The sequence below is a fragment of the Streptomyces sp. BK340 genome, assembly GCF_007827595.1.
Taxonomy (GTDB): domain Bacteria; phylum Actinomycetota; class Actinomycetes; order Streptomycetales; family Streptomycetaceae; genus Streptomyces.
Map to the genome: position 1 here is coordinate 55,289 of NZ_VISR01000003.1, position 453,529 is coordinate 508,817.

General features: G+C 71.5%; 436 protein-coding genes, 3 tRNA genes, 9 pseudogenes and 3 riboswitches (1 of these 451 only partly in view). Of the genes and pseudogenes, 232 read left to right on the forward strand and 216 right to left on the reverse strand.

Annotated elements, in window-relative coordinates; all coding sequences use genetic code 11:
- From FB157_RS06655 to FB157_RS06670, 4 genes are all read right to left on the reverse strand, one after another.
- Positions 1-623: the 5' portion of an ABC transporter substrate-binding protein gene (locus tag FB157_RS06655; RefSeq protein WP_145876956.1), read on the reverse strand. Its footprint begins 319 nt before the window's first position; only the first 623 of its 942 coding nucleotides appear in the window; its start codon is at positions 621-623; its stop codon lies off the left edge, out of view.
- Positions 620-1,291, reverse strand: a complete 672-nt coding sequence (locus tag FB157_RS06660) for an ABC transporter permease (protein ID WP_145876958.1) — start codon at positions 1,289-1,291, stop codon at positions 620-622. Before FB157_RS06660 ends, FB157_RS06655 begins: the two co-directional genes overlap by 4 nt.
- Positions 1,288-1,968 (reverse strand): ABC transporter permease, encoded by a 681-nt coding sequence (locus FB157_RS06665; protein ID WP_145876960.1) that lies wholly within the window; start codon positions 1,966-1,968, stop codon positions 1,288-1,290. Before FB157_RS06665 ends, FB157_RS06660 begins: the two co-directional genes overlap by 4 nt.
- A gap of 76 nt (positions 1,969-2,044) precedes the next feature.
- Positions 2,045-2,617, reverse strand: coding sequence for a TetR/AcrR family transcriptional regulator (locus FB157_RS06670; protein ID WP_145876962.1), 573 nt, complete (start codon positions 2,615-2,617; stop codon positions 2,045-2,047).
- 153 nt (positions 2,618-2,770) lie between these two features.
- Here FB157_RS06670 and FB157_RS06675 point away from each other — a divergent pair, with 153 nt between their 5' ends.
- From FB157_RS06675 to FB157_RS06690, 4 genes are all read left to right on the forward strand, one after another.
- The gene (locus FB157_RS06675; RefSeq protein ID WP_145876964.1) at positions 2,771-3,628 is read left to right on the forward strand and encodes a MoxR family ATPase; all 858 of its coding nucleotides are present in this window, start codon (positions 2,771-2,773) and stop codon (positions 3,626-3,628) included.
- Entirely contained in the window at positions 3,625-4,974 is a 1,350-nt protein-coding gene (locus tag FB157_RS06680; protein WP_145876966.1) for a VWA domain-containing protein, read from the forward strand. The genes FB157_RS06675 and FB157_RS06680 overlap by 4 nt, the downstream gene beginning before the upstream one ends.
- Positions 4,975-5,109: 135 nt before the next feature.
- Positions 5,110-6,084 carry a pyridoxal-phosphate dependent enzyme gene (locus FB157_RS06685; RefSeq protein WP_145876968.1) on the forward strand — a complete coding sequence of 325 codons (975 nt, stop codon included), beginning with the start codon at positions 5,110-5,112 and terminating at the stop codon, positions 6,082-6,084.
- Between the two features lie 116 nt (positions 6,085-6,200).
- Positions 6,201-7,172: an NAD(P)-dependent alcohol dehydrogenase gene (locus FB157_RS06690; RefSeq protein ID WP_145876969.1), complete on the forward strand. Its 972-nt coding sequence runs from the start codon at positions 6,201-6,203 to the stop codon at positions 7,170-7,172.
- Positions 7,173-7,254: 82 nt separating this feature from the next.
- On the opposite strand, the gene FB157_RS06695 is transcribed toward FB157_RS06690, so the two are convergent.
- Both FB157_RS06695 and FB157_RS06700 read right to left on the reverse strand, forming a co-directional pair.
- Positions 7,255-7,620, reverse strand: a complete 366-nt coding sequence (locus FB157_RS06695; RefSeq protein ID WP_145876971.1) for a cupin domain-containing protein — start codon at positions 7,618-7,620, stop codon at positions 7,255-7,257.
- Between the two features lie 207 nt (positions 7,621-7,827).
- A complete protein-coding gene (locus FB157_RS06700) occupies positions 7,828-8,502 on the reverse strand; it encodes a hypothetical protein (protein WP_186581381.1) in 675 nt (224 codons plus the stop codon).
- A 114-nt stretch (positions 8,503-8,616) separates the two neighbouring features.
- Here FB157_RS06700 and FB157_RS06705 point away from each other — a divergent pair.
- Positions 8,617-9,209, forward strand: a pseudogene (locus FB157_RS06705) (GNAT family N-acetyltransferase); the annotation flags it as partial.
- Between the two features lies 1 nt (position 9,210).
- On the opposite strand, the gene FB157_RS06710 reads toward FB157_RS06705, so the two are convergent.
- Positions 9,211-10,116: a LysR family transcriptional regulator gene (locus FB157_RS06710; RefSeq protein ID WP_261386192.1), complete on the reverse strand. Its 906-nt coding sequence runs from the start codon at positions 10,114-10,116 to the stop codon at positions 9,211-9,213.
- A gap of 155 nt (positions 10,117-10,271) precedes the next feature.
- Between FB157_RS06710 and FB157_RS06715 the strand changes: the two genes are divergently transcribed.
- The 5 genes from FB157_RS06715 to FB157_RS06740 all read left to right on the forward strand — a co-directional run bounded on the left by FB157_RS06715 (position 10,272) and on the right by FB157_RS06740 (position 14,497).
- Positions 10,272-10,967 (forward strand): type 1 glutamine amidotransferase domain-containing protein, encoded by a 696-nt coding sequence (locus FB157_RS06715; RefSeq protein ID WP_145876976.1) that lies wholly within the window; start codon positions 10,272-10,274, stop codon positions 10,965-10,967.
- A 705-nt stretch (positions 10,968-11,672) separates the two neighbouring features.
- Complete coding sequence (locus FB157_RS06725; RefSeq protein WP_145876979.1) at positions 11,673-12,359, forward strand: RNA polymerase sigma factor; 687 nt, start codon at positions 11,673-11,675, stop codon at positions 12,357-12,359.
- Positions 12,356-12,697: a hypothetical protein gene (locus tag FB157_RS06730; protein WP_145876982.1), complete on the forward strand. Its 342-nt coding sequence runs from the start codon at positions 12,356-12,358 to the stop codon at positions 12,695-12,697. The genes FB157_RS06725 and FB157_RS06730 overlap by 4 nt, the downstream gene beginning before the upstream one ends.
- A gap of 117 nt (positions 12,698-12,814) precedes the next feature.
- Positions 12,815-13,780 (forward strand): pirin family protein, encoded by a 966-nt coding sequence (locus FB157_RS06735; protein ID WP_145876984.1) that lies wholly within the window; start codon positions 12,815-12,817, stop codon positions 13,778-13,780.
- Between the two features lie 201 nt (positions 13,781-13,981).
- Positions 13,982-14,497, forward strand: coding sequence for a GNAT family N-acetyltransferase (locus FB157_RS06740; protein WP_145876985.1), 516 nt, complete (start codon positions 13,982-13,984; stop codon positions 14,495-14,497).
- A 138-nt stretch (positions 14,498-14,635) separates the two neighbouring features.
- Here FB157_RS06740 and FB157_RS06745 read toward each other — a convergent pair whose 3' ends face one another.
- Complete coding sequence (locus FB157_RS06745) at positions 14,636-15,472, reverse strand: Rieske (2Fe-2S) protein (RefSeq protein WP_145876987.1); 837 nt, start codon at positions 15,470-15,472, stop codon at positions 14,636-14,638.
- A gap of 468 nt (positions 15,473-15,940) precedes the next feature.
- On the opposite strand from FB157_RS06745, the gene FB157_RS06750 reads away from it, so the two are divergent.
- Positions 15,941-17,434, forward strand: coding sequence for a catalase (locus tag FB157_RS06750; RefSeq protein WP_145876989.1), 1,494 nt, complete (start codon positions 15,941-15,943; stop codon positions 17,432-17,434).
- A 498-nt stretch (positions 17,435-17,932) separates the two neighbouring features.
- Here the strand turns inward: FB157_RS06750 and FB157_RS06760 are convergent, their stop codons facing one another.
- The 10 genes from FB157_RS06760 to FB157_RS06805 all read right to left on the reverse strand — a co-directional run bounded on the left by FB157_RS06760 (position 17,933) and on the right by FB157_RS06805 (position 28,479).
- Positions 17,933-18,544, reverse strand: coding sequence for a cysteine hydrolase family protein (locus tag FB157_RS06760; RefSeq protein WP_145876993.1), 612 nt, complete (start codon positions 18,542-18,544; stop codon positions 17,933-17,935).
- 21 nt (positions 18,545-18,565) lie between these two features.
- The gene (locus tag FB157_RS06765; RefSeq protein WP_145876995.1) at positions 18,566-19,522 is read right to left on the reverse strand and encodes an LLM class F420-dependent oxidoreductase; all 957 of its coding nucleotides are present in this window, start codon (positions 19,520-19,522) and stop codon (positions 18,566-18,568) included.
- Positions 19,523-19,654: 132 nt separating this feature from the next.
- Positions 19,655-21,073 (reverse strand): glucose-6-phosphate dehydrogenase, encoded by a 1,419-nt coding sequence (zwf, locus tag FB157_RS06770; protein WP_145876997.1) that lies wholly within the window; start codon positions 21,071-21,073, stop codon positions 19,655-19,657.
- 42 nt (positions 21,074-21,115) lie between these two features.
- Positions 21,116-21,817 carry a 6-phosphogluconolactonase gene (locus FB157_RS06775; protein ID WP_186581382.1) on the reverse strand — a complete coding sequence of 234 codons (702 nt, stop codon included), beginning with the start codon at positions 21,815-21,817 and terminating at the stop codon, positions 21,116-21,118.
- A gap of 5 nt (positions 21,818-21,822) precedes the next feature.
- Positions 21,823-22,854 carry a phosphogluconate dehydrogenase (NAD(+)-dependent, decarboxylating) gene (gene gnd / locus FB157_RS06780; RefSeq protein WP_145877001.1) on the reverse strand — a complete coding sequence of 344 codons (1,032 nt, stop codon included), beginning with the start codon at positions 22,852-22,854 and terminating at the stop codon, positions 21,823-21,825.
- Positions 22,855-22,864: 10 nt separating this feature from the next.
- A complete protein-coding gene (tkt, locus tag FB157_RS06785; protein ID WP_261386193.1) occupies positions 22,865-24,943 on the reverse strand; it encodes a transketolase in 2,079 nt (692 codons plus the stop codon).
- Positions 24,944-24,995: 52 nt separating this feature from the next.
- Positions 24,996-25,769, reverse strand: coding sequence for a polyphosphate--glucose phosphotransferase (ppgK, locus tag FB157_RS06790; protein WP_261386194.1), 774 nt, complete (start codon positions 25,767-25,769; stop codon positions 24,996-24,998).
- 289 nt (positions 25,770-26,058) lie between these two features.
- A complete protein-coding gene (locus FB157_RS06795; protein WP_145877005.1) occupies positions 26,059-26,355 on the reverse strand; it encodes a zf-HC2 domain-containing protein in 297 nt (98 codons plus the stop codon).
- A gap of 250 nt (positions 26,356-26,605) precedes the next feature.
- Positions 26,606-27,301 carry a response regulator transcription factor gene (locus FB157_RS06800; protein ID WP_145877006.1) on the reverse strand — a complete coding sequence of 232 codons (696 nt, stop codon included), beginning with the start codon at positions 27,299-27,301 and terminating at the stop codon, positions 26,606-26,608.
- Positions 27,298-28,479, reverse strand: coding sequence for a sensor histidine kinase (locus FB157_RS06805; RefSeq protein WP_261386195.1), 1,182 nt, complete (start codon positions 28,477-28,479; stop codon positions 27,298-27,300). The genes FB157_RS06800 and FB157_RS06805 overlap by 4 nt, the downstream gene beginning before the upstream one ends.
- Positions 28,480-28,837: 358 nt before the next feature.
- Here FB157_RS06805 and FB157_RS06810 point away from each other — a divergent pair, with 358 nt between their 5' ends.
- The 5 genes and pseudogenes from FB157_RS06810 to FB157_RS06830 all read left to right on the forward strand — a co-directional run bounded on the left by FB157_RS06810 (position 28,838) and on the right by FB157_RS06830 (position 33,287).
- Positions 28,838-29,443, forward strand: coding sequence for a hypothetical protein (locus FB157_RS06810; protein WP_145877010.1), 606 nt, complete (start codon positions 28,838-28,840; stop codon positions 29,441-29,443).
- Positions 29,444-29,502: 59 nt separating this feature from the next.
- A pseudogene (locus tag FB157_RS06815) lies at positions 29,503-30,060 on the forward strand (SMI1/KNR4 family protein); the annotation flags it as partial.
- A gap of 244 nt (positions 30,061-30,304) precedes the next feature.
- A complete protein-coding gene (ppk2, locus tag FB157_RS06820) occupies positions 30,305-31,108 on the forward strand; it encodes a polyphosphate kinase 2 (RefSeq protein ID WP_145877014.1) in 804 nt (267 codons plus the stop codon).
- A 193-nt stretch (positions 31,109-31,301) separates the two neighbouring features.
- Positions 31,302-31,505 carry a cold-shock protein gene (locus FB157_RS06825; protein ID WP_020943502.1) on the forward strand — a complete coding sequence of 68 codons (204 nt, stop codon included), beginning with the start codon at positions 31,302-31,304 and terminating at the stop codon, positions 31,503-31,505.
- Positions 31,506-31,592: 87 nt separating this feature from the next.
- The gene (locus FB157_RS06830) at positions 31,593-33,287 is read left to right on the forward strand and encodes a DEAD/DEAH box helicase (protein ID WP_145877016.1); all 1,695 of its coding nucleotides are present in this window, start codon (positions 31,593-31,595) and stop codon (positions 33,285-33,287) included.
- 62 nt (positions 33,288-33,349) lie between these two features.
- Here the strand turns inward: FB157_RS06830 and FB157_RS06835 are convergent, their stop codons facing one another.
- From FB157_RS06835 to FB157_RS06865, 6 genes and pseudogenes are all read right to left on the reverse strand, one after another.
- A complete protein-coding gene (locus tag FB157_RS06835; RefSeq protein WP_145877018.1) occupies positions 33,350-34,024 on the reverse strand; it encodes a hypothetical protein in 675 nt (224 codons plus the stop codon).
- A gap of 189 nt (positions 34,025-34,213) precedes the next feature.
- A pseudogene (narI, locus tag FB157_RS06840) lies at positions 34,214-34,807 on the reverse strand (respiratory nitrate reductase subunit gamma); the annotation flags it as partial.
- A 259-nt stretch (positions 34,808-35,066) separates the two neighbouring features.
- Positions 35,067-36,362 (reverse strand): phosphatase PAP2 family protein, encoded by a 1,296-nt coding sequence (locus tag FB157_RS06850; RefSeq protein ID WP_145877020.1) that lies wholly within the window; start codon positions 36,360-36,362, stop codon positions 35,067-35,069.
- Positions 36,363-36,673: 311 nt separating this feature from the next.
- Complete coding sequence (locus FB157_RS06855; RefSeq protein ID WP_145877022.1) at positions 36,674-37,504, reverse strand: TIGR04222 domain-containing membrane protein; 831 nt, start codon at positions 37,502-37,504, stop codon at positions 36,674-36,676.
- Positions 37,505-37,766: 262 nt separating this feature from the next.
- Positions 37,767-39,368 (reverse strand): M4 family metallopeptidase, encoded by a 1,602-nt coding sequence (locus FB157_RS06860; protein WP_145877024.1) that lies wholly within the window; start codon positions 39,366-39,368, stop codon positions 37,767-37,769.
- 180 nt (positions 39,369-39,548) lie between these two features.
- Positions 39,549-40,529 carry a LysR family transcriptional regulator gene (locus FB157_RS06865; RefSeq protein ID WP_186581383.1) on the reverse strand — a complete coding sequence of 327 codons (981 nt, stop codon included), beginning with the start codon at positions 40,527-40,529 and terminating at the stop codon, positions 39,549-39,551.
- A gap of 1,298 nt (positions 40,530-41,827) precedes the next feature.
- Here FB157_RS06865 and FB157_RS06875 point away from each other — a divergent pair.
- Positions 41,828-42,676 (forward strand): class I SAM-dependent methyltransferase, encoded by an 849-nt coding sequence (locus tag FB157_RS06875; RefSeq protein WP_222440916.1) that lies wholly within the window; start codon positions 41,828-41,830, stop codon positions 42,674-42,676.
- 198 nt (positions 42,677-42,874) lie between these two features.
- On the opposite strand, the gene FB157_RS06880 is transcribed toward FB157_RS06875, so the two are convergent.
- The 3 genes from FB157_RS06880 to FB157_RS06890 all read right to left on the reverse strand — a co-directional run bounded on the left by FB157_RS06880 (position 42,875) and on the right by FB157_RS06890 (position 45,845).
- Positions 42,875-43,438: a hypothetical protein gene (locus tag FB157_RS06880; RefSeq protein WP_186581384.1), complete on the reverse strand. Its 564-nt coding sequence runs from the start codon at positions 43,436-43,438 to the stop codon at positions 42,875-42,877.
- Positions 43,439-43,441: 3 nt separating this feature from the next.
- The gene (ctaD, locus tag FB157_RS06885; RefSeq protein ID WP_145877029.1) at positions 43,442-45,151 is read right to left on the reverse strand and encodes a cytochrome c oxidase subunit I; all 1,710 of its coding nucleotides are present in this window, start codon (positions 45,149-45,151) and stop codon (positions 43,442-43,444) included.
- A gap of 229 nt (positions 45,152-45,380) precedes the next feature.
- Positions 45,381-45,845, reverse strand: coding sequence for a pyridoxamine 5'-phosphate oxidase family protein (locus FB157_RS06890; RefSeq protein ID WP_145877031.1), 465 nt, complete (start codon positions 45,843-45,845; stop codon positions 45,381-45,383).
- A gap of 347 nt (positions 45,846-46,192) precedes the next feature.
- Here FB157_RS06890 and FB157_RS06895 point away from each other — a divergent pair, with 347 nt between their 5' ends.
- Positions 46,193-47,773: an alpha/beta hydrolase gene (locus FB157_RS06895; RefSeq protein WP_145877033.1), complete on the forward strand. Its 1,581-nt coding sequence runs from the start codon at positions 46,193-46,195 to the stop codon at positions 47,771-47,773.
- Between the two features lie 26 nt (positions 47,774-47,799).
- Here FB157_RS06895 and FB157_RS06900 read toward each other — a convergent pair whose 3' ends face one another.
- Positions 47,800-48,018, reverse strand: coding sequence for a hypothetical protein (locus FB157_RS06900; protein WP_145877034.1), 219 nt, complete (start codon positions 48,016-48,018; stop codon positions 47,800-47,802).
- Between the two features lie 903 nt (positions 48,019-48,921).
- Between FB157_RS06900 and iolC the strand changes: the two genes are divergently transcribed.
- The 7 genes and pseudogenes from iolC (at position 48,922) to FB157_RS06935 (ending at position 54,636) form a co-directional block, all read left to right on the forward strand.
- Positions 48,922-49,896 (forward strand): 5-dehydro-2-deoxygluconokinase, encoded by a 975-nt coding sequence (gene iolC / locus FB157_RS06905; protein ID WP_145877036.1) that lies wholly within the window; start codon positions 48,922-48,924, stop codon positions 49,894-49,896.
- Between the two features lie 4 nt (positions 49,897-49,900).
- The gene (locus FB157_RS06910; protein WP_145877038.1) at positions 49,901-50,773 is read left to right on the forward strand and encodes an aldolase; all 873 of its coding nucleotides are present in this window, start codon (positions 49,901-49,903) and stop codon (positions 50,771-50,773) included.
- Positions 50,770-51,003 carry a hypothetical protein gene (locus tag FB157_RS06915; RefSeq protein ID WP_385172354.1) on the forward strand — a complete coding sequence of 78 codons (234 nt, stop codon included), beginning with the start codon at positions 50,770-50,772 and terminating at the stop codon, positions 51,001-51,003. Before FB157_RS06910 ends, FB157_RS06915 begins: the two co-directional genes overlap by 4 nt.
- Positions 51,000-52,883 carry a 3D-(3,5/4)-trihydroxycyclohexane-1,2-dione acylhydrolase (decyclizing) gene (iolD, locus tag FB157_RS06920; protein WP_145877039.1) on the forward strand — a complete coding sequence of 628 codons (1,884 nt, stop codon included), beginning with the start codon at positions 51,000-51,002 and terminating at the stop codon, positions 52,881-52,883. The genes FB157_RS06915 and iolD (FB157_RS06920) overlap by 4 nt, the downstream gene beginning before the upstream one ends.
- A 13-nt stretch (positions 52,884-52,896) precedes the next feature.
- Positions 52,897-53,384 (forward strand): annotated as a pseudogene (locus FB157_RS06925) (aldehyde dehydrogenase family protein); the annotation flags it as partial.
- A 368-nt stretch (positions 53,385-53,752) separates the two neighbouring features.
- Entirely contained in the window at positions 53,753-54,226 is a 474-nt protein-coding gene (locus FB157_RS06930) for a MarR family winged helix-turn-helix transcriptional regulator (RefSeq protein ID WP_145877041.1), read from the forward strand.
- Between the two features lie 62 nt (positions 54,227-54,288).
- On the forward strand, positions 54,289-54,636 hold the full coding sequence (locus FB157_RS06935) for a tetratricopeptide repeat protein (RefSeq protein WP_145877864.1): 348 nt from the start codon (positions 54,289-54,291) through the stop codon (positions 54,634-54,636).
- Between the two features lie 97 nt (positions 54,637-54,733).
- Here FB157_RS06935 and FB157_RS06940 read toward each other — a convergent pair whose 3' ends face one another.
- The 3 genes from FB157_RS06940 to FB157_RS06950 all read right to left on the reverse strand — a co-directional run bounded on the left by FB157_RS06940 (position 54,734) and on the right by FB157_RS06950 (position 57,623).
- Positions 54,734-55,663 (reverse strand): M56 family metallopeptidase, encoded by a 930-nt coding sequence (locus tag FB157_RS06940; RefSeq protein ID WP_145877043.1) that lies wholly within the window; start codon positions 55,661-55,663, stop codon positions 54,734-54,736.
- Between the two features lie 6 nt (positions 55,664-55,669).
- Positions 55,670-56,101 (reverse strand): BlaI/MecI/CopY family transcriptional regulator, encoded by a 432-nt coding sequence (locus FB157_RS06945; RefSeq protein ID WP_145877045.1) that lies wholly within the window; start codon positions 56,099-56,101, stop codon positions 55,670-55,672.
- A 115-nt stretch (positions 56,102-56,216) separates the two neighbouring features.
- A complete protein-coding gene (locus tag FB157_RS06950; RefSeq protein WP_145877047.1) occupies positions 56,217-57,623 on the reverse strand; it encodes a PepSY domain-containing protein in 1,407 nt (468 codons plus the stop codon).
- Positions 57,624-57,756: 133 nt separating this feature from the next.
- Here FB157_RS06950 and FB157_RS06955 point away from each other — a divergent pair, with 133 nt between their 5' ends.
- Positions 57,757-58,401: a peptide deformylase gene (locus FB157_RS06955; protein ID WP_145877049.1), complete on the forward strand. Its 645-nt coding sequence runs from the start codon at positions 57,757-57,759 to the stop codon at positions 58,399-58,401.
- A gap of 8 nt (positions 58,402-58,409) precedes the next feature.
- Here FB157_RS06955 and FB157_RS06960 read toward each other — a convergent pair whose 3' ends face one another.
- On the reverse strand, positions 58,410-59,840 hold the full coding sequence (locus FB157_RS06960) for an NAD(P)/FAD-dependent oxidoreductase (RefSeq protein WP_145877051.1): 1,431 nt from the start codon (positions 59,838-59,840) through the stop codon (positions 58,410-58,412).
- A 197-nt stretch (positions 59,841-60,037) separates the two neighbouring features.
- Between FB157_RS06960 and trxA the strand changes: the two genes are divergently transcribed.
- Positions 60,038-60,412, forward strand: coding sequence for a thioredoxin (gene trxA / locus FB157_RS06965; protein ID WP_145877053.1), 375 nt, complete (start codon positions 60,038-60,040; stop codon positions 60,410-60,412).
- Positions 60,413-60,497: 85 nt separating this feature from the next.
- On the opposite strand, the gene FB157_RS06970 is transcribed toward trxA, so the two are convergent.
- On the reverse strand, positions 60,498-61,544 hold the full coding sequence (locus FB157_RS06970) for a LacI family DNA-binding transcriptional regulator (RefSeq protein WP_145877055.1): 1,047 nt from the start codon (positions 61,542-61,544) through the stop codon (positions 60,498-60,500).
- Between the two features lie 170 nt (positions 61,545-61,714).
- Between FB157_RS06970 and FB157_RS06975 the strand changes: the two genes are divergently transcribed.
- Both FB157_RS06975 and FB157_RS06980 read left to right on the forward strand, forming a co-directional pair.
- Positions 61,715-62,377 (forward strand): TetR/AcrR family transcriptional regulator, encoded by a 663-nt coding sequence (locus FB157_RS06975; protein WP_145877056.1) that lies wholly within the window; start codon positions 61,715-61,717, stop codon positions 62,375-62,377.
- Between the two features lie 43 nt (positions 62,378-62,420).
- On the forward strand, positions 62,421-63,575 hold the full coding sequence (locus FB157_RS06980; RefSeq protein ID WP_145877058.1) for an NAD(P)/FAD-dependent oxidoreductase: 1,155 nt from the start codon (positions 62,421-62,423) through the stop codon (positions 63,573-63,575).
- Between the two features lie 7 nt (positions 63,576-63,582).
- Here the strand turns inward: FB157_RS06980 and FB157_RS06985 are convergent, their stop codons facing one another.
- Positions 63,583-64,263 (reverse strand): TetR/AcrR family transcriptional regulator, encoded by a 681-nt coding sequence (locus FB157_RS06985; RefSeq protein WP_186581385.1) that lies wholly within the window; start codon positions 64,261-64,263, stop codon positions 63,583-63,585.
- Between the two features lie 101 nt (positions 64,264-64,364).
- Between FB157_RS06985 and FB157_RS06990 the strand changes: the two genes are divergently transcribed.
- A complete protein-coding gene (locus FB157_RS06990) occupies positions 64,365-64,922 on the forward strand; it encodes an NAD(P)H-dependent oxidoreductase (RefSeq protein WP_145877060.1) in 558 nt (185 codons plus the stop codon).
- Positions 64,923-64,982: 60 nt separating this feature from the next.
- On the opposite strand, the gene FB157_RS06995 is transcribed toward FB157_RS06990, so the two are convergent.
- Positions 64,983-65,987: a metalloregulator ArsR/SmtB family transcription factor gene (locus tag FB157_RS06995; RefSeq protein WP_398946298.1), complete on the reverse strand. Its 1,005-nt coding sequence runs from the start codon at positions 65,985-65,987 to the stop codon at positions 64,983-64,985.
- Between the two features lie 29 nt (positions 65,988-66,016).
- On the opposite strand from FB157_RS06995, the gene FB157_RS07000 reads away from it, so the two are divergent.
- Together FB157_RS07000 and FB157_RS07005 are read left to right on the forward strand one after the other, a co-directional pair.
- A complete protein-coding gene (locus FB157_RS07000) occupies positions 66,017-67,420 on the forward strand; it encodes an MFS transporter (RefSeq protein ID WP_145877062.1) in 1,404 nt (467 codons plus the stop codon).
- Positions 67,360-68,340: an alpha/beta hydrolase gene (locus FB157_RS07005; protein WP_145877064.1), complete on the forward strand. Its 981-nt coding sequence runs from the start codon at positions 67,360-67,362 to the stop codon at positions 68,338-68,340. Before FB157_RS07000 ends, FB157_RS07005 begins: the two co-directional genes overlap by 61 nt.
- 3 nt (positions 68,341-68,343) lie before the next feature.
- On the opposite strand, the gene FB157_RS07010 is transcribed toward FB157_RS07005, so the two are convergent.
- Both FB157_RS07010 and FB157_RS07015 read right to left on the reverse strand, forming a co-directional pair.
- Entirely contained in the window at positions 68,344-68,802 is a 459-nt protein-coding gene (locus FB157_RS07010; RefSeq protein ID WP_145877066.1) for a (2Fe-2S)-binding protein, read from the reverse strand.
- 26 nt (positions 68,803-68,828) lie between these two features.
- Positions 68,829-70,907, reverse strand: a complete 2,079-nt coding sequence (locus FB157_RS07015; RefSeq protein ID WP_145877870.1) for a xanthine dehydrogenase family protein molybdopterin-binding subunit — start codon at positions 70,905-70,907, stop codon at positions 68,829-68,831.
- 349 nt (positions 70,908-71,256) lie between these two features.
- Here FB157_RS07015 and FB157_RS07020 point away from each other — a divergent pair, with 349 nt between their 5' ends.
- The 7 genes from FB157_RS07020 to FB157_RS07050 all read left to right on the forward strand — a co-directional run bounded on the left by FB157_RS07020 (position 71,257) and on the right by FB157_RS07050 (position 77,953).
- Positions 71,257-72,678 (forward strand): amidase, encoded by a 1,422-nt coding sequence (locus tag FB157_RS07020; protein ID WP_145877069.1) that lies wholly within the window; start codon positions 71,257-71,259, stop codon positions 72,676-72,678.
- Positions 72,679-72,704: 26 nt separating this feature from the next.
- Complete coding sequence (locus tag FB157_RS07025) at positions 72,705-72,923, forward strand: hypothetical protein (RefSeq protein WP_186581386.1); 219 nt, start codon at positions 72,705-72,707, stop codon at positions 72,921-72,923.
- 133 nt (positions 72,924-73,056) lie between these two features.
- Complete coding sequence (locus FB157_RS07030; protein ID WP_145877071.1) at positions 73,057-74,547, forward strand: flotillin family protein; 1,491 nt, start codon at positions 73,057-73,059, stop codon at positions 74,545-74,547.
- A gap of 215 nt (positions 74,548-74,762) precedes the next feature.
- On the forward strand, positions 74,763-75,647 hold the full coding sequence (locus FB157_RS07035; protein WP_145877073.1) for a polysaccharide deacetylase family protein: 885 nt from the start codon (positions 74,763-74,765) through the stop codon (positions 75,645-75,647).
- A 64-nt stretch (positions 75,648-75,711) separates the two neighbouring features.
- The gene (locus FB157_RS07040; protein WP_145877075.1) at positions 75,712-76,200 is read left to right on the forward strand and encodes a hypothetical protein; all 489 of its coding nucleotides are present in this window, start codon (positions 75,712-75,714) and stop codon (positions 76,198-76,200) included.
- Positions 76,197-77,426 carry a hypothetical protein gene (locus FB157_RS07045; RefSeq protein WP_145877077.1) on the forward strand — a complete coding sequence of 410 codons (1,230 nt, stop codon included), beginning with the start codon at positions 76,197-76,199 and terminating at the stop codon, positions 77,424-77,426. Before FB157_RS07040 ends, FB157_RS07045 begins: the two co-directional genes overlap by 4 nt.
- 80 nt (positions 77,427-77,506) lie before the next feature.
- Positions 77,507-77,953, forward strand: coding sequence for a type II toxin-antitoxin system PemK/MazF family toxin (locus tag FB157_RS07050; RefSeq protein ID WP_145877079.1), 447 nt, complete (start codon positions 77,507-77,509; stop codon positions 77,951-77,953).
- 181 nt (positions 77,954-78,134) lie between these two features.
- Here the strand turns inward: FB157_RS07050 and FB157_RS07055 are convergent, their stop codons facing one another.
- Positions 78,135-78,962 carry a TIGR02452 family protein gene (locus FB157_RS07055; protein ID WP_186581387.1) on the reverse strand — a complete coding sequence of 276 codons (828 nt, stop codon included), beginning with the start codon at positions 78,960-78,962 and terminating at the stop codon, positions 78,135-78,137.
- 275 nt (positions 78,963-79,237) lie between these two features.
- Between FB157_RS07055 and egtA the strand changes: the two genes are divergently transcribed.
- From egtA to egtD, 4 genes are read left to right on the forward strand one after another with little or no spacing between them, the layout of a single operon-like run.
- Positions 79,238-80,554, forward strand: coding sequence for an ergothioneine biosynthesis glutamate--cysteine ligase EgtA (gene egtA, locus FB157_RS07060; protein WP_145877081.1), 1,317 nt, complete (start codon positions 79,238-79,240; stop codon positions 80,552-80,554).
- Positions 80,551-81,888 carry an ergothioneine biosynthesis protein EgtB gene (egtB, locus tag FB157_RS07065; RefSeq protein WP_145877083.1) on the forward strand — a complete coding sequence of 446 codons (1,338 nt, stop codon included), beginning with the start codon at positions 80,551-80,553 and terminating at the stop codon, positions 81,886-81,888. The genes egtA and egtB overlap by 4 nt, the downstream gene beginning before the upstream one ends.
- Positions 81,888-82,667, forward strand: coding sequence for an ergothioneine biosynthesis protein EgtC (egtC, locus tag FB157_RS07070; RefSeq protein WP_145877085.1), 780 nt, complete (start codon positions 81,888-81,890; stop codon positions 82,665-82,667). The genes egtB and egtC overlap by 1 nt, the downstream gene beginning before the upstream one ends.
- Complete coding sequence (gene egtD / locus FB157_RS07075; RefSeq protein ID WP_145877087.1) at positions 82,664-83,626, forward strand: L-histidine N(alpha)-methyltransferase; 963 nt, start codon at positions 82,664-82,666, stop codon at positions 83,624-83,626. The genes egtC and egtD overlap by 4 nt, the downstream gene beginning before the upstream one ends.
- A 1-nt stretch (position 83,627) precedes the next feature.
- On the opposite strand, the gene FB157_RS07080 is transcribed toward egtD, so the two are convergent.
- Positions 83,628-84,884, reverse strand: a complete 1,257-nt coding sequence (locus FB157_RS07080) for an extracellular solute-binding protein (RefSeq protein WP_145877090.1) — start codon at positions 84,882-84,884, stop codon at positions 83,628-83,630.
- A gap of 215 nt (positions 84,885-85,099) precedes the next feature.
- Between FB157_RS07080 and FB157_RS07085 the strand changes: the two genes are divergently transcribed.
- Positions 85,100-85,315: a dodecin gene (locus tag FB157_RS07085; protein ID WP_145877092.1), complete on the forward strand. Its 216-nt coding sequence runs from the start codon at positions 85,100-85,102 to the stop codon at positions 85,313-85,315.
- A 4-nt stretch (positions 85,316-85,319) separates the two neighbouring features.
- On the opposite strand, the gene FB157_RS07090 is transcribed toward FB157_RS07085, so the two are convergent.
- Positions 85,320-85,811, reverse strand: a complete 492-nt coding sequence (locus FB157_RS07090) for a hypothetical protein (RefSeq protein ID WP_145877094.1) — start codon at positions 85,809-85,811, stop codon at positions 85,320-85,322.
- A gap of 117 nt (positions 85,812-85,928) precedes the next feature.
- Between FB157_RS07090 and FB157_RS07095 the strand changes: the two genes are divergently transcribed.
- Positions 85,929-86,933 (forward strand): MsnO8 family LLM class oxidoreductase, encoded by a 1,005-nt coding sequence (locus FB157_RS07095; RefSeq protein WP_145877096.1) that lies wholly within the window; start codon positions 85,929-85,931, stop codon positions 86,931-86,933.
- A 5-nt stretch (positions 86,934-86,938) separates the two neighbouring features.
- Here FB157_RS07095 and FB157_RS07100 read toward each other — a convergent pair whose 3' ends face one another.
- Positions 86,939-89,416: an ATP-dependent Clp protease ATP-binding subunit gene (locus FB157_RS07100; RefSeq protein WP_145877098.1), complete on the reverse strand. Its 2,478-nt coding sequence runs from the start codon at positions 89,414-89,416 to the stop codon at positions 86,939-86,941.
- A gap of 195 nt (positions 89,417-89,611) precedes the next feature.
- Here FB157_RS07100 and FB157_RS47145 point away from each other — a divergent pair, with 195 nt between their 5' ends.
- Positions 89,612-89,803, forward strand: coding sequence for an antitoxin (locus FB157_RS47145; protein ID WP_186581388.1), 192 nt, complete (start codon positions 89,612-89,614; stop codon positions 89,801-89,803).
- Between the two features lie 70 nt (positions 89,804-89,873).
- Positions 89,874-92,213 carry an excinuclease ABC subunit UvrA gene (locus FB157_RS07110; protein WP_145877102.1) on the forward strand — a complete coding sequence of 780 codons (2,340 nt, stop codon included), beginning with the start codon at positions 89,874-89,876 and terminating at the stop codon, positions 92,211-92,213.
- Here the strand turns inward: FB157_RS07110 and FB157_RS07115 are convergent.
- From FB157_RS07115 to FB157_RS07135, 5 genes are all read right to left on the reverse strand, one after another.
- Positions 92,189-93,037: a 1-acyl-sn-glycerol-3-phosphate acyltransferase gene (locus FB157_RS07115; RefSeq protein ID WP_145877104.1), complete on the reverse strand. Its 849-nt coding sequence runs from the start codon at positions 93,035-93,037 to the stop codon at positions 92,189-92,191. The genes FB157_RS07110 and FB157_RS07115 overlap by 25 nt on opposite strands.
- Positions 93,037-93,807 carry a GNAT family N-acetyltransferase gene (locus FB157_RS07120; protein WP_145877106.1) on the reverse strand — a complete coding sequence of 257 codons (771 nt, stop codon included), beginning with the start codon at positions 93,805-93,807 and terminating at the stop codon, positions 93,037-93,039. Before FB157_RS07120 ends, FB157_RS07115 begins: the two co-directional genes overlap by 1 nt.
- A 236-nt stretch (positions 93,808-94,043) precedes the next feature.
- A complete protein-coding gene (locus FB157_RS07125; protein ID WP_145877108.1) occupies positions 94,044-94,793 on the reverse strand; it encodes a succinate dehydrogenase/fumarate reductase iron-sulfur subunit in 750 nt (249 codons plus the stop codon).
- A complete protein-coding gene (locus FB157_RS07130) occupies positions 94,790-96,736 on the reverse strand; it encodes a fumarate reductase/succinate dehydrogenase flavoprotein subunit (protein WP_145877110.1) in 1,947 nt (648 codons plus the stop codon). Before FB157_RS07130 ends, FB157_RS07125 begins: the two co-directional genes overlap by 4 nt.
- 1 nt (position 96,737) lies before the next feature.
- Positions 96,738-97,409, reverse strand: a complete 672-nt coding sequence (locus tag FB157_RS07135; RefSeq protein ID WP_145877876.1) for a succinate dehydrogenase — start codon at positions 97,407-97,409, stop codon at positions 96,738-96,740.
- A gap of 120 nt (positions 97,410-97,529) precedes the next feature.
- Between FB157_RS07135 and FB157_RS07140 the strand changes: the two genes are divergently transcribed.
- Positions 97,530-98,423: a LysR family transcriptional regulator gene (locus FB157_RS07140; RefSeq protein WP_145877111.1), complete on the forward strand. Its 894-nt coding sequence runs from the start codon at positions 97,530-97,532 to the stop codon at positions 98,421-98,423.
- Between the two features lie 36 nt (positions 98,424-98,459).
- On the opposite strand, the gene FB157_RS07145 is transcribed toward FB157_RS07140, so the two are convergent.
- Both FB157_RS07145 and FB157_RS07150 read right to left on the reverse strand, forming a co-directional pair.
- A complete protein-coding gene (locus tag FB157_RS07145) occupies positions 98,460-99,932 on the reverse strand; it encodes an APC family permease (RefSeq protein WP_145877113.1) in 1,473 nt (490 codons plus the stop codon).
- 87 nt (positions 99,933-100,019) lie between these two features.
- Positions 100,020-100,754: a FadR/GntR family transcriptional regulator gene (locus FB157_RS07150; protein WP_145877115.1), complete on the reverse strand. Its 735-nt coding sequence runs from the start codon at positions 100,752-100,754 to the stop codon at positions 100,020-100,022.
- A gap of 215 nt (positions 100,755-100,969) precedes the next feature.
- Here FB157_RS07150 and FB157_RS07155 point away from each other — a divergent pair, with 215 nt between their 5' ends.
- Positions 100,970-102,388 (forward strand): amino acid permease, encoded by a 1,419-nt coding sequence (locus tag FB157_RS07155; protein WP_145877117.1) that lies wholly within the window; start codon positions 100,970-100,972, stop codon positions 102,386-102,388.
- Between the two features lie 406 nt (positions 102,389-102,794).
- On the opposite strand, the gene FB157_RS07160 is transcribed toward FB157_RS07155, so the two are convergent.
- From FB157_RS07160 to FB157_RS47150, 4 genes are all read right to left on the reverse strand, one after another.
- Positions 102,795-104,939, reverse strand: coding sequence for a bifunctional diguanylate cyclase/phosphodiesterase (locus FB157_RS07160; protein WP_145877119.1), 2,145 nt, complete (start codon positions 104,937-104,939; stop codon positions 102,795-102,797).
- Positions 104,936-105,748 carry an SAM-dependent methyltransferase gene (locus FB157_RS07165; protein WP_145877121.1) on the reverse strand — a complete coding sequence of 271 codons (813 nt, stop codon included), beginning with the start codon at positions 105,746-105,748 and terminating at the stop codon, positions 104,936-104,938. Before FB157_RS07165 ends, FB157_RS07160 begins: the two co-directional genes overlap by 4 nt.
- 255 nt (positions 105,749-106,003) lie before the next feature.
- Positions 106,004-106,975: an SCO0930 family lipoprotein gene (locus FB157_RS07170; RefSeq protein WP_145877122.1), complete on the reverse strand. Its 972-nt coding sequence runs from the start codon at positions 106,973-106,975 to the stop codon at positions 106,004-106,006.
- Positions 106,976-107,196: 221 nt separating this feature from the next.
- Complete coding sequence (locus tag FB157_RS47150; protein WP_186581389.1) at positions 107,197-107,697, reverse strand: hypothetical protein; 501 nt, start codon at positions 107,695-107,697, stop codon at positions 107,197-107,199.
- Between the two features lie 28 nt (positions 107,698-107,725).
- Between FB157_RS47150 and FB157_RS48240 the strand changes: the two genes are divergently transcribed.
- Positions 107,726-107,854 (forward strand): hypothetical protein, encoded by a 129-nt coding sequence (locus FB157_RS48240; protein WP_261386197.1) that lies wholly within the window; start codon positions 107,726-107,728, stop codon positions 107,852-107,854.
- A gap of 31 nt (positions 107,855-107,885) precedes the next feature.
- Positions 107,886-108,650 carry a DUF4239 domain-containing protein gene (locus tag FB157_RS07180; protein ID WP_145877126.1) on the forward strand — a complete coding sequence of 255 codons (765 nt, stop codon included), beginning with the start codon at positions 107,886-107,888 and terminating at the stop codon, positions 108,648-108,650.
- A 90-nt stretch (positions 108,651-108,740) separates the two neighbouring features.
- Here the strand turns inward: FB157_RS07180 and FB157_RS48245 are convergent.
- Positions 108,741-109,133: pseudogene (locus tag FB157_RS48245) on the reverse strand (hypothetical protein); the annotation flags it as partial.
- Positions 109,134-109,802: 669 nt separating this feature from the next.
- On the opposite strand from FB157_RS48245, the gene FB157_RS07190 reads away from it, so the two are divergent.
- Positions 109,803-110,480 (forward strand): class F sortase, encoded by a 678-nt coding sequence (locus FB157_RS07190; RefSeq protein WP_145877879.1) that lies wholly within the window; start codon positions 109,803-109,805, stop codon positions 110,478-110,480.
- A 30-nt stretch (positions 110,481-110,510) separates the two neighbouring features.
- Here FB157_RS07190 and FB157_RS07195 read toward each other — a convergent pair whose 3' ends face one another.
- Positions 110,511-111,347: a polysaccharide deacetylase family protein gene (locus FB157_RS07195; protein ID WP_145877128.1), complete on the reverse strand. Its 837-nt coding sequence runs from the start codon at positions 111,345-111,347 to the stop codon at positions 110,511-110,513.
- 200 nt (positions 111,348-111,547) lie between these two features.
- Between FB157_RS07195 and FB157_RS07200 the strand changes: the two genes are divergently transcribed.
- Positions 111,548-113,005, forward strand: coding sequence for an MFS transporter (locus FB157_RS07200; RefSeq protein WP_145877129.1), 1,458 nt, complete (start codon positions 111,548-111,550; stop codon positions 113,003-113,005).
- Here FB157_RS07200 and lysX read toward each other — a convergent pair.
- Positions 112,950-116,228, reverse strand: a complete 3,279-nt coding sequence (gene lysX, locus FB157_RS07205; RefSeq protein WP_145877132.1) for a bifunctional lysylphosphatidylglycerol synthetase/lysine--tRNA ligase LysX — start codon at positions 116,226-116,228, stop codon at positions 112,950-112,952. The two genes, FB157_RS07200 and lysX, sit on opposite strands and share 56 nt — an antisense overlap.
- An 89-nt stretch (positions 116,229-116,317) precedes the next feature.
- Between lysX and FB157_RS07210 the strand changes: the two genes are divergently transcribed.
- Entirely contained in the window at positions 116,318-116,788 is a 471-nt protein-coding gene (locus FB157_RS07210) for a universal stress protein (protein ID WP_145877134.1), read from the forward strand.
- Here the strand turns inward: FB157_RS07210 and FB157_RS07215 are convergent.
- Positions 116,724-117,971: an MFS transporter gene (locus FB157_RS07215; protein ID WP_145877136.1), complete on the reverse strand. Its 1,248-nt coding sequence runs from the start codon at positions 117,969-117,971 to the stop codon at positions 116,724-116,726. The genes FB157_RS07210 and FB157_RS07215 overlap by 65 nt on opposite strands.
- Before the next feature lie 103 nt (positions 117,972-118,074).
- Between FB157_RS07215 and FB157_RS07220 the strand changes: the two genes are divergently transcribed.
- The gene (locus FB157_RS07220) at positions 118,075-119,043 is read left to right on the forward strand and encodes a LysR family transcriptional regulator (protein ID WP_145877138.1); all 969 of its coding nucleotides are present in this window, start codon (positions 118,075-118,077) and stop codon (positions 119,041-119,043) included.
- 51 nt (positions 119,044-119,094) lie between these two features.
- On the forward strand, positions 119,095-120,519 hold the full coding sequence (locus FB157_RS07225) for an APC family permease (RefSeq protein WP_145877140.1): 1,425 nt from the start codon (positions 119,095-119,097) through the stop codon (positions 120,517-120,519).
- On the opposite strand, the gene FB157_RS07230 is transcribed toward FB157_RS07225, so the two are convergent.
- Positions 120,520-121,671 (reverse strand): CapA family protein, encoded by a 1,152-nt coding sequence (locus FB157_RS07230; RefSeq protein ID WP_145877142.1) that lies wholly within the window; start codon positions 121,669-121,671, stop codon positions 120,520-120,522.
- 258 nt (positions 121,672-121,929) lie between these two features.
- Between FB157_RS07230 and FB157_RS07235 the strand changes: the two genes are divergently transcribed.
- The 5 genes from FB157_RS07235 (at position 121,930) to FB157_RS07255 (ending at position 126,202) form a co-directional block, all read left to right on the forward strand.
- Complete coding sequence (locus FB157_RS07235) at positions 121,930-122,478, forward strand: sigma-70 family RNA polymerase sigma factor (protein WP_145877144.1); 549 nt, start codon at positions 121,930-121,932, stop codon at positions 122,476-122,478.
- 151 nt (positions 122,479-122,629) lie between these two features.
- Positions 122,630-123,145 carry a hypothetical protein gene (locus FB157_RS07240; RefSeq protein WP_145877145.1) on the forward strand — a complete coding sequence of 172 codons (516 nt, stop codon included), beginning with the start codon at positions 122,630-122,632 and terminating at the stop codon, positions 123,143-123,145.
- A 151-nt stretch (positions 123,146-123,296) separates the two neighbouring features.
- The gene (locus FB157_RS07245; protein ID WP_145877147.1) at positions 123,297-123,950 is read left to right on the forward strand and encodes a zf-HC2 domain-containing protein; all 654 of its coding nucleotides are present in this window, start codon (positions 123,297-123,299) and stop codon (positions 123,948-123,950) included.
- A gap of 144 nt (positions 123,951-124,094) precedes the next feature.
- Positions 124,095-124,484: a hypothetical protein gene (locus FB157_RS07250; protein ID WP_145877149.1), complete on the forward strand. Its 390-nt coding sequence runs from the start codon at positions 124,095-124,097 to the stop codon at positions 124,482-124,484.
- A 2-nt stretch (positions 124,485-124,486) separates the two neighbouring features.
- Entirely contained in the window at positions 124,487-126,202 is a 1,716-nt protein-coding gene (locus FB157_RS07255) for a caspase family protein (RefSeq protein WP_145877151.1), read from the forward strand.
- Positions 126,203-126,211: 9 nt separating this feature from the next.
- Here the strand turns inward: FB157_RS07255 and FB157_RS07260 are convergent, their stop codons facing one another.
- The gene (locus tag FB157_RS07260; protein ID WP_145877153.1) at positions 126,212-127,075 is read right to left on the reverse strand and encodes an Fpg/Nei family DNA glycosylase; all 864 of its coding nucleotides are present in this window, start codon (positions 127,073-127,075) and stop codon (positions 126,212-126,214) included.
- Positions 127,076-127,106: 31 nt separating this feature from the next.
- A complete protein-coding gene (locus FB157_RS07265; RefSeq protein WP_145877155.1) occupies positions 127,107-129,194 on the reverse strand; it encodes a SpoIIE family protein phosphatase in 2,088 nt (695 codons plus the stop codon).
- A gap of 151 nt (positions 129,195-129,345) precedes the next feature.
- On the opposite strand from FB157_RS07265, the gene FB157_RS07270 reads away from it, so the two are divergent.
- On the forward strand, positions 129,346-130,767 hold the full coding sequence (locus tag FB157_RS07270; RefSeq protein ID WP_145877156.1) for a lipase maturation factor family protein: 1,422 nt from the start codon (positions 129,346-129,348) through the stop codon (positions 130,765-130,767).
- On the opposite strand, the gene FB157_RS07275 is transcribed toward FB157_RS07270, so the two are convergent.
- From FB157_RS07275 to FB157_RS07310, 8 genes are read right to left on the reverse strand one after another with little or no spacing between them, the layout of a single operon-like run.
- Positions 130,755-131,594 (reverse strand): amidohydrolase, encoded by an 840-nt coding sequence (locus FB157_RS07275; protein ID WP_145877158.1) that lies wholly within the window; start codon positions 131,592-131,594, stop codon positions 130,755-130,757. The genes FB157_RS07270 and FB157_RS07275 overlap by 13 nt on opposite strands.
- Positions 131,591-131,905, reverse strand: coding sequence for an L-rhamnose mutarotase (locus FB157_RS07280; RefSeq protein WP_145877160.1), 315 nt, complete (start codon positions 131,903-131,905; stop codon positions 131,591-131,593). The genes FB157_RS07275 and FB157_RS07280 overlap by 4 nt, the downstream gene beginning before the upstream one ends.
- Positions 131,902-132,870 carry an aldo/keto reductase gene (locus tag FB157_RS07285; protein ID WP_145877161.1) on the reverse strand — a complete coding sequence of 323 codons (969 nt, stop codon included), beginning with the start codon at positions 132,868-132,870 and terminating at the stop codon, positions 131,902-131,904. Before FB157_RS07285 ends, FB157_RS07280 begins: the two co-directional genes overlap by 4 nt.
- Complete coding sequence (locus FB157_RS07290) at positions 132,867-133,622, reverse strand: SDR family NAD(P)-dependent oxidoreductase (protein WP_145877163.1); 756 nt, start codon at positions 133,620-133,622, stop codon at positions 132,867-132,869. The genes FB157_RS07285 and FB157_RS07290 overlap by 4 nt, the downstream gene beginning before the upstream one ends.
- Entirely contained in the window at positions 133,619-134,959 is a 1,341-nt protein-coding gene (locus FB157_RS07295; RefSeq protein WP_145877165.1) for an L-fuconate dehydratase, read from the reverse strand. The genes FB157_RS07290 and FB157_RS07295 overlap by 4 nt, the downstream gene beginning before the upstream one ends.
- Before the next feature lie 36 nt (positions 134,960-134,995).
- Positions 134,996-136,021, reverse strand: coding sequence for an ABC transporter permease (locus tag FB157_RS07300; RefSeq protein WP_145877167.1), 1,026 nt, complete (start codon positions 136,019-136,021; stop codon positions 134,996-134,998).
- The gene (locus FB157_RS07305) at positions 136,014-137,594 is read right to left on the reverse strand and encodes a sugar ABC transporter ATP-binding protein (RefSeq protein ID WP_145877169.1); all 1,581 of its coding nucleotides are present in this window, start codon (positions 137,592-137,594) and stop codon (positions 136,014-136,016) included. Before FB157_RS07305 ends, FB157_RS07300 begins: the two co-directional genes overlap by 8 nt.
- Positions 137,591-138,664, reverse strand: a complete 1,074-nt coding sequence (locus FB157_RS07310) for a sugar ABC transporter substrate-binding protein (RefSeq protein WP_145877171.1) — start codon at positions 138,662-138,664, stop codon at positions 137,591-137,593. The genes FB157_RS07305 and FB157_RS07310 overlap by 4 nt, the downstream gene beginning before the upstream one ends.
- A 164-nt stretch (positions 138,665-138,828) precedes the next feature.
- Between FB157_RS07310 and FB157_RS07315 the strand changes: the two genes are divergently transcribed.
- Positions 138,829-139,530: a FadR/GntR family transcriptional regulator gene (locus FB157_RS07315; protein ID WP_145877173.1), complete on the forward strand. Its 702-nt coding sequence runs from the start codon at positions 138,829-138,831 to the stop codon at positions 139,528-139,530.
- On the opposite strand, the gene FB157_RS07320 is transcribed toward FB157_RS07315, so the two are convergent.
- Complete coding sequence (locus tag FB157_RS07320; RefSeq protein WP_145877175.1) at positions 139,520-143,149, reverse strand: tetratricopeptide repeat protein; 3,630 nt, start codon at positions 143,147-143,149, stop codon at positions 139,520-139,522. The genes FB157_RS07315 and FB157_RS07320 overlap by 11 nt on opposite strands.
- Positions 143,150-143,314: 165 nt before the next feature.
- Between FB157_RS07320 and FB157_RS07325 the strand changes: the two genes are divergently transcribed.
- Complete coding sequence (locus tag FB157_RS07325; protein WP_145877177.1) at positions 143,315-143,497, forward strand: hypothetical protein; 183 nt, start codon at positions 143,315-143,317, stop codon at positions 143,495-143,497.
- Between the two features lie 66 nt (positions 143,498-143,563).
- On the opposite strand, the gene FB157_RS07330 is transcribed toward FB157_RS07325, so the two are convergent.
- From FB157_RS07330 to FB157_RS07355, 6 genes are all read right to left on the reverse strand, one after another.
- Positions 143,564-146,584, reverse strand: coding sequence for a glycoside hydrolase family 38 C-terminal domain-containing protein (locus FB157_RS07330; protein ID WP_145877179.1), 3,021 nt, complete (start codon positions 146,582-146,584; stop codon positions 143,564-143,566).
- 30 nt (positions 146,585-146,614) lie between these two features.
- Positions 146,615-148,675, reverse strand: a complete 2,061-nt coding sequence (locus FB157_RS07335; RefSeq protein ID WP_145877181.1) for an endo-beta-N-acetylglucosaminidase — start codon at positions 148,673-148,675, stop codon at positions 146,615-146,617.
- Positions 148,672-149,928: a glycosyl hydrolase gene (locus FB157_RS07340; RefSeq protein ID WP_145877183.1), complete on the reverse strand. Its 1,257-nt coding sequence runs from the start codon at positions 149,926-149,928 to the stop codon at positions 148,672-148,674. The genes FB157_RS07335 and FB157_RS07340 overlap by 4 nt, the downstream gene beginning before the upstream one ends.
- A gap of 63 nt (positions 149,929-149,991) precedes the next feature.
- A complete protein-coding gene (locus FB157_RS07345) occupies positions 149,992-150,897 on the reverse strand; it encodes a carbohydrate ABC transporter permease (protein ID WP_145877185.1) in 906 nt (301 codons plus the stop codon).
- Positions 150,894-151,790, reverse strand: a complete 897-nt coding sequence (locus FB157_RS07350; protein WP_145877187.1) for a carbohydrate ABC transporter permease — start codon at positions 151,788-151,790, stop codon at positions 150,894-150,896. Before FB157_RS07350 ends, FB157_RS07345 begins: the two co-directional genes overlap by 4 nt.
- Before the next feature lie 6 nt (positions 151,791-151,796).
- A complete protein-coding gene (locus tag FB157_RS07355; protein ID WP_145877189.1) occupies positions 151,797-153,086 on the reverse strand; it encodes an ABC transporter substrate-binding protein in 1,290 nt (429 codons plus the stop codon).
- A gap of 265 nt (positions 153,087-153,351) precedes the next feature.
- On the opposite strand from FB157_RS07355, the gene FB157_RS07360 reads away from it, so the two are divergent.
- Positions 153,352-154,398: a LacI family DNA-binding transcriptional regulator gene (locus tag FB157_RS07360; protein WP_145877191.1), complete on the forward strand. Its 1,047-nt coding sequence runs from the start codon at positions 153,352-153,354 to the stop codon at positions 154,396-154,398.
- Positions 154,399-154,641: 243 nt separating this feature from the next.
- On the forward strand, positions 154,642-155,700 hold the full coding sequence (locus FB157_RS07365) for a M12 family metallopeptidase (protein ID WP_145877192.1): 1,059 nt from the start codon (positions 154,642-154,644) through the stop codon (positions 155,698-155,700).
- Between the two features lie 12 nt (positions 155,701-155,712).
- On the opposite strand, the gene FB157_RS07370 is transcribed toward FB157_RS07365, so the two are convergent.
- A complete protein-coding gene (locus FB157_RS07370) occupies positions 155,713-156,636 on the reverse strand; it encodes an SMP-30/gluconolactonase/LRE family protein (protein WP_145877194.1) in 924 nt (307 codons plus the stop codon).
- 97 nt (positions 156,637-156,733) lie between these two features.
- Between FB157_RS07370 and FB157_RS07375 the strand changes: the two genes are divergently transcribed.
- Positions 156,734-157,168, forward strand: a complete 435-nt coding sequence (locus tag FB157_RS07375) for an Lrp/AsnC family transcriptional regulator (RefSeq protein WP_145877196.1) — start codon at positions 156,734-156,736, stop codon at positions 157,166-157,168.
- Positions 157,169-157,427: 259 nt separating this feature from the next.
- Positions 157,428-158,780 (forward strand): amidase, encoded by a 1,353-nt coding sequence (locus FB157_RS07380; protein ID WP_145877198.1) that lies wholly within the window; start codon positions 157,428-157,430, stop codon positions 158,778-158,780.
- A gap of 106 nt (positions 158,781-158,886) precedes the next feature.
- Here the strand turns inward: FB157_RS07380 and FB157_RS07385 are convergent, their stop codons facing one another.
- Genes FB157_RS07385 through FB157_RS07395 form a run of 3 tightly spaced genes read right to left on the reverse strand, consistent with a single transcriptional unit; the run spans position 158,887 to position 160,121 of the window.
- A complete protein-coding gene (locus FB157_RS07385) occupies positions 158,887-159,387 on the reverse strand; it encodes a hypothetical protein (RefSeq protein WP_145877200.1) in 501 nt (166 codons plus the stop codon).
- A 5-nt stretch (positions 159,388-159,392) separates the two neighbouring features.
- Positions 159,393-159,890 carry a GNAT family N-acetyltransferase gene (locus FB157_RS07390; protein ID WP_145877202.1) on the reverse strand — a complete coding sequence of 166 codons (498 nt, stop codon included), beginning with the start codon at positions 159,888-159,890 and terminating at the stop codon, positions 159,393-159,395.
- Between the two features lie 57 nt (positions 159,891-159,947).
- Positions 159,948-160,121: a hypothetical protein gene (locus FB157_RS07395; protein ID WP_107407368.1), complete on the reverse strand. Its 174-nt coding sequence runs from the start codon at positions 160,119-160,121 to the stop codon at positions 159,948-159,950.
- A 407-nt stretch (positions 160,122-160,528) separates the two neighbouring features.
- Here FB157_RS07395 and FB157_RS07400 point away from each other — a divergent pair, with 407 nt between their 5' ends.
- Both FB157_RS07400 and FB157_RS07405 read left to right on the forward strand, forming a co-directional pair.
- Positions 160,529-160,927, forward strand: a complete 399-nt coding sequence (locus tag FB157_RS07400; RefSeq protein ID WP_145877203.1) for a hypothetical protein — start codon at positions 160,529-160,531, stop codon at positions 160,925-160,927.
- Positions 160,928-161,080: 153 nt separating this feature from the next.
- Positions 161,081-161,881, forward strand: a complete 801-nt coding sequence (locus tag FB157_RS07405; protein WP_145877205.1) for an SDR family oxidoreductase — start codon at positions 161,081-161,083, stop codon at positions 161,879-161,881.
- 162 nt (positions 161,882-162,043) lie between these two features.
- Here FB157_RS07405 and FB157_RS07410 read toward each other — a convergent pair whose 3' ends face one another.
- From FB157_RS07410 to FB157_RS07435, 6 genes are all read right to left on the reverse strand, one after another.
- Complete coding sequence (locus FB157_RS07410; protein ID WP_145877207.1) at positions 162,044-163,537, reverse strand: SDR family NAD(P)-dependent oxidoreductase; 1,494 nt, start codon at positions 163,535-163,537, stop codon at positions 162,044-162,046.
- Positions 163,538-163,850: 313 nt separating this feature from the next.
- Positions 163,851-165,182 (reverse strand): wax ester/triacylglycerol synthase family O-acyltransferase, encoded by a 1,332-nt coding sequence (locus FB157_RS07415; protein WP_145877209.1) that lies wholly within the window; start codon positions 165,180-165,182, stop codon positions 163,851-163,853.
- 148 nt (positions 165,183-165,330) lie between these two features.
- Entirely contained in the window at positions 165,331-167,652 is a 2,322-nt protein-coding gene (locus FB157_RS07420; protein WP_145877211.1) for a GH92 family glycosyl hydrolase, read from the reverse strand.
- 157 nt (positions 167,653-167,809) lie between these two features.
- Positions 167,810-169,066, reverse strand: coding sequence for a glucose-1-phosphate adenylyltransferase (gene glgC, locus FB157_RS07425; protein WP_145877212.1), 1,257 nt, complete (start codon positions 169,064-169,066; stop codon positions 167,810-167,812).
- Positions 169,067-169,116: 50 nt separating this feature from the next.
- Positions 169,117-170,268, reverse strand: a complete 1,152-nt coding sequence (glgA, locus tag FB157_RS07430; protein ID WP_145877214.1) for a glycogen synthase — start codon at positions 170,266-170,268, stop codon at positions 169,117-169,119.
- A gap of 40 nt (positions 170,269-170,308) precedes the next feature.
- Positions 170,309-171,064, reverse strand: a complete 756-nt coding sequence (locus FB157_RS07435) for a (2Fe-2S)-binding protein (protein ID WP_145877881.1) — start codon at positions 171,062-171,064, stop codon at positions 170,309-170,311.
- A gap of 229 nt (positions 171,065-171,293) precedes the next feature.
- Here FB157_RS07435 and FB157_RS07440 point away from each other — a divergent pair, with 229 nt between their 5' ends.
- Entirely contained in the window at positions 171,294-172,472 is a 1,179-nt protein-coding gene (locus tag FB157_RS07440) for a DMT family transporter (RefSeq protein WP_186581390.1), read from the forward strand.
- On the opposite strand, the gene FB157_RS07445 is transcribed toward FB157_RS07440, so the two are convergent.
- Positions 172,462-173,628, reverse strand: coding sequence for a transglycosylase family protein (locus FB157_RS07445; RefSeq protein WP_145877216.1), 1,167 nt, complete (start codon positions 173,626-173,628; stop codon positions 172,462-172,464). The genes FB157_RS07440 and FB157_RS07445 overlap by 11 nt on opposite strands.
- Positions 173,629-173,910: 282 nt before the next feature.
- Between FB157_RS07445 and gndA the strand changes: the two genes are divergently transcribed.
- The gene (gene gndA, locus FB157_RS07450; protein ID WP_145877218.1) at positions 173,911-175,350 is read left to right on the forward strand and encodes an NADP-dependent phosphogluconate dehydrogenase; all 1,440 of its coding nucleotides are present in this window, start codon (positions 173,911-173,913) and stop codon (positions 175,348-175,350) included.
- 537 nt (positions 175,351-175,887) lie between these two features.
- Here the strand turns inward: gndA and FB157_RS07455 are convergent.
- Both FB157_RS07455 and panD read right to left on the reverse strand, forming a co-directional pair.
- Positions 175,888-176,232 (reverse strand): GNAT family N-acetyltransferase, encoded by a 345-nt coding sequence (locus FB157_RS07455; protein ID WP_145877219.1) that lies wholly within the window; start codon positions 176,230-176,232, stop codon positions 175,888-175,890.
- Positions 176,233-176,263: 31 nt separating this feature from the next.
- Positions 176,264-176,683: an aspartate 1-decarboxylase gene (gene panD, locus FB157_RS07460; RefSeq protein ID WP_145877221.1), complete on the reverse strand. Its 420-nt coding sequence runs from the start codon at positions 176,681-176,683 to the stop codon at positions 176,264-176,266.
- 272 nt (positions 176,684-176,955) lie between these two features.
- Between panD and FB157_RS07465 the strand changes: the two genes are divergently transcribed.
- The gene (locus tag FB157_RS07465) at positions 176,956-177,393 is read left to right on the forward strand and encodes a glutaredoxin domain-containing protein (protein ID WP_145877223.1); all 438 of its coding nucleotides are present in this window, start codon (positions 176,956-176,958) and stop codon (positions 177,391-177,393) included.
- Positions 177,394-177,506: 113 nt separating this feature from the next.
- On the opposite strand, the gene FB157_RS07470 is transcribed toward FB157_RS07465, so the two are convergent.
- Positions 177,507-178,100, reverse strand: coding sequence for a hypothetical protein (locus tag FB157_RS07470; protein ID WP_145877224.1), 594 nt, complete (start codon positions 178,098-178,100; stop codon positions 177,507-177,509).
- A 301-nt stretch (positions 178,101-178,401) separates the two neighbouring features.
- Here FB157_RS07470 and FB157_RS07475 point away from each other — a divergent pair, with 301 nt between their 5' ends.
- Complete coding sequence (locus tag FB157_RS07475; RefSeq protein ID WP_145877226.1) at positions 178,402-179,115, forward strand: DUF2993 domain-containing protein; 714 nt, start codon at positions 178,402-178,404, stop codon at positions 179,113-179,115.
- Between the two features lie 182 nt (positions 179,116-179,297).
- On the opposite strand, the gene putP is transcribed toward FB157_RS07475, so the two are convergent.
- Together putP and FB157_RS07485 are read right to left on the reverse strand one after the other, a co-directional pair.
- The gene (gene putP, locus FB157_RS07480; RefSeq protein WP_145877227.1) at positions 179,298-182,882 is read right to left on the reverse strand and encodes a sodium/proline symporter PutP; all 3,585 of its coding nucleotides are present in this window, start codon (positions 182,880-182,882) and stop codon (positions 179,298-179,300) included.
- 177 nt (positions 182,883-183,059) lie between these two features.
- Positions 183,060-185,522: a SpoIIE family protein phosphatase gene (locus FB157_RS07485; protein WP_186581391.1), complete on the reverse strand. Its 2,463-nt coding sequence runs from the start codon at positions 185,520-185,522 to the stop codon at positions 183,060-183,062.
- Between the two features lie 395 nt (positions 185,523-185,917).
- Here FB157_RS07485 and FB157_RS07490 point away from each other — a divergent pair, with 395 nt between their 5' ends.
- Together FB157_RS07490 and FB157_RS48250 are read left to right on the forward strand one after the other, a co-directional pair.
- On the forward strand, positions 185,918-186,331 hold the full coding sequence (locus FB157_RS07490; protein WP_145877231.1) for an FKBP-type peptidyl-prolyl cis-trans isomerase: 414 nt from the start codon (positions 185,918-185,920) through the stop codon (positions 186,329-186,331).
- 121 nt (positions 186,332-186,452) lie between these two features.
- Positions 186,453-186,692 (forward strand): annotated as a pseudogene (locus FB157_RS48250) (PaaI family thioesterase); the annotation flags it as partial.
- A 73-nt stretch (positions 186,693-186,765) separates the two neighbouring features.
- On the opposite strand, the gene FB157_RS07500 reads toward FB157_RS48250, so the two are convergent.
- Complete coding sequence (locus FB157_RS07500) at positions 186,766-187,485, reverse strand: hypothetical protein (RefSeq protein WP_145877232.1); 720 nt, start codon at positions 187,483-187,485, stop codon at positions 186,766-186,768.
- 266 nt (positions 187,486-187,751) lie between these two features.
- On the opposite strand from FB157_RS07500, the gene nthB reads away from it, so the two are divergent.
- The 5 genes from nthB (at position 187,752) to FB157_RS07530 (ending at position 191,220) form a co-directional block, all read left to right on the forward strand.
- Positions 187,752-188,423, forward strand: a complete 672-nt coding sequence (gene nthB, locus FB157_RS07510; RefSeq protein ID WP_145877234.1) for a nitrile hydratase subunit beta — start codon at positions 187,752-187,754, stop codon at positions 188,421-188,423.
- Complete coding sequence (gene nthA, locus FB157_RS07515; protein WP_145877236.1) at positions 188,420-189,019, forward strand: nitrile hydratase subunit alpha; 600 nt, start codon at positions 188,420-188,422, stop codon at positions 189,017-189,019. The genes nthB and nthA overlap by 4 nt, the downstream gene beginning before the upstream one ends.
- Before the next feature lie 2 nt (positions 189,020-189,021).
- Complete coding sequence (locus FB157_RS07520; protein ID WP_261386219.1) at positions 189,022-189,363, forward strand: nitrile hydratase accessory protein; 342 nt, start codon at positions 189,022-189,024, stop codon at positions 189,361-189,363.
- Between the two features lie 144 nt (positions 189,364-189,507).
- Entirely contained in the window at positions 189,508-190,038 is a 531-nt protein-coding gene (locus FB157_RS07525) for a carbonic anhydrase (RefSeq protein ID WP_186581392.1), read from the forward strand.
- 111 nt (positions 190,039-190,149) lie between these two features.
- Positions 190,150-191,220, forward strand: a complete 1,071-nt coding sequence (locus FB157_RS07530; protein ID WP_145877240.1) for an MBL fold metallo-hydrolase — start codon at positions 190,150-190,152, stop codon at positions 191,218-191,220.
- Here FB157_RS07530 and FB157_RS07535 read toward each other — a convergent pair whose 3' ends face one another.
- Genes FB157_RS07535 through FB157_RS07545 form a run of 3 tightly spaced genes read right to left on the reverse strand, consistent with a single transcriptional unit; the run spans position 191,221 to position 193,610 of the window.
- On the reverse strand, positions 191,221-191,898 hold the full coding sequence (locus tag FB157_RS07535) for a lysoplasmalogenase family protein (protein ID WP_145877242.1): 678 nt from the start codon (positions 191,896-191,898) through the stop codon (positions 191,221-191,223).
- A 1-nt stretch (position 191,899) separates the two neighbouring features.
- A complete protein-coding gene (locus FB157_RS07540) occupies positions 191,900-192,733 on the reverse strand; it encodes a sterol desaturase family protein (RefSeq protein ID WP_145877244.1) in 834 nt (277 codons plus the stop codon).
- Position 192,734: 1 nt separating this feature from the next.
- The gene (locus FB157_RS07545) at positions 192,735-193,610 is read right to left on the reverse strand and encodes a FadR/GntR family transcriptional regulator (protein ID WP_222440917.1); all 876 of its coding nucleotides are present in this window, start codon (positions 193,608-193,610) and stop codon (positions 192,735-192,737) included.
- A gap of 70 nt (positions 193,611-193,680) precedes the next feature.
- Here FB157_RS07545 and FB157_RS07550 point away from each other — a divergent pair, with 70 nt between their 5' ends.
- The 3 genes and pseudogenes from FB157_RS07550 to FB157_RS07565 all read left to right on the forward strand — a co-directional run.
- Positions 193,681-196,461 (forward strand): SpoIIE family protein phosphatase, encoded by a 2,781-nt coding sequence (locus FB157_RS07550; protein WP_398946329.1) that lies wholly within the window; start codon positions 193,681-193,683, stop codon positions 196,459-196,461.
- A 297-nt stretch (positions 196,462-196,758) separates the two neighbouring features.
- Positions 196,759-197,907: an ABC transporter substrate-binding protein gene (locus FB157_RS07555; RefSeq protein WP_398946330.1), complete on the forward strand. Its 1,149-nt coding sequence runs from the start codon at positions 196,759-196,761 to the stop codon at positions 197,905-197,907.
- Between the two features lie 353 nt (positions 197,908-198,260).
- Positions 198,261-198,477: pseudogene (locus tag FB157_RS07565) on the forward strand (hypothetical protein); the annotation flags it as partial.
- Here the strand turns inward: FB157_RS07565 and FB157_RS07570 are convergent.
- A complete protein-coding gene (locus tag FB157_RS07570) occupies positions 198,472-198,849 on the reverse strand; it encodes a (2Fe-2S) ferredoxin domain-containing protein (RefSeq protein ID WP_145877887.1) in 378 nt (125 codons plus the stop codon). The pseudogene FB157_RS07565 and the gene FB157_RS07570 sit on opposite strands and share 6 nt — an antisense overlap.
- Positions 198,850-198,947: 98 nt before the next feature.
- A riboswitch (cobalamin riboswitch) is annotated at positions 198,948-199,064 on the reverse strand.
- 267 nt (positions 199,065-199,331) lie between these two features.
- Here FB157_RS07570 and FB157_RS07575 point away from each other — a divergent pair.
- Positions 199,332-202,391 (forward strand): BTAD domain-containing putative transcriptional regulator, encoded by a 3,060-nt coding sequence (locus FB157_RS07575; RefSeq protein ID WP_261386198.1) that lies wholly within the window; start codon positions 199,332-199,334, stop codon positions 202,389-202,391.
- A gap of 78 nt (positions 202,392-202,469) precedes the next feature.
- Here FB157_RS07575 and FB157_RS07580 read toward each other — a convergent pair whose 3' ends face one another.
- Complete coding sequence (locus FB157_RS07580) at positions 202,470-202,661, reverse strand: hypothetical protein (RefSeq protein ID WP_145877249.1); 192 nt, start codon at positions 202,659-202,661, stop codon at positions 202,470-202,472.
- Positions 202,662-203,070: 409 nt separating this feature from the next.
- On the opposite strand from FB157_RS07580, the gene FB157_RS07585 reads away from it, so the two are divergent.
- The 11 genes from FB157_RS07585 (at position 203,071) to FB157_RS07635 (ending at position 215,210) form a co-directional block, all read left to right on the forward strand.
- Entirely contained in the window at positions 203,071-204,312 is a 1,242-nt protein-coding gene (locus FB157_RS07585) for a pitrilysin family protein (RefSeq protein WP_186581393.1), read from the forward strand.
- Entirely contained in the window at positions 204,309-205,133 is an 825-nt protein-coding gene (locus tag FB157_RS07590) for a hypothetical protein (RefSeq protein WP_145877253.1), read from the forward strand. The genes FB157_RS07585 and FB157_RS07590 overlap by 4 nt, the downstream gene beginning before the upstream one ends.
- Positions 205,130-206,197, forward strand: a complete 1,068-nt coding sequence (locus FB157_RS07595) for a nucleotidyltransferase family protein (protein ID WP_145877254.1) — start codon at positions 205,130-205,132, stop codon at positions 206,195-206,197. Before FB157_RS07590 ends, FB157_RS07595 begins: the two co-directional genes overlap by 4 nt.
- On the forward strand, positions 206,194-207,165 hold the full coding sequence (locus FB157_RS07600; RefSeq protein WP_145877256.1) for an ABC transporter ATP-binding protein: 972 nt from the start codon (positions 206,194-206,196) through the stop codon (positions 207,163-207,165). The genes FB157_RS07595 and FB157_RS07600 overlap by 4 nt, the downstream gene beginning before the upstream one ends.
- The gene (locus FB157_RS07605) at positions 207,162-207,935 is read left to right on the forward strand and encodes an ABC transporter permease (protein WP_145877258.1); all 774 of its coding nucleotides are present in this window, start codon (positions 207,162-207,164) and stop codon (positions 207,933-207,935) included. Before FB157_RS07600 ends, FB157_RS07605 begins: the two co-directional genes overlap by 4 nt.
- A gap of 6 nt (positions 207,936-207,941) precedes the next feature.
- Positions 207,942-208,757: an ABC transporter permease gene (locus tag FB157_RS07610; RefSeq protein ID WP_145877260.1), complete on the forward strand. Its 816-nt coding sequence runs from the start codon at positions 207,942-207,944 to the stop codon at positions 208,755-208,757.
- Positions 208,758-208,789: 32 nt separating this feature from the next.
- Positions 208,790-209,611, forward strand: a complete 822-nt coding sequence (locus tag FB157_RS07615; protein ID WP_145877262.1) for a hypothetical protein — start codon at positions 208,790-208,792, stop codon at positions 209,609-209,611.
- 80 nt (positions 209,612-209,691) lie between these two features.
- Positions 209,692-211,020: an aspartate aminotransferase family protein gene (locus FB157_RS07620; RefSeq protein ID WP_261386199.1), complete on the forward strand. Its 1,329-nt coding sequence runs from the start codon at positions 209,692-209,694 to the stop codon at positions 211,018-211,020.
- Positions 211,020-212,279 (forward strand): lysine N(6)-hydroxylase/L-ornithine N(5)-oxygenase family protein, encoded by a 1,260-nt coding sequence (locus FB157_RS07625; protein WP_145877264.1) that lies wholly within the window; start codon positions 211,020-211,022, stop codon positions 212,277-212,279. The genes FB157_RS07620 and FB157_RS07625 overlap by 1 nt, the downstream gene beginning before the upstream one ends.
- Positions 212,276-213,607 (forward strand): HAD-IA family hydrolase, encoded by a 1,332-nt coding sequence (locus FB157_RS07630; protein WP_145877266.1) that lies wholly within the window; start codon positions 212,276-212,278, stop codon positions 213,605-213,607. Before FB157_RS07625 ends, FB157_RS07630 begins: the two co-directional genes overlap by 4 nt.
- A 10-nt stretch (positions 213,608-213,617) precedes the next feature.
- Complete coding sequence (locus tag FB157_RS07635) at positions 213,618-215,210, forward strand: class I tRNA ligase family protein (RefSeq protein WP_145877268.1); 1,593 nt, start codon at positions 213,618-213,620, stop codon at positions 215,208-215,210.
- A gap of 33 nt (positions 215,211-215,243) precedes the next feature.
- Here the strand turns inward: FB157_RS07635 and FB157_RS07640 are convergent, their stop codons facing one another.
- The 6 genes from FB157_RS07640 to FB157_RS07665 are packed head-to-tail and all read right to left on the reverse strand — an operon-like array spanning position 215,244 to position 222,008.
- Positions 215,244-216,392 carry a VWA domain-containing protein gene (locus FB157_RS07640; RefSeq protein WP_145877270.1) on the reverse strand — a complete coding sequence of 383 codons (1,149 nt, stop codon included), beginning with the start codon at positions 216,390-216,392 and terminating at the stop codon, positions 215,244-215,246.
- A complete protein-coding gene (locus FB157_RS07645) occupies positions 216,385-217,293 on the reverse strand; it encodes a MoxR family ATPase (protein WP_145877271.1) in 909 nt (302 codons plus the stop codon). Before FB157_RS07645 ends, FB157_RS07640 begins: the two co-directional genes overlap by 8 nt.
- On the reverse strand, positions 217,286-218,212 hold the full coding sequence (locus FB157_RS07650) for an XdhC family protein (RefSeq protein ID WP_145877273.1): 927 nt from the start codon (positions 218,210-218,212) through the stop codon (positions 217,286-217,288). Before FB157_RS07650 ends, FB157_RS07645 begins: the two co-directional genes overlap by 8 nt.
- 10 nt (positions 218,213-218,222) lie before the next feature.
- Positions 218,223-220,595 carry an aerobic carbon-monoxide dehydrogenase large subunit gene (locus FB157_RS07655; protein WP_145877275.1) on the reverse strand — a complete coding sequence of 791 codons (2,373 nt, stop codon included), beginning with the start codon at positions 220,593-220,595 and terminating at the stop codon, positions 218,223-218,225.
- Positions 220,592-221,134 carry a (2Fe-2S)-binding protein gene (locus FB157_RS07660; protein ID WP_145877277.1) on the reverse strand — a complete coding sequence of 181 codons (543 nt, stop codon included), beginning with the start codon at positions 221,132-221,134 and terminating at the stop codon, positions 220,592-220,594. The genes FB157_RS07655 and FB157_RS07660 overlap by 4 nt, the downstream gene beginning before the upstream one ends.
- 1 nt (position 221,135) lies before the next feature.
- Entirely contained in the window at positions 221,136-222,008 is an 873-nt protein-coding gene (locus FB157_RS07665) for a xanthine dehydrogenase family protein subunit M (RefSeq protein WP_145877279.1), read from the reverse strand.
- A 113-nt stretch (positions 222,009-222,121) separates the two neighbouring features.
- Between FB157_RS07665 and FB157_RS07670 the strand changes: the two genes are divergently transcribed.
- Together FB157_RS07670 and FB157_RS07675 are read left to right on the forward strand one after the other, a co-directional pair.
- Positions 222,122-223,081: a LysR family transcriptional regulator gene (locus tag FB157_RS07670; RefSeq protein WP_222440918.1), complete on the forward strand. Its 960-nt coding sequence runs from the start codon at positions 222,122-222,124 to the stop codon at positions 223,079-223,081.
- Positions 223,082-223,197: 116 nt separating this feature from the next.
- Positions 223,198-224,160 carry an alpha/beta fold hydrolase gene (locus FB157_RS07675; protein ID WP_145877281.1) on the forward strand — a complete coding sequence of 321 codons (963 nt, stop codon included), beginning with the start codon at positions 223,198-223,200 and terminating at the stop codon, positions 224,158-224,160.
- Here FB157_RS07675 and FB157_RS07680 read toward each other — a convergent pair.
- The 12 genes and pseudogenes from FB157_RS07680 to FB157_RS07735 form a co-directional block, all read right to left on the reverse strand.
- Positions 224,144-224,498: pseudogene (locus tag FB157_RS07680) on the reverse strand (NAD(P)-dependent oxidoreductase); the annotation flags it as partial. The gene FB157_RS07675 and the pseudogene FB157_RS07680 overlap by 17 nt on opposite strands.
- A 98-nt stretch (positions 224,499-224,596) precedes the next feature.
- A complete protein-coding gene (locus FB157_RS07685; protein ID WP_145877283.1) occupies positions 224,597-225,637 on the reverse strand; it encodes a cytochrome d ubiquinol oxidase subunit II in 1,041 nt (346 codons plus the stop codon).
- Positions 225,634-227,118 carry a cytochrome ubiquinol oxidase subunit I gene (locus FB157_RS07690; protein WP_145877285.1) on the reverse strand — a complete coding sequence of 495 codons (1,485 nt, stop codon included), beginning with the start codon at positions 227,116-227,118 and terminating at the stop codon, positions 225,634-225,636. The genes FB157_RS07685 and FB157_RS07690 overlap by 4 nt, the downstream gene beginning before the upstream one ends.
- 35 nt (positions 227,119-227,153) lie before the next feature.
- Positions 227,154-227,993, reverse strand: a complete 840-nt coding sequence (locus FB157_RS07695) for an SDR family oxidoreductase (RefSeq protein WP_261386200.1) — start codon at positions 227,991-227,993, stop codon at positions 227,154-227,156.
- Positions 227,994-228,215: 222 nt separating this feature from the next.
- A complete protein-coding gene (locus FB157_RS07700) occupies positions 228,216-230,042 on the reverse strand; it encodes a glycoside hydrolase family 15 protein (protein ID WP_145877286.1) in 1,827 nt (608 codons plus the stop codon).
- A 22-nt stretch (positions 230,043-230,064) separates the two neighbouring features.
- Complete coding sequence (locus FB157_RS07705) at positions 230,065-231,651, reverse strand: GMC oxidoreductase (protein WP_145877288.1); 1,587 nt, start codon at positions 231,649-231,651, stop codon at positions 230,065-230,067.
- A 168-nt stretch (positions 231,652-231,819) separates the two neighbouring features.
- Positions 231,820-232,752 carry a cyclase family protein gene (locus FB157_RS07710; RefSeq protein ID WP_186581394.1) on the reverse strand — a complete coding sequence of 311 codons (933 nt, stop codon included), beginning with the start codon at positions 232,750-232,752 and terminating at the stop codon, positions 231,820-231,822.
- A 412-nt stretch (positions 232,753-233,164) separates the two neighbouring features.
- A complete protein-coding gene (locus FB157_RS07715) occupies positions 233,165-236,377 on the reverse strand; it encodes a DEAD/DEAH box helicase (RefSeq protein WP_315903809.1) in 3,213 nt (1,070 codons plus the stop codon).
- Positions 236,378-236,423: 46 nt separating this feature from the next.
- Complete coding sequence (locus FB157_RS07720) at positions 236,424-239,261, reverse strand: tetratricopeptide repeat protein (RefSeq protein ID WP_145877292.1); 2,838 nt, start codon at positions 239,259-239,261, stop codon at positions 236,424-236,426.
- Entirely contained in the window at positions 239,258-239,698 is a 441-nt protein-coding gene (locus tag FB157_RS07725) for a hypothetical protein (protein WP_145877293.1), read from the reverse strand. Before FB157_RS07725 ends, FB157_RS07720 begins: the two co-directional genes overlap by 4 nt.
- Positions 239,699-240,096: 398 nt before the next feature.
- Complete coding sequence (gene glpK / locus FB157_RS07730; RefSeq protein ID WP_145877295.1) at positions 240,097-241,611, reverse strand: glycerol kinase GlpK; 1,515 nt, start codon at positions 241,609-241,611, stop codon at positions 240,097-240,099.
- Between the two features lie 45 nt (positions 241,612-241,656).
- Positions 241,657-242,424 (reverse strand): IclR family transcriptional regulator, encoded by a 768-nt coding sequence (locus tag FB157_RS07735; RefSeq protein WP_145877297.1) that lies wholly within the window; start codon positions 242,422-242,424, stop codon positions 241,657-241,659.
- Between the two features lie 198 nt (positions 242,425-242,622).
- Between FB157_RS07735 and FB157_RS07740 the strand changes: the two genes are divergently transcribed.
- The gene (locus FB157_RS07740; RefSeq protein ID WP_145877299.1) at positions 242,623-243,048 is read left to right on the forward strand and encodes an ATP-binding protein; all 426 of its coding nucleotides are present in this window, start codon (positions 242,623-242,625) and stop codon (positions 243,046-243,048) included.
- On the opposite strand, the gene FB157_RS07745 is transcribed toward FB157_RS07740, so the two are convergent.
- From FB157_RS07745 to FB157_RS07810, 14 genes are all read right to left on the reverse strand, one after another.
- Positions 242,988-244,184 carry a PP2C family protein-serine/threonine phosphatase gene (locus tag FB157_RS07745; protein ID WP_186581395.1) on the reverse strand — a complete coding sequence of 399 codons (1,197 nt, stop codon included), beginning with the start codon at positions 244,182-244,184 and terminating at the stop codon, positions 242,988-242,990. The two genes, FB157_RS07740 and FB157_RS07745, sit on opposite strands and share 61 nt — an antisense overlap.
- 126 nt (positions 244,185-244,310) lie before the next feature.
- The gene (locus FB157_RS07750) at positions 244,311-245,069 is read right to left on the reverse strand and encodes an IclR family transcriptional regulator (RefSeq protein WP_145877301.1); all 759 of its coding nucleotides are present in this window, start codon (positions 245,067-245,069) and stop codon (positions 244,311-244,313) included.
- A gap of 43 nt (positions 245,070-245,112) precedes the next feature.
- Positions 245,113-245,682 carry a DUF6817 domain-containing protein gene (locus FB157_RS07755; protein ID WP_145877900.1) on the reverse strand — a complete coding sequence of 190 codons (570 nt, stop codon included), beginning with the start codon at positions 245,680-245,682 and terminating at the stop codon, positions 245,113-245,115.
- Between the two features lie 81 nt (positions 245,683-245,763).
- Positions 245,764-246,972, reverse strand: coding sequence for a sensor histidine kinase (locus FB157_RS07760; RefSeq protein WP_186581396.1), 1,209 nt, complete (start codon positions 246,970-246,972; stop codon positions 245,764-245,766).
- A complete protein-coding gene (locus tag FB157_RS07765; protein WP_145877303.1) occupies positions 246,969-248,714 on the reverse strand; it encodes a cation acetate symporter in 1,746 nt (581 codons plus the stop codon). The genes FB157_RS07760 and FB157_RS07765 overlap by 4 nt, the downstream gene beginning before the upstream one ends.
- Positions 248,711-249,046, reverse strand: a complete 336-nt coding sequence (locus FB157_RS07770) for a hypothetical protein (RefSeq protein ID WP_145877306.1) — start codon at positions 249,044-249,046, stop codon at positions 248,711-248,713. The genes FB157_RS07765 and FB157_RS07770 overlap by 4 nt, the downstream gene beginning before the upstream one ends.
- A gap of 113 nt (positions 249,047-249,159) precedes the next feature.
- Positions 249,160-249,927 (reverse strand): LytTR family DNA-binding domain-containing protein, encoded by a 768-nt coding sequence (locus tag FB157_RS07775; protein WP_145877307.1) that lies wholly within the window; start codon positions 249,925-249,927, stop codon positions 249,160-249,162.
- Positions 249,928-249,971: 44 nt separating this feature from the next.
- Complete coding sequence (locus FB157_RS07780) at positions 249,972-252,347, reverse strand: glycoside hydrolase family 65 protein (protein WP_145877309.1); 2,376 nt, start codon at positions 252,345-252,347, stop codon at positions 249,972-249,974.
- Positions 252,348-252,384: 37 nt separating this feature from the next.
- The gene (locus FB157_RS07785; protein WP_261386201.1) at positions 252,385-254,694 is read right to left on the reverse strand and encodes a xanthine dehydrogenase family protein molybdopterin-binding subunit; all 2,310 of its coding nucleotides are present in this window, start codon (positions 254,692-254,694) and stop codon (positions 252,385-252,387) included.
- Positions 254,695-254,731: 37 nt separating this feature from the next.
- Complete coding sequence (locus tag FB157_RS07790; RefSeq protein WP_145877311.1) at positions 254,732-255,727, reverse strand: xanthine dehydrogenase family protein subunit M; 996 nt, start codon at positions 255,725-255,727, stop codon at positions 254,732-254,734.
- Complete coding sequence (locus tag FB157_RS07795) at positions 255,724-256,263, reverse strand: (2Fe-2S)-binding protein (RefSeq protein ID WP_145877313.1); 540 nt, start codon at positions 256,261-256,263, stop codon at positions 255,724-255,726. The genes FB157_RS07790 and FB157_RS07795 overlap by 4 nt, the downstream gene beginning before the upstream one ends.
- 140 nt (positions 256,264-256,403) lie before the next feature.
- Entirely contained in the window at positions 256,404-258,596 is a 2,193-nt protein-coding gene (locus tag FB157_RS07800) for an RICIN domain-containing protein (protein ID WP_145877316.1), read from the reverse strand.
- Between the two features lie 22 nt (positions 258,597-258,618).
- Complete coding sequence (locus tag FB157_RS07805) at positions 258,619-259,977, reverse strand: ricin-type beta-trefoil lectin domain protein (RefSeq protein WP_145877317.1); 1,359 nt, start codon at positions 259,975-259,977, stop codon at positions 258,619-258,621.
- A gap of 203 nt (positions 259,978-260,180) precedes the next feature.
- On the reverse strand, positions 260,181-262,058 hold the full coding sequence (locus FB157_RS07810; RefSeq protein ID WP_145877905.1) for an ABC transporter ATP-binding protein: 1,878 nt from the start codon (positions 262,056-262,058) through the stop codon (positions 260,181-260,183).
- A gap of 204 nt (positions 262,059-262,262) precedes the next feature.
- On the opposite strand from FB157_RS07810, the gene FB157_RS07815 reads away from it, so the two are divergent.
- Both FB157_RS07815 and FB157_RS07820 read left to right on the forward strand, forming a co-directional pair.
- On the forward strand, positions 262,263-263,246 hold the full coding sequence (locus FB157_RS07815) for a lysylphosphatidylglycerol synthase domain-containing protein (RefSeq protein WP_391333822.1): 984 nt from the start codon (positions 262,263-262,265) through the stop codon (positions 263,244-263,246).
- Positions 263,247-263,291: 45 nt separating this feature from the next.
- The gene (locus tag FB157_RS07820; RefSeq protein WP_145877321.1) at positions 263,292-264,056 is read left to right on the forward strand and encodes a crotonase/enoyl-CoA hydratase family protein; all 765 of its coding nucleotides are present in this window, start codon (positions 263,292-263,294) and stop codon (positions 264,054-264,056) included.
- A 421-nt stretch (positions 264,057-264,477) separates the two neighbouring features.
- On the opposite strand, the pseudogene FB157_RS07825 reads toward FB157_RS07820, so the two are convergent.
- The 3 genes and pseudogenes from FB157_RS07825 to FB157_RS07835 all read right to left on the reverse strand — a co-directional run.
- Positions 264,478-265,416 (reverse strand): annotated as a pseudogene (locus FB157_RS07825) (FAD-dependent oxidoreductase); the annotation flags it as partial.
- A complete protein-coding gene (locus tag FB157_RS07830) occupies positions 265,413-266,819 on the reverse strand; it encodes an FAD-dependent oxidoreductase (RefSeq protein ID WP_145877325.1) in 1,407 nt (468 codons plus the stop codon). The gene FB157_RS07830 and the pseudogene FB157_RS07825, both read right to left, overlap by 4 nt.
- Positions 266,816-268,246: an FGGY family carbohydrate kinase gene (locus FB157_RS07835; RefSeq protein WP_145877327.1), complete on the reverse strand. Its 1,431-nt coding sequence runs from the start codon at positions 268,244-268,246 to the stop codon at positions 266,816-266,818. The genes FB157_RS07830 and FB157_RS07835 overlap by 4 nt, the downstream gene beginning before the upstream one ends.
- Before the next feature lie 254 nt (positions 268,247-268,500).
- On the opposite strand from FB157_RS07835, the gene FB157_RS07840 reads away from it, so the two are divergent.
- The 3 genes from FB157_RS07840 (at position 268,501) to FB157_RS07850 (ending at position 272,328) form a co-directional block, all read left to right on the forward strand.
- Positions 268,501-269,481, forward strand: coding sequence for a hypothetical protein (locus tag FB157_RS07840; RefSeq protein WP_145877328.1), 981 nt, complete (start codon positions 268,501-268,503; stop codon positions 269,479-269,481).
- Positions 269,482-269,517: 36 nt separating this feature from the next.
- Entirely contained in the window at positions 269,518-271,044 is a 1,527-nt protein-coding gene (locus tag FB157_RS07845; RefSeq protein WP_145877330.1) for an amino acid permease, read from the forward strand.
- A 186-nt stretch (positions 271,045-271,230) separates the two neighbouring features.
- Entirely contained in the window at positions 271,231-272,328 is a 1,098-nt protein-coding gene (locus FB157_RS07850) for a mechanosensitive ion channel family protein (protein ID WP_145877332.1), read from the forward strand.
- 61 nt (positions 272,329-272,389) lie between these two features.
- On the opposite strand, the gene FB157_RS07855 is transcribed toward FB157_RS07850, so the two are convergent.
- Positions 272,390-273,934 carry a M1 family metallopeptidase gene (locus FB157_RS07855; protein WP_145877333.1) on the reverse strand — a complete coding sequence of 515 codons (1,545 nt, stop codon included), beginning with the start codon at positions 273,932-273,934 and terminating at the stop codon, positions 272,390-272,392.
- A gap of 217 nt (positions 273,935-274,151) precedes the next feature.
- Between FB157_RS07855 and FB157_RS07860 the strand changes: the two genes are divergently transcribed.
- The 3 genes from FB157_RS07860 to FB157_RS07870 all read left to right on the forward strand — a co-directional run bounded on the left by FB157_RS07860 (position 274,152) and on the right by FB157_RS07870 (position 278,385).
- On the forward strand, positions 274,152-276,371 hold the full coding sequence (locus FB157_RS07860; RefSeq protein ID WP_145877335.1) for an NADP-dependent isocitrate dehydrogenase: 2,220 nt from the start codon (positions 274,152-274,154) through the stop codon (positions 276,369-276,371).
- A 185-nt stretch (positions 276,372-276,556) separates the two neighbouring features.
- Complete coding sequence (locus FB157_RS07865) at positions 276,557-277,462, forward strand: LLM class flavin-dependent oxidoreductase (protein WP_145877337.1); 906 nt, start codon at positions 276,557-276,559, stop codon at positions 277,460-277,462.
- A gap of 131 nt (positions 277,463-277,593) precedes the next feature.
- A complete protein-coding gene (locus FB157_RS07870; protein WP_145877339.1) occupies positions 277,594-278,385 on the forward strand; it encodes an N-formylglutamate amidohydrolase in 792 nt (263 codons plus the stop codon).
- 67 nt (positions 278,386-278,452) lie between these two features.
- Here FB157_RS07870 and FB157_RS07875 read toward each other — a convergent pair whose 3' ends face one another.
- The 3 genes from FB157_RS07875 to FB157_RS07885 are packed head-to-tail and all read right to left on the reverse strand — an operon-like array spanning position 278,453 to position 280,997.
- Complete coding sequence (locus FB157_RS07875; protein WP_186581397.1) at positions 278,453-278,938, reverse strand: hypothetical protein; 486 nt, start codon at positions 278,936-278,938, stop codon at positions 278,453-278,455.
- On the reverse strand, positions 278,935-279,573 hold the full coding sequence (locus FB157_RS07880) for an RNA polymerase sigma factor (protein ID WP_186581398.1): 639 nt from the start codon (positions 279,571-279,573) through the stop codon (positions 278,935-278,937). Before FB157_RS07880 ends, FB157_RS07875 begins: the two co-directional genes overlap by 4 nt.
- The gene (locus FB157_RS07885) at positions 279,570-280,997 is read right to left on the reverse strand and encodes a S8/S53 family peptidase (protein WP_145877343.1); all 1,428 of its coding nucleotides are present in this window, start codon (positions 280,995-280,997) and stop codon (positions 279,570-279,572) included. The genes FB157_RS07880 and FB157_RS07885 overlap by 4 nt, the downstream gene beginning before the upstream one ends.
- A 137-nt stretch (positions 280,998-281,134) precedes the next feature.
- Here FB157_RS07885 and FB157_RS07890 point away from each other — a divergent pair, with 137 nt between their 5' ends.
- Positions 281,135-283,747 (forward strand): CHAT domain-containing protein, encoded by a 2,613-nt coding sequence (locus FB157_RS07890; RefSeq protein WP_145877344.1) that lies wholly within the window; start codon positions 281,135-281,137, stop codon positions 283,745-283,747.
- A gap of 137 nt (positions 283,748-283,884) precedes the next feature.
- Here FB157_RS07890 and FB157_RS07895 read toward each other — a convergent pair whose 3' ends face one another.
- The gene (locus tag FB157_RS07895) at positions 283,885-285,669 is read right to left on the reverse strand and encodes a LuxR C-terminal-related transcriptional regulator (protein ID WP_145877346.1); all 1,785 of its coding nucleotides are present in this window, start codon (positions 285,667-285,669) and stop codon (positions 283,885-283,887) included.
- Positions 285,670-285,921: 252 nt separating this feature from the next.
- Between FB157_RS07895 and FB157_RS07900 the strand changes: the two genes are divergently transcribed.
- Entirely contained in the window at positions 285,922-286,530 is a 609-nt protein-coding gene (locus FB157_RS07900) for a hypothetical protein (RefSeq protein ID WP_145877348.1), read from the forward strand.
- Positions 286,531-286,536: 6 nt separating this feature from the next.
- Here the strand turns inward: FB157_RS07900 and FB157_RS07905 are convergent, their stop codons facing one another.
- From FB157_RS07905 to FB157_RS49385, 8 genes are all read right to left on the reverse strand, one after another.
- Positions 286,537-287,913 carry an NtaA/DmoA family FMN-dependent monooxygenase gene (locus FB157_RS07905; RefSeq protein WP_145877350.1) on the reverse strand — a complete coding sequence of 459 codons (1,377 nt, stop codon included), beginning with the start codon at positions 287,911-287,913 and terminating at the stop codon, positions 286,537-286,539.
- Positions 287,914-287,932: 19 nt separating this feature from the next.
- Positions 287,933-289,135, reverse strand: coding sequence for an LLM class flavin-dependent oxidoreductase (locus FB157_RS07910; protein ID WP_145877352.1), 1,203 nt, complete (start codon positions 289,133-289,135; stop codon positions 287,933-287,935).
- 142 nt (positions 289,136-289,277) lie between these two features.
- Complete coding sequence (locus tag FB157_RS49595; protein ID WP_385169394.1) at positions 289,278-289,445, reverse strand: putative leader peptide; 168 nt, start codon at positions 289,443-289,445, stop codon at positions 289,278-289,280.
- Between the two features lie 51 nt (positions 289,446-289,496).
- A complete protein-coding gene (locus tag FB157_RS07915) occupies positions 289,497-290,516 on the reverse strand; it encodes a transporter substrate-binding domain-containing protein (protein WP_145877354.1) in 1,020 nt (339 codons plus the stop codon).
- A gap of 55 nt (positions 290,517-290,571) precedes the next feature.
- Positions 290,572-291,363, reverse strand: a complete 792-nt coding sequence (locus FB157_RS07920; RefSeq protein WP_145877356.1) for an amino acid ABC transporter ATP-binding protein — start codon at positions 291,361-291,363, stop codon at positions 290,572-290,574.
- The gene (locus tag FB157_RS07925; protein ID WP_145877357.1) at positions 291,360-292,340 is read right to left on the reverse strand and encodes an amino acid ABC transporter permease; all 981 of its coding nucleotides are present in this window, start codon (positions 292,338-292,340) and stop codon (positions 291,360-291,362) included. Before FB157_RS07925 ends, FB157_RS07920 begins: the two co-directional genes overlap by 4 nt.
- Before the next feature lie 389 nt (positions 292,341-292,729).
- Positions 292,730-292,840: riboswitch (SAM riboswitch) on the reverse strand.
- A gap of 78 nt (positions 292,841-292,918) precedes the next feature.
- On the reverse strand, positions 292,919-293,836 hold the full coding sequence (locus FB157_RS07930; protein WP_145877359.1) for a glutathione S-transferase C-terminal domain-containing protein: 918 nt from the start codon (positions 293,834-293,836) through the stop codon (positions 292,919-292,921).
- Between the two features lie 179 nt (positions 293,837-294,015).
- Positions 294,016-294,138, reverse strand: a complete 123-nt coding sequence (locus FB157_RS49385) for a putative leader peptide (protein WP_315903810.1) — start codon at positions 294,136-294,138, stop codon at positions 294,016-294,018.
- 153 nt (positions 294,139-294,291) lie between these two features.
- On the opposite strand from FB157_RS49385, the gene FB157_RS07935 reads away from it, so the two are divergent.
- From FB157_RS07935 to FB157_RS07960, 6 genes are all read left to right on the forward strand, one after another.
- Positions 294,292-295,470: an FAD-binding oxidoreductase gene (locus FB157_RS07935; protein WP_145877361.1), complete on the forward strand. Its 1,179-nt coding sequence runs from the start codon at positions 294,292-294,294 to the stop codon at positions 295,468-295,470.
- A complete protein-coding gene (locus tag FB157_RS07940) occupies positions 295,467-295,769 on the forward strand; it encodes a (2Fe-2S)-binding protein (RefSeq protein ID WP_145877362.1) in 303 nt (100 codons plus the stop codon). The genes FB157_RS07935 and FB157_RS07940 overlap by 4 nt, the downstream gene beginning before the upstream one ends.
- The gene (locus tag FB157_RS07945; protein ID WP_145877364.1) at positions 295,762-297,159 is read left to right on the forward strand and encodes an NAD(P)/FAD-dependent oxidoreductase; all 1,398 of its coding nucleotides are present in this window, start codon (positions 295,762-295,764) and stop codon (positions 297,157-297,159) included. The genes FB157_RS07940 and FB157_RS07945 overlap by 8 nt, the downstream gene beginning before the upstream one ends.
- Before the next feature lie 88 nt (positions 297,160-297,247).
- Positions 297,248-298,144 carry a dihydrodipicolinate synthase family protein gene (locus tag FB157_RS07950; RefSeq protein WP_145877366.1) on the forward strand — a complete coding sequence of 299 codons (897 nt, stop codon included), beginning with the start codon at positions 297,248-297,250 and terminating at the stop codon, positions 298,142-298,144.
- Between the two features lie 51 nt (positions 298,145-298,195).
- Positions 298,196-299,197, forward strand: coding sequence for a proline racemase family protein (locus FB157_RS07955; protein WP_145877368.1), 1,002 nt, complete (start codon positions 298,196-298,198; stop codon positions 299,195-299,197).
- 17 nt (positions 299,198-299,214) lie between these two features.
- Positions 299,215-299,913: a GntR family transcriptional regulator gene (locus FB157_RS07960; protein WP_385168687.1), complete on the forward strand. Its 699-nt coding sequence runs from the start codon at positions 299,215-299,217 to the stop codon at positions 299,911-299,913.
- A 79-nt stretch (positions 299,914-299,992) separates the two neighbouring features.
- Here the strand turns inward: FB157_RS07960 and FB157_RS07965 are convergent, their stop codons facing one another.
- Genes FB157_RS07965 through FB157_RS07975 form a run of 3 tightly spaced genes read right to left on the reverse strand, consistent with a single transcriptional unit; the run spans position 299,993 to position 301,273 of the window.
- Complete coding sequence (locus FB157_RS07965) at positions 299,993-300,412, reverse strand: peptidoglycan-binding protein (protein WP_222440919.1); 420 nt, start codon at positions 300,410-300,412, stop codon at positions 299,993-299,995.
- Positions 300,413-300,431: 19 nt separating this feature from the next.
- Positions 300,432-300,860, reverse strand: coding sequence for a peptidoglycan-binding protein (locus tag FB157_RS07970; RefSeq protein WP_145877373.1), 429 nt, complete (start codon positions 300,858-300,860; stop codon positions 300,432-300,434).
- Positions 300,861-300,874: 14 nt separating this feature from the next.
- Positions 300,875-301,273: a peptidoglycan-binding domain-containing protein gene (locus FB157_RS07975; protein ID WP_186581399.1), complete on the reverse strand. Its 399-nt coding sequence runs from the start codon at positions 301,271-301,273 to the stop codon at positions 300,875-300,877.
- Between the two features lie 202 nt (positions 301,274-301,475).
- On the opposite strand from FB157_RS07975, the gene FB157_RS07980 reads away from it, so the two are divergent.
- The 3 genes from FB157_RS07980 to FB157_RS07985 all read left to right on the forward strand — a co-directional run bounded on the left by FB157_RS07980 (position 301,476) and on the right by FB157_RS07985 (position 303,967).
- Positions 301,476-302,471: a helix-turn-helix transcriptional regulator gene (locus tag FB157_RS07980; RefSeq protein ID WP_145877376.1), complete on the forward strand. Its 996-nt coding sequence runs from the start codon at positions 301,476-301,478 to the stop codon at positions 302,469-302,471.
- A gap of 270 nt (positions 302,472-302,741) precedes the next feature.
- Positions 302,742-303,005, forward strand: a complete 264-nt coding sequence (locus FB157_RS47155; protein WP_186581400.1) for a hypothetical protein — start codon at positions 302,742-302,744, stop codon at positions 303,003-303,005.
- Positions 303,002-303,967, forward strand: a complete 966-nt coding sequence (locus FB157_RS07985) for a radical SAM/SPASM domain-containing protein (RefSeq protein ID WP_186581401.1) — start codon at positions 303,002-303,004, stop codon at positions 303,965-303,967. Before FB157_RS47155 ends, FB157_RS07985 begins: the two co-directional genes overlap by 4 nt.
- Positions 303,968-304,041: 74 nt before the next feature.
- Here FB157_RS07985 and FB157_RS07990 read toward each other — a convergent pair.
- Positions 304,042-304,115, reverse strand: a tRNA-Pro gene (locus FB157_RS07990).
- A 45-nt stretch (positions 304,116-304,160) separates the two neighbouring features.
- On the reverse strand, positions 304,161-305,588 hold the full coding sequence (locus tag FB157_RS07995) for an MFS transporter (RefSeq protein WP_145877380.1): 1,428 nt from the start codon (positions 305,586-305,588) through the stop codon (positions 304,161-304,163).
- Positions 305,589-305,804: 216 nt separating this feature from the next.
- Here FB157_RS07995 and FB157_RS08000 point away from each other — a divergent pair, with 216 nt between their 5' ends.
- The gene (locus tag FB157_RS08000) at positions 305,805-306,383 is read left to right on the forward strand and encodes a TetR/AcrR family transcriptional regulator (protein ID WP_145877382.1); all 579 of its coding nucleotides are present in this window, start codon (positions 305,805-305,807) and stop codon (positions 306,381-306,383) included.
- Positions 306,384-306,385: 2 nt separating this feature from the next.
- On the opposite strand, the gene FB157_RS08005 is transcribed toward FB157_RS08000, so the two are convergent.
- Genes FB157_RS08005 through FB157_RS08015 form a run of 3 tightly spaced genes read right to left on the reverse strand, consistent with a single transcriptional unit; the run spans position 306,386 to position 309,183 of the window.
- Complete coding sequence (locus FB157_RS08005) at positions 306,386-307,663, reverse strand: serine hydrolase (protein WP_145877384.1); 1,278 nt, start codon at positions 307,661-307,663, stop codon at positions 306,386-306,388.
- Positions 307,664-307,708: 45 nt separating this feature from the next.
- Complete coding sequence (locus FB157_RS08010; RefSeq protein ID WP_145877386.1) at positions 307,709-308,635, reverse strand: dioxygenase; 927 nt, start codon at positions 308,633-308,635, stop codon at positions 307,709-307,711.
- A gap of 32 nt (positions 308,636-308,667) precedes the next feature.
- Positions 308,668-309,183: a hypothetical protein gene (locus FB157_RS08015; protein ID WP_145877387.1), complete on the reverse strand. Its 516-nt coding sequence runs from the start codon at positions 309,181-309,183 to the stop codon at positions 308,668-308,670.
- A gap of 143 nt (positions 309,184-309,326) precedes the next feature.
- Here FB157_RS08015 and FB157_RS08020 point away from each other — a divergent pair, with 143 nt between their 5' ends.
- A complete protein-coding gene (locus FB157_RS08020; RefSeq protein WP_145877389.1) occupies positions 309,327-309,671 on the forward strand; it encodes a cupin domain-containing protein in 345 nt (114 codons plus the stop codon).
- On the opposite strand, the gene FB157_RS08025 is transcribed toward FB157_RS08020, so the two are convergent.
- On the reverse strand, positions 309,661-310,665 hold the full coding sequence (locus tag FB157_RS08025; RefSeq protein ID WP_145877391.1) for a LacI family DNA-binding transcriptional regulator: 1,005 nt from the start codon (positions 310,663-310,665) through the stop codon (positions 309,661-309,663). The two genes, FB157_RS08020 and FB157_RS08025, sit on opposite strands and share 11 nt — an antisense overlap.
- 143 nt (positions 310,666-310,808) lie before the next feature.
- Between FB157_RS08025 and FB157_RS08030 the strand changes: the two genes are divergently transcribed.
- Positions 310,809-311,969: a Gfo/Idh/MocA family protein gene (locus FB157_RS08030; RefSeq protein ID WP_145877393.1), complete on the forward strand. Its 1,161-nt coding sequence runs from the start codon at positions 310,809-310,811 to the stop codon at positions 311,967-311,969.
- Here the strand turns inward: FB157_RS08030 and FB157_RS08035 are convergent.
- The gene (locus tag FB157_RS08035) at positions 311,950-312,981 is read right to left on the reverse strand and encodes a LacI family DNA-binding transcriptional regulator (protein WP_145877395.1); all 1,032 of its coding nucleotides are present in this window, start codon (positions 312,979-312,981) and stop codon (positions 311,950-311,952) included. The two genes, FB157_RS08030 and FB157_RS08035, sit on opposite strands and share 20 nt — an antisense overlap.
- 109 nt (positions 312,982-313,090) lie before the next feature.
- Between FB157_RS08035 and FB157_RS08040 the strand changes: the two genes are divergently transcribed.
- The 5 genes from FB157_RS08040 to FB157_RS08060 all read left to right on the forward strand — a co-directional run bounded on the left by FB157_RS08040 (position 313,091) and on the right by FB157_RS08060 (position 319,286).
- The gene (locus FB157_RS08040; RefSeq protein WP_145877397.1) at positions 313,091-314,254 is read left to right on the forward strand and encodes a phytanoyl-CoA dioxygenase family protein; all 1,164 of its coding nucleotides are present in this window, start codon (positions 313,091-313,093) and stop codon (positions 314,252-314,254) included.
- A gap of 15 nt (positions 314,255-314,269) precedes the next feature.
- The gene (locus FB157_RS08045; RefSeq protein WP_145877398.1) at positions 314,270-315,046 is read left to right on the forward strand and encodes an SDR family oxidoreductase; all 777 of its coding nucleotides are present in this window, start codon (positions 314,270-314,272) and stop codon (positions 315,044-315,046) included.
- A 42-nt stretch (positions 315,047-315,088) separates the two neighbouring features.
- Positions 315,089-316,093 carry a Gfo/Idh/MocA family oxidoreductase gene (locus FB157_RS08050; protein ID WP_145877400.1) on the forward strand — a complete coding sequence of 335 codons (1,005 nt, stop codon included), beginning with the start codon at positions 315,089-315,091 and terminating at the stop codon, positions 316,091-316,093.
- A gap of 159 nt (positions 316,094-316,252) precedes the next feature.
- Positions 316,253-317,158, forward strand: a complete 906-nt coding sequence (gene sigJ, locus FB157_RS08055) for an RNA polymerase sigma factor SigJ (RefSeq protein ID WP_145877401.1) — start codon at positions 316,253-316,255, stop codon at positions 317,156-317,158.
- A gap of 16 nt (positions 317,159-317,174) precedes the next feature.
- Positions 317,175-319,286 carry an MMPL family transporter gene (locus FB157_RS08060; RefSeq protein ID WP_145877403.1) on the forward strand — a complete coding sequence of 704 codons (2,112 nt, stop codon included), beginning with the start codon at positions 317,175-317,177 and terminating at the stop codon, positions 319,284-319,286.
- A gap of 77 nt (positions 319,287-319,363) precedes the next feature.
- Here FB157_RS08060 and FB157_RS08065 read toward each other — a convergent pair whose 3' ends face one another.
- From FB157_RS08065 to FB157_RS08085, 5 genes are all read right to left on the reverse strand, one after another.
- On the reverse strand, positions 319,364-319,555 hold the full coding sequence (locus FB157_RS08065; protein ID WP_145877404.1) for a hypothetical protein: 192 nt from the start codon (positions 319,553-319,555) through the stop codon (positions 319,364-319,366).
- A gap of 96 nt (positions 319,556-319,651) precedes the next feature.
- Complete coding sequence (locus FB157_RS08070; RefSeq protein ID WP_145877406.1) at positions 319,652-320,560, reverse strand: sugar phosphate isomerase/epimerase; 909 nt, start codon at positions 320,558-320,560, stop codon at positions 319,652-319,654.
- 1 nt (position 320,561) lies between these two features.
- The gene (locus tag FB157_RS08075; RefSeq protein WP_145877407.1) at positions 320,562-321,473 is read right to left on the reverse strand and encodes an ATP-binding cassette domain-containing protein; all 912 of its coding nucleotides are present in this window, start codon (positions 321,471-321,473) and stop codon (positions 320,562-320,564) included.
- A gap of 5 nt (positions 321,474-321,478) precedes the next feature.
- Entirely contained in the window at positions 321,479-322,555 is a 1,077-nt protein-coding gene (locus tag FB157_RS08080) for an ABC transporter permease (RefSeq protein ID WP_186581402.1), read from the reverse strand.
- Positions 322,555-323,574 (reverse strand): sugar ABC transporter substrate-binding protein, encoded by a 1,020-nt coding sequence (locus tag FB157_RS08085; protein ID WP_145877411.1) that lies wholly within the window; start codon positions 323,572-323,574, stop codon positions 322,555-322,557. The genes FB157_RS08080 and FB157_RS08085 overlap by 1 nt, the downstream gene beginning before the upstream one ends.
- 174 nt (positions 323,575-323,748) lie before the next feature.
- On the opposite strand from FB157_RS08085, the gene iolD (FB157_RS08090) reads away from it, so the two are divergent.
- The 7 genes from iolD (FB157_RS08090) (at position 323,749) to FB157_RS08120 (ending at position 332,840) form a co-directional block, all read left to right on the forward strand.
- Positions 323,749-325,641 carry a 3D-(3,5/4)-trihydroxycyclohexane-1,2-dione acylhydrolase (decyclizing) gene (gene iolD, locus FB157_RS08090; protein ID WP_145877413.1) on the forward strand — a complete coding sequence of 631 codons (1,893 nt, stop codon included), beginning with the start codon at positions 323,749-323,751 and terminating at the stop codon, positions 325,639-325,641.
- Between the two features lie 39 nt (positions 325,642-325,680).
- Positions 325,681-326,466, forward strand: coding sequence for a GntR family transcriptional regulator (locus FB157_RS08095; RefSeq protein WP_145877415.1), 786 nt, complete (start codon positions 325,681-325,683; stop codon positions 326,464-326,466).
- Positions 326,467-326,756: 290 nt separating this feature from the next.
- Positions 326,757-328,070, forward strand: a complete 1,314-nt coding sequence (locus FB157_RS08100; RefSeq protein ID WP_145877417.1) for an ABC transporter substrate-binding protein — start codon at positions 326,757-326,759, stop codon at positions 328,068-328,070.
- Between the two features lie 8 nt (positions 328,071-328,078).
- Positions 328,079-329,059 carry a carbohydrate ABC transporter permease gene (locus tag FB157_RS08105; protein ID WP_145877419.1) on the forward strand — a complete coding sequence of 327 codons (981 nt, stop codon included), beginning with the start codon at positions 328,079-328,081 and terminating at the stop codon, positions 329,057-329,059.
- Complete coding sequence (locus tag FB157_RS08110) at positions 329,056-329,940, forward strand: carbohydrate ABC transporter permease (RefSeq protein WP_145877421.1); 885 nt, start codon at positions 329,056-329,058, stop codon at positions 329,938-329,940. The genes FB157_RS08105 and FB157_RS08110 overlap by 4 nt, the downstream gene beginning before the upstream one ends.
- 35 nt (positions 329,941-329,975) lie before the next feature.
- On the forward strand, positions 329,976-331,994 hold the full coding sequence (locus FB157_RS08115) for a beta-galactosidase (protein WP_145877423.1): 2,019 nt from the start codon (positions 329,976-329,978) through the stop codon (positions 331,992-331,994).
- 213 nt (positions 331,995-332,207) lie between these two features.
- The gene (locus tag FB157_RS08120) at positions 332,208-332,840 is read left to right on the forward strand and encodes a polysaccharide pyruvyl transferase family protein (RefSeq protein WP_145877424.1); all 633 of its coding nucleotides are present in this window, start codon (positions 332,208-332,210) and stop codon (positions 332,838-332,840) included.
- 68 nt (positions 332,841-332,908) lie between these two features.
- Here FB157_RS08120 and FB157_RS08125 read toward each other — a convergent pair whose 3' ends face one another.
- Positions 332,909-333,691, reverse strand: coding sequence for a hypothetical protein (locus FB157_RS08125; RefSeq protein WP_145877426.1), 783 nt, complete (start codon positions 333,689-333,691; stop codon positions 332,909-332,911).
- A 91-nt stretch (positions 333,692-333,782) separates the two neighbouring features.
- Here FB157_RS08125 and FB157_RS08130 point away from each other — a divergent pair, with 91 nt between their 5' ends.
- Positions 333,783-334,793 carry a DUF2278 family protein gene (locus FB157_RS08130; protein ID WP_145877427.1) on the forward strand — a complete coding sequence of 337 codons (1,011 nt, stop codon included), beginning with the start codon at positions 333,783-333,785 and terminating at the stop codon, positions 334,791-334,793.
- A 104-nt stretch (positions 334,794-334,897) separates the two neighbouring features.
- Here FB157_RS08130 and FB157_RS08135 read toward each other — a convergent pair.
- Positions 334,898-334,971 (reverse strand) — tRNA-Pro (locus tag FB157_RS08135).
- A gap of 105 nt (positions 334,972-335,076) precedes the next feature.
- Here FB157_RS08135 and FB157_RS08140 point away from each other — a divergent pair.
- Together FB157_RS08140 and cobF are read left to right on the forward strand one after the other, a co-directional pair.
- The gene (locus tag FB157_RS08140) at positions 335,077-335,598 is read left to right on the forward strand and encodes a DUF309 domain-containing protein (protein WP_145877429.1); all 522 of its coding nucleotides are present in this window, start codon (positions 335,077-335,079) and stop codon (positions 335,596-335,598) included.
- 67 nt (positions 335,599-335,665) lie between these two features.
- On the forward strand, positions 335,666-336,445 hold the full coding sequence (gene cobF, locus FB157_RS08145; RefSeq protein ID WP_186581403.1) for a precorrin-6A synthase (deacetylating): 780 nt from the start codon (positions 335,666-335,668) through the stop codon (positions 336,443-336,445).
- A 38-nt stretch (positions 336,446-336,483) separates the two neighbouring features.
- On the opposite strand, the gene FB157_RS08150 is transcribed toward cobF, so the two are convergent.
- Positions 336,484-337,230 (reverse strand): cobalt-precorrin-6A reductase, encoded by a 747-nt coding sequence (locus tag FB157_RS08150; protein WP_145877433.1) that lies wholly within the window; start codon positions 337,228-337,230, stop codon positions 336,484-336,486.
- A 60-nt stretch (positions 337,231-337,290) separates the two neighbouring features.
- Here FB157_RS08150 and FB157_RS08155 point away from each other — a divergent pair, with 60 nt between their 5' ends.
- Entirely contained in the window at positions 337,291-338,070 is a 780-nt protein-coding gene (locus FB157_RS08155) for an HAD-IIA family hydrolase (protein ID WP_186581404.1), read from the forward strand.
- On the opposite strand, the gene FB157_RS08160 is transcribed toward FB157_RS08155, so the two are convergent.
- Entirely contained in the window at positions 338,059-338,832 is a 774-nt protein-coding gene (locus tag FB157_RS08160; RefSeq protein WP_145877435.1) for a sulfite exporter TauE/SafE family protein, read from the reverse strand. The genes FB157_RS08155 and FB157_RS08160 overlap by 12 nt on opposite strands.
- 82 nt (positions 338,833-338,914) lie before the next feature.
- Positions 338,915-340,102, reverse strand: coding sequence for a thiolase family protein (locus FB157_RS08165; protein WP_145877436.1), 1,188 nt, complete (start codon positions 340,100-340,102; stop codon positions 338,915-338,917).
- 156 nt (positions 340,103-340,258) lie between these two features.
- Here FB157_RS08165 and FB157_RS08170 point away from each other — a divergent pair, with 156 nt between their 5' ends.
- Together FB157_RS08170 and FB157_RS08175 are read left to right on the forward strand one after the other, a co-directional pair.
- A complete protein-coding gene (locus tag FB157_RS08170) occupies positions 340,259-341,128 on the forward strand; it encodes an alpha/beta hydrolase (protein WP_145877438.1) in 870 nt (289 codons plus the stop codon).
- 153 nt (positions 341,129-341,281) lie between these two features.
- The gene (locus FB157_RS08175) at positions 341,282-342,079 is read left to right on the forward strand and encodes an SAM-dependent methyltransferase (RefSeq protein ID WP_145877440.1); all 798 of its coding nucleotides are present in this window, start codon (positions 341,282-341,284) and stop codon (positions 342,077-342,079) included.
- Between the two features lie 16 nt (positions 342,080-342,095).
- On the opposite strand, the gene FB157_RS08180 is transcribed toward FB157_RS08175, so the two are convergent.
- The gene (locus FB157_RS08180) at positions 342,096-342,905 is read right to left on the reverse strand and encodes a Cof-type HAD-IIB family hydrolase (RefSeq protein WP_261386203.1); all 810 of its coding nucleotides are present in this window, start codon (positions 342,903-342,905) and stop codon (positions 342,096-342,098) included.
- Here FB157_RS08180 and FB157_RS08185 point away from each other — a divergent pair.
- Complete coding sequence (locus tag FB157_RS08185) at positions 342,893-344,524, forward strand: recombinase family protein (protein WP_145877442.1); 1,632 nt, start codon at positions 342,893-342,895, stop codon at positions 344,522-344,524. The two genes, FB157_RS08180 and FB157_RS08185, sit on opposite strands and share 13 nt — an antisense overlap.
- On the opposite strand, the gene FB157_RS08190 is transcribed toward FB157_RS08185, so the two are convergent.
- Entirely contained in the window at positions 344,445-345,002 is a 558-nt protein-coding gene (locus tag FB157_RS08190; RefSeq protein ID WP_145877443.1) for a hypothetical protein, read from the reverse strand. The genes FB157_RS08185 and FB157_RS08190 overlap by 80 nt on opposite strands.
- A gap of 15 nt (positions 345,003-345,017) precedes the next feature.
- On the reverse strand, positions 345,018-345,476 hold the full coding sequence (locus tag FB157_RS08195; RefSeq protein WP_145877445.1) for a helix-turn-helix transcriptional regulator: 459 nt from the start codon (positions 345,474-345,476) through the stop codon (positions 345,018-345,020).
- Between the two features lie 236 nt (positions 345,477-345,712).
- Between FB157_RS08195 and FB157_RS08200 the strand changes: the two genes are divergently transcribed.
- The 19 genes from FB157_RS08200 to FB157_RS08285 all read left to right on the forward strand — a co-directional run bounded on the left by FB157_RS08200 (position 345,713) and on the right by FB157_RS08285 (position 353,962).
- A complete protein-coding gene (locus tag FB157_RS08200; RefSeq protein WP_145877447.1) occupies positions 345,713-345,955 on the forward strand; it encodes a helix-turn-helix domain-containing protein in 243 nt (80 codons plus the stop codon).
- On the forward strand, positions 345,952-346,128 hold the full coding sequence (locus tag FB157_RS47160) for a hypothetical protein (protein ID WP_186581405.1): 177 nt from the start codon (positions 345,952-345,954) through the stop codon (positions 346,126-346,128). Before FB157_RS08200 ends, FB157_RS47160 begins: the two co-directional genes overlap by 4 nt.
- Before the next feature lie 91 nt (positions 346,129-346,219).
- Positions 346,220-346,654 carry a hypothetical protein gene (locus FB157_RS08205; protein ID WP_145877449.1) on the forward strand — a complete coding sequence of 145 codons (435 nt, stop codon included), beginning with the start codon at positions 346,220-346,222 and terminating at the stop codon, positions 346,652-346,654.
- Positions 346,651-346,998, forward strand: coding sequence for a hypothetical protein (locus FB157_RS08210; protein WP_145877451.1), 348 nt, complete (start codon positions 346,651-346,653; stop codon positions 346,996-346,998). The genes FB157_RS08205 and FB157_RS08210 overlap by 4 nt, the downstream gene beginning before the upstream one ends.
- A complete protein-coding gene (locus FB157_RS08215) occupies positions 346,995-347,285 on the forward strand; it encodes a hypothetical protein (RefSeq protein ID WP_145877453.1) in 291 nt (96 codons plus the stop codon). The genes FB157_RS08210 and FB157_RS08215 overlap by 4 nt, the downstream gene beginning before the upstream one ends.
- Positions 347,282-347,662 carry a hypothetical protein gene (locus FB157_RS08220; protein ID WP_145877455.1) on the forward strand — a complete coding sequence of 127 codons (381 nt, stop codon included), beginning with the start codon at positions 347,282-347,284 and terminating at the stop codon, positions 347,660-347,662. Before FB157_RS08215 ends, FB157_RS08220 begins: the two co-directional genes overlap by 4 nt.
- On the forward strand, positions 347,662-348,138 hold the full coding sequence (locus FB157_RS08225) for a hypothetical protein (protein ID WP_145877457.1): 477 nt from the start codon (positions 347,662-347,664) through the stop codon (positions 348,136-348,138). Before FB157_RS08220 ends, FB157_RS08225 begins: the two co-directional genes overlap by 1 nt.
- On the forward strand, positions 348,135-348,350 hold the full coding sequence (locus FB157_RS08230; protein ID WP_145877458.1) for a hypothetical protein: 216 nt from the start codon (positions 348,135-348,137) through the stop codon (positions 348,348-348,350). Before FB157_RS08225 ends, FB157_RS08230 begins: the two co-directional genes overlap by 4 nt.
- Positions 348,347-349,411, forward strand: coding sequence for a hypothetical protein (locus FB157_RS08235; RefSeq protein ID WP_145877459.1), 1,065 nt, complete (start codon positions 348,347-348,349; stop codon positions 349,409-349,411). Before FB157_RS08230 ends, FB157_RS08235 begins: the two co-directional genes overlap by 4 nt.
- A gap of 68 nt (positions 349,412-349,479) precedes the next feature.
- Positions 349,480-350,010, forward strand: coding sequence for a hypothetical protein (locus FB157_RS08240; protein ID WP_145877461.1), 531 nt, complete (start codon positions 349,480-349,482; stop codon positions 350,008-350,010).
- A complete protein-coding gene (locus FB157_RS08245; RefSeq protein ID WP_145877463.1) occupies positions 350,007-350,723 on the forward strand; it encodes an exonuclease domain-containing protein in 717 nt (238 codons plus the stop codon). Before FB157_RS08240 ends, FB157_RS08245 begins: the two co-directional genes overlap by 4 nt.
- Positions 350,720-351,049: a hypothetical protein gene (locus FB157_RS08250; protein ID WP_145877465.1), complete on the forward strand. Its 330-nt coding sequence runs from the start codon at positions 350,720-350,722 to the stop codon at positions 351,047-351,049. Before FB157_RS08245 ends, FB157_RS08250 begins: the two co-directional genes overlap by 4 nt.
- Entirely contained in the window at positions 351,046-351,258 is a 213-nt protein-coding gene (locus FB157_RS08255; RefSeq protein WP_145877466.1) for a hypothetical protein, read from the forward strand. The genes FB157_RS08250 and FB157_RS08255 overlap by 4 nt, the downstream gene beginning before the upstream one ends.
- Positions 351,255-351,539 (forward strand): hypothetical protein, encoded by a 285-nt coding sequence (locus FB157_RS08260; RefSeq protein WP_145877468.1) that lies wholly within the window; start codon positions 351,255-351,257, stop codon positions 351,537-351,539. Before FB157_RS08255 ends, FB157_RS08260 begins: the two co-directional genes overlap by 4 nt.
- Complete coding sequence (locus FB157_RS08265; protein WP_145877469.1) at positions 351,536-352,420, forward strand: hypothetical protein; 885 nt, start codon at positions 351,536-351,538, stop codon at positions 352,418-352,420. Before FB157_RS08260 ends, FB157_RS08265 begins: the two co-directional genes overlap by 4 nt.
- Positions 352,417-352,974, forward strand: coding sequence for a WhiB family transcriptional regulator (locus FB157_RS08270; protein WP_145877471.1), 558 nt, complete (start codon positions 352,417-352,419; stop codon positions 352,972-352,974). The genes FB157_RS08265 and FB157_RS08270 overlap by 4 nt, the downstream gene beginning before the upstream one ends.
- Positions 352,974-353,165: a transcription factor WhiB gene (locus FB157_RS08275; protein ID WP_145877473.1), complete on the forward strand. Its 192-nt coding sequence runs from the start codon at positions 352,974-352,976 to the stop codon at positions 353,163-353,165. The genes FB157_RS08270 and FB157_RS08275 overlap by 1 nt, the downstream gene beginning before the upstream one ends.
- Positions 353,162-353,491, forward strand: a complete 330-nt coding sequence (locus FB157_RS08280) for a hypothetical protein (RefSeq protein WP_145877475.1) — start codon at positions 353,162-353,164, stop codon at positions 353,489-353,491. The genes FB157_RS08275 and FB157_RS08280 overlap by 4 nt, the downstream gene beginning before the upstream one ends.
- A gap of 132 nt (positions 353,492-353,623) precedes the next feature.
- A complete protein-coding gene (locus FB157_RS08285; protein WP_145877477.1) occupies positions 353,624-353,962 on the forward strand; it encodes a hypothetical protein in 339 nt (112 codons plus the stop codon).
- Between the two features lie 62 nt (positions 353,963-354,024).
- On the opposite strand, the gene FB157_RS08290 is transcribed toward FB157_RS08285, so the two are convergent.
- The gene (locus FB157_RS08290) at positions 354,025-354,216 is read right to left on the reverse strand and encodes a hypothetical protein (RefSeq protein ID WP_145877479.1); all 192 of its coding nucleotides are present in this window, start codon (positions 354,214-354,216) and stop codon (positions 354,025-354,027) included.
- A 158-nt stretch (positions 354,217-354,374) separates the two neighbouring features.
- Here FB157_RS08290 and FB157_RS08295 point away from each other — a divergent pair, with 158 nt between their 5' ends.
- The 18 genes from FB157_RS08295 (at position 354,375) to FB157_RS08375 (ending at position 364,324) form a co-directional block, all read left to right on the forward strand.
- Entirely contained in the window at positions 354,375-355,154 is a 780-nt protein-coding gene (locus FB157_RS08295; RefSeq protein WP_145877481.1) for a hypothetical protein, read from the forward strand.
- Positions 355,151-355,975 (forward strand): hypothetical protein, encoded by an 825-nt coding sequence (locus FB157_RS08300; RefSeq protein WP_145877483.1) that lies wholly within the window; start codon positions 355,151-355,153, stop codon positions 355,973-355,975. The genes FB157_RS08295 and FB157_RS08300 overlap by 4 nt, the downstream gene beginning before the upstream one ends.
- A 74-nt stretch (positions 355,976-356,049) precedes the next feature.
- The gene (locus FB157_RS08305) at positions 356,050-356,961 is read left to right on the forward strand and encodes a hypothetical protein (RefSeq protein WP_145877485.1); all 912 of its coding nucleotides are present in this window, start codon (positions 356,050-356,052) and stop codon (positions 356,959-356,961) included.
- A 9-nt stretch (positions 356,962-356,970) separates the two neighbouring features.
- Positions 356,971-357,705, forward strand: coding sequence for an ATP-binding protein (locus tag FB157_RS08310; protein WP_261386206.1), 735 nt, complete (start codon positions 356,971-356,973; stop codon positions 357,703-357,705).
- The gene (locus FB157_RS08315) at positions 357,705-358,070 is read left to right on the forward strand and encodes a hypothetical protein (protein WP_145877487.1); all 366 of its coding nucleotides are present in this window, start codon (positions 357,705-357,707) and stop codon (positions 358,068-358,070) included. The genes FB157_RS08310 and FB157_RS08315 overlap by 1 nt, the downstream gene beginning before the upstream one ends.
- Entirely contained in the window at positions 358,067-358,333 is a 267-nt protein-coding gene (locus tag FB157_RS08320; protein ID WP_145877488.1) for a hypothetical protein, read from the forward strand. Before FB157_RS08315 ends, FB157_RS08320 begins: the two co-directional genes overlap by 4 nt.
- A 136-nt stretch (positions 358,334-358,469) precedes the next feature.
- Positions 358,470-358,631: a hypothetical protein gene (locus FB157_RS47165; protein ID WP_186581406.1), complete on the forward strand. Its 162-nt coding sequence runs from the start codon at positions 358,470-358,472 to the stop codon at positions 358,629-358,631.
- Positions 358,632-358,676: 45 nt separating this feature from the next.
- The gene (locus FB157_RS08325) at positions 358,677-359,216 is read left to right on the forward strand and encodes a hypothetical protein (RefSeq protein ID WP_145877490.1); all 540 of its coding nucleotides are present in this window, start codon (positions 358,677-358,679) and stop codon (positions 359,214-359,216) included.
- Positions 359,217-359,292: 76 nt separating this feature from the next.
- On the forward strand, positions 359,293-359,787 hold the full coding sequence (locus FB157_RS08330) for a hypothetical protein (protein ID WP_145877492.1): 495 nt from the start codon (positions 359,293-359,295) through the stop codon (positions 359,785-359,787).
- Positions 359,788-359,815: 28 nt separating this feature from the next.
- Positions 359,816-360,901, forward strand: a complete 1,086-nt coding sequence (locus tag FB157_RS08335; protein WP_145877494.1) for a DNA cytosine methyltransferase — start codon at positions 359,816-359,818, stop codon at positions 360,899-360,901.
- Between the two features lie 104 nt (positions 360,902-361,005).
- Positions 361,006-362,076, forward strand: a complete 1,071-nt coding sequence (locus tag FB157_RS08340; protein WP_145877496.1) for a hypothetical protein — start codon at positions 361,006-361,008, stop codon at positions 362,074-362,076.
- A gap of 2 nt (positions 362,077-362,078) precedes the next feature.
- Complete coding sequence (locus FB157_RS08345) at positions 362,079-362,300, forward strand: hypothetical protein (protein WP_145877498.1); 222 nt, start codon at positions 362,079-362,081, stop codon at positions 362,298-362,300.
- A 178-nt stretch (positions 362,301-362,478) separates the two neighbouring features.
- On the forward strand, positions 362,479-362,850 hold the full coding sequence (locus tag FB157_RS08350) for a DUF2493 domain-containing protein (RefSeq protein ID WP_145877500.1): 372 nt from the start codon (positions 362,479-362,481) through the stop codon (positions 362,848-362,850).
- Between the two features lie 59 nt (positions 362,851-362,909).
- A complete protein-coding gene (locus FB157_RS08355) occupies positions 362,910-363,092 on the forward strand; it encodes a hypothetical protein (RefSeq protein WP_145877502.1) in 183 nt (60 codons plus the stop codon).
- Positions 363,089-363,298, forward strand: a complete 210-nt coding sequence (locus FB157_RS08360; RefSeq protein ID WP_145877504.1) for a hypothetical protein — start codon at positions 363,089-363,091, stop codon at positions 363,296-363,298. Before FB157_RS08355 ends, FB157_RS08360 begins: the two co-directional genes overlap by 4 nt.
- Positions 363,295-363,594 (forward strand): hypothetical protein, encoded by a 300-nt coding sequence (locus FB157_RS47170; protein WP_186581407.1) that lies wholly within the window; start codon positions 363,295-363,297, stop codon positions 363,592-363,594. The genes FB157_RS08360 and FB157_RS47170 overlap by 4 nt, the downstream gene beginning before the upstream one ends.
- Positions 363,591-364,127, forward strand: coding sequence for a hypothetical protein (locus tag FB157_RS47175; RefSeq protein WP_186581408.1), 537 nt, complete (start codon positions 363,591-363,593; stop codon positions 364,125-364,127). Before FB157_RS47170 ends, FB157_RS47175 begins: the two co-directional genes overlap by 4 nt.
- Positions 364,124-364,324, forward strand: coding sequence for a hypothetical protein (locus FB157_RS08375; RefSeq protein WP_145877509.1), 201 nt, complete (start codon positions 364,124-364,126; stop codon positions 364,322-364,324). Before FB157_RS47175 ends, FB157_RS08375 begins: the two co-directional genes overlap by 4 nt.
- A gap of 316 nt (positions 364,325-364,640) precedes the next feature.
- Here FB157_RS08375 and FB157_RS08380 read toward each other — a convergent pair whose 3' ends face one another.
- Together FB157_RS08380 and FB157_RS08385 are read right to left on the reverse strand one after the other, a co-directional pair.
- Positions 364,641-364,901: a hypothetical protein gene (locus FB157_RS08380; protein ID WP_145877511.1), complete on the reverse strand. Its 261-nt coding sequence runs from the start codon at positions 364,899-364,901 to the stop codon at positions 364,641-364,643.
- Positions 364,898-365,395, reverse strand: coding sequence for an AlpA family transcriptional regulator (locus tag FB157_RS08385; protein ID WP_261386207.1), 498 nt, complete (start codon positions 365,393-365,395; stop codon positions 364,898-364,900). Before FB157_RS08385 ends, FB157_RS08380 begins: the two co-directional genes overlap by 4 nt.
- A gap of 236 nt (positions 365,396-365,631) precedes the next feature.
- Between FB157_RS08385 and FB157_RS08390 the strand changes: the two genes are divergently transcribed.
- The 7 genes from FB157_RS08390 to FB157_RS08415 all read left to right on the forward strand — a co-directional run bounded on the left by FB157_RS08390 (position 365,632) and on the right by FB157_RS08415 (position 368,884).
- Complete coding sequence (locus FB157_RS08390; RefSeq protein ID WP_145877513.1) at positions 365,632-365,814, forward strand: hypothetical protein; 183 nt, start codon at positions 365,632-365,634, stop codon at positions 365,812-365,814.
- Between the two features lie 134 nt (positions 365,815-365,948).
- Positions 365,949-366,698 carry a hypothetical protein gene (locus FB157_RS48255; RefSeq protein WP_261386208.1) on the forward strand — a complete coding sequence of 250 codons (750 nt, stop codon included), beginning with the start codon at positions 365,949-365,951 and terminating at the stop codon, positions 366,696-366,698.
- 23 nt (positions 366,699-366,721) lie between these two features.
- On the forward strand, positions 366,722-366,862 hold the full coding sequence (locus FB157_RS47910) for a hypothetical protein (protein ID WP_222440920.1): 141 nt from the start codon (positions 366,722-366,724) through the stop codon (positions 366,860-366,862).
- Positions 366,863-366,876: 14 nt separating this feature from the next.
- The gene (locus FB157_RS08400; protein WP_145877515.1) at positions 366,877-367,374 is read left to right on the forward strand and encodes a hypothetical protein; all 498 of its coding nucleotides are present in this window, start codon (positions 366,877-366,879) and stop codon (positions 367,372-367,374) included.
- Positions 367,375-367,436: 62 nt separating this feature from the next.
- Positions 367,437-368,003, forward strand: coding sequence for a hypothetical protein (locus tag FB157_RS08405; RefSeq protein ID WP_145877516.1), 567 nt, complete (start codon positions 367,437-367,439; stop codon positions 368,001-368,003).
- A gap of 69 nt (positions 368,004-368,072) precedes the next feature.
- Positions 368,073-368,252: a hypothetical protein gene (locus FB157_RS08410; RefSeq protein ID WP_145877518.1), complete on the forward strand. Its 180-nt coding sequence runs from the start codon at positions 368,073-368,075 to the stop codon at positions 368,250-368,252.
- A gap of 167 nt (positions 368,253-368,419) precedes the next feature.
- Positions 368,420-368,884: a hypothetical protein gene (locus FB157_RS08415; RefSeq protein ID WP_145877519.1), complete on the forward strand. Its 465-nt coding sequence runs from the start codon at positions 368,420-368,422 to the stop codon at positions 368,882-368,884.
- Positions 368,885-368,933: 49 nt separating this feature from the next.
- On the opposite strand, the gene FB157_RS08420 is transcribed toward FB157_RS08415, so the two are convergent.
- From FB157_RS08420 to FB157_RS08430, 3 genes are read right to left on the reverse strand one after another with little or no spacing between them, the layout of a single operon-like run.
- Complete coding sequence (locus FB157_RS08420) at positions 368,934-369,134, reverse strand: hypothetical protein (protein ID WP_145877520.1); 201 nt, start codon at positions 369,132-369,134, stop codon at positions 368,934-368,936.
- Positions 369,131-369,427, reverse strand: a complete 297-nt coding sequence (locus tag FB157_RS08425; RefSeq protein WP_145877521.1) for a hypothetical protein — start codon at positions 369,425-369,427, stop codon at positions 369,131-369,133. Before FB157_RS08425 ends, FB157_RS08420 begins: the two co-directional genes overlap by 4 nt.
- Positions 369,424-369,654, reverse strand: a complete 231-nt coding sequence (locus FB157_RS08430; RefSeq protein WP_145877523.1) for a hypothetical protein — start codon at positions 369,652-369,654, stop codon at positions 369,424-369,426. Before FB157_RS08430 ends, FB157_RS08425 begins: the two co-directional genes overlap by 4 nt.
- Positions 369,655-369,756: 102 nt before the next feature.
- Between FB157_RS08430 and FB157_RS08435 the strand changes: the two genes are divergently transcribed.
- From FB157_RS08435 to FB157_RS08580, 32 genes are all read left to right on the forward strand, one after another.
- Positions 369,757-370,173, forward strand: coding sequence for a WYL domain-containing protein (locus tag FB157_RS08435; RefSeq protein ID WP_145877524.1), 417 nt, complete (start codon positions 369,757-369,759; stop codon positions 370,171-370,173).
- A 9-nt stretch (positions 370,174-370,182) separates the two neighbouring features.
- The gene (locus FB157_RS08440) at positions 370,183-370,512 is read left to right on the forward strand and encodes a hypothetical protein (protein ID WP_145877526.1); all 330 of its coding nucleotides are present in this window, start codon (positions 370,183-370,185) and stop codon (positions 370,510-370,512) included.
- A 56-nt stretch (positions 370,513-370,568) separates the two neighbouring features.
- Entirely contained in the window at positions 370,569-370,745 is a 177-nt protein-coding gene (locus FB157_RS47180) for a hypothetical protein (RefSeq protein ID WP_186581409.1), read from the forward strand.
- The gene (locus tag FB157_RS47185) at positions 370,742-370,897 is read left to right on the forward strand and encodes a hypothetical protein (protein ID WP_186581410.1); all 156 of its coding nucleotides are present in this window, start codon (positions 370,742-370,744) and stop codon (positions 370,895-370,897) included. The genes FB157_RS47180 and FB157_RS47185 overlap by 4 nt, the downstream gene beginning before the upstream one ends.
- A 38-nt stretch (positions 370,898-370,935) precedes the next feature.
- On the forward strand, positions 370,936-371,187 hold the full coding sequence (locus FB157_RS08450; RefSeq protein ID WP_145877527.1) for a hypothetical protein: 252 nt from the start codon (positions 370,936-370,938) through the stop codon (positions 371,185-371,187).
- 37 nt (positions 371,188-371,224) lie between these two features.
- Complete coding sequence (locus FB157_RS08455) at positions 371,225-371,437, forward strand: hypothetical protein (RefSeq protein WP_145877529.1); 213 nt, start codon at positions 371,225-371,227, stop codon at positions 371,435-371,437.
- A 39-nt stretch (positions 371,438-371,476) separates the two neighbouring features.
- Positions 371,477-371,599 carry a hypothetical protein gene (locus FB157_RS48260; protein WP_261386209.1) on the forward strand — a complete coding sequence of 41 codons (123 nt, stop codon included), beginning with the start codon at positions 371,477-371,479 and terminating at the stop codon, positions 371,597-371,599.
- Between the two features lie 139 nt (positions 371,600-371,738).
- Positions 371,739-372,248, forward strand: coding sequence for a hypothetical protein (locus tag FB157_RS08460; protein WP_145877531.1), 510 nt, complete (start codon positions 371,739-371,741; stop codon positions 372,246-372,248).
- Positions 372,249-372,319: 71 nt separating this feature from the next.
- Entirely contained in the window at positions 372,320-373,558 is a 1,239-nt protein-coding gene (locus FB157_RS08465) for a phage terminase large subunit (RefSeq protein ID WP_261386210.1), read from the forward strand.
- A gap of 156 nt (positions 373,559-373,714) precedes the next feature.
- Positions 373,715-373,996 carry a hypothetical protein gene (locus FB157_RS08470; protein WP_145877534.1) on the forward strand — a complete coding sequence of 94 codons (282 nt, stop codon included), beginning with the start codon at positions 373,715-373,717 and terminating at the stop codon, positions 373,994-373,996.
- The gene (locus FB157_RS08475) at positions 373,993-375,600 is read left to right on the forward strand and encodes a phage portal protein (RefSeq protein WP_145877536.1); all 1,608 of its coding nucleotides are present in this window, start codon (positions 373,993-373,995) and stop codon (positions 375,598-375,600) included. Before FB157_RS08470 ends, FB157_RS08475 begins: the two co-directional genes overlap by 4 nt.
- Before the next feature lie 11 nt (positions 375,601-375,611).
- Entirely contained in the window at positions 375,612-376,958 is a 1,347-nt protein-coding gene (locus FB157_RS08480) for a head maturation protease, ClpP-related (RefSeq protein ID WP_145877538.1), read from the forward strand.
- Entirely contained in the window at positions 376,955-378,358 is a 1,404-nt protein-coding gene (locus FB157_RS08485) for a phage major capsid protein (protein ID WP_145877540.1), read from the forward strand. The genes FB157_RS08480 and FB157_RS08485 overlap by 4 nt, the downstream gene beginning before the upstream one ends.
- Before the next feature lie 96 nt (positions 378,359-378,454).
- A complete protein-coding gene (locus FB157_RS08490) occupies positions 378,455-378,874 on the forward strand; it encodes a hypothetical protein (RefSeq protein WP_145877541.1) in 420 nt (139 codons plus the stop codon).
- Between the two features lie 5 nt (positions 378,875-378,879).
- On the forward strand, positions 378,880-379,347 hold the full coding sequence (locus FB157_RS08495; protein ID WP_145877543.1) for a hypothetical protein: 468 nt from the start codon (positions 378,880-378,882) through the stop codon (positions 379,345-379,347).
- A gap of 505 nt (positions 379,348-379,852) precedes the next feature.
- Positions 379,853-380,581, forward strand: a complete 729-nt coding sequence (locus FB157_RS08500) for a hypothetical protein (RefSeq protein WP_145877545.1) — start codon at positions 379,853-379,855, stop codon at positions 380,579-380,581.
- Positions 380,578-381,954 (forward strand): hypothetical protein, encoded by a 1,377-nt coding sequence (locus tag FB157_RS08505; protein ID WP_145877547.1) that lies wholly within the window; start codon positions 380,578-380,580, stop codon positions 381,952-381,954. Before FB157_RS08500 ends, FB157_RS08505 begins: the two co-directional genes overlap by 4 nt.
- Positions 381,955-381,956: 2 nt before the next feature.
- Complete coding sequence (locus FB157_RS08510) at positions 381,957-382,355, forward strand: hypothetical protein (RefSeq protein ID WP_145877549.1); 399 nt, start codon at positions 381,957-381,959, stop codon at positions 382,353-382,355.
- A 1-nt stretch (position 382,356) separates the two neighbouring features.
- Entirely contained in the window at positions 382,357-382,815 is a 459-nt protein-coding gene (locus tag FB157_RS08515; protein ID WP_145877551.1) for a hypothetical protein, read from the forward strand.
- Complete coding sequence (locus tag FB157_RS08520) at positions 382,816-383,556, forward strand: hypothetical protein (RefSeq protein ID WP_145877553.1); 741 nt, start codon at positions 382,816-382,818, stop codon at positions 383,554-383,556.
- A complete protein-coding gene (locus FB157_RS08525) occupies positions 383,556-383,990 on the forward strand; it encodes a hypothetical protein (protein WP_145877554.1) in 435 nt (144 codons plus the stop codon). Before FB157_RS08520 ends, FB157_RS08525 begins: the two co-directional genes overlap by 1 nt.
- A gap of 3 nt (positions 383,991-383,993) precedes the next feature.
- Positions 383,994-384,401 carry a hypothetical protein gene (locus FB157_RS08530; protein WP_261386211.1) on the forward strand — a complete coding sequence of 136 codons (408 nt, stop codon included), beginning with the start codon at positions 383,994-383,996 and terminating at the stop codon, positions 384,399-384,401.
- An 88-nt stretch (positions 384,402-384,489) separates the two neighbouring features.
- Complete coding sequence (locus FB157_RS08535) at positions 384,490-384,885, forward strand: hypothetical protein (RefSeq protein ID WP_145877556.1); 396 nt, start codon at positions 384,490-384,492, stop codon at positions 384,883-384,885.
- 120 nt (positions 384,886-385,005) lie between these two features.
- Positions 385,006-389,067 (forward strand): phage tail tape measure protein, encoded by a 4,062-nt coding sequence (locus tag FB157_RS08540; protein ID WP_145877558.1) that lies wholly within the window; start codon positions 385,006-385,008, stop codon positions 389,065-389,067.
- 15 nt (positions 389,068-389,082) lie between these two features.
- Positions 389,083-389,595: a hypothetical protein gene (locus tag FB157_RS08545; RefSeq protein ID WP_145877560.1), complete on the forward strand. Its 513-nt coding sequence runs from the start codon at positions 389,083-389,085 to the stop codon at positions 389,593-389,595.
- A gap of 3 nt (positions 389,596-389,598) precedes the next feature.
- Positions 389,599-392,463, forward strand: coding sequence for a hypothetical protein (locus FB157_RS08550; protein ID WP_145877562.1), 2,865 nt, complete (start codon positions 389,599-389,601; stop codon positions 392,461-392,463).
- An 11-nt stretch (positions 392,464-392,474) separates the two neighbouring features.
- Positions 392,475-393,029 carry a hypothetical protein gene (locus FB157_RS08555; protein ID WP_145877564.1) on the forward strand — a complete coding sequence of 185 codons (555 nt, stop codon included), beginning with the start codon at positions 392,475-392,477 and terminating at the stop codon, positions 393,027-393,029.
- Positions 393,030-393,040: 11 nt separating this feature from the next.
- Complete coding sequence (locus tag FB157_RS08560; RefSeq protein WP_145877566.1) at positions 393,041-393,238, forward strand: hypothetical protein; 198 nt, start codon at positions 393,041-393,043, stop codon at positions 393,236-393,238.
- A 9-nt stretch (positions 393,239-393,247) separates the two neighbouring features.
- The gene (locus FB157_RS08565) at positions 393,248-394,051 is read left to right on the forward strand and encodes a hypothetical protein (protein WP_145877567.1); all 804 of its coding nucleotides are present in this window, start codon (positions 393,248-393,250) and stop codon (positions 394,049-394,051) included.
- Positions 394,052-394,053: 2 nt separating this feature from the next.
- Complete coding sequence (locus FB157_RS08570; protein WP_145877920.1) at positions 394,054-394,956, forward strand: endolysin; 903 nt, start codon at positions 394,054-394,056, stop codon at positions 394,954-394,956.
- 17 nt (positions 394,957-394,973) lie between these two features.
- Entirely contained in the window at positions 394,974-395,300 is a 327-nt protein-coding gene (locus FB157_RS08575; protein WP_145877569.1) for a hypothetical protein, read from the forward strand.
- 17 nt (positions 395,301-395,317) lie between these two features.
- Entirely contained in the window at positions 395,318-395,614 is a 297-nt protein-coding gene (locus tag FB157_RS08580) for a hypothetical protein (protein WP_145877571.1), read from the forward strand.
- Positions 395,615-396,281: 667 nt separating this feature from the next.
- Here FB157_RS08580 and FB157_RS08590 read toward each other — a convergent pair.
- Positions 396,282-396,461: a hypothetical protein gene (locus tag FB157_RS08590; RefSeq protein ID WP_145877575.1), complete on the reverse strand. Its 180-nt coding sequence runs from the start codon at positions 396,459-396,461 to the stop codon at positions 396,282-396,284.
- 102 nt (positions 396,462-396,563) lie between these two features.
- On the opposite strand from FB157_RS08590, the gene FB157_RS08595 reads away from it, so the two are divergent.
- The 3 genes from FB157_RS08595 to FB157_RS47190 all read left to right on the forward strand — a co-directional run bounded on the left by FB157_RS08595 (position 396,564) and on the right by FB157_RS47190 (position 398,944).
- Entirely contained in the window at positions 396,564-397,769 is a 1,206-nt protein-coding gene (locus tag FB157_RS08595) for a helix-turn-helix domain-containing protein (protein WP_145877577.1), read from the forward strand.
- 172 nt (positions 397,770-397,941) lie between these two features.
- Positions 397,942-398,250 carry a hypothetical protein gene (locus tag FB157_RS08600; RefSeq protein WP_145877578.1) on the forward strand — a complete coding sequence of 103 codons (309 nt, stop codon included), beginning with the start codon at positions 397,942-397,944 and terminating at the stop codon, positions 398,248-398,250.
- Between the two features lie 556 nt (positions 398,251-398,806).
- Positions 398,807-398,944, forward strand: a complete 138-nt coding sequence (locus FB157_RS47190) for a hypothetical protein (protein ID WP_186581411.1) — start codon at positions 398,807-398,809, stop codon at positions 398,942-398,944.
- 164 nt (positions 398,945-399,108) lie between these two features.
- Here the strand turns inward: FB157_RS47190 and FB157_RS08605 are convergent, their stop codons facing one another.
- Entirely contained in the window at positions 399,109-399,342 is a 234-nt protein-coding gene (locus FB157_RS08605; RefSeq protein WP_145877580.1) for a helix-turn-helix domain-containing protein, read from the reverse strand.
- Between the two features lie 220 nt (positions 399,343-399,562).
- Here FB157_RS08605 and FB157_RS08610 point away from each other — a divergent pair, with 220 nt between their 5' ends.
- Positions 399,563-399,784: a hypothetical protein gene (locus FB157_RS08610; protein ID WP_145877582.1), complete on the forward strand. Its 222-nt coding sequence runs from the start codon at positions 399,563-399,565 to the stop codon at positions 399,782-399,784.
- Here FB157_RS08610 and FB157_RS08615 read toward each other — a convergent pair.
- Positions 399,781-399,912 (reverse strand): hypothetical protein, encoded by a 132-nt coding sequence (locus tag FB157_RS08615; protein ID WP_261386212.1) that lies wholly within the window; start codon positions 399,910-399,912, stop codon positions 399,781-399,783. The two genes, FB157_RS08610 and FB157_RS08615, sit on opposite strands and share 4 nt — an antisense overlap.
- Before the next feature lie 150 nt (positions 399,913-400,062).
- On the opposite strand from FB157_RS08615, the gene FB157_RS08620 reads away from it, so the two are divergent.
- From FB157_RS08620 to FB157_RS08650, 7 genes are all read left to right on the forward strand, one after another.
- The gene (locus FB157_RS08620) at positions 400,063-400,908 is read left to right on the forward strand and encodes an SAM-dependent methyltransferase (protein WP_385172669.1); all 846 of its coding nucleotides are present in this window, start codon (positions 400,063-400,065) and stop codon (positions 400,906-400,908) included.
- 46 nt (positions 400,909-400,954) lie between these two features.
- Positions 400,955-402,358 carry a glutamine synthetase family protein gene (locus FB157_RS08625; RefSeq protein ID WP_145877583.1) on the forward strand — a complete coding sequence of 468 codons (1,404 nt, stop codon included), beginning with the start codon at positions 400,955-400,957 and terminating at the stop codon, positions 402,356-402,358.
- Between the two features lie 2 nt (positions 402,359-402,360).
- Positions 402,361-403,512 carry an amidohydrolase family protein gene (locus FB157_RS08630; protein ID WP_145877585.1) on the forward strand — a complete coding sequence of 384 codons (1,152 nt, stop codon included), beginning with the start codon at positions 402,361-402,363 and terminating at the stop codon, positions 403,510-403,512.
- Positions 403,513-403,554: 42 nt separating this feature from the next.
- Positions 403,555-404,082 carry an NUDIX hydrolase family protein gene (locus FB157_RS08635; protein ID WP_186581424.1) on the forward strand — a complete coding sequence of 176 codons (528 nt, stop codon included), beginning with the start codon at positions 403,555-403,557 and terminating at the stop codon, positions 404,080-404,082.
- 183 nt (positions 404,083-404,265) lie between these two features.
- The gene (locus FB157_RS08640; protein ID WP_145877589.1) at positions 404,266-405,060 is read left to right on the forward strand and encodes a hypothetical protein; all 795 of its coding nucleotides are present in this window, start codon (positions 404,266-404,268) and stop codon (positions 405,058-405,060) included.
- Between the two features lie 91 nt (positions 405,061-405,151).
- Entirely contained in the window at positions 405,152-406,483 is a 1,332-nt protein-coding gene (locus FB157_RS08645; protein WP_145877591.1) for a PP2C family protein-serine/threonine phosphatase, read from the forward strand.
- 71 nt (positions 406,484-406,554) lie between these two features.
- The gene (locus tag FB157_RS08650; RefSeq protein WP_145877592.1) at positions 406,555-407,724 is read left to right on the forward strand and encodes an MASE1 domain-containing protein; all 1,170 of its coding nucleotides are present in this window, start codon (positions 406,555-406,557) and stop codon (positions 407,722-407,724) included.
- Here the strand turns inward: FB157_RS08650 and FB157_RS08655 are convergent.
- Positions 407,703-407,779: transfer RNA gene (locus FB157_RS08655), tRNA-Pro, on the reverse strand. The two genes, FB157_RS08650 and FB157_RS08655, sit on opposite strands and share 22 nt — an antisense overlap.
- Before the next feature lie 124 nt (positions 407,780-407,903).
- On the opposite strand from FB157_RS08655, the gene FB157_RS08660 reads away from it, so the two are divergent.
- Complete coding sequence (locus tag FB157_RS08660) at positions 407,904-408,611, forward strand: transketolase (protein WP_145877594.1); 708 nt, start codon at positions 407,904-407,906, stop codon at positions 408,609-408,611.
- A gap of 84 nt (positions 408,612-408,695) precedes the next feature.
- Positions 408,696-409,616, forward strand: a complete 921-nt coding sequence (locus FB157_RS08665) for a transketolase family protein (protein ID WP_145877595.1) — start codon at positions 408,696-408,698, stop codon at positions 409,614-409,616.
- A gap of 464 nt (positions 409,617-410,080) precedes the next feature.
- Here FB157_RS08665 and FB157_RS08670 read toward each other — a convergent pair whose 3' ends face one another.
- From FB157_RS08670 to FB157_RS08750, 16 genes are all read right to left on the reverse strand, one after another.
- Entirely contained in the window at positions 410,081-411,349 is a 1,269-nt protein-coding gene (locus FB157_RS08670) for an MFS transporter (RefSeq protein WP_261386225.1), read from the reverse strand.
- Between the two features lie 109 nt (positions 411,350-411,458).
- Positions 411,459-411,818, reverse strand: coding sequence for an MmcQ/YjbR family DNA-binding protein (locus FB157_RS08675; protein WP_186581412.1), 360 nt, complete (start codon positions 411,816-411,818; stop codon positions 411,459-411,461).
- A 30-nt stretch (positions 411,819-411,848) separates the two neighbouring features.
- Complete coding sequence (locus tag FB157_RS08680) at positions 411,849-412,379, reverse strand: GNAT family N-acetyltransferase (RefSeq protein WP_186581413.1); 531 nt, start codon at positions 412,377-412,379, stop codon at positions 411,849-411,851.
- Positions 412,376-412,948, reverse strand: a complete 573-nt coding sequence (locus FB157_RS08685; protein ID WP_145877600.1) for a helix-turn-helix domain-containing protein — start codon at positions 412,946-412,948, stop codon at positions 412,376-412,378. Before FB157_RS08685 ends, FB157_RS08680 begins: the two co-directional genes overlap by 4 nt.
- Positions 412,949-412,994: 46 nt before the next feature.
- Entirely contained in the window at positions 412,995-413,897 is a 903-nt protein-coding gene (locus FB157_RS08690; protein WP_145877602.1) for a LysR family transcriptional regulator, read from the reverse strand.
- Positions 413,898-413,928: 31 nt separating this feature from the next.
- The gene (locus FB157_RS08695) at positions 413,929-415,128 is read right to left on the reverse strand and encodes a glycine C-acetyltransferase (protein WP_145877604.1); all 1,200 of its coding nucleotides are present in this window, start codon (positions 415,126-415,128) and stop codon (positions 413,929-413,931) included.
- 37 nt (positions 415,129-415,165) lie between these two features.
- Positions 415,166-416,194: an L-threonine 3-dehydrogenase gene (gene tdh, locus FB157_RS08700; protein ID WP_145877606.1), complete on the reverse strand. Its 1,029-nt coding sequence runs from the start codon at positions 416,192-416,194 to the stop codon at positions 415,166-415,168.
- A gap of 192 nt (positions 416,195-416,386) precedes the next feature.
- Positions 416,387-416,962, reverse strand: coding sequence for a GAF domain-containing protein (locus FB157_RS08705; RefSeq protein ID WP_145877608.1), 576 nt, complete (start codon positions 416,960-416,962; stop codon positions 416,387-416,389).
- 61 nt (positions 416,963-417,023) lie between these two features.
- Positions 417,024-417,623: an ATP/GTP-binding protein gene (locus FB157_RS08710; protein WP_145877610.1), complete on the reverse strand. Its 600-nt coding sequence runs from the start codon at positions 417,621-417,623 to the stop codon at positions 417,024-417,026.
- Positions 417,601-417,972, reverse strand: coding sequence for a DUF742 domain-containing protein (locus FB157_RS08715; protein WP_145877611.1), 372 nt, complete (start codon positions 417,970-417,972; stop codon positions 417,601-417,603). The genes FB157_RS08710 and FB157_RS08715 overlap by 23 nt, the downstream gene beginning before the upstream one ends.
- A gap of 2 nt (positions 417,973-417,974) precedes the next feature.
- Entirely contained in the window at positions 417,975-418,409 is a 435-nt protein-coding gene (locus FB157_RS08720) for a roadblock/LC7 domain-containing protein (RefSeq protein ID WP_145877613.1), read from the reverse strand.
- Between the two features lie 77 nt (positions 418,410-418,486).
- Positions 418,487-420,583, reverse strand: coding sequence for an ATP-binding protein (locus FB157_RS08725; protein ID WP_261386213.1), 2,097 nt, complete (start codon positions 420,581-420,583; stop codon positions 418,487-418,489).
- 385 nt (positions 420,584-420,968) lie between these two features.
- A complete protein-coding gene (locus tag FB157_RS08735) occupies positions 420,969-422,042 on the reverse strand; it encodes a M14 family metallopeptidase (RefSeq protein ID WP_145877618.1) in 1,074 nt (357 codons plus the stop codon).
- Between the two features lie 17 nt (positions 422,043-422,059).
- On the reverse strand, positions 422,060-422,368 hold the full coding sequence (locus FB157_RS08740) for a hypothetical protein (RefSeq protein ID WP_145877620.1): 309 nt from the start codon (positions 422,366-422,368) through the stop codon (positions 422,060-422,062).
- Positions 422,369-422,606: 238 nt separating this feature from the next.
- Positions 422,607-423,332: a TetR/AcrR family transcriptional regulator gene (locus tag FB157_RS08745; RefSeq protein ID WP_145877622.1), complete on the reverse strand. Its 726-nt coding sequence runs from the start codon at positions 423,330-423,332 to the stop codon at positions 422,607-422,609.
- Positions 423,333-423,406: 74 nt separating this feature from the next.
- Positions 423,407-424,588 carry an MBL fold metallo-hydrolase gene (locus tag FB157_RS08750; RefSeq protein ID WP_385173866.1) on the reverse strand — a complete coding sequence of 394 codons (1,182 nt, stop codon included), beginning with the start codon at positions 424,586-424,588 and terminating at the stop codon, positions 423,407-423,409.
- A gap of 181 nt (positions 424,589-424,769) precedes the next feature.
- Here FB157_RS08750 and FB157_RS08755 point away from each other — a divergent pair, with 181 nt between their 5' ends.
- Both FB157_RS08755 and FB157_RS08760 read left to right on the forward strand, forming a co-directional pair.
- Positions 424,770-425,948, forward strand: a complete 1,179-nt coding sequence (locus tag FB157_RS08755; RefSeq protein WP_145877624.1) for a glutamate dehydrogenase — start codon at positions 424,770-424,772, stop codon at positions 425,946-425,948.
- A 95-nt stretch (positions 425,949-426,043) separates the two neighbouring features.
- Positions 426,044-426,664 (forward strand): TetR/AcrR family transcriptional regulator, encoded by a 621-nt coding sequence (locus FB157_RS08760; RefSeq protein ID WP_145877625.1) that lies wholly within the window; start codon positions 426,044-426,046, stop codon positions 426,662-426,664.
- A gap of 74 nt (positions 426,665-426,738) precedes the next feature.
- On the opposite strand, the gene FB157_RS08765 is transcribed toward FB157_RS08760, so the two are convergent.
- The 3 genes from FB157_RS08765 to FB157_RS08775 form a co-directional block, all read right to left on the reverse strand.
- Positions 426,739-427,524: an SGNH/GDSL hydrolase family protein gene (locus FB157_RS08765; protein WP_145877926.1), complete on the reverse strand. Its 786-nt coding sequence runs from the start codon at positions 427,522-427,524 to the stop codon at positions 426,739-426,741.
- 262 nt (positions 427,525-427,786) lie between these two features.
- Positions 427,787-428,698 carry a LysM peptidoglycan-binding domain-containing M23 family metallopeptidase gene (locus tag FB157_RS08770; protein WP_145877627.1) on the reverse strand — a complete coding sequence of 304 codons (912 nt, stop codon included), beginning with the start codon at positions 428,696-428,698 and terminating at the stop codon, positions 427,787-427,789.
- 4 nt (positions 428,699-428,702) lie between these two features.
- A riboswitch (cyclic di-AMP (ydaO/yuaA leader) is annotated at positions 428,703-428,865 on the reverse strand.
- Positions 428,866-429,168: 303 nt separating this feature from the next.
- A complete protein-coding gene (locus tag FB157_RS08775; RefSeq protein WP_145877929.1) occupies positions 429,169-431,253 on the reverse strand; it encodes an alpha-galactosidase in 2,085 nt (694 codons plus the stop codon).
- Positions 431,254-431,424: 171 nt separating this feature from the next.
- On the opposite strand from FB157_RS08775, the gene FB157_RS08780 reads away from it, so the two are divergent.
- Positions 431,425-432,222, forward strand: coding sequence for a tyrosine-protein phosphatase (locus FB157_RS08780; protein ID WP_145877629.1), 798 nt, complete (start codon positions 431,425-431,427; stop codon positions 432,220-432,222).
- A 6-nt stretch (positions 432,223-432,228) separates the two neighbouring features.
- Here the strand turns inward: FB157_RS08780 and FB157_RS08785 are convergent, their stop codons facing one another.
- The 20 genes from FB157_RS08785 to FB157_RS08875 form a co-directional block, all read right to left on the reverse strand.
- On the reverse strand, positions 432,229-432,351 hold the full coding sequence (locus tag FB157_RS08785) for a DUF6126 family protein (RefSeq protein ID WP_145877631.1): 123 nt from the start codon (positions 432,349-432,351) through the stop codon (positions 432,229-432,231).
- On the reverse strand, positions 432,348-432,971 hold the full coding sequence (locus tag FB157_RS08790; protein ID WP_145877633.1) for a helix-turn-helix domain-containing protein: 624 nt from the start codon (positions 432,969-432,971) through the stop codon (positions 432,348-432,350). The genes FB157_RS08785 and FB157_RS08790 overlap by 4 nt, the downstream gene beginning before the upstream one ends.
- 65 nt (positions 432,972-433,036) lie before the next feature.
- Positions 433,037-434,422: an aspartate aminotransferase family protein gene (locus tag FB157_RS08795; protein ID WP_145877635.1), complete on the reverse strand. Its 1,386-nt coding sequence runs from the start codon at positions 434,420-434,422 to the stop codon at positions 433,037-433,039.
- Positions 434,419-436,362, reverse strand: coding sequence for a 1-deoxy-D-xylulose-5-phosphate synthase (gene dxs / locus FB157_RS08800; protein WP_145877637.1), 1,944 nt, complete (start codon positions 436,360-436,362; stop codon positions 434,419-434,421). Before dxs ends, FB157_RS08795 begins: the two co-directional genes overlap by 4 nt.
- A 41-nt stretch (positions 436,363-436,403) precedes the next feature.
- Positions 436,404-437,519 carry a flavodoxin-dependent (E)-4-hydroxy-3-methylbut-2-enyl-diphosphate synthase gene (ispG, locus tag FB157_RS08805; protein WP_145877639.1) on the reverse strand — a complete coding sequence of 372 codons (1,116 nt, stop codon included), beginning with the start codon at positions 437,517-437,519 and terminating at the stop codon, positions 436,404-436,406.
- Between the two features lie 4 nt (positions 437,520-437,523).
- Positions 437,524-438,546 (reverse strand): adenosyl-hopene transferase HpnH, encoded by a 1,023-nt coding sequence (gene hpnH / locus FB157_RS08810; protein ID WP_145877640.1) that lies wholly within the window; start codon positions 438,544-438,546, stop codon positions 437,524-437,526.
- Between the two features lie 5 nt (positions 438,547-438,551).
- A complete protein-coding gene (locus FB157_RS08815) occupies positions 438,552-439,193 on the reverse strand; it encodes a 1-hydroxy-2-methyl-2-butenyl 4-diphosphate reductase (RefSeq protein ID WP_145877642.1) in 642 nt (213 codons plus the stop codon).
- Positions 439,194-441,245, reverse strand: a complete 2,052-nt coding sequence (shc, locus tag FB157_RS08820; RefSeq protein ID WP_145877644.1) for a squalene--hopene cyclase — start codon at positions 441,243-441,245, stop codon at positions 439,194-439,196.
- A 116-nt stretch (positions 441,246-441,361) separates the two neighbouring features.
- Entirely contained in the window at positions 441,362-442,426 is a 1,065-nt protein-coding gene (locus FB157_RS08825; RefSeq protein ID WP_186581425.1) for a polyprenyl synthetase family protein, read from the reverse strand.
- Positions 442,427-442,494: 68 nt separating this feature from the next.
- A complete protein-coding gene (gene hpnE / locus FB157_RS08830) occupies positions 442,495-443,922 on the reverse strand; it encodes a hydroxysqualene dehydroxylase HpnE (protein WP_145877648.1) in 1,428 nt (475 codons plus the stop codon).
- A complete protein-coding gene (locus FB157_RS49600; protein ID WP_222440921.1) occupies positions 443,919-444,095 on the reverse strand; it encodes a DUF6380 family protein in 177 nt (58 codons plus the stop codon). Before FB157_RS49600 ends, hpnE begins: the two co-directional genes overlap by 4 nt.
- Positions 444,095-445,045 carry a presqualene diphosphate synthase HpnD gene (hpnD, locus tag FB157_RS08835; RefSeq protein WP_186581415.1) on the reverse strand — a complete coding sequence of 317 codons (951 nt, stop codon included), beginning with the start codon at positions 445,043-445,045 and terminating at the stop codon, positions 444,095-444,097. Before hpnD ends, FB157_RS49600 begins: the two co-directional genes overlap by 1 nt.
- On the reverse strand, positions 445,042-445,968 hold the full coding sequence (gene hpnC / locus FB157_RS08840; protein ID WP_385167738.1) for a squalene synthase HpnC: 927 nt from the start codon (positions 445,966-445,968) through the stop codon (positions 445,042-445,044). Before hpnC ends, hpnD begins: the two co-directional genes overlap by 4 nt.
- 336 nt (positions 445,969-446,304) lie before the next feature.
- Positions 446,305-447,093, reverse strand: a complete 789-nt coding sequence (locus tag FB157_RS08845) for an ABC transporter ATP-binding protein (protein WP_145877653.1) — start codon at positions 447,091-447,093, stop codon at positions 446,305-446,307.
- Positions 447,086-448,015: an ABC transporter permease gene (locus FB157_RS08850; protein ID WP_145877654.1), complete on the reverse strand. Its 930-nt coding sequence runs from the start codon at positions 448,013-448,015 to the stop codon at positions 447,086-447,088. Before FB157_RS08850 ends, FB157_RS08845 begins: the two co-directional genes overlap by 8 nt.
- Positions 448,016-448,155: 140 nt before the next feature.
- Positions 448,156-449,028, reverse strand: coding sequence for a glycosyltransferase family 2 protein (locus FB157_RS08855; RefSeq protein WP_145877656.1), 873 nt, complete (start codon positions 449,026-449,028; stop codon positions 448,156-448,158).
- A 5-nt stretch (positions 449,029-449,033) separates the two neighbouring features.
- Positions 449,034-449,813 (reverse strand): CDP-alcohol phosphatidyltransferase family protein, encoded by a 780-nt coding sequence (locus tag FB157_RS08860; RefSeq protein WP_145877658.1) that lies wholly within the window; start codon positions 449,811-449,813, stop codon positions 449,034-449,036.
- A complete protein-coding gene (locus tag FB157_RS08865) occupies positions 449,791-450,852 on the reverse strand; it encodes an iron-containing alcohol dehydrogenase family protein (RefSeq protein ID WP_145877660.1) in 1,062 nt (353 codons plus the stop codon). The genes FB157_RS08860 and FB157_RS08865 overlap by 23 nt, the downstream gene beginning before the upstream one ends.
- Positions 450,840-451,592, reverse strand: a complete 753-nt coding sequence (locus FB157_RS08870; RefSeq protein ID WP_145877662.1) for a sugar phosphate nucleotidyltransferase — start codon at positions 451,590-451,592, stop codon at positions 450,840-450,842. The genes FB157_RS08865 and FB157_RS08870 overlap by 13 nt, the downstream gene beginning before the upstream one ends.
- Entirely contained in the window at positions 451,589-453,403 is a 1,815-nt protein-coding gene (locus FB157_RS08875; protein ID WP_145877663.1) for a DUF5941 domain-containing protein, read from the reverse strand. Before FB157_RS08875 ends, FB157_RS08870 begins: the two co-directional genes overlap by 4 nt.
- Positions 453,404-453,529: the final 126 nt, after the last annotated feature.

Here is a 453,529-nt window from a genome sequence, read left to right on the forward strand (position 1 = left end):
ACGCCCTTCGGGTCGACCCCGGTGATGTCGATGCCGTAGACCTTCTTCAGCCCCGGCTCGCAGTAAGGACGTTGGACGCACTCGTCACCGGCGGCGAGCCGTACCTTCAGCTTCGAGGCGCCGAGGTCGCTGAGGGTCTTGAGGTGGTGCCGGCGGGCGTAGTCGGCGGTCACCGCGAAGGCGTTCTGGTCCACCGCGCGACCGGGCGGAAGGACGGTGAGTCCGCGGGGTGCGGCGAGGTTCCGCAGGGCCTTCATCGTGGCGTCGAGGTCGGGTGAGCCGACGGGTTTCGCGTCGGCGCCGTGGGTCTTGGCGTTCAGCCAGTCGGCGAGGGTGGCCGCGTACTCGGGCACGACGTCGATCTGACCGGCCTCCAGGGCCGGTTCGTACAGCTCCCGGTTGGCGACCGTGATGATCGAGGTCTTGTAACCGGCCTGGTTCAGCAGCTGGGCGTACAGCTGGGCGAGCAGGTCGCTCTCGGTGAAGCCGGCCGTGCCGATGGTCAGGTGGTGGCTGTCACCGGGCGATGCGGTGACCGCGCCGCGGTTCTCCAGGGAGGGGCCGGTGGAGCAGGCGGTCAGGGCGAGGAGCCCGGCCGCCGTGATCGCGGTGCGGCCTCTCATCGGCCGCCCCTGGCCCAGGCCGGTGCCAGGCGTTCGGAGACCTCGAAGACGGCCTCGACGACCAGCGCGAACACGGCGACGAGGAGGGCCCCGGCGACCACCATGGGCGTGCTGGCCAGGTTGAAGCCGGCCGTGATGATCCGGCCCAGTCCGCCGCCGCCCGCGAGTGCGGCGATGGTGACGGTGGCGACGAGCTGGACGGCGGCGATCCGCACCCCGTTGAGGACCATCGGGAGCGAAAGGGGCAGCTCCACGTGAAACAGCGTCTGCCGCCCGGTCATCCCCATGCCCCGCGCCGCCTGTACGACGCTCCGGTCGACCTCGCGCATGCCGACGTAGGCGTTGGTGAGCAGGGGCGGCACGGCGAACAGCACCAGGGCGACCACGGTCGGCCCCTCGCCCCACTTCCCGACCGGGGTCAGCAGGAGCAGGACCAGCACCGCGAAGGTGGGGACGGCCCGGCCGACGTTGGAGATGTTGACGGCGAGCGCGCCGCCCCTGCCCAGGTGGCCGAGGACCAGCGCGACGGGCAGCGCGATCAGGCAGCTGATGACCAGGCAGACGACGGTGAGCACCAGATGCTGGAGCAGCCGGTGCCGGACGCCGTCGTCGCCGGACCAGTGGGCGGGGTCGGCCAGCCAGTCCCAGGCGGCACCGAGGGTGTTCATCCGCGGGCCGCCCTCGCCCAGGGGGTGATCAGCCACTGCACGCCGAGCAGGAGGAGGTCGGCGGTGACGGCGATCAGTACGCACAGCACGGACGCGGTGAGCACCTGGGCCTTGAAGTAGGTGTTCATGCCCGAGTAGATCAGGTTGCCGAGGCCGCCGAAGCCGACGATCGCGCCGACCGTGACCAGGGAGACCGCCGAGACGGTCGCGATGCGCAGCCCGGCCATCGCGGCGGGCAGGGCCAGGGGCAGCTCGACGGTGAGCAGCAGCCGGATCGGACCGTAGCCGAGGCCGCGCGCCGCCTGCCGGGTCTCCTCGGGGACCGCGCGCAGCCCGGCCAGGATGTTGCGCACCAGCAGGGTGAGCGAGTAGAGCACAAGTCCCGCGACGACCAGGGTGGCCGAGAGGCCGTAGAGGGGCAGGAGCAGGGAGAACATCGCCAGGGACGGGATGGTGTAGAGGATCGTGGTCACGCCGAGGACCGGACCGGCCGCCAAGGCCCAGCGGCGGGCCAGTACCGCGAGCGGCAGGGCGATGACGAGCCCGATGAGGACCGACACCGACGTCAGCCGGAGGTGCTGGACGACCGCGTCGAGGAGGATCTGGCGGCGGGTGGTCAGATAGGCGCCGCAGATCCACTCGTTGCGCGCGAGGCAGTCGTCCGGGGGCGCGGTCACGCATCCATTGCACCGGGCGGGCGAGCGGGGCGGCGCGTTGTGGTGGCCCGTACGGGGTGGGGCCGTCCGGTGCGGGCTACCGCATCGCGGCGGCGTCCATGAGCGCGGTCACCGTCGCGGTGACGAGTCCGTCGTCCAGTCGTTCCACGCGGGCTCCGGCGCGGGCGCTGGCCCCGTCGAAGATCAGCATCAGCTGGCGGGCGAGCAGCTCGGGGTCCCGGGCGCCGCCTTCCTCCGCCTGCGTGCGGAACATCTCCGCGAGATGCTCCTTGGCCGCGCGGGCGACCTGGCTCGCCGGGTGCTCCGGGTCCTTCAGCTCGACCAGTACGGCCAGGTAGGGGCAGCCGCAGTAGTCGGGTTCGGCGGAGGCCTTCTCGACCTGTTCGAAGACGTACAGGATGCGCTCGCGCGGTGTCCCGGCCACCGGGTCGGGGGGCATCAGCAGGGCCTGGTAGCGGGGCAGGCGTCGCTCGAGGCTGGCGGCCAGCATCTCGTCCTTGCTCTCGAAGAGCTGGTACATCGACCGCTTCGAGACGCCGGCCGTACGGCACAGCGCCTCGACGCCGACGGAGACACCGTCGCGGTAGAAGAGCCGGTCGGCCGCGTCGAGCAGCCGGTCTCGGGAGGACGCCTTGTCCGTGGTGGGCATACGGCGAGGTTACCGCGTCCGGGACGAAAGGAAACCGATCGGTATACATCCCGCCGGACGCCCGAGGAATTCCGTGACAAGGTAGGTGAACAAGCGCTTAGATAGTTCCCTGACGCAGACCGGACGCAGATACCGAACCAGCCGGAGGCCCCGTTGTTCTCATCCGTCGACGATGTCTCCGCGCGACTCGCCGAGACCGGGTACCTCGCCTCGCCCGCCGTCGCCACGACCGTCTTCCTCGCCGCCCGGCTGGGCAAGCCGCTGCTGGTGGAGGGCCCCGCAGGCGTCGGCAAGACCGAGCTGGCCAAGGCCGTCGCCCAGGTCACGGAGGCCCGGCTGGTACGGCTGCAGTGCTACGAGGGCGTGGACGAGTCCCGGGCGCTGTACGAGTGGAACCACGCCAAGCAGCTGCTGCGCATCAGCGCGGGCCGCGACGAGAGCTGGGACGAGACCCGCACCGACATCTTCAGCGAGGAGTTCCTCCTCCCCCGCCCGCTGCTCACCGCGATCCGCGGCGACGAGCCGACCGTGCTGCTGATCGACGAGACCGACAAGGCCGACGTGGAGATGGAAGGCCTGCTGCTGGAAGTGCTCAGCGACTTCCAGGTCACGGTCCCCGAGCTGGGCACCATCGCCGCGACCCGCCGCCCCTTCGTCGTACTCACCTCCAACGCGGGCCGCGAACTGTCCGAGGCGCTGCGCCGCCGCTGTCTGTTCCTGCACATCGGGTTCCCCGAGGAGGAGCTGGAGCGGCGGATCGTCCGGCTGAAGGTGCCCGGGCTCGACGCGGCGCTGGCCGAGTCGGTGGTGCGGGTGGTCGGGGCGCTGCGCGCGATGGACCTGCGCAAGGTGCCGTCGGTCGCGGAGACCATCGACTGGGCGCGCACCCTCCTGGCCCTGGGCGCCGGCACCCTGGACGAGACCGTCGTGCGCGACACCCTGGGTGTGATCCTCAAGCACCAGGACGACGTGCAGAAGGCCGCGGCCAAGCTGGACCTGGAAGCGCTGTGAGCGGTGTCGAGGAGCGGGTCACCGGTCTGGTCGGGGCCCTGCGCGCGCACGGCGTCCGGATCGGCACCGGCGAGACCGTCGACGCGGCCCTCGCCGTGGAGGCCCTCGGGTTCGCCGACCGGGACCTGCTGCGGGAGGGCCTGGCCGCGACCCTGCTGCACGGTCCGGGGCAGCGGGCGGTGTTCGATCCGGTCTTCGACCTGTACTTCCCGCGCGGCGTCGGCGGTCCGGGCACGGAACAGGCGGGCCGGGACGAGCTGCGCGACCGGCTCGCCGAGGCGCTGGCCGCCGACGACCGGTCGCTGATGGCCGGGCTGGCGGCCGAGGCGGTGGACGGCATGGGCGGGTACGGGAACGCGCCCGGGTCGGACGGCTGGTCGGCGTACCAGACCCTGGACCGGCTCCGCCCGCAGACCCTGCTGGCCCGGGTGCGGGCCGACATCAGGGGCCGGGACGGGGGCGCGGGGTTCGCGGACCGGCTGCTGGACGACGAGATCCGGCGCCGTATCGAGGCGTTCCGGCAGCTGGTCGCGGTGGAGGCGCGGCGCCGGGTCGCCGAGCTGCGCGGACGGGACGAGATCGCCCGGCGGGCCGTGGCGCCGACCGCCGACCGTCTGGACTTCCTGTACGCCGGCCGGGACCAACTGGCCGAGCTGCGCCGGACGGTGCAGCCGCTGGCACGCAAGCTCGCGACCCGGCTGGCCGCACGCCGGCGCCGTGCCGCGCGCGGCACGATCGACCTGCGCCGCACCGTGCGCTCCTCGCTGTCCACGGGCGGGGTGCCGATGCGGCCGGTGCTGCGCCGACGCCGTCCGGCCCGGCCAGAACTGGTGCTGCTGTGCGATGTGTCGGGGTCGGTGTCCGGGTTCTCGGACTTCACGATGCTGCTGGTGCAGGCGCTGCACGACCAGTTCAGCAAGGTACGGGTGTTCGCCTTCGTCAACCGCCTCGACGAGGTGACCGGTCTGCTCGACCACGGCCGCGCCGACCCGGAAGGGCTCGGCGCCCGGATCCGTGCGGAGGCCACACTCACCGGCTGGCACGGCAGCAGTGACTACGGCGTCGCCCTGGGCGAGTTCACCGAGCGGTACGGCGCCGCCGTCGGCCCGCGCACCACCGTCTTCGTCCTCGGTGACGCGCGCACCAACATGAGCGACCCGAACCTGCCCGCCGTCCGCGAACTCGCCCGGAGCGCCCGGCGCGTCTACTGGCTGAACCCCGAGCCGCGCGCCCAGTGGGGTACCGGCGACTCGGCGGCGCCCGCCTACGCCGAGCTGGTGGAGATGCACGAGTGCCGCACGGCCCGGCAGCTCGGCGCGCTGATCGGGCGGCTGCTGCCGGTGTGACGCGGACCGGCCGGGCATGATCGACTGGGCCTCGCCGCCCGCCGTACGCTCGGCAGCCGCTCGCCATCGGCCGGCGATCGGTCCACCAGCTCCCAGCACCGTCCGGCATCCGCCCGGCAGACGAGGACGTACGACATGAGCCACCAGCCCGTGCAGCTCGGCACCTTCCCGACGCCCGTCGAACCGGCGCCCCGGCTCGCCGCCGCACTCGGGCTCGGTCCGGACGACCTGTGGGTCAAGCGGGACGACCTGACCGGCCTGGGCGGTGGCGGGAACAAGATCCGCAAGCTGGAGTGGCTCGCGGGCGCGGCCCTGGCCGAGGGCGCGGACACGCTCGTGACCACGGGCGCCGCGCAGAGCAACCACGCCCGGCTGACGGCCGCCGCTGCCGCCCGGCTGGGCCTGGACGCCGTCCTCGTACTGCGCGGCTCGCCGGGGCCGTCCCGGTCCGGGAACCTCGCCCTGGACGGCCTGTTGGGAGCCCGGCTCGCCTGGGCGGGCGACGTGGACCAGGCCGGACTGAACGCCGCGGCGGCCGAGGTGTGCGCGCGGCTGCGGGCCGGCGGTGCCCGCCCCGCGCTGATCCCGTTCGGCGGGTCCAGCACGCTGGGCGCACGGGGCTACGTGCGGTGCGGCGAGGAGCTGCACGCGCAGGTGCCCGGCCTGCGGACGGCGGTGGTCGCGCTCGGCTCGGGCGGCACGATGGCGGGGCTGGTCGCCGCCCTCGGCACGGAGTCGGTGCTCGGTGTCGACGTGGGCGCGCTGGCGGACCCGGCCGCCGCGGTCGAGGAGTTCGCGGCCCCGCTGACCGCGCAGAAGGTCGTGGCGGACCGGCTGCGGGTGCGCCGGGACCAGGTGGGCAGCGGGTACGCGGCGCTGACCGGTCCGGTGGCTCAGGCGCTCCGGCTCGCCGCCCGCACCGAGGGGATCGTCCTCGACCCGACCTACACCGGCCGGGCCCTGGCCGGGCTGGCGGCCGCCGTGCGGGACGGTGACGTACGGCCGGGCGAGAAGACCGTGTTCGTGCACACCGGCGGGCTGCCCGGCCTGTTCGGGCACGCGGACGCCGTCGCGTACGCCGAGGAGGGGGCCGTCACCCACCCCCGCTGAGACACCGGTCCCCTACACGCACCCGCGCTCGTCCTTCCCCCGGACTACGGCGCTTCCCCGATGTCCGGCCGGCGTGCCTCGCTCTAGCCTGCGGGTACGGAACGAGGGGGGAGAACATGAAGGCAGTGGTCCAGGACCGGTACGGCTCACCGGACGTGCTGGAACTGCGGGACGTGGACAAGCCGGTGCCCGGTGACGACGAGGTGCTGGTGCGGGTGCGGGCCGCCGGGTTGAACGCGTACGACTGGCACCTCATGCGCGGTGACCCGTACGTCGCCCGGCTGGCGCTCGGACCGCGGGCGCCCCGGGCCCGGATCCGGGGCCGGGACTTCGCGGGCGAGGTGGCGGCGGTCGGCCGGAACGTACGGGATCTCGGTCTGGGCGACGAGGTGTTCGGCGAGGTCGACGGCACGTTCGCGGAGTACGTGTGCGTCCCGGACGCCTGGGTGGAGCGCAAACCCGCCGCCCTGACCTTCGCACAGGCGGCGACCCTGCCGCTGGCCGGGAACACCGCCCTGCGTGGTCTGCGGGACGTGGCGGGGCTGCGGTCGGGGCAGCATGTGCTGATCAACGGCGCCTCCGGCGGGGTCGGCACGTTCGCCGTGCAGATCGCCAAGGCGTTCGGCGCGGAGGTGACCGGCGTGTGCAGCACGCGCAACGCCGAGCTGGTCCGCTCGCTGGGCGCGGACCACGTCGTCGACTACACGCGGGAGGACTTCACGCGCAGCGGGCGGCGGTACGACGTCGTCCTCGACCTCGCGGCCAGCCAGGGGATCGCCGGCCTCCGGCGCGCCCTCACGCCCACCGGGACGCTCGTGCTCGGCAGCGGGGGCAGCCCGGGGCAGTTCCTCGGGGCTCCCGTCCTCATCCTCCAGGGGCTCGCGCTCTCCCCGTTCGTCCGTCAGCGGCTGCGCCCGCTCGTCGGCCCGGCACCGAGCAAGGCGGTGCTGGCGGAGCTGCGCGAGCTGGCCGACTCCGGCAGGCTCGCCCCGGTGATCGACCGGACGTACCCGCTGGGCGAGGCGCCCGAGGCCGTCCGGTACCTGGAGGAGGAGCACGCGCGCGGGAAGGTCGTCGTCACGGTCTGACGGGGCGGCCTCGACGCACGGGTGCCACGGCACACGGATGCCCCGCGGTGACGGGCCCACCGCGGGGCACGTGCGGGACGGGTCAGGTCCCCTTCGCCCTCGCGTAGTCCGTCGCCGTGGGTCCCGCGAAGTCGTACACCACGACCTGCTCGTCGCCCACGACCCACGCGTCGTGCCCGGGCGGGCACATGAAGACGTCACCGGGGCCCACCTCACCCTCACCGCCGTCGTCCATGCGGATGTGCAGGCGGCCCTGAACGACATAGGCGCTGTGGGGGAACTGACAGCTTTCGGTGCCCGCGATCGGTGCCACGGACTCGGACCAGCGCCAGCCCGGTTCGAACGTGCCGACGGCGAAGTCGAGCCCGGTCAGGTGGACGGCTTCGAGATGGCCCCGGGGAAAGTCACGCCGTTCGTCGGGCTTGTCTACCGTCTTCACTTCCAACATGACGGTGTCCTCCCTTCCTGCCGCTCACCACGGCCGGGGCGGGTCGCCGTCCCCGGCGGCACCGGCGTTCCGGCGGCGGCCGCACCCCACGACACCATCGTGTGCCCGTCAACTGGGAGCCGCCATTCGGGCGGAGGGCGGAGCGCGGGAAGACAACGTTGTCTCCCTCGGGTCGGCACTTCCGCCCCCACCGTCTCCCCATACGCGTCAGCCCCGCACGGCGCCCTGCGCAGGCACCCCGCCCCCGTCGCCGGTCCGCTCGACGCGCCCCACGGTGAACACCGCGCAGACGTAGGCGAGATCGAGGACGAGGCAGCCGATGTAGAGGTAGTACATGAGGGCGTTGTCGTAGCGTGGATCCCCGTCGGGGTCGGTGAGCATCGAGAGCGAGGCGCAGGCGGTGCCCAGCAGCTTGGTCACGGCGATTCCCACCGACTGGCCGCGCGTGCCCAGGCGTGCGGCCGCCATCGCCAGGAACATCCCGGACATGGCCAGGTTGCTGCCGAACGCGGTGAGCGCACCGACCCCCTCGTCGAACTGCTCGGACGCGTAGTTCATGCCCGGGTAGGCGAGGGCGAGCAGGACGGCCAGCGCGGGCAGGAACAACCGGTCCGGCAGGTAGGGGAATTCGGACCGACCGAAGCGTACGACGGTGTAGCCGATGGCGAGGTCGAAGCAGAACCAGACGATGTTGATCACGTGCATGACCCCGGACGGCGGCCGCACGAACGCGAACATGAACTCCCAGCTGATGTTCGTCGCGAACGCGACGACAGGCATCCCGAACGTGCGCTCCCGCAGCCCCGTGCGGATCAGCAGCACGTACGCGACACTCCAGAAGAGCCCGGTTCCGAGCAGAAATCCCGTGTGCACGAGCTGCATCAGCATCCTCCGCCGACGGACCGTCATGCCTGCCGGTGCCCACTCTGACACGGTGACAGCCACCGGCGCAGGACGGCCGGTCGCAGTCCGGCGTCGAAGACGTCCCGGTCCGGGGAGTTCCTCGCCCATGTGGACCGGGGGCGGAAGTTCATCGGGCGGTACAACGGGCTGCCGGACGTGGTCCCGGATGCCGTGTCGGCCCGGGCGTTCCTTCAGGCGTGCGCCGAGAAGGAGGCGGCCGACGCCGTCCGTATCCGCGGGATCCGGTACGGCGGCACGCTCGTCGGGCGGTGATCCTGCGCCGGATGGACGTGCCGCAGGGCACCGCCGGGGCGGGCTGTCGGCTGGAGCCGGCGGCCGTGGGCCGGGGCCTGGTGACCCGGGCGGCCCGGGTGCTCATCGACCGGGCGGTCCGGGAGCGGGGCATCCACCGCGTCGAGTGGTGGGTGTCGCCGGAGAACGCGCCCGGCAACGCGGTGACCCGGGCGGCCCGGGTGCTCATCGACCGGGCGGTCCGGGAGCGGGGCATCCACCGCGTCGAGTGGTGGGTGTCGCCGGAGAACGCGCCCGGCAACGCGGTGGCCCGGCGGCTCGGCATGCACAAGGACGCCGTCCTCAGGGAGAGTTACCTCTACCGGGGTGAGCGGCACGACGTGGAGATCCGGTCACTGCCGGCACCGGGGCGGCCGTCCGGTGCCGGCGAGTGAGCTACCAGGTCCGTCCCGACCGCAGCAGCAGCTCGCGGACGCGGACCACGTCGGGGTTGTCCGAGGCGCCGGGACGCTGGACGAGGAAGCCCGTGTTGATCGGCGGGTCCTCCGGTGCCAGCAGTTCCACGAGCGCGCCCGACGCCAGCTCGTCGGCGCACAGATAGCGGGGCAGCACGCTGAACCCCGCTCCCGCGAGCACCGCCGCCAGCACCCCGCGCAGGTCGGGCACGGTCACGGCGGCGGTGCAGGAGAGGCGTCGGCCGAACACGTGCCGCCAGTAGCGGCGGGCGATCGGCAGATCCTCGGCGTAGGTGATCAGGGGTACGGAGTGCAGGGCGGCCGGTCCTTCGGCAGGCAGCCGGTCCGTCAGCCGCTCGGCCCAGACGGGCGCGGCGACCAGGACGAACTCCTCGTCGGCCAGCGGCACGGCGTGGAGCGTGCGGCCGCGCGGGCGGGCGGTGGCGATGACCAGGTCGTGGCGGCCCGCGCGCAGCTCGTCCAGCAGCGGTTCGGTCAGCCCGGTGGCCACCCGCAGCCGTACGCCCTCGGCGACGAGGGGGGCCAGCGCGGGCAGGACGGTCGTGCACAGGAACTCGGCGGGCCCGGCGAGGTGAACGGGCTCCGGACGTGCTCCCTCGCGCGGCTCGGGACCGGCGACGGCGGCCAGCTCGTCCAGTGGTGCGGCGATCCGGGCGGCCAGTTCCTCGGCCACCTGAGTCGGCGCCACCCCGCGCGGCAGCCGTTCGAACAGTTCCCGGCCGGTCTGCCGTTCCAGTGTGCGCATCTGCGTCGTCACCGTCGGCTGTGACAGGCCCAGCAGACGGGCGGCGCCGGTGAAGGAGCCGGAGCGGTAGACCGCGAGGAAGGTGCGCAGCAGGTTCAGGTCGAGAGCGGGGATGTCCACGAGGCCGAGTATTCACCGGATCGCGGCCCGCCTGACCCATAGGGGATCCTATGTCTGCCATTCGCCGCTTCATTGGTTTCCTATGGGTGGTGTCGCCTACGTTTGCGGCACGAGCGCACGTTCCACAAGCGCACTGTTCAGGGAGCACAACACCCATGTCGAAGATCCTTTTCGTACTGACCGGCGCCACCCACTGGACGCTCGCCGACGGCACCCGGCACCCGACCGGCTTCTGGGCCGAGGAGGTCGTGGTCCCGTACCTCGCCCTCAGGGCCGCCGGCCACGAGGTCGTCGTCGCGACGCCGGGCGCGGTGGTGCCCACGGTCGACCGGGCGAGCCTCGCGCCCGAGTTCAACGGCGGTCCGGAAGGGGCCGACAGGGTGGCGCGCGCCCTGGAGGAGATGACCGAGCTGCGGGCACCGGTGAAGCTGGCGGAGGTCGGTCTCGACGACTTCGCCGCCGTGTTCTACCCCGGTGGGCACGGGCCCATGGAGGACCTGTCCGCGGACGCCGACTCGGGCCGCCTGCTGACCGCGGCCCTCGATTCGGGCAAGCCGCTGGCGGTGGTCTGCCACGGTCCGGCCGCGCTGCTCGCGGCGGTGCGGGCGGACGGCTCGAACGCCTTCGCCGGCTACCGGGTGGCGGCCTTCACCAATGCGGAGGAGACGCAGGGCGGGCTCGCCGAGCGGGCCGCCTGGCTGCTCCAGGACCGGCTGACCGAGGCGGGTGTCGAGGTCCAGGTGGCCGAGCCGTGGGCACCGCACGTGGTCGTCGACCGCAACCTGGTCACCGGTCAGAACCCGGCCTCCTCGGCGCCGGTCGCCGAGGAGCTGCTGAAGAAGCTGGGCTGAGACAGCCGGCTGACGCAGCCGGGCCGATGCCGCGGCACTGCCGAGCGGCGGCCGACCACATGTGCGGAAAATTGGTCGGCCGTCGCCTGCAACCTCGCCCGGGGTCGGACGTCTGTCGGGGTGGAGGCCTCCACTTCGACCAATGTCCGAGCGACCCGAGCAACCGAAGGAACACATGTCCGCACACCGTGTCCCCCGCCCTCGCCGCATCCGCAGGCTGCGTACCGCCCTGGGGGTCTCCGCCGTGGGCGCGGCCCTGGCCGTAGGCGGCACCGTGACCGCCCAGGCGGTCCAGGCCGGCGCCGCTGCCGGATCCCACGTCTCGACGGGCCGTGCCACGCCGTCACCCGTGCCGTCCCCGGTCCGTACGGCGACGCCCACGCCGGTGCCGTCGGCCCCCCGCACGGGCACTCCGACCCCGGTTCCGTCCGCCCCCCGCACAGGCACTCCCACTCCGGTGCCGTCCACCACGCACCCGGGGACGCCGCACCCCGTGCCGGCCACCCCCTCACCGGTCCCGTCCACGGCGGCCCCGGCGCCGGTGCCCCGCCCCGCCGACGCCCACGGCCACCGGACCGCGTCGCCGAGTCCGGTCCCCGCGACAGGGCACGCGGCGCCTGCGCCGGTTCCGCAGCACCACTGAGGCAGGCCGGGTGTGCGGGGAGGCGCCCGGTGCGGCTCCCCGCACACCCGGTCGGGAGATCCATGACGACAGCGACACCACCGGCGGCGGCCCTGCCCTGGGACCGGGCCGGCACTGCGGAGTCCGCACCGGCCTGGCGCAGGTTCACGCATGCGCTGCGGGCCCGCGTCCTCACGCGCGTACGCGCCGGTACGACGGCGGCCCCGCAACCCCGCGACAGCGGTGACGGCACCGGGGCACAGGGAGTGCCCCTCCCCGAACGGCCTCCCGGGATCGAGGAGTTGTACCACCATCGCCGGCTGTCCCTGGTGCGCCTGGCGGTGCTGCTGGTGGACGACCTGCCGACGGCAGAGGACGTCGTACAGGACGCCTTCACGGCGCTGTTCCGCCGCCACGGACACCGGCTCGGCTCGCTGGACGACCCGGAGGCCTATCTGCGGACCAGTGTCGTCAACGCGGCCCGGTCGGTGCTGCGGCGGCGCAGGACCGTACGGGCGCACGCCCCCGAACCGGAGCAGCATGCCCCCGCGCCGGAGGAGGACGTCCTGCTCCACGAGGACCACCGTGAGGTGCTGGCGGCCCTGCGGACGCTGACCCCGCGTCAGCGTGAGGTGCTGGTCCTGCGCTACTGGTCGCACCTGTCCGAGGCCGAGATCGCGGCGACGCTCGGTCTGTCGCGCGGCACCGTCAAGTCCACCGCCAGCAGGGCCCTGGTCGCCCTCGGCCGACGTCTGGAGGGTCTGCGATGAACGAGTCAGGCACCGGGACCGCGCCGACGCCGGTCGAGGAGCTGCTGCGGGCCGCCCTGGCCGCCCGGGCACAGTCCGTCGGCCCGGCCGATCTGCGGCCGCTGCGCCCGCCGACCGGAGCGGCCCGCTCCCGCCGGGTGCCCGTTCGCCGGGTCACGGTGGCCCTGCTGGCCCTGGCCGCGGTGGCGGCCCTGGTGTTCTTCACCGTCCGCGGCGGCCCGGCCCACCCGGCCGAACCGGCCCGCTCCCCCCGGCCGACGATCGGCACCCCCTCCCCGGAGCCCAGCCCCGTCCGCCCGTCCACGGCCGTTCCGACCCCCGCCTCCCCGACGCCGTAGTCCGTCGCTCGATCGACTTGACCAAGCCGGCCCGGGTTTCCCCGCCCCCTGCACCCCTCGCGCCTCACCCGTCCACACGCTCGGCAACGAAGACGACCTGACGCTAAGTTGGGCGGCATGAGCAACCTTGACCGCGCTCCCGTGCCGAGCGTGTGCGGCGGCCGCGGATTCGTCGTCGCCGAACCCGTCCGCGAGCTGCTGAGCCCCCGCCTGGTGAAACTCGGGGAGTCGACCGAGGTCCGCCGACTGCTGCCGAACCTCGGCCGACGCATGATCGGCGCATGGGCCTTCGTCGACCACTACGGCCCCGACGACATCGCCGACGAGCCCGGCATGCAGGTCCCGCCGCATCCGCACATCGGGTTGCAGACGGTCAGCTGGCTGCACGAGGGCGAAGTGCTGCACCGGGACTCCACCGGCAGCCTCCAGACGATCCGGCCCAAGCAGCTGGGCCTGATGACCTCGGGCCGGGCCATCAGCCACTCCGAGGAGAGCCCCAGGTCGCACGCCCGCTTCCTGCACGGCGCCCAGTTGTGGGTCGCGCTCCCGGACGAGCACCGCCACACCGACCCCAGGTTCGAGTACCACTCGGAACTGCCCACGGTCACCGCGCCCGGTCTGACCGCGACCGTGATCCTCGGCGACCTCGACGGATCGTCCTCGCCCGGTACGACGTTCACCCCGATCGTCGGCGCCGACCTCGCCCTCAGCCGGGGCGCCGACCTCCGCCTCCCCCTCGTACCGGACTTCGAGTACGGCGTGCTGGCCATGTCCGGCGAGGTGCACGTGGACGGGGTGCCGGTACTGCCCGGCTCACTGCTCTACCTCGGCTGCGGCCGCACCGAACTCCCGCTGCGCGCCGAGTCGGACGCCGGGATCATGCTGCTGGGCGGCGAGCCGTTCGCCGAGGAGCTGATCATGTGGTGGAACTTCGTCGGGCGTACGCAGGAGGAGATCGAGCAGGCCCGTGAGGAATGGATGAGCGGGTCGGGATTCGGTGAGGTCAAGGGCTATGACGGGGACCCGCTGCCGGCGCCGGAGCTGCCGCCGGTGCCGCTGAAGGCGCGGGGTCGAGTGCGCTGAACAGCGTCCGGAGCCAGAAGGGTGGCTCGCTCGAATTTCGACTTCTCGACGTGACCGAGCATGAGCGCAGCGCAATCGATGTGACGTGAAGTCCTCTTGAGTCGGCCCGCAGCCGGCAAAAGACTGCTGCGGTAGCGAGGCCGCGTGCGTCCCGGGAACCCGCGGCGCAGCAGACACGATCACCATGTGAGGAGAACGTCGATGTCCGACGCCGGCCGTCGAGACGACGGCCACTCGATCACGCTGACCGATGGAACCGCCACCCGAACCCGGGAGGCGGCCTCCGTCGATCTGGTGCCGGTCCAGGATTTGCACCGCCGCTGCTCACTGGGCAGCCGAGCCCTGCGATACCACGCGGGCAAGTCCGGACTCTCACCCACCGAATGGCGTCAGCTGTCCAGCCCGGAGCGCGGCACCACACTGGTGACCGCTCCGGCCGAGCGCGCGGACCACATCATCGCCATGACGAACGTCATGCGCACCGATCAGCGAGGGGTGGGGGAACTCGCGATCCTGGTCGAGGACGCGTGGCAGGCCAGGGGCCTTGGCACCGCGTTGGCCGAACATGCGGCGACCGTCGCCCGCCGCGAGGGACACCACTCGCTGGCCGCCACGGTGGCGGCGAGCAACGAGCCGATGCTCCACGTCCTGGAGAAACTGGACGCGAGGCCGGTCGGAGCCACCGGTTCCGTGCTCGATCTCCGCATCCCGCTCTAGGCCCAATGCCGCTGTTCTACGCTGTGGCCTCGGGTTTTCGCACGGTCGGGGCGATCTTGGATGCGGGAACGACGGTGACCGCGTCGGCCGGCGAGGCGGGGCTGACCTCCCGACGCGTGGCGACCTCCCTCGGTCCTCTCAGGGGCTCGCGAGACGGACCTCTACAGTGCCGTCAGGAGCGACCCGGCAGTCGAATCGCGGTTGGGGTGCCGTCGCCGGACCCTGGATGTTGGCACCGTCCGAGAGCCGGAACCGGCTTCCGTGCCACGGGCATTCGATGCAGCCCTCCAGGATCTTGCCCTCGTGGAGCGGCCCGTCCATGTGGCTGCACCGGTCGGCCAGCGCGTTCAGCACCCCGTCTTCGCCCCGTACAACGACCACCGCCACCTCGTCGGCCGTCCGCCGTACGGGCTCACCCACGGGAAAGTCGTCCAGCTTCCCGACGCGGTGCCAGCCGGGCTCGACGAGCACGGGCACGGCTTCTGCGTGGTTGACGCCCGCGGCCTGCCGATAGGCGAGGTGACCGCCCAGTACGCCTCCGGCCGTGGCGATGGTCAGCCCCCCGAAGCCGAGCAGGCGGCCGAGCGCATGGCGCCCCTTCGTCCGCGCCGCCAGTGAGGCGGCGTACGCGGTGACCGCGGCGATGTTCGCCGCTGCGTGCACCAGGCCCACACGAGCCTGCCGGGGGCGCTGCTCCGCCCAGTCGACCCAGCCGGCCAGAGCCGCGGGTCCCGCGGCGACGAGGCCGACCGTCACCAGACGGCGTGCCGCACGACTCTCACCCGGGAACAGGTCCAGGATCGCGGCGGAGCTCCATGAGCCGATGGGCAGTTGCACCAGAACGGGGTGGAGCGGGTGGCCGAGCCAGAGACCTCGCAGCACATCCCTGCCCTGGCCCAGGGGAAGTCCACGGACGGCCTCGCGTACGGTCCCGGCGATGCCGTCGAGCGATTCCTGGCCTTCGAGGGCGTCCATGACTGTCGTGAGCGCAACGCCTCGCGCTCGCCGTGTTCCGGTCGTCGGTTTCGTGAACCTCATGCACCCCGACTTTCCCCTCTCATTGAGGACAAACCGGATCATCGCTGAGACGACTGCAGCTCGGCAGTCAGGACCGGAGACCGATCATGAGCGAGCATGCCGGCGAGGAGTGCACGTGCACGTTCCGGGCCACTGACGGATGCCGGGCCGTCCTTCGCTCGAGGTTCGACGCCGTAGCCGTCCGCCCAGGGCAGGTGCGCGGCATGGTGAACCTGCTGGTGCGCGATCCACCGGGTGATCCAGAAGAGGCCCAGGGTCGCAGGGGATCCGTTGTCCGGAAGAAGTTTGGCGCGGCCGCTCGGGGTCACGCGTCCTGTGGGTCCCGAATCACGGCGGAGACAGACGCCCGCTTTTCTGCGTTCGTCCCGCGCAACGACTGCGAAGCCCGACGAAAAGGGGAGTGTCATGACGGAGATCCACGCCACCACCACCGACTCGGGCGCTCCAGTGGAGAGCGACGAACACTCACTGACCCTGGGACCCGGGGGGCCGATCCTCCTGCAGGACGCCTATCTGATCGAGCAGATGGCGCAGTTCAACCGAGAGCGGATTCCCGAGCGCCAGCCACATGCGAAAGGGAGCGGCGCCTTCGGCCGCTTCGAGGTGACCCACGACGTCAGCGCCTACACCAAGGCGGCCCTCTTCCAGCCGGGCGCCCGCACCGACCTGCTGGTGCGCTTCTCAACCGTGGCCGGCGAACGCGGCAGCCCGGACACCTGGCGCGACCCGCGCGGCTTCGCTGTGAAGTTCTACACCCGCGAAGGCAACTACGACATGGTCGGCAACAACACGCCGGTGTTCTTCGTGAAGGACCCGATGAAGTTCCAGCACTTCATCCGCTCGCAGAAGCGCCGCGCCGACAACAACCTGCGCGACCATGACATGCAGTGGGACTTCTGGACGCTCTCTCCGGAGTCCGCGCACCAGGTCACCTGGCTGATGGGCGACCGCGGTATCCCGCGCAGCTGGCGCCACATGAACGGCTACACCTCCCACACCTACATGTGGATCAACGCCTCCGGCGAGCGGTTCTGGGTGAAGTACCACTTCAAGACCGACCAGGGCATCGAGTGCTTCACTCAGCACGAGGCCGACCAGATGGCCGCGATCGACACGGATTACCACACCCGGGATCTCTTCGAGCACATTCGTGACGGCGCCTTCCCCAGCTGGACCCTGCATGTGCAGGTCATGCCGTACGAGGAGGCGGCGGGCTACCGGTTCAACCCCTTCGACCTCACCAAGGTGTGGCCGCACGGGGACTACCCGCTCATCCCGGTCGGCCGGATGACGCTCGACCGCAACCCCACCGACAACCACGCCGAGATCGAGCAGGCGGCCTTCCAACCGAACAACATGGTCCCCGGCATCGGGCCGAGCCCGGACCGGATGCTGCTCGCCCGTCTCTTCTCGTACGCGGACGCGCACCGCCACCGCATCGGCGCGAACTACCAGCAGCTCCCGGTGAACGCCCCGGTCGCCGACGTCCGTTCCTACTCCAAGGACGGGGCGATGGCGTACCGGAAGACCGCCGATCCGGTCTACGCCCCGAACTCCAAGGGCGGCCCGGCGGCCGACTCCGCCCGGTACTCCCCGCCGAGCTGGGAAGCGGACGGCGAGATCGTCCGCGCGGCCTACGTCAGCCACCCCGAGGACGACGACTGGGGGCAGCCCGGCACGCTGGTGCGCGAAGTCATGGACGACGCGGCCCGTGACCGACTGGTCGACAACGTCGTGGGACACCTCCTCAACGGGGTCAGTGAGCCCGTCCTCGGACGTGCCTTCAAGTACTGGTCGAACATCGACGAAACCATCGGCAAACGCGTCGCCGACGGCGTGCGAGCGGAGTCCCACGAAAAGGACCCGAAGGCGGCGGAACAGGGTAATCCCCGAGAGTGAGAGCGAGAATCTCATGAAGACCCCCGGTGAAAACGACACACCTCCAGTCGACGACGAGACGCGGCAACGGTCTGCGGAGCAGCGGAACATCACCGCACCCACGCCGCGAGACGTCCGGGAAAAGGCCGAGGCCGAGGGTGATGACGAGCCCGAATCCCCTACCGGAGACGGAATCTGACCGCGGTCGCAGTGCCGGCGACCTTTCCTATGCGCGACTCGCCCCGAAGTGCCGGGCGGTGTCGAAGTCCGTGGGCCGGTCCCTCCGTGGGCCGGTCCGGTGGGACCAGCAGATGGAGGCCGCGCGACCCCGTCGTCATCAGCGCGGGCCACAGGCCGAGCTCGGTGAGCAGGTCCCCCGGGTCGCCGCGCGTCCTCGAAGCCGTCGCGCGAGTCGTCGGACGGGCATGACCAGCCGTCGGTCCCCGAGGTGGCTCGGCATCAGAGGCGCGATATCGCGGTAGGTCGGTGAACGGGCGGTCCCGTCTTGCGGGGACGGGCTCATGACGGACCTCCGGGATGGTGCGTCGTTTCCTCCGGGGCGGGCCGCCGGCCACCACGGAAATTCACTTCCATCGCCTGGACAATCCGGGCACCCATGTTGCACTCCATCATTTCCAGCGCGGCGGCCTCCAGATGCGGGTGGATCGAGGCGACGGCATCGCGCGGCACCGTGACGTCCAGATGGCGGATGTGCGCGTCGAGGGCGGAGTACAGGACGCACTGCTCGGTGACCTGCCCGGCCAGTACCACCGTTCCGACGTCCAGTTGCCACAGCAGGTACGACATGGGCGTGTCGTGGAAGACCGAGTGCCGGGTCTTGACCACGAAGAGGGAGTCGTCGTCCGGCCGGATCGGCTCGACCAGGCCGGCGTGCGGGCGGGACAGCGCCGCCTCGACCAGTTCGCCGTGATGGGAGCGCCAGAGGCCGAAGTTGTCGTTCGCGTAGATCACCGGTACGCACGCGTCCCGGGCCCGGCCGATCAGCTCCGCCAGGACCGGTACCACCCGCTCGGCCGCGGGCAGCAGCAGCTCGGCGTCCTCATGCTCGTACGTGTTGATCATGTCGATCACGACGAGCGCGCTGCCGCCGGTCTCTCCCGGTCCGGACACGGTGTCCACCACCTCGTGCGGTCAGTCCCGCAGCCGCGGCAGGACCTTGGTGCGGTAGAAGTCGAAGAAGCCCTGCTGATCCTTGCCGATCTGGTTTACGTACACGGTGTCGAACCCCGCGTCGACGAACGCCGACAGCGCCCCGACATGGGCATCCGGATCGTCGCCGCAGGTCACGGCCTGCGCCACCTGCTCCTCGGTGACCAGCTGGGACGCCTGGGCGAAGTGGGCCGGGGTGGGCAGGACCTGCAGGAGTTCGCCGGGCAGCTGCTCGGTGGCCCACAGCCGGTGCGCGGTGCGGACCGCCGCCCGTTCGTCCGTGCCCCAGCACACCTTGAGGCCGCCGTACACCGGCTTGGTGCCCCCGCAACCGCGCCGGAACCGCTCCACCAGGGGCTCGTCCGGCATCATCGTGATCAGCCCGTCGCCGATGCGCGCGGCGACCTCGGCGGCCTGCGGGCCGAAGGCCGAGACGTCGATCGGCACCGGTTCGTCGGGCAGCGTGTACAGACGGGCGTTCTCCACGGTGTAGTGCCTGCCGTGGTGGCTGGTCTGCTCCCCGGTGAACAGCTGCCGGATGATCTGGAGCGCCTCCTCCAGCATCTCCAGGCGTACCGGCGCCTCGGGCCAGACGGTCCCGAGGATGTGTTCATTGAGCGCCTCGCCGGTGCCCACGCCCAGGCGGAAGCGCCCGCCCAGCTGTACCGCGCTGGTCGCGGCCGCCTGGGCGATCACTGCCGGGTGCGTGCGCACCAGCGGACTGGTCACCGCTGTCTCCACCGGCAGCGACACCGCCTGGGACAGCGCGCCGATCACCGACCACACGAACGGGCTCTGGCCTTGGCCGTCGTGCCAGGGATGGTAGTGATCGGATATCCACAGCGACTCGAAACCGGCTTGCTCGGCCATCCGCGCCTGGTCGACGAGTTCCGCCGGGGTGTGCTCCTCGCACGACAGGAAGTATCCGAAGCCCGCCATCGTCTCTCCTGAACCGCGTCTGTGAAGGGGGTCCGCTGTCGAGTACCCAGTGGCCACCGGTCTGTGCACGGCGTGTCGCCCGGATCAGGAGGAGTACCGGGCGGGCGGGTCCTCGGCCCTGGGGCCGAGGGCTCAGATGCCGTTGCCGGAGGACCTCGCCGGCAGCCATGGTTCGTACCAGCCCGGATATCCGGCGACGATCTTGCTCGCTGCCGCCGGTCCCCAGGTCCCCTGCCGGTAGCGCTCGGGGTCGCCGGGCGCCTCCAGCAGTGGCTGGACGATTCGCCAGGTCTCCTCCACCGAGTCCTCACGGGTGAACAGGCTCGCGTTGCCCTGCATCGCATCACTGAGCAGACGTTCGTACGGCTGGGGTGCCTCCCCGAGCGCGGACTCGAAGAGGAGGTCGAGGTCCACCAGCTGCGTGTCCTGCTTGCCGGGCTGCTTGGCCTGGATGCGGAAGTTCACGCCGGGGCTCGGATCGATCCGCAGGATCCACTGGCCGGGCTCGGGTGCGAACTGCTCCGCGAACGCAAGCCGCGGCGGGCGCTTGAAGACGATCCGGATCTCGGTCACTCGCTCGGGGAGCGACTTGCCGGCGCGGATGAAGAACGGCACCCCGGACCAGCGCCAGTTCTCGACCTCCAGTCGCAACCCGACGAAGGTCTCGGTGCGCGAGTGCGGCTGCACGCCGGGGACCTCCAGGTACCCCTCGTACTGCCCGCGGACGTAGTGGGCCGGGTCGGCGTCGGGGATCGCCCGGAACACATCGACCCGGCGGTCCCGGAGCGCGTCCGCATCGGCGGCTGACGGCGGCTCGGACGCCACCAGGGCGAGCAGCTGCAGGAGATGGTTCTGCACGACGTCGCGGAGCGCGCCGACGGGGTCGTAGAAATGGCCGCGGTCCTCGACCCCGAAGTCCTCGGCCATGGTGATCTGCACGCAGGCGATGTGGTCGCGGTTCCACACCGGCTCGAACACGGAGTTGGCGAACCGCAGGAACTGGATGTCCATCGCCGGCTCCTTGCCGAGGAAGTGGTCGATCCTCAGCAGCTGGTCCTCGTCGAGGAGCTGACGCAGCTCGGCGTTGAGCGCGCGCGCCGACGCGAGGTCGTGCCCGAACGGTTTCTCCACGACGACCCGGGCGCCCTTGGTCAGCCCGACGCCTGCCAGCCCCTCGGCCACCCGGGCGAACAGCGACGGCGGGATCTCCAGATAGAACACCGGGTGCCGCTTGCCGTCGACCGCCCGGGCAAGGCGATGGTAGGTCTCCGGGTCGGCGTAATCGCCCTGCACATAGCTGAGTCGGGCGGCGAACCGGGCCAGGACGCTCTCGTCCAGCGGCTCGCCCGCTGCCTTGATCGCCGCGCGGGCGTGGTCACGCAGCGCGTCGTCCGACCAGCCGTCGCGCGCCACTCCGACGATCGGGCAGGTCAGCAGCTTGCGTCGCTCGAGCCGATAGAGCGAGCGGAACGTCATCTTACGAGCGAGGTCGCCACTGATCCCGAAAATGACCAGCACGTCGGCGGGAACGTTCGACGAGTTCGAAGCCACCTCATCCTCCTTACGGAGCCGACACCGCAATGGGGTCGGTCATCATGGTCCTGCCGGCGGCCGGGCGCCGGCGCGAGCAGGACCCCGGCCGGCCGCCGCCGCGTCCGCGAGGACGAGCGAAGCCGCCGCCTCGACCCGGGCGGCGGGAATCGACCGGTCTCCCGCGACGAGCCTCGAGAGCGGTTCGCGGTTGTCCGCACCGGTGACGAACCAGAGCACCTGCTGGGCGCGAGCCGGCGCGGGACGGGTGAGTGTCATGCGCCGGTGGCCCATGTACGGCGCCGTCAGGGCCGCCGGCCGGTCCGGGACTTCGAGCACCGGGTCCCGCGGCACCCGCGAGACGGTGTGCCCGTCCGGACCGAGGCCCAGGTGGACGAGGTCGAATCGCTCGGGCAGCGACCCCCCGTAGGCGGCGGCCGCCGCGTCGAGGCCGGCGTCGTTCACGGGCATCACGATGACCTCGGCCGGGGCCGTACCGAGGCTCTCCCGCCGGTGGGTGAGGTTACGGTCCGGGTCGCCGTCGGGCGCGACCCGCTCGTCGACCCGGAACACCCCCGCCTGTTCCCAGGGGCGGTCCTCATGGGCGAGCCGCGCGAACATCGCCCAGGGTGTGTGCCCCCCGCTGACGGCGAAGGTGAATCGGCCGCGGGCCCGCACGCAGGCCCGGGCCGGCCGCGCCACGAACGCCGCCGCGGTGCCGGCGACCGCATCGGGGTCGGCGACGACCTCGAGCTCGTGATGCACAGCGGTCAGCCCTTCTTTTCGGCGTGCCCGCCGAACTCGGAGCGCATCGCCGAGAGGATCTTGTCGGTGAACTCCCCGGCCTGCCTGGACTCGAAGCGCTCGTAGAGCGAGGTGGTGATGACCGGTACCGGGACGCCCTCGTCCACCGCGGCGAGGACGGTCCAGCGGCCTTCCCCGGAGTCGGAGACCCGCCCGGCGAAGTCGTCGAGGGAGGGTGAACTGGCGAAGGCGTCGGCGATCAGGTCGACCAGCCACGAGCCGACGACCGAGCCGCGCCGCCAGACCTCGGCCACCTCACCGACGTCGATGTCGTACTGGTAGGCCCACGGATCGCGCAGCGGCGTCGTCTCCGCGTCGACCTCCTGCCGGCTCTTGCCCGCGTTCGCGCGCTTGATGACGCTGAGACCCTCGGCGATCGCGGCCATCATCCCGTACTCGACCCCGTTGTGGACCATCTTCACGAAGTGTCCGGCGCCGTTCGGCCCGCAGTGCAGGTACCCGTGCGGGGCGGTGCCGTCGGTCCGGGTGCGGCTCGGCGTCGGCTCGGCGCTGCCCTCGCCGGGAGCGATCGTCTTGAAGATCGGGTCGAGATGGGCCACGACCTCGTCCTCGCCGCCGATCATCAGGCAGTAGCCGCGCTCCAGCCCCCAGACCCCACCGCTGGTCCCGCAGTCGACATAGTGCAGTGACTTGTCGGCAAGACGCCTGGCGCGCGTGATGTCGTCGCGGTAGTAGGAATTGCCGCCGTCGATGAGGATGTCGCCGGGCTCCAGCAACGGCTCGAGCTGGTCGAGGATGGAGTCGACGATCGCAGCGGGAACCATGAGCCACAGGGCCCGTGGCTTGTCGAGTTTCGCAACGAGATCCCCGAGTGAGTCCGCGCCCGTCGCGCCCTCGCCGGCCAGTTCGGCGACGGCGGCCGCGTTGACGTCGGACACGACGCAGTGGTGGCCGTCCCGCATCAGCCGGCGCACCAGGTTCGCCCCCATCCGGCCGAGCCCGATCATCCCGAGTTGCATGGGCTTGTCTGTCGCCATGTGGTGCCTCCTAGTCCTTGAGCGTGCGGTGCTCCCTTTCGGCGGCCACGCACTCGCGGGCGACCTGGGTGACCTTCTCGGGAGTGAAGCCGAATTTGGTCAGCAGCATCTTGAGCGGCGCCGATGCCCCGAACGTGTGCATGCCGACGACGGCGCCGCCGTCGCCGACGTAACGGTCCCAGCCGAGCGTCGCCGCCTGCTCGACGGCGACCCGGGCCCTGACCCCGGGCGGGATGACCGAGTCGCGGTACTCCTTGGGCTGGCGGTCGAACAATTCCCAGCAGGGCATGCTGACCACGCGAGCCGACAGGCCTTCGGCGGCGAGCTCGTCAAGGGCCGCGAGCGCGAGTTGCACCTCCGACCCGGTGGCCAGCAGGACGACGTCGGGCTTGCCGTCCCCCGCGTCGACCAGAACATAGGCTCCCCTGGCCACCCCGGATGCGGCCCCCATCTCGGAGCGGTCGAGGGTCGGCAGTGCCTGACGGGAAAGGACCAGCACCGCCGGCTCGTGCTTCAGCGCGGCGACGACCCGCCAGGTCTCGACGACCTCGTTCGCGTCGGCCGGGCGGAACACCAGCAGCCCCGGCATCGCGCGCAGCGACGCGAGTTGCTCGACCGGCTGGTGGGTGGGACCGTCCTCGCCGACCCCGATCGAGTCGTGGGTGAAGATGTGCACGACCGGGATCTCCATCAGCGCCGAAAGCCGGATCGCGCCGCGTGCGTAGTCCGAGAAGATCAGGAACCCCGACCAGTACGGGCGCAGCTTGGTCAGCGCCATCCCGTTCGTGATCGCGGTGGCGGCGTGCTCGCGGATCCCGTAGTGGAGGTTGCGCCCCGAGCGGTCATCGGCCTGGAAGTCGCCGGCGCCGGGGAACTTGAGGTCGGTCTTGGTCGACGGCGACAGGTCCGCCGACCCGCCGAGCACCCACGGCACGGCTTGGGCAAGCGCGTTGAGCACCTGGCCGCTGGAGTCACGGCCGGCGAGTCCCTTCGGGTCGGCCGGGAAGGTCGGCAGCGCCGACTCCCAGCCCTCCGGCAGGTCACGCCGCTGGATACGGTCCAGCTCGTCGGCGAGTTCGGGATGGGTGGTTCGGTAGGCCTCGATCCGAGCCTCCCAGCTCGTCCGGGCTGCGCGACCGCGCGCGCCGATCCCTGCGGCGAAGTGCTCGTGGACGCCGTCGGGAACGAAGAAGTCCTTGTCCTCCGGCATCCCGAGGAATCGCTTGGTCGACTTGACGCCCTCCACGCCGAACGGCGCGCCGTGCGCCTTCGGGGTGTCCTCGACCGGTGACCCGTAGCCGATGTGACTGTGCACCACGATGAGCGTCGGGCGCTCGTGCTCGGACTTGAAGGTGTGCAGCGCGCGGGCCACGGCCTCCAGGTCGTTGGCGTCGGCCACGGTGGTGACGTTCCAGCCGTAGCCGATGAACCGGGCCGCCACATCCTCGGTGAACGCGATGTCGGTGTGTCCCTCGATCGTCACCCGGTTGGAGTCGTAGATCCAGCAGAGGTTCGACAGCCGCTGGTGGGCCGCGAGCGAGGCAGCCTCCGAGGAGACCCCCTCCATCATGCAGCCGTCGCCCCCCATCGCGTACACGTCGAAGTCGAAGACGGTGAAGTCGTCGCGGTTGTACCGGGCGGCGAGCCACTGCCCGGCGATCGCCATCCCGACCGAGGTCGCAACACCCTGGCCGAGCGGGCCGGTCGTGGTCTCCACGCCGCTGGTCCACCGGTACTCCGGGTGCCCGGGGCAGTGCGAGCCGAGCTGGCGGAACGTCCTGAGGTCGTCGAGACTCACGGCGGGCCGGCCGAGGACCTCGTAGTCGGGGTCGACGGCCTGCACGCCGGTGAGGTGGAGCAGCGACCAGAGCAGCGCGGAAGCGTGTCCTTCCGACAGCACGAAGCGGTCGCGGTTGGGCCAGATCGGGTTGGCCGGGTCGAAGCGCAGGAAGCGTTGCCAGAGCGTGTACGCGACCGGGGCGATGCCCATCGGTGTCCCCGGATGGCCGGAGTCGGCCGCCTGGATGGCGTCCATGCACAGTGTGCGGATCGTGTTGACGGAGAGGGTGTCCAGGTCGTTGCTGCTCAATGCGAGCCTCCCTGAAGGTGCTTCCCCTGCGCTCGCACCCGAGCACGGCAGACTAGGGGTGAGCTTTCCCGGCCGGGGCGAAGAGCGCCGCGCCGACAATGCCCGCATCGTTCAACAGCTGCGCCGGCACGATCTCGGTCCTGAGCTGGATGTGCGGCAGGAACTTGTCGGCCTTCTTGCTGACGCCGCCGCCGATGACGATCAGGTCGGGCCACAGCAGCCGCTGCACGAGATCGAGATACGTCTCCAGGCGGTGCGCCCATTTCTTCCAGGACAGGTCGTCGTGCTCGCGCACCGACTCGGCGGCCCAGTCCTCGGCATCCCCGTGGTGCAGCGGCAGGTGTCCCAACTCGCTGTTGGGCACGAGGTATCCGTCGGAGAAGACGGCGCTGCCGATACCGGTGCCGAGCGTCACCATCACGACGACGCCCTTGCGTCCCTTGCCGGCGCCGAAACGCATCTCGGCGATCCCGGCCGCGTCGGCGTCGTTCACCACCCTCACGTCGCGGCCGGTCGCTCGCGCGAAGAGCTGGGCCGCGTCCGTCTCCATCCAGGCCGGATCGATATTGGCCGTCGTCTGGACTTTGCCGCCCCGGATGACGGCCGGGAGCGTCAGCCCGACCGGTCCTGGGACGCCGATCTGGGAGATCACCTGCACGACCACGTCCGCGACTGCCTCCGGGGTCGCCGGATGCGGGGTCGGTATCCGGACCCGCTCACCGATGAGGCTGCCGAGCTCGAGGTCGACCGGCGCTCCCTTGATACCGGTTCCGCCGATGTCGATCCCCAGCACCTGGGCCGTCCTGTCCAGACTTTCCTGCGCCACTGCCCGCTCCCCTCAGGGGCCGGCCCAAAAAGTGTTGCGCGAATTTTGGACACCAAACCCCGCAAGGATTACCCAACACAATTCTCGAGAATATCACATATATATCATATTCGCCACATCGCCAATATCGGATTACATCAAAACTTGAGGGGTATATCCATGAATTGCGCGCCCGCAAGGGCACGGGTTCCGGGTGTATTCGACGAGCGCGCACACCGCGTCCGAGTGACCCGCGCAGCGGCTTGCGCGGGTCGCTCGGCGATGGAGCAGGGGTGCGCGGTTCTCAGGGTCACCTGACGTACGCCATGCGGTCGACCCACTGGGACAGGGTGAGGGGGGTGGTGCGGACGGCACCGGGCGGGTGCGAGCGGCGCTCCGGGCACAGCCGAGGGGCCAGGGCCTCGCGCAGCGAGGACAGGTGCGCGGCTACCGCGGCGTGACAGTGGTACTCGTCCCTGCAAGCGGTGCAGATGCCCAGGTGCTCGACGACCGCGGCGGCCCGCTCGGAGGGGAGGAGTTCGAGCGCGTGCTCGGCCAGCGCGTCACGGAATGCGCGGCACTCGTCGGTGGAACTGGCGGTGGCCATGTCGGATCCTCTCCGTACTGCCACGCCCGGCCGCCGAGGCATTCCACAAGGTCCAGACAGTTCAGGGGGCCGCGCGAAGCATCGATACAGCCCTTGTGGCGCAGATCCACGATGACTGAAGACCACCCTCGGGCGCGTCGTCCCCCCGCAGTGATTTCCGGGTACGGCCGCCGCAGTACCCGGCGGGCAGGGCTGCTCCGTACGGCCGGAAGGGGGCGCTTGACCGGGTCCTTGTCACACAGGGAGGGACTCACACGGAGAGCGACGACGGGCTGCGATCCGTCGTCGCGTTGACCAGGCCGCACTGATAGGCGATGACGACGAGCTGGGCCCGGTCGCGAACGGCGAGCTTGCTCATGGCGCGGTTGACGTGCGTTTTGACAGTCAACGGGCTGACGAACAGGTGTTCGGAAATCTCGTCGTTCGACAATCCGAGCGCGACGAGCCCTGTCACGTCCCGCTCCCGCGGGGTGAGGCAGGCCAACTGCTCGTGCGGCACGCCCGCGCAGGGCTCGGGCTGCGCCAGGAAGCGTGTGATCAAAGCACGCGTGGCAGCCGGTGACAGCAGCGACTCACCGGCTGCCACCGTACGGACGGCGTCGAGGAGCTCGTCCGGTCGCGCCCCCTTGCCCAGAAAGCCGCTCGCCCCGCCCCGCAGGGCCTCTGCGACGTACGCGTCGTTCTCGAAGGTGGTCAGGATGAGCACCTTCACGGCAGCGAGGTCTTCGGCCTCGCTGATGGCCCGTGTCGCGTCCAGGCCGTCCATGCCGGGCATCCTGATGTCCATCAGGACCACGTCCGGGCGCTGCGCACGCGCCAGCTCCACGGCTTCGTGGCCGTCGGACGCCTCGCCCACGACCTCCATGTCCTCCGTGGAGTCAAAAAGGATCTTGAAGGTGCCCCGCAGCAACGCCTGGTCATCGGCGAGCAGAACGCGGATCGTCATGTCCGGCCTTCCGGTAGTGCAGGTGATGCCACGCTGCCCGTTGCCGCGGCAGAGCGCAGGGGCAGTTCGGCGATCACGGTGAATCCGCCCTCGGGCCGCGCTTGTGCGGTGAGTGTCCCGTCCACGCTGGCCGCCCGTTCCCGCATGCCGATCAGCCCATGGCCGGTACCCTGCCGCGGTCCCTGCGGGAACGCGCGACCGTCGTCCTCGATGGTGATGGTCAGCCACCGAGGGGTGTAGCTCAGGCACAACCGGGCCTTGTCCGCACTGCCGTGCTTGCGCACATTGGTCAGCGCCTCCTGGACGATGCGGTAGGCGGCCAGATCGACCGCTGGAGTCAGTGGCCGGGGCGTCCCCTGGCGGGTGCACAGGACGTCGAGGCCGACGCGCTCGAATGAGGCGAGCAGGGCTGGTATCCGGGCCAGGCCCGGGACGGGATCGCGCGGTACGTCGCAGTCGTCGGACTGCCGCAGCAGGCCCACCGTGACACGCAGCTCGTCCAGCGCCGACCGGCTGGTCTCCCGGATGTCCTTGAGGGCGGCGAGGACCTGTTCGGGTCGATGCCTCCCCACATGGGCCGCCACACCGGCCTGGGCGTTGATCAGCGCGATGTGATGGGCGACGACGTCGTGCAGCTCACGGGCGATCCGGACGCGCTCGGCGGCCACTCGCTGCCGCGCCTCCTGTTCCCGGGTCCGCTCCGCGTGCTCCGCCCGCTCCTCCACGGCCGTGACATAGGCGCGACGCGAACGCACTCCGTCCCCGATCGCCGCCGGCAGGGCCGTCCAGGCCAGCATCGCGGCGTTGTCCGGTTGCAGCCAGGAACGTGGTGAGTGCACGACGGCGGCGCCGACCAGTACGGCGGCCGAAGCCGATGCCACGCTCAGGGCCGTGCGGCGGTCCGTCGACGCGGCCACCGAGTACACGGACACGATGACCGGGCTCGTCACCAGCGGGCTCTCCCGGAACCCGAGCAGCTGGAACGCCGCCCCGCATCCGACCGCACAGGCCACCACGGCGAAGGGGTAGCGGCGGCGCCACAGCAGCGCGAAGCAGCCGACAGCGGCCAGCATGACAGCGGGCCACCGCAGTGCGAAGCGGTGCTCGTGCGGGTTGATCGAGGCGGCCATGACGGACAGCACGAACAGCCCCGACGCCGCCAGCACGTCACGGGTCACACTTCGGGGTCCACGAGCGCGGCCGCTGATCACTGCCATGGCATCACCGTAGGGATGCCGCTCGCGCGACGCCGAGCCGGCGAACGAGGTCCGCACCCTGAATCCCGGTCCCCAGCAGCCCAGTCAGCCCCTCGAAGGAACTGATCTCTTCGAGTGACGAGCCGTCGTCCGGTCCCGCACCCCGCCGCACCACTACGCCAACCCGGCACCTTGTCGAGGACGTGCGCCGAGGAGTCCTGCGGGAGAGCCGGGTCCCGCGTACCGTCGAGCGACCGGCCGAGCCCCGCGCCACGACATCGGGCCCGACCTGGCTGGAGCCGGCCATCTCCGATGCTGTCGCCGGAGCAGGAGCACGCCCATGCGCCTTTACGCCCAGACCCCGGCACGTCTGAGCCGTCAGGTGCTCGCGGATCTGATCGCCGTGGCTCTGATCGCGGCAGCGGTGAAGTTCGCCCTGACCGTCCACGACGCGATCAGCCGGCTGGCCGGGCCGGGGCTGGAGGCGCAGAGGGCAGGTGACAACCTCGCCACCGGCCTCGACGACGCCGCCGAAGCGGCCTCGAGAGTGCCGTTCGTCGGGGGCGCCCTGAAGAAGCCTCTCCAGTCCGCCGCCGGCGCCGGCACCGGTCTCTCCGACGCCGGACGGTCACTGCAGCACGTCGTGGGCCAGGTGGCCGACCTGACCGCACTCGCCCTGATCGTCCTGCCTGTGGCGTTCGTACTGGTGCTGTGGCTTCCCCCGCGCCTGCTCTGGATCCGGCGCAGCGCCGCCACCCGCCGCCTCCTCGACAGCCCCGGAGGCGCTGACCTGCTCGCCCTGCGCGCCCTCACCGGACCGCAGAGCCACCTCGCCGCGGTCCCCACCCCACCGGGCGGCCTCGCCGACGCCTGGCGCCGCGGTGACCGGCAAGCCATCTCCGACTTGTCCGAGGCCGCCCTCAGGCGGGCGGGCCTGCGGCCCTGACAGGCGGAGCGGGGAAGAGCCGGGGCGCCGTTGTCAGTGCCGGCTGACACCATCCGACCATGAGTGGCGAGTCTTTCGACTGGTATGAGTTCCGCGGACGTTGGCAGGCGGAGTGGGTCCCGCGTGCGGACGCGGACGAGGACGACGTGCAGACCCGCGCCCCCCTGGGCAGGCCCGGGGCGGACGAGGCGGTGATCGCCGCGACCGAGGAGCGGCTGGGGCGAAGGCTGCCGCCCTCGTACCGGGATTTCCTGGCCGTGAGCGACGGGTGGCACGTGGACGAGACGGCCGGGGTCTATCAGCTCGGCGGCGCCGCGGACATCGACTGGTTCCGGGACCCCTACGACATGACCCCGCTGTACGAGCAGAACCTGGGCGACAACCCGCGCGACGAGGACGTCCTGCTGGCCGGCATGTGGCAACGGGCGCTACGGCTGGAGACGGACTCCGACATGTCGTCCGCCCTGCTGGACCCGGGCGACAGCGACCAGAACGGCGAATGGGCGCTCTACGTCCACAAGGGCTGGAGCGGTGAATTTCCGGACCGCTATCCGTCGTTCCGCGCGTACATGCAGGCCAGGTACCGCGGCTTCCACTCCGATCGGGCGCAGGTGCCGTCCGAACCCTCACCACACGGTCCTGGACCCGCGCGCCACGCGCGGGCGAGGGGTTCGCCTACGCCGGCTTCGTGCGGCACCGGCACTGAACGGGGGCGGGCCCGTCCCCGCCGGTGGAAGGCGGGCCGGCCGCCTCTCGCGGGCCCTGTGGCGCGGGTGCGTGCTGCCGGTGGGCGAGGGCGTCGATGCCGACACGTTCGGTCATGGTGTTGAGTTCCGCCGCGCCGAGGGGTACGCAGGCGGCATGGCCGGTAACAAAGTGGCGAAGCTGCCGCGCGAGATGTACGAGAAGGAACTGCTGCGCCTGCAGACGGAGCTGGTCAAGCTCCAGGAGTGGGTGCGGACGGAGGGCGCCCGCCTGGTCGTGGTCTTCGAGGGGCGGGACGCGGCGGGCAAGGGCAGCACCATCAAACGGGTCACCGAGTACCTCAATCCGCGGGTGGCACGGATCGCGGCTCTGCCCAAGCCCACCGAGCGCGAGCGCACCCAGTGGTACTTCCAGCGGTACGTCGAGTACCTTCCCGCAGCCGGGGAGATCGTGCTGTTCGACCGCAGCTGGTACAACCGGGCCGGGGTCGAGCACGTGATGGGTTTCTGCACCAAGGAGGAGCACCAGCTCTTCCTGCGCCAGTGCCCGATCTTCGAGCGGATGCTGGTGGAGGACGGGATCCTGCTGCGCAAGTACTGGTTCTCGGTGAGCGACACCGAGCAGCAGGAGCGTTTCCGGCGCCGGCTGGACGATCCCCTGCGGCGCTGGAAGCTGTCGCCGATGGACCTGGAATCGATCACCCGCTGGGAGGCGTACTCTCGGGCCAAGGACGACATGCTGGTGCACACCGACATCCGCGAGGCGCCGTGGCACGTCGTGGAGAGCGACGACAAGCGGCGGGCGCGGCTGAACATGATCGCCCATCTGCTGGGCTCCCTGCCGTACCAGGAGGTCCCGCCGCCGGTACTGGAGCTCCCGGACCGGCCGCCGTCCACCGGCTACGAGCGACCGCCGCGCGATCTTCAGACCTACGTCCCCGACCACGCGGCAAGCCTCTGAGCGGCCGCTCGCACGGCCTGCGGCGGCGCGCGTCGGTGATGCAACACGGGCCGCCGAGCTGTGCTACGCTTTTCGAGTTGCAGTTGTGGTACCCATGAACCTATGTGCGCCTGACGGGAATGTTCTGTTCAGGCGCTTATTTGTTTTTTCCGGCATCTCCGGATGGGGCCTCTGCCTACTGAAGGAGAAGGTCATGGCACAGGGAACCGTGAAGTGGTTCAACTCTGAAAAGGGTTTCGGATTCATCGCCCAGGACGGCGGCGGTCCGGACGTTTTCGCCCACTACTCGAACATCGCGACCCAGGGCTTCCGTGAGCTCCAGGAGGGCCAGCGGGTCTCGTTCGACGTCACGCAGGGCCAGAAGGGCCCGCAGGCGGAGAACATCGTCCCCGCCTGATCGCCGGACGCGTATCCGCTCACCGCGGTCCGCACCGTCATGGTGCGGACCGCGGTTTGTGCTGTTTCCAGGAAGGCAGATAACCGCATGTCCCGCAGGTCCCAGAAGCCGAACCGACGCGACTCGTCGCCCCGGCCGTCCGCGTCGTCGCCGAAGGAATTCCGGCTGCCGGAAAGCACCACACCCGCGCTTCCCGCAGTCGAGGACTTCGCCGGTCTGGACATGCCCGCGGCGCTGCTGAAGACCCTCACCGCGCAGGGCGTGACCGCCCCTTTCCCCATCCAGGCCGCCACGCTGCCCAACTCGCTCGCCGGCCGTGACCTGCTGGGACGGGGGCGCACCGGCTCCGGCAAGACCCTCGCGTTCGGCCTGGCCCTCCTGGCCCGCACGGCCGGACTGCGTGCGGAGCCCAAGGCGCCTCTCGCCCTCGTGCTGGTGCCCACCCGTGAACTCGCCCAGCAGGTGGCGGACGCGCTGACGCCCTACGCGACGGCGGTGAACCTGCGGCTGGCCACCGTGGTCGGCGGGCTGTCCATCACCAAGCAGGCCGCTGCGCTCCGGCGCGGTGCCGAGGTGCTCGTGGCGACGCCGGGCAGGCTCAACGACCTCGTGGAACGCGGGGACTGTGTGCTCGGCCACGTACGCATCACGGTGCTGGACGAAGCCGACCAGATGACCGACATGGGCTTCCTGCCGCAGATCACCAAGCTGATCCAGCAGGTGCGGCCCGACGGACAGCGCATGCTGTTCTCGGCCACCCTGGACCGCAACATCGACCGCCTGGTGCAGCGGTTCCTGACCGACCCCGTGGTGCATTCCGTGGACCCGTCCGCGGGAGCGGTGACGACCATGGAGCACCACGTGCTCCACGTCCAGGACGAGACCGACAAGAAGGCCGTCACCACGCGCATCGCGGCCCGTGACGGCCGGGTCATCCTCTTCCTCGACACCAAGAGGTCCGCCGACCGGCTCGCCAAGCGGCTGCTGGCCGTCGGTGTCCGCGCGGCGGCACTGCACGGCGGCCGCTCCCAGCCGCAGCGCAACCGCACCCTGGAACAGTTCAAGAACGGCCAGGTCACCGCCCTGGTGGCGACGAACGTCGCGGCCCGGGGCATACACGTCGACGACCTCGATCTCGTCGTGAACGTCGATCCCCCGACCGACCACAAGGACTACCTCCACCGGGGCGGCCGCACGGCCCGCGCCGGCGGTTCCGGAAGCGTGGTCACGCTGGTGCTGCCCGACCAGAAGCGGGACGTCACCCGGCTCATGTCGGACGCGGGCATCCGTCCCCGGACGGCCCGCGTCACGTCGAGCGACACGGCGCTGACGACCATCACCGGCGCCCGTGAGCCGTCCGGCGTGGCCGTCACCATCGAGGTTCCCCAGCCGGCGACGCCTACGGCGTCCCGCCCGGACCGCGGGGCCGACACCAAGCCGGGCGCGCGATCCGGCCGCCGACGCCGAAGCGGCGGCGGGGCCAAGGCCGCGACGGGTGCTGCCGCCGGGGCCGGGGGCCGGGGCTCCGAGCGCCGGGCGGGATCGGGCGGTGCCGCCGGCGCGGGCGGGCGCGGCTCCGACCGCCGGTCCGCGGCCGGTGCGGCGACCGGCGCCGCCTCCGGCAAGGCCGTCCGCGGATCCGGCCGGCGTGCGGCGGGCGGCGGAGCCGCGGGCGGCACGGCCGGGACCGGAGGCCGCAGCTCGGACCGCCGAGGCGGCCGCCGCACCTCTGCCACGCGTGCCGCGTCGGGCAACGCCGGCTCGGGTGACGACTTTTCGTAAGCGTTCGTGAGCTGCCTCGCGAGTCCGCGGACCGCGAGGCAGCCACGTGCACGACCGGTGGATCAGCCCTGGACGACGAACGTCCTGGCCTTACCGGAGCGGCTGGCGCAGGACTGCTTCTCCTTCGCGGTCATCTTCCGGGACTTGACGACCACCGCGTTGCTCTGGCCGTCCGTTCCGTTCGGGGCGGGCCCGGTGACGACGTCGGGCACGAACCAGAAGTAATGGCCCCACTTCCGGTCGTCGTAGTGGGTCTGCCATGTGCCGGAGACGGTCTGCATCACCTGTGCGCGGGAGATCCAGCCGACTTCACCGGGCTTCACCGTCATGTTGACGGAGCTGGCCTCCGAGTGGGTGCTCGACCAGGTGTGGCTGTAGGTCGCCGTCACGCTGAGGTCGATGATTCCCGCTATCTTGCCGCCGGCGGTCACGGACACGCCCGCCGAGTCCGTGGAACCGACCGTGTCGGACCACGTCATCGACTGGGTGGCGGCCGAGGTGCTGCAGTTGTAGAGCGAGTCGGAGACCCGGTGGAAGTCTCCGAGATACGCGTCGCCCAACTGCGGTTCGTTGAAGGTGCACTTCCCCTCCCCCGAGTCGCAGTCGGCTATGAGCTGTGCCCGGGTGGGCTGGTCGTCGGCCGAGGCAGGGGCGGCCATCGCCGCGACCATGCCCAGGGCAGCCGCCGAGAGCGCCAGCAGGTGTCCGCCGTGGCGCATCCTGCGGTTGTTCGCCATACATGTGCCTTTCTTCGTGCATGGGGGGGGTCGGCAATCGCACGCAGAGCGACCGAAGTTGCCGCGATCACCGCCTGTCGCGATCCAGAGGGGCGCGACAACTGACTTGTCTACAGCACCAGTTGCCCGTTAGGAAAATTCGTCGTCCCGATCGGACGGCTGACGGGCCGAAGCTGCCAGGAGCCGCGGTCAGCGGCGGGCAGTGGCACGGCCGCGGGAGCGGTGGACGACGTAGGGCCGGGCCGCTTGGCCGAGGGGCAGCGCGAAGGCGTGGACGAGGCGACCGAACGGCCACAGCGCGAAGAGGGCCAGGGCGAGCAGCGCGTGCACCTGGTGGACGAACGGTGCGTGCGCCATTGCGGTGAGTCGGGGTCGAGGGTGAACAGGCTGCGGAACCAGACGGCGACCCCGAGCCGGTAGTCGTAGGGGTTGGTCGCGGACGAGACGGTGGCGGTGAGCCCGGCGAGCAGGACGAGGGCCAGGAGCGGGTGGGTCAAGCCGTCGCTGCGGCTGGTCGCGCGGCGCACGGCGGGCACGCGCAGTCGGCGGTCCAGCAGCACGCCGAGGCCGGTGACGGCGGCGACGCCTGCCGTGCCGCCCATGGTCAGGGCCACGGCGTGGTACTGCTCCTCGCCGATCCCGAGGAGCCGGGTGAGTGCCTAAGGGGACGAGCAGGCCGATGACGTGGCCGCCGATGACGAGGAACAGCGCGTAGTGGAAGAGCGGGCCACCGATGCTCAGCAGCCGGGACTCGTGCAGCTGGCTGGAGCGGGTGGTGAAGCCACCCGGACAACCGCCGCGGGGTCGTGCTGTGCCTCACCGACGCGGGCCAGGAACTCGTGGAGAGCGTCCTCGGCCACCGTCGAACCGAAATCCGCTCGCTGGTCGAACGTCTGCCCGCGCAGGAGCACGCCGGTCTCGTACCTGCGCTCAGGGCGCTGACCGCAGCCGCAGCCGAACTGGACCTCGCAGTGGACCCGGTCGGCGAAGCCGGGCGCCTGGGCGGTGTGGTCGACGATCCGATCAACCCCGCCCCATGGATTCAGACCAGTTCGGGTTGTGGATCCGGTTGCGGCACCGGCGCGGCTTCCGGTTCCCACGCCCTGGTGGTTCGTACGTAGCCGTAGATCACCGAGCCCATCGCCAGAACGAGAAGCGGTCCGGACAGGTACGGGTGCTCGGCCATGTCCGTCGGCAGGAATCGATAGGACAGCAGGAGCACGGCGAAGACGGTTGTGCCGTACACGACCAGCCGGATTCCCGACCGGTCCCGGCCCTGGTCGAGCATGCGCAGAGCCGCCTCGATCGTGAGCGTGAACACCACACCGGCGATGAGGTCGGCGCCGTAGTGGTAGCCGAAGCCCAGCGTCGCGGTGAGCGTGGCGATCAGCCAGAACGCGCCTGCGAAGCGCAGAATCCGAGGGCCCTTGCGGGAATGGATGAAGATCGCGGTGGCCCACGCCGTGTGCAGGCTGGGCATGCAGTTGCGGGGGGTGATCGAGTCGTACGGCACCGGGTGCGGGGTACCGATCGCCGGTGGCGTGTTCGGCCACAGGTCGGCCACCGCCCACTGCACGCCGCCGGTGCCGGAGGCGCCCGGGCCGTAGGCGAAGACCGGTCCGACCACGGGAAAGAGCATGTAGACGGCCGGGCCGAGGAGGCCGATCACCAGAAAGGTGCGCAGCAGATGGTGACTCGGAAAGCGGCGCTCGGTCGCCACGTTGCGCAGCTGGTACAGCGCGACGACGACCGCGGCCACCGCGAGCTGGGCGTAGACCCACTCGAGGAGATGGGTGCCGACCGGGTCGGTGGCCCTGACCATCCGGCCCACCAGCCATGACGGGTTGCCCAGCGCGTGGTCGGCGGTCGCCACGTACGGGTCGAGCACCAGGGGGCGGGTCTTCGCCGTGATGAGCAGCCAGGTGTCGCCGGTCTTGCGGGCGGCCACCAGCAGCAGGCCCAGCCCGACACCCTTCAGCAGCAGGGCACGCTCCCGGCCGGTGCGGCGCGTGACAGCGACGACCGCGCAGCCCAACATCACCCACAACGCGCCACTGCCGAACGACTGGCCGTCGGGCGTCCTGGCGTCGACCGCCCACCGCACCAGTACGAAGACGACGTCGATGCCGATCGCGGCACCGGCCGCGATGAACCGCTGCCGCCAGGTGAGCACCACCATCATCAACGCGAGACCGGCGTACAGCGGCCCCGACTTGGGGGCTGTCACGACCCCTTTGACCTGGTTGGTGATCGGCCCCGGCAGGCCGTAGTGACGCGCGGCGATCTCCAGCGCGACCAGGAGTCCGAGGGCCGCCACACCCGCCGCCGCCCACAGCATCGCCCGCGGTTGACGCCACCCGGCGAACAGGGTTCTGCCGTCTATTCGCGAGAGGACCCGCGAGGATCTAGGTATCAATTGTTCGGCCGATTGTTAGATGTTGGTCATAGAGGTCGAGAGCCGATCATGCCATCGGAGCGGTGCCGGTGGCTGCGCCGGTTCCGGGCAGGGCGAAGGTCAGCCGAAACGTTGCCCTCGTCGGCCGACGGCCGACGGGCATGGGGGCGTGAGCGGTTTCACAGGTGGTCCGAAGGCCGAGGGCGAGGCGGCACTTCCGAGGCGCGGGGTCGGGCCGGGATCGTACGCCGAGGTCAGATGCCGCCGCCGAGGCCCGGGGCCTCCCTGATGTCCTCGGTCATGCGGTGGGACACGGGCCGGTCGACGGCCCTGTCCAGGGGAACGAGCCTGTCCCGGAAGGGGCCGCGGCGGGCGACGATTCCGAGCAGGACGGCGTCCTCGTCTGACAGGTCGTCGTGGGAGCGGGGAGCCCAGCAGGGGTGGCGGGCTTCGTGGTCCTTCAGGGCGGCCGGTCCCGCGTCGGTCAGCGAGCTGGAGCGGTACGGCTCCGGGTTCAGCCGCCACATGCCGACCACCAGGAGCAGCAGAGTGGCCCCGATCGGGACCAGACAGCTCCCGGGTTCCGGTACGGCGAGGCCGGTGGCGACTGCGCCGAGGATCCAGGCGAGGTTCAGGATGCCGACGAGGTGACCACGGGCCCGCTCGGCCGCGCCGTGCAGGGTGGGGCTGCCGATCAGGCCTTGGCCGGCCAGGCGGTCGCCGACGGCATTGATGACGGCGCTTTTGTCGAACCGGTGCATCCGCTCCCAGGACTCGCGGCGCGGCGCGAGGCCCATCACCTTGACGACCTCGGCCTCGATGTCGTCGCGCGGAACGGGGTCGGTGATGGTGAGGACCTCGTCCTTCGCCTCCAGACGGCCGGACAGCGCCATGGCGGCCAGCGCCGTCCGGGCGACCTGCCTGTGCCGGAAGCCGAGGTATGCCACCTCGTAGAGGGTCAGTTCCTCATCGGGCGGGCGGAGCGTGACCGGCGCGTTCACGATGCGTCGGTACCTGCGGCGGAAGCGTACGGAGAAGGCGGCGACGAGGGCGTACGCGGCAGTCAGCGGGACGATCCACCACACGGGGCCTCCAGCACGCGTCGCCGGCCCCCGGCCGGGCTCCGGCGCCTGTCCGGACGGGCGTGGTCCTTACATGCCCGCGCGCCGCACTCCTCATCCCGGCCGCGGGCTCCCGAACGTTCCGGGACTCCTCAGGATCCACTCGGCCCCGAGCGCCGGTGACGCGGCGCTCCGCGAGCCCGGACGACCGTGCATGCTCGGTCAGCATGCACCAGGTCCTCGTCGCCCGGGCCGGCTCCCGCGGATCGGGTGGTGAGCTTCGGTGTCAGCCGACGTTGACCGCGCTCCAGGCGGCGGCCACGGTGGCGTACTCGGGGCTGGTGGCGCCGTAGAGGTCCTTCGCCGCGTTCAGGGTCGCGGTGCGGGCGCCCTTGTAGTCCGTGGTGGAGGTCATGTAGACGGTCAGCGCCCGGTACCAGATGGCGGAGGCCTTCTTGTTGCCGATGCCGGTGACGGTGGAGCCGTTGTACGTCGGGCTGTTGTAGGTGATGCCGTTGATCGTCTTCGTGCCGCTGCCCTCACTGGCGAGGTAGAACCAGTGGTTGCCGACGCCCGAGGAGTTGTGCACGTCGAGCCGGCCGACCGACTTCGACCAGTAGTCGGCGGAGCGGCCGTCCAGGGACGGCTTGTCGAAGCGGCGCAGCCACGGCGGGGTGGACTGGTCGCTGAAGAGGTAGTCGGGGGTGTCGACCGGGTTGTTGGCGTACCACTCGACCATGGTGCCGAGGATGTCGCTGGTGGCCTCGTTCAGGCCGCCGGACTCACCGCTGTAGCGCAGGTTGGCGGTGGCCGAGGTGACGCCGTGGGTCATCTCGTGGCCCATGGTGTCGAGGTCGACCTGCTCGGGGTCGGTGGTGCCGTCGCCGTCGCCGGTCATCATGCAGAAGCAGGCGTCCGACCACTGGGCGTTGTCCCAGTTGGTGCCGACGTGGACGAAGACGGTGGCACCGCGACCGTCGTTCTTGATGCCGTTGCGGCCGAAGGTCGACTTGTAGTAGTCGAAGGTCTCCGCGGTGTTGACGTGCGCGTCGACGGCGGCGGTGGCGCGGTCGGCGGAGAACTTCCTGCCGTCGCCCCAGATGTTGTCGGCGTCGGTGAACAGGGTGCCGGAGGTGCTCTTCAGGGACGAGGACGCGATGTTGTGCGCGTCCTTGGTGATGTGCCCGCGCACCGGGTCGATCAGGGCGAAGGTGCCGTCGGCCTGCTGGGTGGTGTCGATGCCGACGTCGCCGGTGTACTCGGAGTGGCCGGTGCCGGTGGCCTCGTGCTCGACGTCGTAGTTCTCGATCGCCGCGCCGGTGGCGGCGTCGGTGACGAAGACCTCTCCGTGCGGCTGGCCCTTGTCGCCCAGGCCCTGCACGGTGGTGCGCCAGGCCAGGCGGGGGGTGCCGTCGGCGGCCCACACGATCAGTTCGGGGGTCGTCCTGGCGTTGCGCACCAGCCCGTGCGAACGCTTCAGGGCGCGGGCCGCGGTGCCCCTGGCGTCGACGGCGGGAGTGAGGGACTTGAGCGCCACCTTGTGGGCCTTGGCGCGACTGGACCCCTTGAGCGAGCCGTCGGCCTTCTGGTGGACGACGAAGTCGCCGCCGACGACGGGGAGGCCGTGGTAGGTCCGTTCGAAGCGGACGTGCTGGGTGCCGTCGGCGTCGATCACGACGTCCTTGACGTGGAGTCTCTGGCCCGCGCCGAAACCAAAGGTGTCGGCGTGCCGGGTCACGTTCGCCTTGGCCTGGGATATCGCCGTGTCGCGGACGGATATTCCGCCCCGCACGGCGTCGGTCTGCGAGTACGCAGGTACGGCCGTCGCGCCGGTGGTGATGACGCCGGCTGCGACCATCGCGGAAAGGGCAAGCAGAGGACGGGGCATGACGGGGTGATTCCTTCGCTCGTCGTGGGGTGACGACGTCTTCGGACGTTGGCTCGTCGTGGGGTGACGACGTCCTGGGACGTTGACGCGAAGTGTTCACCAGGTGACATGTTCCTGACGTGACTCCATCTGGGATATAGCCCCGGCGCTATAGGGCACGGGGAACCGTGGCCCGGCCGGTCAGGCGCCCTCGCCGAGGGCGAACTCCTCGCCCCCGTCCTGCCACCAGGCCAGGTACTGGGGCCGCTGCCGCACCAGCGACAGATAGGCGGCCAGGACACGCTCGCCGGCCGCGTCGGCGAGTTCGGGCGGAACCGACTCCGTGTTCCAGGCCAGCAGCAGCCGCCGGTGGAACGGGACGTCCACGAGCGGCCGCTGCACGGTGCCCTGGGCCGGGACGTCGGCGGTCGGCCACACCCCGCAGACGGCACGGCGGCCGGCGACCAGGATCTGCGCCACGGACAGATCCGGCGTCACATGGGCGATGCGCGGCGTGAATCCCGCCGACCGGCAGGTGAGATGAAGGTACGCGTGCACACCGCTCTCGTCGGCCTCCGGCATGACCCACTCCTCGCCCGCCAGCTCATGGAGACTCACCCTCTCCTGGCGTGCCAGCGGGTGGTCCTCGGCGAGCAGGACGAAGACCGGCTCGCGCAGCAGCGTGCGCGTCGCCACCGACTCGCCGACCGGCAGGGGGAAACCCGGGAACTCGCCGAACACCGCGAGGTCGCATTTCGACTGGCTCAGCGACTTCACCAGGGTGTGCACGGAGCGGCGGGCATCTATGGTGAGCCGGCGTTCCGGTACGAGTTCGAAGAGGGCGGAGACCAGCAGGGACACCAGAGGGCCGGCGGTTCCGCCGGCCCTCAGCGGCGCGGCGGCCTTTCGGTCCGCCTCGGCAGCCGATCGCGCGTACTCACGCAGCCGGTCGAAACCGACGACGAGGTCCCGGGCACAGCGCAGGACGTACTGTCCGTTCTCGGTCGGTTTCACGCCGTCGGCGCTGCGGATGAAGAGCGGGCCCCCCAGCTCCTGTTCGATCCGTTTCAGCTGAGCGCTCGTGGCCGGCTGGGAGAGCTGCAGCCGCGCGGCGGCCCTGCGGATGCTGCCGGCCTCGGCGACGGTGAGCAGGATACGGAGGTGCCGGAACTCGAGGTGCATGAACATTCCCCGCTCAGCGCGGGGGACCCATGCACCCCCCTTGACCAGCAGAACCAGCTGCCCGACGGCATGGTGACCAAGAGTCCGACGGACCGGCGAGGGCGGCAACCATGGGTTGGTAAAACATCCGTGCGAACGTCATGGCGCTGCACCGGCATTCACCATGCCGGTCCCATATGTCGGCGTGATTCACCGAGTTGCCCTCGGACGAAGGCGTCGGGTCAGGCGGAGCGCTGCGGCAGGCAGGTGCCGACCCGGGCGCGCACCGCCTCGACCTCCTCCCACTGTTCGGGTGTTCAGGAGCGCCGGCGCGGCGGGGAAGACGCCTGTCGGCTTCGAGAGCCTCGGCGTCATCGGCGTCATCGGTGTCATCGGGGGCCGAGACGGCAGGGGCGGTTCGTCCGCCACGTCCCCGAAGTGACCGACGCGCCGGGCGGCCAGGCACAGAGACGCACGCCGGGACGGGGGCGCGGCGGACGATCGTCCGGCCGTGGCCCTGACAGAGGCAGCGGGCCGGACGGTGACCGGACCGGGAGCGAGCCGCGCCTGCCCCGGCCTGTACACGAGGAGACGTGGCCGCGGACAGCGGGACCCGATGGTCCGTGGCCGCTCCTGGCCGGTCACAGGACAGCATCCCGGTGCCGCAGTCGGCGACGCCTGGGCCGATCGGTCCTACGATCACAGCCGACCGGCCCCTGACGGCGGCTCCGTACAGGGCCGAACGGCCCCTCGACGCAGGGGACTTCAGTCCGGGCGTGCGTCGCTCCGCCCCGGTGTCCGGCGGCCTCCGCATCGAGGCCGGCGGACGATCCGAGCGGGCCCGGTCGCTCCGTCGGGACCCGAGTCCCCGCGCTGCGGCGGAGGACGGGCCGGAAGGTGGCCGGGACAGCACCGTTCGGCCCCGGGACCGGGCCGGTGACGGCGCCCAGCGTGCGTGCCCAGGGAGAACGACAGGACCGCACGCCCATCGCAGCGGCGCGCAGGCGAGGGCCGGCCGCTGGCCGCCCGCAGGCTGTTGACCCGCCGACGCACGGCGTGCGGTCCCCGGAGCCGCGTACCTGGCGTGCCGCATGAGGCCGGCCGCCCCGCCCGGCGTGCCGCATGAGCCCGCCCCGCCCGGTGCGGCGTGATCGCCGTCCTCGCCCTGACCCGGTTCCGGCCGTACCGGAACGGCCTGCCGCGACCTGGCCGCCAGGTCGCACAGAATCGGGACGTTCGACTCAGTAAAACCGGAAACGCCAGAATTAGGATTCTCTGAGAAGCACGGAAAGGGCAGGCAGAGAGCGAGGCTTCACACCATGGCGACGACAGACCGGGGCCGGCCGCTCCCCAAGGACATGCCGAGACCCGGCGAAGGTCTCGACGCCTCCCGCGTGCCCGGCCACTTGCTCCTCGCGGGCCTGGGCAAACGCGTCCTGCGCCCCGGCGGCCTGGAGATGACCCGCTCGATGCTCGACGCGCTCGCCATCGGTCCCGACGACCGCGTGGTGGAGCTCGCCGCGGGCCTGGGAGCGACCGCCCGGCTCACGCTCGCTCGCGCTCCCGCCGCCTTCACCGCCGTCGACCGCGACGCGGCCGCCGTGACGTGCCTGGGTGCCCTCACGGCTGCCGGACCCACCGTGGTCCGCGTGGTGCGGGCGGATGCGGCGGACACCGGCCTGCCGAGCGCAAGCGCCACCGTGGTGTACGGCGAGGCCATGCTGACCATGCAGCCCGAACCCGCCAAGCGACGCGTCGTACGGGAAGCGCGCCGTCTCCTTGTCGACCCGTCCGGTCGATACGCCCTCCACGAGATGTGCCTCCTGCCCGACGACATCGATCCGGGGCTCGCCCGGCAGATCGCCGCCGAGCTGCGCGAGGCCGTCCATGTCGGTGCCCGGCCGCTCACCCCGGCCGGCTGGACCGATCTGCTCGCCGCCGAGGGTTTCACCGTCACTGCCCGCACAACGGCACCGATGGCCCTGCTCGAACCGCGCCGAGTCCTCGCCGACGAAGGACTGATCCGTGCCCTGGGCATCGCCGGCCGCGCCCTGCGGCACCCGGCGGCGCGGCGGCGTGTGTTGTACATGCGCAGCGTCCTGAACCGTCACCGGGACCACCTGGGCGCGATCAGCCTGGTCGCCGTGCCTGCCTCTTCCGCTCAGTGAGCAGCAAGGAGAAGCCCGGGACCGCCGCCACCCTGAACCAGGACCTGGCCGCCGAGCTGCCCCTGTCCGCGGACGGCACGCTCAGCCGCGTCCTGTACCGCGACGACGGGCTGCGCGTGGTCGGCTTCGCGTTCGCCGCCCGTCACAGGCGTGTGGACCGGTGCACCCGACGGCGGAACGGCGACCGTCGGCGCCGTGTCACCGACGGCGTCCGCTCGCGTCGGCACGATGGCGACGAAGCACCCGCCCGGACGCTGCCGCGACGGCGAGAAACAGCACGACGATCGTGGTCGGCACGCCGGCGACCACCCATCCGGCCGCGCCCTGCCCAGGCCTCACGACCACCATGGCTGCCGCCGCGGCCACGGCGGCCGCCGGCCCGAAGCCGACGAGCACGGCAACGACGGCCGTTCGGACGGGTTCGGTGTCAGCCGGTTGCCGATCGTCGCCCAACTCCGCCCACTGGTACGCGGCCTCGCGCGACTCGCGGCTGCGCTGCCAGGACGCCCGGACCCGAAGGCCCAGCGTGACGACGGCGCCGGCCACGGCCGCGCCGGAGGGTATCCACCATGCTTCCGAGACGAGCAGCAGCACGGCGACGACCCCGACCGTGGCCCAGCCGCCGAGGCAGGCCGCAGCCGCCCTGCGGCAGGACAGCGGCCGGTCGGCTCCCGCCCTCAGGTCGGCCAGCGCCGGCAGATACCAGACGCAGCCTGCCGCGGCCACCGTGGCGGCCCCCAGTGCGAGTACGGCTTGGGCCATGGTCTACTTCGCCACCTCGAGCGCGGCGATCTCAGGGTGGTGCAGGTCGAACGCGGGAGACTCGCTGCGGATCTGCGGGAGGGAGACGAAGTTGTGGCGGGGCGGCGGGCAGGAGGTCGCCCACTCCAGCGAACGGCCGTAACCCCACGGGTCGTCGGCCTCCACCCGCTCACCGTACTTGGCCGTCTTCCAGACGTTGTAGAAGAACGGCAGGATGGACAGGCCGAGCAGGAACGACCCGATCGTCGAGACGGTGTTGAGCACCGTGAAGCCGTCGGCGGCCAGATAGTCGGCGTACCGGCGGGGCATGCCCTCGGCGCCCAGCCAGTGCTGGACCAGGAACGTGGTGTGGAAGCCGGCCGTGAGGGTCCAGAACGTGATCTTCCCGAGGCGTTCGTCGAGCATCTTGCCGGTGAACTTGGGCCACCAGAAGTGGAATCCGGCGAACATCGCGTACACGACGGTTCCGAAGACGGTGTAGTGGAAGTGCGCCACGACGAAGTACGAGTCGGAGAGGTGGAAGTCCATCGGCGGGGAGGCGAGTATCACCCCGGTCAGGCCGCCGAAGAGGAACGTGATCAGGAAGCCGGTGGTCCACAGCATCGGAGTCTCGAAGGACAGCGAGCCCTTCCACATCGTGCCGATCCAGTTGAAGAACTTCACCCCGGTCGGCACGGCGATCAAGAACGTCATGAAGGAGAAGAAGGGCAGCAGCACGCCGCCCGTGACGTACATGTGGTGCGCCCAGACCGTGACCGACAGACCGGCGATGGAGATCGTCGCGGCGATCAGTCCCATGTAACCGAACATCGGCTTGCGGGCGAAGACGGGGACGACCTCGGAGACGATGCCGAAGAACGGCAGTGCCAGGATGTAGACCTCGGGATGGCCGAAGAACCAGAACAGGTGCTGCCACAGCAGCGCCCCGCCGTTGGCCGCGTCGAAGACGTGGGAGCCGAACTTGCGGTCCATCTCGAGCGCGAACAGCGCGGCCGCCAGGACCGGGAAGACGATCAGGACCAGCAGAGCGGTCAGCAGCACGTTCCAGGTGAAGATCGGCATCCGGAACATGGTCATGCCCGGGGCACGCATGCAGATGATCGTGGTGATGAAGTTGACCGCGCCGAGGATCGATCCGAAGCCCGACAGCGCCACACCCATGATCCACAGGTCGGCGCCGAGCCCCGGTGAGTGGACGGCGTCCGAGAGCGGGGCGTAGAGGAACCAGCCGAAGTCGGCGGCGCCTCCAGGAGTCAGGAAGCCGAAGGCCGCGATCGCGGAGCCGAACAGGAAGAGCCAGTAGGCGAGCATGTTCAGCCGTGGGAAGGCGACATCCGGGGCGCCGATCTGAAGCGGCATGATCCAGTTGGCGAAGCCGGTGAACAGCGGCATCGCGAACATCAGCAGCATGATCGAGCCGTGCATGGTGAATGCCTGGTTGAACTGCTCACCGGACATGATCTGCAGGCCGGGCCTGGCCAGTTCCGCGCGCATCAGCAGCGCCATCACGCCACCCACCATGAAGAAGGCGAACGCGGTGACCAGGTACATGGTCCCGATCCTCTTGTGGTCGGTGGTCGTCAGCCACTCCGCCCACGACGGCCGTCCGGCCGAGGCCCGCTCCGTTCGCCCGGTGGTCCCTGCGGCTGTCGAGAACACCGATGTGTCTCTCGGCCGCGCGGCCGTCATCTGCTGTTCCTGCGTCTCGTCCACCGGACGGTGCCCTTCCCTCGTGTCATGGAGACAGCGAGCCGGGAAGTGCCGTGGATGCGGGTGTGGACCTGGCTCCTCTCCCGGCCGCCGCATCATGATCGCCGGAGGGGCACCTGGCCCGGATAGGGCCGAACAGTCCCCGATCGTCCGCCCGACGGGGTCCAAGGGTCCCCCCCTCGCTCCCCTCGCTCCCGTCGCTCCCGTCGCCCAGGGCGTCGAGCGGCGAGAGTCACGGTCCGGCGTGTCCTGGCGAGCGGCTGGAGAGATGCGAGCCGTACAGCGTGCGGCCGCCGATGAGTTCACGTCCGGAGACCAGTTCAGGCTCGATCCGTACGAAGACTTCCTCGGGCGAGGGAACCCAGGAACGTGGGCCGGTCCGTTCCAGGCGGTCGATCTCGGCCCGGTCCGTGACGATTTCCGCGCGGCCCGTCACGACGACGCTCCAGCCGGAGTGCGTGTCCGCGTCGGCCGCGTCCGCCTCGAAGGCGACGACCACACCGTCGACCGCGTGGGCCAGGTCCGAGACCGCCGACGTACGCAGCAGCACCGCTCCGTCGTGGTCCAGGCTGAAGTTGACGGGCAGGACCGCGGGCAGCGCCTGCCGCGTGTGGACGACGCGGCCGATCGGTGCAGTCGCCAGCAGCCACAGGCACTCGTCACGATCAAGTTCGCGGAAGCCATCGTTCGGGTACATGAGTCAGCCCGTCTTTCGCCCGGTGGAGGGGGGATTACCAGCCATGCTGAGTCCGGGGGCGGCCATGCGGTGAGGGTCCACCGGCCCCGTCGTGACCGGAGACCGGCCCGATGACGCGGCGGTGCGGCGGTGCGGCGGCACGCACCGGTGTCGTCGACGAGGGTGCAGCAGCGCGGCCGACCCTGCGCGGGGCGGACGGTGATCAGGCCGTTCGGGTTCTCCTCCGCACGTCTTGTTCCGTGTACTCCGCGAGTCGTAGCAAGACGGCCCCGCAGATGGATTCGCCGGTCTCCATGGATACGAAATGGTCGTACCTTCCCGGAAGTTGACGGAAAGGAACGACCATCGTGCGGATAGGACGCATTGCGCCCTTGCTCGCCGTGGGGGTCACGGCAACGCTGGTCCCCGCCCTCGCCCCGGCTCAGGCATCCGCGGCGGAACCGCTGAAGAGATTCGAGAGCCAGAGGCCCGCGTGGCACAGATGCGACACGTCGCTTCCTGCCGCGTACCAGTGCGCGACGATCAAGGTCCCGCTGGACTACAGCCGCCCCGGCGGCGAGACGATCAAGCTGGCCGTCTCACGCCTGAGGACCAGCGTCCCGGGCAAGCGGCACGGCGCGCTCCTCCTCAACCCCGGTGGACCGGGCGGCGAGGGCCTGGACATGCCGGTCATGATGAAGGACGTGATGCCGAGGAAGGTCCGCGAGCAGTACGACCTCATCGGGTTCGACCCGCGTGGCGTGGGCCACAGCAGCCCGGTCACCTGCGGCCTCACGGACAAGGAGCAGAACACCGAACATCCCTACCATCCGCAGACGTTCAGCAATGACGTCAAGTGGGCCCGGACCGTCGCCGACAAGTGCCGTGCCAGGAACGGCGACCGGCTTCCGTACATCACCACCCGCAACACCGCCCGCGACATGGACGTCATCCGCGGCGTTCTGGGCGAGAAGAAGGTCTCCTACCTCGGCTACTCCTACGGCACGTACCTGGGCGCGGTCTACGCGCAGATGTTCCCCGAGCGGACCGATCGCTTCGTGCTGGACAGCGCGGTCGACCCCGCACGGGTCTGGCGCGGCATGATCCAGGTCTGGGCGGAGGGCACCGAGCCGGCGTTCACCCGCTGGACGAAGTGGACCGCGCAGCACAACCGCACCTACCGGCTCGGCGACACCCCGGCCAAGGTGAGGAAGAGCTTCTGGGACCTGGTCGCCCGGGCCGACCGCACGCCCATCGACAACGGTGGTGAGAAGGTCACCGGGGACGACATCCGGTCCTCTCTGCGCTCCGCGTTCTTCACCCCCAAGTACGCGGCCGAGGCGGTCGTCGACCTCAAGAGGGCCGCCGGCGGCCACGCGGTCTCCCACCGCTCCCCCGCGCCGCACGATCAGCGGGTACCGCGCCGGTCCGGGGCTGCCGCCGCGCAGCCGCCGGCCGACAACGGCGCCGCCGCCTTCTGGACCGTGGTCTGCGGCGACACCTCGGCCTGGCCGCGCGACCCCGAGCAGTACCGGCGTGACGCGGTCCAGGACAAGGCCAAGTACCCGCTCTACGGCGACTTCGGCTCCAACATCACGCCCTGCGCGTTCTGGGACAAGCCGGCCGAGCCCGTCACGGCGGTGGACAACAGCGTCGGCATACTCACCGTGCAGAACCAGTGGGACTCCCAGACGCCCCTGGTCAGCGGTCTCGGCATGCACCGCGCACTGAAGGGCTCGCGGATGGTGTACGTCAAGGGCGGCGAGGGCCACGGCGTCTACGCGAGCGACCCGGGCTCGTGCGCCGAGCGCGCCGTCAACGCCTATCTGAGCAGCGGAAAGCTGCCGGCACAGGACGTCACCTGCAAGCCGTCCGGCCGACAGGGCCCCGGCGTGAACCAGCGCATCGTCCCGATGCCGCGGAACACACCGCAGGGACCCCGCTTCTGACGCACCTCGCTGAGGCGTGTGCCGCCCTACCTCGCCTGGTGGACACCGGCCCGGGCGGCGCACCGTGACGGCCGACGGCCGGGCGCCGGGATCTGCGTGAAGCAGGGCCCGGCGCGCAGCCGGTGGTGGGTCTGCCGTACGACCGGCTGCCGGTGGCCGTACGGGGTTCGGGCCGCCCGGCCCGTGGGCGAACCGGTGGGCAGGGCACGGCCGACCGCCTCCAGAGCGAGGGCGCGGGACGCCACGTCGGGCACAGGACGCGGGAGGCACACTCCAGCAGCAGGGTCGCCACGGTCAGTTCCAGGTGGAGGCCGGGCAGCGCGTGCGCCGCGGTGCTGGGGCGCGGGCCGGTGCAGGCCACGGTGAGCCGGGCGTGCGCCCAGTCGACGAGGGCGGCCGTCATCTGCCGCCCGTCGGGGTCTCCGGCCGTCTGGAGCACGGCGGGCAGGCCCAGGCACCGCCTCCCCTCCGCGCCGTGGAGTAGGCCCGGCCTTCCTACATCGAAGCGGCAGCCACCCCCGGCACCGAGCGGCAGCCGTCCCCGGCACCGAAGCAGCACGCACCAACCCCGGGCACCTGAGCAGCCGCCGGCCCCTGCGCCGGAGCACTCCCTTCACCGGGCACCGAAGCAACTCCCGGGCAAACGCCGGCTCCGTGCCCACCCCGGACGCCGCCCCTCGCCCCGGCACCGACGCCGTAGCAGCCGCCGGATCGGCCCCCACCCAGGCACTGTTCCCTCGCCCAGGCACTGTTCCCTCGTCGGTCGCCTCCACCGCGGCGCCCTCGGCGGAAGACCCTTCCCGCACCGGGACCGGCGTCTCACCCGAGCCCCAGCCCCCTCTCCCCCACCCTCGCCCGGCGCCCGGCGCCCGCGACGAGGGCCCGGGCGGCGCCTGCCGGGCCCACTCGGCCCTGATGATCCTCTTCGGTCCGGGCGCCGAGTTCGGCCGTCTGCCGGCCGGGGTCGTCGACCGCGCCCGTCGCCGAGGCTCCGCACCTCGTTCCTATCAGGCCACGTAGCAACATTCTATTGACATGACATTTGTGGGACGGCATCGTACTGGCCTTAGAGCGCGCGTTTAAAGCGCTTCAAGCACTCGTCCGCCCCCACCGCCTCCGGGACGGTCGGAGCGAAGGGAACCAGCCTGATGCCATTCGAAGTGCTGACCATGGGCCGCGTGGGAGTGGATGTGTATCCGCTTCGGACAGGTGTGGGGTTGGCGGAGGTCACGTCGTTCGGGAAGTACCTGGGTGGCAGCCCGACGAACGTGGCCGTGGCCGCCGCGCGGTACGGGCACAGCTCGGCTGTGATCACGAAGACGGGGCGGGATCCGTTCGGTGCGTTCGTGCGGGCCGCGCTGGAGGGGTACGGCGTGGACGGCCGGTTCGTCGGTACGTCGGAGGTCGCACCGACGCCGGTGACGTTCTGCGAGATCTTCCCGCCGGACGACTTTCCGTTGTACTTCTACCGGCTGCCCAAGGCGCCCGACCTGGACATCCGGCCGGGTGAGCTGGATCTGGAGGCGGTGCGGGGCGCGCGGATCTTCTGGATCACCGGGACGGGCCTGAGCGAGGAGCCGAGTCGTTCGGCAACCCTGGCCGCGCTCGCGCATCGGGCCGAGGCCGGGACGACGGTCTTCGACCTCGACTGGCGGCCGATGTTCTGGAAGGACCCGGCCGAGGCCCGTTCGTACTACGGGGAGGCCCTGCGGCACACCACCGTCGCCGTCGGCAACCTCGACGAGTGCGAGGTGGCGACCGGTGAGCGCGAGCCGTACGCGGCCGCGAAGGCACTGCTCGCCGCGGGGGTGGAGCTGGCCGTGGTGAAGCAGGGCCCGAAGGGTGTCCTCGCTATGGACCGGGACGGCACGGCGGTCGAGATCGCGCCGGTGCCGGTGGACGTGGTGAACGGCCTGGGCGCGGGTGACGCTTTCGGCGGCGCGCTGTGTCACGGGCTGCTGTCCGGCTGGGACACCCGGCGCACGGTCTCCTTCGCCAACGCCGCCGGCGCCGTCGTCGCGGGCCGGCTGTCCTGCTCGGACGCCATGCCGACCGAGGCCGAGGTCGACGCCAAGCTCCGCGAGGCATCCCTCGTCCCCACCTCCACCGAACGAGAGGCGTGAGCACGTGTCGTCCCACGACGTGAGCCGGATCGTGTCCGCCCGGGTCGGTGACCCCGGTGCCATAGCGGCAGCGGCCGTTCGCCGCGTCCGGGCGACCTCGCCGCTGGGTGAGCACGGCAAGGCGATGATCATCGCCGCGGACCATCCGGCACGGGGCGCCAACGGCGTGGGCGGTGAGCCCACCGCCATGGCGGACCGCTTCGAGCTGCTGGAACGGCTGTGCACCGCCCTGGAGCGCCCGGGCGTGACGGGGGTGCTGGGCACTGCCGACATCCTGGAGGACCTGCTGCTCCTCGGCGTCCTCGACGGCAAGAGCGTGTTCGGCTCGATGAACCGGGCCGGCCTCGCGGGGTCGGTGTTCGAGATCGACGACCGGTTCACCGGCTACGACGCCGAGACCATCGCCGCCATGGGCTTCGACGGCGGCAAGATGCTCACGCGCATCGCCCTGGACGATCCGGCCACTCCGAACGCCCTGATGGACACCGCCCGCGCCATGAACGAGCTGAACGACCAGCAACTCATCGCCATGGTCGAGCCGTTCATCTCGTCCTGGCAGGACGGGAAGATCCGCAACGACCTCTCCCCGGACGCCGTCATCAAGTCGATCACGATCGCGTCGGGGCTGGGCCGGCGTACCGCCTACACCTGGCTGAAGCTGCCCGTCGTCGACGACATGGAACGCGTACTCGCCTCCTCCACGCTGCCCACGCTGCTCCTCGGCGGCGAGGTCACCGACCCTGCCGCGGCCTTCGCCTCCTGGGGGCGGGCCCTCGAACTCCCCGCCGCGCAGGGCCTGGTCGTCGGCCGCTCCCTGCTCTACCCCTCGGACGGCGATGTCGCCGGCGCCGTCGACCGGGCGGTGAGCCTGCTGTGACGAGCACGAGCAAGTACCACCTGCCGAAGGGAACTTCGGCCGACGGACCCTACGGCCTCCTGGTCACGCCCGAGTCGGCGGGCCGGGGACACCCCGGCCTCAGGATCCTCACCCTGAGGCCGGGCGAGGCGCACACCCTGTCCACCGGCGACTCGGAGTTCCTGGGGCTGCCTTCGACCTGGGACTCCCAGGACACCGACGACCGGCCGCCCTTCGGAGAGAACGAATGAACACCGTACGACTGACCACTGCCCAGGCTCTCGTCCGCTTCCTGGCCAACCAGTACAGCGAGCGGGACGGGCAGGAGCAACGGCTGATCCCCGGTGTGTGGGGGATCTTCGGGCACGGCAACGTCGCCGGGATCGGGCAGGCGCTCCTTCAGGCGGCCGTCACGCAGGAAGCCGATCTTCCCTACTACCTGGCGCGCAACGAGCAGGGCATGGTGCACGCCTCGGTGGCGTACGCCAAGATGCGCGACCGGCTGGCGACCTTCGCCTGCACCGCCTCCACCGGCCCCGGCTCCACGAACATGATCACCGGTGCGGCCCTCGCGACGACCAACCGCGTTCCGGTGCTGCTGCTGCCGTCCGACATGTTCGCCACCCGCGCCGCCGAACCGGTCCTGCAGCAACTGGAGGACACCCGCGGCGGGGACGTCACCGTCAACGACGCCTTCCGCGCCGTGTCCAAGTACTTCGACCGCATCTCCCGGCCCGAGCAGCTCATCCCGGCCGCACTGGCCGCGATGCGCGTGCTCACCGACCCGGTCGAGACCGGCGCGGTCACGTTGGCACTGCCGCAGGACGTGCAGGCCGAGGCCCACGACTGGCCGCTCTCCTTCTTCCGGCGCCGGGTCTGGCACGCAGGCCGCCCGGTGCCGGAACCCAGCGCGGTCGAGCGGGCCGCACGGCTGCTGCGCAACGCCGAGAAGCCTCTCATCGTCGCGGGTGGCGGCGCCGTGTACTCCGGTGCCGAGACCGAACTGCGGGCGTTCGCCGAGGCAACGGGCATCCCGGTCGCCGACACGCACGCCGGCAAGGGCGCCGTGCCCTGGGATCACCCCTGCGCCGTCGGAGGCATCGGTTCCACCGGCTCCTACGCGGCCAACGAGCTGGCCCGCGAGGCCGACGTCGTCCTCGGCATCGGCACCCGCTACAGCGACTTCACCACCGCCAGCCACACCCTCTTCGCCGACCCCGACGTCACCTTCGTCAACCTCAACGTCGCCCGCCTCGACGCCGTCAAGCACTCCGCCGAACCGCTGGTCGCCGATGCCCGCCTCGGCATCCAGGCACTCGCGGGAGCGCTGACGGACTGGGAGGTGTCCGCGGACTACCGGGCTCACACCCGCCGACTCGTCCGCCGCACGCGGGAGATCGAGGAAGAGTGCTTCGCTGCGGACCGCAACTCCGGTGAACTGCCCGCTCAGACCCAGATCCTGGGCGCGCTCAACGACGTCCTGGGCGACCGCGACGTGGTCGTCAACGCGGCCGGCTCCATGCCCGGCGATCTGCAGCAGCTGTGGCGGGCCCGCGACCCGAAGGCCTACCACGTCGAATACGCCTACTCCTGCATGGGCTACGAGGTGGCCGCCGGCGTCGGCGCCAAGATGGCCGACCCCTCCCGCGAGGTGGTCGTCCTGGTCGGCGACGGCTCCTACCTCATGATGGCCCAGGAGATCGTCACCATGGTCTCCGAAGGGCTCAAGGTCATCATCGTCCTCGTCCAGAACCACGGCTTCGCCTCCATCGGCGCCCTCTCCGAATCACTCGGCTCCCAGCGATTCGGCACCAGATACCGCTACCGCAACGACGACTCGGGCCTCCTCGACGGCGGCGTCCTGCCCCTCGACCTCGCCGCCAACGCCTCCAGCCTGGGTGCGGACGTCCTGCACGCCACCAGCGTCGAGGAGTTCCGCTCGGCGATGGAGAAGGCCAAGGCCGCCGACCGCACCACCGTCGTCCACGTCGAGACCGACCTCCACGGACCCAACCCGCCCGCGCACGGCTGGTGGGACGTCCCCGTCAGCGAAGTATCCGCCCTCGACTCCACCCGCGCCGCCTACGAGACGTACGGCGTCCACAAGCGGACCCAGCGCCACTACCTGTAAGGCACCCGCTCCCGTGAACACCCTTCCCCACTGGATCAACGGCTCCCCCACTGAGGGCTCCGCCATCGCCGCGCAGCCGGTTCTCAACCCCGCCACCGGGCAAGAACAGGCCGGGTGGTGCTCGGGGGCGCACTCGACGTGGACACCGCCGTCCAGGCCGCCACCGCCGCCTTCGAGAGCTGGTCGGAATCCTCGCTGACCCAGCGCACCCAGGTGATGTTCGCCTTCCGCCGGCTCCTCGTCGAACACGAGGAAGAACTGGCCAGGATCATCTCCGCCGAACACGGCAAGACCGTCGACGACGCACGCGGCGAAATCGTCCGTGGCCGCGAGGTCGTCGAGTTCACCTGCAGCCTCGGCGCTTCGGCGGGCAAGCGCGTCCAGGCCCTCGGCGGCGCCAAGAACCACGCCGTGGTCCTCCCCGACGCCGACCTGGAGTTCGCCGCGAACCACATCACCGCGGGCGCCTACGGTTCGGCCGGCGAGCGCTGCATGGCGGTGCCGCGAGGGTCGGCGAGTCCGGCCAGCGCCTTCGCCGCCGCCACGCGCGGCCCGTCGTTGAGGTGGGGGTCGACGGCGAGGGTGTGCAGGGCGTCGGCGCGACGAGGGTGAGGAACCTCTCCAGCTCAGGACGTGTCGGGTACCTCGGCAACGGTCCCGTGCGCCGCGGCCTGTTCGACAGTCAGAAACTCCACCGGCACAAGCGGACCGTAGTCGGCCGCGGGAACGCCCGGCATGCCTTCCGCGAACTCCTGCGGATCTCACAGCCGGCGCGCCGGCCACCCGTGATCAATCTCAGCGGCACTTTCTGTACCGCAACTGCCCGCACCCGTACCCGGACCGCCATAGTAGCCATGTACAGTATCTTCATGAGCGAGACTTCCGAAGGGGCCACCCCCGGTTTCCTGGTGTGGCGGCTGTCGATGAAGTGGCGGGTCGCCGTCGACCGGGCGGTGGCCCCTCTTGGCCTCACCCACGCCCAGTACTCGCTGGTGGCGTCGCTGTACGGCATGCAGCGCTCCGGCGAGCGGCCCAGTCAGCGACGGCTCGCCGACCACACCGGCCTGGAGGCGCTGTACGTCTCCAAGCTGGCCCGCAGCCTGGAGTCGGCCGGGCTGCTGGAGCGCGCCAAGGACCCGCGCGACCCGCGGGCGGTGCAGCTCGCGCTCACCGAGGAGGGCCTGGAGACCACCCGGCGGGCGATCGACGTCGTCCAGGGCCTGCTGGCCCAGCTGCTGCAGCCGCTCGGCGGTCCGGACAGCGCCCGGACCCGGGAGCTGGCCCGCGACCTGACCGCCCTGCTGGACGCCCCTCTGGACCCGGCCGCCCTCGCCCCACAGTAGTGGAATATTGAACTACCGCGTGCCGTTGTGGCCGTCGAAGGAGGTCACGAGTGGAGACGCAAGTGGAGACCACGTACTACGACCACGGCACCCCCGCCGAGCGCTGGGAGCGCGCGCAGCAGTTCTTCGCCGCCCAGGACTACGCGGGCGCCGCACGGGTGCTGGCCGGCCTGGTCGAGGAGGTGCCGGAGCAGACCGGCCCCCGGCTGCTGCTGGCCCGCGCCTACTACCACTCGGCCCAACTGCGACGGGCGGAGGCCGAGTTGCGGCTCATCGTGGAGCGCGACCCGGTGGAGCACTACGCCCGGCTGATGCTGGGCCGCACACTCCAGCGCCAGGCCCGGCACGACGAGGCGGACCAGCACCTGCGGATCGCCTCGGCGCTCGCGGGAGACTTCCCGCAGGAGTGACACGACGTACGAAGGGCCCGGTTCCCGAGGGAATCGGGCCCTTCGCACGTCTCGGACCGGCCGCCCTGTCCTGTACGTCACCGGTGCTCTCGCGAGGTCACAGCGGGGCCGTCGCGTTCAGGATCAGGAACAGGGTGACGGCCGAGTTCGCCGAGGACATCGCCGACACCAGGGTGCCTGCGGCGGCGCCCCAGGCGGCCAGGCCGACCGAGGTGAACGCCGAGGGCCAGGAGCGGGCCACGGGGGCGGGCGCCAGCAGGGCGGCCACCCGGCGCGGCACGGGACCGGTCGCGGCGAGCGCGGCGAGGGTGGGCGCCGGGGTGCCGTGGGACAGCAGCGCCGCCCTGCCGATCGCCCGGGCGACCGTACGCCGGTCGCCGACCGCGCGGGCCGCCTCCTCGTCCGCCCAGCGCTCGGCCGTGTAGACGACGGCGGTGCACAGCGGGCGCAGGAACGGGTTGGCCCGGGCTGCCAGCTGGGCGGCGAGCAGATGGCGGTGGTGGCGGGCAGCCAGGTGGGCGCGTTCGTGGGCGAACAGGGCGCGCCGTTCGGCGGGGGCGAGCCCGTCCAGCAGCGCGGTGGTGACGACGACCCGTCCCCGGCCGCCGGGCAGGGCGTAGGCGTACGGCGCGCTGTCGGGCAGGACGGCCACGGTCGGTCCGGGCAGGGCGGCCAGGGCGCGGTGGGCCCGGCGGGTGACCCGGTGATGGCGCCACAGGGTGCGGGCGCAGGCGGTGGCGACCACCGCGAGGGCGGGGATGGCGGCGCGGCCCGCGACCTCGTCGTGCGGGACGGCGGCCCGTACCTCGGGGTCGGACCAGCCGTCCGGGAGGGGGTTGCCGGGCAGTTGGGCGGTGCCCACGACCATCAGCAGGGCCAGACAGAGCGTGCTGCACACGGCCATCACCACGGCGACCGTGGTGAGCAGCCGGGTGGCGGTGCGCGGGTGCAGGTGCACCTCGGCGAGCCGGGCGACCGGCCAGGCGGACAGCGGCAGCACCAGCGGCAGGAAGACGAAGACCCCCATGGGCGGTCAGTCTTCCGTACCGCCGTCGCCGGTGCGCGGGGTGTTCCCGTTGTTCACCGAGCCCGGCCCGGCGGACTCCAGCAGCGCCCGCAGCACCTGTTCGTCGCCGGGCGGCAGGGCGGTGACGAAGCTCGCCAGGACCGCCTCGCGGTCCTGTTCGCCGTCCAGCAGACGACGCATGCGCAGCGCGGCGAGCCGGGCCACGTCGGCGGTGGGCGTCCACAGGAAGGAACGGCCCTGCCGTTCGCGGGCGACGACGTCCTTGGCGAGCAGCCGGGTGAGGATGGTGACGACGGTGGTGTAGGCGAGGTCGCCGCCGAGGCGCTCCTGCACCCAGGCGGCGCCGACCGGCCCGTCCGCCTCGCGCAGCGCGCCGAGGACCTGGCCCTCCAGTTCGCCCTGCCCGCGCCGCCGGACCCGGCCGCCGTCCCGCACCATGTCCCGCACTCCCCTGTTTCGTCGCCCGGTTCGCCTCCGGGGCGCCGGAGTCGGTGCCGAGAGCCCGATGGTGCTCACTTCCCGCACCGGCATCGGCGTGTCGGACCACGCTACTTCACGCCGGCCGTGCCCCGTACGTGCGGCGACCGCGGCGGTGCGCGATCTCGCCGAGGACGATGTCGACGGCGATGAATCCGGCCAGCGGTATGCCGAGCAGCGGCACGAAGTAGCCGAGTACGGCGATCACGGCGAGGGCCGGTACCAGGAGGTACGGCGGCACCTGTGCCCAGGCGCCGCGCGGGACGGGCCGGCCGAAGGCGGAACCGCGGCCGCGCTGCCACCACATGCGGTAACCCCACACGACGAGCAGGATCAGGGCGAGCGCGAGCAGGGCGAGGGCGATCTGGTTGGCGATGCCGAAGAGGACGCCGGTGTGCAGGTCGATTCCCCAGCGGGTGAGCTTGGCGAGCACCGGGTAGTCGGCGAACCGCAGTTCGTCGGTCACCTTGCCGGTCGCCGGGTCGACGGCGACGGAGTCCTGCTTCTCCGGCCAGCTGCGCTGGACCTGCCTGACGACGTAGGCGCTGTTCGCGTCGGCGGGCGGCACGATCTCCACGGGGTCGCCGAGCCCCTCGGCCCAGGCCGCCGCGAGCACCTTGTCGAGGCCGGCCCCGTGCCCGGCGTCCCCGCCGGTGCCGGCCGCCGTACCGTGGCCCGCGTGTTCTCCGCCGGCCGCGGCCGCGGAGACGGACGGGGTGGCCTGGCCCAGCGAGGTGCGCAGTTCGTCGATGTTGGCGCCGGCGTATGTCGACCAGGTCAGGCCGGTCGCCGACAGGAACAGGAACCCGGCGGCGGTCCACACGCCGACCGTGCCGTGCAGGCCGAGGGTGCGGCGCCGTCCGCTGGTCCCGCGCACCTTGCGCAGGGCGCGGCGCCGGGAGAACCAGAGCACCAGGCCGCCGCCCGCGATCACCCACAGCCAGCTGGCCGCGAGCTCGCTGTAGAGCCGGCCGGTGTCGCCGAGGTGCAGGTCGCGGTGGAGTTCGTCGATCCAGGTGCGCAGCGGCAGCGCGCCGGTCGAGCCGTACTGTTCGAGAGCACCGCGGACCTTCCCGGTGGCGGGGTCCACGAACACGGCGAGGGTGTGGTCGGGGGCGACGCCCTTGACGCCGGAGAGCAGCACCCGGGTGGTCGTGCCGGGCTCGGGCGCCGGTCGTATCGCCGAGACGGTTCCCTCGGGGTGAGCCTTGCGGGCGGCGGCGACCTGGGCGGAGAGGGCGAGTTCGCGGTCCCCGGCGGGAACGGTCAGTTCATGGTCGTACACGAACTTCTCGGCCTGGAACGAGCCCGCGTACAGCAGGCCGGTGACGGCGGCGACCAGCAGGAACGGGGCGACGAGCAGGCCGGCGTAGAAGTGCAGGCGCAGCACGAGGGGGCGCAGCGGGGCCCAGCGGCCCGGGGAGGGGGCCGGGGCGGGCGGTCTGGGTGTCTCGTCGGTGGCGGGCGAGGCGGCGGTGGACATCGGCTGGCTTCTCCGGGGGACTCGGGTCGGAAGCGGGGCGGTCCAGTAGTCGGATCGCGAAGGACCCGGGTTCCCCGGAGTGTTGGTGTCCTGTGCCACAGGGTGCGGCAGGTGGGCATGGCATCCTGACGCGATGGCACCTCCCAGTGATCGCGCCCTTCTCGCCGAGCGGGTCGAGGAACTCCTCGCGGCCGGCGGCCCCTTGCCCATCGTCGCGGCCGGACTGCCGGTCCTGCGCCAGGGCACCGAACCGTACGACGGTCAGCTCGGTCCCGCTCTGCTGGACCGCTTCGTGGAGGCCCTGCGCGTCACCATGCACGCGGCACCGGGCGTGGGCCTGGCCGCGCCGCAGGTCGGCGTACCGCTGCGGATCGCGGTGATCGAGGACCCGGCACCGGTGCCGGAGGAGGTGGCGCTGGCCCGGGGCCGGGTGCCGCAGCCGTTCCGGGTCCTGGTCAACCCGTCGTACGAGCCGGCCGGCACCGCCCGTGCCGCGTTCTTCGAAGGCTGTCTGAGCGTGCCGGGCTGGCAGGCCGTGGTGGCCCGGCACGCCGAGGTGCGGCTGCGGGGCCAGGACGAGCACGGCCGTGAACTGGACGAGGTGTTCACGGGCTGGCCCGCCCGTATCGTCCAGCACGAGACGGACCACCTCGACGGCCTGCTCTATCTCGACCGTGCCGAACTGCGTTCCCTGTCCACGAACGAGGCGGTGGCTGCCCGCTGGGGACAGCCCACCCCGCATCCGGCGGCCGAGGCGCTGGGCTTCGAACTGCCCTGAGCGGGACGTCAGTTGTCCCGGTAGGCCTCCATCAGCCGCAGCCACACCTCGCTGAGTGTCGGATACGACGGCACGGCGTGCCACAGCCGGCCGACCGGGACCCGGCCCGCCACCGCGACGGTCGCCGAGTGGATCAGTTCGCCGACGCCGGGACCGACGAAGGTGACACCGCGCAGGATCTCCTCGTCCAGGTCGACCACCATGCGGGCGCGGCCCTTGTAGCCGTCGCCGTACAGGCCGGCGCCGGCGACGGAGGAGAACTCGACGTCGACGGCGCGGACGCGGTGGCCGGCCTGCTCCGCCTCGGCGAGGGAGAGGCCGACGGCGGCGGCCTCCGGGTCGGTGAAGACGACCTGGGGCACGGCGTAGCGGTCGGCGGTCGCGGCGTGCGCGCCCCAGGGCTCGTCCAGCAGGGGCTCGCCCGCGGCCCGGGCTGCGATGGCGGCGCCCGCGATACGGGCCTGGTACTTGCCCTGGTGGGTGAGGAGGGCACGGTGGTTGACGTCGCCGACCGCGTACAGCCAGTCGGTGCCGTCGACGCGGAGGCTGTCGTCGACGTCCAGCCAGGAGCCCGGCTGCAGGCCGACGGTGTCGAGGCCGATGTCGTCGGTGTGCGGGACCCGGCCGGTGGCGAAGAGGATCTCGTCGGCCTCGAGGCGGTCGCCAGCGTGGGTGACGGCCACGACGGTGCCGTTCTCGCGGGCGACGGACTCGACCGAGGTGCCGGTGCGGACGTCGACGCCCGCCTCGGCGAGGGCCTCGGCGACCAGTTCCCCGGCGAACGGCTCCATCCGGTTGAGCAGGCCCTTGCCGCGGACCAGGAGCGTGACCTGTGAGCCGAGCGCCTGCCAGGCCGTGGCCATCTCGGTGGCTACGACACCGCCGCCGACCACGATGAGCCGGCCGGGCGCGGCCTCGGCGCTGGTGGCCTCGCGGCTGGTCCAGGGCCTGACCTCGGCCAGTCCCGGCAGGTCGGGCAGCTGGGCGCGGGTGCCGGTGCTGACGGCCACGGCGTGCCGTGCGGTGAGGGTCGTGACGGTGCCGTCGGGTCCGGTCACGGTGACCGTGCGGGGGCCGGCGAGGCGGCCCTGGCCGCGGTACAGGCCGGCGCCGATGCCGTCCAGCCAGCGGACCTGGCCGTCGTCCTTCCAGTGCGAGGTGTACTCGTCCCGGCGGGCCAGGACTGCGGGTGTGCCGAGGGGACCCTGGACCGCCTCGGCCAGTCCGGGCAGGCGGCGGGCGTCCGCCTGGGCGATGACCGGCCTGAGCAGCGCTTTGCTGGGCATGCAGGCCCAGTACGAGCACTCGCCGCCGACCAACTCGCTCTCCACGACCGCGGTGGTGAGGCCGGCCGCACGGGTGCGGTCGGCGACGTTCTCCCCCACGGGCCCGGCCCCGAGCACCACGACGTCGTACGCGATGGATTCCGTTTCCGTCATGGGGTCAGTCTGGTGCGTGGTCGGCTCGGGGGCCACACGGGTAGGCGCACGGGAGACGGCAGTGCACGCACGGGACACAGCCGTGCACGCACGGACCAGGCATGGAACGCGCCCGGGACAGGGATGGAATAGGCAACCGCGTCGCCGTGTTTCCGCCGTCGGCACAAGCCCCCACACCAGGAAGAGGGAATCACGCCATGAGCAGCACCGTGGAGCTGACCAAGGAGAACTTCGACCAGACCGTCACCGAGAACGAGTTCGTCCTCATCGACTTCTGGGCCTCCTGGTGCGGGCCGTGCCGTCAGTTCGCGCCCGTCTACGAGAAGGCCGCCGAGGACAACCCCGACCTGGTGTTCGGCAAGGTCGACACCGAGGCCCAGCCTGAGCTGGCCCAGGCCTTCGGCATCCAGTCGATCCCGACGCTGATGATCGTCCGGGACCAGGTCGCGATCTTCGCCCAGCCGGGCGCCCTGCCCGAGGCCGCCCTCACGGACGTCATCGGACAGGCCCGGAAGGTGGACATGGACGAGGTCCGCAAGACCATCGCCGCCCAGCAGGCGCAGGGCGAGTGACGCCCAGGCGGTTGCTCTGTCGTTGACCGCGAGCAGGCATCGCGGTCACGCCTGTCCGGGACCCTGACCGCAGCCGGAATCCGGCTCAGCTGGACGCGCGCCGGACGAGCGAGGCACCCAGCACCCTGCGCACCTCGGGTTCGCCGCCGGGGTCGCGCACCGCGCGGTCGACCAGTTCCGCGAGTTCACGGCCGGAGGGCAGCTCGATGTGGACGGTGCTGAGCCGGGGCCGCAGCAGCCGGCCGAGCATCAGGTCGTCGGCGCCGACGACTGCGATGTCCTCGGGGATGCGCACGCCCCGGTCCTGCAGGGCGCACATCAGGAGCATGGCGTACTCGTCGTTGTAGGCGAACACCGCGTCCAGCCCCAACTCGGGCCAGCGCGCGGCGAGTTCGGCGGCGGCCTGCTCCGTGTAGGCGAGCGGCAGCGCGGTCACGGTCGCATCCGTGCCGTGCAGGGCCTGGTGCACACCGGCGAGCCGGGGCCGGGAGAAGGACTCCAGGCCCGGCTCCTCGGGGACGATCACACCGATACGGCGCCGGCCGCGGGCGTACAGATGCGTGCCGGCGCAGTGGCCGACGGCATCGTGGTCCATGAGCAGGGCGTGCGCGCCGGCGACGCGTTCGGGGCCGAGGGTCACCACGGCGCGGGCGCCGGACCGCTTGAGCACCTCGACACCCTGCGGACCGAGCCCCGCGCCCGGCACCAGAACGGCGACGGGACGCAACTCGGCCCAGGCGCGGGCGGCTTCGTCGCCCTGGAGGCCGACCGTGCCGTACTGCACGACCGTGTAGTCGAGACGGCCGAGGGCCGACTGGAGATCACTGAGGAAGCGGCTGTAGAGGGGGCCCACCGGGATCGCCGGGGCGGGCATCAGGACCATACGGCTGTGTCCGGCGCGCAGGCTGCGGGCGGCGGCGTGGGGCACGTACCCCAGCTCCCGCGCGGCCTCGCGGACGCGGCGGCGCGTCGGCTCGCTGATCCGTACGGCGCTGGTGTTGTTGAGGACGTAGGAGACGGTCGCGCGCGAGACGCCGGCCAGCCGGGCCACATCGGCACTCGTGGGGACGGAGTGCGGTGCGGGCGCAGCGGACGGGGACGTGTTCGGTATCTGCACCATGACAGACCGCATCTTGGCAGAGGAGCGCCGGGCGGGGGCGGGCGGGGGAAGGTGGTTCACCGCTGAACAAAAGCCCCGTCGGGCAATCGCAGGTCGACCAGCCGTGAACACGCTCGCACCTCATCGGCGAACGTGTTCGCTAGGAACTTGTTCGTGACGAACATGTTCGTTATCGTCGAGGTATGACAGCTTCCTCCCGCTCCCGTCGCGAGCGTCCCGCCAAGCCCGCCCTCACCCGGGAGGGCATCGTCGCCGCGGCGGTGGCCGTCCTGCGCGCCGAAGGGCTGCGGAAGGTGACCATGCGGCGGCTGGCGCAGGAGCTCGACACCGGCCCCGCCTCGCTGTACGTCTACGTCCGCAACACCGACGAACTGCACGCCGCCGTCCTGGACGAGCTGCTCGGCACGGTCGGGCCCGCCCCGCAGGAGGGCACCTGGCGTGAGCGGCTCGAAGGCGTGCTCACCGCCTGCACGCGGATGCTGCTGGAGCATCCGAGTCTGGCCCGTTCGGCGCTGACCGCCCGGCCGAGCGGCCCGCACTACCTGAATCTGATCGAGACGCTGCTCGCCCTGCTCGACGAGGGCGGTGTGCCGCGCGACCGGGCGGCCTGGGGCGTCGACCTGCTGCTGCAGCACGCCACCGCGACCGCCGCCGAGCACGCCGGGGAGGAGTCCCCGGGCGACTGGCAGGCGCTGGACAGCGCCTTGCGCGGGGCGTCCGCGGACACCCACCCGCACATCGCCGCGGCCGGCGACGCCCTGCTGTCAGGTGCCCCGGAGGCCCGGCTGTCCTGGGCCCTCCAGGCGCTGGTCAACGGCATCGAGCGCACCGCCGTACCCGGCTGATCCCCTCACCTCCCGCGATCCCCTCACCTGCCAGGAGGCCACCATGACCACCCCTGCCCACCTGCTCCCCCACCACCCCGTCGCCATAGTCGGCGCCGGACTCGGCGGGCTCGCACTCGCCCGGGTGCTGCACGTGCACGGCATCGAGGCCGCCGTGTTCGACCTGGAACCCTCGCCGGCCGCGCGGACACAGGGCGGCATGCTCGACATCCACGACGATTCCGGTCAGGAGGCGCTGCGCGCGGCCCGGCTGCACGAGGAGTTCCTCGCCCGCGTCCACGTCGGCGGCGAGGCCATGCGGGTGCTCGACCAGGACGGGACCGTCCGCCTGGAGGAGCCCGACGACGGCACCCGCGGGCGCCCCGAGATCGACCGCGGTGACCTGCGCGACCTGCTGCTGGACTCCCTGCCGCAGGGCACGGTCCGCTGGGGCGTGAAGGTGACCGGCGCACGCCCGCTCGGCGCCGGCCGGCACGAGGTGACGCTCGCGGACGGCAGCGCCTTCACCACGGACCTGCTGGTCGGCGCGGACGGCGCCTGGTCCCGCATCCGCCCGCTGCTCTCGTCCGCGCAGCCCGCCTACACCGGTGTGTCGTTCGTCGAGGCGGACCTGCTGGAGGCGGATGTGCGCCACCCCCGGAGCGCCCGGCTGGTCGGCGGCGGCATGCTGTTCGCGCTCGGCGCGGGCCGGGGCTTCCTCGCGCACCGCGAGTCCGACGGCAGCCTGCACGTCTACGCCGCCGTCGAGGCGCCGGAGGACTGGCCGGACGGCATCGACTTCACCGACGACGAGGCGGCCAGGGCGGCGGTGCTCAAGGAGTTCGACGGCTGGGACGACGGCCTGAAGGCACTGGTCGAGGACGCGGACGGTGCGCTGGTGCCGCGGCGGATCCACGCCCTGCCGGTCGGTCACCGCTGGGACCGGGTCCCCGGGGTCACCCTGCTCGGCGACGCCGCGCACCTGATGTCGCCGTTCGCGGGCGAGGGCGCCAACCTCGCGCTGCTCGACGGCGCCGAACTGGGCCTCGCGCTCGCCGCGCACCCCGGGGACACCGAGGCGGCGCTGACCGCCTACGAGGAGAGGATGTTCCCGCGCGCCGAGTTCTCCGCGTCGGAGTCCGCACGCAGCGCCGCGATGCTGTTCCGCGCCGACGCACCGCGGGGGCTGCTCGACATGTTCGCCGCCGACCACGGCTGAACACGGCTCAGCCGGAGCGCTCCGTGCACGTCACCCGGGCCACGAGGTCGTGCCAGCCGGACTCAAGCCGTTGCATCGGCATCCCGCACTGCCGGGTCAGATGGTGGATCAGCGCGGGGTCGAGATAGGCCATCAGCGTCTGGGAGAGGAGTTCGCAGTCGGCGGTGGGCACGATCTGCCTCAGCAGCATCGCGATGTGCGTGCGCAGGGCCTGGAACGAGGGGTGCGAGAACCGGCGGTCCGGCTCCGGCTGGGCGGCCAGCTGCAGGTCCAGCTGCTCGGCCGACCGGTAGAGCACGGCGACACCGAAGGCCCGCAGCCGTTCCAGGGGCGGCGCGCCGGGGCCCAGCGGCGCCGGCCCGCCGAGGAAGTCGGCCTGCAGCTGCCGCGCCGAGTGGTCGAGCAGCGCCATCAGCAGTCCGTTGCGGTCGCCGAAGCGGCGGAAGACCGTCCCCTTGCCCACCTGGGCCGCGGCGGCCACCGCCTCCATCGTCACCCCGGCCACTCCGTGCTCCGCGATCAGCCGGGCGGCGGCCTCCAGCAGCCGGGCGCGGTTGCGGGCCGCGTCGGCACGCAGGCACGGCTCCTCGGGGGCCGGCTCGACCTCCAGCAGCTGAGGGGTCTCGAGGGGCTCCTGGGACTTCGAGAAGGGCGGCATGGCGCTGGACATGAAGCCAGCGTAAAGCATCGGGAATGAAACTGGACCGCGGTCCGGTTAGCCTGATAGAAAGCTAAGCGGACCTCGGTCCGGATCGTGACAGCGATGTTTCACCCCCTTGGAGAACCGCCATGTCTGTTCGTATCCTCGCGCTCGTCGGCAGCCTTCGCGCCGGTTCGCACAACCGCCAGCTCGCCGAGGCGGCCGTCAAGCTCGCTCCGGAAGGTGCCGAGGTCGACCTGTTCGAGGGTCTGGCCGAGATCCCCTTCTACAACGAGGACATCGACGTCGAGGGCAGCGTCCCGGCCGCCGCCGCCAAGCTGCGCGAGGCCGCCCGGGCCGCCGACGCCTTCCTGCTCTTCTCCCCCGAGTACAACGGCACCATCCCGGCCGTCCTGAAGAACGCCATCGACTGGCTGTCCCGCCCCTACGGCGCCGGCGCCTTCGGCGGCAAGCCCGTCGCCGTCATCGGCACCGCCTTCGGCCAGTACGGCGGCGTGTGGGCGCAGGACGAGGCCCGCAAGGCCGTGGGCATCGCCGGCGGCAACGTGATCGAGGACATCAAGCTGTCCATCCCGGGCTCCGTGACCCGCTTCGCCGAGACCCACCCGGTCGACGACGCCGAGGTCGCCGCCCAGCTGACCGAGGTCGTCGCCCGCCTGCACGGCAACGTGGGCGTGGCTGCCTGACCCGCAGGCACCAGCGAGGGGCCGGAGCCGTGCTCCGGCCCCTTTCGCGTGCCGCCGGGGTCACGCCGACGCGAGCCGCTCCCCCAGCGGGCTGCGCCGGTACAGCACCCGGCGGCCGTCCCGGGTGCGGGTGACCAGGCCCGTGGCGTGCAGCACCCGCAGGTGCTGGGAGACGGCGCTCGGTGTCACGCCGAGGCGGCGGGCGAGCTCCACGGTCGGGAGGGGCTCCGCGAGCAGGCGCAGAAGGGTGGTCCTGGGCGCGCCGAGCAGCGAGCCGAGCGCCGAGGCGTCGGGGGCGGGCTCCGGCTCCCACAGGGTGGCGGCGCCCCGGCCCGGATAGTCCAGCATCGGGGGCTCCTCGGCGCTGATCGGCGGCGCCGGTTTGTGCGCGAACAGCGACGGGACCAGCCGCAGACCGCGCCCCGATCCGTCCACCTGGTGATGACCGATCATCTGGTCGATGGTCAGGACGCCGTCCCGCCAGCGCAGGTTCGGATGCAGCTCGGCGAAGAGCAGCCGCGCACCGCCCGTGGCCAGCTGCCGGGCCCGGTGGGTGATGTCCGCCTCCAGCACGAGCCGTATCCGCGGCCAGTGCGGCAGCAGCGCCGACTCCCAGTAGCGCCGCAGCGAGGAACAGATCCCGTCGACCAGTTCGAGAACGTCCGGGTCGCCGGGCGCCGCGGCCCGCCGCAGCGCGTCGGGGAGGACCCTCGGTGCATGGGCGGCGTACAGGTCACGTCGTACGACCTCCACGGGTGTGGCCCGTACGACGGCCAGCTCGTCCTCGATGGTGGGCGCGAACGACGTGGGCCTCGGTGTCAGGAAGTCGGGCAGCGCCAGGCTGTCGCCCACCAGAGCGGACAGCAGCCGCTGGTCGGCCGGTTCGAGCGTGCGCAGGACCGAGGTGCGCCACCGCACGTGGAGCGGGTAGAGGGCGGGGGCGCGCAGCGCGCGCAGGCTGCCCATCACCTCGGACAGCGGGGAGATCGCGAACCGGGTGTCGACGAGGTCGTCGACACCGAGCAGGAAGCTGATCATGTAGCCCCGGCCTACATCCTTTGGCAACGGCCCGTGCATGCCGTGGACTTCGGCACATGTCGGATCACAACGCACCGCAGCGTACCGCGCCCGTTCGCCGCTCCTCCCGGGTCATTGCGCTGCTGGCCGTCGCCTGCGGCGTCGGGGTCGGCAACGTCTACTTCCCACAGGCGATCGCCCCGCTCATGGCGGCGGGCCTCGGTGTCCCACCCGGCACCGCGGCCGGCGTGGTCACCGCGACCCAGTTCGGCTACGCCGCCGGCATCTTCCTGCTCGTCCCGCTCGGCGACCGGCTTCCGCCCCGCCCGCTGCTGGTCACCCTGCTCACACTGACCGGTCTCGGCCTGTGCGCCGCGGCCGGGGCGCCCGCGCCGGCGCCGCTGCTCGCGGCGAGCGTGCTGGTCGGGGCGACGACGGTGATCGCCCCGCTCGCCGGGGCGCTGGCGGCCGGGATGGTGCCCGGGGAACGCCGGGGCGTGGTCGGCGGCACACTGCTGAGCGGCTCGATCGCGGGCATGCTGCTCTCCCGCACGGCAGGCGGAGCCCTGGGCGAGCGGCTGGGCTGGCGTGTGCCGTACGTACTCGCGGCCCTGCTCACCCTCGTGGTCGCCCTGCTCCTCGCCCGCGCACTCCCCGACTCCGCCCCGCCCTCCCGGCAGCGGTATCCCCGGCTGCTCGCCGAGCCACTGCGCCTGCTGCGCACGGAACCGGCCCTGCGCCGCTCCTCCCTCTACCAGGCGACGGTGTTCGCCGGATTCTCCGCCGCCTGGACCGGTGTCGCGCTGCTCCTCACGGGCCCGGTGTACGGCCTGGGCACGGCAGCGGTCGGGCTGCTGGCGCTGGTCAACGCGGCGACCATGGTCGTCACGCCGTTCGCGGGACGCCTGGTGGACCGGCGGGGACCGGACGGGGTGAACATGGTGTGCTTCGTGATCGTCGCCTGCTCGGCGGGGGTGCTGGCCCTGGGCTCGCTCGGCGGTACCTCCGGCCTGGTCGCCCTGGTGGCGGGCACACTGCTGCTGGACGTCGGCATGCAGTCCGGCATGGTCGCCAACCAGGTCCGGATCTACGCCCTCGGCGGGGAGGTCCGCAGCCGCCTCAACACCGCGTACATGACGTGCGCCTACCTGGGTGGCAGCCTGGGGTCGTGGCTGGGCACGCGGGCCTACGGCCGGTTCGGCTGGGCCGGGGTGTGCGCCCTGGTCGCGCTGCTCACCGCGCTGGGGCTGCTACGGCACCTGGGCCGGTTCCGGGCACCCGCCGTCCGGCGGACAGGTTCCGCCGGACGGCGGCCTCCGGGCTCGTCGGGGTACGCGGATCATGACCGCAGGAGCCACCACCGAGCGGACGAGTCGTGCCACGGGTGGCCCGAGCCGCATGAGTCAGGTGAGGAGAAGCCATGCCCCAGGTCCCGCCCCCGCCCCCGTTCGACCCGGAACTCGCCGCCGCGCTGGAGCTGATCAAGGATCAGATCTCGCCCGGGCTCACCATGGAGGAGATCCCCGCCGTCCGACAGAGCGCGGGCATCGAGTTGTCGGGACAGCTCGACCTCACGCTGGGCGGGGCCTTCGAGACGGAGGACCGCACGGTGCCCGGCCCGGCGGGGGCCCCGGCGGTCTCCCTGCTCATCTGCCGCCCCACGTCCGCCGATCCGGCCACCCCGCTGCCGGTGATCTACCACGTGCACGGCGGCGGCATGGTCGTCGGCGACAACCGGGCCGGGGTGGACGGCCCGCTGGCCTGGGGCCGCGAGCTGGGCGCGGTCGTCGTGTCGGTCGAGTACCGCCTCGCGCCCGAGCACCCGCACCCGGCGCCGATCGAGGACGTCCACGCGGGCCTGCTGTGGACGGCCGCGCACGCCGAGGAGATCGGGGGCGACCCGGACCGGATCGTCATCGCGGGCGCGAGCGCCGGCGGCGGCCTGACCGCCGCGCTCGCCCTCCTGCTGCGCGACGGCCAGGGCCCGCCGGTCATCGGCCAGTTGCTGATGGGCCCGATGCTCGACGACCGCAACGAGACCGTCTCCAGCCACCAGATGGCGGGCCTCGGTCTCTGGGACCGGACCGCCAACGAGACCGGCTGGACCGCGCTCCTGGGCGAGCGCCGGGGCGGCCCCGGTGTCCCGCCCCACGCCGCCCCCGCCCGCGCGACCGACCTGTCCGGCCTGCCGCCGGCCTTCCTCGACGTCGGCTCCGCGGAGACCTTCCGGGACGAGGTCGTCGACTACGCCTCCCGCATCTGGCAGTCCGGCGGCACGGCCGAACTGCACGTGTGGCCGGGCGGCTACCACGGCTTCGACGGCCTCGCCCCGCAGGCGGCCGTGTCCCGGGCGGCCCGGGCGGCCCGACTGGACTGGCTGCGCCGCCTGCTGGCCGGCTGAGGGTCAGCCGCCGCTCTCCGCCGCCTTCTTGATCGCCTCCCGGATGCGGGCGTACGTGCCGCAGCGGCAGATGTTCTCGATGGCGTCGATGTCGGCGTCCGTGGGGCGGGGTGTCCGCTTCAGCAGGGCGGTGGCGGCCATGATCTGGCCCGGCTGGCAGAAGCCGCACTGGGCCACGTCGCAGTCCATCCAGGCCTGTTGGACCGGGTGCAGCCCGTCGCCGTCGGCCAGGCCCTCGATGGTGGTCACGGTGCGGTTCGCGCAGTCGGCGACCGGCACCACGCAGGGCTGGATCTCGGCGCCGTCGAGGTGGCTGGTGCAGGCGCGGCAGACGCCCACTCCGCAGCCGTACTTGGGGCCGGTGACGCCGAGCAGATCGCGCAGGACCCACAGCAGGGGCATGTCGGCGGGGGCCTGAACGGTCACCTGTCTGCCGTTGAGAGTGAAGGAGTACGAACGCATGGGTGCCTCGGAGGGTGTGTCGGCGGTCAGAAGGTGAGCGGGAAGCTGCGCGGTGCGGTGCCGGTCGCACGGGCGTAGGCGTTGGCGACCGCGCCGGACGCCGCGGGGACGCCGAGTTCACCGGCGCCGCCCGGCTCCCCGGCCGAGGGCAGGACATGGGCCTCGAAGACCAGCGGGGCATGGCGCTGGCGGGCGTAGCGGAAGTCGGCGAAGCTGCCCTCCCGTACGGCGCCCCGGTCGATGTGCAGGCCCGCCTGCAGGACCACGGAGATGCCGTCGATCGCGGTGCCCATCAACTGGGCCTCCAGGCCACGGGGGTTGACCGCGGTGCCCACGTCGGCCGCCATCACCACCTTGGTCACCCGGGGGTTCTTCGGGTCGGTCGCGTCGATCTCGGCGAGGCAGGCCACGCAGGAGCCGTACTCCTCGTGCACGGCGATGCCCTGGGCGCATCCCGCGGGCATGGTGCGGCCCCAGTGGCCGGCGTCCGCCGCCTTGTCGAGGACGGCCTTGACCGCCTTGTTCCGCAAGGTGGTCCGACGGAAGGCCACCGGGTCCTTGCCGAGTTCGCGGGCGATCTCGTCCACGACGATCTCCTCGGCGGTCCGGACGGTCCCGGAGTCCACCGACCGCCAGGCGCCGAGCGGCACGGCCAGTTCGATGCCGCCCGAATCACCGGACACCCGGCCGAAGTTGTACAGCCCCGTCCGGCTGGGCAGGGGGCCGGACGCGGCCCGCACACCCCCCTGCGCGGACAGGCCGGCGTCGTCGTACGACTCCGACACCGACGCCATCACCTGTTCGAAGGCCACCACCCTGCCGTCGGCCACACTGGCCCGGATCCGGTGCTGGCTGGCCGGGCGCATCCGGCCGTGCCTGATGTCGTCGCCGCGGCTCCACATCAGCTTCACCGGGCGGCGGACCGCCCTGGAGACCAGCGCCGCCTCGATCGCCGCGTCGTAGTTCAGCCGGCGGCCGAACGAGCCACCGGCGCGCACCACATGGACCTTGACCTTCGACGGGCGCAGCCCGACCGCCTGGGCTATCGCGTCCCGCGCGTCCATGGGGGTCTGGGAGGAGAACCACAGCTCCGCGCGGTCGGCGCGGACGTCCGCCACCGCCGTGAGCACCTCCATCGGGGCGTGGCCGACGAAGGCGAACGCGAACTCGGCCTCCACGGGGGTCGATCCGTGCGGCGGGGTGCCGAGCCGGGGCACGGCGGCCTTGAGCCGGGAGCGTATCTGCGCGTCCGACAGGGCGTGCAGCGGGCCGGGCGCCCAGGTGAGGCGGAGGGCGTCCCGGGCGGCGAAGGCGTGGTGGAAGGTGTCCGCGACAACGGCGACACCGCCGGGCAGCCGTACGACCGCGTGAACGCCCGGCAGGGCGCGGGCGGCCCGGTCGTCGACCGAGAGGAGCTTGCCCCGGATCGTCGGCGGCCGGGCCACCACCGTGGGCTTCGCCCCGGCCACCGCCACGTCCCCGGCGTACTTCGCCCGGCCGGTGACGATGTCCCGCGCGTCGATCCTGGTCGTCGGCCGGCCGATCACCCGGTGCCGGGACGCGGGTTTGGGCTTGTCCGGGACGGCGGGGTAGTGGATACGGGCCGCGCTCACGGTCAGCGAGCCGAAGGTGGCCGTGCGCCCGTCCGGGGCGACGACCATGGTGTCGCGGGTGCGCAGGGTCCGGGCGGGCAGGTGCCAGCGCCGGGCGGCTGCGGTCACCAGCTTCGCCCGGGCGGTGGCGGCGAGCTGCCGGGCCGGGCCGTACAGCGAGCTCACCGAACTGGAGCCGCCGGTGTACTGGTTGCCCTTGGTGCGGGCGTCGGCGAGCGGGATGCGCACATCGGTGAGGCGGGCGTCCAGCTCCTCGGCGATCATCATGGCGACCGCGGTGGTGATGCCCTGTCCGACCTCGGCGCGGGGCAGCCGTACGACGACGTGGTTGGTCTCCGTGACCTCCAGGACCAGCATCTCCTCGTCGGTACCTGTCACCAGGACGTGGGAGCCGGAGCCGGCCCGGCCGGACTCGGCGCCCTCCGCTCGCGAAGGGGTGCAGGCGAGCGGGGCGGCGACCGTGAGAGTGGCCGCGGCCACCGTGTACACCATGAATCCGCGGCGGGACGGGCCTGCGGAGGGCAGGGGCTCGGTGCGGTCCAAACGAGGGCTCCTGTCGGCACGTGGGGCGGTCGGGACGCGGCACGCGGGGGCGGCACCTGTCCTCGGGTCGGCTCACTCGAGAGGTAGGAGGGCCCTGGCCGCGCGCCGGTTGCCTGACGGATCCCGATCCGGTCCGCCGTCTCCGGACAGGCCGCCCGGCGACCGGACGCGGGCAGGTTCACGTCGGTGCTGTGAACTTGACTCGATGTCACCTGTGCGAAACCTGTACGGCACCGGCCACTCTGCGGTTACCGTTCAGTAGACATCGTGTCAGGAGGCTCCCGGAGGTGCTCCCGCAATGACGCCCGACCGTGCCGCAGGCCTTGCGGAGTCCGCCCGTGCGCTCGCCGCGGGGGAGGTGAGCTCCCGCACGCTGGTGGAGCGGGCCCTGGCCCGGATCGAGGCCACCCAGCCGACCCTGAACGCCTTCCGGATCGTGCGCACCGAGGCCGCGCTCGCCGAAGCGGACGCGGCCGACCGGGAGTTGGCCGCCGGAGTGCGGCGACCGCTGCTCGGGGTCCCGGTCGCGGTGAAGGACGACACGGACGTGGCAGGCGAGCCGACCGCGTTCGGCTGCCCCGGCGACTTCCCGCCGGTCGCGCGGGACGGGGAGGCGGTACGCCGGCTGCGGGCCGCCGGTGCGGTGATCGTCGGCAAGACGAACACCTGCGAGCTGGGACAGTGGCCGTTCACGGAGGGCCCGGCGTTCGGGGAGACCCGCAATCCCTGGCACACCGGTCACACCCCGGGCGGCTCGTCGGGCGGTTCCGCGGCCGCGGTCGCCGCCGGGCTGGTCCCGGCCGCGCTCGGCTCGGACGGTGCCGGTTCGGTGCGGATCCCGGCCTCCTGGACCCATCTGATCGGTATCAAGCCGCAGCGCGGGCGCATCTCGACCTGGCCGCGCGGCGAGGCCTTCCACGGCATCACCGTCAACGGCACCCTGGCCCGTACGGTCGCCGACGCGGCCCTGCTGCTGGACGCGGCGAGCGGCAACCACGAGCGGGACCCGCACCGGCCGCCCGCGCTCACGGTGTCGGACGCGGTCGGCCGCGACCCGGGCCGTCTGCGCATCGCCCTGTCGCTGAAGCCGCCGTTCACGGCGGTGCCCGCGCGGCTGCGCCCGGAGGTCCGGGCCCGGATCCTCGAACTCGCCGAGAAACTGAGCGCGTCGGGACACACGGTCGAGGAGGCCGACCCGCCCTACGGCCAGATCGGGCTGACCTTCGTGCCCCGCGCCACCGCCGGCATCGCCGACCATGTCCGCGAGACCCCCGACCCCGCCCTGCTCGACCCGCGCACCCGGGACGCGGCCCGGCTGGGCCGGCTGCTCGGCGGGGTTCCGCTGCGGGCGGCCCGCCGCGCCGAAGGGGTCCTGCACCGGCGGATCGGCGCGTTCTTCGGGTCGTACGACGTCGTCCTGTCCCCGACGACGGCCGCTCCCCCGCCCGCGATCGGCGCCCTGTACCGGCTCGGCGGGCTCGCCACGGACCGCGCGATGATCGCCGCCTGCCCCTATGCCTGGCCCTGGAACGTCCTCGGCTGGCCCGGTGTGAACGTGCCCGCCGGCTTCGTCGGCGCACTGCCCGTGGGCGCCCAGCTGCTCGGCCCGGCCAACAGCGAACTCCTGCTGGTCTCCCTGGCCGCCCAGCTGGAGGCGGAGCTGCGCTGGCACGAACGCTGGCCGCCGCAGAAGAAGGACGCCGCCGGCACGGCGGCGTGACCGCGCTCCGCCCGTACCCTGTGAGCATGGACGATGCGTCGATGGTCGGGCTCGTGGGACGGGTGACGGGGACGATCGGGCCGGGGCTGGTCGGCGAGGTGATCGTCCGGGTGCGCGGCGGCGCGGAGCACTTCCTCGCCTACGCGGCCGACGGCACCGGCCGGATCGAGCGCGGCACGGTGGTGATGGTGGTGGAGCACCTGCCGCCGAGGACGGTCTACGTCACTGCCGCGTACGACAGTTGAGCGGGCTCAGCCCCAGGTGAGGGGCGCGTGCGTCAAGATTGCAACAAGGATTCGTCAGCGTCTTCTCGGCGTGTCCACGCAGGCGCACACTCCCTTCGTTCGGTGCCGAAAGGGCACCATGCAAAGGGGGCGAATGCCGATGGTTGTCGGCGTCGTTGCGGGGGCGGTCGTCGTTGCCGTCCTCGTTCTGATCGGTCTGTTCAAGATGATGTGGCGGGTCGCCGAACCGAACGAGGCGCTCATCATCTCCGGGTCCACGCACCGCACCGAGGGGCTCGAGGAGGGCATGGGCTTCCGCATCGTCACCGGGCGCGGCACGCTGGTGCTGCCCGGGGTGCAGGCGGTGCGCAAGCTCTCCCTGGACCTGAACGAGACCGAGCTGCACGTGGACTGCGTGACGCACCAGGGCATTCCGCTGAAGGTCCGGGGCGTGGTCATCTTCAAGGTGGGCGACGACTTCGTGTCGATCGCCAACGCGGCCCGCCGTTTCCTTGACCAGCAGCGGATGATGTCGGAGCGGGTGCACAACGTCTTCGCCGGTCATCTCCGTTCCATCGTGGGCGGGTTGACGGTCGAGGACATGATCCGCGACCGGGAGAAGCTGACCGGGCAGACCCGGGCGGCCTGCGGTACGGAGATGGAGAAGCTCGGTCTGATCGTCGACTCGCTGCAGATCCACGAGATCGAGGACCCGACGGGGTACATCCAGAACCTGGCTTCCCCGCACGCCGCAGCCGTCCAGCGGGACGCGCGCATCGCGCAGGCGGAGGCGAACCGTCTCGCCACCGAGGCCGAGCAGCAGTCGTTCGCCCGGATGGCCGAGGCCACCCGGGACAGCGAGATCCTCCAGGCCGGCTACCAGGCCGAGCGCGACAAGGCGGCGGCACGCGCCCGCCAGGCCGGTCCGCTCGCCGATGCGGGTGCCCGGCAGGAGGTCGTGGTCCAGGAGACACGGGTCGCCGAGCTGGAGGCGCACCGGCGGGAGCAGCAGCTCCAGGCGGACGTCCGCAAGCCGGCCGACGCCAAGGCCTACGAGAAGCGCACGCTGGCCGAGGCCGAGCGGGACGCGCGGATCTCGGCGGCGCAGGCCCAGGCGAAGGAGACGGAACTGGCGGCCGCGGCCGAGGCGACCCGGGTCAAGACGGCCGCGGGCGCCGAGGCGGAGGCCACCCAGACCCGGGGTGCGGCCACGGCCGCGGCGACCCGGGCCACCGGTGAGGCGGAGGCCGCGGCCGCGCAGGCCAGGGGTCTGGCCGACGCGGAGGCGACCCGGGCCAAGGGTCTCGCGGAGGCGGAGACCATCAAGGCCCGGGCCGCCGCCCTCGCCGAGAACCAGGAGGCGGTCGTCGCCCAGCAGCTCGCCGAGAACTGGCCGGAGATCGTCCGGGCCGGCGCGTCCGCTTTCGGCAACGTGGACAACATGGTGCTGCTCAACGGCGCCGACGGCATGGCCGAGATGTTCGCCAAGGCGCTCACGATGGGCGGCACGGGTCTCGGGCTCGCCCGTCAGCTCCTCTCCTCCATGAACCAGAACGGGCAGGCGCAGAACGGCACCGTGCCGTCCCTCAACGGACACACGGCACCGCCGGTGCAGAAGGTGCCGGTGGAGCAGGACGAGGACTGAACACCGACCCGTCCGTCCGTTCCGGGGTCCTCGGCTTTCCGGGGGCCCCGGCGGGCCGTCCCGGGGCACCGCGAGAGCGGCGGACGACGCCTGGGGCAACCCCGACCGAACCCTTACCGCCCCCTTTCCGGTTGCGGCATCGCCACCACGTACGGTTTGCGTGACGGGTGCCGCAAGCCCCGGCTCGAGGAACTTCGACCAGGTGGGGGGCGTGGATGGCTGCCAGTCGACGTGCTGTGCTGACCGGCTTGGCGGGCGGCGTGCTCGCCGGCTGCGCAGGCCCGAAGAGCTCGACGGACATCCGTGTGCCGGCGTCGCCCACACCCTCGGCGACCGCCCCCGGAGCCCCCGCCACCGCCGCCCCCTCGGCCACGGCACCCGCCACCGCGCCCGAGGTCACCCGCGCCGAGATCGTCGCCCGCTACGGGCACTCCGCGCCGCACACCTGGGGGTTCGACGCGCCCGGGGTGACGCACGCACTGCCGGCCACGAAACGCGCGATCGCGCTGACCTTCGACGCCTGCGGCGGCCCGGGCGGCAGTGGCTACGACCGGGCGCTGATCGACTTCCTCCGCAGGCGGGAGATACCGGCGACCCTCTTCATCAACTCACGCTGGATCGACGTCAACCCGGCCGTCTTCCGCAGGCTGGCAGCCGAGCCGCTGTTCGAGATCGCCAACCACGGCACCCGGCACCGCCCGCTGTCCGTCACCGGACGCTCCGCCTACGGCATCCCCGGCACCCGCGGCGCCGGCGAGGTGTACGACGAGATCGCCGGCAACCGCGCCAGACTCACCCACCTGCTGGGCACCCCGCCGCGCTTCTTCCGCTCCGGCACGGCGTACTGCGACGACGTCGCGGCGCGGATCGTCGGCGACCTCGGCGAACGCTTCGTCAGCTTCTCCGTGAACGGGGACGGCGGCGCGACCTTCACGCCCGAACAGGTCCGTGCGACCGTCTCCTCCGCCCAGGCCGGTTCGATCGTCATCTGCCACATGAACCACCCCGAGGGCGGCACCGCCCGGGGCATCACCGCGGCCGTCCCCCGTCTCCTCTCGGCGGGCCACGACTTCGTCCGCCTCTCGGACGGACTGCACTGACCGGCCGCCCCACCGGGATGACATGCTTCTGACGTGAAGGACCGTCGGACAAAGGGGAGTTCAGGTGCCGGAGCCGGCTCGGACGCAGGCCCTCGTCGTTCTCGACCCGGTGGAACTGCCAGCCGTACATGAGCTGGCGGCCGCCCACGGCGTCGAGCTGCAGCAGGTGCCACGGCGCGGCATCGAACCCGTCACCACCGTCACCCTGGTCCTGATGGGCGCGGCGACCGCCGTCGGCGCCCTGCAGCACGCCCTGGAACAGCGCAGGGGCGGCCAGGTGATCGACCTCAGACCGGGCGCGCCGCGGGCGATCTACCGCACCCCGGACGTGGTCTACGGAACGGTGGTGCTCCTCGCGGCCGACGGCACGGTGACCGTGGAGGTCAAGGAGCCGGACGGCATGTTCGGCAAGGTGATCTCCGCGCTGCCGAACCTCCTCTCCGCCGGCGGGAATGGCACCGAGCAGGTCACGGCAACCGTCACGGCGAGGTTCGGCGCCGATGTGGAGGTCCGGCCCGCGGCCGGGCGGGCGACGCAGGGCGGTGACGCATGAGCGGGGAAACGGGCCGGGAGCGGCAGCAGGAGGCACAGGACTTCCTCGACCTGCTCAGAGCACAGACGCAGGCCGGGCAGGGCGGGTCCGACCCGTCGCCGGTGACCGGGGCCGCCGTGCGGGGTCTGACCGAACGGCTCCTGCGCGACAGCTTCAACGCCGAGCAGGGCAAGGACCCTCGGGTACGGGCGCAGGTGGAGCAGGAGGCGGCCCGCAATCTGCGCAGCCAGGACGACGTCTTCGCCGAGATGTTCGCGGGGATGCAGGACCACATCGAGCGGACGGCCAAGGCCCGGGTCCAGGGCGGCGGCCTGGACTTCGCGGCACTGCGCCCGCTCATCGGCCATCTGCGCACCGGGCAGCTCAACGCGGTGAGCATGCGGGTGCCGGGCCGCCACGGTGCCCATCTGGTGCTCGTCGAGGACCAGATGCCGCTCTTCTCCTCCAAACTCAGCAAGGCGGTCGCCTGGGCCTTCCCCTACGGACCGGCCGCCGCCGAGGGCCTGATCGACGTCCAGTGGAACCTGGCCGCCGCGGTCGAGCGGATCGAGACCGTGCCCGAGGTCGCCGAGCGCTTCACGGACATCGTCGTGGCCTACGCCGTCTCGGGCCGGGTGGGTGACGCGGGCCACCACCTGCTGCCGCCGGGCCCGTTCAACCTCGCCGGGATGCTGCGTGACGCCCTCGAGTACTTCGTCATGGGCCACGAGTACGCCCACATCCTCAGCGGCCACCTGAACTCCGCGGTCCGGCGCAGGGGTGTGCTGCCGGTCGAGGAGGCCGAGGTACTGGCGTATTCGTGGGGGCAGGAGTTCGACGCCGACCTGATCGGCATGGTCCTGTCCCTCAACGCCGGGATCGAGTACGACAACCGCGACCTGTGGGTGGGGTTCCTGGGCGTCAGTCTGTTCTTCGACGCCCTGGACGTGATGGACCGCGCCGTCGCCCTGCTGCAGACGGGCGACGAGCACGCCCGCCAACTGGGCTCCCACCCGCCGTCCGACGTGCGCAAGCAGCGCCTGAGCGCGGTCCTGCCGCAGATGGCCGATGCCGGCAGGGTACGGATGACGCTCGAACTGGCGGACATCCAGGGGCAGATCATCCGTGAGCTGTGGGCGCGCGCCCGCCCGGCCCTGCTGAGTATGCACCGGCGCGGCGTGCTGACGGCCCGGACCTGGCGGACCATCCCGAAGGAGACCGGGGACCCGGGGCCCGCGCCGGCCTGAGGGCTCCGGCCCGTGGCGGTCACGGGCCGCAACCGGAGGGCGGTTGCCCAACTGCTGGGCGTACGCCCTAAGGTGCCCCCGTGACTGCCTTTACCGACGAAGACATCCCCGGCCGCCACGGCCCCTCCGCCACCACCGAGGCCGACCCGCGCGAGGTCGGCAGGGTGCGCACCGAGTACTCCCCCGCCCACGACGGCGACCCCGACCCGGGCGAGATCGTGTGGACCTGGGTGCCGTTCGAGGAGAACGACGGCCGGGGCAAGGACCGCCCGGTGCTGGTCGTGGCCCGGGAGGCGGCGGGCACCTTCCTCGCCGTCCAGCTGTCCAGCAAGCGGCACGACGGCGACCGGGAGTGGGTGGCCATCGGCAGCGGGCCCTGGGACCGGTCGGGCCGCGACTCGTGGGTGGACGTGGACCGGGTGCTGAGGCTGCACGAGAAGGGCATGCGCCGGGAGGCGTGCGCGATCGACCGGATGCGGTTCAACCTCGTCCGCCAGCGGCTCCACGAGCGGTACGGCTGGACCTGACACCCGCTAGGTCCTGTCGTCAAATTCCCGTCGTCGCCCGAAGGGCGGCCTCGCGGCGTCTGGTGCGTGCTCTCGGCGTGCCGGGCGGAAGTCCTCGTACTGGACGTACTTGGGCTTTCGCCCGGTGCGGCGAGAGTGCGTGCCAGGCGTCGTGGGGCAGACGGGAATTTGACGACAGGGCCTAGGGCTGCGGCAGGTCCTGCGGAAACGCCCGTACGAAGGCCTCCCGGACCGTCGCTCCCGGCGTACGGTCCAGGACGCCGAACACCACGTGCTCGAACATCCGAGCGAACCTGCCGCCGGGCCCGAGCAGCGTACGGAAGGCGCCCGCGACCTGCGCCGGATCGTTCTGGAAGACACCGCACCCCCAGGCGCCCAGCACCAGCCGCCGGTATCCGTGCGCGGCCGCGGTCTCCAGGACCCGCTCGGCCCGCCGGGCCAGGGCGGCCGGCAGTTCACCGGCGCGCTCCGGTGCCGTACGCCGCAGAACGCCCGCGTTGGGGGCGGCGGCGGTCAGGAAGCCCGCCAGGTACGGCTCCGGCAGCAGGCGGCCCCGGTCGTCGCGGAACACCGGGACGGCCGGGGTGTGGATCACCCGGTCCGTGTAGAGCGGGTCGCGGTGGGCGCGGTGGTGGTCGTAGTACTCCCGGGCCTGAAGCAGGCAGGTGTACAGCGCGGAGGCGCGGCACAGGGCCTCTTCCTGGGCCTGGGCGCCGTTCAGATAGCCGCCGCCGGGATTGCGGGCCGAGGCGAAGTTCAGCACCGCGACCGGGGCGCCCGCGAGCCGACGGGCGGCTTCCAGACTGCTCTCGCCCGTGACCTGGAACAACGTCTCCGCATCCGCCGTCACGGACACCGGCACCGGCCCGGGGCCGTACATCCGCGTACCTGCCCGGGCGGCCTCGGTCGCCGCCGCCGTGGAGACCTCCCGGCCGTCCGGCAGGCGGTATCCCCCTGACGCCACGATCTGCTCGGTCTCCGCGGCGATGCCGCGCAGGCGCGCGCTCACGGCGCCACCCCCGTGGGCGCCGTGACCGCGGCCCGCGCAGCCTCCCCCGTCGTGCTCATACAGGCATCCTGGGTGATGCTGGTGATGCGGTGCAACGGAGTTTCCGGGTCCCGGAACGGCCTGGAAACGCCCAAGAAAAGGGAGATTACCGATCCCGGACGTGCCGATGGGCACCCTTGTGCGAATCGTTGCGAGGGTCTTGGGTGGGACGAGTGCCTGTCCGGCTCACCGCACGCCGGGCCGGTGGCATGGTGGAATCTCAGGAGGATCCCGACATGTCCGACTCAATGACCGATGGTGGCGACTGTACGGAGCACCGCACAGCCCTCACCGAAGCCGAGGTCGAAGCCCTCGTCCGAGGCATCTGTTTCAAGACAGGCCCGCCCCGCACGCTCGGGGTCGAAGTGGAATGGCTCGTCCACGAGCTGCGGCAGCCGCAGCTCCCGGTGACACCCGAACGACTCGAAGCGGCCTACGCCACCCTGCGGAGCGTGCCGCTGAAGTCGCCGCTGACGATCGAACCCGGCGGCCAGCTGGAGCTGAGCTCCCCGCCCGCCACCTCCTTGATGGAGTGCATAGACACCGTCTCGGCCGACCTGGACACGGTCCGCACGGTCCTCGCCGAGGACGGCCTGGGACTCGTCGGCGTCGGCCACGACCCCTGGCACCCACCCCGCCGCTTCCTGCGCGAACCGCGCTATGACGCCATGGAGGCCTGCCTCGACCGCACCGGCACGGCCGGCCGGCACATGATGTGCACCTCGGCCTCCGTCCAGGTGTGCGTGGACGCCGGCTACGAGGAGCCCGGGCCGCTCGGGCACGAGCGGCGCTGGCAGCTGGCGCACCTGCTGGGCGCGGTACTGGTGGCCGCGTTCGCGAACTCCCCGCTGATCGGCCGGCAGCCCACGGGCTGGCGGTCCACCCGGCAGCTGCTGTGGATGGAGATCGGCGTCGCAGGCCGGGCGGGCGGTCCCCCGCCGGACGGCGAGCCGCGGGACGCCTGGACCCGGCATGTGCTGGACGCCCCGGTGATGTGCGTCCGCAACGACGGCGGTCCGTGGGAGTTGCCCGAGGACCTGACCTTCCGCGAGTGGACCCGCTCGCGGACACCCCGGCCGCCCACCCGGGCGGATCTCGACTATCACCTCACCACCCTGTTCCCGCCGGTCCGGCCCCGCGGCCACCTGGAGCTGCGCATGATCGACGCGCAGCCCGGCGAGGACGGCTGGATCGTGCCGCTCGCGGTGGCGGCGGCGCTGTTCGACGACCCGGAAGCCACCGAGTCCGCGCACCGGGCGGTGAAACCCCTGGCGGCGCGGACGCTGAACCTGCCCGCCCCGCACAATCCGCTGTGGACCGACGCGGCCCGGTACGGGCTCGCCGACCCCGAGCTGCGCGAGGCCGCCGTCGCCTGTTTCGCGGCGGCGCTGGAGGCCCTGCCCCGGCTCGGTGCCACACCCGCGGTCATGGACGCCGTGGCGGCCCATCTCCACCGCTACGTCGTCCGGGGCCGCTGCCCGGCCGACGACCTGCTGGACCGCCTGCGCGACACGGACCGTCGTGCCCACGGGAGGAAGGACATCCGCACATGACCGCCCCGGAGACCGAGGTCACGGACACCGAGCACGACAGCGAGGCGCTGCGCGAGCGTGCGCTCGCCTCGCTCACCACCGCCCGCGCCCGCACGACGCTGCTGACCAGCTGCGTCGAGGACCCCGACCTCACCGCGCAGCACTCCCCGCTGATGTCGCCGCTGGTGTGGGACCTCGCCCACATCGGCAACCAGGAGGAGCTGTGGCTGCTGCGGGCGGTCGGCGGCCGGGAGGCGATGCGGCCCGAGATCGACGGCCTGTACGACGCGTTCGAACACCCGCGCTCCGAGCGGCCCTCGCTGCCGCTGCTGCCGCCAGCCGAGGCCCGCGGCTACGCGGCCGAGGTGCGCGGCCGGGCCCTGGACCTGCTGGGAGCCGCGGACTTCCACGGCAGCCGGCTGACCGAGGCCGGGTTCGCCTTCGGGATGATCGCGCAGCACGAACAGCAGCACGACGAGACGATGCTGATCACCCATCAGCTCCGCAGGGGCCCGCAGGCCCTGACCGCCCCCGACCCCGAGCCGGCCCCGCTGTTCACGGGCCCGGCCGAAGTCCTGGTCCCCGGCGGCCCGTTCACCATGGGCACCTCCACCGAGCCGTGGGCGCTGGACAACGAACGCCCGGCGCACCCGGTGGACCTGGCGCCGTACTGGATCGACACGACCCCGGTGACGAACGCGGCGTACCGGGCGTTCATCGAGGACGGCGGCTACGACACCGAGCGCTGGTGGACGCCCGAGGGCTGGGCGCACGTCCGCCGGCACTCCCTCACCGCCCCGCTGTTCTGGCGCCGCGACGGCGGCCAATGGCTCAGGCGCCGCTTCGGGGTCACCGAGGTCGTGCCGCCGGACGAGCCGGTGCTGCACGTGTGCTGGTACGAGGCGGACGCCTACGCCCGCTGGGCCGGGCGCCGGCTGCCCACCGAGGCCGAATGGGAGAAGGCCGCCCGGTACGACCCGGCCACGGGCCGCTCCACCCGCTACCCGTGGGGCGACGCCGACCCGGCGCCCGAGCACGCCAACCTGGGCCAGCGGCACCTCAGGCCCGCTCCCGCCGGCAGCTACCCGGCCGGTGAGTCCCCGCTCGGCGTCCGGCAGCTGATCGGGGACGTGTGGGAGTGGACGGCGAGCGACTTCCTGCCGTACCCGGGCTTCCAGGCGTTCCCGTACAAGGAGTACTCGGAGGTGTTCTTCGGCTCCGACCACAAGGTGCTGCGCGGCGGCTCGTTCGCCGTGGACCCGGTGGCCTGCCGTGGCACGTTCCGCAACTGGGACTACCCGATCCGGCGGCAGATCTTCTCCGGGTTCCGCACCGCCCGCTCGGAGGACGTCTGATGTGCCGTCATCTGGCCTATCTGGGCCCCGAGGAGCCGCTCGGCCGCCTTCTCGTGGAGCCCCCGCACAGCCTGTTCCGGCAGTCGTGGGCGCCCCGGCGGCAGCGGTACGGGACGGTCAACGCCGATGGTTTCGGGGTGGGCTGGTACGCCCCGGGCGATCCGGTTCCGGCCCGCTACCGGCGGTTCGGGCCGATCTGGGCGGACCCCTCCTTCACCGACCTGGCCCGGGTCGTGCGCGCCGGTGCCGTGCTGGCCGCCGTACGCGACGCGACCCGGGCGGGCGCGGACGGCGAGGCAGCGGCGGCGCCCTTCGCCGCCGACCGGTGGCTGTTCAGCCACAACGGCGCGGTCGCCGGCTGGCCGGACTCGGCCGCACCGCTGGTGTCCGTCCTGCCGCCGGTCGAGCTCCTGTCGCTGGAGGCGCGCACCGACTCGGCGTTCGTCTGGGCGCTGGTGCTGCACCGGCTGCGGCTCGGTGACGACCCGGCCGGCGCCCTCGGCTGGGCGGTTCGCGAGCTGGCCGAGGCGGCCCCCGCCTCCCGGCTGAACCTGCTGCTCACCGACGGCACCACCATCACCGCCACCGCCTGGGGCGACAGCCTCTGGTACCGCACGGAGCCCGGCACCGGCACGGTCGTCGCCTCCGAACCGTATGAGGACGACCCGCTCTGGCAGGAGGTCCCCGACCGCACCGTGCTCACGGCGAGCCGCACCGGCGTGCTGTTCGCCCCGCTCGAGGATCCGGCGTCAGTACCATCGAAGGAGCCCTGTACGTGAGTCCCCTGCACGTGACCCGCACCCTCCCCGAGGACGCGACGGACGCCGCGCTGCGCGCGGACGTCCTCGCCGGCCTGACGGTCAACCCCAAAACGCTGCCGCCCAAGTGGTTCTACGACGCCCGGGGCAGCGAGCTGTTCGAACAGATCACGGAACTGCCCGAGTACTACCCGACACGGGCCGAGCGCGAGATCCTCGTCGCCCGGTCCGGCGAGATAGCCGCCGCGAGCCACGCGCGCACCCTGGTCGAACTGGGCTCCGGATCCTCGGAGAAGACCCGCTATCTGCTCGACGCGCTCACCTCACTGGCGGCATACGTACCCGTCGACGTCAGCGAGAGCGCCCTCACCCAGGCCGGGCAGGCGCTCATCGAGGAACGCCCCGGGCTCGACGTGCACGCGCTGATCGCCGACTTCACCGCCCCGCTGGCGCTGCCCGAGAAGCCCGGACCCCGGCTGGTGGCGTTCCTCGGCGGAACGATCGGCAACCTGCTGCCCGCCGAGCGGGCGAAGTTCCTGGCCTCGGTGCGCGCCCTGCTCGCACCGGGCGACGCGCTGCTGCTCGGCACGGACCTGGTCAAGGACGAACAGGTGCTGGTCCGGGCGTACGACGACGCGGCCGGGGTGACGGCCGCGTTCAACAAGAACGTCCTGGCCGTCATGAACCGGGAGCTGGGCGCCGACTTCGATCCGGACGCCTTCGACCATCTGGCCCTGTGGGACAGCGAGCAGGAGTGGATCGAGATGCGGCTGCGCTCGCGCACCGAGCAGACCGTGAAGGTGCCCGCGCTGGACCTCGCCGTGCACTTCGCCGCGGGCGAGGAGCTGCGCACCGAGGTGTCCGCGAAGTTCCGCAAGGACGGGGTGAGCACTGAACTCGATGCGGTGGGACTGGAGTTGACCCACTGGTGGACGGACACCGAGAGCCGCTTCGCGCTGTCGCTCAGCGTGGCGCGGTAGGTCAGCCCAGGTTCGGAGCGAGAGCCTCGGTGATCTTCCGGTCGGCCCGGCGCGCCTCGGCCGCCGGGTCGGCCCCGCCGAGCACCTCGGTCATGTAGCCCTTGATCGGGTTGTCGGCCTCGACCGCGGCCCACTGCGGGCTTGCGGGGGTCGCCCGGCCGTGTGCGGCGCCCGCCGCCATGGCGGCGACCCCCTCCTCACCCGCGACCGCGCCCGCCAGGGTGGTCTTGTTGGGCACGTAGTTCATCGTGCGGGCGAGTTCGGTGTCCCACTTGGCACCCGTGAGCGCCCCGACGACTGCGGTCGCGGCGAACTGGTCGTCGGTGTTCCGCGGGACGACGAGGTCGGAGCCGCCGGTGAAGACCGTGCCGGGCCGGGCGGCGGTCCTGCCGGGCACCGGGAAGAAGCCGAGCTTGCCCTTGAGTCCGGGATTCTGCTGCACGACGGACTGGGCGAGCCCCGGTACGGCGATGATCTGCGCGACCTTGCCGCCGGCGAACACCCCCGCCTGGGGCGGGTGCTCCTCGTCCGCGTCCACGGGGCCCTCGCCGAGCGCCTGGAGCCGCCGGTAGAAGTCCATGCCGCGCAGGGCTGCCGGGGTGTCCAGGGTGCCGCGCCACTCGTAGTCCTTCTGCTCGGCCAGCTCGCCCCCCTCGTCCCAGATGAAGCCGGAGAGGGTGTACCAGTCCTGTCCGGCCAGGTAGATGCCCTGGTTGCCACCCGAGTCGAGCTTCCGGGTGTCGGTGAGCCACTCGTCACGGGTCTTCGGCGGGGCGGTGATGCCGGCCTGCGCGAAGAGGTCCTTGCGGTAGACGACGACCCGGTTGGCCGCGTACCAGGGCACGCCGTACTGCTTGTTGCCGTCCTTGCCCGGCTCGGCGAGGCCCGGCAGCCAGCGCTCCTTGCCCCAGTCGCGCATGGATTCCAGCGTGAGGTCGGCGAGCCGGCCGTCGTCGACGTACAGCGGGACCTGGGTGTTGCCCACCTCGATGACGTCGGGACCGTCCTTCGCGTCGCTCCTGAGTGCCTTCCGGACCTTCTCGACGATGCCGGTCCACTCCTGGATGCGGATGTCGAGCCGCAGGTCCGTGTGGGTGCGTTCGAAGTCCTCGGTGAAGCGCCGCAGGAACTCCTTCGAGGCGCTGTCCTTCATCAGCCACACGGTGACGGTGTGCCGGTCCTGGCCGCCCGGGAGGAGGCCGCAGCCGCTGGCGAGGGAGCCGGTGACGCAGAGGAGGGCGAGCAGACGACGTCTCACGAGGGGTCCTGTTCTGTCTGACGGACAGGGGAAGGGGCCCGACGTGGGGGGACGAGCCATGGCTCGCACGGGTGTCTGAATTTTGGTATGGACCAATGCCGGGGTCAAGACCTACCCGGGGGTACGGCCGCGACGCCTCGCGCTCCGCCTCCGCATACGGCACCGTGGAGTGACGCGTGACACACCCGTCACGGCGGCACAGCGAGGAGCACCGCATGACCAACCACACCTACCGGGTCTCGGAGATCGTCGGCACCTCCCCCGACGGCGTCGACAAGGCGATCCGCAACGGCATCGCCCGTGCGTCCCAGACCGTGCGCAACCTGGACTGGTTCGAGGTGACGCAGGTCAGGGGGCAGATCGAGGACGGGCAGATCGCGCACTGGCAGGTCGGTCTGAAGGTGGGCTTCCGCATCGAGGACGGGGAGTAGCCCCTCAGGTCCTGCCCTCCCGCTCCTGGGCGTCCTCGAGCGCGGCGGACTTCGCGGCCCAGCGGGCCCGTACGACGGCGAATCCGGCGCGCTCGGCGTCGTCGCACACGAGCTCGTCGTCGTCGACCAGGAACCGGATCTCGCGGTCACGGGCGAGCCGGCGCAGGATCTCCAGCTTGGTGAACCGGGCGGGCCTGCGGTCGGCGTTGCTCCGCATGTGGAGGCGCCCCTCGGGCAGCCCCTGGCCGGCGAGCCAGTCGAGCGTGTCGCGCCGGCATCGTTCGGGCCGCCCGGTGAGGTACACGATCTCGCACTCGCGGGCCTGCTCGAGGACGAGCGTCACGCCCTCGGCGAGCGGCGGATCCTGGGGCGCGGCCGCGAAGAAGCCGGCCCAGTTCCGCGGCCGGCCCTCCAGGAAGTGCTGCCGATGGGCGGTGTCGGCAAGGGTGTTGTCGAGGTCGAACACGGCCACCGGACGCGCACTGCTGTCTGTCACGGGGCCACCCTAGCCACCCTGCGTCAGCCCCCCCGGGGCCGGGCCGCCGCTCGCACCGGAGCTGCGGATCAGGAGCCGTACGAGGAATCCTGCGGGCTCCAGGGTGTTGAACCTCGTATGAGTTCCACGACCGCCGCGACCCGCTTCTCCGTCCTCGACCGTTCCCGCACCCGTGCGGGCAGGCCGCCCGGCGAGGCGCTGCGGGACACGGTCGCGCTGGCACGGGAGGCGGAGGCGCTCGGCTACCACCGGTTCTGGGTGTCGGAGCACCACGGTGTGCCCGGGGTCGCCGGGTCGGCGCCGACCGTGCTCGCCGCCGCCGTGGCCGCGGCGACCCGCACGGTCCGGGTCGGCACCGGCGGGGTGATGCTGCCCAACCACCGGCCCCTGGTCGTGGCCGAGCAGTTCGGCGTGCTCGAGTCGCTCTTCCCCGGCCGGATCGACATGGGGCTGGGCCGTTCCGTGGGCTTCACGGACGGAGTGCGCAGGGCCCTCGGGCGGGACAAGGACGACGCCGAGGACTTCGCGGCACAACTGGGCGAACTGCTCGGCTGGTTCGAGGGCACCTCGCCGACCGGGGTGCGCGCCCGCCCGGCGGAGGGCCTGCGGGTGCCGCCGTTCGTGCTGGCCATGGGCGAGGGCGCGCGGATCGCGGCCCGCGCCGGCCTGCCGATGGTCATCGGCGACCTGCGGGGCCGCGAGAAGCTGCTGCGCGGCATCGACCGGTACCGCTCCGAGTTCCGCCCCTCCGCGTGGGCGTCCGAGCCGTACGTGGTGATCTCCGGCACGATCGCGGTCGCCGGCACCCCGGAGGCCGCGCGGCGGCTGCTCGTCCCGGAGGCCTGGGCCATGGCGCACGCCCGGACCCACGGCACCTTCCCGCCCCTGGCCCCGGCCGAGGAGATCGAGGCCCGGGCGATGACCGAGAAGGAGCGGGACTTCTACGAGGCCGGTCTGGCCGGCCACCTCGCCGGCACCGGGGACCAGGTCGGGCACGAGCTGGAGACGGTACTGAAGGAGACCGGCGCGGACGAGGTCCTGGTCACGACCAGCTCGTACGACCGTACGGAGCTGCTGGACTCCTACCGCCGCCTGGCCGCCCTCTTCGCACCCCGCGGCTGAGCGGCTCAGCCCTGCACGTCGTCCGGCCGGTCCGCGCGCATCACGATGGCGCCGTCCGCCGCGTCCACCACGGCCCGGTCGCCCGCCACGAGTTGCCCGGACAGCAGCATGTCGGCAAGGCGGTCGTCCACCTCACGCTGGATGGTGCGGCGCAGCGGGCGGGCGCCGAAGTCGGGTTGGTAGCCGATGTTCGACAGGAGTTCGGCGGCCGTGTCGGTGACCTCCAAGGTGACGTCCTGGGCGCGCAGCCGGCGCCGGGTGTGCTCCAGCAGCAGGTCGACGATCTGGCGCAGCTGGGTGCGGTCCAGGCCGCGGAAGACGATGATCTCGTCGATGCGGTTGAGGAACTCGGGCCGGAAGTGCTGCTGGAGGGCGGGCATGACGGCGTCGCGGACCTTGGCGTAGTCCTCGGTGCCGGCGGCCAGGATGCGGTCGGCGCCGATGTTCGACGTCATGATGACCACGGTGTGCTTGAAGTCGACCGTGCGCCCCTGGGAGTCGGTGAGCCGGCCGTCGTCCAGGAGCTGCAGCAGGGTGTTGAAGACGTCCGGGTGCGCCTTCTCCACCTCGTCGAGCAGCAACACGGTGTACGGCTGCCTGCGCACCGCCTCGGTGAGCTGGCCGGCCTCCTCGTGGCCGACGTATCCGGGAGGCGCCCCGACCAGCCGGGAGACCGTGTGCCGCTCCTGGAACTCGCTCATGTCGAGCCGGATCATGCGGCTCTCGTCGCCGAAGAGGGCGGTGGCCAGGGCGCGGGCCAGCTCGGTCTTGCCGACTCCGGTCGGGCCGAGGAACAGGAAGCTGCCGATGGGCCGGTTGGGGTCGCTCATGCCGGCGCGGGCGCGGCGCACCGCGCGGGCGACGGCCGTGATCGCCTCGTCCTGGCCGACGACCCGCTCGTGCAGGTGCTCCTCCAGCTTCATCAGCCGTTCCCGCTCCTCCTCGGTGAGCTGGGAGACGGGGATGCCGGTGGTGCGGGAGACGACCTGGGCGACGTCCTCGGCGGTGACCTTCGGGACCTGTTCCTCCGCCTTGCCCGCGGCGGCCAGCTCGGCCTCGGTCTCCTTGATCCGGTCACGCAGGTCCTTGGCGCGCTCGTACTCCTCGTCGGCGACCGCCTGGTCCTTCTCCCGGTTCAGGGCCGCGATGCGGTCCTCGACGTCGCGGGTGTCGGCCAGCGGGGTCCGGGCGCGCAGCCGGACCCGGGCGGCGGCCTGGTCCATCAGGTCGATGGCCTTGTCGGGCAGGAAGCGGGAGGTGATGTACCGGTCGGACAGCTCGGCCGCGGCGACGACCGCCTCGTCGGTGATGCGGACCTGGTGGTGGGCCTCGTACCGGTCGCGCAGGCCACGCAGGATCTCGACGGTGTCGTCCACACCGGGCTCGCCGACCAGGATGGGCGCGAAGCGGCGCTCGAGGGCGGCGTCCTTCTCGATGTGCCTGCGGTACTCGTCCACGGTCGTCGCGCCGATCAGGTGCAACTCGCCGCGGGCCAGGGCGGGTTTGAGCATGTTGCCCGCGTCCATGGCGCCCTCGCCGCCGCCTCCGGCACCGACGACGGTGTGCAGCTCGTCGAGGAACAGCACCAGTTCGTCGGCGTGCTCTCGGACCTCCTCCAGCAGCTTCTTCAGCCGCTCCTCGAACTCGCCCCGGTACTTGGTGCCGGCCACCATCCCGGCCAGGTCCAGCGAGACCAGCCGCTTGCCTTCGAGGGTCTTCGGCACGTCCCCGGCGACGATGCGCTGGGCGATGCCCTCGACCACGGCCGTCTTGCCGACGCCGGGGTCACCGATCAGGACGGGATTGTTCTTGCTGCGCCGGGAGAGGACCTCGATGGTCTGTTCGACCTCCTCGTCACGCCCGATCACCGGGTCGAGGCGGCCCTGACGGGCGTCCTCGGTGAGGTCGCGGCCGTACTCGTCGACGGTCGGCGTACTGCTGGGCTTCTTCCGCTCGGCGGAGCCCTCGGAGGGCAGCCTGGCCGGCTCCCAGCCGCCTTCGCCGAGCGCCTGCCCGGCCGCCGACTCCGGGTTCGCGGCGAGCGCGCGCAGGATGTGACCGGGACCGATGTAGGAGTCGCCCTCGGCGCGGGAGATCTGGTAGGCGTCGAGCAGGGCGCGCTTGGCGGACGGGGTGAGGGTGTTCGGCTCGGTCTTCTCGCCGCCGTTCGCACCCGCGCCGAGCTGCTCGCGGATGCGGTCGGGGTCGGCGCCGGCCTCGGTGAGCAGGCGCCGGGTGGACTCGTTGCGGGTGGCGGCGGCCAGCAGATGCCGGGCGTCGAGTTCCTCGCTGCCCTCGATCGCGGCGATGTCCCTGGCCTCGGCCACCAGGTCCCGGGCCCGTTCGGACAGCAGACTTCCGATGTCGACGCGCTGCGGCCGGCGGGCGGACGCGGCCGGGCCGCCGCTGCCGAAGAACCGGGACATCAGCTCGTCGAACTCCTCGAACGGGCTGCGTCCGAATCCGAAACCGGGAGTGCTCATGAGGGCGGGCCTTTCTGCGGCGGCAGGCGTCCGTACCCCCCAAAATCACACATGAGGGACATCCGTGCACTCGCACCTCCACGGCGGGCCCATGCGCCGCGCTCTCACCCCGCGCGTCCCCGCCCGCCGAGATGCGGGCCACGCCCCGGCCGGAGACCCTGGAAGGCGGAGCGTCTATCCCTCAGGAGGGATGCCATGTCCATGCTGGACAAGATCAAGGGCATGCTCAAGGGCCACGAGGACGTGGCGGACAAGGGCATCGACAAGGGCGGCGACTACGTCGACGAGAAGACCCAGGGCACGTACCAGTCCCAGGTCGACACGGCCCAGCGGAAGCTGAAGGACGAGCTCGGCAGCCAGGAGCGGGACACCCCTCCGCATCCGTAGCCGGGACCCGGCGGGCTAGAATCGCGGGGTTTGTCCCCGCCCCGGCAGGCCCGTACGGAGTGTCCCCCCGATGCAGAGCCCCCATGATCCGTACGACCCCTACGTCCGTGTCCGCGGTGCCCGCGAGCACAACCTCAAGGGTGTCGACGTGGACGTCCCGCGGGACGTACTGGCCGTGTTCACCGGCGTGTCCGGCTCGGGCAAGTCGTCACTGGCGTTCGGCACCGTGTACGCCGAGGCGCAGCGACGCTACTTCGAGTCGGTCGCGCCGTACGCGCGCCGGCTGATCCACCAGGTCGGGGCGCCCAAGGTCGGCGAGATCACCGGGCTGCCGCCGGCCGTCTCCCTCCAGCAGCGGCGCTCGGCGCCCACCTCCCGCTCGTCCGTGGGCACGCTCACCAACCTCTCCAACTCCCTGCGCATGCTGTTCTCGCGCGCCGGTGACTACCCGCCCGGCGCCGAGCGGCTCGACTCGGACGCGTTCTCCCCGAACACGGCGGCCGGTGCCTGCCCGGAGTGCCACGGCCTCGGCCAGGTGCACCGCACCACCGAGGAGTTGCTGGTCCCCGACCCCTCGCTGTCGATCCGTGAGGGCGCGATCGCCGCGTGGCCCGGAGCCTGGCAGGGCAAGAACCTGCGCGACATCCTCGACACGCTCGGGTACGACGTGGACCGGCCCTGGCGCGAACTCCCCGCCGCGCAACGGGAGTGGATCCTCTTCACCGACGAGCAGCCCATCGTCACGGTCCACCCGGTGCGGGACGCCGACCGGATCCAACGGCCGTACCAGGGCACGTACATGAGCGCCCGCCGGTACGTCATGAAGACGTTCTCCGACACCAAGTCCCCGACGTTGCGGGCGAAGGCGGAGCGCTTCCTGACCAGTGCGCCCTGCCCGGTGTGCGGGGGCAGCAGGCTGCGGCCCGAGGCACTGGCGGTGACCTTCGGCGGCCGGACCATCGCCGAGCTGGCCGCGCTGCCCCTGACCGACCTGGCCGGACTGCTCGACGGGGCAACCGAGACGGCCCGGGTCCTCACCGACGACCTGAAGTCCCGGATCGCGCCGGTGGCCGAACTGGGCCTCGGCTATCTCAGCCTGGACCGGGCCACCCCCACCCTGTCCGCCGGAGAGCTGCAACGGCTGCGGCTCGCCACCCAGTTGCGCTCCGGGCTGTTCGGCGTGGTGTACGTGCTGGACGAGCCGTCGGCCGGACTGCACCCGGCGGACACCGAGGCCCTGCTCGCGGTGCTGGACCGGCTCAAGACGGCCGGGAACTCGGTGTTCGTGGTCGAACATCACCTGGAGGTGGTGCGCGGGGCGGACTGGCTGGTGGACGTGGGTCCCGGCGCGGGCGAGCACGGCGGACGGGTGCTGTACAGCGGCCCGGTGGCCGAGCTGGCCTCGGTCGAGGAGTCGGCCACGGCCCGCTACCTGTTCGACGAGGCCCCGGGCCCGGCGCGTGAGGTCCGCGAGCCGCACGGCTGGCTGAAGGTGGGTCCCGTGACCCGGCACAACCTGCGCGGGGTGACGGCCGAGTTCCCGCTGGGCACGTTCACCGCCGTGACCGGTGTGTCCGGCTCGGGGAAGTCCACGCTCATCGGCGAGCTGACGGAGGACCTGGCCGGGATCGGCCGTCTGGTCCGGGTGGACCAGCGGCCGATCGGGCGCACTCCGCGCTCCAACCTGGCCACCTACACCGGCCTGTTCGACGTCGTACGGAAGGTGTTCGCCGCCACCGACGCGGCGCGGGAGCGCGGCTACGGCGTCGGGCGGTTCTCCTTCAACGTGGCCGGAGGGCGCTGCGAGACCTGTCAGGGCGAGGGGTTCGTCAGCGTCGAGCTGCTGTTCCTGCCGAGCACGTACGCGCCCTGCCCGGACTGCGCGGGTGCCCGCTACAACCCCGAGACCCTGCGGGTGACGTACCGGGGACGGAACATCGCCGAGGTCCTGGACCTCACCGTCGAGGACGCGGCAGCGTTCTTCGCGGACACCCCGGGTGCGGCCCGCAGCCTGGGCACGCTGCTCGACGTGGGCCTCGGCTATCTGCGTCTGGGCCAGCCCGCCACCGAGCTGTCCGGCGGGGAGGCCCAGCGGATCAAGCTGGCGAGCGAGCTGCAGCGCGGCCGCCGCGCCCACACCCTGTACCTGCTGGACGAGCCGACGACCGGTCTGCACCCGGCCGACGTCGAGGTGCTGATGGACCGGCTGCACGGGCTGGTGGACGCCGGGCACACGGTGGTCGTGGTCGAGCACGACATGACCGTGGTCGCCGAGGCGGACTGGGTGATCGACCTCGGGCCGGGCGGCGGCGACCGGGGCGGCCACGTCGTGGCGGCCGGGCCGCCGCAGCGGGTGGCGCGGGCGGCGGGCAGCGCCACGGCGCCCTATCTGGCCCGGGTCATGCCCTGACGCGGCGCGGCCTGCGGCTCCAGCAGGACCACATGGGTCCAGGCGGCCTCGGAGGCGACCGGCTGGGCGGCACGCGCGAGGGACCGGCGGTCGGGCTGGGCGCCGGGCGGTATCACCGGCCGGACGTCCACCTCGGCCACCAGGCCCCGCGCGCGGGCGACCCGCCACAGGGAGGCCAGCAGGGTGTCCTCGCCGACGAACGCGGCCGCGGTGCTCGCGGCCCCCTCCCCGTCCTGGTGGTAGCGCAGCCGGACCGGCTGCACGGGCACGCCCGCGTCCAGCGCGGCCTGGAAGACGGCCCGGTGGAAGCGGCCGTGCGCCCGCCCGCACCAGGTGCTGCCCTCGGGGAAGGCGACCACGGCCGCGCCCTGACGCATGGCGTGCGCGATCCGGGCGACCGTGTCGGGCAGCGCGCGCAGCCGGTCGCGCTCGATGAAGACCGCCCCGCCCCGCGCGGCCAGCGCCCCTGCCACGGGCCAGCCGCGGATCTCGGTCTTGGCGAGCATCCGGGCAGGACGTACGGCGGCCAGCAGCGGGATGTCCAGCCACGAGACGTGGTTGGCGACGAGCAGCAGACCGCCGGCCGGTGCGGTGGTGCCGGTGAAGCGGACCCGGACCCCGATGGCCCGCACGATCGACCGGCACCACCACCTGACCCACTCGGCGGGGATCCTCCCACCGAGCGGGGACAGCACGATCCCGGCCAGCACCAGGACCGTGACCGCGACGAGCCGCAGCACGGCACGGGGTACGGCCGCGGCGGGTGCGGCCGGCTCCACGCAGGCGCCCGGGGTGCAGGGCGCGCTGGGCAGCCAGACGCTCATCAGGCCGGCACGAGGGAGAGGAAGTGCTTCAGATAGCGCGGGTTGACCCGGCGCATCGACAGCAGCACGTACAGGTCGGCGACCCCGAAGTCCGGGTCGTGCGCGGGCTCCCCGCACACCCAGGCACCGAGGCGGACGTAGCCGCGCAGCAGGGCCGGCAGTTCCATGCGGTCGGCCGGAACCTCGGCGTTGGGGACCCACGGCAGCAGCGGCCGTACCCGGAACTCCTCGGGCGCCAGGTGCTTGGCGCGCACCCGGTCCCAGGTGGCGGTGGCCAGCACGCCGCCGTCGCCGAGCGGCACGGAGCAGCAGCCCGCCAGCCACTCGTGGCCCCGGCCGACCATGTACCGGGCTATCCCGGCCCAGATCAGGCCGATGACCGTGCCGTCCCGGTGGTCGGGGTGCACGCAGGAGCGGCCGACCTCGACCAGTCCGGGCCGGATCCCGTCGAGCGGGGCGAGGTCGAACTCACCCTCCGAGTACAGCCGGCCGGCGACCGCGGCGCGCTCCGGCGGCAGCAGCCGGTAGGTGCCGACGACCTGCCCGGTCACGGTGTCGCGCACGAGCAGGTGGTCGCAGTACGCGTCGAACGGGTCGACGTCGAGGCCCGGCTGCGAGGTGGCCAGCAGGGCGCCCATCTCTCCGGCGAAGACGTCGTGCCGCAGCCGCTGCGCGGCACGGACGTCGGCCTCGTCACGGGCGAGGGTGACGGTGTAGCGGGTGGGTGCCGCGGGCTGCGGAGGACGGTCGAGCGTGGTGACGCCGGTCATGGCTCTCTCCATGGTCACGGGCCGGGGTCGGCAGGAGCGGCGGAGCGGCGGTCCGCTCTGCCGGTCCTGTTCTTCCGACGCCGGTTGGCGTACGCGTGACAGGTGGCCGGAGAGTGGGTGTGGGCTTGCTGAACGGCGTGGGTGAGGGAGCCGGTGAAAACCAGACGGGGCCGGAAGGAGCACCTCTCCCGACCCCGCCCGTCCGCCTACTGGTCGGCGAACGTCTTCTCGTACGGCTAGCGCCCGGCCACCTTCCGGGTGGCCCGCAGCCACTCCTTGTTCATGCTCGTGATGGACACCAGCGGGATCCCCTTGGGACAGGCGGTCGCGCACTCACCCGTCAGCGTGCAGCCCCCGAACCCCTCCGCGTCCATCTGCGCCACCATGTCCAGCACCCGCGTCTCCCGCTCGGGCGCTCCCTGGGGCAGCACGTTGAGGTGGTTGACCTTCGCGGAGGTGAACAGCATCGCCGCACCGTTCGGGCAGGCGGCCACGCACGCTCCGCAGCCGATGCACTCCGCGTGCTCGAACGCGAAGTCGGCGTCCGCCTTGGGTACGGGGGTGGCGTGGGCCTCGGGCGCGGCGCCGGTGGGGGCGGTGACGTAGCCGCCGGCCTGGATGATCCGGTCGAACGCCGACCGGTCCACGACCAGGTCCTTGATCACTGGGAAGGCCGAGGCGCGCCACGGCTCGATGTCGATCGTGTCGCCGTCCTCGAAGGACCGCATGTGCAGCTGGCAGGTGGTGGTGCGCTCGGGGCCGTGCGCGTCGCCGTTGATGACGAGCGAACAGGCGCCGCAGATGCCCTCGCGGCAGTCGTGGTCGAAGGCGACCGGGTCCTCGCCCTTGAGGATGAGCTCCTCGTTGAGGGTGTCGAGCATCTCCAGGAAGGACATGTCGGAGGAGATGCCGTCCACCTCGTACGTGGACATGGTGCCTTCGGCGTCGGCGTTCTTCTGCCGCCAGACGCGCAGGGTGAGCTTCATGCGTAGCTCCGCTGGGTGGGGTGGACGTACTCGAAGACCAGGTCTTCCTTGTGCAGGGTGGGCGCCTCGCCGGTGCCGGTGAACTCCCAGGCGGCCGCGTAGGAGAACTCCTCGTCCCGGCGCGCCGCCTCGCCGTCGGGCGTCTGCGACTCCTCGCGGAAGTGGCCGCCGCAGGACTCGGCGCGGTGCAGCGCGTCGAGGCACATCAGTTCGGCGAGCTCCAGGTAGTCGACGATGCGGTTGGCCTTCTCCAGCGACTGGTTGAACTCCTCGCCGGTGCCCGGAACCTTGATGCGCCGCCAGAACTCCGCACGGATCTGCGGGATCCGCTCCAGGGCCTTGCGCAGGCCCGCGTCCGTGCGGGCCATGCCGCAGAACTCCCACATGAGTTCGCCGACCTCGCGGTGGAAGGAGTCGGGGGTGCGGTCGCCGTCGACGGACAGGAGCAGGTCGATCCGGTCCTGGGTCTCGGCCAGCACCTCCTGGACGACGGGGTGTTCGGCCGTCACGGCCTCCTGGTGCGGGTTGCGGGCGAGGTAGTCGTTGATCGTCGACGGCAGGACGAAGTAGCCGTCGGCGAGACCCTGCATCAGGGCGGAGGCGCCGAGGCGGTTCGCGCCGTGGTCGGAGAAGTTGGCCTCGCCGATCGCGAACAGGCCGGGGACGGTCGTCTGCAGGTCGTAGTCGACCCACAGGCCGCCCATCGTGTAGTGCACGGCGGGGTAGATCCGCATCGGCACCTCGTACGGATCCTCGTCGGTGATCCGCTGGTACATGTCGAAGAGGTTGCCGTACTTCGCCTCGACCGCCTCGCGCCCCATCCGCTTGATCGCGTCCGCGAAGTCGAGGTAGACGCCCTGGCCGCCGGGGCCGACCCCCCTGCCCTCGTCGCAGACGTTCTTCGCGGCGCGGGATGCGATGTCGCGCGGGACCAGGTTGCCGAAGGAGGGGTAGATGCGCTCCAGGTAGTAGTCGCGCTCGTCCTCGGGGATCCGGTTCGCCGGCCGGTCGTCGCCCTTGGCCCTGGGCACCCAGATCCGGCCGTCGTTGCGCAGCGACTCGCTCATCAGGGTGAGCTTGGACTGGTGGTCGCCGGTGCGCGGGATGCAGGTGGGGTGGATCTGCGTGAAGCAGGGGTTGGCGAAGTAGGCACCGCGCCGGTGCGCCCGCCAGACCGCGGTCGCGTTGGAGTTCATGGCGTTCGTCGACAGGTAGAAGACGTTGCCGTAGCCGCCGCTCGCGAGTACGACGGCGTCGGCGAAGTACGTGTCGATCTTCCCGGTGACGAGGTCCCGCGCCACGATGCCGCGCGCCCGCCCGTCCACGACGATCAGGTCCAGCATCTCGGTGCGCGGATGCATCTCCACGTTCCCCGCGGCGATCTGCCGGGACAGCGCCTGGTAGGCACCCAGCAGCAGCTGCTGACCCGTCTGGCCGCGGGCGTAGAAGGTACGGGACACCTGGACGCCACCGAAGGAGCGGGTGTCGAGCAGGCCGCCGTACTCGCGGGCGAAGGGCACGCCCTGCGCCACGCACTGGTCGATGATCTCCACGGAGATCTGCGCGAGCCGGTGCACGTTGGACTCCCGGGCCCGGAAGTCGCCGCCCTTGACGGTGTCGTAGAACAGCCGGTGGATCGAGTCGCCGTCGTTGCGGTAGTTCTTCGCCGCGTTGATGCCGCCCTGCGCGGCGATCGAGTGGGCGCGGCGCGGCGAGTCCTGGTAGCAGAACTGGACGACGTGGTAGCCCTGTTCGGCGAGCGTGGCGCCCGCGGAGCCGCCGGCCAGGCCGGTGCCGACCACGATGACGGTGTGCTTGCGGCGGTTGGCGGGGTTGACCAGCCTGGCCTCGAAGCGGCGCTTGTCCCAGCGCTCACTGATCGGGCCGGAGGGGGCCTTGTCGTCCGCCACGGGGTCACCGGTGGCGTATTCGGTGTAGGTCATGTCAGCTCACCACTCCGGTCATGACGCCCACGGGTACGGCGATGAAGCCGGCCGTGAGCAGCAGCGCGAGGACGTCGGCGACGGTCTTCAGGGCGCGGTCGCGGGCCCGGCTGCCGACGCCGAGGGTCTGGGCGGCGCTCCAGAAGCCGTGCCGGATGTGCAGGCCGAGCGCGAGCATCGCGACGATGTAGATGACGTTGCCGTACCAGGTGGAGAAGGTGTCCACCACGTTCTGGTACGGGTGGCCCTCCTGGAAGCCGCCGGAGTGCACGGTGCCGGTGGTCAGGTCCAGGAGGTGCCAGACGATGAACAGGCCGAGGATGATCCCGCCCCAGCGCATGGTCCGCGTGGCGTAGCTGGCCCGCGGCTTTCTGTGCACGTACTTGCTGGGCCGTGCCTTGATGTCACGGCGGCTCAGCTGGTAGGCGGACGTGGCGTGGGCGACCACGGCGACGACGAGGACGATCCGGATGAGCCAGAGCGTCCACTCGTAGTGCATGAACGGTTCGCCGACGGTGCGCAGCCAGTGGGCGTAGTGGTTGAACTCGCCCGCCCCGAAGTAGATCTTCAGGTTCCCGATCATGTGGGCGACCAGGTACAGCAGCATGATCACACCGCTGACGGCCATCACCGTCTTCTTGCCGACGGTGCTGTCCCACACGGTGCGCGCCATGGACGGCCGTCGGTCCGTCCGCGTTGCCAGAGCCATGGGTCAGAACGCTAGGGCCGAAGGTCCCGATCGGTCCAAGACATGGTCCGGTTTGTTTCCATAGGCTGAGGCTATCCTTCCATCATGCAGTTCCAGCAGCTCCAGTACTTCGTGGCCGTGGCCGAGACCCGGCACTTCACCCGGGCCGCCGAGCTGGTCCATGTCGCCCAGCCGTCCCTGTCGCAGCAGATCAAGGCACTGGAGCGGGAGCTGGGCGCGGACCTGTTCCTGCGCGCCCGGGGCAACATCACGCTCACCGACGCGGGCGAGGCACTGCTGCCGCTGGCCCGGCGGATCCTCGCGGACGCCGACACGGCCCGGTACGAGGTGCAGGAGCTGGTGCAGCTGCGGCGGGGCCGGGTGCGCCTCGGCGCGACGCCGAGCCTGTGCACCGGCCTGCTGCCGGACGTCCTGCGCGCCTTCCACGACCGCTACCCCGGCATCCAGCTGCTGATCGAGGAGGGCGGCTCGCACGATCTGGTGCGGGAGCTCGCCCGCGGCGCCCTCGACCTCGCCCTGGTCGTCCTGCCGCTGCCGACGCCCGCGCCCGCGCTGACCACGGTGGAGCTGCTGCGGGAGGATCTGGTGGTGGTGTCCGCACCGGAGGCAAGGGCGCCGGGCGCCTCCGGTGCGGGCGGCCGGGTCGTGCGCATCGCGGACCTGGAGAGCGAGCGTCTGGTGATGTTCCGGCACGGCTACGACCTGCGCGAGCTGACCGTGGCCGCCTGCCGCGCCGAGGGCTTCGAGCCGGACTTCGCGGTCGAGGGCGGGGAGATGGACGCGGTGCTGGGCTTCGTAAGGGCGGGGCTGGGGGTGGCCGTCGTACCGCGCATGGTCGCCACGCGGTCGGGACGGGGACTGCGGGTGACTCCGCTCGCGCGGCCGGGCTTGCATCGGACGATCGCGCTGGCCCATCGCAGTGATGTGGCTCCGCCTCGGGCGGCGCGGGAGTTGCAGCGGATGCTGGTGGAGCGGTGACCTCGAGCGCGACGACGTCGACGACCCGTCAGAGACTCACTCCACGTCGGCGATGACCGAACCGACGCGTCCGGCCAGGTCCGGGTCGCGGCGGACCAGGTGGGTGGCGTAGCCGACGGCGGCGAGCAGAGCGGCCAGCGCCGCGAAGGGGAACCAGTTGTACGGTGCGGGCTGGCCCGGCTTGGCGAGGTAGTAGAGCGGGACCAGGATCGCCAGGGCGCCGATCGACGGGAGCACCAGGTGCCGTACGGTCCGGAACTCCTGTGGCCGGTAGCGGCGGTAGTACAGCGGCAGGGCGATGTTGGAGGCCAGGTAGACGAGCAGGATCAGGATGGTGCCCAAGGTCGAGGACTCGGTGAAGAAGACCACGGGGTCCATCGGGCCGCCGTCGGCTCCCACCAGGTGCCCGAGGCCCCAGCCGCCGATGATCAGCAGGGCGGTGACGGCGAAGGTGACGATCGCGTTGTTGGGCGTACGACGGAGGGGGTGGACGTAGCCGAAGAAGGACGGCAGCAGTCCCTCCCGTCCGGCGTTGAACACCAGCCGGGCCTGGGAGTTGATGCCCGCGATCAGCACACCGAGGGTGGAGGTCAGGCCTCCGACGTAGGCGAGGAAGGACAGTGCCCCGAGGGTGTCGTCGGCGACGTCGATGAAAGGGATGGGCGAGTCGCCGAGCCGCTGGACGTCGTAGCCGAAGCCGGTCACGGTGGCGTAGGAGAAGAGGATGTAGCTCACCGTCATGATCGCCACTGAGGAGAACACCGCACGGCCGACGTTGCGCCGCGGGTTCTCCGTCTCCTCGGCGAGCGCCGCCGAGTTCTCCCAGCCGACGAACAGGTAGACGGCGAGCGGAAAGCCCGCCGCCAGCCCCTTGAGACCGTGCGTGATGTGGCCGGGGACGAAGGGGGCGGCGGAGAGGCTGCCGCGGTGCTCGACGAGCGCCGCCACCGAGACCACGACGAGGACCAACATCTCCACGGCGAAGAAGTAGCCGGCCCACTTGGTGGAGACGACGATCCCGCGCAGCATCAGCACGACCGACAGCCCGGTCAGCAGCAGCGTCCAGATGATCCACGGGACGTCGAGGCCGGTGTAGTGGTGCAGGGTGATCTGCACGAACCCGCCGGAGATCGCGATGACGGAGGCCATCGCGATGATGTAGCCCAGCCCGGCCAGCAGGGCGGTGGTCACGGCGCTGACCGGCCCGAAGGTCTTGCCGACGAAGGTGATGAAGCTGCCCGCCGAGGGATGTGCCCGGGAGAACTCGGCGAGCGTGTTGCCGAGCAGCGCGACGGCGACGCCCGCGGCAGCGATGGTCAGCGGGGACGCGACGCCCGCGGTGGTGGCCAGGAACGCGAAACCGAAGAAGAAGCTCATGGCCGGGCCGACGTTGGCCATGGTGGCGGCGGCGATGTCCGCCATGCCGAGGACGCCGCCGCGCAGACGCTGCGGCGTGCCGCCGGCAGGGCCCGGTGTCGGCAGCGGGCCGACGGCTCCGGGGTCGGGCATGGCGCCTGCTCCTTCTGCGGGGGTGGTGTCGGTGCGATGGCTCTCGGTCACGTCGCCACGGACCGGGCGGTGTGGTGTGGCCCGGTGTCAGGCCGGTGTGGTGTCCCGGTGCGCCTTGACCGCGGCCACCGCCGGGGCCATGGCGCCGCGGGCCAGTTCGTCGAGCAGGTCGGCGTGGTGGCGGTTGCGCGCCCGGACGACCTCGGGTGCCGGAGCGGGCACCAGCAGGCACTGGCGGCCCAGCAGATCGGCGGCGAACTCGCGGATCCCGGGGCCGCCGAGCGCCTCCGCGAGGTCGAGGTGGAAGCGGGTTTCCAGTTCGAGCAGCCGTGCCGGTGCGTCGGTCCGGTCCATCTCGTCGACCAGCGCCCGCAGCCCGTCGAGCCGGCCGTCCGGAACCTCGCCCACGGCGTGGGAGACCAGACCGCACTCCAGGAGGACGTGGACGGCGTCCAGTGAAGCCGCCTCGTCGGGGTCGTGCAGCACGGCGACGACCGTGTCCCATTCCTGGGCGACGAACGTGCCGCCCGCTCTGCCCCGCCGACGGTCGAGCAGGCCGTCCTGGCACATGCCCTCCAGCGCGCGGCGCACGGTGATCTCACTGATCCCCAGTTCCTCGGCGAGCACGCCGGCGTCGGGCAGCCGGTCCCCCGGCGCCGCCGACCTCAGGCGGACCCGCAGGGCGATCCGTGAACGGACGAGTTCCGATCCCGTCAGGCCCCTGCCGGGCAGGACACGGGTGTCCAGTGCCCCGGCACCCGGCGCGGGCCGCGCGGGACCTGGCTGGCTGTAGGGACCGAACTTGCCCGCTGTGTTCACCACGACGACACCCTAACGGCGACCACGCTGCTGGTTCGTGCATGAGCTCCCCTGAGAGCCGGTATGCGAGGGACGGGGCGGTGGCGGCACCCGAGGATGCGGCTCAGCGCTGAACGGAAAATAGAGCACGGTGAACATTTAAACAAGACTGTTTTTTTAGATCGTACTGAACTAATTTTCGTGCCGCCCTGGTCCGCACCCCCTCCATGGATGGCGAGATGACCACAACCCTCCCTAAGAGCCCGCCCAGCGAGTCCGGTCTGAAGCCCGGCCTCAAGAGCCGCCACCTGTCGATGATCGCGATCGGCGGGGTCATCGGCGCCGGCCTGTTCGTCGGCTCCGGCTCCGGCATCGCCGCCGCGGGCCCCGGCATCCTCATCTCCTACGCGCTCGTCGGCGCCCTCGTCGTGCTCGTGATGCGCATGCTGGGCGAGATGGCCGCGGCGAACCCCACGTCCGGCTCGTTCTCGGCGTACGCCGACCGCGCCCTCGGCCGCTGGGCCGGCTTCACGATCGGCTGGCTGTACTGGTTCTTCTGGGTCGTGGTGCTCGCCGTCGAGGCGACCGCCGGGGCGAAGATCCTCGCGGGCTGGATCCCGGCCGTCCCGCAGTGGGGCTGGGCCCTGATCGTCATGGTCGTCCTCACCGCCACCAACCTGGCCTCGGTCGGCTCCTACGGCGAGTTCGAGTTCTGGTTCGCCGGCATCAAGGTCGTCGCCATCGCCGCGTTCATCGTGATCGGTGGCCTCGCCCTCTTCGGTCTGCTGCCCGGCTCGGACCACCCGGCATCCGGCTTCTCCAACCTCACCGCGCACGGCGGTTTCCTCCCCAACGGCCCCGGCGCGATCCTCACCGGCGTCCTGATGGTGGTCTTCTCGTTCATGGGCAGCGAGATCGTCACGCTGGCGGCGGGTGAGACCGCGGACCCCCGGGCCGCGGTCACCAAGGCGACCAACAGCGTGATCTGGCGGATCGCCGTCTTCTACCTGGGCTCGATCCTGATCGTCGTGTCTCTGCTGCGCTGGAACGACCCGGCGATCCTCAAGGACGGCTCGTACGTGGCCGCCCTCAGCTCCATCGGCATCCCGCACGCGGCACAGATCATGAACGCCATCGTGCTGACCTCCGTACTCTCCTGCCTCAACTCCGGCCTGTACACGGCGTCACGGATGGCGTTCTCGCTCGGTGGGCGCAATGACGCCCCGGCAGCCTTCGCGCGGACCACGGATCGCGGTGTTCCCCAGTCGGCCATCCTGGCCTCGGTGGTCTTCGGCTTCGTCGCGGTCGCCTTCAACTACCTGTGGCCGGACACGGTCTTCCAGTTCCTCCTCAACTCCTCCGGCGCGATCGCCCTGTTCGTCTGGCTGGTGATCTGCTTCTCCCAGCTGCGCATGCGCAGGATCATCCAGCGGGAGGCCCCGGAGAAGCTGACCGTCAAGATGTGGCTCTACCCGTACCTGACCTGGGCCACCATCGCCCTGATCACCTTCGTGCTGGGCTACATGCTCACCGACACGAGCGAGGGCGGCGGCCGCGACCAGGTGATCCTGTCCACTCTGGTGGCCGTGGGCGTGGTGGTCTTCGCACTGCTGCGGCAGCGGCTGGCCGGCAGGAACGAGGCACTGGACACGGTGTAGTCGATATCGCGCGGTGTGGACAGTCCGATCCGGTGACGGGTCGGACTGTCCTGTCCGGTGCGCCCCTGGCATGGAGTGCCATCCCATGCGGGGGGGGTGAGGATGCGACCGGGACGGCAGATGCGCGAGGTGACAGTGGTCGCACGACGCCCCATCAGGTCGGGTGCGCCACCCGCTCCCGCGGGCTCGTGGGGCCGCAGCCGCGCGGCCCCGGGCGAGCGGTGACGTCACCCGGGGGCGTCCCCGCAACCGGCCGCGCACTCCGGGCCCTGTCCACGGACGAGGGACGGCGAACACCCCGCCCTCGTGGTGCCGGGCGGCGACGCGCGACACATTGTCGCCGAGGACCGGACACACCACTGCCTGTGCTCGCTTCCGTCCCGCCGAGGCCCCGGCCGGGACGGGCTCACCCCGTCGCGTCCACCAGCGCCAGTTCGTGCAGCCTCTCCGGTGGGCCCGGCCTCGCGTAGTACCAGCCCTGGGCCGTGTCGCAGCCCAGTATGCGGAGTTGTTCGGCCTGGGCGCCGGTTTCCACGCCTTCCACGGTGACCGCGAGGTCGAGGCTGTGGGCCAGGGAGACGATGCCCTCGACGATCTTGAGGTCGACGGGGTCGGCCGGGAACTGCTGCATGCCCTGGGTGAAGGAGCGGTCCAGTTTGAGGATGCTCACCGGGAGGCGGCGCAGGTTGGCGAGGTTGGAGTAGCCGGTACCGAAGTCGTCGAGGGCGATGTCGACGCCCATCTCGGCGAGTCGGCGCAGGGGTTTGAGGAGGTCGTCGTCGGCGCCGATCAGCGCCGACTCGGTGACCTCCAGGCAGAGGGCGTCCGGGGCGACGCCCGCGCGTTCGAGGATCTCCACCGTGTCCTGGACCAGGCCGGGGTGGCTCAGCTGGCACGGGGAGAGGTTGACGTTGATGCGCAGCGGGCCGGCGGTCGTCTGCGCGCCGTATCGTTCTCGCCATTCGCGGGCCTGGCGGATGGACTCCTCCAGGACCCAGCGGCCGAGCGGGACGATCAGGCCCGTGTGCTCGGCGAGCGGGATGAAGCGGTCGGGGCCGAGGACGCCGTGCTGCGGGTGCAGCCAGCGGACCAGCGCCTCGGCGCCGCGGACGCTGCCGTCGCCGAGGTGGACCAGGGGCTGGTACTCGATGAAGAACTCGCCGCGCTCCAGGGCCGTGGGCAGTGCCGTGGTCAGGCCGTGGCGGGTGATCACCCGGGCGTCCGCCTCGGCGTCGGCCAGCTCGGAACGGTTGCCACCCGCCGACTTCGCCCGGTACATGGTGATGTCCGCGCTGCGCAGGATCTCCGCCGCGGTGCGCTCCCCCGCCGGGCCCTCCACGATGCCGAGGCTGCCGCGTACCAGCAGGTCACGGCCGTCGATGCTGATGGGTGTGACGAGCGCGTTCATGATGCGCTCGGCGAGTTCGTCCACTCCCCGCTCGGTGCCGGGGCCGGTGGTCAGCGCCACGAACTCGTCGCCGCCGAGCCGGGCGACCATCTCGCCGGGCGCGGTCGCGCAGGACTGCAGCCGATCGGCGACCTCCACCAGCAGCCGGTCACCGGCCGCGTGGCCGAGGCTGTCGTTGACGGTCTTGAAGCCGTCCAGGTCGAGGTAGCACAGGCCGAAGCGCTGGCCCTCGCCGGCGCCCAGCGCCTTCTCCAGGCGCTCGAAGAACAGGGTGCGGTTGGGCAGTCCGGTGAGCGCGTCGTGCGTGGCCTCGTAGCGCAGCCGGAGGTTGAGCAGGCGGCGCTCGGTGGTGTCCTCCATGAGGGCCAGCTGGTACTCCGGGTCGCCGTCGGCGTCGCGCAGCAGGGAGACCGTGAGGTTGGTCCACAGGACCGTGCCGTCGGGGCGGTTGAACGCCTTCTCGACGTGGTAGTGCTCGCGCTCGCCGCGGACGAGTTCGTCGTACAGCTTCCAGGTCTGGGGCGCGTCCTCGGGGTGCGTCCACTCCATGACGTTGCGGCCCCGCACGTTCGTCCCGGAGCCGCCGAACATGCGCAGCAGCGCCTCGTTGACCTGGAGCACGTTGCCCTCCAGGTCGGCGATGCCGATACCTATGGCCGCGCCCTCGAAGACCGCCCGGAAGCGGGCCTCGCTGGCGTGCAGCGCCTGGGCCACGATGCCCTGGGCCTGCAACGCGGCCTGGGCGATGGCCTCCTGCTCGGCGAGCGTGCGCTCGCGCAGGGCCTGCGCGTACCCGGCCGCCATCGCGTGCTGCAACCGCGAGGAGCGCATGCGCAGTTCGTCCTGGGGGCCGTCCTCGCCGCAGTAGAGGACCAGGTAGGCGTCGACGCAGTCCAGGGTGCGGGTGAGCGTCTCGGGGTCGGTGCAGTGCGCCTCGACCAGCGCGGCGCCGACCGCCTTGGCCTCCTCCGAGTCGAAGCTTCGGGCCCGCAGCAGGCCGCTCAACCGGCGTGCGAGCGGAAGGAGTTGTTCCGCAAACTCGGCGCGGGTCAGCGACGTGGAGGTGACCGGGAAGACCGCCCGGCTCCAGATCGTCGTCAGCCGGCGCAGTCTGTCCTCCGGCCCGTCCGGTTCCCCGCTCACGCCGTGCGCCCCACGCCGGCGAATCCGGAGAAGGCGTACGGATCCTCGTCCTCCGGTGCCGACTCCGAGCGCCAGTGCGGCATCGGCACAAGTCCGGGTTCCACCATGTCGTACCCCTCGAAGAACCGCGCGATCTCCTCGCGCGAGCGCATGATCAGCGGGTTGCGAATGTCCTTGTATACGTCCACCGCACCCCCGGCCCGCTCCGCGGGCAACGGGATTCCCTCGTACGAGGCATGGGTGAGGATCAGCAGGCTGCCGGGCGCGAGCGCCTCGCGCAGCTCGGCCACGGCACCGTACGGGTCGTCCACGTCTTCCACGAAGTGCAGTATGGCAACGAGAAGGAGGGCTACTGGCCGATTCAGGTCGATCAGGCCCTCCAGTTGGGGGCTGGAGAGGATCTCCTGGGGCTTGCGCAGGTCGGCGGCGATCACGTCGGCGTCGGCGTTGCCCGCCAGCACCGCCTGGCTGTGCGCCACCGCCACCGGATCGTGGTCCACGTAGACGACACGGGCGCCCGGTGCGGCCGCCTGGGCCACCTCGTGGACGTTGCCGAAGGTCGGGATGCCGGACCCGATGTCGAGGAACTGGGTGATGCCCTCGTCGGCCGCGAAACGCACGGCCCGGCGCATGAAGGCCCGGTTGGCCTGCATGATCTTCGGCAGGCCCGGCATGAACTCCATCGCCTTGCGGGCCGCCTCGCGGTCGACCTCGAAGTTGTGCGAACCGCCCAGGTAGAAGTCGTAGATACGCGAAACGCTCGGCACCGAGATGTCGATGCTCCGTGGGGCCCAGGCGGGACGCTCCATGTATCTCTCCAAGGCGTAGGCGACAGGTCGAGGCGATCCGGTGTTCGAGCTGAGGCTACTGATCGCCCGCCAAAGGAGCGACCTGAACCGGAAATTGACCGTCCGTTCCCGGTCACTGCCTGCGGCAAGTGCGCGCCCGACCCCGCCGTGTCACGGCCCCACGAAACAGCGGTCCGCCCCCTCCGTGCGGTGCGGAGGGGGCGGACCTTCGATCGGGCGCCGGGGGCGGGGCGATCGACCCTGGGGAGGTGATCTCTACTTGCCCGGCGCGCCGACCGGCTTGCCGTCGGGCGAGACGGCGTACCAAGTGCCGCCCACACCCTGACCGTTGGTGTCACCGGGAGCCTTGTCGCCGGAGAAGGTATAGATGGGCCAGCAGTTGACGGTCATCTGCTTCTCCCCGTCGGGGCGGGTGAAGCCCATCAGGCCCTTCTTCTGGACGCCCTTGGTGTCCTCGGGCTTGACCGGGGCGACCGCGGGCCACTTCTCCAGGCAGGCGCCGGCGCAGTTCGAGATGACCTTCGGCCACGCCTTGTCCTTCAGGAAGCGGTAGACCGTCATGCCGTTCTTGTCCACGATGACGTCGCCCAGCTTGGGGTCCTTGCGGACGGACAGACCGGGCAGGGAGGCCAGCGAGGCCTTCTTGCCGTTGGGCGCGAGGGCGAACCACTTGCCGCCCACACCCTGGCCGTTGACGTCACCGGAGTTGACGTCCTTGGCGTAACGGTAGGCGGGCCAGCCACCGATGGTCAGCTGCTTGGTGCCGTCGGCGCGGGTGACCTCGCCGAGCAGCGCCTTGTCGATGCCCTGGCCGGCGGTGGCGTCGTCGGCGGGCACCGGCGGCCAGGTGGTGGCGCAGTCGCCGTCACAGTTCGACTTGGGCGGATTGGCGGTGTCCTTGTCGAACCGGTAGAGGGTCAGGCCGGAGCCGTCGGTCAGCACATTGCCCAGTTCGGGGTTGCCCACGACGCTCAGCTTGCCCGCGGGCGCCGCCGGGCTCGGGGAGCTGGAGCTCTGGTTGCCGTCGGCGCCGTACCCGTTGCCGGCACCGGTGCCCGTGGCGGCTCCGCCTCCCGGGTTGCCGTAGTCACCAGCCGCAGCAGTGGCCCCGACATTCTGGGCCGCCGATGCCGGCGTGGTGCTGTTGTCCTGACCGCACGCCGTCGTCAGCGCCAGCACCGAAGCGGCCGTGGCCACCAGTGAGGCGGTCCGCCAGGAGGTCTTCATCGCCAACTCCCCAAATTTGCCTGGATATTGCAGCGCCCTGCTGCGCCGCCGCACGGCCATGGGTACGCGGCGAAGGGGTCGGAGTGTTCAACGGGGACGCGAAATTCTTTCGGGATCCTGTGACGAGCACCGTTCGCGGGTCGTCACGCAGGCGCACATATCGGCCAGTTGGTCAGCTTCGGACCTTCAAACCATTGATCATCATTTGTCACCCCTTCGGATCAAACGGGACGCACTCCCGAGTACGACGGCGCTCCGCGCCTCATGATCTCCGTCGTGCATGGACCCGAAGTGACCCGATGCGCGCCCGCCACCCGGGTGTTGGCCCTTCTGGCACTGACCTGGACCCTGGTGGGCTGCCCGGTCGGGACCGCGGCGGCCGACGCCTGCGCGTCCGCCTCGACGGGCCCGGACGGCACGGTGGCCGTGGCCGTGGCGGGCGGCGGCGACCACTGGCCGACGCCGCCGCCGTGCCCGAAGCCCACACCGCCGCCGTGCCCGCCCACACCGACGCCCACTCCCACGCCGACGCCGACCCCCACGCCCCCGCCGAGGCCGACCCCGTCACCGAAGCCCACGCCCCGGCCGACGCCCACTCCGAAAGCGCCGCCGAAACCGAGGCCGAAGCCGCCCGCCCCGGCACCACCCGCACCCCGGCCGACGCCGACCCCGACCCCGACGCCCCGGCCCGACCCGAAGCCGCGGCCCAAGCCGTCGCCCAAGGCCCGTCCGCGGCCCTCCGTGACCCCGGTGAGCTATCCGGCGTACCACCCCCGGTCCGCCGGCCACCAGGCGCCCGACCACACGTCGCCGGTCACCTACGTCCTGCTCATCACCGTTCCCGCGATCGTCGCCGTGGCGGCGTTGCGCCCGCGCTGACGCGCCGGCCGCTCACTTCTGGAGGCACCTGTTGTCGGATTGGCTTGTTCTCGTCCTCGCGATGCTGGGGGCCTGTGCCGTGGTGGTCGTCATCACCCTCGTACGGCACAAGAGGGCTCCCGACGACGAGGACCCCAGCGAGACCCCCGACGTCATCGAGTACATGACGATGTGGATCGGCGTCGTGTACGCCATCGTCCTCGGTCTCGCCATCGCGGGCGTGTGGGAGGCACGCAGCGCCGCCGAGGACCATGTGCAGGCCGAGGCCCAGGCGCTGCACGAGATCTCGGAGCGGGTGCGGGTCTATCCGCCGGACGTCCGTGACCGCATCCGCGGCGATGCCGACACCTATGTCCAGTACGTGGTGACCACCGAGTGGAAGTCGATGACCGACCACGGTCGCGTCACCGAGCGCGGTACGGAACTGCTGGCGGCGCTCCGCCACGACGTGACGGACTATCAGCCGAAGAACGACTTCGAGGCGCAGGCCTACCAGCCGCTGCTGGACCAGATGGCCGCCGCGGACCAGGCGCGCAACGCGCGCGCCGACTCGACCGGGGCGACGATGCCGGGCGTGGTGTGGTTCGGACTGATCACCGGCGCCGTCGTCACCGTCTGCATGGTCTTCGCGCTGCAGATCCGGCGTACCAGGCGCGAGTTGATCCTGGCCGGGGTCTTCTCCGCGACCATCGCCTTCATGCTCTTCCTCATCTGGGACTTCGACGCGCCCTACAGCCGGGGCATCGCGGCGAGCGCCGAGCCCTTCCTGAACCTGTTCCCGCACGTCAGGGGTTGACCGCGGACAGGTCTTCGCCCCGGCCCCCCGCAGGGAGCCGGGGCGAAGACCTGTCTTGCGCGCGCTCCGCGGACGGGTTCCGGGCCCCGGTCAGACCCACCTCTCCGGGCGGCGGCGCATCAAGGACATACCGCCTCCGAGTACCGCCGAGGCCACCAGACCGCCGCCGATGGCCATGTCGGTCGGCGTGGCGCCGCTGGTGACGCTGCCGCCCAGTCCGCCATGGACGGCGCCGAGCACGGTGAAGGCGTTGGGACGGGTCAGGGTGCGGCCGTTGCAGTTCACCGTGATGTCGTAGCGGCCGGGACGGGCGTTGCGGTCGACGGTGGCGATGCCGCGCGAGGTGTCGTCACTGATCGCCGTCAGCTGGGTGGTGCGGAAGGCGTCCGAGGACGCCGTACCACCGCGGCAGCCGTCCACGGTGATGGCGATCCGGCCGCCCGCGGCGATCATGCTGGGCGTGGCGAGGATGTTGCGGGGGTTGCCGTCGCCCCGGTCCCCGTGGTTGTCCCCGTGGTTGTCCCCGTGGCCGAACTCGTCACCGCGGCCGCCGAAGTCGTCACCTCTTCCGTTGTTGCCCCTGTCGAAGTTGTCGCACCGGCCGTTGCCACCCCGGCCGGAGTTGTCGCCCCGGCCGGAGTTGTCGCCCCGTCCGTTGTTGTTCCCCTGGCAGAAGTTGCCGTTGTTGTTCCCGAACCCGTTGCCGAACCCGTTCCCGATGTTGCCGTTGCCCGGGATGGTGATGACGGTGTTCGAGCCGCCTCCGCCGCCCATGCCGTCCGCTACGGCCACGGGGGCGGCCGGCCCCAGTACGGCGACCGCTGCGCACGCGGCCGCCAGGGCACGTTGGTTTCGCATGTGAACCTCCGCGGGAGGCACTCCGGGTCCCGTACCCGGACTATCGGCGAGAAGGCACCTCCCGGCAGAACCCTCCGACGCCCGGAACACGCCCGCACGTCGAGAATGGTCCGTCCTGGTGAGCGGACACGCCACGGGATAACCACACAATCGGATATTGCCGCAGGTCACAGACCGTCAGAAAAATCCTTTCGGCTGCAACTCGTATGGCGGACCAACAGGGTGACGGACCACCCGTTCGCCCGCCGCCCCGTCATCGCCCGCTCGTACGGGACTTAGCTTTTTCCCATGCGAATGTCTGCGTCCGTGCTGGCCGAGCTGGCCGAGGAGGAGGAGCTGCGACGGAAGCGCGCCCCGTGGGGCGTGATCGCGCTCGTCCTGCTGTCCGGCCTGGCGCTCATTCGGAATGGTTCCGGAGAATTCGACGTCGGGCCACCGCAACCGGCGTCGGCGGCGGCTGCGACGGCCGAGGGCGGTATCGCCCCGAGCCCGTTCGCGAGCGGCCCCGCCGCCCTGCCGTTCGCCGCCGCCGACCGGATCCGGATCCCCTCGATCCGGGTCGACGCGCCCCTCACGCCCGTCGGCCTGGACGCCCAGGGCTGGGTCGGCGCTCCCCCGCCCGAGGACCCCAACCTGGCGGGCTGGTTCACCGGTTCGGTCTCGCCCGGCGAGAAGGGCACCTCGGTCGTCGTCGGGCACGTCGACAACAAGCAGGGCCCCGCCGTGTTCTACGGCCTCGGGGCCCTGCAGAAGGGAAGCCGGGTCGACGTCGTACGCAAGGACGGGAGGACCGCGGTGTTCGATGTCTACGGAGTCGAGGTGTTCGCGAAGAACAGCTTCCCGAGCGACCGCGTGTACGGCTCCAAGGGCACGGCCGAACTGCGGGTGATCACCTGCGGCGGCGGCTTCTCGAAGCAGAACGGCTACGACGGGAACGTCGTCGTGTTCGCCCGCCTGGCCTCGGTCGAGTGAGCCGTGGTGGCCGGGCGGGCGAGTGCCCGGTCACGACGGGCGGCGGGGCGGCACGGTGAGGTGGTAGCCGGAGTCCAGCAGATAGGGCAGGTACTCGCGGATCGCGTGGACGCTCTGCGACCGGTCGCCCCCGGCGTCGTGGGAGAGCACCACGACGCCGGGAGCGGCGCCGCTCTCCACCCGGCCGACGATGGTGTCCGTGCCGGGCGTCTCCCAGTCGGTGGTGTCGACGGTCCAGGCCATCGGCTCCATGCCCATGTCGGCGCCCAGTTGGAAGGCCGCGCGGTTCCAGGCGCCGTAGGGTGCGCGGAACCACTGGGGCCGCTCCCCGTAGGCGTCCTCGATGACGTCGGTGGTCCGCTCCATCTCCGAGCGGATCTCCCGGCGGCTCAGGGTGGTCAGGAGCGGGTGCGTGTAGGTGTGGTTGCCGACGACATGCCCCTCCTCGGCCATCCGGGCCAGCAGTTCCTTGTTGTCGACGGCCATCTCCCCGCACACGAAGAACATGGCCCGCACGTCGTACTTGGCGAGGGTGTCGAGAATGTGCGGGGTGTAGCGGGGGTCGGGTCCGTCGTCGAAGGTCAGCATCATGTGCCGGCCGCGTCCGGAGATCTGCAGGATGGGCTCGTGGCGTTCCTTGAGCTTGCGTGGCGCGGCGCGCGGCGGGCCGTATCCGGTGAGCGGCTGGAGACGGAAGGCGGAGGGTTTGAGCGCCTGGAGAGCCGGTGCGCCGGCGACCGGTGCGGCGATGCGGGCCACCTCGTCGTCGCCCTCCGCCATGACGATTCCGGCGGTGCTCGCGGCTCCCAGAGCGACGGCCGAGGCGAGAAGCATCCGGCGCCGAGTGAACAACTGATCCTTCTGCATGACTCATCACTCGCCCCGCAGGCCTCCGGCGCACCACAGCGACACCGTCGCGGCGGCGGGAATCCACCCGGTCGGCGCAGCGCCGGTCGGACTTGTGAACCGCCGACCGGGTTTCTGATAATCGCTCAGTCCGTCGGGAAGTGACCGGTGTTGCAGATGGAGGTCGAGCCGGGTTGGTCGTGCACGGGGGAACGAGTGGAATGGCCCGCAGGCGGCTGGCGGTGGTGCTGCTGGGCGCCGCCCAGGTGCTGGTCGTCTTCGACACGACGGCCTTCGCGATCGCGCTGCCGTGGATTTCGGCCCGGTCGCACCTGTCCGTCGACGGGCTGACGTGGCTGATCACCGTGTACAGCGTGTGCTTCGCCGCGCTGCCGGTGCTCGCCGTGGCTCTCGGCGAGGCGTTCGGGCAGCGGCGGGTGCTGATGGGCGGACTCGTGCTGTCGAGTGCCGCCGCCGCGGCGTCCGGGGTGACACAGGGCGCCGGGGTGCTGCTGACCTCGCGGGCGGTACAGGGGGTGGCCGCGGCGGCGATCACGGCCGGTGCGGTGGCGCTGATCGAGTCCACGCATCCGGAGGGCCGGGGCCGTGACCGGGCACTGAGCGTGCACTTCGTGGTCGTCGCGGCTGCCGGACCGGCGGTGGTGCTGCCGTCCACCGTGCTGCTGGAGACGATGGAGTCGGGTGCCGGGGTCTTCTGGGCCCAGGCCGTCGTGGGCGTACTGCTCCTGGTGCTGGTCCCGCTGGCGCTCACCGAGTCCGCACCCGGCCCTGGGGCCCGGTCCCGGGTGGGCCGCGCCGCGGCGGCCGTCGTCCCGCTGGGCTTCCTCGCCTGGTTCGCCGGCTGGCTCGTGGACCACAGCGTGTCCCCGACCACGATCATCGCCCTCGCGGCGGCCGGTGCACTGACGCCGTCGTCGCTGAGCTGGCTCGGCCGGCGCGGGCAGGAGCCGTCCCTGCTCACCCGGCTGTACCAGGAGCGGGCCGCACTCGGCGCGTACACCGTGGTGGCGCTGCTGGCCGCCTGTCTCACCGGTGCCGGGCTGGTCCTCACGATCGCCCTGCAGACGGTGGGCGGTCTCTCGCCCGAGTCGGTGGGCTGGGCCCTGTTGCCCGCCGTCGTAGGGCTGGTGCTGGGCTGGCTGACCCTGCCCCTGTTCGCGGCACGCGCCGGCCTCGCCGCCACGGTGGCCGTGGCCTGTGGCGTGACGGCGGCCGGGTTCGTCCTGCTGAGCCGGGAGGGCGCCGGCTACCAGGTCGCCGACGTGCTGCCGCCGCTGCTGCTCATCGCCTACGGCTGCGGTGTGCTCGCTCTGCCGGTGAGCTTCGCCCGGTCCGGGAGCGGGGCGCTGCCCCGGGGGCTGAACTCCTCCAGGCAGTTGGGCGCCGGGCTGGGGGCATCACTGTTCAGCGGGGTCGTCACGGTCGTCCTGATAGATCTGCGCTCCATGACGTTCCACAGTGCCAAGGAATACAACGCCGCCCTGGCGGACCGTGTTCCCGAGTGCTTCGAGCTCGGCGTCGCGCTGGCCCTCACCGCCGCGGTGGTCGCGCTGCTGACCCTGCCCTGGCAGGGCGTACGGACCACCTCCCCCGATCCGGACGCTAGCGACGGCGCACCAGCGGGAACGGCAGGGTCTCCCGGATCGTCAGGCCCGTGAGGAACATGACGAGCCGGTCGACGCCGATGCCGAGCCCGCCGGTCGGCGGCATCGCGTAGTCGAGGGCGTCGAGGAAGTCCTCGTCCAGTTCCATCGCCTCGGGGTCCCCGCCCGCGGCCAGCAGGGACTGTGCGGTGAGCCGGCGGCGCTGTTCGACGGGGTCGGTCAGCTCGGAGTAGGCGGTGCCGAGTTCGATGCCGAAGGCGACGAGGTCCCAGCGTTCGGCGAGCCGCGGGTCGGCGCGGTGCTGCCGGGTGAGCGGGGAGACCTCGGTCGGGAAGTCCTTGTAGAAGGTGGGCAGCTGGGTGCGTTCCTCGATCAGCCGCCCGTACATCTCCAGGACCACGTCACCCGGTCCGTCGTCGGCGGTGTACGGCACACCGGTCCGGTCGCACAGCCGGTGCAGTCTGAGCAGTTCGGTGCCGGGGCCGATCTCCTCGCCCAGCACCTCGGACAGCGCCCCGTACACCGTCTTCACCGGCCACGGCCCCGAGATGTCGTACTCCCGGCCGTCCTTGCGGGCGACGGGGGAGCCGAGGGCGGCGGTGGCGGCGCCCTGGATCAGCTCGCGGGTCAGGTCGAGCATCACGTCGTAGTCGGCGTACGCCTGGTAGGCCTCCAGCATCGTGAACTCGGGGTTGTGCTTGTAGGAGACGCCCTCGTTGCGGAAGGTGCGGCCCAGCTCGAAGACCTTCTCCAGTCCGCCGACGCACAGCCGCTTCAGATACAGCTCGGGGGCGATGCGCAGGTAGAGGTCGAGGTCGTAGGCGTTGATGTGGGTGGTGAAGGGGCGGGCGTTGGCGCCGCCGTGGATCTGCTGCAGCATCGGGGTCTCGACCTCGATGAACCCGCGGCCCAGCAGGCCCTGGCGCAGGGCCTGTACGGCGGTGGAGCGGGCGCGGATCACCTGGCGGGCGTCGGGGCTGGTGACCAGGTCGAGGTAGCGGCGGCGGACCTTGGCCTCGGGGTCGGCGAGCCCGCGGCGCTTGTCGGGCAGCGGGCGCAGGCACTTGCCGGTCAGCTGCCAGGAGGTGACGAAGACGGTGGGCTCGCCCTTGTCGCTGCGGCCCGCGCGGCCGGTGGCGGTGATGTGGTCGCCGATGTCGGTGTCGGACCGGAAGCGGTCCAGGGCGGCTGCGGAACGGTCGCGGGTGAGGGCGAGCTGGTGGTCCCCCGACCAGTCGCGCAGGACGACGAAGACGATGCCGCCGAAGTCGCGGACCAGCATGACGCGGCCGGCCACGGTGACGTCCTGGCCCTGCGGGACGTCGGCCAGGGCGTGGGTGGGGGCGGGCACGCCGACCGGGTACGGGTCGGTCCCGGCGGCGCGCAGGCGGTCGAGCGTGCGGTGCCGGACGCGGACCTGGTCGGGCAGGCCCGCGGCCGGGGCGGCGGGCCCGGCCTCGTCCCCTCCTTCGAGGCCGAGCACCGTCAGGGACGGCAGGCCCTCGGTGGTGGCGGGCCGCTGTCCCGCCTTCGGGTGCCCCTTTCCCCAGAGTTTGCGCAGGGACGGTACGGAGACGAATCCCTCGGCGATGCCGGAGGCGAGGCCGATCCGGGCGAGGGAGGCGGTCTCGCCGTAGCAGATGAAGCGCGGGTACCACTCCGGCTGGTACTTGGCGTTGGAGCGGTAGAGGGCCTCCAGCTGCCACCAGCGGGAGAAGAACAGCAGCATCCGGCGCCAGAGTCTGAGGACGGGGCCGGCACCGATGCGGGCGCCCTCCTCGAAGACGGACCGGAAGACGGCGAAGTTCAGCGAGATCCGGTGCACGCCGAGTTTCGGGGCGGCCGCGCACAGTTCGGCGACCATGAACTCCATGACCCCGTTGGGGGCGGCCCGGTCACGGCGCATCAGGTCCAGGGAGACGCCGTCGCGGCCCCAGGGCACGAAGGAGAGCAGCGCGAGGAGCCGGCCGTCGTCGCTGAGGGCCTCGACGAGGAGGCAGTCGCCGTCGGCGGGGTCGCCCAGCCGGTCCAGGGCCATGGAGAAGCCGCGTTCGGTCTCGGTGTCCCGCCAGGCGTCGGCCTTGTCGACGATCTCCTCCATCTCCTGGTCGCTGAGAGTGGCGTGGCGGCGGATACGGGTGGTGGCGCCGGTGCGGCGGACGCGGTGCACGGCCTGGCGGGTGACCCGCATGTCCCGGCCGTCCAGGTCGAATCCGGGCACGTGCAGGATGGCCTCGTCGCCGAGCTGGAGGGCGCCGAGTCCGGCCCGGGCGTAGGCGCGGGCGCCGTCCTCGGAGGCGCCCATCACAGCGGGTGCCCAGGCGTGCCGGCGGGCCACGTCCAGCCAGGCCTCGATGGCGTGCGGCCAGGCTTCCGGGTCGCCGACGGGGTCGCCGCTGGCGAGGCAGACGCCGGCTTCGACGCGGTAGGTGACGGCGGCCTTGCCGCTGGAGGAGAAGACGACGGCCTTGTCGCGCCGGGTGGCGAAGTAACCGAGCGAGTCCCGGTTGCCGTAGACCCCGAGCAGGGCGCGGATGCGGGCCTCCTCGTCGTCGTGCAGGGCCGCCTCCAGGCGCTGTGAACGGAACAGCGCGGCGGCTGCGTTCAGCAGGGCGAGCGCGCCGAACAGGCCGAGCAGGAAGGTGACCCGGCGGGGCGGGCGGCCGTCGAAGGCGTTGTTGGGCACCAGTCCGCCGCACACCCGGTCGGCCGCCCAGGCCAGGTGCTGGCTCTGCGGGAGGGTGCCCGGGAACAGCGCGACCAGGCCCCAGCCGGCCAGGATCGCCACGGCGAGACCCGCCACCAGTACGCCGAGGGCCCGCCACACGGCACCGCGGCGGGAGGCGGCGTAGAACTCCTTGCGGGCCGTCACCAGCAGGATCAGCAGCAGGCCGCACAGCACGAGGGACGGCACCGACTCGACGTACTGGCCGAGGGCCACGCCGAGGATGTCGCCGCCCACGACCAGGCCCAGATAGACGACGACCAGCCACCAGGCGACCTTCTTGCGGGCGCCGGTGGCGGCGGCCAGCAGGAACAGGAAGACGGCGTAGGCGAGGTTGGCGCTGATGGGGACCAGGAACAGGTCGACGGTCAGCACGACCGGGCGCAGCAGGCGGCGCAGCGGGGCGAAGATCGCGAGCAGGGCGCACAGCAGGCCGAGGGCGGCGAAGAGGGCGGCGAAGGCCTCGGGCACCCGGCCGAGGCGTCCGGCGGCGGGCGGGCGTATCGGGCCCGTGGCGTCCCTCCGTGCGGCCGGCCCGGCGGTGGCAGTCATGGTTCCGACTCTAGGAAGGGGCGGCGCGGCGCGCCCGTCGAGCGGGGCCGGGCGTCGGCGGGAACCACCGGTTCCGATAACCTCGGAATGTGACGGAGCAGCACGCAGAGCACGCGCACCAGTTCGAGCGGGGCACGGACGGGCCCAAGGTCATCGTGGTCGGGGTGGACGGCTCCGACTCCTCGATGCGCGCAGCGGCCTACGCCGGCGGTCTGGCCCGGCGGCAGCACGCGCTGCTGGCGGTGGTGTACGTGCAGCCGGTGCTCGCCGCGGGGGCGGCGCTCGGGGCTCCGGTGGCGGAGACGACCGACGAGATCGCCGAGGACCTGATCGCCCAGATCCGGGAGGCGACGGAGCGCGTCAAGGGGATATTCGACGTGCGCTGGGAGTTCCACACCTTCCGTGGCGACGCCTACAACGGCCTGGTGAAGGCGGCGGACGAGCTGAAGGCGGACGCCGTCGTGGTGGGCGCCTCCGAGCAGGCGGGGCACCGGATCATCGGCTCGGTGGCGGTCCGGCTGGTGAAGGCGGGACGGTGGCCGGTGACGGTCGTACCGTAGTCGTCTCCTTGCGGAGCAGCGGCAGGGTAGCGAGGAGCAGGACGCCGGCCAGAGCGATGGCGGTGCGCGGGCCGGTGAGGCTCGCCAGCAGGCCCCACAGGGCGGTCAGCGCGGCCGTGGTGGCCTTCCCGGTGATGGACCAGGCGGACAGGGTGCGGGCGACCCGGTCGTTCGGGGTGCATTCCAGGCGGCGGGTGGCGTACACGGGGTTGTAGACGCCCGAGCTGGTGATCACCCCGAACTCGACGGCCATCACCAGGAGCAGTCCCGGCAGGCCGGGTCCGACGAAGGCCAGCCCGAGGGGCCAGACGGCGCGGAGGGCGCCCGCGGTGCGCAGCACCCGCCGCCGGCCGTAGCGGGTGACCAGCGGGCGGGCCAGCCTGGAGCCGAGGAGTCCGCCGAGGCAGGGCACGGCGAACGCGAGGCCGTACTGCCAGGGGGCGAAGCCGAGCGGGCCGAGCATGAGGACGGCCAGCGGTGGTACGGCGACCATGATCAGGGCGTTGACCGCGAGGTTGTTGAAGAACAGCGGCCGCAGGGCCGCACTGGTGAGGATGTACCGCCAGCCGTCGAGCAGGTCGGCGGCCCGCAGGCGCTCCACGCCGGTGCGCTCGGGGCGGGGCTCGCCGCCGCCCACGGCCCGGATGCCCAGCGCCGACAGCAGAAAGCTGACCGCGTTCGCCACGACCGTCGCGACCGGGCCGAACAGGCCGATCGCGGCACCGCCGAGGGGCGGTCCGAGGACGAGGGCGGTCCAGTTCGTGGACTCGAACCGGGAGTTCGCCGTGAGCAGCCGGTCGGCCGGGACGAGCGACTTCAGAAAGGCGCCGGAGGCCGCGTTGAAGGTGATGTCCGCCGCCGCGACGATCACCGACACCAGCAGCAGCTGCCCCAGGCCGAGGCCGCCGAGCGCGTAGGCGGCGGGGATGGTGAGCAGCGCGGCGAACCTGGCCAGGTCCATCGCCATCATCACCGGCCGCTTGCGCCGGAACTCCACCCACGGCCCGAGCGGCACCGCCGCCACGGCTCCCACGGCGGGCCCGGTCGCGGCGAGCAGTGCCACCTCGGCCGGTCCGGCGTGCAGCACGAGGACAGCGATCACCGAGAACGCGTCGAAGGCGAGATACGTGCCGATCGCACTCGCCGAGTACGCGGCCCACAGCCACCCGAACCGCCGTCCCATGCACAACCTCCCCGTCGACCCGGGACATGAAATCCGGCAGATGGCCGCCGACGCAAACAACTTCCGGATCAGGCGTCACAACCATCGGTTGTACGGTGGTGGAGTGGACCTCAAGGCAGTGCGCACCTTCGTCGCCGTGGCCGACTCGGGACAGTTCCAGGAGGCCGCCGCCGTGCTCGCGGTCACCCAGCAGGCCGTCTCCAAGCGCATCGCCGCGCTGGAGAAGGAGCTGGGCGTGCGGCTGTTCACCCGTACCGCCCGGGGCGCCGCCCTGACCGTCGACGGCCAGGCCTTCCTGCCGCACGCCCACGAGCTGCTGCTGGCCGAGGAGCGGGCCACCGCCGCCGTACGGCCGGGGCGGCGCGCTCTGCGGGTCGATGTGATCGGTCCGCGGCTCGCCCCGGCGGCGCTGCTGCGCGATTTCCACGAGGCGCACCCGGAGGTGGCCCTGGACGTCGTCACGCTCTTCGACGTGGACTCGGCGCTCACCGCCCTGCGCTCCGGGACGATCGACGCGTCCTTCCGTGCCGTCGCCATGCCCGGACGGCCGCTGCCCAGGGGCGTCGAGGCCGCGCGCGTCCACGACGAGCCGATCCAGCTGCTCACCGGCCCGGGACACGCCCTGGCCGGCCGCCGCTCGGTCTCGCCCGGGGAGCTGGCCGGGCACCGGATCTGGATGCCGGGCATCGTGGACGGCACCGAGTGGGCCGCCTACTACGCCTGCCTCGCGGCCGAGTTCGGGCTCACCATCGACTCCTCGGGACCCAACTTCACCGGGGCGGTGCAGGACGCGGTCGCCGGCGACAGCACCCTGGCGACCCTCGTCAGTGAGCAGATCCGGCTGGTCTGGCCCGCCGGCCACGATCTGCGCCGTATCCCGCTGGTCGACCCGACACCCGTCTATCCGCACTCCCTGGTGTGGATCAGCGCCAACCCGCACCCGGCGCTCGCCGCCCTGCGCACCCACCTCGCCGCCCGGCGCCCCGCCCGGCCGACGGGCCGGACCTGGACACCGGACTGGACGGAGCCCGCCGCGCCCGTGCGTGGCGTCTTCCGTACGGGACTGCCCTGAGCCATCATGATCCGCCGTCAGCCGTTTGCTGTCGGCGAAGAGGTGAGGCGCATGGCCAAGCTCCGTATGGGTGAGGGAATTCTCCGCCGCAAACCCATCGAGCACATCGAGGACACCGAGATCAGCGAGGGCCCCCGGCTGGACCGGTCGCTCGGGCTGATGCAGCTCACGGCGATCGGTATCGGCGGCATCATCGGGGCGGGCATCTTCACCCTGGCCGGCACGGTGGCCCACGAGACGGCCGGGCCCGCGGTGCTGGTGTCGTTCCTCATCGCCGGTCTGGCGAGCGCCTGCGCGGCGCTGTCGTACGCCGAGTTCGCCGGGCTGATCCCGAAGGCGGGGTCGGCGTACACGTACGGCTACGCGGTGCTCGGCGAGTTCGCGGGCTGGTTCATCGGCTGGGACCTGCTGCTGGAGTACACGGCGATCGTGGCCGTCGTCGCCATCGGCATCTCCGGATACTTCGGCTTCCTGGTCGAGGAGATGGGCGCCAACCTGCCCGCCTGGATGCTGGGCGCGCCCGGCACCGGGCACGGGCACCGGGTCGACCTGTTCGCGGCCGCGCTGTGTCTGCTGATCGCCTGGCTGCTCAACATGGGCATCCGCACGGCGGCCCGCTTCGAGACGTTCGTGGTCGCTCTGAAGGTGCTGGTGGTGCTGGTGGTGATCGCGGTGGGCGTGTTCCACATCAACACCGCGAACTACCACCCGTTCTTCCCGTTCGGCATCAGCGGGGCGTTCACCGGTGCGGCGACCGTGTTCTTCGCGGTGTTCGGCTACGACGCCATGTCGACCGCTGCGGAGGAGTCGAAGGACGCGCAGCGGCACATGCCCAGGGCGATCATCTACTCGCTGGCGATCTCGATGGTGCTGTACGTGGCGGCCTGCCTGGTGCTGACGGGCATGCAGAACTACACGGAGATCGACCCGGAGAGCGGCTTCTCGTCGGCGTTCAAGTCCGTGGGTCTCGACAAGCTCGCCGACGTGATCGCGGTGGGCGCGATCATCGGCATCCTCACGGTGATGTTCACGTTCATGCTGGGCGTGACCCGGGTGTGGTTCAGCATGAGCCGGGACGGGCTGCTGCCGATCTGGTTCGCCAAGACGCATCCGACGCGGCACGTGCCGACCCGTGTGACGTGGATCGTCGGGGCGGCCTCGGCCGTCATCGCCGGATTCCTGCCGATCGGCGAAGCGGCCGAGCTGACCAACATCGGCATCCTGCTGGCGTTCGTGGTGGTGTGCTCGGCGGTGATCGTGCTGCGCTACCGGCAGCCGGATCTGCCGCGCACCTTCCGGACCCCGTGGATGCCGTTCGTACCCGCGCTGGGTGTCGTCTTCTCGATCTGGCTGATCACGTTCCTGCAGTGGCAGACCTGGGTGCGGTTCGTGGTGTGGTTCGTGATCGGCTGCGTGGTCTACTTCGGCTACTCCTACCGCCGTTCCGCGCTGGCCCGGCCGCGGTCCGCCGAGTGATCACTCCCCCATGACCAGCCCGTCGTCGGCGGCCCCGCGGCTGAGGACGACCTCCCTGATCCGGTCGCGCACCCCCTCCAGCTCGGCGCCGTCGGAGATCGCCTGACCGAGGTCACGGACCCGGCCCGAGTCGAGGTCGTACATCTGCGGGATGAACTCGGCCTTGGCGACCCGCCAGCGGTCGCCGTGACGGGCGGGCGGGGCGAAGGTGAAGCGGCCGAGGGTGGAGTCGTTGCCGCGCGAGTCCTGCACGCCCCTGTCGTTGTACATCTCACCGGCGATCTGGTCGCCCAGGCCGTAGACCACCCAGGTGCCGTTGACCTTCTCGTACGCCTGCGGGACATGGGCGTGGGTGCCGAGGATCAGGTCGATGTCCGGGCGGCCCTTGGTCGTCGAGGCCGTCAGCTGCCGGGCGAGCGCGAGCTGCAGCCGGTCGGGGGCGTCCTGCCACTCGGTGCCCCAGTGCACGGAGACGACGACCACGTCGGCGCCCGCGGTCCGGGCGGCCCGGGCGTCGGCGATCATCCGGTTCCGGTCGATCAGGGCGACGGCCCAGGGCTGTCCGGGCGGCATCGGGCGGTCGTCGGTGCCGTAGGTGTACGACAGGTGCGCGACCCGGGCCCCGCCCGCCCGGAGCAGCGTGACCGAGCGGGCCTCGCCCTGGGTGCGGGCGGTCCCGGCGTGCCGGAGGCCGGCCCGGTCCATGGCGTCCAGGGTGCGCCGCAGGCCGGGGGCGCCGTCGTCCAGGGCGTGCTCGGAGGCGGTGGAGCAGCCGTCGTAGCCGGTCGCGGCGAGGCCCTGGGCGATCTGCGGCGGGGACTTGAAGACGGGGTAGCCGCTGAAGCCGCCGTCGGCGCCGTACACGGTCCCCATCTGACACAGCGCCAGATCGGCGCCGCTGACCACGGGCTCGACACCGGAGAGCATCGGGCGGAAGTCGTAGCCGGCGCCGCCGGCGTCGTAGCGCGCCCGATCGATGACGGAGGTGTGCGGCAGCACGTCGCCGGAGGCGACGAGGGTGAAGCCGCGGTCGGCGGACGGCGCCGGGCGGCCGCCGGCCGCGGGCTCCCGCCGCTCGTGGTTCTGACAGGCGGCAGCGGCGGCGAGGAGGGCGGTCAGGGCCAGCACCACCTGCTTTCTGCGTCCGATCATCAGCTCACCCCGGGATCGTCGTATCTGCAGACGCCGCACCTGTGGACGTCGTATTTACAGACAAGGTTTTTACGGGCATATGGGTATGAAGCCAGCCCGTCGCGCAAACGGTCCGGGTGCCTGAATTAGCCCATCCGGCGCCGCCCGGCGCGCTCCCGGACCACCCCTCGCCTACCGTTCGGCGACACGATCGACCGTCCGCCGCAGAGCCGTGTGCACCTCCTGTCCCGCCGCGGCACCCTGCGCTGCCATACGGCCATGACGGCCGGAACCGCACTCACCCACGGGACGACGACCGCCGAGCACGAGCTCGCCGCACTCCAGCGCGAGCACGGCGGCCCCCTGTTCGCACTGCTGCTCAGACTGAGCGACGGGGACCGGCAACGCGCCGAGGACCTCGTGCAGGAGACCCTGCTGCGCGCCTGGCAGCACCCCGAGGCTCTGCACGCCGAGAACTTCGACTCGGTACGGCCCTGGCTGCTGACCGTCGCCCGGCGCCTGGCGATCGACGCACGGCGGGCCCGGCAGGCGCGGCCGCCCGAGGTCGGCGACGAGGTGCCCGAGAACGCGCGGGTGACCGCGGACCACGCCGAGCGGGCCGCCGCGATGCTCGATGTCCGGGAGGCTGTGAAGACACTCACGCCGGAACACCGTGACGTCCTGATACTCGTGTACTTCCGCGGGGCCAGTGTGGCGGAAGCTGCGCAAACCCTCGGAATTCCACCCGGTACCGTGAAGTCCCGCGCGTACTACGCGCTGCGCGCCCTGCGCCGGGTCCTTCCGGGTTATGCGGCCGACCTGCGGTGAAACCGAAGACTGGGTCAAACCTCGGTAAAGCGCCTTGCTGCGACCCCCGTTCGGGCAATCAGCTGTCCTCATCCGTGTTCCGGACGGGGACCGCCCGCACTGGGTCCAGGGTCTCGGGCGACACGCACGCACCGGAGGAAGGCAGGAAGGGATGCTGCACAGAGGGCACGAGAGCACGGACGGCACCGGCGGCGGTGAACTGGCCGTTCCCATGGCCTGGTTGTACGCCGAGTACATCGCCGACGAGCTGCTGCGCACCGGCGACCTGATGCCGCCGACATCCTTCGAGTTCCGGGCCGGCCGGGACGCGCTGGCGCTGACCGTCTTCCTCTCCGACACCGACGGCGAGCTGTCCGGGATCCGGGTGATCTCGCAGCTGGAGACCTGGCTGTCGCTGACGGCGTACGACCAGCCGTGGCAGGAGTGGGTGCGCGAGCGCATGGCGCAGCTGGCCGGCGAGGAGGCCGGGGCCGCCACGCCGTCGCCGGACCTGGCACTGGCGGCCGAGGCCTGGCGCTGGCTGGAGGAGACCGAGCTGCTGGCGCCCGACCTGGACGCGGTGCCGGGCGGCGGTTCGGTGTTCGGCGAGGACGACGGGCCGAAGGTGTGGACCCCGGCCTGGCGGCTCGGACTGCCTCTCGGACACCTGGCGATCCATCTTTTCTGAGCCGTCTGGAATTCAGACCAATCCGCGGGCCGGGCGGCTCCGAATCTCTTGGTCACGATTCGGTGTGTGGCTTGAGTGATTCGGTTGTCCGCTGCGTACGGATGGGAGCAAGGAGTAACCCCACCCACACCCATAGGCACGAGGATTCGGCATGAGGTCCCTGGAAAGGCATCGCGACGTCGGCGCGTACGCGCTCGGCGTGCTGGACGAGGCGGAGGCCTTCCGCTTCGAGGACCACCTCATGGAGTGCCCTCAGTGCGCGGCACAGGTGACCGAATTCGGTCCCACGGCACGGCAGTTGATGCTGTACCGCCGCTCCACGCCGCGCTTCGTGCACCCCATGGCCCAGCCCGGTCCCCGACTGCTCGACCGGCTGATGGGCGAACTGGTACACCGGCACCGGGCACGGCGCCGTCGCTTCCTGTACGGCCTGGCCGCCTCGGTGGTGCTGGCCGTCGCCGGACCGGGGCTCATGGCCTACGCCGGACACGAGGAGCCCACCGCCCGGGTCACCGCGGCGACCGACCCGAAGACGGGCGTGTGGGCGCAGGTCACCACCGAGGACGGATATTCCGGCAGCCGGATGCGGCTGGAGGTGAAGGACGGCTCCGGGCCGCACTCCTGCCGGCTGGTCGTCATCGGCAACGACGGCTCGGAGCAGGTCGTCAGCGGCTGGAAGGTGGCCGCCCACGACACCGGCATGACCACGACCACGGCCGGCTCCACCATGCATCCCGACGAGATCGCCCGCTACGAGGTGCGCACCGCGGACGGACAGCCGCTGGTGTCGCTCGACGCCGGCTGAATGCCTCGTTGAAGCGTCAATCACGTTGCGTGGCAACGGATTTGCCACCTCACGGGCATGGGCGGAGACTGAGAACGAGGACGTGGAGCCACCGACGGTCCGCTCCGCGCCGCCCCTGGGAGATCGAGCGAAGGGGCTGAGCCGGTGGAGAACCAAGTGCTGATCTGCCTGTCCGAGGAGGGGGCGGAAGCCGAGCGCGTGGAGCAGCTGACCGGCTACATGCGTCGGGAACTGCTCTCGGCCGGTGTGACGGACGACGTCCGCGCGGTCCCCGCGGGAGAGACACCACCGGGCGCACGATGCGTGGACATCGCCCTGGTCGGCTCCTTGCTGGTAGGAGTGGGCAAATCCCTCACCGGGCTGGGCCAGGTGGTGAGCGTGCTCCGTGACTGGCTGGGCCGGTTCGGGGACACCCGCCCGTCGCTGACCCTGACGCTGGACGGGGACACCCTGGAGATCTCGGCGGCGACGGACGAGCAGGTGGCCGAGGCGGTGAACATCTTCCTCCGGAAACACTCCGCAGTGGGGACCTAGACATGGGCGAGTCCCGGCATGCGCTGATCATCGCCAATGACACGTACGAGGATCAGGGCCTCGAGCAGCTGAGAGCGCCCGGGCACGATGCCGAAGCCCTCTCCGAAGTCCTGGGCGATCCGCAGATCGGCGACTTCGACGTGGAGGTCATCAGGAACGCGTCGGCCCAGGACATGCGGACGAGCATCGAAGCCTTCTTCTCCGACCGCCGCCGTGACGACAAGCTGGTGCTGCACTTCTCCTGCCACGGGATCAAGAACGAGTCCGGCGATCTGTACTTCGCCGCCCGCGACACCCAGCCCAAGCTGCTCAACGCCACGGCGGTACCGGCCCAGTTCGTCTACGGGTGCATGTCCGGTACGCGGGCGGGCTGCACCGCGCTGTTCCTCGACTGCTGCTACGGAGGAGCCTTCTCCCGCGGGGCGTCCGTGCGCGCCTCACAGGACCTGCACGTCCTCGACGCCTTCACGGGCGAGAAGCCGAGCGGAGGGCGCGGCTGGGCGGTCATCACGGCGTCGAACTCCATGGAGTACGCCTTCGAGGACGCGAAGCTCACCGAGGGCAGCACCGCGAAACCGTCCGTGTTCACCCACGCGGTGGTGGAGGGCCTGGAGACCGGTGACGCCGACCTCAAAGGACGCGGCGAGGTCTGGCTGGACGATCTGTACGAGTACGTCTTCGACCGTGTGAAGGAGCGGAATCCGAATCAGACCCCGAGTAAGACCACCCAGATGCAGGGCAGCATGCAGCTGGCGCACAGCCGGCGCCGCCGTATCCGGGTCGATGCCGAGCCCCTGCCGCGTCGTGTGCAGGAGGCCCTTCGGAGCAGAAACGACTTCACTCGCCTCGGTGCCGTCGACGAGGTGAGATCCCGTATGGAGAGCCAGAACCTCTCCATGGCGGAAGGGGCACGCCAGGCTCTGGAGGCCGTGGCCCGCGACGACACCCATCAGGTGGCGGACAAGGCGCGCCGCGCCTTGAGCGATGCCTGCCTCAGACCCTCCCCGGCTCGCCTGGACTTCGGCCGGGTGCCCCGGGGCACCGCCGTGCCGCGGCAGTCCGTGGCCCTGCACGGCACCCCCCTTGCCCGCCACTGCGTGGCCCACGCCACGGGCAAGTGGCTGCAGGTCGAGGAGTCCACCGACGGCCTGACCGTCGGTGTCGACACGTCCGCCGAGGGACGCCTGGCCGGCGACATCGTGCTGAAGGGGGTCGCCGACGACGCCGTGGTCCACGTCGAGGCCGAGGTGGTGGCGCCGCAGCCCGACGAGCCCCCCGACACCAAGCCCCTCGACAGCGGGCAGAAGGGGCCGAGTGTGACACACCGGCCCGAGTCCAGACTCCTGCTCGCCCCCGCGCTGGCGGCGGTAGCCCTGGCCCTCGCCGTCACGTCGGTGATCATCTGGATCGTGGCCGTCGTGGCGACGGTGTACGCGGAGGAAGGCCTCAGGGTGGGGCCGGAGGAGACATTCGCGGGGTCCGCCGGCCATCACGGGGTGATCCCGGCCCTCATCACCGCCCTGATCACCGCGACGGCGGCGCTCGTCCTCGGTGCGTTCGCCCGGCGCGATCTCAGCGCGCGGCGCAAGCGCTACACCCCGGGCGCGAAGAGCGCCACGCGTTCCATGGCCTCGGCGGCGAAGCGCTGCGCGATGCCGGTCTTCGTCCTGACCGTACTCATGAGCATCGCCTACAACATCGTGACCAAACACCTGTGAACGCGCCGACTACTTCAGCAGCCGCGACATCCTCCGGTCCGCCAGCGGCTTGCCCCCCGTCTGGCAGGTCGGGCAGTACTGGAGCGAGGAGTCGCTGAAGGAGACCTCGCGGATGGTGTCGCCGCAGACCGGGCAGGGCTCGCCGGTGCGGCCGTGCACGCGCAGGCCGGTCTTCTTCTCCGCCTTCAGGCGTCCCGCGGCGTGGCCCCGGGAGCGCTCGACCGCCTCGGTGAGGGTGGTGCGCAGCGCCGCGTAGAGCCGCCCGGTCTCCTCGGCGGTCAGGGACGCGGCGAGTTTGAACGGGGACATCTTCGCCGCGTGGAGGATCTCGTCGCTGTAGGCATTGCCCACCCCGGCGATCAGGCTCTGGTCCCGCAGGGCACCCTTGATCTGGCGCCGTTCGTCCTTCAGCAGGGCGGCGAAGCGGTCCTCGCCGAAGTCGGCGGCGAGCGGGTCCGGGCCGAGGCGGGCCACGCCGGGCACCTCCCGCGGGTCACGGACGATGTACACGGCGAGCTTCTTCTGGGTGCCGGCCTCGGTGAGGTCGAAGCCCGCGCCGGTCTCCAGGGCGGCGCGCAGAGCGAGGGGACCCTTTCCGGGGCGCGGCAGGCCGTCCGGCAGCCGGTCCTTCCACTGCAGCCAGCCCGCGCGGGCCAGATGGGTGACGAAGTGCAGGCCGGAGCCGCCCTCGATGTCGAGGAACTTCCCGTGCCGGTGCACGGCGGTGACCTCGCTGCCCTCGAACGCGCCGACCGGAGGGTCGTACGTCTTCAGGACGCTGATCGCGACGGGCAGCACCCGTACGACCTCGTGGCCGACCAGGTTCTCGGTCAGGAAGTCCTTGAGGGCTTCCACCTCGGGGAGTTCCGGCATAGGTCCAGAGTGCCATCCGGGGCCCCTGTGGTCAGGTGTGCTCGCACGCCAGGAACTCGCACCACACGCACTTGCCGCCGCCGCGCGCCTCCACGCCCCAGACGTCGGCGAGCCGGTCGACGAGGAGCAGTCCGCGCCCGGAGACCCCGTCCACCCCGGCGTCGCGGCGGCGCGGCAGGGCGCTGGAGGAGTCCTCGACCTCGACGCGCAGCCGGCGGCCGCTGCCCTCGAGGACCCGCAGGGTGACGATCGCCGAGCCCTCGGTGTGCATCAGGGCATTGGTGATGAGTTCGCCGGCGACCAGCTCGATCTCGTCGGCCCGGTCCCGGGCGCCCCAGGAGCGGACCGCGGCACAGATCATGTGCCGGGCATGGCTGAGGGCCTCCGGGTCGCCGGGGGCCACGTGCTGCCGGAGCCGGCCGCCCGGCCGCGGCGCCTCGGGGACGCGGCGGCGCAGCAGGAGCAGGGCCACGTCGTCGTCGCCGCCCCGCTCCTCGGCCACCTCGATCAGCCGGGTGGCGAGATCGCGTACCTCGTCCGGGCCCTTGGCGATGAGGTCCGTGAGGGCGTCCAGACCGTCGTCGAGGTCGGAGCCGGGCTGCTCGACCAGCCCGTCGGTGCACAGCAGCAGGGTGTGGCCGGGATCGAGTTCGAGGGTGGAGACGGGGTACTCCAGCCGGCCGAACTCGGCGGAGAGGCCGAGCGGCAGCCCGCCCTCGACGGGGACTCGGCGGCAGCTGCCGTCGGTGTGCCGGACCAGCGGGTCGATGTGTCCGGCACGGACCACCTGGACGACCCCGGTGGACAGGTCCGCTTCCGCGTACAGGCAGGTGGCGAAGCGGTCGGTGTCGAGTTCGTGCAGGAACACGGAGGCGCGGGCCATCACGGTGGCCGGGGTGTGTCCCTCGGCGGCGTAGGCGCGCAGCACGATCCGCAGCTGGCCCATCACCGCCGCCGCGTGCGTGTCGTGGCCCTGTACGTCGCCGATCACCGCGCCGACCCGGCCGCCGGGCAGCGGGATGAGGTCGTACCAGTCCCCGCCGATGTCCCGGCCGAGGGCGCCCCCGGCGGTGGCGGCGCGGTAGCGGACGGCTACGTCGGCCCCGCGGACGCTCGGGATGGTACGGGGCAGCATGGCCTGCTGGAGGCCCTGGGCGAGGTCCTTCTCCTGCTCGTAGAGCATGGCCCGCTGCAGGCTCTGCGCGATGCTGCTGCCGAGGGCGACGAGGACGTTGCGCTCTTCGGGCGAGAAGCCGCTGCGGTCGTTGTAGAGCAGGCCCATCGCGCCGATCGGGCGGGCCTGGGCGATCAGCGGCAGATAGGCGGCGGAGGTGATGTGCATGTCCGTGATGTGCGGCCACAGGATGGGAAAGCGTTCGGAGAACTCCTCCGCCGACTCGATGAAGCACGGGCTGAGGGTCCGCACCGCCTCGCCCATCGGGTAGGGCTCGTCGATCCGGGTGATGCGGGTGCCGGGCACGTAGGTGCCCGTGGGGCCCTCGGCGACCAGCCGGATGCGGCCGGCCTCGACCAGACCGAGGACCATGCTGGTGGAGCCGAGCAGGGTCAGGCCCTGGACATCCGTGACGACGTCGATGACGTCCTGGACGGTACGGGCGTGGGCGAGGGCGGCCGTGGCGATCTGGACAACGTTTGTCTGGTCGCGCCGCGCGGCGTACTGCCCGGCCACGTCCCTGCGGACCACGCGTTCGCCCAGCTCGTCGGTGGCGTCCCGGATGATCCCGATGATCCGGCGCGGGCGGCCCGTGTCGTCACGTCGTATGTAACCCTGGGTGTGGGTCCAGCGCAGGGTGCCGTCGCGGCGCCGGACGCGGAAGTACGCGCCGTAGTTCTCCCGGCCGTCCTTGATGGCCTGGGCGACCAGGAGGTCGAGGCGGTGGCCCTCCGCGGCGGGCACCCGTACGGACAGGTGCTCGGGGTGACCGTCGTACTCGTCGGGGCGCAGGTCGAAGATCTCGTGCGCCTGGGCGTCCATGCTGAACAGACCGGTGTCCAGGTCCCAGTCGAAGCTGCCCATACGGTTGAGCGCCAGGATCGGATCCGGGTGGACGAGCCAGTCCTCCGGGAGTGACAGGGCACTCGCCGCCCGATCAGCCATGGGGCCACCTTGCCAGGGTTTGTCCGATTATTCGACCGCTGGCTCCCAGCTGCGGCGGTTACACACACGAGGACACGCGGTACCTGGAGTGACGAGCACCGCCGGGACACCGTCGTCGCGGCGGCCACAATGGAGGCAGGAGCGCACCGCCGTGGACTGGTTCACCGCACCCGAGTACTGGCTGAGCCGGCTGGTCTTCCAGCGGGCCCTGGCCGGCCTCTACCTCGTCGCGTTCCTGGTGGCCGCCCTGCAGTTCCGGGCCCTGCTCGGCGAGCGCGGCATGCTGCCGATCCCCCGCTACACGGCGCGCATCCCCTTCAGACGCGCCCCGAGCCTGTTCCAGCTGCACTATTCGGACCGCTTCTTCGCGACGTGCGCCTGGGCGGGCTGCGCGGTGTCGGCGGCCCTGCTGGCCGGCGCGGACTCGCTGCTGCCGCTGTGGAGCGGCATCCTGCTGTGGCTGGTGCCGTGGGCGCTGTACCTGTCGATCGTCAACGTGGGGCAGACGTGGTACGCGTTCGGCTGGGAGTCGCTGCTGCTGGAGGTCGGTTTCCTGGCCGCCTTCCTGGGCAACGACGAGGTCGCGCCGCCGGTCGTCGTCCTGTTCCTGCTGCGCTGGATCCTGTTCCGGGTCGAGTTCGGCGCCGGACTGATCAAGCTCCGGGGCGACGCGTGCTGGCGCGAGCTGACGTGCCTGTACTACCACCACGAGACGCAGCCGATGCCGGGCCCGCTGAGCTGGTTCTTCCATCACCTGCCGAAACCGCTGCACCGGGTGGAGGTCGCCGCGAACCACTTCACCCAGCTGGTCGTGCCCGTGCTGCTGTTCACCCCGCAGCCGATCGCCTCGGCCGCGGCCGCGCTGATGATCGTCACCCAGCTGTGGCTGGTGCTGTCGGGCAACTTCTCCTGGCTGAACTGGATCACCATCGTGGTGGCGCTGTCGGCGCTGCGGCTGCCCGCTACGGCACCGTCCGTGTCCGCGGCACCGCTCTGGTACGAGATCGTGGTGCTGGCGGTCGCGGCTCTGCTGGTCTTCCTGAGCTACCACCCGGTGACGAACATGATCTCCCGGCGCCAGGTCATGAACCGCTCCTTCGACCCTCTGCACCTGGTGAACACCTACGGCGCGTTCGGCAGCGTCAGCCGGATCCGCCACGAGGTGGTGGTCGAGGGCACGCTGGACGACATGCCGCGGGAGGACTCGGAGTGGCGGGAGTACGAGTTCAGGGGGAAACCCGGCGATCCCCGGCACTGGCCACGCCAGTTCGCGCCCTACCATCTGCGCCTGGACTGGCTGATGTGGTTCGCCGCGCTGTCCCCCGCCTACGCCGGCGACTGGTTCGGCGGCCTGGTGGAGCGGCTGCTGGAGAACGACCGCGACACCCTGAGGCTCCTGCGCCGCTCGCCCTTCCCGCCGGACACCCCGCCCCGCTTCGTCCGCGCCCGCCTCTTCCGCTACCGCTACACCACCTGGCAGGAGCTGCGGGAGACAGGAGCGTGCTGGGAGCGGGTGTACGTCCGGGACTGGCTGCCGCCGACGCGGCTGGCCCGGACGGCTCAGAGGTCGTAGACCCGGCCGGCGGTGCCCTCGTACAGGGCGGTCCGCTCGGCCGCGCCGAGACCTGACGTCAGCTCCCCCGTGATGTCGTGGACTTGCGTGTAGGTGGCGGCCAGCGTGCACACCGGCCAGTCGGAACCGGACATGAGCCGGTCGGGGCCGAAGGCCTCCAGAGCGGTCTCCGCGTACGGCCGCAGGTCGTCGGTCGCCCAGGAGGCGGGGTCGGCCTCCGTGACCAGACCGGAGAGTTTGGCGACGGTGTTGGGGAGGCCGGCCAGGGCGCGCACGGCCGTGGCCCAGGGCTCGAGTTCACCGGAGGCGATGGGCGGCTTTCCCAAGTGGTCCAGGACGAAGACGAGTTGAGGCAGGTACGCGGCCGCATCGGCGCAGGCCGGGAGCTGACGGGGCAGGACCACGAGGTCGTAGACCAGGCCCGCGTCGGCCACGGCGGCCAGGCCGCGCCGAACGTCGGCCCGCAGGAGCCACTGCGGGTCCGGTTCGCCCTGCACCTGGTGGCGGATGCCCTTCAGGTAGGCACCGCCGGGGAGTTCGCGCAGGCGGGCCAGTTCGTCGGCGAGGTCGGGGCGGGTGAGGTCGGCCCAGCCGACCACGCCCGCGACGAGGTCGTGTCCGGCCGCCAGGGCCAGCAGCTCGGGGGTCTCCTCGGGGACGGTGACCGTCTGGACCAGCACGGTGCGGTCCACTCCGGCCGCCCGTGCCTCCGGTTCCAGGTCGGCGAGGGTGAAGTTCCTTCTCAGCGGCTGGAGTTCGGGACCTCGGATCCAGTCCTGGTCGCGGACCGAGAGGTCCCAGACGTGGTGGTGGGCGTCGACGGTCACGGCAGCTCCCAGACGACGGGCAGCCCGGCTTCCGCACCGCCCTGCGAGTAGTCGTGCACGACGTCGAGCAGCTCGGCCATCCGGGCCTGCCAGGCGACGTTGACCGGCAGCTCTTCGAGTGCGGCCAGGAGCCGGCCGTAGTCCTCGCACTCCAGGACGTGGAAGAGATCGGTGTTGCTGCGCCAGATGGTCCAGGAGGTGGCTCCGGCGGCCCGGATGGCGTCGGTGAGTTCCTTCGGGACCTCTCGGTGGGCTGCCTCGTAGTCGGCGATGCGGTCGGTGCGGACCTTCGTGTGCAGGGCGACTCTCATGACGGCTCCTCGGGCGGCAGCAGACCGGTGTCACGCAGTTCCTGCCAGAAGGCGGACGGCACAGGCGTGGCGAACTGCTCGGCGCAGTCGTGCGCTTCGGCCGCGGAGCGGGCTCCGGCCAGGACGCTCGCGACGGCCGGGTGCGCGGCGCAGAAGGCCAGGGCGGCGGCGCGCAGGCTGATGCCGTGCCGGCCGGCGACCGCCTTCAGGCGCAGGGCGCGGTCCAGCATCTCCTGCGGTGCCCGGGTGTAGTTGTACGTCGACTCGGGGGTCGGATCCGCCAGCAGGCCCGAGTTGAAGGCGCCGCCGATGACGACCGACACCCCTCGCGACGCGGCCTCGGGCAGCAGCTCGGCCGCCGCGCTCCGGTCGAGCAGGGTGTACCGGCCCGCGCAGAGCACCACGTCCACGTCCGTGTCACGGACGAACCGGGTGAGCATCTCCGCCTGGTTCATGCCCGCGCCGATCGCGCCCACGACACCCTCCGAGCGGAGCTTCTCCAGGGCGGGATAGCCCTCACGGAAGGCCTGCTCGGCGTGGTCGTCGGGGTCGTGGAGGTAGACGACGTCCACCCGGTCGAGGCCGAGCCGGTCCAGGCTCGCCTCCAGGGTGCGGCGGATGCCGTCGGCGCCGAAGTCCCGGACGCGGCGGTGGTCGGCGGGGACGGCGAAGCCGTTCGCCAGGTCGTCTCCCGTGCCGTCGGCGGGTTCCAGGCGGCGGCCGACCTTCGTGGAGACCGTGTAGGCGGCGCGGTCGTACGCCCGCAGGGCCGCGCCCAGGCGCCGTTCGGACCGGCCGAGGCCGTAGTGGGGCGCGGTGTCGAAGTACCGGATGCCCCGCTCCCAGGCGGCCCGTACGGCCTCGTACGCCTGCTCGTCGTCCATCGGGGTGTACAGGTTGCCGATGCCGGCGGCGCCGAAGCCCAGCGGAGTGACCTCGACCCGGCTGCGGCCCAGGCGGTTCACCGGCCCGCCGGGCGCAGCCTGAGGCCCTGCATACCGCCGTCGACGGCGAGGGCGGTGCCGGTGGTGGCGCCGGACAGGGGGCTGGCCAAGTAGGCGATGGCGCCCGCGACCTCGGCCGCCGAGACGAGCCGTCCGGTGGGCTGGCGGGCCTCCAGGGCCGCGCGCTCGGCAGCGGGGTCGGGGGCCGCGTCGAGCAGTCGGCCGACCCATGGGGTGTCCGCGGTACCGGGGTTGACGCAGTTGACGCGGATGCCCTCGCGGACGTGGTCGGCGGCCATGGCCAGGGTCAGGGAGTACACGGCGCCTTTGGTGGCGCTGTAGAGGGCGCGCTGCGGCAGGCCCGCGGTGGCGGCGACGGAGCAGGTGTTGACGATCGCCGCGTGCCGGGAGCGGCGCAGGTGCGGGAGGGCGGCGCGGGCGGTGCGGACCATGCCGAGGACGTTGACGTCGAAGACCCGCCGCCACTCCTCGTCGTCGTTGTCCTCGACGGTGCCCCGGGCGCCGATGCCGGCGTTGTTGACCAGGACGTCGAGGCCGCCGAGGGCCTCGGCGGCCTGCTGGACGGCGGTACGCACCGAGGTGTCGTCGCTGACGTCCGCCCGGTGGGCGAGGAGGGGCTTGTCCACCGAGGACGTGTCCAGGTCGAGCACGGCGACCTGGGCACCGCGTCCGGCGAGGAGATGGGCCGTGGCCCGGCCGATCCCGGAGGCACCGCCGGTGACCAGGGCTCTGAGACCCGCGAAGTCGCTCATGCCGCCCGTCCCTTCTGCGTGTCGGGGTCGGCGGCCCAGAAGGTGCCGCCGGGGTAGGTGTACCGCGCGATGGACTCGGGGCGCATGGCCGCCGAGAAACCGGGCGTGGTGGGGGCCGTGTAGTGGCCGTCACGGATCACCACGGGGGCGCGGAAGTGCTCGTGGAGGTGGTCGACGTACTCGATGACCCGGTCCTCGGTGGTGCCGGAGACCGCCAGGTAGTCGAACATCGAGAGGTGCTGGACGAGTTCGCACAGGCCGACCCCGCCGGCGTGCGGGCAGACGGGGACGCCGAACTTGGCGGCGAGCAGCAGGATCGCGAGGTTCTCGTTGACCCCGCCGACGCGGGCCGCGTCGATCTGCACGATGTCGAGGGCGCCGGCCTGGAGCATCTGCTTGAACACGATGCGGTTGTGGACGTGTTCGCCGGTGGCGACCTTGACAGGTGTCACCGCGCGGCGGATCGCCGCGTGGCCGAGGACGTCGTCGGGGCTGGTGGGCTCCTCGATCCAGTACGGGTCGAACTCGGCGAGCGCGTTGGTCCAGGCGATCGCCTCGTCCACGTTCCAGCGCTGGTTGGCGTCGACGGCCAGGCGCACGTCCGGTCCGACGACGGCGCGGGCGACCCGGCAGCGCCGTACGTCGTCCGCCAGATCGGCGCCCACCTTGAGCTTGATCTGCCGGAAGCCGTCGGCGACGGCCCGGGCCGCGAGCCGGGTGAGCTTGTCGTCGTCGTAGCCGAGCCAGCCGGGAGAGGTCGTGTAGGCGGGGTAGCCGCGCTCCAGCAGCCGGGCCCGGCGGTCGCAGGCGCCCTGGCTGCCGCGTCTGAGCAGGCCGAGGGCCTCCTCGGCGGTGAGTGCGTCGGTGATGTAGCGGAAGTCGATCTGGCTGATCAGCCACTCCGGTTCGGCGTCGGCGAGCAGCTGCCACAGGGGCTTGCCGGCCCGGCGGGCGGCGAGGTCCCAGACGGCGTTGACGACGGCCCCGATCGCCATGTGCATCACGCCCTTCTCGGGGCCGAGCCAGCGCAGCTGGCTGTCGGCGATCAGGTCCCGGAAGAGCGAGCCGGGGTCGGCACAGACCTGCTCGACCGGGCGGCCGAGCACATGGCCCCGCAGCGCGTCGATCGCGGCGACCTGGACGTCGTTGCCCCGCCCGATGGTGAAGGTGAACCCGTGCCCCTCGTGCCCGTCGGCGGCGTCCGTGCGCAGGACGACGTAGGCCGCCGAGTAGTCGGGGTCCGGGTTCATCGCGTCGGAGCCGTCCAGCTCGCGCGAGGTGGGGAAACGGATGTCGTGGGTGTCGACCGCGGTGATGCGGGCGGGGGCCTCGGACACTGAAGTCCTTTCGGTCGGGGGACGGTCGGGGCGGGGTCAGTCCTGGGCCCGGCCCGTCGTCACGCGGGCGATCATGAGGGCGACGAGGATGATCCCGCCGTAGATGGCCTGGATCCAGAACGAAGGCACCTGCGCGAGGGTCAGCAGGTTCTGTACGACGCCCAGCAGGAGGACGCCGGTGAGGGCGCCGGCCATGGTGCCCTTGCCGCCGTCGAGGCTGATGCCGCCGATCACGGCCGCCGCGAACACGGTGAAGATCATGTTGTTGCCCTGGTTGGCACTGATCGCGCCGACGTATCCGGTCTGCAGGAGGCCGCCGACGGAGGCGAGGGCGCCGGCGACGACGAACACCCCGAGCATCACGCGCTCGACCCGGATACCGGCCGCGCGGGCCGCGTCCGTGTTGCCGCCGATGGCGTACAGGGCCCGGCCGACGCGGTGGTAGCGCAGGAGGAGCCCGGTGACCGCGAAGGCGAGCGCCGCGAGCCACACGGACAGCGGGACGCGCAGGAAGGTCGTGGTGGCGAGGGTGAAGAACGCGTCGGGCATCCCGAACAGCGTCCTGCCCTTGGTGGCACCCACCAGCAGCCCGCGCAGGATGATCAGCATCGCCAGGGTGACGATGAAGGCGTTGAGCCGGAACTTCACCACGAGGATGCCGTTGAGGGCGCCGATCGCCGCGCCGACGACGAGGACCGCGACCAGGGCGAGCGCGGTGGGCCACTCGGTGCCCCAGCCGGACTGGGCCGGGGGCAGGACGAGCAGGGCGCCCACGGCGGGGGCGATGCCGACCACCGATTCGAGCGACAGGTCGAACTTGCCGGTGATCAGGACGAGCGACTCGGCGAGCACCACCATGGCGAGGGCCGCGGAGGCGCCGAGGATCGAGATGATGTTGCGCTCGGTGAGGAAGGAGTCGTTGACGAACGCGCCCAGCACCATCAGCAGCAACAGGGCGGGTACCAGGGCGAGTTCGCGGGCCCGACGGAGCAGGACGGCCTTGGCCGAGCGGGGGCCCTGGACCTTGACGGGCGTGAGCGGCGGGGCCTTGGTGTCAGCCATGGTCCACTCCTTCGATGGAGGCGATCAGCTCGTGGTCGTGCCAGCCCGCCGGATGCTCGGCGACGATCCGGCCGTGGAAGAGGACGAGGACGCGGTCGCAGCGTCGCAGGTCGTCGAGTTCGTCGGAGACGACGAGCACTGCGGTGCCGTCCTCGCGGGCACTGTCCATCCGGGCCAGCAGGGACTCCTTGGACTTCACGTCGACACCCGCGGTCGGGTTGATCAGGACGAGCAGCCGCGGGTCGGAGGCCAGGGCGCGGGCCATGACGACCTTCTGGGCGTTGCCGCCGGAGAGGTCGGAGACCGGCTGGTCGGGGCCCTCGGCGTGGATGTCGAGGCGTTCGATCAGGTCGGTGGCGACAGCGCGTCTGTGCCGGGTGCCGACGAAGCCGTGGCGGCCCAGGCGGCCGAGGACGCTCAGGGTCGCGTTGTCGCCGATGCTCATCCCGGTCACGAGTCCCTGTTCGTGCCGGTCCCGGGGCACGCAGCCGACACCGGCCCCGAGCGCGGCCCGGACGTCGCCGAAGGGGAGTCGCCTGCCGTCGAGCCGGGCCGTGCCGCCGGTCGGGGTGTGCAGTCCGGCGAGGGACTCGGCCAGCTCGGTCTTCCCGCTGCCGCTGGAGCCGGCGAGTCCGACGACCTCGCCGTGCCGGACGGTGAGGTCGATGTCCTGGTACGACTCCGACGTCAGCCCGCGCACTTCCAGGGCGGCCGGCGCGTCGTCGGCCACCGTGTCCCGCACGGTCGCCACCCGCTCGACGACGGCCTCCCCGGCCATGGCCTCCACCAGTGCAGCGCGCGGCAGTTCGGCCACGGGGGCGGTCGTGATCCAGCGGGCGTCGCGCAGGACGGTCACCGTCTGGCAGACCTCGTACACCTCCTGGAGATGGTGCGAGATGAACAGGAAGGTGACCCCGGAGTCCTGCAGGGCGCGCATCCGGCTGAACAGCCGCTCGATCTCCCGGTTGTCGAGCTGGGCGGTCGGCTCGTCCAGGACGATGAACCGCGCGCCGAAGCTCAACGCCCGGGCGATCTCCACCATTTGCCGGTCCTCGACCCTGAGGTCGGCGGTGCGGACCTCGGGGTCGACGTGCACGTCCCAGGTGGCGAGCAGGTCGGCGGCCGCATGCCTGAGCCGGCGCCAGCCGATGAAGCCCCGCTGCAGCGGCTGCCGGTTGATGCTGTGCCCGTCCGGGGGACCACCCCCGGACCCCCGGCCGCCCCTGGAGCTCAGCATGGTCGACTTGGCGGCGTGGATCTCCGCCATGAAGAGGTTTTCGGCGACTGTCAGTTGCGGCACGAGCGTGGGCTTCTGGTACACGCAGGCGACCTTGCGGCGCCAGGCGTCCCGGTCGGCGAGCGCGGGTGCGGGCTCGCCGTCGAAGCGTACGGTGCCCTCGTCCGGGGCCTGGAGTCCGGTGAGGACGTTGACGAGCGTGGACTTGCCCGCGCCGTTGCGGCCGACGAGGGCGTGGGACTCACCGGGGTGGACGGTGAGCCGGCCGTCGGCGAGGGCGACCGTGGGGCCGTACCGCTTGACGATGTCCGCGGCTTCGACGAGAGGTGCGCTCATTTGACCGTGTTGCCCCAGAGCTTGGGGTCGTCGACGTTCTCCTTGGTGACCAGGGGCGCGGGCAGCTGGTCCTCGAGGATGCCGCTGGGCAGCCTCACGATGGTCGAGCCGTGGTCGGTGGGACCGGGCTCGAACGTCTTCCCCGCCATCGCCGCCTTGATGTAGTACATGCCGTACCGGGCGTAGGCGTCGGCGGGCTGGGAGACGGTGGCGTCGATCCGGCCCCCGCGGATGGCGTCGAACTCCTGCGGGATGCCGTCGTTGGAGACGATGACGATGTGGCCCGTCCGGCCGGCCGTCTTCAGCATGTTCTTCGACTTCAGGGTCTGCAGGGTCGGCGCGAGGTCCACGCCACCGGCCTGCAGGTAGATGCCCTTGATGTCGGGGTTGGCATTGAGGAGCGTGTCCAGCTTGGCGGCCGCGGTGTCGGACTCCCACTTGGCGGGAATCTCCAGCACCTTCAGCTTCGGGTACTTCTTCTTCACACAGGCCCGGAAGGCCTCGGAGCGGTCGCGGCCGTTGACCGAGGCGAGATCGCCCATGATCTGCACGACCTTGCCGCTGGTGACGTGCTGCCCGAGGTAGTCGCAGGCCTTCTCGCCGTAGGCGACGTTGTCGGCGCGCACCACCATGGCGACCTTGCCCTTGTCGGGCGCGACGTCCACGGCGACGACCGGCACGCCCTTGCGTTCGGCCTGGTCGAGCCCGGCCTGGATGGCGGCACTGTCCAGGGGCGCGACCACCAGCCCCTTCACACCCTGGTTCAACTCGTTGTTGATGTCGGTGATCTGCTGTGAGGGATCGCTGTTGGAGTTGACCGTCTTCAGCGCGTCGACACCCTCGGACTTCGCCATCTTCGGCACGTAGTCGTTGTACGACTGCCAGAACGGCGAGGTCAGCAGGGGCAGGATCACCCCGACCCGGCCGGAGCCGCCTCCGCCTCCCGCGCCGGACGCGCCGGTGTCCTCGGTGCTGCCGCACGCGGTGAGCAGCAGCGAGGCGCAGGCGGCCAGGGCCGCCACGCCGGTGATCCGTGACCTGTTCTGCTTCCGCGCTGTTCTGACGGGCATCTCGCGGCTCCTCGTCGAGGGTGTTCGAGCAGATGCCTGGATACTTATCAGACCACTTGAGCGCCAGAACACCCTCTGGCGCCATATTTTCCGCTCTCTGCTCCGTAGTGGTCGGACCACTGTCCTGGCTAGACTGCGACGCACCCAGCGACGGGAGGAGCGGCGTGGACGAGGAAGCCCCACCGAAGGGCACGGTGACCGAGCGCGCCATCGAGCAGCTCAAGGCGATGATCGCCGAGGGCCGCCTGGAGCCGGGCGAGCGCCTGCCCACCGAACGCGACCTGGCGGCCCGGCTGGGCATCTCCCGCAGCTCGATGCGCGAGGCGATCCGCGCGCTGACGGTCATGGGTGTCCTGGAGGCCCGGCACGGCTCCGGCATCTACGTCACCGCACTGGAGGCCGGCGACCTGCTGGAGACCTTCGGCGTGGTCGCGGACCTGTCCCGGGGCCCACGACTGGTGGAACTCCTGGAGGTGCGCCGCATCCTCGAATCCACGGCGACCGCACTCGCCGCGGCCCGCATCACCGACGACCGGCTCGCCGAGGTGGAGAGACACCTGGCGGCGATGAACGCCACCGACGACCCCGAGGAGATCCTCGCCCACGACCTGGCCTTCCACCGCGAGATCGCGGCCGCCGCGGGCAACGACACGATGGCCGCCATCCTGGAGGGCCTGTCCTCCCGCACCTTCCGCGCCCGCGTGTGGCGCGGCTACCAGGAGGAGGGCGCCTTCACCCGGACCCGTCGCGAACACGCCGCCATCCACCGCGCCCTGGCCGCCCGCGACCCGGAGGCGGCGCGAGCGGCGGCGGCCGCGCATGTGGGTGAGGTGGAGGAGTGGTTGCGGGCGCAGATCAGTAGGTGACCGGGTCCCGGACGAGCCGCCGGACGTGACCTGCCACAGCAGCGCTCCGCTCGGATGCCTCCTCCACGGCGCGCACCTGCCAGGGCCCGGCGATCGAGCCGTCCGGTTCCCAGCCGAACCGGCGCAGCCGCAGGCTCTCGTCCACCCGGCCGGCGGTGTGCAGCAGCTGGACCGCCCGTGGCAGGGCAAGGGGGTAGCCGCAGTCGGCGGCCCGTTGGTACCAGTTCACGGCCTCGTCGACTCGGCCGAGGTCCAGGAGCACTCCGGCGCCCTTCCACCAGCAATTGGCGTCCCCGGCGGCGTGCGCGAGGTCCCGCAGCAGGTCGAGGGCGTCCTCGGACCGGCCGGCCCGCGCGAGCATGTCCGCGGCCTCGCGGGCCGCACAGGGGTCGCCCTGCTCGGCCGCGCGCCGGTACCAGGTGATCGCCTCGTCGATCCGGCCCGCCCCGGCCAGGACCTCGGCCACGGTCCGCGCCGTCTCCGTGTCCCCGGCATCCGCCCGGCGCCGCAGCCAGCCGACCGCCTCGTCCGTCCGGCCGGCCTCACCGAGCAACTCGACGGCGCGCTCCTGGGAAGGACGGCTTCCCGCGTCGGCGGCCTGCTGGTACCAGCTGATCGCCTCGTCCGTCCGGTCGGCCTCCTCCAGCATCCCGGCCACCGTGTCCGCCAACTCGGCGCGGGACAACGGAACGGACTCGTACCGGACGGAACGCAGCTGTTCGTGAGCCTCGGCTGCCCGGCCCTCCGCACACAGCAGAGCGGTGAGGGACCAGAGGGCGTCCTCGCTGCCCGCCGCCGCGGCCCGCCGGTACTCGTCCAGGGCTGCATCCGTGCGTCCCGCCTCCCGCAGCATGCTCGCCAGCGCCCACCGTGCGTCGACATCACCAGCGTCGGCGTCCTCCTGAAGCAGGTCGAGCGCTTCGTCGACGTCGCCCAGTTCGGCCAGTAGCTCGGCAGCGGTCTCCCTTGCCCGGTCGAGACCGGCCTCGGCGGCCCGCTGGTACCAGTCGATCGCTTCGCGCACCCGGCCGGCCTCCCTCAGCCTGGCCGCGGCGACCCGCACGGCCTCGCCGTCACCTTCGGCCGCCCGTGCCCCGAGCCTCGCCAGGACCTCGTCCAGCGGTGCATGCTCACCCGGTGCGCCCGAGGCGATCCACAGGTCGTCGTCAGTGACCGCCTCGACAGCGCGCCGGTACCAGTGCAGCGCCTCTTCCACGTGTCCGGCCGCGTTCAGCAGTCGGGCCACCGCCCACACCGCGCCGCTGTCTCCGCCATCGGCGGCGCGCTGGTACCAGTCCAGCGCTTCGTCGGTTCGACCAACCTCCGCCAGCAGCTCCGCGTGCGGCCGGAAGGCGTCCGTACAGCCGGCTTCTGCGGCACGCCGGAGCCATTCGAGAGCCTCACCGCGGCGCTCGACCTCCCGGAGTGCCTCACCCAGCTGCCGCATGGCCTGCGGGTCGCCCTGATCGGCGCCGGCGCGCAGCGGGGCGAGTGCGCCTTCCATGCCGTCCCCGGCTGCCGGCACGGCCGTCCCAGGCCTGGCGCGGTCGCCGCCCTGTCGGTCCCGGACAACCTCGTCCGCTCCCACCGGCGACGCCGGCATGCGAGCCGCTTCCCGTGCCGCATACGGGTCGCCGAGGGCGACGGCGCGCCGGTAGGCGTCGGCAGCCTCCTGGGTTCGGCCCGCCCTGGCCAGGAACCGCGCCATGAGACGCCAGGCCTGGCTGTCTCCGCCCTCCGCAACGGGCCTCAGCCAAGCAATCGCCTCGTCGGCCCGTCCCGCTCGGTCCAGCAGGTCGGCCACCGCCCGCACGGAGTTGCCGTCACCGGTGCCGGCAGCCCGCCGGTACCAGGCGATCGCCTCCTGAGGGCACCCTGCTTCCTCCAACAACTCCGCAACCGCGCCCACCGCGTGCTTGTCACCGGCTTCGGCCGCGCGCCTGTACCAGGAGAGGGCTTCACTCGTACGTCCGTTGTCGTGCAGCATCTCCGCAGCGGCCCGGACAGCGCGTAGCCCACCGCTGTCCGCCGCCCGCCGACAGCAGTCGAGGGCCTCGTCCATCCGCCCGGCCTCGTCCAGCAAGCCGGCCAGATCCAGCAGGGCATCGGCATCACCGACCGCTTCGTACAGCCGGGCGGCGATACGGAGCAGCCCTCTGTCGCGCGCCTCCCGCGCCGGCTTGAGCCGGTCGCCCGGGGCGGCGTGAGCGGCGAGGGCGTTCCAGAGCGCTACCGGGACGGGGGCGGTCCGCCGATGCCTGCGGCCGTGCTGGTCGAGGTAGTCCGCGAGCCGGAAACAGGGGTCTGGCGGCAGGCTCCGCCCGTCCCGGGGACGCATGCGGGCAAGAGGTCCACGCGTGCCGCGCAAGGGGCTGGTGACATCGGCGAGGGCCACCGCCAGCCAGTCGTCGCCGAGCAGGTCCCACTGGTCGTCGGTGAGATAGCCCTCGGCACCGGCTTCGAGCAGTTTCCGGGGCAGGGCGAGGCCGTGACCGAGGCGCCGGGCGTCCATCGCGGCCTCGATCAGGGCCCGCGCGGCGGCGGGTGCCGTGCGGTACCGCTCCAACAACGCGGGGGCGCCGGCCAGGAACTGGGTGATCTGCCCCTGCTCCGCGTGCTCCACAGCGTACTTCAGACGCGGGTCGAGCCGGGCGTGCCGGGCCGCAGACCGCAGGTCCGGCCCGCTGAAGGCCGCCGGGACCCTGAGGTCGTGGCCGGTCAGCAGCTCGCGGGCCTGGGCATGGAGGTCTTCGCCGGTCCGTGCGGGCGGCCGGGTGGTGAGCCTCGTCCAGTACTCCGGCCACATCGTGCCCAGAACCAGGACCGGCCCGCGGCGCGGGTCACGGAGCAGGCTCCGCAGGCCGGCGGCCACTCGTTCACCGAGGTCGGTGGCGGGGGTGAGGAGGTAGTGCTGAGCCTCGTTGAGCCAGACCACCGTGCGGGGCCCCAGCCGAGCCAGTTCGGCGAGGGCTGCCCCAGGACGCGTGGGGTCGATCGGGTGCCACAGGCGCCATCCGGCGGGCAGGGCGCGCAGGGCTTCCCAGCACGCCCGCGTCTTGCCCGTGGACGACTCGCCCACCAGCGTCACGAGACGGCTGTTGCCCGCTGCGGCATCCATCACGACGGTGTACAGCCGCTCGTCGTGGGCGCGTTCGACGTAGGCCGGAAGTCCTGGCAGCGCGGTGCCGCCACGCAGCGGGGCGAGGTCGATCGCCCGGTGCACCTCCAGCGCGAACGGGTCGGTCACCGCGCAGAGCGGCTTCCCGGGTTGCTCGTCCAGGTGCGCCTCGACCCACAGCGCGCCGATCCTGGTGGCCAGTTCGTCCCCGTCCCAGGAGGCGCGGCGACCGAGGACGACGGCCACGGCGACCGCATCGGCCTGGTTGGGCGGTGCCTCGGGTGAACTCAAGCAGCGTCGGACCGTGTCCCGCCCGGGTGCGCCGGTCAGGGAGTCGTCGATCGCGATGTCCTCGACGATCTCGTCCAGCGTCGGAGCACCCGCCGCCAGGTACACCCGGTAGAGCAGGTCCTTCAGATCGCTCAGCGGGCCCGGCCCCACCTGTGCGCGTTCCAGCCGCCGAGGCCGCCTCCTGGGCGCGCCCTCCCCGTCGCCACTCATCGCACCATGCTCTCGCACCGGGTCGCTCCCGCGTGGCCGACCGGCGCGAACGTCCGGTCCCACCGGCACTCGTCGCAACTCAGGTGACGCACCCGCGCGGTCCCCCAGGCTCGATCCCGACCGGTCGTTCCGAGCCGGACCGCGAACGCCTCTCCTGGAGGAACCATGTCGACTGACCGCATGTCCCGCAGCCACAGGTCCCGCGACGACGTGTCCGACGAGCACGCGTCCGGCGGCAGGGTCTCGTGTGCCGAACGCAGGACGCTGGCACGGGCCCTGCTCCTGGGCGTGGTCACGGGTCTGACCCGGACAGTCGCCGGGTGGCTGCTCGATCTGATCCGTTCGTGAGCGGGAGCGCCGCCCGGAGGAGCCCGAACCGGGGATCCGGCCCGGGCGTCGGCCGCCCGCCGCGGCTCAGGCCCGCCGCAGCCGCAAGGTCATCAGCTGGAACGGCCGCAGCCGTACGGTGATCCGGTCACCGTCCCGGGCCGGCGGCTCGCCCTCCCCGCCCGGTCGTTCCAACAGGTCCGTCACGGTGAGGCCGGTGAACGGGAAGGCGGCGGTCAGGGTTGCCCGGGCTCGGGCTCCATGGGCCTCGTGGAAGCGGATCACCACGTCGCCGGTGCCGTCGTCGGCCAGCTTCACGGCAGTGACGACGACCGCCTCGTTGTCCACGGTGACCAGCGGGGCGACCTCACCTGCACCGGTCGTGCGCCGCTCGGGCAGGTTGATCCGCCAGCCCTCGCGGACCGCGTCGGCGATGCGGGCGCCGGGGACCAGGGCGTGCCGGAAGCGGTGGAAGCCCTGGTCGGTCTCGGGGTCGGGGAAGCGCGGGGCGCGCAGGAGGGAGACCCGCACCGTGGTGGTCGTACCGCGGTCGCCGTCCGCGCGGACCGTCCGGGTCACGTCGTGGCCGTACGTCGAGTCGTTGACGACGGCGACGCCCCAGTCCGGTTCGGCGAGGTGGACGAAGCGGTGGTTGCAGGCCTCGAACTTGGCCGCTTCCCATGAGGTGTTGGTGTGGGTGGGGCGGTGGAAGTGCCCGAACTGCGTCTCCGACGCGTACCGTTCGGCGTGCAGGTCGAACGGGAACGCCAGCTTCAGGAACTTCTCCGTCTCGTGCCAGTCGACCTCGGTGTCCAGCACCAGGCGCCGCTCCCCCGGCGGCAGCGTGAGCGCCTGGGTGACGCGGGAGGCGCCGAAGGAGCGGACGATCCGCACGGATTCGCCGTCCTCGCCTGCCGTGACGGAGTCGGCGTCCGTGAGGTTCGTGACCGTGTTCCGGTAGAACTCGTCCACGTCCCACGCGTCCCACATGTTCGGGAAGTCGGGGTGGAGCTGGAGGAGGTTCGCGGTGGCGCCGGGGGCGACGGTCTCGCGGCCGGCCTCGATGTCGTACACGGAGACGACAAGGCCCTGGGCGTCGATCTCGATCCGCAGCAGGCCGTTGTCCAGGACGTGGCCGCCCTCCGGGCGCGGTGCGAGCGTGGTCGCGCCGTCCGTCCGCGGTGTCGCCGCGCCCCCGGCCGGGACCCCGGCACCGGGGTGCGGAGCCGCGTTGAACAGCAGGGGCGTCTCCCCCTCGCCCGCGAGTGCCCGCTGGGCCGCCTCGATGATGCCGTTCAGCTCCGTGGCGACCCGCTCGTACGTCGCCCGGGCCTCACGGTGCACCCAGGCGATGGACGAGCCGGGCAGGATGTCGTGGAACTGGTGCAGCAGGACCGTCTTCCAGATCCGGTCCAACTCCGCGTAGGGGTAGGGAAATCCACTGCGTACGGCTGCCGTGGCGGCCCAGAGTTCGGCCTCGTGCAGGAGGTGCTCGCTGCGCCGGTTGCCCTGCTTCGTCCTGGCCTGGCTGGTGAGGGTGGCGCGGTGCAGTTCGAGGTACAGCTCGCCGACCCAGACCGGGGGTTCGGGATATTCGGCCTCGGCCTTCTCGAAGAACGCCCTGGGTGTCTCCCAGACGACGGTCGCGGAACCTTCGAGGTCGCGCAGCCGCGCCGCCTTGGCGATCATCTCGCGGGTCGTGCCGCCGCCCCCGTCGCCCCAGCCGCTGGGCGCGAGCGAGTGCCGGGCCCTGCCCTTGTCCTTGAAGTTCCGTGCCGCGTGGGCGATCTCGCTGCCCCTCATCGAGCAGTTGTAGGTGTCGACGGGCGGGAAGTGGGTGAAGATCCGGGTCCCGTCGATGCCCTCCCACTGGAAGGTGTGGTGCGGGAACTTGTTCGTCTGCGACCAGGAGATCTTCTGGGTGAGCAGCCACTTGGAGCCGGCCGCCCTGATGATCTGCGGGAGCCCGGCGGCGAAGCCGAAGGTGTCGGGCAGCCAGGCCTCCTCGTTCTCGATGCCGAACTCGTCGAGGAAGAACCGTTTGCCGTGCACGAACTGACGGGCCATCGCCTCCGAGCCGGGCATGTTGGTGTCCGACTCCACCCACATCCCGCCGGCCGGTACGAACCGCCCCTCCGCCACGGCCTTCTTCACCCGCGCCCACACCTCGGGCCGGTGCTCCTTCACCCACGCCCACTGCTGTGCCTGCGACATGGCGAAGACGAACTCCGGCTCGTCCTCGATCAGCGCGGTCATGTTGGACGTCGTACGGGCCACCTTGCGCACGGTCTCGCGCAGCGGCCACAGCCAGGCCGAGTCGATGTGCGCGTGTCCGACCGCGCTGATCCGGTGCGCGGACGGCACGGCGGGGGCGGCCAGCACCTCGGCGAGCCGGGCCCGGGCCGCGGCCGCCGTGCCGCCCACGTCCTGCAGGTCGACGGCGTCCAGGGCCCGGTCCACGGCGCGCAGGACGTCCCAGCGGCGGGCGGAGTCCACCGGCAGCTCGGCCATCAGCTCGCCCAGCACCTCGAGGTCCAGCACCAGCTGCCAGACGGTCTCGTCGAGGACGGCGAGGTCCATACGGGTGAGCGTGTACTGCGGATCGTGCCCGGCGGTGTCCTTGTCGCCGAGCAGGGTGGGCCGGAAGGGGTGGTAGTCGAGGATGACCGGGTTGGAGGCGGCCTCGATGTGCAGGCGCACCTCCTCCCCGCCTTCGACGGGCGCGCCGATGCGCACCCACTGGTTGCGCGGGTTGAGGCCCTTCACCGGGGTGCCGTCGGGCCGGTAGACCAGGCCCTCGCACTGGAACCCGGGCATGTTCTCGTCGAAGCCGAGGTCGAGCAGGGCCTCGACGGTCCGGCCGGCCCAGGCCTCGGGCACGGTCCCGGTCACCCGGAACCAGCTGGTCCCCCAGGGAGCACCCCACCGGGCGCCCACCTCGATCGGCTCGGGCTCGGCCGCCAGTCCCTCCGCGACCGGCACGGGCTCTCCCGGCGCGTGCCAGACCGCGACCCGCAGCGGCACGGACTCGGGGTACACGGCGGGACGGATGCGTTCGTCGAGGACGCGCCGGAGGCGGGCTTCGACCAGGTTGCGGTCGTCATGCATGCGGGGTGCTCCCTGCTGGGTTCCGGGTGCTTACCAGGTGTGGGTGACGGTCACGGGAGTCGAGGCGTTGTACAGCTCCCCCACCGAGCGCAGTTCGAATCGTGCGGCCGTCTCTCCCGGTGCGGGTTGCAGGCCCGCGACGAAGTAGGCGCGCTGGCAGGTGCCGCCGAGGAAGCGGCGGGTGCCGTCGGGCAGGACGCGGTGGAGTTCGTAGTGGCGTGTGGCTGACGCGATCACTTCGTCGACGGGGGCGGGCGCGGCGCTCCAGGCGAAGCGGAGGTCGCCTCCGGACGCCGCGGTGATCCGCAGATCGGCGGGGGCGGCCGGGACCGGGGCGGTGTCGTGTACGGCCAGGCCGCCCAGTCGCCAGCGCACGGCGCCGCCGTCGGGTGCGGTGAGGCGGACGCCGAGGGCGTGGATCGTGCCGGTCGGCCCGGAGAGCCGTACGGTCGACGTCCGCCAGGTGTTGACCGAGTTCACAGCTGCCCCTCCCTCGGTGTCGACCGAGTTCACAGGCAGATAGGTGTACGGCGGTGTCGCACCGGCGCCGCTCGGTTCGGCGGTGGCGACGGCCAGCTCGACGTTCACGGTGCCGGCGTCGGTCCGGTGCGTCAGCTCGACAACCGTGCCGGCACCGACCGCCAACCGGGTCACGTAGAGGTCCACCACGACCGGTCGATCCGGTTCACCGGCGACCAGCACGCTGCTCCCGCCCCGCCACGCGTCCGCGAAGTCGAAGGACACCGCCGGCCGCCGCCCCGCGGTCCGCACGGCCCACCGCCGCGACGGCAGCCGGTCCTGCAGCCCGAGGTGGTTCCACGGCGCGTCGGAGGTGACGGTCCCCTCCTCGTACCACCGCAGCCCGTGCCCGGTGTTGAACACGCTCGCGAACGGCACCGACGACACCGTCGACCGGTCCGCCACCGACACCGCGGGTGCCCGCCACGGATCCGTCCCGTCCGGCCGCGTCGGATCGAGCGACCGCCCGGTCCAGAACCGGTCGTCGGCCGCGTGGAAGTCCCCCGGGGCGCGCTGCCCGGCGGGCAGGTGGTTGCGGGTCCACTCGGGCCGGTAGAAGCCGATCGAGGTGATGTGCGCCTTCCCGGTGGGCACGACGGCGTCCCAGTTCACCGACGAGTCCGACCCGTTCGACTCGACGTCGAGGCCCGCCCACAACTCGTAGCGGCTACGGCCCAGTCGGTCCGCCTTGGTCCCCGAGGAGGCCAGGGTCGCCGCACTCCACCGGAAGTCGACGAACATGTCGTCGGCGGCCTGGAAGAAGGCCTGGTTCTGGCTGTTCAGCGCGCCCTGCCAACTGACCGTCCCATTCACGGTCATCGCGTCGTACCAGGTGACCCGCTGTCCCTCGGCCGCCGCGAGCGCCTTCAGCTCCTTCACGAACCCGAGCATGGCGGTGCCGAGCGCGGTGTTCCCGCCGCCGGTCTCGGCGTTCACGAACCAGCCGTCGAAGCCGTGGGCGGCGGCCACCGCGACGAGCTGGGCGGCGAGCGGGTAGTGTCCGGAGGCGTCCTTCTGGACGAGGTCGCGGGTCCACTGGAGCTGACCGCCGTAGGCGGTGGGCGGCAGGAAGATGTTGCCGAGGACGGGCACGCCGTGCCGGTGGGCCGCGTCCACGATCGGCGCGTTCGGCGCCAGGATCAGCCCCTCGCCCGCCGAGCCGCCCCAGAACACCAGCTCGTCGAGGTAGGCCCAGTGGGTGAGGGCGTAGTAGTCGGCGGTGGCCGAACCCTGCGAAGGGTTGGAAGAGGTCGGCCCGAAGGAGACCAGGGACTGGATGCGGGCCTGTCCCGAGCGGGCGGTGGTGTTCACCGGGGTCGGGGTGAACCGGGCGGCGAGCGGCACGGACGCGGCGTTGAAGGCGAGATCGGGATCGTCGGCGGCGCGCCAGGCCTTCAGACTGCGCCAGGTGATACCCGCGCCGGGGCTGCCGGAGGGAAGGGAGTCCGGGTACCAGTACGAGGCGTACGGCGGGCCGGCCGCCGCCCTGGGACGCGGGACCGCGAGGGCGGGCGTGGGCAGCAGGGCCGCGGCGGCCCCTGCGACGAGGACGGTGCGTCTGGTGGGGTTCACGAGCAAGTTCCTCCTTGTGGGATGGGGAGTACCTGGTCGGGACTGACGACTTCGGTGATGCCGCGGGCGGCGAGGTGCTCCTTGTCGTCCGCGCGGGTGTCGAGGACGGTGGTGGGGCGGGCGCCGTCGGCGACGAGCCGGAAGAAGGCGTCGAAGACGGGCCCGCCCGGGGCGCAGCGGGAGCGGTGGGCCGGGTCGGCGGGCACGACGAGGGCGGTGGCGCGCACGGCGGGGGGCTCACGGTGGGCACGTGCCGCCTCGGCCAGCACGCGCGCGGTGTCCTTGGGCCGCCGGTCGTCGGTGAACAGCCCGAGCCCGTACTCGAGTTCGGGGAAGTCGGCCAGTTCGCGGGAGACGTCGTAGGAGCACCACCAGGTGACGCCCCACAGGTCGGGGCAGTCCAGGACGTTCGCCACGGTCGCCTCGGTGAAGGCGGCCGCGTGTTCGGCGGGGACGAGGGGCGCCGGTGCGCCGACCTCCTGGAGCCACACGGGCCGGTGCGGTTCCCGGGCCCAGGCCTTGCTCAGCTCGACCAGGTAGGCCGCGTGGTGCTCGGCCGGTACGGAGGTACGCCCGTGGCGCTGGACGGTGCCGTTGAACACCCAGGAGTGCACCGCGGTGACGGCGCCGAGGCGGGCCGAGTGGCCGGGGGTGAAGGGCTGGTCGTCCTGGTACCAGGCGGCGTCGTACGAGGCGTGCAGGTGCGGCCGGTCCGGGGCGCCCTCGGCGCATGCGGCGAGCAGCCGGGTGAGCCAGCGCTCGGCGTCCTCGGCCGTGATCCGGTCGGGGTCGGGGTGGGGTCCGGCGGCGAACTGGTTGACCTCGTTGCCGATGGTCATGCCGAGGAAGTGGGGCCGGTCGGCGAGCGCGGCGGCGAGGGTGCGCAGGTAGGCGGCCTGGCCGTCGACGACGTCCGGATCGGTGAAGAGATTGCGCCGGTGCCAGGTCCGGGTCCAGGCGGGCAGGAAGTCGAAGCTGCTCAAGTGCCCCTGCAGGCCGTCCACGTTGACGTCGAGGCCACGTTCGCCTGCCGCGTCGGCCAGTCGTACCAGGTCCTCCACGGCGCGCGGGCGGATCAGGGTGCGGTTCGGCTGGAAGTAGGGCCACAGCGGGAAGACGCGGATGTGGTCCAGGCCGAGGGCGGCGATCGCGTCGAGGTCGGCGCGTACGGAGTCGAGGTCGAAGTCGAGCCAGTGGTGGAACCACCCTTCGCTGGGCGTGTAGTTGACGCCGAAGCGCACGGCAGGAGGCATGCGATGTGTCCTTGCGGGGGTACGGGACTCGGCAGGGATGCGGGACTCGGCCGGGTACGGCGCTCAGCCCTTGACGGCGCCCTCGCCGACCCCGCGGAAGAAGTACCGCTGGAGGCAGGCGAACAGGGCGATGAGCGGGGCCACGGCGATGACGGTGCCGGCGGCGACCAGGCGCTCGTCGTTGGCGAAGGTGCCGTGCAGATAGTTGAGGCCGATGGTCAGGGTGAACTTGTCGGGGTCGCTGAGCACGATCAGCGGCCACAGGAAGTCGTCCCAGGCGCCCATGAAGGCGAAGATCGCGACGACGGCGAGAGTGCCCTTCACCGACGGCAGCGCGATGCGCCAGAACCGCTGCCAGACGTCGGCGCCGTCGACGTAGGCGGCCTCCTCGATCTCGTACGGCAGGTTGCGGAAGGCGTTGCGCATCAGCAGCACGTTCATCGCGCCGACGGAGCCGGGCAGCACGACCCCGATGAGCGTGTTGTTCAGGCCGAGTTCCCGCATGGTCGTGAACTGGGCGATGATGATGCCCTCCACGGGCACGAGCATCGCCAGCACGAAGACCAGGGTGGCCACGCCCCGGCCGCGGTAGCGCAGCCGGGCCAGGGCGTACCCGGCGAGTGCCGAGCCCACGCAGTTGGTCACCACGCTCGCGCTCGCGACCTTCAGCGAGTTCAGGGCGTAGTCCCACACGGGGATGGTGCGGGAGACCCGCTCGTAGTTGTGCAGGGTGGGACGGCCGGGCAGGAACTTCGGCGGCGAGCTGAAGATGTCCTCGGTGGGGCCCTTGAGGGACGTGGACAGCTGCCACAGGAACGGGCCGACGGTGAGCGCCAGCACGGCGAGCAGCAGCGCGTAGCGCAGGACCAGTTCCCCCACCCGGATGCGGCGGCCGTGCTCGTCGGTGACGCGCGGCTCGCGGACGACGGCGGGCTCCTGGCCGGGCCGCGCCTTCTCCAGGACGCTCATGTCTCCTCCCTCCGGTCGGCGCGCAGGACGAGCAGCATCAGGGCGACGGTGACGACGAACACGACGACGGAGAGGGCGGAGGCGTAGCCGACGCGGCCGGTCAGGCCGGTGCCGGTGCGCTGGACGAGCATGACGAGGGTGGTGTCCTCGCCGGCCGGGCCGCCGCTCGGACCTGCCATCAGGTACACCTCGGAGAACACCTTGAACGCGGCGACCGAGGAGAGCGCGGCGACCAGCACCATGGTGGAGCGCACGGCGGGCACGGTGACCGTGAGGAAGCGGCGGACCGGTCCGGCGCCGTCCACGGCGGCGGCCTCGTGCAGCTCGCGCGGTACGTTCGCCAGCGCGGCCAGATAGATGATCATGTAGTAGCCGAGGCCCTTCCACACCGTCACGGCCATGGCACTCAGCAGGAGCAGCCACTGGTCGCTGAGGAAGCCGACCCGCCCGATACCCACCGTCTCCAGCAGGGAGTTGACCAGGCCGCGTTCGTCCAGCAGCCACACCCAGATCAGCCCGACGACCACGATGGAGGCGACGACCGGGGTGTAGAAGGCGGACCGGAAGAAGGTGATGCCGGGGATGTTCTTCTGCACCAGCAGCGCGAGCAGCAGCGGCAGGATCACCAGGGCCGGTACGACCCCGACGACGTACAGCGTGCTGTTGCGCAGGCCGGTCCAGAACATGTCGTCGTGGAGCAGCTCGCGGAAGTTGGCGAGTCCGACGAAGCGGCCCGGGATCAGGGTGCGGCGGTCGGTGAAGGAGTTCACCACGGTGGACACGAACGGGTACAGCACGAAGGCACCCGTGATGAGCAGTCCCGGGGCGGCGAACAGCCAGGGGCTGGTGGGAAGCTGCCGCCGCACCCGGGACGGCGCGGTGGGAGTGGCCATACCGGTTCAGCCCTGCTGCTTCAGGAGCTGGTCGCAGGCCTTGACAGCGTTGTCAAGAGCTGACTTGGGGCTCTCCTTGCCCTGCAGGGCCTTGGCGACCTCGTTGCGCAGCGCGGTCTTCATCTGCTCGCTGAACAGCACCGGTGTGTAATTGACCGCGCTCTTCAGGGACTTGGCCGCTGCGATGCGGACGCGCGTCTCGTCGGTGCCGTCCTCCTCGGTGAAGTACGGGTCGTCGAGGGAGCCCGCGGTGCTCGGGAAGATGGCGACCTTCTTGGCGAAGGACATCTGGTTCCGCGCGTCGGTGACGAAGTGCGCGAAGGCGACCGCGGCGGGGGTGCGCTTGGTGCGGGAGTTGACCATCACGCCCATCACGTACATGTTGACGTGCCCGGTGCTGGTGATCTGGTCGGTGATCCCGATGTTCTTGTACAGGTTCGGCGCCTGCTTCTTGAAGTTGCCGAGGTCGAGCGCGCTGCCGGGGTTCATGGCGACGGCCTCGGTGAGGAACTTCTTGCCGGAGGACTCCGGAGTGGCGGTCAGGGCCTGCGGGTCGAGGGCCTTGGCGTCGTACAACTCCTTGTACTTGGTGAGGAGTTCGACTCCCTTGGTGTCGTTGAAGGCGAACCCGGTCCCCTCCTTGTTCATCAGCCGTACGCCGTACCTGCCGAAGTCCTCGACGGTGGGCACGTTGGCGAGGGTGGCGACCCTGCCGTCGCTCTTCCTCGCCATCTGCAGCGCGTCGGCGAAGAGTTCGCCGTAGGTCTTCGGCGGGGCGCTGGGGTCGAGTCCGGCCTTCTCGAACAGGGACTTGTTGTAGAAGAGCGGGCCGGTGTTCAGGTACCACGGGAAGGCGTACGTGCCGTTCAGGCCGGGGACCCGGTGGCTGGCCCAGGCTCCGTCCAGGTATTCGGACCTGTACTCGCCCGCGGCCTTGTCGAGGTCGAGGGCGAGGCCCGCCTCGGCGAGCGGGGCGACCAGGTCCGGGGAGACGTTGACGACGTCGGGCAGGGTGCCGCCGGCCGCGTCGGCGCTGATCTTGTCGGCGTAACCCTCGGCGGGCTGGTCGATCCACTTCACGTGGGTGCCGGGGTACTTCTTCTCGAAGTCCGCGATGAGGCCGTCGAAGTACGGCTTGAAGTTGGCGCGCAGGTTCCAGGTCTGGAAGGTGATGTCGCCCTCGACCCTGCCCGAGGCGTCGGTCGAGCCTCCGTCGTCCCCGCCCGAGCCGCAGGCACTGAGCGGCAGGACTAGGGCGACGGCAGCGGCGGCGAAGGTTCTGCGGGAGATGCGCACGGCGGCTGGGCTCCTTTGCAGTGGGATGCGGCGGGAAGCAGTGGATGCAGGGGATGAGGCAGAAGGTGCCGGGCCAGACTGTGCCCAGCGATTCCGTGAAGAGTCAATGGATTCGACCCAGCTAAAGTCATTAGTGGCTCAAAAGCCCTGCTCACAGCGACGCGTTGGTCCTATTGCCGCCGATCGCTAATGCGCTTTAGGGTAAGTGCGCTCAAGCGCATTAGCAGTTGTCCGGTACCGGCCGCACGGAATGGAGGGCCCAGCGTTGCCGGAGAAACGATCGCCCGCGCGCCGACCGACGATGAAGGACATCGCGCGCCGCGCCGGAGTCTCCGAGAGCGCGGTCTCCTTCGCCCTCAACGGCCGCCCCGGTGTCTCCGAGACCACCCGCGCCCGGGTCCGCCGGGTCGCCGAGCAGCTCGGCTGGCGTCCCAGCACGGCGGCCCGCGCCCTCTCCGGCGAGGGGGCGGCCACGGTCGGCTTCGTCCTGGCCCGCCCGGCGGACACCCTGGGCGTGGACTCCTTCTTCCTCCAGCTCGTCTCCGGCATCCAGGAAGTGCTCGCCGAGCGCCATCTGGGCCTGCTCTTCCAGGTGGCCCAGGACGTGGCCGACGAGTGCGCGGTCTACCGGCGCTGGTGGGCGGAGCACCGGGTGGACGGCGTCCTGGTGGTCGACCCGCGCGCCGAGGACCCTCGCCCCGACCTGCTGGACGAACTGGGCCTGCCCGCCGTGGTGATCGGCGGCGCACCCGACGTGCGCCACCCCGGGCTGTCCACGGTGTGGGCGGACGACGTCGGCGCGATGGCGTCGGTGGTCGACGAGCTGGCGGTGCTCGGCCACCGGCGGATCGTCCACATCGCGGGCCTGCCCACCCTGGCGCACACCCAGCGCCGTATCGCCACGCTGCGCGCGGAGGCGGGGCGCCGCGGCCTCACCGAGGTCCGCTCGGTGACCACCGACTACTCCGACACGGAGGGCGCCGCCGTGACCCGCCGGGTGCTCGGCGGCTCCCCTCCCCCGACCGCGCTGATCTACGACAACGACGTGATGGCCGTGGCCGGTCTCGCGGCGGCCGCCGACCTCGGTTTCCGTGTCCCGCAGGACGTGTCGGTCGTGTCCTGGGAGGACTCGGCGCTGTGCCGCATGGTCACGCCCCGGCTGTCCGCCCTGTCCCGGGACAGCGCCGAGTTCGGTCGCACGGCGGCACGCGAGCTGATGGCGCTGCTGGACGGGGAGGCGGCACGGGCGGTGGGAGTGCCGGTGCCGCGGCTCACGGGGCGGGGCAGCACGGGGAGCGCACGGTCGACATGAGAAGACAGTGCTTAACCGTTCAACAGCCCGGTTTCCTACGGTATCTAACCATTCGACACTTGCGGAACTCCGCGTTCGGAAAGATGCTGGAGATATCCGGGCCGGGCGTTTCGCCAGGAACCGCAGCACCGTGGTGGCGATCGGAATCCTGCCGCCGACCTCCTACTCCGCCCGGCCTCCGGCCGACGGCTCGGTGCGTGGTCGCCCTCGCGGTGACAGACACGCACGTGAAGGGGAGCCGTCATGAACGCACCGTCCGCGAGCGGGACGACCACGCCCCGCTACTGCGCCCAACCGCCCCAGACCCAGCCCGTGTTGCGCCCGGACCTCAGCCCGGGCCGATCGAGGGCCATCCTGCTGGTCCGCGCCAAGTGGGTCAACGGCACGGTCCTGCACTACGCCTTCCTCGACCAGGGCGGTGACATCGGAGGTCCGGAGCAGCTGGAGGAGGTCCGGCGCGCCTTCCAGACCTGGAAGAGCCTCGGGATCGGGCTGGACTTCAAGGAAGTCGCCGATCCCAGCGAGTCCGAGATCCGTATCGCGTTCCGGGAGCGCGACGGCTCCGCGTCGTACGTCGGCCGGGACAATCTGCTCATCGGCACGAACGAAGCCACCATGACCTTCGGCTGGGACCTGACCACCCCCTACGGCAGGGCCACCGCGCTGCACGAGACCGCGCACGCGGTCGGCTTCGCCCACGAGCACCAGAACCCGTTCGCGGGCATCGTGTGGAACGAGGCGAAGGTCTACGAGGACCTCGGTGGACCGCCCAACAACTGGCCCCACGAGGTCACGTTCGAGAACATCCTGCGCAAGCTGTCGAAGGACGAGGTCACGGGGTCCGACTGGGATGTCCACTCCATCATGGAGTACAGCTTCGGGCCCGGACTGATCGTGAGCCCGGAGGCCTACCGCAACGGCATCCCGGAGACACTGAGCCTGTCCGCGGTGGACAAGGAGCGCGTCCTGCAGTGGTACCCGCCGCTCGTCGCCCAGCCGGCCCGGCTCGAGGCGTTCCAGTCGACCCCGCTGCAGCTCACCACCGGCGAACAGGCCGACTTCGAGATCGTGCCGCCGGAGACCCGGAACTACGAGATCGGCACGTTCGGCAACAGCGATGTCGTCCTGGCCCTGTTCGAGCGCGTCGACGGCGAACTCAAGTACGTCGCCGCCGACGACGACAGCGGGCAGGACCGCAACGGACGCCTCGCGGTGAAACTCGTCAAGGACCACGCCTATGTGGCCCGGGCCCGTCTGTACTCCACCTGGGGCAGCGGCTCGATCGCGCTCATGTACTGGTGAGCTGCGGCTCCCTCAGAGAACGGTCGGCAGCGGTGGCGTGCCGGTGACCGACATGACGAGGGAGTAGAGGGCCGTGTCGGCGGCGATGAACAGGCGGTTCCGCTTGGCGCCGCCGAAGCGGATGTTGGCGACGACGTCGGGGACCAGCAGGCGGCCGAGAAGCGTGCCGTCCGGGTCGTAGCAGTGCACACCGCCCTCCATGGCAGCGGCCCAGAGCCGGCCCCCGTCGTCGAAGCGGATGTTGTCGAAGTTGCCGATCCGGCACTCCGCGAAGACCTCGCCCCCGGTGAGGGTGCCGTCGTCCTGGACGTCGAAGACGCGGATGTGGTTGGCCCTGCTGTCCGACACGTACAGCCGGCGCTCGTCAGGCGAGAAGACGAGGCCGTTGGGGCCGCGGAAGCCGTCGGCGACCAGCCGCACCTCGCCGGTGCCCGGGTCCACGCGGTACACGTTGCAGGCACCGATCTCGCTCTCGGCGCGGTGGCCCTCGTAGTCGCTGGTGATGCCGAAGTCGGGGTCGGAGAACCAGACCGAGCCGTCGGAGCGCACGGCGGCGTCGTTCGGGCTGTTGAGCCTCCTGCCCTCAAAGCGGTCGGCGATCACGGTGACCGAGCCGTCGTGTTCGGTGCGGGTGACGCGGCGGTTGCCCTGCTCGCAGGTGATCAGGCGGCCCTCGGTGTCCAGGGTGTTGCCGTTGGGGTGGCCGGCGGGCGAGCGGAAGACGCCGACCCTGCCGGTCGTCTCGTCCCAGCGCAGCAGTCGGTCGTTGGGGATGTCGCTCCAGACCAGGTACCGACCGGCCGGGACGTAGACGGGACCCTCGGCCCAGCGGCAGCCCTCGTAGAGGGTCTCCAGCTTCGAGTCGCCCGCCTGGCACCTGCCCGTGCGGAACCGGTCATCGAGGGTCTCGTACAACTGCGGGCGCTCGCCGGGCATGCCGTCAACCTCACTATCGCTTCGAATGTTGATCTGCAGTATCAGCACTATGCAGAATGAGGTTCGGCAGATCAAGTTCTTCACCGAAGGAGATACCGTGGACGACGTCGATCGGCAGTTGCTCGTCCTCCTCCAGGAGGACGCCACCAGGCCGTACGCGGCACTGGGTGAGACGGTCGGACTGTCCGCGGGGGCCACCCACGAACGCGTGCGCAAGCTCCGGGAGCGAGGGGTCATCCGCCGGACGGCGGCCGAGGTCGATCCCGCGGCGATCGGACGTAACGTGCTCGCCTTCGTCATGGTGGACTCGACCCGCTGGGTGGGCGACTCCGGCGACCGGTTCGCCGCCATTCCGGAGATGGAGGAGGCTCATGTGATCGCCGGAAGCTCCTCGGTCCTGGTCAAGGTCAGAACCTCCACCACACAGCAACTCCAGGACGTGCTGCGCCGCATCTACGCCATCGAGGGGGTCAGCGGCACGCAGGCCACCGTGGTGCTGGAGACCTTCTTCGAGCGCCCTGTCACCCCGTGACGCGAGAAGATACCGAGGACGCCGCGCACGGCCTCCTCGGCCGGACACGGTTCTCGTGCCGGGGTGGCAGGCACGCCAACGGGCCTACGGGCGATGCGACTTGACCCATTGATCGGATCACCACTCCGATGGCGGACTTCACCCCCTCGACGAGCGGCCCCCGACCGTGCACAGTTCTCCGTACGCACCCTGATTGATCTACGCACGCTCATCGATCGGCGCGCGCTGATTGATACCGACGAGTAGCCGAGGAGTGCCCGTGAGCAGCTGGGCCGGCCGGACCGCCGCCGAGATCGCCGCCGCCGTACGCGCGAAGGAGGTCACGCCACGGGAGGTGGTGGCGGAGCACCTCGCGCGAATCGAGCGGCTCGACGGCCGGATCGGGGCCTTCCGGAAGGTCCGCGCCGAGGCCGCGCTCGCGGAGGCGGACGCGGTGGCGTCCCGTGCCGATCTGGCCGAACTGCCGCTCGCCGGTGTGCCGGTGGCGGTGAAGGACAACCTGGCGGTACGCGGCGAGTCCCACCGCGACGGCTCGGCCGCGACCCCGGACACCCCGGCCGCCGAGGACCATGTGACGGTGGCCCGGCTGCGGGCGGCAGGTGCGGTGGTCGTGGGCCTGACGAACGTGCCCGAACTGTGCGTCTTCGGCACCACGGAGGGCGTGTTCGGCATCGCCCGCAATCCCTGGGACACCTCCCGCAGCGCGGGCGGGTCGTCCGGGGGCAGCGCGGCCGCGGTGGCGGCGGGCCTGGTGCCGATCGCGCTCGGCAACGACGGGATGGGCTCGCTGCGCATCCCGGCCGCCAACTGCGGGCTGGTCACACTGAAGCCGGGGCACGGGGTGGTGCCGGCCGGGATCGGCAACGGCGACTGGTTCGGGATGTCGGAGAACGGTCCGCTGGCCACGACGGTCGAGGATGTGCGGCTGATGCTGTCGGTCCTCGCGGACGCCGAGTTCGTCCGGCATGAGGAGCGGACGCCGCTCAGGATCGCCGTCGCCCTGCGCAGCCCGTTCGCCGGCGTGAGCGTGAGCAAGCCGTATACGACCGCGGTCCGGCAGGCGGCCGGGGTACTGGCCAAGGCCGGGCACCGGGTCCGGCGGGCCGAGCCGCCCTACCCGCTCTCCCTCGCCATCACCTCGCTCCAGCACTGGACGGCGGGTACGGCGGTGGACGCGGCGGGGCTCGACCCGGCTCGGCTGGCCCGGCGCACCCAGGTGCACGCGGCCGTGGGCCGCCGTTTCCTCGCCTCGGTGCGCACCGGCGACCAGCGCGAACGCCTCCGCGCCCGGCTGACCCCCTTCTTCACCGAACACGACGTGCTGCTCACCCCGGCCCTGGCCCGCCGCTCCCCCAAGGCCGCCCCCTGGCACAAGCGCGGCTGGCTGCGCAACATCGCGGCCAACTCCGCCTACTCCCCCTTCACGCCGCCCTGGAACCTGACGGGCTGGCCCGCGATGTCGATCCCCCTCGGCACCCTCCCCTCCGGCGCCCCCTGCGCCGTCCAGCTCGTGGGCCGCCCGGGCACGGAGGAAACCCTCCTGGATCTGGCGGCACAGCTGGAGAGCCTGCACCCGTGGCAGCGGACGGCACCCCTGGCAGCTCAGGCGTAGCGAACCTCACGCCCGTCACGCCGGTCCCGCGGGGTGACACCGCCCGGCCCGGGCTGCTCGTCGCAGTACGGGCCGTGCAGGTCGAGGCCGCCGACATCGGCGGTGATCACCGCACCGGGGGGCGAAGTACGCGGGGTCGAGCGTGCAGGAGACGCTCGTACCCGCCGCTGCGGGCGGCTCGGAACTCCTGGGTTCCTCCGCCGGGCGGATCCCCGCGAGCTCCTGACGGATGCCGTGGCCGTCCCGCCGCACCTCGACGACGGTCCGCGTGCCGAGCGCCGCTGCGGCGGCGCCGACCCGGCGCTCCGGACCGAGCAGCGCCCCGAAGTACCCGAGGCTGGCCGGTCCGCGCCCCCTCCAGGGCGTCCGGCACGTCGTCCGTGACGGAGAAGGCCAGGTCACCATGGATCTCGGCCGTGATCCGCGGGGTGTGGTCCGGGGCGAGGCGGGCCGCCGGATGGAGCCCTGCCGCCAGGACGCGGCACAGGACCCGGGTGGCCAGGCCGGGGTGATCACGGGAGACGCCGAAGGACATCGCAGGGTTCCGCCGTGCGTGCTCGTCGAACTCGACGATCTTGATGCCGGCGGCGCTGTACCTGTCCGGCATGAGGATCACTCCCCCGGCCGGTCGAGCGCCTTGTACATGATGTGCAGCCCTACCCTGCCCCGGCGGGGATGGTCGAACGCCTTCGGGACCGTGGCGAGGACGGTGAAGCCGAGCGACTGCCACAGGCCGACCGCGGGGTTCGTCTCCACCACGGCGTTGAAGACCATCGCGTGGTAGCCGTGGGCCTTCGCCTCGGTCAGGATGTGCTCGGCGAGGGCTCGGCCGATGCCCTGGCCGGTGCGGTCGGGGTCGACCATGAAGCCCGCGTTGGCGACGCCCGCGGCGGGGCCGCCGTAGTTCGGGGTGAGGTAGCCCGAGCCGACCACGGTGCCGGCGGGGTCCTCGGCCACGTAGACACGCTTGGCCGGGCCCATCCACAGGGCACGCGCCTCCTGCTCGGAGGTGCCGGGGTCCCAGGCGTAGGTCTCGGCGGCGGCGACGATCCGGTGCCAGAAAGGCCAGATGTGCGGCCAGTCCCCGGCCGCGGCTTCTCTGATCAGCATGGGCGTGAGTCTGCCACGCCCATGCGCGCGGCGATCGCGGCGAACCGGCCCGGCGGGTCAGTCGACGCTGGGCAGGATGTGGGGTTCGGCGAGGTCGTCCTCGTAACCCGCGAGGCGGATCGGAGCGGAGCGGGCCCACACGTCGAGGCTGCCCAGTTCTCCGGGCCGCCGGCGGCCGCGCTCCGTGCGTTCCTTGGGGCGTTCGTCGCGATTCGTCTTCTCCGGTGTCACCGCGCACTCCTTATGTGTCGGGTCACCCTCGGGGCATACCGGACAGCTTGCGCTCCGGTGCCAGTCGCCCGCTCGGGTCTGGATGGAAATCCGGTCGGACGCGGTGGCGCCGGTTCGGACGAGGGGTGTGGGTGGGACCCCGTACTGCTGTCCATGCCCTCCAGATTAACCAAATGAGCGGAGGTCCGCTCGATAGGGAGTGCAAACAAGGTGTAACTATCGGAAGTCGATTGCCCACCAATGACCCTCAATATGACGCTATTTGTCACATTGCGCATCACCCACCCGACGGTTTGATTCACCCACTCGGCGTACATGCGGCGCAGTTCAAGTGCCGTTGGCCGGGTCGCAAGCTCGCCATGATCTGCTGGCGGAGGGCAACGGCCGTCTCCCGGAAGGACTGACGCATGGAGCTGCGCAGCGTCGAGGAGCTGATGGATCTGCTGTACGCCGGCCGGCACCAGCACGCGCTGCGAACCGCCGCGCTGCTGCGCCGCAGCCGCCCCGCCGACAAGGAGCTCCAGGTGGCGGGGCTGGTCCACGGCATCGGACCGGTGCTGAGCCCGGGCGACGAGGCCGGGCGGCCCCACAGCGCGGCCACCGCGGTCCGCCCGCTGCTCGGCGAGCGGGTGTTCCGGCTGGTGCGCGGGTACCCCCACCCCACCGGCCCCGCCGACGACGATCTGCTGCGGCTGCGCCTGGCCGCCGAGGAGGGCCGCACCGCGGGCTTCGACGCCGGGGTGCTGGAGGACTGGCGCACCGTACTGGAGCTGGTCGCGGCCCGGCACTCACGACTCGGCGCGTAAGCGCTCCGCCGCGGGGCCACGATGGGCCGTGGTTGTCTGCTGCATCGTCGTGGCTGTCGCGCCCGAGCGGCGGAGCCGCACATCGACACAGCCCCGCGCCTCTTCGGGCGCGCGCCCCTGGTTTCTGACGGGCCGTCATGAGACGGTACGGCGATGACCTCGTCGTACGGGCTCAGGGGCAGGGCGGCTGTCGTCACCGGAGGGACGCGTGGGATCGGGCGTGCCGTCGCAGGGGCTCTCGCCGCGGCCGGAGCGCTGGTCTGCGTGACCGCGCGGGACGCGGGCGAGGTGCGGCGTACGGCCGCCGAGCTGGGCGGGATCGGGCTGGCCGGGAGCGTGGCCGATGCGGGGCATCCCGAGGAGCTGGCGGATCTCGTGCTGCGCGAGTTCGGGCGGCTGGACGTCCTCGTCAACAACGCGGCGACCAACCGGCCGTACGGGCCGCTGATGGAGGCCGGCGCCGAGGCCTGGCGGGAGGCGTTCGCGGTCAACGTCGAGGCGCCGCTGCGGCTGGTGCAGTGCGCCTGGCGGGGGTGGATGCGGGAGCACGGCGGAACCGTCGTCAACGTGTGCACGGAAGGTGCCGGGCATGTGGGGCCGCACATCGGCGCCTACGGCACCACCAAGGCGGCCCTGCTGCATCTCACCCGGCAGCTCGCGGGCGAACTGGCGCCCCGGGTGCGGGTCAACTCGGTCTCCCCCGGGCTCGTCCGCACCGAGATGGCGCGGTTCGTGTGGGAGCCGGACGAGGCGGAGGCGGCCGCGGGGCTGCCGCTCGGCCGGATCGGGGAGCCGGAGGATGCGGCACGGGCCGTGGTGTGGCTGGTCTCGGACGCGGCCGAATGGATCACCGGCGCCGATCTGCTGGTGGACGGCGGGACGCGAGTGCGGGCCGCTTCCGGGCCAGGGGCGTACGCCGTGCACGAACGTCTGCGCCGGGTGCCCGAGATCTAGCCGGCGACGCGAGCCGGCCCCCGAAGGGCCGCAGTCCCACTGGGGTCTGCAAGAGGAGTTCAACCACGAAGAACGCGTCGCCTGCGCCCCGGGCACCCCGGCACGACTCCTGGAGGCCGGATCACCGGCGGCCCGTCGGGCCACCGGCTCTCCGCCGCCGGTTCACCACTTGCCGGGCACGTAGTCCTTCAGGAAGACGCCGTACACGTCCTCGCCCTGCTCGCCGCGCACGACGGGGTCGTAGACACGGGCCGCACCGTCCACCAGGTCGAGCGGCGCGTGGAAGCCGGCCTCCGCCAGGCGCAGCTTGTCGTAGTGGGGACGCTCGTCGGTGATCCAGCCGGTGTCGACCGAGGTCATGAGGATGCCGTCGGTGTCGAACATCTCCTGGGCGCTGGTTCGCGTGACCATGTTCATGGCGGCCTTCGCGGCGTTGGTGTTCGGGTGCCCGGCGCCCTTGTAGCCGCGGCCGAAGACGCCTTCCATCGCCGAGACGTTGACGACGTAGGCACGGCCGCTGGCGGCCTTCTTCGCGGCGTCCGCCATCGCCGAGCGCAGGGCGCTGATCAGGATGAACGGCGACGTGTAGTTGCACAGCTGGGTCTCCAGCAGCTCGACCGGGGAGATCTGGTCGATGGTCTGCACCCAGGTGTTGGTCTCGACGACGTCGGGGACGAGACCGCCCGCGTCGATGGCGGTGCCGTCGAGGTGCCGGGCGACGCTGGCGTTGCCGGCGACGAGCGCGAGGTCGGCGACCTTCTGCGCGTCCAGGCCGCTGGTGCCCACGGGCAGCGCGGCGATCCCGTCCACGGCGCCGGAGTTGAAGGCGCCGATGACGTGGTGGGCGGGAAGCTCACCGGCGGGCAGCGGCGCGCTCTCGCCCTCGACCAGGGCGGCGTACGCGGTGGGCAGCCGGCGCACGGTCTGCGTCGCGTTGTTGATCAGGATGTCGAGCGGACCCGCCTCGGCGACCCGCTCGGCCAGGGCCACGGCCTGCGCCGGGTCGCGCAGGTCGATGCCGACGACCTCCAGCCGGTGCATCCAGTCCGCGGAGTCCTCCATCGCCTTGAACCGGCGGATGGCGTCCTTGGGGAAGCGTGTGGTGATGGTCGTGTGCGCGCCGTCGCGCAGCAGGCGCAGCGCGATGTACATGCCGATCTTGGCGCGGCCGCCGGTGAGCACGGCACGCTTGCCGGTCAGGTCGGCGCGGGCGTCGCGCCTGGCCCGGTTCAGACTCGCACAGTCCGGACAGAGCTGGTGGTAGAAGTAGTCGACTTCCACGTACCGCGTCTTGCAGGTGTAGCAGGAGCGCGGGCGCTGGAGTATCCCGGCGATCTTCCCGGCCTCGGTGACCGACGACGGCAGGATGCCCTCGGTCTCGTCGTCGATGCGCTGGGCGGAGCCGGTCGCGGTGGCCTCGGTGACCGCCTTGTCGTGCGCGGTCTTGGCGGCCCGGCGGTCCTGGCGGCGGCGCTGCTTGACCGTGCGGTAGATGCCGGCCGTGGCCCGGCGCACCGTGATGGCGTCGGGGTGGTCGACCTCCAGCTTGTCGAGCTCCTCGAGCACGCTGAGGCAGACAGCCAGGCGCTCGGGGTCGATGCCGGGGCCGTACACGACCTCGTCCGTGGTCGTCGAGCCGTCCTCTGTCACCGTCATCGCGCTGCCGCTTCCCTGATCACCCGCGCAGCGCTCCGACTCGCGCCCGCTTTCGAACGGGGAATTTTACGGAGCACAGGGCCAACCCACCAAACCGCTCCCACACTCCGGGCTCCACCGAGGCCGATGGGCGTACCGCAACAGCCTCAATCGGCCTCAACGGCCTCATCAGCCACAGCTGCCCCACCGGCCCAACCGGTCACCCGCCCGACGACGCATCCGCCCTGCGGGGCCGCCCGCACCACCCGGCGGCGAGAGCCGCATGGATGGTGCGGGCGGGAATCCGGACCCGGCCCGAGGCCGGGTGCCGTGCTCAGGCCTCGCAGACGGACAGCAACATCTCCACCTCGTCCGACACCGCCCGCGCGAACACGTCGAGGTCCGGCACGGCCCGCGCATCGGCGACGAGCCCGTAGTGCACGCGCCCGCGATACGTGGAGATCGCGACCGCCAGGGACTGGCCCGGGGCGAGCGGGGCGAAGGGGTAGACCTCGGCGAGCTGGTGCCCGCCGAGCTTCAGCCCGAGGCCGGGCAGCGGCACGCTCGTGACGAGGATGTCGAACCAGAGGCGCGCGGCCTGGCCGACGAGCGGCCCGCCGAGCCGGTGACCGAGCGCGGGCACGTGGTCGGCGAGCAGGGCGACGGCCCCGGCGCCCCGGTTCGGGCCCGCGTCCTTGTTGCGGACCATCGCCGTGCGCACGGTGTCGAGCCGACGGAGCGGATCGGGGTCGTCCACCGGGAGCCGTATCAGGTACCCGGAGAGCCGGTTGCCCTGTGGGTGGGCGGCGCGCGGGCGGCGCCGGGAGACGGGGATGAGGGCGCGGGGGGCGACACCCGCGCTGCCGTCGCCGCGTTCGTCCAGCCAGCGGCGCAGTGCCCCGGCGACGACGGCGATGAGCACGTCGTTGACGGTGCCGCCGGCGCTCTTGCGGACCCGGTGGACGTCGTCGATGTCCAGGACGACCCCGGCCGTGCGGCGGGTGCCGCTGGGGGCGGAGGTCAGCGCGGACGAGGGGCGCATCCCGAAGGTGGAGCGGGCCAGGGAGGCGCCGATGTCGAGGGCCCGGCCCACGTCGGACAGCGTGCCCCTGACCAGCTCGGGGACTCGTCCGGGCAGCCGGCGCACGTCGGAGAGCAGGCCGCGCGGCGGCTCGATGGCCCGGGGCCCGCGCTCGGGCAGGTCGACCGGGTCCAGGACGCCTGCGGCGAGCTTGAGCGCGCGCAGTCCGTCGGCGAGGGCGTGGTGGAACTTGAACAGCACGGCGAAGGACACACCGTCCTCGCCGGGCAGGACGTGCGCCTCCCACGGTGGCCGGCCGCGCTCCAGCGGGCGTTCCATCAGCCGTCCCGCGGCCTGCTGGAAGTCGGCGGTCGGGGCGTGCAGCCGTACGTGGTTGAGCGGGTCGAAGTCCGGGTCGGTCTCCCGGGCGGCGCCGCCGAAGGCGAGGGGCTGCCAGATGTCCCGGATGCGCATGCGCAGACCGGGCACGGCGGCGGCGCGCGCGGCGAGCAGGTCGGCGGCGTGGGCTCCGGCGGTGGGCGAGTGCGCGGTGAACACGCCGAGTGCGCCGAGGTGCATCGGGTGCCGTTCGGACTCCATGTTCCAGAACGCCAGGTCGAGGGGAGCGAGCAGGTCGGAAGTCACGGGCTGGCCTCGCACGTCGTCGACGGTTGGATATATGCAGTCAATCCCCGACCCCCGATTACGGTCAAGTACGATCAGGCTACGCTCAGTTAACAGCAGATTAAGTCCCGCCCCTGTGAGAGGGGCGGGACTCAGGAGACTCCTGAGGTCACCTCAGCACCGGTGGTGCTGCCTGGGGTGACGTACCCCACTCGGACGGGCGCGGGCCGACCGTGAACGCCAGGGAGCGCGTGGAGCGCAGCGCATCGGTCGTCAGATAGGTCCGTGTGTGCGGAGTCCCGTCGGCGCGGACGCCCTGGACGTAGCGGTCGCTCGCCGACGTGCCGGGCGCGGTGACCGTGAGCCGGCCGCCGGGCCAGAAGCGGCGGTTCAGGGTGAGGTCGACGCGGTCGAAGACCGGGGTGGACAGGCCCCAGGTGTCGTAACCGGGCTGGATCGGGAAGAGCCCGATCGAGGACAGCACGTTCCAGGCGGACATGGTGCCGAGGTCGTCGTTGCCGGTCATCCCCGTGGGTCCGTCGGTGAAGAGGGTCAGTGCCGCGTGGACGACGTCCGTCGTCTTCCAGGGCTGCCCGGTGGCCAGATAGGTGTAGGGCGCGATGAGGTCGGGCTCGTTCATCGGGTTGTACTTGTCGGCGTTGTAGTAGTTGTACGCGTCCCCGTGCACCCACACCTCGCGGGCGGTCTTCCCGGGATCGGCCAGCAGCCGGTCGTAGGCGAAGAAGGAGTCCAGGCGGTCGTTGGCCGCGCGGTCGCCGCCGATGAGACCGATCATGCCGGGCAGGTCCTGCGGGACGAGCCACTGGTACTGCCAGGCCGTGCCCTCGTGGAAGCCGATGCCGCGGGCCGGATCGGCCGAGCCGGTGAAGGCGCCGGAGGCGTCGCGGGCACGGAAGAAGCCGATGGAGGGGTCGAAGACGGTCCGGTAGTTCTGCGCCCTGGCGGCGTAGCGGGCCGCGTCTTCGGTGTGGCCGAGGCCGCGGGCCATCTGGGCGAGCACGGCGTCGGCGAGGGCGTACTCCAGGGTGACGGAGGCGCCGTGGTGGTAGTCGGAGTCGCCCATCTTCGCGAGCGGGTGGCTCTTGTCGTAGGGCGCGAACCCGTGTGCGATGTACTCGGCGTTGGCCTCCCGGCCGACCCCCGGGTAGCCGGCGGGCGGTACCCCGTCGGCATTCTTCCGCAGGGCCCGGTAGGCGCGTTCCTCGAACCCCTTGAGCAGGCCCATCTGGTAGGCGGTGGTGAGGAACGGGGTGACGGGGTCGCCGCTCATGGTGTTCGTCTCGACCGGGCCGTAGCCCCACTTCGGCAGCCAGCCGCCGTCCTCGTCGACCTTCACCACCGACAGGGCCATGTCGCGCGCCTCGCGGGGCGCGAGCAGGGCGAGGAGCTGGGCCTGGGTGCGGTAGGTGTCCCACAGCGACCAGTTCTGGTAGTACGTGAACCGTTCCGCCCGGTGGACCCGGCGGTCCCAGCCGGTGTAGCGGCCGTCCGCGTCGCTGCCGATGTTGGGCGCGAGGAACGAGCGGTACAGCGACGAGTAGAAGGTGCGGCGCAGGGTCGGGTCGCCGCCCTCGACCCGGACCGCGGCCAGCCGCCGCTCCCACTCCTCGCGGGCCCGGTCCCGTACGGCGTCGAAGGACCGGCCGCCCTCGGCGCGCAGGTTGACGGCGGCGCCGCGCGCGTCCACGTACGACAGGGCGGTGGTCGCCTCGACGGTACGGTCCTTCGTCGCGTCGAAGCGGACGTAGGCGCCGCCGCCTCCGGTCCGGGCGCCCGGGGTGACCGTGGCGCCGTTCCAGGTGCCGTACGCGGTGAAGGGCCGGCTGAAACGGGTGATCGTGTACACGGTGTAGGGGCCGGTGTCACGGCAGAATCCGTGACCGGTGATCTCGGTGCGTACGGTGCGGTCGTCGAGGATCTCGACAGCGCTGCCGACCGGCTTGTGCAGCGACTGGGCCGCGTTCAGCAGGACGTTGGCCTTGTCGGTGGCCGGGAAGGTGAAGCGCTGCACTCCGGTGCGCCTGCTCGCGGTCAGCTCGGCGCGGATGCCGGAGTCGAGGCCGACACGGTAGTAGCCGGGGCTCGCCTCCTCGTCGGTGTGCGAGAAGCGCGCCGCGTACTTGGCGTAGTCCGTCTGCGTGACCTCGCCCGTGGTGGGCAGCACGGGCAGGTCGCCGCCGATCCGGCAGCCGACGCCCGAGAGGTGGACCAGCGAGAAGCCGCGGACGGTGTTCTGCGTGTAGTCGTAGCCGGTGCTGTGCCCCGTGTCCGGGGAGAGCTGCACCATGCCGAAGGGCACGGCCGCGCCGGGAAAGGTGTTGCCCTCGTTCTGGCTCCCGATGAAGGGGTTGACCAGGTCGGCGAGGTGGCCGTCGGTCCGCTCGGCGGCCTGTGCGGCGGGGGTGGCGATCAGCGTGGACGCTGCCAGCACCCCAGCCAGGCACAGCCGCGTGCGCCGGGTCCCTCTCATGTCGGATGACCTCCGAAGGTTCGACATCGTTGCCTGCATCGTGAAGGCCGAACGAGGCGAACCCCGGCATTCCGGGAGGGTGATGACAAACGCGTCGCGGACGGCGGCCGTCTGACGGTGCGTCCGCCGAGGGCTCAGGAGGTCGAGGAGCAGGGATTCAGGAGACCCGCTGTCCCTTTCCCAGGGCGATCACCCCGCCCTTGGAGACGGTGTACAGCTCGGCGTCCCGCTCCGGGTTGACGCCGATCGTCGCGCCGGGCGGGACCTCCACGTTCTTGTCCAGGACGGCACCGCGGACGACCGCACCCCGGCCGATGCGCACGTTGTCGTGCAGCACCGAGCCCTGCACCACCGCGCCCGGGTCGACCCGGACCCCCGGCGACAGCACGGACCGGGTGACCTGACCGCGGATCAGGCAGCCCGCGCTGATGATGGACTCGCTCGCGATGCCGCCCGCGTTGAAGCGGGCCGGGGAGAGCTGGTTGGAGTGGGTGTAGACGGGCCACTGGCGGTTGTAGAGGTTGAAGGCGGGCCGCTCGGCGATCAGGTCCATGTGCGCCTCGTAGTAGGCGTCCAGGGTGCCCACGTCCCGCCAGTAGCCCTGGTCGCGGCTGGTCTCCCCGGGCACGTGGTTGGCGCTGAAGTCGTACAGCTGTGCCTCGCCACGGCCGGTGAGCTGGGGCAGGATCGAGCCGCCCATGTCGTGCACCGACTGGCTGTCCTCGGCGTCGCGTTGCAGCGCCTCGATGAGGGCCTTGGTGGAGAAGATGTAGTTGCCCATCGAGGCGAACACGCACTCGGGGTCGTCGGCCAGCCCGGGCGGGTCGGCGGGCTTCTCCAGGAAGCGCTCCACACCGATGCCGTCCGAGCCCGGCGTGATCACCCCGAAGGAGGAGGACTCCGAGCGCGGCACCCGGATGCCGGCCACCGTCACGCCCGCGCCTCCCTCGATGTGCTGCTGCAGCATCTGCCGCGGGTCCATGCGGTAGACGTGGTCGGCGCCGAACACCGCCACGTACTCGGGCTGTTCGTCGTACACGAGGTTCAGCGACTGCAGGATCGCGTCGGCGCTGCCCAGGTACCAGCGCGGGCCGAGGCGCTGCTGGGCCGGGACCGGGGTGACGTAGTTGCCGAGCAGGCTGGACATCCGCCAGGTGGTGGTGATGTGCCGGTCCAGGGAGTGGGACTTGTACTGGGTCAGCACGCAGATGCGCAGCACGTCGGCGTTGACGAGGTTGGACAGGACGAAGTCGACGAGCCGGTAGGTGCCGCCGAAGGTGACGGCCGGTTTGGCGCGGTCCGCGGTGAGCGGCATCAGCCGCTTGCCCTCTCCGCCCGCCAGAACGATTCCGAGAACCGAAGCTCCTCCCCCGCTCTCGGCATCGCTCGAGCGGGGGTACCCCCATCGACGCATGGCCGCTCCCCTCACCCTGGTTGAACCGTGGTTGCCCCGAGCAGACCGGACTACGCCTGCTTGAGGATCTCCTCGTACAGCCCGGCGGTGCGCCGGGCCACCGCGTCCCAGCCGAACTCGCCCACCGCGCGCTCCCGTCCGGCCTCGCCCATCCGCCGGGCCGTCTCCCGGTCGCCGAGGACGGCGTCCAGTGCCCGCGCGAGGCCCGCCTCGAAGTCGTCGTCCACGTCGACGAGGAGACCCGTCCTGCCGTCCTCGACGACCTCGGGGATACCGCCGACCCGCGAGGCCACCACGGGCGTGCCGCACGCCATGGCCTCCAGGTTGACGATGCCCAGCGGCTCGTACACCGAAGGGCAGACGAACACGGCGGCGTGCGTGAGGAGTTGGATCACATCCGCGCGCGGCAGCATCTGCGGGATCCAGAACACGCCCTCGCGGACCCGGCTCAGCTCCTCGTACAGCTCCCGGAACTCGCGGTCGATCTCCTGGGTGTCGGGCGCTCCCGCGCACAGCACGACCTGCGCGCGCGGGTCGATGTCCCGTACCGCGCGCAGCAGATGGGGTACGCCCTTCTGGCGGGTGATCCGGCCCACGAACAGGACGTACGGGCGTGCGGGGTCGAGGCCGGTGCGGGCGAGTGCGTCGGTGCCCCGGTTCGGCCGGTAGAGCGTCGTGTCGATGCCGTTGTGCACGACGTGGACCTTCGCCGGGTCCAGCGCCGGATAGCAGGCGAGGATGTCCTCCCGCATGGCCCCCGACACGGCGATCACCGCGTCCGCGGCCTCGACCACGGTGCGCTCGGCCCAGCTCGAAAGGGCGTACCCGCCTCCCAGTTGCTCGGCCTTCCAGGGACGCAGGGGCTCCAGCGAGTGGGCGGTCATCACGTGCGGGATGCCGTGGAGGAGCTTGGCGAAGTGGCCGGCGAGATTGGCGTACCAGGTGTGGGAGTGGACGAGCTCGCGGCCTTCGAGGGCGGCGGCGATGGAGAGGTCCACGGAGAAGGTGCGCAGTGCGTCGTTGGAGCCGTCGAGAACGGCCCAGGGGCGATGGCGTACGACACCGACGCCGCGCCCCTCGCCCCAGCAGTGCACCTCCAGGTCCACCAGGGAGGTCAACTCGCGGGCGAGGAACTCCACATGGACGCCTGCGCCGCCGTACACGTCCGGGGGGTACTCCCGGGTCAGCAGTCCCACACGCACCCGACAACCCCCTTGCCACGGCGGCACGTTCCTCTCATGGTCACCCAGAAGCGGCGTCCGGGGAAGAGCGCGGCGGGCGGGTGAAGCAGCAGTCGCCGCAGACTCCGCCGCCGGGGACGCGGTAGTACAGGCAGCAGCTGCGGCGGCGGAAGGCCGTGCCGGTGCGGGTGCCGGCGGTGCGCAGGAGGGGATGGGCGAAGAGTTCACCGGTGAGGTCTCGGGCCCGGTCCGCCACCTCGGTACGGCCCCTCGCCCGGGCCCAGCGGTCCAGTTCGCGGGCGGCTCCGGCGAGCGCCGAGGCGGCGTTGCCCCACAGCAGTCCGGCCGCGACACCGTAGCGGGACCTCAGGGTCTCCCCCAGGGGCTCGAGATGGCCGTGCAGCACGGTGTCCGCGAGCGTCGCCGCGTCCCCGGGCAGCGGGCGCACCCCGGTCAGCCACAGGTCGTCCGGAGCGGTGGCGGCGGCGTCCCAGCGCAGCAGCCGCGGGTCCAGGTCGGGCAGCAGGCCGTACAGGGACGCGCAGGCCAGGGCCGGGGACCAGAGGCGGGCGGCGAGGCCCTGCTGGCTGATGGAGGCGGCGACCCGCGGCTCGGCCGTACGCAGGCGCCGCCCCACTGTCTCGACACGGATTGTCAGCTGATCCCGACGGACATCCACATCCGATGTCCCGGCTTCATAGGTCTCCGCGAGTGCCGGCAGGGGCGCGGACGCCGTGCCGGGCGCCGGTGCGGCGGTGCGCAGGACGAAGAAGCCGCCGAGCGGGCGGAGGGCGGCGAGTTCGGGGTCGAGGTCCACGAGGAGCACTAGTACCAGGCTTGTTCGTGGCGCGGACCCTGGGGTGTCCACCCGTGGTCACCCCTCTTGGGGATGATCGCGCGGTCGGCGTACTCCATCGGTAGTAGGACTCATTGCGTGCTCAGGTACGACGACGGGAAGGGACCCGAGCGGGCAGAGTGTTGACCATGGAAGCCGACCGTACGCCGTGCCGGACCCGGGGGTCCCGGCTCACGCAGAGGAGCTGCAGATGAGCGCCCTGGCGTTGTCCGTGCTCCTGTCGTTCGTCTCCGCCGTCGCCTATGCCGGCGGAGCGATCGTGCAGGAGCAGGTCGCGGTGTCCTCCCCCGACGGTTCGTACCTGCCGCTGCGCCGGGCCGGCTGGTGGGCGGCGCTGACACTCAACGGGCTCGGCGGCGTGCTGCACGTCGTGGCGCTGGCCTACGGCCCGCTCAGCCTGGTGCAGCCGCTGGGCGCGCTGACCATCGTCTTCGCGCTGCCCATGGCGGCGCTCTTCGTCTCCCGCAGGGCCGGGGCGACCGCCTGGCGCGGCGCCGTCATGGCCACGGTGGGTCTCGCGGGCCTGCTGTCCCTGGTCGGCACGTCCGACGCGCACTCCCTCGACGCCGCCCAGCGGACGGCCGCCGCGCTGGTCACCGGCGGAGCGGTCGTGGCGCTGATGATCGCGGGCCGGGCCGTGCACCGGCACCCGGCCGTGCGCAGCGTGCTGCTGGCCACCGGCTCCGGCACAGCCTTCGGCATGTCGTCCGTGTTCACCAAGACCGTGGCGGTCGACTGGGACAGCGGGATCAGCCTCGGTGACCTGCCCTCCCTCGCGGTGATCGGGGCGTTCGCGACCGTCGGCATCCTGCTCTCCCAGGCCTCCTACCGGGGCGGCGGCCTCGCCGCGCCGCTGGCCACGCTGACGGTGGTCAACCCGGTGCTGGCCGCCGCGGTCGGCATCATGATGTTCGGCGAGACGTTCCGCTACGCCTCCACGGGCACCGTGCTCGCCCTGGGCTGCGGCGTGGTGGCCGCGGGTGGTCTCATCCTGCTGACGACGGAACGGCTCGAGACCGCCCCTGCGGCGGATCCGGTCACCGAGCCGGGGGCCGACGCCGCGGAGATGCTCGGGAGCGTGCCCCGGCAGCGGTCCCGGTCGGCGGCACGGGCGGCGCACGCGGGGGAGGACGTGGGCGATCCTGCCGCGGAGGACCTGCGCGTTCCCGGCAGCTCGCCCCCGGCGGACGTGCCCGCTCTCCCGGACCTAGGAGCCCTCGAGGACGTGCTGGTGGCGGCTCCGGACGACGGCCGCGAGGGCGGCATACCGGCCGTCTACGCCCTCCCCGCCGCGTACCTCCCGCTGTCCGCCGGCTTCCCTGTGCCCGCGCCCGACATGAGCCTGCACCGTCCGCGGGTCAGATCCTGACGCCACCGGCCCGGAGATAGGCGACCGGGTCGATGTCCGAGCCGAAGCCGGGCCCCGTCCGCACCTCGAAGTGCAGATGCGGGCCCGTGACGTTCCCGGTCGACCCGGACCGGCCGATGCGCTGGTCCGCGGACACGCTCTGCCCGGCTCGCACGGAGATGGCGGACAGGTGGGCGTACTGGGTGTAGCGCCCGTCGGCGTGCCGGATCACCACCTGGTAGCCGTAGGAGCCGCCCCAGCCCGCGGAGACCACGTGTCCGGCCGCGGCCGCGTGGACGGAGGTGCCGGTCGGCACCAGGAAGTCGACGCCGGTGTGGTAGCCCTTCGACCAGTGCGACCCGGCCACGCGGTAGCTGGTGCCGATGGCGGCGTGCACCGGGGCGACGAGGGAGTGGCCGGTGCCGTGGCCCGGGCGCTGGTGGGTCTTCTTCTCCGAAGGGGCTTTCCGCTTCGGGGACTTGGACTTGCCGTCGGTGTGCGTGTCGGGTGCCGGGGAGGCGGTGCCGCGCAGGCTGAGCCGCTGGCCCGGCAGGATCAGGTCGGGGTCGGGCCCTATGGCGGCGCGGTTGCCCGCGTACAGCCCGCGCCAGCCGCCCTGGACATGGTGCTCGCCGGCGATGCCGGAGAGCGTGTCGCCGTGCACCACCGTGTACATCTCGGCCTTGCCGGCCCGGGACTGCGGGGTCGTCTGCGGCTGCACGTCCGGCACGGAGCCGGCCCTGCCGGTCTTCGCCGGGCGGGTCGCGGCACCGTCCGGGTGGAGCTCGGGCGCGTGGCCGCCCCGGGTCAGCCCGGCCCGTACGGAGCACACCGGCCAGGCGCCGGGTCCCTGTCCGTCCAGGACCTTCTCGGCGACGGCGATCTGCTGGTCCCTGGTGGCGAGGTCGGCGCGCGGCGCGTACCGGGTGCCGCCGTAGGCCTCCCAGGTCGACACGGTGAACTGCAGCCCGCCGTAGTAACCGTTGCCGGTGTTGATGCTCCAGTTGCCGCTGGACTCGCAGGCGGCGACCTTGTTCCAGGTGGACGCGTCGGCCGCGTCGGCGGTACCCGCGGCGACCAGCGGGATGGCGAGACCGGCGCCGCCCGCCGTGACGGTGAGTGAGGCGCGGTTGATCCTGTTCGGCTGGTACCGGCGATGCCGGCCGCGTACGGCCATGTCCGAAATCCCCTCGGCATGCGTCAGGAGCGGCAAAAGTAAGCGCCGCGAACAGGCCATGACAAGACGGAAAATCAGCCGCATGCTGCTCCCAAGTGGCCGGGAACGGGCCTTCCTTGACGAGATCGGCCGCGAGCGGCGACGACACTGAGGAGACGGGCGCCTTCCGCGCGTAAACATGCGTGGCGGGTCGGATGTGCGCTCGCCGTAGCGGCACGTCAGGATGGGCGAGGGCCCGTACTGACGGAGCCGTAGTCACGAGGCAGTTAGGGAGCAGGCGGTATGAGCAGTTCAGCGCAGATCGGCGTCACGGGCCTCGCGGTCATGGGCCGCAACCTCGCCCGGAACTTCGCGCGCAACGGCTACACGGTCGCCGTGCACAACCGTACGGTGTCGCGGACGCAGGAGCTGGTGGAGGAGTTCGGGCACGAGGGCGACTTCATCGCGGCCGAGACCGCCAAGGACTTCGTGGCGGCCCTGGAGCGCCCGCGCCGACTGGTCATCATGGTCAAGGCGGGCGGTCCGACGGACGCGGTGATCGAGGAGTTCGCCCCGCTCCTGGAGCCCGGCGACATGATCATCGACGGGGGCAACGCGCACTTCGCGGACACCCGCCGCCGCGAGAAGGCACTGCGCGAGCAGGGCATCCACTTCGTCGGCATGGGCGTTTCCGGCGGCGAGGAGGGCGCGCTGCACGGGCCGAGCATCATGCCGGGCGGCCCGAAGGAGTCCTACGACTCGCTCGGCCCGATGCTGGAGAAGATCTCCGCCAAGGCGGCCGACGGCGCGCCGTGTGTCACGCACGTGGGCCCCGACGGCGCCGGTCACTTCGTGAAGATGGTCCACAACGGCATCGAGTACGCCGACATGCAGCTGATCGGCGAGGCCTACCAGTTGCTGCGGGACGTCGCCGGGTACTCCCCCGCGCAGATCGCGGACATCTTCCGCACCTGGAACACGGGCCGCCTGGACTCCTACCTGATCGAGATCACCGCCGAGGTGCTGTCCCACGTGGACGCGGCGACCGGCAAGCCGTTCGTGGACGTGGTGGTCGACCAGGCCGAGCAGAAGGGCACCGGCCGCTGGACGGTGCAGATCGCGCTGGACCTGGGCGTGCCGGTGTCCGGCATCGCCGAGGCCGTGTTCGCCCGGTCGCTGTCGGGTCACGCGGCGCTGCGGGACGCTTCGCAGGGCCTGGCCGGGCCGAAGCCCTCGCCGCTGAGCGAGTCGGAGGCGGCCGCGTTCGCCGACCGGGTGGAGCAGGCGCTGTACGCCTCGAAGATCGTGTCGTACACGCAGGGCTTCCACGAGATCGCCGCGGGCAGCGAGGAGTACGACTGGGACATCGACCTGGGCGCGGTCTCCTCGATCTGGCGCGGCGGGTGCATCATCCGGGCGGCCTTCCTGGACCGCATCCGTGCCGCGTACGACGCCCGGGCCGATCTGCCCAGTCTGCTGTCCGACGACACCTTCGCGCAGGAGATCGCCGCGGCGCAGGACGACTGGCGCGAGGTGCTGATCGCGGCGACCCGGCAGGGGGTGCCGACGCCCGGTTTCGCGGCGGCGCTGGCGTACTACGACGCGCTGCGCGCGGAACGCCTGCCGGCGGCTCTGACGCAGGGGCAGCGGGACTTCTTCGGGGCGCACACGTACCGGCGGGTGGACCAGGAGGGGTCGTTCCACACGCTGTGGGGCGGGGACCGGAGTGAGGTTTCCGCTTAGGACCGCCAAGGGTGCTACGGGCGCCTGGTGGGGGTGCGGGGTGCGGTCGGGCCGCGGGTGCGGGTGTTCCGTGGCCGGTCGCGCGGATCCCCGCGCCCCTTCGGCGCGCCGGCCCTGACCGGGATTTTCGGGTGAACCGGGATTTTCAGGTGAGAGGCGGACCCGGCTCCGGGCTCGGTTCGGGTTCCGGGCCAGGGGGGATCGGGGACGGCGAGGGTTCCGGAGGGCCCGGGGCCGGTGGCGGGGTGGGCACCGGCGGTGGTACGGGATCCGGAGCCGGGCCCGGTTCCGGAGGTGGGACCGGGGACGGGTAAGGGTCCGGTGGGGTGGGGCCCGGGGCCGGTGGTGGTCCCGGGGACGCTGGGTCGGGGTACGGGCTCGTCATCGGGGGCCTCCGAGCAGTCGCTGGCGTCGCCTGGACTTACTCCCCGCGTACCCGGGGCCCGCCCGGCCACTCACCCGACAGCGCCGGCCCCGGGGGGGCCGGACGGCCGGACGGCATCGGTGTGCTGCTCTGCTGCTGTGCTGCTGCTGTGCTCAGAAGCGTCCGGGGTGGGCCCGCAGCCAGTCCTTCGCGGCCTCCAGCAGCTCCGGGTCGGCGGCCGGTGCCACGTCCGGGTGCCGCTCGGCCCACTTCACGACGTACGGGCACAGCGGGGCGACCGGGATGCCCTCACGCTCGGACACCGCGTACAGCTCACGGGCCAGCGAGCCCGCGATGCCCTTGCCCTCGTGGGCCGGCTCCACGATGGTGTGGACCGGGACCAGGGCGCGCGCGGGCGACTCGAGGACGAAGTACTCGATATGGCCGACGACTTCGCCGTCACCGACGGCCTCCAGGCGGCCCGCCGCACGGTCGTCACGGATCTCGATGTCACTCATGGTCACGCACGCTCCTGGTCTGGTCCGCCGCTCAGGCCGAGACGGCCTGCGGGCTGCGCTCCTGGTCCGAGCCGGGCACCGGCTCGGACGGGTCGGCGCCGAGGGACACGATCCGGTTGCCGCCGTCGACGTGCACGACCTTCGGCTTCAGCTCCCGCGCCTCGGCGTCGGTGACCTGAGCGTAACTGATGATGATCACCAGGTCGCCGGGACGGACCAGGTGGGCGGCCGCGCCGTTGATCCCGATGACTCCCGAGCCGCGCTCGCCTTCGATGACGTACGTCTCCAGGCGGGCGCCGTTGGTGATGTCGACGATGTGGACCAGTTCGCCGGGCAGCAGGTCGGCGGCGTCGAGGAGGTCGGCGTCGATGGTCACCGATCCCACGTAGTGCAGGTCGGCCTGGGTGACGGTGGCGCGGTGGATCTTGGACTTGAACATGGTACGAAGCACGAAGACACTCCCGATTCGTCTGCTCCCTGCCCGCTTCTGCAGGTCAAGGGCGATACCCGGAGGCTACAACGTTTCGCATGTGCGGTCAGCTGTCGCCAGGTGTTCGAGGACTCACACCGACCTGTTGCCGACTTTCCTGACGGCGCGCCAGTCCCATGGGCAGACGTGTGACGTGCGATCGCCCCCGAAACGTTCGACGATCACTGGTCTGAACGCCCAAGGGCGCGAGCCCAGTTCGATCAGCCTCTTGCGCAGCGATAGCCTGCGTCACCATGACGCGCACTTGGTTCCTGCCCCTGATGCTCGTGCTGGGCGGCTCAGCCGTTGCGACCGGTCTGGTCCTCAGGAAGGAACCCGGCTCAGCCTTGGCATTCCTGCTGGTGTTCGTGGTGCTCGCCTTCGTGAACTCTCCCCTGATCTTTCCGAGGTCGATCGGTGCGGTGGAGGCGCAACGCCGCAGCGCGGTCGACGGTCGGCCGGTCGTCTACTGGCGGCCGGGCTGCACGTACTGCCTGCGGCTACGCATGCGGTTGGGCCTCACCGCTCACCGGTTGCACTGGGTCGACATCTGGCGGGACCCGGCCGGGGCGGCAGCGGTGCGGGCAGCCAACGACGGCAACGAGACCGTGCCGACCGTCGTAGTGGGAGGCCGGCCCCACACCAACCCCGATCCCGCATGGGTGCGCGAACAGCTCTCCACCGCCCCCTGACCGGATCATCCGAACCGCAGCTCGCCTGGCATGTCATCCGTCGATGCCGCTCTTCGCCATGTGGCCCTTCCGAACCGGGCTGAACCGGGGCCGGGCTCACCGGGGCCGGCGGATCAAGCCGACGCGCCACCCCGCTGGGTGTCGGCGCGTTCCCACTCCAGCGCCCACTGCCTCGTCCGGTGCCGGTCCAGAAGAGCGCGTACGGCTCGTGCAGAGCCCCAGACCGCGCCTCCCGCGGCCATGACCGCGCCCGCGCCGGTGAGAGAGGACCTCAGCACCGCGTCGGATCGGCCCGGAGGCTGGGAGACCAGGTCCCCCCGGGAGCTGGTCCACAGCCGCACGTGTGTCCCCACAGGGGTGTGCGCGGGCACCGCGGCCCGGCCGGTGCGCGTCCGGCCGTCCGGCGTCGTCCAACGGACCGTCGCGCCGGCGTTGGTGGTCACGTCCGCGTGCGTGGGCGCCGATTCCCCGGCGCGCTCCAGGAGGACCGCCACGACCTGTCGGCGGCTGGAGCGGTCCTCCTCGAAGCCCTGGTCGGCGGCCACTGCGGCCACCGTGCCCGCGGTCGCGCCACCCAGCACGCCCGCGCCCCAAGCGACGAGCAGCAGCCACGCCTCGATCAGATCGCTGGTCCGCCGCAGCGGACTCCGCCGCCACCGCCACAGCCTCCTGCGGAGCGTCCCGCGCCGTCCCCACCTCATCGCCATGGACGGACACCCCCCCTTACGAGCACCAGCGCCCTTGCGTGGTGTTGTCCGGAACCGTAAGGAAGCCGGCCGCTGATCAAAAGACCTCGGCAGCGGTTGTCGCTGCGCGCTGCCCATCTCCGCGGTGAAGAGCACCGGGTCACTCTTACCCCGGTCGCCCGTGGGGGTCGTCCGCCGAGTGGGTCGGATGCCGTGGACCCGTCGCCCCTCTCCGCGAGGCTGGTGCCCGAACCGCCGACCGTGCATGATCGGTTCCCGGACTGATCATGCACGGCCGTGGCCGGTGCAACAGGGGGCTCCTATGAGGCATCGCTGGGTCAAGGTCGTCGCGATCACAGTGGTGGTGCCGGCTGTTCTCCTCACCGTCGCGGACCGGGTGGCCGTGCACTACGCCGACGAGGAGGCCACCCACCTCGCCGCAGAGAAGTACGGCTACCAGAACACCACTGACGGGTACCTCGACGTGTCCATCGAGGGCTTTCCCTTCCTGACCCAGGCGTTCGGCCAGAACTTCGACCACGTCAGCCTGAACGCAGAACAGTTCACCATCGACACCACGAACAATGCCCAGGGCGGCTACCTGCCCGTCAAGCAGCTCCAGCTCGACCTGCACGGCGTGCAGGTGACCTCCCTGACCGCGCACAGTGCCGAGGCGAACCTCGCCACGGGCGCCTTGACGCTCTCGTACGAGGCACTGTCCGGCGTGGTCACACGGCTGGCGGGCAGCGGCGGCCCCATCCGCATCTCCCGGGCCGCGGGTTCGGCGGGGCAGGCCGCTCGGGTGAGGATCACGGGCGTCGTCGGCGGCCGCGAGCTGAACAGCACGGGCACGCTGCTCGCCCAGGGAAATGAAATCTCCCTCAGCCTCCCCGGGGCCGAACAGCCGACGGCGACCTGGCGGGTCCAGCTTCCCGAGAACGTCGGCTTCACCGCGGCGCGCGCCACTTCGGACGGTGTGCAGATCAGCATGGTCGGTCACCTGGTGAACCTCGGCTCCTCACGCTTCACCGGGTGAGCCGACTCTGCTCCTCGGCCCTGTTCGGCCGACCCGCCACGACGCCGCAGCTCGGGTCTCGCGATCCAAGGGCGAGGGTGCCGTAGAGAGACGGCGGCACGGGCCAATTCCACCAGGACGACAGCCACATGCGCCGGCTCCCGGTGATCGCCACAGCCTGCGGGCATACGCCCACGCCGGGGCTAGCCGATCGCGTCAGCCGCAATGACCTGCTCCGTCCAGATGATCTTGCCGGTCTTCGTGTAACGAGTGCCCCACCGGCGGGCCATCTGGGCGACGATCAGCAGGCCCCGTCCCCCCTCGTCGGTGGTCCGCGCGTGACGGAGCCGAGGCGCGGTGCTGCTGGAGTCGGAGACCTCGCAGATCAGGCCGCGGTCCCGGATCAAGCGCAGGCAGACCGGTCCGGCCGCATGACGGATCGCGTTGGTCACCAGTTCACTGACGATGAGTTCCGTGGTGAACGTGAGATCGGGGATGCCCCACTCCGCCAGCTTCCGAGCCGCGAGGTCGCGGGCGTGTGCGACGGCAGCCGGATCGCTGGGCAGGTCCCAGGAGGCGACGCGGTCCGGGGCCAGGACACGGGTCCGGGCGAGGAGCAGGGCCGCGTCGTCGGCAGGCGGACCCGTCAGCAGGCTGTCGATCACTCGTTCGCCGGTCTCCGCCAGGGTGGGCAGGGGGGCCTCGAGGGCATCGCCCAGCCGGGAGAGCCCGACGTCGATGTCCCGGTCGACGGACTCGATGAGGCCGTCGGTGTAGAGGGCGAGAAGGCTGCCGTCTTCCAGTTCGGTCTCGATGGCCTCGAAGGGGAGGTAGCCGAGGCCGAGTGGTGGTCCGGCGGGCAGGTCCAGAATCTCAGCGGCGCCGTCGGGAGCGACGATCATCGGGGGGAGGTGACCTGCTCGGGCCATGGTGCACAGCCTGCTGACCGGGTCGTAGACGGCGTACAGGCAGGTGGCGCCCAGGAATGCGGTGCCCGTCGCCTCGCCCTCGGCCGCCAACGGAGCATCGATGTCGTGGGCCCCCATGAGGCCGATGACCAGGTCGTCCAGATGGGCCAGCAGTTCGTCCGGAGACAGGTCGAGGTTGGCGAGCGTGCGCACCGCGACGCGCAGGCGCCCCATGGTCGCCGCCGCGTTGATGCCGTGCCCGGCCACGTCCCCGACGACCAGGGCGACACGGGCTCCGGAGAGCGGGATCACGTCGAACCAGTCGCCGCCCACACCACTGGGGGCATCCGCCGGCAGGTACCACGACGCCACCGCGAGAGCGGACCCTCCCGTCAGGTCCTGCGGCAGCAGGTAGCGCTGCATGGAGCGGGCCGCGGTGCGCTCGCGGGTGAAACGGCGGGCGTTGTCGATGCACACCGCAGCTCGGGAGACGAGTTCCTCGGCAAGGCGGACGTCGTCGTCCTCGAAGGGGCCCAGCCGCCGCGACCGGGCGAACGTCGCCACCCCCAGGGTGACGCCGCGCGCCCGCACGGGCACCACCATCACCGAGCGGAAGTCGTAGTCCAGGAACGAGGCGCCCAGCGTTTCGTCCACCGTCACCCACGGACTGTTGGTGCGGTCAAGGACCCGTTCGACCAGGGCCCTGCTCTCCAGCAGACAGCGGGTCACGGGCGACGCGGGCGCACGTCGGACTGTTTCCCCCACGGCAAGGGACGCCTCGGGGCATCCCTCACGGACCGACCGCTGGGCCGCACGGCGGATGACGGGTGACGTACCGACCGGCCCGGGGGCCGGCTCCTCGCCCCTCGTGACCGAGTCCAGCAGGTCGACGGCGACGAAGTCCGCGACGGCCGGCACCGCGTCGTCGGCCAGTTCCTGCGCGGTCCGCGTGACGTCCAGGGTGCTGCCGATGCGGGCAGCGGCGTCATTGAGCAGGGCCAGGCGCTCCTGCGCCCGCCACCGCTCAGTGACATCGATGATCATGTACCAGACACCGACATTCCGGTCGTGGCGGTCCTTCATCGCGAAGAAAGAGGCGGAGATCGCCCGGCTTCGGTCGTGCACCGTGTAGCCGGCGCCGCGGTACTCGAAGTCCATCACCGGCGCGCCGGTCCGAAGAACCTCGCGCATCTTCTCCTCGAAGGCGTCGGCCTCGGCTTGCGGCAATACCTCCGCCATCCGCCGCCCCAGCCGCCGCTTCAGCGAGATCTGGCGGTCCAGCGGCTCGTTCACCCAGACGTACCGCAGATCCGTGTCGAGAACGGCGATGCCGACCGGCGCGTGGCTGAGGAAGGGGGTCAGCATCAGCTGGCTCACCCCGCCGCCCGGCATCCGCCAGAAGGCCCGTTTCGGAGGCCGGCCGACGAACCTGCCGAAGATCAGTGCCGCGAGCGTGGCGACCAGGACGCCCGGGATCATCTCGTAGATGCCCGACCAGAAGGGGCCGTGCAGCGGCTTGACCACACGCCACAGGAGCACCGTGACCGCGCCGGACACGATCCCGGCCATGGCCCCCGCCCAGGTCATGCGCGGCCAGTACAGCGAGAGCAGGACCACGGGGCCGAAAGCGGCCCCGATGCCCGCCCAGGCGTAGCCCACGATCCCCAGCAGCCCGCCGCCTCTCAGCGCGATCACGGAGGCCACGAGGGTCACGGCGACGACGGCGGAACGCCCCACCCACACCAGTACCTCGTCCGAGGCGCGCCGCTTGAGGAACGCGTGGTAGAAGTCCTCCGTGAGGGCGACGGACGACACGAGGAGCTGGCTGTCCGCGGTCGAGATGATCGCGGCGAGCACCGCGATCAGCATCACGCCCGCGCCCCACGGACTGAACAGGGTCCGGCTCAGAGTGATGTACACCGTCTGCGGGTCATGGAGCGGTGTGCCGAACTGCGCGATGCCCAGCAGGCCGACCACTGTGGCACCGGCCAGCACCACGACCACCCACCCGGTCTCGATACGACGGGCCGAGGGCACGGCACTGGTGCTGCGGATGCCCATGAAGCGGGCCAGGATGTGCGGCTGCCCGAAATAGCCGAGGCCCCACGAGAGCAACGAGATGATCGACACTGCGCCGAGCGACCCGCCGCCTCCCGACCAGTGTCCGTTCACGAAGTCGACTTTGGCGCCCATGTCCAGCAGGCTGGGTGTCCTGCTGTCGAGGGAGTCACGCAGCGCACCGAAGCCGCCGAGCGACGCGATACCCACGACGGGGAGGACGAGCAGGGCGAGGAACATCAGCGTGGCCTGCATGACGTGGGTCAGGCTCACGGCCAGGAAGCCGCCCAGGCATGAGTAGACGACGATCACCAGGGCGGTCAGGGCCACCCCGAGCCGGAAACCGGCGCCGAAGATGTGCCCGAAAAGCAGCCCGCCGGCCACCAGTCCACTGGCGACGTACACGGTGAAGAACACGAGGGTCACCACCGCCGAGACCATCCGGAGCATCCGTGTGCGGTCCTCGAACCGCTCCTCCAGGTAGGCCGACAGGCTCACCGCGTTCCCCGCGCGCTCGGTGTAGGTGCGCAGCCTCGGCGCGACGAACAGCCAGTTGAGGTACGTACCGAGCACCAGACCGACCGCGATCCAGCTTGCGCCGACACCGGCCGCGTACACCGCTCCGGGGAAGGCGAGGAACAGCCAGCCGGACATGTCGCTGGCCCCTGCGGACAGGGCGGCGACGAACGCGGGGAGCCTGCGGCCGCCCAGGGCGAAGTCGGCGAAGGTGCGCGTACGGCGGTAGGCCCAGACACCCGTTCCGATCATGACGGCCACGTACACGAGGAACGTGGCCACGATCGGCGCACTCAAGTCGGACATACTGCCTCGCCTGCGAGGTTCATGAGCACGGGTCTACAACCGCACGACTGACAGCCGTGATCCCTACTACACAAATGTACAGATTCCGGACGCCGTCGGCGGCCGCTGCCGCCCGCGCCGGTGCCGGCCCGGGCAACTCCGTCACGCCGAGGCCGAAGAGGACCGCCATCACAGCGATCAGGCACGGAAGTCTTCTCCCTCCGCCACGGGCAGCCCGATCAGGAGCAGTGTCACGTCATCGTCATGTGTGGCCGTGTCCGGCAGGAGGGTCTTGATCAGCAGGTCGGCTGTCCGGTCGAGGCTCTCCTGATCTGCGGGTGCTCCTTTCAGCGCCGAGTCGAGCGTGCGGGCGAGGGTGTCGATCTGGGTCTCGATGTCCGTGCCGGGCCTTTCGACCAGTCCATCGGTATAGAGGGCCAGCGTGGTGCCCGGTGCCACCGGTTGGGTCGCCTGCTGGAACGGCACTCCTGCGCCACACGGATCGTTGACGCCCAGCGGTACCCCGACCGGCGTCCGGAGCATCCGGGCGGGCCCGTCGGGAGGCAGGGCGATGACCGGGAGGTGTCCCGCCGAACAGAGGGTGACCTCGTGGCTGCTCTGGTCCACCACCAGGTAGACGCAGGTGACGAGCTGATCCGCCAGGTCGGCCACGAACGCGTCCAGCCCGGTCATCAGCCGGCTCGGCGGTACGTCTGTGCGGGCCAATGCATGGGAGGCAGCGCGCATCTGGCCCATGACGGCCGCCGCCTCCAGGCCGCGACCCATCACGTCACCCACGACGACGCCGGTGCGGTGAACATCCAGCGGAATGATGTCGAACCAGTCGCCGCCCACTCCTGGGTCCTGGACGGACGCCAGGTACCGGTGGGCGGCGGGCAGGTGGGGCAAGGGGGGAGGCGCGCCCATGAGGCTGTGCTGCAGGGTGTAGGCGATGCGTCGGTGCTCCTCGTAGCGCTCGGCGCGTTCGGCCTCGGCGTGTCTGCGTTCGGTGATGTCCCGCACGGTCAGGAACACCCGCGTCTCCTCTTCTGCCTGGAGACTGCTCACGCTCACTTCGACGGGGAACTCCGTGCCGTCGCTGCGCAGCCCGTAGAGGCCGTGGTCCAGGACGGTCGGCTTCGGATTCACCTGTCGCAGGTAGGCACGCAGCAGTGCACTGTGCCTACGACGCCGCGGGGCGGGCACCAGGTCGACGACCGGGGTGCCCACGAGGTCGGACGGCGAACGTCCGAGCAACTTCTGCACTTGCGCATTGGTCATGACGATGACGCCTTGGCCGTCCGTGATCAGCAGGGCGTCGGGAGCCGATTCCAGCAGCGCGAGGAAGCGCCGGCCGGCCCGTCGTACTTCGCGCTGGGCCGCGACTCGGTCGGTGACGTCGGTGATCACACCGCATACGGCGTAGGGAGTGCCGGAAGCGGTCTTGAGCGGGAACAGGCTGGTGAGGAAGTCCCGCGACCCGCCGGGCAGGGCGATCAGTTCCTCCTGCTGCGTGGGAGCACCCTCGGCCAACATGGCGAGGTCGGCGGCGCGTGCCTGACGCGCGAGGTCGGGCGGCATGACATCCCGGTCGCGGCGGCCCAGTACCCGTTCGCGGGACAGGCCCAGGCTCTCCTCGAAGGTCGTGTTGACCGCCAGGAAGCGACCGTCCAGATCCTTGATGAACATCACCGCGGGCGTGTGGTCCATGAACGCCTGCAGCAGTTCGTTCTGCCGCACCTGCCATTCGGCACGTGCATGCGCCAACTCGACACGGCGGCCCACGGCCAACGTCGCGAAGATGACCGTGGTGAACACGGCCACGTGCCCGCACACCAGCAGCGCGGTACCCAGACGCGTTCCGAACAGTCCCGTGTCCTCACCGGCCAGGACGAGCCCACCCAGCAGCGGCGGTACCACCAGGACGGTGGCGACCAGCCGGCGCCCGAGTGCTCCCGTGGTGCCCGCGTTCATCAGCAGTCCGGCAAGTCCACTGTCCGGCCGGGCGAGGAAGGCAGCGATGCCCAGCAGCACCAGAGCCGTCCCGGTGTACAGGGCCATCCCCTTGTACGCACCGAACCGCTCGAGTTCGGGCACGGCGTACGCGAACCCGTAAAGCCGCAGCATGCCCAGGGTGAGGACAACCAGGCCCGGGACCTGGCTCGTCCATGCGGGCAGACGTGACGCGCTCGCGCACAGGGCTGCCACGCCCCCCACCATCAGTGCAGCAGCTGTATTCGGTGCCATCCGGCCGGGCACCTCTGACGCCATCCGGGCGGTGTCGTCCTTGAAAAGGAGTTCATCGATGCCCAGGGCCACCCCGGTCACGTACTCCGCGGCGGTGAGTCCACCGATCACAACGGCCAGCGCCCCGGCCGCGCGCACCACGACGGTCACCCACGGAGTGACACGGCTGCGAGCCACCAAGAACAGGGAGACACCCAGCGCCAGCAGAGCCACGGCCGTGTTCGCGCTCATGGCCGCATCGCCACGTGGCACACGCCTGAGGACGTCGATACCGAAGACCCAGCCGGAGAAGCCTGCCGCCCCCAGCACAGCGGCCAGCAGGGCGGCACCCTGAGCCGCAACGCGGGCAGCATCCAGGGCGGACTGCTGGTACGGCAAGTCCGCGGCCTGCGCTGCGTCGAGTGCGCCAGGCAACTCGACCTTCTGCTCTTTTACCACCGAACACTCGCCCATGTGGACAAACAGCTAAATCCACTCTCATACCCTAAGTAATTTGCACCCACGGTGCCCTGGTCCGAGCGTCCCCGCCCTGCCTGATCATGCTGGGGTCCTCGCGCCGTCTTCCCTGTTCGTCGCCACGGTCCCACGAGGAGACGTCCCAAACCGCGGTTGGCCAGACGACAAAACGCCGCTGCCGGCACGTCCACCGGCCAGTAGCCGGTCCGTGCGAAAGATCGTCACGTGTGGCCGCTGGATCCGGTGTGCTCCGGGGACCGTCATGCTCGGTAGCGTGACCCTCTGCTGCGTGGAGTGTCCACGTGTCCGGCTGGCCCGTGCGACGGCTTCCGACGGAGAGTGATGAGGCTGCGATGAGTGAACTGACGAAGCCCGAGGTCGACGTTCCGGAGGGTGACGCTCCTACCGAGCTGACCATCCGGGACCTGATCGTCGGGGACGGAGCTGAGGTGAAGCCGGGCATGGTGGTCAGGGTCCACTATGTCGGGGTGACCTTCGAGTCCGGGAAGGAGTTCGATGCCTCCTGGGACCGGGGCCAGCCGTTCAAGTACGCCCTGGGCGGTGGCAAGGTCATCAAGGGCTTGGACCGGGGGGTGAGGGGGATGAAGGTCGGCGGTCGGCGCGAGATCATCGTTCCCCCGCGTCTCGGCTACGGCAATCAGTCGCCCTCGCCGTTGATCCCGGCGGGCTCGACCCTGGTCTTCGTGGTGGACCTGCTGGACTCGTATTCCAGCACTACCGGGTGGAGCAACGCCCAGCACCACTGACCGCTCCTCCCCCACGACGTGCTGCGTCGTCCCCCCGGGGTTGGCGCCGCTGTGCTCCTCGCTACCGCCGCCGCTTCCGCCTCCGCAGCGTCCGAACGGTTCCGCTGAGTCTGAACCCCGAGGCCGCGCTCGGCAGACGGCGGAGGTCCCCGGCGGAATCCAGCCTGTCGCACTGATCGACCTGACCTTGAAGTTCCTGCGCCCGATCACCGTCGAGACCGGCAAGGTCCGCGCCATCGGTACCGTCCTCAACAGCGGCCGCCGCACCGCGCTCGCCCAGGCGGAGCTCCGCGACTCCGACGACCTGCTCCTGGCCCACGCCACCAGCAGCTGCATGCTCTTCCCCGTCCCGGCCCGCTGATCACCATGCCCGGCGCGAGGAGAAGACCCCTCGGAGTCGGCCGGCCCGCCCGGGCCGCGTCGGCCAGGCGTCGTCAGCTGAAGTGGATGTCGCTGAGGTCGATCGAGACCATGACCTGATCAAGGATGGGACGGCCATCGGCGTCGCGGCGGTAGGCCCGGCGCTTCGTCGGCAGCACGATGCCGTCCGCCACCACGTAGTCGTGGACGTACTGCGCGGCGGCGAACCCGCCTGCCACATCGACGTGATAGTCGTGCCGGCGCAGCAGCCGGTCGGGGCCGAAGTAGAAGTCCTGGTGGGTGCTGTGGCTGGCGATCTCGGGCGGGAACGTGGCGCGCAGTCCCCGCCACAGTTCGCCGCCTTCCCGCCACGGTTCGATCTCGGTGACCGCGAAGCCGGGCATCGCCAGCAGGAACGGCGTGGTGAGGTAGGTCCACAGGGCGTAGCCGTTGAAGTAGGCGCGGTCCAGCGGGTCCCAGGGAGTCTCCATGGTGTGGCCGCTGAAGGACGACCGTGGGTCCTCGCGTTCGGCCACCACTCGCCCGTCGATCCTGTCGATGCTCACACGTCCGGGCGTGAAGTCGGACTTCTGGCCGGGGGCGCCGAAGGGTCTGACCGAGGCGTGCTCCTCGTGGAGGAGAACGGTCATCTCGCGCGGCGCGGGATCCTGCGGCAGGCCTTTCATGGCGAACAGCTGACCGCCGCTGACCAGGGTGGCTCGCGTCCGGGTCAGCCGGCGCCAGCGTGCACTCCCGCCGTGGGCTTCGATCGCCTCGGTGAGCAGTTCGTTCATGCAGGTCTCCCAAGGGGCAGCCCCCCTGCCGTGGCGATGTTCCTCCCCTCGGCGTGGAACGGCGCGTCCGGCACGGTCGCGCCGCAGGCTTCGACAAGGGGGCCCCGCCGCCCGGGGCCGGCTGCTTCAGGCCCATGCCCGGCCGAGCCGCCACGCCGCCGGCCTCGGGAGCCGGATTGCAGTACGGCGTACGGCGTGACGCCAGGACATCAGCCAAATACGATGGAATCGCGTGTCCGCTTTTGCGGCAAATGAGAGGCCATGCCATGGATGGAATCGCCGACATGGGAGGCACCCAGGGCTGGGGACGCGTTCATCCACCGGATCGCGAGGAGCTCGTCTTCGCGGAGGACTGGCAGCGCAAGGCGTTCGCGCTGGCGATTCTCTCCAGCCGCGTCGCCTGCGGCGGCGTCAACACGGACGCCTTCCGACATGCGTTGGAGCGCCTGGACCGCGCCGCCTACCTCGACGACGGTTACTACGGGCGATGGCTCAACGGCGGAGAACTGATGCTCACCGAACACTCCGTCCTGGCGCCCGGTGCGGTCGAGGCCCGTGCCCGCAACCTGAACGGCGAACACGTGGACGAGCCGCCGGTCCCTGAACCTTCCGTGCCCCCGTACACACCCACCGCCGAGGGCTCGCTGCGCTCCGTGCAGACCTCACCGGCCTTCCACGTGGGCGAGCGTGTGCGCGCCAGGAGCATGTCCGTGCCCGGGCACACTCGACTGCCGCGCTACGTCCGGGGACACAGCGGAGTCGTCGAGATCATCCAGCCCGCCCATGTGCTGCCGGACACCAATGCGCACTTCATGGGCGAGAACCCCCAACACGTCTACTCCGTGCGGTTCGACTCACGCGAACTGTGGGGCGTCGGCACCGAACCCTTCACCGTCACCGTGGACATGTACGAGAGCTATCTGGAGACCACCGCATGACCACCACCGGCGGCTCCGCCGAGAGCCCTTCCGTGGCGCTGCGCACCGAGGCGCTCGAACAACTGCTCACCGAGCGCGGCCTGATCGACCCGAAGGTCATGGACGCGATCATCACCCGCTACGAGACGAGCGTGGGCCCACTCAACGGTGCCAAGGTCGTCGCCAGGGCATGGACGGACCCCGACTACCGCCGGCGTCTGCTCGAGGACGGCACCGCCGCCATCAAGGAACTCGGCTTCTCCGGACAGCAGGGCGAGCACATCGTCGTGGTCGAGAACACCCCGACCACCCACAACGTCGTGGTGTGCACGCTGTGCTCGTGCTACCCCTGGCCGGTCCTCGGCCTGCCGCCCAGTTGGTACAAGGACCCCGCCTACCGCGCGCGCGTGGTCCGGGAGCCGCGCACGGTGCTGGCCGAGATGGGACTCACGCTCGACGACGACGTGGAGATCATCGTCCGGGACTCCACCAGTGAGGTGCGCTGGCTCGTACTGCCCGAGCGTCCACCCGGCACCGAGCGCCTCACGGAAGAAGAACTCGTGCCACTGATCACCAGGGACGCGATGGTCGGCGTAGCCGAGGTGGCGGCACCGTGAGCATGCCGCTGGACATCGAGGGCCCGGCAGCACCTCCCCGCTCCAACGGTGAGCTGGTGTTCGCCGAGCCGTGGGAGAGCCGTGCCTTCGGCATGGCCGTCACCCTGTACGAGGCGGGCGTCTTCAGCCGGCCGGAATTCCAGACCGCGCTGATCGCCCGGATCGCCGACTGGACAGCCTCACGGGAGCACGGCGAGCCGTACCCCTACTACCGACTGTGGCTGGGCGCCCTGGAGGACGTACTCGCCGGCCTCCGCGCCGTGTCCACGGACGAGGTCGTCGCCCGCGCCCAAGCCCTGGCACGACGTTCCCCGGGGCACGACCACCGCGACCACGCCCGGTGACTCCGACGCCTTCCGGGCGGACACAAGGTCGAGTGGCACGGGAGGCGACGGCGGGACAGGATGGCGGCAACTGCAGGATCGGCGGCAACCACAGGCCGGCGTCACCAGGGGGCCGGACGCAGAGCAGGACGGGTTACCGGCACAGTGATCGACACGAACGAGCTGGCCAAGCGGAACGCCGGGTTCGCCGACGGCGGATCGTTCGCCGGCCTCGAACTCATGCCCAGTGGCAGTCTGACGGTCATCGGATGCGTCGACCCTCGTGTCGACCCGTCCGACGTGCTCGGGCTCGAGCTCGGCGAGGCAGCGGTGATCCGCAACGTCGGAGGACGGGTCACGCCCGCGACACTCCGGACGCTGGGGATGCTCTCGAAGGTCGTGCAGGCTCGCACGGGCGGCCCTCGCCCGGGCGACGTCCACTATGCGGTCCTGCACCACACCGACTGCGGGATCACGGACCTGGCCGCGTTCCCCGAGTCGCTGGCCGGCTACTTCGACGTCCCGGCCGACGGCCTGGACGCCAAGGCGGTCACCGACCCGGTCGCCGCCGTCCGCGTCGACGTCGAAGTCCTCAAGCAGCAGCTTCCGGCCGGAGCCTTCGTCTCGGGGCTCGTGTACGACGTGGCCACCGGGCTCATCGACGTCGTCGTCCCGCCCGCGCGAGTGGAAGCATGACACCGCGCGGCGCCTGCGGCCGGTCCGGCCGGCGCGACCGCCGTGGGCCCGCGGCTCGTACCGGGATCTGCTCCCGCGGCCGGTCGCATCGGTGGAGAGGCGCTTTCCGGCATGTGTGACGATCACGGGCACTCGGCGGCCGAGGCGGCGTGGTCGGCGCCTCGCGTCGCGCAGGGACCGGCTGTCGACCCGGTGACGCTGCCCGCGGTCGACGAGGTCAGGGTCACGACGATGGTCGACAACACCTTCGACGCCCTGCTGGCCTCTGCCGAAGGCGTCACCCGGGCGTCGATGGGCGCCGGGCGCACCGCCGCGCGGCAGTTCGCCGGCGGCGAGGCCCTGGCGGGGCTGCGGGCCGAGCACGGCTTCTCCGCCCTGGTCACCGTCCGAAGCGGGAACGCGAGCAGCACGCTGCTGTTCGACACCGGCGCGTCGCCGGACGGGCTGGCGGTGAACGCCGAGCGTCTTGGCATCGATGTGGGCAGCCTGCAGGGCGTCGTGCTCAGCCACGGACACTTCGACCACACGGGCGGCTTCGACGGCCTGGCCCGGCTGCGCGGGCGCTCCGGCCTGCCGCTGACCGTCCACCCCGCGGTCTGGACCCGCCGCCGCCTGGAACTGCCCGCCGGCCAGGTTCTGGAGATGCCCACGCTGTCACGGGGTGCCCTGGAACGCGAAGGGTTCGAGGTGATCGAGCGGCGGCAGCCGTCGCTGCTGGCCGGCGGCATCCTGATCACCGGCGAGGTGGACCGCGTCACCGAGTTCGAGCACGGCATGCCGCGGGCGCACCAAGCCTGGGACGGCAGCGGCTGGCGACACGACCCCGCCGTCATCGACGACCAGGCACTCGTCGTCAACGTGCGCGACCGGGGACTTGTCGTCATCACCGGGTGCGGCCACGCCGGAGTGGTCAACATCGTCCGGCACGCCATGAGGCTGACCGGCGTCAGCAGACTGCTGGCCCTCATCGGCGGCTTCCACCTGAGCGGCCCCGCCTTCGAGCCGGTCATCGGCCCGACGGTGGCCGCGCTCACCGAACTCGCACCCGAGCTGATCGTCCCCGGTCACTGCACCGGCTGGCGCGCGCAGCACACCCTCGCCGCAGCCCTCCCGGACGCATGGGTGCAGGCCAGCGTCGGAACCACCTGCACACTCAGCGCCCCACAGGCGAGGGACGCCTGACTACGGCTCAGCAGTCCCGGCGGTCATGGGCAACATCTCGCTGCACCCGTCCGCCTGTCGTGCTTCCGCGGTGGTGAAGGCGGTGGCGATCAGGGCCAGGGCGACCGTGTACGTCACCATGACGAGCACGGCACGTCCGGGGAAGTCGGCCCCCGCGGCTCCCAGTCCGACGAGCAGGTCCGAGCCGAGGAACACCAGCCCGCCCCCGGCCGCCCTGCGCCCCAGCACTCGCGCGGTCAGTGCCATGGTGACCAGGGCCGATGCGTAGACGGCCACCGCGGTGCCCAGTACCGGCCCGAGGGCAGGAGCGAGAGCGGCGACCGCGGCGGCCCACACGGCGAGGTGGACGGCGCACAGCCGGCGGCGGGGACGCAGATACCGCAGGGCGCCCGCGCGCAGGAACGCGGCCGTCCAGCACAGCTGAGCGCCCAGGAAGAAGGCGATCCCGACGGCGAAGGCCACCCTGCCCGGCAGCATCAGCGCCACGTCCCCGGCGGCGGCGAACCCGAGGCCGGCCAGGACCGGAACGTGCCGCGTGCCGGTCATACGCCACAGGTGTACGGCGAGCACGGGTGCCAGCAGGGGTTTGGCGACCCACTCCAGGGGAGGCAGGCCCGCCGCGACTGCGGCGACGTCGAGAGCGGCCAGCGCGGCGAAGGCGACGATCAGCGGCGGCATGTCACGCGTCCGCCCCGGGTGCCCAGCCGGGCGGCCCGACCAGATACCCGGCCCGGTCGCGCCAGCGTCGCGCCGCACGGACGTCGCGCCAGACGGCCGCGAACTCGTGGAAGGCCACCCGCACCGGGTTGTAGGTGTCGATGTTCTTCGTCAGGCCGTACACCACCCGCTCGCCCTCCGGTTCGAACGTGCCGAAGAGCCGGTCCCAGACGATGAGGATGCCGCCGTAGTTGCGGTCCAGGTAGGCGTTGTTGGAACCGTGGTGGACGCGGTGGTGGGAGGGCGTGTTGAAGAACCACTCCACGGGCCGCCACAGCTTGTCCACCCGTTCGGTGTGCAGGAAGAACTGGTAGACGAGGCTGAATGCCTGCTGGAGCAGGATCATCCACGGCGGGATGCCGAGCAGTGCCAGCGGCAGCCAGAAGGGCAGGCCCGTCATCGGCGTCCAGCTCTGGCGCAGGGCGGTCGAGAGGTTGAAGCGGAGACTGGAGTGGTGGACCACATGGCTCGCCCACAACACCCGCACCCGGTGGTGGGCGCGGTGGAAGGCGTAGTACGCCAGGTCGTCGCCGAAGAACAGCAGCACCCACGTCCACGCGGAGGACGGCGGCAGATGCCACGGGGCGACGGCGAAGAGAGCCGAGTACAGCACGATCGTCACCGCCTTCCAGGGCATCGCGACGACCTGGCTGCCGGCACCCATGGACATGCTGGTGGCGGTGTCGCGCAGCTCGTACCCGCGCTCGTCGTCGTCCGGGAGGAAGCGGTAGGACAGTGCCTCGACGACGACCAGCAGAACGAACGCGGGTATCGCGAAGACAACGGCCGGGATCATGTCAGCGCACCGCCTTCCGCGGCGTCGCGGGCACGCTGCGGGACAGCAGCTCGCGCGCCAGCCGTTCGGCCGCCCCGGCCTCGCGTGCCGCGATGTGCGCCGCCAGCCGCTGGTGTGCCTCGACGTCGAGGAGTTCCGCGGTCCGCAGGTCGTCCGGTACGTCGGCGACCGGGAGTGTGCCGTCCACCAGGCTGTTGAAGGCCAGCAGGTAGGCGACGTTCCCGGAACCCTCCACGATCAGCCGCCACCAGGCGACGTCCGCGTCGGCCAGCTCGGTCAGGTCGGGCCCGGTGCGCGCGTACCGGCCCGCGGCCTCGACGATCTTCCCGGCGGTGTCCTCGGAGCACCTGATCGTGCACAGCCGGGCCGCGTCGGCGCCGATGCACGCCCGCATCTCCAGGGCGTCGCGGGCGAGGTCCTCCACCGAGGGCCCTGCGTCGGCCGCCGCGATGCCCATGGCGAGGTCGAGGCCAGCGGTGTGCCGCCAGTCCAGGACGAGCGTGCGGCCGCCGTGGCTGACCTCCAGCAGCCGTGCCTGCTGGAGCCGCTTGACGGCCTCCCGGACGGCATGTCTGTTCACCCCGAACTCGGCTGCCAAACCCCGTTCGGCGGTGAGCGCGGAACCGGCCGGCAGTTCACCGCCGAGGATCCTGTCACGCAGCACGGCGAAGAGCTGGTCGGAGACCGCCTCACGCCGGATGAGTCCATCAGTCATGGCGATCAGGGTGAATGCGACCGGCACACTGGTCAACTGGTTGGACCAGTATTTCTGCGGCGCTCCGCGCGCACGGAGCGCCGTCCTCGGACAGCCGGGGCCGCCGTGCTCCTCGCCGCCCTGAGCGGACCGGCCGGTCCCGGTCGCTGCGCGGTCGGCCATCCAGAAACGATAGAAAGGTGTTATGAGCGGAGTTTCAGGGCAATCAGGGCGGGATGTGCCTGATGCGTCCATGAGGGCTCGCCTCCGTCGGCCCCGTCGGCCGGGCGAGGCGTGGCGGTCGGGCTCACTGCTGAGTGTGCGCAGCGTCGCGGGCCAGGTCTTCCTGCTCCAGCTGGCCGTCGTGATGCTGCTCGTCGCCGCCGCCCTGGTGGCGCTCCTGGTGCAGGCTCAACGCGACGTGATGGCGGACGCCCGCCACCGGACGCTCACCGCGGCACAGACGTTCGCGCACTCCCCGGGCATCGTGGCGGCGCTGGACAGCGCGGATCCGACCGCCGCGCTGCAGCCGCACGTCCAGGCGGCCCGGAAGGCCGCAGGCGTCGACGCCGTCATCGTGTACGGGCTGAACGGGATCACCCTTGCCCACAGCGACCCGCGTCAGATCGGGAAACGCGTCATCGGGCCCTACGCGGCGGCGGCGACCGGCAAGCCGTTCACGAGTACGTTCAAGGGCTCACTGGGGCTCTCGGTGATCTCGGCGGTGCCCGTCAGGGGTCCCGACGGCTCGGTCATCGGGATCGTCTCCGTGCCCGTCACGGTCGAGACGGTGCAGCAGCGGGTGAACCGGCAGCTGCCGTTCCTCCTCGCCGGCGCCGCCACGGCCCTGGTGGTCGCCGCAGGCGGGTCGGGCCTGGTGAGCCGGCGGTTGCGGCGGCAGACCCACGGCCTGGGGCCGGCCGAGATGACCCGGATGTACGAGCACCACGACGCGGTGCTGCACGCGGTGCGGGAAGGAGTGCTGATCGTCGGCGGTGACGGCCGGCTGCTGCTGGCCAACGACGAGGCACGACGGCTGCTGGACCTGCCGGCGGACACGGAGGGGCGGCACATCACCGATCTGGGTCTCGACGAGGACCTCGCCGGGCTGCTGGCCTCCGACCGCCCCGCCACCGACGAGGTGTACCTGGCGGCCGACCGGCTGCTCGCGGTCAGCAAGCGGCTCACCGCACCCCACGGAACGGTCGGCAGCGTGGTCACGCTCCGGGACACCACCGAGCTGCGGGCCCTCTCCGGCCGGGCGGAGGTGGCGCGCGAACGACTGCAGTCGCTCTACGACGCCGGCCTGCGGATCGGCACCACACTCGATGTGAAACGCACGGCCGAAGAACTGGCCGAGGTGGCGGCGGCCCGGTTCGCCGACGTCGTCACCGTCGATCTGCTGGACCCGGTCCTGCACGGCGGGGAGACCTCCGGTGCGGCCGCCGAGATCACCGAACTGCGCCGCTGCGCCGTCGCCGGTCTCGACGCGGGCCACCTCCTGCGCCCGGTCCGCGAGCTGAACCGGCTCGTTCCCGGCCATCCCGTCGCCACGGCGATGGCCGAGGGCCGCCCGGTCCTGGTCGGGGACCTGAGCGTCTCCGACGCCTGGCGGGCCCAGCAGCCCGGACGTGCCCGGCAGGTCCTCGATCACGGCATCCACTCCGTGCTCGTGGTACCCCTGCGCGCCCGCGGCGTGGTGCTGGGCGTCGTGGACTTCTGGCGCGCGCAGGGCTCGCCGTTGTTCGAGGACGAGGACGTGTCCTTCGCCGAGGAGCTGGCCGCCCGGGCAGCGGTGTGCATCGACAACGCCCGCCGCTACACCCGCGAACACGCCATGGCCGTCACCTTGCAGCACAGCCTGCTGCCCCGCGCGCTTCCCGAGCAGCCCGCGCTCGACGTGGCCTACCGCTATCTGCCGGCCCAGGCCGGGGTGGGCGGGGACTGGTTCGATGTCATCCCGCTGTCCGGTACCCGGGTGGCGCTGGTCGTGGGCGATGTCGTCGGGCACGGTCTGCACGCCGCGGCGACGATGGGCCGGCTGCGCACCGCCGTGCACAACTTCGCCAGCCTGGACCTGCCCGTGGAGGAGCTGCTGGGCCGGCTGGACGAGTTGGTGGCGCAGATCGACGCCGAGGAGGTCGACGCAGCGGAGGACGGCCAAGGGCTGGTCACAGGGGCGACCTGCCAGTACGCCGTCTACGACCCCACGTCCGGGCATCTGGCCATCGCCACCGCCGGCCACCCGGGACCCGCGGTGGTCCGGCCCGACGGGACCGTCGACTTCCCTGAGCTGCCCGTCTCCCCGCCGCTGGGACTCGGGGCCGGCCTTCCTGTCGAGACCGCCGCACTCACCGTGCCCGAGGATGCGCGGCTGGTGCTCTACACCGACGGGCTGATCGAGGACCGCACCCGGGACCTGGACGCCGGACTGGAAGCCCTGCGCGACGCTCTGACAGGGCCCGGTCGCACACCGGAGGACACCTGCGCGGCGGTGATGGAGGCCATGCTGTCCGACCGGCCCCGGGACGACATCGCGCTGCTGGTGGCCCGCACACGCCGGCTCGGACCGGATCAGGTCGCCGAGTGGGAGGTGCCCCGCGACCCGGCGGCGGTGGCCCCCGTGCGCACCGCCTGTGCCCGCCGGCTGGCGGAGTGGGGGCTGGAGCAGGTCGGATTCACCGCCGAACTCATCCTCAGCGAGTTGATCACCAACGCCATCCGCTACGGAGCCGAGCCGATCTCCGTGCGGCTGCTGCGCACGAAGCCGGTCAGCAGCCCCGACGCGGGCAGCCTGATCTTCGAGGTCGCCGACGGCAGCAGCACCTCGCCGCGGCTGCGCCGGGCGAAGGTCACCGACGAAGGCGGCCGCGGACTCTTCCTGGTCGCCCGCTTCGCCGAACGCTGGGGGACCCGCTACACGAGCACCGGCAAGGTCATCTGGGCCGAGCAGTCCCTGCATCACGACGCCACGCCGGAGGCGGAAGGACTCGGCGAACTCCTGCTCGGCCAATGGGACGACACCGCGCTGTGAGGAGAACCGGTACGTCCCTCCCTCCACCGTCAGTCACGCCGCGTGCCGAGGCGGCCCCGGCGGGGCGCGGGGCATACGGAGAAGGCGACTGCCGGGAAAGGGACGGTGCTCGCGGGCCTTCGCGGCGGCACCGCGCCATCGAGGCGGCCGGGTACCCTGGCCTCGATGGCCACTTCGTCGGCGCCGAGGAGCCGAGGAGACCGGGAAGCGCGGCGGGAGGCCCGCCGCTCCGGACCCGGTGGCGCTGCCGGCAGCCGGCCGAGGCCACCACCTCATCCCCCACGTCCGGGAGCCGCCGTGACTACACCGTGTGCCCGAGCAGCGGCGCTCCTCGGCTGCTTCGCTCTCGTGGCACTGGGCCTGAGCGCTTGCGAGGACACACCGACCCCCGGCCTCGCGAAGCCGGCGATGGCCACGTCCGCCGCGAATATGGGCGGCATGCGCGCACTGATCGCAGCGGCGAAACAGGAGGGCACGCTCAGAACGATCGCGCTGCCGCACGACTGGGCCAACTACGGCGGCCTGATCGACGGCTTCGAGAAGAAGTACGGAATCAAGGTCACGGTCGAGAATCCGCTGGGCCACAGCGAGGACGAGATCGACGCCCTGCGCAAGCGGGGGAACGGGCCGACGGCACCCGACGTGATCGACGTGGGCGATACGTTCGCACGGAAGGCGGCGGCGCAGAACCTTCTCGCGCCGTACAAGGTGACCTCCTTCGATCTGGTTCCCGGCAACCAGAAGGACGCGAAGGCACGCTGGGCCGACAACTACGGGGGCTACATCTCCATCGGCTGCGACGCCAACCGTGTCCACCCCTGTCCGCAGACCTTCGCCGATCTGCTGAAGCCCGGTTACCGGGGCAAGGTCGCACTGGAAGGCGCCCCGCCCCGCTCGGCCACCGCCTTCGCCAGTGTCTACGCGGCCGCGCTGGCGAACAACGGGTCGTTCGACGACATCCAGCCGGGTCTCGACTTCTTCGCCGAACTCAAGGATCGCGGCAACTTCACCTCTGTCGATTCCGACTCGGCGACGGTCGCGAGCGGCCGGACGCCCATCAGCATCAACTGGGACTACATCAACCTCCACTACGCCGACGCGCTCCGGGACAAGGGCGTGAACTGGCAGGTCGCGATCCCCTTCGACGGCAGCTTCGCCCAGTACTTCGCGCTCGCGATCAACAAGAACGCCCCGCACCCGGCGGCCGCCCGCCTGTGGCACGAGTACCTCTTCAGCCCGGAGGGCCAGAACCTCCGGCTGCGCGCCTACGCCCGCCCGGTCCTCATGGACGCCATGAGGCAGGACGGCACCCTCGACAAGGCGGCCGCCGATCGACTGCCGACGGTCGAGGGAACGCCGCAGTTCCCGACGGACGCGCAACTGGAGAAGGCGAAGGAGACCGTCACCCGGGGTTGGGCCAAGTCCGTCTCCGGCCGACCGGGATGATCCCCGTCGCCCCGTCAGCTGTGCGGCGAACGGGCACCGGCACCGAGCGGGCCCGTCGTCGCTTCCCGCGCCGGCCGGGGCGGGGCACCGTGCGGTCGGCTGGTGGCCTCTGCCGCGTCCTCGCTGAGGCGGGCGGTGATGCCCGGGTGGCTGCCGCCTCTTCCCGAAGCCGGGCGTCACGTCCCGGGCCGCCCTGCGCGACGCGCTGGAGCAGCCGGGCCGGCCGTAACCCTCGTGGCGCGCCCTCTCCGCAGTCGCACTCACGCCGTCCCGTCGGACACGGGGTACGGGACGAAGGTGCTGGTGTTCTGGTCGATCCGCAGCGGGTGGCCGAGCGGCGGCGCGGCGCGTTGGGGGCCGGCGTCCACGACATCCACTCCCCCCGCGTCCCGAGCGCCGAGGAGGCCGCCCGAGCTGCTGCGCACCGGCCTGCAGGCCATTCCCGCCGATCGGCTCTGGGGCAACCCCGACTGCGGTCTGAAGACCCTCGGCTGGCCCGAGACCCGGTCCTCCCTGGCGAACCTGGTCGCCGCCGCCCGCACGGTCCGCGGGGAGCTGCCCGAGTCATGACGTGACCGGACGTTCCCTGGGGCCGGGGCGCCGCGGCGGCGTGAAGGCGTACAGGTCGAGGATGTCCGGACGCGGAGCCACTCCCGGGCCGCCGGCGTGTACCCAGGCGACGATGTCCTCGGTCGCGTCCGGGTCGTTGACGAGCCCCAGCCAGACCGGCCGCGCACCGGCGGCCCGGCCCGCGGCGGACGGCTGTACGACGATGACATTGGCCTGATCGCACACGTCGAGGCAGTCGGAGATGCGCACCGGCACCTCCGACCGCAGTCGCGCGGTCTGTGCCGCGTGATCCACTCCGGTCACCTTGGGACTGCCGCAGCAGCAGTCCCGGCACACGACGACCCGGCACGGCGCCGGCCGGCCCGCTTCCACGGCCTCGCCTGATGTCTCTTCCCACGGCGTTTCGGGCACGACGGCCACTCCCCTCCCGGGGAGATCCGCCCCGGAGTTGCTCGAGGAGGCGACCGCGTGAGTCTCCTGGCTCCCGGGTCGCCGCTCGCCCCGCCTGCCCGCCCACGGGGTGGCATGCCGGAACTCGCTCACCGGTCACAGTGGCGGGACCGCGCCGGATTCACACCGGCTTCCTCGGACCGCCGTCGCCTTATGTCGCGATCATCATCCCATCGTCGGTGCCGACTCGTCGCCCTCAGTCCATCGATCTCCAGGTGTTGTTGGTCGAGCCGCGTTGTGAACCCTCCTGTCTTTACATAACCATGTGTCACCGATCGCAACCTGGGACGAAGAGTGATCATCTTTGGAGACGAAGTGACGGTGGTGTGCAGCATGCGTGGCCGTGCCGGTGAATTGCACGTGTCGGAGCAGTGACCACCCGTTCCAGCCGAGGAGACAGAGCATTGAGCGCACGGGTGGCCGAGGAACTGACGTTCCAGGTACTGGGGACGGTCCGGGCCCATCGCGGTGAGAGCGCGATACCGGTCGGTCCTCCCCAGCAGGCTGCCGTGCTCTCGGTCCTGCTGCTGCGTGCCGGGCACTGTGCGTCCTTCGACGAACTCGCCGACGCTCTGTGGGAGAACGACCTCCCCAAGTCCGCGGCGACGACGATCCGTACCTATGTGTGGCGGCTGCGCCGGGTACTGGAGGCGGACCCCTCGGTTCCGGAGATTCTGACGTCCGTGGGCGACGGCTACCGGCTCGACGTGGCGGGCGGCGCGGTCGACGCATGGCACGCCGAGTCGCTGGCCCGGCAGACCGCCCGGCTCAAGAGCGAGGGCCGCACCAAGGAGGCCGAGGAAACCGCCGGCCGCGCCCTTGCCCTGTGGAAGGGCACCTCGTTGGCGGGCATCCCCGGCCCCTTCGCCGAACGCAGGCGCGACCGGCTGGAGGAACTCAAGGTCTCACTGCAGGAAGAGCGCCTCGCGCTTGCCATCCAGCTCCACCGCTTCCAGTTCTCGCTCCCCCAGCTGGCCGAGCTCACCGCCGAACATCCGCTGCGCGAACGGCCCTACGCCCTGCTGATGCGCGCCCTGTGCGCGACCGGACGGCAGTCCGAGGCGCTTGCCGTGTACGACCGCGTGCGCCGCCGCCTCGCCGAGGAGCTCGGCGTCGACCCGGGACGCGAGCTGGCCGTGGAGTACGCACGGATCCTCAACGGCGTGCCCGCAGTCGACGACGTTCCCGAGGAGGCAACCGGAACCCGGCCGCGTGCCGAGGCCGGTTCCGCTCCGCACGTCACGTCCGACCGGCCACAGGAGCGCGACACCGGGCCGGAGCCGACGCCGGCGTCCCGGCCGGCGGCGGACGGACCGCGCTCGGCCTTTCTGCCCGTCCCGGCCCAACTGCCCGCCGACGTACCGTCCTTCGTCGGCCGCGAGGCGCTCACCCGACAGATGTGCGAGCTGCTCACCGCCGCGGGCCAGCGCGCGCTGACCACGGTGGCCGTCACCGGTATGAGCGGGGTGGGCAAGACGACCCTCGCCCTGCACGTGGCGCACCGCGTCCGGGACCACTACCCGGACGGCCAGCTCTACGCGGATCTGCGCGGCAGCAGTGTCTCTCCGGCCGATCCGTTCGTCGTCCTGGGCAGTTTCCTCACCGCGCTCGGTGCACCGGCCGACGAGCTGCCCGAGGAAGTCGAGGACCGGGGGCGGCTGTTCAGGTCCCTGCTCGACCGCCGACGGATCCTGGTCGTCCTGGACAACGCACGTGACGAGATGCAGTTGCGTCCTCTGATGCCCGGCAACGCCGGCTGCGCGGTGATCGCCACCAGCCTGCCCCGGCTGTCCGGGCTGGACGCCACGGCCCACATCAGTGTGGACGTGCTCACCCGGCAGGAGGCGCTGGACCTGCTGGAGGCGGCGGTCGGCTCCGCACGTCTCGCCGCCGAGCCGGACGCCGCCGGTGCACTGGTCGCCGCATGCGGTCATCTGCCGCTGGCCACGCGGATCGTCGCGGCGCGCCTGGCGGCGCGTCCGGCCTGGTCCATCGCGTCCCTGGTCCGCAAGCTCGCCGACGAACGCGGTCGCATCGCCCATCTGCGTCTCGGCGATGTCGCCATCGACGCGGCCTTCGAACTGGGGTACCGGCAATTGTCCGCCGCTCAGGCCCGTGCCTTCCGGCTTCTGGCGCCGGTGACCGAGCCCGACATCGGGCTGCCTGCCGTGGCAGCGGTACTCGATCTGGACCAGGACAGCGCCGAGGAGGTCGTGGAGTCCCTGGTGGACGGGTCCATGGTGGTGTCGCCCGCGCCCGGCCGTTACCGCTATCACGAGTTGCTGGGGGCCTTCGCCCGTGCTCTGCCCGCGCCGCCGGACTCGGAGCCGGCCGCGGCGGCGATCCGTCGCCTGCTCGACTTCCTGCTGGCCAGCGCCTGCTCCGCGTTCCGCCACGTCGTTCCCGGTGACCCGGTCAGTGACTACCTCGGGCCGGTGCGTTCACCCGGCCTGCGCTTCGCCGACGCGCCCGCGGCCCGTGCCTGGGTGGCCGAGGAGGCCGACGGAATGCTGACGGCCCTGGCGCACACGGTGCACGATCCGGCCGCGCTGCGCATGGCGGCGGATCTGCTCATCGCGCTCAGCGCCTTCGGCCAGGAAGTGCCCTTGTACCGGCTGGAGACGGGGGCGCAGGCCCTGGCGGAGGCCGCCGCCGCGCACGGCGACCGGCGGACACTGGGCCGGGCCCGGTGGCTCAGCGGTGCCCTCGCGCTTCGGGCCGGTGATCCGGCCCGGGCCGGGCGGCTCGCCGCCGAGGCGGTGGCGGCCTGCCGTGACACGGGTGACAAGGTCATCCTGCGCCAGGCCCTCAACGACCTCGGGCTGGCGGCACAGTTCCTCGGCCGCCACGAGGACGCGCTCGCCCACTTAGAGGCGTCGCTGGAACTGGCCGAGGAACTCGGCCACCGTTCCGGGAAGGTGGCGACCACCCTGAACGCGGCGCTCACCCGGATCCGCAGCGGACAGGCCGCCGCCGCGGTCGCCCCGTGCGAGGAGGTGCTGACGGATCTGCGGTCCCGGGGTGACGACGCCGGCATGACCGCCTACGCGCTCTATGTGCTCGGGCTGGCCCAGCACGCTCAGCACCGGTGGGAGGCGGCAGCCGGGCGTTTCGGGGAGTGTCTCGCCGTGTGCCGTGACGCGGGCATCCGGGATCGCGCCGCGCATGCGGGCTATCGGCTCGCGGACTCGCTGAGCCGTCTGGGTGACCTGGACGGCGCCCTCCGGCACGCGGAGGAGGCGGTCACGATGTTGCAGGATGCCGGCGGGGACCGCGACCTGGCCGCGGCCCGGCTGGTGCTCGGCCGGCTGCTGACCGACCGTGGTGACGTCGACCGGGGCCGGTCACAGCTGGAGGAGGCCCACGAGACGTTCACCCGGCTGGGTCTGCCCGAGGCGCGGCAGACCGCCGACGCGCTCGCGGCACTGGGGGATTCCGTGACATCCAGCAGGCCTCGCGGGTGAGGGCCGGCCGGCTCCGGTCGACGGGCCGGCCGACCGTGAGTGAGGGGCCGGACCCTCACTCACACCCTTGCGGACGCCTCAGCTGTTGACCGTGCAGGTACTGCAGCTGGAGCCCGTGCTGTTCCAGGCGGCGACGTGGTGGCCGGTACGGGCCCCGGCGTCGGCCCCCGCGCTCGCGGCGGTGCCGATCATGCCGGTCAGAAGGCCGACGAGCCCGAGGGCGGCGGCGTACTGCCACCGGGTCGGCTTCCTCTTCTTCGTGCGCATCATGTCGCGTGTCTCTCACTCCGTGCGGCGGGGCCGCTTGTACCTGTCAGCGCACAGGGTGGCACGGTCACGTCAACAACTGATCAACGATTGATCGAAGTCGGTCACCGACCGGCTGTCGACGGCCTGTTGACACGTGCTGCCTAGCGTTCTCATCGGTCGGGCCTTCCGGCCACGTACAGAACCGAGAAATCGAAGGAGAGTGACATGACTCGCAACCACGCCGTCGGCATGCGTCCCCGTCTGGACAAGGTGAAGGTCAAGGCCGCCAAGGCCTGAGGCCCCGCATGATGCGCGGCTGCCGGGGAGTTCCGTCTCCCCGGCAGCCGCCGGTGCGCCGCCGCCCCTCCCCCCTCGTTCATCCGCACACCGCGTCGGCCCGCCGCCGCGTACGGCCCCGAGAGAGTGGCCCTTGACTGACTACGACCTCACCACCCGTCCTCCGGGGCCGGCAACCGCGTCCGTCCCCCTGCTGACCGTGGTCGACGAACGGCTGAAAACCACCAGCATCTGCTGGGCGCTGGCCACCGGCTCCCGCGACGACCCGGAGGGCCGCGGCGGGATCGCCCACCTCCTGGAACACCTGGTGATGTCCTGCCCTCTCGGCACCGGCGGGACGCACCTGTCGTTCAGCGAGTACGTGGAGCGCCGCGGCGGGCAGGCCAACGCCCAGACGGGCCTCGAAGTCATGCTGTACTACGCGCAGGTGCACGCCGACGACGCCGAGGACGTCGCCGCCGCTCTGCTGCGCGCCGTGCTCGAACCGGAGCTCGGCGACAGCACCCTGGACAGCGAACGAACCGTGGTACTGCAGGAATTGGCGGCAGCGGCCGCCGACCCCTCGGACGCCGTCCAGGACGCGGTCCTCGCCCAGCTCTTTCCCGGACATCCGCTGGGCCGCCCGGTCGGCGGCGAGCCGGACCAGCTGGGCAGGGTGACCACGAGCGACCTGGAGACCGTCCACCGCGAACGGTTCGTCCGGGCACCGGGTGTCCTGGTCGTCGTGGGACCGAGCGTCCCGCAGGTGCTGACCCGGGCCGCCGCCCGAGCGACCGGCCGGCCGGTGGCCCAGGCGCCGCACGTCCCCCTGGAGCCCGTCGGCGCCGGCGATCCGCTGCCCGATCCCGCCACCCACGACTTCACCTGGCTCTGCTTCGGCGCCCGCTCCCCCAGGGCCGGAGTCCCGGGGCGCGCCGCCCACGGTGTCCTCGCCCACCTTCTCGGCTCCAGTCCCTCGTCCCTGCTGTACCGCACCCTGCGCAGCGAGCACGGGCTGTCCTACTCGTTCCACGCGTGGGACCGCGGTTACCGGGAGGCGGGTGCCTGGCGGCTGCTGATCGGCGCGGAGGCGTCCGCCGCCGGCCGGGTACAGGTCGTCGTGGACGAGTTGCTGGCCGCCGTCGCCGAACAGGGCCCGTCACCCGACGACTTCGACGCCGCTTTGCGGCAGGCGGAGATGAGCCTCGTCCTGGAGTCGGAGACACCCCTGGAGTACGCCAAGCTGATCGCCGAGCGCAGCGTCTCGGCCGGACGTCCCTGGAGCCTCGAGGAGGAGATCACCGAGCTGCGCCGGGTGAGCGCCGAGGACGTCCGGCGGGCCGCCGCCGACGTCCGGCGGGATCTCCTGCTGACCGTCCGGTCGGTGGCCGCATGATGTACGCCGTCGAAAGCTATCTGGAGGCCGCGCGCGACGCCGGTCTGCTGCGCACCGTGTCCGGCCTGCCCGTTGTGGCGGGCGACTCCACCGATCCCCTGTCGGACGCCCGGCACCTGCTGGTGGAGTACGCGGACCCCGGGCTGCTGTCGGACTCCGGCACCGCCCCCTCCCTGTGGCGGGCCCTGCTCGCCGGCCACCCCGGCGCCTCGGTCGTCGTCGTACGCGCCGGTGCGCAGGTCCGGCTGCCGCGACCGTGGCACCGGGAGCTCACCTACGTACGGCTGCCGGCGGACGCCGACGTCCCGGTCGACCCGGCCGGCCCCCGTGTCACGCCGGCCGAGGAGGAACACCGGCCGCTGCTCGCGGACTGGCTGGTACGTGCCATCCTGCACGCCGCGCGCGAGCAGGGCCGGCCGGCTGATCCCGGGGCCGCGACCGCCGAGGCCGACGCCCTGCTCGACACTCCGTCCCGGCACTCCCTGCTGGTGTGGGAGCACGGTGTGCCCGTGGGGCACGCGACCGTCATCGGCCGGGCCTGGGACGAGATCTCGGCACGGTCCCACATGGAACTGGTGGACGTACTCGTCGAACCCGACGCGGACGCCTCCGCGGGCCGCGCCGCCCTGGTCGCCGCAGTCGCGCGTCTCGCCCGGACGGCACGGACGCCGTTGGTCGGGCACGTGGTGCACGGCCGCGACGGCAACGGCGACCGGGTCGTCGAAAGCCTTTGTGCGCAGGGCTGGACGGTGGACCACCGCTACTGGAGGGCCCGTACCGAGGACCTCGCCGTGACACTGAAGGGAGCGGGGCAGGCATGACCGTCACACGACTCGACCTCGCACTGCTGCACAAGCTGCTGCAGGTCCCGGAGCACGAGGGCGCGTACCGTCTGGTGCGCCGCGCCCAGCAGACCTCGGGCACGCTCTCCCAGTTGGTCGTCTCGCTGGCCGTCGCGGAAGGCGTCGAGGCCGGCAGCGGCAGCAGGGATCTGCTGGCCAGGGCGGCCTCCCGCGCGGCCCGGTACGCCGAGCTGCGTACGGCGCTGGACGGCTGCACCGGGGTGCGTACCGTCAAGGGGCCCTCCCTCGCCGCCCATTACCCGCCCGGCGTCCGGCGCCCGGTCGGTGACCTCGACCTCGTCGCGTCGGACGAGGAGCAGCTGTGGCGGGCCGCGGCCGTCCTGTGCTCGCTGGGCGGCGAGCCGGCGGAGTTGTCGCTGTTCACCGCCGACGGACGCCTGCACGTCATGCTCGCCGTGCTGTGGCCCTCCCCCGACGCGTTGCTGGAGGAGGAGATCCGGGTGGAGCTGTGCACAGCCGCGTTCTCCGGCGACTTCGCCACCGTGCCCGTCCGTCCGGACCTGCCCGCCGAGCAGTCTCTCGCCGACCTGCTGTCGGTGGCGGAAGAGCGCTTCCAGCGGGAGTTCCACGCCAAGGACGCGGTCGACCTGCTGATGCTGCTCGACAGCGGTGCGCCTGCGGCGACGGCAGCGGCGGCGGCCGGCCACCGGCTGGCGCCCGAACTGCTGGAACTGGTCGATCTGCTGAGCGACGCCGTCGTACACCCGGCAGCCGGGGAGCTTCGGCAGGCCCTGGCCGCCGGCGCGGCCGAGGAGTCCGCTCGCCGTGCCGCCGCGGCCCGGCCGGTACAGCAACAGCAGCGAACGGTGGCGGCACGGCTGGAAGCGGGGCAGCCGGTCTGGGGCATGCCTCTGACCCGTACGGCACACCCCGGGCAGCGGTGCCTCCTCGAACACCGGTCCGCGCTGTCCCTGGCCCGTACCCCGGTCGGTGACTTCCTGCTGGTGGCGGACGAAGTCGTGGATCCGGACGTGCATGCCGCGGCCCTCGCCGCGGCGACGGGCGAGGAGGCCGGCGCGTGACGAGCCCGGACGTACCCGCGATCGAAGTGAGCGCGCTCACCCGCGAGTTCGGCTCCCGACGCCGGTCCGGCGCGACGGTCTCCGCGCTGCGCGGCGTCGACCTGACGGTCCGCACCGGCGAGGTGCACGGCCTGCTCGGGCCGAACGGCGCCGGGAAGACGACCCTGTGCAAGATCCTCACCACCGTCCTGCTGCCCAGCGGCGGAACTGCCCGGGTGTGCGGGCACGACGTGGCCGCGGCGCCGCGGGCCGTCAAGCCGCTGATCGGCATCGTCTTCGGCGGCGACCGGGGCCTGTACGGCCGGATCACCCCCCGCCAGAACCTCACCCTGTGGGGCGCGCTCTACGGCCTGCACGGCCGTGAACTCGCCCGCCGGGTCGACGGACTGCTGGAACGGGTGGGCCTGAGCGAGCGGGCGGGAGACCGTGTCGACGGGTTCTCCCGGGGCATGAAGCAGCGCCTCCACCTCGCCCGCGGACTGGTCAGCGACCCCCGGGTCCTCATCCTCGACGAACCCACCACCGGTATGGACCCGCTGGCCGCCTTCGACTTCCGCACGCTGGTGCACGAGCTGCGCGCGGAGGGCCGTACCGTGCTCATCACCACGCACGACATGGCGGAGGCCGAAGCCGTCTGCGACCAGGTCACGCTGATCGACCGCGGTCAGGTGCTGGTGACCGACCGGCCGGAGGTACTGGCCCGGCAGATGTCCGCCTACGAGTGCGTGACGGCGGCCGGGGTGCCGGCCTCCGTCGCCGAGGAGCTGAAGCAGCTCACCGGCGTCTCCTCGGTCGACCGGACGCCCGACGGGCGGATCACCGTGGAGATCTCGGCCGCCGAGACCACCTCCGAGGTGCTGCGCAGGCTGGTCGCGGCCGGCGTCACCTCGCTGGCCACCGTCAGCCCCGGCCTGGCCGAGGTCTACCGGCACCTGGTGCGGGACCGCGGAATGCGGGTGGGCCGGTGACTCCCGCCCTGTTCTGGCAGGTGTTCCGCCTGCAGGTGCTGATGACCCTGCGGACCCCGGACACCCTCCACGTCTTCGTGACGGCGCCGCTGTACACCTGCGTCTTCCTCGCCATCACCGAACACGCCGACCGGCGCGACCTGGCCGGATTCGCCGTGCTGGCACCGGTGCTGATGTCGCTGTGGTCGATGGCGCTGATGGCGGGTGGAGAGCTGATCGGCCACGAGCGCGAGCGGGGCACGCTGGAGGCCGTGGTGGCCACACCGGCGCGCTACTCGGCGGTGGTCACGGCCCGGATCGCCGCGGTGACGGTGCTGAGCACGCTGAGCCTGGCCGAGGCCTGGCTCGTCGCCTGGGCCGGCTTCGGCCTGGTGGTGACGATCGCCCACCCGCTGCTCTTCGTGGTCGGCGTCCTGCTCACCGCGGCCGCCATGGCGGGCACCGCGAGCTGTGTGTCGGCCCTGTTCGTGCTGGCCCCCTCCGCCCGGATCCTGCAGAACACACTGAGTTTTCCCTTCTTCCTGCTCGGCGGGGTCCTGGTGCCCGTGAGCTACCTCCCGGACTGGCTGCGCCCGGCCAGCAAGGCCGTGTTCCTGACCTGGAGCGCGGACGTCCTGCGGGACGCCGTGAGTCCCGGTCCGGCCCGGGACACCACGGGCGGCCTGCTGGCCGTGCTGCTGCTGGGGCTGGCCGGCTACGCCGCCGGAACGCTGCTGATAGACCGAATTCTGCGCAGGGTCCGGGTCACCGGCACCCTGGCCCGGATGTGAGGCCGCATGGACATCACCACCTCCCGTGTGACCGGCGTGGGCCGGGTGGTCCGCGCGGCCGCGGCCAATGCCTTCGCCGACTTCCGCGCGACCTACACCTGGTACAGCTGGACGTTCGGCTGGCTGGGCCGGATGCTGTGCCAGGTCACCTTCTTCGCTCTGCTCGGCTCCTATCTGCACTCGCCCGGGCAGACCCGCTATCTCGTCCTCGGCAACTCGGTGATGACCTGCGTCATCGAGGCCATGACGGTGGTGGTGTCGACCAGCTGGGAGCGCGGGCACGGCACGCTGGCGCTGCTGGCCGCCGCGCCCAGCGAGATGGGGTGGGTCTTCCTCGGCCGCAGCCTGCAGTGGCCCGTGAGCGGCTGTGCGACCTCGCTCGTCGCGCTGGTGCTGCTGGATCCGCTGTTCGGCGTGCGGTTCGCGGCGGCACAGCTTCCGGTACTGGTGGCGCTGGTGCTGCTGACCGCGTTCAGCACGTACTGCTTCGGGCTGTTCCTCGGCGCTTTCGTGCTCGCCGCGCCGGCCGTCCGCAACATCGTGTTCAACACCGCCTTCCTCGTCACCATGGCGATCAGCGGCGTGCAGGTGCCGACCGGTTTCTGGCCGTTCGGCGTGCGCCTGCTGGCCGGTGCGCTGCCGGCCACGCACGGCGTGGCGGCGGTGCGCGCGCTCGCCGACGGGGCCGGCGCGGCCGCCGTCGCACGGCCGGCGGCCTGGGCCGCGCTCGCGGGCGCGCTGTGGCTGGCCGCCGCGCTGACCGCGTTCCGTGTCTCGGCACAGCTGGTCCGCCGCCACGACGGCTACGAGTTCACCGCATGAGCGACGAACCGTTCGAACAGAAAGGTCATCCCATGTCCCACCCGGCGGCGCCGGAGGAGCTGAGCGTCCTGGTCGTCAAGCCGGACGGCTACCGCTGCCCCCAGGTGCGCGAGTACGTCGACGAACTCCTCCAGGCCTCGCGGCTGACCGTCGAGCTGCGCTACGAGGTCTGTCTGGAGGACGAGGACGTCATGGACACCTGGCCCAAGTTCGCCGGGCCCAAGTACCCGATCACCGCCGAGTTGCTGAGGCTGTACCTGACCAGCGGACCGTGCGAGGTCATCGTGGTGCACGGGCCGGACGTGGTGCGCCGTTGCGCGCACCTGCGCGGCGAGGTGCGGGCACGGTTCGGTACCTCGGCGTTCGCCAACTGCGTGCACACCCCGACCGAGCCCCAGGAGATCGGCCCCAACGTCGAGAAGTACCTGGTCAGTCTGCCGACCGGGCAGCCGTTCACACGGCACCGCGACGACGGCGTCACGGAGGGGATCAGCGGCCGGCTGGCCGCCCTGCCGCGTTCCGTGCTGCTCGCGGAGGCGCGGGCCTTCTGGGGGACCGCGCAGAAGGAGGGCTGGCGCGCTGCCTGGCGCTCCCGTCCGGAAGGCGGCGGCTTCGGTGCCTGTCTGCTGCCCGGTGATCCGCACTCCGTGGACCACGGCATGTCCCTGATCGCCGACGCCCTGCCCGGACTGACGGTGCGCGAGGTGATCTCCGCCTATGTGGAGGCCGAGGTGGAGGGCTGGTCCTGCCTTCTGTCCGGTACGCGCGCCGAGGCCCGGGAACTGGCCCGCCTGCTGGCGGCGCAAGGCCTGTACGCCGAGGTCCGGGCTCTGACCCCCGCCCGGCGGAACTGAACCGCAGCGCCGGTCTCACCCCTTGCCGTCGCGCGGCCCGCGCGCCGCCCGCCTCCCCCTTCCCCGTCGAAGGAGCGTCAATGAGCCTGGAGAGCCTTCGTATGCCCCTGCCCCCTCATCTCGTAGCCCCGGACCTCGTGCCCGATCAGCAGGTCGACGACACCAGCGCCGTCTACTATCCGGTCTCCGACACCCGGATGGTGGCCGGCGAGGGCATCTACCTGTACGACTCCGAAGGCCGCGGCTACATCGACTGCGCGTCGGCGACCTTCAACCTCAGTCTCGGCTACCGTCACCCCGCGGTGGTGCGGGCCATCAAGGAACAGGCCGACCAGCTCATCCATGTCACGTCCGGGTTCCAGACGGCACCCATCAACGCTCTGGCCCACCGCCTGGTGAAGCTGGCCCCGAAGACCATCAGCAAGGCCCATCTGAAGGTGGACGGTGGTTCGGCCGCGAACGAGGGCGCGGTGAAGATGGCGCAACGCGCGACCGGACGCCGGGATGTGATCACCCTCTTCCGCAGCCACGTCGGCCAGACGGTGATGATGGCCAGCCTGTCCGGCAACGCCTTCCGCAAGCAGCCGCTGGCCCAGCTGTACCACGGCGGACTCCAGGTGCCGGACCCGTACTGCATGCGCTGCTTCTACGGCCAGGATCCGCGCAGTTGCGGACTGATGTGCGTGGACCGCATCAACGACTTCCTGGAGTACGCCAGCAGCGGCAGCGTGGCGGCGGTGCTCGTGGAGCCCATCTCGGGCAACGGCGGCAACATCGTGCCGCCGGACGGGTACTTCGCCGCGCTGCGCGACCTGTGCGACGCCCACGACATCAAGCTGATCTTCGACGAGGTGCAGACCGGCATCGGCCGCACGGGGCGCATGTTCGCCGCCGAGCACTTCAGCGTGGACCCCGACGCCATCACCGTGGCCAAGGGACTCGGCGGTTCCGGCACCCAGGTCGCGGCCATCCTCACCAGTGACGAGCTGGCGGGCCTGCCCACCAACGACCACTCCTTCACCTACGGGGCCAACCTGCTGGCCGCCGCCGCGGCGCTCGCCACCCTGGACGTCATCGACGACCCGGGCTTCCTCGCCAACGTGCGTGCCACCGGCGCGCACATCCTCGGCCGTCTGGAAGGCCTGCGCCGCACGCACCCGCACATCGCGGACGTGCGCGGGGTGGGTCTGATGATCGGCGTCGAGATCGTCGACGAGTCCGGACGCCCCAGCGCCGAACTCACCAACCGGCTGGCCGAACGTGCCCTGGACCACGGCCTGGTCCTGCGGACCTCACGCTACGGACACGGCAACGTGCTGAAGGTCCGCCCGCCCCTGATCCTCACCCTCGAGGAGGCCGACGTCATCTGCGACCGGTTCACCGAACTGCTGCTGGCGGAGGGAGTCTGATGTCTGACCGGCCGGCGATTCCGACGCCGCGACAGCCCGCCGCCGACAGCGACATCGCGTTCGTCGGAGGCGGCTTCCGCACCACCACGTTCCTCTCCTCCGCCCCCGGCCTGCTGCGCCGGCGGATCCGCGTCTACGAGCGCGGCACCACCGTGGGCCCCGGCGGCTTCGCCCGGTACAGGATCACCACCACCTCCATCGGCTCCCGCTTCTTCAAGCACCTGGACCCGAGCGGCCCGTTCGCGTCCCTGGCCCGCTCCCGCGCGCTGGCCGACGTCGTCCACGCCGAGCAGCCGGTGGCCATGGAGCGGCTGGCCACCGCCCTCACCGCACTCGGAGGCACGCTCGCGGACGCCCTCGGACCGGAGGGGGTGCGCCTGGGCAGCGCGGTCGTCGCGGTGCACGCCGACAGCCGGCAGCGGCGGGTGGTGCTGCAACTCTCCGACGGCAGCACGGAGTCGGCACGGCACGTGGTGCTCGCCACCGGGCGCACCGAACGGCCGCATCCGGAGCTGGCCCGCTGGCGGTCGAAGGTGCTGGCGTCGGGAACCGTGATCTCCGTCGGCCACCGCCAGGACGTCAAGGACAGGCTCCTCGCGGCCGCCGGCCGCCCGGTCGTCGTCGCCGGCTGCTCGCACAGCGCGATGTCCGCCCTGCAGACCCTGCTCGACGTGCGGGCGGAACTGCGCTCCGAGCACCCCGGCGCGCCGCTGCCCGCCCTCCGGGTCGTCAGGCGCGGTCCGGCCCGGCTCATGTACGACAGCGCGGATCTCGCCCGGCTCGGTCAGGTGCCGGGCCGGGAGCGCCCGTTCGACCCCGTCGCCGACGTGTGCCCGGCCACCGGCATCGTCTACCGGGACTCGGGGCTGCGTCACCAGTCACGTGCCCTGTACTGCGCCCTCTGGGCGGGCGAGGTGCCCGGCGCCGCGCTCGTGGACGCGCCCGTACTCGCCGACGCTGCCGACGGCTTCGACGAGGCCGCACTGATCGTCCAGGCGCTCGGCTACCACGGCCGGGCGCCGGACATCCACGTGGACGGCGTGCCGGCGCGCCCCGGGGACTCCCCCGCCCGGCTGCTCGCCGACGACGACGGAGCGCTGCTGCTGAGCGGGACCGCGCACCCCCTGCTGTCCGTGCTGCGGGTGGAACCCACCCCGCTCGACCGCAGGGACGACACCGCCTACGCGAGCGACCTGTACGAGCGGCTGGCGAGCCGCCTGGACCGACTGGTGGCACCGGTGGCGGAGGTGGGCGCATGAGCGGCGGACCGGTTCCGGACGCGCTGGCCGCGCTGATCGATGAGCGGCGAGGCGGCGTCCCGGCACGCCCGTACGTGGTCGGCGTCACCGGAGTCGACACCGCGGGCAAGTCGCGGATGGCCGAACGGCTGCGGGTCGCGCTGCAGGCCAGGGGCGTGCCCGCCGCGGTGGTGCACGTCGACGACTTCCACCGCCCGCGGGCCGAACGCTACGACCCCGCGCTGCCGGAGCCGCGCCAGTACTACGAGCGCAGCATCGACTTCACCCGGCTGGCCGCCGAAGTCCTGGCCCCCCTGCGGGCCGAGGGGAGGCTGCACCGCACCGTGGCGCGCCTGGACCTGCCCACGGACGAGTGGACCACGATCCGCTACGACATCGATCCCGGCGCTGTGGTGATCCTGGAGGGCGTCTTCCTGTACCGCGCCGAGACCAGGCCCCATGTCGACCTCTTCGTGCACCTGCACGTGGACGAGGACACGGTGCTGGAACGGGCCCGGTCGCGTGATCTGCCCGCCCAGGGCGAAGAGGTGATGCGGAAGTACCACGACAAGTACCTGCCCGCCCAGCGGGCCTACCTCGGCGAGCACGCACCGCGGACGCTCGCGGACGTGATCCTCGACAACTCCCGCTGGCAGGAGCCCGTCGTACTGTCCTGGCCCGGCGGGCCGCACGCCGTGCTGTTCGACCTGTGGAAGACACTGGTGCCGCTGCCGGACGAGCTGAAACGGCGCACGTTCGAGGCCACCGCCGTGGAGCTCGGTCAGCGGTCCGAGGATCTCGCGGACGCGTGGAAACGCACCAGGGAGGTGCGTGAGACCAGGCCGTTCGCCGACTACCTGGACTGGCTGCGCGACCATCTGGCGGGCACCTGGTCGCCTGCCCAGGCGGCCCGGGCGGCGGCCACCCGCCGCCGGCTGCACGGCGAGGCCTTCGCCACCCCGCTGCCGGGCGCCGTCCAGGCCGTGACGGTGGCGAGGCAGTTGGGCCTGCGCACGGCCCTGGTCTCCAACTGCACCTCCGACGTGCGGGAGATGGTGCGCGGGTCGGCCTTCGCCGACCGCTTCGACGAACTGCTGCTCTCCGCCGAAGCCGGCGTCATGAAACCGGATCCGGAGCTGTTCCGCACAGCCGCCGACCGGCTCGGTGTTCCGCCGTCGGCCTGTGTCTTCGTCGGTGACGGCACCGACGGGGAGCTCGCCGGTGCCGCCGCCGCGGGCATGACCGCCGTCCTGGTGGAGTGCGGTGAGCCGCGCTCGTGGGCCGGGCCCAGGATCGCCGCCCTGCCCGACCTGACCGACCTGCTCGTGACCGTCCTCGCCAAGGGGTGACCCCGCTCCCATGCACATCCATCACAAGGTCCTGCTCGTTCCCATGCAGCCGACGCCCAACGGCCGGCTGCACATCGGCCACGGCGGCGGCACCTATCTCCGGGCCGACGTCATCGCCCGGGCGCTGCGTGCCCAGGGCCACGAGGTCGCGGTCATCACCGGCAGCGACGCCTACGAGGACTGGGTGGTGGCCGCCGCCCACCGCGAGGGCCGCTCCCCGGAGGAGACCTACCGCGACCACCACGCGGGCATCGCGCGCGACCTCGCCCGCCTGTCCATCGGCTTGGACGTGTGGATCGATCCGGCGGGTCCCGAGCACCGCGACGCCTACCGGCGGCTGCACGAGGACGTCCTGACCCGGCTGCGGACCACCGGCGCCGCCCGCCCGGAGAGGGAGCGGATCCCCTACGCGCAGGACACGGGCCGGCCGCTCGTCGGCCCGTGGATCGCGGGCGACTGCCCGCACTGCGAACGCCCGTGCGGGGGCAGCACCTGCACCTACTGCGGCGAGTACTTCGTCCCCGAGCAGATCCTGCGGGCCCGGTCCCGGCTGACGGACAGCCCGGTCGAGTGGCGCACGGAGGAGAACTGGTTCGCGACGGCCGCCGATCCACAGGCCGTCGCCGACCGGCACCGGGCGGCCGGACTGCGGCCCGTGTTCCTCGCTCCGCTGCTGCGTGCCCTGGACAAGCACGGCGGCCGTGTCCGGCTGACCGGTCAGGGCGACTGGGGCATCCGGAGCGGGACTCTGCCTGCGGGGAAGGTCATCAGCAACGGCTACTTCCTCTACAGCGTCTACTGCGGTGAGGTGCACCAGACACTGACCGGTGCCGCCGTGAACCCGTTCGCCCCGGGCAGCGGCGTCACGACGGTCGGCCTGTTCGGCAGTGACAACTCCACTCCTGGGCTGCTCGTCCCCGACGTGCTGGCACAGGGTTCGCAGGGCACGCTGAGCCCCTTCGACGCCACGGTCGTCAACGGCATGCTGCACTTCGAGGGACACAAGTGCTCCACCAGCAAGCGGCACGGCATCTGGCTCTCCGAGCTGCTGGAGGGCACTTCCGTGACCTCCGACGAGCTGCGCTACGCCCTGCTCCACGCGCCGCTCGACCACGGCCCCGCCGAGACGTCGACCCAGGCGCTGACCGGGCACGTCAACGCCCTGCGTGACTGGGAGGCCAAGGTACTGCGCCCGGCCCTCGACCGGCTGCGCCGGCAGTCCGGTCCGGTGCGGCGGGCGGACCTGGCGCTCAAGGCCGCGGCCGACCAGTACGCGCTGCTCACGCCTTACTCACCCGATCTGACGGCCGCCGTGGGGGCGTTCGACGACTGGGCGCGCACTCCGCTCGACGCCGACGCGGAGTGGCTGGTCGGCGTGGCGCTGCTCGGCCGTCCGCTGCTGCCGGACCTGGCGGGCCTGGTCTGGGCACAGCTCGGCTTCACCGGCGAACCCGCGATGGGACAGGCGGAACGCCTCGAACCGCTCCCGCCGCAGTTCCCGGCCGCTGCTCCCGCACCGGCCCACGGGCCACTGGACGCGGCGGCACTGCAACCGTACGTCCACCTCCAGGAGCCGGACGGCGGGCCCGGCGCGGGCGGCTGACACGGCGGGGTCCAGGGCTGTGCGCAGCGCTCGTCACCGGCGGCGGCGCGGGGCGGACAGCGCGGCGGTGAAGTCGTCCAGGGCCGCGAGGCTGTGGGCGCTGACGACGGCGTCGCAGTAGGGCAGTGCCGCGGCCATGCCGGCCACGAGCGGACGGTAACGAGGGCTCGCCGTGCGCGGGTTGACCCAGACGACGCGGTAGGCGACCCGGGACAGCCGCGCCATGTGGGTGGCGAGGTCGGCGGGCGGGCCGGTGTCCCAGCCGTCGGAGACGATGGCGACCACGGCGCCGTGCGCCATGCCGCGCCGTCCGAACCGCTCGTTGAACTCCGCCAGACACTGCGCTATCCGGGTGCCCCCGGACCAGTCCGGGGCCGCCCGTCCGGCCCGTGCCAGGGCGTCGTCCGGCCCTGCCCGCCGGAGGACGGGTGTGAGGCGGGTGAGGCGGGTGGCGAAGGTGAAGACCTCGGCGCGGGCGGCGCGGGCGGCGCAGTAGAGCAGTTGCAGCATCGCGCGGGCATAGGGCTCCATCGAGCCGGAGATGTCGCAGAGCACGACCAGGTCCCGGGACCGGGTGCGGGGCACGAAGCGGCGTAGCCGCAGCGGGTGTCCGCCGGTGCGACGGCTTTCGGAGAGGGTGCGGCGCACGTCGATGCGCCGGCCGTGGTGTGCGGTGCGGTGCCGCCGGGACGGCCGGGTCGGGGTGCGGAGCACCAGGATGCGCATCACCTCGGAGAGGCGCGCCAGTTCCTCGGCCGACAGGTCCGCGAAGTCGCGGCTCGCGAGGCGGTCGAGCGGACTGGCGGCGAGGGGGACCGGAGCCTCCCGCTGCTGTGCGCCGGCCTCCCGGCTGCGTCCGTCCGCGGTGGCCTCGCGGGCCCCGGGGACGCGGCCGGGAAGGGTGCGCGGGAGGGAGCGGGCCGGGTCACCGGGCTGTCCGCGCTGTACCGCGCGGTCCGCCGGGCCGCCGAAGACCTCCCGGAAGACCGTGTCGAACGGCTCGATCTGCCCGGGGTCGGACACCAGGGTGGCGAGCGCACAGTGCCGCAGTTCGCGTGTGGTCGACGGTGTCAGCAGGGTCAGCGCCCGGGCGAAGGCCCGGGTGCGGTCGGGGCCCACCTCGATCCCCGCGTCGCGCAGGACGGCGGTGAACGAGGCGGCCAGTTCCGGCAGGTCAGGCATCGGTGCCCGCCTCCGCGTCGATCAGTTCCGCCAGTCCCGCCCGGCGCACGGCATCGAGGTCCTCGGCGTACTTCAGCACCGCCCCGAGGGTGCGGTCGGCGGCTTCGGCGTCGAGGACGGACAGGCCCAGTGTGCGCAGTGCGCCGGCCCAGTCGATCGCCTCGGCGATGCCGGGCGGCTTGGTCAGCTCCTGCCGGGCCCGCAGGCGCGCCACTGCGTGCGCCACGCGCGGGGCCAGCCACTCGGCCGACTCCGGCACCCGTCTGCGGATGATCGCGGCGACCCGCGCGGTGTCCGGGTAGTCGATCCAGTGGTAGAGGCAGCGGCGTTTGAGCGCGTCGTGCAGATCCCGGGTGCGGTTGGAGGTCAGTACGGCCACCGGGGGTACCGCGGCCGTCCGCGTGCCCAGTTCCGGGATGGTGACCGCGGCGTCGGCGAGCAGTTCCAGCAAGAACGCCTCGAACTCGTCGTCGGCACGGTCCACCTCGTCGATGAGGAGCACCGCCGGCCGTGGTCCCGGGTGGCAGATCGCGGCGAGCAGCGGCCGTGGCAGCAGGTAGTCCTCGGTGAACAGGTCGGCGTCCCGCAGGGGCTCCCCACGCGACTCGGCGAGCCGGATGGCCAGCAACTGCCGTGGGTAGTTCCACTCGTAGAGGGCCTCGGCCGAGGACAGTCCCTCGTAGCACTGCAGCCGGATCAGCGGGGTGTCCAGCACGGCGGCGAGCGCGCGGGCCGCCTCGGTCTTGCCGACGCCCGGCTCGCCCTCCAGCAGGATCGGCTGCCGCATGCGCACGGCCAGCAGCAGCGCCGTGGCCAGGGCGTCGTCGGCCAGGTAGCCGAGCGCGTCGAGCCCCGAGCGCAGGGCGGGGACATCGGGTACGAGGGGGTCGAGGTCAGGCATGCGCGTAACGGGAGGGGTCGTCGGCGAAGGCGTGCCGGCACCCCGGCCCGCAGAAGTACACCCGGCCGCCGGCCCGGTCGAGCGAGAGGGTGTCTGGCTTGACCGCCACGGTCATGCCGCACACGGGATCCACGCCCTCGGCCACGCCCTGCGGCGCCGCGGTGCCGATTCCGGGGCGCGCCACCCGGGCCGTCTGCGGCCGCAGGGCGATGATCTCGGCGTACACCGACAGCGCGATCTCCGCCGGTGTCCGTGCGCCGATGTCCAGACCGGCCGGGGTGTGGACGCGCGCGCGTTGTTCGTCGGTGACGTCCAGCCCGGCGAGCACCGCCGCGCCGCGCCTCGGACTGGCCACCAGCCCGATGTACGGGACCCCGGCGCGTGCGGCCCCGGTCAGCACGGTCTCCTCGTCGCGGCCGTGTGTGGCGATGACGACGACGTCCAGGTCGGGTGGCAGCGGCTCCCCGGGCGAGGCCGGCCGGGCGTCGAGGCCGAGCACACGGCCGACGTCGAGCAGGGCGCGGGCGATGGGGGCGTGTCCGTAGACGTACGCCAGCGCCGGGGGGAGGTTGGCCTCCAGGAAGATGTCGAGCGTTCCGCCCGACAGACAGGGATTGGCCACCGTGACCAGGCCTTCGACGGACTCCTGCGCGCCGTCGGTGCCGGTGTCCACGCCGGGCGTGATCCTCAGCAGCAGCGACTCGCCGGTCTGCAGCACCCGCAGCCCCTGCAGTTGCACCGTCGTCTCGGCGCAGCTGCCGCCCACGAAGCCCTCGACCGTGCCGTCGGGCAGCACCAGCGCGCTGTCCCCGGGCTTGGCGCTCGTGGGACGTTCCGCGTGGACGACGGTGGCCAGCACGAACGGTGTCCGGCCGTGCCGGAGCGCGTCCGCCCGGGTCAGCAGTTCGGGGTCGGTCATCGCGGGCGCCTCAGGTGATCGCAAGGTCGGTGCGCAGCGGCCGGCCCTGCGCGGCCCGCCACACCGCGGCGGGCGTCAGCGGCATGTCGACATGGCGTACGCCGAGCGGCTTCAGCGCGTCGACCACGGCGTTGACCACCGCGGCGGGCGAGCCCACCGTGGCGGACTCGCCGACGCCCTTGGCTCCGATGGGGTGGTGCGGGGAGGGGGTGACGGTCTCGCCGAGCTCCCACGAGGGGCATTCGACCGAGGTGGGCAGCAGGTAGTCCATGAACGACCCGCCGAGACAGTTGCCGTCCTCGTCGAAGGCGATCACCTGCATGAGCGCCATGCCGAGGCCGTCGGCGAGTCCGCCGTGCACCTGACCCTCGACGATCATGGGGTTGATCCGGTTGCCGCAGTCGTCCACGGCGACGAACCGGCGGACCTTCACCTGGCCGGTGCTCGCGTCCACGTCGACGACGCAGATGTACGCGCCGAAGGGGAAGGTGAGGTTCGGCGGGTTGTAGACGCAGCTGGCGTCCAGGTGGCCCTCGACGCCCTCGGGCAGTTCCAGGGTGGAGTGCGCGGCGAGCGCGATCTCGGTCATGGTCCGTCCCTGGTCGGGGTCGCCCGTGACGTACCAGCGGCCCTTCTCCCATTCCAGGTCGTCCGGGCTCACTTCGAGCATGGCTGAGGCGACGGTCTTCGCGCGTTCGCGCACCTTGCGGGCGACCATCGCGGCCGCCGCTCCGGACACCGGCGTCGAGCGGGATCCGTAGGTGCCGAGCCCGAACGGGGTCTGGTCGGTGTCGCCGTGCACCACCTCGACGTCCTCGGGAGGGATGCCCAGTTCCTCGGCGACGATCTGCGCGAACGTAGTCTCGTGGCCCTGGCCCTGGGTCTGCACGGAGATCCGCAGGACCGCCTTGCCGGTCGGGTGGACCCGCAGCTCGGCACCGTCGGCCATGCCCAGGCCCAGGATGTCCATGTGCCCCCGCGGGCCCGCGCCGACCGCCTCGGTGAAGAAGCTGACCCCGATGCCCATCAGCTCGCCGCGCTCGCGCTTCTCGGCCTGTTCCCGGCGCAGGTCCTCGTAGTGCGCGATGTCCATCGCCAGCCGCAGGGCGCGCGGGTAGTCACCGGAGTCGTACTCCCACCCCGTCTGCGTCCGGTACGGGAACTGCCCGGGCCGCAGCAGGTTGCGCATCCGCAACTCGCCCGGGTCCATGCCGAGTTCGGCGGCGAGCACGTCGACCATGCGCTCGACCAGGTACACGGCCTCGGTGACGCGGAACGAGCAGGCGTAGGCGACACCGCCGGGCGCCTTGTCGGTGTAGACACCGGTCACGGTGCAGTGCGCGGCGGCCAGGTCGTACGAGCCGGTGAACACCCCGAAGAAGCCGGCCGGGAACTGCGTCGGCTGCGCGGTGGCGTTGAACGCGCCGTGGTCGGCGATCACCCGGACGCGCAGGCCCAGGATCTTCCCGTCCTTCGTCGCCGCGATCTCCCCGTGCATGTGGTAGTCGCGGGCGAAGGACGTGCTCATCAGGTTCTCCGAGCGGTCCTCCACCCACTTGACCGGCTTGCCGGTGACGATCGAACCGACGACCGCGCACACGTAACCCGGGTAGATGCCGACCTTGTTGCCGAATCCGCCTCCGATGTCCGGGGAGATGATGCGTATCTTGTGCTCCGGGATGCCGGCCACCATCGCGTACAGCGTGCGGTGGGCGTGCGGGGCCTGCGTGGTGGACCAGACCGTCAGCTTCCCGGTGATGGCGTCCATGTCCGCGACGGTGCCGCAGGTCTCCAGCGGCGCCGGGTGCACCCTCGGATACAGCATGTCCTGCGCCACCACGACCTCGGCGCCCGCGAAGACCTCGTCGGTGCGCTCCTTGTCGCCCGCCGACCAGTCGAAGATGTGGTTGTCCCGCTGCCCCTCCTTGTCGTCGCGGATCACCGGTGCGTCCGGCTCCATCGCCCGCAGGGCGTCGACGACCGGCGGCAGCGGCTCGTACTCCACGTCGATCAGCTCGAGAGCGTCCCGCGCGGCGTAGCGGTCCTCGGCGACGACGAAGGCGACCTCCTGGCCCTGGAAACGCACCTTGTCGGTGGCGAGCACCGCCTGGGTGTCGTACGAGATCGTGGGCATCCAGGCCAGCCCGAGACCGGCCAGGGTCTCCCCGGTGATCACGGCCCTGACCTTCGGGTGCGCCTCGGCGGCGCTGGTGTCGATCGACACGATCCGGGCGTGCGCCAGCGGGCTGCGCAGTATGGCGCCGTGCAGCATGCCGGGCAGCCGTACGTCGTCGACGTAGGTCCCGTGGCCGCGGACGAACCGCGCGTCCTCCTTGCGGGGCATCCGGCCGAAACCGACCGGCCGTTCCTCGGTGGTCGTCATGCCCGCACCTCCTCGCGGCCCGGCGCCGGCTCCTCACGGCCGGGTGCCGGCTCGGTGCCCGCGTCGGCGCTCTTCCGCCCGCCGCCGTGCTCGGCGGCCCAGCGGACGGAGCGCACGATGTTCTCGTAACCGGTGCAGCGGCACACCTGTCCGGAGATCGCCTCGCGGATGTCCTCCTCGGAAGGATCGGCGTCGTGGTCGAGCAGCCAGCGGGCGGTCATCATCATTCCCGGCGTACAGAAGCCGCACTGCAGCCCGTGGCAGGCGATGAAGCCCTGTTGCACCGGGTCGAGTTCGGCCCCGTGCGCCAGGCCCTCGACGGTGCGCACCTCATGGCCGTCGGCCATCACCGCGAGCACGGTGCAGGACTTGACGGGCGTCCCGTCCAGCCAGACGGTGCACACCCCGCAGTTGGAGGTGTCGCAGCCCCAGTGGGTGCCGGTGAGTCCGAGTTCGTCGCGCAGAAGGTGCACGAGCAGCAGCCTGGGCTCCACGTCCCTCGTGTGCTGTTCGCCGTTCACGGTCACGGTGATCCGCATGTCACGCCTCCTGCCCCTGGGCACGTGCGGCGGCGGCGCGCAGCGCGCGCGTGGTCAGCTCCCCGGCCAGATGCCGCTTGTAGTCGACCGGGCCGCGCTGGTCGGCCGTCGGCCTGCACTCCTGCGCGGCGATCCGGCCCGCCTCGGCGAAGGCCTCGTCGTCCGGCCGTCCGCCGCGCAGGAAGTCCTCGGCCCGTTCGGCCACGAACCGTGGGGCCCCCACCGCGGTCAGGCCGATCCCGGCCTCGGTGACGGCCCCGCCGGAGATCTCCAGCACTGCTCCGGCGGCGACGACCGCCCAGTCGCCGACCCGGCGCTCGACCTTGCGGTAGGCGCTGGCGTGCGAGCGGATGGGCACGCGGATCTCCACGAGCAGCTCTGCCTCGTGCAGCGCGGTCTCGTACGGACCGAGGAAGAACTCCCTGATCGCGATGGTGCGTCTGCCGCCGGGCCCCTGGGCGACGAGGGTCGCCCGCAGTGCCGAGAACGCCGCGGACAGGTCCTCCGACGGGTCGGCCTGGCACAGCGAGCCACCCACGGTGCCGCGGTTGCGGACCAGCGGATCGGCGATGACCCGTTCCGCGTCCCGCAGGATGGGGAAGTGCTCGCCGACGACCGGTGAGGCGAGCAGCTCCGCGTGGCGGACCATGGCTCCGACGGCCAGGTCGTGCCCGTCCACCCGGATGAGCGCCAGCTCGGTCAGGCCGTTGATGTCGATCAGGGCTTCGGGCTGGGCCAGCCGCAGCTTCATCATCGGCAGCAGGCTGTGTCCGCCCGCCACCACCCGGGCCTCGGGGCCGTACCGTGCGAGCAGTTCGACGGCCTGCTCGAGGCTGGTGGCCTTCTCGTACTGGAATGCAGCCGGTACTTGCATCGGGCCCTCCTGGATCGCTGTGCCCGTTGCTGCAGTGATGCTGCGCTCTTCCGTACCGGTCATGCAATGGGTGGATAAGCATTCACTTATCAGGCCGGAGGCGGGAAAATCGGATGGTGACCGTCACGCAGCTCAGCAGCTTCGTGCTGGTTGCCCGGCTCGGTTCGGTGGGCGCCGCGGCGCGGGCTCTGGACGTGAGCGAGTCCGCCGTGTCGCAGGCGCTCGCCGCGCTGCGGACGCACTACGGCGATCCGCTCATCCGGCGCACCGGCGGCGGTGGGATGCGTCTGACACCCGCCGGGGCGCGACTGCTGCCGGTCGCGACGCGGATGGTCGCGCTGAGCGCGGATGCCGAGGCCGCGGTGCGGGCGGCCCGGGGTGCGCCCGACGAGCTGCGGGTCGTCGCCACGAGCACGCTGGCCGAGTTCGTGCTCCCGTCGCTCGTGGAGGCCTTCGCCAGTCGCTCGGGGCGCCGGACCGAGACCTCGTTCGGGGTGGCCTCCGGCAACGAGATCCGCGTACTGGTGGAGAACCGGCTGGCCGATGTCGCGCTCGGACCGTATCTGGGCGCGGCCCGCAGGGGCGAACTGGTCAGCGAGCCGCTGTTCCGCACCCAGCTGGTCGTGGTGACCGGCGCCAGGTCGCCGCGGCCGCCCGGTCCCCCGCCGCAGTGGTCGTGGCTGGTCGACTCCTCCGGGACCGATCCGGACGCGGACTCCGGGCGGCTGCTGCGCCGGCTCCAGGTCGGCGAGGGACATGTGTGGGTGTTCCCCAACCAGGCCGCGACCTGGGCGGCCGCCGCCGAGGGCGCGGGGGTGGCACCGGCGCCGGCGCATCTGGTGTCGCCCCGCATCCTCCGGGACGAGCTGCGCATCCTGGAGACCCCGGCCACGCCGTCGGACGCCACGTGGCACGCCACCGTCCTGCGGCCGGAGCAGCGTTCGCCGGCCACCGACGCGTTCCTGCACTTCCTGCACACGCCCGCGGCGACCCGCGTCATGCGCGCGCCCGGCGCGGGAGTCCCGCCCTCCCGGTTCCGGCCCCCGGTGTACGTCACGCTCTGGGGCGCGTGAGGGAGCAGACCGAGGCGCCGCACCCTGCGGAGCCCGGGTGAGCGAACGGGGCAGGCCCGCGACAGGCCCGGCTCCGGTACCGCCGCCGGATGATCACGGCGCCTACGCTCGGGTACATGGTTGAGCATCGCATGGTTGACGTGAACGGCGTTCGGCTGCACATCGCCGAGCAGGGCGACGGCCCCTTGGTCGTGCTGCTGCACGGCTTCCCCGAGTCATGGCACTCCTGGCACCACCAGTTCGGCCCCCTGGCCGCGGCGGGGTTCCGAGTCGTCGCCCCCGACCAGCGCGGATACGGACGCAGCGACCACCCCCACGATGTCGACGCCTACACCATCCTCCACCTGGTCGGCGATGTCGTCGGACTGATCCACGCCCTGGGTGAGGAGAAGGCGTATGTCGTCGGGCACGACTGGGGTGCGCCGGTCGCCTGGCACACCGCCCTGCTGCGGCCCGACATGGTGCTCGGAGTGGCCGGCCTGAGCGTGCCGCCGCCCTTCCGCGGGCCCCAGCCTCCGCTGGCCGCCATGGACCAGCTGTTCGGCGGCCGCTTCTACTGGAACTACTTCAACCGGCCCGGCGTCGCCGACGCCGAGCTCGCGAAGGACACCCGCACCGCTCTGCGGAGGATCTTCTACTGGGCTTCCGGCGACGCTCCCGGCGCCGGCGAGGGCCGGCAGCCTCTGGTGGACCCCGAGCGCGGCTGGCTCGCGGCCATGACCGACCCCGAGGAACTGCCCGAGTGGTTCACCGAGGACGACCTCGACGCCCTCACCGAGAGCTTCTCCCAGGGCTTCACCGGGGCGCTCAACTGGTACCGCAACCTCGACCGCAACTGGGAACTGACCGCTGCGTGGCACGGCGCCGTCGTCACCCCGCCCGCCCTGTACGTCTACGGCGACCGTGACATCGTCCCCGCCTTCCCCGGCACGCCCGAACTCATCGAGCGCCTGCCCGCCCTGATGCCCAACCTGCGGCGCGAGCCCCTCAAGCTGGCGGGCTGCGGCCACTGGACTCAGCAGGAACGCCCCGACGAGGTGAACGCGGCGCTCATCGACTTCCTCAGGGCGACTTCCTGAAGTCGGGCGTGGCCACCACGTTGGCCAGGGGCTCTCCGGCCGTGTACCGGGCCGGCTGGGCGCGGACCAGCGCCAGTGCCCGGGGGGCGGAACGGCGAGGTGGTGGCGGCCGCGTGGGGGCTGATCAGGGTGCGGGGAGTCGTCCACAGGGGACGCCCCGGCGGCAGCGGCTCCGGGTCCGTGACGTCGAGTGCCGCGCTCAACCGCCCGCTGCGCAGCTCGCCGACCAGTGCCGTGGTGTCCACGACCGGGCCACGGGCGATGTTGACCAGCAGGGCTCCGTCCCTCGTCCGCGCCAGGAAGCGTGCGCCGACCAGCCCTCGGGTCGCGTCCGTGAGCGCAGGCCATCCCGGAGGAAGACCGCCGAGGTCGGCCGGCGTGAACGGCAGCAGGAGTCGCTTTCACGCCGGTCGTCAGGGGAGAACGCCCCCCGAGGTCACCCCTCGTCACCCGCTCCACCGCGCTGCAACTCGGCGTCGGTGAGCCCCTCCAGCTCACCGTGGGTGTCCAGCCAGTACAGCAGGGCGACCGCGGGAAAGACCAGCACGAAGGCGACGAGGGTGACGAGCCCGAGCCAGCGCAGTGTGGTGTGCGCGCCCGCGCCCTCCGCGACGGTGAGTGAGGTCGGGATCAGGTAGGGGCGCTGGGCCATGCCCCAGGCGATGACGGCCGACGCCACCACCGCGACCGCCGTGACCCGGGACCAGTCCGCGGACGGGCGGGTGAGCAGCCACGCGGTCGCGAGGGTGGTCAGGACCGCCACGCTCACGAAGACGAGGCCCACCCCGTGGGTGAGCCCGTGCCACACGTAGGGGGCGTCCCCGTGCGTGACGAACAGGGTGATCACGGCGAGTACGGCGACGACCGCCAGTGCCGCCAGCGCCCGCCGCCGGAAGTAACCGTCGAGGTCCGGCACGGAGAAGCGCCGGGCGTCGCCGGCCAGGAACACGGCCCCGAGCAGCGCCGTGGTCGCGATGGCGAGCAGGCCGAACAGCAGTGAGGTGGGGTTGGCCCAGGCGTCCGTCGACGCCGTCGCGGCCGCGGTCACCCGGCCCGAGGCCACTCCCCCGGCCGCGGCGCCCAGGAAGAACGGCGTCAGCAGCGAGGCGACGGCGAACATCGCACCGTACAGGCGCCGGCCGGCCAGCCTCGTCAGGGGCTTGCGCAGGGCGAAGCCGGCCCCGCGGAGCACGGTGCCCACGGCGGCCAGTGCCAGCGGCAGCCACATCGCCGTGAACACCCGCTGGAAGAACACGGGAAAGCCCGTCCACATGATGACCAGCACGAAGATCAGCCAGACGTTGTTGACCTCCCACACCGGAGCCATCGCGTGGTCGATCAGCCATCGGGGGCGCTTGCCGCGTTCCGCTCCGCCGGCGGTCAGATCCCAGAAGCCCGCTCCGTAGTCGGTGCCGCCACCGCAGGCGTACGCGGCGACCGCGAGCAGCAGGACGACCGCGATGACTCCGGCGATCACGTCCGGCCCCCCTGGGACGAGCCGGTCGCTTCGCCTCCGGATCCGGGCGTGCCGGCGGACCCGACCGGGGAACGCGGCCCGTACGGCGTGTCCGTCTCCGGTGCCTCCCGCGGAGTCTGCGGTCCGCCCCGCTCGTCGGCGAGCCGCCAGCGTGCGCGCATCTTCAGCAGCACCGCCAGGAACGACCCGAAGACGAAGACGTACACCAGGACGACCAGCCCGAACATGATCCACAAGCTGGTGGAACGCGTCGACGTCACCGCTTCCGCGACACGCATGTTCTGGTAGACGATCCACGGCTGGCGTCCCACCTCGGTGGTGATCCAGCCGCATTCGACGGCGACGACGGAGGCCACGCCCGCGCACGCGGCGCCCCGGAAGAACCACGGGGAGGTGGGCAGCCGGCGGCGCCACAGCCACAGGACGCCGTACCAGAGGGCGAGCAGGATCAGCAGCGAGCCGATGAAGACCATGGTGTCGAACGCGAAGTGCGTGATGGTGGCCTCGGCAGGCGTCGGGCGGTCACCGGCCGGCACCGACGTGAGACCGGTGACCTTGGTGTCCGGGCGGAAACCGGCGAGGATCGAGTCGAGTTGGGGGATCTTGACACCGCCGGAGACCGCACCGTCGGGGTGCAGCCGGCCGTAGAGGTACTCCGGGACATGGGTGTCGGTGTTCCAGACGATCTCCATCGCGGCGAACTTCACCGGCTGCTTGTGGAACACCTGCCGGGCGATGGAGTCCCCGAGCATGAACTGCACCGGTGTGAGCACCGCGGCCAGCGTGAAAGGGATCGTGAAGCCGAGCCGGTGATACCGGTCCCGGCGCCCGCGCAGCCGGCCGACGGCGTAGACGCCGGCCACGACGTAGCCCGCCGTGACGAACATCGCCACGACGAAGTGCCAGTACTGCGGACCGAACATGGGCGTGAAGATCGCCTTCCAGATCTTCACGTCGACGGGATTGCCTGCGGCGTCCAGGGTGAAGCCCCGCGGGGTGTTCATCCACGAGTTGGCGGCCAGGATGCCGAAGGCGCCGAGCAGGGCCGCGAAGGGCAGGGGCAGTGCGAGCAGGAAGTGGGTGCGGGCGGGGAGCCTTCGCCATCCGTACAGATAGATGGCGATGAGGACGGCCTCCAGGAAGAAGGCCCATGCCTCGACCCCGAAGCCGATGCCGAAGACATCGCCCCACCTGCCCATCATGCCCGGCCACAGCAGCCCGAACTCGAAGGACAGCACGGTGCCGGTGACGACGCCGATGGCGAACTGGACCGCCATCACCGCCGACCAGCGGCGGGCCAGCAGCAGGGCGGTCTCGTCGCCGCGGCGCAGGCCGTAGCCGTGCATGATCAGTGTGATCAGCGGCAGCGCCACGCCCAGCGGCACCAGGATGATGTGGGAGGCGAGGGTGAAGGCCATCTGGGATCTGGCCGGGAGCATCTGCGCCGGCGTGTCCGCCAGCAGGGTGACCGTGAAGTGCATGGGTGTCTCCCGGTGGGCAGACGGACCGGGGCGAGTCAGCCGCCGGTGGCGAAGCCGGGGAAGAGGGTCATCCCGCCGTCCACGTAGAGGGTGGCGCCCACGACGTAGTCCATGAGGTCGGAGGCGATGCCGACGACGGCGTAGGCGATGTCCTCGGGATCGCCGACACGGCCGTAGGGGATCAGCCGCAGGAGGTCCTTCTGGGCCTCCGGGGTCTCCCAGGCACTGCGGTTGATGGGGGTCTTGATGGCCCCGGGGGCGACCGCGTTCACCCGGATCTTCTTCGGGGCGAGTTCCTGGGCGAGGGTCTGCATCATCATCTGGACGCCGCCCTTGGAGGAGGCGTAGTTCACGTGCCCCGCCCACGGGATGATCTGGTGCACCGAACTCATGCAGATGATCTTCCCGGCGGCACGCGAGACCTCGGGCACGACACCGCGCCGCAGGAACTCCTTCGTCGCCTCGCGCGCGCACAGGAACTGCCCGGTGAGGTTGACGTCCAGGACCTTCTGCCACTGGGCGACGGTCATCTCGGTGAGCGGGGCGTCGCGTTGCAGTCCGGCGTTGGCGACCAGGATGTCGATCGTGCCGAACTCCTGGACCATCCGGTCCGTCATCGCCACGACCTGGCCCTCGTCGGACACGTCCGCCTCGTAGGCCGCCGCCTTCACCCCGAGGGCCTTGATCTCCTCGACCACCTGCTCGGCGTCCTCACGCCCGGCCACGTAGTTCACGACCACGTCGGCGCCGGCCCGGCCCAGGGCGACGGCCGTGGCCCGGCCGATCCCGGAGTTGGCGCCGGTGACGAGCGCTTTCTGCCCCTTGAGCAGATGTGCGGGGATCACGTTCTGCGATGCACCCTCGGCGGCACTCACGATGTCTGGCTCCTCCACTCCGTGGCCCGGGCAGCCGGGCCGTGGCCCGGAGGTTCAGCCGCCACACAAACACCGTGGACGAGGGGCCGCAGCGCGGGTGAGCCCGCGTTGGGCTGACCGACTGAGGTTCTTCGCCCGATCGGCGGCGGGCTCGTCGGCCACGGGTACCCCACCGCGCCGTGGGCTCACCTGCCCCGCAAAAAGGCAGGCACGGGCCGGGGTTCAGCCGGGGGTGCGCCAGAGCCGGTCGAGCGCGTCGTTCAGCGTCGTCGCGGCCATGATCAGGGACAGATGAGTGAAAGCCTGCGGGAAATTGCCGAGTTGTTCTCCGCTCGGGCCTATCTCCTCGGCGAACAGGCCGACGTGGTTCGCGTAGGTCTGCATCTTCTCGAAGGCGTAGCGGGCCTCGGCGAGCCGCCCCGCGCGGACGAGGGCGTCGACGTACAGGAACGTGCACAGACTGAACGTCCCTTCACTCCCGCGCAGTCCGTCGGGAGACGCCTGGGGGTCGTAGCGGTAGACCAGGCTGTCGGAGACGAGGACCCGGTCCATGGCGTCCAGCGTGCTGAGCCAGCCGGGGCTTCCGGGGGAGATGAACCCGACCCGGGGAGCGAGCAGGAGGGACGCGTCCAGGACGTCGCCTCCGTAGTACTGGACGAGGGCCTGTTCCTTCTCGTTCCAGCCGCGTTCCATGACCTGCTCCAGGATCTCGTCCCGGGCGCGGGTCCAGCGCGCGGTGTCGGCCGGCCTGCTGAACTCGGCCGCCAGCTTCAGGCCACGGTCGAAGGCGGTCCAGCACATCACCCGGCTGTAGGTGAAGTCCTTGCGTCCGCCCCGGGTCTCCCAGATCCCCTCGTCGGGCCGGTCCCAGGAGTCGGCGAGCCAGTCGAGGGTGGCCGCCAGGCCCTTCCACCCGTGGTAGCCCGCGTGCTCTCCGACCTCGCGGCCCTCGGCCAGGCCGTACAGGGCCTCGCCGTAGATGTCGAGCTGCAACTGGTCGGAGGCGGCGTTGCCGGCCCGGACCGGGTAGGAGCCGCGGTACCCCTCGAAGTGCTCCAGGATCTCCTCCGTGAGATGAGGGTCACCGTCGACCCGGTACATGATCTGCAGGGGTTCGCCGTCCGATCCCTCGTGGGCGCGGAGGCGGTCGCCGAGCCAGTGGATGAACTGGGTCGCCTCGTCCACGAAGCCGAGGTCGAGCAGGGCCCGGATCGACAGCGACCCGTCCCGTACCCAGGTGTACCGGTAGTCCCAGTTGCGCTCACCCCCGACCTGCTCGGGCAGCCCCATGGTGGCGGCGGCGACCGGAGCGCCCGTGGGGGCGTAGGTCAGCAGCTTGAGCGTGATGGCGGAGCGGTACACCGTGTCCGTCCAGCGGCCGCTGTAGCGCGAGGTGCGCACCCACAGCTGCCAGAAGTTGATGTTCTCGAAGATGCCCTCGGTGATCCCTTCGGTGGTGGGTGGTGGCGGCGCCTCTGCTCCGGGCGGGCCCATGGTGAACACCACGGCGGCCGCCTCCCCGGCGTTGAGCGTGCGCGCGCCGCGGACGTCCTTCCCGTCCTGTTCGAGCGGGATGTCGCTCTGCAGGTGGGCGGTCGCGCCCGGGGCGTGGAACGTCGCCCGTTCGGGAGTGAGATCGAGTCGGTGGTCCGCCCGTGCGTAGTCGAACCGCGGCCGGCAGGACAGCTCGAACCGTACGGTGCCGCGCACCGCGCGGGCGACTCGCACCAGCTGGTGCCGGTCCGTCGCTCTCGAACCCGGCTGGACCGGCATGTAGTCGACGATCTCGCCGACTCCGTCGGGCGACATGAAACGGGTCACCAGGACGGCGGTGTCCGGGTAGTAGAGCTGTTTCCAGGTGCCCTCGGGGTGCTCCGGGGCGAGCAGGAAGTAGCCGCCGCCGTCGTGGTCGAGCAGGGCGGCGAAGACGCTGGGCGAGTCGAAGCGCGGCGCCGCGAACCAGTCGATCACGCCGTGCGACGACACCAGAGCCGCGGTCTGCAGGTCCCCGATCAGCCCGTGCTCGGCGATGGGCGGGTACCGATCCATGGAGGTCTCCTTCGGGGGGAGGTCATTGCAGCCGCTCCGCGATGTGGTCGCCGACCCGCAGGGCGTTGGCCATGGCGGTCAGCGAGGGATTGACCGCTCCGATGCTCGGGAAGAAGCTCGTGTCGACGACGTAGAGGTTGTCGAGGTCGTGGGCCTTGCAGTTGACGTCCAGGGCCGAGGTCGCGGGGTCGGTGCCGAAGCGGACCGTGCCGGCCTGGTGCGCCGTGGCGCCGATGGGCATCCCCTTGTGCAGGTAGATGCTGTGCGGCAGGAGACGGTGTTCGTGCATGCCCAAGTGGCTGAGCATGCCCTGCAGTTTGTGCCGCAGGCGCTCCAGCCCGGCGATGTTGTTCTTCTCGTCGAGGGCGAGGTGGATCCCGTCGTCCCGGTCCAGGGTGACCCGGTTCCCGGCGGCCGGCAGGTCCTCCCCGCACAGCCAGAAGTCGACCGCGTGGTGGGCCAGCACCTCGAACGGCATGTCCGGGGCGACCGCCCCGGCCCAGCGGGGCGCTTCGCCGTGGATCTGCTCGGAGTCGGACTTGCCGAGCATCTGGATCCCGCCCAGGGGGTAGTCCCAGTCGTCGGATCCCAGGTACCAGTCGTGCAGCGCCAGAGTCTTCTGGAACTTGGTGTCGTTCGGTTCCCTGGACACGGCCATGAGGGCGAGGTTGTTGTGCCGCATGTAGTTCCGGCCCACCACGTCCGAGCTGTTGGCCAGGCCCTGCGGATGCCGGTCGTCGGCCGAACGCAGCAGCAGGACGGCGGAGTTGACGGCGCCGCAGGCCACGACCACGATGTCGGCGCTGAACTCCACGGTGGCGGGGTCTCCGTCCCCCACGGTGGCGACGACCTTGGTGACACTGCGGCCCGTCGCGTCCGTCTCCAGCCGCCGTACGTCCGCGTGGGTGACCATCTCGACGTTGGCCTGTTCCAGGACGGGGTCGACGCAGATGACCTGGGCGTCGGACTTCGCGCCGACCAGGCAGGGGAAGCCGTCGACGCGGTCGCAGCGGATGCAGGCGCTGGTGTGGACGGCCCGGCCCCGGTCGTCCTGGGTGAGGTTCACGCCGATCGGGAGGTGGAAGGGGTGCAGCCCCTGCTTCTCCAGGTCGTGGCTGAGCTGCTCGATGCGCGGCTCGTGCTGGACCGGCGGGTAGGCGTACTGAGCGCTGGTGGGACCCTCGGTGGGGTCCTCGCCGTGCCGGCCGTGCACGAGGTAGAGGTGTTCGGCCTGCGAGTAGTAGGGCTCGAAGTCCTCGTAGCGCAGCGGCCAGGCGGGCGAGATGCCGTCGTGGTGGCGGATCTCGCCGAAGTCCTCCGGGCGCAGCCGGAAGAGGGCGGCGCCGTAGAACTTGGTGTTGCCGCCCACGTAGTAGTTGACCTCGGGCGGAAACTTGTTGCCGCTCTTGTCGAACCAGAACTCCGGGGCGCGGTACTTGCCCTTGACGAAGACCGCGGTCGAGTCCCAGTTGTCGCGCTCGCGGGGCAGATAGCCGCCGCGTTCGAGAAGGAGGATCCGTTTCCCCGTGCCCGCCAGCCGGTGGGCGATGGTGCCGCCGCCCGCACCGGTGCCGATCACGATGACGTCGTAGTGCTGCGCTTCGGTCATGCGGGCCACCGCCCTCGGAGCCTCGTCCGGTCCTGCCCGGGGTGAGCGAGAGATCCGCCCCGGCCGCCATCCCGCCCCGCACACCAACGTATCTCCGGGTGATCTACCCGGCGAGTTGGGCTGTCCGGGTGAACCGGGGCGCGGCGGCTCCGCGGTCCGGGCCGCCCCTCACAGGATCGCGAGCGGGTTGACCGGGCATCCGGTGGCCGAGGGCAGCCGGAGCGGGGCGATCACGCAGAGGAAGGACCAGCGGCCCTCCTGTGCGCAGACCGGCGCGAGGTCCTCGAGCCGCAGGTAGTCGAGCAGGTGCAGTCCCATCGCGTGGACGGCGAGCACATGCACCGGGTACGCGACCCCCTGCACAGGGCTGGGGCCGGTGTCGTTGTTGCCGTCGCTCCCGAGCACGGACACCTCGCGCTCCGCCAGGAACTCCATGGCCGCAGGATGGAACCCGGCGCGGGCGTCGGACACGTCCCAGGGGCCGAGTTCCTCGCGCCGCAGGCGGTGCCCGACCCGTACGAGGAGAATGTCGCCCCGGCCCACGCGCAGCCCCTGCTCGGCCTCGGCGGCGGCGAGGTCGTCGGCGGTCACGTGCGCCCCGGGTTCGAGCCAGGGGACGCCGTGCAGCCGGGGGATGTCGAGGAGAACTCCACGGCCGACGATGCCGTCGCGGACCAGGTCGACGGACAGGGCGCCGGCGCCGTCCGGTGAGAGCACCTCCGCCGCCGGCAGGCCGCCGTGCAGCGTGCCGTCGTAGATGACGTGGCACAGCGCGTCGAGGTGGCTGTTCCCGTCGCCGTGGATGTTCATGGCGAAACGGTCGCGGGCGAAGTCCAGGCCGCTCGCACTGGGCCGGCCGCCTTCCGGGGCGATGAGCCGGTGCTGGGCCGGTTCGGCGTCGTCCGGTGCGACACGCTTGTTCACGGGGGCCGCGAGCGACACCGTACGTCCGGACCGCACCTCGCGGGCGGCCGCCAGCACCTGCGCCCCGGTGATCGTCTCCAGGGCGCCCCGGTCCACGTCGCCGCCAGGTGCCGTGTCCCTGAGCCGACGGTACAGCGACCGGAAGTCGGCCTCGCTCATCACCTGGGACGTCCGCATCTCCCCACCATCCGGCAGCAGTCGGGTTCCCGCACACCGAGTCGCCCGTGCCGGAACCACCGGATGCCGTGCCTTCGATGCGATCGGCACCGGGGCACGTCCGCCACAGCCGTGTCCGGAGGAGCTCGTCCGTGCAGCGCCGGCTCTCCGAACGCCGTCGCACGACAGCGAGCGCCCTCGTCGCGGTCTGCACGACAGCGGCCCTCCTCGTCCTCGACGCACGCACGGCGTCGGTCTCGGCGGCCAGGACCTGTGGTCCCGTCGTCCGAAGGGGCGCGGGTTTCACCCCGCGTGTCTTACCGACGGTGAGCTCCTGCGTGCCTGCCCGCTCGGTCACGTGAGCCTGCGGCCGGACCCTGGCTGCGGCCGGCCCTCTGCAGGGGGCACGAGCCCTGCGGGTCCGGCCCCTTCATCAGGCGTCCCCGGTCGCGTTGTAGGCCGCGAGCCAGCCCGCGGCCAGGTGGTCGCCGCGGGTGAAGACCGCCGCGCCGCGCCGGCCCGCCGAGGGGTCGTCGGGGGCTGCGCGCGGATGGTCCAGCCGGGCCGGGGTGCCGTCCGACGCGTAGCGGACCGTCACCGCGCCGTTCCAGAGGCAGACCACCGCGCCCTGCGGGGCCGTCACCTGCACGGAGCCGGAGTTCTGCGTGAGGACGGTGCCGGTGGTCCGCTGCTTCAGCAGCGCCTCGTAGCGTCCCGGCGGGAGCGCGCAGTCGCGCGGCGGGGTGGTGCCCGTCCAGTCCGGGGCGCCGACCCCGCGCTCCCGCGCCGCCCGCCACATCCGCGGGACCAGGCGGGGGGTGAGCTGGGGTGTGGCCATGCGCCCGCACATCCACAGCAGCCGCCCGGCCCCGCGGCCCGGCCCCAGCGTGCGCCAGCGGATGCGCTCGGCCAGGTCCCCGGCCACGACGGCCGCCCAGGGATGGACGGTGCCCAGCTCGCCCTGGGCGCCCAGCCAGGCCAGATAGCGCTGGGCCTCGTCCAGGATGCCGGTCAGGCTGTCGGCCGGGATGCCGAGCACATAACCGCCGCGCGTGGCGAACGCCTGCGGGCTGAAGGCCGCCAGCAGCAGTACCGCGTAGGCCAGTTCCCCGGCGAGCAGCCCCTCGTCCTGGTCCGGCTGCCTCTGGTCCTGCTCCAGCTGCTCCACCCGGCCCTGGTGGCGCAGCACCCGCCGCAGGGTCGTGCGCGCCCGGTCGCTGAAGGCGGCGTCCGCCAGTTCGGGGAGCTGCACGGTCAGCAGCCTCGTCAGCAGCTGCTCGGCCTGGTCCGGGTCCGCCGGTACCGGCAGCCTGCCCACCCCTTGGGCCAGTTCGTACGCCGACTCGGCGTCGACCATGAACCGGCTGGTCAGCATGCCCAGTTCGGTCGCCTGCAGGAACTCCTGGCCCTGCGGCCCGCGGGCGGAGCGCAGGAGGCCGGCCTCGGTCAGGTAGAGCGCGGCGTCGTGGAGCGGTTCCACGCTGTCGTGCCCCTGGTGGAAGGCGAACGTCCCGGTCCACCAGTCCTCGGCCTCCTCCAGGGACTCCACCCGGCCCTGCACCACCTCGGCGAGGAGGTGGTTGGGCAGCCGGTCCCCGATCCGCGAGCGCACGGTGTATCCGGCGGTCAGCCGGGCCTGCCACTCCGGACGCTCCGTCTCGTCCGCCAGCAGGAAGGCCCAGCCCTCCCGTTCCCCCGCGCCGACCCGCCCGGCACGGCCGAACATCTGCTGCACCATGGACACCTCGATCCGGTCCTGACCGAGCCGGACGTCACGCACGATCACGGCACGGGCGGGGAGGTTCACCCCGGCGGCCACGGTGGAGGTCGCCACGAGGACATCGGTCTCGCGGGCCCGGAACGCCCGCTCGGCCTCGCGCTTGAACGGCCAGTCGCGGTAGTGGAGTCCCACACCGGCCTTGCCGCACAGCCGCTCGACGAGTTCCGAGTCGTCCGCGTCGACGCCGTGGGTCGGCACGCCCCGGTCCGCGGCGAGGGCGAGGGCCGTCGCGCGCACGCCCCGCTTGCTGCTGCAGAAGACGAGCACGCTGCCGCCCTCGTCGGTGACGGTGCGGGCCAGCCGCACGGCCGCGGCGGTGCGGGCCACGGCGGCACGCGTGGTCCGGTCGCCGTCCCTCGGCGCGGGGAGCAGGGGGATCTGCCAGGTCAGCCGGGTGGGCCGCCAGGCGGTACGGATCAGCCGGGCGCCCAGCCAGTCGGCGACCTCGTCGGCGTTTGCCACGGTCGCGGACAGTCCGACGATGCGCGTCCGGGCGCTGTCCTCGCGCACCCGGGTGAGCACGGCCTCCAGTACGGCGCCGCGCGCCGGATCGCCGAGCAGGTGGATCTCGTCGACGACCAGGCAGCCGACCTCCGCGAGGGCGCCGCCCAGCGAGCCGTTCCGGCAGATCGCCTCGAACTTCTCGGTGGTGGCGACCCAGACGTCGGCCTCGCGGATGAGGTCGGCGTCGACGGCGTACTCCCCCGTGAGCCGGACGACCGTGAGCCCGTGCCGCCGCCAGACGTCCAGTTCGCGGTCGAGTTCGTCGGTCAGCGACCGCTGGGGCACCAGCCAGGCGGCCTTGCGGCCATCGGCGTGGGCACGCAGTGCGGCGACCATGCCGACGGGCGTCTTGCCCGCGCCGGTCGGGGCGACGACGATCAGATGGTCGTCGCCGTCCATCACCGCGGGGACGGCGTCGGCCTGGGCCGGGTTGAAGGTGGGGTGCGGCAGCAGCCGGGCCCAGTCCTCGGGGACGAGGTCGGTCACCGGCACGTACGGGATGCCGTCGGCGTCCGGAACGTCCTCCAGGGCGTCCCACTGGGCCTCGAACGCGTCCCGGGCCGCATGGGCGCCGGGCCCGGCGACGGGCGAGGGCGGCATCGCGGAGCCCGTGGGGAACGTACGGGCGGGGTGGGCCGTCAGCCCGGTCGCGGAGCCGAAGTCGGAGACCGTGCCGACCTGTTCGTGCTCCGTCCAGTGCCGGACGACACGGAACGGTACGCCCCGCTCGGCGAGGTGGTCGCGCAGGTCGGTGAAGGCGGGGCCGTCGGGGAGGATGACCCGGACGTCGTCGGCCGCCGCCACCGCGCCCTCGGGCGGCCGCCAGGCCGGGTCGGTCGCCTTGCACCACAGCAGCCGGCGCTCCTCGCTCTCCATCGGCACGGGCAGGTCGGCGGGCCACGCGGGGCGGGTGGAGGCGTGGATGGGGGTGATGGTGACGCCGGGCTCCGTGGGGCACGGCCCGAGGAGCAGGGACGACACCCGCGCCGCCGTCGTCGGCCGCGACACCCGCAGCCGTGGGGCCGCCGGCTTCTTCGCCTCCGGCGTGGACTTCTGCTGCGCGCCCGGCCGGGGGGCGAGTTTGTCGTACGTCTTCACCCCGAGGTCGGCGAGGGTGTAGGCCGCGGGGCAGACCGGGCAGACCACGGCCACGTAGCGGTAGACGCGCCCGCCCGACTCGTACGGCCTGCGCAGTGCGTACATTCTGCCGTCGCACTCGGGGCAGGGGCGCGGCACCTCCTCCTCGTAGCTCCACCCCGGTTCGGTGAAGCGGGCGATGCTGCCGTCGGCGTCCAGCTTGACGCCCCAGCGCTCGCGCACGACCTCCGCCACCGTCTGGCCGAGCTCGGCCGTGTCCCCCACGAGTCCCCCTTTGTCCGCCCGGCCGGCTTCGGCTTCGGCTTCGGCTTCAGTCGACGATGATGCCGGGATAGCAGTGATCATGATTCCAGCCGGGCTGGACGGCGTATCCGCAGTGGCAGGTCTCCGCCCGGGCGGGCTTGCCCTCCGAGCGGCGGCGCAGCGCGACCGCGAGCGGCTGCCGGGCGAGCCACGCCGCGGCGTCCTCGCCGTCCCACCGGCCGAGCGACTCGGCGGAGACGATGAGCCCGTCGGCCAGCGTCCCGAAGACGACGTCGGCCCGGCGGAGCAGGAAGCGCAGCACGTTCCCGCAGTAACCGGGGTCCATGTCGTCGAGACGGTGGCGGCGGTCCTGCGCGTCCTGCCAGACCTCGTCCTGGTTGAGGAGGGTCACGTAGTGCTCCTCCAGCGTCCAGGTCCTGTCTCCCTCGCCGCTCAGCCGCTTCCCGACCGCCTCGTGCTCCTCGGACACCTTGCGCAGCAGCTTCTCGAACTCGGCGGGACGTTCCGCCGTGAGCCGCAGGCAGCGGTCCATGGCCTCCTCGCTGACGGCCAGGGCCTCCTTCGCGTGCCCGCTGAGCGAGAGGTAGGTGCCGAGGGTGGACAGGAACCCGGCCAGCACGGGCTCGTGAGCGGTGGGATTGGCCTCGGCCAGCCGCCGGCTGATCCCGACCGCCTCCCGGACGGCGGTCACCGCCTCGTCCCGGCGGCGCGCGCCCCACAGGAAGAAGCCCAGGTTGGCCACGGCCGCCGCCAGGTCGGACTCGTCCACCGCGACCGACCGGGTGAGGTCGGACACGTGTGCCGCGGGTCCGGCGGCCGCCAGCCGCCGGACGATGGTCACCGCGCGCTCGGCGGCGGCCAGGGCCTCCGGCCAGCGCCGCAACCGCCAGGAGAAGACGGCCGCGTGCGCCAGCGTGACGGCGAGGCCCGGCTCGTACGTCGCGGGGTCGGTGGCCGCCAGCCGCTGGAAGATGCCCATGGCCCGCTCGGTCGCCGCGAGGCCCTCCTCGGGCTTGCGGGCCTCCGACATGCCCTGCCCCAGACGGGACAGGGAGAGGGCGAGGCCGGGTTCGTGCGCGGCGTCGAGGGCGGTCAGCCGCCGGAAGATGCCGACGGCCTCCTCGGCGGCCCGGCGGCTCGCCTCCGCACGGTCCGCCGCGAAGGCGCGCTCGCTCAGCTCGGCCAGGGCGGTGGCCAGAGCCGGCTCGTAGGCGCCGCTGTCGGCGGCGGCCAGCCGCCGGAGGATGCCGACCGCCTGCTCGGTGACGGTCACGGCGTCGTCCCGGTGGCCCGCGCGCAGCATACGGAAGCCGAGGTTCTGGTACAGCCTGGCGTGTTCGGCGGGGTCGTCGGTGGCGGCGAGCCGGTGGTCGGTGAGGCGCCGGGTGAAGGCGGCGATGCCGGCGTCGAGGTCAGGCTGACCCCGGCTGGGCAGATGAGCGTCGACGGCTTCCAGGACGGCGGGGGCGAGGTCGAGGGCGGCGAGCGCGGTCAGGGCGGCACCGCCGGCGTCGACCGCCAGGGCCGGGTCCGCGCGCAGCAGGGTTTCCAGGTGCCGGACGGCGTGCGGCCAGCGGTGCGGCGCGGCCGCCGAGGCCAGGAAGGTCAGGGCGCGGCCGAGGTGCGCGGGTGGCGATCCGTCCGGGTCGCGGGCGACGAGCGCGCCGGCGAAGTCCGCCGCCCAGGGAGCGGCGGGACGGCCGGTCACCTGGTGCCCGGGCAGGGTCAGGGCGAGGAAGTCCTCGGCGAGCCGGTCGGGGTAGAGCGGTTCCAGGACGGCGCCGGGCTCCTGCGGCGGGTAACAGGTGGTGTGGTCGGCGAGCAGCCGCCCGGGGCGCTCCAGACCGAGACCGCCCAGCAGCGCGGTGCCGGCCGCGTGCGTGGCGGCGCCGGTGAGCGCCGCGGTGAAGACCACCTGGCTCATGGCGCTGGGCGGGGTCTCGAAGTCCAGTCCCTCCAGCCGGAGTTCGTGGAGCCGGGTCCAGTGCCGGTGTTCCCGGTCGAGCAGGTAGGCGGACAGGCCCGCCATGTCCCGCGGGGGGCTGCTGCCCCGCGTGTGGGCGTCGACGGCCACCAGGGCGGCCATGTGCAGCGCGAGGACCAGACCGAACTCCGGCCGGTCCAGGTAGTCGGGCACGGGGATGACGGACGGGTCGGTGAGACCGTAGCGGGCGGCGAAGCAGTCCCGGGCGACGGTGAACATGGTCTGCCGCTCGCCGGGTCCACCGGTCCGGTCGTCCAGCGGCGGCAGCGCGCGGTCGCCGGTCTCCGTCCCGGTGTCGTCCAGCGCGGCGCGCACGGCCGGCCAGGAGCTGACCGACCGGGCGAGCAGCAGCACCCGGGTCGGCAGCTGCCGGTCGAGCAGCTTGTTGCTGAACAGCCAGGTCAGATGGGAGAGCGGCCAGCGGTCGGCGTAGTCCACGACCAGCAGCAGCCCGGCGGCACCGTCGAGGCGCAGGTCCTGGCTGCCCAGGTGCGGCTGGACGGCGCCGGAACCGTGGGTGGCCGTGACGACCTTCCAGCCCGCCGCGGCGCTGTCGGCGGCGAACCGGGCCGCGAGCCGGGTCTTGCCCTGGCCGCCGGGGCCGTGCAGCCAGAGGGCCGCGGCGCGCGGGCCGTCGCCGTCGCGCCACGCGGCCAGCTCGGCCCGCTCCCGGTCCCGCCCGGTGAAGTCGACCGCCTGGAAACGGGCGTTGAGCAGGCGGCTGGGCTGGGCGGTGAGCCAGGCGGTGTCCTGGTCCGCGGCGGCGGCCGGCCGGTGCTCGGAGAGCAGGTAGACCGGGCCCCGGTCGGGGAAGACGTGCAGATCGGCGCCGATGACGCCGTACCCGAACCCGCCCTCGACCCGGACCACCTGCCGGGGCCCCGGGACGGCATCGGTCACCTGGCTTCTCCGCCGTCGCCTCCCCGGCCAGGAGGAGCCTGGTGCACGACGACGTTGCCGCCCTGCACCGCGAAGACCTGCCCGCCGTCCTTCGCGACGTTGTTCTGCACCCATGCGCGCTGCGTCTCGGGCAGCTGCCGGCGAATCTCGTCGATCAGCTCCCGCAGTTCGCCGGCGGCGTCGGGGTGTTCGCCGAGCAGCGACTCCAACTCCAGCTGCCACACGGGCAGCAGGCTCTGCCGCACCCGCTCGGCGTCGTCCGCACGCACGACCAGGGCCGCGTTGTTGTCCAACTGGGCCTCGATGGCGGCCTGGCGGCCCTCCCCGCGGCGGCCGAACAGCTTGGCGATCCCGCCCCGCGCGACCGTCCAGGAGTCGGTGGCCATGGCTCCGACCACCGTCGTGCCTCCGGCCAGAATCAGTTCCTCCAGCATCATGCCCCCGTCCTGCGCTCTCAAGAACCTTGTTCCGTACGCCTATTGTCCATCCTGGCGATCAAGACCGGCGCCGGGGCGGGACTGTCGGTGGTGGCGGGCATGCTGGTCGGTGACTCGGCCAGAGCCGGTTCGGGCCCGGCAGCGCGGAGCGTGAGATCTTCCGGAGCGCCGCGGTCTTCCCGGCGCCCGGACCGGACTCGCTGCTGGGCCCGAACCGGGGCACCCACCGGGAGGGGCACCTGCTCGCGTACGAGTTCTTTCCCCGCTGGGAGGAACAGCTGAGCGGGGTGGTCGCGCGCCTGGGCAAGTCGGCGGTCGCCGCGTTCGCCCTGGCACTCGCCGAATCGGCGACCCCGGCCGCCGGGACCGGACCGAAGACCTGACGCAGCGGGTCCCGCTCAGGGCGACCGCGGCGGTCTCACCCACCCCAGGGACCGCTCCACGGCCCGCTGCCAGTTCTCGTACTCCCACTGCCGCACCTCGGGGTCCATGTCGGGCAGCCACTGGCCGGCCCGGTGCCAGTTGCGGCGCAGTACCTCCAGGTCCGACCAGTAGCCGGCGGCGAGACCGGCCGCGTAGGCGGCGCCGAGGGAGACGGTCTCGGCGACCATGGGCCGAACCACGGGGACGTCGAGCACGTCGGCCACGAACTGCATGAGCAGATTGTCGGCCGTCATGCCGCCGTCCACCTTGAGCTGCTTGAGGGCGACCGAGGAGTCGGCGTTCATGGCGTCGACGACCTCTCGCGTCTGCCATCCGGTGGCCTCCAGGACGGCTCGGGCCAGGTGTCCCTTGGTGATGTACGAGGTGAGGCCGACGATGACCCCGCGCGCGTCGCTGCGCCAGTGGGGTGCGAACAGACCCGAGAAGGCGGGCACGATGTAGCAGCCGCCGTTGTCCTCGACCGAGCGCGCGAGGGTCTCGATCTCCGGGGCGCTGCTGATCAGGCCCAGGCGGTCGCGGAACCACTGGACCAGTGCGCCGGTGACGGCTATCGAACCCTCCAGGGCGTAGACGGGCGGGGCGTCCCCGACCTTGTAGGCGACGGTGCTGAGGAGTCCGTTGCGGGACCGCACGAGGTCGTTGCCGGTGTTGAGCAGCAGGAAACTGCCCGTTCCGTAGGTGCACTTCGCCTCGCCCGGGGAGAAGCAGGTCTGGCCGAAGAGGGCGGCCTGCTGGTCGCCGAGGGCGGCCGTGATGGACACGCCCGGGAGCAGGCAGCGGGCGTCGCCGTACGTCTCGGCGGAGGACCTGATCTCGGGCAGCATCGAGTGGGGTACGCCGAAGAAGGCCAGGAGTTCCTCGTCCCAGGTGAGGCTGCGGATGTTCATCAGCATCGTGCGGCTGGCGTTGGTGGGGTCGGTGATGTGCAGGCCGCCGTCGGCGCCGCCGGTGAGGTTCCAGATCAGCCAGCTCTCGATCGTCCCGAACAGCACCTCACCGTCCTTCGCACGCTGTTCCAGGCCCTTGACGTGGTCGAACAACCAGCGGATCCGCAGCGCCGAGAAGTAGGTGGAGGGCGGCAGACCGCACCGTTCCAGGAAGAACTCCTCTCCGGGCTGTTGTCCGAGGGCCTCGACGAGCGGCGCCGTGCGGATGTCCTGCCAGACGAGAGCCCGGCCCAGCGGGGCTCCGGTGCGCCGGTCCCAGAGCACGGTGGTCTCCCGCTGGTTGGCCAGGCCGATGGCGGCGACCTGTCCCGCGTCGAGGCCGGCGCCGGACAGGGCCTCGGGCACGACGCGCTGCAGGTTGTGCCAGATCTCGACGGCGTCGTGCTCGACCCAGCCGGGCCGCGGGAAGTGCTGCTGGTGCTCCCTCTGCGCGACCGACACCAGCCGTCCGCGGTGGTCGAACAGAATGCATCGGGTGGAGTTGGTCCCCTGATCGACGGACATTACGTACCGTTCAGCCATGATCGGGTCTGCCTTCCGACGGGTCGGGGAGCGGCGGGTCCGGCTCTACCAGCGAGTGGCCCCCAGGTCTCTGGAGATCGCCCGCGAGGCCTCGCGGATCAGGGTGATCTGACTCGGACGGGGGTGGCCATGGCTGTCGCAGATCCGCTCGACGGGCCCGGACAGTCCGATGGCGCCGACGACGAGGCCGCCGTGGCCCCGGATCGGCGCGGCGAGCCCCGCCTCGCCCATGCTCATCTCCTGGATCTCGGCGGCCCAGCCGAGCTCCCGGACCTCGGCGAGCGCCCGGGTCAGCTGCTCGGGAGTGACCAGGGTGTGCCGGGTGTACGACTCCAGCTGCAGTTCCTGTCCCGGCTCCAGGGACGCCGCCCCGTAGGCCAGCAGTACCTTGCCGAGCGAGGAGGCGTGCAGGGGCAGCAGTGAGCCCACGTCCAGGGTCTGGAAGGTGTCGTCCGGCCGGAAGACGTGGTGGACCACGAGGACCCGGCCCTCCAGCGGGGTCCCGAGACGTACCGACTCACCGCTGCGGGCGGCGAGGGCGTCGGCCCAGTTGAGGGAGCGCGACCGCAGCTCGTTGACGTCCAGGTAGCTGGTGCCGAGGTGCAGCAGGGCGGCCCCGAGCTGGTACTTTCCGGTCGCCGCGTCCTGTTCCACGAAGTCCACGTGCTGGAGTGTGCGCAGGATGCCGTGGGCGGTGCCCTTCGCCAGGCCGAGCGAGGCCGCCACCTCGCCTAGCCCGAGCCGGCGGGGCCCGGCGGCCAGCAGCCGCAGGATCGCCGCCGCCCGTTCGATCGACTGGACTGGGCCGGCCATGAAGCGAGCGTATTACCGCTACGGGCGCTTCGCTTCACGGGCGGGTTGAGCGCCCTGGCTTCGGGTGGGACGTGGAGCGTTCGGTAATGCCGACCGCCGTTCATTGACCCGCCCGGTTTGTCTTCATAACGTGCTTCAAAGCCCGGAAAAGCGACCACGGAACGGCGCACGACCGGCAGGACCACCCGAGGAGTGAACATGGCGGCTCAGCTCAACACGCTGCTGCGTGAGGCGTGCGAACACGTGTGTCCGCTGCCTCCCGTCACCGGCGCCGTCCCGGCCGTACGCCGCCGTGTGCGCGCCGTCCTCGGTGACTGGGACGTGCCCTCGGAGATCGTCGACGACGCTCTGCTGATGGTGTGCGAGCTGGTCACGAACGCGATCGTGCACGCCCTGCCCCCGGCCAGGATGCGGCTCTCGTGGATTCGGTCCGAAGAGCGCTGCACCCTGCGTGTCGAGGTCACCGACACCGGGCCCGCGCTGCTGGGCGGCCGGGCCCGCACCGGGATCGACCCGGACGAGCACGGCCGGGGCGAGACGATCGTGCACGCCCTCGCGACGCGTCATGGCATACGCGTCCACGCCGGCGGGGTCACCCGCTGGGCCGACCTCGTCGCGACCTGAAGCCCGGCCTCCGGCCGGCACCGCACGGGGACGGGTTCGGCCACGGTCTCCTTGCGCAGCAGCAGCAGCGCGGCGTCGTCGTGCAGCCGCCCGCCCACGTGGGCCAGCAGTTCGTCATGGAGCGCGGTCAGCGTCCGCGCCGGCTCGTCGCACGCATGCCGGGCCACGCCTTCGGCCAGCGGGTAGAACTCGCGCGCATGGTCCCGGGCCTCGGTCACCCCGTCGGTGTAGAGCAGCAGCTGGTCTCCGTCGGCGAAGGGCATGACCTGGAGGCGCGGGGCCTGACCCGACAGGGCGCGCAGCCCGAGCGGCGGAGCGGGATCACTGGTCTCCACCGCCTCGACCTCTCCGGACGCGGAGATCATCAGCGGGGGCGCGTGCCCGCAGTTGACGACCTCCAGCTGCCCCGTCCCGGGGTAGCCGGCGACCACGGCGGTGACGAAGTCGTCGGGGCCGAGATTGCGCGCCAGGCTCCGCTCGATCCGGTCGACGACGGCCAGTAGGTCGGGCTCGTCGTGGGCGGCCTCACGGAAGACGCCCAGTACCAGTGCGGCGGTCCCCACCGCGGGCAGCCCCTTGCCGCGTACGTCCCCGACGATCAGCCTGACCCCGTGCGGGGTGTCCACCAGCGCGTAGAGATCCCCGCCTATCCGGGCCTCGGCCGCGGCGGCGCTGTAGCGGACGGCCGTCCGGAACGGGCCGACGGTCTCCGGGACGGGCTGCAGGAGGGCGTGCTGGGCGGCCTCCGCGACCGTACGGACGGCCGCGAGGACGCGTTCCCGGCGGCCGCGCAGCGCGCTGGCCAGGGCGCTCGCCGTGGTGACGGCCAGCAGGGCGGACAGGACGGCCGCCAGTTCGCGCACGGGAACCCCGCCCGTGCTGCCCAGCACCGCACCCAGCACCACGGCCAGGAGACCGACGCAGAGCACACCACGCGGCCCGTTGGTGGTGGCGGCCAGCGCGGGTCCGGCGACCAGCAGCGGCAGGCAGATCATTCCCGCCCCGCCGGCGAGGTCGGCGACCACGACGACGGCGACGATCAGCACCGGCAGCACGTGCAGAATGGCGGCGACCGGCCCGGCGGCCCGCCGGTGGGCGTCTGCCCAGGCACTCGCTCGCTCGCTCGACAGCCTCATCGGCCAGTGGTGTGGCACCTGGCTCATGTCTCGTCCGCAGTCCTCGCGTATCCGGGGTCCTTATACCGGAATATCCGGTTAATCCAGGAAACTGGTTGAGTGAGGGCTGCCACAAGGCGTGGATTTTCAGATAGTGAGCGAGAGAGTCCTGGTCACACGGCTCGCGATCAGGAGCAGCCGGGACCGGATCTCCTGCAGCTGCGCGTGCCGCTCCACCGGCAGGGAGACACCGAGCGAGCCGAGTACGTCCCCGGAGTACACGGGCACGGCTACGCACACCGTGCCGAGTGCGTACTCCTCGAGGTCCGTGGCGGCCGGTGCCAGGGGGGAGGTGTCGAGCCTGCGCAGCAGTTCCGGACGGCTGGTGATGGTCCGCGGTGTGAGATCGGGCAGGTGGTGCCGGGACAGGTACTCCTGGCGGCCGTCCTCGTCCAGTTCCCGCAGCACGGACTTGCCCAGCGCGGTGGCGTGTGCGGCGTCCTCGAAGCCCACCCACAGCTCCGCCCTGGGCGCACGGGGGCCGTCGACGATATCGGCGACCCTGATCTCGCCGTCCTCGTAGAACGTGAGGTAGGCGGCGCCGGCCAGCTCGTCCCGCAGCGCGGCGAGCGTCGGCCGGACACGGCTGAGCAGCGCCTGTGTGTTGCCCGCCGAGTGCAGCGACATCAGCTTCTCCCCCAGGACGAAGACACCGTCGTCGAGTTTGCGCAGGTACCCGTCGTGGACCAGGGTGCGCAGCAGGTGGTAGGCGGTGGCCAGGGGCAGCCCGGTCTCACGTGCCAGCTGTTTCGCCGGCGCGCCGTTCTCGTGCGCGCTCACCGCCTCCAGCAGCCGGAAGGCACGCTGCACGGACGTGATGAGCGTCGGGCCGTCCTGAGCGCCCATAGGAACAGACTGCGTCGCGTACCCCGGCTCAGGCAAGCAGGGGTCACATCGCGGGCGCGGCCAGGACCGTACGGCAGTCGAGCCAGGCGTCGGCACTGAGCAGGTCCTGGAGCCGGGTGAAGAGGGCGAGGAGGCCGGGGCCCCACTGCTCGCGGAAGGCGGGGTCGATGCGGGCGAGGTCGAGTTCGTTCGCGGCCGACAGCTCGGCGAAGTCCCGGCGCAGCTGCGGCTCCGGAACCCGGGAGAGGCCGGTGAAGCGGTCGTGGACGGGGGCGCCGGGCCGGGCGAGGTCGGGGTAGGTGGCCTTCCGGTCGCAGGAGGCGTACACGTAGACGATCTCCTCGGCCTCGGTGCCGATCAGCGCCGCGAGGTCCGTACGGCGGTCCACGGGGAGCAGCCCGGTGGGAAAGCCGTCGGTGCCGTAGAACGCGTGGCAGAGCCCGGCGAGCTGGAGGGCAGGGCGGGCCCGCCACAGGGCGAGCCGGTCCTGGACGCGCCTCAGGTGCGCGAGGAGGGTGCCGCCGGGGTGGGCCATGCCTTCCGCCCCCAGCTCGCGCAGGAGGGCCACGGCACGGTCGGCGGCGGGGTGAGCGGGCTCGGTGTTCGTGTCCATGCGCTCTTTCTCTCCCAGGTCGTCGAGGACATGCCGCCGGCTGTTTGTCGCGTCCATGGCAACAGGGTCGGCTCCTCGCACTCACGCCGACGGGTGGGCCGGACGGACGCCGGACCGGAACTTCGGGACGCGTACGGTGATCTTCGTGCCGGCCCCGACGCCGGTCTCGATGACCAGGCCGTGCGCGTCGCCGTACACCTGGCGCAGTCGCATGTCCACGTTGCTCAGGCCGATGCCGGCGGACGGGCCGCCCCTGCCGTGCAGGATCTCGCGCAGGCGCTGCGGCTCCATGCCGACGCCGTTGTCCTCGATGACGACCCGGGCCTCGGTTCCCTCGTCCTCCGCGGTGATCGTGATGCGACTGCGTTCGACGGACCCCTCCAGACCGTGTTTGAGCGCGTTCTCGACGAGGGGTTGCAGGCAGAGGAAGGGCAGCGTGACCGGCAACACCTCGGGGGCGATCCGCAGGGTCACCTCCAGGCGTCTGCCGAAGCGGGCGCGGGCGAGTTCGAGGTACTGCTCGATGGAGCGCAACTCCTCCGCGAGGGTCGTGAAGTCGCCTCCCCGGCGGAAGGAGTAGCGGGTGAAGTCGGCGAACTCCAGGAGGAGTTCACGGGCCCGCTCGGGGTCGGTACGGACGAACGAGGCGATGCTCGCGAGGGAGTTGTAGATGAAGTGCGGGGAGATCTGGGCGCGCAGGGCCCGGATCTCCGCCTCGATCACACCGGAGCGGGCCCGGTCCAGGTCGACGAGTTCGAGCTGGACGGAGACCCAGCGGGCCACTTCCTCGGCAGCCCGGACGATCACGGCGGACTCCTGATCGCCGAACGCGGCGAGCGTGCCGGGGGTCCGGCCGTCGACGGTGAGCGGTGCCACGACCCCCCGGCGGACGGGGCAGGTGTCGTCGTCGCAGGACAGCGCGAAGGTCTGGGTACGGCCGGTGCGCAGGGCGTGGGCGAGGTGCGCCTCGGCCTCGTCGCGGTGGTGGTCGCCGACGCCGTCCCAGGCCAGCACGGACTCCTCGTCGGTCAGGGCCAGGGCGACCGTGCCGAGCAGCGGGCGCAGCCGCCGGGCCGCCTTGCGGGCGGTGTCCGGGGTCAGGCCGGCGCGCAGGGGCGGTGCGGCGAGCGAGGCGGTGTGCAGGGTGTGGAAGGTGGCCCGTTCGACGGGGGTGCCGGGACCCGCCGGGTTCTCCTGCTGCCGGCGGGCGCCGGCATGGCCGAGGGCGGCGCCCAGCACGAACAGGGCGAGCGCGGCGAGGGCCAGGGCGACGGTGCCGAGTGCGCTCACGGGCGCACCCGGGTGCCGAGCAGGGCGGGCCGGCCGGTGAGTGTCTCGGGCAGATGGAGCCGGGCCATCGTGGCGGCGGCGCCGGCGGGGACGCGGTCGCGGGTGGCCAGGGAGATCAGCACCATCGCCGCGAACCCCACCGGCACCGACCAGACGGCGGGCCAGGCCAGCAGGGTGTGCAGCCGGCCGGAGCGGGCGCCGCCCGCGATCGTCACCGTCACCGCGGTGAGCGCCGAGCCGCCGCCGAGGAGCAGTCCGGCGACGGCGCCGGGCGGGGTGAGGCCGCGCCACCAGATGCCGAGGAGGAGCAGCGGGCAGAACGAGGAGGCGGACACGGCGAAGGCCAGGCCGACCGCGTCGGCCACGGGCAGGTCGCTGACGACGGTGTTCGCGGCGGTCGGTACGGCGATCGCCGGCAGTGTCGCCAGCCGGAAGTGCCGGATGCCGAGGGTCGGCAGCACGTCCTGGGCGAGGACGCCGGCGACGGACATGGTGAGCCCGGAGACGGTGGACAGGAACGCCGCGCAGGCGCCGCCCGCGACGAGGGCGCCGAGCAGGTCGCCGCCCACTCCGCCGATCAGCCGCTGCGGCAGCACGAGGACGGCCGCGTCGGTGTCACCGGTGAGCAGCAGGTCGGGCGCGTAGAGGCGGCCGAGCACGCCGTAGAGCGGGATCAGCAGGTAGAAGGCGCCGAGCAGACCGAGCACGACGACGGTGGTGCGGCGGGCGGCGCGGCCGTCGGGGTTGGTGTAGAACCGCACGACGACGTGCGGCAGGCCCATGGTGCCGAGGAAAGTGGCGAGGATCAGCCCGTAGGTGGCGTACAGGCCGTGCTGTTCACGGCCGGCCGAGAGCGGGTTCGCCCAGCTCGACGGGGCCGTCTGGGTGAGGCCGACGTGGGGCAGGGGCACGCGGGCCCCGGACGGGAAGCGCAGGGTGGTGTCGGCGCCGATCCGGTGGGTGCCGGCGTCGAGGGTGAGCGGGCCGCCGTCCAGGTGCCGTCCGTCGACGGTTCCGCTCGCGGCGATCCGTACCGGCTCGTGGACGGTGAGGGTCAGCTGGCTGTCGAAGCGCACCGGGGTGGAGTGCCGGAAGACGGGCCGTTCGTCCCAGGACGGGGCCGGGGTGTGGTCCGCGCGCCAGGCGAGCAGCAGGAACACGGCGGGCACCAGGAGGGCGGTGAGTTTCAGCCAGTACTGGAACGCCTGGACGAAGGTGATGCTGCGCATGCCTCCGGCGGCGACCGCCACGGTGACCACGGCGGCGACGACCAGGCCGCCGAACCAGCCGGGCGCGCCGGTGAGCAGCCGCAGGGTCAGTCCGGCGCCGCGCAGTTGCGGCAGCAGATACAGCCAGCCGACGCCGACGACGAGCACGCTCGCGATCCGCCGGACGGCCCGGGACTCCAGCCGTGCCTCGGCGAAGTCCGGCAGGGTGTAGGCGCCGGAACGACGCAGCGGGGCGGCGACGAAGGCCAGCAGGACCAGGAACCCGGCGGTGTAGCCGATCGGGAACCACAGCATGTCGACGCCCTGGGCGAGGACCAGCCCGGCGACGCCCAGGAAGGAGGCTGCGGAGAGATACTCACCGCCGACGGCGAACGCGTTGAGCCGCGGCGGGACGCTGCGCGAGGCGACGTAGAAGTCCGAGGTGGTCCGGGAGATCCGCAGCCCCAGCGCGCCGACGAGCACCGTGGCCAGGACCACGGCCGTCACGCCGGCGATCGAGTACGTCTGGTTCAACGCGCGGTCACGTCACCCTCGTTGCGCTCGGCACGGCGGACGTACCAGGCGCCGGCGCACAGCAGGGCGGGATACGGCGCCACGCCCAGGACGAGCCAGACGCCCGGCCGGTTGCCGGCGAGCGGGAGCATCCGCAGGAGTACGGGCAGCAGGCCCAGTGGGGCCGCGAGCAGGAGGGTGACGGTCAGCGCAGCCCGCAGCTGACGGCGCATCAACGGCCCTACTGCCGGGTCGTCGTCGGGCTGGGCGGCCGCGGTGCGGGGCAGGGCGGCGCGGTCGGCGGCGGGCCGTCCGGTGACCACTTCCCTGCGCGGGACGGACTCCGCACCCATGACGCACTCCCGACGCCGCGGTGATCACCTTGTTGCGGTGAGTGTACGCAGCGCGCCATCGGTGAGGTAGACGCCGGACGAGGTTCGCGCACGCCCGCCACGGCAGGCCGCGGTCACCGCGGTCTGCCCACCGCGCCCTGGGCCTGCCGCGCCAGCAGGTCCCGCAGTTCCCGGGCGTTGCGGCGGCTCACGGCGAGGATCCGGTCGCCGACGCGGACGGTCAGGTTGCCGCCGTCCAGGCGCAGTTCCTCGATGCGGCCGAGGGCGACCAGGCGGCTGCGGTGGATGCGGACGAAGCCGCGGGAGCGCCACTGCTCCTCCAGCGCGGACAGCGGGATCCGCACCAGGTGGCTGCCGCGCGGGGTGTGCAGGCGCGCGTAGTCGCCCTGCGCCTCGACGTAGGTGATGTCGTCGATGGGGACGAAGCGTGTCACCCCGCCCAGCTCCACGGGCACCTGGTCGCCGAACGCGCCGGCCGGGCCCTGCACGGCGCGGGTCAGCTCGGCGACGCGCCGTACGGCCTCCGCGAAGCGCTCCTTGCGCAGGGGCTTGAGGAGGTAGTCCACGGCCTTGAGGTCGAACGCCCTGAGCGCGAAGTCCTCGTGGGCGGTGACGAAGACGATCGGCGGTGGTGCGGCGAAGCCGCCGAGCAGGGCCGCCAGGTCGAGACCGCTGAGGCCGGGCATGTTGATGTCGAGGAAGACGACGTCGACGGCCTCGGCGCCGTCCGGCCCGGCCTCCCTGGCGCGTTCGAGCAGCCGCAGCGCCTCGGCGGCGTCCAGGGCGGGCAGGACGGTGCCGATCCGCGGGTCGCCGTCCAGCAGGTACAGCAGCTCCTCCAGGGCGGGTTCCTCGTCGTCCACCGCGAGTGCGCGCAGCATCTCCGCATCCCCTCGTCTCCGCTTCCCTGCGAATGCCCAGAGTGTCAGTCCGGCAGCCGCATGCGCACCCTCTCCCCCGGACCGACGCGCACCACGCGGTCCGGCAGCCGGATGTCGATGGGCGTGGGCCCCGAGGCCTTCGGCATGGCGGCCTCCAGCTGGCCGGAGCGCAGCCGCAGCCGTACGCCCCAGTGGCCCTGGTAGCGCAACGAGAAGCCGTAGGAGGAGAGTTCCGGGAGCGGGACGGGGTCGAGCCGGAGTTCGCCGTCGCGGGTCTCCAGGCCGGTGAGGCAGCGCTGGACGAGGTCGAGGGTCCCGGCCATGGCACCGAGGTGGATGCCCTCGCCGGTGGTGCCGCCCTGGACGTCGGCGATGTCCCCGCGCAGCGTCTCCTGGACGAAGGACCAGGCGTCGGCGCGGCGGGCGCGGGCCAGGATCCAGCCGTGCACCAGACCGCTGAGGGTGGAGCCGTGCGTGGTGCGGTGCAGGTAGTGGTCGACCGTCGCGGTCCAGGTGTCCTCGTCGAGGCGGTGCCCCAGCCAGGAGAAGAGGGAGCGGAGTTCGTCCGGTGAGAACAGGTAGCCGAGCATCAGGACGTCGGCCTGCTTGGACGCCTTGTAGCGGTTGACGGTGTCGCCCTCCGCCTCCAGGATCCGGTCCAGGCGCCGGATGTCGCCGTACCGTTCGCGGTAGCCGTGCCAGTCCAGTTCGGCGAGGTCGCCGTACCCGTCGAACTGGCTGATCACACCGTCGTGGAAGGGCACGTGGAGGGTGCGGGAGACCTCTTCCCAGCGGGCGAGTTCGTCCTCCTCCAGGCCGGTGCGCTCGACGAGTTCGCGGCGGCGCGGCTCGGGCAGGTTGCGCAGCAGGTCCAGGGTCCGGGTGAGGACCCAGGCGGCGGTGACGTTGGTGTACGCGTTGTCGTCCAGACCGGGCCCGGGTGCGCCGGGGTAGGCGTCGTGGTACTCGTCGGGGCCGAGCACGCCTCGGATGCGGTGCCGGCCGAGGTGTTCGTCGTAGCCGGCCGAGTCGGCCCAGAAGCGGGCGATCTCGAGGAGCGTCTCGGCGCCGTCGGTGTGCAGGAAGTCCAGGTCGCCGCTGGCCTCGCAGTACTGCAGCACGTTGTACGCCACGGCCGAGCCGACGTGCCGCTGCAGCCGGGTGTGGTCGGGCATCCAGCGCCCGGAGCGGGGGTTGAGGTGCAGCTCCTGGGTCTCCTCGCGGCCGTCGCTGCCGCTCTGCCACGGGTACAGCGCACCACGCAGGCCGGCCTCGCGGGCCGCGTGCCGGGCCGCGTCCAGGCGGCGGTGGCGGTAACGCAGCAGGGCGCGGGAGACCTCGGGCAGATGGAGGTTGAGGTAGGGCAGGACGAACAGCTCGTCCCAGAATACGTGCCCCCGGTACGCCTCGCCGTGCAGTCCGCGGGCGGGCACGCCGACGTCGAGGTCGGCCGTGTGCGGGGAGAGGGTCTGCAGCACGTGGAAGAGGTGCAGGCGCAGGATGCGGCCGGGATCTCCCGGAACGTCGAGTTCGGACCGCCGCCACAGCTGCTCCCAGGCCGTGAGGTGCGAGGTGAGCAGCTCGTCGAAGCCCGGCGCGTCGGCGACCCGGTCGAGGGCCGCGCACAGCGGGTCGCTGATGGCGGGGTCGTGGGAGGTGTGCAGGGCGACGGTCTTGTCCACGGTGACCGTGCGTCCGGGCTCCATGGACAGCCACAGGCGCTGCACGGCCCGCTGCGTCTCATGGGCGTCCGACACCGGCACGTCGGCCACCAGCCGCGAGGCGAGCCCGACGGCGGCGTCCGAGGTACGGGTGTGGCAGCGCAGCCACATCGTGCCGGGCGCTGCCGCGCTGCCCGTCTCGACGTGGGTGAGGTGGCGGCCGTCGAGGTCCCGGTAGCGGGCCACGCCGGAGTTGGTGACGCCTCCGTCGAGCGCGGCCTCGACGTCCAGCTCGGTGGTGCGGCCCTCCACGGTGAGGTCGGTGCGCAGGGCGGCGAGGTGCGGGTCGGCCATGTGGACGAGGCGCAGCTGCCGGACGAGGAGCGTGCCGTCGGCGCCGAGCCGGTAGCGGGTACGGCGCTCCAGTACACCCGGGTCCAGGTGCAGGACCAACTGGTGTTCGGCGACCGGGGTGGTGTCGGGGGTGAGCCAGTCGCCCCCGGCGGGGCGGAAGCGGAGCGGCAGCCAGTTGGGCAGGTTGACCATGTCCTCGTTCTGGACGCGGCGCCCGGCGACCTCGGAGGTGAGCCGGTTGTAGCAGCCGGCCGCGTAGGTGCCGGGGTAGTGCACCGCGTCCGCGACGCACTCGGGCAGCGCCCCACGGGTGGCGAAGTAGCCGTTGCCGAGCGTGCACAGGGACTCCCGCAGGCGTTCCTCCGCGGGGTCGTAGCCGTCGTACTCCCACAGCAGACCCGTCACCGAAGCGGTCCCCCTTCGTGTGTGGGTGTCGGACCGGTCACCGCTCGGACAGCAGGCCGGTGAGGATCCGGTCCGGGGTGAGGGGCAGTTCGCGGAAGCGGACCCCGGTGGCGTGGTGGACGGCGTTGCCGAGGGCGGCGGCGGTACCGACGATGCCGATCTCGCCGATGCCCTTGCTGCCCATGGGATTGAGCTGGGTGTCGTCCTCCTCGATCCAGTCTGCCTCGATGTCGGGGACGTCGGCATGGGCGGGCACGTGGTAGGAGGCGAGGTCGGCCTCGGGGAAGTCGCCGAACGGGCTGTCCATCGTGCTGCCCTCGGTCAGGGCCATGCCCAGGCCCATGGTCATGCCGCCGACGAACTGGGAGCGTGCGGTACGGGCGTTGAGGATCCGTCCGGCGGCGTAGACGCCGAGCAGACGGCGGACCCGGATCTCGCCGGTGACGGTGTCCACGGCTACCTCGGCGAAATGGGCGCCGAACGCGTACCGCGCGTAGGGGCTGTCGGCGTCGGCCCGGCCGGCGGTGTCGGCGCGAGTCGTGAGGCCCTCGGCGGGCAGCGGGCCGGTGTGCGCGGTGAGGCGGGACGCGAGGGCGGCGCACGCCTCGTGCACGGCCCAGCCCCAGGAGGCGGTGCCGGAGGAGCCGCCGGCCACGGGGGCCGGGGGCAGGTCGCTGCGGCCCACCTCGGTGCGTACCCGGTCGAGGGTGACGCCGAGCGCCTCGGCGGCGACCTGTGCAAGGACGGTACGGGCTCCGGTGCCGATGTCGGCCGCGTTCACCCGGACGACGAAGGTGCCGTCGGGCAGGGCCTGCGCGGCGGCGCTGGACGGGAAGAGCAGGACGGGGTAGGCCGCCGCGGCCACGCCGGTGCCGAGGAGCAGCGGGCCCTCGGCGCGGGAGCGGGGCCGCGGATCCCGGTGCTCCCAGTCGAAGCGGCGGGCGCCCTCCCGCAGGCACTCGACCAGATGCCTGCTGCTGAAGGGTTTGCCGCTGTCCGGCTCGCGGTCGGGTTCGTTGCGGATGCGCAGTTCCAGCGGGTCCATGCCGAGCGCGTCGGCGAGCTCGTCCACGGCCGACTCCAGGGCGTACGTGCCGGGGGCCTCGCCGGGTGCGCGCATCCAGGACGGGCCGGGGACGTCCAGCGGCACCACCCGGTGGGAGCTGCGCAGATGCGGGGTGGCGTACATGACGCGGGCGGGGATCGCGGCCAGCTCCACGAAGTCCCTGACGTGGGAGGTGTACGTGGTGACCTCGTGCAGCAGCGCGGTGAGGCGGCCGTCCGCCGTCGCGCCGAGGCGCAGCCGGTTCCGGGTGGGGGCGCGGTGGCCGACGGTGGTGGGCAGGTACCGGCGGGGGTAGGCCAGGGTGACGGGACGGCCGGTGCGGCGTGCGGCCATGACGGCGAGGACGACGTCGGGGCGCGGGGTGCCCTTGGAGCCGAAGCCGCCGCCCACGTGCTCGGCGACGACCGTGATCCGGTCCTCGGGCAGCTCGAACAGCTCTGCGAGCACGGTACGTACAGCCGTACCGCCCTGGCTGGAGGTGTACACCATGAGCCGGTCGCCCGCGCCGTTCCAGTCCGCGGTGGTCGCGTGCGGCTCCATCGGGTGGTTGTGCAGGGGCGGCACCCGGTACTCGACGTCCACACGCACGTCGGCGGCCGCGAAGGCACCTTCCGGGTCGCCGTGCTCGACCTGGCCCGGCTGGCCCGTGTCCGTCTCCTCGGGTTCGTAGGCGTCCGGGTGGTCCGGCCGGAGGTCGACGTCGTGCCCCCGGATGTCGTAGGTGACCCGGACGGCCCGGGCGGCGGCGCGGGCCGCCTCCGGCGTCTCGGCGACGGCCAGGGCCACGCACCAGCCCCGGTGCGGCACGTCCGGGTTCTGCAGCACGGCGAGGGTGGCGTCCTCCGGTTCGGTGAGGCGGGGTGCGTCGCCGGGAGTGAGGACGGCCAGGACACCGGGCAGGGCGAGGGCAGCCGACGCGTCCACGGCCCGGACCCGGCCACGCGCCACCGCGGCCGGCACGGGCCAGGCGTGCACACGACCGGGCAGCGGATGCTCGGCGGCGTAACGGGCGGCACCGGTGACCTTCTGCCGGCCTTCCCGGCGCTCTGCGGGGGCGCCGAGCGCCGTCCCGGCGCGGGGCGGCGGCTCCTCGTGCGGCTGGGCGGGGCGCGCCACCGGGTCCTCGCGGGGCAGGACGGTGCCGTCCGTGGCGTCGCCGCGCGGCAGGCCGGTACGGGCCATGGGGTCGTCCCGTGGCCGCCCGGTCCCGGTCAGCGGGTCGTCCCCCGGCAGACCACCGCGGGTCAGTGGGTCTTCGTGGGGCGGGCCGACGGGGGGCATCGGGCCTCCTGGAGTGGGGTGGGGCGGGTCCGGGGCCTCACGGCGCCACGGGGGCAGGGGCGAGGCGGTTCAGGACCTCCAGGGCGAGGTTGTGGGCCAGCGGCACCTTGTAGGCGTTGTCGCGCAAGGGCTCGGCGCGCTCGAGTTCGAGAGCCACGGCGCCTTCGAAGGCCGCGGGGGTCGCGGCGGCGCCCAGCAGGGCCGTCTCGGCGTGATGGGCCCGCCAGGGGCGGTGGGCCAGGCCGCCGAAGGCGAGTCCCACCTGGTCCACGACGCCCTCGGCGACCCTGAGCACGACGGCCACGGAGGCCAGGGCGAAGGCGTACGACGCCCGGTCGCGGGCCTTGCGGTAGGCGGAGGGCACGCCGGCTCGGGCGGCCGGCAGCAGCACGCCGGTGATCAGTTCTCCGGGGCGGATCTCGGTGTCCCGTTCCGGGTGCGCACCGGGCAGCCGGTGGAAGTCGGCGACCGGGATGACGCGGCTGCCCTCTGTGCCGTACAGCTCGACGCGGGCGTCCAGCGCGGTCAGCGCCACGGCCATGTCGGACGGGTTGGTGGCGATGCAGTGCGGGGAGTGGCCGAGCACGGCGTGGTCGCGGTGGACGCCGTCACGGGCGCCGCAGCCACTGCCCGGCTCGCGCTTGTTGCAGGGTTTGTCCAGGTCCTGGAAGTAGGGGCAGCGGGTGCGCTGGAGCAGGTTGCCGCCGGTCGTGGCCGCGTTGCGCAGCTGGCCGGAGGCACCCGCCAGGAGCGCCTGGGACAGCACCGGGTAGCGGTCGCGGACGAGCGGGTGGGCGGCGAGGTCGCTGTTGCGGACGGTCGCGCCGACGCGCAGGGCACCGTCCGGCAGCTCCTCGACCGCGTCCAGCGGCAGCCGGCCGATGTCGATGAGGCAGGTGGGGCTCTCCACCCCGAGTTTCATCAGATCGACCAGGTTGGTGCCGCCGGCGAGGTAGCGGGCGCCGGGGTGGGCGGCGAAGGCCTCGGCGGCCTCCTCGACACTGCCGGGCCTGAGGTATCCGAAGCCTTTCACCGGAGCACGTCCTCGACCGCCTCGACGATGCGCGGGTAGGCCCCGCACCGGCACAGGTTGCCGCTGAGCCGCTCGCGGATCTCGGGCCGGTCGAGTGGGACGGGCCTGCCGGAGGGGGCTTCGGGGTCGGTGACGTGGGAGGGGTGGCCGGCCGCGGCCTCGGCGATCAGGCCGACGGCGGAACAGATCTGTCCCGGGGTGCAGTACCCGCACTGGAAGGCGTCACGGTCGAGGAAGGCCTGCTGGAGCGGGTGCGGCGCTTCGCCGGCCGCGGCCAACCCCTCGATGGTCACGATCTCGCTGCCGTCGAGGGTGACGGCGAGCGCCAGGCAGCTGTTCAGGCGGCGCCCGTCGACCAGGACGGTGCAGGCGCCGCACTGACCGTGGTCGCAGCCCTTCTTGGACCCGGTGAGATCGAGGTCCTCGCGCAGCAGATCCAGCAGGACCCGGCGGTGGTCGACGAGGAGGGTGTGCGGTTTCCCGTTCACGCGGAGGGTGATCTCCGAGTGCTGGCCGAGCTGGTTTTCGCTGGTCATGGCGGGGTGGGCCTCCCGGGCGGGCCGTGGTGCCGTGCCCACCGTGTAACCAGGCTGCGGCGCCTCACACGTCCCGGCGCGCACCGGTCGCCCCACCCGCAGGGGGCGAGGGAAGCTCGCCCTCGCCGCCCTGAGGGTCGTCACGGATAGCTGACGACGTTCGCCACGTTGCCGGCCGGGTTCGACGGTCCTCCCGTGTTGTTGACGACGTGGCTGATGGTGCCGGTGCCGCCGAGGGACACGGTCACCATGCTGGTGAAGCGGACGCCGGCGGTGTTCGGTGCCTCGATGGCGTGCGCTGCGGTGACGGAGGGGTTGACGTTGAAGTAGCAGTAGCTGCCGAGGCCGTAGGCCTGGTGGCCGGTGACCGAGTCGGCGACCTTGTAGGCGGCGTAGCCCTGGGTGGAGCCGTTCATCCAGGCCGCCTGGTTGGGCGGGTCGTACGGCATCTCGTTCTGGAAGAAGTAGGTGCGGCCGCCGTTGCCGTTCCAGAGCACCTGGTACTTCTGGAAGTGCTCGACGAACAGCCCGTACATGGTCACGTCGTCGCCGTTGACCACGAGCCCGGTGTCGGCGGTGTTGCTGGTCCAGCCGACGCCGCTGCCGTGGTCGGCGCGCCAGATCCACATGTGGTCGCCGATGACGTTGTCACTGTTGACGACGATGCTGGTGGCGGCCTTGCCGACGCCCGCGCCGCCGACGCGGACGTAGACGTCGTGCAGGGAGGTGGGGTCGGCCGCGTGGGAGGCGGCGGAGCCGGTCGGCCCGACCTCGAGCAGGGTCTTCGAGCTGGTGGTGCCGGCGTCGAAGAGCAGGCCCGCGATCTTCACGCCGTCGACGTCGGCGACGGTCATCGCGGTGATGCCGTTGTCCGGGACGAAGGTGGCGAGACCGAGGCCGAGGACGACGGTGTCGGGGCGGGTCACCTTCAGGGTCTGGTCCAGGTGGTAGACGCCCGGTGTGACCAGGAGGTTCTTGCCCGCGGCGAGCGCGGAGTCGATCTGCGACGCGGTCGCGCCCGGCTTGACCACGTAGAAGCTGTCCAGGGGCAGCGAGCTGCCCGCCGGGCTGCCGCCGGCCCAGCTGGTCGCGGTGGAGCTGGACCGCACCGACGGCACGAACACCTGGTAGGCGCCGTTGCCGTCGACGTACAGGAACGGCTTCTCCCGGCTGACCGGGCTCTGCGCGACCGTCGTGTACGGGGGCTTGGGGAAGCTGGTGGAGGGTACGCCCTGGCTGCCTACGAAGACCATGTTCCAGTTGGCCCCGGTCCAGCTGCCCAGCTGGGAGTTCCGGGTCAGCCACTGCTGCTGGGTGCCGGAGTCGACCTGCCCGTCGACCTTGCTGTCGGCGAGGTAGCCGCCGCTGGACCAGCCGCCGTCGTCCAGGGCCAGGTTGCCCCGCAGGTGCATCCGCCGGTACGGCGCCGCCTGCGAGACCGCCCAACGGTCGCTGCCGCCGGTGGGGTTGACCGACAGGTTCTCGGCGCCGCGCCAGAAGTTCTGGGTGGCGTTGCCCTGGAACCAGTCCGCCTCCGCGTGCACCGCTCCGTTGACGGAGACGGCGTCCGGGGTGCGGCCGAGGCCCAGCACCTGGGTGTAGAAGCCGACGTTGACGTCCGCGCTGTAGGCGCCGGGCTTGAACAGCACGGCGTAGCGCTGGGAGCCGAACTGGTCGGTCTCCTGCTGCTTGAAGATGGTGTCCAGCTTGCCCTGGATGGCCGAGGACGACATCGACGGGTCGAAGACGACGACGTTCGGGCCGAGGTCGGGGTTGCCGGCGGACTGGGTCACCGGAACCACCTGGAAGCGCTGGGCGGCGGTGCCGTTGCACGTGTACTGCACGAACTGCACGCTGTCCGCGAGCGAGGCGCCCGGATCGTCCAGGCACTTGCCGCTTCCCCGGTTGACGAGGTGGAAGGCGCCGCCGCCGTCGTCCACCGGCAGCCACTGCTGGTTGGCGCCGCCTCCGTAACTCCACAGGTGCACCTGGGCGTTGTCGGCGGTGGAGACGTCGGCGACGTCCACGACCTGGCCCGTGTTGTTGCCGTTGCCGATACGGACGTAACCGTCGCCGGTCGCGGTGAAGCTCCACTGCTGTGCGGTGGTGCCGTTGCAGGTGTACTGCTGCACGACGGTGCCGTTGGCGGTGCCGGCCGCCTTGGCGTCCAGGCACTTGCCGCTCGCGGCGTTCAGCACGGTGGCGGGGCCGGTGGGCAGGGCGGCGGCCGCGGAGGTCGCGGCATGCGCGGGTGCCGCGGTGAGCAGGGACGCGGCGGCCACGGCGGCCAGCGCGCCGGCCGTCGGTCTGCGACGGCGGGTGAGGGGAAGCACGGGTTCTCCTGACGGACGGGGATCAGCCGGTGTAGCCGGCGAAGACGCGGGTGTAGTCCCAGGCGGACTGGGAGACGCCGGAGCAGCTGTCGGCGGGGCCGCCGGTGCACGGGCGGTCGCGGTTGGCGGACCAGAAGGTGAGCCGGGCGAGGTGGTGCTGCTGGGCGTAGGCCAGGATGGTCCGGAAGTCGCTCACCGTGACGGTCTCGTTGTTGTCGGTGATGCCGTTCATGGACGAGATGCCCATGTCCCGGTAGGCCTGGTCGTCGCTGTAGTGGTAGGCGTTCCTCAGCGCGTTCTTGAGGCCTTCGGCGGCCTGCGTGGTCAGGTTGCCCATGTTCTGTCCTGCGCCGCCGAAGTCGAACGGCATGATCGCCCAGGCGTCCACGGTCAGCCCGGAGGCGGCGGCCCGGTTGATGAGGCCGGTGTCGGGGCCGCTCTGCCCGGTGCCGATGGTGATGTACACCTTCAGACCGGGGTTGGCGGTCTTCACGGTCTTGAGGGCGTCCACGGTGCGCTGCTGCACGGTGGGGTTGCTGTAGGCGTCGGCCTCGATGTCGATGTCGATCGCCTTCAGGCCGTAGGCGTTGATCACCTTCTGGTAGGCGGCGGCGAGTTCGCCCGGGCTGGAGCAGGAGCTCTCCAGCTTGTTGCCGCTGTAGCCTCCGAACGACGGGATCACGTCACCGCCGTTCGCCCGCACGGTGGTGACGGTCTGCTGGTCGGCTCCGCCGGTCAGCGGCCGGCTGCCGTCCCACTGGGGGTTGCAGTAGCCGTTGCTGAGCACGAAGGCGAGCGTGAACCACTTCACGCCGGTGGCCTGGGTGATCGTGCTCGGGTTCGGCGGGCTGCCCCAGCCGTTGTAGAGGTACGGTGCCACGGCCATCGGCGCGGACGGGGCGGTGCCGCCGTCCGCCGCGGGCGCGTTCCACTTCTGGTTGGCGCCGTCGCTGCAGCTCCAGATCTGGGCGCGGGTGCCGTTGGCCGAGGAGTTGCCGGTGGCGTCCAGACACTTGTCGGCCTGCGGGTTGACGATGTCGTGGGCGGCGGTGACGGTCCATTTCTGGTTCGCGCCGCCGGTGCAGGACCACAGCTGGAGCTTGGCGCCGTCGGCGGTCGAGTTCCCCGTGACGTCGAGGCACTTGCCGAGGGCGCGGACGGTGCCGTCGCTGCCGACGGTCCACTGCTGGGCGGCGGTGCCGTTGCAGTCGTAGAGCTGGACGGCCGTGCCGTCGGCGGAACTTGCGCCGGCGACGTCGAGACACTTGCCGGCAAGACCGGTGATGGTGCCGGTGGCGGCCTGGGCCGGGGCTGCGGTGAGCAGGCCGGTGGCGAGGGACAGGGCGGCGAGCGAGACGGCTGCGGGGAGTGGTCTGGCCATGTGCGGGGACGGCCCTTCGCGTGGGGGGAGGTGCCCCGGGGCACGCTCAACACACGTGCGGCGGCTGCGCGTTGAGTGCATCCGGAGTCTTTGTTTAAGGCGTGAAGTTAAAGGTCCGGACCACTGGAGTCAAGAGGGAATGCAGCAAGGGGTGGGCAGCGACCGGAACACGGCCCGGCCGCAGCCCACCCCCGGCCTCCGCATCAGACCGCGGTCACCTCGCCGTCCCGCCGGGCGAACTGCGTGCGGTGCAGCTCCGCGTACCGGCCGCCCGCAGCGAGGAGTTCGTCGTGCGTGCCCCGCTCCACGATCCGGCCGGCCTCGACGACCAGGATCTGGTCGGCGGCCCGGACGGTGGACAGACGGTGGGCGATCACCACGGCGGTGCGGCCCTCCAGCGCCTCGGTGAGCGCCTCCTGGACAGCCGCCTCGGAGGTGTTGTCCAGATGGGCGGTGGCCTCGTCGAGGATGACCACGCGCTGGCGGGCCAGCAGCAGCCGGGCGATGGTCATGCGCTGGCGCTCACCGCCGGAAAGCCGGTAGCCGCGCTCGCCCACGACCGTGTCCAGACCGTCGGGCAGGGACCGAACGACGTCGGCCAGCCGGGCGCGGCCGAGGGCGTCCCACAGCTCCTCGTCCGAGGCGGTCGGCCGGGCCAGCAGCAGGTTGGCGCGGACAGTGTCGTGGAAGAGATGGCCGTCCTGGGTGACCATGCCGAGGGTGCCTCTCAGGGAGGCGGCGGTCAGGTCCCGGACATCGGTCCCGCCGATGCGCACGGCCCCGGCGTCGACGTCGTACAGACGCGGCAGCAGCTGGGCGATGGTGGACTTGCCGGCGCCGGAGGAGCCGACGAGGGCGACGGTCTGGCCGGGTTCGGCGCGGAACGAGATGCCGTGCAGGACTTCGGCGCCGCCGCGGGTGTCGAGCGCGGCCACCTCCTCCAGGGAGGCGAGGGAGACCTGGTCGGCGGACGGGTAGGAGAAGGTGACGTCCTCGAACTCGACCGCGACCGGACCCTCGGGCACCTCGGCGGCGTCCGGCTTCTCCTCGATGAGCGGCTTCAGGTCGAGCACCTCGAAGACCCGCTCGAAGCTGACCAGGGCGCTCATCACCTCCACGCGGGCTCCGGCGAGGGCGGTGAGCGGGGCGTAGAGCCGGGTCAGCAGCAGGGCGAGGGAGACGACCGCGCCCGCCTCCAGGGTGCCGCGCAGCGCGAACCAGCCGCCGAGGCCGTAGACGAGGGCCAGGGCGAGGGCGGAGACGAGGGTGAGGGCGGTGATGAACAGCGACTGGGCGGTCGCCGTGCGTACGCCGATGTCACGCACCCGGCGGGCGCGGTCCGCGAACTCGGCCGACTCCTCCTCCGGGCGGCCGAACAGCTTGACCAGGGTGGCGCCGGGCGCGGAGAAGCGCTCGGTCATCCGGGTGCCCATGGCCGCGTTCAGCTCCGCCGCCTCCCGCTGCATCCGGGCCATCCGGCTGCCCATACGGCGGGCCGGCAGCACGAACACCGGCAGCAGCAGCAGCGAGAGCAGGGTGATCTGCCAGGACAGGGTGAGCATGACGGCGAGGGTGAGCACCAGGGTCACCAGATTGGTCACCACCCCCGACAGGGTGTTGGCGAAGGCCCGCTGGGCGCCGATCACGTCGTTGTTGAGACGGCTGACCAGCGCGCCCGTACGGGTACGTGTGAAGAACGCGACGGGCATGCGCTGCACATGATCGAACACGGCCGTGCGCAGGTCGAGGATGAGTCCCTCCCCGAGCGTCGCCGACAGGCGCCGGCCGAGGATGCCGAGCCCCGCCTCCGCGAGGGCGACGAGCGCGATGAGCAGCGAGAGCCGGACGACCTTCCCGGAGTCGTGACCCGCCACGATCGTGTCGACGACACGGCCGGCGAGCACGGGCGTGGCGACGGCGAGCAGTGCGGTCACCACCCCGAGCAGCACGAAACGGACGATGCCCGCGCGGTGCGGGCGGGCGAAGGCGGCGATACGGCGCAACGTGGCGCGGGCGAGGGGACGGCGTTCCTGCTGCGCGGTCATCACGCTGTGCAGCTGCGTCCAGGCGGTGGTCTCCATGCTCATGGGAGAGAACGTAGGACCTCAAGCTTCGTTGAGGTCAATGTCCGCGCCATTTCACCCCCGCCCACGTCCTCTTCGTCCGCTACGTCCTCGCACGCGAAGGCCCCCATGCCCCTCCCCGCCCATCCGCTGCCCGTCCGTAAGCCGCCGTCCCCGCGTCGGCCACCCGCCGTTGGCACGGCACGGAAAACCTCTCCCGATGTGACAGCGGTACGACTCCCCGACCTCCGTGAGGGACACCTCCCCCGGCTCGCCCGGCGCGTCCCCGTGCGGCAGATCCTGTGCCTGCTCCCGCTCCTGCTCGTCGCCGTCGTCGCGGTGCGGCACCGGTCGGTGCTCGCCGAGGGCTTCGGACAGCTGCGGACCGCCTCGTGGCCCTGGCTGCTCGCGGCGGCCGGCGCCACCTGCCTGACCTGGGTGGCCGCGGCCGTCACCCGGCAGGGCGCCGTCGTCCAGCGGCTGCCCCGGTGGCGGCTGCTGGCGACGCAGTTCGCGGCGGGCTCGGCCAACCACCTGCTGCCGACGGGGCTGGGCGCCGGCGCGGTCAACCTGCGGTTCATGAGCGTGTGCGGGGTGCCGCTGGCCCGCTCCTCCGCGGCTCTGGCGCTGTATCTGCTCGCCGAGTCGGTCGGCCGGCTGAGCCTGCTGGCCGCACTGCTGCTCGCCTTCCCCGACGCGCTGCGCCTGGGCACCCTGCTGCCCGACGGGGCCGGCGGACCGGTGCTGGCCGTCGCGGGCGCGGTGCTCGCGGTGGCGGTGGCCGCGCTGGCCCTCGTACGACGCCTGCGCACGCCCGTGCTCGGCTTCGTCCGCACCGCCCTGGGCGAGGCCCGCTCGGTGCACACGCGTCCGGCCCGGGCGCTCGCGCTGTGGGGCGGCTCGCTCGCCTTCCCCGCGCTCCAGGCGGCCGGGCTGGTGGCGGTGGGACAGGCGCTGGGACTGCCGGTGCCGCCCGCCCACATGGCGCTCGCATACCTGGCCGCGACGGTCGCGGTGGCCCTGGTGCCCACACCGGGCGGGATCGGCTCGGTCGAGGCGGCGCTGATCGTGGCGCTGGTGGCGGCGGGCGGTCCGGTGGCGGTGGCCACGGCGGTGGTGCTCGCCTACCGCATCATCACCGTCTGGGTCCCGCTGCTGCCGGGGGCGTTGACGCTGGGGGCACTGGTGCGGCTGAAGGTCATCTGAGGCAGAGTGGCCCTCCGAGCCGCCCCCTCCGAAGGAGCATCCGCCGTGCCGGTCCGCGTGGAGCGCAAGGAACACGTCACCACGGTCGTCCTGTCCCGACCCGAGGTCCGCAACGCGGTGGACGGTCCCACGGCCGCCGAACTCGCCGCCGCCTTCCGGGCGTTCGAGGCCGACGGCAACGCGCGGGTGGCGGTGCTGTGGGGCGAGGGCGGCACGTTCTGCGCGGGCGCCGATCTGAAGGCGATGGGCGGCGAGCGCGGCAACCGGGTCGCCGAGGAGGGCGACGGCCCGATGGGGCCGACCCGGATGCGGCTGTCCAAGCCGGTGATCGCCGCCGTCGCGGGGCACGCCGTGGCGGGCGGCCTCGAACTGGCCCTGTGGTGCGACCTCCGGGTCGCCGAGGAGGACGCCGTGTTCGGGGTGTTCTGCCGCCGTTGGGGCGTACCGCTGATCGACGGCGGCACGGTACGGCTGCCCCGGCTGATCGGCACCGGCCGGGCCATGGACATGATTCTCACCGGCCGTCCGGTCCCGGCCCGCGAGGCCTACGACATCGGCCTCGCCAACCGTCTGGTCCCGACCGGCCACGCCCGCGCGGAGGCCGAGGAACTGGCGGCCGGGATCGCCCGCTTCCCGCAGGCCTGCCTGCGCGGCGACCGGGCCTCGGCGCTGGATCAGGAGGGCATGGACGAGGAGAGCGCCCTGCGGGGCGAGCTGCGACACGGCATGGGTGTGCTGACGGAAGGCCTGGAGGGAGCGGCACGCTTCGCCGGGGGTGCGGGACGGCACGGGTCTTACACGGACCTGTGAGCGGGGGTCCTACGCGGGCTTGTGAGCACCGGTCCTGCCCGGGCCCGTGAGCGCCGGTCCTACCCGGGCCAGTAAGCACGGGGTCTGGAGGAACTGGCGAACACAAGGCCCGGAGGGACCGGAGCGCACAGGGCCTGGACGGACCCGAGAGCACAGGGCCCGGAGGTACCCGCGAGCACGGAGCCTGGACGGACCTGAGCGCACAGGGCCTGCAGAAACCGGCGAGCACAAGGCCTGGACACACCCGAGAGCACAGGGCCCGGAGGTACCCGCGAGCACGGAGCCTGGACGGACCTGAGCGCACAGGGCCTGCAGAAACCGGCGAGCACAAGGCCTGGACACACCCGAGAGCACAGGGCCCGGAGGTACCCCCGAGCACGGGGCCCGGAGGGGCTCGCGAGCACGAGGCCTAGGCGGCCCCGTCCGTCGGCCATTCCTCTCCCGCCAGCCACTCCAGCACCGCACCGCCCGCTTCCGCGCCGGCCCAGCTCGCCGCCCTGGCCCGCTGGCCGGGGTGCAGTACGGCGCCGACGGCGAAGACGCCCGGCCGCGAGGTGTGCGGGCTTCCGTCCAGTGTGATGCCGGCCCGGCGCGCGAGTTCGTTCTCGGGGACGAAGTCACCGGTGAAGACGACCGTGTCGCAGGGCAGCGTGGCCGTGCGGCCGTCGCGGTGCCGTAGGCGGACGCCGGACAGCCGGCCGTGGCCGAGGAGTTCGGTGACCGTGGTGTCCGTGAGGAGCGGGACGCGGTGGCCGAGGCGGGCCGACTGGGCGCGCAGCAGCGGTGCTTGGGCGCGAGGCTGATCGGTCAGCAGGGCCACGACCGCCACACCGGCGGTGCGCAGGGTGTCGGCCGCCGAGTAGGAGACCCGCTGCGCGCCGACCACCACCGCGCGGGTGCCGATCGGCTGTCCGAACAGGTGCACCGCCTGCTGGAGTTCGCCACCGGTGTAGACGCCGGCGGGCCGGGTGCCGGGCACCAGCCGGGCCGCGCGGGGGCGTTCACGGGAGCCGGTGGCGAGGACGACGGCCTCGGCCTCGATCGTCTCCGGTCCCTGGGGGCCGACCGTCGTGAGCGTGCGCGGGCCCGCCCAGTCCAGAACCGTCACGCCGGTCCGCAGGACGGCCCCGGTGTGCGCGGCACCCTCGGCGAGCAGCCGGGCGTACTGCGGCCCGGTCAGTCGCCGCACCCAGGTGCCGAAGCCGCCGTGGGCGCAGTGCCGGGGCACTCCCCCGGCCTGTGCGTCCCGCTCCAGCACCTCGACCCGGCCGGCACCGGCGGCGGCCAGCCGGGCCGCGGCCGCGAGTCCGGCGGGACCGGCGCCGACGACCAGGACGTCGACCCTCCGGTGGGCGGTCATGTGCGTGCCTCCTCGAACAACTGCCGTACCGCCGCCCCGCAGTAGAAGCCCTGGCAGCGACCCGCCCGGGCCCGGGTGCGGCGGCGCAGACCGTCCAGAGTACGCGGCGGGATCGTACTCGCGAGCGCGTCGCGGATCTCGCCGCGGGAGACGCGCTCGCAGTGGCAGACGAGGGTGCCGTACTCCGGGTCCGCAGCGATGAGTTCGGGCCGCTGGTGGGGGCGCGGGAAGGCCTCGCCGAGGCTGGGCATGCGGACCGGGTCGAGGTCGCGGGCCGGTCCGGCGTCGAGCCCGGTCCCGGTCAGCAGGCCGACGACGTGTGCGGCGATCGCCAGGGACGCGGTCAGGCCGGTGGAGCGGATGCCACCGACGGTGACGTACGCCTGCCCGGGATGGGCGTGGATGCGGTAGTCCTCGTGTTCGGTGGCCGCGCGCAGCCCGGCGTAGACGGCGGTGACCTCCTCCCGCAGCAGCGCGGGCAGGATGCGGCCGCCCTGCTCCCGCAGCAGCGCGAGGCCTTCGGCGGTGGAGCCGGTGGCCCGCTTGTCGTCCAGGTCCTCGGCGGTGGGGCCGAGCAGGACGTTGCCGTAGACGGTGGGGGCGACCAGGACGCCCTTGCCGAGGGCGGTCGGGACGGGGAGGAGGATGTGCCGGACCAGGGGGCGGGCGAGCTTGTCATGGACGATGAGCTGGCCGCGGCGCGGGGTGACGGTGAAGTCGTCGTGGCCGAGCTCCCGGTCGAGGCTGTCGGCGTGCAGTCCGGCCGCGTTGACCAGGTGGCGGGCGCGCAGGGTGCCTCTGGCGGTGGTCAGGAGGTGCCCTCGGGCGGCGTCCCGGCTCAGCTGCTCCACACGGGTGTTCAGGTGCAGGTCGACGCCGGCTCGGACCGCCTGGGTGGCGTACGCCAGGGTCGTCGTCCACGGGCAGATGATGCTCTCGCCGGGCACGTGCAGGGCGCCGAGCGCGCCGGGGCCGAGGTGCGGTTCGCGGGTGTACAGCTCCTCGGCGCCGAGGAGTCGGGTGTGCGGGTAGTCGTTGCGCTCGGCCTTCTCGGCGAGGCGGGGCAGGGCGGCGAGCTGTTCCTCGTCCCAGGCGACGAGCAGGGCGCCGACCTCTTCGACGGGGATGCCGCACTCGGCGGCGTACGCGGCCAGCCGCTGGTGGCCCTCGCGGACCAGCCGGGCCTCCAGGGTGCCCGGGGTCGCGTCGAAACCGGTGTGCAGGATCGCGGTGTTGGCCTTGGAGGTGCCCTGGCCGACGTCGTCCTGCGCCTCGACCAGCGCGATGCGCAGCCGGGGGTGGCGGGCGAGTTCGCGGGCGACGGCGCAGCCGACGACTCCGGCGCCGACGACCGCCACGTCGTACGTGTGCCCGGGCAGCGGCCCCTGCGCGGTGACCGTCATGAGTCGAGCAGGGCGGCGACCGCGCTGCGGAAGCCGGCCAGGCGTTCGGCGGCCCGGTCGGCCGGGATGCGGGGCTCGTACACGGTGGCGGGCTTCCAGTCGGGCAGGGCGTCTTCCACGCCCAGTGCAGGGTCCGCGCCGAGCCGGGCGAGGGTGGCGGCGCCGAGTGCGGTGGCGTCGCGCAGGGCGGAGACCTCGACGGGGAGTTGCAGCAGGTCGGCCTGGGTCTGCATGAGGAGGGCGGAGCGGGTCAGGCCGCCGTCGACGCGCAGCGCGTCGAGCGGGGTGCCGAGGTCGGCCGCGGCGGCCTCCGCCAGCTCGACGACCTGGGCCGCCACGCCCTCGCACAGGGCGCGCACCAGGTGTCCGGGGCCGGTGTCGAGGCCGAGTCCGGTCAGGGAGCCGCGCAGGTCGCCGCGCCACCAGGGGGCGGCGAGCCCGGCGAGGGCGGGGACGAAGGTGACGCCGCCGCTGTCGGGGACGGCGCCGCCGACCGGGTCGAGGTCGGCGGCCGAGGAGATGACGCCGAGGTCGGTGAGCCAGCGCACGGCGGAGGCGGCCGTGTAGACCTGCCCGTCGAGGCAGTAGCCGGTGTCTTCGGCGAGCCGCCAGGCGACGCAGCTGACCAGGCCGGAGGTGCCGCGCCGCGGGGTTCGGCCGGTGTGTGCGAGCAGGAACGCCCCGGTGCCGTAGGTGCACTTGGCGGCGCCGGGTCCGGTGATCCGCTGGGCGAGCAGGGCCGCCTGCTGGTCGACGGCGAGTCCGGTGAGCGGGATCTCGGGGCCGAACGCGCTGGTGGTGCCCACGGGTTGCGCGTTGTCGACCACCTGCGGGAGCCGTTCGTCCGACAGCCCGTACGCGTCCAGCGCGCGTGGCGACCACTGGACACGGTCGAGGTCGAGCAGCTGGGTGCGGCCGGCGGTGGCCGCGTCGGTGACGAAGGCGCCGGTGAGGCGGTGGACCAGCCAGGCGTCGGAGGTGGTGACGACGCCCTCGCGGGTGAGATGGCGGCGGATCCAGGCCATCTTGGGTGCGGCGAAGTACGGATCGAGGGGCAGACCGGTCAGCTGCCGCAGTTCCTCGGCGTGCTCGGCGAGTCCGGCGCAGACGGTCTCGGCGCGCCGGTCCTGCCAGACGAGGGCCTCGGTCATCGGCCGGCCGGTCGCCGGGTCCCAGGCGAGGACGGTCTCGCCCTGGTTGGCCAGGCCCATCGCCACGACGTCCTCGCCCGCCTCGGCGAGTGCGCGGTGGCCGGCGTCGAGGACCGAGGCGTACAGCTCGGCCGGATCCACCTCGACCAGACCGCCGGGCAGGTGCCGGGGCGTCACATCGGCGAACCCGGCGCCCAGGACCCCTCGTTCGGGGCAGACCACCAGCGCCTTGGTGCCGGACGTGCCCTGGTCGACGGCGAGCACCGGCCCCGTCATCGCATCCTCCCGCACGCCCCTTCGAAGATCGGCGCGAACAGCCTGCCGTCGGGCCGTGTCCGGCGTCAAGCCGGGTCAGACACCGGTCAACTGCCATTCCAGGTAGTTGAGTTGACAACAATGGCAAGGCGGAAGTGACACCCCTATAGTGACCGCCGACCCGCAGGAGGCGCTCGACCACCGCCCAGAGGAGGGCTGTTGCTACCGCACCCCGCCACCCCGCCCGTCCGCTCGCGGACCGGGGCGGGTGGCTGATGGCCAGAGATGGAGCACGCCCCTCGTACGACCCCGCCGGCCACGACGGGCCCTTACGCACCGCCCTCCAGGATCTGCGCACGGGGCGCTGGATGGCGATGCGCGCGCTGCTCGCGGACACCACGAGCTGGTGGCAGTGGACCCAGCGCACCCAGGTCCTCGCGACCGCCGCGGCCGGTACCGACGTGGTGCGGGCCTGGCTCGCGGAGGAGCCGCACAGTGTGCCGGCCACGGTGATGCACGCCCGGGTCGGCGTGGAGCGTGCCCTGCGGGCGCAGCGCGAGGGCCACCGCCGTACGCACGAGTTGTGGATCGAGGCGTGGGACGCCGCGCAGACCGCCAGCCAGACCGCCCCGCACGACCCCGTTCCCTGGGTCTGCCTGCTGGCGCTCGCCCAGCTGGACCCGGAGCAGCGCTGGGACGAGCACCGGGCGCCGCCGCCGGAGCCGATGCTGCCGCCGGGTCCGTGGGGGCTGCTGGCCGAGGCCGGCCGGCGCGACCCGCACAACCGCGAGGCCCACCACCGGATGCTGCAGTTCCTGTACACGATCGGTTCCTCGGGCCGGCTCGCCGAGGCCGCGGGCTACGCCCAGTGGGCGGCCGGTTCGGCGCCGCCCGGGTCTGCGCTGCACCTGCTGCCGCTGTACGTGCGGGTCGAGCGCTACCGGCGCTCCAGCGGCCACGACGCGGCGCTCGACCTGCACTGGGTGGCGGAGGACGCGACCCGCGAGGCGCGGCGCGCGCTGCACTCCTGGTTCGAGCAGACGCCCCGGGCCGAACGCTCGCTGCTGGACCTCAACCATCTGGCGCACGCCCTGTGGGGCGCCCATCAGTTCCCGGACGCGGCCCGGGTGTTCGACGCGATCGGCCCGTACGTCACGCCGCCCCCGTGGATGTACCGCACCCCGGACCGGGGCCGTGCCGTGGAGGTGTTCCTGCAGGCCAGGGACCGCTCTCGCGCGGCCGCCGAGGGCGTCTGACGCCCCTTCCCCTTCCTCACCCCCGGAGGTTCCCGCATGTCCCCCGATCCATCGCCCACGCCCGCCCGGCCGCAGCACGACGAGGAGCGGCGGCTGCGCGAGCTGGGCTACCGCCCGGTGCTGGCCCGCCGCATGGGCGGCTTCGGCAACTTCGCGATCAGCTTCTCGGTGATCTCGATCCTGTCCGGCTGCATGACCCTGTACGGCTTCGGGCTTGGCACCGGCGGGCCCGCCGTGATGCTGTGGGGCTGGGCGGGTGTCGGCCTGTTCGTGCTGTGCGTGGGACTCGCGCTCGCCGAGGTCACCAGCGCCTATCCGACCTCCGGTGCCCTGTACTACATGGCCGACCGGCTCGGCGGCCGGCGCTGGGGCTGGTACACGGGCTGGCTGAATCTGCTCGGTCTGCTCGGCGCGATCGCCGGAATCGACTACGGCGCCGCCCTGTTCACCGGGGCCTTCGCCAACCTCCAGTGGGGCTTCGAGCCGACACCGGGCAGGACCATGCTGATCTTCTGCGCGATCCTGCTGCTGCACGCCGTCCTGAACCTGTTCGGCGTCCGCCTGGTCAGCCTGCTCAACTCGGTCAGCGTCTGGTGGCACCTGGCCGGTGTCGCGCTCATCGTCGGGGCGCTGGCGATCGTCCCGGACCACCACCAGTCGCCGTCCTTCGTGTTCACCAAGTTCGTCAACGACACCGGCTGGTCGAACCCGCTCTATGTGGCCGCGATCGGCCTGCTGCTCGCCCAGTACACGTTCTCCGGGTACGACGCCTCCGCCCACCTCTCAGAGGAGACCTCCAACGCCTCGGTGTGCGCGGCGAAGGGCATCGTCCGGTCCATCTGGGTGTCGTGGATCGCGGGCTTCGTGCTGCTCGCCGGCCTGACCTTCGCCATCCAGGACTACGACGCCACGCGCACCACCGACACCGGTGTGCCGCCCGCGCAGATCCTGCTCGACGGGCTCGGCACCGACGGCGCGAGCGCGCTGCTGCTCGTCGTGATCGTCGCCCAGCTGTTCTGCGGGAACGCCGAGGTGGCCGCGGCCAGCCGCATGGTGTTCGCGTTCAGCCGGGACGGCGCCCTGCCGGGTTCGCACCTGTGGCGCAAGGTGAGCAGCCGCACCCAGACCCCGGTCGCGGCCGTGTGGCTGTCGGTGATCGTCGCGGGCGTCCTGGCCCTGCCGTCCCTGTACTCGGCGACGGCGTACGGCGCGGTCACCGCCATCAACGTCATCGGCATCACCCCCGCCTACGCCATCCCCATCCTGCTCCGGCTGCGCGCGGGCGACCGTTTCCAGCCGGGTCCGTGGCACCTGGGCCGGTGGAGCAGACCGGTCGGCTGGATCGCGGTGGTGTGGGTGGCCTGTGTGACGGTCCTGTTCTGCCTGCCGCAGTCCTCGCCGGTCACCGTCGACACCATGAACTACGCGGCGGTGGCCCTCGCCGTCGTCCTGGTCCTGGCCAGCATCTGGTGGTACGTCGCCCGCCGTTCGTACGGCACGCCCACCACCGCCGCCTACGGCAGCGACCGCGACCAGGCCGAACTCGCCGAGGGCATAGTCTGAGACGTCCGCCCGGCGCACCGGTCCTGGTACGAACCGGTGCGCCGGATACGGCAGGATGAACGATCGCGCCGACCGCCGTTGTCCCGGCGGCGGCGCGATCGCACATTCCGGACATCGAGCAGGTGGCAACGTGACGACACTTCACATCAGGCTCTCCGCAGCAGCTTTGCGCCCCGGAGGTGACCGGTGAACCGCACGCTGACCCTGGACGACCTCGTTCTCGCCGGCATCGCCGTGGCCGCGGGCCTGGTGCTGGCGTTCCTGTCCCGCACGGTGCTGCGCTGGCTGGCCAAGCACGCCAAGCGGACCAAGTGGAGCGGTGACGACGTCATCGTGGACACGCTGCGCTCCGTCGTCCCCTGGGCGGCGATCGTGGGCGGTCTCGCGGCGGCCGCGGCGGTGCTGCCGCTGACCCACACCGTCCAGCACCACACCAACCAGATCCTCCAGGTGTGGCTGATCTTCGTGGTGACCCTGTCCGCGGCCCGGGTCGTGGCGGGTCTGGTCCGCTCGGTCACCCAGTCCCGCTCGGGCGTGGCGGGTTCGGCCACCATCTTCGTCAACATCACCCGGGTCCTGGTCCTGGCCATCGGCTTCCTGGTGGTGCTGCAGACGCTGGGCATCTCCATAGCGCCCCTGCTCACCGCCCTCGGTGTCGGCGGTCTGGCCGTCGCCCTCGCCCTCCAGGACACCCTCGCCAACCTGTTCGCGGGCATCCACATCCTCGCCTCCAAGACCGTCCAGCCGGGCGACTACATCCGGCTGAGCAGCGGTGAGGAGGGGTACGTCGTGGACATCAACTGGCGCCAGACGACGGTCCGCCAGCTGTCCAACAACCTGGTGGTCATCCCCAACGGCCAGCTGGCGAAGACCAACATGACCAACTTCACGCGCCCCGAGCAGCAGTTGACGATCCTGGTGCAGGTGGGCGTGAGCTACGACAGCGATCTGGACCACGTCGAGCGGGTCACGACCGAGGTCATCGCCCAGACCATGACCGAGATCACCGGCGCTCTCCCGGACCACGAGCCCGCCATCCGATTCCACACCTTCGGGGACTCCCGCATCGGCTTCACGGTGATCCTCGGCGTCGGCGAGTTCAGCGACCAGTACCGCATCAAGCACGAGTTCATCAAGCGTCTGCACCGCCGCTACCGCGAGGAGGGCATCCGCATCCCGGCCCCGACCCGGACGGTGGCGCTGCAGCAGGGCGCGGTGGTGATCCCGCAGCAGCGCAGCGGGGAGGACGCGGTGCCGGGTTCGGCCCTGACCGACCAGGGGTGACGGGCGGCCGTGCGGTACGTGGCGGGCGGAGCCGGGCCCGGCTCCGCCCGCCACGGGTGCGTCAGAGCGTCGCCGAGTTCTCGTGCCAGTGGCCGCCGCGTCCGCTGTGCGGGGCCGCGAAGGACGAGCTGACCGGGTTCACCGTCCAGTCGGGGTGGCCGGGCATGCGCGGGGTCTTCGTGCCGTAGAGCCAGTCGCGCAGGAAGCCGGACTGGTCCTGGCCGGTGACCTCCGAGGCGACGGCGATGTAGTCGTCCGTGGACGCCGAGCAGTGGCGGAAGCGCTCCAGGAAGGTGCGCTCGACGGTGTGGAAGACGTCCTCGCCGACCAGCTCCCGGAAGGCGTACAGGACGAGCACGCCGCCCAGATAGCGCTGGCTGTCGAAGAGGTTGACGGCATTGGGCGCGGCGACCGGGCCCGAGTCGTGGCGCCACTGGTCGCCGCGGGCGTAGGTGTCCTTCATCCGGGCCTCCATCGTGGTGAGGCCCAGGGAGTCGGCCCAGCCGCGCTCGTAGCGGTAGAGGAGCCCGTAGAAGTCGGCGTGGCCCTCGTTCAGCCACAGGTCGGCCCACGTGGCGGGGCTGACCAGGTTGCCGAAGTAGGAGTGGACCAGCTCGTGCATCATGTGCGAGCCGATCTTCTTCTCCTCCTGCAGCAGGAAGTTCGGTTTGTACAGGGTGAGGGTCTGGGTCTCGAGACCGGTGAAGTCGAAGGCCTTCGGGTCGTCGGAGTTGCACGGCAGCAGGCCGTACGTCTCGAACGGGAAGGCGCCCAGGCGGTCCTCCAGCCAGGTCACCAGGCCGGGGGTGAGGGCGAGGGCCGGTTCCAGGGCGGCGGCGCGGGCGGTGGGGACGACGTCGCGCAGGGGCAGGCCGTGCGGTCCCTCGCGGTCCTTGATCACGTAGTCGCCGACCGTGATCTGGACGAGTTCGGTGGCGATCGGCGCGGCCGAGCAGTACGAGTAGGCCGTACGGCCGCCGTCCAGCTCCTCGGTGCCGGTGAGCGTGCCGTTGGCGACGCCGCGCAGCCCGTTCGGAACGGTGATGCGGAAGCTGAAGTCCGCCTTGTCCGAGGGGTGGTCGTTGCACGGGAAGACGGTGTGCGCGGAGTTCGGCTGCGGGCAGATCGCGAAGCCGTCCTCGGTGGGGACCCAGGCGGTGTGCGCGAGGGTGCGGCGCGGGTCGGCGGAGTACTCCACGCGGACGGTCGCGACCGCCTTCTCCGGGAGCGGGCAGTCGGGCGTGACGCGCAGCTTCTCGTCCGCCTGCTCCCAGACGGCCTCGCGGCCGCCGACGCGCACGGAGCGTATGTCGAGGCCGAGGGCGTCGAGGGAGAAGCGGGTCAGTGCCCGGTCCATGCGGATGCGCAGGGTGGCGGTGGCGTCGACCAGCCTGGTCGTGGGGTCGTAGGCCAGGTCGAGGTGGTACGCCGACACGCGGTAGCCGTCGTTGCCGAGGGCCGGGAAGACCGGGTCGCCGAGGGTCTCCGGGCCCGGCTCCCCCGTGGGCCTGCCCGGGGCGGCCTGGGCCGGGGAGCCCAGGGCCAGCGCAGCCGTCGTACCGATCAGGACGGCCGCCGGGGCCGTCACTCGGGTGCGATATCTCATCGTCCGCCTTTGCTCGGGCGGCCGGGGGGTCAGGCCCGGCCGCCGGTCGGTGGGCGATCGCGCATGGTCAGTGAGCGATCTTTTGTCATGACCACAGAGGCGGGCATGCGGTTGCACCCGTACGCCATGTTTTCCGGCCAGGACCCCTGTCGAGCCCAGCCCGATCACGAGATATCTTGATGTCGAGCAATGTTGCAGACGTGGAGCGGAGCACCCGGTGACTGACTCGACCATCTTCTACACCTACACAGACGAGGCCCCGGCCCTGGCGACGCATTCGTTCCTGCCGGTGATCCAGGCGTACGCCTCGCAGGCCGGTGTCGCCGTCGACACCCGGGACATCTCGCTGGCCGGGCGCATCATCGCCGTCTTCCCGGAGTACCTGAACGAGGACCAGCGCATCCCCGACGCGCTGTCCGAGCTGGGCGAGCTGGCCAAGACCCCCGAAGCCAACATCATCAAGCTGCCGAACATCTCGGCGTCGATCCCGCAGCTCAAGGCCGCCGTCGCCGAGCTGCAGGGCAAGGGCTACGCGCTGCCGGACTACCCGGACGACCCGAAGACCGACGAGGAGCGCGAGATCCGCGCCCGCTACGACAAGATCAAGGGTTCCGCCGTGAACCCGGTCCTGCGTGAGGGCAACTCCGACCGCCGCGCCCCCGCCTCGGTCAAGAACTACGCCAAGACCCACCCGCACCGCATGGGCGCCTGGAGCTCCGAGTCCAGGACCAACGTGGCGACCATGGGCGAGAACGACTTCCGCTCCACCGAGAAGTCCGTGGTGATCTCCGAGGCCGGCGCCCTGAAGATCGAGCTGGTCGGCGAGGACGGCACCACCACCGTGCTGCGCGAGTCCGTACCGGTCAAGAAGGACGAGGTCGTCGACGCCTCCGTCCTGCACGTCGCCGAGCTGAACAAGTTCCTCGCCGCGCAGGTCGCCCGCGCCAAGGAGGAGGGTGTCCTCTTCTCCGTGCACCTGAAGGCCACGATGATGAAGGTCTCCGACCCGATCATCTTCGGTCACGTCGTGCGCGCCTTCTTCCCGAAGACGTTCGCGAAGTACGGCGAGACGCTCACCGCGGCCGGCCTGTCCCCGAACGACGGTCTGGGCGGCATCCTCAAGGGCCTGGAGAACCTGCCCGAGGGCGCCGAGATCAAGGCTTCCTTCGACGCCGAGCTGACCGAGGGCCCGGCCCTCGCCATGGTCGACTCCGACAAGGGCATCACCAACCTGCACGTGCCGTCCGACGTCATCGTCGACGCCTCCATGCCGGCGATGATCCGCACCTCCGGCCACATGTGGGGCGCGGACGGCCAGGAGCACGACACCCTCGCGGTGATCCCGGACTCCTCCTACGCCGGTGTGTACCAGGCCGTCATCGACGACTGCCGCGCCCACGGCGCCTACGACCCGTCGACCATGGGCTCGGTCCCGAACGTGGGCCTGATGGCGCAGAAGGCCGAGGAGTACGGCTCCCACGACAAGACCTTCGAGATCGCGGCCGCGGGCACGGTCCGCGTCCTCGACCAGGCCGGCAACGTCCTGATCGAGCAGCCGGTCGGCAAGGGCGACATCTTCCGCGCCTGCCAGACCAAGGACGACCCGATCCGCGACTGGGTCAAGCTGGCCGTCACCCGCGCCCGCGCCACCGGCGACCCGGCCGTGTTCTGGCTGGACGAGGGCCGCGCCCACGACGCCAACCTGATCGCCAAGGTGAAGCAGTACCTGCCGGAGCACGACACCGAGGGCCTGGACATCAAGATCCTGTCCCCGGTCGAGGCCACCAAGCTGTCGGTGGAGCGCATCCGCCGCGGCGAGAACACCATCTCGGTCACCGGCAACGTGCTGCGCGACTACCTGACCGACCTGTTCCCGATCCTGGAGCTGGGCACCAGCGCCAAGATGCTGTCGGTCGTCCCGCTGATGGCGGGCGGCGGCCTGTTCGAGACGGGCGCCGGCGGCTCCGCGCCCAAGCACGTCCAGCAGCTCGTCAAGGAGAACTACCTGCGCTGGGACTCGCTCGGTGAGTTCTTCGCCCTGGTGCCCGCCTTCGAGCAGTACGCGGCCACCACCGGCAACAACCGCGCCCAGGTCCTCGCCGACACCCTCGACCGCGCCACGGCGACCTTCCTCAACGAGGACAAGTCCCCGACCCGTCGCGTCGGCGGCATCGACAACCGCGGCAGCCACTTCTACCTGTCCCTGTACTGGGCGCAGGAGCTGGCCGCGCAGACCGACGACGCCGACCTGGCGAAGGCCTTCGCCGCGTTCGCCGAGAACCTCGCGGCGAACGAGGGGACGATCGTCGCCGAGCTGCTCGCGGTCCAGGGCTCCCCGGCCGACATCGGCGGCTACTACCAGCCGGAGAAGGCCAAGGCGGACGCGGTCATGCGCCCGTCGGCCACCTGGAACGAGGCCCTCGCCTCGCTGAGCTGACGCCCGCGGCGCCCGCGCCGCGGCCGTGAGTGAGCACCCGCCCCGGTCGGTACCCCCGGCCGGGGCGGAGCCATGTCCGGGGTGTGTGAACCCTGCGTGACAGGACCCGCGAGAACCTGTCGGGCGAAGCGCGTCCCGGTGAGGATCCTCCCGTCGGCACCAGCCCCCGCCCACGAGAGGCACCCATGACCGAACCGGCCCACTGGGGCGTCAACCTCCCGCTGCCCGCGCACGCCCTGCCCGCGCACCGGCGTACCGTCGAGGCGTTGCCCGATCTCGGTTACACGGACGTGTGGACCGGTGAGGGCGGTGGCGTCGACGCGTTCACGCCGCTCGCCGCGGCGGCCGCCTGGCAGCCTCGGCTGCGGCTGGGGACGGGCGTGGTCCCGGTGTTCACCCGGGGTCCTGGCATCCTCGCCCAGACGGCCGCCGGCCTCGCCGCGCTGGCCGAGGGCCGGGTGCTGCTCGGTGTCGGCGCCTCCGTACCCGCCCACACCACCGCCCTCAACGGCGTCCCGCACGAGCGCCCCCTCGCCCGGGTGCGCGACACGGTCCGCTTCCTGAAGCAGGCGCTGCACGGGCAGGACGTCGGTGTCCTCGTGGGCGCCCTGCGGTCGAGGATGCGGCAGGTGGCGTACGACGACGCGGACGGAGCCGTGCTCAACCTGCTGACCGAGGAGGACCTGCCGAAGGTCCTCGGCGCACCGCGCCCCGGCAAGGAGACGGTGCTCAAGCTGTTCCTGTGCCCGACGCCGGACGCCGCCCACGCCCGCCGGGCGGGCAGGAACTTCCTCGGCTGGATCCTCAACCAGAAGCCGTACCACGCCTTCCACGAGTGGCTCGGGCGTGGCGAGCTGCTCAAGGAGTCGTACGACCGTTTCCACGCCGGCGACCGCGCGGGCGCCGAAGCCACGCTGCCGCCGGAGCTGGTGGACGCCCTGTGGCTGCACGGCGAGCCGGCGGCCGTGCGGGAACGGATCCGCGCTCATCTGCACCCGGCAGTCACCACCGTGGTGCTGTACATCGCCCCGACGCCGGAACTGGCACGGCAGCCCGGGCTGTTGCCGGATCTCCTCGCCCGACTGCGGTGACGCGACGTAGGGTTGCGGCAACATGTCATGTGTGACGTCTTCATGTCACGTTTCGTACAGGCCTGTTCGGTCCTGTACCGCTGGCACCCTGAGCCTGCACCACAGCACGTCGACAACGCCTGGAGCAGCCCGTGACCGAGTCCGCCCCCTCGTTCGAACTCCGGCCCGGCGCCGCCGAATCGCCCGTGCTGCTGCACGTTCCGCATTCCGCGCGGGCGATCCCGGAGGACGTGCGCAAGGGGATCCTCCTCGACGACACGGCGCTCGGGGTGGAGCTGGACCACATCACCGACGCGCACACCGCCAGGATCGCCCAGCGGGCGGTGGAGCTGGCCGGGCTCACCCCCTGGCGGTTCGTCAACCGGCTGTCGCGGCTCGTCGTGGATCCGGAGCGGTTCCCGGACGAGCGGGAGGAGATGCTCGCCGTCGGCATGGGGGCGGTGTACACGCGGACCACGCACCGGGGCGAGCTGCGGGCCGCGGACACCGATCCCGAGCCCCTGGTCGAGCGGTACTTCCGGCCCTACGCGCGGGCGATGACGGAGGCGGTGGCGGGGCGGCTCGCCGCGACCGGGCGGGCGGTGGTGATCGACGTCCACTCCTACCCGAGCCGGCCGCTGCCGTACGAGCTGCACGGGACGGGTCCGCGGCCGCCCGTGTGCATCGGCACGGACGCCTTCCACACACCGCCCGAGCTGCGGGAGGCGGCGCGGAAGGCGTTCTCCGCGTGCGGGGACACCGGGCTGGACAGTCCCTTCGGCGGAACATACGTACCGCTGGAGTACTACGGGCGCGACCAGCGGGTGAGCGCGCTGATGGTGGAGATCCGGCGGGACACCTACATGACCGAGCCGGGCGGGCCGGCCGGACCGGGTCTGGAGGGTCTCGCCGCCGCGCTGGCCGCGCTCGTCGACGCCTTGTAGGCCTCCCGGCCGGAGCACTCCCGCGACCGAGGAGACCGCACCCGCCGGCCAGGTCCGGTGATCCGGTTCAGGCCCGCAGCCACTCCGTGACGATCACCTCGCCGCCGGTCCGCAGCCGCAGGGCGAACGGGCCGGCGGGCGGCTGCTCGCTGGTGAAGCGGCCGAGGGTGTCGACCGTGACCGGCCGGGCCGTCTGCGGGCCGCCCAGCACCTCGATGCGCGCCGACTGGGGCGGCAGCACCTGGCCGATCAGCCCCTCCCCGGTGACCTCGACGTCGACGGTCAGCCCGCCCGCGCGGAAGGTCAGCATCCGCGGGGCGTCCGGCACTCCCCTGACCGGCAGCGCGTCCACGAGCGAGTCGAAGGTCAGCTCGGCGATCCGGGCGTCCAGGTCGTGCAACGCATACGCCTCGAGGGCCAGTTGGCGCAGCTCGGCGGGAACGGGGTCCAGCACGGCGGCCGCCTGGCGCAGCTCCTCCTCCAGCAGATCGCCGTCGAACCCCGGGTCGTCGAAGTCCTCTTCGGGAAATCCGTTCCCGTGCACGCCGCTCATGCCGCCCCCCGTGCGTCCAGTCGGGCCCGCAGCCGGCGCAGACAGCGCTGGCGCAGGGGCCCGATGCTGCCGACCGCGATACCGAGCGCGGCCGACACCTCCAGATAGCTCGGCGGCGGCGAGGCCATCAGCACCCGCAGCAGCTGCCTGCACCGCTCGCCGAGCGCCTCGAACTCCTGCCACAGCCGGCGGATCCGCTCGGCCTGGTCCGCCTCCTCTTCGGCGTCGATCAGCGTCTGCTCGGGGGTCCGCTCCTCGCTCGCCCGGTCCAGCACCTGCGGATCGTCCGTGAGCGTCAGCCGCGTCAGCCCTTTGAGCACCTTCAGGCACTCGTGCCGGGCCGTACTGGCCAGCCAGGCGCCCGCCTTGTCGGGCTCCCGGAGCCGGCCGAGGTGCTGGGCGAAACGGAACCACGTGGTCTGGTAGACCTCGTGCCCGTCCGCGTCCGAGAGCCGGTGCGCGCGCACCACCGACCACACCAGCGGACTCATCCCTTCCACCAGCGCCTTCCAGGCCGCGGCGTCGCCGTCGACGGCAGACCGGACCAGCGCCCCGACCTCTGTACGGTCCACGGCTCCACCCCTCGTGTACGGCACGTCATCGTACGCCGTGGAGCGGAGGGTTCCGGCCCTCATGCGGGCCCGGCCGGGGTCGCGACCTGAACCGGGCGCCAGGTGGGCGGCCGCAGCGCCGGGACATGCGCCCCGCGCACCTCGGCGGATTCCGTGAGGGAAGCGAGCAGTTGTGCGCGGGCCGCGCGCGGGTCGCGCTCCTTGTGAGCCGTCATGTGGGCGGCGACGAGCGCGGCGACGGCCGGGGTGGCGAACGAGGTGCCGCTCCACTGTGCGAGACCGTCGAACATGACCTGGTCGGGCTTGGCCGCGCTGCTCTCGCCCGGGTCGCTCAACACGCCGGTGTGGCGCGGGTACTGGCAGGTGCAGGCGTAGGTGGCGCCGAACCGGCAGGCGTCGTAGGTGGAGTGCTGGTACACGTACGGCACCGGGACGTCGAAGCCGGTGAGGGCACTGGTCAGGCGCTCACCCGGGGCGTAGACGTGCACCCAGGGGCCGTGGTTGCTGAAGCAGGCGCCCGACTCGCCGTCCCCGCGCAGCGCGCCGACCGACAGCACACTGTCCGCGTACTCCGGCAGGGCTCCGTAGGCGGCGGGCCAGAACGGGGCGTCGCTGCCGTTGTTGCCCGCGGCGGCCACCAGCAGCGTGCGCTGCTCACGGAGTTCGCGCATGAACGCCTCGAGACCGATGAGGCTTTCACCCGACCCGGTGGTGGTGCCCGCGGAGAGGCTGATGATGTCGGGCCAGCCGCCCTCGTCGACGGCCTCGAACAGCTTCGCGCCGAACTCCGACTCCAGCATGGCGCCCACGTCGCCGAGGGTGCCCCGCACGGTGACGTCGGTGTTGGGCGCGACCGCCGCGACGATCCCGGCGATGAACGTGCCGTGGCCGACGTACTGCCGGAGCACTCCGTCGGGGCCGGTCTCGGTCACCTGCGGATCGCCCGTGGTGTGGGCGAGGAGCGGGTAGGACCGGTAGTCGTGCACCAGACCGGTGTCGATGACGAGGACGCCGACGGCGGTGTCCGGGTCGTGGAGGCTCTCCTGGGACGCCGGGTTGGGCGGCTCGCTGCGCGGCGCGGGCACGGGCTCGTCACCGGGGCAGGCGTTGACCGGGGCGATGTGGATCACGTGGTTGCGGCGGACCAGCCGGCGTCCCTGGCGTCCCTCGGCCTCCCGGAGGGCGCGCAGGGCGTGCGGGACGACGTCGTCGCCCTGGGCGGGGTCGCCGACCCGGATGCGGGTGACGCCGGTGCGGTTGGTGTCCGGGCCGGTGCGGCGCACGTGGTCGGGGACCAGGCCCCGGGTGTCGGTGAAATGGGTGCGCACGGTGTCCTCGACCAGCCGGGCCTCCTCACCGTCGCGGGCGAGGACGACACCCTTCTCGTAGAGGAAGTGGGCGTCGTCGTCCGGGCCCATGGCCAGCGGCACGTCGGGCATCGAGCGCTGGATGTGGTGGAACTGCTCGTGGAATCGCTGTGGTGCCATGGTGTGTCCTCCCCCTGAGACAGTGCTCCGACAGTCAGAGTCGCCCGTCGACCGATTGATACAGCCCGCACGTACGCGCGGTACAGCCCGAGGAGACCACGGAGAACCCGTGTGACGAGTTTGCCCAGGCCACTACCATGCGAGGGGTGACAGCGGGAAGCGAGTCGGTTCTTCAACTGCTGCCGATGGTGTTCGCCGACCCGGGCGAGGCCCGGGCACGCGCGGATCACGTACTGCACACCGATCCGTCGCCGCTGCACGCCAGCGTCGCGCATCAGGTACTGGGCATCTGGCAGCGGGACTTCGGCGATCTGAAGATCGCCCTGCGGCATCTGCGCCGGGCCCGGGACCTCGCCGCACGCGCCGAGTCGGCCGAGCGGGAGGCGGACGTGCTCGCCACGCTGGGGGTCGCACTGGTGCACGCGGGGCGCACGCGACAGGGGCTGGCGTCCTTCGAGCAGGGTGTCGCGAGGGGCAGCGGACACACCAGGGCACGGGTGCTGTACCGGCGGGCCTATGTGTGGTGGGTGCTGGGGCATCACCGGGAGTCCCTGGAGGACGTACGGCGGGCGCTTCCGGTGCTGCGGCACGCGGACGACGGCATCTGGACCGCGCGGGCGCTGACCCTGCGGGCCACGGTGCATCTGGCCCAGGGCGCGGTGGACCGGGCGGTCGCGGACTTCACGGCCGCCGAGCGGCTGTGGGAGACCACCGGCCAGGAGCACGACAAGGCGGACGCCGTGGAGAGCCGGGGCCTCGCCGCGTTCCGGTCGGGGGACATCCCGGCGGCGCTGCGGCTGCTGGACGAGGCCGAGGAGCGGTACGGCAAGCTCGGCACGCCCACGTTCATGCTGTCCATCCGGCGCTGCGAGGTGCTGATGGCGGCGGGACTCGCCCCCGAGGCGCTCGCGGAGGCGGACACGGCGATCGCGCTGCTGGACCGGATGGGCGGGCAGTCCACCCGCAAGGCCGAGCTGCTGCTGGCGGCCGCCCGTGCCGCCCGCTCGGCCGGGGACCCGGAAACCGCCATCGCCCGCGCCGCCCATGCCGTACGGCTGTTCGCGGGGCAGCGGCGGACCTGGTGGGAGACACATGCCCGGCTGGTGCTGATCGAGGCGCGGACGGCCGCCGGGCGCGGCTCGCGGCGAATGGTCGCGGACGCGGCGGCGGTCGCCGAGCGGCTGGCCTCCTTCGGCTCGCCCGCGGCGCCCGAGGCCTCCCTGCTCGCCGGCCGGATCGCGCTCGCGCTCGGCCGGACGGACGAGGCGGAGCGACACCTGGCGGTCGCCGCGCGCAGCCGGCACGCCGGCCCCCCGCCGGCCCGTGTGACGGGCTGGGCCGCGCAGGCGCTGCGGGCCCGGGCGGCCGGTTCCGGGCGCGGCGTGCTGGAGGCCTGCCGGCGCGGCCTGGCCGTCCTCGACGACCACCGGATGACGCTCGGCGCCTCCGAGCTGCGGGCCCGCGCCACCGCCCAGGGCGCTGAACTCGCCGCGCTCGCCCAGGAGGCGAGCCTGGTGAACGGCGGTCCGCGGCGGCTGCTGGAGTGGAGCGAGCGCTGGCGGGCCACCGTGCTGTCCGCACCGCCCGCCCGGCCGCCCGCGGATCCGGTGCTGCTCGGCAGCCTGACCGCCTACCGGGAGATAGCCGCCCGCGCGGGGGAGGCACGCCGGGAGGGCCGTCCGGTCCCGGCCCTGGACCGTGAACAGCGGCGGCTGGAAAGGGAGATCCGCTCCCGCACCCACCACATGCGCGGCGACGGCCCGGGCGGGGGCGACCGCTTCGACGCGGGCCGCCTGCTGGACCGGCTGGGCGAGGCGCTGCTGGTCGAACTCGCCGTCGTGGACGGTCAGGTGCACATCCTGCTGTGCGGGCAGGGCCGGGTACGACGGTTCCCGGGCGGCCGGCTCGCGGAGGCGGTGGCCGAGGCCGAGCACGTACAGGCCGGGCTGCGCCGCCTGGCCCACCCCGGAGGAGAGGCGCGGCTGCCGCTGGTGGAGGCGGCGGGCCGGCGTCTGCAGGAGCTGCTGCTGGGCGGTGCCGTACCGCACCTCGGGTCCGGGCCGGTGGTGATCGTGCCGCCCGGCGCGCTGCACCGGGTGCCGTGGGCGCTGCTGCCCGCGCTGCGGGAGCGGGTGCTCAGCGTGTCCCCGTCGGCGGGCAGCTGGCTGCGGGCCCGGGAGACCGAGCCGCCGCCCGGCGGCCGGCACGTCCTGGTGCGCGGCCCCGGCCTCGCCACCGGCGGCGCCGAGGTGCCCGAACTGGCCGACCGGTACGGCACGGCGAAGGTCCTGGAGGGCGAGGCGGCTCAGGTTCCCCAGGTGCTGGAGGATCTCGACGGCGCGGCCCTCGCGCACCTGGCCGCGCACGGCACGTTCCGGGCCGACAGCCCCCTGTTCTCGGCCCTCCGGATGGCCGACGGACCGCTGATCGTGCACGACTTCGAGCGCCTCGCCCGCAGCCCGTACCGGATCATCCTCTCCAGCTGCGACACCGCCCGCCTCGCCTCGGTCGGCGCCGACGAACTCCTCGGTCTGGTGACGGCGTTGCTCCCGCTGGGCACGGCCGGAGTCGTGGCGAGCAGCGCACCCGTCAACGACGCCGCGGTGGTCCCCCTGATGCTCGCCCTCCACAAGGGCCTCGACGCGGGCCTGAGCCTGGCCGAGGCCCTGCGCGACGCCCGCGCCGCGCAGCCGGGCGACCCGGTCCACCAGGCGACGGGGTGGGCGTTCGCGGCGTTCGGGGCGGCGTGAGGGCGGTGCGTCGGCAGCCGACGGTGGCGCGGTCAAGGGGCGCAGGGCTGCGTTGATCCGCTGCTCCGCCGCGTGGGCGCGACCCGTCACGCCGAAGCCGTGTTCGGCCGACGGCCTGCCGCGAAACGGCGAATCGCTCAGGCGGGCTCCGCCACCGGCAGGTCGCTCAGCCAGGGCAGGGCCCCACGGCCGCTCGTACCGAGCCGCGTGTAGGCGCTGTACAGGTGATTGCCGACGGTCCGCACCGACAGCGTCAGCCTCTCGGCGATCTCCCGGTTGCTCAGCCCGGCGGCCGCGAGAGCGACCACCTGCCGTTGCCGGGCCGTCAGCTCGCCGAGCACCAGTCCGGCCAGCGCGGGCGTGCACGCGCCCTGGCAGCGGCGGGCCAGCGCGACCGCGCGGGTCCGGGAGAGGCGGGCGGCGCGCGGGTCACGGTGGGCGCGTACCGCCTGGGCGTGCGCCTCGGCCGCGAACAGCAGGAAGCCGCGGCCCTCGAGCGCCTCGGCGACCCGGTCCAGCGCGGGCCCGTCACCGCGGGCGAGCGCCTCGGCGTGGTGGGCGAACACCCCGTCGTCCGGCAGCCGCCCCGCGACCCGCTCCGGAGCACCGAGGCGTACGGCGTCGTAGCGGGCGAACACGTCGTCCCCGGTGGTCGTGGCAAGTGCGGTCTCGATGTCGCCGCGGGCCGCTGCTGCCCACACGCCCGCTCCGGTCATCTCCCCCAACTGGCCTGCGATTAAGTCGAGTTCTGTGACGCAGCCGGTGTCCTCCGGAGCTGCCCGGAGCCCTTCCCGTGCCCATGCCGCCGCCTCCCGCAGTTCCCCGCGCAGCCGGGCGTACCGGGCCCGCACGACCGCGTATCCGGCGGGGACGGGCAGTCCCTCGGACAGCAGCCAGTCCCCCACCGGAGTGGGCAGGGCCCGCACGTCCTGCAGCTCCAGCCCGCGCTCCAGTGACGCCTGTTCGGCCTGCAGCGCCGGGCGGCACCGGTCCGGTGTGCGGGCCAGCCGCCTGGCCCGCAGCCGGCCGGCGGTGGCGCGCAGGGCCGGGCCGTGCAGGGGGTGGGCAAGGGTGACGGAGCCCTCGTCGTCCACGTCGATCAGGCCGTCCGACTCCAGACGTTCGAGGACGTCCAGGTCGAGCTCGTCCAGGGCGAGCGGCAGGGGTTCGGCGAAGGCGAGCCGGTCGAGCGTCTCGCGCTCGTCGGTGTCGGGCCGCTCCAGGGCGGGGGCGAGGCGGTCACGGATGCTCGCGGTGACCGGGACCGGGCCGCGCCACGCCCACTCGTCGCCGCCCGGGACCCGGGCCAGCCCGCCGGACTGGCGCAGCGCGCCCAGCAGATCGCGCAGCAGCCGTAGATCGCCCCGGCACGTCCGGTGCAGCCGTCCCATGGTGAGCGGTTCCAGAGCGGCCGGGGCGAGCAGTCGGGCCGTGTCCTCGCGGGGCAGCGGCTCCAGGCTCAGGCGGGGCAGCAGCTCCCCCGTCCACAGCCGGGACACCGCGCCGGGCACCGGCACCTCGTCCGTGGCGGTCACGGCCAGGCGGGTGCGTCCGTGCACGGCGAGCTGGTGGAGGAGCGCGGCGGAGGCCTCGTCGAGCAGTTGGGCGTCGTCGACGACAAGGAGCCGCACGCCGGACAGGAGATGCACCGCGCGGTGCAGCGAGACGGTGTCGGGCAGCAGGTGTGCGAAGGCGGCGAAGCGCAGTCCTCGGGTCTCGGGCGTCCCGGTCACCCGGGCGCAGTCCGTTCCGCGCACCGCCTCCGTGATCAGCCGCGTCTTGCCGCAGCCCACCGGTCCGGTCACCACGATGCCGGGCCGTCCGGCCGCCAGCGACCTGCGCACCAGCTCCAGTTCGTCCTCGCGGCCGGTGAAGGGCCAGGGCAGTTCGAGCGTCTTCGCGCCCTGCTCGTAAGTCGTCACACTAACTGGAGCGCGACTACTCAGGTTTGATACAGGGCGACTTGAGTAGCCCCCGACTCAGGCGTTCGGCGCCCGGGGGCGGCAGTCTGTCAGTCCAGGCCACAGTCCGGCACCGGGGGAGCGGGTCGAGGGACGTCGCCTTCGGGGGAGGGAGACGTCCCTCGGCCACGCTGACACGCCGTTCGCCCGGGCGGACGGCGTGTGCGGCTGCGCCGGGACCGCGATGTCAGTGGTGGCCGATAGGTTCGCGGTATGAGTTCAGGACTGAGTGTGTATCTGCTGGACGTCGCCGCGACGCGGGCCCTGGTCGGTTCGGGTGACGACCAGCTCCTCCAGGTCGTCCGCGACAGCTTCGGCGACGAACTCGCCCGCGACGACGACTACTTCCGGTACCAGATCGAGCGGGGCGCCCCCACCGCGTACGAGGCCTTGCGGGCCGTCGTGCACGGCGGCCCGTTCAGCGAGGACAAGGAGCACGCCTTCCAGTACGGCTACGCGTACCGGCGGCTCTGCGAGCTGACCGGCTCCTTCCTGCCCAACGACTCCTTCATGCCGTTCCGGGGCGACTGGCTGTCGGTGGTGGACGAGGGCCTCGCCGCGCTGCGTGTGACCGCCGTGTCCGTGGCGTCCTTCAGCTACTCCGGACTGCCCGATCCGCTGCCGTACGCGTACGTTCCGGGATGCGGCGAGTGGACGCCCGGGCAGATAGCCCGGGCGCTGGAGCAGTTCGAGGCAACCAAGGCGGCCGGCCACGCGCCTCCACTCGAACCCGAGGTCGTCGACGCCGTCATGCAGTGCCTGGGCTGGATGCGGCACGCGGAGTCCCGGCCCGGATTCGGTGTGATCGGGTTCTGCTCCTGACCGGTCTCACGAGGCCACCCGCCCGGCCGGGGAGCCGGCGTCGGGGTGGGCGAGGCCGAGGTGGTCGCGCAGGGTGGTGCCCTCGTACTCGGTGCGGAAGACACCCTGTTCCTGGAGCAGTGGTACGACCTTGTCGGCGAAGGCGTCGAGGCCGCCGGGGGTGATGTGCGGGACGAGGATGAAGCCGTCGGAGGCGTCGGCCTGCACGAAGTCGTTGATCGTCCGGGCGACGGTGGCCGGGGCACCGACGAAAGTCTGCCGGTTGCCGGTGTTGATGACCAGGTCGCGGATGGACCAGCCGTTGGCGGCGGCCAGCTCGCGCCACTCACGGGCGATGGCGATCGGGTCGCGGTACATCCGCACCTGGGCGCGCCCCCGGGAAATGTGCTCCTCGCCGACCAGCGGGTCGACGTCGGGCAGCGGGCCCTCCGGGTCGTGGCCCGAGAGGTCACGGTTCCAGACGAACTCCAGGTGCTTGATGGCGGTGGCCCCGCTGACCTGCTGCCGGCGCACCTCGCGGGCGAGTTCCGCGGCCTCCTCGTCGGTGTCACCGAGGACGAAGGTGGCGGCGGGCAGGATGAGCAGTTGGTCGGGCCTGCGGCCGTACTTGGCGAGACGCCCCTTGACGTCCGTGTAGAAGGCCTGGCCCTCCTTGAGGGTGGCGTACCGGCTGAAGATCGCGTCCGCGCTCGAGGCGGCGAACTCGCGTCCCTCGTCGGACTCGCCGGCCTGGAAGATCACCGGACGGCCCTGCGGGGAGCGGGGGACGTTGAAGCGGCCGTGGATGTCGAAGTGCTGCCCCTGGTGTACGAAGGCACCGGCCTTGGCGTCGCTGAGGAAGGTACCGGTGGCCTGGTCGGCGAGGATCTCGTCGCCGCGCCAGGAGTCGAGGAGTTCGTTGGCGGTGGCGAGGAACTCCTGGGCGCGGGAGTAGCGCTCCTCCTGCGGGAGGAAGCCGCCACGGCGGAAGTTCTCCCCGGTGAAGGCGTCCCAGGAGGTGACGACGTTCCAGGCGGAGCGGCCGCCGGACAGGTGGTCGAGGCTGGCGAACTGACGGGCCACCTCGTAGGGCTCGTTGAAGGTGGAGTTGATGGTGCCGGTGAGGCCGAGCCGGTCGGTGACGGCGGCCAGCGCGGCCAGCACGGTGAAGGTGTCGGGGCGGCCGACGACGTCCAGGTCGTAGATCTCCCCGCCCTGCTCGCGCAGCCGGAGTCCCTCGGCGAGGAACAGGAAGTCGAACTTGGCGCGTTCGGCGGTGCGGGCGAAGTGGGCGAAGGAACTGAACTCGATGTGGCTGCCGGCGGCCGGATCGCTCCACACGGTGGTGTTGTTGACGCCGGGGAAATGGGCGGCCAGGTGGATCTGCTTCAGCGGCTTGCTCATGGCGGTGCGTTCCTCCGGCTCAGGCGACGGCGTAGCGGTTGGCGGGGCGGGCGAGCCCGAGCAGACCGCGCAGGGTGCCGGCCTCGTAGGCGTGCCGGAACAGGCCCCGGCGCTGCAGTTCGGGCACGAGTGACCGGGTGATCCGGGGCAGGTCGTGGCCGAGCACGGCGGGCCGCAGCCGGAATCCGGTCAGGCCGCTCTCCCCCAGTTCCGCCAGCAGGTCGGCGAGTTGGGCGGGGGTGCCGGCGAAGATCCGGGCGTCGCTGGTGTACGACTCCCCCGCGAGCGCGTCGAGGCGCTCGCGGCGGGCCGTGGCCGCGGCCGGGTCGTCGTCGAGGAGGACGACGAGGTCGCCGAAGACGTGCAGGGTCTGCTCGGCGCGGCCTGCCGCGGCCTGCTCGGCGCGTATCTCGGCGACGATCGCGCGGGCCTGGTCGAAGTCGTGCGGGGTGACGTAGCCGATGTCGGCCTGGCGGGCGACGAGCCGGTAGGGAATGGTGTCGTGGGCCAGGGCGGTGACGACCGGCTGTCCCTGGGGCGGGCGTGGCGTGATGGAGGGGCCCTTCACGCTGAAGTGGCGGCCCGCGAAGTCGATGTAGTGCAGCTTGTCCCGGTCGATGAAGCGGCCCGTGGCCGCGTCCCGGATCTCCGCGTCGTCCTCCCAGCTGTCCCAGAGCCGGCGTACGACCTCCACGTGGTCGGCGGCCTCGTCGAACAGCTCGGTGACCAGCTCCTGGACGGACGGGCTGTCGTAGGCGTCGATCAGGGGGATGGTGCGGCGGCCGAAGTGGGCGGCCTCGTTGGGCCGGGCGGTGATCTGCACACGCAGTCCGGCGCGGCCGCTGCTCACATGGTCGAGGGTGGCGATCGCCTTGGAGATGTGGAACGGCTCCGTGTGCGTGGCCACCACCGTCGGCACCACGCCTATGTGCCGGGTCAACGGGGCGACCCGGGAGGCGATCAGCACGGCGTCCAGACGGCCGCGGACCTGGTCCGTGCGCTCGTCCGGTTCCAGAAGGCCGGAGGACTGCAAGCCGAGGCCGTCCTCGATGGTCACGAAGTCGAGCAGGCCGCGCTCGGCCTCGGTGACCAGGTCGGCCCAGTAACCGGCGGTGAACAGGTCCCGGGGCCGGGCCACCGGCTCGCGCCAGGAGGCCGGATGCCAGCCGGTGCCGTCCAGGGCGACGGCAAGGTGCAGGGAAGGGGAGGGAGTTGAGGACACGTGGGTGCCTTCCTGGATGTCCGTACCGGATGTGCGTACGAGAACACCGGCTCGCGGCAGCAGCGGGACGTCGGCGGCGGGCGAGCGCGGCAGGGTGAAGTCCGGGCGTGGGTCCGGCAGGACCGCTGGGGCCGGGGAGAAGTCAGCGGCGACAGAGTGCGCCGGCCACGCGCTGGAGGTCTATGTGGGGCCGGGAGTGCAGGCGGACGGAGCGGTACGGCTGCGGGACGCGCGGTGTGCATACACGGGGCACGGCCCATACCTCCGTACGTCGGGTGGGGCGGGCCGGTCCGGCGTCCGCCTGGCGCATCTCCTCATGACCGGGAACGCCCGGGTGGCACGGGATGTTCCCGGCGGCCGGTCAGGAGTTGTCGAGCGGCAGTCCCGGCGGGTTGACCTCCGCCTTGTCCACGGCCTCGTCCGAGAGGTTGTACGCGGCCAGCCACTTGCCGTACTGCCCGCTCTTGATCAGATGGTTGATGGCGTCGGCGATCGGCTTGGCCAGGCCGCTGTCCTTCTTCGTGGTCGCGGCGATCAGCCCCTGCAGACCGGCCCCGGCACCGGAGTAGGTGCCCGCGCTGCGGGTCGGGTCGGGCGACTTGGCGGTCTGGGTGACGTGGTAGGCGACACCGGGGTTGGCGGAGAAGTAGGCGTCGATCTTGCCGCCGGTCAGCGCCAGGTACGTGGCGTTCTTGCCGGCGTAGTGCTTGACCGTGAGGTTCTTGCCCTCCTTCTTCAGCTTCGCCTGGAACTCCAGGAGGATCTTCTCCTGGTTGGTGCCGTTGTCGACGGCGACCGTCTTCCCGGCGAGGTTCTCGTAGTCGCCGTCGAAGTTCCAGGTGCTCTTCTTCAGCACCTCGAAGCCCACGTTGTCCTTGCGGTAGGAGGCGAAGTCGTACTTCTTCTTGCGTTCCTCGGTGTCGGTGATGTTGGCGAAGCCGACGTCGGCCTTGCCGCTGTCGATGCCGACGAACATGTTCTCCCAGGTGGCGTTGGACAGTTGGGGCTTCAGTCCGAGGACGGCGGCGACCAGACGGCCGAAGTCGGGCTCGGCGCCGGTGAGCGTCTTCTGGTCGCTGCCGACGTAGGCCAGCGGCGGGAAGCCGTCGGGCAGAGCCCCTACGACGATCTTCAGGGTGCCGCTCTTCCGGACGGAGGCGGGCAGTTCGGCGCTGATGGACTTCACCTCGGAGACCTTCAGCTCGGTCTGCCTGGCCGCGCCGTTGGACACCCGGCCCACGGTCACCGTGCCGGCCGGGTCGTTCGTGGTGGCGGCCTCGCTGTCGCCCCCGCAGGCGGCGAGTCCACCGGCGAGGGCGGCGAGGGCGGTCGCCGCGGTGAGGCCGCGTGTCAGGCTGCGTCGGGAGAACTGGGTGGGCATGGCTGTCCTTGTCGTTCGGTGATGAGGGTGCAACAGGGGTGAAGCGGAAGGGAGGTCAGAGGACCTTGCTCAGGAAGTCCCGGGTCCGCTCGTGCTGTGGGTGGTCCAGCACCTCGGCCGGCGGGCCCTGTTCGACGATCCTTCCGCCGTCGATGAAGACGATCCGGTCGGCGACCTCGCGGGCGAAGCCGATCTCGTGGGTGACGATGACGAGGGTGGTGCCGCTGGTCGCCAGGTCCTTGATCACGGAGAGGACCTCGCCGACGAGTTCGGGGTCGAGCGCCGAGGTCGGCTCGTCGAAGAGGATGATGCCGGGCCGCAGGGCGAGGGCGCGGGCGATGGCGACGCGCTGCTGCTGGCCGCCGGACAGCTGCCGTGGGTAGGCGCCGGTCCGGTCGCCGAGGCCGACCCGGGTCAGCAGTTCGCGCGCCAGCTCCTGTGCCTCGGGCCTGGTCAGCCTTCCGGTGGCGACGGGGGCGGCCGCGACGTTGTCGAGGACGGTCAGATGCGGGAAGAGGTTGAAGTTCTGGAAGACGAAGCCGATACGGCTGCGCTGGGCCAGGATCGCGCGCTCGCTCAGTTCCCTCAGCCGGCCCCCGCTGCCGCGCCTGACGCCGATCAGCTCACCGCCGACGCTGACGTGCCCGATCTCGGGCTTCTCCAGATGGTTGACGACCCTCAGCAGCGTGGACTTGCCGGAGCCGGAGGGGCCGAGGACGACGGTGACCTCGCCGGGTCGCACCGTCAGGTCGATGCCGTCGAGGACGCGGTGGGCGCCGTACCACTTGTGGACGTCGTGGATCTCCAGCGCGGCCGGGGCCGGCTGCGGGGTCCGGGTGGTGGTCATACGGCGGCCTCCCGGCGCAGCCGGGCCCTCAGGTCGGCGAGGCCGGTGCGCGCTTTCTGCAGCGGGGTCGGCGGCAGGCCGCGGGTGGCTCCGCGGGCGAAGTACCGCTCGACGTAGAACTGGACGACGGACACGACGCTGGTCAGGAGCAGGTACCAGACGGTCGCGACGAGCAGCAGTGGCACGATGTCGCCCGGGTAGGTGCTGCCCATGGTCTGCACCGAGCCGAACAGGTCGAGCAGGGAGACGTAGAACACCAGGGACGTGCTCTTGATCAGGCCGATGAGCTGGTTGACGTAGTTCGGGGTGATGGACCTCAGGGCCTGCGGGAGGACTATGCGGGTGAACTGGTAGCCCTTCGGCAGTCCGAGCGCGGCCGCCGCCTCGTGCTGGCCCTGGTCCACGGAGAGGATGCCGCCGCGCACGACCTCGGCCGCGTAGGCCGCCTCGTTGAGGCTCAGGCCGACGACGGCGACCGTCAGGTCGGTGGCCAGCCTGGACTCGTCGAAGGTGAAGAAGGCCGGCCCGAAGGGGATGCCGAGGCTCAGCGTCTTGTACAGGGCACTGAAGTTGTAGAGGAAGATCAGGACGACGATCAGCGGTACCGAGCGGAACAGCCAGGTGTAGGTCCAGCTCACCGCCCGCAGCACCGGGCTGCCGGAGAGCCGTGCGAGGGCCAGCAGGACGCCGCCGAGCAGGCCGAACACGGCGCTGAGCGCAGCGACTTCGAGGGTGACGCCGAGCCCGTCGAGGATGGCGGGGCGCAGGAACCAGTAGCGGAAGCGGTCCCACTGGTAGAAGGGGTTCGTGGCCAGTCCGTGCACGATCTGCGCGACGAGCACGAGGACGACGGCGGTGGCGATCCACCGGCCGGGTCGACGCAGGGGCTGAACTCGCTGTGGTGTGAGCGTTTTTGCTGGTCTGTCGGCTGGTGGTGCAGCGGCGAGGGACACGGCGGCGCCTGGGGGTTCACTCATGGCGGGCTCCGGCGGAGTCGGACACCCCGGGGTCGCGGCGGGCCACGCATGAGCTACGACGGCGCAACGGCACGAGGTGGCACACGGGAACGCACGGGAACCGGGGGGCTGGGCGGACGACGGCACACCGCACCAGGGGTGTGCGTCAGGAACGCGGGGGCTGGGAAGTGCTGAGCCGGGAAGTGCGGGGCTGGGAAGTGGGGTCAGCCCCGACAGCGGGCACGGCTGCCCGACGCGGTACACAGTGCGCTGTTGACGCGGAGGAGATCTACGGCGCGGTCGGCGACGAGGAGCCCGGCGTACGGCGGTACGCAGCTCTGGGCGCGGCCCGCGGCCGTCCGGAGAGCTGCGTACATGGCGTCACCTGTCACTGTTCCGGCCCCGCGGGGCCCTCGCGCTTACCGAAGTCGTCGTCCGGTCCGGTCGTCACCTGGGGCACCCCACCGCGATGCGAGGGTTGCCGGTCAGCCAGCCAGGGCTTGGCGCTGACGCTCATGACCGTTCTGTGTGGCCAGTAAAGGCAGTTGACCGTTCACATGTCAACGGCTGTCCGCGGAATGGGACCGCCCGACCTGCTCTCACCTGCTGGAAGTACCCGAGGCGTCCCCGGCGTGCCCCCTCCAGTCCAGGATCTGGACGGCGGCTCCGGCGGCTTCCAGCCCCCGGCAGTGCCCGTGATGGCGGCGGGCGATCCCGTCGAGGTCCAGGTGGGCACCGAAGGCGGGGTGGGCGGCCAGGCGGCGGGCGTGACCCCAGAGCGCCTGGTGGTCTGCGATGCGGTGCACGGCGGAGGCGTCGAGGTGGCAGCGGTGCACGGTGTCCAGCTGCACCAGCGTCACCCACAACTCGACGTCCGCTGCGGTGAGCCGGCCGTCGACGAGGTACTCCTCGCCCTCCAGGTACCGCTCGGTCCGGCCCAGCGTGTCCAGCAGCAGATCGAGCGCGGCCGCCCGCTCCGCGGGATCGGCGTCGGCCCGTCCGGCGCGCTGCGCGGCCTCCTCGATCCCCTCGGCGCAGAGCCGTTCGACGGCTTCGATCTGGCTCTCCGTGCCGCACGGGTACAGGGAGGGGCTCTCCGTGCCGCACGGGTACAGGGAGGGATGCCCGTTGCGGGGGAAGCGGTCCAGGTCGCGCAGGATGTCGGCGCTGTGGGTGCTGACGATGCGCCCGGACCAGTCGTCGCTGAGCACCGGCGCGAGCGCCGGTCCGGTGTAGTGGTGGGCGCTCGCCTCGTACAGCGGGCGCAGGGCGGAGTGACCGCCGCCGGGACGGTCGGGGACGGCGGGCAGGAAGGACACCGGACAGCTGTCGTCGAGGCCGAGGAGGCTGTGCCCGATGGCGAGACGAAGTCCGTCGGGACAGGCGGTGGACAGATGGAGCCGGTAGCGGTGGGCCACGGCGTAGTGGCCGCTGCGCGCGTCCCGGCCGATCCGGCCCCGGAAGGCGGGGGCGGCGCGGTGCGCGGTCGGGACGGCGGCGAGCGGAGTGATGGACATGCGTCTCCCCTGAGGCGGGCGCGCGGACGTACGCGCGGCGGAAGCGTCGTCGGTCGGTGGGTGCGGAGGGACGGTCGGCGGGCCCGGTCCGGTGCGGCGGCGGGCCCGGTCCGGTGCGGTCGGCGGACCCGCTGAACCGTGACGGCCTGCCTCGACCCCGCGGGCTCGACCCCGCAGGCTCAACCCCGAGGGCTGATGGCGCTGCAGACGCGCAGCAGGTCGATGTGCAGGCGGGAGGTGAGAAGGGGTGCGTACAACGGCGTACGGCCCGCTCGGCCGACCACCGTCCGGAGGCGCACCATGTTTCCCTACCTGTTCACTAGGATTCCTTCCTCTGGAGTGTCGATCCGCTGTCGTACGACGTCAAGGGGGCGTCCACGCCTGGGACTCCGGGCGGGTGACGAGGGCGGTGCGGGGGACTCCTCAGAGAGTGCGACATGTGACATAGTACTGATGTGGCGAAGCGACTGACCTGCGATGTCGTGGTCGTCGGAGCCGGAATGGTGGGCGCGGCCTGTGCGCTGTACGCCGCGCGGACCGGCCTCGACGTGACGGTGGTGGACCGGGGCCCGGTGGCCGGCGGCACCACCGGTACCGGCGAGGGCAACCTGCTGGTCTCCGACAAGGAGCCGGGCCCCGAGCTGGAACTCGCCCTGCTGTCGGCCCGCCTGTGGGCGGAGCTGGCCGGGGAACTGGGGGCTTCGGTCGAGTACGAGCCCAAGGGCGGTGTGGTGGTCGCCTCGACGCCCGGGGCACTCGGTGCGCTGACAGACTTCGCCGCGGGCCAGCGCGCCGCCGGTGTCACGGCCGAGCCCGTGGATCCGGCCGAACTCCGCTCTCTCGAACCTCACTTGGCCCCCGGCATGGCGGGCGGCGTCCACTATCCGCAGGACGCGCAGGTCATGCCCGCGCTGGCCGCCGCCCACCTGATCCGCGCCTCCGGCGCCCGCCTGCTCACCGGGTGGACCGTGACCGGGGTGCTGCGCACGGCGGACGGGTCGGTGCTCGGCGTCCGGACGGACCGGGGCGACATCCACGCCCCGGCGGTGGTGAACGCGGCCGGGACCTGGGGCGGTGGCCTCGCCGCACTGGCGGGCGTGCGCCTGCCGGTTCTCCCCCGCCGCGGCTTCGTCCTGGTCACCGAGCCGCTGCCCCGCATGGTCCGGCACAAGGTGTACGCAGCGGACTACGTCGCGGACGTGGCGAGCGACTCGGCCGCGCTCAGGACCTCGCCGGTCGTCGAGGGCACGGCCGCCGGTCCGGTCCTGATCGGCGCCACCCGTGAACGGGTCGGATTCGACCGCTCGTTGTCCCTTCCGGCGGTACGGGCGCTGGCGGCCGGTGCGATCGGACTGTTCCCCTTCCTGGAGCGGGTGTGCGCCCTGCGGACGTACGCGGGATTCCGGCCCTACCTGCCCGACCACCTCCCGGCGATCGGCCCCGACCCCCGGCTGCCCGGCCTGTACCACGCCTGCGGCCACGAAGGCGCGGGCATCGGGCTGGCCACCGGTACCGGGCAGTCGATCGCCCGGGCACTGACCGGGAGGACGCCGCACCTGGATCTCGCACCCTTCCGTCCGGAGCGGTTCGAGGCCGCCGCCACCCCCGAAACGAACGGAGACGACACCCCATGAATCCGAGGGAACTGGCCCGGGCCCGGCCTGGCGCCCCGTTCACCGTCACCTTCGACGGCAGGCCCCTTGAGGCACTGCCCGGCCAGACGGTCGCGGCCGCGCTGTGGGCGGCCGGTGTGACCGCCTGGCGCAGCACGCGTGAAGCGGGCCGGCCGCGCGGGGTGTTCTGCGGGATCGGGGTGTGCTTCGACTGCCTGGTGACCGTCAACGGCCGGGCGAACCAACGGGCTTGCCTGCTCCCGGTACGGCCGGGTGACGTGATCCGCACACAGGAGGGGACGGGCCGCGGCGATGACTGAGCGACCGCATCTCGCCGTCGTCGGGGCGGGCCCCGCGGGGCTGGCCGGAGCGCTGGCCGCGGCCGCGCGCGGCGTGCGCGTGACCCTCCTGGACGCGGCCGAACTGGCGGGCGGGCAGTTCTACCGGCAGCCCGCCGCCGCACTCGGCGCCCGCCGCCCCCAGGCCCTGCACCACCAGTGGCGCACCTGGGAACGGCTGCGGGACGGACTCGACCGGCACATCGCCGCCGGACGGGTCACGCACCTGACGGATCACCATGTCTGGTGCGTGGAAGGCGAGTTGGGGGACTTCGCGGTGCACGCGCTGCGCGGTCCCGCGCAGGAGGAGGGTGTCAGCGTCCGCGCGGACGCCGTCCTGCTCGCCACCGGCGGCTACGAGCGGGTGCTGCCCTTCCCGGGGTGGACGCTCCCCGGTGTCGTCACCGCGGGCGGCGCGCAGGCCATGCTCAAGGGCGGCCTCGTGCTGCCGGGCCGTACGGCCGTGGTCGCCGGGACCGGGCCGCTGCTGCTGCCCGTTGCCACGGGGCTCGCGGCGGCAGGGGCCCGCGTGGCCGCGCTGGTCGAGTCCGCCGGCCCGAAGACCCTGCTGCGGCGGGCCCCGGCACTGGTCGCGCAGCCGGACAAGCTCGCCGAAGGCGCCTGGTACGGCGGCCGGTTGGTACGGCACGGTGTCCGCACCCTGCCCCGGCACACCGTCGTGGAGGCGCACGGCACCGACCGGCTGGAGGCGGTCACCGTCGGTGCGCTCGACCGGGATGGACGGCTCAGGCCGGGCCGCGTCCGCAGCATCCCCTGCGACACCCTCGCGGTGGGACACGGCATGCTGCCGCACACCGACCTCGCCGAGACTCTGGGCTGCACGCTGTCCGGTACGGACGTCCGTGTCGACGACGAACAGCGGACCGACGTACCGGGCATCTGGGCGGCCGGCGAGACCACCGGGATCGGCGGCGCCGCCCTCTCGCTCGCCGAGGGACACATCGCCGGCCGCTCCGTCGCCGCCCGGCTGCACGGCACCACGCCCGATCCGCGCCGTTGGGCCGCGGCCGCTCGCGCCCGCACTCGGCTGCGGGAGTTCTTCGCGGTGCTCGACACGGTGTACGCCCCGCCCGCCGACTGGGCCGGCCGGATCACGGACGACACGGTGGTGTGCCGCTGCGAGGAGGTCACCGCCGGGCAGGTCCGTACAGCCGTGGGCACGCTCGGAGCCGGGGACCTGCGCACCGTGAAGCTGCTCACCCGGGCCGGGATGGGCTGGTGCCAGGGCCGGATGTGCGGGCCCGCGGTGGCCGGCCTGACCGGATGCCCGCTCGCGCCGGGGCGCCGGCCGTTCGCCCGGCCGGTGCCGCTCGGGGTGCTGGCGGACCTGCCCGAGCGCGAGACCGACTGACCGGCGCACCGACCGACCGGTGCCGGAGGCGTGCACACACCTCCGAAGCTCAGTAATATGTCACACTCTATTGGATTGGGGACCACTCATGACCCTTCCGGAGAACCGCCCCTGGCGCGGTGTCCTCGTCGCCACCGCGCTCCCGCTGCGCGCCGACCTCTCGGTGGACCACGACCGGTACGCCGAGCACTGCGCCTGGCTGGTGGAGAACGGCTGCGACGGCGTCGTACCGAACGGCTCCCTCGGTGAGTACCAGGTGCTCACGCCCGAGGAGCGCGCCCGGGTGGTGGAGACGGCCGTGGCCGCGATCGGCGGCGAGCGGGTGATGCCGGGCGTCGCGGCGTACGGCGCCGCCGAGGCGCGGCGCTGGGCCGAGCAGGCGGCCGAGGCCGGCTGCGGGTCCGTGATGCTGCTGCCGCCCAACGCCTACCGCGCCGACGAACGGTCCGTGCTCGCCCACTACGCGGAGGTCGCCAGGGCGGGCGTCCCGGTGGTGGCGTACAACAACCCGATCGACACCAAGGTCGACCTCGTGCCCGAACTCCTCGCCCGGCTGCACGGCGAGGGCCACATCCACGGCGTCAAGGAGTTCTCCGGCGATGTCCGCCGCGCCTACCGGATCGCCGAACTCGCCCCGGAGCTGGACCTGTTGATCGGCGCCGACGACGTCCTGCTGGAGCTGGCCGTGGCCGGCGCCAAGGGCTGGGTGGCCGGCTACCCGAACGCACTCCCCCGGGCCTCGGTCGAGCTGTACCGCGCCGCCGTGGCCGGGGACCTCACCACCGCGCTCCCCCTGTACCGGCAGCTGCACCCGCTGCTGCGCTGGGACTCCCGGGTGGAGTTCGTACAGGCCATCAAGCTGTCCATGGACGTGGTCGGCCGCTACGGCGGCCCGGTGCGCCCGCCCCGCGTCCCGCTGCTGCCCGAGCAGGAGGCAGCGGTCCGCGCGGCCACGGAGAAGGCGGCGGCCTCGGGACTCGCGTGACCGACGGCAGGAAGGAAGGATCGCGAACCGACCACGGGAAGGAAACCGGAGATGCGCAGCAAGCTCGTCCTGCACGCCGTCGACTCGCACACCGAGGGCATGCCGACCCGGGTGATCACCGGCGGGATCGGCACCGTACCCGGTGCGACGATGAACGAGCGGCGGCTGTACTTCCGTGAACACCGGGACCCCGTCAAGCAGTTGCTGATGAACGAGCCGCGCGGGCACTCGGCGATGAGCGGCGCGATCCTGCAGCCGCCGAGCCGCCCCGACTGCGACTGGGGCGTGATCTACATCGAGGTCTCGGGCTATCTGCCGATGTGCGGGCACGGCACGATCGGCGTGGCGACCGTGCTGGTCGAGACGGGCATGGTGGAGGTCGTGGAGCCGGTGACGACCATCCGCCTGGACACCCCGGCGGGGGTCGTGGTCGCCGAGGTCGCGGTGGAGAACGGCGCGGCCACCGCCGTCACGTTGCGCAACGTGCCGTCCTTCAGCGCTGGGCTGGACCGCAAGGCGGTGCTCGCCGACGGGCGGACGGTGACGTACGACCTCGCCTACGGCGGCAACTTCTACGCCATCCTGCCGCTGGAGGAGTTCGGCCTGCCCTTCGACAGGGCCCGCAAGGACGACATCCTCGCCGCCGGGCTTGCGCTGATGGAGGCGATCAACGGGGAGGAGGAGCCGGTCCACCCGGAGGACCCGTCCATCCGCGGCTGCCACCACGTCCACCTGTACGCGCCCGGCGCCACCGCCCGTCACTCCCGGCATGCGATGGCCATCCACCCCGGCTGGTTCGACCGCTCGCCCTGCGGCACGGGGACGAGCGCGCGCATGGCACAACTGCACGCGCGGGGCGAACTCCCGTTGCACACCGAGTTCGTGAACGAGTCCTTCATCGGCACCCGGTTCACCGGCCGGCTGCTGGGCACGACCGAGGTCGCCGGCATCCCCGCCGTCCTGCCGAGCTTCACCGGGCGCGCCTGGATCACCGGCACGGCCCAGTACCTGCTCGACCCGGCCGACCCGTTCCCGGAGGGGTTCGTCCTCTAGCCACCGACTAGAATTCGATGATGCGTGACATGGCACAGAAACCGCAGGACGCGGACGCACCCGTACTCCCCCGGCTGGGCGGCCGGCGGAGCAGTTTCCGCGAGCGGGTCGCCGACGCGCTGCGGGCCGCGCTGATCGCGGGCGAACTCCGGCCGGGCGAGGTCTACTCGGCGCCGTCGCTCGCGGCCCGCTTCGGCGTCTCGGCGACGCCGGTGCGGGAGGCGATGCTCGACCTGGCCAAGGAGGGCCTGGTCGACACGGTGCCCAACAAGGGCTTCCGGGTCACCGCGGTCTCCGACCGGCAACTGGACGAGTACACGCAGATCCGCGCCCTGATCGAGATCCCCACCGTGGTGGATCTGGCCCGCACGGCCGACCGGGTCTCCCTGGAGGCGCTGCGCCCGGCGGCCCGGGAGATCGTCGCCGCCGCCGCGGCCGGCGACCTGATCGCCTACGTCGAGGCCGACACCCGCTTCCACCTCGGCCTCCTCGCCCTGGCCGGCAACACCCACCTGGTCGAGGTCGTCGCCGACCTGCGAAAGCGCTCCCGCCTCTACGGCCTCACCGCCCTGGCCGAGGCGGGCCGCCTGCTCGCCTCGGCCGAGGAGCACCTGGAACTCCTGGACGCCCTGCTGGAGCGCGACGAGCAGGCCGTACTGGAGGTCATGACCCGGCATCTGGGGCATGTGCGCAGCTTGTGGGCGGCGCGGGAGTAGGTCTCTCACCGTCCGACGCCCGGTGGGCGCAAGGAGAGGGGGCCACCGGCGAAGCGCCGGGGCCCCTCACTCGGGCCACTCAGCTCCCGACGAACCTGCCGGGCAACTTCCAGTAGCAGTAACCGGGACCGTTCCACATGTCCCCGTTGTAGGACTCGTCACCGGCCGACAGCAGGTACGAACCCGTCATCTTGCCGATGATGCCGTCCGCGTCGAGACCTTCGACCTTCTGGAACCAGCGGACCATGGCATCGGTCTGCCGACCCCAGTCACCGTCCTCGTCGATGCGGCTGTACGGGGGCTCGCCCCGGCCGGACAGGTAGTTGTGGTGGGCGACGACGTAGTTGAGGTCGTGCTGCGCGCACCGCACGCCTTCGCCGGAGTCCCCGTAGGACAGGTTCCCCACGTTCGGGTCGGCGCTCGCAGTGCTCGTCACACCCAGCACCGAGGCTCCCGCCAGCGCGAGCGCCGCGACGCCCTGGACCGCCCTGCTCTTCATGCTCATCGGCCTCCCCCGCTCAGCTCATGATGTTGTCGCTCGGAAGCTTCCAGTAGCACGGGCCCGGCCCGGTGCTGTACGGGTCGCCGTTCCAGCTCCGGTCACCGGAGTAGAGCAGCGCGTCGCCGGTCTTCCTGCCGACCACGCCGTCCACGTCCAGGTTCCCGTACCAGCTCTGGAACCAGCGCACGTCCGCGTCGGTCTTCGGCCCCCACAGGCCGTCCTCGTCGAGGTGCCTGTAGGGCGGCGGGGAGGAGGGGTTCTGGGTGTCGATGACGTAGTTGATGTCGTGCTGCACGCACTTCACGCCGTCCCCGGACGTCGTGTAGCGGTAGCCGAGGGTCGGGGCGCCCGAGACCGCACTCGCGTCGGTCGCCAGCCCCAGCGCCGTGACGCTCACGGTCGCCGCCGCCACGGCAACCCTGCCGATGTTCCCGATGAGACTCATGTGTCTGCTCCCCCTCAGCCGAAGTCCATGGTGCCGGGCATGGCCCAGTAGCACTCGCGCGGTCCGCCCCACGGGTCGCCGTTGACGTCCGGGTCGCCGTCGTTCAGCAGATCCGTGCCGGTCGCGTTGCCTACGACGCCGTCCACCTCGAGGCCGCCGCGCCACTTCTGGTACCAGCGCACGTCGGCGTCCGTCTTCGGGCCCCACTGGCTGTCCTCGTCCAGGTGCGTGTAGGGCGGCGCGGAGGGGCCGGAGAGGTTGTGGTGGGCGATGACGTAGTTGATGTTGTGCTGCACACACTGCACGCCCTTGCCGTACGTGGTGTGGCGGTAGCCGAGGAGACTCGCGTTCGGGTCCGCGCTCGCGCCGGCGGTCGCCCCTAGGACCGAAGCGCCTGCGATCGCGAGCGCCACGGAAGCCTTCGCCGCCCCTCTCCTCACGCGCCCGTCGCGCCGCGTCGACTTCGCAGTCTTTCGCAATTTATGATCCTTTCCACCGTTGAGGTGTTCCGTTCAAGACCAGATCGAGAACCGACGGTCCGAGTGTGCGAGTACGGGGGACGTGTCATGAACTTGTGTGCGCTGACGCGCAATTGCCCAGGTCGGGCGACCTGAGATGCTGCGAATCCACTTCACGGGCGAGGACCTGGGCCGGATCCGGATCGCCCCTGAGCCCGACCCTCTCTGGGAGCTGCTGATCAGCCTGAACCGGCTGCGCCGACGGGACGCGGGGGTGGTCTACAGCTCCTGGCTGAAGGACACGTTGCCGCGCGTACCGGCCTCCACCCGGCTTCTGACCGCGCTGGCTCCGCCCGTCGGCTACTCGGTGGACTTCCTCACGCCGGCTGTCAGCGGCGGCGTCGACGACCGGATCGAGGCCTTGCGTTCCACCCCACTCCGACGGGTCCAGATGGATCTGCGGGAGTTCAGCAGGCGCAATCCCACCCGTCGGCTGCCTTCCTGGTGCCGTGAACTGGCCGCCGGTCAGGCGTCCGGGCTCGCGCGGCTGGCCGACGCCGCGGCCGGCTACTTCGGCGCCGCCCTCGCACCGTACTGGGACCGCATACGAGCCCAGGTGAGCCGGGACCGGTCGCGCCGGTCCACGACGCTGGCGGGCGGGGGCTGGGACACCGTCCTCGGCTCGCTGCATCCGTCGGCGCGCTGGGAGTACCCGGTACTCCGGCTCGACTACCCAGTCGACCAGGATCTGCATCTCGGAGGCCGCGGCCTGCTGCTCCAGCCGTCCTTCTTCTGCCGCCGCGCGCCGACGGCCTTCGCCGACCCGACGCTGCCGCCGGTTCTGGTCTACCCGATCGAGCACCAGGTCGACTGGGGATCGCCGCAGGCCGGTTCGACAGGCGGCCGGGCGCTCGCCGCGCTCGTCGGACCGACCCGGGCGACCCTGCTGCACGCCGTCGCCGACGGCACCGCGACGACCGGCGAACTCGCCCGCCGGGCCGGGACCACCGCGCCCAACGCCAGCCGTCACATCGCCGCACTGCGCGAGGCGTCCCTGCTCTCCAGCCACCGCCACCGCAACGCGACCCTGCACACCCTCACCGAACTGGGCCTGGCCCTGCTCAGCGGCGGCAACCCGCTCATCATGTCGTGAGGACAGGCGCCGGCGAAGTGGTTCCTCAGCCGGAGCCGGCGACCGGCAGATCGACCCGCGGAGCGGCACCGACGCGGCGAGCCAGGCAGCACCGTCCGCCAGGTGCTCATGAACATCGGGGTTGCGTCAGGCCCGGCCTCGGCGGTGAGCACCCGCGCCCGTTCGGGCGATGCGGTGCCTGAGGCGGGCGTGCCCCGATACCGGTGCCCCGGTGTGCGGTGATGCTGGGTCGCGTCCGTCGAGCGCATGACCGCCAGGAGGGCGACAGCCGTGTCCCAGGACGAGGAATCTCTGCCGGCCATTGCCGGTCCCCCGCAGTTCGCCGTCCGGGCGAGGACCAAGCCCGGCGGCGATGTGTGGTTCACCATCGGCCAGGGGTGGGAGTTCCGTGCCGACGACGGTGTCGCGTACCGGCTCCGGTTCACGATGACGCCGGTGAACTGGGACGGGGAGCTGGCCCTGATGCCGATTCCGGATCAGCAGGAGGGCCGGACCTACGGACAGGGCTCGGCTGCGGCGGAGGGAAGCCGGTGAGTGCCCAGGAAGCAACACGGACGAAGACCCCCACGACCCTCGAGGACGTCGACGGGGTCCTGGACTTTCTCTGGCTCGAGCTCACGAACCGCTGCAATCTGCGGTGCGTCCACTGCTACACGGATTCGCATCCGCTCAGCGGCGACCGGGACGTGCTGACCACCGAGGACTACGGGTCGGTACTGGACCAGGCCTACGAACTGGGCTGTCGCCGGATCCAGCTGATCGGCGGCGAGCCCCAGCTGCACCCGGACTTCGACGGGCTGCTGCGCCGTGGCGTGGACACGGGTTTCGACTTCGTGGAGGTGTTCACCAACCTCACCCGGCTGGACGAGGAGACGCTCAACTTCTCGGCGGAGAACGCCGTGCACTTCGCGACCTCGGTCTACTCCGACGACCCCGCTGTGCACGATGCCGTCACCACCGTGCGCGGCAGTCACCGGCGTACCGTCGCCAACCTCCGCCGGCTCGTCGGGAAGGGGGTGCCGACGCGGGTGGGTGTCATCGCGGTCAAGGGTGACACCGAGGCCGCGGAACGCACCCGGCAGTTCCTGCTCGACCTCGGGGTGGACGGCTCGGTACGGACGTCGGAGGTACGGGAGTTCGGCCGGGGGCAGGACCTGCTCGGACAGAGTGCGAGCCTGTCGGGCCTGTGCGGGCACTGCTGGAACGGCAACCTCGCCGTCGCGCCGGACGGCAAGGTCTTCCCGTGCGTGATGTCCCGCGACTGGGCAGTCGGTGACGTCCTCGAGCAGACGCTGGAGGAGATCCTGCGCGGGGACGCGCTCGCGCAGGTCCGCCGCGAGATCCACGACACGGTCTGGCAGAAGGAGGCCGACAGCGCACGGTGTCCGCAGTCCTGCCAGCCCGACATCTCCTGCCCGTGCGAACCGCTGCTGTGCACCCAGTCGTGCGATCCCCTGCCGACGATCGCCCGAGCGAAGCAGACGGGACCCCGCTGACCGCTCCATGTCCGAAAACCGTCGGAGGCGGTCTGCTCTGTGTGAGCAAACCGCCTCTGACCTGCGACTTCACGTCGGGACGACAGGATTTGAACCTGCGACCCCTTGACCCCCAGTCAAGTGCGCTACCAAGCTGCGCCACGTCCCGATGCGAGTTCACGCAAGGCTTTCCGCGTGATCACGCAGGTCAACCCTACCGCACGCGCGCGGGTGCCGGTGTCGTCCCCGCCGCGACGGGCTCCGCCGTTCGGGCGGCGCGACGGACCGGGACCAGGAGGGCGGCGCCGGTCGCGGCCAGGCAGAGGAGGGCGAGCAGGGTCCAGCCGTGGGTGTAGCCGGAGGCCTGGGGCAGGCCGGAGGGCTGCAGGTGGGCGGTGACCAGGACGCTGGTGAGGGCCGCGCCGATGGAGCCGCCGATGGTACGGATGTTGGCGTTCATGCCGGTGGCCGCGCCCGTCTGCTCGGGCGGGACACTGCCCACGATCAGGTTGGCCATCGAGGCGTAGGCGAGTCCGATGCCGAGGCCGAACAGGCCCGCGACGACGGCGATCTGCCACTGCGCATCGTGCCAGAGGGTCAGGAAGCCACAGGCCAGTGCGCCGAGCGCGGCGCCCGCGGTGAGCAACGCCTTGGCTCCGACACGGGGTTCGAGCCGCCCGGACAGGACGCCCGACAGGAACATCGCGACGAGCATCGGCAGCATGAGCAGGCCGGACTCGGTCACGCTCGCGCCGAAGCCGTAGCCGGCCGCGGTCGGTGCCTGGACGAAGCCCGGCAGGAAGGACCAGATCGCGTACATGCCCGCACCGAACAGCAGGGCGGCCGCGTTGGTCGTCCACACCGCGGGCAGGCGCATCACACGCAGGTCGATGAGGGGGGTGCGGGAGCGGGCCTCGGTGGTCAGCCACAGGGCGAACAGCAGGACGGCGGCGGCGAGCAGGCCGAGCACCTTCGGCGAGCCCCAACCCCACTGCCCGGCCTGGCTGAGCGGGAGCAGGAGCGCCACCAGCCAGGCGGAGAGCAGCACGGCTCCGAGCCAACTGACCTTCCCCTGGCCCTTTTTGGGCGACTCGGGGATGTAGCGCAGAGCGATCAGGACGGTCGCGGCGACGATGGCCACCGGGATCCAGAACAGCCAGCGGTAGTCGAGGGCGGAGACGATGGGCCCGGCGGCCACCATGCCGACACCGCCGCCCGCGGCGATCACGGCGGACAGGTTGCTGATGCTGCCGCTCACCCGGGAGGCGGCGAACTCGTCGCGGATGATGCCGAAGGAGAGCGGGAAGAGCGCGCCGCCCACGCCCTGGACGACCCGGGCGACGATCAGCACGCCGATGTCCGGGGCGAGCGCGGCGACGAGACAGCCGGCGAGCACGGCCAGCAGGACCGCGACGAGGGTGCGTTTCTTGCCGACGAGGTCGCCGACGCGGCCGAGGATGGGGGTGAACACCGAGGCGGACAGCAGGTACGCCGTCATCACCCAGGTAGCGGTGGACTGCGAGGTGTGCAGTGCGTGCTGGACGGTCGGCAGGGCCGGCGCGATCAGAGACTGCAGCATGGCGAACACGCCGGCACCGGTCGCCAGGACCGCGAAGGTGAGACGGGTGGACTTGCGGGGCATGGAGAAGCCTCTCCGGATTCGGGACGCGGAGGGTGGATGTCTTGGGGGACGGGCGGTGCGTGACACGCGAGGCCCGTACGAACGGGGTGCGGGAGGCCGGCGCCGGGACGCGTCCGTCCACGGCGAAGCCGCCCCCGCACTGCTAAAGTGGAGGTACCCCTCCACTGTAGCGGAGGGGTACCTCCGGTTCAACCGATTCCCTTCCGGGAGGCAGCAGTGACGGCCACGCCGTTCCCCGTCAGCGAGATCGTCGCGACCCGCCGGCCACACCGAAAGGACGCCGCCCGCAACTACGACGCGCTGCTCGCGGCCGCCCGCGAGGCGTTCGCCGAACACGGCGCGGAGGCCTCCCTGGAGGACATCGCCCGCCGGGCCGGCGTCGGCATCGGCACCCTGTACCGGAACTTCCCCACCCGCCGCGACCTCTTCGAGACCGTCTACGCGGACGAGGTGAACGCCCTGTGCCGGGCGGCCGTCGAGCTGGCGGACCGGGAGCCGTGGGACGCGCTGACGGCCTGGCTGGACCGGTTCGCGGGCTACATGGTCACCAAACGCGCGGTCCGCGAGGCCCTGGACGACGAGTCCGACATCTTCATGGCCTGCCGCGAGTCGATGTACGCGGCCGGCGGCCCGCTGCTGGAGCGCGCCCAGAAGGCGGGCGTGGCCCGGGCGGACATGGACTTCGGCGACCTGCTGCGGATGGTCGCCGGTATCACGGCGACGGCGTTCGAGAGCGAGGCCCAGCGCGACCGGGTGCTCGCGATCGCCCTGGACGGGGTGCGCACCGGCCGCTGAGGTCAGCCGGTCAGCCGGTGGTCGGGGGCAAGGGCGGCCGCGATGCGATCGGTGATCGTCTGGGCCGTGTTGCCCCCGGGCGCCTTCTTCCCGACGGTCGTCGACACGGCGATGGCCAGCCGCTGCGCCGGCAGGTAGGCCTGCACGGCCGCGAACCCGGCGAACGACGGATTCTGCAGGACCCAGCCGTTCTTGACGACGACGCCCACCCCGAAGTGGAAGTCCTCGGTCTGCTTGAAGCACACGGTCGCGGGGCAGCTCGCGGTCGGCGCGCCCAGGCCGACCGTGCCGGGGTTCAGCTGCACCTGGTGGGAGCTGTGGGAGAGCAGCTGTCCCGAGCCGATCCCCTGGGCGGAACGGGCCAGGTCACAGATGTCCGTGGTCTGGACGGCGCCGGGCGCGGTCGTCCAGGACGGGTCCCAGTAGGTGGCGTCCTCGTAGGGACCGCGTTCGTCGTCGTAGGCGTGCAGTACGGGCGCCGGGATCTCGGGCGTGAAGCCGTTGCCGGTCTCGCTGAGCCCGAGGGGGTCCATGACGCGTTGCCGCAGCAGCGTGTCCAGCGGGGTTCCGGTGATCTTCTCCAGCGCGCGGCCGAGCAGCACGAAGTTGGCGTGCGAGTAGCTCCAGCCGGTGCCGGGGTCGTACCAGAGGGGATGGCCGAGGGAGAAGGCGACCAGCTCCTGCGGCGTCCAGTGCTGGAACGGGTCCGCGTAGAGCTGCTTCACGAAGGCCGGGTCGGTGACGTAGTCGTGCAGTCCCGAGGTCGAGTCGCCGAGCATCCGCAGGGTGATCCGATCGCCGTGCGGCAGGTCCGGCAGCCAGCGGGAGACGGGGTCGTCCAGGCCGACCCGGTGCTCGTCGACGAGCTGGAGCAACGCCGTGCCCATGAAGGCGATGGCGACCGAACCCGACCTGAAGTGCATCGCCGGGGTGGCCGGCACGCCGTTCATCGAGTTGCCTTCCGCGAAGGTGGCCACCTCCCGTCCGTCCTGCGTGACCCGGACCAGGGCGGCCTTCAGATCGAGGTCGCTGCGCGCCTTGCGCACGATGTTCAGGATGTGGCCGGCCGTGCCTGCGGGCTTGCCCTCGGTGGCGACGCAGCCGTTGTCCCGGGGCGGGACGGCTGCCGCGGCCGTCGTCGTCTGCAGCGTCGCGGCGAGCAGCACGGCGGCGCACAGGGCCGCCGTACGGGACCGGCGCGGGGGTGAGCGCCGCACGCCCCGGGAGGCCTCCACGTCCCGTGCCGCGTCGCAAGCCGTACGGCCCAGCGTGCCCAGCATGTCTACAGGGTGCCCCCGTCACGTACGGCCCGCAGCACGACGGGTTCAGGCGCGCTCCAGTACGAGGTCGAAGCGGGCGTGCCGGAAGGGGTTCGGTACGCCGAACTCGCGGGCCAGGCAGGGGTCGTCGGTCGGGATGAAGTCCTTGACCAGGCTGTCCTTCACGGCGAAGACCGCGTCCGAGTCGAGGTGGGCGCCGCCCGCCACGAAGATGTGGGTGGTGACCGGGGCGTGGCCGTCGGCCTTCGCGACGAAGTGGATGTGGGCGGGCCGGTAGGGGTGGCGGCCGCAGGCCTCCAGCAGGGTGCCCACGGGTCCGTCGGTGGGGATCGGATACGGGCCGGGCAGGCAGGTGCGGAACCAGAAGGCGCCCGCGGTGTCGGCGGTGAACAGTCCGCGTCCGTTGCCCGGGGGTTGGGCGTCCGGGCGCTGCACGTCGTAGAAGCCGTGCGGGTCGGCCTGCCAGACGTCCACGACCGCGCCGGGCAGCGCGGTGCCGTCGGCGGCGCGGACCCGGCCGCTGACCACGCAGGGTTCGCCGTCGCCCACCAGGTCGATGCTGTCGCCGAGTTCGCGGGCCGGGGACTTTGTGAGGTGGAAGGGGCCGAGGACCGTCGACTCGGTGGTGCCGGGCGCGCTGTGGCCGTGCACCGTCTCGACCAGCATGGACAGGCCGAGGACGTCCGACAGGAGGATGAACTCCTGCCGGGTGTCCGTGCAGGCCTGCCCCGTCGCTGCGAGGAAGCCGACGGCCCGTTCCCACTCGGCCTGTGTCAGCCGGGTCTCGCGGGCGAAGGCGTGCAGGTGCCGGACGAGGGCGGTGAGCAGGTCGCGCAGCCGGGGGTCGGCGGTGGCGGACAGGCTGTCGACGGCCTGGCGGGTCACGGTGTCGACGGCCTCTTCGGATACGGCTGCCGCGCTCACCGCTGCTTCGGTCGCGCCTGGCGCGGTTACGGCGTCTTCGGTGGTCATACCGACTCCATGCCCAGCGGCACACCGCTCGCCTACTTGATGACCGCGTTGGCCACCACCACGACCACCCCGAGCACCGCGTCCGCCAGGCCGATCCCGAGGGCGGCCGGCCAACTGCGCCTCCCTCCGCGGGCGGTGACCAGGCCGAGGGCGAAGAGGATCACGATGTTCAGGGCGAACACCGGGTACTCGACGCCGTTCGGGGGCCACCAGCCCCAGCCCGCGCCCGCGAGCAGGAACACCGTCGGCACGACCGCCATGACCAGCGGCCACTCGTCGGCGAGGGTGCGCAGCACGTCCCAGCGGCGGTGCGGGGCGCGCTCGGCGATGTAGTGGGCGTAGCCGTGGGCCAGTGCGGAGGCGCATGCGGTGACCAGCAGCCATAGGGCGTCGTAACGGCGGCTGGCGGCGGAGCTGTGGCCGTGCTGGGTGAGCGCGGCGACCATCGAGCTGGCCAGGACCGAGCCGTAGACCCCGCCGAACAGGACGGCCTCGCGCGTGCCGTGCTGCCGGTGCGGCTCGGCGGGGGCCGCCGTGGAGTCAGCCATGCACCCCACCATCACCCGCGCCCCGGGCCGCCGCCAGTTCGCACGCCCGGCCCGCGCGGCCCGACGAAGTGTCCTCCCACCAGGCCCGATGCCGCACACACTGTCGACGGCCGGACGACGCCGGCGCTGGTTAGGGTCACCCCATGACGCACAGCTTCGCGCTCCACATCCCCGACGCCGACCTCGAACCCGAGCCCCTCGACCCGGAGCAGATCGTCTCCGGGAACCCGGAGGTGACCGGGAAGGTGGTCTGGGAGTCGGCGGACGGCCGGCAGATCCGCGGGATCTGGCAGATCACCCCGGGCGTGGTCACCGACACCGAGGCGGACGAGCTGTTCGTGGTGATCAGCGGGTCGGCGACGATCGAGTTCGAGGACGGGCCGACGCTGCGGGTGGGTCCCGGGGACATGGCGGTGCTGCGCGCCGGCGACCGCACGACGTGGACCGTGCACGAGACGCTGCGCAAGGCGTACGCGATCAATCTGTGAGGCGGGGCGGCGGCGCCGTAGTACCCCGGATCTCCAGGGTCGGTGCGGCCAGGTGCAGCCGCCCCTCGTCCGACGGCCGCTCGAAGCGGTCCAGGAGGCAGCGGGCGGCTCGCCGGCCGACCTCGTGCGGGGCGGTGTCGACGGTGGTGAGCCAGACGTGCCGCAGCCGGGCGATGCTGGTGTTGTCGTACCCGGCCACCGACAGGTCGCGCGGGACGGTGAGGCCCAGCTCCCCGGCCGCCGAGAGCGCGCCGACCGAGGCCATGTCGTTGACGGCGAAGACCGCCGTGGGCCGGTCTGCGCGGCTGAGCAGCCGTACCGTGCCCCGGTAGCCGCCCTCCTCGGTCAGATCGCCGGGTTCGACCAGCGGTTCGGCGCCGTGCGCCCGCATGGCCGCCTCGAAGCCGCGCCGCCGCAGCTCGCCGACGGCGCCGTGGCCCGCGAGATGGGCGATCCGGCGGTGGCCGAGGCCGAGCAGGTGCTCGGTGGCCAGCCGGGCCCCGAGTTCGTCGTCCCCGGCGACGACGTCCACGCCCGGCGGCTGCGGCTCGCGGGCGCCCGCCACGACCACCGGCATCCGCCGGGCCAGCGTGCCGAGTCCGCCCGCGTCCGGGACCGTACCGACCACCACCAGGCCGTCGGCGCCCAGGTCCAGGAAGGGTTCGGCGAGGTCGTGGCCCATGCGCCGGTTCAGCCGGGCGTCGGCGAGCAGCATGTGCAGGCCGGCCGCGTGCAGCAGGGGGTTCAGGCCGTCGAGCAGGTCGACGAACCAGGGGTTGCGCAGGTCGTCGAGGAGGACGCCGACGGTGCGGGTGCGCTGCTCGCTCAGGCTGCGCGCGGCGGCGTTGGGCCGGTAGCCCAGCTCGCCCACGGCCTTGAGCACGGCGTCCCGCTTCTCCGCGCGTACCTGGCCGGAGCCGCGCAGGACCAGTGAGACCAGCGACTTCGACACCCCGGCCCGTTCGGCCACGTCGCGGATCGTCGGCGGTCTCATGGGATGGACCGTTCCATGTGGCGGGCCGGGCTGTCAAAGGGTTGACATGGATCCGTTCTCCCTTGCCGAAGGGTTGACGCGCGCGCCATGTCCGTACAAAGGTGGCCCGGACAGGATGTGGACCGGTCCAAAAAGGGGCTGTCATGGTGGATGCGCTCGGTGTCGCCGTCGTCGGGTTCGGCTGGATGGGGCGGGTGCACACCCAGGCCTACGCCCGCGTCCGGCACCACTATCCGCAGCTCGCCCTGCGGCCCGAACTGGTGGCGGTGGCCGAGGAGGTGCCGGGCCGGGCCGAGGAGGCCGCCGAACGGTTCGGGTTCGCCTCCGCCACCCGCGACTGGCGTGAGGTGGCCGCCGATCCGCGGGTCCGGGCCGTCAGCGTCACCGCGCCCAACTTCCTGCACCGGGAGATCGGGGTGGCGATGGCCGAGGCGGGCAAGCACCTGTGGATCGAGAAGCCGGTGGGTCTGACCGGCGATGACGCCCGCGCGGTGGCCGACGCGGTCGCCAAGGCCGGGGTCCGGGGCACGGTCGGCTTCAACTACCGCAATGCGCCCGCCGTGGAGGCCGCCCGCGACCTGATCGCCTCCGGCGGGATCGGCACCGTCACCCATGTCCGCATCCGTCTGTTCAGCGACTACGCGGCCCATCCCGAAGGCGCTCTGACCTGGCGGTACGAGCGCGAGCGCGGCGGCAGCGGGGTGCTCGGCGACCTGGCTTCGCACGGCGCCGACCTGGCCCGCTTCCTGCTCGGCGACATCGCGTCCCTGACCGCCGACACCGCGGTCTTCGTCCCGGAGCGGGCCCGCCCCACGGGTGCGACGGCGGGTCACGCGCTGGCCTCCGGCGGCGAACCGGGCCCGGTCGAGAACGAGGACTACGTCAGCTGCCTGCTGCGCTTCGCCTCCGGCGCCCGCGGCGTCCTGGAGGCCTGCCGGGTCTCGGTCGGCGAGCAGAACAACTACGGCTTCGAGGTGCACGGCACCCGGGGCGCGGTGTCCTGGGACTTCCGCCGGATGAACGAGCTGGCGGTCAGCCGCGGTACGACGTACCAGGACCAGCCGGTGAGCACGGTGTACGTGGGTCCGGGCGACGGCGAGTTCGCCGCGTTCCAGCCGGGCGCCGGCAACGCGATGGGCTACGACGACCTGAAGGTGATCGAGGCGTACCGCTTCCTGCGCTCGATCGCCGAGGGCCGGCCGTACGGCGCCACCCTGGCCGACGCGGTGCACGGCGCGGCCGTGCTCGACGCGATGGCGGTGTCGGCCGAGACCGGGACGTGGGTCAGCCTGCCTGCGTCGTAGGCATGTTGTAGGGCGTGACCACCTGGATCGCGGACGGCAGGGTGGGTCCCGCCGGGGGCAGTGCGCCGTGGGCGCGCATGACGAGGTGGCAGGCCTCGCGCATGTCCTGGCGCAGGTCGTGGTGGAGCACGGCGGACAGACGGTGCTCGCGCAGCAGCCGGGTGTTGTCGTGGTCGAGGTCGTGCGCGACGAACACGGCGCACTCGCGGCCCAGCTCCCCGAAGGCCCGCAGTGTCGCGATGTTGCCGCCGCCGATCGAGTAGACGGCCCGGATCTCCGGGTCGCGCTGCAGAGCGGCCCGGACCAGGTCGTACTGCGTGGCGTCCAGGCCCTGCCCCTCGGTCAGCTCCACGAGCACGCGGTCGGGGTGCCGGGCACGCATGACGCTGCGGAAGCCCATCTCGCGCTCCTCCTCGTTGCGGAAGAAGCCGCTGCTCAGGCTGGTGAGGACGTTGCCGGGGCGGTCGCCGAGCCACTGGCCCATGAGGTAGGCCGCGGTGGCACCGGCCGCGCGGTTGTCGATGCCCACGTAGCCGAGCCGGCCGCTCGCGGGCAGGTCGGTCACCAGGGTGACGACCGGTATGCCGGCCGCGGTCAGCCGGCCGACGGCCGCCGTGACCTCGGGGACGTCCGGGGCCTTGAGGATCACGCCCTGGGAGCCGCGCCGGGCGATCCGGTCCAGGATCGTGACCAGCTCCCCCGCCGGGGCGGTCTCCCGGAAGTGGAAGCGCGAGCGCAGCACGGCCGGGTGCAGGGAGGGCAGTTCGGCCTCCAGGGCGGCCCGGACGGCCGTGGTGAACCGGTCGGGCGCCTGGATCACGATGTCGACCATGAAGGTACGGCCGACGAGCCGGACCTGGGTGCGCTGCCGGTCCAGGTCGGCGATGGCCCGGTGCACCTCCTGCGCGGTGCTGGCCCGCACCCCTCCCCGGCCGTTGAGCACGCGGTCCACGGTGGCCTCGCTGAGGCCGGCCTGACGGGCGATCTCACGGATCGGGAAGGGGTGGCCCACGGTTCGGCTCCTTGAGGGGTTTTTGATGGATCGCTGCCGGTTGTTCGAGGGGTTTGTACTGACAAGAATGACAGCACGACGTCGCCCCGGGAACGAAAGAAGGACGACGATGTCCCGCACCGCCGCACAGGGCCGTGCCTGGCTCTCCGAGCAGGACTGCGACCTCGGCTCCTTCCGCGCCCTGCTCGCGCGGACCACCGATCCCGCGGAGTACCCGTACGCCGCGTCGGTGGAGAGCGACGTGCTCGTCTACGACAGCGAACGGCTCCGCGCCGGTGACCGCCGGGAGGTGCAGGCCGAGCTGGTCCGGGCGCTCACCGACGGGCCCGGCGTCGTGGTCCTCGAGGGCGCCTTCCCCGACCCGGCGGTCGTCGACCGGGCCACGGCGGTGTTCGACGCCCTGATCGCCGAGCAGCGGGCCTCCGGCGCGGGCGCCGGGGATCATTTCGCCAGGCCGGGCACCAACGACCGGGTGTGGAACGCCCTGGAGAAGGCGGCGCTGTACGACCCGGAGACGTTCGCCGACTACTACGCCAACGACCTCGTGGCCCTGGTCGCGGAGGCCTGGCTCGGCCCCGGCTACCAGGTCACCTCGCAGATCAACGTGGTCAACCCGGGAGGCGCCGCCCAGACCGCGCACCGGGACTACCATCTCGGCTTCCTGACCGGCGAGGCCGCCGCCGCCTTCCCCGCGCACGTCCACCGCCTCTCCCCCGCGCTCACGCTGCAGGGCGCGGTCGCGCACTGCGACATGCCGGTCGAGTCGGGGCCGACGCTGTACCTGCCGTACTCGCAGCGGTACGAACCCGGCTACCTGGCCTGGCGGCTCCCGGAGTTCCAGGCCCACTTCGACGCGCACCACGTCCAGCTTCCCCTCGCCAAGGGCGACGCGGCCTTCTTCAACCCGGCGCTCTTCCACGCCGCCGGCCCGAACCGTTCGGCGGACGTCCGGCGCATGGCCAACCTGCTCCAGGTGTCCTCGGCGTTCGGGCGGGCGATGGAGACGGTGGACCGGGAGGCCGTGGCCAACGCGGTCTTCCCGGTGCTGCTGAAACGCAGGGCGCAAGGCGTGGGTCAGGAGTGGCTCGACCACGTGATCGCCGCGAGCGCCGAGGGCTATCCGTTCCCCACCGACCTCGACGACGATCCGCCGGTCGGCGGTCTGGCGCCGCCCTCACAGGCGGACGTGGTACGGCGGGCGGTGCGCGAGGAATGGACTCCCCGGGCCCTGCGGGACGAGCTGCGGGCCGGCGCCGAGCGGCGCAAGAGCTGAAAGAGCAAGGAACTCATGGGACTTCTCGACGACAAGGTCGTCCTCGTCAACGGCGGCAGCCAGGGCGTCGGCGCCGCGATCGCGCGGGCCGCCGTGCGGGAGGGCGCCACGGTGGCCGTGACCGGGCGCCGCCCCGAACCGGGCGAGGCCCTGGTGACCGAACTGTCCGCGGCCGGCGGCAGGGCGATGTACGTCCAGGCCGATCTGTCGGACGCCGACCAGGCCAAGGCCTCGGTGGCCGAGGTGGCCGACGCCTACGGCCGGATCGACTGCCTGGTCAACTCGGCCGGCCTGACCTCACGCGGGACCCTGCTCGACACGACGCCCGAGCTGTTCGACGCGCACATCGCGGTCAACCTCAAGGGGCCGTTCTTCGCGATGCAGGCGGCGGTGGCCGACATGGTGGCGCGCAAGGCGGCCGGCACGATCGTCAACATCATCACCTCGTCGGCGCACGGCGGGCAGCCGTTCCTCGCACCGTACGTCGCCGCCAAGGCCGGCCTGGCGGGCCTGACCCGCAACGCCGCGCACGCCCATCGCTGGGACCGGATCCGGATCAACGGCCTGAACATCGGCTGGACCGCGACGGAGGGCGAGGACGCCACCCAGCGCGCCTTCCACGACGCGGGCGACGACTGGCAGGAGCAGGCCGCCGCCCGGCTGCCGATGGGCAGGCTCGGCCGGCCGGACGAGATCGCCGACTTCGTGGTCCTGCTCCTGTCCGACCGGTCCGGAGTGGTCACCGGTTCGGTGATCGACTGGGACCAGAACGTGCTCGGCGCCCTCGACTAGCTCTCTCCTCCAGCACCCTCGCACCTTAGGAGCCGCACCCTCATGCGCATCGGAATCCTCGGCCTCGGCCGCATCGGCGCTTTCCACGCCGAGACACTCTCCGGGCTCGACGCCGTCGAGTCCCTCGTCGTCACCGACCCGTTCACGGACGCGGCCAAGGCAGCGGCCGAGCGGTTCGGGGCCGAGGTCGCCGACTCGCCCGAGGCGCTGCTGGCCGCCGGCGTGGACGGCATCGTGGTGGCCGCCGCGACCGACGCCCACCCGGCGCTGATCCGGGCGGGAGTCGAGGCGGGCGTCCCCGTCTTCTGCGAGAAGCCGGTCGCCCGCACCATGGCGGAGGGCGTCGAGGTCCTCAAGGCCGTGCAGGGCAGCGACGTGCCGATCCAGGTCGGCTACAACCGCCGCTTCGACACCGGTTTCGTCGCCGCACGGGCCGCGGTGCAGGCGGGCGAGCTGGGCAAGCTGCACACGGTCCGCTCGACGACCCTGGACCCGGCACCGCCGCCGGCCGCCTACATCGCCGCCTCCGGGGGCATCTTCCGCGACTGCTCCGTCCACGACTTCGACATCATCCGCTGGGTGACCGGCCGCGAGGTCACCGAGGTGTACGCGGTGGGCGGCAACCGGGGCGCCGGCTACATCAAGGAGGCGGGCGACGCCGACACCACCGGCGCGATCCTCACCCTGGACGACGGCACGATCGCAGTGGTCTCCAACTCCCGCCACAACGCCCGTGGTTACGACGTCCGCATGGAACTCCACGGCTTCGCGGACTCGATCGCGGTCGGCCTGGACGACAAGCTCCCGCTCCGCTCGGTCGAGCCGGGGGTGACCTTCCCGGCGGGCACCCCGCACGACTTCTTCATGGACCGCTTCACCGAGGCCTACCGCGCCGAACTCACCGCGTTCACCGAGGTCGTGGCCGGCACCCGCCCCTCCCCCTGCACCGTCGAGGACGCCCTGGAGGCGGGCTGGATCGCCGATGCCTGCACCCTGTCCCTGCGCGAGCACCGGCCGGTGACGATCGCGGAGGTGCGGGGGGCCTGACGGCGGACCTCCGTCGGCCCGGACGACGGCCCGTCCGTGCCCGAGGCCCACTCGGGCACGGACCCATGAGATCTGGATCACAACCCGTGAGTGAATGTCACACTCCGGGTGCCCGGGGCGCTCTCAGTTCGGAAAGCATCCGCGACGAGAGGCCCCGCGATGTCCGACACCGCGACACAGGTGTTCCACGACCACCGTGAACTGCTGTTCTCCATCGTCTACAACATGCTCGGCAGCGTCGCCGACACCGAGGACGTGCTGCAGGAGACCTGGCTGTCGTGGACGGCCAGGAAGCAGGCGGCGAACGCGGAGCCGATCGACAACCCGCGCGCCTACCTGGTGCGGATAGCCGTGAACCGGGCCCTCGCCCACCAGGCCACGGTCAGCCGCCGCCGCGAGACGTACGTCGGGCCGTGGCTGCCCGAGCCGGTCGTCGGCCCCCTCACCGGCACTCCCGCCCCGGACGATGCCGCCGACACGGCGATGCGCGCCGAGTCGGTGTCGATGGCGCTGCTGGTGGTCCTGGAAACCCTCACTCCGCTGGAGCGCGGGGTGTTCGTCCTGCACGAGGTGTTCGGCTACGCCCACACCGAGATCGCGGACATCCTCGGCCGCAGCCCCTCGGCGATCCGCCAGCTCGCCCATCGCGCCCGGGAGCACGTCCACGCGCGACGCCCCCGCTACGAGCCCGACCCGCGCGTCCGCCGGCAGGTGACCGAACGGTTCCTGGCCGCCGCCCTCGGCGGTGACCTGGACGCCCTCCTGCGGCTCCTGGCGCCGGAGGTCACCCTGTGGGGCGACGCCGGAGGCAAGGGCCGGGCGCCTGCGGGCCTGCGTCCGATGCACGGCCGGGACAAGGTCGCCCGGCTGCTCGCCGCTGCCGCCCCCCACTCCGGCAAGGGCCTCGACATCGCCTACCGCAGCGTCAACGGCGCCCCGGCGGCAGTGCTGTTCGCCGGTGACACCCTGTACGCCGTCCTCGTCCTCGATCTCACTCCGGACGGCGACCAGGTGTGCGGGATCTATGTCGTCGCCAATCCCGACAAGCTCGCTCACGTCGACTGAACGCCGAGGAATCCACATGGTGCGCACACTGGCGTCCCTGCCCAGCGGCAGGGTGGCGAAATGGGTCGTCCTGGCCCTCTGGACACTCCTGCTGGTCCCGGCCCTCCTGCTGGCCGGCAAGCTCGGTGACGTCGAGGAGAACGACAACTCGGCCTGGCTGCCCGGCAACGCGGAATCGACCAGGATCGTCGACCGGGCCGAGAAGTTCCGGCTCGCCGACACTCTGCCCGCGATCGTGGTCTACGACCGGCCCGGGGGTGTCACCCCTGCCGACATGGCCAAGGCACGAGCCGACGCGGAGGTTTTCAAGGGCATCCGCAACGTGGTGGGGCAGCCGCAGGGCCCGGTGCGGGCCCAGGACGGCAAGGCCATCCAGACCGTGGTCCAGGTACGCAAGGACAGGACGGGCTGGGAGGGAATCGGCAAGGCCGTCGACGCGCTGAGCGGGGTCGGCGAGGCGAACGCCGACGGTCTCGGGTTCCATGTCACCGGGCCTGCCGGATACGCATCGGACTCGGTCAAAGCGTTCAGCGAGGGCGGTGGTCTGACGACGATCACCGCGGCCGTGGTGATCGTGATCCTGCTGCTCACCTATCGCAGCCCGGTGCTGCCCGTCCTGCCGCTGCTGACCGTGGGCGCCGCCCTGGTCACGTCGGAGGCGGTGATCTACCTGCTGGCGAAGAACGCCGGACTCACCGTCAACAAGCAGACCGGCTTCATCCTGACGGTGCTGGTGTTCGGCGCCGCCACCGACTACGCGCTCCTGCTCGTCTCGCGGTACCGGGAGGAGTTGCGGCGGCACGAGGACCGGCACGAGGCGATGGCGGAGGCCCTGCACCGCTCAGGTCCCGCGATCGTCGCCAGCGCCGCGACCGTCGCGGTCAGCCTGACGCTGCTGATGCTGGCCACCCTGAACTCCACCAAGGGGCTCGGCCCCGCCTGCGCCGTCGGTGTCCTGGTCGGGCTGCTCGCCATGGTCACCCTGCTGCCGGCCCTGCTGGTCGTCTGCGGCCGCTGGATCTTCTGGCCGGTGCGGCCGTCGTACGGATCGGCCGGTGCGAGCGGCGAGGGCGTCTGGACCCGGGTCGGCACCGCCGTCTCGGGCCGGCCGCGGCTCGTGTGGATCGGCACCGCGCTCGTCCTCGGGGCCATGGCGACGGGGCTGTTCGGGCTCAGGGCGGACGGGCTCTCCAACACGGACCAGTTCACCGGCAAGCCACAGACGGCCGTCGGCGAGGAGATCCAGTCCCGTCACTTCCCGGCAGGGTCGGGCGACCCGGTCTTCGTCGTGGCGAGGGCCGCCTCGGCGCAGCGGGTGCGAGCCGCGCTGTCCGCCGTACCGGGAGTCGCGGGTGTGTCGGCGCCGAGGGTCGTGGCCGGTGAGGCCGTCCTGCTCGGGGAACTCGAGGACGACCCCAGCAGCACGGCCGCGCTGCGCACCGTCGAGCGCGCCCGAACCGCGGTCCACCGGATCGAGGGTGCGCACGCCCAGGTCGGCGGCAACACGGCGGTCACCCTCGACACACGGGAAGCGGCCGCCCGCGACTCCGCGGTGATCATCCCCATCGTCCTGGTGACGGTGTTCCTCATCCTCGCGCTGCTGCTGCGGGCGATCGTCGCGCCCCTGCTGCTCATGGCGACGGTGGTGCTGTCCTTCGCGGCGGCCCTCGGCGTGGGCGGTCTGATGTTCGACCACGTGTTCCACTTCGCCGGGGCGGACGCCTCCTTCCCGCTGCTGACGTTCGTGTTCCTGGTGGCGCTGGGCATCGACTACAACATCTTCCTGGTCACCCGGGTGCGCGAGGAGGCGCTGCCGCACGGCACCCGGCGCGGCGCGCTGACGGGCCTGTCCGCCACCGGGGGTGTGATCACCTCGGCGGGTCTGGTGCTGGCCGGTACCTTCGCGGCGATGGCCTCGCTGCCGCTGGTGTTCGCGGCCGAGCTCGGGTTCGCGGTGGCCTTCGGTGTGCTGCTGGACACCGTGATCGTGCGCTCGGTGCTGGTCACCGCGCTGACCCTGGACGTGGGCCGCTGGATGTGGTGGCCCAGCGGGCTGTTCAGACGTCATGACGACCCCCGGCCGCCGTCGGGCACGTCCGACCCCGAACCCGCGCTCGCGGGCACCTGACGACGTACCGCGCGGGCCTTCCGGCTCCGGCCGGAAGGCCCGTCCGCATGACGCGCCGCGCCGGAGCGGCGGCTCCGTCAGCCGCAGTACCGGATCAGCCACTCGTCCGCGTTGTACGTGTCCCGCGCCGGGTCCGGCAGGGTCGCCGGCCTCGTCTCCACCGTGTCCTCGGGTCGTATCCGCTCGGGCAGCCGGCTGAAGCGGCCGAAGGTGTCGGCCGCCTCGGCGGCGTGCTGGGACGTCTTGTGCGGTTCCGTGCGGTGAGCCATGTCGTCCGTCCTCCCGTGCTCGCAGGCGTTCCCCCGTCGTCGGTCAGAACGCCCGCTCGCCACCGTTGGTTCCCGGCAGGCCCGGGGCCGAACCCCTCAGGCCCCGCACGACCTCAGGAACCTGCGCGTCCGCACCGCGACCGGCAGCGGTTTGTCCGGCTCGCACGGGTACATGTCCTGCTCGACGATCGCGAACAGATCCACGCCGAGCCGCTGCGCCGCCTCCAGCACCGGCCCCAACGCGGGCACCCCGGCGGGCGGTTCGCACATGACGCCCCGCTGCACCGCGGGCCCGAACGGCACCTCGTTCGCCACGACCTCGGCGAGGATCTCCGGGTCGACCTGCTTGAGGTGCAGATAGCCGATGCGCTCGCCGTAGGTCTCGATCAGCTTGACGCTGTCGCCGCCGCAGTAGGCGTAGTGCCCGGTGTCCAGGCAGAGGTTGACCAGCTCGGTGTCGGTCGAGTCGAGGAACCGCTCGACGTGCTCCTCGGTGTCGATGTGCGTGTCGGCGTGCGGGTGCACGACGAGTTCGAGGCCGTACGTCTCCTTCACCGCGTGGCCGAGCCGTTCCATGCCCTTGGTCAGGTGCGCCCACTGCCCGGCCGTCAGCTCCGGCGGCTCCAGGATCTCGGCGGTCTTGTCGTCCCGCCAGAAGGAGGGGATGACGACCAGGTGCCGCGCCCCCATGGCCTGGGTCAGGGAGGCCACCTGGCTGACGTGGGTCCAGGTCTCGTCCCAGACGGACGGGCCGCGGTGCATGCCGGTGAAGACCGTACCGGCCGACACCTTCAGGTCCCGCCGCCCCAACTCGTCCTTGAGCCGGGCCGGGTCGGTGGGGAGGTAGCCGTACGGGCCCAGTTCGATCCAGTCGTACCCGGCCTCGGTCACCTCGTCCAGGAAGCGTTCCCAGGGGACCTGCTGCGGGTCGTCCGGGAACCACACGCCCCAGGAGTCGGGGGCGGAGCCGACCCGGATGCGGTCGAGCGGAGTCGGGTTCGCCATGTCAGGTGGTCCCTTCCGAGGGGGTCTTCACAGGTGCGGTGAGGTCCTCCTTCTCGGGGAGCTCCTCGACGTCGACGCCGCGGACCTGGGCCAGCTCGTGCTTGAGCGCGGCGAGTTCGGCGCCGCCGGCCATGTGGTTGGTCAGCTCCTCGAGGCTGACCTCGCTGCGGCCGGCGCTGAGTTCGAGGGTGCCCAGGCGCAGCACGCTGAAGTGGTCGCCGACCATGTAGGCGTGGTGCGGGTTGTGGGTGATGAAGATGACGCCGAGGCCGCGGTCGCGGGCGGCGGCGATGTACTTCAGCACCACCCCGGACTGCTTGACGCCGAGGGCGGCGGTCGGCTCGTCAAGGATCAGGACACGGGCGCCGAAGTAGACGGCGCGGGCGATGGCCACGCACTGGCGCTGGCCGCCGGAGAGCGTGCCGATGGGCTGCTCCAGGTCGTCCAGCACGATGCCCATGTTGCGCAGTTCCCGGTCGGCGGTCTTCTTCATCGTGTCGATGTCGAGCCGGCGGACGGGCCAGGGGCCCTTCGTCATCTCGGAGCCGAGGAAGAAGTTCCGCCACACCGGCATGAGGGGGACGGTGGCGAGGTCCTGGTAGACGGTGGCGATGCCCTCGGCGAGGGCATCGCGCGGGCTGCCGAAGCGCACCGGCCGGCCGTCGACGTGGAAGTCGCCCTCGGTGTGCTGGTGCAGTCCGGAGATGATCTTGATGAGGGTGGACTTGCCGGCACCGTTGTCGCCGAGCACGCAGGTCACCTGGCTCGCGTGGACCTTGAGGTCGACGCCGTGCAGGGCGCGGATGTTGCCGTAGGACTTGCCCGCGCCGCGCAGTTCGACGAGGGGGCCGTCCGCGGCGGGGGCGGTGTTCTTCAGGACGGCTCCGTGGGTTCCGGTTCCGTTGCTTGTCATCGGTCCTACCTCCGGGTCGCCGTGCGCTGGACCCACAGATTGATCAGGACGGCACCGAGCAGCATCACGCCGAGGAAGGCCTTGAACCAGTCGGGGTTCCAGCCCGCGAAGACGATGCCCTGGTTGACCATGCCGAACATGAACGCGCCGAAGACCGGGCCGATCGCGGAGCCGGAGCCGCCGGTGAGCAGACAGCCGCCGATCACCGCCGCGGCGATGTAGATGAGTTCCTGGCCGACGCCCTCACCGGACTGCACGGTGTTGAACGAGAAGAGGTTGTGCATGCCGATGAACCAGGCGCCGAAGCCGACCAGCATGAACAGGGTGATCTTGGTGAAGTTCACCGGGACACCGACGGCGCGGGCGCTCTCCTTGCTGCCGCCGACGGCGAAGATCCAGTTGCCGTACTTGGTGCGCAGCAGCACCCAGGTGGCCAGGGCCGCGAAGGCCACCCAGTAGAAGACCGTGATCTTCACCTCGGCCCCGCCGATGTCGACGGAGGAGGCGAAGATCTTCCTCGCCTGGTCGAAGCCGTCCATGTTGCTGATGTCGTCGGTGGCGACGTTGCCGGTGACCAGCTTGGTCACGGCCAGGTTGGCGCCCTGCAGGATCAGGAAGGAGCCGAGGGTGACCAGGAAGCTGGGCAGGCCGGTCTTGACCACCATCCAGCCGTTGAAGGCGCCGACGGCGAGCGAGGCGAACAGCGCGACGATCACGCCCACCCACACGTTCATCGTCAGCTGGTAGCTGATCATGCTCGCCACGAGCGCGGAGCTGATCACGGCGACACCGGACGACAGGTCGAACTCGCCGCCGATCATCAGCAGGGCGACCGGGAGAGCCATGATGCCGATGGTCGAGGACTGATACAGGACCGTGGCCAACGAGCCGCCCTGGCGGAGCGAGGGCGCGGCGATCAGGAAGAAGACCAGGACGGCCACGGCGCCCAGGAAGACGCCCACTTCGGGGCGGGCCAGCAGCCGGATCGCCAGCGGGCGCCGGGCGGTGCGGCCGTCGGTCTGCTCGGGGCCGGACGCCGGCGGTCTCCCGACCGCCGGCTCAGCCTGCTGAGTCATGCTCATCACCGGGTGCCCTTCGCGGCGAACGCGGCGATCCGGTCGACGTTGGACTTGTCGACGAAGGCCGGCCCGGTCAGCACCGGCTGCTCGCCGCCACCGCTGTAGTTGCCGTTGTTCTTGTACAGCCACAGCGAGTCGACCGCGAGGTAGCCCTGCAGGTACGGCTGCTGGTCCACCGCGAACTGGATGGTGCCCTTCTGGACGGCACCGGTCAGCTGGTTGTTCAGGTCGAAGGTGGCGACCTTGGCCTTGCTGCCGGCGTCGCCCACCGACTGCACCGCGGTCAGCGCGAAGGGGGCGCCCAGCGTGACCACGTAGTCGATGGCGCTGTCCTGCTTCAGCTTGGCCGTGATCGTGGACTTCACGGACGGCATGTCGGTGCCGTTCACGTACAGCGTCTCGGTCTTGCCGGAGAACGTCTTCTTCACGCCGTCGCAGCGCTGGGTGAGGCCGACGTTGCCCTGCTCCTGGATCACACAGACGGCCTTCTTGGCTCCCACCTCGTTCAGCTTCTTGCCGAACGCCTCGCCCGCCACCGTCTCGTCCTGCCCGAAGAACTGCAGCAGACCGAGCTTCTTCCAGTCGCTGAGCCCGGAGTTCAGGCCGACGACGGGGATCTTCGCCGCGCCGGCCTTGCCGACCACGGCCTTCATGGCGTCCGGCTTGGCCAGGGTGACCGCTATGCCGTCGACCTTCTGGTCGATCGCGTTCTGCACGAAGTTGGCCTGATTGCCGGCGTTCGGGTCGGCGGAGTAGATCAGCTTGATGTTGTCCTTCGCCGCGGCGGCCTCGGCGCCCTTGCGGACGATGTCCCAGAAGGTGTCGCCCGGCGACTGGTGGGTGACCAGCGCGACTGTCATGCGGGGAGTATTGGCCTTGCCCGCTGAGGCACCCGACCCTCCCTCTTCGGCCTTCTTCCCGCCGGAGCTGCTGGAACAGCCGGCGAGTGTCAGGGCTGCCGCAGCGGCCACTGCCACGACGGGGGCCAGTCTGCGGGGGCGGGAGTGCGAAGAGCGGTCCATCTGTCCTGCACCTCACTGTGCTACGGGGGAAGGGACGCTGTTGCGTTGGGACGGGATACAAGCCCCTGCAGAGCCCGCTGTCAATACTTTGTTAAGACATCATTTCACAAGCAGGTCCGAATGTAAGTACAAATCATTGACAACGCTGCCCGTTCCCGCCTACACCTGTGAGGCATGAGCCACTCCAGGAGCGCATCGACGAGCCGTCAGACCGTCGCCCAGGCGTTGGTGCGGTTTCTGTCCGCCCAGTACACCGCGCGCGACGGCGAACGGCACCGGCTGATCGCCGGTATCTGGGGCATCTTCGGACACGGCAACGTGGCGGGGATCGGCCAGGCGCTGCTCGAACACGGTGATGCCATGCCGTACCACCAGGGCCGCAACGAGCAGGCGATGGTGCACGCGGCCGTCGGACACGCCCGCCAGCTCGACCGCCTCTCGGCACAGGCCGTGACGACGTCCATCGGCCCGGGCGCGACCAACCTGGTCACCGGCGCCGCCCTGGCCACCGTCAACCGGCTGCCCGTACTGCTCCTGCCCGGCGACTACTTCGCCACCCGCCCGGCCGATCCCCTGCTGCAACAGCTGGAGCACCCCGGCCAGTTCGACGTCTCCGTCAACGACACGCTGCGCCCGGTCTCCCGCTACTTCGACCGGATCACCCGCCCCGAGCAGCTGATCCCGTCGGCGCTCCAGGCGATGCGCGTGCTGGCCGACCCCGCCGAGACCGGCGCGGTCACCCTCGCCCTGCCACAGGACGTGCAGGCGGAGGCGTACGACTGGCCCGAGGAGTTCTTCGCCGAACGCGTGTGGACCGTACGCCGGCCCGCACCGGACCCGGAGGAACTGGCGGAGGCCGTCCGGACGGTACGGACCGCCCGCAGGCCGCTCCTCGTCGTGGGCGGCGGGGTCCACCACAGCCGCGCCGAGGACGCGCTGCGGAACCTCGTGGACGCCACCGGCATCCCGGTCGCCGCCACCCAGGCGGGCAAGGGCTCTCTGCGGCACGACCACCCGGCCGATCTCGGCGGCATCGGCCACACCGGCACCGCGGTCGCCGACGACCTAGCCCGCGGCGCCGACCTGGTCATCGGCGTCGGCACCCGCTACACCGACTTCACCACCGCCTCCGGCACCCTGTTCCAGCATCCCGGGGTCCGCTTCCTCAACCTCAACATCGCCGCCTTCGACGCCCACAAGCTCGCCGCGCTGACCGTGGTCGCCGATGCCCGGGCCGCCCTGGAGGCGCTCGCCGAGGGTCTGGCCGGCTTCCGCGTCGACCCGGCGTACGAGGCCGAGTACCGGGCGGGCAAGGAGCGCTGGGAACAGGTCGTGGAGAGCGCCTTCGGCGCCGCCGACGAGGACGCCGCACCCACCCAGACGCAGGTGCTCGGCGCGCTGGACGCGGTCGTCGGGGACGACGACGTCGTCATCAACGCGGCGGGCTCGCTCCCCGGCGACCTGCACAAGCTGTGGCGGACCCGCTCACGGCGCCAGTACCACCTGGAGTACGGCTACTCGTGCATGGGCTACGAGATCCCGGCCGCGATCGGAGTGCAGCAGGCGGCCCCGGACAGGGCGGTCTGGGCGCTGGTCGGTGACGGCACCTATCTGATGATGCCGACCGAGATCGTCACCGCCGTGCAGGAGGGGCTGCCCGTGAAGCTGGTCCTGATCCAGAACCACGGGTACGCCTCCATCGGCGGCCTCTCCGAGTCGGTCGGCGGCGAACGGTTCGGCACCGCCTACCGGTACCGCGCGGCCGACGGCACCTTCAGCGGAGCCCCGCTCCCCGTCGACCTCGCCGCCAACGCGGCCAGCCTCGGCATGGACGTCCTGCGCGCCAGGACCGTACGGGAGCTGCGCGCGGCGCTGGCCACCGCACGCGCGGCCGACACCCCCACCTGTGTCCACGTGGAGACGGACACCTCGGGCCCGGCGCCCACCGCCCCCGGGGCCGAGGCCTGGTGGGACGTACCGGTGGCCGAGACCGCGACCCGCGAGGCTGCCGTACACGCCCGCGAGGACTACGACCGCCAGGTGGCCGGCCGCCGCCGGCACCTGTGAACCACCCCGCCCCGTCCGTGTTCTGGAAGGAGGTCCCCCGTGCCGAGGACCGGTGACCCCGCTCGTCCCGTGGCCGGCTCCGCGCTCGACTCACTGGACTTCGATCTGGACCGCACGAGTCCGGTGCCGCTCTACTACCAGCTCGCCCAGCAGCTGGAGGCGGCCATCGAGCACGGCATCCTCGCCCCCGGGAACCTCCTGGGCAACGAGGTCGACCTGTCCGTGCGCCTCGGCCTGTCCCGGCCGACCGTCCGCCAGGCCATCCAGTCCCTGGTCGACAAGGGGCTGCTGGTGCGCCGCCGCGGCGTCGGCACCCAGGTGGTGCACAGTCAGGTCAAACGGCCCCTGGAACTGAGCAGCCTCTACGACGACCTGGAGTCGGCCGGACAGGGCCCGACCACCCGGGTGCTGCGCAACGAACGCGTCCCGGCCGGCGCCGACGTGGCCGCGGCCCTCGGCATGGCCGAGGGCGCCGAGGTCGTCGTGCTGGAGCGGCTGCGCTGCACCCACGGACAGCCGGTGGCGTTCCTGTGCAACTACCTGCCCGCGGCACTGCTCGAACTCGACACCGGGCGGCTGGAGTCGACGGGTCTGTACCGGATGATGCGCTCGGTGGGCATCAGCCTGCACAGCGCCCGCCAGACCGTCGGCGCGCGCAGCGCCACCGTCGAAGAGGCCGCACTGCTGGACGAGAAGGAGGGCGCGGCCCTGCTCACCATGCAGCGCACCGCCTACGACGACACCGGGCGGCCGGTGGAGTACGGCACCCATGTCTACCGGGCGTCGCGCTACGCCTTCGACTTCCAGCTTCTGGTCAGACCCTGACACTCCTGGTCAGACCAGGAAACGGAATCACTCGTGTTCACACAGCCCCCGCGGCCGCAGTTGCCGCGGGGGCCACTTTGCCTGCCCTTCAACAAAGTTGCAGGTAACGATGACGATTACGTTTCGGGCAAGAGACCCCCCAGTGCGACCCGAGCTATTGACGCATGAGCGGACATGGGGCTGTTATTACGCCCACGATGTTCGGTCGAGTTGGTTTCTGATCGGTTTCGAAGACCTTTCGGTGATCGACTCATCCCCTTGACCGAACCCTGTATGCCTCAGGAGCCGCCATGCGCCTCTCCCCTTCCGGTCTCTCGGTCCCGGGTCCCAGCCGTCGCTCGCTGCTGCGCGGAGCGGGCGGTGCCGCCCTCCTCGCAGGTGCCGGCATACCCCTGCTGTCCGCCTGCGGCGGCAGCGGTTCGTCCTCCGACCCGAAGACCGTCACCCTCGGCTCCAACGCCTCCGACGCCGTGCCGAAGAAGGCCTTCACAGATGTCTACGCGGCCTTCAAGAAGCAGTCCGGCATCACGGTCGATGTGAACACGAAGGACCACAACACCTTCCAGGAGCAGATCAACTCCTACCTGCAGGGCACTCCGGACGACGTGTTCAACTGGTTCGCGGGTTACCGGATGCAGTTCTTCGCGGCGAAGAAGCTGGCCACGCCGATCGACGACGTGTGGGCCAAGATCGGGGACAACTTCCCCGACGCGATGAAGAAGCTGAGCAAGGGCGAGGACGGCAAGTACTACTTCGTGCCGCTGACCACGTACCCGTGGGCGGTCTTCTACCGCAAGAGCGTCTTCCAGCAGCACGGTTACAAGGTCCCCGCCACGTGGGACGAGCTGGTCGCCCTGTGCAAGCAGATGAAGAAGGACGGCCTGGTCCCGATCGCCTTCGGCGACAAGGACGCCTGGCCCGCGATGGGCACCTTCGACCAGATCAACTTCCGCCTCAACGGCTACGACTTCCACGTCCAGCTGATGGCGGGCAAGGCCTCCTGGACCGACGCCAAGGTCAAGGCCGCCTTCGACCACTGGGCCGAGCTGCTCCCCTACCACCAGGACGGCTTCATGGGCCGCACCTGGCAGGACGCCGCCCAGTCGCTCGTGTCCAAGAAGGCCGGCATGTACCTCCTGGGCTCCTTCGTGGCCCAGCAGTTCACCGCCAAGGCCGACCTGGACGACCTCGACTTCTTCCCCTTCCCGGAGATCAACCCCACGTTCGGCCAGGACACCGTCGAGGCGCCCACCGACGGCTTCATGGTCAGCAAGGCCCCCAAGAACCACGCCGGGGTGGTGAAGCTGCTGGAGTACCTGGGCTCCCCGGACGCCGAGCAGACCTACCTCAAGGGCGACCCGAGCGTGGTGGCCGCCTCCGGCAAGGCCGACACCTCCTCCTACTCGGCGCTGCAGAAGAAGGCGTTCGACATGATCAGCGGTGCCAAGAGCCTCACCCAGTTCATGGACCGCGACTCCCGGCCGGACTTCACCTCGACGGTGATGCAGCCCGGACTGCAGAAGTTCCTGCAGAACCCCAAGGGCGTGGACAGCTTGCTGTCGTCGATCGAGCGCCAGAAGAAGCAGATCTTCGCATCCTCGTGAGCAGCGGCATGACGACCGACACGACGACGAAGACCCCGGAGGCGGCCGACGTGCCGCCTCCGGGCGCTGCTTCCGCATCCAAGCGGGGCGCGCAGGGCCACCGGCGCCTGCTGACCCGCCGTGACCGGCTCACGCTCGCCCTGATGGCGGGCGTGCCCACGGTCCTGCACGTGGCCCTGGTCTGGGTCACCGCCCTCGCCTCCATCGCGCTCGCCTTCACCACCTGGGACGGCATCGGGTTCGACTCGATCAAGTGGGTCGGCCTCGACAACTTCACCCAGCTCTTCAACGACAACCCGCAGTTCTGGCCGGCCGTCCAGCACAACGTCGTCTGGTTCGTGGTGCTGATCCTGATCCCGACGCCGCTCGGCCTGTTCCTCGCCGTGCAGCTGGACAAGAAGATCCGGTTCAGCCGCGTCTACCAGACCGCGTTCTTCCTGCCTGTCGTCATCTCCATGGCATGCATCGGCTTCGTCTGGCAGCTCGTCTACAACCCGGACACGGGCCTGATCAACAGCATCATCGGGGCCAACAGGCCCGGCCACTACATCGACTGGATCGGCGACCCCAAGCTGAACCTGTGGGCCGTGCTCATCGCCGCCTCCTGGCGGCACACCGGCTACATGATGATCCTGTACCTGGCCGGCCTGAAGAGCGTCGACCCGTCGCTCAGGGAGGCCGCCGCGCTGGACGGCGCGGGCGAGTGGCAGACGTTCAAGAACGTCATCTTCCCGACCCTGCGCCCGACCAACACGGTCGTCCTGGTCGTCACCATCATCGAGGCGCTGCGCGCCTTCGACCTGGTCTTCGTCTTCAACAAGGGCGCGCAGGGCACCGAGTTGCTGTCGATCCTGGTGACCAACAACATCATCGGCGAGTCCAGCCGGATCGGTTACGGCTCGGCCATCGCGGTCGTCCTGCTGGTGATCTCCCTCGCGGTGATCATCCCGTATCTGATCGCCACCTTCCGGAAGGAGCGGCGCGCATGAGCACGACTGTCACGCTGAAGCGGCGCCCCCCTGTCCGGCCGGCCCGCGTCCTGCTGCACGTCTTCCTCGCCGGCACGGCCCTGGCATGGCTCGCGCCCCTGCTGTGGGCGGTCTTCTCGGCACTGCGGCCGTACAGCGAGACCAGCGCCAAGGGCTATGTGTCCTGGCCGGACACGCTGAACTTCGACAACTTCAAGAACGCGTTCGTCCAGTCGGACATGATGCACTACTTCGGCAACACGCTGATCATCGCCGTACCGGCCGTGCTGCTGACGCTGTTCCTGTCGTCGATGGTCGCCTTCTACGTCAGCCGGTTCGACTTCCGGCTCAACCTGGCGCTGCTGCTGGTCTTCACGGCGGGCAACCTGCTCCCGCAGCAGGTCATCATCACCCCGCTGTACCGGCTGTACCTGCTCACCGACCTGCCCGGCATCACGGCGAGCGGCAAGCTGTACGACTCCGCGCTCGGGCTCGTGCTGATCCATGTGGCGTTCCAGTCCGGCTTCTGCGCCTTCGTGCTGAGCAACTACATGCGCTCGCTGCCGCACGAGCTGACGGAGGCCGCGCTGGTCGACGGGGCCTCGGTGTGGCGGCTGTACTGGCAGATCACGCTGCCGCTGTGCAAGCCGGCGATGGCGGCCCTGGCGACCCTGCTGTCGATCTGGATCTACAACGACTTCTTCTGGGCCCTGGTGCTGATCTCGACCGGTGAGAACATGCCGATCACCTCGGCGCTGAACAACCTCTCCGGCCAGTACTTCACCGACCCCAACCTGGTGGCCGCCGGTGCCCTGCTCACCGCGATACCGACGCTGATCGTGTACTTCGCGCTCCAGCGCCAGTTCGTCAGCGGTCTCACCCTGGGCTCCAACAAGGGCTGAGGCGCACGCACTTGAAAGAGAACGAAGAAATCCCAGTGAAACGCACCCTGTCCGTCCCCGGCCTCGCCTACGGCGGCGACTACAACCCCGAACAGTGGCCCGAGGAGGTGTGGGCCGAGGACATGCGCCTGATGCGCGAGGCCGGGGTGACCCTGGTCAGCGTCGGCATCTTCTCCTGGGCCCTGCTGGAGCCGTCCGAGGGCGAGTTCGACTTCTCGCGCACGGACCGGATCCTGGATCTGCTGCACGAGAACGGTATCGCCGCCGACCTGGCCACCTCCACGGCGGCGCCTCCGGCGTGGTTCTTCCGCGCCCACCCCGAGGCGCTGCCGGCCGACCGGGACGGCCGTACCCTCTCCTACGGCAGCCGGCAGACGTTCTGCCCTTCCAGCCCCGCCTACCGCGAGGCGGCGCTGCGCATCACGGGCGCGCTGGCCGAGCGGTACGCCGGTCATCCGGCCGTCGCCATGTGGCACGTGCACAACGAGTACGGCTGCCACAACGCGGCCTGCTACTGCGACACCAGCGCGGCGGCCTTCCGCCGCTGGCTGCGGGCCCGCTACGGCGACGACCTGGCCGCCCTCAACGACGCCTGGGGCACAGCCTTCTGGTCCCAGTGGTACTACGACTGGGAGGAGATCCTGCCGCCGCGCGCCACCGGCGCCGTACCCAACCCGACGCACCAGCTGGACTGGCGCCGTTTCTGCTCCGACGAGCTGCTGTCGCTGTACACGGCCGAGCGGGACGTGCTGCGGGCGGCGGCCCCCGCGATCCCGGCCACCACCAACTTCATGGTGATGGCCACCTTCGACGCCCTCGACTACTGGCGCTGGGCACCGGAGCTGGACATCGTCGCCAACGACCACTACCTGATGTCGGCCGACCCCGAGTCGGAGATCGACATCGCGCTGAGCGGCGACCTGATGCGCTCGCTGGCGGGCGGCCCGTGGCTGCTGATGGAGCACTCCACCGGCGCGGTGAACTGGCAGCCCGTCAACCGGGCGAAGAACCCGGGTGAGTTGCGCCGCAACGCACTGGCCCATGTGGCGCGCGGGGCGGACGGCATCGCGTACTTCCAGTGGCGGGCCGCGAAGGCGGGCGCCGAGCAGTGGCACTCGGCGATGCTGCCGCACGCGGGCACCGACAGCCAGATCTGGCGGGACGTGGTCCGCCTGGGCGCCGACCTGAAGGCCCTGGCCGAGGTCCGGGGCAGCACCGGTCCCGCCGAGGTCGCCGTCGTCTGGGACTGGAACGCCCGCTGGGCCCTGGAACTGCCCTCCCAGCCGAGCGGCGAACTGCGGTACCTGGACCTGGTCCGGGCCTGGTACGAGCCGCTGTGGCGGTCCGGCGTGGCCGTGGACTTCGTCCGCCCCGACGCGGATCTGTCCGCCTACCGGCTGGTCCTGGCGCCGAACCTGTACCTGGTCGACGACACCGGCGCGGCGAACCTCGCGGCGTACACCGGGCGGGGCGGCACCCTCGCCGTCGGCTTCCACAGCGGGGCGGTGGACGAGAACTGCCATGTGCGGCTGGGCGGTTACCCGGGGGCGTTCCGGGACGTGCTGGGTGTGCGCTCCGACGAGCCGTTCCCCCTGCTGCCCGGACAGCGGATCGCCCTGAGCGGTGCCGTGCCGGACGGCGCGACGGGCACGCTGTGGTCGGAGCGGCTGCGTCCGGAGGGCGCCGAGGAGGTCGCGGCGTACGCCGACGGCCCGCTGGACGGCGTCCCTGCGGTCACCCGGCACGCCTACGGCACCGGGACCGCCTGGTACCTGGCCACGCTCCCCGACCCGGCCACACTCGCCGCCCTCCTGGACCGGATCCGCACCGAGGCGGGCGTGGAGCCGGTGCGCACCGCCCCGGACGGTGTGGAGGTGGTCCGCAGGCGCGGCCCGGAGGCGGACTACGTCTTCGTGATCGACCACTCCGGCCGGGGCGCGGACCTGCCCGTCGCCCCGGGCGCCACGGAGCTGCTCACCGGCAAGGAGACGGCCGGTTCGGTCACGGTCGCGCCCGGGGACGTGGCGGTGGTCCGGGAGCCGCGCGGTCGGTGAGCCGCGTCCGGTGAGGGGGCGCACCCGCCGGGCGGGTGCGCCCGCCCGGCCGGGGGACATCAGCCGGACGCGCCCTCTCCCGCCCCCTCGGGCGCGTCAGAGCACCGCCTCCGACCGGTTGGTGGAAAATCCCGAGGACGGTTCCAACGACGAGGAGCAACGAGAGGTCGCGGGCTGATGGGGCGGGAGCCAATCGGTGTGTGGTCGTGGCGTATGCCGGACAGCCGGGAGAACTTCGGCGACGCCCTCGGTCCGCTGATCCTGGAGCGCCTCGGCCTTCGCGTGCGGAGAGTCTCCGTCCGCGACGCGGAACTCGTGGCGTGCGGGTCGATCCTGCACAAGCTGACGAATCCGGCCACGGTGGTGTGGGGTTCCGGTCTGATGCATCCGCTTCCCCTGTGGGCTCCGCCGCGGACGGTACTGGCGGCCCGCGGCGCGCACACCGCCGCCTACCTGGGCGTCGATGTGCCGCTCGGTGACCCGGGACTGCTGGTCGGCGCACTGTGGGAGCGGTCGCCGGTGGTGAAGCACCGGCTCGGTGTGGTGCCGCACTGGCTGGACCGCCGGCCGTATCCGGACGCGGACACCGTGATCGACGTGACCCGTCCGGTGGACGAGGTCATCGCGCAGATCACCTCCTGCGCGGTCGTCGCCTCCTCGTCACTGCACGGGATCGCGGTCGCGGATTCGTTCGGGATTCCCTCGATGCGCCTTCCGTACGCGCGGACCGGGGGTGAGGACATCCCCTACGTGGACTACAAGTTCACGGATTATCTGACCGCCCTCGACCGCCCGCTCCCCGAGATTCAGACCACACTGGTCGACGCGCTGAGGGCGGTCTACTGAGCATTGACCGCACGCGACACAGGCGCGATGCGAGTCGTCCTTCGGTCCGACTTCGATCCGAGGCGTCGTCAGGGCGCCGGGTCGCGGGCGAGGGCGGTCAGCACGAGCCTGGTCTTCATCTCGCCGGTTCGCGGCAGGTCGACGTCGCGGTTGCGCAGGGCCTGTGCGAGCAGTTCCTCTGTCCTGGTCGCGTCGGCGATGTCGGCGCGCACCGAGACCTCGAGGAAGTGCAGGTCCTTGACGGACCACTCCTCGAGGGCCACGGAGTGCGGCAGAGTGTCCCAGTCCTGCTTCCACCTGACGGCGCGCACCGGGCCGAGCGCCCTCAGGCCCTTGAGGTCACCCTTCTCCAGTTCGACCGCATCCCGCAGCAGGTGGCGGTGCGGCTTGGTGAGGAGCCCGTCCAGCGCACCGCGCTCAGGCCTGAGCGCCGACTCGACAAGCTCCTCGTCGGCCTTCCGGTCGTCCTGCAGCGACGCGGACAGCATGGGCCTGAAGGCGGGACCGGTCCGGTCCTCCTCGATCCTGAACTCCCACTCCTCGTCCTCATCCTTGAGGTTCTTCTGCCACTCGGGCGGCAGCGGCGGGCACGGCCGCAGCTTGACGGTCATGTCCATCTCGCGCTCGTCCCCGTGATCCCCGTCGTCCACGCGCAGACGGAAGATGACCCCTCGCTCGAGGAAGGGCAGCGAGATGCCGTCACCGCCCCTCCTCGGGCTGTCCCAGAAGTGAATGGTGCGACGGCGGCCCTCGCCGGCCCGGAGCCCGAGCGCGGCGAGGGCCCCCCGAGCTTCGTCGCCGGAAAAGCTGATCTTGATTTCGGCGGTGGCGGCCGTCAGGGTCTCTGCCATAGTGCCTTTATCGCATAATGTGATGGTATATGCACTCTGAGTATTCGAACACTGGGGCCGTTACCGTTCCCAACGATTCGGAGGACGAGTCATGCCGTTGAAGAGATACGGGGTGCTGGCCGCCCGCGCCGTCGACCGGCGCCGGGAGGGATCCAGCGACACCCCGCACTACCAGATCCACCTCACCGACGACGCCGGCACCCATTACCGGGCCGCGGTCAACGTCGAGTCCCAGCAGGCGCCCTCGGAGCTGCTCTACCTGGCCGACGACAACTTCCGCCACCCCGTGACGCAGCTGCTTCCCCCGGCCGGCGGCGGATGGACCGCCCTGCCGTCGCAGCCGGGCGCCGCCGCCCTGGACTTCATCCGCGGCAACCTCTTCGACCCCGCCTCGATGCGGACCCTCCCGCCCGACCTCGTGGGCGCCGACAACGACCTGGCCGATCTGCTCGACCACTACGTGCAGCGGGCCATCGCCGATCCCACCGCCGCCCTCTACGTCTTCGGACAGCAATGGGGACCCGAGACGGGCGCCGCCGACAAGGTGTTCGGGTTCGAGCCCGGCAACGGCGTCCACGACATCCACATGAACCAGGGCAACAGCGGGCGCTTCCGCTCCGACAACGGAGTCCGGCAGGACGGAGCCCTGCTCGTGCACCTCCCGGCCGAGGACCGCTGGGTCGCCGTCTTCCTGGCCTTCCAGTCCCAGGCCTGGCACACCGACAACGCCACCGGGAACCCCATCGGCACCGCACCGCCCCGCCCCAGCGACCACGAGGAACCGGTACGGATCATGGCCGCGCTGGTCAATCCCGTCGGCCCCGCGCCCGAGGCCGAGACCATCACGGTGCTCAACGCCTCCCCCGCCCCGGTCGACCTCCGGGGATGGCACCTCGCCGACCAGAACCGGCAGACCATCCCTCTCCCCACCGGCACACTCCCGCCCGGCACCACCCTCACCGTCCCGGCCGACGGCAACGGATTCCACCTCGGCGACCAAGGCGGCACCATCACCCTGCTCGACCCTGACGGCCTCAAGGTCCACGGCGTCTCCTACACCGCGCAGCAAGCGCGACGCGAGGGCCGGACCATCACCTTCTGAGATCCCGTCACTCCGCAGCAGGCGCAGTGCACCGGTCCCCAAAAACGGCCAAGAGCCCGTTTCGGATTTCTCCGAAACGGGCTCTGACCTGCGACTTTCACAAGTCGGGACGACAGGATTTGAACCTGCGACCCCTTGACCCCCAGTCAAGTGCGCTACCAAGCTGCGCCACGTCCCGATGCGCTCACTCGCGGTGACCCGCGTGATCGCGCGAACAGAACTTTACCCCACCGGCGGGGGTGCGCCGAAGAGGGCCCGGGGCGGGGCGGCGACAATCGGTCGTATGGGAAACGCGGGCGCAGCGGCGGGAAGGCCGGCGGACAGCCGGGACCGGGACGTGGCGGGGCGGGCACGGAGCGCCCGGCCGCGGGACGGGCTGGGACGGCCGCTGCCGTACGGGGCGGACGGGGTGGCCCGCCAGCCGGAAGGGGTCGTCAGGTCCCCGCTGGAGACGGTCGCAGAGGCACAGGCCCTGCTGGACGCGGGGAAGCCGTTCCACGCGCATGAAGTGTTCGAGGACGCCTGGAAGTCCGGGCCCGAGTCCGAGCGGACGCTGTGGCGAGGACTGGCACAGCTGGCGGTGGGGCTCACCCACGCGGCGCGCGGCAACAGCGTCGGTGGGGCGCGGCTGCTGCGGCGCGGCGCGGGAGCGATCGAGGAGTGGGCGGCCGGGCGGTCCGACACGCGGCCGTACGGGATGGAGCTGGACCGGCTGGCCGGGTGGGCCCGGGAGCTGGCCGGGCGGGTGGATCGCGGGGCGGGGCCCGTGGACGCGGGGGTCGAGGCGCCGCGGCTCGGTTCCTGAGCGAGGGCCGCCGGGGCCCCGCGGAGGCGGTGGGTTCACTGTCGGTGGCATGCGGCAGACTCGGGGTGTGCGAAAGATTCATGTCATCGGTATCGGTGCGGGCGATCCCGACCAGCTGACCCTGCAGGCGGTCAAGGCACTGCGGAGCACGGACGTGTTCTTCCTGCTCGACAAGGGCGAGGTGAAGAGCGATCTGACCCGGCTCCGCCGGGACATGGTGGACGCACACCGGCCCGAGGGCGGGTACCGGGTGGTGGAGGCCCGTGACCCGGAGCGGGACCGCGGGGCGGGCGGGGCCGCGTACTCGCCGGCCGTGGAGGACTGGCGCAGTGCCCGCGCCGGCATCTACGAGCGGCTGATCTCCGAGGAGTTGGGCGAGGACGGCACCGGGGCGTTCCTGGTGTGGGGGGATCCGTCGCTGTACGACAGCACGCTGGGGATCCTGGAGGAGGTGCTGGCCCGGGGCGCGGTGGAGTTCGAGTACGCCGTGGTGCCCGGTATCAGCAGCGTCTCCTCGCTGGTGGCCCGGCATCGTACGGGGCTGAACCGAGTGGCGCGGCCGGTGCAGATCACCACCGGGCGGCGGCTGGCGGAGGGCTTCCCGGAGGGGGTGGACGACGTCGTCGTGATGCTGGACGCGCACCAGGCCTTCCGGAAGTACGCCGGGGAGGACATCGACATCTACTGGGGCGCCTACCTCGGCACCCCGGACGAGATCCTGGTCTCCGGTCCCCTGGCCGAGGCGGCCCCGCGCATCGAGCGGCTGCGCGCCGAGGCCCGGGAGCGCAAGGGGTGGATCATGGACACGTATCTGCTGCGCAGGCACCCCGATCCAGGGGAATCCTGACGGGCGGGTCGAGAAGGCCGGTCCGTCGGGCTTGGTGGTCAGAAGCCGTCGAACCCCAGCCGGGCGAGTACGGCCGACACGTCCGGAACCGCCGTCACGCCGGCCGGGAGCGGGGGACGTCGTACGACGACCACGGGCAGCCCGAGTTCCCGTGCGGCCGTCAGCTTGGCGGCCGTGGCGTCGCCGCCGCTGTCCTTCGTCACCAGTACGTCGACGGCGTGGGCGCGCAGCAGCTCGGTCTCCCCCGCGAGGGTGAAGGGGCCGCGGGCCAGGATCACTTCGGTGTGCGGCGGCAGGGGCGCTTCGGGCGGGTCGACCGACCGTACGACGAAGTGCAGGTCCGTCAGATGGGCGAAGGCCGCGAGGCCCAGTCGGCCGGTGGTGAGGAACACCCGGCGGCCCAGGCCGGGCAGTGCCTCGGCGGCGGCGGCCAGGGACGCGACGTCGTACCAGCGGTCGCCGGGGGCCGGGCACCAGCCGGGGCGGCGCAGGACGACCGCGGGGACCGAGGCGGCCGTGGCCGCGCGGGCCGCGTTCGCCGTGATCGACTCGGCGAAGGGGTGCGTGGCGTCGACGAGGGCGTCCACGTCGTGCGTGCGCAGCCAGTCGGCAAGGCCCTCCGCACCGCCGAACCCGCCGATCCGTACCTCGCCGGCTTGCACTCCCGGGCGGGTGACCCGGCCCGCCAGCGACGTGGTGACCCTGACTCCGGGTCGGGCGGCGAGGTCGGCGGCGAGGTGCCGGGCCTCGGCGGTGCCGCCGAGGATCAGGATGTGCGGGGGCATGAGGGTGAGCGTACGAGGTCGTCCGCACCGATCCGCCGCCCGGGTCGCTAGGGTCCGGCCATGGAATCCGTGCGTGCCGTCCTGATCGACATCGACGGTGTCCTCACCGTCTCCTGGAAGCCGCTGCCGGGTGCGGTGGAGGCGTTGCGGAGTGTTCGCGCGGCCGGTCTCGGCGTGGCCCTGGTGACCAACACGACGTCCCGGACACGGGCGTCGATCGCCGAAACCCTGGCGGAGGCCGGTTTCGAGGTGGACGCCGAGGACGTCCTCACCGCGCCCGCGCTCACCGCCGCCCACCTCGCCGAGCACTTTCCGGGCGCCCGATGCGCGTTCCTCAACAGCGGTGACATCGAGGAGGATCTGGGTGACGTCACCCTGGTCGACGAACGTCCCGACGTGGTCGTCGTGGGCGGCGCCGGACCAGAGTTCGACTACACCGCGCTCAACCGGGTCTTCGGGTACCTGCAGCAGGGTGCGCGGCTGCTCGCCGTGCACCGCAACCTGTACTGGCGGACCGAGGCCGGTCTGCAGCTGGACTCGGGCGCCTTCCTGCTCGGGCTGGAGAAGGCCGCACGCGTCGAGGCGGAGGTGATGGGCAAGCCGTCCCCGGCGTTCTTCGAGGCGGCGCTGGCCCGGCTGGGTGTGACTGCGGACCAGGCGCTGATGGCCGGCGACGACGTCGAGTCGGACGTCGTCGCGGCACAGCGCGCCGGCATCACGGGGGTGCTGGTCCGTACGGGGAAGTACCAGCCGGAGACGCTCGCGGGTGCGAGCGGCACCCCGGACCACGTCGTGGACTCCTTCGCGGACCTGCCTGCGCTGCTCGGGCTAGCGCAGTAGCAGCTGCAGGCCGCCCACGACCGTCGCGGCGATCACCAGTTGCTCGAACAGCCGCTGGTCGATCCGGTTCACAGCCCATTTGCCGAACAACGCGCCGGGCACGACGAACACCACGAGCGCCGCGTCGAGGAGCAGCGAGTTCCCGTCGATCAGGCCGAGTCCGGCGCTGAAGGGCACCTTGGACACATTGACGATGAGGAAGAAGAAGGCCGACGTGCCGAGGAAGCCGAGCTTCCGGAAGCCCGCCGACAGGAGATACATCGACATCACCGGTCCGCCCGCGTTGGCGACCATCGTCGTGAACCCGCTGAGGACGCCGTACGAGCGGGCCTTCATCCGGCCCGCCCGGGTGGTCACCGCGTCCGGCTCGTCCCCCGCCTCGGCCCGGCGCCGCCGCCACAGCGTGACGCCGGCCATCAGCAGCAGGATCGCGCCGATCGAGGTCCGCACGATCCCGTCGTCGGCCCACACCAGGAACAGCGTGCCGACCACCACACCGGCCGCGACCGCCGGGAACAGCCGCCACAGCGTGGGCCAGTGGGCGTGCCGCCGGTAGGTGAGGACGGCGAGCACGTCGCCCGCGATGAGGACCGGCAGCAGCACGCCGGTGGAGGCCCGGGCCGGCAGGACCGCCGCGAAGACGGCGAGACTGACCGTGTTGGCCCCGCTGACGGCGGTCTTGGAGAAGCCCACGAGCAGGGCCGCGAAGGCGAGGGCGGCGAACTCCCAGCCGGACAGGTGCCAGAGCGTCATCGTGTTCATGCGGGAACCGATGCTATGCGCACGCATCCGGCGGCGTAAGGACCGTCTCGCAGGGCGGAGCCCCCCTCCGGTCGGCGCGTCGCTAGTGCCGCTCGACCAGCACCGCGCTCCCCTGCCCCACTCCGACGCACATGGTCGCCAGACCCCGCTCCGCGCCCGTGCGGCGCATCCGGTGCAGCAGCGTCGTCAGGATGCGGGCGCCGGAGCAGCCGAGCGGGTGGCCGAGGGCGACCGCGCCGCCGGTGGGGTTCACCAGGTCGGGGTCGATGCCCAGCTGGTCGACGCACGCGAGTGCCTGCGCGGCGAACGCCTCGTTGAACTCGGCCTCCTGGAGGTCGCCGACCTCCCAGCCGGCCCGGGCGAGGACCTTGCGGGTGGCGGGGACCGGGCCGATGCCCATCACGTCGGGGTGGACGCCCGCCGAGGCGCCGGCGACGTACCGGCCGAGGGACTCCAGGCCCAGCTCGTTCAGGGCCTCCTCGCTGACCAGCAGGAGCCCGGCCGCGCCGTCGTTCATCGGTGAGGCGTTGCCCGCCGTGACCGTGCCGCCCGCGCGGAAGACCGGCTTGAGGCGGGACAGCTTCTCCAGTGAGGTGTCCTCGCGGACGCACTCGTCCTGCTCCACCATGACGCCGTCCGGGCGCTCCACGGGCAGGATCTCGTCGTCGAAGTGGCCGTTCTTGCGTGCGGCGGCGGCCAGTTGGTGGCTGCGCAGCGCGAACTCGTCCTGCCGGGCGCGGGAGACGCCGTAGCGTTCGGCGACCTCCTCGGCGGTCTCGCCCATGGCCAGCACGCCGTGCAGGTCCTTCATGGCCGGGTTGACCAGGCGCCAGCCGAGCCGGGTGTCGAAGGTCTCGATGCGGTGCGGCAGGGCCTCGTCGGGGCGGGGCAGGACGAAGGGGGCGCGGCTCATCGACTCGGAGCCGCCCGCGATCACGATGTCGGCCTCGCCCGCGGCGATGGTGCGGGCCGCGGTGGTGACGGCTTCGAGGCCGGAGGCGCACAGCCGGTTGACGGTGGCGCCGGGCACCGACTCGGGCAGGCCGGCCAGCAGCGCGGCCATGCGGGCGACGTTGCGGTTGTCCTCGCCGGCCTGGTTGGCGGCGCCCCAGTAGACGTCGTCGACGCGGGCGGGGTCGAGCGCCGGCACATCGGCCACCAGGTGGCGGATCACGGTCGCCGCGAGGTCGTCGGGCCGTACGGCGGACAGGGCTCCGCGCAGCTTGCCGATGGGGGTGCGGCGGGCGGCCGCGAAGTGGACGGGACGCACGGCTGGGACTCCTGACCTACGACGCTGTGGATCAGCACGAATCTACGGGTGTGCACCGGGCACACTTAATTAGCACTGCTAGTTTTGGACTATAGACCTCCGGGCGGCTCCCTGGGAAGATCCCCCGGAACCTTCACCCAGGCAGCCGGAGGAGACATGGCCCACGTCCGCGAGCACATCCTCGACGGCATCGTCGTACGCGAGTGGCCGCACCCGGACCCGCGCTATCTGGCCCTCGTGGTGCACGGCTACGGGGAACACGCCGGCCGCTACGACGAACTGGCGGGCGTTCTCAACGCGCACGGGGCGGCGGTGTACGGGCCCGATCACGTCGGGCACGGCAGGTCGGCGGGTGAGCGGGTGGTGATCGAGGACTTCGAGGACGTCGTCACCGACGTGCACGCGGCGGCGGACCTCGCCCGCGCCGCGCATCCGGGCCTGCCGCTCGTCATGGTCGGCCATTCCATGGGCGGTCTGATCGCGGCCCGGCACGCCCAGCGGTACGGCGCGGAGCTGAGCGCGCTGATCCTGTCCGGGCCGGTGATCGGCGTCTGGGAGCTGCCCGGGCGGCTGCTGGCCCTGCCCGAGATCCCCGACACCCCGATCAGCCCGGCCGCGCTCTCCCGTGACCCGGCGGTGGGCGCCGCGTACGCCGCCGACCCGCTGGTCTGGCACGGCCCGATGAAGCGGCCGATGCTGCAGGCGTTCGTCCGCACCCTGGAGACCGTGGCCGAGGGCGGGGACATCGGGCCGCTGCCGCTGCTGTGGCTGCACGGGGACGACGACCGGCTGGTTCCGCTGCCGGGCAGCCGGGTCGGGGTGGAGCGCCTCAGCGGCGGCCGGCTGACCGAGCGGATCTTCGCCGGGGCTCGGCACGAGGTGTTCAACGAGACGGACCGCGCGGATGTCTTCGCGGAGGTGCTCCGCTTCGTCGACGCGGAGCTGCGTCCCGGTGGGGCGCTCGCGGCGGATCCGGCGCACCCGGCCGGCCCTGCGCGCCCGGCCGATCCGGCACTCCCCCACTGACCGGCAGCCCAACCGGCCGCGTCGGCAGGCATGTTGGCGGACCCTCCCGGACGGACGGGTGACCGAGGACCGACTCCGCCCCACCCCAAGATCGTGTCAGACTGCTGGCACGCCCCCGGACGGCAGGGGGCCTCTCGAACGGAGGAACTGGACGTGACGGGGACCGAGCCGGCCGCTCAGGAGATCGACACCACCCGGCCGCATCCGGCGCGGGTGTACGACTGGTTCCTCGGCGGCAAGGACAACTACCCCGTCGACGAGGAACTCGGCCGCCGGATCGCGGCGATCGACGGGGGCGGCGCACCGCGGGCCGCCCTCGCCAACCGGGGGTTCATGCGCCGGACCACGCGCGCGCTGGCCCAGGAGGCCGGCATCCGCCAGTTCCTGGACATCGGCACGGGCATACCGACCGAGCCCAACCTGCACCAGATCGCCCAGTCCGTCGCCCCGGACGCCCGGGTCGTCTACGTCGACAACGACCCGATCGTGCTGGCCCACGCGAACGCGTTGCTGCGCGGCACCGCCGAGGGTGTCACGGAGTACGTCCAGGCCGACGCCCGCGATCCGCGCGCCATCCTCGAACAGGCGGCCCGTGTCCTGGACTTCGGCCGTCCCGTCGCCCTGTCCCTGATCGCCCTGCTGCACTTCGTCGCCGACGAGGACGGCGCCCACGACCTGGTCGCCACGCTGGTCGACGCGCTGGCTCCGGGCAGCTGCCTGGTGCTGTCCACGATGACGGCCGACTTCGAACCGGAGAACGTCCAGAAGGGCATCGCCGCGTACGCCGCCGGCGGGGTGACCCTGGTGGCCCGCTCCCAGGCCGAAGTGGGCACGTTCTTCAAGGGGCTCGAGCTGCTGGAGCCCGGGATCGTCTCCGTGGCCGACTGGCGCCCCGAGAGCGAACCGGACGGCCCGATCTCGCTGTACGGCGCGGTCGGCCTGAAGCGCTGAGCCCCGCGCGGCCGTCCTACAGACCGAGCACGTGCGCGATGGTCCGCAGCACCCCGTTCTCGTTGTTGGACGGGGCGAGATGGCGGGCCCGGCGGACCACCTCCGGGTGGGCGTTGGACATCGCGAAGGACCAGTCGGCGGCGTCCAGCATCTCCAGGTCGTTGAGGTAGTCGCCGAACACCATGGTCTGCGCGGGCGTGATGCCCAGCTCGCGCTGCAGGCCGCGCAAGGCGGCGCCCTTGTTGGCGCTGCGGTTGATGACGTCGACCCAGTGCTCGCCGGAGACGACGACGTGGTGGGTGGCGGCGAAGGCCTGCAGGGCCGGGGCGGTGGTGTGCTCGGCGGACCCGAAGTCGAACAGCGCCACCTTGATCACGTCGTCCTCGACGGCGGTGACGTCCTCGACGATCCGGTGCTCGACGTAGTACTCGCGCACCTCCGCCAGGAACGCCTCGTCGGTCCGCTCGACGTACGCCGACCGCTTGCCGGAGACCACGATGCCCATGTCGACGCCGTCCGCGACCAGGCGCCGTACCGTCCGGGCGAGGTCCGCGACGACGGACCGGTCGAGCACGTCGGAACTCAGCTCCACCCCGTCGCGGACCACATAGGTGCCGTTCTCCGCGATGAACACCATGCCCTCGGCGACCTCGGCGAACTGCCGGGCCAGCGTGATGTACGGGCGGCCGCTCGCCGGACTGAACAGCACTCCGCGGCGGCGCAGTTCGGCGAGCAGCGGCCACAGGCCGTCGGGTATGCGCTTGGCGTCCGATACTGCTGCAATAACCCGTCCAAACGCAGTAGTGTCAGCCCATGCCGCTCGCACCCGAATACCTCCACCTCGTCTTCCCCGACGTGCAGTTCCACGCCCTCCTCTACGGCCGCAACAGCCGCGACCCAAAGAAGAAGGGCCGCAGCGTCAACGACCAACTCGCCGACGGCCGCACTCTCTGCGACACACACGGCTGGACCATCGCCGAAGTCTTCAAAGACACCGGCATCTCCGCGAGCCGCCACGCCCGCCGCGACCGCGACGACTTCGAAGCCCTCCTCGACGTCATCGAGAACGTCCAGGTCCCCGCCGGCGTCCGCCGCATCTGCGTCGCCTACGAAGCCAGCAGGTACTACAGAGACCTGGAGGCCTACGTCCGCCTCCGCAACGCCTGCTACAACGCCGACGTCCTGCTCTGCTACAACGGCACCGTCTACGACCTCTCCAAACGCGAAGACCGCAAGGCCACCGCGATGGACGCCATCGCCGCCGAGGACGAAGTCGAAGGCATCCGCGACCGCAACGTCCGCACCGCCCGACTCAACGCCGAAGCCGGCGGCGTCTGGGGCAAGGTCCCCTTCGGCTACATGCGGAAATACGACCCGGACACCGGCGACCTCATCGGCCAGTACGAGCACCAGGACCGCGGCCCGATCGTCCTCAAGTCCTTCCAGCACGTCGATGGCGGCGGTTCGCTGCGGTCACTCCTGCAGTGGCTGAAGTCCGAACCCGAGGCGGCACGCCCCGACGGCAGCAAGTGGGACGACGAACGCGTCAGATACATGCTCCTCAACCGCGTCTACATCGGCGAACGAGTCCACAACGGCAAAGCGGTGAAAGCCCAGTGGGCCCCCATCAAGGGCCTCGACACGCCTGAGGGCCGGGCCATGTTCCGCCGCGTCACGAAGAAGCTGACCGACCCCTCACGCCAACGCCCAGGCGAAGGCCGGGTCAGCCACCTTCTCTCATTCATCCCACTCTGCGGGGAGTGCGGAGACGACGTCTACCTACGCGCGGACCAGACCGGGGCCAGCCACTACACGAAGGAAATCTACCGATGTAGCGAGAAGCGACACGTCTCCGTGTCCGAACCGCTCCTCGATGCCTACGTCGTAGAGGCGGTTCTCACCTGGCTCCGACGCAAGGAGCAGGCCCGGGTCGCGCTCATCCCGAATCAGGCCAAGGTGGCCGACGAGATGCGACGGGCGCAGGAGATGCTCGATCTGTATGAGGAGGAACTGGATGAAGCGCGGGAGCTGAACCGCCAGCGCAACGAACAGGGGCGGCCTCTGTTGTCGCTGACGTCGCTCTCCGCCAAGGAGATGGAACTCTTGCCGAAGATCGAGGAGCTGCAGAGCAAGCTCCAGTCGATCACTGGCGTGCCGCTGCTCATCCAGCAGCTGGTGGGAGCCTCGGACCCTGATGCCCAATGGTATGGGACGGACACGTCGCCCGGTCTGTCGTTGGAGCAGCAGCGTGAAGCGATCCGGACGATCGTCACGGTGCGCGTCTACAAGGCGCTCCGGCCTGGCAGGGCGAAGTCGCTGGATCCGGCTCGGGTGAGGTTGTCGTTCATCGGGTCGGAGGGCTTCATCAGGTCCCCGCGTTCCCGTGCTCGCGGGAGCGTTCCCGCTCAGCAGCGTGGGCCGGCTGTTGGCCCGGGAAGGGGATGAGGTTGCCGCGTGTGTGCTCGGTTCCGGGCTTGAGCATGCCGGCCCGCTCCATTTCGACGCCGGTTCGGAAGGCGTCGGCTTGGATCTGGGCTCTCTCCTCGTTGAACTCGGCGCGCATCTTGGCGCGTTCGGTGATGAGGGTCTTGGCTATGCGGGCCCTTTCGGCGGCCATGTCGCGGTTGAGGCGGCCCTGCTCGTTCTCCAGCGCGCACTGGTTGGCCTGGTAGAAGGCCCGTTGGGCCTGTGCTTCACGGGTGGCGGCGGCAAGGATGGTCCGCTCGGTGGTCGTGTTGACGACCCAGTGCCTGACCAGCACACAGATGATGATGGTCAGAGCCACCATGACGAGGCAGGCCCCGCCGATGGAGCCTGCCACATCGTCACTGGATGTGCTGCGGATGATGATCGCGAACCCTGCGGTGAGGATCACTGCGGCCGTAGCTGCAGCCGTCTTGCTGCTGGCCGTGAAGTCGTCCAATGCGCACCCCCGGGGTTACATCTGTGCTGCTGTTCCTCCGGGGGTCTCAGCGTCGTCGTCGCGCTGAGCGGGGCTCTTGAGCTTGTCGATCACGGCGAAGAGCGTGAACCGGCCTACGTCGTCATGGATGCCCAATCGCTCCGCCGCTTCCTCCGGAGTGATTGAACCCGAGCCTACCTGTGACTGTTTGTTTTCGGACAGTGTCTGTTGAGACTCAAGGTACTCGGGCGGCAGGATGTCGGCGGCGACGAGCATCTCGACCGGGTCTACTCCGATGGCCTTGGCCAGGGCGGGGAAGAACTTGACGTGGGGGATCTGCTCTTGGCGGAGGAGCCGGGAGGCAGTGCTCTTGTTCATGCCGGTGTCGGCCACGAGTCGCTGCTGGTGGCCGTATGTGGTGTAGCCGGCCGCTTCGAGCGCCGGGTAGACGAGGGCAAAGAACCTTTCCTCGCGCGGCGTGGGGGCATCCGTCATGCCCCGGACTCTACTTCCCTGCGGAGGGAATAGTCACCGGTTCCCTCCCCCGGGAAAGCTGACATCCGGCCACTGACCTGCATCAACACTGGCCACGCGCTCGTTCGAACACGCGTTCGCCAGAAATCTCATCCTTCCCTTGCCCGCACATTCCCTTTACAGGGAGGGAATGCATGTGGTTGAGTTTCCCTCAACAGGGAAACCACCCAACCACCTGCGAAGGGAGGGGCAACCCCGTGTACCGACTCAACGTCGCCCGACTCCGCGAGATCGCCGAAAAGCGCGGCGACCGCAGCGCCTACGCCATCGCCAAGCGCACTGGCGTGAACACTTCATCCGCATATCGCATCGCGTCCGGCGAGACCCAACCTGACCTGATCTCAGCGCTCCGCATCGCCGAGGCATATGACCTCGACATTCGCACGCTCATGGACCGGGTCGACGACGAGGAAGACGAACCCGCCGGAGCCGCCGCGTGACCCGCGAAGAGCGCCGCGCGCTCCTCGGCCCCGACGTCCTCGCGCACATCGACGCAATCGTCGACGCCGCCCCGGAACCCACACCCGAGGTCGTCGACGCACTCCGCCGGATCTTCACCCAGCCGCAGGGAGCGGCACCCGTGAAGACCGCGCCGGCGGCCGACGCCGCCTGACCCACCACACGCCGAAGGCCCGCCCGACTTCCCGGCCCGGCGAGCCCCCGACTCGGCAATCCACCTAGATCCCAAGAAGGAGTGGATCACCTTGAGCACATCATCTCAGACCCGCAGCGTGGTAATCCCGCTGCAACTGTCGCCGCAGGCGCGGCCAACGACCGTACCCGCCGTGTTCCGGGCGGCTGCCCGGCTGCTCGCGGCAAATGGCCACCACCAGGGCGACTACTGCCCGGACCCGTTCGACCGGGTGTTGAAGTCCTCGCACGCCGAGCGCCCGCTGTCGATCGTCGCGGCGGTCCGCTGCGTCGTGTCGGGCAGCCCGCACCGGGAGACGCCGCTGTCCGAAGCCGCGGTGAAGGTGCTGGCCGGCCGTCTGGAGGTAGACGGCGAGCCCGCGTGGAACGACGAGGCGTTCTGGCTGGAGATGCATGTCGCGGCTTGGGGCGACGTGGAGGGCCGGACGACGGAGTCGGCTGTGGCGGTGCTGGAGGCGGCTGCGGACGCGTGCGAGGTGGCGGCATGAGCTTGTCGCCGATCGCTTTGGGGGCGTTGCGGGCCGCTTTGGCGGACATGTCGGCGACGGAGGTCGACCTGCATGGCGATGTTCTGGCCCGGGGCATGGAGGTTGTGGACCGTGAGGGCCGGCTGGTTGGGGCGTTCCAGGCGCAGGAGTTGTTGCGGTTGAGGGCGCGGGCCGCTGAGTTGGAGGAGCAGCTGGCGGCGCTGACCGCGCAGGGTCAGGTGCTGCGGGAATCGCGGCAGGCCGGCGCCGAGCGGGGTGAGGTGGGGGACGGCGAGCACTACGCCACGGTTCACCACGCGTACCTGACGCCGCGGGATCTGCCGCCGATCGGTGGTGCCCAGTGACCGCCGCCACCCCGTCCGAGTGGGCTGCGTTCCTGTCGCTCGGTATCAGCGGCTGGGCGTTCTGCGCATCGCTGCTGTACCTGCTGCACGACGCCGACGTCGCGGACTTCGATCCGCGGCCGGCTGTTCGGGCCGTGCACCAGGTCGCCGTTCACGTGGGCCACGACCTGAACCGGGTCATCGCCACCAGCCAGCGCCTGACCCGGCAGGCCCGCCGTGACGCCGCTGTGACTGCCGCCGCACTGCTCCTGCTCCTCTCCGCTCCCACCTCAGGGGTGAACCGATGAACCGCCTGCGCCTGATCCTGCACCGCCTGTTCCGGAAGCCCGCCCTCACCGGCCCGATGCGGCTATACACCCGCCGCATCCCCGACGGCGTCCTGGTGGACCTGGAGGAGTACTTCGTCCACGTCATCGAGACCCTCGCCGACGACCCCGACGCCTACGCCCTGTTCCAAGAGGTCGTCGACGACCGGGCGACCACGCGGGAGCACGACGGCTGGGAGCCGGAGCAGCTGCTCGTGGAACGCCTCGCCGAGCACGTCGGCCACGAGGTCCCGGTCCGCGGTGAGGCCCTGGCCCGGCTGGCGGACAAGTTCCGCGCTGCCGCCCCGAAGACCGGTGCGGTCGTCGCGATCCCGTCGCAGGCGAGGAGGGCGGCGTGATGACTGCCCGCGATGACATCCACCGTCTCTTCGAGAGCGGCCGCACCTCGTACCGCCTCGACGAGTACCTCGACGCCCACCGCGCTGAGCGTGACGCCGAGATCATGCGGTGGCTGGGCAAGAAGGCCCGCGAGTACCGCGCCACCGGCAGGAAGGCGGACGCGGAACGGGCGGACCTCATCGGCCGGCTGGCGTCGCAGATCTCCCGCGGCGCGGTCCGCCCGAACAACACCATGCTGCCCGCCGGGGTGAAGCCGACGTTCTTCGAGCCCGGCCGTGAGTACCGCGCCACCCAGCACGCGTGTTTCCGTTTCCGCTGCCTGGCCACCGACACTCACCCCGTCACGGGCGAAGTCCGGGCGTTCGGCTGGCGGCAGATCGAACGCACCGATCTGTTCGTGGCTACCGCGCTCGATCCGGACGACTGGGCGTGCTGCGCCTGGACCGACGTGACCGAGACGGGTGAGCCCCAGTGACCCGCGCCGAGATTGCACGCGCAGCCATCACCTACACGACCGCCTGCACCGCCACCACCGTCGTCGCGTTCCTCGCATCCATCCCCTTCACCGGGCTGGCCGCGACCGCCGTGACCATCGACGCCGCTGTCCTCGTTGGCTGGCCCACGCTCCTCGCTGCCGACACCATCACCCGCCACCCCACCAACACCACCACGGGGAACCGCACATGAACGACATCGTCAAGTACCAGCCCGCCACACCGGCCACCCTCCCCGAGAAGATGCAGTACGCCAAGGCCCTGGCTGCCTCGGGCATGCTGCCCGGCCAGTACCGGCAGCAGCCCGCGAACCTGCTGTACGCCCTGGAATACGCCGAGTCCCTCGGCCTGCACCCGATGGCCGCGATCACCGGGATCCACGTCATCGAGGGCAAGCCGTCCGCCTCCGCCGCCCTGATCTCCGCGCTGGTGCGGCGGGCCGGACACAAGCTGCGGGTCCGCGGCGACGACCAGGAGGCCGTGGCGCAGATCGTCCGCGCCGACGACCCGGACTGGACGTTCGAGGCTCGCTGGACCATGGCCCGCGCCGAGCAGGCCGGCCTCGCGAAGAAGAAGGTGTGGCGCGAGTACCCGGCCGCGATGCTCAAGGCCCGCGCGATCACCGAGGTGGCCCGCGACGCCTGCGAAGAGGCCCTCTCGGGGATGCACTACACGCCGGAGGAGTTGGGCGCGAACGTCAACGCCGACGGCGAGATCGTCGAGGCGGAGGTGCAGCAGCTGCGCCGCGTGCAGCAGGGCGAGCAGGATCCGTGGGCCACGCCGCCGCCTCAGCCGAAGGGCACGCTCGTCGTGGACCCCGAGTGCATCGTCACGCATCCGGAAGGACAGGCGATCGTCGACGCGGCCGCTGAGGCCACGCACCGGGGCGAGGTGAAGGAGCGGTGGGCCGAGGCCAAGGACGTTGAGCTGCTCCACGCGATCGTCAAGGCGCCGGACACCGGCGAGTGGGAGATGGTGCGGGAGTACCTTTCCCGCCTCGGCAAGGCACTTCCCGAGGCAGCGGCAGCCACGCCTAAGGCGTCTGCCGAGGACGACGTACAGGATGCCGAGGTCGTCGCCGAGGGCGAGACCGAAGCAGACCTGGCCGAACGGGACCTGCGTGCCGCCGCCGAGAAGGTCGGGCTCGACAACCTCGACGAGGAGTTCGAGAAGAGCTTCGGCCTCCCGATCGCGCAGGCGCCCGCCGCGCAGATGCGGCAGATGACCGCGATCCTCACCGGCTCCGCCGCCTGACCCGTCACGAGCCGGGGTCGTCCTGCCCGTCCGAAGCAGGCAGGACGACCCCGCCCAAGGAGTAGCACATGAACCTCAAAGAAGCAGCAGCACGCGAAGCTGCACTCAAGACGCTCCTCGACACGGTGAAGGTCGCCTACGACGACGCCCGTAAGGAGACCCGCGCCGCGCTCGAATCCGCCGCTGAGACCACCGGCGTCCGCCAGGTCGCCGTCAGCCTGCCCGACGGCCCTGACATCGCCACCGTCAGCCTCTCCAGCGGCGAGGCCGCCGCGAAGGTCGTCGACGAGGACGCGTTCACCGCCTGGGTGCTGGCCAACTACGCCTCGGAGATCGAGCGAAAGTTCATCACCACCGTCCGCGCCGCGTTCACCGACCGGCTGCTGAAGGAAATGACCGCCGCCGGCGCCGCCGAGTACGCCGACCCGGCGACCGGAGTCATCCACGACGTGCCGGGTGTCGAGATCGCCCCGGCCCGGGCCCGCACCCACAGCGTGCGCTTCAAGAAGGACGGCCGCCAGCAGGTCATGCAGGCCTGGCGTGAGGGCCTCCTGACCGCCGCCATCCTCCCCGAACTCACGGCAGGAGACGCCCAGTGAACGCCACCCCCACCCCCTGGAACCGGGGCCCACTCTCGGCCTACGACTGCGAGACAACGGGCACCGTCCCCGCGGAGGACCGCATCGTCAGCGCCGCCCTGGTCCGCCCTGACGGCAGCGTCCTGCGCTGGCTGTCGGACGTCGACGGCGTGGAGATCCCGGCCGCCGCGACCGCCGTGCATCACATCAGCACCGAGTACGCCCGCGCGCACGGCCGTCCGGCGAAGCAGGTCGTCGAGGAGATCGCGGACGCCGTCGCCGGTGAACTGTCCGCCGGCCGGGCCGCGCTGGTCGTGATGAACGCCCCGTTCGACCTGGGCATGCTGAACGCCGAGTGCGCGCGCCATGGCGTTCCGACGGTCGCTGACCGCATCGGCAGCCTCGGCCCGATCATCGATCCGCTGGTCATCGACCGGGCGGCGGACAAGTACCGCAAGGGCCGCCGCAACCTGGAGTCGCTGGCCGCGCACTACGGGGTGAAGCTGACCGACGCGCACACCGCGGACGCGGACGCGCAAGCCGCACTCGACGTGGCGCGGGCGATCGCCGAGAAGCACCCGGATGTGCAGGTTCCGGCGTGGCTGCTGCACACGTGGCAGATCCAGTGGCGGGCGCAGTGGGCTGCCGGGTTCGAGGCGCATCTGCGGCGGTCGGGGAAGCCGGACGCCACGGTGGACGGGTCGTGGCCGCTGCCGTCGGGCGGTGCGTCATGAGGCTCGTATCCGCCGCCAGGCACGCGGAACTCCAGTACCGGTACGAGCACGTCGTCCGCCAGCGGGACGACTTCGAGGCCCTCGCGAAACAACGTCTGTCCACGGTCACCCGACAGGCCCAGGAGATCACCCGGCTCCGGGACGCCAAGCCGGACAGCCCCGTCCAACACCCGCAGCCGGTGCAGGGCGACGCGGAACTGCGCCGTCAGCTCGCACTCGCCCGGCAGGCGCTGGCCTCCCTCGGCGGCCAGCTCGACACCCTGCAGCGGGCGAACGAGGCACTCACGGCCGAACTCCAGGACGTGCGGCGGGGGGTGGCGTCGTGACCCGCGAGACCATACTCCGCCTCCCGGCCCCGTTGCGGATCTGCGCCCAGTTGGTGTGGCCGACCGGGCAGCACCGGCCGCACGGTTCGGTCGTCGGGCAGCGGTTCACGTACTGCCCCGGCTGCGGCGGCCTCACCGCCCACACCGTCCACGGCCCGCTGCTGCGCTGCGCTGAGGGACACGAGCAGCCCGCCGGAGGTACCTCGTGAACACCATCGCCAACATCAGCTACACGGCCGTCTTCCTGCTGCTGGCCATCGCGATCTGGCGGGTGGACCGCAAGAACCGCCGCCGCCTGGCCGCCAGGCACGCGGCGTTCATCCGCAGCACGCTGCCGCCGGCCGAGGCCGTCCGGGAGACGGAGCCCGGCTTCAACCTCGCCCTGCAAGACGAGTGCGAACTCCTCCTCAACGACCCCGAGTTCGCCGCCCGCTGCGACCAGCTATGGCAGGCCATCCGCGACGAGCAGCAGAAGGGAGAGCAGGCGTGACCACCGCCGTCCGCGAAGCCCCCCACCACCGCAACCTCACCTGCGTCAAGGAGTACACCTGCCAACGGCCCGAGTGTCTCGCCCGCAACCGTGACTACATGCGCAACCGGTCCCGGCTCCTCGCGTACGGCCGCTGGCAGCCCTACGTCGACGCCGAGCCCGTCCGCGCCCATGTCCGCATGCTCATGAGTCACGGCATCGGCTTGCAGCGCGTCCGCCTCCTCGCGCAGATCCCCAACGGCACGATGAGCAAGCTTCTCTACGGCGACGCCACCCGCACCATGCCGCCTTCCAAGAGGGTCCGGACGCGTACCGCGGACAGCATCCTCGCCATCAAGGCGACCCTGGATGCCGTCGCGCCCTCCGCGCTCGTCGACGCCACGGGCACCCGCCGTCGGCTGCAGGCGCTCGTCGCGGTCGGCTGGCCGCAGATCAGCCTCGCCCGCCTGTCTGGCCTGGACAAGATCACCATCAACGATCAGGTCAACCACACTGTCACCACCGCCTACGGGTCTACAGCGCGCACCGCCCGCGACCTCTACGACCAGCTGTGGAACGTGGCTCCCGCCGACCACGGCATCGCTGCCCGCTGGATCGGGGAGGCTCGCGCACTGGCCGCCACCAACGGGTGGGCGCCGCCGGGGGCTTGGGACGACGACTACATCGACAGCCCCGCCGCAGTACCAGACCTCGGCGAGCACGTCGACCGGTACACGGCCATCGCCGAAGACGGCCGCTGGCTCATGAACGAGCACGGCTGCACCGCGGGGCAGGCAGCCCACCGGCTCGGCATCACCCAAGACCACCTGTACCGAGCCTTCTCGCAGCGCCCCGAACAGCAGGCCGGCCACCGCACAACACCTCACGGAGCAGCAGCATGACCATCCGCACCCTCACCCGCCTCACCGACACGACCGGCGCCTGGAAGCAGTCCGCCGCCTGCGCCGCCAACGGAATCGACCCCGACATCTTCCACGCCGGCGAACGCGAACCCCGCCTCGTCGACGAAGCCCGCACCATCTGCGAAGGCTGCCCGGTCCGGGTCGCCTGCCTCACCGCCGCCTACACCGAGGGTGACTCCTGGTCCGTCCGCGGCGGTCTCACCTCCCGCCAACGCCTGTACTACCTCCGCAAGAACGAGCAGCACATCCCGCGCGCGGTCGCCGACGCCACCGACGACGTCAGCGTCCTCCTCAAGCACATCTACGAGCAGCACACCCGACAGCGCGGCGGGCACGTGCTGTGGACGGACACAAGGCACTTCATCAACGTCCGCAACAAGCCGTACACAGTGCACCAGCTGGCGTTCATCGCCCTGTACGGGGTGACGCCGGTCGGGCAGGTGCAGCGGATGTGCGACGTCGAGGACTGCGTCGGGCAACGGTGCCTGACGGACCGGCGGCAACGCGACCTGGCAAAGCGGCTCACGGCCTGATGGACGGCTGGCTCGGCGGTCTGCATGTGCACCGCATGGAACGCGGTCAGGTTCCCGTCGCGGACCTGCTCTGCACCCGGTGCGGGCTGCACCGCCGAGCCACCGGCCACCGCCAGGTCGCCGACTTCCTCGCCTCGAACCCCATCGAACAGCACCAGGACGTATGCCCCGCACGAGAGGACCACCCATGACCACCGTGCAACCCACCCTCGACGGCACCGTGCCCGCCCCGGCCAGCGGGCTCAGCTACGCGGAGTGGGCCGACCGCATCCGCCCGGCGTTCGTCGCCGCGGCGCGCACCGGCCGCCGGTTCACGACCTACGAGGTCGCGAAGGACAACGACCTGCCCGAGCCGCCCTGCGCCCGATCCGACTGGGGGAACTTCACGCAATCCCTCGTCCGCGACCGGGTGATCGAGCACTGCGGGTTCGACCGCAGCAGCCGGCCCACCGGAGAGAAGAGCGCCGTGGCTGTTTGGCGCGGCACCCGCGCGGCGCAGGCCGGGCGGATCGCATGAGCTGCCCTCGATGCGCCGCCCCGGTCGGCCCGAACCGCGGCTTCTGCGGATCCTGCGGCCAACCCATCGGCCAGTAACAGCGCCCCGCCGGGCCGAATCCGGCGGGGCCACCAACCCCAAGGAGAACACGACATGGGCTACTACCCGTCCGCCTGGCTCGCCTACGGCGTCCAGATCCCCGACACCAGCAGCGACCAGCTGGAAGACGCGCTCGGCACGCTCGACGGCCAGCGCGGTGACCAGGCCGACCACGTCGGCTACCTCCATGCCGGCCGCTACGACGACGAGGACAGCTACCTCGTCACCCAGGCGACCGAGGCCGAGATCGGCTCCTCGGTCGTCGTCGCCCCGAACCGGGCCACGGCCGAGCAGTACGCCGACTGGGACCACAACCTCGCCGCCGCGGCCCGCGCGCTCGGCATGACGGACCCGATCGAACCGTCCTGGCTGCTCATCGCGCACGTCGCCTGACGCACGCGACAACGCCCCGCACCAGCTCGGTGCGGGGCCCGGAGAGAGGGGAGGGAACGGTGTCAGGACTCGGCGGGTTCAGCCTTCGGCCGGCGCACGGCCGCCACCTTCGGCGTGCCGATGTACCACAGCACGAATTGCCGCAGTACGGACGAGCGGTCCGTTCCTGCCGCCTCGGTCAGTTCGCCGAAGCGCTGCCATGGCTCGGTATCGAGGCGGAATCGCTGGATGGGCGTCTTCGGTGCGTTCGGCATGTGGGGCTCCCGGGCGGCGGTGGTGGCTACACCAGCATAGTAGCGAACTTGACTGGTGTGGCTACACCCGGCAAGATTGGTGTAGCCACACCGGATCGCCTAAGCGGCACACGGCAGGCCGTTCGACCGTCGCAGAACGCGACCAAGGAGAACCGTTCATGACCAACATCCTGACCGCTTCTGAGAGCAGCGCACTCGCTGAGCATGAAGCCGTCATCGAGCGTGGCATCAAGACCTTCTACGAGGTCGGCACCGCGCTCGCCGACATCCGCGACCGCAAGCTCTACCGCGCCGACCACGGCACTTTCGAGGAGTACTGCCAACGGCGGTGGCAGCTCAGCCGCCCTCGAGCCTACGAACTGATCACGGCGGCCGAGGTCGTGTCTGGCATGCCAGACACCGCACAGCCGGTGGCGAACGCTCGACAGGCCAGCGAGCTAGCCCGCGTGCCGGAGCCGGAGCGTGCGGACGTCTGGCGCGAGACCGTCGAGCGCACCGCTGGCAAGCCCACCGCCGCCGCCGTCCGCGAGACGTACGAGCAGCGGCAGGAGCCGGATCTCCTCGCGGGTGACGACTGGGTGCAACCCGACGGGCCCGGCTTCCAAGCCGCCGTCACCCCGCCGACCGCCGCTCCCAGGCCGAAACGCCGTCCCCTCACCGAGGCCCTCGCCGAGGCCAGCCGCGACTACACCCGCGCCGCCGAACGCCTCGCCCGCCTCACCGAAGACGACCGGTTCCCCAAGAACCGGGACACCACCCACCACCAGGTGCCCGAACTCCTCGGCGCCCTGGACCACACCACCCACCTGATCCAGGCCATGCACCTCGACCAGGCCGACACAAGCGAAGAGGCCCGCCGCTGGTGGGCGACGAGCCTCCACAAGATCAGCGACGCCCTCGCCGACGTCGCGAACACCCTCGAAACGGAGATGCAGTGAACAACCCCATCGTAGCCGCGCTCTTCCCCCGCACGGACATCGTCCACGTGACACCGGTCATGGCCAAGGAATGGCTCAACCGCAACACGCACAACCGCGCCCTGCGCTCCAGCAAGGTCGCCGAGTTCGCCCGTGACATCGAGGCCGGCAACTGGGCCATGAACGGCGAAACCATCAAGTTCGACATCAACGGGGTCCTCCTCGACGGACAGCATCGCCTCTCCGCCATCGTGAAGGCCGACACCTCAGTCGACCTCCTCATCGTCACCGGCCTCGACCCGGCAACCCAGCACACCATGGACGCAGGGGCCAAGCGCACCACGGCGGACGCCTTCAAGCTGAAGGACGAGAAGCACACCGCCCTCCTCGCGGCCATCGTCCGGCGCGTCTGGGCCTGGGAGCGCGGTGACCACAAGCTGTCGATGAATCTGGCGCCCACCATCACCGAGGCGCAGGACTTCCTCAACGCGAACCCGGCCCTGCGACGGTCCGCGGAAATCGCATCGCGCGTCCGCAACCAGTTCAAGTACGCGCCGGCATCGACCACCGGCGTGGCGCACTTCCTGTTCAACCGGATCTCTCCAGACGACACCGCCTGGTTCTTCACCCGGCTCGCCGATGGAGCCGAACTCAGCGCGGGGCACCCCATCCTGACCCTTCGCAAGCGCCTCCTCAGCGACTCCGAAGGGGCCCGGAAGGTCTCCGATCACTCGCAGCTGGCCACCCTGATCCGCGCCTGGAACGCCATGCGAGCTGGCCAGAAGCCGACGCACTTCAAGCCGATCGCAACCCAAGACGCGCCCATGCCCATGCCCAAGTAGCCCCCACTGCGGGGCCGTCGACGGGCGGCCCCGCCCCCTCTCCCTGATCAGCACGAACACGAGAGAAGCAGCCGATGCCTTGGGTCAAGCTGGACGACCGATTCCCTTCGCACCGCAAGGTCGCGCTCCTACCCGACCGAGCCTTCCGGCTGCACGTCTCTGCTATCTGCTGGTGCTCCGAAAACCTCACCGACGGCCGCATCGCCGACCGTGAACTGCCCCTCGTCGCCAAAGTCCGGGGTCTGAAGGCCGCGGCCCAGCAGCTGGTAGACGCCGGCCTGTGGGACCGAATCGAGGGCGGCTGGGAGATCCACGACTACCTCGACTACAACCCGTCCCGCGCGCAGGTGCTCGCCGAGCGGAAGAAGAACGCCGAGCGGCAGGAGCGGTTCCGTCAGCGGAGGAACGGCAAGCCGGTCCCGCCCGACGGTAACGGCGTTACGCCGGACCCCTCCGATGCGCCTGGAATGCACGACGGCGACACGAACGCAGCACGACGGCGACACGACGGCGACACGACGACGCTTCGAATGCGTCCCGTTTCCGAGACAGAACCCCAGGTCAGCGAGCTTCGTAACGGCGTTACTAACGACGCCCCGTCCCGTCCCGTACCCCAACCCCTATCTATGGCTGATGTAGGTGGGGGTAGTGCCGCTAGCAGTTCGGTTGATCTCGACGCTTACGCGCCCTCCCCGATTGACGACGACGGGTTCGCTCTCAACGACGGACTCCGCCGCTGGGCTCTGAGCACCTTCGGCCCCGGCCTCGACCTCGACTACGAGACCGCACAGTTCCTCGACCACTTCCGCGGCAACGGCCAGCGCCGCAAGAACTGGAACACCGAGTGGCAGAAGTGGATCCGCCGCTCCGCGAAGTTCGCGTCCGAGCGCGCCTCTCGGCCGCCCCTCCGCGCCGTATCCGGCGGCTACCAGCCCTACAAGCAACCCTCACCCGAGGACTACGCCAACGACCTCGGCTACTTCTAAGGACCACCCGTGACCGAACCCCAGACCTTCGCCGACAACCGGCCCAGCATGCTCGCCCGCCTCATGGCCGGAATCGCCGAACACGCACCCAATGTCACCTCGGGGCCGGTCGATGACGAGCCCACGCCAGATGAGCCCGGCCACCCCGAGTACCACCGCCGCCAACGCGCCGAGTTCGCCCTCAACCGCTGGCAGACCGCGGTCCCGTACCGCTACCGCAACGCCACCGCCGAACATCACGTGATCCGAGCGTGGGCCGACCGCGCCGCCAACGACTACCGCGACGCCGGCTTCCTCGTCCTCCACGGCGCCATCGGCACCGGCAAAACCCACCAGGCCTACGGAGCACTCCGCCGCATCGCCGAAGCCGGACCGCGCCGCTTCGAGATGATCGCCACCACCGCACCTGACCTCTACGGCCTGCTCCGACCCGGTGGCTCCGACAAGGGCAGCGAGCACGAGCTGAAGCGGCTGTGCCGGATACCGCTGCTGCTCCTCGATGACCTCGGCACCGAGAAACTCTCCGAGTTCACGGAGGAAACGACGACTCGCATCGTCAACCACCGCTACAACGAGTCGCTCCCGCTGCTCATCACCACGAACCTCCCCGTCCGCACCGGCGGGACCACAGCCTCGGACCTGGTGACACGCCTCGGTGACCGGCTCGCGTCCCGTCTTGCGCAGACCGCAACCATCGTCAGCTTCGACGGCCCCGACCTCCGCCGCGGACTCAGGAGCGTCTGATGCCGATCCGCCCCGAGAACCGCGATCGCTACCCAACCGACTGGAAAGCGATCAGCCTCCGCATCCGCACCGAACGCGCCGCCGGCCGCTGCGAATGCCTCGGCGAATGCGGTCGCGACAACCACACAGGCCGCTGCCCCAACGTCAACGGCGGTCAGGCGTACGGCACCGGCTCGAAGGTGGTGCTCACCGTGGCCCACCTCGACCACACACCCGAGCACGTCGACGACAGCAACCTCCGCGCCATGTGCCAAGGCTGCCACTTGCACTACGACCGCGATCACCACGCCGAGACCCGGGCCAGGACACGCGCCGACGCTCTGGCGAAGTCCGGCCAGCTCGACATCTTCGGAGGTACCTCATGAGCCAGAACGTCAACGACTCGTGCCCCCGCTGCCTCCACCGCAACGTACCGCCGCACCTCGACGCCGAGGACTACCACGGCAACCCGCACACCTCGTACCGGTGCCCCAACTGCCGCCACGTCTGGTTCACGAAGCGTCTCGCCGAACCCGAGCCGGCCACGTACGCGACATACGACGACCCGGATGCGTGGGAAGCCGACGACGACTTCAGCGACTACGACCAGCCCGACTACGACCCGCAGTACGGCGAACGGCCCTGGTGACCGCCAACCCACCTGAGTGGTCCATCCGCTGCCCCTGGTGCGGAGCATCGCCCGGCACCCGCTGCACCAGCCCCCGCGGCCGCAAGCTCGCCATCACCAGCCACGACGCCCGCATCCAAGCCCACCAGGAGCCCCAATGCCCGACGCAGCCCTCGCCGTCATCCGCGCCGCCCTCGAAGACGCCGACCTCCTCAACGAAAACCACGAAGACCGAGCCCGGCGCGTGGCCCAGTACCTGACCAGCAGCGGCTACCGCATAGCCCCAGACATCAGCGACCAACAAGCACAAGCCGCCTGACCCGTCACCCCACCCACACCACCCACCACACCCAGGAGACACGACATGAGCGCGGACCGCCCGCTCCTGCTGATCGACGTTGACGGCCCCCTCAACCCCTACGCCGCCAACCCGAACGGCCGACCCGAGGGCTACCAGACCCACCGCATGCGCCCATCCGGCTGGGACCAGCCCTGGCAGAAGCCACTGCGGGTCTGGCTCAACCCCACCCACGGCCCCGCGCTCCAAGCCCTGCCCTTCGAGCTGGTCTGGTGCACCACCTGGGCGCACGAGGCCAACGAATGGATCGCCCCGCACATCGGCCTGCCCTCGCTGCCCGTCGTCCCGTGGGACACCACGTCGGCGCCCGGCCCGCGCCACGCACAGCCGGGCGGCACGTTCTGGAAGACCCAGCACGTCATCGACTGGGCGCAGGGACGGCCGTTCGCGTGGATCGACGACGACTTCGACGACACCGACCGCGCCTACGTCGCCGACCGCCACGACGGCCCGGCCCTCCTGCACTGGGTCAGCCCGCGCGCCGGCCTCCTCCAGCCCGACTTCGACGCCCTCGCCGCATGGGCTGCCTCCCTCGCCTCCGCCTGACCCGTCACACCGAAAGCCAAGCCACCCAACTGACCCACCAGTCAGTAACCCCACCACCCGAAAGGACGCCCGCACCATGACCACTCTCGCGACCATCCTCGACACCGGCCTCGGCTGGCTGTACGACACCGTCCAGCCCGACGACGCCCACACCAGCCACCACGGCATCGTCATCAGCGACCCCGAGGCAAACCGCATCTACGGCTTCTGCCCCGACGGAGCACAGCACCGGCCCGTCGTGATCGTGGACGTCATCAAGGTCGAGTGGATCGACAACGGCCCCAACCAGTTGCAGACCCCGGCCAACCCCCTCGACATCGGCGAGTTGGCCGTCCTGGTCAAGGAACTGCAGCGCCGTGGCTACGAGTCCTCCGGCACCTGGAACGGCCACCCCAGCGTCAGCGGCAGCATCGGCCTCGTTCGGCCCGCGCACCCCACTCTCGTCGCCGCCGTCGACCGGTACCGGCGCGGCTGCACCGTGCACCCGCAGCGCTCCGTGTTCTGCGACTGCGAGCACTGGCTCGCCGAGGGTGCCCGCATCGTCCGACCCGCCGCCACCCCGTCTGCCTGACCCGGCCCGTCACCCAAGGAGCAGCAACGTGATCGTCGACCTCTTCAGCGGCCCACGCGGATGGTCCGAGGGCATGCGCATGCTCGACCTGACCGACGTCGGCCTGGAGCTGGACGCGGACGCGGCCCGCACCTCACAGGCGGCCGGCCACACCACCATCCAGTGCGACGTCACCCAGTACCCGACCGCCCCGTTCATTGCGCTCATCGAAGGGCTCATCGGCTCGCCGGTCTGCACCCCATTCTCCGCAGCTGGCAAGCAGGAAGGCATCGTCGACCTGCCCCTCGTCTACCAAGCCGTCCACGACCTCGCCCACGGCCGCGACACCCGCACCCGGTTGAAGACCGCCTGCAAGGACACCAAGTCGATCCTCGCCGCCGAGCCGATGCGCTGGCTGCACGACCTGCGCCCCAACTGGGTGTGCATGGAACAGGTGCCCGCCGTCCTCCCGCTGTGGCAGCAGTACGCAGGCATCCTCCGCGGCTGGGGCTACAGCGTCTGGACCGGCGTCCTCAACGCCGCCGACTACGGACTGCCGCAGACACGGCGCCGCGCCATCCTCATCGCCTCCCGCGTCCGCCGCGTCACCGCACCCGACCCCACCCACGGCGAGAACACCGCAACCGACCTCTTCGGCATGACCCGCCTGCCGTGGACCACCATGGCCGACGCGCTCGGCCTGGAGCCCGGCCTCCGCGTCAACACCCGCGGCGCCCGCAAGACCCAGGGCGGCAACGACTTCCCGTGCGACGCCCCTTCCTGGACGCTCACCGAGAAAGCCCGCTCCTGGTGGGTGCTCCGGCAGGGCAAGCGGGCCAACGCCACCGTGCGCCGCCTGGACCAGCCCGCCGGAACCCTCGTCGCCGGCCACGCCCGCCACGACTACCAGTGGGTCAAGGTCGACGGCCAGGGTGACCTCGAAAGGCGCCCCCTGCTGATCCCCGAGGCGGCGGTGCTGCAGGGCTTCCCCCCCGACCACCCGTTCCACGGCAGCGAGTCCAAGCAGTTCCTGCAGATAGCCAACGCCGTCCCGCCGCTGCTCGCCGCGCACGTCGTGTCGGCCGCGACCGGGATCCCGCTGCCCGAGCGGCAGCCCGAGCAGACCGCCGCATGACCACCCCGCACGCAGGGCGGCCTGGGCGCGTCGTTACCGCGCCCAGGCCGGCCCCAGCCTCCCACACCACGACCGCCTGCCCGAACCAGCCACCAGGAGTGACCGTGAACGACCGCCCCGAATCCGCCCCGATCCGTCGCAGCGACCTGCCGCCCATCCCGCCGCCCGAGTCCGAGATCTTCACCTGGTTCCCCCACCCCGACGGCGGCGGGGACATGGTGCGCGGCCAGCGTCAGCGCGGCGTTGTGGTTCGGCGGCGCGTCTCGTACAGCGACTGGGAGCCTGTCCGCCCCGACCGGTGGGCCGCCGAGCCTCCGAGCGACGCCCCCGCCGCCGCTCCTGCCGGCCCGGCGCCCGCCACCGACCGGGCGGCGCTGCGGGAGCGGATCGCCGACGCCGTGCGCGACGCCGCCTGCAACGGCGACTGCGGTAAGACCGAGAAGGAGTGCGCCAAGGAGCGCATCCAGCCCTTCGTCTGGCACCACGGCAAGCTCGCCGTCATCGAGGGCACACCGGAGCAGATCGCCGACGCGGTGCTGGCCGTGCTCCCCGCGCCCACAGACCAGACCGCCGATCGGGCCGCCGTCCTGCTGGAAGCCGCCGACCGTTTCGACCGCATGGGCCGCACCGTCCTCGCTGCCAGCCAGATCCGAGACGCGCTGCGTCGTCTGGCTGGCGAGGCGCCGCCTGTCAAGACCGTCGTCGCCGACTGCAACACCGGGCCCGGCTGGTACGAAGTGATCTCCCCGCGAGCGACCACGTGCATCGTCTACGTCCACGAGGACGGCTCCCTGTACCTCCCCGAGGGAGAGGCGTCGCTGAACCCGACCGAGTTTGCGTTCGCCGCCGCCCGGGGCAACGCCCACCGCCTCGTGCGGGCCGACGACGCGCAGCAGGACGAGGTCGAGGAGCCCGACGACACCCTCCACGCCTGCCCCGGCCGCTGGGGCGGACCCGACTGCCGCTGCTTCGACGACGAGCCCGCCCGCGAGGCGCAGCAGGACCCGACACAGGACGGCGAGGCCAAGCTCCCGCCGATGGACCCGGCGAACATCCTCGGCGTCGACGGTGCACCCGCTCACTGCACCGGCGCGGAAGGCTTCTGCGCCGAGCACGGCTTCCACCGCCACGCCGTGGCGCGGTCCGGCCAGCCCGACACGGACGAGGAGGCGTAGTCGTGACGGGACACGAGTTCACGCCCGGCCTCCGCTCCCGGAAGGGCCGCGCCCCGATGCCACCCGAGGTGCAGGCGGTCGCCGGTGAACTGTCCCGCCGGGCCGCGCAGATGTGGGCCGAGTCGGACGGTGAGCTGTCGATCGCGGAGGCGGTGGAGCTGGCCGCGTTCCGCATGGGCGCCGAAACACCCCAAACCAGCACAGACGACGAGGCTGGTCCCTGAGTCGGGATTCCCACCCAGGCAGACAGGCCCCGGGAAAGCCGCTGAACGCCCCTCTCGCGCCCTCAACCCCCCGAATCGGTATCTCGGGAGGTTCGAGGGGGGAGTTCGGCCCTCACAGAGGCGCACAGCCCCGCCGCCCCCACACCCGGGGCGGCACCCACCCAGCACGGAGACCACCATGGCCACCAACCCGTACCGCGTGCTCGTCACCGGCAGCCGAGACTGGACCGACACCGACACCATCTGCACCGCCCTCGACGAAGCACTCGATCGCGCGCCCGACCGGCTGCTCGTCGTACACGGCGGCTGCCCGACCGGCGCCGACCGCATCGCCGGGCTCTGGGCCATCGCCGCACGAGTCCCCGCCATCACCTACCGCGCCGACTGGAAGACCCACGGCCGCGCCGCCGGCCCCATCCGCAACCGCGAGATGGTCGACGCCGGAGCCGACTTGGCCCTCGCCTTCATCAAGGACGGCAGCCGCGGCGCCTCCCACACCGCGCGCCTTGCCGAAGCCGCCGGGATCCCCGTCCGCCGCTTCACCGCCTGACCCGCCCCCGGCCACCCCCCAATCCGGGGGCGGCACCCATCCCAACCACGGAGCAGCACATGACCGCCCGCCAACTCGCCCTCGACGACTGCGAACCCAACTGGGACGACCTCTGCGACCAGGGCGCCGAGCAACTCCACGCCCCCGCCGACAAACCCCACCGCGACCTCCGCGGCCAACACCTCAGCGTGATCAAGAAGCACCGCATCACCACCATCCACACCACCGGGGAGTACCTGTGACCTTCCACTACCGCGACACCGACGGCGATCACCTGTACGTCACCCCGACCACCCGCCACGGTGAGCCGGCACTCAACCTCCGCACCGCCCGCAGCGACGGCCAGGGCGGCGCGGCCGTCGACATCCCCCTCGACCACATCGAGGAGCTGGTCGCCGGCCTCCGCGACACCGCACGCCAAGCCGCCGCACAGGAGCAGCACGCATGACCGCCGCCCCCGCTTCCCTTCCTGAACTGTGCCCGCACTGCGACCAGCCACAGCCTGCCCCCGACACAGACCAGCACATCGCCACCGCGCACGCCGACATTCCGCCGTGCACCGCCACCCTCACCAACGACACCACCAACGGCGTCCTGCACTGCGTGCTCCGCGCCTGGCACCGGCGTGGTCACGGCGAGCACGGCGAGTGGCACGTCAGCGCACGCGGGCCCGTCGGCCGAACCATCTGGAACGACACCGCCGATGGAGCCACCCCGCACCGCACCGAGGAGCAGCCCGCATGACCCGCCCGCGCCCCACCACCCGCGCGCCCAAGCCCAACCAGCAGGAACGCGCCCAACGCGAACTGGTTATCGACAACCTCATCGGCCGCGCACTCCGCGGCCACCTCACCATCCCCGAAGCCGCCCTCCTCGCCGACTACATCCGAGCCGACCGACGCAACGCCCAGCAGACCCGCCAGTCCCTCACCGACACCACCCGCGCCCTCGAACGCCACCGCGAAGCCGCCCGAACGGCGATACGCGAGGCCGAGCAGCGGGCGGAACAGGCCGAGACCGAGCTGGCCGAACTCCGTACCGTGGCCCGCGGCTACTGCCCCGCCTGCGGTAGGGGCGACGCCGCACCCACCGTCGAAGACTGGGAGCAGCAGAAGCAGCGCGCCGAACGCGCCGAGGCCGCCATCACCCGAGTCCGCGCCATCGCCGGATGGGCCGCCAACGACTGGGCCGACCTCAGCCCCGACAAGATCCTCGCCGCCCTCGACCCGCCCGCCCCGGCGGCAGAAGCTCGATCAGCCGACAAGGAGCAGCCGTGACCCTCTGCCGAGACTGCCAGCAGCCCTACCACCCGCACGAGTCCTGCCAGGCCGCAGCCGACCGACGCGCAGACTGGGCAGCGATCACCGCCTACGTCGATCAGCAACTCAGCCGCCTCGCCACGCTGGCCGGCCGCACCCCGATGTCCGAGGTCCCGCCCGCACTCCGCGGACCCAACTGGCCAGGACCCGCTTGACACTCGTGTGATCCTGGACCCACGGCAAGACACGCACGCCGACCCGGACGCGGGGAAGGCTCACGGAGCCCGTGTAGGAAGTCGCCGGCAACGGGGACAACCGACGGCAGGGCGCGCACGCCGATCCCTTCGGGGCAAGGCCCTCCGGGCCCGCGTGCAACGCCCCGCCACCACCACGGCGGGGCGTTCTACTTGACGGCCGTGCGACCATCACACTGCCGGGCCTGCCGCAAGCTGCTGCCGACAGACCGGCGCTACTCAACGCGAAAGCCCCCGATCTCCAGGTGATCAGGGGCTTTCGTCTGTCCGGGCGCGGCTACGGCTGCATCTCTTCCCGGGACAGCTGCTCCCGCCACTCCTCCGGCATCTCGCGGAACCGCACGGCGGGACTGTCGTCTCGATCGGTCAGCCCGTCACGCATCCAGTCGGTAGCGACAGAGCGCAGCTCGGAGTCCTCGTAGTAGTTGTGGTCGTACTCGTCGCGGGGCTCGGCGTCCCGGTCGGCGAAGGTCACCTCCGCGATCACGTAGAAGCGGCGTACCGGCTCGCCATCGATCCGCAGGCGGTCGATCTTCACTCGCCCTCCCCGGTGATCGCGTCAAGCATCTGCGCGGCCTCGGCGACAAGCTCCGGGTAGTGGTCGAGGCCGTCCTCCTCGCCGCACTCGTAGCCCTTGTGGATGTCGTAGTCCACGTGGTTGACGAGGGCCCTGACGAACAAGTCGAGGGTCTGCGGGGTCAGACGCCACTCGCGCGGGTTAGTGGTCGTGGTCACGTGGGCTCCTTGCGGGTCGGACGGGAAGCGCCGCTTCTTGCGGGGCTGCTTGGGGTTCGCCTTGAAGAACGCGGCCACCTCGTCCTCGCGGAACCGTGGACGCGTACTGCCCTCGCCCTCGACAGCGGAGGGAAAGATGCCAGTCCGCCGATACGTGTGGATCGTCTGACGGCTGACCCCGTGCTCCGCCGCGATCTCGGTGACGGTCATCAAGCGCGGGCTCCCCTCGGGTTCGGGGTTCTTGGGCACGGCAACATCCTCCCTGATCTGCTTGACGTTGTAAAGCAGATCGTGCACTGTGGAACTGCACCAACAAGTTGGCCCCGGACGGGAGTTCGCACCTCCCGCCGGGGCCTCATCCACCCTGCTGTGAACAGGAGAGATGACGGAATGCAGCGTACCCACGTGCAACCCCAAGCGCCCAGCCCCGAGCACCAGCGAGCCGACCAGCCGGCCCCGCAACCCCAACCCGTACCAGCGCCGCGGCCGCACCCCGACGACACGCTGCCCCGCCGCATCCCGGGAGCGTCGCTGTGAGCCTCCTCGACAAGCTCCTCGGCAACGACCGCGAACGTGCCGCCACCAAGTACGCCGGCCAAGAGAGCGCATCGGACCGCGCAGCCCGCCAACGCCGAACCGGACACCGCCGCAGCATCGCCAAGGCCGCCGCGCAAGCAGAGCGCTGGGAGCAGCGGGACCGCCGCCGCTTCCGCTGACCCGCCCCCGAGACCGCCGCGCGGCGGTAACCCAACCCCCTCGTCCCGCCGCGCGGCCGCCGTCCCTCCCGCACCCGTTCCCCCACGGCCGGGAGGGACGGCACCCACACCACCACCGCTCCCGGAGGAGCACCGTGAAGACCCGAGACCCGCTCGCATGGGCCGCACTCACCGCAGCTCTCGCCGTCACCGCGTCCGCCGAGTACGAACTCGCCCGCGCCTGCGGCTTCGGCCCCTGGGTCGCAGCTGGAGTTCCCGCCGCACTCGACATCTACGCCGTGCGCGCCCTGCGAGTGCACCGCGACGTCCTCGCCGTCGTCTTCGCCATGATCGCCGTCAACGCCGCATCCCATCTCGTGAGTGCGCAACTGCTGCCCGTGTCCGTGTCGCTCGTCGTGGCCATCTCGGCGATTGCACCGCTCGTGCTGTGGCGAGTACACGCACTCCGTGCGCAACCGACCGCACCCGCACCCGCGCAGCCGGCCGCGTCCGACGATTTCGAGCGCGCAGCCGAACAGGCCGTCGAGGTAACGGACCCGGATGCACCGAGTGCGCTCGTCCTCGACTTCCACCCCCACCCGCAGCCGCATCCTGACGTGTGCGCAACCGCATCCTCCGCAGTTCAAGCCGCGGATGCACCCGCGCCGCAGCCAGAGCCCGCATCCGACGCAGCCGCTCCCGTGGTCCGGCAGATGCCCACGCCGGATGCAGATGCGCAGCTCCTCGCAGCCGCACTCGAAGTCAACGCAGCTGCGCTCGCCGAGACCGGGCAGCGCGCATCCCTCCGTCGGTTGCAGTCCGAGTTGCGCATCGGCCAGAAGCGGGCGCAGCGCATCCAAGCGCAGCTACCGGATGCCGTGGGCGCAACCGTCCGGGAGGCGTGATGGTTGCGTGGATCTTCTGGCCCATGGCTGCACTCCTTGGTGCAGTCGGGCTGCATGCACTCGCACCCCGTCGTGCACCGCTGCTCTATCTCGGGCCCGCCGCCTGCACCATCGCCGTCCTCGCTATCGCAGTCCTGTACGTGACCGCCATCTGGAGCCCCTGATCCCCATGCCGTACATGGCCATCAATCTCGGCGGCGTCGCCCTCGGCGTCGCCATCGTCCTCGTCTTCCTGCTCCGCTGGTGGTTCAAGGAAAAGCGTCAGTGGGCTGCCCTCGTCCCGTTCGTTCTCTCCCACCTCTATGGCATGCTCGCCGCCCTGGCCGCGCTCGGCTCGTTCTCCGCGCTCGGCTTCGCCACCTGGGCCACTCTCTGGGCCGCGAACGTCGCCGGGTACACCGGCCTCGTCTGGGGCGTCGGCGGCACCGCCCCGAACGTCACCCGCGCCCACCAGCTCGCCCTCACTCCCGGCGGCTACGTCATCGTGTTCCTGTTCACCGCAGTGCTGTTCGCCCTGTGGAAGTGGGCACCCCGCGTGCCCAACGGCAAGCTCGCTGCCGGTGCGTTCTCCGGGGTGGCCGTCGCCCTGTCCGGAACCGTGGCCGGCGTGGCCGCAGTGCCGCTGGGCTCGTCGGTGAACCTGCTCGGGGCGTGGTTCACGGGGGCGTTCGCGTGAGCGGGGGAGAAGCCTCGGAGGCCGTCGCCGAGGAGGCTGAGGAGGTAGGGGAGTCGGACGGCATGAGCGAGCGCACCGCCAAGGTGATCGTCCTCCTCGTGGCGGCCGGCGCCCTGGTGGGTGTTGTGATCGCATTCCCCTACATCGCCTACTTCGTGGCCGGAATCCTGGCCTGCCGCGGCTGGGACAAGGCCCGCGCCTGGCGTGCCCACCGCGCTGAGACCGAACCTGCCGAGGACGACGAAGAAGCTGACGAGGTGGACATCGTCGAAGCCCTTCAGCAGCTCGGTCGTAGCGTGCTGCTCACCGAGCTGCGCGCAGAAGCGGGACTGCCCGACACGAAGACCGTGAAGACGCTTCTCGGCGAGGCCGGCATCCCATGGCGGGCGGGCGTCCGCACAAGCGCGGGTAACGGGCCGGGCGTCCACCAGGATGACATCCCCGCCTCTTCTCTCGTTGCCGACGGCGACCATGGGGAGCGTTGTTGCTGCAGGTCAGACGCCAACGCCAACACCAACAACGACTGCGAGGAGGAGCCGGAAGAGGGGTTGCGTGTACAACGCATCGGCACCGACGGGTACATCCTGTACGACCCGAAGGACACCGTCCGCCACCACCGCGTCAAGTAGCCGACGCCACACCGAGGCCCCGTCGCAGACTCCTCCCGCGGCGGGGTCCTTCTGCGTCACCATGTGCCCATGCCCGCCACGATTCGGTTCACCGGTGACGACAAAGACATGACCCTCGACGAGCTGGCCGCGTTCGTGAAGGCCGCTCGGCAGGCCGGCGTGCCCGGTGACAATCCGGTGCGGGCGGATCTGTCGATGTCGGGGAAGATCAAGCACGTTGAGGTGTTGCTGGACGACGATGCGAGTTGACAGCGCTGCGACACTGGCCGTGTGGTCGGGTTTCGAGCGCCGCGGCTACCCCCTGAGAGGCCCTGCCGGGCCTCCCCGTCCCGGCGGGGCCTCGCCCATTCCCCCGCGCACTGTCGACGGCCGCGGCTAGGATCCGCGGCATTCAACACCGCGCCACTGGGGGGACCATGCGCCACACCACCACCGCCATCCTGCTCACCGTCGGCCTCGCACTCGCCGGCTGCACCAGCGGCAGCGCCAGCAAGCCGGCCGCCAAGCCGAAGGCCACGCACACCGTGACCACCTACACGTTCGACGACTGCAAGGCCCTGCTGGAGAAGCACTATCAGGCGGGCAACGTCCACGACGCGGAGGCCGAACCGGAGTGCAGGGGGCTGACGCACGGCCAGTACACCGAGGCGGTCAAGGCCGTTGTGATGGGCCACAAGGACGAGATCGTTGCCGACGCGAAGGCGAAGGTCATGTACGACCAGGTATGGGACAGTCTCGGCACCGCGGATCAGCAGTCGGTGTGCGACACGATGGACACGTCGAGCCCGGAGGCTGTGGGCGCGATGCTGGACGGGATGGTGGATGACCCGTCGGTGGATACGACGAAGATGGCGCAGTACTTCTACGACGAGAAGTGCTGACCCACGTGCTGCGGCCCCGCTCCGGATCACCGTCCGGGCGGGGCCGTCGTCATGCGGTGGGCTGGTTGAACAGTTGTCGGACGCGCGCCTCTTTCGTGTCGTAGTAGGCGGCCAGTTCCTCGTGGTTGAACTCGCCGTCGCGCCGGATCGCGCGCCACGTGTACCAGGCCAGGAGGTACGTGTCGTGGTCGGGGAAGTCCGTGCCGCGGGGCTCGTCTGTTGGCTCGGGAGGGACGGCGATCGTGATCACGTTGGATCCTCCTCCGGGCGCACCGGGCCCGCGTCCAGGTCGGCCACTGCGCGGAACCGGTGCCCGCACGGCAGCCAGCGAAGGCGCAGCGCCGTCTCGTACACGCCGAACGCCGGGGCTTCCACGCGTTGATCGATGCGTTCGGCGGCAGCACCACACGCGGGGCAGGGCGGGAGTGGCGGCAGGGGGTCGCCGCTCAGGATGGTACCGAGGGCCTGTACGGGCCGGTTGTTGAGTTGCTGCCGCAGTGCGGCTACCTGCTCGTTGGTGAGCTGCTGCACGGTCTCGCTCATGTGGTCGTCTCCTCGCTGCTCACCGGGCGCTCGGTAGCCAGGATCTCCCGTCCCTCCATGATGAGCCGCCTCACGGTCTCTCGGCTGTAGCCCGTCGCTTCGATGATGTCCTTCTGCTGCATCTCATCCGCCGCCTTGGCCAGGGCCTTTGCGCGCTCCGTCTCGGCTTCGGCGACTGCGTCTTCGTAGTCGTGGCGGATCTTCTGCACGTCGTCTCGGGTGACCATGCCTCCAGAATGCCTCATGAATTAGGCCTAGTCTAGTTGACATGCCTTACGGATTAGGCCTAGAGTATTAGGCATACGGAACGGCGCACCGAGGGGGACCCGATGAGGCACACCAAGAACGAGACCACCACCCAAACCCTCACCCGCCTCATCAAGGCCGCCGACCGCCAGCACCCCGTGACCATCACGGCGTTGAAGGAAGAGAAGGACGACGCCGGCAAGAAGACCGGCCAGCTCGTCGAAACGACCAGGACGATCGAGGTCTACGACTTCTACGTCAGCACGGCCGGCGACATCGTCATCAAGGCCATGGACCGCGCCACCGGCGAGACCCGCTCCTTCCGCCTGGACCGGATCCTCAGCTATTCGATCCACCGGAGCCGCTACCTCGTCGCCCGCCCGGCCGCCGACGACAAGCCGGCCCGAACCACCGGCCTCGCCACCGTCACCGTCCTGTACCCGATCGACTGCCCCGCCACCACCCGCGTCCAGATCCTCGCCGACGCGCTGGCCGCATAGGAGGCCCCGATGCCCGACCCCACCCCCGAGCAGATCCGCGCGTCCCTCGCCGACTGCAACCTCCGCCGCCACGCCTGGCGCTGCTTCCAGGAGAGCACCCGCCGTAACGCACTCCGCATCGCCCGCATCACCGACCGAAAGGACACCCCGATGACCCAGCAGACCGCCGCCCTGCCTGTCGACCCCGCCCGGCTCGCCGACCTGCTCCTCGCCCCCGGCGCCGACTCCAACACGCTGTACCGGCAGCTCGCCGGGCAGGTCGGCCCTCGCCCCGCCCGCCAGGCCCTGGCCGGCGCCCACAGCATCGCGGCTGAACGCCTGTGGGCCGAGACCGCCTGAAGCACGCCCCCGCGACCGCTGACCCCGCCCTACGCTCAACCCACGAAAGGCCTGTCATGAACGAGTACCCGTACCTGCCTGCCGAGTGCCGCAACGGCTCCTGCGGCCACGCCGCCGACCGCTGCATGCGCTACCGCTCCCGCCGCTGCCTGTCCGGCGAGTGCACCCACGCCCGCCAGAACCTCCTGTGCGGTGTGAACTACCCGACCGCCACCAGCAAGGCCGGTCGATGAGCGCCCCGAACCCGATGGGCTGCGCCCGCTGCGGTATCGACCAGCGCGGCCACGGCATCCAGGCCGGTGCCGACGGCAGCCACACGTGGGAGCAGCCCACCCCGGAGCAGATCAAGGAACGCATGCTCGCCCGCCGTTCGGGCCGCGCCTAACCCGCCATACCCTCAACCCACCGCGAAAGGACCCCGTCATGGAGAAGCTCAACCCCAACGCCCTTGCCGAGTCCGGCGACAATGACCTCGACGAGCGGCCCAAGGTGCAACCCGTCACCGAGGCGATGATCCGCGCGCACGTCATCGGCGCCGAGGAACTCCCCCCTTACAGCGCCCGCCCGTTCTCCGCATGGCTGTACGAGACGTGGAACGAATTCAACGCGGACGGCAAGCTGACCAACGGCCAAGTGATCGCCGGAGCGCTCGCTGACTGGCGCGGCAACGCCTAAGCCGCTACTGACCCACCGCCACGAAAGGACCCCAGCCATGGACGCCCGCGAAGCCACCGAGGCCGCCGAGGCCACCGAGCACAGCTTCCGCCGCTACGAGCAGCGCATCAACAGCCTGGAGTACGGCATCGACGGAGCCCTCGACATGCTCGACACCCTCGCTGAGCGTGCCGACGACAGCGACTCGGACCTCGCCGAGTCGGTCAGGAACGTCCGCCGCTTCCTCGACGGCTACCGCAACCCGCAGTAGCCCCGCCGCCTGACCGCCCGACACGACAGGACGAACCCCATGCCCGACGATGAAGAGCGCGAGCCCGTCTACTGGTTCTGCAACGACTGCGGCGAAGAAGTCGACGACGAGACCGCCACCTGCTGCGACGACGGGGAGAACGAACCCTCCTACGACGACTGACCCCACCGCACGCCAGAGGGCCCCGACCGCCGCCCGGTCGGGGCCCTCCGCCATGCGCGCACCTGCCACCAGTTGCACACCTCGTTACCATCAAACCACGCCCACCAGTAACCAAGCCACCAGGAGGGGGAACCACGCCATGCCCACCGGCAACCCCCCGTACAACCCCAACCAAGAACAGCGCAACGGCAAGGGCCAGTACATCCGCACCCCGGAGAAAGCCGCCGAAGACGCGGCCATCGCCGAATGCTGGTCCCAGGGTGGCCTCACCTACGAAGAAGTCGGCAAGCGCTTCGGCGTCAGTAAGTGGGCCGCCATCGCCGCGGTCCGCCGCGCCGTCCGCGAGGTTGTCCAAGAAGCTGGCGAAAAGGCGCTCAAGGTCCACTTGGACCGCATGGAGTACCTGTTCGCCAAAGCGGTCGAGGTCGTCGAGGCGGACCATGTCGTCGTGTCGCACGGCCGGATCGTCAAGGACGACGAAGGCAACCCGCTCCGTGATCACGGCCCGGTGCTGGCGGCGATCAACTCGGCGCGGCAGTGTCTGGAATCCGTGCAGTCTCTGACCGGCATGAAGCAGCCCACGAAGATCGAACACAGTGGTGGGGTCAAGTACGAGCTGGTCGGTGTCGACCCGCAGGACCTTGTGTGACCACTGTCGTGCGGTACGAACCGCGCGGCGGCGCCAAGCAGCTGCTGTCGGCGAAGGAACAGGAAGTCTGCGTGGCCGGCCCGGCGGGTACGGGGAAGTCGCTGGCCATGCTGCAGAAGGCGTTCTACACCAGCCTCATCGTGCCCGGCTGCCGGTCGTTGATTGTCCGCCAGACCCACGCTGCGCTTACCGGGTCGACGCTGGTGACGTTTGAGCAGCAGGTCGCGCCTGCGGCGCTCGCTGATGGGATCGTCCGTTGGTTCGGCGGGTCGCCACGGAAGCCTCCCGCTTACCAGTTCGCGAACGGCGCCGAGATCCTCGTCGGCGGCCTAGACCGCCCCGAGAAATTTCTCAGCACGGAGTTCTCGCGGATCTATGTGGATGAGGCGACGCAGATCAGCCTCACCGCGCTGGAGACCCTGATCACCCGCCTCCGTGGCAACAGCGAGACGTACCGGCAGATCGTGTTGGCCTGCAACCCAGACCACCCGAAGCACTGGATCAAGCAACGCTGCGACGACGGCACCATGCGCATGATCCACAGCCTGCACCGGGACAACCCCCTCTACGTCAACCTCGACGGCTCCCTCACAGAGCGCGGCATCGACTACATGGCCAAGCTCGACGCCCTCACCGGCGTCCGCCGCCTCCGCTACCGCGACGGCATCTGGGCCGCAGCCGAAGGCCTCGTGTACGAGGGCTGGTCCGAACCCGTCCACGTGGTCGAACCGTTCGACGTGCCAGACAGCTGGACCAGGTGGGTCAGCATCGACTTCGGGTACACAAACCCCTTTGTCGCCCAGCTGTTCGCCGAAGACCCCGACGGCCGGCTCTACCTGATCCGCGAGTGGGTGCGGACACGCATGCTCGTCGAGGATCACGCCGACGTCATCCGCGACCGGCTCCTGAAGGACCAGCCGCGGCCGCGCGCCATCATCACCGACCACGACGCCGAAGACCGCGCCACCCTCGAACGCAAGCTGGGCATGGGCACGCAGGCAGCGCACAAGGGCGTCTCAGACGGGATCCAGGCGTTCTCCGCCCGGCTCAAGGTCCAGGGCGACGGCAAGGCCCGGCTGTACGTGTTCCGTGACGCGCTCCTCGAACGCGACCCTGAGATGGACGCCGCCTCCCTCCCGATCGGCCTGGCCGAGGAGGTGGCCGGCTACGTGTGGGCGGTCAAGCCGGGCAACGCGGGCGGCCTGAAGGAGGAGCCGGTGAAGGAGAACGACCACTCGATGGATGCCGCCCGTTACATGGTCGCGGAGCGGGATTTGGGCGGGACGCCGCGGGTGCGGGTCCTCGGTTGATCCCGGGCTGTTGTCGAGGTAGCAAGATTCTGCTAGCACGCGATCGTCGGCCGGAATCCTTTATTTACAGGAGTGACTCCGGTTCTGCTTGACACGGCTGAGAATATGCTGTTGTCGGGATCCGACAATCACGGGCGCGCGAGCAGGGGAGGGTACGTGGCCACCACGCTCTACGACACCCTCGCCCGCGCCACCCAACAGGAGTCCCGCCAGCCGCGCATTCCGGCGGTCGTCACCCGCGCCGTTCACCGTGCTACCACCCAAGTCCGGGCCACCGCCAGCCGCCTGTCCGGCAGCCTCCTCACCGTCACGGGCTTGGGCTGCATCGACGTCGGCGCGTTCGAAGCCCACCCGATCGCCGGTTGGATCACCACCGGTGTGACCGTGCTGCTCCTCGACTGGAAACTTGACCCACCGCCGTCCGGCGGTGACGTGTGACCAGCCTCTTCGGGAAGTTCCTCGCCAAGAGCAGCGGCGGGCAGCCGCCTGTTCCGTACGCCGGCCGCGGGTTCCTGCGGCAGAGCATGATGGACGGTGGCGCGGACCCGGCCAGTTACATGCGCGCATACGGCAGCTCGGGCACCGTGTTCAGCATCGTGTCCATGCTTGCTCGTCAGACCGCGAAGAAGGGCTGGCACCTCTACCGGCAGCAGCCGCAGGACGGCCGCAGGCGATACACCACCGGTGACAAAGGCTCCGATCAGCGGACCGAGGTCATCAAGCACCAGGCCATATCAGTGTGGAACAAGCCGAACCCGTTTATGAGCGGTTTCCAGCTCCGTGAGATGGCGCAGACGTACCTCGACCTGACCGGCGAGGCGTACCTGATCGTCCAGCGCGACTCCCGCGCGACGTTCCCGACCGGGCTATGGCCGGTGCGCCCGGACCGGATCGACCCGATCCCGTCCCGCGAGGACTACCTCGCCGGATACGTCTACCGAGGTCCGTCGGGTGAGGCTGTGCCGTTGCAGCCGAACGAGGTTATCCAGGTCAAGTACCCGAACCCCTTCGACCCGTACCGCGGGCTCGGGCCGATTCAGGCGATCCTCGTCGATATCGACGCCGCCCGCTATTCGGCGCAGTGGAATCGGAACTTCTTCCTGAACTCGGCGACGCCGGGCGGTGTGATCCAGGTCGACCGACGCCTGTCGGATGACGAGTGGAACGAGTTCACCAACCGGTGGCGCGAGGCTCACCGCGGGGTCGGTGCAGCCCACCGGGTCGCCGTGCTGGAGCAGGGCGCGCAGTGGGTGTCCAACAGCATGTCGATGCGGGACATGGACTTCGGGAACCTCCGCGGTGTCGCCCGGGATGTGATCCGGGAAGCGTTCGCCATGCACAAGGCCATCTTGGGCACCAGCGACGACGTCAACCGCGCGAACTCCGTCACCGCGCAGGAGCACTTCGAGAGTTTCCTGCTCACCGACCGGCTCGACCGGTGGAAGGACGCCCTCAACTGCTCCTACCTGCCGCTGTTCGGTAGCACTGGCGAGGGCGTCGAACTCGACTACGAGGACCCGGTCACCAGCAACCGCGAAGCCGACGCACTGGAACTGCAGTCGAAGGCCACGGCGGCACAGACCCTCGTCGCAGCCGGCTATGACCCGCAAGCCGTCCTGGAGACGGTCGGCCTGCCGGAGATGCCCGTGGTCGAGAAGGCGACGCAGGCCCCGGCGGCACCGCCTGGCTGGGTCCTGGAGACGCCCGAGGCCGCACCGTCCGAGCAAGCCGCCGCGGTTGCCTCGCTGCTGTCCGGCGGCATCGACAACGCGCAGCGCTGGGTGGCAGTCGCGCACGAAGACGAGAACACCTGCCAGCCGTGCCGCGACAACGACGGCCAGACCTACAAGAACCGGGCCGACGCTTACGCCGACTACCCGAACGGCCAGGGCTACAAGGACTGCATCGGCGCACAGTACGGCAACTCGTGCCGCTGCAAGGTCGTCAAGCGTGGCCGGAAGGGCGGCGAGGAGCCGAGTGACAGCCTGGAGGAGCTGATGGCGCAGCAAGTGCCTACGTGGAACCGGGCGGGTGCCCGATGAACGTCGACTCGATGCGGCGCAACGCTCGCCGCCTCACCAACCTCGTACAGCAGCCCCCGGCAGCCGGCTGGTACCGGGTCATACGTAACACTGCTGGTGGTCCGACGCGGGTCGACATCTACGACGAGATCGGCGGTAGCTGGCTCTCCGAGGGCGTCACCGCGGTCGACTTCATCGCGGAACTCGGGCAGATATCCGGTGACCTTGAGGTCCACATCAACTCCCCGGGCGGCGACGTCTTCGACGGCATCGCGATCTACAACAGCCTCGCGCAGCGCCCCGGGAACGTGACGACCGTGGTCGACGGACTCGCCGCCTCCGCCGCGTCGTTCATCGCGCAGGCGGGCACGACGCGGGTCGTCGCCCCAGGCGCGATGATGATGATTCACGACGCGTCCGGAGCCTGCTTCGGCAACGCCGGCGACATGCGGGACCTCGCCGAACTCCTCGACAAGGTGTCCGACAACCTCGCCAGCATCTACGCCGACCGGGCCGGCGGCGACGCCGAGGGCTGGCGTACCGCGATGCGCACGGAGACGTGGTACACGGCTGACGAGGCTGTGAAGGCGGGTCTGGCGCATCGGGTGGCGGAGCGGCCGGAGCAGAATGCGCTCGCCGCGGTTGCCCAGTTCGACCTTTCGGTGTTCGCGCACGTCCCCGACCGGCTGACGAACGCCGTGCGTCCGACTGCGGCCGATGGTTCGCAGCCGCACGAGCCGACGCCGTACAAGCCTGGCGAGGACGAGACCGTCGCGTGCCCGGTGTGCGAGAAGGGCAACGCGCCGGACGCGCGGTTCTGTGACCAGTGCGGGACGAAGATGGTCGGCCGGGAGGACGTCACCGAGACCGAGGCGCACGGCCAGCCCGCGGTGCGGGGCGTCGAGTCGATGCCGATCGTGGCGAAGGCGCTCCCGGTGCATCACACGGCCACCGTGGATGAGCCGTGGGACGGGCCGGCCGCGGTCGCCGCGATGCCGAACGACGACACCGTCCTGCGCTACTGCTTCGCATGGCAGTCCGACGAGGCCGCGGGCACTCCCCACAAGGAGGGGGACAACGACGCGGACGACAAGAAGGGGAACTACAAGTTCCCTCACCACAAGAGCAAGGGCGGCCCCGCGAACCTCGCGGCTTGCCGTAACGGCCTTGCCCGGCTGGAGGGATCGAAGATCCCAGAGGGCGACAAGGCCGGCGTCCGCGCCCATCTGCAGGCCCACCTCGACGACGCCAACAAGAGCAGCGGCGAGGGCAAGAGCGGCACCGATAACCACGCCGAGGACTTCCCCGCGTGGCTCAACACCCACGACTCCGCGCCGCTTCCGGCGTGGCTGGCAAACGCCGAGGAGGCGACGAAGTGACCACCACCATCCCGGACTCCCCGGCGGCACTGGCCGAGGTACTCAACGACGCGGACAAGCTCAAGGAACTCTGGGCTTCGAAGGAGAAGCTCGCCGAGTTCATCGAGGGCTACGCCGGCGCCGTCGACAAGTCGAACCGCGGTGAAATCAACGCGCAGGCACGTGAGCAGATGCAGCTCGTCCTCGCCGAGTACCTGAAGAACAACGGCAGCGACGCCAAGCCCCCGGTGGACCTGGCGGGCAAGCGCGCCGACAACCTGCGCCCGGAGATCCAGGGCCTCGGATCCGGAGCGCGGCAGAGCCTGTACAACAAGCGTGCCCCCGGCGCGGCTGCTGACGGCATCTTCGACGACGCCAGCGAGTACTTCCGCAGCACGTGGTACCGCGCGGACCGGCTCCGTGACTTCGAGAAGCTTCGGCCCAAGCTGGAGCGTCTCGTCGAGATCCAGAACAGCTACGGCTCCGAGGTGCCGGCGGATGGTGGATTCCTGATCCCCGAGGAGCTGCGCTCCGAGATCCTTCAGGTCGCACTGGAGACCGCAGTCGTCCGGCCGCGCGCGACGGTGATCCCGATGTCGTCGCTGCGGGTCCCGATCCCGATGATCGACGACACCTCGCACCAGTCGTCCATCCTCGGTGGCGTCGTTGGCTACTGGACTGAGGAAGCCGCGGGCCTCACGGAGTCCCAGGCCTCGTTCGGCCGGGTTGTCCTGGACGCCCGGAAGCTCACTGCGTACGCCGAGGTCCCGAACGAGCTGCTGATGGACGCCCCGGCGTTCTCCGGGTTCTTCAGTGGGACGTTCCCGAAAGCGATCTCGTGGTTCGAGGACGTTGCGTTCCTCTCCGGCACCGGCGTGGGCGAGCCGCTCGGCTTCATCAACTCCCCGGTGTCCGTACAGGTCCCTGCCGAGTCCGGGCAGCCGTCCGGGACGATCGTCTGGGAGAACATCGTCAAGATGTACAGCCGCATGCTGCCCACCAGCCTGGGCCGCGCGGTGTGGATCTGCTCCATCGACACCTTCCCGCAGCTCGCCACCATGGCCCTGTCCGTCGGCACCGGCGGCGGCCCGGTCTGGATCGGCAACATGGCCGGCGGCCAGGGCGGCATGGACTCCCCGCCCGCGACGATCCTCGGTCGCCCGGTCTTCTTCACAGAGAAGGTCGGGCCGCTCGGCACCACCGGCGACATCTCCTTCGTGGACCTGTCGTACTACCTCATCGGTGACCGGATGCAGATGGAGACCAGCAGCTCCGAGCACTACCGATTCGCCAACGACAAGACCGCGTACCGCGTGGTCGAGCGCGTCGACGGCCGCCCGTGGCTGCAGTCAGCCATCACTCCGAAGAACGGCAGCTCCAACACGCTGTCCCCGGTCGTCCAGCTCGCTTCCCGGCCGTAACCCAGCTTCACCCCAGCCACCGTGTGGTGGCTGGGCCCATCCCGCCCTGCAAGGGCTTGATCGGCGGCAGTAACGCCCCGCCGGGGAGGTAACACCATGGCAGGCATGTACGGACTCGGGCGCGTCATCAACGTGATCCCGATCGCCGCAGGAAACGCGTTCAAGCTGCGCGGAGCGTCGGCGGTGACGTTCGTGTGCACTGGGAACGACACCTTCACCGTTACCGCGTCCAGCTCGTTCGGCGGCTCCTACTCCAGCCCGGGGAACATCATCACCCGGAAGGCGACGTGCACCGCGACCAACGGCACGGCCGCGTGGGTGGAGTCCACTCAGGCGGCATCCAACGCGGTCACCATCGCGTCCGGCACGGTGGTTTTCAGCGTGCTGACGTCGCAGCTCGCCGACCCCAACGACTACGTCAAGGTCAGCGTCGGCGGCTCCGGTCTCGTGACGGCGATCCTGCACGACCTGATCGTGCAGCGGAAGCCGTCGAACCTCGAAATCCTGGGGGCCTGACCGCGATGACCACGCTCATCCAGAACAAGGATGTCCGGCTTCTCGCGGCCGGCATCGCAGTCAGCCGCGCCACTGCGACACTGCCGCAGACCGCGCAGTCGTCGCTGTTCACCATCTCCGGCGGCCGGATCCTCGTGGTCGCTCTGGTCGGTGAGGTCACCACCGCGATCCAGGCGCAGGCCACCACCGTGCAGCTGATCGGTACCCCGACCAGTGGCACCGCAGTGAACCTGACCAACGCCACTGGTGACGTCAACGGCAAGGAGATCGGCGCGACCGTGACCCTGCCGACGACACTCGGCGGCACCGCGGCGGTGAACAACGCGGGCGGCAACATCACCCCGTCCGCGACGTGGCTGCTACTGCACCCCGGAACCATCGACCTCAAGACCGTCGCCAGCTCGACGGGCGCCATGAAGTGGGACCTGCTGTACATCCCGCTCGACACGGCCGCGTCGGTGGTCGCGGCCTGACATGGCGATCGAAGTCTGCACGTCGTGCACCTGCCGGTTCGCGGTGGGCCTGCTGCGCTGCCCTCAGTGCCAGGCCCCCGCGCCCCGGTTCGCCGACCGCATGAAGGAGAACGACATGCCCAGGATCACCGTCGCCGGGGGTCCGTCGAACGCCGACGCGCAGCCCGGCGAGCCCGGCTACATCGAAGGGAGTGAGCAGCCATCAGCTGGTACCAGCTCCTCGACATCCGACGCCAAGCACGCGCCGAGTTCGAACGAGACCCCAACGTCGTCGGACCGCCCACAGCGTGCCCCCGCGACGGAGAACCCCTCAAGCCCGGACCACCGTCCGAGCCCGGAACCTTCTTCTGCCAGTTCGACGGATGGCAGTACCCCCGCGACTGGGTCCAGCCGGAACCGCCGGCAGGCCTCTTCGACGGGGTCGCGGAAGGGCCAGGGAGCTACGGCGGACTCCCGTAAGACCGACAAGTCCTGAGCCAGCAAGATCTGGGAGGAGGAGATCAGCATGACCGCAACCGGCTACGTGTCCACCACCGGCGACACCCGCAAGGTGAACAAGTCCGGCGACACCATGACAGGCGAGTTGACGCTGCCCGACTCCTCCCCGGACCAGGCACTGAACGCCGCGTCGAAGGGCTACGTCGACGCCGTGGCCGCAACAAAGGCCGCGCTCGCGCACGCTGCCCAGCACGCCGCCGCAGGCGGCGACCCGGTGACGCTGACGCAGGCACAGGTCACCGGGCTCGTCTCTGCACTCGCCGCGCTGGCCCCGCTTGCCGGCGCCCACTTCACCGGCGATGTCACTGTCGACGGCTACACCACTTTGCAGGGCGGCCAGTTCAATTCCGACTTCGCCGCGTTCGGCAGCATGACATTGATCGGCACCGGCAAACGCGTCCGGTTCCGGCCCACGGGCGGAGACGTCGACGTCGAGGGCGGCGGCAAGGACGTCTACGTCTCCGTCTGGTCCGGCGAGGACTTCAGCGGGACTCAGCACACCTACCTGCGCCTGGAGTACAACGCCGGGATCGCGCACGCGGTCGGCACGTGGGTGTTCAGCGACAGCCCGTTCGGCGGGGGTCACACGCTGACGGGTACGACGGCCGGCTTCTACGGGGCCGCCCCGGTCGCGCAGCAGACGGTCACGGGTTCCCGTGGCGGGAACGCTGCGCTTGCGTCCCTTCTGTCGAAGCTCGCCTCGCTCGGGCTGATCGTGGATGGGACGAGCGCATGACTGACGTGATCGCAGGCCAGACCGTGGCGCTCCTGTCGCAGTGGTACGACTTCTCCGGCGGCTCCCTCGTCGACCTCGACGCCACCCCCACCATCACCATCACGAGCATTGCCACCGCGGCGACCGCGCTCGCCGCGACCAGTAGCGGCGTCACCCACCCCGGCACTGGCAGCTACGGCTACGCCTGGACCCCCGCCTCCAGCCTCGCCCCTGGCGCCTACCTCGCCACCTGGACCGGCCTCAAGTCCAGCAGCCCGGTCACCGCGACCGAGACCATCACCGTGTACGCGCCGGCATCCGCCGCGGCCACGAACACGTCTCCTGAGGGCATCTGGTACGCCACGCGTGAAGACGTCATGCGCGCGCTCGACGTGAAGGAGACCGCGCGTAACCGGCGGCAGATCGACGACGCTCTCGAATCCGCGTCACGCGGCATCGAGGGTCTCTGTCACCGCCGCTTCTACCCGGTGCTGGCCACGCGGCTGTTTGACTGGCCGCCGCGCGCGGGGATGACGCCGTGGATCCTGCGTCTCGATGATCAGGGGCTGATCACGGTGGCGACGCTCGCCTCGGGCGGGCAGACGATCGCATCCACGGACTACAACCTCGAACCAGTCAACTCGGGGCCCCCGTTCAACCGCGTCGAGATCAAGCTGTCGTCCGACGCAAGCTTCGGTGGCGGCGACACCTACCAGCGAGACGTACAGATCGCAGGCCTGTGGGGCTACCGCAACACCGAAACCACCCTTGGTTCAACAACCGCAGCCATCACCAGCACAACGGCCACCACCATCACCGTGGACGGCCCGACCTCCGCGCTCGTCGGCGTTGGCAGCGTGCTGCGCATCGACTCCGAACGCATGCTTGTCACCGAGCGGACGCAGGCCAGCACCGGTCAGACCGGCAGCATCACCGCCGGTAAGGGCGACGTCACCCTCACTGTCGCCAACGGCGCTGCCTTCGCGGTCGACGAGGTGATCCTCCTCGACTCCGAGCGAATGCGGATCGACGACATCGCGGGCAACACCCTCACCGTGGAGCGTGCCTACGACGGCACGGTCCTTGCCGCGCATACCACCGCGACGATCTACGCGCCGCGTACCCTCACCGTGACCCGCGGCGCCCTCGGTACCAGCGCCGACATACATGCCTCCGGCAACACCGTCTACCGGTGGAACCCTCCGGGGCTTGTCCACCAGCTGGCGAAGGCCGAAGCCATCTCGCAGCTGCTGCAAGAGCGTTCGGGCTGGTTCCGCAGGGCGTCGTCCGCGTCCGGTACCAAGGGCGGCGAGGTCACCCAGGACGCCCTCAAGGATCTCCGCGACCAGACGTACACCGAGCACGGCCGCAAGGCCCGACACAGGGCGGTGTAGCCATGCCGGGAATCGACTTCAACGTTCGCACCGCCAAGCGGGGCCCCATGTTTGACGGGCGCACCGCGAAGGCGATGCACGCCTACCGCGATGAGATCAGCCTGCGGATCGCCGAGGAAGGCGAGAAGCTGATCCGGCAGCGCCTCAAGGTCGTGCTGCAGCACCCGACCGGCTACTACGAGTCGCGGATCAGCGTCGACCGGGCCGGGGACGGCTATCGGGTCTCCGACGGCGGCGTGATCTACGGGCCGTGGCTGGAAGGTACCGGCAGCCGCAACAGTCCCGTGACGCGGTTCCCGGGCTACGCCACGTTCCGGCGGACCAAGCCCCTGGTCGACAAGCGGGCGCGAGAGATCGCGGTCCGGCTGCTGGCCCGCTACAAGGCGATGGGGCTGATCTGACATGACCCTCGACATCCGCACCATCCTCGACGCGGTGGAGTCGCATGCGCTGGCGTCCGGATTCTTCCAGGCCGTCAACGGGCACGAACCCAAGAGCGCTCCGCAGAACGGGCTTACGGCCGCTGTGTGGGTAGAGCAGATCGGCCCGGCCCGCGGCGGCTCCGGCCTCTCGTCGACGAGCACGCGGCTGGCGTTGTTCGTGCGTCTGTACACGTCGATGCTGCAAGAGCCCGAGGACGCCATCGACCCGGACCTGATGACCGCCCTCGACGCCCTGATGGCCGCCTACTCCGGTGACTTCACCCTCGGTGGTCTGGTCCGCGACGTCGACCTCCTCGGCACCTACGGCGACCCGCTCGGCGCGCGCGCCGGCTACCTGACGACGTCCGGCGCCGAATACCGGGTGATGACGATCACCCTTCCCCTCATCGTCAACGACCTCTGGGAGCAGGTGGCATAGGTGGCGAAGTCTTCCGGCCTCGGCGACAACTTCTACATCGCGGGCTATGACCTGAGTGGCGACCTCGGCAGTGTCAGCCTCTCCGGCGGCCCGGCCACGCTCGAAGTCACCGGCATCGACAAGAGCGCGTATGAGCGGATCGGCGGCGTGCGCACCGGCAGCGTGTCGTGGAAGGCGTTCTTCAACCCGGCCATCGGCGCGGCGCACGAGCGGTTCAGCAGCCTTCCCACGGCGGACGTGATCTGCACGTACATGCGGGGTACGGCGCTCGGGAATCCGGCTGCGTGCCAGGTGTCGAAGCAGATCAACTACGACGGCACTAGGGCGGACAGCGGCGAGTTCACGTTTGCTGTCGAGGCGCAGTGCAACGGCTTCGGCCTGGAGTGGGGCCAGCAGCTCACCGCGGGCAAGCGCACAGACAGCGCGGCGACAAACGGCGCGAGCATCGACACGGCGGCGTCGGCCAGCTTCGGGGCGCAGGCCTATCTACAGGTGTTCAGCATGACCGGCACCGACGCCACAGTGAAGATCCAGGACTCGGCGGACAACAGCAGCTTCGCGGACGTCACCGGGCTCACGTTCACGCAGGTCACCGCCGGGCCGACGTCGGAGCGGATCGCTACCGCCTCGGGGGCGACGGTCCGCCGCTACCTGCGCGCCGTGACCACGACGACGGGTGGCTTCTCGTCGCTGGTGTTCGCGGTCGTCGTCGTCAAGAACCAGGTGGCGGTGAGCTTCTGATGAACCGTATCCAGCCCCAGATGGGCGCCGAGGCGTACAAGACGTACTCCATCGTCGCGCCGCCCTCTACGCACTTCCGTAAGGCCACCTGCGCCGAAACGGACTGCCCCGACTACCTGAACGGCTGGCGCGTCCGCGTCGAGGGCCTGGAACCGGAGATGGTCCACGCGGCGAAGACGTCAGGCCGCAAGTACAACGAGGTACGCATCGCCGAAGGCGAAACGTGGCTGTACTTCGAGGCCGGGCAGCCCTGCTTCCGCGCCAGCGAACACCGGCTGCGCCTCGACCGGCCCGAGCTGTACCTCGTCCGGGACGGGGACTGGCGGGGCAACCCCCGCGGCACCAAGACGCGGATGCACCAACGCCCAGAACTCTGGGTGGAGGACTTCGGCGAGCACCAGCAGAACATCGCAGACCAGATCGAAAGGGGTTGACCCATGGCCAAGAGCTCCGGGTTGGGCTGGACAACGGCCTCTGTGGACGATGCGTCCGGCACGCCGCAGACCATCAAGAACGATTTCACCAACCTGCAGTTCGCCACCCCGCGTGGCGTGCAGGACATCACCGGTATCGACAAGTCGGCCTACGAGCGGCTGCTGCTGCTGGCCGACTTCAGCATCACGCTGAACGGCGTGTTCAACCCGGCGGCGAACATGTCGCACGACGTGTTCAAGACCGTCCCCTCCACCAGCGTGAACCGCACCGTGACGCTCACGGTGTCCGGCAAGACCCTCGCCAACGAGTGTCTGTTCACCGACTACCCGCTCACCCGCGCCGAGTCCGGAGAACTCACCTTTGCTGTGCCTGGCGTCCTTGCTGACGGCGCGGTACCCACCTGGAGCTAGGACCAAGTCACAGAAATAGTCCGCCAGTTGACTGCAATCTCGGACGACAGTTCAACGGGGGCACCTGCCCGCACCAGGAGAGATGAACATGGGCTACAAGCGCAACCCGAAGGTGTACCACCTGAAGTTCGAGGGCGAGTACGACGGCCTCGAAGTCCGGGTGCGAAGCCTGTCCATGGGGCAGCTGATCGCGGCCCGCACCGACAACGACGACGGCGGCAGGGACGGCACCGAGGCTATGGTCGAGCTGCTCGCCGAGCGGCTCGTCGACTGGAACCTCGAAGACGAGGACGGGGCTCCGGTGCCGCCCACCCTTGACGCGATCAAGGGCGAAGACCACGACATGATCATGGCGATCATCACCCAGTGGACCAACGCCGTGGCAGGGGTGCCCGCCCCTTTGGAGCAGCCCTCACCCGCTGGCGAGACTTCCCCGGTGGCATCCATTCCGACGGAAGCATTGTCACCGAGCCTCGCGAGCTGACCTACGCCAAATTCATCCTCGGCCTCGCCGACCGCTGGCACAAGCTGCCGTCCGAGATCGAAGCCGAGCCCGCCGAGACCTTCCGCCTGCTGGAGATCGAACGATTGGGGGTGAATCCGGATGAACGTGGTGGAGATCCTGGTTACGGCTAAGGACCTGACCGGCCCGGCCATGGCCAGCGTCAACGCCAAGGTCAACAGTGCTGGCTCGGGGATGCGGGCCTTCCACAAGACCGCCCTCCTCGCCGGGGCTGGTCTCGCGGCGGTCGGTGTCGAGTCGGTGAAGATGGCCGCCAAGTTCGACTCCAGCATGGCTCTCCTGCACACGCAGGCAGGGGTGGCCAAGGACCAGATGGGGGTGTTGAAGAAGGGCGTTCTCGACCTGGCCGGCAAGGTTGGTCAGGACCCGGATTCGCTCGCCGAGTCGCTGTTTCACGTTGAGTCGAACTTCGAGTCGATGGGCATCAGCTCCCAGAAGGCGTTGAAGCTGACCGAGACCGCCGCCAAGGGCGCCACCGTCGGTCACGCCGACCTTGTCGACGTCACCAACGCGCTCACTGCCGCTGTCGCCTCCGGTATCCCTGGCGTGCAGAACTTCGACAAGGCGATGGGTGTCCTGAACGCCACCGTCGGTGTCGGCGACATGAAAATGCAAGACCTCGCCAACGCATTCGGCTCCGGCATGGTCGCCACCGTCAAGGGCTTCGGCCTGTCCATTCAGGACGTCGGCGCCGCCCTCGCCGTGTTCGGCGACAACAACATCCGCGGGTCGCTGGCCGGTAACCAGTTGCGCATGTCGGTGATGGCGCTCGGCAAGCCCGTCTCCACGGCGAAGGACGCCCTCGACAAGCTCGGCCTGAAGACCGACACCCTCGCCAAGGACATGCAGAAGGGCGGCCTCAAGCTCGCCCTGGAGGACCTCGTCGGCAGGATGAAGGCCGCGGGGATCTCCTCGAAGGAACAGGGGCAGATCATCACGGACGCGTTCGGCCGGAAGGCCGGCGCGGGCCTGAACATCCTGGTGTCCCAGTTCGACCGGCTGGAGTCGAAGTACCCGGCTTTGGCGGAGGGTGCGAACAAGTTCGGTTCGGCGTGGGCTGACACGCAGAAGACGTTCGCATTCCAGATGAAGTCTCTTCAGTCCAGCTTCGACGCCCTGATGATCAGTATCGGGACGAAGCTGATCCCGCCTCTGCAGAGCTTCGTCAGCCTGCTCCTCGAACACAAGGGCGCAACTGTAGCCGCGACAGCAGCGCTCGCGGGGCTCCTCGCCGCCACTGTTGCTGTCTCCGTCGCCATGAAGGCCGCTGCCGCAGCCCAGGTGTTGTGGGCGGCCGGCGGGCGGGCCCTCGCTGGCCTGAAGGGCGTGTTCGAGTCGGTCGCTCTGCGCGCCATGTACATGCGTGAGGCGTTCGTCGTTGCTGGTGGTGGCGTGGCTGGTCTGCGGGCTGCGTTTGCTTCGCTGGGCGCAGTGGCGAAGGCGTCTGTGGTGGTGGGCGGTCTCGCGTTGCTGGCTCTGGCCGTCGCGAAGATCGCCGATCTGGGGAAGAGTGCGCCGCCGGACATTGACAAGCTGACCACGTCGTTGAAGGGCTTGTCGTCGTCGGGGAAGTTCTCGGGCGAGTTGCAGAAGACGTTCGGCGACATGGACGGTTTGGTCGCCAAGGTGAAGGAGCTGGGTCAGAAGTCGGAGCAGATGAGCCAGCATCCGTTCGGGTTCAAGATTCCGGGGCTGGACGATCTCGCCGACAAGATCAAGGGCAGTATCCACAACATCACCGACGGGAAGGACTCCCTCGACTCGCTGAAGGGCGATTTCAACAGCCTCGACCAGGCCATGGCCGGGATGGCGCAGAACGGGTATGCGCAGGTCGCCGCGAAGGATTTCGATCAGATGCGGGACGCCCTGAAGGGCGCCGGGTATTCGACGAAGGACATCAACGCACTGTTCCCGCAGTACACGGCCGCGCTGGCCGGGCTGAAGTCCGAGCAGGAAGTCACCGCCCAGAGCATGGGTTTGTTCGGTGACGCTGCGGTGGCGACGCAGAAGAAGCTTGACGGGGAGGCGCAGTCCGCGAAGGGCCTCGAACAGTCGATCATGGCGTTGAACGCGGTGCACCGTGGCGCATACGACGCTGAGACGGCGTTCTATCAGGCCATGAGTGATGCGCAGAAAGCCGTCAAGGAGAACGGCCGCACCCTGAATCTCAACAGCGACGCGGGCCGGAAGAACCGCGACGTTCTGTCGCAGCTGGCAGCGAAGACCGAAGACCTCGTCGACAAGAAGAACAAGGAACACGTCGCTTGGGACCAGGTCGACAAGACCTACCAGAAGGGCCGGAAGTCCCTCATCGACGCCGCGATGGCGATGGGCGACACCCGGGCGCAGGCGACGAAGCTTGCCGATGAGCTGTTGAAGGCGCCGAAGGCCAAGGCTGTTCAGGTCAAGCTGGAGAAGAAGGCCGCCGAGGCAGACCTGAACGCGTTCAACGCGGCGCTGAAGCGGTCCCCGGGTAGCAGGTCGGTGACGCTGAAGACCTTGAGTAGCACCGCCGAGCAGGTGTTGGAGGGGTTCGGGTTCAAGGTCCAGCACCTGAAGAACGGCTCCGTCCGGATCACGGCTGCGACGGGCGGCGCCCTCGCTGGGATCCGGAACGTGGCCGGGGCGATTGCCTCGCTGCACGATAAGACCGTCAGCATCACCTCGATCCACAACATCATTACCCGCAGCCAGACGTACAGGTCGGTGCACGACATTGTCGGCGCGACCGGCGGCCTGTACACCGGCAAGCAGTTCCGGTACGCCGACGGCGGCCTCGTCCAGGGCCCCGGTACCGGTACCTCGGATGATGTGCCGGCGCCGTGGCTCAGCAACGGCGAGTTCGTCATCAAGGCCTCCGCGGTGAAGAAGTACGGCGAGGGGTTCCTGCAGCGCATCAATGACGGCGACTACGAGGGCCCGAAGTACGCCCGGGGCGGCAAGGTCACGAAGGCACAGCAGCGCGCGAAGGCGCAGGCTCAGGCGGAAGCGCAGGCCCGGCACGACGCGTGGAGCCAGCTGACGATCTCCCACTTCGGACAGATGGCAGGCTACAAGCGCTCCGAGTTCGGGTCGGCGCTGGGCAAGCCGCAGGATCTCGGCTCGCTGGTGAACGCGCTGAACCAGTGGCGCGGCATCATCCAGAAGGCCACGCACGGGCGCACTGAAAGCCGCCTGCTGAAGCAGCTCGACTCGGCGGGCAAGAGCTTGCTGAAGTGGGAGAAGCAGCTCACCTCGGTGACGGCGAACCTGTCGAAGGCGAAGGACAAGCTCGCCTCGCTGAAGGACGCGGCGGCGCAGCTGCGGGACAGCGTGAAGGGCAACCTGCTGTCGTCGGCGAACATCACCCGCGGGGCCGGTCCGGACAGCACGGTGACGCTGTCGTCGATCAGGTCGGGTATGCGGATCAGCAAGGACAAGGTGACCGCGTTCGCGGCCGCGCTGAAGCAGCTGAAGGCGAAGGGCTTCTCGAAGTCGATCATTCAGCAGGTCGCTGAGGCCGGTATCGACGGCGGCGGCCTGGAGACCGCGGGTGCCCTGCTGCAGGCGTCCGCGTCCGAGGTCAAGTCCATCAACCAGACCCAGGCGGACATCGAGAAGGCCGCCGGCAGGGCGGGCAAGACGACCGCTGACGCCGTGTACGAGAAGGCCATCAAGGCCCAGGAGAAGTACGTCAAGAAGCTCGAAGAGCAGCAGAAGAAGCTCAAGGACTCGATGGACCGTCTGGCGAAGGCCATGGAGAAGGCGATCGAGAAGGCCTTCCACCACGGCAAGAAGGCGTCGGGCGGCATCGTCGGCGCCGCCGCATCGGGTGGCCTGCGCTCGTCGCTGACGTGGGTGGGTGAGCAGGGCCCGGAGCTGCTGGACCTGCCCGCCGGTGCACGGGTGTGGTCGAACCCCGACAGCCGGCGGAAGCTCGCTCAGGGGCAGGCGCCGTGGGCGTCGATGCTCACCGCTCCCCGCCGCGCCCCTGCCGCGGTGGCTGCGGGGATGGCGCCGGCGGCCGGGGATGGTGGCCCGCTGGTGATTCAGGTCCGGATCGGTGAGCGGGACTTCGGTGAGCTGTGGGTGGACACGGGCCGCAAGGAAGTCCGCGCCCGCGGGTCACTTGAGGCAACGCTTCGGCCGCCGCGCGGCCGATAGAGGAGAGGAACGAGAGTGCCCTACACGACCTGGAACGGACCGGCGCCCACCACGGCGGCGCTGGCGTCCGTCACGACCGGAACGGCCATCAAGACCATGCTGCAGCTGGCCACTCCGGCGAGCCGCATGATTCAGATCCTGGAGTGGGGATTCTCCCTGGACGACCCGCCCGGCGCGGACGGTGTCATCGAGCTGCTGCAAACCGACGTCGCCGCCACGGTGACCGCGCACGTGGCCGCCACAGGGATCGTCAACCTGGACCCGAACGGCACTACGTCGCTGCTGACGGTGGGCACCAGCGCGACCGGGTACACGGCAACGGCCGAGGGCACGATCACGGCGACGCGCCCGTTCGACGCCGTCTCACTCAGCTCGGTCTCGGGTGAGTCCGGCCTGTCCTACGTGCGCACGTTCATGCCCGACGACAGGCCCGCCGTCGCGGTGTCGAAGTTCCTCCGTGTCCGTGCGACCACCCCGACCACGGCCAGCGACATGCGGTGCTGGGTCACCTTCCAGGAGGTGGGCTGACCTATGCCGGGGCTCGTCCCACAGATAGCGGCGCTACGGCGCCGCCTGGCGATCACCCTTGCGCCCGCGCGCGCCAGTGGGGAGGCGTCCAACGGCGAGCCCGTACAAGTCGAGCTGTTCATCGGCGGGGCGTGGGTGGACATCACCGCGACCTCATCTGTCCTGGTCCGCGACGACAGCGGCAACATCGCGATCACCAAGGGCATCCGCGACGAGGGATCCCAGACGGACCCGTCGACCTGCGCGCTGGAACTGAGGAACACTGACGGCCGGTTCTCCCCGCGGAACCCCAACGGTCCGTACTACGGGCTGATCGGCCGGAACACCCCGGTACGCGTATCGGTCCCCGACGGCAACGGCGGCAAGTCCTACCGAATCTGGGGCGAGATCTCCGAGTGGGTCCCCAACTGGGACACCTCCGGCAGCGACGTGTGGACGGACGTGTCCGCGTCCGGGATCCTCCGCCGCCTCGCACAAGGGCCGGCGCCGGAACGGTCGGTCATCTACAACGCGATCACCGACCCGCTGCCCTCCAGCGTGGTCGCGTACTGGCCGATGGAAGACCCGACCGGGTCCACATCGCTCGCGTCCGCTCTCACCTCCGGGTCAGCGATGACTTGGACCGGCGTACCCGTCCTCGCCTCGTACTCCGGGTTCACGGCGTCCGACCCACTCCCGGACCTCACCTCAGCCACCCTGTCCGGCGGCGTCACCAAATACGCCGACCCGACAGCCACACAGGTCCGGTTCCTCGCCTACATTCCAGCGGCCGGCCTGGGGCTGGGCAAGGTGTTGGTGGCGATCGACCAGCTCGACTACAGCGCCGGAGCCTCCCAGTTCTGGGAGGTGTTCTACGACACCGCCACCACCTCTTTCACGATCCGCACGTGCGCCGACGATGGCACCGTGCTGGGCGCCGAACTTCAGCACAGCCTCGACGTGCGGGGCCGCCTCCTCTACGTCAGCGTGGAACTCCAGGAAGCCGGCGCGAACATCACGCGGACACTGCGGCTGAAGGACGTCTCCAACTCCCGGACGTACACCGTGTCCGACACGGTTTTCACGACGCAGCTGACCCGCGTCACGCGTGTGCAGTTCGGGCCCGCGTCCAGGGCCGTGTCGGGCGCGGCCGGGACCGCGAACCTGCCGGGCGTGGCAGTTGGCCACGCGACGGTGGAGAACGCCATCACGGACATTGCGGCGCTCGGTGTCCGTCTGAACCCGATCGGGGAGACCGCGGGCCGCCGGATTCAGCGGTTGTGTGACGAGGCGGGCATTGCGTTCGGCTGGGTCGGTGACCTCGACGACACCGTGCCGCTCGGCGCGCAGAGCAAGGCCAACACGTTGTCGCTCGTTCAGGAGGCAGTCCTCGCCGACGGCGGCATCCTGTACGAAAACCCGAGCGTGCTCGGCCTCGGCTACCGCACCCGCGCCTCCCTGCACAACCAAGACCCGGTCGTGACGCTGGACTACACAGCGGGCCAGCTGGACGGATCGAAGATCCCGACACCGGTCGAGGACGACAGGTACATCCAGAACAAGGTCACCGTCACCTGCAGCGGCGTCTCGCAAACGGCAGAGGAGACGTCCGGGACCCTGTCCACGGCGCTCCCCCCGGCCGGGGTCGGCGTGTACGGGCAGGAGACCACCCTCAACCTGGCCAGTACGGACGAAGCAACGCTGCTGGACCAGGCGGCATGGCGCGTCCACCTGGGCACCGTGGATGAGGCACGCTTCCCGCAGATCTCCGTGAACCTTGCCCACCCGTCGATCACGGCGGACATGCGGCGCGCCATCATCGGGATGCGGCTCGGCGACCGCATCCAGATCACCAACCCGCCCGCCTGGCTGCCGCCCGACACCATCGACCAACTCGTCCTCGGCATCAGCGAGACCATCACCCGGCTCGAGCACAAGTTGACGTTCCAGTGCGCGCCGGCCAGCCCGTACTCGTCGATCGGTGTCCTCGACGACGCCGACAGCAGGATCGACACGGACGGATCGGAGCTGGTCGGGACCCTCACGACCACAGACACCGTGGCCGGCGTGCAGCCGTCATCCGGATTCGACGGGTTGTGGACGAAGGACCCTGCTGATTTCCCGCTGGACGTCGAGATCTCCGGCGAAGTCATCCGCGTCACCAGCATCGCGGATCTGGTCACGGACACGTTCGGCCGGACTGTGTCGAGCAACTGGGGCACCAACGACAGCGGCCTGACGTGGACGCTCGGTGGTGGCAGCGCGTCGGACTACTCCGTCGGTAGCGGCGTGGGCGCGCACCTGCTGTCCACCATCGGGAACTCCCGGCGGTGCACGGTGGGCACGACGATCACCGATATGGACATGTACGTCAGCATCACCGCAGATCAGCTCGCGACCGGGGACTTCCTGGCTGGCGGGCTGGCTCAGCGATTCCTCGACTTGGACAACCTGTACAGCGCGCAGTTGCGGTTCACGACGTCGACCACCATCCAAGTGGTGATCATCAAACGGGTTGCCGCGACCGAGACAATCCTCGGCACCTACACGATGGCCGCTGTGACCTTCGTGGCGGGCACGTTCTACCGGCTCCGGTTCAAGGTGAACGGATCACTGCTGCGGGCGAAAGCTTGGCTGGCGACGGACGCGGAAACCCCGGAGTGGCAGGTGTCCGTGATGGACGGCGACCTCGTGACCCCGACGTTTCTCGGGGTCCGGTCGATCGCCGGATCAGCCTCCACCAACGTCAACCCGTCGATCAAATATGACGATTTCGCGGTCGTCTCCCCGCAACGCTGGTCGCTGACCCGCTCCATCAACGGCGTCGTCAAAACCCACAGCAGGGGCGAGGCCGTTTCCCTCGCTACCCCCACCTATCTCGCCCTGTAAGGAGGCGCATCGTGGCTGAGGCCTACCCCACGCCCCTCGCGGGGCAACGGATCACCGCATCACTGCTGCGCAGCATGCAACCCCAGACGCTCAGGAAAACGGCGGACACCAGCATCACCGCCAGCACGTCACCGACAGCCGACCCCCACCTGACCTTCTCCGCCGAGGCCAACGCCGTCTACACATGGTGGGGCTGGCTGAAGTACGACGGCGCGACCGCCGGGGACCTGCTCGTTTCTTTCACCGCACCATCCGGCTCCCTGGGCGAGTGGGCCGGGCATGGCACCGGTATCACCGTGATCGGGTCGCAGTCCACGCCGACGCTGGAAACCGACACCGTCCGCACCAACGGATACATGATCCGCACCGAATCCAACGACGTCACACAGAGCCGCAGCTTCGGCGCCCTGGGCGTCGGCAACGCCCTGTCGGTCTTCATCAAGGGCACGCTCCGGGTCGGGTCGACAGCCGGAACGTGGGCGGTGAGCTGGGCACAGAACGCCTCCAACGCGACAGCGACGACGCTCTACACCGACAGCTACATCATGCTCCAGCGGATCGCCTGAGAAGGGACCCCATGGCCACCTACGTGATCACCGGGCGGAACGGCAGCAACGAGCCGCTGGTATCGGTGAGCATCTCCGGGATCAGCCAGGACGCACCGATCGTCGACGAACTCGACGTGGTGAACGCGCTACGCCAGTACCTGGACGGTGTGGCCGGGGTGTCGGTGGTAGTGGCGCAGAAGTACGAGCAAGTCATAACGACCGTGTAGGAGCCCCAGTTGAGGACAGAGCATCTCCCCGAGCGCGGCGGCCCGTTCCGCCTCGGACGGCACGTCGAACACGATCCGCGCTCCCTGCGGTACGCGCACGGTGTGCTGCCGGAATCGACGGTCCGACCGGTGCAGTGGCAGCGGCGCGTGGACATCTTCGACCAAGGCTCGTTGGGCTCGTGCACGGGCAACGCGGCCGCCGGCGTGCTGGCCACGGACTCCGCGGCGGGCCCGGGAGCGACCTCGGTGACAGTGAAGGGCGTTGCCCGGCCGGTCGACGAGGCGCTAGCGGTCGACCTGTACAAGATGGCGACGACGCTCGACAGCGTCCGCGGCTCGTATCCGCCCGACGACACGGGCTCCTCGGGGCTGGGGGTGGCGAAGGCCCTCAAGGGCTGGGGGTTGGCGTCCGGGTACACCCACGCGTTCTCTCTCACCGCCCTCAAGTCGGCGCTGCAGTCCGGCCCGGCGATGATCGGGATCATCTGGCTCAACAGCATGTTCGACCCCAAGGGCGATGGCACGCTCCCGGTCGACCGCAAGTCCGGGCTGGCCGGCGGCCACGAGATCGTCGTGTCCGGCTGGGACGGGAAGCGGTTCCGCCTCGACAACAGCTGGGGCGGCTCGTGGGGCGACGCGGGGTCGTGCTGGGTGGCCGAGACGGACATGACGTGGCTGCTCACGCAGGACGGCGACGTGACCGTGCCCGCGCTTACCCGGGCGCCGACGCCGACTCCTGGCCCGATCCCCGACGACCCTGACCTTGCGCTGGCACTGGCCATGCGTAAGTGGCTCACAGAGACAGGACGATGACCATGGTCGACCTCTGGATGCCCGGTGCCGCCAGACACGATGTCGGCGACCACGCCCCCACCGACGGGCAGTACCCGGCGCGCGTAATCGCGCACATCACGTGGGACAAGAACGCCACCGCGGGAAAGCCCATCGATCACGTCAGCTTCGAGGCGCTCCTGAACTACTTCACCACCTCAGGTGTCGGCATGGCGCCGCATCTGATCTGGGACCCGTTCACCGGGCAGATCGTGCAGCTGTACCCGGCCGACTCCCGGTCGAAGTCAGTCGTCGACCTCGCGGGCGGGACCCGGACCAACAGGGCGGGGAAGTACGTGATCCAGATTGAGGCCGTGTTCTTCCCCTACACCCGCTACGGCGGAAAGGTGTACGCCACCCTCGCGGACACGCCGTGCAAGGGCTGGGCTGACATCAACGCCTGGACGCGCTCCCTGGGGATCCCGGACGCCTGGCCGATGGGACATCCGACCTCGTTCGCTCCCAACCGCAGCGAGTCGGTGTGGGAGAAGCAGGGCGGCTGGTACGGCCACAGCCAGGTGCCCGAGAACACCCACCAGGACCCCGGGAGCTGGCCCGCATTCGTCAGCCCCCCGCCCCCGTCGCAGCCGCCGGCCAAGCCGCGGGTGTCGCTGGCGCACGTGGTGGCCGCGGCCCGCAAGGACCCGTCGGCCGTGCAGGGCCACACGACGTACCGGGCGGAAGTCCTCGTCGTGGAGAAGGCGCTGCAGGCGGAGAAGCTGCTGGCCGCGCAGTACGTGGACGGCTCGTTCGGGTCGCTGACCGTCAACGCGTATGCGCGCTGGCAGAAGCGGCTTGGCTACTCGGGGACGGCCGCCGACGGCATTCCCGGCATGACCAGCCTCAAGAGACTCGGCGCGAAGCACGGCTTCGACGTCGTCGCATAACACCCTCAGGAGAAACCATGACCGTCAACCTCGACGCCGCCTACTGGCTGGGCCTCGTCACCTCCGTCGTCCTCCCGGTCCTCGTCGGCCTCGTCACCACCCGCGTCACGTCCGCCGGGACGAAGGCCGTCCTGCTGCTCGCCCTGTCCACCGTGAACGGGTTCGTCGTCGAGTACGCGGGCCCGCACGACGCCGGGTACAGCGTGGGTACCGCCGCGGTCCTCGCGCTCGTGTCCTTCGGCACGGGTGTGCTGGCGCACTTCGGGCTGTGGAAGCCGACCGGCCTGTCCGGTAAGGCGCAGGACTCCCTCGTCACGTCCGGCTCACACGCCGCCAGCGCCTGACCAAGGAGAGATAGCACGTGCCCGACGAGCCGACTCTCGGTGAGGTCGTCCGCCGCTTCGAGGATCGGCTCGCCGACGTCCGAGACGACATCCAACAACTCGGCCGACGTCTGGACGACAAGGTCGACCAGAAGTTGTACGACCTGCGACATGAGGCGCTCGCCGCCCGGGTGGCCACGTTGGAGACGTTGCGGGAGAAGGACACCGAGAAGCTCGTTGCGACGCGGCGGTGGCTGATCGGCGCGGTGATCGTGCCGCTCATCGGGATCCTCCTCCCAGTGATATTGCTGCTGACACAAGGGGCCAAATCGTGAGCCGGTCACAGATCCGAGCGGAGGAGCGCCGGTGGCGGCGCGGTGATGTGCTGGCCGCTGTGGGAGCGTTGCTGCTGGGCGCGGTGCTGGCGTGGATCGTCCTGAGCGTTGAGAGTTTGGGCCAACGGCTGGAGACAGCGAATCAGGCACGGGATGCGTTGGCGTCCCAGGTGCAGAGGCTGGGTGCGACGCCTGTTGCGGGAACGCCCGGGAGCCGGGGTGAGCCGGGTGTGAGTGTGACGGGGCCGCCGGGTCCGCAGGGTGAGCCGGGGGTACCTGGCCCGTCTGGTTCGCCGGGGCCGTCGGGTAAACCGGGGAAGGCTGGTACAGCGGGCACGAGCGGGGCGCCGGGCTCGCCGGGCGCGGCTGGCCCGACTGGGCCTGGAGGCCCTGCCGGGCCGCAGGGTGAGCAGGGTCCGGCTGGTCCGCAGGGCGAGAAGGGTGAGAAGGGCGCGACCGGGGAGCAGGGGCCTGCGGGTTCGGCTCCGTCTGGGTGGACGTTCACGGATGGGCAGGGCGTGACGTATGAGTGCACGCCGGATACGGACGGGTCGACGCACTACACCTGCCGGGCCACGAGCAGCCCGAGCCCTAGCCCAGGGAACGGGAACGGGGGTGGGGGCGGGTCGTTGCCGCTGGCGTTGGATCCGCAGCGCCGCCAGTACGCCTAAGCCGCCTCAACAACCTTGGCGCGTATGGCGGCCGCCCACTCCTCGTACAGCCGTTCCAGGGCCGCTCGCCCTTCCCCGCTGAGCTGCACGCGCGGGTCCCGCCATAGACGACGGATGTCCTCGTTCACGGCCGCAGCAGAGCGCACGACGCCCGGAGGCAGAGGGCTGGGGGACATGGGACCAGCCTATCGACCACAGACCGCATTCACGCATGCCGGTTCCGCCAGATTCCAGCCGCAGTACCGTAGACACCTACATACCTTCTGGCGGGGGTACACATGACCACATCGATCGGCGACCGCATCCGTAGCCTGCGCGAGTTCCGCGACCTCACCCAGGAAGGCCTCGCCTCCCGCGCCGGCGTCAGCGTCGACACCATCCGCAAGCTAGAGCAAGGCGTCCGGCAGTCCGCGCGCATGCACACGCTGCGCTCTCTCGCAAGGGCTCTCGATGTCCAGCTGGAGCGACTGGTAGGACAGCCCACTGTGACCCAGCAACTGCAGGACGACGGCGGCCTCATCGCACTGCGCGACGCCATCCAGGACATCGACGCCCTGCCCGGAGTCCCTGTCGGCGACGACCTGGAGGACCCTCCAGCAGAGCAGGCGTGGGTCGACAGCGTGAAGGCGGCGACCGCGCAGTACTGGCGGGGCGAGTATTCGCAGCTGTCCGCCACGCTGCCGCTGCTGCTGCGGGACGGTCGTGCGGTCGCCCGGCAGACGCCGACGGAGCGGGTGTGGCAGCAGCTCGCGCTGGCCTACCAGATCGCCGCCTGCCTGGCTACGCAGGCCGGGCATCCGGATTGGGCGTATTCGGCGGTCGAAAAGCAGCTCGCCGCGGCCGCGCGCGCGAGCGATCCGCTGATGGAGGGCATGGGGGTGTCCACGCTGTCGTGGGTGCTGCTGCGGCAGGGCCGGTGGGAGCAGGCGCAGGACATTGCGGTGCGCAAGGCGGAGGCGCTGGAGCCGTCGTTCATGAAGGGCACGCCCGCGCAGTTCGCGGTGTACGGCAATCTGCTGGTGGCTGCGGCGACACCGGCGGCGCGTCGTGACGACCACGACCGGGCCATAGAGTTGCTGTCCGGGGCTGAGGCTGCCGCGGTCCGTTCGGGCCCGGTCCGCGCGTATGGCACCGCTTTCTCGGTGACGGATGTGCGAACGCAGAAGGTGAACATCGCGCTGGCCGGGTCGGAGAACCGGCCGGAGCAGGCGCTGGAGTTCGCGGGAGAGGTGCGGCTGGGGGAGATCTCCCGGCCGGTGCATTCGGCCGCGTACCGGGTCGACGTGGCGCAGGCGCAGTATCAGACCGGCGACAGTGAGGGTGCGCTCGCCACCTTGTTGGAGGTGGAGGAAGACCAGCCGGAGTGGATCAAACTGCAGGTACTGGCGTCGGCCACCGTGCGGGAGATGCTGGAGGCGGAGCGCCGCCGCAACACGCCGTTGAGGTCGCTGGCCGCACGACTGGGCGTCGACCCCTCCCTGTAGTCGGGGTAGGACAACACGTCCTACCCGAGGCAGAATTGACGGAGCGACTGATGCACTTTGTCGCTGGGCTGTGATCACGCACGTACGTAGCGTGAACTCACATGAGGCGGCGCCGCCCAACCCCCGCCAGGCAGCGGGCGGCGCCGCACACCACAGCCCGAAGGAGCGCGCCGTGAGTACCGCCGTCGTCGACCTGCTGCCCCTGCCGCCGCGTGACGGCCTCACCGAGGAGCAGGCCCGCGGCGCCGCCTGCATCTGGGACGCCACCCCGCTCACTACCACCACGGCCATCGACCTCGGCGAGCAGCAAGCCGCCGACGGCACCCACTGGTTCCCGCGGGCCTGCCGGCCGTGCACTCTGCCGCGGGCGATGCAGGCCCTTCAGTTGCACTCCGGGGCGTGTGAGCAGTGCGTCGACGACTACACCCAGTGCCCGACCGGGCTGGCTCTGGTCCGGCTGGTGAGAGAGGCACGCCGGTGATCTGCGTCCGCTGCAGCCTGCCGATCGGGCGGGGCGATGGTTACCGGGCGGTTGACCACCACTCGGCGTCGGGGCCCGGGACGACCGTGTACGTCCACGAGCAGCGCTGCCGGCCCGCACCACAGCAGACCTACCCCGAGCGGCCTCCGGAGCGCCACAGGCCCCGACGCCGCCGATAGCACGCCACCCCAGGACTCCGGCGAAGGGTGACAGAGCAGGCGGTCAGTCGTTGGGCGCGGTGTCACCACTCGAACGGCTCTACCAAGGAGACCCGCACACCCAATGGCTGCCATCTGCCCCAACTGCCATTTGCCGGAAATGATCGCGTACGTCGTTAACGATGAGGGGCTCCACCCCTTCCCGTGCCTGGAGTGCAACACCGGCACCGTCCGCTCCAGCCCACACGGGCACCTCACCGGAGCGACGCCCTGCGCCACCGATGGCTGCCAGGGCTCTGTACGCGATGACTACCTGTACGACGCCAAAGGACGTCTGTCCAAGCTGACCCGGATCAGGTGCGGGTTCTGCGGGACGGACAAGACTCAGGAGGTACACCATGCCGCAGATCATCGAGAACATCGGGTGCCCGACCCCCGGGTGCGGGGGTTCGCGGGCGGATATCTGGGAGACCGATGAGAACGGTAACAAGATCGCGCGGGTCGGCAGCCAGCCGTGCGGGCAGTGCGGGCAGTGATCTGACCTACCGCGCCTGAACTGGCCCCGTTCGTCCGTCTCCCCCGTGGCGGATGGGCGGGGCCTCCTGCTGCCCTGTAGCCCGCCGCAAAAAATTCTGCGGGTGGCGCGACGGACGCCCTGTCCTCCCGCGTAGAGCAGATGTCAGGGCCGTGAGGCTGCCCGTCAGCGAACGAGGTCGGCGAGCGGGACGTTGAGGGCGTCGGCGATGAGGAGCAGGTGATCAAGGTGTGTTGAGTGGGTGCCTTGCTCGATCCGGTTGATCGTTTTGCGGTCGAGGCCCGTCAACTCGCCTAACTTCTCCTGACTGAGTTGACGGTTCCCGCGAGCTGCGCGGATGGCGTCTCCGATGACCCGGCGTCGGGTGAGTACCCAGTCGGGCAACGGATCAGATGGCACGGATACACGCTGGTCAACAAGCTGATCATTGTCTGTACCATCGTTGGTACATCGCGAGTGTGATCTCCGGCCGGAGCGCAACCCCCTAAAGATTAAAACACTCGTTCGAGTGAGGTGATATTTGACCTATTGTCAACAGGGAACCCGCAGATCAACGATCTGTGTGCACCCTTCAACCAACCCGGCCACGCCCGCGCCATCAGCAGCAAGCGAGACCCACATGCCCGATGAGCAGTCCCGGCCCCACCCAGGACCCCTCACCGACCTCCAGCGCGCACGCATCGACTACGCCACCCGCGACCTCGAATACGCGCGCGCCGAAGACCTCGCCCAGATCGACCCCGCCGGACTCGTCCTCATCATCGAGCGCCTCCGCACCCGCCTCGACGACATGCTGCAACTCATCGACGAGACCACCAGGCCCAGGGACCGCCAGAACTAAGGACGGGTCATCAACCGCATAGCGTCGTCCAGCAGGGTGCCGTCCATGTCGGTGACGACGAGCCGGATGTCGGCGGGTCCGGCGGGCAGGCCGGGGACTTCGAGCAGGGACGCGGGCGTGGCGGGCATGTCCTTCTTCCGGTCGGTGACGGGATACGCGGTGGGCGGGCGGGTAGGAACCGAAGGCTCCAGTGTTCCTCATACGACCGGGTGCCTCGGAGGGTGGCCAAGCCCTCACGCTGCGCGTTTCCCCGGACAGCGCGATCGACCGGGGGCACAATGACCACGACAACCCCACAGGAGAAGGGCGGCGACGTGAGCGCGGGCGACTCCCCGACGGCCGGACCGGCGAGGCTGAACACCTCCGTGGCGCACAACGCGCGGGTCTGGAACTACTGGATCGGCGGCAAGGACAACTACGAGGTCGACCAGCAGGTCGGCGAGCACATCGCCGGGATGTTCCCGGTGATCCGGTCGGTGGCCCGTGCGGACCGGGACTTCCTGGGCCGGGCGGTGCGGTTCCTGGCCGAGGAGCGCGGCCTGCGCCAGTTCCTCGACGTCGGCACCGGGCTCCCGACGGTCGACAACACCCACGAGATCGCCCAGCGGATCGCGCCCGAGTCGCGGGTCGTGTACGTCGACAACGACCCGATCGTGCTCGTGCACGCCCGCTCCCTGCTCACCAGCTCCCCCGAGGGCGTCACCGACTACATCGACGCCGACGTGCACGACGCGGACACCATCGTGCGCCGCGCCGGCGACACACTGGACCTGGACCGACCGGTCGCGGTGATGATGCTGGGCATCCTCAACTTCGTCCTGGACACCGACGCGGCCCGGGACATCGTGCGGCAGATCATGGCGGCGGTCCCCTCCGGCAGTCACCTGGTGCTCACCCACCCGACCTTCGACGCCGAGGTGGGCGGCGAGGGCAACGTCGCCGCGATGGAGTTCTGGAACGCCAACGCCACCCCGCCGATCACCGCCCGCAGCCGCGCCGAGATCGCCTCGTTCCTCGACGGTCTGGAGCCGGTCGAACCGGGTCTGGTGCCGTGCTCGCGGTGGCGCGCCGGGCCCGACGCCGCCGCGGTACCGCAGTACGGCGCGGTGGCCGTGAAACCCTGAGCCCGACGACACCGGGGCCTGGGCTCCGGCCCGCCGAGGAGGACGTATGACCACCCTTGCCGACCCGGTGCCCGGCGGACGCCCCGGCGACCTGCGCCGGGTGGCCGCGCTCACCGCCGAGCTGGCCGCCCGGGGCGTGCACGGGATCGTCCTTGCCTATGTGGACACGGCGGGCATCGGCCGGGTCAAGACGATCCCGACGGCACGCCTGGAGGCCGCCGTGTCCTGGGGTGTCGGCATGTCGCCGGTGTTCGACACGTTCCTGGCCGACGACTCGATCGTCACCACCGACGTCCTCGGCTCCCCGGACGGCGACCTCAGGCTCTACCCGGACCTCGACCAGCTGGTGGTCCTGGCGGGGCAGCCCGGCTGGGCGTGGGCGCCCGTGGACCGGATCACGCAGGAGGGCGAGCGGCACCCCGGCTGTGCCCGGACCTTTCTGCGCCGGATCGTCGCCGACGCCGCCGACCGGCACGGCCTCGCGTTCAAAGCGGCCGTCGAGGTCGAGTGGGCGGTCGGCCTCGACACGGCGCCCGGTACGGACTTCGTCCCGGCGGTCTCCGGGCCGGCGTACGGCGCGACCCGGCAGATCGAGCTGAGCGACTACACCGCCGACCTGCTGGCGGCGCTCGTGGCACAGGGCGTGGACGTCGACCAGATCCATCCCGAGTACGCGGCCGGGCAGTTCGAGGTCTCGGTGGGCGCCCTGGACCCGGTGGCGGCGGCCGACCGCAGCGTGCTGGTGCGGCAGACGGTCCGGGCGGTTGCGCGGCGGCACCGGCTGCGGGTCTCCTTCGCACCCGCGGTCCTGCCCGAGGGCGTCGGCAACGGCGGCCATCTGCACCTGTCCTGCTGGCGCGGCGGGGTGAACCTGCACTCCGGCGGCGAGGGCCGGTACGGAATGACGGCCGCGGCGGAGTCGTTCGTGGCCGGGGTGCTCGCCCGCCTGCCGGCGCTCACGGCGGTCACCGCGCCGAGTCCGGCCAGCTATCTGCGGCTCAAACCCTCCCGGTGGGCGGGCGTGTTCACCGCCTGGGGCCGGGAGACCCGCGAGGCCGCGCTGCGGATCGTCACCGGCACGGCGGGCCGCCGGGACCGGGACGCCAACATGGAGATCAAGCCGGTCGACCTGGCCGCCAACCCCTATCTGGCGCTGGGCTGTGTCATCGCCGCCGGCCTCGACGGGATGACGACGTCCCTGCCGCTGTCCGAGGAGATCACCGGGGACCCGGCCCGGTACGGCCCGGACGAGGCGGCCGCCCGCGGGGTCGAGCGCCTGCCGACCTCGCTGCCGCAGGCCGTCGAGGAGTTCCGTGCCGACCAGGTCCTGCGGGCCGCGCTGGGCCCGGTCCTGGCGGACGCGGTGACCGCCGTACGGCTCGGGGAGGCGGCCGCCGTGGACGGGCTGGACGACGCGCAGGTGGCGGCCGCCTACCGCTGGAAGTACTGACGATGCCCGCTACCGGCCCCGTCGACGAGATGCTCGCCGCGCTGCCGCTGGTCGACCACCACTGCCACGGCGCCGTCACGGCCGATCTCGCGCCCGGGCAGTTCGAGTCGCTGATCACCGAGGGCGAGGCCTGGCCCGGCAGCTCGACCTTCGACAGCCCGGTCGGCGTGGCCGTACGCCGGCACTGCGCCCCCCTGCTGGACCTGCCCCGGCACGCGCCCCCGGCCGACTATCTGGCCCGGCGTGCCGAACTCGGCTGGCGCGAGGTCAACCGCCGGTTCCTGACCGCCGCGGGAGCCGAGGCCTTCTGCGTGGACACCGGCTACGCCCCGCACCCCGTCACCTCCCCCGCCGAACTGGCCGAGGCCGCGGGCACCACCGCCGCCCACGAGGTCGTACGGCTCGAGCAGGTCGCCGAGGCCGTGGCCGCACGGGGCGTGGAGGCGGGCGAGTACGCGGCCGTGTTCCCGGCGGCGGCCGAGGAGGCCGTACGGCGACCCGGAGTGGTCGCGGTGAAGTCCGTGGCCGCCTACCGCACCGGCTTCGCGCTCGCCCCCGAGCGCCCCGCGCAGACGGAGGTGGCGGAGGCCGCCCGGCGCTGGCTCGCGGACGGCGGACGCCTGACCGACCCGGTCCTGGTACGGCACCTGCTGTGGACGGCCGTCGACCTCGGCCTGCCCCTCCAGCTGCACACCGGCTTCGGCGACGCCGACCTGCGACTGCACCACGCCGACCCCGCCCTGCTCACCGACTGGCTGCACCTGACGGCCGGCACGATCCCGGTTCTGCTGCTGCACTGCTGGCCGTACCACCGCCAGGCGGCCTACCTGGCCACGGTGTTCGAGCAGGTGTACCTGGACGTCGGGCTGGCCCTGCACTACACCGGCCCGGCCCGCTCCCGGGCGGTGCTGGAGGAGGCGCTGGAGATCACCCCGTTCCGCAAACTGCTGTACAGCTCGGACGCCTACGGTGTGGCCGAGTTCCACCACCTGGGCGCGCTGTCCTTCCGGCAGGGGCTGGCCGGAATGCTCCAGTCCCGGGTGGACGCCGACGAGTTGAGCCTGCCCGACGCCCTGCGTATCGCGGCCTGGACGGGCCGTGACAACGCCCGCCGACTGTACGGACTGCCCGCAAACGATCCGGCCCGCGACTGAGCGCGCGCCCCACCCGGAAAGTATGATCAAGCAATGTCTGACATGACCGAAACCACGCCCGGCTGGCTGACCACGGACGAGCTGGAAATGGCCCGGGCCCGGATGCCGATCCTGTACGTCGAGGCCGTGCCCGTGCGTGTGGACGACAGCGGCGAAGTCACGAGCATCGGACTGCTGCTGCGCATCGGCCCGGACGGAACGGTCAGCCGGACGCTGGTCTCCGGCCGCGTCCTGCACCACGAGCGGGTCCGTGACGCCCTGCTGCGCCATCTGGAGAAGGACCTCGGCCCGGTCGCGCTGCCCCGGGTGCCGGCCTCCCTGCAGCCGTTCACGGTCGCCGAGTACTTCCCGACGGCCGGCATCACGCCGTACCACGACCCGCGCCAGCACGCGGTGTCCCTCGCCTACATCGTCCCGGTGACCGGCGACTGCCGGCCCCGGCAGGACGCACTGGACCTGGTGTGGTTCAGCCCCCAGGAGGCCGCCTCGCCGGCCGTGCAGAGCGAGATGCCGGGCGGGCACGGAGTGCTGCTGAGGCAGGCCCTCGCCCACGTGGGTGTCGTGTCCTGACAAAGGCCGCCTGGGTGACTGGCCTGCCTATCAGGCCAGTCAGGGCCCTGACCAGGACTTTCCCCAATGCTTTCAGGTTGTGTTCAGCTCTGCGGCGGCCTGTGGCAACACCTGCACCAGAAGCCTCAAAACTATGGCAAAGGGGTCTGGGGAAGGGGCAGTTGCCCATGCGAGGGTGCGGCCATGAGTACAGAGCACGTCCTCGACCAGCGGTCCCACGCCCCTGGCCGCGCCCGCATCCGTGCGGCCGCGAACAAGGTGCCCGAGGTCACCGTCTACTTCTGGATCATCAAGGTCCTCACCACCGGCATGGGCGAGACCGCGTCCGACCTCCTGGCGCACCTGCTCGGCCCGGTCCCGGCGGTCGGCCTCGGCGGTCTGGCCCTGGTGGCGTCGCTCGCGGTGCAGTTCGCCGTCCGCCGGTACGTGGCCTGGGTCTACTGGACGGCGATCGTCATGGTCAGCGTGTTCGGCACCATGGCGGCCGACGTCCTGCACGTGGGCATCGGCGTGCCCTACACCCTCTCGACGCCGCTCTTCATGGTCGCCCTGGCCGGCGTCTTCGCCCTCTGGTACGCGAGCGAGCGGACCCTGTCGATCCACAGCATCCACACCCGCCGCCGCGAGGCGTTCTACTGGGCGGCCGTCCTCGCCACGTTCGCGCTCGGCACGGCCGCGGGCGACCTCACCGCGTCCATCGGCTTCGGCTACCTCGGCTCGGCGGTCCTGTTCGCCGTTGCGATCTGCGTCCCGGCCCTCGTCCACGGGGCGGGCACCCTCGGCGCGGTGCCCGCGTTCTGGACGGCGTACGTCATCACCCGTCCCCTCGGCGCCTCGATCGCCGACTGGATGGCGCTGGAGCCGCACCGGGGCGGCCTCGGACTGGGCCTCGGCCCGGTGACGCTGTCCTGGACGGTGGCCATCCTCGGGCTGGTCGGCTACCTCGCACTCTCCCGAAGGGATGTCTCCAACACCTGATTCGCCCGGAACGCCCGATTTCGCTCAGCGATGCCACAATCAGAAGGCGACGCAGCCGCTTGATCGGATCGTGCCAGGAGGCCGGGACACCATGGCGAGGCAGAGGGAGGGGAGACCGCCCAAGCAGCCGCACCTGCCCGACCTGCATGTGCAGCTGCGTTCCGAGCTGGGCCGGATCGACGACCAACTGCGCGACCTGCTGTCCGCCATGGACCGGCTGCAGGGACTGCTGGACGCGGTCGTGGCCATCAGCCGAGAGGTGGAGCTGCCCGCGGTGCTGCACCGTATCGTCACCACCGCCATGGACCTGGTAGGCGCCCGCTACGGGGCGCTGGGGGTGCTCAACGAGTCCGGGGAGCGCCTGGAGAAGTTCATCACGGCCGGACTGACCGAGCAGGAACGCAATGATCTGGCCAGCGTCGGCCTGCCACGGGGTCGGGGTGTCCTCGGCCATCTGATCCGCCACCCCGAACCCCTGCGGATCGAGGACATCCCGGCCCATCCCTCCTCCACCGGCTTCCCGCCCGGCCATCCGTGCCTGCACACCCTGCTCGGCGTCGCCATCACCGTGCGCGGCGAGATCTACGGCGATCTCTACCTCTCCGAGCGGCACGACGGCCAGCCCTTCGACGTGCACGACGAGAACGTCGTCCTCGCCCTGGCCAGCGCCGCCGGCATCTCGATCGAGAACGTCCGGCTGTTCGAGCGGGTGCGCGTGGGAGCCGAGCAGTTCCAGCGGCTCCTGCTGCCCACCCTGCCCGACCTGCGGCCTTTCACGGCCGCTGCCATCTATCAGCCCGCCGCCCAGCCCAGTCAGCTCGGCGGGGACTGGTACGACGCCATTCTCCTGCCCGACAACGTCGTGGCCGTCGTCATCGGCGACGTCGTCGGGCACGATCTGCATGCCGCGGCCGCCATGGCCTCCACCCGCAACATGCTGCGCGCTCTGCTGTTCGACCAGAGCAATCCGCCCGGCACGGTCCTCACCCATCTCGACCGGGCCCTGCAGGCCACCAACAATCCCGTCACGACCACCACTCTGGCCCGTATCGAACCGGAGGGACCGGGCTGGCGAATGCACTGGAGCACCGCGGGCCACGTCCCGCCCCTGCTGATCACCCCTGAGCACCGGATGGACTTCCTGTTCGCCGAGCCCGGCCTGCCGCTCGGGGTCGACACCGAGCAGACGCGCCCCGACCACTCCCGCTTCCTGCCCCCGGCCGCCACCGTGGTCTTCTTCACCGATGGGCTGATCGAACATCCCGCCCATTCCATCGACGAGAGCCTGGCCGAGCTGGCCAAGCTCGCCGCGGAACATGCCGCCCTGCCCCTGCCGGAGTTCGTCCGGGCACTGGCGGAGCACCACCCCAGCGACGGTCACGACGACATGGCCATCCTCGCCCTGCGCACTCCGGACGCCTGAGCGATGGCATGGAGGTTCCGCGGGATCCGACGGATGATGGGCTTCGGGGCGATGGACACGGAGGTCGCCCGATGGCTGTCGCACCGCATGAACGGCTCGGGCGGGCCGGGCTGGCCGTCCTGGAGATCTGTGTCGTCGCCGGGCTGTATTTCGGCGCGGCCAAGGTGGGACTGCTCCAGCAGCTGGTGCGCGGCCAGGTCACACCGCTGTGGCCGCCCAGCGGTATCGCGGTGGCGAGCCTGCTCCTGCGCGGCCCGCGGGTCTGGCCCGGGATCGCGCTCGGCGCGTTCCTGGTCAACTTCCCGCTGGGGCCGTCGCTCCCGGCCGTGCTGGCGATCGTGGTGGGAAACACCCTCGCACCCCTGTGCTCCTGCTGGCTGCTGCACCGTGCCGGGTTCCGCAAGGAGCTGGACAGCTTCCGGGACGCGCTCGCCCTGATCTTTCTCGGCGCGTTCACCGGGATGCTGGTCAGTGCGACGACGGGCACCGGGACCCTGGTCCTGTCCGGGGTGCTCACCCCCAGCGACTTCTGGCCCACGTGGTCGGTCTGGTGGACCGGCGACGCCATGGGTGTCCTGGTGGTCACGCCGGTCCTGCTCGTCCTGAGTTCGGCCCGCTGGCCGAGGGAGGCGACATCGGCCCGCTGGGTGGAGGGGCTGCTGCTGGTGGCTGCCGTTGCCACCATCGGTTACATCGAGACCAGCCGTACACCGCTGCTGTTCCTCGGCTTCCCGCTGCTGGTCTGGGCGGCCTTCCGCTTCCAGCTGGCCGGGGCCGCGCCCTGCGCGCTGGCCGTGTCGACCTTCGCGATCATCGCCGCCGGCCGGCAGACCGGCCCGTTCTCAGGTCGCGACCTGCTCACCAACATGATCACCCTGCAGGCGTTCAACGGTTCTGCCGCACTGACCGCTCTGCTGCTCGCGGCCGTCGTCAGCAAGCGGAACACGGACCGGATGGAGATCGAGCGGGCCTGCCGTCAGCTCGCCGGGATGGCGGCCAGGATCGCCACTGGCGATCACGGCCCGACCCTTCCCGACGGGGAGGGCGAGAGTCCCGCGAGGACGGACGCGGACACGAATGCGGACACTGATGCGGATGCGGATGCGGATGCGGATGCGGGAACAGGAACAGGAACGGAAGCGGACACGGGAACGGACACGGACACGGAAAAGGCCGTCTCCTCATCCCTGAGAAGACGGCCTCCGACCGGCAACAAAGCTGGTCGGGACGACAGGATTTGAACCTGCGACCCCTTGACCCCCAGTCAAGTGCGCTACCAAGCTGCGCCACGTCCCGGTGCCCGTTTGACCTGGGGTTTCCCCGGTCGAAACGCGCAGGGAAACAATACCGCACTCGGGTCGGTGGTCGCGCACGCTTTCCGGTTGACCTCAAGCTTGGTTGAGGTTGCACGATCTTCGACATGAAGATCGCAGCGGGCGACACCCGCACCTACGGCTACGACGACCTGCCCCGGCTCATGGCGCTCATGACGGGCGACGAGAAGCACGGCCCCGCGGCCACCTCCACGCTCGACGCGCTGTGGGTGCTGTACGACCGGGTGCTCCGGGTGACGCCGGAGCGGCGCGAGGATCCCTCCCGGGACCGGTTCCTGCTGAGCAAGGGGCACGGGCCGATGGCGTACTACGCGGTGCTCGCGGCGAAGGGCTTCGTGCCCGTCGAGTGGCTGCCGGGGTTCGGGGCGTACGACTCCCCGCTCGGGCATCACCCCGACCGGGTGCTGGTGCCGGGGGCCGAGATCGGCAGCGGGTCGCTGGGGCACGGGCTGCCGATCGCCGTGGGCAGCGCGCTGGGGCTGCGTGCGCAGGGGCTGCACGAGCCGGGTGTCTGGGTGCTGATCGGGGACGCCGAGCTGGACGAGGGCAGCAACCACGAGGCGATCGCCTTCGCGGGGCCCGCCGGGCTCGAACGACTGCACGCCGTCGTGATCGACAACTCCTCCGCCAGCCATGCCCGGCCCGGCGGGATCGCCGCCCGCTTCGAGGCCGCGGGCTGGTCCGCGGTGACCGTCGACGGGCGGGACCACGAGGCCCTGTACGCCGCGTTCACCGCGCCGCACCCGGGGCGTCCGCACGTGGTCGTCGCCCGCGTGGAACCGAAGAACGCCTGATCCCTCCGGTCCTTCTCGTACCTCGCGTTCGTCCCGTCCGTCCCGTCCGTCCCGTCAGAACTCACTGGAAAGGGTCCAGCCCTCATGGACACCATGCGTGACCGTTTCGCCCCCGTCGTCTCCCGGCTGCTCGACGAGGATCCGCGGGTCGCGGTCGTCCTCGCCGAGATCGGCAAGGACGGCTTCGCCGGGGCACTGCGCCGGCATCCGCGCCGGGTGATCAACGTCGGCATCCGCGAGCAGCTGCTGGTCGGCGCCGCCGCCGGTCTCGCGCTCACCGGGCTCAGGCCGGTCGTGCACACCTTCGCCAGCTTTCTCGTGGAGCGGCCCTTCGAGCAGGTCAAGCTGGACCTCGGGCACCAGGACACCGGGGCGGTGCTGGTGAGCGCGGCCGCCTCCTTCGACTGGCCGGCCGGCGGCTACACCCACATGGCGCCCGGCGACGTGGCGCTGCTCGACACCCTGGACGGCTGGACCGTACACGTGCCCGGACATCCCGACGAGGCCGAGACACTGCTGCGGCACGCGGTCGCCGCGGGGGACGACAAGGTGTACGTCCGGCTCTCCGTGCAGGCCAACCGGCAGGGGCTGGCGGTCGACGGGGAGCGCTTCCTGACTGTCCGCGAGGGGCACGCAGGTGTGGTCGTCGCGGTCGGGCCGATGCTGGACGCGGCGCTCGCCGCCACGGAGGGCCTGGACCTGACCGTGCTGTACGCGACGACGGTACGGCCCTTCGACACGGCCGGCCTGCGCCGGGCCACGGAATCCGCGGGCACGGACGTCGTCCTCGTCGAGCCGTACCTCGCCGGAACGTCGACGGCAGCAGTGAGCGAGGCACTGGCGGATGTCCCGCACCGGGTGCTCGGCCTCGGCGTGGGACGCCGTGAGCTGCGGCGCTACGGCACGATCACGGAGCACGTCGCCGCACACGGGCTGGACGCACAGAGCCTGCGCGAGCGCATCGGGGCGTTCGTGGGGGCGGGTCGGGCGTCCGTGCGCGCATGAGATCCGGAGGCGGTTCGGCATGCGGGCAGGAGGCCGTGCGAGCCGAACCCCGGCACCGGCTCGGTACCGCCACGCCGGCCGCTGCGAGCTCGACTGCGACACCGGCGCGGACCGCGGACGACAGCCGTGCGAACCCGGTTGAGGCGCCCCCCTCCGGAGCCCACCCGGGAGGCCCCACGCAAGCCCGACGCGGCACCCGCGCGGACCACGGACGACAACCATGCGAACCCGGTTGAGGCGCCCCCTCCGGAGCCCACCCGGGAGGCCCCACGCAAGCCCGACGCGGCACCGGCTCAGCACCCGGACGGCAGGCATACGAACCCGGCCGAGGCCCCCCTCCAGAGCCGACACGAGCCATGCCGCGGCGCCCGCTCAACACTCGGACGGCAGCCGTACGAACCCGGCCGTCGCACCCACCCGGCACACCCACCGGAGCCCGCCGCGAGCCCAGCCGCGGCGCCTGCTCAGTGCAGCGGCGTCTGCGTCTCCACTCGCACCAGGCCCCGGATCGCGGGGACCGAGAGCAGGGCCGCGGCCACCACCACGCTCATGACGGCGGAGACCAGCAGGACGTGGTCGGCGCCGAGGGCCGCGGCCGCCGGGCCCGCGAGGGCCTGGCCCACGGGCATCATCGCGAGGGAGCCGGCCACGTCGTAGGCGTGGATGCGGTTGAGGACGTCGGACGGGACCTGGGTCAGCACGCTGGTCGACCACATCACTCCCCAGAACGACATCCCGGCTCCGGCCACCGCCGCCCCGGCCGCCATGGCGGGCACGCCGAGCCCTGCGCCGACGGTCGCCGGGAAGCCGAAGAAGGCGAACAGAGCGAGCGCACCGGCCCGCAGCATGCGGCGGGGGCGCAGTCTCAGCGAGAGCAGGCCGCCGATCACGGTGCCGGCGCCAAGGGCCGAGTTGACCAGGCCGTAGGCACGGGGACCGTGGTGCTGGACGACCTCGGTGGCGACGAGCGGGACCGTCGGCCCCCAGACGGCGATCATGTACACGCACCACACGGCGATCACGCCCCACAGCCAGGTGCGCGACCGGAACTCCCGCCAGCCCTCGACCAGGTCGGCCCGGAAGACACGCAGGCCGGGGCCGGCGGCGCGGGCGGCCGAGGGGAGCGGGGGCAGCCGCAGGAGGAGCAGGCACAGGGCGCTGGTGGCGTAGGTGGTGGCGTGCACGGCGAACAGGCCGCCGGGCGAGACGAAGCCGACCAGGACGCCGGCTACGGCCGGGCCGGCGAGCTGTGCCGACGACTCGGCGATCCGGATCGCGCCGTTCGCCCTCTGGACGTCGGGGGCGAGACGGGGCACGGTGCTGGCCACGCCCGGCTGGAAGACGGCCGCGGCCGCGCCGTTGACGACACCGATGGCGCAGATCTGCCACAGGACCACGTGCCCGGTGAAGAAGAGACCGGCGGCGAAGGACTGGGTGACGAGCCGGACCAGGTCGGCGCCGATCATCAGCCTGCGGCTGCTGAACCGGTCGGCGACGACCCCGCCGAGGACGACGAGTCCGGCGAAGGCGGCGACGGAGGAGGCCATGGCGAGGCCGACCGCGCCCGCGCCGTACCCGTGCTCCAGCAGACCGGCGGCGAGCGCCACGGGCAGCATGGTGTCACCGAGGCGGGCGACGGCACGGGCGACGAAGAACAGTGCGAAGTCCCGCGACCAGACGGCCGGGGGCTCGGCACCGGCCTTGCGCCGAACCCGGGAGACGATGGCCGCGATGTCACGCCGTGCGTCCGCACTTGTCACGCGTACGCTCCCCTCCCCCGCCCCACGGCATCCCCGCCGCGCGGGATCATGCCACGCCGCCCCTGCCCCCGCCGAGGGATTTTCAACTGCCGCCGGGCAGGCCCAACTCCGGGTAGGCCTCCAGGAGTCGGGGCGGCGCGGCCTGCCTCCAGGAATCGGCGAGGATGTCCCGCAACTCCTCCTCGCCCTCCAGCGCGGCGAGTCTCGCTCTCACCCAGGCGAACTGGGCCTCGTGATCGGCGATCCAGAACTTCCCCGGCTCGGCCATGACCAGTTCGTCGCGCTCCTCCTTGGGGCAGCGCACGGCGATGGACGTCTCGTCCTCGGGCAGCGTGGCGAACATCTTCCCGGCCACCCGGAACGTGGGCATGCTCCAGGCGATCTTCTCCGTGGTGTCCGGCAGGGACAGGGCGACACGTCGTACGTCATCAGCATCCGGCATGCCACGCACGGTAGTCCCTGCCACTGACAGTCACCCGGCCGGCGGATCCAGCCGCTTGTAGTAGAGGGTCGTCGGGCGCAGTTCGCCCGCCGGGTTCGCCGCGTAGTCGGGGAGGGTACCGGCCTCGGTCCAGCCGGCCGAGCGGTAGAGGTGCTCGGCGGGGCTGCCGGTCTCGGTGTCCAGGTGGAGGAGGGTGATGCCGATGGCGGCGGCCGCGTCCTCGGCGGTGGCGAGGAGTCTGCGGCCGAGGCCCTGCCCGCGCGCGGAGCGGTGCACCATCAGCTTCACGAGTTCGGCGCGGTGCCGGCTGTTGGGCTTGTCGGGCAGGGCCAGGCTCACCGTGCCCGCGACACGGTCCGTGTCGTCAACGGCCACCCACAGCGCCAGCCGACCGGCCGCCACCCCGTCGGCCCGTTCCCGCCACCAGGCGGCCGCCGCCGTCCGCCCGAGCGGCGCGAGGAAGCCGACCGAGGCACCCCCGGCCACGGCGTCGGCCAGCAGTCCGGCCAACTCCTCACTTCCGTCCCGCACTTGGGCCTCGTTCCAGCGCAGCACCCTCACGGCCGCACCACCGCCAGCACATAGCGTGCTTCCTCCGGCCCGGCGCAGCGGAACCTGGTCGGCCCGAAGACCCGCATCCGCAGGCAGTCGCCCGCGTCGAGACGGTGGCCGGTGTCGCCGACGGTCACCTCCAGCGCGCCCTCCAGAACCCACAGGTGCTGTTCCAGGCCGGACACGGGCGGGCGGTCGTACGCGATGTCGGCGCCCGGGGCGAGCCGGCCCTCGACCAGTTCGCCGCGCAGGCCGGCGTGCGGCGGGGACACGGACCGGCGGACGAAACCGGCGGCGCGGTCCTGCCACACCTGCTGCTCGACCGCCCGCACCAGCGGGGCCGGTTCCGCCTCGACCTCGCTGAGCAGCTGGGACATGGTGCGTCCGTAGACGTGGCAGAGGCGGTTGAGGACGGCCGCGGTGGCGCTGGTCTCCGCGCGCTCGGCCCGGGACAGGGTCGACCTGCTCACCCCGCTGCGCTCCGCCAGCTCCCCCAGGGACCAGCCGTGTCGAGTCCGGAGTTCGGCCAGCCGGGCACCGATCCGGGCGTCGACGGGGTCAGGACCTTCACTTCTCATATCCGGGACGCTATCCCGGATATGAGACAGCCGTGTTACGGAAGCCTCACGCCTGCGCCGCCTCCCCCAGTGCCGCCAGCACCTGACGGATCAGGGGGTGTCCCTCGGCTCCTCGCCGTACCGCAGCGAAGACCCGGCGGGTCGGGGCCACACCGTCGACGGGGCGGACGACCACACCGGTGAGGTCCATACCGCGCAGGGCCGAGCGCGGCACGAGGGCCACGCCCGCGTCGGCCGACGCCAGGGCGACGACGGCGCGGAAGTCGTCGGAGGAGTGCTCGAGGCGGGGCTGGAACCCGGCGCTCTCGCAGGCGAGGACCACCACGTCGTGGCAGGGGTTGCCGGGGTACGGGCCGATCCACGGGTCTTTCGCCAGCTCCGCCAGGGGAACCTCGGGGGCGTCGGCGAGGCGGTGACCGACCGGGACGACCGCGTCGAAGGGCTCGGCGTACAGGGGCACGTGGGTGAGCCGGGGATCGTCGGCGGGCGGGGCCCCGCGGTACTCGACGGCGACCGCGACGTCCACCTGCCGGTCCAGGACCATGGGCAGGCTGGCATCGCCCTCGGCGTCCTGGACGCGGATGCGTATGCCGGGCGCGGCGGCCGCGAGGCGGGCCACCGCGGGCGCCACTACCTCGGCGATGCCGGTCGCGAAGGCGGCCACGGTGACCGTGCCCGCCTCCCCCGAGCCGTAGGCCGCCAGCTCGGCCTCGGCCCGCTCCAGCTGGGCCAGGACCGCGTTGGTGTGGCCCAGCAGGATCTCGCCCGCCGGGGTGAGCCGGACACCCTTGGCGCTGCGCTCGACCAGGCGGTGCCCGGTCTCCTGCTCCAGGGCCGTCAGCTGCTGTGAGACGGCGGAGGGGGTGAGATAGAGCGCGGCGGCTGCCGCCGTGACCGTGCGGTGGTCGGCCACCGCGCGGAGGATGTGGAGCCGCCGGGCTTCGATCATGGGATCAATTATCTCAGGGGGTCCGCACTGGTCAGGCCGCCAGCTCCGCGCGGGCGGCGACGAAGGCGTCCACGGCCCGGTCGACGTCCTCGGTGGAGTGCGCGGCGGACAGCTGCACGCGGATGCGGGCCTGGCCCTGCGGGACGACCGGGTAGGAGAAGCCGATCACGTACACGCCCCGCTCCAGGAGCAGTTCCGCCATGCGGGCCGCCTCGGCCGCGTCGCCGATCATGACGGGGGCGATGGCGTGGTCGCCGGGGAGGATGTCGAAGCCCTCCTCGGTCATCCTGCGGCGGAACAGCGCGGTGTTCTCGGCGAGCCGGACACGCAGTTCGTCGGCCGACTCCAGCAGGTCGAGGACCTTCAGGGAGGCGGCGGCGATCACCGGGGCCAGGGTGTTGGAGAACAGGTACGGGCGGGAGCGCTGGCGCAGCAGGGCGACGATCTCGGCGCGGGCGGCGACGTAGCCGCCGGAGGCGCCGCCGAGCGCCTTGCCGAGGGTGCCGGTGATGATGTCGACGCGGTCCATGACGCCGTGCAGCTCGGGGGTGCCGCGGCCGCCGGGGCCGACGAAGCCGACGGCGTGCGAGTCGTCGACCATGACCATCGCGTCGTAGCGGTCGGCGAGGTCGCAGATCTCGCCGAGCGGGGCCACGTAGCCGTCCATGGAGAAGACGCCGTCGGTGACGATCAGCTTGCGCCGCGCGCCGCCCTCGGTCGCCTCCTTGAGCTTGGCCTCCAGGTCCGCGAGGTCACGGTTGGCGTAGCGGAAGCGGCGGGCCTTGGACAGGCGGATGCCGTCGATGATGGAGGCGTGGTTGAGGGCGTCGGAGATCACCGCGTCCTCCTCGCCGAGCAGGGTCTCGAAGACACCGCCGTTGGCGTCGAAGCAGGAGGAGTACAGGATCGTGTCCTCCTGGCCGAGGAACGCGGACAGGCGCGCCTCCAGCTCCTTGTGCACCTCCTGGGTGCCGCAGATGAAGCGCACGGAGGCCATGCCGTAGCCCCAGCGGTCCAGCGCCTGGTGGGCGGCGGCGATCACCTCGGGGTGGTCGGCGAGGCCGAGGTAGTTGTTGGCGCAGAAGTTGAGGACCTCGCCGGGGCGGCCGCCGGCGCTGACGCTGACGGTCGCGGACTGCGGGCTGTCGATGACCCGCTCGGGCTTGTGCAGGCCGGCGGCACGGATCTCGTCGAGGGTGGTGCGCAGGTCGTCACGGACAGAGCTGAACATGAGGGGGCTCCTCTGAAGGTGCTGGCGGAAGAAGGGGCTACGCGGTCCAGTCCAGGATGATCTTGCCGCCGGTGCCGCTCGCCGCGTCGGCGAAGGCCGCCTCGAAGTCGCGGTAGCCGTACCGGCCGGTGATCACCGGGGCGAGGTCCAGGCCGCCCTCCAGCAGGACCGACATCGCGTACCAGGTCTCGAACATCTCCCGGCCGTAGATGCCCTTGATGGTGATCATCGAGGTGACGATCCGGGACCAGTCGACCGGGAACTCCTCGGCGGGCAGGCCGAGCATGGCGATCCGGCCGCCGTGCGTCATGTTGGCGATCATGTCGCGCATGGCCTCGGGGCGGCCGGACATCTCCAGGCCGATGTCGAAGCCCTCGCGCAGGCCCAGCTCCCGCTGCCCGTCGGCGATCGAGGTCCGGGCGACGTTCAGGGCGAGGCTCGCGCCGATCTTGCGGGCGAGCTCCAGGCGCTCCTCGCTGACGTCGGTGATGACGACGTTGCGGGCGCCGGCGTGGCGGGCCACCGCCGCCGCCATGAGGCCGATCGGCCCGGCGCCGGTGATCAGGACGTCCTCGCCGACCAGCGGGAAGGACAGCGCGGTGTGCACGGCGTTGCCGAACGGGTCGAAGATCGCGGCGACGTCGAGGTCGACGGGGATGCGGTGCACCCAGACGTTGGACGCGGGCAGCGCGACGTACTCGGCGAACGCGCCGTCCCGGCCGACACCGAGGCCGATGGTGGCCCGGCACAGGTGACGGCGGCCGGCGAGACAGTTGCGGCACTTGCCGCACACCAGGTGGCCCTCGCCACTGACCCGGTCGCCGATCCGGATGTCGGTGACGTCACGGCCGGTCTCGACGACCTGCCCGACGAACTCGTGTCCGAGCACGAGCGGAGTGCTGATGGCCTGCTGCGCCCAGCCGTCCCAGGCCCGGATGTGCAGGTCGGTGCCGCAGATACCGGTCCGCATGACCTTGATCAGCACGTCTCCGGGGCCGATTTCCGGCTCGGGTACGTCCGCGAGCCAGAGCCCGGGCTCCGCCTTCTCCTTGACCAGCGCCTTCAACGCTACGACTCCTGTGGGTGAGGTCCCGGTCGCAGGCATGCCGAAGGAGCCCGCACCGGGTCAGAGGGGTGGAATCACCCTGCAATCTGCCGTACGCGCGGGCCGGGGTCCATCGAGCTTTTCTTAACCGCCGCCTCAGCTTTCCTTCACGCCTCCCGGATCCCCACGGTCGTGTCCGTCCCCGCGGGCACCTCAGATCGGCAGCCCGTCGTCCGCGGACCGTTCGATGCGTGCGACGAGTTCGGCGGCCAGCGCCTTGATGGTCTCCAGCCCGGACCTCCCCCAGGCCCGGGGTGCGACGTCGAAGGCGCACACGGTGCCGAGCGCCATGCCGGAGCTGTCGATGAGCGGGGCGCCGAGGTAGGAGCGGATGCCGTACTCGTCCACGACCGGGTTGCCGGCGAAGCGGGGATAGTCGCAGACGTCCTCCAGTACCAGGGCCTTGCGCCGGACCACCACGTGCGGGCAGAAGCCGTGGTCGCGCGGCAGGACACGGCCGATCTCGGGCCTGCTGCCGTCCTCCCGGACCACGGGCGCGGTCACCGGGGTGCGCAGGCCCGCGAAGTACTGGTGGCCCTCGCCGACGAAGTTGACCATGGCGTACGGCGCGCCGGTGAGCTGGCCGAGATGGTGCGCGAAGGCGTCGAGAGCGGCTTCGGGCCGCTCCCCCAGGCCGAGTCGGCGCAGCCGGGAGGTGCGGGCGGGCGCCTCCCTGTCCTCGGGGGTGAGCAGCAGACCCCGGACCGGTCGGGGCGGCTCGTAGCTCATGACCGGGCTCCGGCGCTGTGGGCGTGTCGCATGGGGCGGCTCCGTGGACGGTATGGCTGGATCACATGTGGGCGCCGTGGCTCGGCGCGGGCGCCGGGGCGTGGGCGATGAGGTGGCGTACGAGGGTGAGCAGGGTCTGTACGCCGGAGCTGGAGATGCGGGCGTCGCAGCAGACGACCGGGATCTCCGCGTCGAGGTCGAGGGCCGCGCGCACCTCCTCCGGGTCGTAGCGGTAGCCGCCGTCGAACTCGTTGATGGCGACGATGAAGGCGAGGCCGCGTTCCTCGAAGAAGTCCACGGCCGCGAAGCACTCCTCCAGACGGCGTGTGTCGGCGAGGATGACCGCGCCGAGCGCCCCTTCCGACAGCTCGTCCCACATGAACCAGAACCGCTCCTGCCCGGGCGTGCCGAACAGGTACAGGACGTGCTCCGGATCGAGCGTGATCCGGCCGAAGTCCATGGCGACCGTCGTCTCGACCTTGTTCTCGATGCCGTCGAGGTTGTCCGTGGCGGCGCTGACGGTGGTGAGCAGCTCCTCGGTGCTGAGCGGGGCGATCTCGCTGACCGCTCCCACGAAGGTGGTCTTGCCGACCCCGAACCCGCCCGCCACCAGGATCTTGAGGGCGGTCGGAAACGGGTCAGAGCTGTCGTCGTAGTCCATCGAGCACTGCCTCCAGCAGAGACCGGTCAGTGGGGTTGTGGTGGAACGCGGGGGGCTTGGTGGTCAGCGCCCCGCAGTCGACGAGGTCCGAGAGGAGCACCTTGGTGACCACGGCGGGCAGTTTGAGATGCGCGGCCGCCTCGGCCACCGAGACGGGCGCGCGGCACAGGTCGAGCGCCTGGGCGTGCTCGGGGCCGAGGTAGCCGAGCGGGGTGACACCGGTGGCCATCACCTGCGACATCAGGTCGAGGGCGATGCTGGGCTCGGTGCGGCCGTTGCTGACCGTGAACGGGCGCACCAGCCGTCCGGCCGCGTCGTCGAGCCAGGGCCCGTCGCCGGCTGCGGCCACGTTCAAGGCCTCATCGCCGTGGAATCGACAGCGTGCTGCCGGGGTGCTGTCACCAGGTAGGGGCGGACGCTCTTGACCAGCATCGCCATCTCGTAGCCGAGCACGGCGGCGTCGGCCTCGCGGCCGGCGAGCACGGCGAGGCAGGTGCCGGAACCGGCGGTGGTGACGAACAGCAGCGTCGAGTCGAGTTCGACGACGACCTGGCGGACGTCCCCGCCGTCGCCGAACCGGACGCCCGCGCTGCGGCCGAGGGAGTAGAGGCCGGAGGCCAGGGCCGCCATGTGGTCGGCGCTGTCCGGGTCTAGGCCGTGCACGGACTTCACCAGTCCGTCGCAGGACAGGAGCACCGCGCTGTTGGTGTGCGGTACGCGCTGCACTAGGCCGCTCAGCAGCCAGTCGAGGTCGGATGCCTGGGCGGTCGGCGCGTCGCTCGCCATGGTGGATCGACTCCTTGGGGTACGAAGGTCAGCGGGAGCGCTGGGGGTGGGGGGTGGTGCGGGACTGACGAGGGTGGTCATCCGGCCGGTGCGCTCCCGTCGGACCGGCCGGTGCCCTCGGACACGGGCACGTGCGTGTGGATCTGGGATATGGGCGTCTGGGCCAGGGGGTCGGCCGCGTCCATGGGGTGGGCGGCCATGGGGTCGGCCCCCAGTGGGCCTGCGTCGACGTGTGCGGGGCGCACATGGGGCGGCACCGTGGCCGGTGCTCTGTGAGCCGGGCCCGCGTCCAGGTGTCCGGGCACCCCGGGCGCGGCCTCCGCATGGGGTGAATCCCCGTAGGCCGGCTCCATGTTCTGCTGTGCCTCGGCGAGTCCGATACCCCGCTGGAAGGCCGCCATCAGGCCGGGGTCGTGGCCCGCGACGACGTCCCCGTCCTGGCGGGGAACAGGCCCGCCGCGCAGTTGGGGAACGATGTGCTCCTGGGCGCGGCGGCGGGGCAGTTGGGGCTTGCCCATCGTGCCGCGGACCGCACCCGTGCGCGGGCCGGGCAGGGTGCCCGCGTGGGCCTCGAGCACCGGCCGGTCCTCGGCGTTGATGCCGGGCACGGCCTCGGCGATGTGGGGCCGCTGCTCGTGGGTGCCGCGCACGGGCAGCGGGGGTGGTGAACCGGCACCCGGTGAACCCCCGTTCCGGGCGCTCCCGTTCTGCATGCCTGCGCGCCCGGGGGTACCGCTGTGCTCGGATCCGTGCTGCGCGTGCCGTCGCCGTCCGGCCGCCGGGTCCGGTCCGGTCCCGGCCTGCCCTCCCGTTCGCGCGCCGCCCGGGTCATTCGTGCCGGGTGCGCCCGCCGGGCCCGCGCCGGCCGCGGCTCCCGGCCGGTGCTCCACGCAGGACGCACGCCCCTGCTGCGGAACCTGGGGGTTCCCCACCGTGTCCTGGGGCTGTGCGGCCCCGGGTACCCCCCGCGTCGTGCCCAACAACGCCTGCGGGACCACGAGTACGGCCTGCACGCCGCCGTAGATGTTGGTCTGCAGGCGTACGCCGATGCCGTGGCGCCGGGCGAGCTGGGAGACGACGTAGAGGCCGATCCGTCCGTCGGCCAGCAGGCTGGCGACATTGACCTGGTCGGGGTCGGCGAGCAGGGCGTTCATCTTGTTCTGTTCGCCGACCGGCATGCCGAGTCCGCGGTCCTCGACCTCCACGGCGAGCCCGGAGGTGACGAGGTTGGCGCGGAGCAGCACCTGGGTGTGCGGGGCGGAGAACACCGTGGCGTTCTCGACGAGTTCGGCGAGCAGGTGGATGACGTCGGCGACGGCGTGGCCGCGCAGTTCGCCGTCGACGGGCGGCACCAGCTTCACCCGGGAGTACTGCTCGACCTCGGCGATGGCGGAGCGCAGCACCTCGGTCATGCTCACCGGGTTGCTCCACTGCCGGCGCGAGACGGCGCCGCCGAGCACGGCGAGGTTCTCGGCGTGCCGTCGGATCCGGGTGGCCAGGTGGTCCACGTGGAACAGGCCCTTGAGGAGTGCGGGGTCCTCGATCTCGTGTTCCAGGTCGTCGAGGATCGAGATCTCCCGGTGCACCAGGGACTGGAGCCGCCGCGCGAGGTTGACGAAGACCTCGAGCTTCTGCTCGCTGCCCGCCTGGCTGGAGAGCTGGCTGGCCTGCACGACGGCGGTGACGGCGCCGTCGTACGCGTGCGCCAGGTCGGCGGCGAGCAGTTCGAAGTCGTCGGCGTCCTGTGGTGGCCGGCGGCGCTGCCCCCGCTGCGGCGGGGTCTCGCCGTGGCGCAGCCCCTCGACGAGGGCACGCAGATCGGCCTCGCCGCGCGCGGTGCTGCGGCGCAGGGCGTCGACGCGGTCGCTGACCGAGCGGGCGGCCCGGTCGGCGGCGACGGCCGCGATCATGATGCCCGCGACGGTCACCGCGACCGCTCCGGCGAGCACGGCCCACAGGGTGGGCGCGGGGCGTGCGCCGGTGGAGCGGATGCTGAACAGGACCGCCGCACTGGCGCTGAGCGCGACCGCGACGGGCGGCAGCACGGCGAGCCGCATCAGCTGAGGCCGTATGTGCGTCTCGGGCAGTGCGGGAGCGGGTCGGGCGACCGGTCGCCCGTGCCGGCCGCCCTCACGGCGGTCGGCACGGGCGGCCGGTGCACGGAGGTGAGACATCTGCGTCCTCGTACTGGTCCGTCGGGCTGCCATCCGGACACTCACAGTAGTCGCCTGCGCATCAAGTGCGGTGGGCAGTTGACAAAGTCACCCGGGGAGGGTCCCGCTCTGGTATGAGCCCTCGTACGACAGACCGATAACCGTGTCACGCCCATCGATCCGACCCGAAAGAGAACGAAATCACCTGCTCAAAAGTGGTCACGGGGGCGAGGGGGCGATCCGGGCGCCGGAGCCCGCGTCCGCCTCGGCTCGCCCCCGGCATGGGACACGAACCCCCCACCGAAGCACTCCGGCCACGCTCCACCCGGTCCGAGAAATTGTCACGGAGAGTATCAGTCATGGCCTTGACTCGACTCCTGCCGTGGAGGGGTCGGTATCGGAGGTGTCAGTCGAGTGCCGTGACGCAGAACTGGACCAGCCCGGCGTCGACGTCCAGGACGATCCGCTCCATCTCCGGCCACGGCGGGTGGAAGCCGCCGGGTTCGTCGCCCCACTCGATGGTGAAGCCGAGGATCTTGCCCTTGTGCTCGTCGGCACGGTGCCGGGAGTAGGCGTAGTCGTCGCTGGTCCCACAGGTCGGGTAGAGGTGGAAGGCGGACATCGGGGTGTAGGCGCGGCCGCGTACGCCCTTCAGTGCCGCGCAGAACTGTTCGGCGAGGACCACGGCGTCGTCGGCGTCGGACTTCGGGAGGTACTCCGCGTACGCGTCACCGGGCACCCCGCGCCGGTGGTCGAAGGCCGGGTTGAGGAAGTTCTGGGCCGGGGCGGCGGACTGGTTCTCGTCGTCGCCCCAGACGGTCAGCATGTCCTCGGAGTAGCTGTGCACGTCGACGAGCCAGCGGGTGCGCGGGTAGGTGTCGAGCAGCCAGCGCACGTTGCGGGTCTCGGGTTCCGAGAAGGCTCTCGGGCCCTGGTAGACGAGGTCACCGGGATCGTCGGAGACGCGCGGTGCCGCGTCCGGGTCGAAGGCGGTGCGGAAATCGAAGAGGAAGTCGTAGTTACGGTTGATGTCGACGCCGATGCGGTCGGGGTCGCCGCCCGACTGTGCCGGGTTGCGGTTCTTGCGCCACATCGGCTCGACGGTCTGGCTGTAGAGGCGGCCGTCGGGATTGACCAGCGGGAGGACGACGACCTCCAGCTCGTCCAGGATCCTGCGCACCTGGTCGCTGGTGAAGCTCGTCCCCCCGTAGATCAGGCCGGTTCCCGCGTCGTACGCCTCCAGCAGGTCGGCGGCGAAGTGGACGAGGATCTCGCAGCTGCCCCACTCCCGGGCGTGGACGCCCCCGATCAGGACGGCGCAGTCCCGGGTTCCGGCCGGGGCGGCACCGATCCGCAGAGCGTGACCGGCGCGGCCCTCGACCGAGGTCTCGGGCAGGTCGATGAGCCGGCTCGTGGCCGGGAAGGCGGTGGCCAGGCTGGTCACGGCGGACTCGACCTCAGTGATGTTCAGGTACGACATGGCGCTCCTCCCGGGCGCTACGCCTTGACGGCCAGCCCGTGCGGCACGGCGTCGGCGGGGGCGAACCGGTCCCCCTCGCCGACCTCGGCCTGGCGGGCGAGTCCCTTGGCAGTGGCGTTCTCGACCGTGGTGACCGACACGCCCTCGCGTTCGAGGGCCTCGGCCTGTTCGGCGGTGACGTAGGCGTCGATGCTGCACCTGCCGTCATCGGTCAGGCGGGGGCTTCCGCCGACGTCGGGATGCGCGTCGCGCAGGAGCGCACGCAGGGTTTCCGTGTCCCGGGCGGTGACGCGCACGCGCAGGACGGGTGGTGAAGTGCTGGACATGACCGCTTCTTCCGGCGCCGTCGGGCGCGCCACAAGGCCACCCGGCAGCGCGAGTGCCGCGTGTGAGGACCGTGCGGACTTCGACGATCGGAGACGTCGAATCGGAGACGTTGACCGGTGCCATAGATCTGTGACGTTGATCTGTGACGTCGATCTGTGGCGTCGAAACAACGCCGGCTGACGTTTGATGGCATTTACGCCATATATGTACGTCGTATTCTCAGGGTGCTCCGCCGTGCTAGAAGGCGTCAAGGGGAACCTCGGGCAGGCCGCTCAGCAGCCTGTCGAGGCCGGCCGCCAGTTCCCGCTCGTCGTCGTACTCGGCGAAGTGCGGGACGAGGGCGCGCAGCCGTGGGTAGTCGGCGGCGGGCAGCCGGTGCAGACCGAGCCGGAGCATGAGGTCCGGTTCCTCGCTGTCGTCCACCACCTGGCGCTTGTCCACGAGGAGGCAGCCGAGGGTCCAGGCCACGAAGGTGCGGTAGACGGTCAGCACGGTGGCGTCGTCGAAACCGGCGCGGGCCAGGACGGCGAGCACGTGCTCGGTGAGCTGGAGCCAGGACTGCGGGCGGCGCGCCACGGGCACGGCGAGCGGGCGGGTGGCGACCACGGGGAGGATTTCGGGGTGGGCGTGCACGACATACGCCAACGCCCGGGCGATCCTGCGCAGTTCGGCCCGCCAGGGCGGCTCTTCGGGTACGGCGTCCGAGTCGGCGCGGGCCTGCTGCGCCGAGGTCCGCAGCCGCTCGTTGACCTCTGCGAAGAATGTCTCCACGAGGCCGTCGAGGAGGGCTTCCTTGCCGGCGGTGTACCGGTAGATGGCCATCGGCTCCACACCCAGGTCGGCGGCGAGGCGGCGCATGGTCAGGGCCGCGAGCCCCTCACGGTCCACCAGGGCGACGGCCGCGGCGAGCACGCGGGGGCGGCTGAGGCGCCCCCGTCCTTCTGGGTTGTCCCGCAGTTCCATGGCCGCACTCCGGATACGCCGTACACTTCATCAATAATTGTACGTTTTATCCGGAGAAACGCGCGGGCCCTCGATCACCCGTGGTCGAGCCCCTTGCGCGCGCCGGGCTCGGCGGCCAGCGCCCCGAGCGACCGCCAGGTACGGCGCACGGTGCCGGAGACACCGCGCCACCAGGCCTCGGCGGGGAGCTTGCCGGCAGGCTCGAAGGGCTCGCCGGGCCGGGGCAGCGCCACCGCCTGGCCGGCCTCCTCGGCGGCCTCCTTGGTCCACTCGCCGGGTTCCGCCCACGGGTGCGGGGCCAGGTTGAAGGTGCCCCAGTGGATCGGCAGCAGCACTCCGTGCGGGTCGCCGCCCTGGAGGTCGAGGTGGGCGCGCAGCCCCTCCTCGGGAGTCATGTGGATGTCGGGCCAGAACTCGCTGTACGCGCCGATCTGGATCATGGTGGCGTCGAACGGGCCGTGGGCCGCGCCGATGTCCTTGAAGCCCTCGAAGTAGCCGGTGTCACCGCTGTGGTAGACCCGGTGCTCCTCGCCCGCCACGGCCCAGGACGCCCACAGGGTGTGCTGGGTGTTGCGCAGGCCGCGGCCGCAGAAGTGGCGGGCCGGGGCGGCGGTGAGGGTGAGCCCGCCGATCCTGGTGGCCTCGTGCCAGTCGAGCTCGCGCAGCCGGTCCGCGGACACGCCCCAGTGTTCGAGATGGGCACCGACGCCGAGCGGCACGGCGAACACGGTGTCCGTGCCGGCCAGCGCCTTGATCGTGGGCATGTCCAGGTGGTCGTAGTGGTCGTGCGAGACGACCACCACGTCGACCGGGCCGAGCGCGGCCAGCGGCAGCGGCACCGGGTGCAGCCGCTTGGGCCCGACGAAGGGGAACGGGGAGCAGCGCTCACCCCAGACGGGGTCGAACAGGACACGGTGGCCGTCGATCTCCACGAGCACGCTGGAGTGGCCCATCCAGGTCACCCGCAGCCCCGTGGCCGGCGGCTTGGCGATGTCGGCCAGGGTGGTGGGGTGCACCGGGACGGTGCCGCGGGGCGCGCGCAGCGGCCGGGTGTCCTTGTCCAGGAACACCTTGGCGAGGTCGAGCGTGGACCCGGAGGGCCGGGTGCGTGCGGTGCCGCCGGGGTTCTGGAAGACGCCGTCCTTGAAGTGGGGGGAGCGGCGGATGCGGGCCATGCGCTCACCGCTCGGTTCCGCGCCGAAGGCCTCGGGCTGGAACATGCCGAGCCCGAAGCTCTGGGAACGCAAACCGGTCACGGTACCTCCTGGTGAGTCGCTGAGGCCCTCCATTATGGTCGGCGCCCCCGACAGGCCCCGGTGGCCGGGGTCACCGGCCACCGTCCTGTGTGCGCCGCCGCGGATCCGTCACACGTTGACAGGCTGTCCACCAGATCCGAATACTGACTCGCGATTCAGTAACTGTCACCCGGGAGACCCCATGACCGCCCCTTTGATGTCGCTCGTCTGGACCGACCACATCACCGGCCGCCGGGGCTTCCTGGTCGTGGACCGGCTGGTGCGGGGCGTGGCCAGCGGCGGGTTGCGGATGCGGCCCGGCTGCACCCTGGAGGAGGTCGCCGGACTCGCCCGGGGCATGACGATGAAGGAGGCCCTGCACTACGACCCCGAGGGCCGTTACGTCCCTCTTGGCGGCGCCAAGGGCGGCATCGACTGCGATCCGCAGGACCCCGGGGCGTACGGGCTGCTCGTGCGCTACCTGCGGGCCATGCGGCCGTACATCGAGAGCTTCTGGACCACCGGCGAGGATCTGGGCCTCACCCAGGACCTGGTGGACCGTGCGGCGGCGGAGGCGGGCCTGGTCTCCTCCGTGCAGGCCGTGTACCCGCTGCTGGACGACGAGGCGGCGGCCCGCGAGCGGCTCGCGGACGCCTTCGCCGTCGAGGTGGACGGCATCGGCCTGGACGAGCTGGCGGGCGGCTGCGGGGTCGCCGAGTCGGTGCTGGCCGCCCTGGACCGGGCATCGGTGCCGTACCGGGGCACCCGGGTGGCCGTGCAGGGCCTGGGCACGATGGGCGGGGCCACCGCCCGCTTCCTCGCGCGCGCGGGGCTCACCGTGGTGGCCGTGGCCGACGTCAAGGGGACCGTCGCCAACCCGGAGGGTCTCGACGTGGAGGCGTTGCTGGCCGCGCGGGACGCCTACGGAACGGTCGACCGCTGCGTGCTGCGCCCCGGCGACCGTGAACTGCCCGGTGACGCGTGGCTGTCCGCGGACGTCGAGGTGCTGGTGCCGGCCGCGGTTTCGTACGCGATCGGCACCGCCGAGCAGGAGCGGATCACCGCCCGCTGGATCGTCGAGGCGGCCAACATGCCCGTCCTGCCCGAGGCGGAGGCGCTGCTGGCCGCGCGCGGGGTCACCGTACTACCGGACGTGGTGGTCAACTCGGCCACGAACGCCTGGTGGTGGTGGACCCTGTTCGGCGACATCGGCCCGGACGCCGACGAGGCGTTCGCGCACATCCGACGTTCGATGCGCGCCCTGGTCGATCTGATGCTCACGCGCGCCCAGACCGACGGTACGGCGCCGCGCGCCGCCGCCCACGCCCTGGTCGGCGACCGTCTGCCGGTGATCGCGGAGCGCTTCGGGTGGTACCGCTGACACCGGCCGGGCGCCTCTGGGCCCGCGGCACCCGAAGTGGACGTGGCAGACCGGCCCTTTCGGTGCGGCCCTGAGCGACGGATTAGGGTGACCGCGTGGCGAGAGTGCGGTTGAGTGTGGCCGAGCGGCGGGAGGAGCTGCTGCGGGCCGCCATCGAGCAGATCGAGGTGCGGGGCGTGGCGGCGGTGCGGATCGCCGACGTGGCCTCCGCGCTCGGCGTGAGCAACGCCCTGGTGCTGTATCACTTCTCGACCAAGGAGAAGCTGGTCGCCGAGGCCTTCACCTACGCGGCCGCGGACGACCTGGCGCATCTGCGGGGGCTGCTGGAGCGACGCACCTCCGCGCTGCGCCGGCTGCGGGCCGCCGTGCGCTGGTACGCGCCCACGGGTCAGGCCAAGGGCTGGCGGCTGTGGATCGAGGGCTGGGCGGTGGCGCTGCGCGAGCCCGCCCTCCGGCAGGTCAGCCGCGACCTGGACCTGCAGTGGAAGGCGGCGATCACCGAGGTCATCGCGGAGGGCGTGGCGGCGGGCGAGTTCGAGTGCGCCGACCCGGCGGGAGCGGCGCTGCGGCTCACCGCGCTCCTCGACGGTCTCGCGGTGCAGCTGACGTCGTACCCGGGCTCGGTGCCGCGGTCCCGGGCGCGGCAGTGGGCGGACGAGGCCCTGGCCCGGGAACTCGGGCTGGGCCGGGAGGCGTTGACCGAGCGGGAGCGCTGAGCCTGCGACCGGTGCGGTGGCACGGACGTGCCCCGCACCGCCGGGTTCGCGGTGCGGGGCACGGACGCCGGCCGTCACGCCACCGACGCGATCCGCATCTTGATGTCGTCCGGCGACAGGGTGCCCTTCGCCGTCACGTGGTCCCCGGAGGACTCGCCGCGCAGCCGGCGGCCGATCCACGGGACGAGGTACTCGCGGGCCCAGTGGACGTCGTCGCGGCGGACCTCCAGGGTGCCCCGGGGCGGGAGCGGCGGCCAGGGCTGCTCCGGGTCGGCCGGGATCTGCAGGCCGAGGGCCTGGCCGGCGCGCAGTGCCACGCGCGTGTGCCCCTCGGGCGAGAGGTGGAGCCGGTCGCCGTCCCACGCCCTGCGGTCCTGGACGGACTTCAGGGACCACAGGTCGAGCACGGGGCACCCGTACCGGTCGGCGATGGCGCGGACGTGCCCGTTGTAGGTGGCGATCTTGCCGCGCAGATGCTTGAGCAGCGGGACGCCACGGGTGTCGAAGCCGGTCGTCACGAGCACGGTGCCCGCGACCTCGGTGAGCTGGGACACGGCCCGCTCGAAGCGCTCGGCCACCTCGTCCGGGTCGGTGCCGGGCCGGATGATGTCGTTGCCGCCCGCGCAGAAGGACACGAGGTCCGGGGCGAGTTCGACGGCTTTGGGGAGCTGGTCCGCCATGATCTGGTCGAGCAGCTTTCCGCGCACGGCCAGGTTGGTGTACGCGAAGTCGCCCTCGGGACGCCGGTCCGCGAGCAGTACCGCGAACCGGTCGGCCCAGCCCACGAACGCCCCGTCGGGGCCGGGGTCGCCCACGCCCTCGGTGAAGCTGTCCCCCACCGCCACGTACGACCCGATCAGTGATCTGTTGTCATTCTTCGAATCGTCTGCCACGTCGGACCATGATTCACCTTCGGATGTGACCTACGCGACCGTAGGCAGGGGTTGACGAACGGTGAGATGAGACACCCTTAAATCATTTGCCAATCCAGGAATAGCGCGACGTCGGGGCGCGTTGACGGTGCGCACACGCTGAAGGCCGGACCCGGGGAACCGGGTCCGGCCTTCAGCGGCTTGTCAGGGCAGGTGTTTCTCAAAGAGGGGATCCCGCGGAGCGGGATCCTCACACGGCGACGCCGTGCGAGCGGAGGTAGGCGACCGGGTCGAGGTCCGAGCCGTAGTTCGGCGTGGTGCGGATCTCGAAGTGCAGGTGCGGGCCGGTCACGTTGCCGGTCGCACCGGAGAGGCCGATCTGCTGGCCCGCGGTCACGGTCTGGCCGGCCGTGACGGAGAGCTGCGAGAGGTGGCCGTACTGGGCGTAGTAGCCGTCGTTCAGCTTGATGACGACCTGGTTGCCGTACGCGCCGCCCCACCCGGCGGAGACGACGGTGCCGGCGGCGACGGCCTTGAGCGGGGTACCGGTCGGCACGACGAAGTCGACGCCGGTGTGGTAACCGCTGGACCACATGCTGCCGGCCACGTGGTAGCCGGTACCGATGGTGGCGCCGGTGACCGGGAGGGTGTAGCCGGTGGACGGCACGGAAGGTGCGGAGGGCGCGGCAGGCGCGGCGGCGGCACCGGAGGCCTGGCCGGACCGGTACCGGGACGGGGATGCCGGCGCCGGGGCGGAGGGCTCGGTGTGCGGCTGGACGGCCTTCGCACCGAGCGACAGCTTCAGACCCGGGTGGATCAGCGAGGGGTCCTGGCCCACGGCCTGCCGGTTGTCGTCGTAGAGCCGCTGCCAGCCGCCGCTGACGTGCTGCGCGCCGGCGATCTTCGCGAGCCAGTCGCCGGACTTCACCGTGTAGGTGCGCACACCCGGATTCCGCTGCGCGGCCGCCTTCTTCACGGCCGTCTTCGCCACGGCCGGCAGGGACTGCACGGCCTTTCCGGAAACGGTCTGCGTGGTGGCGGCGTGCGCTCCGGTGGCCCCGAGGAGCGGCAGGGCCAGCGCGGCGCCACCGGTTCCGGCGACGGCGATCGAGCGGGTGAAACGCGGGGGCTTGGGACGGCGGTGCTTACCCTTCGCGGGCATGGCGCATTCCTCTCCGGCGCCTGCGAGGTGAGCTGACGGGTTCGGGCTGGAGCTGCCCGGCCGCGCGCTGCGCGGCTGCACCCCAGCCTGTCCCGGAGACCGGGACAGGCAGTCATACCTGGTGGGTCCCCCGCTCCTGCCGAACACGGGTGAAGTGTGTGGGGACTCCGGGCGGCGGCAGGATTCGGCGTTCCGACCGGATTGGTGGCGAACGTAAGCGAGCAAGACGCACCCGGACAAGCAGCAGGTTCCCGGCGTCGTCGCTTCAAATGATCGAATTCGGGAATTCACGGTCACTCTCCGTGAATTCCCGAATCCTCGCCCTTTTGAATTCCCTTCACCCTTATGGGGATTACGTGGACATGCCGCGCGACACACGGTCACGAATATGACGCTCCTCACGCGCCGATCCCCACGCCCCCTTGTCCCGGAGCGAGTTGGAACGAAGGGCTCCAATTCCGACAGACAGCTCAGATGCTGCGCAGTCGGATAACCTTCGCATCCAGGTCACCCTTCAGTCCGGTGCGCAGCCCGTGGTGCAGCAGGACCGCACCGCGGTGCACTTCGCCCGTTTCATGGCATTCGTACGACGCTGCCGGGTCGAGTCCGCGCAGTCGCAGCGCCGGCACCGGCTCGCCGTAGTGCTGCGCCTGGAGGCAGGCGAGTACCACGGTCTCGTCCCCGAGGACGTACTGGACGGCGCTCAGACCGCCCGTCGGCGGCCGCAGCCGGTACTGGTCGCCACGCTGGACCACCGGCCGGATCTCCTTGTAGAGGTCCACCCAGCGACGGGCCTCGGCCAGCTCTTCCCCACTCCACTCGGTGAGGTCGCCGCCGACGCCGAGCACCCCGGCCATCGAGCTGACGAAGCGGAACCGCAAGGAGCTCTCCCGCCCGTTGAGCTGGGTGTTCGGGCTGTCGGTGACCCAGGCGGCCATGACCCGCGCCGGATGGATCTGGCTGAAGCCGTGCTGGATGGCGAGCCGGTCGAGCGGGTCGGTGTTGTCGGAGGTCCACACCTGGTCGGTGCGGCTCAACACGCCGAGGTCGATCCTCCCTCCACCGCCCGAGCAGGACTCGAAGGCGACCGAGGGATGGGCGGCGCGCAGCCGGTCCAGCAGGGCGTACAGGGCGTGGACGTGGTCGACCCACAGACGCTGCGGGTACGGCTCCCCCGGCCATCCGGCGTCGGTGAAGCAGCGGTTGAAGTCCCACTTCACATAGTCGATCGGGGCGCTCGACAGGAGGGTGTCCAGCTGCTCCCAGAGGTACTCCTGGACGTCATCGCGGGCGAGGTTGAGGACGAGCTGATTGCGCAGCTCTGTCCTCTTTCGTCCCGTTTGATACTGCACCCAGTCGGGGTGGGCGCGGTAGAGGTCGCTGTCGGGGTTGACCATCTCGGGCTCGACCCAGATGCCGAACTGCATACCGAGGCCGTGCACCTGGTCTGCGAGGGGCTTGAGGCCGTGCGGGAAGCGGTCGGGGTTGGGCGTCCAGTCGCCGAGGCCCGCCCGGTCACTGGTGCGGGCGCCGAACCAGCCGTCGTCCACGACGAACAGCTCGACGCCGATGCCGGCGGCCCGCCGGGCGAGGGCGGTCTGCTGCTCCTCGGAGATGTCGAAGTTGGTCGCCTCCCAGGAGTTGAACAGCACCGGCCGGTCCTGCTCCGCGTCCGGGATGACGTACGCCCGCTGGTAGGCGTGCCAGGTGCGGCTGGCCCCGCCGAAGCCGCCGTCGCTCCACAGGCCGGCGAAGACGGGGCTGGCGTACGACTCCCCCGGCTCGAGCAGCAGCAGGCCGGAGTCGTCGTATCCGGCGCCGCCCGTGATCTGCACGCGCGCGTCCGGGAGTTGGGCGACGGCGATCCGCCAGGACCCGGACCAGCCGAGCGCGCAGCCGTAGACCTCGCCGCGCTCCTCGGTCGCGTCGGTGTCCAGCGCGACCCAGGGCAGGTGCTGGTGGCCGGTGTGACCGCGGCGGCTGCCGATGATCTTCTCGCCGTAGACGAGGGGGGCGGTGGCCAGCAGCGACTCGGCGGCCCAGCGGCCGTGCAGCTGGGACAGCCGCCAGCCCTCGCGGTCGGGCAGGGTCCAGGTCGCGGCGTCGGCGCGCAGCAGCTCCACGCGCGCGCGTGAGCCGTTGTCCACGGTCACCCGGCGTTCCACGACGTCCCCGCGCATCCGGTAGTGCAGGGTGACGGCGAGCCCGTCGTCGTCGAAGCGCAGCCGCAGCTCGTCACCTTCGGCGCTGCCCACCGTGTCGGACGACACGAAGCGCCACTCGGTGCCGCGCCGCTCCTCGGTGCGCACCGACAGGGCCGGACGGACGAAGCGGGGGCCGCCCTCGACGGGGTACTCCTCACGGCCGTCGAGCGGGGACTCGAAGGGCCAGTAGGCGGGCAGCGGGCTCACCGCCAGCGCCTCGGCGTCGGCGAGCACGATCCGTGGCCCCCAGTGCAGGTGCAGCAGTTCGTCCGCCTCGGTGAGATGCAGCGCATAGCTGCTGCCGGGGCCCGACAGGAGCCATGTACGACCGTCTTCGGCGATGTCCACCATCGAGACCTCACAGGTGCCAACAGATCCGCTCAAGTGCGAACATCATTAGGCCCCGCAGCCCCTGGTGGCAACGCCTGTGGACAACTCATTGCCCGAGGAAATCGATGTCGTATCGTCGACGGAGTGCCCGTCGACGAGCCGCGCCGACGGGGCCGACCGGGAGGAGCCCCCGTGACGCAGCAGGTCCCCTCGACCGAGCCCGAGCTGGCCGGAGTGCGCAATTTCCGCGACGTGGGCGGACTGCCGACCGTGGACGGGCGGCGGGTGCGCCCCGGAGCGCTGTTCCGCAGCGGCCACCTCGCGCACGCCACCGAGGAGGACGCGGCCTTCCTCGCGTCCCTGGGCCTGCACACGATCTTCGACTTCCGCAACGCCGCCGACCAGAAGCTGGAGGGCCCGGACGTCGAGCTGCCCGGTGTGCGGAACGTGAACCTGCCGCTGAGCGACCCGGCGGACGGCGCCGAGTTCTGGCAGATGGTCCGCAACGGCGACATCGAGCAGCTGCGCGGCATCCTCGGGGACGGCAAGGCGACGGCCCGGATGGTCGCCTCGTACCGGACGATCGTCAAGGAGCGCACCGCCGAGCACTCCCGGGTGCTGCACGCGATCGCCGAGGACAGCGTGCCCGCGCTCATGCACTGCGCGGCGGGCAAGGACCGCGCGGGCATCTCCATAGCCGTCACGCTGCTGGCCGTGGGCGTGGAGCGCGACGCCGTCGTCGCCGACTACCTGGAGTCCAACGCCAAGCACCGGCGCTACAAGGTCCGTCGCAACGGCAGCCCGGACACCGCGTACACGCCCGAGGTGATGGAGCTGCTGAGCCCGCTCTTCGACGCCCGCGCCGAGTATCTCGAGGCGGCTTTCGCGAGTATCGAGGAGACGTGGGGCGGCACCGACGCCTACTTCGCGCAGGGTCTGGGGCTCACCCCGCAGACCCGGGAGCGGCTGCGGGAGCGTCTGCTGGACTGACGACGGTCAGCTCTTGGCGCCCAGCTCGAACAGCAGGTAGAGGAACGCGGCGAACAGGTGGCCGACGGCGATGTAGATGATCAGCCGGACCCACAGCGAGCGGGGGAACCTCTCCTCGAAGTTGCTCATGGCAGCTCTCCATTCAGCGGCCCCAGGCACAGTGTGGCCGTGGGACTCTGCAGCAGTGTGTGGACGAACAGCAGCTCCACGCCGTCGTGGTCCTCGGCGGCGAGGCGGTGCGGGGTGAGCGAGTCGAAGTGCGCGCTGTCGCCGGGCGCCAGCAGGTGCACGGTGTCGCCCAGGCGCAGCCTGAGCCGCCCCTTGAGAACGTGGAGCCACTCCTCGCCGGGGTGGACGCGCACGATGTCGCCCTGGGCGCCGTACGGCACCCGGACGCGCAGCGCCTGCATGCCGCGTCCCGGGGCTCCGGCCTGGAAGTAGGTCCAGCCGCCCGCGTGGGTCGGCTCCATGTCGGCGGCGCGCACGATGGCGTCCCGGTCGGCCACCGTCTCGTCGAGCAGCTCCGAGACGGTCGTACCGTAGATACGAGCGAGCGCGAGCAGCATCGGCAGCGAGGGCTGACGCTGTCCGGTCTCCAGCCGGGACAGATGGGCCGGCGAGAGCCCGGCGGACCGGGCCGCGGCCTCCAGGGTGAGGCCGCTGCGCCGGCGCAGGTCACGCAGCTGCGGCGCCACGGCGGGCAGCTCGTCGCCGTGACCCCCCGGTGGCGTGGCTTCTGAGGCGTTCATGCCTCCATTCAGCCGGATTCTTGCCTCTGCGGCAAATTTATTGCCTCAGAGGCAAAAGTCCGGGTTCAGCGGTTGGCCACCGCCTGCTTGATCAGGGTCTTGCCGAAGTCCCACATCAGTCCGCCGCCGCTGTGCGCGTCGTCCATCACCGCCGTGAAGGCGTCCACGAACCGGTCCACGTCGGCCTCGTTCACGACCAGCGGCGGGATGAGTTTGATGACCTCCAGGTGATCACCGGAGACCTGGGTGAGGATCCGGTGGCGTTGGAGCAGTGGTACGACCACCATCTGCGCGAACAGGCCCTTGCGCGCCGCCTGGAGCATGGTCCAGCGACCGCGCAGTTTGAGCGAGCTGGGCCTTCCGAACTCGATGCCGATCATCAGGCCCCGGCCGCGGACGTCGGCGAGCAGCTCGTACTTGTCGATCAGCGCGGTGAGCCGGGACTTCAGCAGGCCGCCCGTGGTGCGCACCCCGGCGACGATCTGCTCGTCCTCCATCACCGACAGCACGGCGAGGCCGGCCGCCATCGCCTGCGCGTTGGACCCGAAACTCGCCGAGTGGACCAGGACACGGTCCATGGACGAGTAGACCTTCTTGAAGATCCAGTCCTTGCCCAGGGTCGCGCCGACCGGGACGTAGCCGCCGGACAGCGCCTTGGCCACGCACACCAGATCCGGTTCGACGCCGTCCTCGTGCTGGTAGGCGTAGAAGTCACCGGTGCGGCCGAGGCCGGTCTGCACCTCGTCGGCGATGAGCAGCGCCTTGTGCCGGTGCAGCAGGTCCTGCGCGGCGCGCAGATAGCCGGGCGGGGCCTCGTGGACGCCCTTGCCCTGGATCGGCTCCACGATCAGGGCGGCCACGTCACCCTTCTTCAGCTCCCGCGCGAGCGCGTCGAGATCGCCGAGGGGTACGGCGGTGTCGGGCAGCAGCGGGGCGAAGCCGTCGCGGAAGCCGTCCTCGCCGTTGACCGACAGGGAGCCGGTGGTCAGGCCGTGGAAGGCGTGGTCGCAGTAGAGGACGCGCGGTCTGCCGGTGGCGTACCGGGCGAACTTCAGGGCGGTCTCGACCGCTTCGGTGCCGCTGTTGCCGAAGAACACCCGGTCCAGGTGCGGACTGTGGGTGAGCAGCCGCTCCGCGAGCAGGCCGGGCAGCGGCTGGCAGTCGAAGCGGGTGAGGTCGGCGAGGTTCAGGTCCAGGACGTCGTGCAGCGCCTGGCGGACGACCGGGTGGTGGCGGCCGAGCCCCATCACCCCGAACCCGGCGAGCATGTCCAGGTGGTCGTTGCCGTCCGCGTCGTAGAAGTGGGCGCCCTCGGCGCGCTCGTAGACCTTGTCGAAGCCGATGGTGTGCAGCATGCGCGGGAGCTGCGGGTTCAGGTACTTGGTGTGCAGCTCGTAGCGCTCGGCTCCGCGGTCGGCGAGGAGGGCGCCGAGGTCGAACTTCTTGGTCATTCAGCTTTCTCCTTGACTGTGCCCCCCGCGTCCTCGGCGGCGAAGTCCGCCTCCTCGACGGCGGGCCCCGGGTCCCTGACGGCCAGGCTCGCGCCGATCCGTCCGGCGATCTCGACGGGCGTGAGGCCGATGTCGGCCAGCACCTCACCGCGCTTGGCGTGCGCGAGGAACTGCTCCGGGATGCCGAACCGGCGTACCGGCACGTCCACGTCGGCGTCGCCGAGGGCGAGCGCCACGGCCGAACCGACCCCGGCGGCCCGGCTGTTGTCCTCCACGACGGCCACCAGCCGGTGTGCGGCGGCCAGCCCCGGCAGCTCGGGGTCGACGGGCTTGACCCAACGGGGGTCGGCCACCGTGCAGCCGATGCCCCGCGCCGCCAGCAGTTCGGCGGCCTGCAGGCACACCGGCGCCATCACGCCGACGGCCACCAGCAGCACCTCGGGGTCTTCACCGCGGTGCAGGACGTCCATGCCGCCGACGCGGTCGACCGCCGGGATCCGCGGGCCGACGGACTCCTTCGGGAAGCGGACCAGGGTGGGCGCGTCGTCCACGGCGACGGCCTCGCGCAGCTGGGCGCGCAGCTGGTCGGCGTCGCGCGGCGCGGCGATCCTGAGGCCGGGGACGACCTGCAGCACGGACATGTCCCACATGCCGTTGTGCGACGCGCCGTCCACGCCGGTGACGCCGGCCCGGTCCAGCACGAAGGTCACCCCGCACCGGTGCAGGGCGACGTCCATCAGCAGCTGGTCGAAGGCGCGGTTGAGGAAGGTGGCGTAGACGGCGACGACCGGGTGCAGCCCGCCGGTGGCGAGACCGGCGGCGGAGACGGCCGCGTGCTGCTCGGCGATGCCCACGTCCCACACCCGGTCCGGGAAGCGCTCGGCGAACCTGCCGAGGCCCACCGGGTGCAGCATGGCCGCCGTGATCGCCACGACGTCCTCCCGCTCCTCCCCGATCCTGACGATCTCGTCGCCGAACACCGAGGTCCAGGAGGGCCCGCTGGACGGCGTGAGGGGTGCACAGGTGAGCGGGTCCATCACGCCGACGGTGTGGAAGTGGTCCTCCTCGTGGGCGAGGGCGGGTTCGTAGCCGCGACCCTTCTCCGTGAGGCAGTGCACCAGAACGGGCCCGTGGAAGCGTTTGGCCCGCCGCAGTGCCGACTCGACGGCCTTGATGTCGTGCCCGTCGATCGGACCGACGTACTTCAGGCCCAGGTCCTCGAACATGCCTTGCGGGGCGAAGGCGTCCTTGAAGCCCTTCTTCGCGCCGTGCAGGGACTCGTAGACGGTGGGGCCGACGACCGGGGTCCGCAGCAGGACGTCCTTTCCCCAGGCGAGGACCTTCTCGTAGCCGTCGGTCGTGCGCAGGGTGGCCAGGTGGTTGGCCAGGCCGCCGATGGTCGGGGCGTACGACCGCTCGTTGTCGTTCACGACGATGATCAGCGGCCGGTCCTTGGCGGCCGCGATGTTGTTCAGCGCCTCCCAGGCCATGCCGCCGGTCAGCGCGCCGTCGCCGATGACCGCGACCACATGGCCCTTCTCCCCCTGCACCTGGTTGGCCTTGGCGAGGCCGTCGGCCCAGCCGAGCGCGGTCGAGGCGTGGCTGTTCTCGATGACGTCGTGCTCGGACTCCTCGCGCGAGGGATAGCCGGACAGGCCGCCCTTGCCGCGCAGCTTGGAGAAGTCCTGACGCCCGGTCAGCAGCTTGTGGACATAGCTCTGGTGGCCGGTGTCCCACAGGATGCGGTCGACCGGCGACTCGAAGACCCGGTGGAGCGCGATGGAGAGTTCCACCACCCCCAGGTTGGGCCCGAGGTGGCCGCCGGTTCTCGCCACCGCGTGCACCAGGAACTCACGGATCTCTTCGGACAGTTCACCGAGTTCCGCCTCGGACAGCGCCTTCAGGTCGCGTGGTCCCCTGATGCTCTCCAGAATCGTCACGCTGGGCCCCCTCTCGGTCCGTGCCGTGCTTCAACCCCAACTCACTTCATCTGTTCAGCGAGCTTCATGGCCTCCTCGATGAGGGTCTCCACGATCCTGGACTCGGGGACGGTCCTGACGACCTCGCCCCTGACGAAGATCTGGCCCTTGCCGTTGCCCGAGGCAACCCCGAGGTCTGCCTCGCGGGCCTCGCCGGGACCGTTGACGACACAGCCCATCACCGCGACCCGCAGCGGCACGTCCATGCCGTCCAGCCCCGCCGTGACCTCGTCGGCCAGCTTGTACACGTCGACCTGGGCGCGGCCGCAGGACGGGCAGGAGACGATCTCCAGACCGCGCTGCTTGAGGTTCAGGGACTCCAGGATCTGGAGGCCGACCTTGACCTCCTCGGCCGGAGGCGCCGACAGGGACACCCGGATGGTGTCGCCGATGCCCTGGCTGAGCAGCGCGCCGAAGGCGACCGCGGACTTGATCGTGCCCTGGAAGGCGGGGCCGGCCTCGGTGACGCCCAGGTGGAGCGGGTAGTCGCACTGCTCGGCGAGCTGGCGGTAGGCCTCGATCATCACGACCGGGTCGTTGTGCTTGACCGAGATCTTGATGTCGCGGAAGTCGTGCTCCTCGAAGAGGGAGGCCTCCCACAGGGCGCTCTCGACCAGGGCCTCGGGGGTCGCCCTGCCGTACTTCTGGAGCAGGCGGCGGTCCAGGGAGCCGGCGTTGACGCCGATCCGGATCGGGGTGCCGTGCTCCTTGGCGGCCTTGGCGATCTCCTTGACCTTGTCGTCGAACTGCTTGATGTTGCCGGGGTTGACGCGGACGGCGGCGCAGCCGGCCTCGATGGCCGCGAACACGTACTTCGGCTGGAAGTGGATGTCGGCGATGACCGGGATCTGCGACTTGCGGGCGATGGTCGCGAGGGCGTCCGCGTCGTCCTGCGTGGGGCAGGCGACGCGGACGATCTGACAGCCGGACGCGGTCAGTTCGGCTATCTGCTGCAGGGTGGCGCCGATGTCCGACGTACGGGTCGTCGTCATCGACTGCACCGACACCGGGGCTCCGCCCCCGACCGCCACCGGACCGACGTGGATGTGCCGCGACACGCGCCGCGGTGCGACCGGCCGGGCCGGTACCTCGGGTACGCCCAAGGGCACGGCGGTCATGGCGTCACTCCCGGTTTCCGGCGATGGTCTCGCGCATCGCCCGCAGCGACTCCTTCAGGGAGCCCATGGTGGCGAGGACGGCGGTGGGCTCGTAGCCGCAGTGCGCCATGCAGTTGGCGCAGCGCGGGTCCTTGCCGCGGCCGTACTTGTCCCAGTCGGTCTCCTCGACGAGTTCGCGGTACGTCGGCACGTACCCGTCGCTCATCAGGTAGCAGGGGCGCTGCCAGCCGAAGAGCGAGTAGTTCGGGATCGCCCACGCGGTGCACGGGAAGTCGACCCTGCCCTCGAGGAAGTCCAGGAAGAGCGGGGAGTGGTTGAGCCGCCAGCGCCTGCGGTTGCCGCCTGCGAAGGCCTTCCTGAACAGCTCCCGGGTCTGCTCGACGCCGAGGAAGTGCTCCTGGTCGGGCGCCTTCTCGTAGGCGTAGGCGGGCGAGATCATCATCTCGTCCACCTGCAGGTCGTCATTGAGGAAGTTGAGCACCTCGATGATCGTCTGCGGGGTGTCGGTGTTGAAGAAGGTCGAGTTGGTGGTCACCCGGAAGCCGCGCCGCTTGGCCTCCTTGATGGCTTCCACCGCCTCGTCGAACACGCCCTCCTTCGCGACGGACTCGTCGTGCCGCTCGCGCAGCCCGTCGATGTGCACCGCGAAGGCGAAGTAGGGCGAGGGAGTGAACTTGTCCATCTTCTTGCGCAGCAACATGGCGTTGGTGCACAGGAAGACGTATTTCCGCTTGGCCACCAGCTGGCGCACGATCTCGTCGATCTGAGGATGCATCAGCGGCTCGCCGCCGGCGATCGACACCATCGGCGCGCCGGACTCCAGCACCGCGCCCACGGCCTGGGCCACCGGCATGCGCTGCTTGAGCACACCCGCCGGGTGCTGGATCTTGCCGCAGCCCTCGCACTTGAGGTTGCAGGCGAACAGCGGTTCCAGCTCGACGATGAGCGGAAACTTGTCCCGCCTGCGGATCTTCTGTTCAGCCAGGTAAGTAGCGACCTTGATGGACTGACGCAGCGGCATGGCCATCTGGCTCACCTCCGGGGGAGCAACAAAGAACGGTGCCATTCGAAAAAAGCGGGAAGGACGGCACGGAGGACGCGGAAGGCTGATATTCCACCGCGCACTGTGCCGATCCGGACGAGTTCATGTTCTGGAGCGTCCACGACCACCCGTACGGCCGCAACCGGGCGCTCGCCCGCGCGGACGGCGCTCAGGAGTGTGGCCGCGGACTCCATGTCGACCGCGATCGCGCCGGTCGCCAGCAGCCCGGACCGCTCGTGGCCGCGGACGACGTGGTCGGAGCCGGTGACCGGCCCGGTGTGGACGGTGCGCCCGGGCAGGATGCGCACGAGTTCCTTCACGAGCAGGTCGGTCCCCGCGCACGGAACGGTCCCGTGCGGGTCCCGGGTCTCCTCGGCGACGACCAGGTCGCCGGGGTGCATCCCGGGTGCGAGCCCGGCGCAGAAGCCGGTGGCCAGGACGGCCGCGCCGGCCCGCGCCGGGTCCGCGAGAAGCCGGGTGACGGACCGTTCCGCCGCCTTGGGGCCCATACCCGTACGGACGAGGCTGAACGGTCCGCCGGCACCGCCCCGGTCGCCGGTGCGCAGGGCGAGGTGCTCGATGCCGAGCGCGCAGGCGATCAGCAGCGGGGCCGGGGCGGGCTGGGCGCTCATTCAGCTCCCCTTGACCTCGGAGAGCGGCTTCTTGATCTCGGAGAGCGGCTTCCTGGCCCTGGCCAGCGGCTGCCGCTCGAAGGGGTCGCCGTGCAGGTACCGGCCGAGCGCGGTGAGCGGGAAGACCTGCCGGTAGAGGTGGTAGTTGATGGAGAAGTCCCAGGGGAAGCCGGTGCCGGTGAAGTACGGCTCGTCCCAGGAGCCGTCCTCCCGCTGGGTCTCGGCCAGCCACCGGACACCGCGCTCGACGGCTTTGGAGTCCTGCTCCCCCGCCGCGAGCAGGGCCATCAGCGCCCACCCGGTCTGCGAGGCGGTGGAGGCTCCGCGGCCGCTCCACTCCTTGACGTACTTGTAGGAGCGCAGGTCCTCGCCCCAGCCGCCGTCGTCGTTCTGGACGCTCTCCAACCAGGTCACGGCCCGACGGATCGCCGGGTGGGAGCCGGGCAGTCCGGCCGCGGTCAGCGCGGGCACGACCGAGCCGGTGCCGTAGACGTAGTTGACGCCCCAGCGCCCGAACCACGAGCCGTCCGGCTCCTGTTCGGCGAGCAGCCACTCGATGCCGCGCCGGGTGCGCGGGTCGTGGGAGAGGCCCTCGGCGGCGAGCATCTCGACCACGTGCGCGGTGACGTCGGCGGAGGGCGGGTCGATGACCTCGCCGAAGTCGCAGAACGGCAGCCGGTTCGGGAACGGGCTGGTGTTGTCGACGTCGAAGGCGCCCCATGCGCCGTTCTTCGACTGCATCCCGAGGTTCCAGCGCACCGCGCGCCCGATCGCCCCGTCCACCCGGTCGGGGTCGTGATGCCTGACCCGGCGCAGCGCGAGAGCGACCTCGGCGGTGTCGTCGATGTCCGGGTAGTTGTCGTTGTGGAACTCGAACGCCCAGCCGCCGGGCGGCAGTCCGGGCCGCTTCACGGCCCAGTCACCGGGCCGGACGATCTCCTCGCCGAGCATCCAGTCGGCGGCCTTGACCAGTTGGGGGTGGTCGACGGGCAGTCCGGCGTCGGCCAGGGCGATGGTGGCGAGGCAGGTGTCCCACACCGGGGACTGACAGGCCTCGATCATCCGGGCGCCGTCCTCGCGCCATACGGCGAAACGGTCCAGCGAGGCGAGGCCTTCGCGCATCACCGGGTGCTGGAGGTCGTAGCCGAGCAGGTGCAGGGCGATGACCGAGTACACGGCCGGCGGCTGGATGCCGCCCCAGCAGCCGTCGTTCTCCTGGCGCTCGATGATCCAGCGGGCGGCGGAGTTCATCGCGGCCCTGCGCAGACGGCGCGGAGCGACCTTGCGCAACTGGTGCAGCGCCTTGTCCAGACGCTGGAAGGCACCGTCCCAACTGGCCACGGGAGCCAGGGGCTTGACCGGGTTGGGGTCGGCCGGGTCGGTGTGCAGCTCGTCCAGCGGGAAGGGTGCCGGGCGGACCGGGCGCTTGGCCGAGACGATGGTCAGCGGCACGATGGTCTGCCGGGCCCAGCAGCCGAAGTCGTAGATGTTGAGCGGCATCCAGCTGGGGAAGTAGATCAGCTCCGGCGGGAGTTCGGGCAGGTCCTCCCACTTCCACCAGCCGAACAGGGCCAGCCAGATCCGGGTGAACACCCGGGAGGCGGCGATCCCGCCTCGCTCGCGGATCCATGCGGAGGCCTTCGCCATGTGCGGCGCGTCGGGCGCGTCGCCGGCCAGGCGGAGGGCGACGTACGCCTCGACGGTGGCGGACAGTTCACCGGGCCCGCCGTAGAAGGTGGCCCAGGTGCCGTCCGCGCGCTGCTCGCCGCGGATGAAGAGGGCGGCGGCCTGTGTCGTCGCCTCGTCGCGGATCCCCAGGAACTGACGGAGCAGCAGGTCCTCGGCGTCCATGGTGACGTTCGTCTCGAGGTCGCCCTTCCACCAGCCCTGGGCGTCCTGCCGTGCCAGCAGGAAGTCGGTGGCGCGCCGTGCGGCGCGTTCGGCGGCTTCTTGTACCCCGGCCGCCGCGGGGGTGGTGACGTCTGTTTCGCTGGCCGCGGCAGCGCGGGGCGGGATGGTCGCCCCGGTGCTTCCGTCGGTCGTCGCTGTCATGGCTTCCCCTTCGTGCAGTCGTGCGAGTCGTGCTGCTACGGGTCCGCCGTCGGCCGGTGTCCGTCGTCCCTCGACACCGGCCGGCGACTACGCGAGGGTTATTCGACCGATAAAGATCATCTCTTTCGTACGACGACGAAGTCGGCGAGTGCCGTGAAGGCGGCCCGCACCTGTTCGGGCATGTCGACGGTGTCGAGGGCTTCGATGGCGATGGTGTGCTGACGGCGTGCTTCCTCGGCCGTCCACTCGCGGCCGCCGGCCTCCTCGATGAGGGCCGCGCGGGCCGCGAACTCCTCCTCGGAGAAGTTCTCGAAGTCGCTGCTCTTGGCGTCGGCGGCGAGGATCTCGCCGAGCCGCTCGGAGGCGGAGCCGCCCGCGGCGAGCGCGGCCACCACCGGCAGGGACTTCTTGCGCTGGCGCAGGTCGCTCCAGGGATGCTTGCCGGTGGACTCCGGGTCGCCCCAGATGCCGAGCAGGTCGTCGACGGCCTGGAAGGCGAGGCCCAGGTGGTAGCCGTACTTCTCCAGGGTGTCGGCGGTGCGGTCGTCGGCGCCGCCGAGCACCGCGCCGATGGAGCTGGAGGCTGCGAGCAGGGCGCCGGTCTTGTTGCCCTCCATCTCCAGGCACTCCTCGACGCTGACGCGGTCGCGGTGCTCGTAGGAGATGTCCTGCGCCTGACCGTCGATCAGGGCGCGGCTGGCGGCGGTCAGGCGGCGGGTCGCGCGGCCGGCCTCGACGGTGCCGAGCTCCAGCAGGATCTCGTTGGCGAGGGCGAACAGGGCGTCACCGACCAGGATGGCCTGGGCGGGGCCGTGCACCTTCCAGACGGTGTCGCGGTGCCGGCGCTGCTCGTCGCCGTCCATCAGGTCGTCGTGCAGCAGCGAGAAGTTGTGGACGAGTTCGACGGCGACGGCCCCGGGGACACCCACCTCGGGTGCGGCGCCGGTGACTTCGGCGGAGAGAACGGCCAGGGCGGGGCGCACGGCCTTGCCGCCGTCACCGTCGGCCGGGTTGCCGGCCGCGTCGATCCAGCCGAAGTGGTAGGCGGCGACGGTGTCCATCGGAGGCGCCAGGCGGTCGACGGCCGCACGCAGGACCGGGGTGGCCAGGGTCCGGCCGCGCTCCAGAAGCGCGGTCACGTCCACCGCGGTCCTCCGAGCGGGCATCGGGGCCGGGGGCACAGTGGGCACAGTCTCTCCTCTTGTTGCGGTACCGGGGGTGCGGGGGCCTGCCGCGTCCTGATCGAGCGTCACGCCGCCTCCTCGAACTCGAAGAGGTGGCGGGGGCGGGGCCGGCCCAGGGCGCTCAGCGCGGCGTCGGCCGCGCTCACTCCACTGCGGACCGCACTTTCCATGGTCGCGGGCCACCCGGTGGCGGTCCACGCTCCGGCCAGGTACAGGCCGGGGGCCTTGGTGCGGGCGCCGGGCCGCAGCCGCCCGACGCCGGGGGTGGGAGCGAACGTCGCCGTGCGCTCCCGGGTCACGAAGAAGTCCTTCACCGCAGCGCCGCGGGTGCCCGGGACGAGGCGCTCCAGCTCCGGCAGGTAGCGCTCGCGGAGTTCGGCGACCGGTGCGTCGATCTCGTCCTGCGCGGCGGACTGGGACAGCGCCAGGTACTGCCCCTCGGCGAGCCCGGACGCGTCCGTCCGGTCGAAGACCCACTGCACGGGGGTGCCGAGGGCGGCGAAGAAGGGGCGGGCGAGCACCTTGCGGTCGTAGACGACATGCACGTTCAGGATCGGCGCGGTGCCGATCCTGAGCAGCTGTTCGGGGGCGTCGAGGGCGCCGGGCGGCAGCAGGTCGTGCGTCTCGCGCTGGGGTACGGCGAGGACGACCGTGTCGGCCCGGAGCGTCTCACCGGGAACCTGAACGCTCCAGGTCCCGTTTTCGTTGTTGGAGACGGAGGTGACGCGTGTACGGACTTCGGTACGGACGCCCGCGGAGTCGAGCGCCTTGCGGGCCAGCCGGTCGTGCAGTTCGCCCAGCGGTACATGGGCCCAGCCGATGTCGGCCGCGCCCGGGTCGGACAGCAGACCGGTCTTGAACACCATCGCGGCGAGCCCCAGCGATGCGTCGCCCGCGACCGCGTTGAGGGTGGCGACCCCGACCAGGTCCCACAGGGCCTCGACGGCACGCGCCGACTGGCCGTGGGCGGCCAGCCAGCTGCCGAAGTCCTGGGTGTCCAGGGTCGGATCGGCGAGGTCGAGTCCCTTGAGCGCGAGCGCGGCACGCCCTACCGCGGCACGCTCGGCGAGCGACAGGTGCGGATAGGTGGCCAGGCTCCGGCCCAGATGCAGGGGTACGGGCAGGGCGTCGCGCCGCAGCCTGCCCAGCCGCCGTCCCTCGGGCCGGTTCACGTCGAGTACGGGCACGTCGAGACGATCCTGCAGCGGTGCCAGCGCCGCGCCCTCGATGCGGTCGAGGAACCAGCGGTAGGCGGTGCAGCAGCGCAGGTACACGTGCTGGCCGTTGTCGACGGTCAGGTCGCCGCGCTGGAAGGAGAAGGCGAGGCCGCCCAGTCTCGGCCTGCCTTCGAGCAGGGTGACCCTGACGCCCGCGTCGGCGAGCGCGAGCGCGGCGGTGATCCCGGCGAGGCCGCCGCCGACCACGACGGCACTGCGCCCCGCCGGTGCCGGGGTGCCGGCGTGCGCCGCCGAGGCGTGTGCGCCGTCGCTCATCGTGCGTCCTTCCCTGCCCGCCGGGCGTGCTGGATGAACGGTGCACGCTCGGCCGTCGCAGTCAGGGACGCCACGCCGCAGCGGAGGGTTGCCCGCCGCATCGGGCCGTCGGAGTCCGGCAGCGCCGACGGGGCGAACGTTGCCGGTCGGGGCACTGGGTCCACAGAGTCCATCAGGCGCGCCTCCTGACGGTCCGCCGGGACACGTGCCGGGTGTCGAGCCCCGACAGTCCGCGTACGGCGACGTACGCCTTCTCGCGTCCGGGCAGCGAGACACGGCCGCGCAGCACGGCCTCCGGGTCGCGCTCGATGCGGTCGAGCAGGCGACGGTAGATGCCGGCCATGGCGGCCACGCATGCGCCGCTGCGCCGGTCGAGCATGGGGAGGAGCCGGTAGCCCTCGGCGAAAAGGGCGCGGGCCCGCCGCACTTCGAAGTGGACGAGGCCCGCGAAGTCGGATCCCTCCGGCGGGGTGGGGCCGTTGAAACCGGCCGAGCAGCCGAATTTCGCGAGGTCGTCGGCGGGCAGATAGGTACGGCCGCCCTCGGCGTCCTCGCGGACGTCCCTGAGGATGTTGGTCAGCTGCAGCGCGAGACCGAGCGTGTCGGCGTACTCGGACGCGCGCTCGGCGCCGCGCGCGCCCGGTTCCGTGCCGAACACGCCGAGCGAGAGGCGGCCGATGGCGCCGGCCACGCAGCGGCAGTAGACCTTGAGGTCGTCCCAGGTCTCGTAGGTCTCCCCGCGCACATCCATCTGGACGCCGTCGATCAGCTCGTCCAGTCCGCCGAGCGGGATCGGGAAGGCGTCGGAGGCATGGGTGAGGGCGACGGCCACCGGGTCGGTGTCGTCCTCCTCGACCTGGCCCGCCCGGACACGGTCGAGCAGCGCCCGGGTGTCCTCCAGGCGCGCGACCTTGACCTCGCCGGGCAGGTCGCCGTCGCCGATGTCGTCGACACGCCGGGAGAAGGCGTACAGCGCGGACATGGCGCGGCGCTTGGGCGTCGGCAGCAGGCGGATGCCGTACGCGAAGTTGCGGGCCTGCTGCCCGGTGACGGCCTCGCAGTAGCTGTAGGCGGCGAGTACCGGTGCGGACACGTGTGGCACAGAATCCACGGTCCGGATCACCCCTCTCCTCGCAGGGTCACGCCCACCTCACGCAGCAACTGGACCTTGCCGGGTCTGGGCGGGCCGGGAAGTACGTCGTATTCGGCGGCGGCGATCGCCCGGATCGCCGCCCTTCCCCCTGCCACGAACCCCGCGAGCAGCAGCTTCAACCTGCCGTGGACGCTACCCACCAAGGGGGCGCCTTCATTCAGCAGATCGCGGGCGCGTTGCGCTTCGTATGCAACCAGAGCGCGCAACGATGCGCCTGTGGTTTTCGTGGCGAGATCCGTTTCATGGATGTGGAAGCGCTTCATGTCCTCGGCGGGCAGATAGATCCGGTCACGGCCGAAGTCCTCGGCCACGTCCTGGAGGTGTTCCACGATCTGCAGTGCGGTGCAGATGGAGTCGGAGAGGCGGATCCGCTCGGGGGTCGAGGTACCGGTGACGGCGAGGACGAGGCGGCCGACGGGGTTGGCGGACAGCTCGCAGTAGGCGAGGAGGTCGTCGTAGGTCTCGTACCGGGCGACCAGCTGGTCCTGGCGGTTGGCGGCGATCAGGCCGAGGAAGGGCTCGGGGGTGAGGGCACGGCGGCGGACGGTGGGCTGCAGACGGCGGAGCAGGGGGTGGCGGGGCGTGCCGTCGAAGACACGCCGCAGGTCGGCCTCGAAGGCGTCGAGGAGGGCCAGTCGGTCCTCGGCCTCGGCGGCCGTCACACCCAGGACGCGCGCGTCGGCTCCACCGGGGGCGAGGTCGCCGTCGCCGATGTCGTCCACCAGGCGGGCGAAGCCGTACACGGCCATGAGGTCGGCACGCCAGGCCCGGGGCAGGAAAAAGGGGGCCACGGGGAAGTTCTCGCTCGCAGCCTTGTCCAGCGTGGCGCGCTCCAGTTCCGGCGCCGTGTCGGTTCCCGTCACCGCGCGCTGCCCGGGGCGGGGACGGCACATGCTGCGTTGAGCTGGGGAGTTTCCGTAGCCATTGCCGTCACATCTCCCGTTCTACACTGCCGATCCGATACACACTATTTCGGACACGCCGCCCGGCCCTCCGCCGGGCTGCTGCCGGGAGGGTGTCGCGCATTATGGCCCTACTTGCCGCTTTCCGGCACCCGTACAGCTTACGTTGTACAACGCGGCACAGTCCGTCGGGGTGTCCTGCACATCACAACAACACACCGATTGGCGTCAAGATTCCTAAGGGCGCCGGGAGTTGACGTTTCCTTTGCAGACGCAGGGCCCCACCGGACGGTTGCCGACGGGGCCCTGGCCGAAACGGCTCAACGGTCACTTGCCCGTGAACTTCTCGTACTCCTTGAGGACCTCTTCGGTCGGCCCGTCCATGCGCAGTTCGCCGCGCTCGAGCCACAGGACACGGTTGCAGGTGTCGCGGATGGACTTGTTGTTGTGACTGACCAGAAACACCGTGCCGGCCTCCTTGCGCAGTTCCCGGATGCGCTCCTCGGAGCGCTTCTGGAACTTGCGGTCACCGGTGGCCAGCGCCTCGTCGATCATGAGGACGTCGTGGTCCTTGGCGGCGGCGATGGAGAAGCGCAGCCGGGCCGCCATTCCGGAGGAGTAGGTGCGCATCGGCAGGGTGATGAAGTCGCCCTTCTCGTTGATGCCCGAGAAGTCGACGATCTCCTGGTAGCGCTCCTTGACCTGCTCGCGGGACATGCCCATGGCGAGACCGCCGAGGATCACGTTGCGCTCACCGGTGAGGTCGTTCATCAGGGCCGCGTTCACGCCGAGCAGCGAGGGCTGGCCGTCGGTGTAGACCTTGCCCTTCTCGGCGGGCAGCAGACCGGCGATGGCACGCAGCAGGGTGGACTTGCCCGAGCCGTTGGAGCCGATCAGACCGATGGCCTCACCTCGGTAGGCGACGAAGGAGACGCCCCGCACGGCGTGCACCTTGCGCACGCCCCGCTCCTCGCCGCGCTTGAGTATGCGGCTCAGGGCGGCCGTCGCACTGCCCTTGCCCGTCTTCGCACCGTTGACCCGGTAGACGATGTGCAGGTCGTCCGCGATGACCGTCGGGCGCCGGTCGGCGCTTTCCTGGGTGTTCTGCTCAGCCACGGCCGTACCTCTCCTCCGCCTTCCAGAAGTACACGAACCCGCCGGCGAAGGCGACCACGGCCCAGAACAGGGCGATGACCCACACGTGCGGCGGCAGGTTCGAGGCGCCGTACCCGTCGATCAGCGCGAAGCGCATCAGGTCCATGTAGACGGCGGCCGGGTTCACCTGGAGCAGGCGGACCACCCACTCGGAACGGCCCTCCATCATCTTGCTGATGGAGAACATGACGCCGGAGGCGTACATCCAGGTCCGCAGGATGAACGGCATCAGCTGGGCGAGATCCGGCGTCTTGGCGCCCATGCGCGCCACGATCAGCGCGAGCCCGGTGTTGAACAGGAACTGCAGCACCAGCACCGGCACGATCAGCAGCCAGGACAGGCTCGGGTAGCTGCCGAAGCCGATCGCCACGAGGAACATCACGATCATCGAGAAGAGCAGCTGCTGCAGCTGCTGCAGCGAGAAGGAGACGGGCAGCGAGGCGCGCGGGAAGTGCAGGGCCCGCACCAGGCCCAGGTTGCCGGCGATCGCACGGACGCCCGACATGATCGAGCTCTGGGTGAAGGTGAAGACGAACACGCCCGTCACCAGGAACGGGATGTACACGTCCTTGGACATGCCCCGGCTCGCGTGCAGGATGACGCCGAAGATGAAGTAGTACACCGCCGCGTTCAGCAGCGGGGTCGCCACCTGCCACAGCTGGCCGAGCTTGGCCTGGCTGTACTGCGCGGTCAGCTTCGCCTGCGAGAAGGCGAGGATGAAGTGGCGCCGCCCCCACAGCTGCCGGACGTACTCGGTGAGCGAGGGCCGGGCACCGCTCACGGCGAGCCCGTACTTGGCGGCGAGCTGGGCCGCCGTCAGTCCCTCGTCGGGCGACGGGGCCGCGGTCACCGCGACACCGCCGTCGTGCGTTGTCTCACTCACAGGTGGAAGCTTTCGTCTTCTAGTGCGTCGGGTTCGTCGGGACCGTCGTGGCCGGCGTGGTGCGTCGTGCCCGCGCCGTCCGGCTGCGTCGGATCCGCCTTCGGGCGCGCCCCGGGGCGCGGCCCGCACGGTCGAGCTTGTCAGATGACGGGGGGCCGGCCCAGTCGTGTGAGCCGCCACACCGTGCGCCACCGCATCGGGCGGCGGGGGCCGCACGGGGAGGTCCAGCCCTCCTTGAAGCCGCCGAACCAGGCCTTCAGGGCCGGTCCCGAGGGGCGGCGCAGCAGGGTGAGCAGCAGCCAGACCCCGAGGTAGACCGGGACCAGGAGCGCGGGCAGGTTGCGCCGGGCCAGCCAGACCCGGTTGCGGGCGACCATGCGGTGGTACACCGCGTGCCGCGAGGGCGCGGTCGTCGGGTGGTACAGCACCATGTCGGACCGGTAGTCGATCATCCAGCCGGCGTCGAGGGCCCGCCAGGCCAGGTCGGTCTCCTCGTGGGCGTAGAAGAACTCGTCCGGGAGCACGCCGGCCTCGGCGAAGACCCGGGTGCGGACCGCGTTGGCGCCGCCGAGGAAGGTGGTGACCCGGGAGGAGCGCATCGGGTCGGAGGCGCGCAGCCGCGGCACGTGCCGGCGCTGGGTCTCGCCCGTCTCCGGGTCGGCGATGCGGAAGCTGACGATGCCGAGCTTCGGGTCGGCGTCGAACGCCTGGCGGCACAGCTCGGCGGTGTCGTGGCGGGCGAGCAGGCCGTCGTCGTCGAGGAAGAGGAGTATGTCGACGTCGCGGCCGCCCGGTCCGAAGGCCTCTATGCCGACGTTGCGGCCGCCGGGGATGCCCAGGTTCTCGGGCAGTTCTATGGTCCGTACGCCCTCGGGGACGTCCGGGACGGGCGAGCCGTTGCCGACGACGACGACCTCGACCCGGTCGCCGTCCTGCTTGGCGACCGAGTCGAGCAGAGCACGGAGCTCCTCGGGCCGGTTGCCCATGGTGATGATGACCGCGCCGACCTTCATGCCGCTCACCTCAGCCTGCTGGAGGCGAGGATGGACACCAGGTGCAGCACGGTCTGCAGCACGGCGATGCCGGCGAGCACGGCGGTGCCGAGCCGGGTGAAGAACAGGTCCCCGTGGATCTGGTCCAGGACCGCGAGGACCAGGATCAGCAGCGAGGCCTCGATGCCGAGGATCAGCCGGTGGAACTTGAGCGCCGAGGCGGCCCGGCGGGCCAGCGCCATGCCGGAGGAGCGCGGCTCGGACGCCGCCTCCTTGACCGGCGCCAGGCCGGCCTGGTGCCGGGCGACACCGACGAGGTCGGTCTCGGCCTTGATCAGGATCGCGCCGAGCGCGGCGAGGGTGCCGAGGAAGGCCCACAGCCAGTCGATACGGCCGCTGCCCCACAGGTCGGCGGCGCGCAGGCCGAGGCCGACCAGGACGGCCGCGTCGGTCAGGTACGCGCCGACGCGGTCCAGGTAGACCCCGCCGAGCGAGTACTGCTTCTTCCAGCGGGCGATCTCGCCGTCGACGCAGTCCAGCAGCAGGTACAGCTGGGTGGCGACCACGCCGAGCACGGCGCCCGCGATCCCCGGCACCAGCAGGGCCGGGGCCGCGAGCACACCGCAGACGGTCATCAGGTACGTGAGCTGGTTGGGCGTGACCCCGGTGTTCACCAGGTAGCGGTCGACGCGCAGGGACACCTCGCGCATGTAGAGGCGTCCCGCCCAGTGCTCACCGCTGCGCCGGTCCTTCACCCCGGCGGGGTGGACGACCGGTCGGAGTTCAGCTACCGATGGCCTTGACATAGTCGGCGTAGATGTCCTTGATCTGGTTCGTCTTGAGGTCGAGGTGCTCGATGATCGTGTAGCGGCCGGGTCTGGTCTCCGGAGCGAACTCCACGGCGCGGACGAACTCGTCCAGCGTGAAGCCGATCTCCTCCGGCAGCACCGGAAGCCCGTGCCGGCGCAGCACCTCGGCCATGTACACCGACTCCTCGTGCGCTCCGCGCAGGTACATCGCGAAGGCGGCACCGAGCCCGCACTGCTCGCCGTGGCTCGCGGCGCGCTTGGGGAAGAGCAGGTCGAAGGCGTGGTTGATCTCGTGGCAGGAGCCCGACGCGGGCCGGGAGTCGCCCGAGATCGACATCGAGATACCGGTGAGGACCAGCGCCTCGGCGAGCACCTGGAGAAAGTCGTTGTCGCCGATGCCGCCGGGGTGCCGGAGCACCGCCTCGCCGGCCTGGCGGGCCATGGCCGCGGCCAGACCGTCGATCTTCTCGCCGTTGACGCGGTTGGACAGCTCCCAGTCCGCGACCGAGTTGATGTTGGAGATGGCGTCGCCGATGCCGGAGCGCACGAAGCGCGCCGGTGCCTCACGGATCACGTCCAGGTCGATGAGGACGGCGATCGGGTTCGGCACACCGTAGGAGCCGCGGCCGGCGTCGTTGTCGAGCGTGGCGACCGGTGAGCACAGGCCGTCGTGCGCGAGGTTCGTCGGCACGGCGACCAGGGGCAGGCCGACGCGCGCCGCGGCGAACTTGGCGCAGTCGATGATCTTGCCGCCGCCGAGGCCCACGACGGCGTCGAAGTGGCCGGCCTTGATGTCACCGGCCAGCCGGATGGCGTCGTCGAGGGTGCCGCCGCCGACCTCGTACCAGGTGGCGCCGGGCAGCGACGGGGCGATGCGCTCGCGCAGCTTGGCACCGGAGCCGCCGCTGACGGCGACGGCGAGCCGGCCCGACTGCGAGATCCGCTCGTCGGCGAGCACTCCGGCCAGGTCGTCGAGGGCACCCGGGCGGATGTCCACGACGACCGGCGACGGAATGAGCCGCGTCAGTACTGGCACGCGATCTCCCGTCCGCGGGCGAGGTCGTCGTGGTTGTCGATCTCGACCCACTGGACGTCACCGATCGGCGCGACATCGATCTTGAAGCCGCGGTTCACCAGCTCCTGGTACCCGTGCTCGTAGAACTGCTGCGGGTCGGTCTCCCAGACCGTCTTCAGCGCGTCGGCCAGGTCGGGAGCGGCGTCGCCCTCGATCAGGGTGACACCGATGTACTCGCCGGTCGCCTCGGCGGGGTCCATCAGCTTGGTGATCTTCTGGACGCCCTTGGCGGGGTCGACGACGACCTTCATCTCCTCGTCGGCGAGGGACTTCACGGTGTCCAGCGCGAGGATGATCTTCTTGCCGTCGCCGCGGGCGGCGAGCAGCGTCTTCTCGACGGAGACCGGGTGCACGGTGTCGCCGTTGGCGAGGATCACACCGTCCTTGAGGGCGTCACGGCCGCACCACAGGGAGTAGGCGTTGTTCCACTCCTCGGCCTTGTCGTTGTCGATGAGGGTCAGCTTGAGGCCGTACTTCGCCTCCAGCGCCGCCTTGCGCTCGTACACGGCCTCCTTGCGGTAGCCGACGATGATCGCGACCTCGGTCAGGCCGATCTCGGCGAAGTTGCCGAGAGTCAGGTCGAGAACCGTGATCGAGTCCTCTATGCCCGCGGGGCCCACCGGCACGAGTGCCTTGGGAAGGCTGTCGGTGTAGGGGCGAAGACGCCGTCCGGCGCCGGCCGCCAGCACGAGGCCGATCATGCGGGTTCTCCTTCATCGTGTACGGCGGGTGCCCCTGCGGACACCCAGAAGCGGATGCTCTCGATGAGCACCACCAGGGCGACGACCACGGCGAGGACCGTGAGCGCAACCTTGAACTGCGAGGCGGTGAGCACCGCCGCGAGGACGGTGACGAGCACCGTCCGCCCCTCCTGGCCCCCGATGGCACGAACCAGCCAGGCCGGGGGCGCTCCGGCGTTGCCGCGGATGCGGTACACCGTGTCGTAGTGATGGTAGGCGACGGCGGCCACCAGGCCGAAAGCCGCGGGGAGGGCTCCGTTCATCCCGGCGTCACTCGCCAGGACGAGCACCGTGCCGTACTCGGCGGCCCGGAACAGCGGGGGGATCAGCCAGTCCAGGGCGCCCTTGAGGGGGCGGGACAGCGCCCAGCCGGAGGTGACCGCGTAGACGGCGGCACCCAGCACGGGCCACCCGACGAAGAGGTTCACGGTGAGGACCGCCACACCCGCGAGCGCCACCAGGAGCGGGGCTGTGGGGCGCAGGCGCGTGAGGCGGACCACGAGGGCGGCGAGCGGTCCGTTGTCGGCGAGGTCCGCCAGTGCCTGCGCGGCCCGGTCGGTGCGCCTCGCCTTGCGGGTCACCGAGCGCAGCACGCGGCCGGCCGTGGTGTACGTCGCGGCGAACGCGCACCCGACGAGGAGCACGTAGAAGGTGATGCGGGGGGTGGTGAGCGCGGTGAGGACGGCGATCATGGCCCAGCGTTCACCGATGGGCAGGACGATCATCCGCCGCAGCCAGACCGTCCAGCCGACGCTGTCCAGCTTGTCGGAGAGGGCGGCGGTGGGGCTGGTGTTGGCGGTGGCGTCGTGGTTGGCCTCGTTGAAGGAGAAGTCCACGACGTGCCGGCAGGTCTGCAGGATCATCGCGCCGAGGGCGAGGGCCCACACGTCGTCGCCGCCGCGGGCCGCTCCGAGGGCGAGTCCCGCGTAGTAGGCGTACTCCTTGGCCCGGTCGAAGGTGGCGTCCAGCCAGGCGCCGAGCGTGGAGTACTTCAGGGCGTAGCGGGCGAGCTGGCCGTCGGTGCAGTCCAGGACGAACGAGGCGATCAGCAGCACCCCGGCCGCGACGAACCCGGCCCGGGTACCGGTCGCCGCGCAGCCCGCCGCTATCAGGGCGGTGAGCAGCGAGGCGGTGGTGACCTGGTTGGGGGTCAGGCCGCGGCGGGCGCACCAGCGGGCGATGTAGCGCGAGTACGGGCTGATGAAGAACGTGGTGAAGAAGCCGTCGCGGGACTTAACGGCCGACTTCAGGCGTACGGCCTCGTCGTCGACGGCGGCGACGGCCTGCCGGACCTCGTTGCGGGCCTGCGGGTCCTCCGGCACGGCAGCCACCAGGCTGCCCAGCTCGGGGCGGTGGACCGCGCTGTCGTCGGCGTCGAGGGCGGTGATCACGCGGTCGGCGACGCTGTCGACATCCCCCACGCTCGGCTTCGCTCGCGCGGGGGCACCCCCATGCGCCGTACCGCCAGCGGCGGAGGTCTCGCGGGCCAGAGCCCGGGTCAGCGCCTGCCGGGCGGCGGGCTGGGCGGTGACGGCGCCGGGTACGGCGGCGAGCGGGAAGCGCGGGTCGGTGAGGCCCAGGCGCAGGGCGTGCAGGTGGCCGACGAAGCGGGCGTCGACCAGGGCCACGCGCCGGTCGGCCGGGACGGCCGCGAGCAGGCTCTCCGCCTCGGAGGCGTCGGCGGCCGCGCGCACGTCGAAGCCGAGAGACCGCAGATCGTTCTCGAGCGACGATCCGGGCACCGGCTGACCGGTGACGATGGCGGTCGACAACCGAACTCACTCCCTGGGTGCCGGCGTGGCGGCGCCGGTCTTCTGCATGGTTGGGGCGCCCCTGCCTGCGGCTCCCGGGCGGCATGTCGGCGAAGGGTATCCGATGGACTCGATCCCTTGTTCACC

Bases quoted from the DNA above. Each gene is read 5' to 3' on its own strand.
- FB157_RS08690 (WP_145877602.1), bottom strand. From the start codon at position 413,897: ATGATCGAAGCCCGGCGGCTCCACATCCTCCGCGCGGTGGCCGACCAC.
- gndA (WP_145877218.1), top strand. From the start codon at position 173,911: ATGAGCAGTTCAGCGCAGATCGGCGTCACGGGCCTCGCGGTCATGGGC.
- FB157_RS07580 (WP_145877249.1), bottom strand. From the start codon at position 202,661: ATGATGCGCACGAAGAAGAGGAAGCCGACCCGGTGGCAGTACGCCGCC.
- FB157_RS07960 (WP_385168687.1), top strand. From the start codon at position 299,215: ATGATGCGTGACATGGCACAGAAACCGCAGGACGCGGACGCACCCGTA.
- FB157_RS06875 (WP_222440916.1), top strand. From the start codon at position 41,828: ATGGCGACGACAGACCGGGGCCGGCCGCTCCCCAAGGACATGCCGAGA.
- FB157_RS07350 (WP_145877187.1), bottom strand. From the start codon at position 151,790: ATGGCCACTCCCACCGCGCCGTCCCGGGTGCGGCGGCAGCTTCCCACC.
- FB157_RS08745 (WP_145877622.1), bottom strand. From the start codon at position 423,332: ATGGAACTGCGGGACAACCCAGAAGGACGGGGGCGCCTCAGCCGCCCC.
- FB157_RS08410 (WP_145877518.1), top strand. From the start codon at position 368,073: ATGCCCGCCACGATTCGGTTCACCGGTGACGACAAAGACATGACCCTC.
- shc (WP_145877644.1), bottom strand. From the start codon at position 441,245: ATGACAGCGACGACCGACGGAAGCACCGGGGCGACCATCCCGCCCCGC.
- FB157_RS08100 (WP_145877417.1), top strand. From the start codon at position 326,757: ATGCGCCTCTCCCCTTCCGGTCTCTCGGTCCCGGGTCCCAGCCGTCGC.
- FB157_RS08270 (WP_145877471.1), top strand. From the start codon at position 352,417: ATGACCATCCGCACCCTCACCCGCCTCACCGACACGACCGGCGCCTGG.
- FB157_RS08065 (WP_145877404.1), bottom strand. From the start codon at position 319,555: ATGGCTCACCGCACGGAACCGCACAAGACGTCCCAGCACGCCGCCGAG.
- FB157_RS07835 (WP_145877327.1), bottom strand. From the start codon at position 268,246: ATGACGGGGCCGGTGCTCGCCGTCGACCAGGGCACGTCCGGCACCAAG.
- FB157_RS07880 (WP_186581398.1), bottom strand. From the start codon at position 279,573: ATGAGGGCCGGAACCCTCCGCTCCACGGCGTACGATGACGTGCCGTAC.
- FB157_RS08725 (WP_261386213.1), bottom strand. From the start codon at position 420,583: ATGTCTCACCTCCGTGCACCGGCCGCCCGTGCCGACCGCCGTGAGGGC.
- FB157_RS07115 (WP_145877104.1), bottom strand. From the start codon at position 93,037: ATGAGCGTCTGGCTGCCCAGCGCGCCCTGCACCCCGGGCGCCTGCGTG.
- glpK (WP_145877295.1), bottom strand. From the start codon at position 241,611: ATGGCTGAACGGTACGTAATGTCCGTCGATCAGGGGACCAACTCCACC.
- FB157_RS06740 (WP_145876985.1), top strand. From the start codon at position 13,982: ATGTCCGACGCCGGCCGTCGAGACGACGGCCACTCGATCACGCTGACC.
- FB157_RS08085 (WP_145877411.1), bottom strand. From the start codon at position 323,574: ATGGACCGCTCTTCGCACTCCCGCCCCCGCAGACTGGCCCCCGTCGTG.
- FB157_RS47185 (WP_186581410.1), top strand. From the start codon at position 370,742: ATGAGCGCCCCGAACCCGATGGGCTGCGCCCGCTGCGGTATCGACCAG.
- FB157_RS08675 (WP_186581412.1), bottom strand. From the start codon at position 411,818: ATGCCGGATGCTGATGACGTACGACGTGTCGCCCTGTCCCTGCCGGAC.
- FB157_RS07120 (WP_145877106.1), bottom strand. From the start codon at position 93,807: ATGACCGGCGTCACCACGCTCGACCGTCCTCCGCAGCCCGCGGCACCC.
- FB157_RS08735 (WP_145877618.1), bottom strand. From the start codon at position 422,042: ATGTCGTACCTGAACATCACTGAGGTCGAGTCCGCCGTGACCAGCCTG.
- FB157_RS47145 (WP_186581388.1), top strand. From the start codon at position 89,612: ATGTCCATGCTGGACAAGATCAAGGGCATGCTCAAGGGCCACGAGGAC.
- hpnE (WP_145877648.1), bottom strand. From the start codon at position 443,922: ATGAGCGACGGCGCACACGCCTCGGCGGCGCACGCCGGCACCCCGGCA.
- FB157_RS07005 (WP_145877064.1), top strand. From the start codon at position 67,360: ATGCCCCAGGTCCCGCCCCCGCCCCCGTTCGACCCGGAACTCGCCGCC.
- FB157_RS07670 (WP_222440918.1), top strand. From the start codon at position 222,122: ATGGTGACCGTCACGCAGCTCAGCAGCTTCGTGCTGGTTGCCCGGCTC.
- FB157_RS07950 (WP_145877366.1), top strand. From the start codon at position 297,248: ATGACCCTTCCGGAGAACCGCCCCTGGCGCGGTGTCCTCGTCGCCACC.
- egtB (WP_145877083.1), top strand. From the start codon at position 80,551: ATGACCGCCCCGGAGACCGAGGTCACGGACACCGAGCACGACAGCGAG.
- FB157_RS08685 (WP_145877600.1), bottom strand. From the start codon at position 412,948: ATGAGAAGTGAAGGTCCTGACCCCGTCGACGCCCGGATCGGTGCCCGG.
- FB157_RS08590 (WP_145877575.1), bottom strand. From the start codon at position 396,461: ATGTCCCCCAGCCCTCTGCCTCCGGGCGTCGTGCGCTCTGCTGCGGCC.
- FB157_RS08080 (WP_186581402.1), bottom strand. From the start codon at position 322,555: ATGAGCATGACTCAGCAGGCTGAGCCGGCGGTCGGGAGACCGCCGGCG.
- FB157_RS08775 (WP_145877929.1), bottom strand. From the start codon at position 431,253: ATGGTGGACATCGCCGAAGACGGTCGTACATGGCTCCTGTCGGGCCCC.
- FB157_RS07045 (WP_145877077.1), top strand. From the start codon at position 76,197: ATGAGCGGGGAAACGGGCCGGGAGCGGCAGCAGGAGGCACAGGACTTC.
- FB157_RS08210 (WP_145877451.1), top strand. From the start codon at position 346,651: ATGAGCTTGTCGCCGATCGCTTTGGGGGCGTTGCGGGCCGCTTTGGCG.
- FB157_RS06715 (WP_145876976.1), top strand. From the start codon at position 10,272: ATGTCGAAGATCCTTTTCGTACTGACCGGCGCCACCCACTGGACGCTC.
- FB157_RS08860 (WP_145877658.1), bottom strand. From the start codon at position 449,813: ATGTCAAGGCCATCGGTAGCTGAACTCCGACCGGTCGTCCACCCCGCC.
- FB157_RS08770 (WP_145877627.1), bottom strand. From the start codon at position 428,698: ATGCCCGCGAAGGGTAAGCACCGCCGTCCCAAGCCCCCGCGTTTCACC.
- egtC (WP_145877085.1), top strand. From the start codon at position 81,888: ATGTGCCGTCATCTGGCCTATCTGGGCCCCGAGGAGCCGCTCGGCCGC.
- FB157_RS08460 (WP_145877531.1), top strand. From the start codon at position 371,739: ATGCCCACCGGCAACCCCCCGTACAACCCCAACCAAGAACAGCGCAAC.
- FB157_RS07370 (WP_145877194.1), bottom strand. From the start codon at position 156,636: ATGCCCGGCGAGCGCCCGCAGTTGTACGAGACCCTCGATGACCGGTTC.
- FB157_RS08120 (WP_145877424.1), top strand. From the start codon at position 332,208: ATGCCGGACAGCCGGGAGAACTTCGGCGACGCCCTCGGTCCGCTGATC.
- FB157_RS07340 (WP_145877183.1), bottom strand. From the start codon at position 149,928: ATGCCTCCTGCCGTGCGCTTCGGCGTCAACTACACGCCCAGCGAAGGG.
- FB157_RS07705 (WP_145877288.1), bottom strand. From the start codon at position 231,651: ATGACCGAAGCGCAGCACTACGACGTCATCGTGATCGGCACCGGTGCG.
- FB157_RS06725 (WP_145876979.1), top strand. From the start codon at position 11,673: ATGACGACAGCGACACCACCGGCGGCGGCCCTGCCCTGGGACCGGGCC.
- FB157_RS07200 (WP_145877129.1), top strand. From the start codon at position 111,548: ATGGCCCGCAGGCGGCTGGCGGTGGTGCTGCTGGGCGCCGCCCAGGTG.
- FB157_RS07410 (WP_145877207.1), bottom strand. From the start codon at position 163,537: ATGACGGTGACAGAGGACGGCTCGACGACCACGGACGAGGTCGTGTAC.
- FB157_RS07890 (WP_145877344.1), top strand. From the start codon at position 281,135: ATGCGAGGGGTGACAGCGGGAAGCGAGTCGGTTCTTCAACTGCTGCCG.
- FB157_RS08020 (WP_145877389.1), top strand. From the start codon at position 309,327: ATGACGCACAGCTTCGCGCTCCACATCCCCGACGCCGACCTCGAACCC.
- FB157_RS07650 (WP_145877273.1), bottom strand. From the start codon at position 218,212: ATGACCGACCCCGAACTGCTGACCCGGGCGGACGCGCTCCGGCACGGC.
- FB157_RS06950 (WP_145877047.1), bottom strand. From the start codon at position 57,623: ATGTCCACCGCCGCCTCGCCCGCCACCGACGAGACACCCAGACCGCCC.
- FB157_RS07930 (WP_145877359.1), bottom strand. From the start codon at position 293,836: ATGTCCATCACTCCGCTCGCCGCCGTCCCGACCGCGCACCGCGCCGCC.
- FB157_RS08105 (WP_145877419.1), top strand. From the start codon at position 328,079: ATGACGACCGACACGACGACGAAGACCCCGGAGGCGGCCGACGTGCCG.
- FB157_RS08240 (WP_145877461.1), top strand. From the start codon at position 349,480: ATGAACCTCAAAGAAGCAGCAGCACGCGAAGCTGCACTCAAGACGCTC.
- FB157_RS07225 (WP_145877140.1), top strand. From the start codon at position 119,095: ATGGCCAAGCTCCGTATGGGTGAGGGAATTCTCCGCCGCAAACCCATC.
- FB157_RS07015 (WP_145877870.1), bottom strand. From the start codon at position 70,907: ATGGTGTACACGGTGGCCGCGGCCACTCTCACGGTCGCCGCCCCGCTC.
- FB157_RS06980 (WP_145877058.1), top strand. From the start codon at position 62,421: ATGACCACCCCTGCCCACCTGCTCCCCCACCACCCCGTCGCCATAGTC.
- FB157_RS08650 (WP_145877592.1), top strand. From the start codon at position 406,555: ATGGCTGTCGCACCGCATGAACGGCTCGGGCGGGCCGGGCTGGCCGTC.
- FB157_RS07400 (WP_145877203.1), top strand. From the start codon at position 160,529: ATGGAGCTGCGCAGCGTCGAGGAGCTGATGGATCTGCTGTACGCCGGC.
- FB157_RS08535 (WP_145877556.1), top strand. From the start codon at position 384,490: ATGGGCTACAAGCGCAACCCGAAGGTGTACCACCTGAAGTTCGAGGGC.
- FB157_RS08250 (WP_145877465.1), top strand. From the start codon at position 350,720: ATGAGGCTCGTATCCGCCGCCAGGCACGCGGAACTCCAGTACCGGTAC.
- FB157_RS08070 (WP_145877406.1), bottom strand. From the start codon at position 320,560: ATGGCGAACCCGACTCCGCTCGACCGCATCCGGGTCGGCTCCGCCCCC.
- FB157_RS06890 (WP_145877031.1), bottom strand. From the start codon at position 45,845: ATGTACCCGAACGATGGCTTCCGCGAACTTGATCGTGACGAGTGCCTG.
- FB157_RS07470 (WP_145877224.1), bottom strand. From the start codon at position 178,100: ATGGCGATGAGGTGGGGACGGCGCGGGACGCTCCGCAGGAGGCTGTGG.
- FB157_RS08560 (WP_145877566.1), top strand. From the start codon at position 393,041: ATGGCCACCTACGTGATCACCGGGCGGAACGGCAGCAACGAGCCGCTG.
- FB157_RS06670 (WP_145876962.1), bottom strand. From the start codon at position 2,617: ATGCCCACCACGGACAAGGCGTCCTCCCGAGACCGGCTGCTCGACGCG.
- ppk2 (WP_145877014.1), top strand. From the start codon at position 30,305: ATGGCCGGTAACAAAGTGGCGAAGCTGCCGCGCGAGATGTACGAGAAG.
- FB157_RS06880 (WP_186581384.1), bottom strand. From the start codon at position 43,438: ATGGCCCAAGCCGTACTCGCACTGGGGGCCGCCACGGTGGCCGCGGCA.
- FB157_RS08275 (WP_145877473.1), top strand. From the start codon at position 352,974: ATGGACGGCTGGCTCGGCGGTCTGCATGTGCACCGCATGGAACGCGGT.
- FB157_RS08155 (WP_186581404.1), top strand. From the start codon at position 337,291: ATGGAATCCGTGCGTGCCGTCCTGATCGACATCGACGGTGTCCTCACC.
- FB157_RS47175 (WP_186581408.1), top strand. From the start codon at position 363,591: ATGACCCGCCCGCGCCCCACCACCCGCGCGCCCAAGCCCAACCAGCAG.
- FB157_RS07385 (WP_145877200.1), bottom strand. From the start codon at position 159,387: ATGCCGGACAGGTACAGCGCCGCCGGCATCAAGATCGTCGAGTTCGAC.
- FB157_RS07345 (WP_145877185.1), bottom strand. From the start codon at position 150,897: ATGAGCGTCCTGGAGAAGGCGCGGCCCGGCCAGGAGCCCGCCGTCGTC.
- FB157_RS08050 (WP_145877400.1), top strand. From the start codon at position 315,089: ATGCGCATCGGAATCCTCGGCCTCGGCCGCATCGGCGCTTTCCACGCC.
- FB157_RS07550 (WP_398946329.1), top strand. From the start codon at position 193,681: ATGAGGGCTCGCCTCCGTCGGCCCCGTCGGCCGGGCGAGGCGTGGCGG.
- FB157_RS08610 (WP_145877582.1), top strand. From the start codon at position 399,563: ATGCCCGATGAGCAGTCCCGGCCCCACCCAGGACCCCTCACCGACCTC.
- FB157_RS07230 (WP_145877142.1), bottom strand. From the start codon at position 121,671: ATGATCGGACGCAGAAAGCAGGTGGTGCTGGCCCTGACCGCCCTCCTC.
- FB157_RS07980 (WP_145877376.1), top strand. From the start codon at position 301,476: ATGCTGCGAATCCACTTCACGGGCGAGGACCTGGGCCGGATCCGGATC.
- FB157_RS07875 (WP_186581397.1), bottom strand. From the start codon at position 278,938: ATGAGCGGCGTGCACGGGAACGGATTTCCCGAAGAGGACTTCGACGAC.
- FB157_RS07855 (WP_145877333.1), bottom strand. From the start codon at position 273,934: ATGAGATATCGCACCCGAGTGACGGCCCCGGCGGCCGTCCTGATCGGT.
- FB157_RS07300 (WP_145877167.1), bottom strand. From the start codon at position 136,021: ATGGCTGACACCAAGGCCCCGCCGCTCACGCCCGTCAAGGTCCAGGGC.
- FB157_RS08425 (WP_145877521.1), bottom strand. From the start codon at position 369,427: ATGAGCGAGACCGTGCAGCAGCTCACCAACGAGCAGGTAGCCGCACTG.
- FB157_RS06735 (WP_145876984.1), top strand. From the start codon at position 12,815: ATGAGCAACCTTGACCGCGCTCCCGTGCCGAGCGTGTGCGGCGGCCGC.
- FB157_RS08060 (WP_145877403.1), top strand. From the start codon at position 317,175: ATGGTGCGCACACTGGCGTCCCTGCCCAGCGGCAGGGTGGCGAAATGG.
- FB157_RS08325 (WP_145877490.1), top strand. From the start codon at position 358,677: ATGAGCGCGGACCGCCCGCTCCTGCTGATCGACGTTGACGGCCCCCTC.
- FB157_RS47170 (WP_186581407.1), top strand. From the start codon at position 363,295: ATGACCGCCGCCCCCGCTTCCCTTCCTGAACTGTGCCCGCACTGCGAC.
- FB157_RS06730 (WP_145876982.1), top strand. From the start codon at position 12,356: ATGAACGAGTCAGGCACCGGGACCGCGCCGACGCCGGTCGAGGAGCTG.
- FB157_RS07170 (WP_145877122.1), bottom strand. From the start codon at position 106,975: ATGAAGACCTCCTGGCGGACCGCCTCACTGGTGGCCACGGCCGCTTCG.
- FB157_RS08570 (WP_145877920.1), top strand. From the start codon at position 394,054: ATGGTCGACCTCTGGATGCCCGGTGCCGCCAGACACGATGTCGGCGAC.
- FB157_RS07660 (WP_145877277.1), bottom strand. From the start codon at position 221,134: ATGCGGATCACCGTGACCGTGAACGGCGAACAGCACACGAGGGACGTG.
- FB157_RS07145 (WP_145877113.1), bottom strand. From the start codon at position 99,932: ATGCCCGACCCCGGAGCCGTCGGCCCGCTGCCGACACCGGGCCCTGCC.
- FB157_RS06930 (WP_145877041.1), top strand. From the start codon at position 53,753: ATGAGCGAGACTTCCGAAGGGGCCACCCCCGGTTTCCTGGTGTGGCGG.
- FB157_RS06940 (WP_145877043.1), bottom strand. From the start codon at position 55,663: ATGGGGGTCTTCGTCTTCCTGCCGCTGGTGCTGCCGCTGTCCGCCTGG.
- FB157_RS08500 (WP_145877545.1), top strand. From the start codon at position 379,853: ATGACCGCAACCGGCTACGTGTCCACCACCGGCGACACCCGCAAGGTG.
- FB157_RS08185 (WP_145877442.1), top strand. From the start codon at position 342,893: ATGCCGCTCGCACCCGAATACCTCCACCTCGTCTTCCCCGACGTGCAG.
- FB157_RS08160 (WP_145877435.1), bottom strand. From the start codon at position 338,832: ATGAACACGATGACGCTCTGGCACCTGTCCGGCTGGGAGTTCGCCGCC.
- iolC (WP_145877036.1), top strand. From the start codon at position 48,922: ATGCCATTCGAAGTGCTGACCATGGGCCGCGTGGGAGTGGATGTGTAT.
- FB157_RS08515 (WP_145877551.1), top strand. From the start codon at position 382,357: ATGACCCTCGACATCCGCACCATCCTCGACGCGGTGGAGTCGCATGCG.
- FB157_RS07635 (WP_145877268.1), top strand. From the start codon at position 213,618: ATGCACATCCATCACAAGGTCCTGCTCGTTCCCATGCAGCCGACGCCC.
- iolD (WP_145877039.1), top strand. From the start codon at position 51,000: ATGAACACCGTACGACTGACCACTGCCCAGGCTCTCGTCCGCTTCCTG.
- FB157_RS07710 (WP_186581394.1), bottom strand. From the start codon at position 232,752: ATGCGGACGTCCCAGGTGATGAGCGAGGCCGACTTCCGGTCGCTGTAC.
- FB157_RS06745 (WP_145876987.1), bottom strand. From the start codon at position 15,472: ATGGACGCCCTCGAAGGCCAGGAATCGCTCGACGGCATCGCCGGGACC.
- FB157_RS47190 (WP_186581411.1), top strand. From the start codon at position 398,807: ATGCCGCAGATCATCGAGAACATCGGGTGCCCGACCCCCGGGTGCGGG.
- gnd (WP_145877001.1), bottom strand. From the start codon at position 22,854: ATGGCGACAGACAAGCCCATGCAACTCGGGATGATCGGGCTCGGCCGG.
- FB157_RS08440 (WP_145877526.1), top strand. From the start codon at position 370,183: ATGCCCGACCCCACCCCCGAGCAGATCCGCGCGTCCCTCGCCGACTGC.
- FB157_RS08235 (WP_145877459.1), top strand. From the start codon at position 348,347: ATGAACGACATCGTCAAGTACCAGCCCGCCACACCGGCCACCCTCCCC.
- FB157_RS07865 (WP_145877337.1), top strand. From the start codon at position 276,557: ATGACCGAACCGGCCCACTGGGGCGTCAACCTCCCGCTGCCCGCGCAC.
- FB157_RS07945 (WP_145877364.1), top strand. From the start codon at position 295,762: ATGACTGAGCGACCGCATCTCGCCGTCGTCGGGGCGGGCCCCGCGGGG.
- FB157_RS08450 (WP_145877527.1), top strand. From the start codon at position 370,936: ATGGAGAAGCTCAACCCCAACGCCCTTGCCGAGTCCGGCGACAATGAC.
- FB157_RS07035 (WP_145877073.1), top strand. From the start codon at position 74,763: ATGGCTGCCAGTCGACGTGCTGTGCTGACCGGCTTGGCGGGCGGCGTG.
- FB157_RS07675 (WP_145877281.1), top strand. From the start codon at position 223,198: ATGGTTGAGCATCGCATGGTTGACGTGAACGGCGTTCGGCTGCACATC.
- FB157_RS07925 (WP_145877357.1), bottom strand. From the start codon at position 292,340: ATGAGTGAACCCCCAGGCGCCGCCGTGTCCCTCGCCGCTGCACCACCA.
- FB157_RS07700 (WP_145877286.1), bottom strand. From the start codon at position 230,042: ATGGATCGGTACCCGCCCATCGCCGAGCACGGGCTGATCGGGGACCTG.
- FB157_RS08490 (WP_145877541.1), top strand. From the start codon at position 378,455: ATGGCAGGCATGTACGGACTCGGGCGCGTCATCAACGTGATCCCGATC.
- FB157_RS47910 (WP_222440920.1), top strand. From the start codon at position 366,722: ATGGCTGCACTCCTTGGTGCAGTCGGGCTGCATGCACTCGCACCCCGT.
- FB157_RS47165 (WP_186581406.1), top strand. From the start codon at position 358,470: ATGCCCGACGCAGCCCTCGCCGTCATCCGCGCCGCCCTCGAAGACGCC.
- FB157_RS08795 (WP_145877635.1), bottom strand. From the start codon at position 434,422: ATGACCAAGAAGTTCGACCTCGGCGCCCTCCTCGCCGACCGCGGAGCC.
- FB157_RS08455 (WP_145877529.1), top strand. From the start codon at position 371,225: ATGGACGCCCGCGAAGCCACCGAGGCCGCCGAGGCCACCGAGCACAGC.
- FB157_RS08595 (WP_145877577.1), top strand. From the start codon at position 396,564: ATGACCACATCGATCGGCGACCGCATCCGTAGCCTGCGCGAGTTCCGC.
- FB157_RS06695 (WP_145876971.1), bottom strand. From the start codon at position 7,620: ATGTTGGAAGTGAAGACGGTAGACAAGCCCGACGAACGGCGTGACTTT.
- lysX (WP_145877132.1), bottom strand. From the start codon at position 116,228: ATGACTGCCACCGCCGGGCCGGCCGCACGGAGGGACGCCACGGGCCCG.
- FB157_RS07085 (WP_145877092.1), top strand. From the start codon at position 85,100: ATGACCAACCACACCTACCGGGTCTCGGAGATCGTCGGCACCTCCCCC.
- FB157_RS08720 (WP_145877613.1), bottom strand. From the start codon at position 418,409: ATGGCGAGCGACGCGCCGACCGCCCAGGCATCCGACCTCGACTGGCTG.
- FB157_RS07455 (WP_145877219.1), bottom strand. From the start codon at position 176,232: ATGAGTGACATCGAGATCCGTGACGACCGTGCGGCGGGCCGCCTGGAG.
- FB157_RS08005 (WP_145877384.1), bottom strand. From the start codon at position 307,663: ATGCTGGGCACGCTGGGCCGTACGGCTTGCGACGCGGCACGGGACGTG.
- FB157_RS08125 (WP_145877426.1), bottom strand. From the start codon at position 333,691: ATGGCAGAGACCCTGACGGCCGCCACCGCCGAAATCAAGATCAGCTTT.
- FB157_RS07500 (WP_145877232.1), bottom strand. From the start codon at position 187,485: ATGAACGAACTGCTCACCGAGGCGATCGAAGCCCACGGCGGGAGTGCA.
- FB157_RS07195 (WP_145877128.1), bottom strand. From the start codon at position 111,347: ATGCAGAAGGATCAGTTGTTCACTCGGCGCCGGATGCTTCTCGCCTCG.
- FB157_RS07530 (WP_145877240.1), top strand. From the start codon at position 190,150: ATGTGTGACGATCACGGGCACTCGGCGGCCGAGGCGGCGTGGTCGGCG.
- FB157_RS07620 (WP_261386199.1), top strand. From the start codon at position 209,692: ATGAGCCTGGAGAGCCTTCGTATGCCCCTGCCCCCTCATCTCGTAGCC.
- FB157_RS06960 (WP_145877051.1), bottom strand. From the start codon at position 59,840: ATGACGGAAACGGAATCCATCGCGTACGACGTCGTGGTGCTCGGGGCC.
- FB157_RS07025 (WP_186581386.1), top strand. From the start codon at position 72,705: ATGGACGATGCGTCGATGGTCGGGCTCGTGGGACGGGTGACGGGGACG.
- FB157_RS07665 (WP_145877279.1), bottom strand. From the start codon at position 222,008: ATGCAAGTACCGGCTGCATTCCAGTACGAGAAGGCCACCAGCCTCGAG.
- FB157_RS08815 (WP_145877642.1), bottom strand. From the start codon at position 439,193: ATGAGCGCCCAGCCCGCCCCGGCCCCGCTGCTGATCGCCTGCGCGCTC.
- FB157_RS06825 (WP_020943502.1), top strand. From the start codon at position 31,302: ATGGCACAGGGAACCGTGAAGTGGTTCAACTCTGAAAAGGGTTTCGGA.
- FB157_RS07520 (WP_261386219.1), top strand. From the start codon at position 189,022: ATGCCGCTGGACATCGAGGGCCCGGCAGCACCTCCCCGCTCCAACGGT.
- FB157_RS07995 (WP_145877380.1), bottom strand. From the start codon at position 305,588: ATGCCCCGCAAGTCCACCCGTCTCACCTTCGCGGTCCTGGCGACCGGT.
- FB157_RS08315 (WP_145877487.1), top strand. From the start codon at position 357,705: ATGCCGATCCGCCCCGAGAACCGCGATCGCTACCCAACCGACTGGAAA.
- FB157_RS07690 (WP_145877285.1), bottom strand. From the start codon at position 227,118: ATGCACTTCACGGTCACCCTGCTGGCGGACACGCCGGCGCAGATGCTC.
- FB157_RS07095 (WP_145877096.1), top strand. From the start codon at position 85,929: ATGAGTTCCACGACCGCCGCGACCCGCTTCTCCGTCCTCGACCGTTCC.
- FB157_RS07610 (WP_145877260.1), top strand. From the start codon at position 207,942: ATGGACATCACCACCTCCCGTGTGACCGGCGTGGGCCGGGTGGTCCGC.
- FB157_RS08290 (WP_145877479.1), bottom strand. From the start codon at position 354,216: ATGCCGAACGCACCGAAGACGCCCATCCAGCGATTCCGCCTCGATACC.
- FB157_RS07725 (WP_145877293.1), bottom strand. From the start codon at position 239,698: ATGATGCTGGAGGAACTGATTCTGGCCGGAGGCACGACGGTGGTCGGA.
- FB157_RS07540 (WP_145877244.1), bottom strand. From the start codon at position 192,733: ATGATCCCGGCCGTTGTCTTCGCGATACCCGCGTTCGTTCTGCTGGTC.
- FB157_RS07260 (WP_145877153.1), bottom strand. From the start codon at position 127,075: ATGCCGGAACTCCCCGAGGTGGAAGCCCTCAAGGACTTCCTGACCGAG.
- FB157_RS49385 (WP_315903810.1), bottom strand. From the start codon at position 294,138: ATGGTGCGCCTCCGGACGGTGGTCGGCCGAGCGGGCCGTACGCCGTTG.
- FB157_RS08015 (WP_145877387.1), bottom strand. From the start codon at position 309,183: ATGGCTGACTCCACGGCGGCCCCCGCCGAGCCGCACCGGCAGCACGGC.
- FB157_RS07000 (WP_145877062.1), top strand. From the start codon at position 66,017: ATGTCGGATCACAACGCACCGCAGCGTACCGCGCCCGTTCGCCGCTCC.
- FB157_RS06765 (WP_145876995.1), bottom strand. From the start codon at position 19,522: ATGGCGGGCTTCGGATACTTCCTGTCGTGCGAGGAGCACACCCCGGCG.
- FB157_RS06955 (WP_145877049.1), top strand. From the start codon at position 57,757: ATGGCACCTCCCAGTGATCGCGCCCTTCTCGCCGAGCGGGTCGAGGAA.
- FB157_RS08695 (WP_145877604.1), bottom strand. From the start codon at position 415,128: ATGTTCAGCTCTGTCCGTGACGACCTGCGCACCACCCTCGACGAGATC.
- FB157_RS06835 (WP_145877018.1), bottom strand. From the start codon at position 34,024: ATGGCGAACAACCGCAGGATGCGCCACGGCGGACACCTGCTGGCGCTC.
- FB157_RS08305 (WP_145877485.1), top strand. From the start codon at position 356,050: ATGCCTTGGGTCAAGCTGGACGACCGATTCCCTTCGCACCGCAAGGTC.
- FB157_RS06810 (WP_145877010.1), top strand. From the start codon at position 28,838: ATGCGCCTTTACGCCCAGACCCCGGCACGTCTGAGCCGTCAGGTGCTC.
- FB157_RS08330 (WP_145877492.1), top strand. From the start codon at position 359,293: ATGACCACTCTCGCGACCATCCTCGACACCGGCCTCGGCTGGCTGTAC.
- iolD (WP_145877413.1), top strand. From the start codon at position 323,749: ATGAGCCACTCCAGGAGCGCATCGACGAGCCGTCAGACCGTCGCCCAG.
- FB157_RS07100 (WP_145877098.1), bottom strand. From the start codon at position 89,416: ATGAGCACTCCCGGTTTCGGATTCGGACGCAGCCCGTTCGAGGAGTTC.
- putP (WP_145877227.1), bottom strand. From the start codon at position 182,882: ATGTCCGACTTGAGTGCGCCGATCGTGGCCACGTTCCTCGTGTACGTG.
- FB157_RS06850 (WP_145877020.1), bottom strand. From the start codon at position 36,362: ATGCTGTGGGCGGCGGCGGGTGTGGCGGCCCTCGGACTCCTGGTCGCG.
- FB157_RS07320 (WP_145877175.1), bottom strand. From the start codon at position 143,149: ATGAGTGGCGACGGGGAGGGCGCGCCCAGGAGGCGGCCTCGGCGGCTG.
- FB157_RS07915 (WP_145877354.1), bottom strand. From the start codon at position 290,516: ATGCCCACCCAGTTCTCCCGACGCAGCCTGACACGCGGCCTCACCGCG.
- FB157_RS07810 (WP_145877905.1), bottom strand. From the start codon at position 262,058: ATGGAGACCACCGCCTGGACGCAGCTGCACAGCGTGATGACCGCGCAG.
- FB157_RS47180 (WP_186581409.1), top strand. From the start codon at position 370,569: ATGAACGAGTACCCGTACCTGCCTGCCGAGTGCCGCAACGGCTCCTGC.
- FB157_RS08740 (WP_145877620.1), bottom strand. From the start codon at position 422,368: ATGTCCAGCACTTCACCACCCGTCCTGCGCGTGCGCGTCACCGCCCGG.
- FB157_RS07475 (WP_145877226.1), top strand. From the start codon at position 178,402: ATGAGGCATCGCTGGGTCAAGGTCGTCGCGATCACAGTGGTGGTGCCG.
- FB157_RS08225 (WP_145877457.1), top strand. From the start codon at position 347,662: ATGACTGCCCGCGATGACATCCACCGTCTCTTCGAGAGCGGCCGCACC.
- FB157_RS07745 (WP_186581395.1), bottom strand. From the start codon at position 244,184: ATGAGGCTGTCGAGCGAGCGAGCGAGTGCCTGGGCAGACGCCCACCGG.
- FB157_RS07325 (WP_145877177.1), top strand. From the start codon at position 143,315: ATGTCGACTGACCGCATGTCCCGCAGCCACAGGTCCCGCGACGACGTG.
- FB157_RS07155 (WP_145877117.1), top strand. From the start codon at position 100,970: ATGACCACAACCCTCCCTAAGAGCCCGCCCAGCGAGTCCGGTCTGAAG.
- FB157_RS07010 (WP_145877066.1), bottom strand. From the start codon at position 68,802: ATGCGTTCGTACTCCTTCACTCTCAACGGCAGACAGGTGACCGTTCAG.
- FB157_RS08510 (WP_145877549.1), top strand. From the start codon at position 381,957: ATGCCGGGAATCGACTTCAACGTTCGCACCGCCAAGCGGGGCCCCATG.
- FB157_RS07420 (WP_145877211.1), bottom strand. From the start codon at position 167,652: ATGAGAGGGACCCGGCGCACGCGGCTGTGCCTGGCTGGGGTGCTGGCA.
- hpnH (WP_145877640.1), bottom strand. From the start codon at position 438,546: ATGGCCATGCCGCTGCGTCAGTCCATCAAGGTCGCTACTTACCTGGCT.
- nthB (WP_145877234.1), top strand. From the start codon at position 187,752: ATGGATGGAATCGCCGACATGGGAGGCACCCAGGGCTGGGGACGCGTT.
- FB157_RS07645 (WP_145877271.1), bottom strand. From the start codon at position 217,293: ATGCCTGACCTCGACCCCCTCGTACCCGATGTCCCCGCCCTGCGCTCG.
- FB157_RS08575 (WP_145877569.1), top strand. From the start codon at position 394,974: ATGACCGTCAACCTCGACGCCGCCTACTGGCTGGGCCTCGTCACCTCC.
- FB157_RS06945 (WP_145877045.1), bottom strand. From the start codon at position 56,101: ATGGTGCGGGACGGCGGCCGGGTCCGGCGGCGCGGGCAGGGCGAACTG.
- FB157_RS07125 (WP_145877108.1), bottom strand. From the start codon at position 94,793: ATGAAGCTCACCCTGCGCGTCTGGCGGCAGAAGAACGCCGACGCCGAA.
- FB157_RS08755 (WP_145877624.1), top strand. From the start codon at position 424,770: ATGACCGCCCCTTTGATGTCGCTCGTCTGGACCGACCACATCACCGGC.
- FB157_RS07595 (WP_145877254.1), top strand. From the start codon at position 205,130: ATGACCGTCACACGACTCGACCTCGCACTGCTGCACAAGCTGCTGCAG.
- FB157_RS08705 (WP_145877608.1), bottom strand. From the start codon at position 416,962: ATGAGCTACGAGCCGCCCCGACCGGTCCGGGGTCTGCTGCTCACCCCC.
- FB157_RS08400 (WP_145877515.1), top strand. From the start codon at position 366,877: ATGGCCATCAATCTCGGCGGCGTCGCCCTCGGCGTCGCCATCGTCCTC.
- FB157_RS08320 (WP_145877488.1), top strand. From the start codon at position 358,067: ATGAGCCAGAACGTCAACGACTCGTGCCCCCGCTGCCTCCACCGCAAC.
- FB157_RS06985 (WP_186581385.1), bottom strand. From the start codon at position 64,263: ATGCTTTACGCTGGCTTCATGTCCAGCGCCATGCCGCCCTTCTCGAAG.
- FB157_RS07625 (WP_145877264.1), top strand. From the start codon at position 211,020: ATGTCTGACCGGCCGGCGATTCCGACGCCGCGACAGCCCGCCGCCGAC.
- FB157_RS07235 (WP_145877144.1), top strand. From the start codon at position 121,930: ATGACGGCCGGAACCGCACTCACCCACGGGACGACGACCGCCGAGCAC.
- FB157_RS07465 (WP_145877223.1), top strand. From the start codon at position 176,956: ATGACGCGCACTTGGTTCCTGCCCCTGATGCTCGTGCTGGGCGGCTCA.
- ispG (WP_145877639.1), bottom strand. From the start codon at position 437,519: ATGACCGCCGTGCCCTTGGGCGTACCCGAGGTACCGGCCCGGCCGGTC.
- FB157_RS08505 (WP_145877547.1), top strand. From the start codon at position 380,578: ATGACTGACGTGATCGCAGGCCAGACCGTGGCGCTCCTGTCGCAGTGG.
- FB157_RS07245 (WP_145877147.1), top strand. From the start codon at position 123,297: ATGAGGTCCCTGGAAAGGCATCGCGACGTCGGCGCGTACGCGCTCGGC.
- FB157_RS07390 (WP_145877202.1), bottom strand. From the start codon at position 159,890: ATGCTGATCAGAGAAGCCGCGGCCGGGGACTGGCCGCACATCTGGCCT.
- FB157_RS06800 (WP_145877006.1), bottom strand. From the start codon at position 27,301: ATGACGATCCGCGTTCTGCTCGCCGATGACCAGGCGTTGCTGCGGGGC.
- FB157_RS07965 (WP_222440919.1), bottom strand. From the start codon at position 300,412: ATGAAGAGCAGGGCGGTCCAGGGCGTCGCGGCGCTCGCGCTGGCGGGA.
- FB157_RS08525 (WP_145877554.1), top strand. From the start codon at position 383,556: ATGAACCGTATCCAGCCCCAGATGGGCGCCGAGGCGTACAAGACGTAC.
- FB157_RS06685 (WP_145876968.1), top strand. From the start codon at position 5,110: ATGAGCCACCAGCCCGTGCAGCTCGGCACCTTCCCGACGCCCGTCGAA.
- FB157_RS07490 (WP_145877231.1), top strand. From the start codon at position 185,918: ATGAGTGAACTGACGAAGCCCGAGGTCGACGTTCCGGAGGGTGACGCT.
- hpnC (WP_385167738.1), bottom strand. From the start codon at position 445,968: ATGTGCCGTCCCCGCCCCGGGCAGCGCGCGGTGACGGGAACCGACACG.
- FB157_RS07970 (WP_145877373.1), bottom strand. From the start codon at position 300,860: ATGAGTCTCATCGGGAACATCGGCAGGGTTGCCGTGGCGGCGGCGACC.
- FB157_RS08295 (WP_145877481.1), top strand. From the start codon at position 354,375: ATGACCAACATCCTGACCGCTTCTGAGAGCAGCGCACTCGCTGAGCAT.
- FB157_RS08625 (WP_145877583.1), top strand. From the start codon at position 400,955: ATGACCACCCTTGCCGACCCGGTGCCCGGCGGACGCCCCGGCGACCTG.
- FB157_RS08220 (WP_145877455.1), top strand. From the start codon at position 347,282: ATGAACCGCCTGCGCCTGATCCTGCACCGCCTGTTCCGGAAGCCCGCC.
- FB157_RS08660 (WP_145877594.1), top strand. From the start codon at position 407,904: ATGAAGATCGCAGCGGGCGACACCCGCACCTACGGCTACGACGACCTG.
- FB157_RS07290 (WP_145877163.1), bottom strand. From the start codon at position 133,622: ATGAGCGACTTCGCGGGTCTCAGAGCCCTGGTCACCGGCGGTGCCTCC.
- FB157_RS08550 (WP_145877562.1), top strand. From the start codon at position 389,599: ATGCCGGGGCTCGTCCCACAGATAGCGGCGCTACGGCGCCGCCTGGCG.
- FB157_RS07190 (WP_145877879.1), top strand. From the start codon at position 109,803: ATGTCTGCGTCCGTGCTGGCCGAGCTGGCCGAGGAGGAGGAGCTGCGA.
- nthA (WP_145877236.1), top strand. From the start codon at position 188,420: ATGACCACCACCGGCGGCTCCGCCGAGAGCCCTTCCGTGGCGCTGCGC.
- FB157_RS07655 (WP_145877275.1), bottom strand. From the start codon at position 220,595: ATGACGACCACCGAGGAACGGCCGGTCGGTTTCGGCCGGATGCCCCGC.
- FB157_RS07330 (WP_145877179.1), bottom strand. From the start codon at position 146,584: ATGCATGACGACCGCAACCTGGTCGAAGCCCGCCTCCGGCGCGTCCTC.
- FB157_RS08435 (WP_145877524.1), top strand. From the start codon at position 369,757: ATGAGGCACACCAAGAACGAGACCACCACCCAAACCCTCACCCGCCTC.
- FB157_RS07215 (WP_145877136.1), bottom strand. From the start codon at position 117,971: ATGGGACGGCGGTTCGGGTGGCTGTGGGCCGCGTACTCGGCGAGTGCG.
- FB157_RS07755 (WP_145877900.1), bottom strand. From the start codon at position 245,682: ATGGACACGAACACCGAGCCCGCTCACCCCGCCGCCGACCGTGCCGTG.
- FB157_RS08045 (WP_145877398.1), top strand. From the start codon at position 314,270: ATGGGACTTCTCGACGACAAGGTCGTCCTCGTCAACGGCGGCAGCCAG.
- FB157_RS08010 (WP_145877386.1), bottom strand. From the start codon at position 308,635: ATGACCACCGAAGACGCCGTAACCGCGCCAGGCGCGACCGAAGCAGCG.
- FB157_RS07805 (WP_145877317.1), bottom strand. From the start codon at position 259,977: ATGGCCAGACCACTCCCCGCAGCCGTCTCGCTCGCCGCCCTGTCCCTC.
- FB157_RS07405 (WP_145877205.1), top strand. From the start codon at position 161,081: ATGACCTCGTCGTACGGGCTCAGGGGCAGGGCGGCTGTCGTCACCGGA.
- FB157_RS08645 (WP_145877591.1), top strand. From the start codon at position 405,152: ATGGCGAGGCAGAGGGAGGGGAGACCGCCCAAGCAGCCGCACCTGCCC.
- FB157_RS08415 (WP_145877519.1), top strand. From the start codon at position 368,420: ATGCGCCACACCACCACCGCCATCCTGCTCACCGTCGGCCTCGCACTC.
- FB157_RS06975 (WP_145877056.1), top strand. From the start codon at position 61,715: ATGACAGCTTCCTCCCGCTCCCGTCGCGAGCGTCCCGCCAAGCCCGCC.
- FB157_RS07535 (WP_145877242.1), bottom strand. From the start codon at position 191,898: ATGCCGCCGCTGATCGTCGCCTTCGCCGCGCTGGCCGCTCTCGACGTC.
- FB157_RS06865 (WP_186581383.1), bottom strand. From the start codon at position 40,529: ATGCACCTCGAGTTCCGGCACCTCCGTATCCTGCTCACCGTCGCCGAG.
- FB157_RS07740 (WP_145877299.1), top strand. From the start codon at position 242,623: ATGGCGGCTCAGCTCAACACGCTGCTGCGTGAGGCGTGCGAACACGTG.
- FB157_RS06750 (WP_145876989.1), top strand. From the start codon at position 15,941: ATGACGGAGATCCACGCCACCACCACCGACTCGGGCGCTCCAGTGGAG.
- FB157_RS07135 (WP_145877876.1), bottom strand. From the start codon at position 97,409: ATGGCGCGCACCGTGTGGGACAGCACCGTCGGCAAGAAGACGGTGATG.
- FB157_RS07440 (WP_186581390.1), top strand. From the start codon at position 171,294: ATGAGCGCCCTGGCGTTGTCCGTGCTCCTGTCGTTCGTCTCCGCCGTC.
- FB157_RS08615 (WP_261386212.1), bottom strand. From the start codon at position 399,912: ATGCCCGCCACGCCCGCGTCCCTGCTCGAAGTCCCCGGCCTGCCCGCC.
- FB157_RS08030 (WP_145877393.1), top strand. From the start codon at position 310,809: ATGGTGGATGCGCTCGGTGTCGCCGTCGTCGGGTTCGGCTGGATGGGG.
- FB157_RS07110 (WP_145877102.1), top strand. From the start codon at position 89,874: ATGCAGAGCCCCCATGATCCGTACGACCCCTACGTCCGTGTCCGCGGT.
- FB157_RS07020 (WP_145877069.1), top strand. From the start codon at position 71,257: ATGACGCCCGACCGTGCCGCAGGCCTTGCGGAGTCCGCCCGTGCGCTC.
- FB157_RS08630 (WP_145877585.1), top strand. From the start codon at position 402,361: ATGCCCGCTACCGGCCCCGTCGACGAGATGCTCGCCGCGCTGCCGCTG.
- FB157_RS07840 (WP_145877328.1), top strand. From the start codon at position 268,501: ATGGCCAGAGATGGAGCACGCCCCTCGTACGACCCCGCCGGCCACGAC.
- FB157_RS08640 (WP_145877589.1), top strand. From the start codon at position 404,266: ATGAGTACAGAGCACGTCCTCGACCAGCGGTCCCACGCCCCTGGCCGC.
- sigJ (WP_145877401.1), top strand. From the start codon at position 316,253: ATGTCCGACACCGCGACACAGGTGTTCCACGACCACCGTGAACTGCTG.
- FB157_RS07940 (WP_145877362.1), top strand. From the start codon at position 295,467: ATGAATCCGAGGGAACTGGCCCGGGCCCGGCCTGGCGCCCCGTTCACC.
- FB157_RS06970 (WP_145877055.1), bottom strand. From the start codon at position 61,544: ATGCGGTCTGTCATGGTGCAGATACCGAACACGTCCCCGTCCGCTGCG.
- FB157_RS08635 (WP_186581424.1), top strand. From the start codon at position 403,555: ATGACCGAAACCACGCCCGGCTGGCTGACCACGGACGAGCTGGAAATG.
- egtA (WP_145877081.1), top strand. From the start codon at position 79,238: ATGTCCGACTCAATGACCGATGGTGGCGACTGTACGGAGCACCGCACA.
- FB157_RS07445 (WP_145877216.1), bottom strand. From the start codon at position 173,628: ATGGCCGTACGCGGCCGGCATCGCCGGTACCAGCCGAACAGGATCAAC.
- glgC (WP_145877212.1), bottom strand. From the start codon at position 169,066: ATGCGTCGATGGGGGTACCCCCGCTCGAGCGATGCCGAGAGCGGGGGA.
- trxA (WP_145877053.1), top strand. From the start codon at position 60,038: ATGAGCAGCACCGTGGAGCTGACCAAGGAGAACTTCGACCAGACCGTC.
- FB157_RS08665 (WP_145877595.1), top strand. From the start codon at position 408,696: ATGGACACCATGCGTGACCGTTTCGCCCCCGTCGTCTCCCGGCTGCTC.
- FB157_RS06830 (WP_145877016.1), top strand. From the start codon at position 31,593: ATGTCCCGCAGGTCCCAGAAGCCGAACCGACGCGACTCGTCGCCCCGG.
- FB157_RS07630 (WP_145877266.1), top strand. From the start codon at position 212,276: ATGAGCGGCGGACCGGTTCCGGACGCGCTGGCCGCGCTGATCGATGAG.
- FB157_RS08195 (WP_145877445.1), bottom strand. From the start codon at position 345,476: ATGACGGATGCCCCCACGCCGCGCGAGGAAAGGTTCTTTGCCCTCGTC.
- FB157_RS08540 (WP_145877558.1), top strand. From the start codon at position 385,006: ATGAACGTGGTGGAGATCCTGGTTACGGCTAAGGACCTGACCGGCCCG.
- FB157_RS07775 (WP_145877307.1), bottom strand. From the start codon at position 249,927: ATGCTGCGCGCACTCGCGGTGGACGACGAGGAACCCGCCCTGGAGGAG.
- FB157_RS06700 (WP_186581381.1), bottom strand. From the start codon at position 8,502: ATGCAGCTCGTGCACACGGGATTTCTGCTCGGAACCGGGCTCTTCTGG.
- FB157_RS07265 (WP_145877155.1), bottom strand. From the start codon at position 129,194: ATGGCTGATCGGGCGGCGAGTGCCCTGTCACTCCCGGAGGACTGGCTC.
- FB157_RS07885 (WP_145877343.1), bottom strand. From the start codon at position 280,997: ATGGCACCACAGCGATTCCACGAGCAGTTCCACCACATCCAGCGCTCG.
- FB157_RS07030 (WP_145877071.1), top strand. From the start codon at position 73,057: ATGCCGATGGTTGTCGGCGTCGTTGCGGGGGCGGTCGTCGTTGCCGTC.
- FB157_RS08855 (WP_145877656.1), bottom strand. From the start codon at position 449,028: ATGAAGGTCGGCGCGGTCATCATCACCATGGGCAACCGGCCCGAGGAG.
- FB157_RS06990 (WP_145877060.1), top strand. From the start codon at position 64,365: ATGTCTGTTCGTATCCTCGCGCTCGTCGGCAGCCTTCGCGCCGGTTCG.
- FB157_RS07305 (WP_145877169.1), bottom strand. From the start codon at position 137,594: ATGAGCGCACCTCTCGTCGAAGCCGCGGACATCGTCAAGCGGTACGGC.
- FB157_RS08405 (WP_145877516.1), top strand. From the start codon at position 367,437: ATGAGCGAGCGCACCGCCAAGGTGATCGTCCTCCTCGTGGCGGCCGGC.
- FB157_RS07165 (WP_145877121.1), bottom strand. From the start codon at position 105,748: ATGGAGCGTCCCGCCTGGGCCCCACGGAGCATCGACATCTCGGTGCCG.
- FB157_RS08280 (WP_145877475.1), top strand. From the start codon at position 353,162: ATGACCACCGTGCAACCCACCCTCGACGGCACCGTGCCCGCCCCGGCC.
- FB157_RS07830 (WP_145877325.1), bottom strand. From the start codon at position 266,819: ATGACGGTCACCGCGCAGGGGCCGCTGCCCGGGCACACGTACGACGTG.
- FB157_RS07280 (WP_145877160.1), bottom strand. From the start codon at position 131,905: ATGAGAGTCGCCCTGCACACGAAGGTCCGCACCGACCGCATCGCCGAC.
- FB157_RS08075 (WP_145877407.1), bottom strand. From the start codon at position 321,473: ATGACAAGCAACGGAACCGGAACCCACGGAGCCGTCCTGAAGAACACC.
- FB157_RS07955 (WP_145877368.1), top strand. From the start codon at position 298,196: ATGCGCAGCAAGCTCGTCCTGCACGCCGTCGACTCGCACACCGAGGGC.
- FB157_RS08355 (WP_145877502.1), top strand. From the start codon at position 362,910: ATGACCGCCCGCCAACTCGCCCTCGACGACTGCGAACCCAACTGGGAC.
- FB157_RS08040 (WP_145877397.1), top strand. From the start codon at position 313,091: ATGTCCCGCACCGCCGCACAGGGCCGTGCCTGGCTCTCCGAGCAGGAC.
- FB157_RS06795 (WP_145877005.1), bottom strand. From the start codon at position 26,355: ATGGCCACCGCCAGTTCCACCGACGAGTGCCGCGCATTCCGTGACGCG.
- FB157_RS06690 (WP_145876969.1), top strand. From the start codon at position 6,201: ATGAAGGCAGTGGTCCAGGACCGGTACGGCTCACCGGACGTGCTGGAA.
- FB157_RS07365 (WP_145877192.1), top strand. From the start codon at position 154,642: ATGAACGCACCGTCCGCGAGCGGGACGACCACGCCCCGCTACTGCGCC.
- FB157_RS07795 (WP_145877313.1), bottom strand. From the start codon at position 256,263: ATGACCAGCGAAAACCAGCTCGGCCAGCACTCGGAGATCACCCTCCGC.
- FB157_RS08110 (WP_145877421.1), top strand. From the start codon at position 329,056: ATGAGCACGACTGTCACGCTGAAGCGGCGCCCCCCTGTCCGGCCGGCC.
- FB157_RS06660 (WP_145876958.1), bottom strand. From the start codon at position 1,291: ATGAACACCCTCGGTGCCGCCTGGGACTGGCTGGCCGACCCCGCCCAC.
- FB157_RS48260 (WP_261386209.1), top strand. From the start codon at position 371,477: ATGCCCGACGATGAAGAGCGCGAGCCCGTCTACTGGTTCTGCAACGAC.
- FB157_RS07770 (WP_145877306.1), bottom strand. From the start codon at position 249,046: ATGGGTGCGGAGTCCGTCCCGCGCAGGGAAGTGGTCACCGGACGGCCC.
- FB157_RS08130 (WP_145877427.1), top strand. From the start codon at position 333,783: ATGCCGTTGAAGAGATACGGGGTGCTGGCCGCCCGCGCCGTCGACCGG.
- FB157_RS08350 (WP_145877500.1), top strand. From the start codon at position 362,479: ATGGCCACCAACCCGTACCGCGTGCTCGTCACCGGCAGCCGAGACTGG.
- FB157_RS08170 (WP_145877438.1), top strand. From the start codon at position 340,259: ATGGCCCACGTCCGCGAGCACATCCTCGACGGCATCGTCGTACGCGAG.
- FB157_RS07900 (WP_145877348.1), top strand. From the start codon at position 285,922: ATGAGTTCAGGACTGAGTGTGTATCTGCTGGACGTCGCCGCGACGCGG.
- FB157_RS07640 (WP_145877270.1), bottom strand. From the start codon at position 216,392: ATGCCTGACCTGCCGGAACTGGCCGCCTCGTTCACCGCCGTCCTGCGC.
- FB157_RS08140 (WP_145877429.1), top strand. From the start codon at position 335,077: ATGGGAAACGCGGGCGCAGCGGCGGGAAGGCCGGCGGACAGCCGGGAC.
- FB157_RS07785 (WP_261386201.1), bottom strand. From the start codon at position 254,694: ATGCCCCCCGTCGGCCCGCCCCACGAAGACCCACTGACCCGCGGTGGT.
- FB157_RS07310 (WP_145877171.1), bottom strand. From the start codon at position 138,664: ATGCCCGTCAGAACAGCGCGGAAGCAGAACAGGTCACGGATCACCGGC.
- FB157_RS07590 (WP_145877253.1), top strand. From the start codon at position 204,309: ATGATGTACGCCGTCGAAAGCTATCTGGAGGCCGCGCGCGACGCCGGT.
- FB157_RS07920 (WP_145877356.1), bottom strand. From the start codon at position 291,363: ATGACCACCACCCGGACCCCGCAGCCGGCCCCGGCCGCGCTGGAGATC.
- FB157_RS08710 (WP_145877610.1), bottom strand. From the start codon at position 417,623: ATGGACTACGACGACAGCTCTGACCCGTTTCCGACCGCCCTCAAGATC.
- FB157_RS08785 (WP_145877631.1), bottom strand. From the start codon at position 432,351: ATGAGCAACTTCGAGGAGAGGTTCCCCCGCTCGCTGTGGGTCCGGCTG.
- FB157_RS08025 (WP_145877391.1), bottom strand. From the start codon at position 310,665: ATGAGACCGCCGACGATCCGCGACGTGGCCGAACGGGCCGGGGTGTCG.
- FB157_RS08430 (WP_145877523.1), bottom strand. From the start codon at position 369,654: ATGGTCACCCGAGACGACGTGCAGAAGATCCGCCACGACTACGAAGAC.
- FB157_RS06860 (WP_145877024.1), bottom strand. From the start codon at position 39,368: ATGCCCCGTCCTCTGCTTGCCCTTTCCGCGATGGTCGCAGCCGGCGTC.
- FB157_RS07845 (WP_145877330.1), top strand. From the start codon at position 269,518: ATGTCCCCCGATCCATCGCCCACGCCCGCCCGGCCGCAGCACGACGAG.
- FB157_RS07750 (WP_145877301.1), bottom strand. From the start codon at position 245,069: ATGGGCGCTCAGGACGGCCCGACGCTCATCACGTCCGTGCAGCGTGCC.
- FB157_RS07905 (WP_145877350.1), bottom strand. From the start codon at position 287,913: ATGAGCAAGCCGCTGAAGCAGATCCACCTGGCCGCCCATTTCCCCGGC.
- FB157_RS08150 (WP_145877433.1), bottom strand. From the start codon at position 337,230: ATGCCCCCGCACATCCTGATCCTCGGCGGCACCGCCGAGGCCCGGCAC.
- FB157_RS07240 (WP_145877145.1), top strand. From the start codon at position 122,630: ATGCTGCACAGAGGGCACGAGAGCACGGACGGCACCGGCGGCGGTGAA.
- FB157_RS07140 (WP_145877111.1), top strand. From the start codon at position 97,530: ATGCAGTTCCAGCAGCTCCAGTACTTCGTGGCCGTGGCCGAGACCCGG.
- FB157_RS07545 (WP_222440917.1), bottom strand. From the start codon at position 193,610: ATGGCCGACCGCGCAGCGACCGGGACCGGCCGGTCCGCTCAGGGCGGC.
- FB157_RS07735 (WP_145877297.1), bottom strand. From the start codon at position 242,424: ATGGCCGGCCCAGTCCAGTCGATCGAACGGGCGGCGGCGATCCTGCGG.
- FB157_RS07255 (WP_145877151.1), top strand. From the start codon at position 124,487: ATGGGCGAGTCCCGGCATGCGCTGATCATCGCCAATGACACGTACGAG.
- FB157_RS07615 (WP_145877262.1), top strand. From the start codon at position 208,790: ATGTCCCACCCGGCGGCGCCGGAGGAGCTGAGCGTCCTGGTCGTCAAG.
- FB157_RS08285 (WP_145877477.1), top strand. From the start codon at position 353,624: ATGGGCTACTACCCGTCCGCCTGGCTCGCCTACGGCGTCCAGATCCCC.
- FB157_RS08530 (WP_261386211.1), top strand. From the start codon at position 383,994: ATGGCCAAGAGCTCCGGGTTGGGCTGGACAACGGCCTCTGTGGACGAT.
- FB157_RS08790 (WP_145877633.1), bottom strand. From the start codon at position 432,971: ATGAACGCCTCAGAAGCCACGCCACCGGGGGGTCACGGCGACGAGCTG.
- FB157_RS07130 (WP_145877110.1), bottom strand. From the start codon at position 96,736: ATGACCTACACCGAATACGCCACCGGTGACCCCGTGGCGGACGACAAG.
- FB157_RS08480 (WP_145877538.1), top strand. From the start codon at position 375,612: ATGCGGCGCAACGCTCGCCGCCTCACCAACCTCGTACAGCAGCCCCCG.
- FB157_RS08620 (WP_385172669.1), top strand. From the start codon at position 400,063: ATGACCACGACAACCCCACAGGAGAAGGGCGGCGACGTGAGCGCGGGC.
- FB157_RS08495 (WP_145877543.1), top strand. From the start codon at position 378,880: ATGACCACGCTCATCCAGAACAAGGATGTCCGGCTTCTCGCGGCCGGC.
- FB157_RS49595 (WP_385169394.1), bottom strand. From the start codon at position 289,445: ATGCGCCAGGCGGACGCCGGACCGGCCCGCCCCACCCGACGTACGGAG.
- FB157_RS08870 (WP_145877662.1), bottom strand. From the start codon at position 451,592: ATGATCGGCCTCGTGCTGGCGGCCGGCGCCGGACGGCGTCTTCGCCCC.
- FB157_RS49600 (WP_222440921.1), bottom strand. From the start codon at position 444,095: ATGGACTCTGTGGACCCAGTGCCCCGACCGGCAACGTTCGCCCCGTCG.